This window comes from Pseudomonas sp. 2995-3, from assembly GCF_002742565.1.
GTDB lineage: Bacteria > Pseudomonadota > Gammaproteobacteria > Pseudomonadales > Pseudomonadaceae > Aquipseudomonas > Aquipseudomonas edaphica.
The window spans coordinates 228,401-576,889 of the sequence record NZ_LJSB01000176.1 but is presented as its reverse complement, the minus strand read 5'-3'; the positions used below and the strand labels follow the sequence as shown (position 1 = coordinate 576,889).

Genomic DNA, 348,489 nt, shown 5'->3' with positions numbered 1-348,489 from the left:
TTGGTGGAGCTAAACGGGATCGAACCGTTGACCTCTTGCATGCCATGCAAGCGCTCTCCCAGCTGAGCTATAGCCCCTCATCGGTGAGGACGGGGCGAATCTTAATGGCGGTTTGGAAGTGTGTCAAATTTATTTTCAACAATTTCCAAACTTTTTTGCCGGGATAACAATCACTTACCGGCGAAACCCCGGAAAACCGGGGTTTCGTCGTAACAACAGCCTGCTTAAGCGATAGCGCCCAGCAGCTTTTCCCACTCTTTGTTTTCTTTCTTCGACACACCCCCAAGCAAATCAAGGGCTTGGCGCAGACGGAAACGCGTAAGGTCCGGGCCGAGAATTTCCATCGCATCGAGCACCGACACCGAACTGGCCTGCCCGGTGATCGCGGCAAACATCAGCGGCATGGCATCGCGCAATTTCAATTCCAACGATTCCACCACTGCCTGGATTGTCGCGGTGATCGCCTCTTTCTCCCACTGACGCAGGCTTTCGAGCTTCCACAGGATCAACTGCATCAACTGGCGAACCTGATCACCGGAGAGCTTCTTGGACTCAAACAGCTTGGCGTCCGGGTTCACGCCACCGGCGAAGAAGAAGCTGGCCAGCGGTGCGACCTGACTGAACGTCTCTACCCTGCCCTGCACCAGCGGCGCGATCTTCATCATGTACTCGGGGTTCAGCGCCCACTGCTGCACACGGCTGGCAAACTCTTCCACCGGCAAATCACGCAGCCACTGGCCGTTGAGCCACGACAGCTTCTCGATATCGAAGATCGGCCCGCCGAGGGAAACGCGCGACAGGTCGAAGTGGTCGACCATTTCCTGCAACGAGAACTTCTCGCGCTCATCCGGCATCGACCAGCCCATGCGGCCCAGGTAGTTGAGCATCGCCTCAGGCATAAAGCCCATGCGCTCATAGAACGTGACGGAGGTCGGGTTCTTGCGCTTGGACAACTTGCTCTTGTCCGGGTTACGCAGCAGCGGCATGTAGCACAGCTGCGGTTGCTCCCAACCGAAATACTCGTACAGCAGAATCAGTTTGGGCGCAGACGGCAGCCATTCTTCGCCGCGCAGCACGTGGGTGATGCCCATCAGGTGGTCGTCGACCACGTTGGCCAGGAAGTACGTCGGCAAGCCGTCGGTCTTCATCAGCACTTGCATGTCCATGCGGTCCCACGGGATCTCGACGTCACCGCGCAGCATGTCCGGCACCACGCACACGCCTTCGCTCGGCACTTTCATGCGGATCACGTGCGGCTCGCCGGCGGCCAGGCGCCGGGCCACTTCTTCCTTGGACAGCAGCAACGCGCGGCCGTCGTAACGCGGGGTTTCGCCACGGGCCTGTTGCTCGGCACGCATCTGGTCGAGTTCTTCGGCGGTGCAGAAGCACGGGAAGGCGTGGCCCATGTCGACCAGTTGCTGGGTGTACTGCTTGTAGATGTCGCTGCGCTCGCTCTGACGATACGGGCCGTGCGGGCCGCCGACGTCCGGGCCTTCAGCCCAGGTAATGCCCAACCAGCGCAAGGCATCGAAAATCTGCTGCTCCGACTCACGGGTGGAGCGCAGCTGGTCGGTGTCTTCGATCCGCAGGATGAATTCACCGCCGTGCTGCTTGGCAAAGCAGTAGTTGAACAGGGCGATGTAGGCAGTACCGACGTGGGGATCCCCAGTAGGCGATGGCGCAATGCGCGTGCGGACGGTGGTCATGGCAGGTCTCGAATGGGCGATAAAACTGAAAATTGAAACAAGGGGCGAATGGTAACACCAGCGCGGGGGGTTCTGGCAGACCGAGGTGTCGCTATCGCAGGCAAGCCAGCTCCCACATTTTGACTGTGTTCACACATCAACTGTGGGAGCCGGGCTTGCCCGCGATGAGGCCAGACCGGCCAGCGAAAAATCAAACAGCCAACAGGCGCTCACGCAACTTGCCGATCTCATCCCGTGTCTGCGCCGCCGCCTCAAACTCAAGATCGCGCGCCAACTGGTACATCTTCTCTTCCAACTGCCGAATCCGCTTGGTGATCTCACTCGGCGAGCGCAGTTCGTTCTCGTACTTGGCGCTCTCCTCGGCCGCCTTGGCCATGCCCTTGCGCTTCTTGCTGCGCGAACCCGGCACAGTGGCGCCTTCCATGATGTCGGCGACGTCCTTGAACACCCCTTTGGGGGTGATGCCATGCTCCAGGTTAAACGCAATCTGCTTGTCACGACGGCGCTCGGTCTCGCCAATCGCCCGTTCCATGGAGCCGGTGATGCGGTCGGCATACAGAATCGCCCGGCCATTGAGGTTACGCGCGGCACGGCCAATGGTCTGGATCAACGAGCGCTCGGAACGCAGGAAGCCTTCCTTGTCCGCATCCAGAATCGCCACCAGCGAAACCTCCGGCATGTCCAGGCCTTCGCGCAGCAAGTTGATGCCCACCAGCACATCAAACACACCCAGGCGCAGGTCGCGGATGATCTCTACACGCTCCACGGTGTCGATGTCCGAGTGCAAATAACGCACGCGAACGCCGTGGTCGGCCAGGTAATCGGTCAAGTCTTCGGACATGCGCTTGGTCAGCGTGGTGACCAGCACGCGCTCTTCCAGGGCCACGCGCTTGGTGATTTCCGAGAGCAAATCATCGACCTGGGTCAGCGCCGGGCGGATTTCAATCTGCGGGTCCACCAGCCCGGTCGGCCGCACCAACTGCTCAATCACACGGCCGGCATGTTCGGCTTCATAGTTGCCTGGGGTTGCAGACACGAAGATGGTCTGCGGGCTGATGGCCTCCCACTCGTCAAAACGCATCGGCCGGTTATCCAGTGCCGATGGCAGACGGAAGCCGTATTCCACCAACGTCTCTTTACGCGAACGGTCGCCCTTATACATGGCGCCGACCTGCGGCACGCTGACGTGGGATTCGTCGATCACCAGCAGCGCGTCGTCGGGCAAATAATCATAGAGCGTCGGCGGCGCGGCGCCGGCTTCGCGCCCCGACAGGTAGCGCGAGTAGTTTTCGATGCCGTTGCAGTAGCCCAGCTCCAGGATCATCTCCAAATCGAAGCGGGTGCGCTGCTCCAGGCGCTGGGCTTCCACCAGCTTGTTGTTGGCGCGCAGGTATTCCAGACGCTCTACCAGTTCGGCCTTGATGCCTTCGATCGCCCCCATCAGGGTTTCACGCGGCGTCACGTAGTGGCTTTTCGGATAGAAGGTGAAGCGCGGCAGTTTGCGGATCACCTCGCCGGTCAACGGGTCGAAGGCCGACAGGCTCTCGACTTCATCGTCGAACAGCTCAATGCGGATCGCTTCCAGGTCGGATTCGGCCGGGTAAATGTCGATCACATCGCCACGCACACGGAAGGTGGCACGGGCAAAATCCATGTCGTTGCGGGTGTACTGAAGGCTTGTCAGGCGGCGCAGCAGTTCGCGCTGGTCGAGTTTGTCGCCGCGATCGACGTGCAGCACCATTTTCAAATAGGTTTCCGGGCTGCCCAGGCCGTAGATGCACGACACCGTGGTGACGATGATTGCGTCCTTGCGCTCCAGCAACGCCTTGGTCGCCGACAACCGCATCTGCTCGATATGGTCGTTGATCGACGCATCCTTCTCGATAAAGGTGTCGGACGACGGCACATAGGCTTCGGGCTGGTAGTAGTCGTAGTAGGAGACGAAGTACTCCACCGCGTTGTTCGGAAAGAACGCCTTGAACTCACCGTACAACTGCGCGGCCAGGGTTTTGTTCGGCGCCAGCACCAGAGTCGGGCGGTTGATCTGCGCGATCACGTTGGCGATGCTGAAGGTCTTGCCTGAACCGGTCACCCCGAGCAGCGTCTGGTGCGCAAGGCCGGCTTCGATGCCTTCGACCATCTGGCGAATGGCTTCGGGCTGGTCGCCGGCGGGTTCAAAACGGGTGACGAGCTGGAAATCCGACATAACGTACCTCGTGAAGTCACCCCAGACTCGAAACCGCCAGGGACGAAATAGCTCAGCAACCCGCGAATAGTCTTCGCAGGTTGCAGGAAAAAACCATGATAGCTGTAGAAGTGGTGGCGAATGTGACGGGTTTCAAGGCAATCGTCCTACCTGCCGTCGCTGATCAATATTGCAATAAGACTAACGGTGGGCAAATAAACCGAAAAACTTGGCTTAAAAGCCGTTTCGGTTGTCGCCCTGAGCCTGGATGGCCTCTATACTAGCTCCCCGTTTGTGCACCGCTCTAGTGCATTCGGCTGGAGCGCGACACGTCCCTCCATTCCCCCATAGAGCTGCCGCAAAAATGAGCCTGTTCTCCGCTGTCGAAATGGCACCACGCGATCCAATCCTGGGCCTCAACGAAGCATTTAACGCCGATACACGAACCACCAAGGTCAACCTTGGCGTGGGCGTTTACTGCAACGAGGAGGGGAAGATTCCACTCTTGCGTGCCGTTGCCGAAGCGGAAGCCATTCGCGTGGCGCAACACGCCGCCCGTGGCTACCTGCCGATCGACGGTATCGTGGCGTACGACCAGGCTGTGCAAAAGCTGCTGTTCGGCGCTGAGTCGCCACTGCTGAGCGCCGGCCGCGTGATCACCGCCCAAGCGGTCGGCGGCACCGGCGCGCTTAAAATCGGCGCGGACTTCCTCAAGCAACTGCTGCCCAACGCCGTCGTCGCTATCAGCGACCCGAGCTGGGAAAACCACCAGGCACTGTTCGAAAAAGCCGGCTTCCCGGTGCAGACCTACCGCTACTACGACGCCGCCACCCACGACGTCAACCGTGCCGGCCTGCTCGAAGACCTCAACGCCCTGCCGCCACAGTCCATCGTGGTGCTGCACGCCTGCTGCCACAACCCGACCGGCGTTGACCTGAGCCCGGCCGACTGGCAAAACGTGCTGGACGTGATCAAGGCCAAGAACCTGGTGCCGTTCCTCGACATGGCCTACCAGGGCTTTGGCGATGGCATCCACGAAGACGCCGCTGCTGTGCGCCTGTTTGCTGAATCGGGCCTGACCTTCTTTGTCTCCAGCTCGTTCTCCAAGTCGTTCTCGCTGTACGGCGAACGCGTGGGCGCGCTGTCGATCGTCAGCGAATCCAAGGAAGAAAGCGCGCGCATCCTGTCCCAGGTCAAACGCGTTATCCGCACCAACTACTCCAACCCGCCGACCCACGGCGCGGCGATCGTGGCGGCCGTGCTGAACAACCCTGAGCTGCGCGCCCAATGGGAAGCGGAACTGGCCGAGATGCGCCTGCGCATCCGCGGCATGCGCGAGCAGATGGTCGCCGAACTGGCCAAGGCTGCACCGGGCCACGACTTCAGCTTCGTCGGCCGCCAGCGTGGGATGTTCTCCTACTCCGGCCTGACCGTTGAGCAAGTCACCCGCCTGCGCACCGAGTTTGGTATCTACGCGCTCGACACCGGCCGCATCTGCGTGGCCGCGCTGAACCAGTCGAACATTGGTGCGGTCACTAAAGCGATTGTTCAGGTTCTATAAACCTGCCAGCGTCATACGAAGGGGGAAGCCAATGGCTTCCCCCTTTTTATTGGCCAAGCCACTAGACTGAAGACCGACTGCCCCTTAGCTGTGAGAGCCTTATGAGAAACGACGACCTGGACCTGCGCGCCGACCGCGACGAACTGCACGACTACACACCCCGTGCCCCACAAGCCAAGCGCCAGAAAAGTCTGGTGCTGCAAGTGGCGCTGGGTGTGTTTCTGGGTGGGTTGGCCTTGTGGCTGGTGCAGTTGGGCGCCACGGCACTGATGGCCAAGCTGGCCATGGGCACCCTGCAATTTGGCGGTTAAAAACACGATCACAATGTGGGAGCTGGCTTGCCTGCTCCCACACTGGTTCTACTTCGCCTGCAGACCGCGTTCCTCCAGCAACTTCACAAAGCTGTTCAAACTCTGCGACACCGTACCCCGGCGCCAGATCAGCCAGGTATTGAGGAGGCGGAACGCGTCGGTCAACGGCCACACACTCACCGCCGTAAACCCCGGCATGCTCTCCAGCATGCTGCGCGGCATCAGCGCCAGGCCGGCACCGGCACTGACGCAGGCGAGCATGCCGTGGTACGACTCCATTTCGAAAATCTTGCCCGGCACCGCGCCATCCTGTGAAAACCAGCGTTCGAAGTGATGGCGATAGGAACAATTGGAGCGAAAGGTGTAGATGTTCCCCCCCGCCACATCCTGGCCCCGCGTGATCGGCGCATGGTGCAGCGGCGCAATCACCACCATCTCCTCTTCAAACACCGCCACGCCTTCCAGCGTGGCATGCAGCACCGGCCCATCGACAAACGCCGCCGCCAGGCGCCCCGACAGCACGCCCTCGATCATCGTGCCCGACGGCCCGGTGCTCAGGTCCAGCTCAACCTTGGTGTGTTTCTGGTTATACGCCGCCAATAGCGCCGGAATGCGTACAGCCGCCGTACTCTCCAGCGAGCCAAGCGCAAACGCGCCCTGAGGCTCCTCCCCGGCCACGGTTGCGCGGGCCTCCTGCACCAAATCAAGAATGCGCCGCGCATAACCGAGGAAATTCCAGCCGGCTGGTGACAGGCGCAGGCGGCTTTTCTCACGGATAAACAACTCCACGCCCAAATCCTGCTCCAGTTGCTTGATGCGTGTGGTCAGGTTCGACGGCACGCGATGAATCAAGTGCGCGGCGGCGCTGATGCTGCCTTGCTCGGCAACGGCCTTGAAGATTTCCAGCTGCACCAGATCCAAGTCATTCTCCAATCGTGAACGTATGTGATCGTTCCCACGCTCTGCGCGGGAATGCCGCCAAGGACGCTCCGCGTCCAAAATCCAACATCCATTCTCAATTCGAGAACGTATCACTTAATATTATTCAGTTTCCAGAAAACATGCATCCCCGTAGGCTGACCCCATTCCACTCATTCAGCCGGACGGTGCCATGAACGCTATTACTCACCAGACCCACGCCTTGTCGATCAACCCCGCCAATGGCGAAACGGTCGCCAGCTACCCCTACGAAACCGCGGCGCAACTGGACGCCGCCCTAGACCGCGCCACTGACGCTTTCCGCAGCTGGCGCCGCCAGCCGGTGAGCCAACGCGCTGAACTGCTGCTGGCCCTGGCCGGTGCATTGCGCGAGCAAGCCGAAGACATGGCCCAGATGATCACCCTGGAAATGGGCAAACCCATCGCCCAGGCCCGCGCCGAAATCGAAAAATGTGCACAGCTCAGCGAGTGGTACGCCGCCCAAGGCCCAGCCATGCTCGTACCGGAACCGACCCTGGTGGACAACGGCAGCGCGCAGATCGAATATCGTCCGCTGGGCCTGATCTTCGCCGTCATGCCGTGGAACTTCCCGGTGTGGCAAGTACTGCGCGGCGCCGTGCCGACCTTGCTGGCCGGTAACACCTACGTGCTCAAACACGCGCCAAATGTGATGGGCAGCGCCTACCTGATCCAGCAAGCGTTCCAGAAAGCCGGTTTCGCCCAAGGCATTTTTGAAGTGGTCAACGTCACCAACGAGGGCGTATCCAAGGCCATCGCCGACCCACGCATCGCCGCCGTCACCCTCACTGGCAGCGTGCGCGCCGGTATCGCCATCGGCTCCCAGGCCGGTGCAGCGCTGAAAAAATGCGTGCTGGAATTGGGCGGCTCCGACCCGTTTATCGTGCTTAACGACGCCGACCTTGATGCCGCCGTGCAGGCCGCCGTGATCGGGCGCTTCCAGAACAGCGGCCAGGTCTGCGCCGCCGCCAAGCGCCTGATCATCGAAGCAGGTGTGGTGGAAGCTTTCACAGCCAAATTCCTTGAGGCCAGCCGCGCGCTGGTAATGGGCGACCCGACCTCGACCCACACTTACGTCGGCCCGATGGCCCGTTTCGACCTGCGCGACGAGCTGCATGGCCAAGTCCAAGCCACCCTGGAAGAAGGCGCGACCCTGCTGCTGGGCGGCAATAAAGTGCCCGGCGCCGGCAACTACTATGAGCCGACCGTACTGGCCAACGTCACCGACCAGATGACCTCGTTCAAACAGGAACTGTTCGGCCCCGTGGCCTCGATCATCACAGCCCGCGATGCTGACCACGCCGTGGCCCTGGCCAACGACAGCGAGTTCGGCTTGACCGCCAGTGTCTTCACCACCGACTCGGCGAAGGCACGGGATATCACCAACCAACTGGAAACCGGCGCAGTATTCGTCAACTCGTTCAGCGTGTCAGACCCACGCGTGGCGTTTGGCGGCGTGAAAAAGAGTGGGTTCGGGCGGGAATTGTCTCACTTTGGTGTGCGTGAATTCTGCAACGCACAGACCGTGTGGCTGGATCGCAAATAAAACCGGCAACACCCTTCAACTGTGGGAGCTGGCTTGCCTGCGATAGCCATAGGTATCTACACAACCGGTTAGTGGCCAGTGGGCTGTTGTGGCGAGCAGGCTTGTCCTGCGTTGGGCCGCGAAGCGGCCCCAAACCCAGACACCACAGGAGAAATAGGCTGCTTTAAAAAGTTGTGTAGATACCTATGCTGCGATAGCGGTGCATCAGTGACAACTCCTTGGCTGACCCACTGCCATCGCAGGCAAGCCAGCTCCCACCTTTGATCTGCGGTGCTTATCGATTAGTCGACCGTCACGTTGCCCACTGCTTTTGCAGCTTGCCTTTACTCGCTTCCAGCACTTGCTCGCGCGTTACTCGGTTGGTAGGCATGGTCACCTTCTCCAGGCCTTCAAAAGCGCAGGCGTCCCCAACTGAACCGGCGAGCAGTAGGCAGGCCCAAGGCATAGCTCTTATTCTTCGCAGGAATGGCGCCAATTCCCCCCGCACCCCGCAATCGACTACCATACTGCGCCGGTTCCCAAACGGGACTAATAGGGAATTCGAAGCGCGGCCCATCGCGCCAATCGAAACTGCCCCCGCAACTGTAGGTGCCGAGCCTGCTCCCCATTGCCACTGGACCACGTCCGGGAAGGCCGGAGCGAGGCGACGACGCATCAGTCAGGAGACCTGCCGGCCCAGCGTTATCACTCACCGGCGGGGTGTCCGGGAAGGACATCCGCGCCCTGCAAACCTGCAGCGTTCAAAGGTGTGTTTCCGAGCCGTACCTGCCCTGTTTCCCGTACGGTTCACTCGGAGATTGCCCCATGCTGCTACGCGTTTGCGCCCTGATCACCGGCCTGGGCTTTTGTGCCCTGGCCCACGCCACGCCGACTCACTACCCGCTCACGGTGGAAAACTGCGGCAGCAGCGTCACCTTCCAACAAGCCCCGGCACGCAGCGTGACCATCGGCCAGGCCGCCACCGAGATGCTTTACGCTCTGGGCGTAGCGGACAAAGTGGTCGGCACTTCGCTGTGGTTCAACAGCGTATTACCGCAGTTCAAAGCGCAAAACGACAAGATCGAGCGCCTGGCCGACAACGAGCCGAGCTTCGAAGCTGTGATCGCCAAACGCCCACAACTGGTGGCCGCCGAGCTGGAATGGGTGGTCGGCCCGCAAGGCGTGGTCGGTACCCGCGAGCAATTCCACGAACTGAAGATTCCCACCTACGTGCTGCCCTCCGACTGCGAAAGCAAGGACAACCTGGTGGGCGCCGATGGCACGCGGCTGGAGCCGTTTCGCATCGACACGATTTATAAAAGCATCAGCCAGTTGGCTGAGATTTTCGACGTGCAAGCGCGCGGCCAACAGTTGAATGACGAACTCAAGGCCCGCCTGGCCAAGTCGGTCGCCACCGCCCAAGGTAAGGGCCTCAAGCACGCCAGCGCACTGGTGTGGTTTTCCAGCAGCGAAATGGCCGCCGACCCGTATGTGGCCGGCCACAAGGGCATTCCCGAATTGATGCTGCAAACCCTCGGCCTGCACAACGTGGTGCAGTCCGACGAAGAATGGCCCGCCGTCGGTTGGGAGACCATCGCCAAGGCCAACCCGACCTTCCTGGTGATCGCGCGCATGGACCGCCGTCGCTACCCGGCCGACGACCATGAAAAGAAACTCGCCTTCCTGCGCAGCGACCCGGTGACCCGCAACATGGACGCGGTGAAAAACAACCGCATCCTCATTATTGATGCCCTGGCGTTGCAGGCCAGCCTGCGCATGTTCGATGGCCTGGAACAACTGGCCGGTGCCATCGACGGCTACGACCTGTCGAAATGATGCGAACCCTACTCGCCCTCGCCGTGTTGCTGATGGCCGTGCTCGCCGGCACCGCCATCGGCGAAACCGCCATCGAACCGCAAGTGGTCTTGCAGGTGCTGGCCAACAAACTCTGGGCGGCCGGTTACGTGCTCGACCCGATCGATGAAGGCGTGGTGTGGAACTACCGCCTGACACGGGCGCTGGTTGCCGCCGCGTGTGGCGCCGGGCTGGCCACCTGCGGGGTGATCCTGCAGTCGCTGCTGCGCAACCCATTGGCCGATCCGTACCTGCTGGGCATCAGCGCGGGCGCCTCGACCGGTGCAGTGTTGGTGGCATTGATGGGCGTGGGCGGCGGGCTGATTTCGCTGTCGGCGGGCGCGTTTGTCGGCGCGATGGCGGCGTTTGCGTTGGTGATTCTATTGGCACGGGCCAGCGGCTCAACCAGCGGCACCGGCCAGATCATCCTCGCCGGCATCGCCGGTTCGCAGCTGTTCAATGCCCTCACCGCGTTCCTGATCACCAAGTCCGCCAGTTCCGAACAGGCGCGCGGCATCATGTTCTGGCTGCTGGGCAACCTCAGCGGCGTGCGCTGGCCGTCGGTGTGGCTGGCGGTGCCGGTGGCGGTCGCAGGCCTGGCGGTGTGCTTGTGGCATCGGCGTGCGCTGGATGCGTTTACCTTTGGCACCGACTCGGCGGCTTCGTTGGGTATTCCAGTGCGCCGTGTGCAATTTGTGCTTGTCGGTTGCGCGGCGCTGGTGACGGCGGTGATGGTGTCGATTGTCGGCTCCATCGGTTTTGTCGGGCTGGTGATTCCCCACGCCGTGCGCCTGCTGCTAGGCACCGGGCATTCGCGGTTGCTGCCCGCCAGTGCGCTGGGTGGCGCGTTGTTTCTGATCGCTGCTGATGTGCTGTCGCGCACCTTGATCAAAGGCCAGGTGATTCCCGTCGGTGTGGTCACTGCCTTGGTCGGCGCGCCAGTCTTTGCATTGATCCTGATTGGCCGGAGGAATGCGCGATGACGGTACTCAGTTGCACCGGCCTGGGCTTCAAGGTGCGTGAAGCGCATTTGCTGCGCGACATTGATCTTGAAGTTCAGCCAGGTGAAACCTTGGGCATTGTCGGGCCGAACGGCTCGGGCAAATCCACCCTGCTTAAATTGCTCGCCGGTTTGCGTGTGCCTGCGTCCGGCGAGGTGTCACTGGGCGGCCAGCGCCTGACCAAACTGCCCCGCCGCCTTGTTGCGCAACACCTGGCGGTGGTGGAGCAGCAGGCTGATACCGACGATGCCATCCGCGTGTTCGATGCCGTGGCGCTGGGCCGCACGCCCTGGCTGTCGGCGCTGAGCCCGTGGTCTGCCGAAGACGATGCCATCGTGCGCCAGGCGCTGCACGACGTCGATGCCACCCACCTGAGCCAACGCGCCTGGCGCAGCCTCTCTGGCGGCGAACGCCAACGCGTGCACATCGCCCGCGCATTGGCGCAACGACCGCAGATCTTGTTGCTGGATGAGCCGACCAATCACCTGGATATCCAACATCAACTGGCGATTTTGAAAGGTGTGCAGGCGCTGCCGGTGACCACGCTGATTGCGCTGCATGACCTGAACCAGGCGCTGACCTGTGATCGTTTGGCGATACTGGATCGCGGCTGCCTGGTGGCATTGGGCAAACCGCTGGAGGTGCTGACGCCGCAGCGGCTACAGGAAACATTCGGGGTGCAGGCGCATTACCTCACGGACCCGTTCGACGGCGCGCAAATCCTGCGGTTACGCCCCATTTAATGGACTGCACACCGCGCAAAGGTGGGAGCTGGCTTGCCTGCGATGGCGGCGGATCAGTGCCATAGCTGGGGCTGACACACCGCTATCGCAGCATAGGTATCTACACAACTTTTAGAGGCATCCCATTTCTCCTGTGGCGAGCAGGCTTGTCCTGCGTTGGGCTGCGAAGCAGCCCCAGTAAAGGCACTGCAATTTTCCTGAAAGTACTCAGCGTCTGGGTTTGGGGCCGCTTCGCAGCCCAACGCAGGGCAAGCCTGCTCGCCACAACAGTCCACTTGCGACAGACTTCTAACCGTTCTATGGCTATCGCAGGCAAGCCAGCTCCCACCTTGATCTATAAATACCGCTGCATATGCGTGGTCTGCCACACCGGGTCGGCTTCGACGTCGATCACCTCAAACCCCTGCCGCCGCCAAAAATCAATCGCACCCGGCAAAAACGGATGGGTGTGCAGGTAAACCACCTCTACCCCATCCGCCTGTGCCTTAGCCTCCAATGCGCGATACAACTCCCCTGCCAGACCAAAACGGCGAAACGCCGGCAGCACGAACAGGCGCACCACTTCGACGACCTTGCGGCACTGGTAACTCAACTGCGGGAAGCGCCCGTCATACGGCAGATAGCCGACGGCAGCCACGATTTGATCTTCAACACAGGCCAGCAAAAACAGGCCGTCCCCCCTAAGGTAAACGGCCTCAAATCGCGCCAAGTCATCCGGCAGGCCCGTGGCGCTGAGCTTGGGGAAAAGCTCGGCACGGGCCTGCAGAACAAAGGCCAGCACTTGCGGGAGGTCGGCGGCAGTGACCGTCCGAATGGTCAGGCGTTGTGCCATACAATCTCGATCGCTCCGTGTCACTTGGTATGCACGTAGCACAAAGCAGAGCCCTTCACGCCCGACACATGGACGCTGACATGGCGCGTGGAAAAGCCTGGCTTCTCGACGAACTGCTTCTCTTGCCAACTCGCGTAGATGCCGTACTGATAACCGATGGCGCCATTGGCATACCACGACACGGCCATCTTATACACGCCCTTCTCATCCGGGGCCTCCCACAGCGTCTTGTCGAGGACCGGCTTCGCCTGGTTGAACGTGCGCAGGTGGAACGTGCGCGGCCCGCCGTTGGGCTCGGTCGAACTGGACAGAAACAGCGTGTCGTCTTCGGCATCGTCTTCGGCAGCCGCCAGAATCACTGCCGGCACCCACTTCTCGCCCCGGTACTCTTTTTCGATGAACACCGTGCAGCTCAACGTGCCGTCACCTGGGGTCTTCATTTTGAATTGCCGCTCGTACTGCCCGTAGGGCACATCAAACGAGAAGTTGTATTCGGCGGCTTGAACACCTGCCACCAGCAAAAATGCCGATAGCCCTACAACTGCATGGGAAATGGTCACGTGTGCGTCCTTGCGGGAATCTGGAAACCAGGGTGTCAGAGGTTACGCGGGGTGCAGGTGAATGGCTAACCACTACAAGCGAGTACCGACTGGATTCTCGCCGATATCCACCGCCGACTGTAAGCAAGAACGTCATCCGCCATCGCCACCGGAAAATGAATAAACCCATGGGCAGATTCCGGTAACAGATGGGCTTGTACCTCTGCCGCTATGCCCCAGCGCTCGGCAATCAGCAGGGTGTCGTCTTTGAGCGGGTCCAGCTCCCCAACAAACATCAACGCAGGTGGCAGCCCTGTAAAGTCGCCAAACAACGGTGACAACGGCGGCTGCCGACGTTGCTCATCACTCAAGCCCGGCGTGAGCATGCGCAGCGCTTCGACCATGCCCGGTCCGTCCAACAACAACGTCTCGGGCCCCGCCGTGCGCACGCTCGGTGTGCCGGTCAAGTCGTATACGCCGTAGTACAGCACCGCGCCGTTTACGCGTTTGAGCAGGTCCGGCCATTGCTTAAGCGCCAGCAAGGTTGCCGCCGCCAAATGCCCACCGGCAGACTCACCCACGACGAACACCGGCAAGTCGGCAAACTCATCACTGCTGAGCAACCAGCGCGCGGCATTCAGGCAGTCCTCCATCAACCCCTCAACCGGCGTGTCCACCGCCAGCCGATAATCCACCGACACCACTGCCACGCCGCACGCCTGCACCATGCCCAGGTTGAGGTCGTCATCCATCTGTGCATTGCCGGTCACCCAGCCGCCGCCGTGGATATCCAGCACCACGCCGTTGGTTTTCCCCTCGGGCCGCAGGATACGCACGGGCACACCGGCCACTCGGCGGGTTTCAGCCGCAGGCGCTTTCTTGACCTTTTGACTGACTCGCAGCAACGCCTGGATCAAACGCGGCGTGACGCGATTGCGGATTTTAAAACGCGGCAGCCAGGCCAGCTTTTTATTGAACTGGCGCATCTGGACTAATTCAGCCTCGCTCGCGGGCCAGCGTTTATGAGCCATCAGCGGTTATTACGCAAAATCGAGAAATTCAACGCCGCCGCTACGCTCAGCCACGCCAGGTACGGGAACAGGATCAAGCCGGTGATCAAATCCAACCGCAACGCCATCACCACCAACGCCGCCACCACCAGCCACAACAGCACAATCACCACCATCCCGGCCACGATGTTATGCGCGCCGAAAAACACCGGCGTCCACAGCGTGTTTAGCGCAATCTGCGCCGCCCACAGGCCCAGGGCCAATTGGCTGCCAGGAATCATCGTCAGGCGATAGCCCGCCCAGGCGAGCAGCAGGTAGATGACCGTCCAGGCCACCGGAAACAGCCAATTGGGTGGAGTGAAGCCGGGCTTGACCAGGGTTTCGTACCACTGGCCGGGCTTGAAAATGATGCCGGTACTGGCGGCGGCGCCGCAGGCGATGAGGAAAATAAGGAAGATCATGGGCTGTCCTGGGCTGAAATCAGCGGTGATGGGTGGGAGGCCTTGTTCCCTGCCATTTCAATGACTCAAACACACGGGCATAAATTCCATCCAGCGCGGCAATTTGCACAAACCAGCGCCTCTTCTTCGCGTCATCAAAATCGACTAGGGTGCCTCTACGCCTTAATCCGTTTGCCGTCATTGGGATGCTGCGCCTTGAACCTCTCCACTGTTGACCACCGCGCCAGCCCCTGGTCGGTATTCCTGATTTTCCTGCGCCTTGGGCTCACGTCATTCGGTGGTCCGGTGGCGCATCTGGGTTACTTTCGCGACGAGTTCGTCACCCGGCGGCGCTGGCTGAGTGAGCGCACTTATGCGGACCTTGTAGCACTGTGCCAATTCCTCCCCGGCCCGGCCAGCAGCCAGGTGGGCATTGCGCTGGGTCTGTCACGGGCGGGCTACGGCGGCGCGCTGGCGGCGTGGCTGGGGTTTACCCTGCCGTCGGCCGTGGTGCTGATCCTGTTTGCAATGGGTATTGCCCAACACAGCGCGGCCATCCCGTCCGGCGTGCTGCACGGCCTTAAAGTCGTGGCGGTCGCCGTCGTCGCGCAAGCCGTGTGGGGCATGGCGCGCAACCTGTGCACCGACGCAACGCGCATCACTGTGATGCTGATCGCCGCCTGCATAGCCCTGCTGCAAACCTCGGCCTGGGGCCAGGTGGGTGTTATAGCCGCAGCGGCACTGGCCGGCCTGCTCTGGCTCAATACCCCGCCGCCGACCACCCACGACGCGCTGCCCATCACCCTCAGCCGTCGAACCGGGGCAATGTGGCTGGCGTTGTTCCTGATATTACTGGCGGGCCTGCCGCTGCTGGCGCAGTTCACAACCCGCCAAGACGTGGCCATGATCGACGCGTTCTACCGCACCGGTGCACTCGTGTTCGGTGGCGGCCACGTGGTACTGCCGCTATTGCAAGCGGAGGTCGTGCCGACACTCTGGGTGAGCAACGACGTATTCCTGGCCGGCTACGGGGCGGCGCAAGCCATGCCCGGTCCCCTGTTCACCTTCGCCGCATTCCTTGGCGCGTCGATGCAACAGCCCCCCACCGGTTGGCCTGGGGGTTTGCTCTGCTTGCTGGCGATCTTTGCGCCCTCGTTTTTGCTGGTGATGGGCGCAATGCCCTTCTGGGAACGCCTGCGCCGCAGCCCGCGCACCCAAGCGGCCCTCGCGGGCGTGAATGCTGCAGTGGTTGGCCTGTTGCTGGCAGCGCTGTACCAACCGGTGTGGACCAGCGCCATCTTCAGCGCCCGGGACTTCGGTCTGGCCCTGATTGCCCTGGTGGCGTTGATGGTGTGGAAATTACCCCCGTGGCTGGTGGTGCTGGGCAGCGCCGGGGTCGGATGGCTGCTCAGCCTCGGCCCGGCATAACCTCAGGCGCCACGATCGTGAGCCAAGGCCAGCGCGCCTGATAACTGCGGGCCTTGGCGGCGAACAACTCAGGCTCGCGGTGCAGCGGGTTAATCCGCAACACGCCCTGCTCCACATCCGCTAACCCATAGGGCGCATACACCTCGCCCGTGTCGATCTCCAGCCCGATGCACGTGCCGGCCACCAGGTAACGGTCCACGCCCTGTTTAGCCGAGTGCAGCTGTGGATAAGGCCGACCAAAGCGCTCGCTGTACCAAAGGTGCACCCGAGCCTGGTTCTTGACCTCGACGTTAACGCCCAAATCCTCAAACAACCGCGCGGCGGCGCGGATCACTTTGTCCTCCGCTTCGTAGGACAAGTCCGTGTCGAAGTAAAAGACGTCGTAGTCCTTTACGCCCTGAGCCGCAGGCAAGTTTGACTGATGGTTCCAGACGGCCTGGAACAGGCAGCCCGCCGTGAGCATGCACTGCTCCACACCGAGGTCGGGCAGGCGTGCGGTGATTTCGGCGTTGATGGGGTTGGCCATGGCCAGCTCGAGCAGGGTGTTGACGGTCAATGTCATGTTTAATCCTTGTGTGTTCAGGGTGGCTCAAGTCACCGAACCTACACGACGGCGGGGAGGGGTTCGTGACAGCAATGTTTCTATACACTTTGCCCGCCCGCCACCAATCGTCAAGGATAAAACGATGCGAATCAGAGAAATGGCCCTCATCACCGCCAGCGCCCTGCTGCTCACCGCCTGCAGCGACAGCCCGTCGGACACCGACATTCAAGCCGCGCTGCAACCCCGGCTGGAAGGCGCGTCCTGCGTGAAGGCGGCGATGTTCAACCGCTTCCCGGTGACCTTGGGTGAGGGCGTCATGAGCGGCACCTCCAGCGCCAACCAGCCGGCCTTCGACGCCCTGACCGACGCCGGCCTGCTGGCCAAAAGCGCCAACACCTACAGCCTCACCGACAACGGCCGCGCCGCCTATGTGCAGCAAGAGTCCGGGTTCTGCTACGCCCAGGGCTATGAAATCGCCAAGATCCAGAACATCGCCGCCAACCCCAACCCGATGGGCGCTGCCGTGGATAAATCCTGGGTGGTGACCGTGGACATTCGCCAGAAAACCATCGCCGACTGGGCCAACACCCCGGCGATTGAAAAACTGGCCCGCAACCCGGAAAACCTCTCCGAAGTGCCCAAGACCTACACCGTGGTGGTGGGCCGCTTGAAGGGTGAGCAAACGCTGAAGCTGATCGACCCACGGTTTTCGATCATGCGTGGGGTTGGGGTGAACCAGGCGTTCTAAGTGGTGAGCAGTACTGTTGTGGAAAGCGGGTTCGTTGTGGCGAGCAGGCTTGCCCTGCGCTGGAGTGCGCAGCGCTCCCAACCCAGCCACCGCGGTCCAAAAGAGAAACCCGTTCGCCGCTTTTGGGGCCGCTTCGCAGCCCAACGCAGGGCAAGCCTGCTCGCCACAAGGGAGTTTCCTAACCACAGGGAATGGTGAACAAGCCCGCACCACCTTGCTCCATTGCCTACGCGTGCGTCAGAATCCGCCGGCTTGTGTGCTGAGGTGGCCGTCTCTAAGGTGGCTCGGTCGCTGAATGTTCAGTGATCGGGTTTAGTAGCCTGAGTTGGGTATTGAAAAGTGCATGAGCTTCATCAATCAGACATTGCGTCTGTGCTTGATGGTGGCTGTGCGTAGGGCGTCCTCGGGCGCGCCGGCTTTGATATCCACCGGTCTACTAACCTGCGCACAGCTGCCACCTTTTCGTTTAGTAGCGAAAAGATGGCGGCCAAAACCAGGATATCGTTATGACTCAAGCAAAAACTGACTCAACCACCCTCTTCACCGTCGTCCCCGACGCCAACACCGAAACCCTCATCACCAACAGCTACGAAACCTTCACCAGCGTCAGCACACTACTGCTCGACCTGTCCGAAGACCTGTGCGGCAAACACCGCGACGTCGCCCTGGCCATCCACCAACTGAGCGAACTGGGCGTGCTGCTCACGGCCAAATTGCTCGACCGTGAAGCACCTTGCCCTGGCTGATAAACAGCCCAAGGCAGCGCCGCTGATGGCGCTGCCTTCAATTAACCCCAGGGAACGAATCAACGTACTGAATAGTGAAGTCTGGAAAGGAGTCAACAATCTGGATCTTGTAGTCGGGGAAGCTCTCGACTGTTTTCCACTTGCCGGCCGAGTCGGGAAAACTGCTCACCTGTTTTACCTTAAGGTCAGGGAAACTGTTTACCACCTTGACCTTATAGTCCGGGAAGCTACTGACGAACTTGATGTTGCCGTAAATCTTCGACACATCAACAGTCGTATCAGCTTGAGCGCCGAAGGCACACGCCAGCAGCAGTGACGCGAGAGCAACCTTGAACATGACAGCCTCATCCTGAGCAATAAAAGGCGCCCAGTCTAACTCCCTGCGCGCGCAGCGTCCTGCATTGCCGGGTGCTTAACCCTTCAACTCACCCGCACGGTTGCTCGCCGCATCGTCGTAAGCCACATACAAGGATTCGGCGATCTGGCTTTTGATGGCTTTGGTGGATTCCAGGCCCAACACAAATCCTTCGGCCTTGCCGCCAGCGCGGTTGAGTTCTTCGTGGGTGGAAGCGCCGGTGATGGCGTCAAGGAGCTTGATAGCGTGAGGACCTACGCCTTTTGGGAGGGAGATTTGGTCGATGGACATGGCGATACCTTGAGAAAAAATGATCGGGAGCGCATGGACCACTGCCGGGGGGGCCATGGTAGACCGGTTGGCGTGGAAAGGGGGGCTTTCGGCCAGAAGCAGTCATTCGGTCTCTGAGAAACTAGGAGCGATTTAAAGTGGTGGCCGGGAAAAGCGATTCCACTACATGATCCATGTGTAGTTCTATTAAAAATTATGTAGTTACAGATTATATGGCTATGCATTTTACCGCCCTGTTTTTCCCAGACTGCCGCTCTGACGCTTAGTAGGATGGTCAATGTGGCCATTTAATGCTACGTATGCTTCTGCCGGATTCGGACACTCGGCGCCCAGATTGCTCTGGGCGCTTGCACCCAAACGCATGACAGGAGTTGCTAGGCATGAGGGATACCTTTCCAGTAGAACACGGTCTGTCCGCATCTGTGGCCGATGGGTTGGTTTACCGATCCGAGGGGGCGATTTCCCTCACTGATGTTCAGTACCTCGCGTTGGAGTCTGGCGTGGCGCATGGACAAAGCATGCTGGTGGTTTCCCCAACCTCCACGGGAAAGACTCAAATTGGGCTCTGGGCTATTGCTGAAGGACTGCTCGCTGGGAATAAAACAGTTTATCTGGTGACCCATCGCGCACTGGCCAAGCAGAAGTTTGAAGACTTCAAAACGTTGTTGTTGGACAGATATTTGGAGAGCGATGGTGCTTCCATAGTTATTGCCACGGGAGACTACGTCGAAGATGCCACGGGACAGTATTCCGCGGCTCCTCTAAGTGCTCCTCTGGTAATTGCTACATATGAAAAATATTTAGCGTTACTGTCGGCATCTGGGGTGCCGAAAAGCATGCAAAATACGATTGTCGTGTGCGATGAAATTCAGCTGATGGGAGACGAAAACCGCGGGCAAAATGTTGAAGTCCTTTTAACACTTATGCGGAACGCGGGTTGGAAACAGTTTGTAGGATTGTCAGCAGTTTTAAAAGGCAAGGACGCCCAGGACTTAGCGAACTGGCTGCGGGTTCAGCTTATTTTCGAGCAAAAGCGCGAGAAACATTTACGGTATGAATGCTGGATTGGCGATCAGATTTATTCTGTAAGCAGTGCGAAACCTGATGTGATGGAATCGGACAAGCGATTGCCTGCTGGAGTCAAAGCGGAAACGATTTCAGCTTTAACATATCTGCTTAAGCAAGATAATCCCCCGCTTCCAATCATAGTTTTTTGCATGAAAAAGCAAGATACTTATGATCTTGCTGAGGCTTTTGTAGCTTCGTACCACAAGGGTAAGCAAGGACAGATGTCGTTAGAGTTTGATACCTTGCCTGAAACTTCAGCTAACACGATGCTAGCGAAGATACTGGATCTCCGAGTTGCGAGTCATAATGCGGATTTGACTGACGAAGAACGAGGAGTAGTGGAACGTTATTTGTCAGAAAATAAGCTGGATGTTGTATTTGCTACAAGTACTTTAGCAGCAGGTGTGAATTTTCCTCTAGGGGCAGCAGTATTTGCTAATTGGGAACGTTGGGACGGCCAGCAAAGGCAGTATGTCGCAATAGATAGCGCAGAGTTTCACAACATGTCCGGGCGGGTCGGGCGTATGGGGTTTGAACATGCAGAAGGGCGTGTAATATATTTTGGTACCGGGCCGCAACGCGCACTAGCTACAAGTTATCTATCAATAGAGCAGCTTCCTGAAATCAAAGCGCGAATTGTGCCTGGTAGGTTCGGCCAGCTTTCACTGCAACTGATATCTTCAGGGTTGTGCAACAACAGAGACGAGCTTGAAGAGCTTGTTTGCACAACGTTCAGTGCGTTAAGAGAAGAAGATAACAACTTAACTGCATTTAAGACGTGGCCGAGTAAAGTCGGTGTTGCTCTGGCCGGGTTGATTGATGCTGGCTTCGTCGTTGAAACATCTGGTGGGGACTTAAGCCCTACGCCAGTGGGGCGAGCGGTCGGGTTCAGTGGTTTGTTACCTGAAACCGGGGTGTTTTTAATTAACTTTCTGTCTAGTAAATCACTTTATTTGGCAGAGCTCATTGGGCATCTTGAATCGGCGGATCTAAAGTCCAGGCTAGAGATGCTTATCTTTTCCGCATGCTTATCCAGCCCTGAGTTTCGTCCGAGAAATGGAGTTAAACCCACTCGGTTCCTGCCTTATCAGTTGAAAGATCCTATTTATGATGCGCAGCACCTCGCAGATGACCTAATGGAATCAATTTGGCAAGTTGATCCAGTACCTACTAATGCGGCATGGTTGTGCCAGAAATGGACTAGCGGCGTTGAAATTAGGGCAATTGAGCGCGAAGTTAAATCACTGAGTGCTGGCGCTGTCAAAGAAATGAACAGAAACCTATCCTGGGTCCTGCAGGGCTTAGCTGGGATAGCTATGTCCGCCGCCGATAAGCGCGTACCGCCAGTTCTTCGTCCGCCACAATTAAGAGTGGATGATACTTTGCTGCGCGCTATATCTAAGCTGACGCGCTACATTCGAAGATTAGCATACAGAGTCCAAGAGGGATTGCCGGACGATATTCTCTGGATGACAGGGGTATCTGCGGCGGGTAGTGCTTTAAAGCTTTATAGGCATGAAATGTTGCTCTTGAAACACCATGGAGTTACATCGCCGCAATTGCTTATGCTTGGCAGTCCTGAGGCGAATTCAGCAAGAGTTCTAGCTTTTCTAAAATCTAAGCCTAATGCGCAAGCTAAAGCAAATTGGGTAAGAGACGCTTGTCGAGATTGGAAAGTTGACCAGAGGAAGCGAATGTCTGTTCGGCATCTAAAACGAGCTAGCAGATGCGACAGCAAGGTTCTAATTGAGAACTACTATGAGGCAAAAGGTGATGCGTTTGAGGTGGCGTTCGAACAGGTGCTTGTTCGGCTAGGTGTAGCATTTGAGAAATTAGATGACAAGACGAAAACTGGCGCGCCCGACTATCTAGTCAAATTCTTCGATTCGCCTTCGGTTGTAGTCGAGCTAAAATCAAAAGAGGGAGATAAGCTTGTCGATTACAATAAAGCGGTAGAGATTTTAGCGGCCTCCGAAATTCATAGCTTTAGAGATTGTTTTTGCGTGACTCTTTGCCATCCCGGAGTAGATCCGAGTGTGCCACAACAAATTGCATCCTGTGGCCGGTTAAGCGTAGTTGAAAGCGGAGATTTGGGTGAGGCTCTATTGCGATTGTGCGAGGGAAGCCTAACACAACAACAAGTGTGGCAGTGGCTCTGCACACCTGGTCAAGCCGTCGCTGAAGACCTACCATTTCGTTTGTACAATTGATTAGTTTCTAGGAGAAATTTGTGAGACCTATAGCCCTGCTATTTCAAGTAGGGCTGAAGGCGTTATCTTTAGTGCTGGCCGATCTTGATGACGTTCAAAGTTGTGATGAGTTGCCCATGGTTTTGTGGGCATTTCCGACTGACTGCTTAGGGCCGATTGCAGCCACATGTTAAGTAGAGACGGATGCTACTGAAGTAGTAGATTTTTTATTTTAAATTATATAGTTAAGGAATCCAAATAATGCGCGAATTTCGAGGTCAACATGCTAAAAAATGATGAGTTAATGGATGAGCGATTTGTTGCATTTATCGATATTCTCGGTTTCAAGGAAATAATCAGAGGCATAGAAGAGCGCAACTCAAAAGATGACCTGATATTTAGAAAGATAAGGTCAGTTTTAAACTTCATGGATGAAGAGACTTATGAGCCAAACTATGCGACAGATCTTCCGGTATACGAAGAAACGGAAGACGGACTGATAGAAAGAGAACTTGGAGATCCAAGGCTAACATACATTTCCGACTGCATAATAATATCAGCCCAGCCAACCATGGATGGTTTCAAAGGGTTATCAAGAAAAATTCATAAGATAACCGCCGACTTAGCTTCCGATGGCATATTTTGCAGGGGGGCTATTACTAAAGGCAAGTTATTTCATAAGGAGCGGGTGATTTTTGGTAGCTCATATGTTCGAGCGTTCACGCTTGAGGAGAAGTTTGCAGTTTTCCCGAGGGTAATCATAGATCCTGAAATTATTAATTTCTTTTCCCTAAAAGAAGGGCAAATGCCTTTAGCTCCTGCTTTTTATGGGCTTGATATAGACGGCTTTTATTATCAGCGCTATTGGACATGGTTTTTATATCCGCCGCATGCTGGTGCGTATGATTCATATTTATACAGAGTGCGTGGACACATTGACGAAAATCTTGAAAAGTTCAAAGATTCGCCTCGCGTATTAGAAAAGTATGAATGGCTTGATCGAGAGTTCAATAGCCTCATTTCTTGGTGGCAGGAGCTTGGACTTATGGAGTTAACGGAACATGATAAAGTACTAATGCGAGAATGAGTCGCATCTCAGATTTGTTATGAACCTACGCTGGTCCTAACGATACATCTATCGTATGTAGGCTATGGGTAGTTCGCGGTCATTCGCGAGCGGCAGCTTCCGACTCATGCTGTCCTTCGTGAAGGGCTGTTAGCGACTGTGGAGTCAAACAGTAGACGCAAAGATGGCGATTTGATATCTTGCATTCTGCCTTCATTTAAAATTTTTTACTTCCTCTACAGCCGTAGAATCTATGGCATAGTATTTCTAGCACTGAATACGCTATTGATAAATAGCTATAAATTAGACATGGATGGAATGCTAACGTGCGCTACAACAAAGACAAATGGATTCAACGAAGCGCCTCAAGGAGTGATATCACTGGCCAGGTAACTCATCTAACAAAAAGAACGAAAGATGCTCGTGCGGTTGAAATACTGATAAAAATCCTGCGAGCAAGAGTTCTAATGGGCAGCACAACCACATCAGGTTTCATTGTTGGTGATACTCCGGCAGTTTGCTTTCAAGAGGCACCTCTATATTCAATTTGCCAAAACTATCAATACGAAGCAATGGACGCAAAAGAAAACGATAGGGCAGCTAGGTATTCTGCCTATGGCTTGATGTTTCAGAAAGATTATGTTTACAACAAGGGAGGGCGTCCCGTTTTATATGAAAACACCAAGTTGGCAAAGGAAATCTTACCTAGAGATCAATGGTGGCGAATTGTGAGATTTGATCTATCCAATTCAGATAGTATTATTGATTGGACACATGAGCGAGAGTGGCGCACCCCCAATAACTTTGAGTTTGATATAAGTAATGCAACCATTATCGTGCCAAACCCTGAAGCGTATAGAGATTTTTACGAACTATCAAAGGTTGGTGGTGAGGACGTCGCAATCAAAGTTCGTACGGTTCTATCAGCTGGAGCGGTATTCCTTTAGCTCATTATAAGTGGTGAGTTTAGCTCGGTCGGATATTACGGCATGTCATCCGGGCCGGCGCATCAATGCTCACCATCACAAACTTGAATAGGTTCTTCAGGAGCAGCAGTCAGTTGATCTTTTAAGACAGAGAGAACGAATGTATTTACCTGTCACAGGCCGCTATGGGGCGAAAACGGTTGCCTATGAACAACTGCTCTTGGCCGATCGGTGCCATTCGTGGAGGGCACCGATCGGCCATAAGAGGAGGTTCAGAAGCAACCGCTACCGGCCGGCTATTCCGTTCTGCTTCAGACTCTCGGCTCAGGCTGGGCACGCATAATCTCATGGTGACTTTCTTCGTTATCCCTACTCATATCTACTCCACGACAGACCCGCTTCCTGATTCAGCCCCCCACCCACACTGACTCCAGTGCCAATCCAATGCCTCTGCACTCACTCGATCAGAATCCTGTTTTGGCAGACGAACCAAAGAGCCGTCCAGCGTCGCGTAATCGGTATCGATCAACTCTGGTGAAACCCGTATCACCATCTTCTCCGACTCGATGGCGATCAGCCGCAAATCGAACAGGGTATGAATGTCCGCCCTTAACAGAATTCCATTCGATACAACGTTGGTATGAACTCCCTTATAGGGGTAAATGTGAGCAGCCTCGAGCACGGCAGGCAGGTTGCATCCTGTGATGGCACAGGCGCTGTCATAAGCTCCCATCAGCGCTTTGCGGAATGCGGGTTGCCCGCGGCGACGGACAATGTCGGCGGTTACGCGCTTTCTGGCATCGACGATGTCCTCAGGATCAAAAGTGACTCCTTGCTCAGCAACCTCCTCAGCGTCTGCCAGTGCTTGCTCGACCGGATTCGAAACTCGCCGAACAGAAACACCAAATCGGCTACCCGAAGATGCATCGGGGTAGATTTCCCAAATGCCGTGCTGGACCGGGTCGTAAACCTCAAAGGCCCCCTTACCGACCTTGAACAGCCTGTCGTAACGATTGCCCTGATCAGTCCTACGCGGCTTTTCATTTTGTGTGTAGCCAGTCCGGGCAGGTGAGTTGACGGACAACATGTAGAGGTCTGCCAGGTTGTTGGTGTTGTACCCCGGATCCCTGGTGAGGATCCAGTCTTCAACATCTTTCCGACTGGCTTTGCCCCCAAGCTCAACGACAGCCCCTAGGGCTTTTTCCCAAGAGCGAAGGTCTTCAAATTTGGCCAAACGTCATTTCCCCTTGAATGCTATGCCTGCGCTTAAGCGAATTGCTGATGAGCGCGTTGCAACAGATCGTGCATGTCATCGATCAGGCTGACAGCAATTAACTCCCTCGTCTGCGGATCCCGGAGGAGAACCAAATCTTCATTGGTGGGCGTATGCAAGTTCACATTGATCTTGGGGAATTTCCAGAACAGGGTGCCTGAACTGCGAGTATTGGGCGCGATCAATCGACCCAGCGCCATGAGGCGCTCCCGATCCTCCGGGAACTGCTCACCGTCGCAGTAGTAGCCGCTGTAGAGACGATGATTGAGTTCGATGTACACGCCCCCCTTCATAAACGTGAAAGGGAAAGTGAGGCCGATGTACTTGCTGTTTTTGGCCTTTTTGTAATAAGCGTAAACCGCCTCTTTCGTGGCCGAAATTTCAGGTTTGCCGAGTTGAGGATATTGGCGAGCTTGATACGCTGTCATGCGCTCCCAGATGTCGATCTGTAGATCGGCCAATACGGCGTTGAATGCATGGTTGATATCGGCGATCACGAAAAGGTTCTCGCCTAGCAGGATCTGTTCTTTCAGCTTGTTCATGTAGATCTCGCTCTGGTCACTGGATGTCAGCTTCTGGAGTAGTTCGATGTACTGGAAAACGCTTTCTCGCACGCCGGGCTCGCGCGCAACCAGCGAGACACAGTCCTTGAGCCAAGACACAATCTCAGCTTCATAGCTGAGGAGGATGACGGGCAGGGACTTGCGACTCCGCTCAGTGGGCTCGGAACCCTCCAGGGTGAGATAGGTGGTCCAGATTTCGGCGTAACCTTCTGCGTGCATTCGCTGGTGATAGCGCCAGAGCTGCTCATCCTGATCGCCGGCGTAGATCTTGTTTTCGATGATCAGTGCTTGCCCGGATAGGTTGCGGACCAGGATGTCGATGTTCTGGTACTCGACCTCGACAGTCACACTCTCTGAGTCGAAGTTCTCGATGCCCAGTCGCTTCAACAGGAGATTCAGGAGGGTTGTTCCCTGATGGTGGGTAGCCTTGGGATCAAGCAGGAACGCAAGGAAGCGCGAATGAAGCCGAACCTCGTCACTTGAGCTACGTAATACGGAGAAGAGATTGAAAGCTGGCGGGCGCTGATATCTCGCTCGCAGAAGCGCCACGGTTTGCAGAAAATCGTCCATGAGAGAGGGATCCTGATTAAGGCGGAGTGAGTGCGCGTAGTATCAGGGAAATCGCACACAATGGTAATGGCGATTTGATGCTGCTTATATCACGCAAGCATCAAGCCCTCTGCCCCAACACAGTCTCCAACTCCCCAGTCCGCGCCTGCAAACGCTCTCGCTCCACAGAATAAAGGGAAGAAGAAACATCTTTACTTACGCTCAGAACGTATTTCAACGTCCGCATTGGGTCGACTTCGGCCTGTTACGAGAGACAGCTATTGGCCGTAAGCTGACCTTCTCAACAACCATCTACCGAACAAACCTAGACACATACATCATCCCCCAACCCGCCCCACCAACACCCCAAACAACTCCCCCCGAGGCATCTCACTCAGCGCAATCCCCGCATTCTCAAACCACTCCTTCCCCGCCTCCGGATGCGGCCCGCTCAGCACCACCACGCCCTTCTCATACCGATACCGCGCCGCCGCCACATCGCCATTGCGATAAGTCGCGATCACCGTATACGGCGCGTGCCCCTTAACCTTGGGAAAGTACGGCCCATCCTGATAGAACACACTGTCCGGCTTGCCATCCCACACCACTCGCACCGCCGCGTCTTCAATCCCGCGCACTTCAAACCCCGGTCGCCCGGCTTCGGAGTCGAGGTCCTGGGGTATCAACCCGAAGTTGCTGTTATCGGCAAGATAAGCGCCCATGCACAACCCCAGGTAGCGCCCGCCCTTGGCCACGTAGTCTCGAATGGCGTCCACGCGTGCATCACCGAAGCTGTCGAGCGCAGCCGGAATATCCTGCCCGCCGCCCGGCTGAACATAGAGGTCATAGCGTGCAAGGTTTTGCGGGGTGATGTCGATGGCTTCATCCGCGCCTACAAAGTCGATCTGATAGTTGGGGCTGAGCCGCAGCAAGGCGTTTTTGACGTTCTCGGAACAGTCATCACAGCCCGCCGGGCCCCGGTAGATGGCGACGTGGGTGATGGGCGTTGCGGCCTGTGCCCAGGGTGATTGCAGGGTGGCGAGTACAAAAAATGCGGCAGCGATGGCGGGCAGTTTCATGGTTGTGGGCTCAGTGAACAGGGGGTTAGGACTGTTCGAAGCCTATATCGAACGCGACTTTCAATTCGTTAACAGTTGTAAATCGGCTACTGTCGCCTTAATCCACACCCGCCAAGAGGGCCTGTAATGGAGCTGAAGTTCAGCCACGTCGACGTACTGGTCGAGAACCTTGAAGAAACCTGCGCTTATTACGCCAAGATCCTCAAGGCCAAAATCTCCAACACCCAGGTGTGGGAACGCGGCGGGCTGCATGTGCGGTATGCGGTGGCGTTGATGGGCCTGGAGCGTTTTATGCTGGTGCAGCCGGTGGCGGGCAACTTGCGCGAGCTGTTGGACGCGCACGGTGAGGGCATGATTTATCGGCATTGCTACACCACGCCGGATATCGAGGTGGCCTATGCCGAGTTGATGGCCGAGGGTGTGCAGCCGCAGGATGAAAACGGCCGGCCCTTGAGCCTGGCGGATCTACAGTCGCCGTCCGGCACACGGATCATTTGGTTGCCTAAGCGCTTCGGGCATTTCTCTATCGAGATTCTGGAGGAGAAAGGCTTGGAGGCGTTTATGGTCGCCGCGTTTGCTTGATCGGCGTTGCATTGGCTGCCTACATGAGGATTACTGTAGGCCGCGCCCATCTGCGAGATAACCCGCCATGTTTGAATTCACTGCCCTCGTCACCTACATCGCCGTGGTGCTCGGCCTTTTCCTGATCCCCGGCCCTTCCGTGCTGCTGGTGCTCACCCGCACAATTCAAGGCGGGCGCAAGGTCGGTGTTACGACCGGGCTGGGTGTGGCGTGCGGCGATTTGATTCACACCCTGTGCGCGGCGTTGGGGCTGTCGGCGATTTTGATGACTTCGGCGGCGGCGTTTAACGCGGTGAAGTGGGCTGGCGCGGCGTATCTGATCTACCTGGGCGTGCGCGCGTTCATGGCCAAAACCGGCACGCATGCGCGATTGGAGCTACCGGCGGTGACGCCGCGCCAGGCGTTTTTCCAGGCGATTGGGGCTGAGGTGTTGAACCCGAAAACGGCGATCTTCTTCCTGGCGTTCCTGCCGCAATTTGTACACCCGGAATCGGGTTCGTCGTTGGTGCAGTTTGCCGTGCTGGGCTTGATTTTTTCGGGGCTCAGCGCGGTTTATACGAGTTTGCTGGCACTCTCGATTCGCCCGTTAAGTCGCGGGCTCAAGGGGCTATCCAAGCTGCGTCGGTGGGAAGGCAAGATCATCGGCACGCTGTTTATGGGGCTGGGGCTGAAAGTAGCGTTTCAGCAGCGATAGGCAGGCGCGATGAAATTCCATGGTTTTGCACTCGGGCATATAGAGGTTGAGGTCGAAGGACGCGCCTGTGACCTGCACAATTTCTATGTCGCCAGCGACATCCATTACGCGCTGTCTGAGCGCACGCTGTCGCTCAGGTTTACACGGCGGACCGGGGACTGGGTGCCGCCCGAAGAGCCTCGGGAGATCACCGTCACGTTCCATGGCGTGAGTTTTTTTTCGGCCGAAGGGCGCCATGACAGCCCGATTGAAGACGACACGGTGCTTCACGCCATCGGCATTGTGGCGGCCGATGCCGAGACAGAAACGTTCTACCTCTGCGATACCTTCCCCGCCGACCATCACGTGGTGGTGTGCTTCGCATCGGGTCTGACCTTGCGGCTGCACGCTGTTGAGGCGCGGTGTTACATTCAGGTCTAAGGAGTTTCAGTTCAGCATGGAAATAAAAGACATCCGGCAACGCTTGGCCAGACCTGCGCTCAAACTGACTGCCGGTGGTTTTCGCCCCGCCGGCACGGATGAGGAAAGCTGGCTTGGAAATGTGTTTCTGTTTAAACCCGATGAAGTCGTTCCGACCAACGACGCCGGGGTACAGTTACTCCCGTACGCGCAGTTTTACTTGCCCAACCTGCCCTTCTATTGCCCAGTGCTTGAAGGGATTCGCGTACTGACAGTGTTTGTCTCAGCGCCTTTTCCCGAACACTTCGAACCGATGGGGAACAACTGGCTGATTCGTGAATATGGGCCGGAAGACCTCTTGGTTCGCAAGCAGCTCTCGGTAGATGGCGCTTTCCTCAAACCCTTCCCATTGAGTGCGGAGGTTGTGCCTGAAGACTTCCCTTTGTGGGATGGCGGCGGCGTGCCTTCCGACCTTGAGGATGAAATACTCAAGCTGGAGCGAACAGGTGCAATTCAAAGCTATTACGACCTGGTGACGCACACCTACGAGCACAAGATCGGTGGTTACCCATCTTTTTGCCAGTCCGGTGTTGATCCGGGTGAGGGCTTTGAGTTTGTGTTCCAGATATCCTCGGACGCGAAAATAAACCTGAACGTCGTAGACAGTGGAAGCCTGATGTTCTGGAAGCACGCCGTCACGGGCGAATGGGCGCTCTACTATGACTTTTATTAAATCTCAGGACCTTTGATGCCCCCAACCAAACGCGACACCGCCCGCCTCGAACGCCGCCTGGTCGCCACGTTGACCGACGCCTGCGAAACCGCCAAGGCTGAAATCCCAGGCTTCGAGTGGCTGACTCACACGGTTGATTACGCTGCGTTCCCGCAGAGCCTGCGGGTGATTTGGGTGTTCGATACGCGGGCCAATAAGGAGCTGGCCCTGGCAAGCGGCGCGGACCAACGTATGCGCGAACTGACGGCTGTTGCGCTGCACGACGCCGAGGTGGCCCCCGTGAAAATCGAGCGCTGCGTGCGCTTTGATTGCGAAGAAGCCTGCAACCTCCAGCATGGCGGCGATTGGCGGGCACGACTGGCCTGACGCGGCGCTAATGTGGGAGCTGGCTTGCCTACGATAGCTATGGATATCTACACAACGTTTGAAGGCAGCCAATTTCTCCTGTGGCGAGCAGGCTTGTCCTGCGTTGGGCTGCGAAGCGGCCCCAAATCCAGACGCTGAGTTCTTTCAGGAAAATTGCAGTGCCTTTACTGGGGCTGCTTCGCAGCCCAACGCAGGACAAGCCTGCTCGCCACAACAGCCCACCTGCCACAGACTTCGTGTTAACCGGCTATCGCAGTTCAAGCCAGCTCCCACAGGGGATTGCGGGGCGACGAAGATCAACTGTGGGTTTCCTGAACGGGGTACAGGCTACCGCCTTATCCCCCATTGTTTTTTCCCACGCCTTAGCCTCAACTACGCCCTCACCTCACACACGAGTACCAACCTTGGAACGCTATGAATCGCTGGTCATCGGCCTGGGCGCCATGGGTGCCGCCACGGTGTATCAACTGGCAAAAGCCGGTGTGAAAGTCGCCGGCATCGACCGCCACCACCCGCCCCACAGTTTTGGCTCCAGCCATGGCGATACGCGTATTACGCGGCTGTCGGTGGGCGAAGGCGCGCAGTACGTGCCCATTGTGCGGCGTTCGCACGCTATCTGGCGCGAGCTTGAGGCGTTGTCGGGGCAGGCGCTGTTTGAGCAGTCGGGGTTGCTGGTGCTCACCTCTCGTGATGACTTTGACCCCAGCGATGCAACCGACTTCACCCTGCGCACCATTGGCCTGGCGCAAACCTACGGCATTGAACATGAGCGGCTGGACGCTGCGCAGATTCGCCAGCGTTTCCCGCAATTTGCCCAGGTGGCGGACAGCGCCATCGGCTACTACGAGCCTGGCGGCGGCTTTGTGCGCCCTGAGCGCTGCATTGATGTGCAACTCACCTTGGCCGAGCAACACGGCGCCACGCTGTACAAGGGCGAGACGGTGACCCACATCAGTTCGGATGTTCATGGCGTGACGGTGACCACCGACCAGCGCACGCTACAGGCCGATAAGCTGGTGGTGAGTGCGGGCAACTGGGCCGGCGAATTACTCGGCGCGCCGTTTGACCGGTTGCTGAGTGTTTATCGGCAACAGCTGTTCTGGTTCGCGCTGGAGCCTGGGGCCGACCTGGTGGGCAAATCCCCCACCTATATCCTCACGCACGAACAAGGTCAGACCCACTATGGGTTCCCGGCGTTGCCCGGCGAAGGCAGCATGAAGCTGGCTACGGCGCAGTACCACACCACGGCCACGCCTGAAACGCTGGACCGCACGGTCTCGGCGGCGCAAGCCCAGGAGATGTACGAACAGCAGGTAAAGGGCCGAATAACCGGCGTGTCGGCCAAAGTGCTCAAGGCGGCGGTGTGTGCCTACACCGTGACGCCGGACCACGATTTCATCATCGACGAACACCCCACGTTGCAGCACACCCTGGTGGTGTCGCCGTGCTCGGGGCATGGCTTCAAGCATTCGGCGGCGCTGGGTGAGGCATTTGCGCAGTGGTGCATGCGTGGGTCGAGTGACCTGGACCTGTCGGCGTTTTCGTTAAAGCGTTTCGAGGGCAATAGCGTTTAAGAATGGGGGACACAGACCCGTGGCGAGCGGGCTGGCCCCCTCGCCACAAGGGGCAATTGTGCCTTCTGGCCTGACCTATTTGGCGAACGCGTATTCCCCGCCCTGCTCCACCGCCTTGCGGTACGCAGGTCGCGCCTGGAAGCGTTGCACCCAGGCCGCCAGGTTTGGATAGGCCTGCAACTTGCCCTGGGCCTTGGCGATTTCACCGATAAAGCTCATCTGAATGTCCGCGCCGCTCAGTTCGTCACCGACCAGATACGGCGTATCCGCCAGCACGTCATTCAGATAGCCCAGGTAGTTGGCCACTTCCGACTCGATACGCGGGTGCAACGGCGCACCGGCTTCACCCAGACGACCGACGTAGAGGTTGAGCATCAGCGGCAGCATGGCCGAGCCTTCGGCAAAATGCAGCCATTGCACATATTTGTCGTAGGTCGCAGAGGCAGGATCAGGTTGCAGGCGGCCTTGACCATGGCGGCGGATCAGGTAGTCGATGATGGCGGCGGATTCGATCAACACCAGGCTGCCATCTTCGATAACCGGGGATTTCCCCAGTGGGTTGATGGCCTTGAGCTCCGGGGGCGCCAGGTTGGTTTTCGGGTCGCGCTGGTAGCGCTTGATCTCGTAAGGCAGGCCGAGCTCCTCAAGTAGCCAGAGGATGCGCTGTGAGCGCGAGTTGTTGAGGTGGTGGACGATGATCATGGGAAGCTCCGCAGGATAAGCGTGGGTGTCTGGCCATGAGACTACGCCAGCCCAGTGGAGTGCCCACGATTTATTGTGGCAGCCCCTTCACGAGAGGCTGCCCCTCAAGCGCCCGTGATCAGGCGACGGCAGTCAAAAGCACGTCTTTCTTGAGCGCATCCACCAAGCCCTCCATCGTTGCATACCGCTTGCCTTGCAACTGCGGCCAGCGTTCGATAAACAACTGCCCCACCTCGTCACTTTTTATCGGGGTGGTAATAATCTCTCCAGTCCTGGAACGGTGAAGCAGACTGGCTTGGGTGGATGAAGCGTACTCGATCAGGAAGTCACCGATGTTTTTCAGGCGCACGCTCGGCAGGGTCGAAGCGGAAACGGCCCTCAACTGCACATCCGTCTTGAGTGCATGAATCAAAAAATCCAAACTTGGGTAACGCTTTGCTTGCAACTGTGGCCACCGCTCAATAAAGAACTGCCCCTTATCGTCAATTTGAACAGGCGTGGAAATGATATCTCCAGCGTTAGAACGATGGAGCACATTGGCTTGGGTCATTGAAGGCCGCTCGATCAGGAAATCGCCGACACTTCTGATCCATGTACGATCCGCTGCAACCATCGGGCGCGGCGCCGGCGTACCGGCCACACCGACATGCACCTTGAAGTCACTGCGCATGGCCGTGCCCGCGGGCGTCTTGACCCCGCGCTCGAGGATTTCCCAGCCTCCACGGTGCAGAGGCAGCGCATGGTCGGGCGCGACATCGCGTACCGTCAAGCTGACCGCATCCTGCAATTGCGCAATGCCTGGCACGCCCTGATAGATGTCGGCGTGGGAGGTGCCCATGAGTGCGACCCACTTATGCGGCCCCAGTGCCGCCTGATCAGCCTTGATCACCTCATTGGCAAAGTAACTGAACACACTCTGGCGGGCGTTCAAGTCGTGCATGCCTTTGACGTGGTAACTGGCGGTGCAGTCGAGAGCCCGGACGCGGATGCCCGCCTTGTTCGCCGCTTTGACGACCTTGGTGTAGGTGTTTTTTCCCGTGTAACCGCTCCCCATATGGCCGAGGTCCTGCGCCCTCAGATAGCGCTTGAGATTTTCCGGCATTTTCAGCGTGTTATAAAAAACGTCCAGTTCAAGCTGGTGCAGATCGGTAAGCAGGTGTTCCAGATACAAGGTTTTTACACCCTGCTCTTTCAATAGCTTCATGTATTTAATCAGGAACTGTTTACTCGCCTTATCCGCATGCGCTTCAGCAACAATCAGTCCGCGCTTGAGTTTGTACAGTAGCTTGACGAACGCCTCTTCGCTGGCCACCGTACCCAGTTCGACGAAGGTGGACCGTGCCGGGGGCGTGTAAGTGGCAAAGGCGGCTTTGGCGGCCTTCTCCAAACGATTACGGGTGTTCTTGAACCCCTTGAACGCCGCCTCATACAGGTGCCCAATCCCAAAGCCGTAGCGAGTATCCAAGTCACGATGCGAGTGCACCATTTCATCCAGGTGCGCTTTAAACGACGCGGGCAGATCGAACTCACTGTAATGGGACGGTGCAGCGGGCGCCGGCACCGCCCTTGAAGGACCCGCCGTCGGCAGCGCTTGTGATGCCGGCGCCATGGTCATCCGGTAATCACCCCGGGACAACGCGGCGGAGGCAGTATCAGGCGAGATGCCCACCGCCTGGCCCGGGGTAACATCCTCCACACGCAGGGCGATGACATTCTGCAAATCGGCCAGCCCCGGCACTTCGTCCGTGCTCCCTATGCGGGTGTGATCAACCAGGGCGATCCAACCATCATCGGGGTCGTTTTGTGAAAGGGCTTTGTGGGAATAGAAGTTCCTGAGTTTGCTGTTGCGAGGGATAAACCGCTCTTGCTCAGACAGCGCCAGCACATGCTCCATATGATAAGAACTCGAGGCGTCCACGCCGTCGATCGCGACCTTGTGCTTGTGGGCTTCAAGCATCAGTTTACGGTAGGTAAAAGGCGCGTCCGCGTCCCAGCCCAAGCCTGAGTCTACCCGCGCCAGATGGTCCTCGACCTGTTTCAAGGCATACGCCACGTCACCCTGGGTTTCGCCGTTGATAATTTTGAGTTTGGTCCGGAAAACATCGGCCGGCAGGTTTTCAACGTACACGCGCTTGAGCCCTTGCGCTTTCAAGGCTTGCAGGTTTTCGATGAGTAATTGCTTACTGGCAACGCTGGTATTGGATGCGCCAATGATCAGCCGCTTCTTGAGTGGAAACAGGGTGGCAAGCGCAGTAGATGGGCTGGAATCCGGTGCCAGCACCGGCAAGCCGCTACGGTCCGGGCGCGCTGGAGGCGAGGCATAAAACGCGTCCGCGTCTTGAGTCAGGTGTTTCATCTGATCGAGATAGCTGTCGCGTAGAGGCTTCAACTGAAGATAGGCCCCGTCACTTATGCCCTGTGCAATGGCGTCGTCCGGAGGGCTGGTAACGATGCGCACATATTCAAGGTCGAGCGCGCGCCTGAAGTACTTCCCTTGCTCGGGTGCAATCTCGTAGGGCACCAGTAACTCGTCGACCTCTTCGCGCAGTAGCGTATGGCGCCCGCCTCCCGGAGTCGTGAAGCGCACCCAATGGCCATCGCTGTTCTGGTTGACCACACGTGTGGTTGACTGCATTTGCCCGGTGACTGGGTCACGGCGAAACAGCAGATGCCGCCCCAGGGAGTCCGGTGTGTTTTTGATCCAGAACTGCTCGGAATTGAACATCACAGGTTTCATTCCGGCAGCAATGCCTGGGTCTATATCGTTGATCAGCGTGGCCTGCTTCAGCGCCTTGGTCACCGGCCGCACGCGCAGTGCTTTAAGGGCCGGGCGAAAGTCAAACAGCACAGCGCCGCCCACATTGGCCAGGTAGCCAATGTAGTGTTTCAAGGCTTCGCCCGTGTCACCCTGTTGGTAGGCACTGATAGCGAGCATCGCGTCCTTGAACGCCAGCAAACCACCCAGGCCCAGGCTCAATACGGGAAAAGGGATAGTGGCGATGGCAGTGACCAATTCGACGCACGTCCACAGAATCCCCGTGATCATCTCCGTGCGATTGACCGTGGAGGCAACTACATCGTCTATTTTGCGCTGCAACACCATGTTGTAAAAATCATTGCGCGGGTCGCTCACGGTGGTGTCCGGGGTTATCCGGTCATAGCGCGCCGGGCTTGGGGTCGTACGGTCAATCGTTTCGGGCAAGCCATTGCGGGCAGTCTTCAGAAACGCTCCGATCCGTACCTGAGATTGGACCGGCACCCGACCCTGCAGGTAGTCCGACACACCGTCGACCTTTTTCAGCCAGTAGTTGAATAGCTTCGCTTCACGAAAACCGATGCCATCGGGTGCGTTGGGGGTGTAGAGCAAAACCGGGTTGCTTGCATGGCTGAACAGGTAGCTGCCTATCACCCAATCGCCGTCAATGCTCAGGCGATGTACCTGATAAGTCGAGCGGGTCGCCGCCGCTGTGTCGCCAAGGCTGTCGATCGCACGCTCCAACCAGGTCAAGTCGACTCGGGCGATATGACCGCGCAGGCAGCCATCGAGTGCGGCGTACTTCATCTGCAGTTGTGTGATCGTCAAGGTGGCGTCGCGCCGTTTGGCGTAACCGGGACTGCTCGCGCTTTGCAAGTTGGCGCGCACTTCGTCGGTGTAGCGTTGCCCGATCCATACACCCGTCACCGCCCTTGATACGTTCTGCGGGGTCAAACGGCTCAGGTCCACGCCCACCGGCCCGCTGAACGTGGCCGAAGTGGAGAATTTCGGGTCGATGAACCCGACGTTATCCGTGTAACCGTCCCTGTACAGCCGGGTATAGGAAATGGGCTTCGGCGCACCGCCCAGCAACGGCCAGGGCGCCGACACAAACACGCTATCCGGGTCGATATCATTCTGACGGCGACCAAGCAGCGTGTTCAGGCTGAGTTTGGCTTTATCGTGCAGATAGGCATTGAAGCTAATGAAGTTCGCTTCTGAATCGGGCATGGCGTTATAGACGCGCAAGGCACCTGCGGCATCTTCGGCAAGGCTGGTCAACCGGGTTCGGTCCGCCGCCTGGGCTGAGCGATACCACAGCGGGGTGCTGTATTCGTAGTCGTCCTGCGCTGCGCTTTGCCCATGCATGACCATGGCGTCCAGGCATACCGTGTGGGAGCACACAGGGCCAAATGTCACCTCCTCATGTTCCTTTGCGCCGGGCCTGAAGCCCAAGCCTTTGAGGAACGTGCGCATCTTCGGCCGAAAACGCAGCGGGCATTGCTCCAACAGGTAGTCGCTCATGGTGCGACCCTTTAACCGGGTGTTGTCATCGGCCCAACCGATGATATGCGCCTGGCATTCGAGCTCGGTGGTGAACGCCAGGAACTGTCGCTCACGTGGCGAATCGGGGGTGCACAACAGCAAGCGTCGGATTTGGCCGTTGGCATCTTCCTCGCGCAATAACCACAGGTCTTTGAGTTGCGCGCCATGCAACAGCACGGTGCGTGCGCACAGGAGCGGGTTCGTACCGGCCCGCAACGTTTCGAACAACCTGTGGTCTGCCGGGCTCAGGTCGCCTCGCAACCGGGCGACAAAGGCAAGCAACACCAGGCGATGATCAAACAGGTCGCGAGTGGCCTGCTTGTAGCCAGTTTCGGCCTGCATTTTTTTTTGCAGCGCGGCATAGTCCAGGCGCGGTTGCAGGCCAGGTTCGCGGAGGATGTGGAGCAGGCTTTGCGCACTCAGAACGGCATGGTCACCTTGCAGTGGCGCGTCGGCATAGGTCAGGGCGGTCGTGGTCAAAAAATCAGAGCCGGGCAACTCGTCGTCGGTATGCAGCCCGTCATAGCTTAATTGCACCAGATTGCGGGTCTGCTCATAGGTGCCGACATTGGCGACGTTGCGTCGGGTGGTGATGTTCAGGTGACGCGGGTCCAGGTCGTAGATTTCCAGCGCTTCGTCCAGATACTCGGTCAACTGGAAACTTGCCAGGGCTTGAGGCGACGCAACAGGCCCCAGCAGCTCGATATAGGTAGCCCGGGCCTGATTGTAATCCTGCATGCAACGACTCAGGGTTTGCTGGTCCGTCACAGCCGCGTTGCGATACCAATCCGGCAGGCTGTTATAGACGCCGCGCTCGAGTAGCTGTTGGCGCCTGAACGCCAAGCGTGACGACAAGTCTGGCAGCGCTGCTGTCACCGCGTTGTCCAATGCTGACTTGAGCTGCGTTGCCTCGTGCAATGGGTTGTCTACCAGGCTCAATGCCAGTTCGATGTCCTGGCTGCGCTTGTCGATAATCGCGTTGTAGGTGTGTTCGAACAGTGGCTCGCCGTCAATGGGCAGCAATTGCAAGGGCCAGATATCGACGACATCCAGCGTTTGATAACGTACAGGCAAGTGTCGGCAGAACTCCGCTCGCCCCGCCGGTAGCGCCAAAGTCGCCTTGAGGCTCTGGTCGAGCTGCACCAGAGAGTCGAAGGCCTCCAGCCCCCTGTTTGGCGTGAACAACAAGACCTGGCCGAGGTTTTCTACCGACGTCAGGTTGTCCACGACTGGGCTGGACTTTCTCGTAAGAACGAAGGCCCCGGCAAATTCCACGGTTTTGTCCTGGTAGCTGAAATTAAGCGAGTACATGCCAGGACGAAAGATCGGGCCTCGGGAGCAGTCTTCAACCATGCGCTGTTCGGCAGGGCTTAGCAGGTAATCACGCACATCCAGCTTGGCTTGCTGCTCCAACGCGCCAAGACCAGCCGCCTGGGTGAGGTAGCTCTTGCGGCCTTGAATGCCCACCGTGCTGACTTCGTCAAGGCCTAGCAGGTGCTTGTCCAAGTCGGTTTTGAGTTGAGCAAGCAACGTCTTGCCGGCCGCTTGGCTGAGATCTGCCTCCGTCAATGCCTCGAACAAGCTGCGTGACCTCGCCAACAGGACGTTGTTGGCGCTGATCAGGGTGGTGTTCAGTTGTTCCAGCGCATGCAGTTCGGCAGGTAATACGACAGGCTCCCGGGTTTGCGTGCGCAGGCTCGGGTCGATCTCAAGCAGGTGTGTACGAATTTCCTGAAACGTCGGTGACGCGGATGTAGGGCTCGGCGTGCTCATGGGCACGGTCCTCATACTGATGGAATGAACCCTCAGCATGAGACGCAGCCCGAGCGTATCTGCGGTAAATATTGTTGACCTGCCCGCGCCTCAGCCCAATCGAAAGCGCGCCGTGTTATCACTCAGCGCCCGGCTGCCCTTGCGCAAGGTATCCGCCGCCTGATTCACCGCCCGTGCGCCGTCCAGCAAGCGCCCTGCCGCCTGGTCGACCTGCTGGATATTGCCGCTGACCTCATCCGCCGTTGCAGCCTGTTCTTCCACCGCTGCCGCGATCTGCGCCAGGGTGTCGGTGACGTGTTGCACCGCACCGGCAATTTCGCCCAGGCGGGTGCCCAGGCCGGTGACGGATTCGGCGTCGGTCAATGCCTGGTCGCACGCCGCGCCCATCAGGCTGACCGCCTGGCTGACAGTCGCGCGCAAACTGTCCACGGTGCCGGCGATCTGTGCGGTGGACGCCTGGGTGCGTTGCGACAGGCTGCGCACTTCATCGGCCACCACGGCAAACCCACGGCCCTGCTCGCCCGCACGCGCAGCCTCGATGGCCGCGTTGAGCGCCAGCAAGTTGGTCTGTTCGGCGATACCGCGAATGGTGTCGACCACCGATTGAATCTGCTGGCCCTGCTGGCTGACCTGTTCCAGGGCGTTGGCGGTGTCGGTCAGGCGCTGGTTGAGCTGTTGGATGCTTGCCGTGGTGCGCAGGCTGTCGCGGCTGCTGTCTTCGGCGATGCGCCTTGTGTGCTGCGCGCTCCCCGAGGCCTGTTCGCAACTCTTGGCCACGCCCATGGAGGTGGCGGCCAATTGGGTCGCGGCGGCCGCAATCTGGCTGATTTGGTGTTGCTGGTCTTCCACCTCGGTGAGGGTGCTGCCTGACTGCGCGTTGAGTGTGAGTACGGCAGAACCGAGTTGCTGGGTTTCGTGATTGACGCCCAGCAGGCTGGTGCGCAATTGCACCACGGCAACGTTGAGCGCCCGGCTGATCGCCGCCAATTCATCACGCCCTTCTACCGCCACTTCGACGCACAGGTTACCGTCGCGCAACGACTCGGCCAGCGTGGTGATGCCACTGGCACTGCGGCGGATCGAGGCTTGCAGACAGGTAAACAAGTACAACGCGGCCAGGGCCAGCAGGCTGAACGTCGCCGCCACCGGAATAAAGTGCTGGAGCGAGCGCTCGCGGTAGTCACTCAGGCGCGCATCCAGTGAGTTAAGCGACTGGCTGCGCAACGCCCCCAACGCGCCCAACATGCTGTCGACGCTGCGGTCGAAGGCGGCGGTGTCCAATTTGATGGTGCCGCCAAACACGCCTTCATCCAAGGTTTTTAGTTCGTTATCCAGAAGCAGCAGGCTGCTGTCATATTGCGCCGTCCACGGCTCGATCCCAGGATATTGCTTGGCTTTGAGCGAAGCGGCGGCCTTGGCCAATTGGTCACGTGCATCGCCAATACGGCCGCGCAGGTCGCGCATCTGCAAGCGGCTTTGCAAGGTGAACTGCCCCGAAGCGATGGACGACTGGCCGACGCTGGCCGTGCGACCGATGCGCTCGATCAGGTCCGGGGTTTGCTGGGTGGAGATCTGCATCAGCAGGTAGGTTTCCAGCCACGGATCGAGGATCAGGCCAGTATCCAGAGTGATTTGCTCGCGCAAGGTTTGCAGCGCCGTCAACGCAGCAGTGAAACGGTCGTAGCCGTCCGGCCACCAGCCCACGGTGCGCAGGGACTGGGTGTCCATGCCCTTGACCGCCGCCTGCAATGCCTCGAACCGCGCAAGCGTGTCGGCGCTGGCGTTGCGGGCTTTGAGTGCTTCACCCAAGCCTTGCAGGCTTTGCATAATCATCGGGTTGCCTGCATCCACTTTATCCATTGCTGCCTGGGCGGCAGGGGTTGGGGTGTGGAGGATATCCAATGCTTTCCAGCGCGCGGCCAGGTTGCGTTGCGCAGTCAATTGGCCATCGAGCGTGTCCAGGGCCAGCAGTTGGTGCACGCCGGACTGCTCGCTGGTAATCACGTTCAATTTGCCGCGATAGTCCGAGCCAATCATCCAGAGGCTCCCGGCCAGGGGCAGCATGAACAGGAAAAACAGCACCTGGAATTTGCGCGCAAAACCGAAACGGCCGAGCAAATGGATACCGGGTGATAAAAGAGTGTGCATGGCCGACCGCTCCCAAAAACAAGCTGGAAATGACTAGAAGCAAAATGCCATGTCATTGATTAGCTTGGTTCTAGCAAGATACGGGCCGTTGCAGGAGGGGCCGGAGATAGGCGGTGCGGCAATCAAAAAGTGCGCGGGCGTGCGCAAAAATGGGGCAAAAACACTCAATGACGAGAGTGAAACGGTAACTGTGGGCTGCCAAGCACACAGCCCCTCCCCCACCACCCTCTTAATCCGCCACTTTCACCCGCATGTACTGACTGAAATTATTGATGTGATCATCCAGGTTATCCTCAAGCATCATCCTGTACTGATCACAGAAATACTTCAGCATCGCCTCACGGGCCTCGGCCATCTCGGCGCCGGACTTGAAGTTGCGGGCGCTGGCCCAGGCATTGAAGCGCGTGGTGCCGAACATCATCGAGGCGCTGACCTCACCGAGGTTTTCACAGGTCTTGAGCTGCTCGTTCGACAGTTCGATATGCGCATCTGCGCGGTCGTAGAAGGCTTGGTCGGTGGTCTCGGCCATGGCAGGGTTCCTGGGGTCAGCAAAAGAAGGCGGCTATTGGAGCATATTCGAGGCCAGCAAAGCAGGCGCCTCCCACTGGGAGACGCCTGGTGCTTCACGCCAACGCCAGCACCAACCGCTCAAGCCCGATACCGAAGCCCGCGCCTTCACGGTAAGCCCCGCCGCCCACGACTTGCTGTTGCGCACCCAATGTCGGGCAGCGCACCTCAAAGCCGTTGCCCTCCAGGTAGTAACTCAGCCCACGTTTCACGGCCAGGTTCAGCGCATAGTCGAGCCCCAGCGTGTCCAGAAACCCAGTACACAGGGCCTGGCTGCGCTGCAACGCCAACCCAGGGTCAGGGCTTAGAATCTCCAGCCCCAGTTGAGTGAACTCACGATAACGGCCGGCTTGCGGCCGCTCATAGCGATAACACCGCGCCACGTAAAAAAACATCGCCGCCGCGCGCCCCTCGAGCAAGTCGGCGTTGCGCTCCTGGAACAGCGCAGTGGCTTCCGGGATCAGGCAGCACTTGCGGCCCGCCTTGTCATCGAAGGCCCACATCTGCCCGATGATTTCACTGCCGCCGGTTTTTTCGATAAACGTGTCCTGGCCCCAAAGAGCCGGCACGATGACTTCTTCAGCGCCCGCTTCGATGAAGATAGCTCCGGAAACGGCCCTCTACTTCACGCATCGTTGCGGCTTCTTTGCCGGTGACCATTCGGGTTCCACGTAGCATTGTCATGGGTTGAATCTCCAGTGTTTGCAGGCAATAAAAAAGGCGCCATAGGCGCCTTGGGTGGGGTTCATTGAGTGATCAGTGGGTCTGGTCAATCAGTGAGCGCAAGCAACCACGGCACCTGAAGGAAGGTCCGTGGGGATGATGGCGGTTGCTTTGCGAAAATTGAGTCATGGGCAGATCCTTGCACATGCGTAGGAAAAGTTACAAGTCACTTCACGCCAGCAGCTCGGTAATCCACCGCGCCTGCCGGGCAATTTCTTGCAGTTTTTGCTCCGGCACCGCCTGGCGTGCCTGCTCAAAACTGGCCAGGGTCTTGTGCTTCTGGCGCAGCATCCGCTGCCACTTGGCCAGGAACTCCGGGCTGCGGGCTTGCATTTGCAACGGGCCAAAGTACAGCTGCTGATCGGTATAGGTCACGGCGCCTGTGCGCTCGGCCACGATGATCTCGTAGTAAAAGCGGTTTTCCCGCAGCAACTCTTCGCTGAGGATGCGATAGCCGTTGTCCATCAGCCATTGGCGCAAGGGTTGCTCGCCACCATTGGGTTGCAGGACCAGGCGTTCCTGGCCGCTGAGGTGCACCTTGCCGTTGTCGAGGATGTCGCGGATCGTCTCGCCGCCCATGCCACAGACGCTGATCGCGGTGATCCCATCGCCCGGTTCAATCGCTGCCAAGCCATCGGCCAGGCGCACGCTGATGTGTTGCTCCAGGCCATTGTCGCGCACGGTGCGTTGGGCTGCGTAAAAGGGTGTGGTCGCCACTTCCCCCGCCACCGCTGCCGTGATCACGCCACGGCGCATCAAGGCCACCGGCAGGTAGCCGTGGTCCGAGCCGATGTCGGCCAGGCGCGCGCCAGCGGGCACGTTGGCGGCCACGCGCTCCAGGCGCATGGACAATGTGTGTTCGTTCAACGGTGGTTCCTTGTCATTCCCCGGAAAACCGGTCCCGGCTGTTGGTCAGGTGCAGCACCATGGCGGCCCGCGCCGCGTCCGGGTCCTGGCGCTTGATGGCATTGAAGATCGCCTCATGCTCAAGGTTCGCCAACTGCCCCAGCTTGGCGAAGTCGGCCCCGCCGCGTTCGACGCCCTTGACCTGGGTGCGCGGGATCATCGCACTGCCCAGGTGCAGCATGATTTCGGTAAAAAAGGTATTGCCGGTGGCCTCGGCGATCAGTTGATGAAAGCGCTTGTCCTCTTCCACACAGCTGTCGTTGCTGGCCAGCGAGGCCTGGTAATCGTCCAGCGCCTGGCGCATGTGTGCGAGCTGTTCGTCGCTCCTGCGCAGCGCGGCCAAAGCCACGGCTTGCACCTCCAGGCCCAAGCGCAGCTCGAGCATGTTACGCACGCTGGCGACCGTGTCCACATGCAAACGCAAACCTTGCTGGGCGTGCTGCACCAACACAAAGGTGCCGATGCCGTGACGCGTCTCCACCAGCCCCGACGCCTGCAGCTTGGAGATCGCCTCGCGCACCACTGTGCGGCTCACGCCATGCTCCAGCACGATGCTGGACTCGGACGGCAATTTTTCACCGGGTTTGAGCTGGCCCAGCAGGATGCGCTGGGTCAGCGCCTCGACCACACCTTGGGCGAGGTTATTGGAACGTTTACGCACAGGGTTTGCGCTTTCAATGGGCATCACTATGGGTCCACGGGGTTGGCTGAGGGGAGCTTAACACCCTGCCCCGAGTAGGCGCTGGCTTGATTCATAAAGCTACCAACTTGTATGACAACTAATCTGAATGGCGCTTGAATCGCCAGCCTTCGCGAGCCGTACGTCGAGGTGGAATATACGTTAACCCCATCGACGAACGATCAAAACACCCAATAAACGCGAGTCAAATAACCAAAATACATACCCAATCAGCCGCCTTATAAGAACAAAAACAGTTACCGCCACATTGCGAACTCAAGAAAACCACTTGTATGATGTCTGGCAACAAAACACGCAAACCCGCATAAAAATAAATCAGGGGGAGTTTTTCAATTGTGAGCAATTCAAACCACGCATCTGCCGCTCCAGAAAGTGATTCGGTCCTCACGCGCGCCGTGAGCAAAGTGAAGGGCCACGTGCTCCCACTGTTCGTGATCATGTTTATTCTCAACTACATCGACCGGGTCAATATCGGCTTCGTGCGCACGCACATGGAGCATGACCTGGGTATCGGCGCGGCCGCCTACGGCTTGGGCGCCGGGTTGTTTTTCATCGGCTACGCGCTCTTTGAAGTGCCCTCCAACATGCTGCTGCAAAAGGTCGGTGCGCGCATCTGGCTGACCCGCATCATGTTCACCTGGGGCATCGTCGCCACGCTGATGGCGTTCATCCAGAACGAAACCCAGTTCTACGTCCTGCGCTTTCTGCTGGGCGTGGCCGAGGCGGGGTTTTTCCCTGGGGTGATTTACTACTTCACGCGCTGGCTGCCCGGCGTGGAGCGCGGTAAAGCCATCGCCATCTTCCTCAGTGGCTCGGCGGTTGCGTCGCTGATCTCCGGCCCGCTGTCGGGGGCACTTCTGCAGATAGAAGGGTTCGGGTTTCACGGCTGGCAATGGATGTTTGCCATCGAAGGCCTGGCTTCTGTGGCGCTGGGCTTTTTTGTGTGGTTCTGGCTCGACTCCAAACCCCACGACGCCCAATGGCTGACCCGCGAAGAACAGGACGCGTTAGTTGGCGCCATCGACCAGGAACAGCGCGAGCGTGAGGCGCTGACCACCATCAAACCGACCATTGCCAAGCTGCTCAAGGACCGCCAGATCCTGCTGTTCTGCGCCTTGTACTTCTGCATCCAGCTGACGATCTACGCCGCGACCTTCTGGCTGCCGAGCATCATCAAGAAGATGGGCGATCTGAGCGACGTGCAGGTCGGCTTCTTTAACTCGATCCCGTGGCTGATCTCGATCATCGCCATGTACGCCTTCGCCGCGCTGTCGGGCAAGTTCAAGTTCCAGCAAGCCTGGGTCGCCGCCGCGCTGTTGATTGCCGCCGCCGGCATGTTCATGTCCACCACCGGCGGGCCGATCTTCGCCTTTGTCGCGATCTGCTTTGCGGCCATCGGGTTCAAGTCCGCGTCCTCGCTGTTCTGGCCAATCCCACAGGGTTACCTGGATGTGCGCATCGCCGCTGCCGTGATCGCGCTGATCAACTCCATCGGCAACCTGGGCGGCTTCGTGGCGCCTACGACCTTCGGCTTTCTGGAGCAGACCACCGGCTCGATCCAGGGCGGCCTGTATGGCCTGGCCGGCACCTCGGTGCTGGCGGCCATCCTGGTGTTTTTTGCCAAGACTTCGCCTTCTGCCGTGCTGGCGCCGCCGAGCGTTGCAGCAACAGGCACCGCTATCAGCAAACCTCTTTAAGCTTATTAGGATCCTGCCATGACCACGCCCGTCGTCACCCATTTCCAAGTCGTTCCCGTCGCCGGCCACGACAGCATGCTGCTGAACCTGAGCGGCGCCCATGGGCCATTTTTTACCCGCAATATCGTGATCCTCAAGGACAGTTCGGGCAACACCGGTGTCGGTGAAGTGCCCGGTGGCGAGCGCATCCGCGAAACCCTGGAGGACGCCCGCAGCCTGGTGATCGGCCAACCCATCGGCCAGTACCAGCGCATCCTCAACCAGATGCGCACCACCTTTGCCTCAAGGGACGCCGCCGGCCGTGGCCTGCAAACCTTCGACCTGCGCATCACCATCCACGCCGTCACCGCCATGGAGGCCGCCCTGCTCGACCTGCTCGGTCAATTCCTCGAAGTGCCCATCGCCGCCCTGCTGGGCGAAGGCCAACAGCGTGACGCAGTAAAAATGCTCGGCTACCTGTTCTACGTCGGTGATCGCACGGCCACCGACCTGGCCTACCGCAACGAGGCGGACACCGATGACGAATGGTTCCGCCTGCGCCATGAAAAAGCCCTGACCAGCGAGGCCGTGGTGCGCCTGGCCGAAGCCGCCAAAGCCAAATACGGCTTCAACGACTTCAAGCTCAAAGGCGGCGTATTGAGTGGCGATGAAGAAATCGAAGCGGTGACGGCCTTGGCCGAGCGCTTCCCGGACGCACGCATCACCCTCGACCCGAACGGCGCATGGTCACTGAAAGAAGCGATCCGCCTATGCCGCGATCAACACCACGTGCTGGCCTACGCCGAAGACCCCTGTGGCGCAGAAAACGGCTACTCGGGCCGCGAAGTCATGGCCGAATTCCGCCGTGCCACCGGGCTTAAAACCGCGACCAACATGATCGCCACCGACTGGCGTGAAATGGGCCACGCGATCCAGCTGCAGTCGGTGGATATTCCCCTGGCCGACCCGCACTTCTGGACGATGCAAGGCTCGGTGCGCGTGGCGCAGATGTGCAATGAGTGGGGCCTGACCTGGGGCTCGCACTCCAACAACCACTTTGATATTTCCCTGGCGATGTTCACCCAGGTGGCCGCCGCCGCGCCGGGCGACATCACTGCGATCGACACCCACTGGATCTGGCAGGACGGCCAACGCCTGACCCGGGAACCGCTGAAAATCGAGGGCGGCTACGTCAAGGTGCCGAGCAAACCGGGCCTGGGCGTGGAGATCGATATGGACGCCGTGGCCAAGGCCCACGAACTGTACAAAGGCATGGGCCTTGGGGCGCGGGACGACAGCGTGGCGATGCAGTTTTTGATACCGGGCTGGGCCTTCAACAACAAACGGCCTTGCCTCGTACGCTGAGGTCTTCGCGTGCGGCAGCCAGGGCCAGCTTCACCAGCTCCTTGCGCTGCATCGCACGCCCAAGCACGGCCTGTGTACCTTGCCAATCGAGCGACAGCAGCAGGCTCAGCTTCTGCTGGCTGAGAGAAGGCTCGGCCAACCAATAGCTCTTGCGCTCGCGGATGCTGATAGCGTTCAACAGCCAGTCCTCACCTTGCGCCGCCAGCCATTGTTCAATGGCTGCGTGATGCCGCTGGAGCAACCCCTGCGCATCCCACACCGTCATTTGCGCAATGAGCTGCGGCAGGTTGCGCGTGGCCGTCATGTGTTTCATATCAGCCGCCAGGGCGACCTCAAGGTCGGCTTCGATCGCAGCCTGGCATTCGCTGAAATAACGCTGCGGCCAATCCGCCGTCAGCCCCGCCCGCCGCGCCAGCACCTCGTAGGCCCAGATATCCAGGGATGCGGTCATTTTTCCGGTGAAGTTCAGGGTATTGTCCAGAATCGCCGTGGCCAATAACGCAGCGCTGTGCCGGCTGATCTGCGGCAGCAGGCCGGACCTTTCCCAACGCTGGAAAACCAGCGTTGCCGCGGCACCGATTGGCCGGATATCAGCATCCGCACCCAGCTTCTGCGCCCAGTGGATTTCAAAGCCTGGATGATGGTCAATCACTTCGCACACCTGATCGAGTACCACGACCGGGTCAAAATGATGGTAGTCGGAGACATCCACCAACACGAACTCATCGTCGGCGCCGGGTTGGTAATCGTCCAGCGAGGCCTTCCAACCGAGCACACTGGCGCAAACGCTGAAATTGAGTGGCGCACTGCTGACCGCACGCGCTTGAACACCTTGGTGATTCAGCAGTTCAGCGTAGGCTATGCAACAAGCGTAAGCGTCTATATCCAGATAAGCAGAGCCTGAGGTCACGACCCTCATGATTAAATCTCCTTGAAGTACAACTCAGGCGCGGTCCGGTGCCTTGTGTTTTTTGGCTAGGGAACGTTCGCATCAGCGTGTGACAAGACCATGACTTCAAGGAGAAAGATACTGTGAAAACTGACAGTTGCTGATTATTGTCCGTTGTGCCGCGGCATTTTTTTGCTCGCGCCAGCTGCAACGGGCTGCACAGTCAGCTCAACGCCTAACGCCAGCATCAGCTTCTTGATCGTTTCAAAACGTGTTTTAGAGCCGCCCTTCAGGGTTTTATACAGACTCTCGCGATTGACCCCCGCCGCCTCGGCCACCTTGTTCACACCCTGGGCCTTGGCGACTTCAGCCAGCGCCTTCATGAGGATCTGCGGGTCCTGGGACTTCATGCTTTGTGCCAGATAAGCACTGATGATTTCCGGGCTGTCGAGGAAGCGCGAAGCTTCGTAGACGCTGGTGCCGGATGTATCAAGATCGAGGATCGGCATGTCCTCGGGTTTGAATGTCGCGTTGCTCATTTCATTTACCTCTCAGGGCAACAAGAATCTCTTTTGCCCGCTGTATGCCTCTTTTTTGGTCGGTTTTATCACTGCCCCACAGCATCAGGTAGGCCGTGATGCCTGTGCGTACAAAATAAATCCTGTAGCCAGGCCCGACGAATACACGCATTTCACTCAGGCCGTCACCGGCCGGCTCGCAATCGCCAAAATTGTTTTCTTCGGCGCGGTCCAGGCGAGTCAGCACCGCCGTTTTGCCCCATAGATCCTTCATACCGTCGAGCCATGTATCAAACTCCGGCGTCCTGCCGATCGAATTGGTCAAAGTCTCACCTGTAGCCTACTGGCTACTCCATACTGATGCTAGTGAATTTTTTGTTCCGGCGCCAACCGGAACCAAAAACCCTAGCTCAGCCCCCGTATCAACAGGCGCCCGAGACTATTAGCGCGTGTTTCGTCCGCGTTTAAAGGGCCTGATCAAACAAGGGCGTCACGTCATAAGGCTGTTTGAGCATCTGCGCATCGACCAGGAAATCCGCCGTGGCCTGGGCTTCGCCGACAATGGTCGGGGAGATCGGCAGCACCTTGATCGCATCACGCTTGAACCACACCTTGGCAATCTCCGGTGCAGATTGGTTGGCCTTCGACCACGCCTGGGCATACTCATCAACGTGGCTGCTGCTCCACACCCGCGCACGGGTGAGACGCGCCACAAAATCTTTGATAATCGCGCGTTTCTGCGCCAGCGCCGGCTCATACGCAACGATGTAGGTCGGCGCGCTCATCAGGCCCTTGGCATTGCGGATCAGGGTGCTGCCCTCTTTCTCCTGCAACGACACGTAGGGTTCCCAGGTGCCGAAGGCATCGATGTCGCCCTGGCTCAGCGCCAGGCTGGCTTCGGCCGGCAGCAGGTATTTGAAGGTCACGCTGCTGCGCGGCACACCGGCCTCATCCAGGGCCTTGTAGGCCAGTTGCTGGCTCCATGAACCGTTCCAGATCGCCACCGTTTTGCCTTTGAGCTCGGCCACCGAATGAATGCCTTTGCGCGCCACAATGCCCACGCCGTCAAGGCTGGTCTGGGTGCTGGCAACCACTTTGACCGGCGCGCCATTGGCGGCGAGGCTGATCACCGGCGTGTCGCCGACAATGCCCACGTCCAGTGCGCCACTGGCGACCGCAGAGGCTACCGGGGAGCCGGTGTTGAAGCGCTTGAAGTCGATTTTATACGGCAAGTCTTTCAGCTCGCCCGACAACTCCAGGACGATGCGATTGGAGAAGAACTGGTCGCCTACCGTGAGGGTCTGCGGCTCTGCCGCCCCCACCGATGAGCCATGCAGTGTCAGCGAGGCCAGGCCCAGCACGGCAAGCAGGTTACGACGATTGATCATAAGAGGGATCCACACAGTTAATGGCTGACTCAACCATCTGTGGGCGTGCAGTCTGGCAATGAGAGAAGGGTTTTGGCAGTCGCCGAGCGTGGCGCCCGTAGAAGCTAACGCAATAAAAGCGCCGGGTTTAATACTGTTGTGCACTATCGATAGAACCGCCGAACAGTGGGTTAGCTATTTTTCGTATTAAAAGTTTGCTGCCCACTGAGTTAGGGTGACGCCACCAGACCACTGGACCCCGCGCCTGAAACCCTTTCTGCAAGGTCCATTGCATGTCGACTCCCGTATTGAATATCTGGGGCACTGCGCCCTCCGCCCGTTACGAACAACTGGCCGCTCCGTTTCGCCCGCTGTTTGCGCAGATCCTGGCACACGCTGCCGAGGCGGATCAGACACGCACCAGCCTGTCGACAGTGATCCAACAGCTCAACGCTCTGGGTTTGCCACGCTGGCGATTGCCAGTCAGTTACGGCGGGCAAGGCGCGACCTTCGCTGAACTGCTTGCGCTGCTGACAGAGCTTTCCGCCGCCGACTCCAACATCACCCAGGCACTGCGTGGGCATTTTGGCTTTTGCGAAGACGTGCTATGCGCCAAAGACCGCGACTGGCGCGCCCAATGGCTCGACCGCCTCGGCCAAGGCGCCCTGCTTTCCCCAGGCAGCACCGAAGTCGGCAACCAGGCCCGTGGCGATTTCGGCACCCGCCTGCACCGCCACACCGATGGCACACTGCGCATCAGCGGCAAAAAGTTCTACACCACCGGCGCGCTCTACAGTGACCTGATCAACACCGTGGCCACCGGCGAAGACGGTGTGGTGTACAGCCTGGTGGTCGACCTCAAGGCGCCCGGTGTGCAGATCATCGACGACTGGAATGGCTTCGGCCAACGCCTCACCGCCAGCGGCACCTGCCTCTTCGACAACGCACCGGTGGTGGATGACGATGTGCGCCCCACCACCCAACGCTTCGCCTATGGCCAGTCGTTCTACCAGATCTACCACCTTGCCACCCTGGCCGGCATCGCCCGCCGCGCCGCACTCAGCGGCGCCGCCGAACTCAGCCAGCGCGCCCGCACCTTCACCACCGGCAACGCCGACACCGCCGCCCAGGATGTGCAGTTGCTGCAAGTGATTGGCGAAGTCGCCAGCCAAGCCTACGCCGCACAAGCCATCACCCAGCACGCGGCGCAGCGCCTGGATCAGACGGCGCAGTATGTGATTGCGCAGGACCAGCCCCTTAATGACGACGACCCACAGGTTGCCCTGGCGGAGCTGGAGGTGTGCCTGGCAGTCAATCCCGTGGTGGATGCGACGTTGGCGGCGACCACCGGATTGTTCGATGCATTGGGCGCCAGCGCCACGGCCAGCAACAAGGCTCTGGACCGGCTGTGGCGCAATGCACGCACGTTGGCGAACCATAACCCGCGGGTGTACAAGTCGCGGATCGTCGGTAATTACCTGGTGAATGGCTTGCTGCCGCCGGCGCAGTGGCGGGTAGGTGTGGCCAAAGCCTGATCAACCCACCAATCCACCAACCAACACAGAACCCTGTGGGAGCGGGCTTGCTCGCGAAAGCGGAGTGTCAGTCACTGAATGTGTTGGCTGATACACCGCTTTCGCGAGCAAGCCCGCTCCCACATTTAGGTCAGTGTAGGGCTCATGTCCTACAACGAAGCGGGAAACAGCAAAGTCCGAAGCCACAGCGCCTTGCTCCATTGCCTACGCTTGCGTCAGAATCCGCCGGCTTGTGCGCTGTGGTGGGCGTCTCTAAGGTTGCTCGGTCGCTGACAACTCAGTGATCGGGTTTAGTAGCCCGAGTGACAACATAAAGTGCATGAGCCTCATCTCTCAGATGTTTTTGTCTGTGCTTGATGGTGGCTGTGCGCAGGGCGTCCTCGGGCGCGCCGGCTTTGTGTGTTTCCCCGGTCTACTAACCTGTGCACAGCTGCCACCCTTTCGTTTAGTAGCGAAAAGGTGTCGGCCCTAATCAGGTACAACACACATGTTTAAAATAACGCCGAACCCTCCCAGCGAACCGGACCTGAAACTCAATCAGGCCGCGCATCGCGCAATTGATCACTACCTCAATCCAAAAGCCGACCCGGCTATGCCACCACCTTCGCTGTTCAACGTCGCGGCCGATGCCAGCAACGAAACCCTGATCACCAACAGCTACGAAACCTTTTCCTCGGTCACTGCCTTGTTGCTCGACCTGTCAGAAGATTTGACGGGAAAACAGCGCGACGTGGCGCTGGCGATTCACCAGTTGAGTGAGTTGGGGGTGTTGCTGATGGACAGGCTGCTGGAGCGCGAGGCCGCCGGCTAACGATCAAACACAAAACCCTGTGGGAGCGGGCTTGCCCGCGATGGCGGAGGATCAGTTAACTAATTTATTGACTGACACACTGTAATCGCAGGCAAGCCAGCTCCCACATTTTGCAACGATCATCTCGGCGGCCCTCAAGCCCGCTTCGGCAGCTTCCAGTTCGGCCGAATAAAGTGGCAGGTGTACCCATTCGGTATCCGCTCCAGATAATCCTGGTGCTCAGGCTCCGCCTCCCAGAACGGCCCTGCCGGCTCAATCTCGGTGACCACTCGACCAGGCCACAGCTTCGACGCATCCACGTCGGCCGCCGTATCTTCGGCAATGTCGCGCTGCTGCTCACTCAAATAGTAAATCGCCGACCGATAGCTTGGCCCCGTGTCATTGCCCTGGCGGTTAGGCGTGCTCGGGTCATGGATCTGGAAAAAAAACTCCAGTATCTGCCGATAACTGATCACCGCCGGGTCAAACACAATCTCGATGGCTTCGGCATGGTTGCCGTGGTTGCGATACGTGGCATTCGGCACATCGCCGCCGGTGTAGCCGACACGCGTGCTGAGTACACCAGGATAGCGCCGCAACAGGTCTTGCATGCCCCAGAAGCAGCCGCCGGCAAGGATGGCGGTTTCGGTTGGGTTGGTCATGGTCTGCGCCCTCAGTGGATACGAGGGTAGTTATGGGGCTGGGTTGGCCAATACCAAGGTGGCACAGGCGATTAATCTCAAACACTGACAGACGAACGGGCTAGCGAAACGATCCCCAACGGGGCGGGTATTAACTGCAAACAGGGGATGTGCAGACCACAGGGTTTCAGGTGATGATTCGCTACCTAAATCAAGGACGATAACAACAATGAAAACCGCTCTACGCGCGCTGTTCCTGCTCTGCCTGGCCGCCCCCGCTTTCTCCGACGAAAGCTCGGTCGGTTTCAAAACCACCACCCTGCCCGATACGCACAACAACCGCCCACTGGAGTTGGTGGTGTGGTACCCCGCTACCACCACGGCCAAACCCACGCTGATCGCCGACAACGCGGTCTTCATCGGCGCCCTCGCCGTGCCCGACGCGCCGCCGGCTGCGGGCGAGCATCCGCTGGTGGTGCTGTCCCACGGTCACGGCGGCAACTGGGGCAATCAGGTGTGGCTGGCCAGTGCATTGGCGCACAAAGGTTACATCGTCGCGGCGGTCAACCACCCCGGCACCACCACCAAGGACCGCAACCCGCAAGCCGCCGCACAGCTATGGCAACGCCCGGCCGACCTGAGCCGCGCTATCGACGCCGTGCTGGCTCAACCGCAACAGTTTGGCGCGGTGGCGAACCAACACATTACTGCTGTCGGCCATTCCCTCGGCGGCTGGACCGTACTGGAAATCGCCGGCGCGCGCTTCGATCCTGACCTGTTCAGCCGCGACTGCGCCGCCCACCCGAAGCTGGGCGGTTGCATCGGCTACCATGAGATGAACCCCGCCGCGACACCCGACGGCAAAGCGCGTCTGGCTGCGGACTTGAGCGACAAGCGCGTCACCGCCATCGTGTCTCTGGACCTGGGCCTGTCACGCGGCATGACCGACGCCAGCCTGGCGGCATTCAAGGTGCCTGCGTTGGTTATCGCAGGTGGCGTGCCAACCGAGGATATGGACCCCAACCTGGAATCCGCCAACCTGGTCAAGCGCCTGCCAAAAGCCACGACGCAGTACGTGGAAATCAGCGACGCCACGCACTTCAGCTTTATGTCGATCTGCAAACCGGGCGCGATCGCGTTGATTGAGGAAAGCTCGCCGGGCGATGGCATGATTTGCCGTGATGGCGAGGGTGGGCGGCCACGGGCGGTGATTCAGCAACAGGTGGTGGGGTTGATTACGGGGTTTCTGGGCAGGCTGAGTACGCAGGATCAGAAAACCACCGACCGCTGACATATCGACATTGCCACGATCTTCCCGCGCTTGAGCACCCTCAACCGCGCGGGCAGATCAAGAATCACATCCATCAGCGGCTGTGCGTCGTCGATGCGTACATGACGAAAGATCAAATCCATAACTGCGACCCTCAATATCGCTGCCGTGGCCCGAGCGCCTTGCAGCGCCGGGCCGTTACTCAGCTGATCAGAACGGTTTGGTCGGCAGGTACTTGCCATCCAGGGTGATCACGGCGCGGGAGCCACCGTCCGGGTCTTCAACCTTTTTGACGTCCAGCTTGAAGTTGATCGCGCTGATGATGCCGTCGCCAAACTTCTCGTGGACCAGCGCCTTGAGCGTGGTGCCATAGACCTGGATCATTTCGTAGAAGCGGTAGATGGTCGGGTCGGTCGGGATGCCGTTGCCGATGCTGCCGCGCACCGGGATGGTTTGCAGCAGGAGCACGGCATCCGCATCCAGGCCCAGGGTGTCGGCAACGGCTTGAGCGGCACTGGCCGGCAGTGGGTGCTGGCCGAGCAAGGCGGCGGTAACAAAGGCTTCGTGCAGGCCGGTGCCTGCGGCGATCTGCGCGAACGACAGGTCTTTGCGGGCTTTAGCCAAGAGGATGACGTCGGTCAGGGCAAGGCGAGCGGTCTGGCTGATTTGCGACTGGATCATGGGGTTATCTCCGTGGGTAAAAAGGAAGGTGTTAGTAGGAAACGGCACGCGCAGTCGGGTTGTCGGCAAGGGCGACGAACTGGCCGGTGCGGCCATCGAAGGCCTGAATGCACCCACTTTCGATGTCGTAGACCCAGCCGTGCAGCGTCACGCGTTTTTCTTCGAGGGCCAGGCGCACTGAAGGGTGCGTCTGGATATTGGCCAATTGCGCGATGACGTTTTCGCGCACCATGGAGGCGACTTTGGCGTGCTGGTCGACATGCTGGCGGGCCTCGTTGACCACCCGGCCGGAGTCGGCGTAACGCAACCAGCCGGCCACGGCGGGCATGTGGTCCAGGCATTTGCAGGTGGCGATGGCGGTCATGGCGCCGCAATCGGAATGGCCGCAAATCACGATGTCGCTGACTTGCAAGGCGGCGACGGCGTACTCCACCGAGGCCGACACACCGCCCGGCTCGGGGCCGTAGGACGGCACGATATTGCCGGCATTGCGGATCACGAACAGGTCGCCCGGCTCGCGCTGCGTGACCAACTCTGGCACCAGGCGGCTGTCGGAGCAGGAGATGAACAGCGCCCGCGGGCTCTGCTGGTTGGCCAGGTCTTTGAACAGGCCGGCACGCTCGGGGAAGGCGTTACGTTGAAACTTCAGGAAACCGTCGATGATGTCTTGCATGGGTGACTCCTTTGGTTCGCGATGCGATGAAGCAAAGGTTACGCAGCCACTTAAATAAGGTAAAAGTCTCATATATGATCAGGATCATCAGATAATCTTATGAGTACAAGCATGCTGGCGCGCCATATCCATTACTTCCTTGCTGTCGCCGAGCATCAGGGCTTTACCAAGGCAGCGACGGCCCTGCATGTCTCGCAGCCGGCGCTGTCGCAGCAAGTGCGGCAGTTGGAGGAGAGCCTCGGCGCGCAGTTGTTTGATCGCTCAGGGCGCAAGACGCGTCTGACCGACGCGGGTGAGGTTTACCTGCGCTATGCGTTACGGGCGGCGCAGGAACTGCAGGAAGGCCAGCGTGCGATCCATGACGTTGGCGATTTGAGCCGTGGGACGCTGAGGTTTGCTGTTACGCCCACTTTCACCACCTACCTGGTGGGGCCGCTGGTGGAAGCCTTCCACCGCCGCTACCCAAACATCACCTTGAACGTGCGCGAAGTCGCCCAGGAGCAGATGGAAAACCAGCTGCTGGCCGACGAGCTGGATGTGGGCATCGCCTTTGATCAAGTGCACGCGCCCGACATCGACAGCTATCCCCTGCTGGTGGAAACCCTGGCGTTGGTGGTCGGCAACCAACACCCGCTGGCAGGCGAGGCAGCCATCGGGTTGCAGGCGCTGAACGGCGAATCGCTGATCTTGCTCAGCAAGGCGTTCGCCACCCGCGAGCAGATCGACCACTACTGCAACCAGCATGGCATCCGCCCGCGCGTGGTGATGGAGGCCAATGTGATCGGCGCACTGATCGAGGTGGTGCGCCGGACCACGCTGTCGACGCTATTGCCGGCCGCGATTGCACGGGCGCATCCCGAGTTGGTCGCGATTGAACTGGGGCCGCAGCGGCTGCAGCGCACAGCGGTGTTGATGCAGCGCAAAGGGGTGTACCAGAGTGCGGCGGCGCGGGCGTTTATCGAGGTGGCCAAGGAGGTGGCGGTCGCACTGGGAGAAGGGAGCTGACGTGCCGAATCGTCGCACCGCTGCGATGCTACAGGCTGAACGGGCTGTTGTGGCGAGCGGGCTTGCCCCGCGTTGGGCTGCGCAGCGGCCCCAGTAATGCCACCGCGCTCTTTCTGAAAAAAAGCAGCGCCTGATTTCAGGGCTGCTTCGCAGCCCAACGCGGGGCAAGCCCGCTCGCCACAGGGGAATGTGGATACCTTCAATAGCTGTGTTGACACCGATGGCTATCGCAGGCAAGCCAGCTCCCACATTTAATCGGTGGCGCGTTCAGTGAATCCGATAAGCACACCGCCGCGCGCCCAACTGAATATGCTCCACGCGCTCGACCTTGGCACGCAACACCTGCTCGAACACCTGCAATTCTGCGCGGCAAAACCCTTGGCATGCGGTCGCCGCTGCGCAAATCGGGCAGTGGTTCTCTACCAGGATCAGGGCACCGTCCGGCTGCTCGCTGCACTGGGCCATATAACCTTCACGCGTGCGCAGTGCCGCAAGCTTTTCGACCCGCGCTTTAAGGCCGCTGACGCCCTGCATCTCACGTTCATACAACGCCAGGGTCTGGCGCTCGCGCACGTCAATCAAACGCTCAATAGCCTCTTCACCAAAGGTCTCGCGTACGGTCTGCAACAGTTGCACGGTGAGTTCGGAATGGGTATCCGGAAAGCGCGCGTGCCCCGTCGCCGTGAGCTGCCAAACCTGGGTCGGGCGCCCTACCCCGCGTACCTCGGAGCGCGCCTCGACCAACCCACTGGCCGCCAGCTTCACCAACTGCTGGCGTGCCGCTTCACCGGTGGTGCCGAGGAACTCGCCAGCATCACTGGCCAATTGTGGCCCACGGGTCTTGAGCAGGTGCAGCAAACGCTCCGCCGGCGACACCGGCGAATATTCCAAGTCGTTTCTTGACAAAATAAACAGCCTCGTCGCAATATTCAAAGCAATTACTTGGCAAATTAACCCAAGCCTGCCAGCGGCACAAGGAATCGTCGATGCACACCCAAGACAGCAGCTGGAGCGAGTTGCTCCGGGGCAAGAATGCCACCCGTTCCATCGCCCTTTCCGGCGGCATCGCGCTGTATGCCACCAACACTTATATCGCCACGACCATTCTGCCGTCGGTGGTCGCCGAAATCGGCGGGCTGGCGCTGTATGCGTGGAGCACCACGCTGTATGTGGTGGCTTCGATCCTCGGCTCCGCCCTCACTTCCAAGCTGCTGCAACGCACCGGGCCGCGGCTGGCGTATACCGTCGCCACGTTGATCTTTATGGTCGGTGTGCTGATCTGCGCCTTGGCGCCAAACATGCCGGTGATGCTGGTCGGGCGCTTGATACAGGGGTTGGGCGGCGGCATGTTGCTGGCCTTGTGTTACTCGATGATCCAACTGGTGTTTGAGGAGCGCCTGTGGCCGCGAGCAATGGCGCTGGTGTCAGGCATGTGGGGCGTGGCTACCTTGGTCGGCCCGGCGGTCGGTGGCGTGTTCGCCGAGATGGATGCCTGGCGTTTCGCCTTCGGCGCCATGGTGCCGATAAGCCTTGCCTATATGGTCCTCACCCACCGCGCGCTACCGCCACGCGACGCCACGGCGAGCACGCCGACCCGCTTGCCGGTGCCACAACTGGTGCTGTTGGCTGCCGCCGTGCTGGCCGTGTGCGCAGGCAGCGTGTCGGCGCTGCCGAGTTGGAACCTGCTGGGCATCGCGGTGTGCGCCGTGTTGGTAGGTGTGCTGATCCGCCACGAGTCCAACGCGACCATACGCCTGCTGCCCAAGGACGCGCTGAAGTTCAACACCCCACTGTGCGCGCTGTATGCAACCACTTGCCTGCTGGTGATCGGCATGAGCAGCGAGATTTTCATGCCGTATTTCCTGCAACACCTGCATGGTCAATCACCGCTGGTTGCCGGGTACATGGCGGCGCTGATGGCGGCCGGCTGGACCGTGTCGGAAATCCTCAGTTCCAGCTGGAGCGGCCGCAGCGCACAGCGCGCCATCCTCGCGGGGCCGCTGTTTATCGTGGCCGGGCTGGTGCTGCTAGCCATCACCACGCCAGTGGAAAGCCTGGGTGAATGGGCGCGGTTGGCGCCGATCTGCCTCGGGCTGTTCCTGGTCGGTTTCGGCATCGGCCTGGGCTGGCCGCACCTGCTGACGCGCATCCTGCAAGTGGCGTCGGAGCAGGACAAGGACACGGCCGCCGCGTCGATCACCACCTTGCAGCTGTTCGCCATGGCCCTGGGCGCGGCATTGGCGGGAGTGATTTCCAACGTGGCGGGTATCAACGACGCCACCGGCAATGCCGGCATCGCCAACGCGGCACAGTGGTTGTTTGCCCTGTTTACCCTGGCGCCGGTGCTGGCCTGGGTAATGGCGCGGCGGGCGACGCGGGTGAAGGTTGCGGCGGCGCAACTGACCCCGTCCTGACCACCGCCTACGCGCTACGCTTGGCGATCCAGCGGCGATACTGCCGCGTGCGCAAAGCGTTGCCCAGTTGCTGCTCGATCAATGCGCGTAACGGTGATACGCCGGGATCAGGCTGCTTGCGCTGGCTGAGTTTGCGCAGCTGGAACTTGACCAGCGCCATATTGGCCAAGGAGGCGAAGGCTTTGTTTTTCCAAGTGATCGGCGGCAGTTCGGGCGCTGTGTCTTTGCCTTCAAGCCACGCACGCGGCAGTTGCGGATCAATCGCCAACGCGGTGCCGATGCCCACCATGTCCACGCCGCTGTACACCACGCTTTCAGCCACCGGACGTCGACGGATCCCGCCGGTGACCATCACCGGCATCTTGGCGACCGTCTGGATGTCGTGGGCAAACTCAACAAAATAAGCCTCACGCGCCAGGGTGCGGCCGTCACGCGCGTCCCCCTGCATGGCGGGCGCTTCGTAACTGCCACCGGACAATTCCACCAGGTCCACACCCAGGTCGTTGAGCCACTCAACCACCTGCTTGGCGTCATCGGCGGTGAACCCGCCGCGCTGGAAATCGGCGGAATTGAGTTTGACCGCCACCGCGAATTCCCTGCTAACCACCGCCCGTACCGCCTTGACGATATCGAGCAACAGCCGCGCGCGGTTTTCCAGGGAGCCGCCCCACGCGTCTGTGCGTTGATTGCTCAACGGCGAGAGGAACTGACTCAACAAATAACCATGCGCCGCATGGATTTCCACACCGGTAAAACCGGCTTGTTCGCCCAGGCGTGCGGTGCGCGCAAAACGCTGGATAACCTCGGCAATCATCTCGGCGGTCATCGCCTGGGGCCGGCTGAAGTGTTTGGATAACGTGCCCAGGTCCATGGCGACCGCAGACGGTGCCCAGGTCTGTTGCCCCAGGTTGGCCTGCATCTGGCGGCCGGGATGGTTGATCTGCAACCAGAATTGCGCGCCACCTGCGCGCCCCACTTGCGCCCAGCGCTTGAACTTGGCCAGTTGCTGTTCATCCTGCAACACCACGCCGCCGGGGCCGGTCATGGCGCGGCCGTCGACCATCACGTTACCGGTGATGATCAGGCCGGCACCGCCATCGGCCCAGGCCTGGTAGAGACGCAGCAAATCGGCGGAAGGCGCCTGGTCGGCGTCTGCCATATTCTCTTCCATGGCGGCTTTGGCGATGCGGTTATTGATGGTCGAACCGTTGGGTAATATCAGGGGATCGAACAGATTCATGGAGCAGTCCTCAGTTGACATGGGACCACCATAAGATTAAAGCCAACTTTAAGGTCAATGGCTTTTTTCAGGTCAGTGCACGGCTTTCTCGCGCTCATCCTGCAGGCGGTTGAGCAACAACTGCGCATTGTCCGCACACGCCACGCCCTCAGGCTTGCCTTCGATGCCGTCAATCACCCGCAGCAACTGGGCCTTATTCTGCGCCAGGCGTTGCTGCAACACCTCGATTTCCTCGACCTTGCGCTTGAGCCCTCCGAGCAACGCCTCATGCTGCCAGCCGCCAGCGTTCATCGGCAGCAATTGGCGGATTTCTTCCAGGGAAAACCCTGCCGCCTGTGCGCCCGTGATCAGTTGCAACATCCCCGCTGCCTCCGGCGCATAGTCCCGATAACCGTTGGCCTTGCGCGTGACCGACTTGATCAGGCCGCTCGCTTCGTAGAAACGGATGCGCGATGGCGCCAACCCGCTGAGTTTCGCCAGTTCGCCTATTCTCATGTTCCACTCCGCGCGCACATTGACCTTGAGGCGGACTGTAAACCTCAAGTGATCAGGCAGCCAAGCGTGGCCGCCCATCGGTTGAGCCGCACTTTGTTCAACCGGTCACGATCAACACGTTGCTGTTGATGGCCGATCAATCACTTTGGAGAGATGAACATGGGGTATGTCACTACGCAGGACGGCGTTGAGATCTTTTACAAAGACTGGGGCCCACGCGATGCCCCGGTGGTCTTCTTCCACCACGGCTGGCCACTGAGCGCCGATGACTGGGATGCGCAGATGCTGTTCTTCCTGGCTAACGGTTACCGCGTCGTCGCCCACGACCGCCGCGGCCATGGCCGCTCCAGCCAGGTCTGGGACGGCCACGACATGGACCACTACGCCGACGACGTCGCCGCCGTGGTCAACCACCTTGGTGTACAGGGCGCCGCCCATGTGGGCCACTCCACCGGCGGTGGCGAAGTCATTCACTACATTGCCCGCCACGGCGAAGACCGCGTATCCAAAGCCGCCATCATCAGCGCCGTGCCACCGTTGATGCTGCAAACACCGAGCAATCCAGGCGGCTTGCCCAAGTCGGTGTTCGACGACATGCAGGCGCAGCTCAAAGCCAACCGTGCGCAGTTCTATCGCGACGTACCATCGGGGCCTTTTTATGGCTACAACCGGCCGGGTGCCAAACCGTCGGAAGGCGTGATCCAGAACTGGTGGCGACAAGGCATGATGGGTTGCGCAATCGCCCACTACGACGGGATTGTGGCGTTTTCGCAAACGGACTTTACTGAGGCTTTGCGGCGCATCACGATCCCCGTGCTGGTGATGCACGGCGATGATGACCAGATTGTGCCGTATGAAGATTCCGGGCCGTTGTCGGCAAAACTGTTGAAGAATGGCACGTTGAAGACCTATGCAGGGTTTCCCCATGGGATGCCGACGACGAATGCGGATGTCATCAACGCGGATTTGCTTGAGTTTTTACGAAGCTAAGTCACTCGTTGCTGCGGCGCCGCACAGAGAAGTAGTGGGCGTCGTCGCGCCCGGTTAGATGGTATTTTGCTTGAGTGGATTGATCGGTTGAACACACCGGTGTTCACTCAACGCTACCCAGCCGACCAACGAACCGAGCAAAAAAAACAATGAAACACCCCTCACTCGGGAGACAATTCAAAAGAATAGCGGCGTTGATATTAGTGCTTCTCGTCCTTGGGGCATGGATGTTTTACATGGGCTGGGCCTCTCGGGTTGCCAGGCAAACCATCTTGATGGCATGGATTCCTGAATGGACGACCTATGTGGTATTCGGCGTTGTGACAGGCCTCTATTGTGCGTTCAGGCCCGAACGCAATCGCCCGCCCAACAGCACTAATATGTCTTCGACTAACAAGTTTTTAGGGGGCTTCAGCCTTGGATTCGTTTTCCTCCTGAATAGTTATGCCGTGTGCGTCTACCTGCTGCCTGGCGAAGTAATCCACTATAAATCCGTCTATGAAATCAGGTTTCCGGGACCGGCTTATGGGAAATATAGTCGTTGCGAGGCGGGCTTATGGATCAAGGATCTACACACTGAGCGCGATATCGAACTGTGCACAACCCGATCAGAACTTGACGATCAAATAAAACGCGGTATGACCGTTGCCTGGGTGACAGCGCGTACGAACACGCTAGGCACTTACATTATTAACCACACCTTTACCTACCCGTGAACCACGCCCTGTGCGGCGATGTTGCAATACTGCCCCTTGAAATACAGCAAGGGCTTCGCCGCAGCCGCTGCTCGCAGACTTAACGCCTTTACTTCACCAATCACGATCAGGTGGTCACCGGCGGCGTGTTCGGCGTGAATTTCGCAATCCAGCCAGTGCAGGCTGCCGGCAATGATCGGATTACCCAAAGGCGAGTGCTGCCATTGCACGCCGTGCCATTTGTCTGTGCCGCGGCGGGCGAATTGGTTGGAAATCCCGGCCTGCTCACCCGACAGGATATTGACCACGAATCGACCGGCCTGGCGAATCTTGGGGTAGCTGGCCGAATTGGACATTACGCTGAATGACACCAGCGGTGGGCTCATCGACACGCTGTAGAACGACTGACACGTGAAGCCGACCGGCTCGTCATCCAGGTGCGAGGTAATCACCGTAATACCGGACGCGTAGTGCCCGAGCGCTTCGCGAAAGCTCAGTGGCTCGACCGTCGTAGTGGGAAATGACATGGTAAATCCTGAACAGGGAGTGCAACTTGGTACACCCCTTCCAATGGTGGCTCAACGCGCGTTATTGAGCTCTCTTCGAACGATCTCTGCGCCAGCACTCAACGCATTCAACTTGCCCCTTGCCACGCGGCGAGGCAAGGGCGCCATGCCACAGTTGGTGCACGGATAAAGCTTGTCGGCATCGACAAACTGAAGGGCTTTGCGCAGGGTATTGGCCACTTCTTCGGGCGTTTCAATGGTGTGGTTTGCCACATCAATGGCCCCAACCATGACTTTTTTGCCACGAATGAGCTCAATCAGGTCCATGGGGACATGGGAGTTGTGACATTCCAGCGAAATGATATCGATGCTGGATTTCTGTAGCTTGGGGAAGGCTTCTTCATATTGCCGCCACTCCGACCCCAGGGTCTTTTTCCAATCGGTGTTGGCCTTGATGCCATAGCCATAACAGATATGCACCGCCGTTTCGCATTTAAGGCCTTCAATGGCCCGTTCCAGGGTGGCGACGCCCCAGTCATTCACCTCGTCAAAGAACACGTTAAAGGCCGGTTCATCAAACTGAATAATGTCGACGCCCGCCGCTTCCAGTTCCCGGGCTTCTTCGTTGAGGATCTTGGCGAATTCCCACGCGAGTTTTTCGCGGCTTTTATAGTGGTTGTCATACAGCGTATCGATCATGGTCATGGGGCCTGGCAGCGCCCATTTGATCGGCTGGTTGGTTTGCTGGCGCAAGAACCTGGCGTCTTCGACAAACACCGGCTTTGGGCGCGCAACGGCGCCTACAACCGTCGGCACGCTCGCGTCATAGCGATCACGAATCCTGACGGTTTCACGCTTCTCGAAATCAACACCGCTCAGGTGTTCGATAAACGTGGTGACAAAGTGTTGGCGGGTTTGCTCGCCATCACTGACGATATCAATCCCGGCGTCTTGCTGCTCTTGCAATGCCAAGCGCAAGGCATCTTGCTTGCCTTCAATTAATTCGTCACCTTGCAACTTCCAGGGTGACCACAGCGTCTCGGGCTCAGCAAGCCAGGCCGGTTTTGGCAAGCTGCCAGCTGTAGAAGTGGGTAATAACTTTTTCATGACAGGCACAACCTTGTAAGTTTGATGAGTCAAGCGGCGTATTGCGCGGACCACTGTTCAAGCACAGCGTGATAGGGCTTGATGAAATTTTCCTCAACAAACCGGCCCTGCTCAATCGCCAGCCGACCACGCTCTTCTCGATCATAAACAATGCGTGTTAATGAATAATCCTGATGCTTCAAACTGGGTTGGTAGCGTTTTCCGGCGACAGAATTGGCATTGTAAATTTCAGGCCGGTAAATCTTTTGAAAAGTGTCCATCGTGCTAATGGTGCTGATAAGTTCAAGCGTCGTGTAATCACTCAGCACGTCACCGAAAAAATAAAATGCCAAGGGTGCAACACTGTTGGGTGGCATAAAATAGCGCACCTTCAAGCCCATCTTCTTGAAGTACTCATCGGTCAGCGAATACTCATCCTGCTGATACTCAACGCCCAATACCGGGTGCTGGTTTTCAGTTCGCTGATAGGTCTTGGTATTCGAAACGCTCAAGCAGATGACAGGCAACTTCTTAAAGTGCTGCCTGTACGCCGCTGAATTCACAAAGCACTTGAACAGCTTGCCATGCAAGTCGCCAAAATTATCGGGCGTGCTGAATTCAGACTGGCCTCTGTTGTGGCCCAACAACACCACGCTAAAGTCATAGTCGCGTACATACGAAGAAAAATTATTGCCGACGATGCCCTCAAGGCGCTCATTGGTTTTACGGTCCACAATCGTGGTTTTCAACACTTCAATCAGCGGAATGGCCTGCCCATTGCCTTCAACACCGATCTGCATTTGAGCCGAAACAATCTCGAGTTCGAGCGCATACCGATCACCGCCAGCGTTATCCCAATGCGCCAAGGCATTGAAGCGGTTATTAATCATCGTCAAGGTATTGCGCAGGTTTTCCTGACGACGCTCGCCCCTGGCCAAATTAGCAAAGTTAGTGGTGGTGCGCGTGTTTTCGGAGGGGCGATAGTGCTCGTCAAAACAAACACTCTTAATCGTAAATTCAAACGCGTTATCCATGACCACCTGACACCTTAAAAGTTGAGACAGACTTGAGTTCACTGCTTGTCTTTTAGCAACACGCCGACGTTTGACCCAAGTCTTTACAGTTTCAATAATTAAGGTGGAGTGTAGGCTGGCTATAGAGCAAGAGATAATGAAACGATTTCACTAAACCTTTAGCCCTGTTCATGATGGGTTGCCTCAAACCCAATGGGCCGAGCCGTGGGCTGTTCAGCCCGAGACGCGCGCAAATAAGATCGCCTTGAGTGATACTGCCAGGCTCTCTTCCCACTCTGTTTTGCGCAGCTCAAAGGACCATGGATAAACCCAAAGACGCCGGCTTTGCCTATCAGACGGTCTACCGTTACCTCGTCGAGTTGATCGACGCCAGCCCGTCGTCAGGCGAACGCAAACTGCCGTCCCTGCGCCAATTGGCCGAGCGCCTTGGCGTATCGGTGTCGACCACCAAGTACGCCTACGCCTTGCTTGAGGATGAAGGGCGGATCTACGCGCGGCCCAAACAGGGTTATTTCACGAGGGCCATGGCTGCACGGGTAACAACTGAAACCAACCTGCTCGACCAAGTGTTCGCCAATGCCCGCCAGCCGGGAATGCTTGCCTTGAGCAGCGATGCACCGGCCATGCTGTTGTCGCTGGAAAACCCGCTGCTGATGCTTGAGCGTGAACTGACCCGCCAGCACCCACGCTCGCTGGCGCCGCTTTACTTACCCTTCGGTGAGCCCGAGTTGCGCACCGCATTGGCCGAGCGCTACACCCAATCCGCCGACCGCTACTGGCAGGCCGACCAGGTGTATATCGGCGCGGACTTGCACAGCGTGCTGGATGCGGCACTTAATGCCCTGGACCTGTGCGGCACCGTGGCGCTGGTGGAGTCACCGTGTTCGTGGGCGATTTTGCGCCAGTTGCAAGCGGCGAAGATTCGCGTGATCGAAATGCCGCTCGACGCCCACGGGCGTTTCGACCTGGCGGCGCTGGAAGGCGTGCTGATGCGTGAGCCGATTCGCCTGGCGGTGCTGTCGTCGACGGTGAATATCCCCCAGGGCGGCGTGATGCCGGCACAGGACAAGCAGCAGATCTGCCGCTGGCTGGCGGCGCGGGATATCTGGCTGTTCGAAAACGACACTTACGGCGAGTTGTATTTCGAAGCGCCGCCGCCGCGTTATCGCGACTTCGCCGACCTGCAGAAGCTGCTGGTGTTTTCGACCTTCGATAAAGTCATCGGCTCGGAAGCGCCGTATGGCTATGCGGTGTGCCACGGGCACGCGCCGCAATTGCAGCGGGTGTTTCTGGAGCGTGGGTTTCGCCTGTCACCGATCCGGCAAAAGGCGATCGCCAAGCTGCTCACCTCCAAGCGTATCGACGCGCATTTAAAAGCGCTGCGGGCGCTGCTGCTGGAGCGCATGACCGGCATGAAAGCCTTGCTGGAGGAACATTGGCAGGTGATCGCGCCCCAAGGCGGCGCCAGCTTCTGGCTGCAAGCACCGCATGCGGTGGATATGCGTCAGGTATTTGAGCGCCTGCTGGCCCAACGCATCGTCATCGCCCCTGGCGAGCTGTTCAGCCAGCATGGCGCCTGGCCGCAACACCTGCGCCTAAGCTACACCCTCAACTGGAGCAAGGATATCGCCCAGGCCGTGAAGCGATTGGCCGAGGCGATCGATCAAAGCCCGTAGCAATGCCGCGCTTCAGGGAAACGGCCATGGCGCACATCGTCGGCAAACCGCTCGCAGGCATCGCGAATCACCGCGCCTACATCTGCGTACTGTTTGACGAAGCGCGGCAGGTGTTCGCCGCCCAGGCCCAACAGGTCTTCGGTCACCAACACTTGGCCATCGCAGGCCGGTGAAGCGCCAATGCCGATGGTGGGCATCTTTGAATCCAGGGTGATCTGCCGCGCGACGCCTTCGGCCACACCTTCGAGCAGCAGGCCGAAGGCGCCCGCCTCCAGGTTGGCACGGGCATCTGCGGCAATCACTGCAGCAGTTTCGGCGGTAAGCCCTTGGGCCTTGAAGCCGCCCATCACGTTGACGAACTGCGGCATCAGCCCCACATGGGCCATCACCGGAATGCCGCGCGCCACCAGAAACTCGACGGTGCCCGCCAACGCCACGTTGGCCTCCAGCTTCAGCGCATCGCAACCAGTGCGCGCCAGCACTTGGGCGCAGTTGCGAAACGCTTGCTCGTTGGATTCCTGATAACTGCCAAAGGGCATGTCGGCAATCACGCAGGCCAGGCGCGTGCTGTCGACCACGGCGCGGGTGTGGCCGATGATTTCTTCCAGCTGCATGCTCAAGGTCGAGGCCCGGCCGTAGCCGACCATCGCCGTGGAATCACCCACCAGAATGAAGTCGACCAGCGGGTCGATCAGCTTGGCGATGGCGCTGGAGTACGCGGTGAGGGAGACGATTTTCTGCTGGCCCTTCATGGCGACCAGTTGCGGGACGGTGAGGCGTTTGGTGCGGGTGTGGAGGCTCATCGGTGTTTTCCGTTTGTGCTGAATTCACGGCCCGATTATTGGTAAAACCCCAGGGTGTTCAATGCACAGATTGACGCTAAAAAGCGACCCAGGTTTTTAACCTGATATCATCCGGGCCTTCACCCATCAGGCACCGACACATGAACCGCCAGAAAAAACTCAAGCAGCTCTTCAAGGCTAAAGCCAAGAAGGCCAGCGCCAAACTGGCGCCGAAAAGCAAAGACAAGTACATCAGCAAGGCAGACCGCGCCAAACTTGAAGCCGAGGCCGATCAAGCCTCAACCAGCGGCGCCGACACGCCCGCCTGAAGGCGTCCCCACCTCATATTTGCTCCAGATACGCCGCAGGTGCCGGGCTGACCCAAAGCCTGCGCGCTCGGCGACGGTTTCCATGTCCAGGCTCGACGCCATGAGCAGTTCACGGGCCACGGTGATACGCAGCGTGTGCAGGTAATCCAGCGGGCTGATGCCAACGTGTTCGTGGAACAGCCGCGCCAGGTGTCGGCTGCTGGTGCACGCCAGTTCGGCCATGCGTGTGACGGTCCAGGCTTCACAGGGCGCCGCGGTGATGGCGTCCTGCACTCGGTGCACGGCCGGGTGCAGGTGGTTGCGACCGGTGATCCAGGCTGAGAGCTGCGGGTCGGCGCCGCTGCGGCGCATGTACACCACCATGTCGCGCGCCACGCTGCAGGCCAGGCGTGGCCCGGCCAGCTCGGCGAGCAGGTGCAGCATCAGGTCGATGCCCGCCGTGACACCGGCGCTGCAACTGACCGGGCCGTCCGTCACATACAGCCGGTTTTCCAACACGCGGGCCTTGGGCGCCAGGGCCTGCAATGCCTCGCACAGCGCGTGGTGGGTGGTGCACTGGCGGCCATCGAGCAACCCCGCGCGGGCGGCACTTAATGCGCCGGCGCACACGCAAACCAGCCGCTGGCCCGACGCTGCAAACACGCTTTGCAGCCATTGGGTCAAAGTGTCGCTGGCCGACTCGAACGCCTGCTGCTGCGCCTTGCTCACCTTTGACGTGGAGCCGACCAACACCACCAGCGTGCCGGGCGCCAGGCTTGGCGGCAGGGGCGCCAAGCCGGCCAGCGGCAAGCCAATCGAGGTTTGCAGGGACGGCACCGGGCTGACGTACTGCAAGTCGAAGTCGAGAGCCGCAGGGTCCTCGCTCTGCGCGGCCAGGCGCAGCACCTCGGCGGGGCCGGCCAAGTCCAGCATCAGCACATTGGGCAACAGCACGAACAGCACCGGCACGCTCACGGGTTCAACGCTCCAGCGCCTGGGCGACGGTGACGATGCGCGCAAAGCGCTCTTCCAGCACCAGTTCGGTACGCTCACGAATCTCGGCGGCGCTGTATTCGCGGCCACTGCGTGCGTGGGCCATCGGGAAGGTCAGGGTCGCCTCGCTGACAAAATCCACCGCAAAACCGCTGTCCGACGCCTGCCGGGTGGTGGTTTCGCAGCACTGTTCGGTGCGGATGCCACTGATGATCAGCGCGCTCACGCCCATCTCCGTAAGCCGTGCAGCCAACGGCGTGCCGGCGAAGGCGCTGTGAAAGCGCTTGTGGATGATCAGGTCGGGGTTGATCGACAACTCGCTCAAGGTTTTGACATTGCCCGATGCCATCGAAAAGTGCCCTTGGTCTTCAACATGGAAGACTTGTATCACCGGGATGCCCTGTTGAACACACCCATCGATCAGCGCTTGCTGTTTTTCCAGGAACAACGGCAGGTCATTTTCGGACCAGTAAGCAGAATGACGGAACGAATGCTGCACATCGATAACGATAAGGGCTTTGCGGCTCATGACGGGGCCTTGTGGCTTGCATCACAGTGGTTGATGCAGCCATGGTAAGCACCCGCGCCGATGAGCGACAGGCAGGTGCCGGACCACTTCAGGACCGATTCAGACATACCGGCTCAGCGGCGCAAATCACCCTGGGACGTTTGCGCACGGTGAGCAATTACTTGGCGAACAGCTGGCCCATGTCCTTGAACGCCTTGAACTCCAGGGCGTTGCCGCACGGGTCGAACAGGAACATGGTGGCCTGCTCGCCCACCTCACCCTTGAAGCGGATGTAGGGTTCGATCACAAACTCGGTCTCCCGCGCGCGCAGCCGATCGGCCAAGGCTTCCCACTGGTCCCATTGCAGGATGACGCCGAAATGCGGCACCGGCACAGCGTGGCCGTCCACGGGGTTGGAGTGCACCGATTCCTGGGATTGCGTCTTGGGGTGCTCGTGAATCACCAGTTGGTGGCCGTAGAAATCGAAGTCGACCCATTGCGCACTGGAGCGACCTTCCGAAAGGCCAAACACATCGCCGTAGAAGTGACGCGCGGCGGCCAGGTCGTAGACGAGAATCGCTAGGTGAAAGGGAGAAAGGCTCACGGTGGCTACCTGCAGGTTCTGTTTGGTTAGAACCCGATTCTTCACCAGAAAGCCCCACGGATAAAGCGGATATCCTTCGCCCTGAGCCTCAATAATTTCGGTGCTCGCGCCCTACTTCGGCGCATCCAGCACTTCGATGACGCACGCCCTGAATAATTCGAAGAGCGGCAATTGGCGCTGGGTGTACTTGGTCAGCAGCACGATTTCACGGTAGAACGTGAGCTTGTCCAATCGCAAAACCCGCACGTCACTGCCGTGTTCCAGCCACAGGCCGGCCAGGGGCACCAGCGACACGCCGAGGCCGCTGCGTACCATCTTGACGATGGCGTCCAGCTCGTCGAGTTCCAGCGCCTGCCGGGTCTGGATCTTGTGTTCCTTGAGAAACTGCGTGACCTGGCGCCCGCCGAACGAGCCACGGTCATACCGCACGAAGGGTTGCTCGCGCAGGATCTGCAGCGGGTCGTCGCCCTGCACGTCCTTGGCGGTAATCAGCACAAAGGGTTCGCGGGCGATCACTTCGATATTCAGGTCCTTGGGCAGGTTGAACGGCGGATGGATCATGATCGCCAGGTCCAGCTCACCGGCATCCACCTGGCTGAGCAGGTTGAGCGAAACGCCGGGCACCAGGCTGACCTCGATAAACGGCGCACGCCGTTTAAGCGCGACCAGCGCCTGGGGCAGGAGGCCGGTTTGCACACTGCCGATGGCGCCGATGCGCAGCGAACCCTGAAAGTTGTTGGCGCTGTCGGGCGTGCCCATGCGCGAGAAAATATCGAGGATCTCCTCCGCCAGCGGCACCGCGCGCTGCCCGGCCGCATTGAGCGTGGCGGAGCGACCGGTGCGGTCGAACAGCTTGACGCCCAGGGCGTCCTCGAGGTGTTTGATCTGCGCACTCACCGCCGATTGCGTCAGCCCCACCTGCTGCCCGGCGGCGGCGAAAGTGCCACGGCGGGCGGCGCTTACGAAGGTTCTCAGTTCTCTGATCATGGGCCTGCCTTATAGGTCGTTGGGGTTCAGCAACCGCTCAAGGCCACCTGCGGTCGCTCGCCTGCGAAGAAGAACGGCCGCAGGCGCACACCGACGCTGTTACCGATAAACGCTGCCACCAACCACACCCAGCCATGCAGGCTGCCGGACGCGATGCCGCTGAAGTACGCGCCGATGTTGCAGCCGTAAGCCAGGCGCGAGCCATAGCCCAGCAGCAAACCACCGATCACTGCGGCCACCAGCGAGCGTGCCGGGATTTTCAGGCTTGGGGCAAAACGCCCGGCCAGGCCCGCGGCCAACAGCGCGCCGAGGACGATGCCGATGTCCATCACGCTGGTGATGTCTTCCCACACGGGCGCTGCCAGGGCTTTGGCATTGCCCGGCATTTGCCAGAACGCCCAACTGGCCACGTCCACACCCAAGCCGCTGGCCACTTTGGCGCCCCACAGCGCGAACGCCGAGGTAATGCCCCATGGCCGCCCGGCCAGCGCCAGCGTCGCATAGTTAAGCAGCGCCAAACCGATTGCCCCCCACACCAATGGCCAAGGCCCGCGCAGGAAGCGGCGCAGGCCGATGTGCTCGCTGCTCACGCCGGGTTCAAGCTGGCCGTGACGGCCCTTCTCCAAACGCACGGTGACCAGCGCGATGACCGCGAACACGGCAAGGCTCAGAATCATGGCCGGCAACACGCCGAAGCTCTTGACGATGGACACCGCCGGGAACGCCGGCAACGCGAACCACCAATCCACATGGTGCGTGGCAATCAGCGAACCGCAGATAAAAAACAGCAGCGTCACCAGCATGCGCGCATTGCCGCCGCCGACGGTGAACAGCGTGCCGGACGCACAACCGCCGCCCAACTGCATGCCGATACCAAAGATAAACGCCCCGAACACCACCGATACGCCAGCCGGTGCTACCAGCCCGACCACCGGCTGCCCGAACAACGTGCCCGCGCCCAATGCCGGGAAGAACAGCAACACCGCCACCGCCAGCATGACCATCTGTGCGCGCAAACCGGCGCCGCGTCGATCATTGATAAATACGCGCCAGGCCGACGTGAATCCGAAAGCGGCGTGGTACAGGGTCAAGCCCAATGCGGCGCCGACCACCAGCAACAGCACCTGGCGCGAGCCGACGCTGTTTTGCAGGAATACAGCACCCGCCACCAGGATGATAAAAGCCGCCAACGGCGCGATAGGCTTGCGCGCGGGGGTCAGGGAAAGGGAGGTGCTCATGGGCTTTCTCGGATTTGATCGGGGGGGAAGTTTGGCGGTGAGTATAAACCCTGACAGGGTCGGCCTTTGCAGGAATTCAGACGGCCAGGCAACGCCTGCGAAGGTGGCAACGTTTAGTTTCGCCGGGTGTATTGCTTGAACAAAAAACCTACAGTAACCTCCGCCAAGGCAGCCACCAATGGGTGGCAGGAATGGATTCTGGCCCGCTGTCCGGTGGGCTCTGACAAGGAAGTTAAAGCATGCACACGGCTATCAGTCCGACCATCTATACGCTCGGCCCCGAGGGTACCAATTGCGCCACCGCCGCGCAGTGGTGGCTTGATTCTCGTGAAGCGCGCAATGGCACGCAGCGAATTGTTCTGCATGAGACGCTTGAGCAAGCCTTTGATGAGTTGTCCGGAAAACAGGACGGCTATCTTTTAAGCTGCGCCGCGTACCCCGATTTGCATACGCTGATTTTTACCCGCCTGGGCGATATGGAGCTGTGCGACAGCTTCATCATGCCGACCCACTCCATGGTGCTTGCGAGCCGTACCAGCGCCGACCAGATAAAGAGTGTGGCAACCCATCCCGCGCCCCAATCCCTGGTGGCAAGCCACTACCGCAAAGTGTTCGCCAACAGCAATGCCGATGCCGCCGTGCTGTGCAGCACTGGCCAGGCAGATGCGTGCGTGACCACCGTGGTCGCGGCAGACCTGCATGAGCTGAACATCATTGAGGATTTCGGCCAGGTGCCGATGGCCTTTCTGGTCCATTCGCTGAAGCGAGCCGACCATGCAAAAGCCTGATCCGCTGTCGACCCTGGTCAATATCGTCGATGAAGTGCGTGCCCGCCAGGAACTGGATGGCAGCATCAAGGCGCCGAACGTAGCCGACCATGCCCTCATCAACCGCTTGATCACCGAGCTCGACCGGCACGCCGCAATCATCGACGGGCTATCTGCGCCGCTGTTGACGGCGACCCTGGAAGACCTGGGCAACTGGCTGAAGAATGGCCTGGATCAACGGCCTCTATTCGATAAAACTCTCGCCAGTTTCAACACCCCTGCACCCGGCGACGCCTTGTTTCTACTGGCCCCCATGCGCGCGACCAACGGCCCTGACCCCGAAGGCTTTCGGCTGGAGCTGGTCACCGGCTACCGCAGTGAAACCCCTTACCTGGCAAAGGCCGCGCAGTACACCGAGCAGTACGTGGCACCGTTTCAATGCATCAAGCTTGGAGCGGCCTCGAAGGGGTTCCTGCAAGGCAATTGCATAGTGCTGTTTCCAGAGTCCGTGGCGACGGCAGCCAAGGTCGATAAACAAACCTTCGCGCTGTTCTTCTTCAGCAAGTTTCTGCGTATCTACAACGAACAGACACTCGTCGAGGCAGACCGTCTGTTCGGGCGCCAAAGCCCGTTTCTGTTCGGCCAATTGAGCAGCCGCCAGATGTCTGAGCCAGACATGTACGACGCGCGTTGCCTGTGGGGTTATTACCATGACTATGCGCACCACACCGGGCCACGCCCGTTGGACAAAAACCTGTACATAAAGCTGAACTGGTTTACCGGCCTGCTGGAAGAAACCAAGTGTGACCTGATTACGGTGCGCCTGGTGCTGGAACACCGTCCGGACTTTTGGCGTGAAATCGCCGAGTTCATTCTGCTCGAGCGCATGTTCCGCTACCCCAAGGGCTCGGACCAGCACATGACGTTCGATGCTGGCACCGGGATTTTGCTCTTTGAGATGCTGATCAATGCCAAGGCATTGGTCGAAACCGAGCACGGCCACCTCAGCTTTGACAGCGAGCGTCTTGACCAAAAGCTTGTGTCGATGATTGCCGATATCGAGGCCCTCGAAGCACTCGACGACGAGACCTACCTGGCGGGTGCCAAAGCCTATGTGCAGCAGCATCTGGGCACACCGCAAACCCCACTGGCACGTTTCAATTTCCCGGCCACGCACTACGCACGCCGCGTGCTGGCCGAGTGCCCCCAATGAATGCATTGAAGGTCCGTCTGCTGCTGTTCACCCTGGCCATTCTCGCGTTGTTCTCGATCAGTTGGCTGCTGTCGAAAAACCTGCTCGGTAGCATTTCGGTGATGCATGCCGTTGGGCTCAGGCTGTGGGCCACAACCGCCGCCTTATGGTTGATCGTGGCGTTCGGCACGCGACCGCCGCTGGCATCCAAGCCGCTGCTCGCCAGGATGCCGGGGTTTTTCATCCTGTCGATCCTGGGGTTCTCGCTCTATTTTGTCTGCAGCTTCGGCGCCTTGAAAACGCTGAAAGCCAGCGACCTGACCATGGTCCTGGCGACGATTCCGGGCATTACCTACCTGCTGGGCCTGCTGACACGCAGCCTGGGGTTTTCCTGGCTCAAACTGGCGGGTGTGGTGATCGTCAGTGTCGCGGCGCTGGCGTTCAACACCCACACCGGCGACGTTGGCGCAGTCAGCCCGTCAGGCATTGCGCTGGCCCTGGTCGCGGCGCTTTCCTACGCCGTTTATGGCCTGCTGTCCAAGCGCTACCTCAAGGATTTACCACTGATCAACTCGCTGGCCTGGGTCACACTGATCGCCGCGGCGTGCTTTGTGCCGCTGTTCATTCTCGACCCCGCGCCCTTGTTGCGCCTGAACCTTGAGGATGCGCTCAAAGTGCTGATCCTGGGGGCTGCCTGCTCGGCGCCGGTGTATGTGTTGTACCAGAAGGTTTTGGCCGAGGGCGGCGTGCTGTATGCCAATGCGATTGGCTTGCTGGCACCGTTCGCCGTGGTCACCGGTGAGTGGTTGATCGGCTCCGGCACGACCTTGGGTGCAGTAAAAATCGTCGCGATGATTGCGGTCATGGTGGGGATCACCCTGTTATTCATGGATGCATCAGGCGCCTCGGGCTGGACGTTCAAGCGTCGTGCCCCAAACCAACCGGTTAGTGAGGAAATACAATGAAAAAGCTGGCGTTGGTTTGCCACCGCAGTGCCAAGTTGTCCTTTGTATTTGAGGCCGCAGAAGCGGCAGGTATTGAACTGGTACTGATTTACGACACGACCGAAAGCGCCCCCGCGCACTTGCCGGCAGTCACGTCGACCTGGCAGCTGCCGGTTTTCGACGAGCCGCAGGTGGCGTTGGAAGTGTTCGGGGCCGGCGTGCAAGAGAGAGGGATTGGCGGGGTGATGACGGTTCGCGAAGAAGCGATCATCTGGACGGCACTGGCGGCGCAAAAAATTGGTACACCTGGCATCGATCCCCATGTGGCGGCGCTGGCCCGCAACAAGTACCTGATGCGCCAAGCCTTTGCCGAGGCAGGCTTGAGGTCGCCGGGCTTTTGCTACATCGATAACCCGCACGACCTGTCGCAAACCCGCGCCCTGGGGTTGCCACTGGTGATCAAGCCGCTCTCCGGCTGGTCGAGCACCGGTGTGATGCTGGCCAAAACGGCCGAAGAGCTTCCCGCCCTCGTCAACGCGGTCTGGGAGGTCCAGAGCAAGGACCTGGCTCGTTTCTATGACCAGGACAAAGCCGCAGGCCTGGTTGTTGAACAGTATTTGCCGGGTAAAGAATTCGTTGTGGAGTGCTTTGTCGATATCGAAGGGGTGCATGTCCTGGCAGTGGGCGACAAGGGCCAACCCGAAGGGCCCTGGTTTGAAGAAACGATCTACCGCCAGCGTCGAGATATCGACGACCCCTTGATCATGGCCCTGTGTGAGACCGCGCGCGCCGGGGTCAAGGCACTGGGCATTACCATGGGCGCCGCCCATGTGGAGCTGCGCCTGGATGCCAACCAGCAAGCGTATGTGATTGAAATCGGCGCACGCATAGGGGGCTCGGGGGTCTCGCACTTTGTGGTGGAACAGAGCACCGGCGTGTCGTTCGCCGCACTGTGCATGAAGGCCGCCCTGGGTTTGCCCACCCCGGCACTGCCCGATGTGCTGCCGGCCGCCAAAGTGGCAGCAAACTACATCATTCCTCTGCGCGGCGATGGCCGTTTCAACGGTTTCAGCGGGCTGGAAAAGGTCGCGGAGCACCCTGAAACCGCCCGGATCGTGACTTTTTTCGAGGCAGGGCATCTTTCACCACCCCCTCCCGCGTTTGGCGGCTACCCAGGCTTCATCTTCTCGGTACATGCCTCGGATGAGGCGGCGAGCGCTTACCACCAATGGCTTGATGCTTCCTTGAGCATCAACTGGAACCAATAAATACCACCCGTAGCCGGGTTCGGGAGTCGTGATATGGAACATCCGCAACTGGATTGGAATAACCTGGGTTTCAGCTACAGGAAAACCGACCTTCGTTACATCGCACATTGGCGTGACGGTCAGTGGCAGGAAGGTGCACTGACCGAAGATAACCAGCTGCATATCAGCGAAGGCTCAACCGCGTTGCATTATGGCCAGCAGTGTTTTGAGGGGATGAAGGCCTACCGTTGCAAGGATGGTTCGATCAACCTGTTTCGCCCCGATCAGAATGCTGCCCGTATGCAGCGCAGTTGCTCACGGCTGCTGATGCCGCCCGTCTCGACCGCGCAATTCATTGATGCCTGCAAGCAGGTGATCAAGGCCAACGAACGCTTCCTGCCGCCCTACGGAACAGGCAGCTCGCTGTATCTACGACCTTTCGTCATCGGTGTGGGCGATAACATCGGTGTGCGTACCGCGCCGGAGTTTATCTTCTGCGTGTTTTGCATCCCGGTCGGCGCGTTGTTCAAAGGCGTGTTGCAACCGAGCAACTTCATCATTTCGGACTACGACCGCGCCGCCCCCAATGGCACCGGCGCCGCCAAGGTCGGCGGAAACTACGCGGCCAGCCTGCTACCCGGTACCGAGGCACGGCAGGCGGGTTTTGCCGACTGCATTTACCTCGACCCGCTGACCCATAAAAAAATCGAAGAAGTCGGCTCGGCGAATTTCTTTGCCATCACCCATGACAACACCTTTGTGACCCCGCGTTCGCCTTCAGTATTGCCTGGCATCACCCGCGCCTCGTTGATCGAGCTTGCGCAAAGCCGTCTGGGGCTCAAGGCGGTGGAAGAGGATGTGTATATCGACAACCTGGCGGCGTACAAGGAAGCCGGCGCGTGCGGCACCGCGGCGGTTATCACACCGATTGGCGGTATCCGCTACAACGATCACCTGCATGTATTCCACAGTGAACATGAAGCCGGCCCGATGACCCAACGTTTGTTCAATGAGTTGACGGGCATCCAGAACGGCGACGTTGAAGCGCCGGCAGGCTGGATCGAAAAAGTCTAAAGCCCTGAGGCGCTCGCTGTGCCGACACCCCGTGGGTGTCAGTACAACGGGCCGATCAAGCGTCAGACAGACCGGCCGAAAGGGCTCATGTCCGCCCCACCGAACCGGTAACCGGCAAGTTGCCGAGCAACTTGAGCCCGGTGCTTTTCACAAAGGTGTCGTAGTCCATCGGCTTCTGGATACGGGTTTCGGCGTTGGGCAGCACATAGGCCCAGGCACGTTTGGACGAAGCGTCGTACACCAGCTTGAACAGGCGTGTCGGCACCCACACCTTGTTGTCGCCGATGGTGCTGTAGCCGGCATCAAACAACGGGCCGGTGAACACAAACACATTACCGCCTGCACGTACCGCGAACTTGCGCACGTCGGCCTCGACCTTGCTCCAGATCTTGCGGTTATTGGTGGGGTCTTGCGGCACCATGTTCGACAAGGCGAAGGACTGCGCCATGGCATTTGCACTTGGCGCATCGGCGGCTGGGGACTGGTGGCCGCGGTCCACCGCCGGGTGCTGGCTGCGGTAGTCGCTCAGCTCGGCGCGGGCACCTTTGGGAATGCGCGGGTCGGGATAAAACTGGTTGGTGCGCTCTTCACCCTTGGCGTCTTTCAACTGTGCGGCGTTCAAACGCTCGACCACCACCAAAGGCGTCTTGCTGGTTTGCGAGTAGAGCACCGCAAAGTGATCCGAACACAGCGCCATGGGTTTCATCGAGGCGGGTACGGTGGCCGTGTTGATCGGCGTGGCGCCAGGAAACAGGTCCGCGCAGCCGTCGAAGGAGAGCTGTTTTTCTTGACGGGAATAGAGACCAAGGGCCGCGCTTTGGCTGATGGAGCTTGAGCGCGAAGTGTGTTCATGGGCCGGTGGTTTGATCAGGTCCAGCAGGCTGCGGGCCTGCGCGCCGGGCGAGAGCAGAACACACGCCGACAGGCCGACTGCAATAATGCGTAAGTGCATGTTTTATATCTTAAAGTGAGGAGCCTAATGGACCCTCACTTTAACCTTTAGTGCGACGCCTGACGGATCGAATTCCAGGCCGCCTGAGCCAGGCTCCCCACCTCGTTAAAGCACGCCAGCGCTTCACGCAGGATGCTGCGCCTGCCGGGGAAGCAACTTGCCGAACTGGCAGGCGGCACCATGACCGTGAAGCTCGCTTAGCACCTAGTGCCCTGCCACCGCAGGCCCATCGGCTGACCGCCGTCCCGGTTTGAAGCCATGGGCATGCGCCGTGCAGGCAATCACCAACGCTACCAGCAGCAACAGCGTCATTGCCCATGGAAATGAGGCGGCGCCCCACGTTTCCAGCAACACGCCACCGACCACGCCGCTGGCCGCAATGGCGCTGTTCCACGCCACCACGTTCAGCGACAGCGCCACGTCCGCGCCCTCTCCAGCGGCATCGGCCAACGCGGTTTGCAGCAGTGTCGCGGCCCCCCCAAAGCTCAGGCCCCACACGGCCACGCCAAGGTAGATCACCTGCGGCACGCTGCCCAAAAAGCCGAACACCAGGGTTACTGCCGCAAACGTCACCAGGCTTACCAGCACCGTCTTACGCAACAACGGCTCGACCAGCTTGGCCGTCAACCAGATCCCCACCAACGCGGCAATGCCGAACACCAGCAAGACTAAATCCACACGTTCAGCCAAGCCTGCACGCGCCACAAACGGGGCAATGTAGGTGTACAAAATGTTGTGCGCCAGCATCCAACTGATCACCACCGCCAGCACCGGCCGCACGCCGGGCGTGGTCAGCACTTGGCCCAGGGACAGACGCTGGTGCGCAGGCTGCGGCGGATAGTCCGGGACTTTCACCAGCACCCACACGATCAGCAGCAGCGTCAGCGCCGACATCAGGCCGAACGTCGTACGCCAGCCCACCAGGCCGCCCAGCCAAGTGCCCAGCGGCACACCCAGCGACAGCGCAATCGGCGTACCCACCATGGCCAGTGCCAGCGCCCGACCCTGTTGATGCGGCGCAACCATGCGCCGGGCATAACCGGCCAGCAGGCTCCAGGCCAGCCCCGCCGCCACGCCGGCAAAGAACCGCGCCACCAGGGTTACGCCGTACTGGGACGACAGCGCGGTGATGGAGTTAAACAGCAGAAAGCCGACGATAGTCAGCAGCAACACGTTGCGCCGCCGCCAGCCTCGGGTGGCAATGGTCATGGGAATCACCGCCAGCACCGACCCCAGCGCGTAGGCCGTGACCATCTGCCCGGCCATCGACGGCGAAATCGCCAGGCCGTCGCTGATCAACGGCAACAGCCCGGCGGGCAGGGTTTCGGTGACGATGCAGATAAAGCCGGTCATGGCCAGGGCGAGCAAGGCGCCAATGGGCAGCCGGTCGGAAGCCGCGGATAAGCTGAGTGAGGGTGTCACGGGAGACTCCTTGAGATGACTTAGATACTGATCGATATAAATGTTGCGTGCACACACAGCTCGTTGTCAACGACTTATGTATCGACTAGTATTTATCTCGCTTACCCAGAGGATTCCCGACATGGCACAAATGGGCCGCCCGCGTAATTTCGACCGAGACCAGGCCGTGGAACAGGCCATGCACCTGTTTTGGCAGCACGGTTACGACGCCACCTCCCTCGCCCAGCTCAAGGCCGGGTTGGGTGGCGGTATCTCCGCGCCGAGTTTTTACGCCGCATTCGGCTCCAAAGAAGCGCTGTTCGATGAATGCGTGCAGCGTTATCTGGCCACCTACGCCCAGGTCACCGAATGCCTGTGGGATGAGGCTTTGCCCCCGCGTAAGGCCATCGAAACCGCGCTGCGCCAGTCAGCACGCATGCAGTGTGAAGACGGGCACCCCAAAGGCTGCATGGTGGCGCTGGGCGTGATGAGCGCACCCAGCCCGGAGAACGCGCGGGTCGCGGACGCGCTGACGCAATCGCGCGTGCGCACCCGGGCCGGGATTGTGGCCTGCATTGAGCGCGGGATACGTCTTGGGCAATTGCCGGGCACCACGCAGGCAGCGTCGATGGCGACGGTATTTGACAGTTTCTTGCAGGGCGTTTCGATTCTGGCGCGCGATAACGTGCCGCATGTGGCTATCGACGCGGCGATCACTCAACTCCTGCTGACATGGGATGTTGCAGCCTCAACCGTCGCACCGCGCACCCACTTCAATCACGCCTGAACCGGCCCGTTATCGGCCCAGCCGATGCACACCCGCGAATTATCGATTTGAGCCTTTGTTGAAGCGCCCCGACTATGGGGCCACTTCCAACAACAAAAACAAAGGACTCGCCATGACTGCCCGATTTCACAACCCAGTAGACACGCGTTTCGGCTGCGGCAGCCTGCTCGAGCTTGCCGACATCACCCAGGGCCAGACCGTGGCGCTGGTGACCTTTCCCGAAGCGCGTGGGCTGGGCCTGGTGGAACGCATCCAGGACCTGCTCGGCGACCGCCTGGTGTACCTCATCGAAGACGTGCAGCCCAACCCCGACGTGGCGCAACTGCGCGATACCTATGAACGTTTCTGGCAGGTAGCCGGCGACTGTGATGCGGTGATTGCCGTGGGCGGCGGCAGCGCCATCGACACGGCCAAAGCGCTGATTGTGGGCACCGAGTCCGGCCGTTTCGATGAGTTGCTGGCGTTGCTGGCCACGGGCAAACCCTTTGTGCCTGCGCGCAGCAAAATCCTGATTGCCGCGCCCACCACGGCGGGAACCGGCAGTGAAGTCACGCCTTGGGCCACCATTTGGGACTCGGCGAGCCTGAAAAAGTACTCGCTGCACCTGGCGTGTACCTGGCCGAAGGTGGCGATCATCGACCCACAATTGATGCTCACCGTGCCCGCCGGCGTCACCGTCTCCACCGGGCTGGACGCCTTGTCCCATGCGTTGGAAGCGGTATGGAACATCAATGCCAACCCCATCTCGGATACGTTCGCCATTTCGGCCATCGAAGACATCCTCGAATGCCTGCCGTTGCTGCGGCGTGACCTGGCCAATCAGGAACTGCGCTCGCGCATGGCGTTGGCGGCCCTTAAAGCCGGGTTGGCGTTCTCCAACACCAAGACCGCCCTCGCCCATTCCATCTCCTACGAAATGACCCTGCACCACGGCCTGCCGCATGGCATTGCCTGCTCGTTCACGCTGCCGCTGGTGCTGGGCCTGGCCTGGGGTCGCAACGCAGCGCGTGACCGAACCCTTCAGCGGATTTTCGGCAGCGACTTGCAGCACGCCCAACACAGGCTGCGCGACTTTCTGCACAGCCTTGAGGTGAAGACGGAGTTTGCCGACTACGGTGTAACAGCCTCCCAGGCCGAAGCCATGATCAACTTCGCCCTGCAGGGCGCACGCGGCAAAAACTTCATCGGTGCCCACGCCGCCTGAAGCCAGCCGTTTACCCCTGTAGCGACGATTTCCTGCCGCACCCTCGCAAGAGTGCGCCCACCGACACCACTCGGTGGGAACCAACAATAAAAAGGAAAAGATCATGAACCGTGCCCAAGCCTTGCCTGGCCTTACCGTGAAAACCGCCTCGTTTCGAGTCGCCCAATGGCGAATGCTGCTGGCAGCGATGTTCTGCTACCTGTTTTTCTACACTGGCCGGCAAACCTTCGGTTTTGCCATCCCCGGCATCCAGGCCGAGTTCGGCTTGACCAAGGAAACCCTCGGCTGGGCCTCTGCGGCCATGCTGTGGGCCTACGCTATCGGCCAGGCCATCAACGGCAACCTTGCCGATAAGTTTGGCGGGCGGCGCATCATGACCCTCGGCGCGGTGCTGTCGTGCGCCGCCAACTGGGTGACCAGCTTTGCCGGCGGTTTTGCCAGCCTGATCCTGCCCTGGGGCCTCAATGGCTATTTTCAGGCCCTGGGCTGGGCGCCCGGCAGCCGGCTGATCTCCAACTGGTGGAGCGCGGGCGAGCGCGGCAAGGTCTACGGCTTTTATGTCTTCGCCGCCGGTTGCGCCTCGATCCTGTCCTACGTCACATCGATTATCGTGCTTGAAGTGCTGCAACTGGAATGGCGCTGGATCTTCCGCTTGCCGGTGCTGCTGATGCTCGCCGGCGGCATCATCTTTTACCTGGTGGCCCGCGAACGCCCACAGGACATGGGTTTCGAAGCCCTTGCCGATACCGGCGTGGCCAATGCCGAAGACAAGAACCATGAGGTGGCGCACGGCGCCGTCGAAAGCTCGTTACAGCGCTACAAGGCGGTGCTGAAAAATGCCCGCCTGATCATCGCAGCCGTGTCCCTGGGGTTTCAGAACGCTGCGCGCTACGGCTTGATCGTGTGGGTGCCGGTGCACTTCCTGGGCGCCAACTGGAAAAGCGGCGACAGCCTGGTCGACCCCAAGTGGATCACCGTTGCCTTGCCCGTTGGCATGGCCATCGGCGCCTTGAGCAATGGCTGGGTGTCGGACAAGCTGTTCGGATCAAAACGCTACCTGGCGATCATGCTGTACATGGTCCTCGGTGCCGCCACCAGCCTGTGGATGTGGAGCCTGCCGCCGCATAGCGCCATCGGCCTGGTCGCGTTGTTTCTGTGTGGCTTTTTCGTCTATGGCCCGGCGTCGAGTTTCTGGGCTCTGTGCCCGGACCTGGTCGGCGCCAAGCGCGCCGGGACCGCGACCGGTGTGATGAATTTCTCGTCCTACCTGTTTGCCGGGCTGGCGGAACCGCTGATCGGCAGTATGCTCGACAGTACCGGCAATACGTCGCTGATCTTTCTGGTGGTGACGACTGCCTGCCTGAGCAGCGCGGTGGTCGCACTGTTCATCAGACGCTGAGCCAGCCACAGGACCTTTGCATGTACCAGTACCACAAGTGGCTGCGCTCCTTTCATGCGGTGGCGAAGACCGGCAGTTTCACCCTTGCCGCCGAGTTCCTGAGTGTTGGGCAGCCGACCGTCAGCGAACAGGTGAATGCCCTGGAAAGGAAGTTCTCCGTTGAGTTGTTCCACCGGCGCGGGCGTTTTGTCGAAATGAGCGCCGCGGGCCACCAGCTGTATGCGATCACCCAGGGCCTGTTCGGGCAAGAGGATGAAGCCGTGCAATTGCTGCAGAGTTTCAAGCAACGCAAGCTCGGCATGTTACGCCTGGGGGCGGTGTCGCCGCCGATTGCGATGAACCTGACGTACGAGCTGATGCAACGTCACCCGGATATCGAGCTGGAAACCTCCTTCTCACCCGAAAAGGAAACCCTGGACCGGCTGTTCAATTTTGATATCGATGTGGCGATCCTGGCGCTGTCCGAATTCGACCAGCGCTTCGACACGCAGCTTTACCACCGTTACCCGATCATTGCCGTGGTGCGCAACGACCATCCTTGGGCCAGCCAGAAGGAGGTGCATGTGGAGCAGATCAGTCAGGAGAAATGGGTGATGCGTGAAAAAAGCTCGCGCACCCGCCAACTGGTGGAGGAAAGCTGCACACGCCTGGGTGTCTCGCTTAATTGTGTGATGCAACTCAACAGCCGCGAAGCCATCGTGCATGCGATCGCCAAGGGTATCGGTATCGGTTTTGTATCGGCGGTCGAATACGCCGAAACGCCCGGTACGACCCCGATTACCTTTGTAAATCACCCGTTTTCCATCGACTACCACCTGTGTTGCCTGGGCATCCGACGCAATCGACCCATGATCGCCGAACTGTTCGACTCAAGCCCCACACCGACCACCTGAATACCCCACACGCTTGACCCTTGAACTGGCCGCCTACCTCTCGCACGCGAAAGGGACGGCCTCCCTGTACCCGCAACTGGAGATTGACCATGCATTACCAACAATCCAAGCAACTGCAAGCTGTCGTCCTCGACTGGGCAGGCACCGTGGTGGATTTCGGCTCGTTTGCCCCCACCCAGATTTTCGTCGAAGCCTTTGCCGAGTTTGGCGTGGCGGTGTCACTGGAGGAGGCGCGCGGCCCCATGGGCATGGGCAAGTGGGACCACATCCGTACGCTGTGCAACCAGCCGCAAATTGCCGAACGCTACCGCGCCGTGTTTGATCGCCTGCCGACCGATGAGGACGTCACCGCGCTGTATGAACGCTTCATGCCCCTGCAAATCGAAAAGATTGCACTGCATTCGGCGGTGATCCCCGGCGCCCTGGAAGCCATTGCAGCCCTGCGCAGCAAAGGCCTCAAAATCGGCTCGTGCTCGGGCTACCCGGCAGTGGTCATGGCCAAAGTCGTGGAGCTGGCCCGCCAGAACGGCTACGTCGCCGACCACGTGGTGGCCACCGATGAAGTGCCCAACGGCCGCCCGTACCCGGCGCAGGCGTTGGCCAATGTGATCGCGCTGGGCATCAGCGACGTCGCGGCGTGCGTCAAGGTCGATGACACCTGGCCGGGTATTCTCGAAGGGCGCAGCGCCGGCATGTGGACGGTGGCACTCACATGCTCCGGCAATGCCCTGGGCCTGACCTACGAGCAGTTCAAGGCGCTGCCGGCGCAGAAACTTGCCGAAGAACGTACACGCATCGGCCAGCTGTTCGAAGGCGCCCGCCCGCATTACCTGATCGACACCATCGTCGATCTGGCGGCGGTGGTTGAAGACATCAACGCCCGCCTGGCACGCGGGGAAACACCCCAAGGCGTCTGACCGGTTCGGGGCACGCCTGCTGTTAAAGCGTGCCCCATTCGTCCCGACATGCCAGCAAAAAATCCACAAACGCCCGCACCCGATGCGGCACATAGCGCCCATGGGGATACAGCAAGGTGAAGGGCCGTGAACGCCCGCCAAACGGCTTCAGCACTTCAACCAGGCTGCCGTCGGCCAATTCACGCTCAACGATAAACTTGTAGGTCTGAAACAACCCCGCGCCGTGTTTGGCCAGGGTTACGCCGCCCAGCACATCATGGGCAATGCTGTAACCGGCCTCTCCGGCAAACTCCTGCTCCTGGCCTTGCAGCTGGAACAGCCAGGGGATGCGCCGGCCATTGCTGGGCAGTTCAAACTGAATGCACTCATGCAATGGCAGATCGTCCAGCGTCTGCGGTGTGCCGACGCGCTGCAAGTACGCAGGCGCAGCGATAACCACCAACTCAGCATCTTCCAGCAGCCGCGCGATCAGCGACGAATCCGGCTGGGCGCGCACGCGAATGGCTAGGTCATAACCTTCGGCAACGAAGTCGATATTGCGGTTGCTGATGTGGATATCCACAGTGACTTGCGGGTACTGCGCACGGAACCTGGGCAGCAGCGGCAGCAAGCGGTGATGCGCGTAAGTGGTCGGCACACTGATGCGCAAGCGCCCGGACGGCACCGCCTGCGCGCCCATCACCTGTTGCTGGGCCTCCACCAGTTGCGTCAGCGCCTGGCGGCACTGCTCGTAAAATGTGCGACCGCTGTCGGTGAGGCGAATGCTACGGGTGGTGCGCACAAACAAGCGCGAGCCCAGGCGTTCTTCCAGGCGCGAAATACTGCGGCTGACGGCGGCCGGGGTAACGCCCGCAGCCTGCGCAGCAGCGGTAAAACTGCCGGCCTCGACAGCGAGGCAGAACAGTTCGATGCTGCCCAGCTGTAAATCTTCGAAATGGCGTTTCATGATTGATTACATCGGCTCACTATCCGACGTCATTCTTACCAGCCTCTTGGCCTTTAATACAGCGCGCCGGACGAGAATGAGTTATCGGCCTTCTTTGTGCCCGGCAGGTTAACGCACGATGGCGGCGGCACTGAATGCGTGGATCTTGTCGACGATCTGGCGTGATGCCGTCCGGATTGCCGTGGTGGTATTGCCGGCAATGTGCGGCGTCAATTGCGCATTGGCAATAGCGGTCAATGGCGAGTCGAAGCGGTCTTTCTCCAGGGCAAAGGTATCGATGGCCACCGCTTTGATATGCCTGGGAAACTCGCCCATGAAAGCGGCCAACTGGTGTTCGTCGACGATCCCGCCGCGCGCGGTATTGATGAGGATTGAGCCCTGGCGCATCTGCCGGAACTCGGCAGTGCCGAACAAGCCTCGGGTCTGCGGGGTGAGCGGTACGTGGATCGAGACGATGTCCGCCTCGGCCAGTAACGGTTCAAGACCGGCCCGTCGTTCAAGCCCAAGGCTGCGCGCCACCGCTTCGGTAAAGCGTTCGGACCCGGTGGCGATCACCTTGATGCCCAGCGCCGCAGCCTTGCGCGCCACCTGCCGGGCAATGCTGCCGGTGCCCACCAGCCCAAGCGTCAGTTCGGCGTATTCGCAGGCAGGTGCCAAGGTGCCTTTTGCCCAATGGCCGTTGTGCGTTTCGGCGTTGTAGTCATCCAGGTCGCGCGACAGATACAGCGCCTGGGCCACGACGTATTCGGCAACAGCGGCCGCGTTTGAGCCCGGCGTGTTAAGGATCGCCACGCCACACTGCTCGCACGCCAGCTGATCAATATGATTGACCCCTGTGCCAGCCTGGGCAACGGCGCGCAGTGGCGTGGCCAACGCCGTCGAGGTGGCAGCGCGGATCAGGCCGGCGCCCAAGGGGATGTTCAGGCGCGTCTTGAACACGCTGTAGCCGCCGGCCTGACTCACGGCGGCAATAAAGCCAGGCTCGTCATGGCAGTTGATCTCGGCATAGTGAATGCGCGCGCCGTAGTGCTGCCGAATGCGCTCTTTGTCCGCGAAATAATACAGGTTGAGGGTGACACCCAGACCCAGCTCAAGAAAGCGATCGACTTCCTCAAACAGTAACGGCGGCCCGGGGGCATCCAGTATCAGGGTGGTAAATGCCATACAGTTGATTCTCCTGGAGGGTAGCGCCTGCCGATACCCAGGTTGCCCTGGGGATAGGGGTTAATTGATCGTTCCCACGCTCCGCGTGGGAATGCCGCCCCGGACGCTCTGCGTCCAGCGCTTGAAGGCGTGACGCGGAGCGTCACCGGACGCATTCCCACGCAGAGCGTGGGAACGATCACTGTGAAAAAAGCCAACACGGTGCTGATCACGCGCCACTATACCTTCACCAAGCCGGATGCCCTGTGCTCCCCGCAAGAGTTCGCGGCGATGAAGCCGGCGATTGAAGGCATGGTCAATGATTTGAAAAGCCAGATCATTGTGCAGGCGATGTAACCTCCTAAGAGCTAGGAACGGGCGCTGCCTGCCAGTGGGCGAGCGTGAACGACGAACACCGTCACTTGTGGCGAGCAGGCTTGCCCTGCGTTGGGCTGCGCAGCGGCCCTGGCCCCTTCCAGCTGACTCGCCGCGTCACCCGAATTGGGGCGGCTTCGCCACCCAACGCAGGGCAAGCCTGCTCGCCACGGTGAAGGTGTCCAGCCTTAACCGATGGGCGTTGCCTGGCCCCTAGAACTTCGCCTGCACGCCCACCCGGAATGTACGCCCTGGCGCCGGCATGAAGCTTTGCGCCAGCGGGTCCAGGTAGTAGCGATCGGTGACGTTCTGCAGCGATACATTCAGGCTCGCGTCCTCCTGCAACTTGTAGTTGAGGAACAGATCCACCAGTGCCACTTCGCGGTAGTTCAGTTGCGGCGTGGTGGCGCCGGTCTGCCAGGGTTTGTCGGCGGTGACGGTGGGGCCGCTGGTGTAGGTAATACGTGTGCCGAGCGTAAGGCTTTGGTCAAAGAAGCGCAGGCCAGTGGTCAGGTTGCCAGCAAGCCGGGGTGGGTTCTGGGTGTTGGTGTAGGAACCCATGAAGCTGCCCGGCGTGCAGTTCGGGGTGTCGGCGGTTTTCTGGTAGCTGTTGCTGGTAGCACGCAGTGTGGCGGCGAAGGCCGCGTCGCAGGTTTCGGTTTTCAAGTAGTAGGTGGACGACAGGTCGGCGAACACGCGCCCGGCATCGTAGCGGGCTTGCAGTTCCAGCCCGCTGGTCTTGTAGCTGTCGGTGTTGCTGAAACGCATCTGGCCCCAGGTGCCTGGGCTTGGGTCGTAGTAGCGGGTGATGTAGTTCTTGATGGTGTTGTTGAAGTAAGCGAGCTTGATCGCCGCCGCGTCATCCTCGACCAACAGCCCTTTGCGCAACGTGCTGGCGCCGACCTCCCAGTTGCTTGAGCGCTCGGGTTTCAAGCCCTTGCCGGGCAGGGTTTGCAGCACGCCCTGGCTGGTTTCAAACAACGAGGGCATGCGAAACCCCTGGGTGTAGGAGGCATACACAAAGGTGTCCGGCAGCACTTCGATATTGATGCCCAGCGCCGGCGAAAATGCCCCGCCGCTGTTGCTGGCCTTGCCGGAATAGTCATAGCCGCTCACCACGTCACCGACCTGGGACGGGTAAACCGTCGAATCGATCACGCCAAAGTCGTTGTAGCGCACGCCTTCGAAGGGGAAGTTGGTGTTCTGGAACACGATGCCGTTGTTCAGGCGCGGATCAGTGGCGTTGGTGTACTCGCCGTTCTGGTCCGGGAACCACATCATGTTGCCGGAATTGTTGCCGTTGTAGACGCGCAGGTAGCGCAGGTCACGCTCCTCCCGTCGCGCGGTGGCATTGGCAATATGGTCTTTGCTGCGGTAGTGGGTATAACGGCCGCCACCCCATAAGGTCAGGCGGTCCACCGGCTTGTATTCGAGTTTGCCATTGAAGCTGTATTCCTGCCGCGAGCCTTCGCGCAGCATGCGGTTGGCGTTGATATCGTGCTGGGTGGTGGCGACGCCTTTTTGCGGGCGCAGTTCTTCGAGCTGGAACGAGCTGCCGAGGTCGAGCTTCAGATCGCCGTAGTCGGTCGCCCAGCGTGAGGTGTTGGCCAGCCCGCCGCCGATGCGCTGGTTTGCCTGGCGGCTCCAGGCGCGGTCGGAGCGATAAGCCTGGGACGCAGGTGCGGCCACCGAGGTGAGCTGGCTGGTTTGGGCGTCGGTCATCCAAAGGTCGGCGGTCAGGTCCACCAGCGGGTTGCCCGAGGGTAGGTAGTTGTAGCGAGCGGTGTAGGTGTCGATCCTGGTATGGCCCAGCGGGTACTGATAGATGCCGCCGGTGCCGAAACGGAAGATATCCGACGGCATGATCTCGCCAATGCGCCCGTCATAACGACGATAGCCCAGGTCGAAGGTATGGCCGTCCGCCGGGCGCAGGGTGGTCTTGAGCAGGAACGATTCGGTCTTCGCCGAGGAGTTGAGCACTTCTTCGCCGGCGTTGTAGGTAGTGGCGACGCTGGTGTCTTCATCGCCCCAACGGTTGTAGGTGCGGTAGCGGTCCTGGCCTTTTTTACCGGCAAAATAATTGCCCTGATTGCGCTTGGCGTAGGCCGCCACCACGTCGAAAAACTCATGGGTGTAGGCAAACGCGGCGCTGCCGGCTTCGGCCTGCGAGCCGAACAGCCCGCCGCGGCTCTGGTGCGGCTCAGCATACAGGTCCTGGGTTTTGGAGTGCGGGTCGCGGGAAGCCGGGGCGACGCCGTTGTTCCAAACATCGCCCTTGAGGCGCAGGCCGATGTTCTGGCCGTCCTTGAGGATGTCGCCAACGCCCAGCGTGCGCATTTTTACCGTGCCGCCAATGGCGCTGGAGGTCAGGCTGGGGCCTTTGTCGATGGTGATGTCGCTGATCAAGTCCGGGTCGATATAACTGCGCTGCTGAGTACCGGCATAGCCGCGATACACATCCAGCGCCTGCTGCGAGCCGTCCACCGTGACCGCCACGCGGCTCTGGCCCTGGATGCCACGAATGTTCACATCCAGCCCGCCGCCATTGCGGCTGTCGCCCACCTGCACACCGGGCTGGCCCTTGAGCACATCACCCACCGACACCGCGCCGAAACGTTGCATGTCTTCGCCGGAGATATACACCGACGAATGCGGCGCGCGGTAGACCTCCTCTTCGTCAAGATTTTCGCCCGTCACTTTTTGCGTCGGCAGCTGCACGGCCTCCTGGCGCAGGCGCAACACATAGCCGCCATCGGCCTGGCGCTGATAGTCCAGGCCGGTGCCCGAGAGCACCTGGGCCAAGCCGTTCTCAGTGTTGAATTCGCCCTGCAGCCCCTGGCTTTTCCTACCCGCCGTGAGCAGCGAACTGCCCGCCATGCTGATCCCGGCTTCGGCACCAAAGCGCGACAGCACCTGGTCCAGCGGCCCGGCGCTGATGCTGTACGGGCGTTCACCGGCGGCCAACACCAGCTCACCGCACAACGGTTGCAGGCCGAGAAACAACAAGCTGAACGTATGACGACGCAAGACACTAACGGGGGAAATCATGCAAGGCTCCTAGGGATCGAAACCCACCTGTGCCGGTGGGTAATACCTAAAGGCCAAGCCAGATCGAAAAAACTATCGCGTCGGCGAAAAAAAACTTTACGCGGGCACCACCGTCACCCAATAACGGCTTCTTCGCTCGATGCGCACCGGCAAGGTTTTGGCCACCAGGGCCAGCGCGGCATCGGTGTCGTCCAACTGGAAACTGCCGGTGATGCGCAGCGCCGCCACCGCTTCACTGCAACGCAGCAAGCCTGGGCGATAGCGCGAGAGTTCGGCGATCAATTGATCCAGGCGCATGCGTTCGGCAGGCAGGATGCCGTGCATCCAGGCCTGGGCCAGCAACAAGTCAACCGGGCTTGGGCGCCCGATTGCGTAGTCGTCAACGTTTATCTGCCAGCCAGCCTGCAACGGCACGGGCGTCGGCTGATGCCGCGCACTCACTTGCACCCGCCCGCGCAAAACAGTCACCTGCGTGCTCTGATGATCATGGCGCACCAACAGGTTGGCACCCTGGCTATAAAGCAGCGCGTTCGGGGTTTGCAGTTGTAACGAGGCAGACCCCGCTGGCGTATCGAGTGCCAGCTCGCCCTCGACCAACTGCACACTGCGTTGGCCTGCGCTCACGTCCAGGTTGACCGCACTGGCGGTGTTCAGCCACAGCGAACTGCCGTCCGCCAGGGTCCAGTGTCGGCGCTCGCCGGTGCGGGTGCGATAACTTGCCAGCGCTGCGCGTACCCGCGTGGAGTCCGCACCTTGCCAGGCAACGCCGCCGAGCAGCCCCAGCGCCAACAGGCACTTGAGCACCTGACGACGGCGATGAGGATCGGTCCCGGCTGCCTGCAATGCCCGGCGTGCGGTGGCGTCGGCCAACACATTGGCGCCTGGTTGCAACAACAGCGGCAAGCTGCTGACCCGCTGCCAGGCGTACTCATGCGCAGGGTTGGCCTGACGCCATTGCTGCAAAGCCTGATGGTCGGCGGCATTCATCAAGCCGGACTGCAGACGCACCAGCCACTCGATGGCACTGTCGCGCACTTGCGGGTCAACCGCCACACTGCTCATTCAAACCGGCTCGCATAGCAGACACTGAAGGCCTTACCCATGGCGCGCTGCACCTGGGCCACCGTCAGGCTTAATTGTTTGGCGATCTGCGGATAGGTCAGGCCATCGAGCTGCGACAAGAAGAAAATCTGCCGCACCCGCCCCGACAAACCGACCAGCAGCGAATCCAGCTGCAACAGCGTTTCGATCATCAGATGCCGCTCTTCCGGCGAAGGCTCCTCGGCCACCGACCGCGCCGCCAGCGCTTCCAGATAAGCCCGCTCGATGGCTTGGCGACGCCAACGGTTGATCAGCAAGCCGTTGGCGATGGTGGCCAGAAATGCCATGGGCTGGCGTAATTCACGCACGTCCTCTTGGGAGCGCAGCACGCGGATAAAGGTGTCATGTGCGAGGTCTTCGGCATCGGCCGTGTGCCCCAGCCGCCGATGCAACCAGCCTCGGAGCCAGCTGTGGTGATTGGCGTACAGCTGGGCGACGGGCGAGGGGGTGCTGTCGTGCTGCATTTCAGATCCGCACTAATGATAATGCTTCTCATCTTAGGGGTGAGGGGATGGCTTGTATAGAGGGATAAGTTGCGACGATCAGCCAAATTTCAGACAAAAAAAAACCTGCATCTCTGCAGGCTTTTCTCTATCTGGTTCCACGACCTGGGCTCGAACCAGGGAACCTCGGCTTGGCTTGTTTTGGATTTACTTACCATGCGGCATGACGATTCGACGGTGTCGACCTTCCGGAACGCCTCATCTTTTCAACTGTCGCTTTGGACGCTGCGTACTTATCAGCATATTTTTCCGGAGTGCGGCTGTGAAGCTCAGCCAAAATCGACACCAGACTTTCATGACTCGCCAAGTCTGCAGGTTCTATTTCAATAGCATCTTCATAGCACTGCAAGACGCCTTCAAGATCCCCCACCTTCACCAACATTGCACCGAGCTCAAGATACGTATCGACAAATGACGGTTCAGCTTCAATGGCGGCCTGATAATACTTAAATGCGTCGACATAATTAGACGCCCGCTCATTGGATACACCCGCCAGGAAAAGATAGCGCGCGATGACCTGGCCGGGGGCCAATTGGGTAGCCACTTCATAATGTTTTATGGCTTGGGCGAAGTCACGCTGATAGAAACAAATATCGCCCAAACACTCAGCGAATGTTGACTCCGACAGTGAGTGCGAACACTCCTTGAAATAGTCAACAGCCTTTTCGTCAAGTCCGCTTGAAAGGTATCGAATCAGCTGTCTCTTTATATTTCTAAAATCAGATTCGCTCACACCTACTCTCCAACCACTTCTGCGGGCCGTCTTGTTATCCAAGCCGTGCTCACAGGCACGCCTGACTAGCGCCTAAAGATGATTGATTTTGCGAAGTCTGCATACTTATAAAACCAACTCAACGCAAACAAAATCGAAAATGGCATTCCCAACCATACAAATACCACATCAAATTCCACCTCAAACCCTGCGGAAATAAACAGGACTGGCAACAATGCCAGCAGGCAGCCTATGGAAAGCATTACGACTAAAATACCCGCCGCCATTATCGCCGAAGACATCAACTTACTTACCGTCACCCTTAGCCTCCTCGTAAAAGCCGTAGCCCTTATAACCCACTCCGCCGACATACACACCCAGCGCAGTACCAAATGGCGTTTTCGTACCTAACAGCGGAATGATAAAATTATTATCCATCTTCGGAACCAAAACCCCGAAGATCGAACCCTTCCTCAACCCATCCGAAGCCCCCATCACGAGAGGGACTTTCCCAAAGCCAGCACCGGCGGAAAGTAACGTATCCGCCCCTTGGTAGACCAATGGACCATAGCCACCTGGAATCAAGTCAAACGCCGACTTAACAGGGTTGTAGCTCTTAGGCTCATCCCCCCAGAAATGGTTGTACATCCCCGTGGTTCCTTCCAAGACATTACCTGCTCCAAACGCACTCATGGGAGCGCCCACGAAGCAGCCCGCAGCAGTGGCGCATAGCGTAACGCCTGCACTCACGGTCATGCCACCCAACCCCGCTGTGACTGCACTTTTTCCGACTGGGATTACATCGGACGTTGTTCCGTCAGCCAGACGATCAAAAAAACTATAGTTAAACAGCCCTTTTTCTTGCTGCACTTGCGCCCACGTAAGTTCATTACTGAGTCCAGCCATATCTGACTCCGTAAGGTATTTATTACGGTACTCTTCGCCGCCTCGTTCAAACTCCGCCCAGCATTTCGTCAGAAAACAGGTCGCTTTTTCGAGATTTTCTTTTTTGAAATCTCCTTTTTCAGTCTCTTGCTGTATAGCGTCAATTTCATCTTTATGTGCAGAACGATTGTAGAGGGTAGCATTTTTCGCAATCCATCCACCTTTCTCGATGGACTTCGCATCAGCATCTTTTTGCGAAGCTGCCGCCAGAACACCGACTATTTGAGAACTCATAGCTAGCAGATTCTTATCACCGCTAACCAACGAATCCAAGTGAACTACAGCCGCTTCGTTAATACCCGCCGCCAGCGCGCCGGTCTTGAAGTCTCCACCGGTGGCCTGGGCAAGTAACCCACCGACCATCGCATGCACCAATATCTTCGGCGGGTAGCCATCAGTCAGTTTGCCCTTGGTGTAATCCCCCACAGCATTGAAGCTTGCCGCTGCCAACGTGTTGAACAAAGCGCCTTTGAGTGCATCACCAAAGTCACCACCTTGCCCGAGCGCTTTGCTCAGCAGCGTCGACGTGCCGTTCTGCAAGGCTTGGTTCGCCGCAAACTGCCCAACGCCGGTCCAGGTGTTGAGGGCTGGCGAAGTGATAACAGCTCCCGTGCCTGGATTGGTCTGCGTGCCTGTCCAACCATCAAAAAGCCCCGCCGTCAGGCCTGCCGTTACACCCGATATCACGTAGCCCTTCATTGCATCCGACGAGGTGACGTCCTTGAACACCGCCCCAAGATTGCCCCGGTTATTGATAACGCTGACGCTTGCATTAGTCGCTGCACTTGAAGCAACCGCACCCACCGCCGCTCCCGTAGCACCACCACCCGCCGCAGCCGCAGCCATCGGCCCTACGACCGCAGCCATCACGATCGCGATAATGATCTGCGACGCAGGACCAAGCCCGGAATTGCTGTATTTGAAGCTGTCGTGGATCTCCTTGACTTGATGCCAATCTACATCGCCACGCTTTTCCGCTTCCTTTATCCATGCCAATTGCGGGTCAGCTTTGACCATTGCATCAATGGACTGACTAACGGTTTGCTGATTGACCTGCGTCACATCAATTTTCAAACCATCCACCGCTTTGATCGCAATAGCGCCTGCAGCGGCCATTTGCGTTTGACGCACGGTTTCGTCGGTATTGCCTTTGCCTTTGGATGACACCCAAAAAGCGTTGTTATTGGACTTCTCGTGGCTTTCCTGATGAAGGTCCTTCACACCTTCGAACGTCACACTACCGCCACTGGCAATGGTCAGATCATTGCCACTTTCCAACTTCGCCGCCTGGTACTTCTGGTCACCCTGGCTTTGAATCGTAAGGTCGCCACCGGTTTTTATTTCACTGCCGATGTTGGTGACTTTAGTCACTTCGTCACGCTGGGTTTTCTTAGAGCCCCAACTCCCCTTCTTCTTCATGTCATACAGCGAATAATCGCTGTCTTCAGCCGACAGCAAGCCCAGGTTGCCGCCCGCGACCAGATAAGCCTCATCCCCCGCACTAATGCGGCTGGCGGTCATTAGCAGGTCCTTACCCGCACCAAGCGTTACATCCCCACCCGCATTCAGCGTGGTCGACACCTGGCTCACATGATCTTCCTGACGCTTCTCCTTTTTGCTCTTTCTAGAGGAATGTTCCTCATCCGCCGCCGAAGCCAGAATCAAATCAGCGCCTGCACTCATGCTGATATCGCGTTTCGCATCGATTTGGCTGGCAATCGCCGTGATATCCCGGCCCGCCTTCACGTTGATATCGCGCCCCGCCTCAACGCTTGAGCCATGTTGCGTGGCGCTGCTCGTTTGCAGACGCTTGCCCATGTCCATCGCGTTTTGCTCTTCGGCGGACACGAAGCTCACATCGCGCCCGGCGACGATCGTCATGTCACGACCGCTTTGCAAACCACTGCCTGCGCTGGTTACGTTTTGCCCCGCCTTGATACTCAGATCATTCGCCGCCTCAACCCGCGCAGCGCTATCCACATAATCGCGATGCTGCGAGTACCCTGCCCCTTTGTCATCCCAACCGGTCACGCTGCGTTCGTTGATCACATCGCCATTAATGGCGGTCAACGTCACATCACGCCCTTTGATGATGCCTCCGGCTTTGTTGACGATATTGTTGCCCGCCAGCAGGTCCAGGCGGTTGCCTGCTTCGATCAGCCCGCTGTTGGTCATGTCGTTGGCGGCCTTGGCCGACAGGTTGTTGGTGGCCCGCAGGGTGCCGGCGTTAACCAGGTTTTCGCCGGCAATCAGGTTCAGGTCGTTACCCGCGATCAAGGCTCCGGTGGGTGCAAGACGGTTGTTGGCCTGGGCCAGATACAGCACCGGCACCAGGACTTTTTCACCGTTCACTTCGTGCTCTTCCAGCCACACGATGTCATGCGTCAACGCCGCGACCTGTTGCGAGGTGAGGCTGACGCCCATCGACAGGTTCAGTTGCTGCTTGCTGCTGATGGCGTTGTCCATCAGGTACTTGAACAGTTTTTCGTCGGTGGTCTGGCCGTCGATAAAGCGTTGGCCGGTGCGTGCTTGCACGGCCTGCTGAATCAAGCGCTGTTCGTAGAGGCCATCGCCCAGGCGCTTCCAGCTTTCGTCCGGGTTGTAGCCCACGCCTTGCAGCAGGTAGTCCGAGCTCATGAATTGCTTGAGGTCGGTGAGTACCGGGTTGGTTTCGATCAGGTATTTGTGCGGTTGCGATACGGCACGACTTTCCGGCAGCCCCTGGACGCGGCTGATGGTTTGGCTGGCCAATGCCGTGGGTTGGCTGACCTGCGGTGGCTGTACGTTACCGACAACGGGTACGTCGTGGGCCGCCGGGGTAAGGCCCGGCAGTTGGGTATCCGGCGGTGCGATCGCAGCAACGTCTGCACTGCGCGCAACGGTCGACAAGCCCGGCACACGCAGATCAGGGAGAGCCCCGTCAGATGACGTATGCACAACCCTATCGCCTGGCGTTACGGCAGGCAGGTCGATGCCCGGCCGCGAACCATCGACCGCAGGCTGGGGGACACCCGTAGGATTGCGGGCGTCAATGCCATCGACGCGGGTGATGTCTATGCCACTGGTGCGACCCGGTGGCAGGGGCTGCACATCGGCGCTGCCCACGGCGCCGGTATCAATGGCACTGGCAACCGCGTTGACGACACCGGCTTCACGAGCGGCCACGGCAACTTGGCGCGTGTTGGTGGTCACTTGCGCCGCGCCACCCACCTGAATCACACGTTCGTGGGCGCCAGGCAGGGCTTGTTGGCGTTGGCTTGGGTCCAGGCTGGCGCTGCCCAGCGTCCAATCCTGATTACCAGCACCTGCCTGCCCCGTAGTGCCACTTTGGCCACTTAAACGAAACAATCCGTTCTGCCCGCTGGGCAAACCGAAGCCCGGCAGGGTCAAGGGGTTGACCTGCTGTTGGGCAAGGTCGGGCGGCAATTGTGCATTGAGCACTACCACCCGGGTTTTGTTGGCGCCTACGCCGGTGTCCAGCGAACGGCCATCAACCGCCAGCGCGGTCTTGATCACGTTGATGTTGTTGATGCTTTTACTGGCGGTGAGCGCAGCGTTGCCACCGGCCTGAATAATCGCCGGGGCCACCACCTGGGTGCCGCCTTGTACCGCGATGGGCTGGTTGATGCCGGGAAACAGCGACGGGCTGAACCGCGTCATCAAGGCCGCAAACGCCGCCTCATCCACCGGCGAACCCTGCGGGTGCGCACGGTTATAGGCCTGCACCGCGGCGACCATCTGGTTGTATTGGCCTTTGGAGATTTTGGTAATGCCGCCGTACTCCTGGCTCTGGGAGCCGGAACCACCGGTGGCCGCCAGGTTCAGAATGTTCTCGCCGCTGATCGACAGATCGTTAGCAGCCGACACCACGCTATAGCGGTTGGTGAAGTTCTGACCGGTAATCACCATGTTGCGCCCCGAACTGATCGTGGCGGAAGGCGAGTTCGCTTCGATCACACTCTCAACCGTGCGGCTCAGGGACACCGCCGGGCGCCGGTCGCTCCAACCGCCGCTGCAATGCTGGGTACAACGGATGCTCACGCCCACCGAGGTCAACTGCTGGTTGAGGGTGAATTTCTCGCGCTCGTTGACCACGTCATTGGCCGACAGTCTGAGGTCGCCCACACTCTCGATGCTGGCAGAAACGTTACGCACACTCTGCGCCAGAGTGCCAGCGGCTACACCGGCCACCGTAAGGTTGCCCAGGCTGTAGATATCCGAATAGTTGTTGGTCAGGCTGCCGAGGTTGAAGGTCGAATCCTGGCCACTGAACAGGAAACCACGTGCGCCGATGCCGCTGGCGGCGTGGTCGTTGAGCAGGCTTTGTGCCGTCAGCACCAGGTTCTGTGAAGCCCCCAACGTGCCGGTGTTAACGATGCTGCCGGCGTTGATGCGCAGGTCGCTGCTGGAGGTCAAACGCCCCCGGTTGAGCAGTTGGCCCCCGGTGGTCAGTTGGGAAGCGCCGCCGCCTGCCACACTGGCGGCTTCATTCACGGTTATCTGCGCGGCACTCAAGCCCAGGTTGCCCAGGCTGCTGTAGCGCCCATTGCCGCCATAACTGCCGGCCAGGGTCAGATTGGCCGTGCCGTCGCTGGCGATCAGGCCATCGTTATTCCAGTTGCCGCCGTTGCCCGTCAGGCTGTCGGAGGCGAGTAACTGGCCACTGGCGGTCTGGTTCAAGGTATTGACGTTGACCGTCAGGCGCCCGGCCTGGATCACGCTGCTGTTGGTCCAGCTGTCTGCGGCCAGGGTCAGGCCACCACGGGTCACCAGATTGCCGCCGGCATTGATCAGGTTGGCGGTGGCGATATCAAAAGTGCCGGTGCCGCCGTGCAGCAGACTGCCGCCCTGGTTCAGGAAGCTGCCGGCATTCAGGGTCAGGTCAGCGTTGGAGGTTTCCAGTCGTCCATTGCGGTTATCGAACGCACCGCCGAGCTGGAAATTGGTTTTGCCGCTACGGCCCAGCGCGCGCAGTTGCCCGCCTTGGTTGTCGACACTGGCGCCTGTCACGCTCAGGGAGCTATCGCTTTCAATCACACCGCTGCGGTTGATCAACGCGCCACCAGCGCTCAGCTCAACCGCGCGACCTGCAATTTGCCCGGCGCTGTTGTCCAGCTGTGCACCACTGACTCGCATCAAGCCGGTGGCATACCCCCCGCCGTTGGCATTGGCGAAGTAGTTGGCATTGACCACTGCATCGCCGGTCTGCGCAGCGATGAAGCCGTTCTGGTTGTCGAGGCGGTTGGCAGTCAGGTTCAGGCTATGGGCCTGGAGTGTGCCACCCTGGTTATTGAGGTCACCGCTGACACCCAGGCTCAGGCCGGTCTGGCCCTGCACCTTGCCCTTGGCGTTATTCAATCCCACTGCGTTCAATTGCACGTCGGCGTCCTGGCTATAGATCAGGCCGTCGTTAGTGTTTTGCACGATGCCGGTGCTGGTGATCGCCACACGATCCTTACTGGCAAGGGTGCCGCCGCCACTGTTGTTCAGGCTACCGGCGAACAGCGTCAGCAGGCTTTGGCTGATGATTCTGCCCTTGGCGTCGTTGTTGACCTGCATCGCCCGCTGCAGCAGCAGTGGGCCGGAACTGGCAATGCTGCCGCCGCTGTTGTTGAGGGTGCCGAGCAGGTTGAGGGTCAGGCGACCGTTGGTGGCCAACGTGCCGCTGTTGTTGTTCAGGTCGGTGCCGGTGACGGTCATCGCTTGTTGGGCGTTGATCGTGCTTTGGTTGGTCAGTGTTACCGCTTGCAGATCCAGCGTGGTGCCGCTTTCGATCAAACCGCCATCGGCGTTGGTCAGCGCACCGGTCACGATAAGCGTTTGCCCATCGCCACTGGAAAGTACGCCTTTGCCACTGTTATCCAGGCTGGCGGCACTGACGCCCAAGCGGCCCTGGCTAACCAGCGCGCCTTCGTTGTTGTTTTGCAACGCGCCGCTCAGGCGCACATCGATTGCACCGCTGCGGCTGGAGAGCGTGCCGTTGTTACGGTTGTCGAGGTTGCCACCACTGACGTTCAGGCCTTGCCAGCCGGACAGCAGGCCTCTTGCGGTGTTGTTCATGGTGTCCGCGTTGACAGTCAGCACTTGGCTGCTGATCAGCTTGCCGGCGCGGTTGTCCAGGTTGCGCGCCGTCAAAGCGAAGCTTTGCAGGCTGGAGATTTCACCGCCCTGGTTATTAAGGTCGCCCAGGTTTTTCAGGGTCAGCGGGCCGTTAGTCAGCAGCAGACCGTTGCGGTTGTCCAAATCACTGTTGTTGAGGTCCAGGGTCATTCCCTGCTCACCCACAACGCGACCGCCCGCCAGGGCCAGAGCGTTGAGGTTCGCGGTCAACACACCTTTGGCCGAGACCTCACCGCCGTTGCCGGTGTCGAGGCCGGCGGCGTTGAGATTCAGGGTTTGCTTGGCACTGATCAAGCCTTGGTCCTGGTTGTTCAGCAGGCCATCACTGGTCAGTTGCAAGTCGCTGCGGCTATTCAAAGTGCCGCCTCGGTTGTCGACGGAGCCTGCGTGAGCGTCGAGGCTGGCGGCGCCGATCAGGCCTTTGAGGTTGGCCAGGGCTTGATTGACGCGCAGGGTCAGGCCCTGATTACTCAGCAGCTTGCCGTTGCTGTTATCCAGACTTTGCGCGGCCAAGGTAAAGGCTTGGGCGCTGGAGATTTCACCGTTCTGATTATTGATGCTGTTGAGGTTGTTAAGCGTCAGCGGGCCAATAGCGTTGATCAATCCGCCTTGGTTCTTCAGTTGGCCGTTGTTCAGGTCGAGACTCAAGCCAGCGTTGCTGAACAGCTTACCGCCCTGCTGATCCAGCCCGGTGACGCTGGCGGTCAGCGTCTTGGCGCTGCCGATGCTGCCGCCGTTGGTCAACTGTGCGGTGGTCAGGGCCAGGGTGTCGCCGCTGTTGAGGCGGCCGGTTTGGTTGTTCAGCTCGCCTGTGCTGACCGTGACCGGGCCTTTGCCGCTGATGATGCCTTGCTGGTTGCCAAGATTGGCGCTTTGCAGTGTCAGGCCGCCGTCGGTGACCAGTTTGCCTTCGCTGTTGTTGAGGCTGTCGGTGACGGCGACGCTCAAACCATTGGCGCTGGACAGGCTGCCTTTGCTGTTATTCAGGCTGCGGGCTTTGACGGCCAATGCGTCTTCGCTGCTAAGCACACCCTGGCTGTTATCGAAATCACCGGCGAGATCCAGCTTCAGCGATTGCTGGCTGAGCAGCTTGCCGCCGTTGTTGTCCAGCATGGAGCCGGTCAGCGTCAGGCGCTCGCCGTTGAGTTCGCCGAGGGTGCGGTTGATGACCTGATCGACTGCAAGGCTTAACGTACCGCCTGCGAACACCACACCTTTGTCGCTGTTGTTGAGCTGCTGACCGGTGACGCTGACGTCGGCGTTGCCGGTCAATTCGCCGGTGCGGTTGTCGAGCGTCTGCACGTCAAGTTTCAGCGCTTTTGTGGCGCCTACCAGACCGTTGCGGTTATCAAGGTTTGCGCCGCGCAGGTTGAGCTCGTCGGTGCTGATCAGTTTGCCGTTTTGGTTATCGAGGTTGCTGGCGCTGATCGTCGCAAGCGCCTTGCCCGCGATCTCGCCATTGCGGTTGTCCAGCGTTGCGCTGGTCAGCAACAAGGCACCGTCGGCGATCACGCTGCCGCGTTGGTTATCGAACAATTGGCTGGCGCTGAGGGTGACATCGCCACGCCCGCTGAGCACGCCTTCGGTATTGTCCAGGCGAGTGCTGCGCACATCCAGGCTGGCGGCGTTGAGATGGCCTTTGAGGTTGGCCAGCAGTTGGTCGACACGCAGGGTCAGTGCCTGGTTGCTGATCAGTTTACCGTTGCTGTTATCCAGGTTTTTTGCGACCAAGGTAAAAGCGTTCTGGCTGGAGATTTCGCCGTCGCGGTTGTTGATATTGGCGAGGTTGTTCAGTGTCAGCAGCGGTGCGTTGATCACACCCGCGTTGACCAGTGCGCCGTGGTGCAGGTCAAGGTTGAGTTGTGTGGTGCTGACCAGTTCGGCGCCGTCCAATTGCGTCAGGCCGGTGACGCTGGCATTCATTGCGCCGACGCTGGCGATATGCCCGCTGTTGGTGAGCTGGGTGGCGCTGAGGTCGAGCTTGTCGGCGCTGATCACACGGCCGTCGATGCCGTTGGTGAACTGTCCGGTGTTAACGGTTGCCAGGCCTTGGCTTTTGAGCAGGCCGTTGGTGTTATCCAGGCTGGCACTGGTCAGTGTGAGGTTTTGGGCGCTTTCGACGGTGCCGCCTTGGTTGATTAGCGCCGCTGCACTCACAAGGGTCAACGGTCCTGCGCTGGAAATTTTGCCGCTGGTGTTGTCAATACGCTGGCCTGCCAGCGCCATCGAGCCTTCGCTGGTGAGCTTGCCGCCTGTGTTGTCCAGGCCTGCCTTCAGTTGAAGCGCCAAAGCACGCTGAGCGCCAACAGTGCCATCGGTGTTATCTACTGCAGTGCCGGTAAGCCGAGCGTCCTGGGCAAAGATCAAACCTTTGGCCTGATTGATCACCTCGGCCATCGCCAATTCAAGCGCAGTGCCGGCCAACAACTTGCCTGCACTGTTATCCAGGCGTTGTCCGCTGAAATCGACACTCTGCTGGCTGGAGATTTCCCCGCTGCGATTGTCGGTGCTGCCTGCCTTGAGTTTCAGCACTTTTGTCGCGGCGAGCAAACCGCCGTTCTGGTTATCCACGGTGGCAGCGTTGAGACTCAGATTACCCTTCGCGACCAACTGACCGCCCTGCTGATTCAGCACGCCAATCGTGGCGTCCAGATCATCCTGGCTGGCGATGCGCCCTTTGGCGTTTTCAACGGTATCGAGGGCCAGGCGTACCGGGCCAATCGCGCTGGTCAGGCCGTTCTGGTTGTTCAAGGACTGGCCGTCGAGTGCCAGCGCCTGCTTGCTGTTAAGCACACCTTCACGGTTGTCGAGCTGGCCGACGTGCAGGTTCAGCCCCTGATTGGCGCGCACCGCGCCGCCACGGTTATCCAGGCTATTGCTGCGCAGGGTCAGCAGGTTCTGTCCGGACAGGCGACCGGTGCGGTTGTCCACACTCCCAGCCTGGATGTCCATCACGCCTTTGGCGAGCACGGCACCTTTGGCTTGGTTATCGAGCAGGCCGTCGACTTTCACCGTCAGGCTGCCATCGGTCGCCAGACTGCCGGACTGGCTGTTATCCAGGCTGGCCGCGGTCACGTTCAAACGCTGGCCGGCGCCCAAGGTGCCGGCCTGGTTGAACAGTGCACCGCGGGCGGTCAAGTCAAGGCTGATGTCGCCCATCACATGACCGTCGTTGCGGTTATTCAGGGTCATCGCGTTGACCACTGTGGCGCCGCCGCTGGAGACTTCGCCGTCGTCGTTATGCAGGTCAGCCGCCAACGTTAACGCGAGGTCTTTGGAACTGCTGAATACGCCGTGGGTGTTATCCAGTCGCCCAGCTTGAGCAGCCAGGCCAGCCGCAGAAATGACGCCCTTGAGGTTGATCAGCGCTTGGTCGACTTTGAGGGTCAGCGCCTGATCACTGAGCACATGGCCGTTGCTGTTATCCAGACTTTGTGCGGCCAGGGTGAAGGCACGCTCGCTGGAAATTTCGCCGTACTGGTTGGCGACCGTGGAGAGGTTTTTCAACAGCAACTGACCCGGCGCATGGATCAAGCCACCGGTGTTATCAAGAGCGCCGTGATTCATGTCCAGGCTCACGTCGCTGGTGCTGTAGAGCTGCCCACCGTTGCGTTGGTCCAGGCCCGCGAGGCTGGCGGTAAGTGCCTTGTTACTGGCGATATGGCCGTCAAAACGGTTGTCCACGTTCCCTGCCGTCAGCGCCAGGCGATCAGCACTGGTCAGGCGCCCGCCACTCTGGTTATTCAACGCGCCGGTCGTGATGCGCACAGCGCCGTCACCGATCATTTTGCCGCCGCGGTTGTCGATGCTGGCGCTGCTCACGGTCAACGCCATCGCGCTGAGCAGCTCGCCGCTGCGGTTGGTCAGTACGCCGCTGGCGGTCAGATCCAAAGCCGCACCGCTGCTGAGGCGGCCGCTGTCGTTGTTCAGTGTGGCGGTTTGCAGGGTCAGGCTCTTGTCACTGCGTACGGTGCCTTGCTGATTGTTCAGTTGGTCCAGTTTCAGGCTCAGTGCGCCGTTCGCTAAAAGTCGACCTTTGTTGCTGTTGTCGAACTGCCTGCCGTTGAACGACAGGTCGGTGAGGCTGGAGACTTCGCCGCCCTGGTTATTCAGGCTATCAACTTTCACCACCAGCGACTGGCGAGCGTTGAGCAAGCCACCCTCGCGGTTATCCAGTTGCGTGGCGCTTACCTGCATCGGCCCGGCTGCCGTTACGCTACCGCCACGGTTATCGAATTGCTCAATCGCCAAGGCCGCCTGCTGACCGCTGACAAACCGACCGCCACGGTTGATCGCGATGCCGCGGGTAGTGACGTTAAGCAAGCGGTCACCCTGCAACAGTCCCTGGCTGTTATCCAGGCTCATGCTGCTCAAGGTGGTGGTAGCACCGATGACTTCACCGTGGTGATTGTCCAGGGCAGTGTCGACGGACAGTGCCAGATCATCGCGGACGTTCAGCTTGCCTTCGGCGTTAACCAGGCTGTTTGCGTGCAGGTCCAACCCCGTGGCAGCGACCAAGCCTTGGGTGTTGTCCAGCGCACCGGCAACACGCACCACAAGGCCTTGCTCGCTGAGCAATTTGCCGCCCCGGTTATCGAGGCTGCCTGCGGTAAACGCCAGGGCCTGGGCGCTGGAAATTTCCCCGGCCTGGTTATCGACACTGCTTAAGTTGCTCAGTAGCAGCGTGCCCGGCGCGTGAATCAAGCCGCCTTGGTTATTCAGGTGGCCGTGGTTCAGGTCAAGGTTTGCACCCGCTTGGCTGTGGATATTGCCTTTGGCACTATTGTCCAGGCTTGCCGCACTCACCAGCAACGGGCCGGTTGCGCTGAACAGCCCGGCCTGGTTCAGCAGGTGCGCGCTGATCAACGCGCCAAGGCGACCGTCGCTGGTCAGCTTACCGCCACTGTTGTCCAAGCGCGTAGCGGTGATGTCCAGCGCCTGCCCGGCGAACAGCGTGCCCTGGCGATTGTCGATCAAGCCTGAGCTGTTGAGCGAGAGCATCGCGTCGCCTTGCAGCAGGCCCTCGCGGTTATCCAGCGACGCACTGTTGACCGACGCCGTGCGCGCCAATAGCTTGCCACTGCGGTTATCCAATGCTCCGTCGATCTGTGCGATCAGGCCATCACCCGCGCTGAGCGTGCCGCCTTGGTTAGTCAGGCTGGCGGCGCGTACATCCAGCGTTTTAGCCGAGATCAAGCCTTGCGTGTTATCCAGTGCGTGGGCGATACGCAGGGCCAAACCCTGCTCGCTGAGGAGCTTGGCGTGCTGGTTATTCAGGGTATCGGCGGCCAGGGTAAACGCCTGGGCGCTGGAAATTTCGCCGCCTTGGTTATCGACGCTGGCGAGGTTGCTCAGCAGTAATTGGCCAGGGGCGTTGATCGTGCCGCCCTGGTTATTCAAATGCCCATTATTGAGGTTGAGGCTTACGTCACCCTGGCCGAAGAATCGACCATCGTTGTGCTGATCAAGACCACTGATACCAGCATTCAGCATTTGGCCCGCGCTGATGCGGCCGCCCTCACTGTTATCCACTTGGCCGGCGTTCAAATTAAATGCGACGTCACCGCGCAAGGTGCCACGCTGGTTGTTCAGCGGGCCGCTTGATTGCACGGTGAGGTTACGGGCGACGAGACTGCCCTGTTGGTTATCAAGGCTACCCAGGCTGAGGCGTACATCACCTTTGGCGGCAAACAGACCGGTCTGGTTGAGCAATTGCCCGGCAATCACCGCGACCAACACGCCGTCGCTGGTGAGCGTGCCTGCGCTGTTGTCCAGGCGGGATGCATTGAGGGTAAACGTTGCACCTGCCGCCAATGTACCGCGCTGATTGGACACCACGCCGCTGCTGAGCACCAGGGAGCGATCACCTTGCAGGCGGCCACTGTTGTTGTTTAATTCACCCGTGGTGGACGCCAGGTCGGTGGCCAGCAACTCGCCGCCGCGGTTGTCCAGCAGGCCTGCGGTGTTCGCCGTCAGTTGATTAAATGCGCGGAGCTTGCCGCCCTGGTTGTTCAGGCTGGCGGCGTTGACGTCGAGGTTCGACGCCGAAACCAGGCCCAACGCATTGTTCATTGCACCGGCGATACGCAGGGTCAGGTCTTGGTCACTGAGCACTTTACCGGCGCCGCTGTCGAGGCTGTTGGCGGCCAGGAGGAATGACTGCGCGCTGGAGATTTCCCCTTGGCGGTTATCGACCGTGTTGAGGTTGTTAAGGGTCAATTGACCGCCGGCGTTGATCAGGCCGTTGCGGTTATCCCAGTGACCTTGGTTGAGGCTCAACGTCAGTGAGCCTTGGCTGGTGAGCGAGCCCTTTTGGCTGTTGTCGAGGGCGCCAGTATTAACCTGTGCCGTCTGACGCGATGCAATTCGCCCGCCCTGGTTATTGATCAGCCCCGTCGCATTCAGGCTCAGCGATTGGCCGGCCGAGACCAGGCCGGCGACGTTATCCAGTTCATTCAGTTGCAGCGTGACCTGCGCCTGGCTCGACAGCTCGCCGTTGCGGTTGATCAGTTGCCCGATACCCGCCGTGAGGTTGCCGGTGCTGGTGACCAAACCACCTTGGCTGTTGAGCAGTTGCCCGGCGGTGATCCCAAGACTGCCTGCGCTGAGGAGGCGGCCCTGGTTCTGGTTGTCGATCTGCGTGGCCGTCAACTGTGCGTCGCGCCGGGCGCTCAAGGTGCCGCCCTGGTTGGCCAGTTCGCCGCTATTGACGCTGAGGTCGCGGCTGGCGATCACGGTTTTGCCGGTGTTGTCGATGGCCTGCGCGGTCAAGCGTACATCGCCCTGGGCATTGCGGCTGTTATCGGCGTTGACGCCTGCTTCGATGATCCCGTTGTTGGTCAAGCGGCCGCCGGCGTCCAGCGCGATGCTGTCCTTGGCGGCCAGGGTTTGTTGCGTGGTGAGCGCACCTTGGGTGTTTACCGACAGATCAGTACCGGCGTAGACCGCCGCCTTGGCTTGCAAGCTGGCCGCTTTGACGGCGACAGAGGTGCCTGCCGTGGTTGTGCCCATGACCACATTGCCCGCAGCATCAATCTGGATATCACCGCCGGCGACCATATCGCCCGACAGCTTCACGCCCACACCGGCCTCGGTGCCGATCAGCTTGACCGCGCCCACATACATGCCGCCCAACGCCGACGAGTCAATCGCCAGGTCTGGCGCCTGGCTGCCATCTGCCGCCCGTGCGGTGGCATTTAAGGTGCGTGCGTCCACATCGTTGCGCCCGGCGACGATGGTGAGTTTTTTCGCCTGGATCTGCGCATTGATGGTGGTAGCGCGGGTGATGATTTCGAACTGGTCGACATTGGTCGCGTTGAGGCCCGCGCCTTCGATGGCGACGTTGCCTTGATCGACTTGATAGCGGCTGATCTGGCCGTTTTCGATCACCGCTTTACCGGTGGTCAGCGTGACTTGCGGCGTGTTGATAAAGCCGCAACCGTTGCAACTGATGCCATACGGGTTGGCGACAATCACATGGGCCGACTCCCCCGCCACTTCGGTGTAGCCGCGCAGTTGGCTGGGGCTCCCGCCGTTGACTTCGTTGAGGATGATATTGGCAGCGGTGCCGCGCAGGTTCGGGTTGCCGACGATGATGCCACCCAGTTGTGTGGCCTGGGTGCGGTCGGTGGCGTTGTTGAGGATGACGCCGTTGGCACCGACGTTATAGTCATGAAATTGGTTGTGCGAGAGGCCATTGGTATTCGGTGCGGCGATATTGACGATGGGCACGCCATTGCCCGCCTGCGCGAGGCCTGTGCCCGGTGCACTGACCACAATGCCGTCGGCCTGGGCCAGCAACGGGTGCCAGAACATCGCGTTGGCCAGGATTAACGCCAACCCGCGTTTAGGCAGCCCCAAAAAGTGGGAACGGCTTTTTACGGCAGCAGAAGGCTGGCGCACGAGGAAGGCGAACTGGCGAACGTCCATGTTGTGTCTCGATACCCGAAGGCGGTAAAAAAATTAAAGGAAAAAATCCATACGGAAATAGATCGGCGCTTCACGCTCTGTGATAGCGGCCGGTCGTTCCAAAGAGTGGGCAAAGGTCACGCTGGCGGCGACGTTTTTGCCACGGGCAAACAGCTCCACCGAGTTGCTGCTCATGCGCCCATGCTGCTCGGCGTTGTAACGGTCGCGGCTGATCACGCCCTGGTCATAACCGAGGCTGGTGCCGTATTCGCTGAGCACCGGTTGCAGCCAGGCCCAGGTCACCGGGCGGCTCCAGCGCAGGTCGTTGCGCCAGTAGCCGCCGCTGTCGCCGGACAGCATCTGGTCCTTGTAGCCACGGATCGACGACTGCCCACCCAGGCTCATGCGCTGCGGGCTGAACAGCACATCTTCGCTGTGCTGGCCGGTCATCAAACTGCTGAAGCTCAAGGACTCGCCCCACAGCTTGAACGGGTACAGGTAGCTGACGGTGGCCGTGTATTTGCGGTAGCGCGCATCGGCCTGGCCGTGGCGCGGGTTGTGATTGGCCTGGGCGTCAAAGGCACCGATGCCGTCTTGCATGCCGAGGTCGATGTTGAGAAATGCACTGCCAATACGGCGGCCGTGGTTGATGCCGAACTGGGCTTCGCTGAGGCGGTTGCTGCTCAGCGCCAGCTTGCTGTCTTCAATGAAGTTGTTGGTGCGCAGGTAGGCGACGCCGGTGCTCAGGGAGGTTTTGCTCAAGGCGTCGCGGTGAACGACACGCTCCAGGCGCAACTGGTGGCTCTGGCTGTCGCCGGTCTGCTTGAACTTGAAGTTGTTGGCCTCGGCCCGAGAGCGGTATTCGCTTTCGGTGTAGCTGTAGGTGAGGTTCCACCAGCCGAAGGGCAAGCTGTAGTTGAGCATCGAATTGCGCGAGGTTTTCTGGTGATCGCTAACCGCATCGTGGCCGCCACGCAACGAAAGTTGGTCGGCCAGGCCCAGCGGGTTGTCCCAGTCGAGGCTGGCGCCCCACTGTTGTTCGCCGGTGCTGCGCTGGCCGCCGTTGTGCCGCGAAAGGCCGACACGCCAGGGCTTTTGCGGGGTGTTTTTGACCAGTACATCACTGCCGCCCACGGCCTTGCCCGGCGCCAGTTCCATCTGCGCCTGGTTCGAGGGCAAACGGTTTAGCTGATCGACCATCTGCTCGATTTCACGCAGGTTGAGCAACTCGCCTTGTTTGCCGGGAAAGCTCATCGCCAGTTGGCGGTCGGTGATGCCGCTGCTTTCGGCGCCTTTCAGGCTTTCGAGCTTGCCCTCGACTACCTGGATTTTGAGGTTGCCGCTGGAAAGGTCTTGCTGTGGCAGATAAGCGCGGCTAGTGACCAGGCCCTTGGCCAGGTAGCGGTCGGTGATGACCTTGAGCACTTCGTTGAGCTGCGGCACGCCGAGGCATTGGCCGATGTAAGGCTTGATCAGCGCGCTGCGCTCGTCTACGGACAGGGCGTCGGCGCCTGCGAGCTCGATGGTTTTGATCGGGAAGCAACGGGTGTCGGCAGGCGTCGCCGGAGCTGCAGGGGCGGCGGATTTACCGGGCAGATCCTTGAGTTCTTCGAGGCGCCGCTGCTGCTCTTCGAGCAGGCGGTCCTGACGGTCGCGGATCAGGTCGGTGATGCCGGGGGTGTTCTGCGGGGCGGCGGCGTGCGCTAATCCGGCGGTGCCCAGGCAGAAAAAAACGGACAGCAGGCAAAACCTGGTCCGGCGTTCCAAACGCCACATGTCTAGATCCCTCTACATAGCGTTGTGCTATCAATGGGCGGCGATTCTAGGATGGCACTTTGATGGCGTCAATAAAATGTACAAATTTGTTTCAAAAGTGAAACAAATCAGGCTCAGCTTGAAAATTATGTTTTTTTAAAATCATGCACTTAACAAAAATTTCAAAAAATCCAAGGCAAAAAAAAGCCTGCATCTCTGCAGGCTTTTCTCTATCTGGCTCCACGACCTGGACTCGAACCAGGGACCCAATGATTAACAGTCATTTGCTCTACCAACTGAGCTATCGCGGAATGCGCCGTATGTTACTGATTAAAAAGAAGAAGTCAAGCATTGAGGAGCATTTTGACGAATTCCTGCAAATTCCGCTTGCAGCCCGCTACACCGGGCTGGCCATTTCCTTGGCCAGATCCAGCCACGCACGCGCCGCCGGTGGCAGGTGTGCGCTGGCCCGCCAGGCCAGGGCGATATGCCAGTCGGTGTGTGGTTCGTCCAACGCAATCAAGGCGATACCCGCGTGTTGATGTTTTAGCGCGAGCATTCGCGGCAGAAACGCAACGCCCAGCCCGGCTGAGACCAGGTCAACGATAAAGTCGATTTGCCCGCTGCGCGCGGTCACTCGGGGCGTGACGCCTTTGCGCTCACACGCGGCGAGGATCTTGGCGTTCAGGGCGAAGCCGGCTTCGAACAAGATGAACGGTGAATCGGCCAGGTCGGTGAAGTCGATGTGTTTGCGCTGGGCCAGTGGGTGGCTGATGGGCAATACCGCCATCAGCGGTTCATTGCGCACTGGCTGGTAGTCGAAGGCTTCGTCCACCGGCAACAGCAGTGCGGCAAGGTCGACCTCCCCGGCTTCCAGACATTCGCGCAGTTTTTTGCTGCCGTATTCGGTGAGTTCGATCTCGATCTCCGGGTAGCGGCTGCGGTATGCCGCGAACATAGCGGCAAACAGCACGCCGCAGCCCACTGGCGGCAGGCCGATGCGCAGCACGCCGCGCTTGAGGCCGCGCAGGTCGTTGATCTCGGCCACCAGGTCGTTGTGCTCGGCGAGGAGTACCAGGGCGCGGCGGTAGGCAATTTCGCCGGCGGCCGTCAGCTCGTTACGGTGGCCCAGGCGATTGAGCAGCGGCGTGCCGAGCTCGTCTTCGAGGGTCTTGACCGCCTTGCTCACGGTGGATTGAGTCAGGGCCACCACCTCCGCTGCCTGGGAGAAACCGCCCTGGCGCACCACTTCGACAAAGGCCCGCACGGTTCTCAGGTTCATCGGTATTCCTATAGCGACTGGGTATTAGTAATAAAAGTTGTTTTTATCATGCCAGCTTTTTGCTTATGGTGGTGCGACCCAGCTCTGTGGAGAACCCGTTCATGATCATCTCGTCCGCCGCCGACTACCGTGCAGCCGCCAAACGCAAGCTGCCGCGCTTTCTGTTCGATTACATCGACGGCGGCGCCTACGCCGAGCACACCCTGCGCGCCAACAGTTCGGACCTGGCCGAGATCAGCCTGCGCCAGCGCATCCTGCGCAATGTCGACAACCTGAGCCTCAAGACCACGCTGTTCGGCCAGGAGCTGGCCATGCCAGTGATTCTCAGCCCCGTGGGCCTGACCGGCATGTACGCGCGACGTGGTGAGGTGCAGGCGGCCAAGGCGGCGGCCAACAAGGGCATCCCGTTCTGCCTGTCGACGGTGTCGGTGTGCCCGATTGAAGAGGTGGCGTCGCAAAGCCCGCAGTCGATCTGGTTCCAGCTCTATGTGCTCAAGGACCGCGGCTTTATGCGCAATGCGCTGGAGCGCGCCCAGGCCGCAGGGGTGACCACGCTGGTGTTTACCGTCGATATGCCCACACCCGGCGCGCGTTACCGTGATGCGCATTCGGGCATGTCCGGGCCGTATGCGGCGCAGCGCCGGATGCTGCAGGCGGTGTGCAAGCCGCAATGGGCCTTCGATGTGGGCCTGATGGGCCGCCCTCATGATCTGGGCAATATCTCCAAATACCTCGGCAAGCCCACCCACCTGGAAGACTACATCGGCTGGCTGGCGAATAATTTCGACCCATCGATCAGTTGGAAAGACCTGGAGTGGATCCGTGAGTTCTGGAAAGGCCCGATGATCATCAAGGGCATCCTTGACCCCCAGGATGCCAAGGACGCGGTGAGTTTCGGTGCCGACGGCATCGTGGTCTCCAACCACGGCGGGCGCCAACTGGATGGCGTGTTGTCGACCGCCAAAGCCTTGCCGCCGATTGCCGAGGCCGTGGGCGATGATCTCACGGTGCTGGTGGACTCCGGCATTCGCTCCGGACTCGACGTAGTACGCATGCTCGCCCTGGGCGCCAAGGGTTGCCTGCTGGGACGTTCGACCGTGTATGCGCTGGCCGCCGCCGGCCAGTCCGGGGTGGAAAACCTGCTGGATATCTTCGCCAAGGAGATGCGCGTGGCCATGACCTTGACCGGCGTCACCTCGATTGACCAGATTGACCACTCCACCTTGGTTCAAACAGCCAAATAACTGACGTCACTGCACAACGACTGTGTTGAGTTTTTTAAAACAGTCGTTGATTTATAAGGTGTTTTTGTAAGTTAAACAAAGTGGCATGAATCTCGCTCTAACCCCTTTCAAGCAGGTTAAGCGATGACAAGACGTGTGGCAGGGCCCAGGGGTTATAACCCATGGCAAAGCGGTTTAAACTGTTTCCAATGTTTTACGGAACTGAAGGAACAGTAAGACGCTTGGCATTTGCCGCTCTCGTGCAGCCTGTAAGACAGTTAAGTGCTTAGAGGCCGTCAGCTTATGAAATCACCGACCCAGACCAACGCAATTGACTTCGACAGTGCCAAATTGCAACGCCTGGGGTTTGGTCAGCCGTCCCTGCTTCCACGTCGCCCCACCACACTTGCGCAACTTCGTCAGCAACTGAACCAGCAGTTGCAAACCAGCCTTGAGCCGGAGCGCATTCTGGCGCTGTTCTTTCGCGAAGTTCAGCGGCTGGTGCCGTTGGACGCGCTGCAATATCGCCATGAGGCCAGCGACTTGCGCCTGGAGTTTGGCCATCGCGGGCATCACTCGGTGAGCTACACCTTGAGCCATGAAGGCGAGCATCTGGGCGAGTTGATATTCCGGCGCAACCAGCGTTTGCTGGACGACGAGTTGGCGCAACTTGAGTCACTGCTGTCGACGTTGCTGTACCCGATGCGTAACGCCCTGCTCTACCGCGCCGCCACCCGCAGCGCCCTGCGTGACCCGCTGACCGAAACCGGCAACCGCATTGCGATGGACCAGACGCTGCAACGGGAAATCGACATGGCCCGGCGGCACCTGAGCCCGCTGTCTTTGTTGATGCTGGACATTGACCACTTCAAGAAAATCAACGACACCCACGGCCATGCAGCGGGCGACATCGTATTGCGCGCTGTCGCCGACTCGATCAAAAGCCAGTTGCGCAATGTGGACATGGTGTTTCGCTTTGGCGGGGAAGAGTTTCTGATCCTGCTGTCAAACACCGGCCGGGACGCGGCAGGTATGGTCGGCGAACGCCTGCGTCGGGCGGCAGAGGCTCAGGACTATTGGGCCGATGGCAAGCGAATTGAACTGACGGTGAGCCTGGGTTGCTCGACCCTGTTGGCCGCCGAGTCGGCAGAAAGCCTGTTGCGGCGGGCCGATAACGCCCTGTACGTGGCCAAGCGCGAAGGCCGCAACCGCTTGGCAATGGCGGGGTAAAACCCCGCCATTACGCTTACATCACGCCTCGCTGGCGGCGCGAACCTGACGTTCACGAACAACTGCTGGGGCCTTTGCTTTTTCGTTCTCCAACCGCATGCAACTTTCCAAAAACAGGTACATGTAGTCGTAGCTCTTGCACACCGCCTGACGCAGTTCTACCTGCAAGGCTTTGCTCGGGTTCATCCCGGCCAGGGTGCAGATGATTTCCAAGGCTTCCCAAGGATGGGCATCGTCGTATTGCGCGTGCATCTTCAACCACTTCATGGCGCGTTTACGGTCTTCTTCAGGGAAGGCGGCCGCATACACGCCGGTCGAACACACCACGGCAGACCACTCCCCAGTCGCCCCCTCAATCGCGTAGTTGGTCGCGGCAATCGCCACGATCAACGAATCGGCCGAGCTGGTGTGCCAGCACCAGTGACTCAGTGCGTGCAACTCCGGTGGTACGTTCTGCGCTTGCAACTCTTCCAGGCTTACACCGTGGGCGCGCGCCCAGTGCACCCAATAGTCGGCGTGGTTGAGTTCCACGCGAATATTGCGCATCAGCCACCGGCGCGCCATATCCTCCCCAGGATGACGGGCAAACTTGGTCTTGGTGAGGTTCTGTGCCATGTACAAGGCAAACTGTTCAACCACTGGCCAGCCACCGATCAGGTAGTGGCGCATGGTCTTGGCGCTGAGCGTGTTATCACGCATGCGCTGGTACAGTTCGTGTTCGACAACCCGGCGCTTGCTCTCGCTACAGTCCTGGATCAGTTGTTGCGCCCAGGCTGGGTAACTCGAGGCTTCCATAAGCGGGCCGGTTCGGTTGAAGGTGTCGATCACTGTAGGGCTCCTTTTCTAGTGTGATTGTACAGACCGTCGAATGCTTCAGCGGAATGTGCCGGGCGCCTTTAGCAACAGTGGCTGCGGCCGCACGGGTCGGCACTGCAGACTATCAAAGGTAAACAATTGCGGACGTTCGATCAGGTAGCCCTGAGCATAATCCACACCGATCTCAAGTAAAGCTTGCTCGATCAGCGGTGTTTCAACAAATTCGGCAATTGTGCGCTTACCCATGACGTGGCCGATGTGGTTGATCACTTCGACCATGGCACGGTTAATCGGGTCGTCCAGCATATCCTTTACGAAACTCCCGTCGATCTTCAGGAAGTCTACAGGTAAATGTTTAAGATAAGCGAACGAGGACATTCCGGCACAAAAGTCATCAAGTGAAAAATGGCAACCTAAGGCCTTGAGTTCATTAATAAAGCGGATTGCACTGCCCAAATTGGCAATAGCGCTGGTCTCTGTTATTTCAAAACAAATCATTTCCGGCGGAATGCTGTAAGCCTCGAATTTCTCACGTAAAAACCCGAGAAAATCATCATCGCCAATAGTTATGCCTGACAGATTAATCGCACACATAGCCATAGGACGGCCTGCACGCTCTTGCATACAACGGGCGATAATCTTAAAGACGTTTTCCACGACCCAACGATCCAGCGAAGTCATCAAACCGTAACGTTCGGCCGCAGGAATAAAACTGTCCGGCAAGATGATCCGACCCGCCTCGTCGTGCAGGCGCAGGAGGATCTCAATATGACCATTACCACCATCGGTATGGCCCAACGGCGAGATTTCCTGGGCGTAGAGGCAAAAACGATCTTCCTCCAGGGCCATGTGCAGGCGTTGTACCCAGGCCATTTCGCCAAAACGCATGGACAATTCCGAATCATCGGCATGGTAGACCTGCACCCTGTTACGGCCCTTTTCCTTGGCCATATAACAGGCCATATCAGCGGCGCGCAGCGAAGTTTCCAGGGTGGTCGGCGATTGCGAGATATGCACCAGACCAATGCTCACGGTGGTCATGAACGGCCGGCCCTTCCACACAAAATGCAGGCTTTGCACGGTATGGCGCAGGCTTTCAGCGATCTTTTCCGCCACCGCTGCCGGGCAGTTCTCCAACAGGATGCCGAATTCGTCGCCGCCCAGGCGCGCCAGGGTGTCGCCTTCGCGCAGGTCCGATTGCAGCAACGCACAGATATGCCGCAGCAGCTCATCGCCCGCCGCATGCCCGCAGGTGTCGTTGACCAGCTTGAACTGGTCGAGGTCGAGGAACATCAAGGCATGCCGCCCGCTCTGCTGGCGCGCTACCTGTTGCAGCACCTGCTCCAGCCGGAACTCGAATTCGCGGCGGTTGGCCAGGCCAGTCAAGGCATCGTGGGTCGCCTGCCACGACAGGTTGGCGATGTACTGGCGCTCCTGGGTCATGTCGTGCAACACCAGCACCGCGCCGCTGACCTTGCCGGCGTTGCGGATCGGGGCACCTACCAGGGTGACTGACACCGTGCTGCCGTCCACGCGCTGGATCAGCTTGGAATGCTCGCTGCCACCGCTGAGTTCACCCTTGATAATGTGTTCAATCAGGGCGAAGCCATCGGGCTCGGCGTTCTCATCAAGCAGGTTGAACAACGCCGCCAGCGGCAACCCTTGGGCCTGCGCGTTCTTCCAATGGGTCAGCGCCTCGGCCGCCGGGTTCATGTAGGCAATGGCGCCGTCGACATCCGTGGTGATCACGCCGTCGCCAATCGACTCCAGGGTGATCTGCGCCCGCTCCTTCTCGGCTTGCAACGCGGTGGCGAAGGCGTGGCGCTGGGTCAGCAGTTTGTGGGTACGCAGCAGTGCCAGCACGATCAACCCCAGGGCGGTGGCCAGGTTGGTGATCAGCAACAGGCGCAGGATCATCCGCGAACCTTCGCCCAAGGCATCGCTGAAGGCCTTGGCGGCTGGCGTCACGCCGTCGTTGATGGCGATGATGCGCGTCTTCCAGCCAGCAATGTCGCCAGGGCTGACCTGATCACTGCGGATCGCCCGGTGCATCGCCTGGGCCAGGTCATCCAGTTGCACCAGGTAACCATCGCCCACGGTCCACAGCTCGATGGCTTTTTCCAGGTAGCTGAAATGGCGAAAATTGAGGTACAGCCAGATTAGATTGGACACGTCATCGGGGTGGTTGCCGCCCTTGAGGATGCCCAGGCGCGCGGCCGCAAGGTCGGGCGTGGGACGGTCCAGCGCGACGCGCAGCTCATGGCCGCCCTGGGGCACCGCGATGGCTTGCCGGTATTTGAGGAACGTCGCTTCGTCGCGGTTATCGGCGTAAAGGCTCAGGTAGTAGATGGCGTCTTTCTGGCCCTTGGACCACAAGCTCTCGCCTGCTACATAGCCGCGCACCGCTGACAGCATGTAGAGGCTGACGCAGCCCAGCAATGCCTGGAACAGCACGACGGCGATAAAGGGCCAGACAATGCCCAGCAACCGAGGCTTGCTTAACGTCGCTGCGAGAGTACGCTTTTGCTTCATGAGATCCCTTGCACATGCACTGCTTGATACGCACGCGAGAATCCGCTCTCGATAGCTCAGCCAAATCAACGCACTTGTTGCAGATGCCCGTAGAGCTTGGCGTATAACCCTCCATCGGCAATCAACTGCTGATGGTCGCCATCTTCGGCGATATGCCCGCCATCAAACACCAGTACCCGGTCGGCCTGTTTCACCGCAGAAAGCCTGTGGGCGATGATCAGTGTAGTACGCCCACTGAGAAACCGCGCCAGCGCCTGGTGCAGGTTGTACTCGGTGGCTGCGTCCAGGGCCGAGGTGGCCTCGTCCAGTATTACCACTTTGGGCTCGGCCAGCACCATGCGTGCAATCGCCAGGCGTTGGCGTTGCCCACCGGAAAAGCGCACCCCCGAGCGCCCCACCACACTGTCCAGGCCCAAGGGCAGTGCCTTGACGGTAGCATCCAACTGGGCGATTTCCAGTGCCTGCCAACAGGCTTGGTCACTGCGGGCGCGGCCCATGGTCAAGTTGGCGCGCACGGTGTCGTTGAACAGCGCCGGGTGTTGCAGCACCACTGCGACGTTTTCGCGGATGGTCGCCAGGCCGATTTCCTGTTGGGTAGCACCGCCGAAACGGATACTGCCCGCTTGTGGGGTATAGAGCCCCAACAGCAGTTGCACCAGGGTACTTTTGCCGCCGCCGCTGGCGCCGACAATCGCGACCTTCTCGCCGGGTGCGATAGCCAGGTTCAACTGGTTGAGTACCAACTCTTCGCCATAGCCGAAGTTGAGGCCGCGCACCTCGATGCCGACGGTCTCACGCCCGGTGAACGGGTCTTCGCCGCCGGCATATTGCGGCTCGTCGGCCCGCGCCAGCAGCTCGTTGATCCGCGTCAGCGCACCACCCGCCGCGTAGTAGGCATATTGCAGGTTCAGCAGCTGCTCCACCGGGCCGATCATGAACCACAGGTAGCTGAACACAGCGAGCATCTGGCCGATGGACAGGTCGGAAAACAACACCGTGAGCATCGCCGCCGCGCGGAAGATGTCGATGCCGAACTGGAACAACAAGCCACTGGCGCGGCTGGAGGCATCGGTTTTCCATTGCGAATGGATCGCGTAGTCGCGCACTTCCTTGGCGCGCTGGCCCAGGCGCCCGAGGAAAAAGCCTTGGCGATTGCCGGCGCGCACTTCCTGGATGGCGTCGAGGGTTTCGGTCAGCGCCTGGGTGAAGCGCGAAGTGCTGTCGTTCTCGAGCTTCTTCAGGTGTTTGACGCGTTTGCCCAACTGCACCGTAGCGTAGATCACCAAGGGGTTGAACAGCAGGATCAACAGTGCCAGTTGCCAATGCATCCACACCAGAATCGCCGAGGTACCGACCAGCGTGAGCATGGCCACCAGGAAGCGGCTGAGAGTCTCGCCGACAAACTTGTCCAGGGTGTCCAGGTCGGTGACCAGATGCGTGGTCACCGTGCCACTGCCCAGGCTTTCGTATTCGCCCAGGGAAATCCGCTTGAGCCGTTCGATCAGGCGCACGCGGATGCGGTACACAATGTCCTTGGCCAGCCGCGCAAACAGCCGCGCCTGCACCACGTTAAACACCAGCGCACCGCAGCGCAGGCATAAGGTCACCAACAGCATCAGGCCGATATAACCGGCTGCCTTCTGCCAACCCAGTGGCAACGCGTGGTTCATCACCTTGAGCGCAGCATCGCCGTGACCCAGCAGCACTTCGTCCACCAGCAACGGCAACAGCAAAGGGATGGGCACGCTGCACAGGGTCGCCAGCACGGCAACGCCATTGGCGATCCACAGGGATTTCTTGTGACGCAGGGCCAGGCGGCGAACTTCCGCCCAAGTCAGTCGGTCGGTGCGTTTGGGCTCATCCTGCACAGGTGGCACGCTCCAGCCATCGGGCCAGCAAGGGCGACAGCTCGGATAACGGCTGATAACCGTTGGTCAGCAACGCCAGCTGGCCATTACGCTCGGCCAGCAGCGTCGGGAAACCGGCGATGCCCAAGTCCTGCACCCAGGTAAAGTCAGCCGCCGTCGCCGCATGTTGCTCGGCGCGGTCGAAGGCGCCGGCAAACTCGATGCGCGGAATGCCCGCCTGCTCGGCCAGCTCCACCAGCACGCTGGCGAGGGTCACATCGCGGCCCTCGACATAAAACGCACGCTGGATCAGCCCCAGCAGTGTCCAGGCGCAATCGGGCGCCAGGCTGCGCGCGGTGACGATGGCGCGGCACGCAGGCTCGGTGTCATAGACAAACCCGTCGGGCAACGCGCCTTCGCGCTTGAACGGCTGGCCGGTGGCGTCGGTAACGGCCTGCCAGTGCTCAAGGATATAGCGCCGCGTAGTCGGCTCGAGTGCCGCGCCGCTGCCGGTGCGCAAACCGCCCACCACCAGGTGCACATCCACGCCGGCCACCTGGGCCTGCTCAACCAGCGCCTGCGCCACCGGGGCAAAGCCCCAGCACCAGGAACACATCGGGTCCATCACATAGAGCAGGCGCGCGGGCATGGGTCAGGCCTCGGAAGGGGTTTGCTTGTAGTTGAAGCCAATCGGGTGCGGCATGTTGCGGGCCTTGGCCAGTTCGATCTGCTTTTGCCGGTCGATGGCGCTGCGACGGGTCTTCTCCGGCAGCTTATCCCAGCAATGCGGGCAACTGATGCCAGCCACATAATGCTCGGACGCGCGGTCTTCTACGCTGACCGGTGTGCGACAGGCATGACATTGATCGTAGTCGCCTTCGCTCAGGTCGTGACGCACGGTCACGCGATTGTCGAACACAAAGCAGTCGCCCTGCCATTTGGTTTCTGCCTGCGGCACCTCTTCGAGGTACTTCAGAATCCCGCCTTTAAGGTGGTAAACCTCGTCGAAACCTTCGCTGAGCATGTAGCTGGAAGCCTTCTCGCAACGAATGCCGCCGGTGCAGAACATCGCGACTTTCTTGTGCTTGGCCGGGTCGAAGTTGGCTTTGATATAGTCAGGAAATTCGCGAAAACTGGTGGTTTTCGGGTCGATTGCGCCTTCAAAGGTGCCGATCGACACTTCGTAGTCGTTGCGCGTGTCGATCAACAGCACTTCAGGGTCGCTGATCAACGCGTTCCAGTCCTGCGGGTCGACGTAGGTGCCGACCTTTTTGTTCGGGTCAACGCCTTCGACGCCCAGGGTCACGATCTCTTTTTTGAGCTTGACCTTGGTGCGGTAGAACGGCTGATCGTCGCAGTACGACTCTTTGTGGTCGATGTCGTCCATGCGTGGGTCGTTCTTGAGCCAGGCCATAAGACCATCAATGCCTTCACGGCTGCCGGAAACGGTGCCGTTGATGCCTTCTTCGGCGATCAGCAAGGTGCCTTTGATGCCGTTATCGACCATTGCCTGCAACAGTGGCTCGCGCAGGGCGACGTAATCTTCGAGGGTGACGAACTTATACAGTGCCGCCACGACAATCGGTTGAGTCATGGGTGTTCTCTCCAGGTGGCTACCCTCGTAAGGGGTGAACCGGATGCAAAAAAAAACGCGCCGGCTAAGCGGCGCGTTGCGGATTCTAACAAAATTGGCGACGTTTATGGGCCGCCTCTTTACTGTGGCGAGGGAGCTTGCTCCCGCTGGGCTGCGAAGCGGCCCCGATAAGGCAATTGTGACCTTTCACAAAGATCGCAGTGATGGGCATCAGGGCTGCTGCGCAGCCCAACGGGAGCAAGCTCCCTCGCCACATAACGCCCATGCGCCACAGTGTCAGTGCCCGCCGGCGCAGGTCGGCGAGGCCGGGGCTGCGTCGATTTTCGCCCATTCGTCAGGCGTGTAGGTATGCAGCGCCAACGCATGGAATTCGCTCATCAGGTCAGCCAGGGTGGCATAGACCTTCTGATGGCGCTTGACGCGGTTGAGCCCCTCGAACTGCTGGCTGACCAGCACGGCCTTGAAGTGGGTCTGCAACCCACGGCTGTGCATATGGCTTTCATCCAGCACGCTCAAGTACTCCGGGCTCAGGGCGACGAGTGCCGATTCGATACGCTGTTGCATGGTCATTCCTGTTTACTTCTTCTTGGCCGGGGCTGGGGCTTTTGGCGTCAGCTCGTTGGTCATGTCTTCGAGCAGCTTGTTCACCACAGGTACCGCGCTTTCCAGCTTGGCCTGGGTCATCTGGGCCGATTGCTGGGTCAGTTGCGGCATTTTTTCCAGGACTTTCTTGCCCAGCGGCGACTGGTAGAAGGCTACCAGGTCCTTGAGCTCGGATTCGCTGAAGTTGGTGGTGTAGAGCTTGACCATGTCCGGCTTCAGCTTCGGCCAGCCGATGGCCTGGTCCAGCGCAGCATTGGCCTTGGCCTGGTAGCTGTCGAGTACGGACTGCTTGGCGGCAGGTGCCTTGGTCTGGGCGAAACGCTGGGCAAACATTTGCTGCACTTGCATGTACACCGGGGTACCCAGCTTGTCAGCGTGGGCCAGGGTCAGGAAGGCTTCGGCACTGGCGTTATGGCTGGCGGTATCGGCAAAAACCTGGCCGCTGGCGCAAACCAGAGCAACCGCGGTACAGATGGCACGAAGACGAGTCATCGAGTTTCCTTTCTAGCAGGCGAGGTAAGACCCCAAGGGCGACCATTCTGCGCCTAAAAAACCTTGCGGCTCAACCCCAGGCCTTGTTCAGCCTGGTTTTGCGGGGGCACGGGGCTGGGATCTGCCTTTCTATGCGAGCCGGCTTGTCGAATCGTCGCACCGCTGCGATGCAAGCACCGCGGTTTATCAGTGACAACCCGTTGACGCCATCACAGGCGGCCTGAACCGCATGGGAATACCCTCGATGAAAAGTCTTTTATGGAACCCCACCAACGGATCACAGCCTAAACTGCGCAAACGAACCTGAAGGAGTGTGCCCGATGAGCCGTATCGAAACCGACAGCCTGGGAGACGTCCAAGTCCCGGATGACGCTTACTGGGGCGCCCAGACCCAACGCTCGCTGGTGAACTTCGCCATCGGCGAGCAACGCATGCCGCTGGCGGTGTTGCACGCGCTGGCCCTGATCAAGAAAGCCGCAGCACGGGTCAACGACCGCAACGGCGACTTGCCCGCCGACATCGCCCGCCTGATCGAACAGGCCGCCGATGAAGTGCTCGATGGCCAGCACGACGACCAGTTCCCGCTGGTGGTATGGCAGACCGGCAGCGGCACCCAAAGCAATATGAACGCCAATGAAGTGATCGCCGGCCGCGCCAACGAGCTGTCGGGCAAGGCCCGTGGCGGCAAAAGCCCGGTGCATCCCAATGACCATGTGAACCGCTCGCAAAGCTCCAACGACTGCTTTCCCACGGCCATGAGCATTGCGGCGGTGCAGGCGGTTCATCAACGCCTGTTCCCGGCGATCGCCACGCTTTCTGGCGGTTTGGCCGAGCTGGCTGCACGCCATATGAAACTGGTGAAAACCGGCCGCACCCATATGATGGATGCCACGCCGATCACCTTCGGCCAGGAAGTCTCGGCCTTTATCGCCCAACTCGACTACGCCGAGCGCGCCATCCGTAGCGCCCTGCCCGCTGTGTGCGAGCTGGCCCAGGGCGGCACCGCCGTGGGCACCGGGCTCAATTCGCCGCATGGCTTTGGTGAGGCGATCGCCTCCGAGCTGGCGGCCTTGTCCGGCTTGCCGTTCGTTACCGCCCCCAACAAGTTCGCCGCCCTCTCCGGCCATGAACCGCTGGTCACCCTGCACGGCGCACTGAAGACCCTGGCGGTGGCGCTGATGAAGCTCGCCAACGACCTGCGCCTGCTGGGTTCCGGCCCACGCGCAGGCCTGGCTGAGGTCAAGCTGCCGGCCAATGAGCCGGGCAGCTCGATCATGCCCGGCAAGGTCAACCCCACCCAGTGCGAAGCGCTGTCGATGCTGGCCTGCCAGGTGCTGGGCAATGACGTGACCATCGGCATCGCCGCCAGTCAAGGGCACTTGCAGCTGAACGTGTACAAGCCGGTGATCATCCACAACCTGCTCGAATCGATCCGCCTGCTGGCCGACGGCTGCAACAACTTCCAGGAGCACTGCATCGCAGGCCTTGAGCCGGATGCCGAGCAAATGGCCGAGCACCTGGAGCGCGGCTTGATGCTGGTAACGGCGCTCAACCCGCATATCGGCTACGACAAGTCGGCGCAGATTGCCAAGAAGGCGTACGCCGAAGGCTTGACGCTACGCCAGGCGGCGCTGGACCTGGGTTATCTGACTGATGAAGAGTTCGATCAGTGGGTGCGCCCGGAGAACATGCTGGAAGCCGGCCACTGAGAGAACTGGCGACTCGGTGAGTCAGTTAAAGCTGGCTGGGGCTGCTGTGCAGCCCAACGCAGGGCAAGCCTGCTCGCCACAGTGAGAGTGTTCGTCCTTAATAAGGTATTAAGACGCCATACGCACCCGCCGGGCCTTGAGCCCGGCGAGCAGCGACGGCGCCAGTGCTACCGTCGCTGAACCCAGCATCACTACCAATGCCCCTATATAGCCCACGGCATTGATCTCTTCGGCCTGCACATAGTCCGGCCACAGCCACGCCGCCACCGCCACCGCCACAAAGGTCACCAACGGCGTAAGCGCCAGGGTCGCACTGACGCGCGAGGCCTCCCAATGCGCCAGTGCTTCGGCAAACGCACCATAGGCCACCAGTGTGTTCATGCAGCACGCAAGCAGCAACCAGCCTTGCAGCGGACTCAATTGCAACGCCTCCAGCGGATGTGCCCATGGCGTGAGCAACAGGGCGCACGACAAGTAGATCACCATCATCACCTGCAGCGAATTCCACACCGTCAGCAATTGCTTCTGGCCCAGGGCGTAGAACACCCAGATGGTGGTAGCCAGCAGGATCGTCAACACGCCCGCCGTGTAGGTGCCCATGGAGGTCAGCAGCTCAGCCAGGCGCTGGTTGAAGAACAGACCAAAGCCCAGGATCAGCACCGCCAGCCCCATGCCCTGCCCCAGGCTGAAACGCTCCTTGAACACGAACACACTGGCGATCATCAAAAAAATCGGCCCCATCTGCACCACCAATTGCGCGGTGCCGGGGCTGAGCATTTTCAGGCCCACCAGGTACAACACGTAGTTGCCCACCAAACCACATACGGCCATCGCCACCAGCCAGCCGCCCCTGGGACCAAGCACCTTGCGACTGGGCAAGCGTTTGCTCAGCGCCAGGTAGATAAACAGGCAACTGCCGGCCACCACCAGGCGAAACCAGGTGACGGTGATCGGGTCCACCACCTGCAATACTTGCTTGAGTTTGATCGGCAGAATGCCCCAGAGAAACGCAGTCAGCAGGGTCAGGCCAAAACCATAGACCCAGCGACCGGAAGAGATGTGCATGAGCGCCCCAAAATGCCAGAGGTGGAGGAGCTGGCATTCTAGGGCGAGGCGTTGTGCTTTGGGTATCGATCATTTGGGGGTCAGGGCACCCCCATCACCAACACACCACTGCCGCTGATGGCGCCAGGCGTCGGCAGTGAACCATTGCGCCGCACCAGCGAAAACGTCACATCATCGCCGCCCACACTGTTGGTGATGCGGGTGAGGAATGAGCCGTTGACAGACACTGCAGCACCGCCGCGCAACAACGCCGTGCCCACATCGGGATTGCTCATGATCAGCAGGCGCGGGTCGAACGCGGAACGGGTGCCTTTGTAGGTAATGGTGATCGGTGTGTTGATCCCACCGTCGGGGCACGAGTAGGTCAGCCTGCGGTTACTGACGACGGAGGATGTCAACGGGTCGGAACCTATGGCGCGTTGGTGGACGTCGCCGAAGTTGATCTCGATCGGGTTGTTATTGTTGATGGTGCAGGTGGAGGGCGAGACGGTGAAGTTGTTGGCCGCCGTGTAGGTTACCGTGAGCTGTGGCCGGGTGCCGTCGTAATTGTTCGAGCTGGTCAGGCGCAACAGGCCGAGGTTGTCACCGATACGAACATCGAACGGGTTGGACGGATAATTACGCAGCAAAATGTAGGGGGTGACATTGATCGGGTAAAACACTCCGTTGTTGGGGATGTTCGCAATCCCTATGCCGGACGGCACCGGCGTGTTTCGAAAAGCGCCGTTGATGCGTAAACCGGTGCCTTCGCCGGCAAATTTTGGTCCGGGAGTCCAGGCCGTACCTGCGGCGCTTCCACTGACCCAAAAGTCCGTATGCCAAGCGGGGCCTCCGCTATAGGTAAACCGACACTCCAGCCTTGCACCTTCGAGCATGAGCCTCGTGCGATCTGCAGCCAGGGTGACCGTCACCGGCACCTGCAGGTTGGGGTTGCCATTCTGCCAAGCCCCGCCGTTAACACGGCAATCGACGGCGTGCGCGGTTGTGGTAAAACCCGCCAGGGCGAGAAGCGCCAGCGCGCCATAAAGTGATTTCATTTTGACTTCTCGTGATTTTTCTACCCAGGCGCCGTCCGAGGAATATTCAGCCCCCTGTTCGCGCCGCCCGTTAGAGTGTTGGGGTTAGTAGGGTTGGCTGCCGGCGAGCTTGGGCCTTATGGCACACCCATTACGAGCACACCACTGCCGCTTATGGCGCCTGCGGTCGGCAAGGAGCCATTGCGCCGCACCAGCGAAAAGGTCACATCGTCTGCGCCCACACTGTTGGTGATACGGGTCAGGAACGAGCCGTTCACCGGCACCGCAGTACCGGCATGCACCATGGCCGTGCCCACGTCCGGGTTACTCATCATCAACAGCCGTGCATCGAAGGCCGAGCGGGTGCCTTTGTAGGTGATGGTGATGGGCGTGGTAATGCCGCCGTCCGGGCATGAGTAAGTGAGCCTGCGGTTGCTGACGACGGAAGATGTCAACGGGTCGGTGCCGATTGCCCGCTGATGGACGGTACCGAAGTTGATCTCGATCGGATTGTTATTGTTGATGGTGCAGGTGGATGGGGAGATGGAGAAGTTGTTGGCGGCCGTGTACGTGAGCGCGAGCGTTGAGCTGCCGGAGTTATAGTTATTTGTCTGGTCCAGGTTTAACCTTCCGAGGACGTCTCCTAATCGAACGTCGATAGGATTGGTCGGATTGTTACGCACCAAAATATAAGGTGTAACATCGACCAGCACGCCGATGCCGTTGTTAGGCATGGTCGTCATTCGGATACCATTCGGGACCGGGGTATTTTGATAGCTGCCGTTGATGCGTAAGCCGGTGCCTTGGCTGGTGAACTTCGGGCCTGGCACCCAGGCCGGCCCCACTCTTGCGGACGTAGCCCAGTAGTCCGTATACCAAGGCTGGCTACCGCCAAAACCCGAGAACCGGCACTCTAACCTTGCCCCTTCGAGCATGATACGAGTTCTGTCTGCGCTCAGTTGAACTGTGACGGGAACTTGCAGGTTTAAAGTCCCACCCGCACCTACAAATATCCAAGCCCCGCCGTTCACACGACAATCAGTTGCACTCGCAGCCGTAGTCATTCCCATCAGTACAAGAAGCACAATGGCTCCATAGCGCTGTTTCATTTTTTAATCTCTCGCGGCTTTTATCTACCCGAATGTCGCCCGCCGGGCACTCGGCTCACGTCGTGAAGAGGACGTAGCCGCTACGGATAGTCCAACGTAAAAGTAGAGGTCACCGTGTACGCACCGTGCCCAATGGTTTGATCTCTTATCGCCGTCGGCTCGCCCTGCACATAGGCCTTGAGTTCGATCACATTGTTACCATCGCTCAGCACCTGCTCATCGCTGACGGCATTCAAGGGCAACGGCTTGTCGCTCAGCGTCTCAATACCAACGCCAATCCCCGAGGCACCACTGCCACCGTCCAGCGCGAGCAAGCCTGGAAGTTCGCCATTTTCGGCACCGCCGAAGGTGATGGTCACGGTGTTGCCAATGGTGGTGTCACACTCTTCCAAGTGCAGTTGGAACCGCTTGCCCACGGTTCGCGTGTTGATATAAAGGTGCTTGCTGGTGACGTCCCAGAGCTCCAGCGTGATGGCCTCATCGCCAGGGCGGATGGTGCAGGCCTCTTCCACCAGGTTGCCCTTGAACATCAGGTTGTCCGCGCCGTGCCCCAGGGGGATCAGGCCGACGGTGAGCAATAACGCCAACCCGCCTTTTTGCACAATTTGGTCTCGCATCGACTCAACTCCTACTGGTATTCGGCCAACAACGTGGCCACCGCCGTAAACCGCGCGGGCGTCAAAATGGTGCCTGGCTGCTGCACGGGCACCACCTCCAATGTCGGCGGTGACGACAGGGTGATGTCCAGTGGCGTATTAAGTGGAAGTGGCAGGTTATTCTGGAAAATCCGAATGCCCAGTGCCGGCACACTGGTCTGTACCGCTGCACCGTCAAATGAGGTGGCTGTGCCGTTGACGCTCAATTTGAGCTCCCACGGCAGCGTGTCGGTGCCACAGTTGATGGCATAACCGACGCCCCGGCGGTATTTCACACCATCGACGCGTTTTACCCCCACATCGCCAAAATCCACCTCAATGGTGTTGCCGCCGTCAATGGTGCAGGGCGGCGGTTCATTCAGCGTGCCGCTGAACGTCAGGTTGGCCGACGCACCACTGCAAAGGCCGATGGAACACAAGGTAAGCAACACGCGTTGCTGCCAAAATGTCATTGAGCATTCCTCGTCATTGGTAATCGACCACCAGGGTTGCCACAGCATCAAATGCCCCGCCGCTCAGCGTGCTGCCCACGCGTTTGACGGGCACCGCCTGTACCGCCGGGAAGTTGGGATAGGTAAAATTCACGGCCGTATTCAACGGCCAGTCAGCGCCATTCACGAACAGCTTGACCCCAAGGTCGGCCTTGCGGGTCGACAGCACGCGGCTGTCAAACCCGGCGCCGGTGCCTTTGAGTTCCAGGGTCAGGGCGTTGCTGAACGGCGAATTACAGGTGACGGTATAGGGCACGTCACGACGGTAATTAACCCCGTCTACCCGTGACGTCTGCAGGTCATTGCCGAACGGCACATCCAGGGTTGCGCCACTGTTAATCACGCAAGGCGGCGGCGCGATGATGACCGCGCGGATGGTCAGGCTGGTGTCGGCCTGCACGCATTGGCTGACAGGCCACAGTAAACCGCCACCGATAAGAATGGCCCACGGGCCGATTGAGTTAGCCATCGCTCTGCCCTTACTCATAGTTGAGCCTGAATTCCACCACGGCCCTGAAAGCCCCACTGCTCAACGGCGCCGAGGTGCGCGTAGGCCGAACATTCCAGGTCTGGGTATTGCGGCCCACGGGCAGAATCAACGGTTCGCCCTTTGAGCCCAGCTGTACATCCCGGCCAAGGGGATCGGTCAATTGCAGGCCCATCCCGGTGATGCCCTGGACTTTGACCAACCGTGGATCATCGGCGTCGGCCGGCGCGACAAACGCCACCGACAACACAGGTTGGTAAGCACTCCATGTCAGGTTGCCCGTGCGTTCGTTGCGCACGCGACCGGCGGTGCGCATACAGTCGGTAAAACGCAGTTGAAAAGCCTTGGCGGGCGCCTGATCACCAGGCCGTTGCAAATGGCTGGTCGACACCGCGTCCAGGTCCACCGTCTGGTGCAATGAGGTCATATCCAGACTGCAAGGCGACTCATTCATGGCCCCGAGGACATTCAACATTCCGCTCATCCCTTCGATATCTTCGTCATCGTCGGCGGCGTGCGCGCCCATCGCCAAGACCCATAACAGGCAGCCCAAGACCTTCACACTTTGCGACTTCATGATGTTCTCCAGCAGCATTACTCATTTCGGCGCTGAGGCCTGCGCGTTGACCTGGCACGTATTGCCATTGCAGGTGAACGCCAGGAGTGGACGGCCGCCGTAATCATTCACATAGGCCAGATAAGGTGACGTACCCAGTGCCTTGGCACTGGGGCCCAGGGTCAGCGCGTCCTTGGGGGGAACCATCACCGGTGCAAAGCCCGGCACGGTTTTACCGTCTTTGCTGGCACGTGCATCCACCAGGGTCACGTAGTACGGCGTCGGGTTATGGACCCGGTAGTGGTCGCCTTCGCGGGTCAGGGTCAGTTTCTGCTGCCAGGGGTTGGACAGGTCTTGCTGGCTCGGCGCAATCGCATCCGGGCGGTAGAACAACTTGATGCGGGTTTGCAGGGCAATTTGCAGGGTGTTGGATTTATCACTGCGCGGCGGGATTTCTCGCAAGTTGAAGTAATAGACCGTCTCGCGGTCCTGCGGCAATGACTTGGCGGCCGGCAGCGCCTGGACTTTCACCTGGCTTTGTTTGCCGGGTTCCAGGCGCTGGACCGGCGGCAGCACGATCAAGGGTGAGTTGATTTTTTTACCGGTTTCATCCTCGATCCAACCCTGGGCCAGGTACGGCAGCTGAGTATTGTTGTTGGTGATGTTCACGCTGGTGGCATCTTTGCCGCCATCGAAAATCACCCGGGTACGATCCAGGCCAACCGCGGCGCTGGCGCCCTGGCTCAAGCCTAGGGCCAGCAGCGCGAACGCTGGGAAGGTGAGGCGCATATCAAGCTTCATGAGGCTGTGTTCTCCGTGTCGGTAAGCTCCCCGGTCAGCGTGGCTGGCTCGGGCAGGGATGGGGCAGCGGCAACTCTCTGGCAGCGCAGCTGCAGGGCGTGCGTCAAGCCATCGACGGGCAGAACGGTGGGGAGCGTGAGGATGCATTGCTCGTTGCCGCCCCAACTGACGACCATCTGCTCGCCGGCCTGCAGGCCGCTGAGGTAGACATTGCCGCCGTCATTCACGATGCCGGTGTCCTGTTGCTTGAGGTTCTTCACCGTGGCGCCAAAGGGCGGCGAACTGCCATCCGGCAGGCGCAGAATCGCCATGGCTTTTTCACCGGCAATCACGCTCAGCGAGCGATAACCAATCGCCCCTTCGGTGAGCGTCAACTGCGTGACCGATTGAGTGGCTTCGACCGTGCTCGGCAAGCGCTCCAGGTCCACGCTGGCTGCCGTACGCTGATAGCTGCTGATATCGGAAATCACCGCTTTGCCGAAGGCATTGCTGCGGGTCGGCGAGCCGTAACCGCGCACCGGCACGTCGGGTACACCGCCGGTGTCGAGCATCAGGCGCGTGCCGCCGGTACTGGTGGTACGGTGCAAGGCCGCGCCATATTGGGTGACCGTGCCACCGCCACGCGCCGACACACCCAGGCTGCTGTAGCCGCCCTCTTGCGTGCTGGCGATGACGTCGATATCGGCCTGGTCGCCCATATGGCTCAAGTAACCACTGCCGGACGAATCGCTGGCACTGAGCTGATAGCTGTTGCGCTCATCGAGACGATCGCTGTAGCGCGTCGTAAAGTTGTTCTTGCCGGCGGCCCGGTTGGCGTCCATCGACAGTGTGCCGGTGCGCCCCAGCGGCAGGCTGACCGTGACGGCCATGCCGTTGTCTTTGTAGTTGTATTCCTGGGTGCGGTACATGTTCAGGGACAGGCTCATGTTCTTGACCGTGCCCACGTTGAAGTAGCGCGACAGCGACAGGTTCCAGCGCTGGGTGTCGGGCCTATCCCAGTAGGTTTGCTTGTTGTAGCTGGCGTAGACGGTGGCGCCCAGGTCACGAAACTGCTTGTTGACCGTGACCGTATACAGCGCCTTGCTGCCACCAATCGGCTTCCAGCCCTCACTCGGGTCACGGTAATCACCACGCCCGCCGAGTTCACCGTTCAGCCCGTAATACCGGGCATCCAGGTATTCACTCATGCTCAAGAAGTTTTTCTCGGAGAACCGGTAACCGGCGAAGGTCACCTGGCTGTCGTACTGCTCAAAGTTCTTGGAGTATTGAAGGCGGTAGGATTTACCCGAGAGCGTCTCGTTCCACACCTCGGCGTGAGACTGCGTCACATCCAGCGAGACCGCGCCGAACGCCAGCAAGTCGCGCCCCGCCCCCACGGACAATGCCCGATAGTTGTTATCGGTCATGCCGCCGCCAAATAACGACCAGCCATTGCTGATGCCCCAGGAAAACTCCCCGGTGCCGAAAAAGTCGCCGTCACCGCCATGCTGAAGGTTGGACGGGCGCCCGGATGCCAGCTTGTAACGCACTTGCCCCGGGCGGGTAAGGTAAGGAACCCCGGCTGTATCCATCTGGAAGCTGTGGACCGAGCCGTCCTGTTCTTCCACCCGCACATCGAGCTTGCCCGTCACTGCATCCTGCAAGTCTTGAATGCGAAAGGGCCCCGCCGCTACCAGGGTTTCGTAAAGCACGCGGCCCTGTTGGCTGATGATGACTTTGGCATTGGTCTTGGCCACCCCGACCACTTCCGGCGCATACCCACGCAGGTTGGGCGGTAACTGGCTTTCATCCGAGTTGAGCGCGGCACCGGTAAAGCGGAAACTGTCGAACAGGTCCGAATACAGGTAGTTCTCGCCCACCACCAAACGTGCCTTCAGCGCAGGAATGGCGCGGTACGCGTAGTAGCGACTCCACTCCAGCTTTTGCGGCCCGGCCGCTTCCTGCCGGCCACGCTCGACGCGCCCCTGCCAATCGGCCCGCAACCGCCAGGCGCCGGCATTGGCGCCAACAGTGCCGTTGCCACTGAGGTTATTGCGGTTACCATCGCCGCGCTGGTAGTTGGACTGCGCCGTCAGACTGTAGTCAACCAACAACCCCGGCACCCCTTCGTCCCACCGCGAGGGCGGGTCCCAGTTGATGGCACTGTATTCGAGGTAGGCCTGGGGCAGATTGATGCTCAGCGTGGACGTGGCCAGGTCGCCACTGACCTCGGTGCCTGGCAAGCTTTGAACATCAAGGCATTCGCCGCCCTTCCACCAGGCAAGTTTGTCGGCATCCGCCGCTTTTAGCCCCAACTGCTCCACCAGGCTGCGAGATAAACACGCCTGACTGCCTTTGGGATCATTATCGGGGTGATAGAACGCCACCGATTGTTCGGCAATTGGCTGGCCGTTGATGTGCACGACCATCGAGTACGTGCCGGGCAAAATAAACCCGCTGCGCGCAAATTGAGACAAGTCAATGTTGGTGCGATCAATCAAGTCAAGAACGTCGGTATTAAACTCGATATCCCCGGCACCCAATGCAGTTCCCGCCAGAGACATCAGCCCGCCAAACAGACTCGGGCGCAGCGTGTTTTTGATCTTCGCTGTATTCAACATGAAAGCCTGTCCATCAATGTTCAAAAGTATTCCAACTTGAACCGCACTGCGGCACTGTGGGCGCCCACTACCAGTGGCAGTCCATTGCCAACCAGATAAAACCTGTAGTTAAGTGTCATATCGCCCTCCGACAGTGGCGTAGGCGACATTCGCTGCCCGGGAATACTCTCTTCGCCGGCCGCGTCCACAATGTGCAGGGCAACCCCCTGGGAGCCACCGAACACAGCGAAGGAAAGCCCAGCCCGGTCGGTCGGCCCATCAAACGTCACCCGCATGTGCTCCCAGTCAGGCAGGGTTGCCCCTGGGCGCGACGGGTCCGGACGTGTCAGTGAGCAGTTGACCAGACGCAACTGAAACGGGTGATCTTCTCCCCGCGTGTTGCGCAACAGCCGGCCAACTGGCTCCGACGGCATTTCGATGGTTTGATCGATACTGCTCAGCTCCAGCCCGCAGGCTGAGTCCACGACTTCTCCGCCCAACAGGACGACGCCTTCACCCTGCGAAGCGTCCTGGGCCAGAGCGTAAGGGCAGATCAACGTCGTCAATGAAGAGGCGATAGCCAAACGTAGGAATGTTTTCACCTGGATCTCCCGTCAGCGTCCCCCCGCCACACGTGGTGGCGGGGGGAAAAACTTACTGATAAGCCAAGGTAAAGTTGGTTACTGCGCTGAAATCGCCAGGAATGATCGGGTCCGTGGCGGCACCTTGCACATAAGCGCCGAACTCCAGGGTGTTGTTGCCGGTGGAGATGACTTGCGGGGTGGTAGGAACACCCAGCTCAACAGGTGCGCCACCGTGGGTCATCATGATGCCCACGCCGCCAGCGCCGCCGACCGTACCGATCGCACCTGGAACCACGCTCGACGGTGCGCCGGTGAAGGTCGTGGTCACGGTGTTATCGGTCAGGCCGGACAGGTCGCAGCCTTCCAGTTCAATCAGCACGCGGCGCGCTTCAGACTTGCCGCCCGATTCCAGTTGGTGTTTGGCAATCGCCCCCAGGCGAACGGTCTGATCCACAGAGTCAGGCTTGATGGAGCAAGCACCCGAATGCACCGACCCCAGAAACGTGACGGTCCCATCCGCTGCCTGCGCAACAGAGATCGAGCCGGCCAACAGACCGATAGACAACAGCGCAGCTTTCATTTTGGTATTCATCTACAGATTCCCACTTATTAACAAGTGTCATTAAAGAAGCCCGGCCACAGGTCGGTGCAGGGCTGATTAAACGAGCGGTTATAACCCGTGCTGTTAAGCCGATGATTCCTGAGTTTTTCCAACTTGTTGTATTGCAATCCAGGAATCAGCTCAACGCCGGGCAATTCTCCACTTCACACTTGAGCAAGTAAGCCGTCTGTTTCCGCAAACCAAGTAGCCGCAGTACGCCAAAGCGCGCAGGAAAAACATGGCTATTTGCCAAAACTTTAAAACTGGCTGAAGGAAAAGGACTACATGCAGATTAATGAGAACAATTCAAATCAGACCGTCTCTGTAAGATGGGGATTACGCGCATTAAAAAATAACCGTGTTTACGGACTTTGAGCAACTAATCAAACAAGCAGAGAAGTACCTGATTATTACCAAACAGCGAATGCGCAAAGGGGGAGCACGCTCCCCCTTTTGTATGGATAGGTGTGAGCTGTCGATTGACTAACGCACCGCCTCAAACAATCCGGTAGCGCCCATGCCACCGCCCACGCACATGGTGACGATGCCGTAGCGCAGGTTACGTCGCTGCAACTCACGCACCAGGTGCCCGACCTGCCGCGACCCGGTCATGCCGAACGGGTGGCCAATGGAGATCGAGCCGCCATTGACGTTGTATTTGCCATTGTCGATTTCCAGGCGATTGCGGGCATAGAGGCACTGCGAGGCAAACGCTTCGTTAAGCTCCCACAGGTCGATATCCGCCACCTGCAAACCCTTGGCCTTGAGCAATTTGGGTACCGAGAACACCGGTCCGATGCCCATCTCGTCCGGCTCGCAACCGGCCACGGTAAAGCCACGGAAAAACGCCTTGGGTTTGAGTCCCAATTGCAGGGCTTTTTCCAGGCTCATCACCAAGGTCATCGAAGCGCCATCGGACAACTGCGAAGAGTTGCCCGCCGTCACCGAACCGTCTTCGGCAAACACCGGCTTGAGGCCATTGAGGCTGGCCAGTGTGGTGTCCGGGCGGTTGCAGTCGTCACGGTCGACCACGCCATCGAGCACCTGCACCTCGCCGGTGTTTTTGTCTTCGACCCTGTACTTGACGGCCATCGGCACGATTTCATCGTTGAACAAGCCGTCGGCCTGGGCCTGGGCGGTACGTTGCTGGCTTTGCAGGGCGTACAGGTCCTGTTCTTCGCGGCTGACGTTATAGCGGCGCGCGACGATCTCGGCAGTCTGGCCCATGGGGAAGTAGATGCCCGGCACCTGCTCTTTGAGCAGCGGGTTGATCAGGTTATCGGTGTTGACACTTTTCATGGTCAGGCTGATGGACTCGACGCCACCGGCAACGATGATATCGCTGCAACCCGAGGCAATCTGGTTGGCCGCAATCGCAATCGCCTGCAAGCCCGAGGAACAGAACCGGTTGAGGGTCATGCCCGCCGTCCCGGTGCCCAGTTGCGAGAGCACCGCCACGTTGCGCCCGATGTTGTAGCCCTGGGCACCTTCGTTGGAGCCGGCGCCGACGATGCAATCCTCGACCGTCGCCGGGTCGACGCCATTACGCGCCAGCAGCGCGTTGACGCAATGGGCCGCCATGTCATCCGGGCGCGTCTGGTTGAACTTGCCACGAAAGGACTTGGCCAGGCCGGTTCGCACGCTGTCGACGATCACTACTTCACGCATGGGCTACCTCGATCTTGTGGTTGGGAGATGGACCGAGCATAGAGGCCGGCCTGCCCAACCGCGACGATCATTCACCTGGCATATACAAAAGCATGACCGCCTGAACGAGGCTTCTGTGGCGAGCAGGCTTGCCCTGCGCTGGGCTGCGAAGCGGCCCCAAAACCTGCCAATGAGGTCTACCAGAAAGAACGCGCTGCCTGGGTCGGGGGCTGCTGCGCAGCCCAACGCAGGGCAAGCCTGCTCGCCACAGAAGCGTCGCTCACCACGGGAGCCTCACCACAGGAGGTGCCGCCAGCTTTATTTCTTTTTCTTCTTATCGTGCTTGTCGGTCTTGTCGAACGCTTCTTCCAGCGCGCGGTTGATGGTGCGCAGCACCTTGACCCGCGCCCAGCGTTTGTCGTTGGCTTCCACCAGGGTCCAGGGCGACACTTCGGTGCTGGTGCGGTCGACCATGTCACCCACCGCCGCCCGGTAGTCATCCCACTTGTCGCGGTTGCGCCAGTCGTCTTCGGTGATTTTGAAGCGTTTGAAGGGAATTTCCTCACGGGCCTGGAAGCGCTCCAACTGTGTATCTTTGTCGATCGCCAGCCAGAACTTGACCACGATCACGCCCGCATCGCGCAGTTGCTCCTCGAAGTCATTGATCTCGCCATAGGCACGCATCCAGTCCGTCGGGGTGCAGAAGCCTTCGATGCGTTCCACCAATACGCGGCCGTACCACGAGCGGTCGAACACGGTGAACATGCCGCGAGCCGGAATCTTCTGCCAAAAGCGCCATAGATACGGCTGGGCGCGCTCGTCTTCACTCGGCGCGGCAATCGGCACGATATGGTACTGGCGCGGGTCCAGCGCTGCCGCCACGCGGCGGATCGCGCCGCCCTTGCCCGCCGCATCGTTGCCTTCAAACACGGTGATCAATGCGTGCTTGCGCATACGCTTGTCGCGCATCAAGCCAGAGAAGCGCGCCTGCTCGGTAATCAGTTGCTCTTCGTAATCATCTTTTTCCAGGCGCTGGGTCAAATCGAGGCTGTCGAGCAGGCCCTTCTTGTCCACGGAGGCAATCAAAGGCGCCGGGTTCATGCCGCTGGCCTTGCCCTTGGGCAGCTTCAAGGCGTTTTGCAGGCTTTCGAGCAGGATCTTGCCCACCGTGAGGCTGCGGTAATTCGCATCCACGCCTTCGATCACATGCCACGGCGCGTAGTCACGGCTGGTGCGGCGCAGGATGCGCTCGCCGAAATGCACAAACTTGTCGTAGGTTTTGGACTGCTGCCAGTCCAGCGGGCTGATGCGCCAGCTGTGCAGCGGGTCGTCGGCCAGCGCCTTGAGGCGTGCCTTCATCTGTTTCTTGGACAGGTGGAACCAGAACTTGAAGATCAGCGCGCCTTCATCACAGAGCATCTTTTCCAGGCGCTCGGCACCGGCGATGGCCTGGTCCAGGCGCGCGTCCTTGATCTGGCCATGCACGCGGCTTTGCAGCATCTGGCTGTACCAGTTGCCGAAAAAGATGCCCATGCGCCCCTTGGCCGGCAGCTGACGCCAATAGCGCCACGCCGGTGGGCGCGCCAGTTCTTCGTCAGTCTGCTGGTCAAAGGTGCGCACTTCGATCAGCCGTGGGTCCATCCATTCATTGAGCAGCTTGACGGTTTCGCCCTTGCCCGCGCCCTCGATGCCATTGATCAGGATGATCACCGGGAAGCGCTTCTGCTGTTGCAGTTCGTACTGTACTTCCAGCAAGGCTTCACGCAGGGCCGGCACTTCGGCGTCGTACGTGTCTTTATCGATGGCGTGACCGATTTCGGCGGATTCGAACATGGGCAGCTCCATTTCAAGATGGCTCAAGACTAGCGGATTGGGCACCACGCCACTCAAAGAATTCCAAAACAGTTGCCATGGATCAATCGCCGTCCCCTATGGCTAGTTCCCTGGCAGATGGCAAATGCCAAGGTCATGCTGCCTCAACATCTGCTGTGTGAGCCGCTCTACCACTTCGGTAATGGCCTGCCGGCGAGGTGAACGCAGGGCCTCCATTTGCTCAAGGTACTGCGCGTCGGTGAGATTCTGGCTGTTCTCAAAAAGTGCTTGCTGCTGCGTATCAAAGGGCTCTGTCGCCGACTCGAACGCACCGGAAAATTGCTGCTTGAGGTGGGTTTTCCAGAACGCCAGCTGTGAAATAAAACGCAAGAACGTGGGGGACAGCTCTGCCGTGCGCACTTGGGAGTGCGCCACCTCCAGACTGTCGCTGGTCACATTGGCAAATTCTCCATATTGAATGTGCTTGGGCTGCCCCGGTAGCTGCAGGGTTTTGGCCAACCCTACCCGGAATGCCAGGCTGACTTCCAGCGGGTCCACGGACGCGTTTTCGACAGCGTAGGTGGCCGCAATTTTCTCCAGCTCGCTGAGGCGAAACAACCCTCGGCCCAAGTTCAACAGCGCCCCGGAATTGCCTTTTACACGACCGGCCTGCTGCGTTGCCTTCTCGACCTCCTTGAGCACCTCCATCTGACTGAAAATCTGCGCGGCGTCGTCTGCGCAGTTCGCCGGATGAGCCGCCAGTTGAAAGACCTGCTCGCGCAGATCGGTACTGTCGTGGGTCGACTGCAACACGTCCCAGACCCGCCGGGTCAAGTCCTCGTGCACATGACGATTGTCGGCAGTACCGGACAGCTCAGCCAGCAAGTGGAACAACGGCGTCGAGTCCGGGTCATCCCGCAGGTTGGCCCACACGGTAGATTTGTGGGCCTCTCGGGCGGCCACCTCGTCCGGCAACCACAATGCCCTGGCCTTCAGTTCGGTCATGCGTGGCTGATCGTCCTCTACAAACCCCATGCCAATTCCCACTTCGTCACGGTAACGCGTAAGCGCGGTTATCGTGGTACTGGAGAGCGGGTTGCCGCCCAGGTCAATCGACTGGCTGAAACTGCGTGACACCGTAAACAACCACTCAGGCAACACGGTGATCACGTTATCGCGCAGGTCCACTTGCTCCAGTTGAGCCAGGCGCCCAAGCCCTGCGGGTAAGTCGACGATTTTGGTGTCCTGCAACAACAGGGTGTGCAGGTCACGCATCCGGCTGACATCCACCAACTTGTCCAGCGGGTTGTGGCTCAGATCCAACAGGCGCAACGTATTCAGGTCTGCCAGTTTCAGTCGGGTGTATTCGGTGAGCACAAGACGGTTGCGGGGCATCGACAAACTTTCCAGGTCGAGCATTCGCGAGAATACCTCCGGCAAGCGGGTCAGGCGGTTACGCCCCAGTTTCAAATGCTGCACGCCTTTAAAGCACTTCAGGAAATAGGCGACGTCATCGCCCAGTCGCATGTTCCTGAGTGACAACTGCCGAACATGGTCGAAACGTATGTCGGCTGGCAGCGTCGGCAGTGAGCCAACGCGCATCCCATCCAGGTTCAAACTGGCAACGGACGTCTGATGCTCATCCAGAGCAAAGCTTTGACGCCGCCAACACGCTTCAATGCGCTCAGCCACCTGCTGGCGGCTAGTACGAACGTCACTCAGGCCCGGCTGTGTCTCCATGCCCTGGATATCGGTTTTCCAATGCTTGAGCAGCGCGCGCAAATGGCCGAGTTCTGCCTTCAAACGTTTGACCGCCTTGGCCCGAGCCAGATGGTCAGCGCCCAACGTCATCAATAGCGAAGACACTTGAGCCTCACTGAACAATGGGTACAAACGCTTTACCTTACGCACCAGTGCGGCTGGATGAACCAACGGCCCCGTCGGCAAATCGGCCATTTCACAACTCACCCCCTGCGACGCCGGTTCGCTGACCTGGCTGGAAAAAGCCTCGGCAGCCAGTTCCCGATCGCCTTTCGCTTGCGAGGCACTCATGTATCGCAAACGCCAAATGTTACTGGCGTCCTTCAGCGGCAATCCCAATGCCACTCGCTGGCCATCCATCAGCGTTGCATCGATCGCCTCGAACAGGCCGTCCGGCCCGGCATTAGGTCCGCCGAGACTGCGGCCGTTGTCGTTGAACGCTTCAAACCCTGCGTTCGACCTGACTACTACTCGCCGCACACCAGCGTCTTTGAACGCGCCCAAGGCCAACAAGTCGCCTTGAGGCGAGTCCTGGCGCAACTCAAGCCGCAGCTCTGCCCCCCACCCCGCCAAGCGCGGCATTGTCCGAACGGCGATGAGGGCAGTATCCAGGCTGGCCAACTCTGGCTGCTCAAACCCCATCAAGGCGCGGTCCAGGCGTTGTGCCTCAAGAGCACGTTGCACTGACTCGGCCAACGCCATGGGAACCCGTTGATTATCGCGCAGAGACTCACGCTGCACGGTGGTCGTTTCGGCCATCAATTCGCGCATCAGCGTGCAGGGCAATTGCGGGTAGGTGCGCCTGAGCAACGCCCATTCCGGCGGTACGGGCCCATCATAGGTCTGATACAACTGCTCAAACAGCGGCTTGCGATCAGCCTTCAGATGCGCGAGCAACTGACGCGCCAACACGGTGTGCGCCTGATCGGCGTCTACGCCCTCTCCCAACAAGCCGGTCTTTTGTGCGTCATCCAGCCCGGACAACAGCACTTCAAACACTTTCCCCTCACTGAGCATCGGCTCGGTGATCGTCAAACGCAGGCCTGCATCGTAAGGTTCGCTGGCAGGGTAACGCGCCTTGACACTGCGCTTTGCATCCAGCACCTCAAAATAGCGCCCCGCGGGCCACCCCGGTAACAGGGGCAAGGCATGCATCTGCAAGGTCGAGTTTTCAATGTTGGGGGAAGCACCGCTTTCCAACTGCCAGTTCAAATCGCGAATTGACTGATCGAGCCTGAAACGTTCGTACAGATCGCGAAAGCGTGCGGGAAACGGCAGACACTCCTGGGCCTGATAGACGCCCCAATCATCGGGCAAATCCATAATGGCCTTGATCTGTAGAAGTTTGCGAGGAGGGAGCGAAGAGCCGGGACCTGTCGGTTTCAACCGCGAAAAAAGATACTCCGGGTTCTCCCACTCGTCGGGCTTCTCGAACGCAAAACGCCAGCTACCTTCACCGTTATGCAGCAATTTCGGGCGATAAGCCGTCTGCCGCACCGGGTGGCTGGCCCGCCATTGATCCAGTTTCGCGTCGAACGCGATCCGGTGGATACAGTCATTGACCTTGACGTACGAATGCCCCTCCACCTTGTAGATTCCCGACGCGTCGGCAACCTGCTCGTCGCCGAGGCGCTGATCATGGACGTATTGCGTGGTATCCGGACGCCACAGCCGCTGGTTGCCCACAGCGGGGTTTATCACCTCGAATTTACGGAAAAAACCATTCAGATTAAGGCCGGTACGCTGCATGGCCGAACCGACAACCTTGCTCCCTGCCGCGAACAACACCATCGACGTGATGTTTTGCGCGATCACTGCCAACTGCTGGAACGCCTCATTCTTATCACCACGGCGCCAGTCTTCAATGCCCTCATAGAGTTCGCCGAGCATCTGGCCTACCGCCACGGCTGTCATCAATAACCCCAGCTCCGGGACGACAAACCCTGCGAGGTTGAGCACCGTCAAACCGGCGTCCAGATACGTCTGCAAGCGCTGCTCACGGACGTCCTCATCGACCTCGGCCACCGGCACCGCCAGGGCCCGTGCATCGGCTTGCAGCTTTGCGGCGTAAGTGTCGAAAAAGTGCCGCGCCAGGCTGGCCGTAATGGGGTTGGCGTCCAGCGCCCCCAGGCTCTGGGCTTGATCGAAACGGGTGAAGAACCCAACCCGGTCCCCCTGGCTCAGGTAACGCGTAAAGAAGGCACGGTACGCGGCCAGTGCAAGCTTGCGCTTGAGGTAGACCTGAAAGTCGTCAAGCGAGGCATACTCAAAGAATGGCCGTTCCGGTTCATTGGGCATGTACACCACGCAAGGCGCTTGCGGGTATTGCGCAATCGAGCGAGCGGAAAATACCAGAATGCTCCACAGGCATCCGCCCTGGGTATTGAGCCCTTGCCAAATGACCGGGCGCCCGTCGTACAGCACCCCTTCGGCCTGGGCCTGGGACGGCGTCAATTGGCGGTCCAGCAATGTGCACAACATCGCGTAGGTGCCTTGGGTAATGTCCCCTCGCATCAAGGCAATATGGGCGTCGACTTTTACGTCCAGGATTTTCATCCGGCCGATATCGGTCGCTACATTATTGAGGTAAGGCTTATCACCTGCCGGGTCGCTGTCAAGTTCAAGCACGTCACTGATGTGCTGCTGATACAAGCGGCCAAGATCCAGGGCGCGACACCCCTGCGCAAACTCGAGGGGTGTAATGCCAATGACTTCACGATCAGCAGACCCCGACTGCAACAGCGACCCGACGGGAAAGTGCTGCGCCCGGGCTTCATCCTCTGAGAAATTCTGCATCGCCACATGCAGCAGGCTGTCCTGCACCAACCTCACCGTCTTCACATACTTCAACGGCAAGACCTCTTTCTCGTATTCGTTTACCGCACGAATAAATAGATCTTTTTTGGGGTCCACAACCCGTTGCCATCGCGTAGAGCAGTATTGCTTGAGCCGCTCACTGCAAAACTCATCCAGCGCCTGCAATGGCTTCAATCGCTCGGCGACGGCTGCCTGGGCATCTGCAACCTGCAGGGCATCTTTAGTCAATGCATCCAGCACGCCGGGCGGCGCGTTGACCATCCAGCCAGGCAGTTGCTTTTGCAGCACCTGAGCTTTGTCCAGATCGCCCGTCATTTCCAGCAAGGCCGCTTGCAGCTGGCTCTGGGTCAATTGGCTCAGTTTATTGTTCAAATCATCCTGGGTGCGCATCAGCAATATCCTTTATTGCCTATCAATCAAGGAATGACGATACCGCAGCAATCTGCCCAGGATTAGCGCTGATTGTTGATGGCTTGGAGGCTGCGCACAGCAGTTTTTTCCATGCAAAATCTATTGGGTTACCACCCGCAATCAGCCCTCTGCCCCGTGATCGGCTAGAATGGCCGCCTTGCCTTTGTCTGCTTTTTTTATGAGTCGCCCATGAACCCCATCACCCACGCCCAGCTCGATTGGGATGACCAAGGTCGACCGCACTCGCGGGTCTTCGATGATGTGTACTTCTCCGACAAGTCGGGCCTTGAAGAAACCCGCTATGTGTTCCTTGAACAGAACCGCCTGCAGGCGCGCTTTGCGGCCCTGCCGGTGGGTGGGCGACTGGTCATTGGCGAGACCGGCTTCGGCACGGGTTTGAATTTTCTCTGCGCATGGCAACTGTTTGAACAGCACGCCGTGGCCGGTGCGCGACTGCACTTCGTCAGTGTGGAAAAGTACCCTCTGAGCCACACCGACCTGCAACGCGCCCTGGCCCTCTGGCCGGAACTCAGTGCCTTCGCCGAGCAACTGTTGGCTCAGTACATTGCGATCCATCAAGGCTTCCAGCGCCTGGTGCTGGATAACGGCCGGGTGACCCTGACGCTGTTGATCGGCGACGCCCTGGAGCAATTGCCGCAACTGGACGCGCAAATCGACGCGTGGTTTCTCGACGGTTTTGCCCCGGCCAAGAACCCCGACATGTGGACCGCTGAGTTGTTCGCCGAACTGGCGCGCCTGGCGGCACCGGGTTCGACCATCAGCACCTTCACCAGCACCGGCTGGGTACGCCGGTTGATCAATGCCGCCGGGTTCAAGATGAAACGCACACCGGGCATCGGCCATAAATGGGAAATACTGCGCGGTGAGTTCCTCGGCTGGCCCGAAGATACGCCACCGCCGGCCACACCCAAACCCTGGTTTGCGCGCCCGGCAGGCATCGAAGGCGAACGCCACGCCATGGTCATCGGCGGCGGCCTGGCCGGTTGCGCCACCGCCGCCAGCCTGGCCGCTCGCGGTTGGCGCGTGAGCTTGCTGGAACGTCACGCCGCCCTGGCCCAGGAAGCATCGGGCAACCCGCAGGGCGTGCTGTACCTCAAGCTGTCGGCCCATGGCACAGCATTGTCGCAGCTGATACTCAGCGGTTTCGGCCACACCCGGCGCCTGCTGGAGCACTTGCAGCGCGGCGTTGACTGGGACGGTTGCGGTGTCCTGCAACTGGCGTTTGACGCCAAGGAAGCCCAACGCCAGGCGCAACTGGCCGAGGCCTTCGCACCGGATCTGTTGCACCTGCTCGGCCGCGATCAGGCTCAACAACAGGCCGGCATACAATTGGCCCAGGGCGGGCTGTTTTTCCCCGAAGGTGGCTGGGTGCATCCACCGGCGCTGTGCCAATGGCAAGCCACGCATCCGCTTATCAAGGTGCTTACCCATCACGAGGCGCTGGAGCTGCACCGCGTCGACGAGCAGTGGCAAGCCCGTGACGGCGATGACGTACTGGCAAGCGCCAACGTGGTAGTGCTGGCCGGTGCAGCCGAAATCAAGCGATTCCCGCATAGTGCGGGCTTGCCGCTCAAGCGCATTCGCGGGCAGATCACACGTTTGGCGCAAACTCCCGCGAGTGCGGCATTGGCCACCGTGGTGTGCGCCGAAGGTTATGTGGCACCGGCGCGCCTTGGCGAACACACATTGGGCGCCAGTTTTGATTTCAACAATGAAGACCTCACCCCCACCCTCGCCGAGCACACGGGCAACCTTGCGATGCTGCGGGAGATTTCCGAAGACCTGCTGCTGCGTCTTGGCGCTGACTCACTAAACGCCGAACACTTGCAAGGCCGCGCCGCCTTTCGTTGCACCAGCCCTGACTACCTGCCAATCGTCGGCCCCTTGGCCGAAAGCGCTGCGTTCCAACAGGCTTATGCCGTACTGGGCAAAGACGCCCGGCAAGTCCCGGATACGCCCTGCCCGTGGTTGCCGGGCCTGTATATCAACAGCGGCCACGGCTCACGCGGGCTGATCACCGCGCCCCTGTGCGGCGAACTGCTGGCCGCCTGGTTGAGCGACGAACCGCTGCCGGTGCCGGCCAGCGTGGCCGAAGCCTGCCACCCGAACCGGTTTGCCTTGCGCGCGCTGGTTCGAGGAAAACCGGCGACACGCTGATCGCCGTGAGGGAAGAAACGACGCCGTCGCGAGCATCGCGGCTATTTGCCTTATAACTTATCGGTCTAAAACTCCACGCATAGCACTGGGTCAGTTTCTGGGTACGCGCCCTGTCGGGCGTATCGAGTATTGCCCTCCCCAACGGAAAAACCGGTAAGGAATTTATGTGTGGACTAGCTGGCGAGTTACGCTTTGATCATCAACCTGCCGACCTGGCAGCCGTAGAGAGAATCACCCATCACCTTGCCCCGCGAGGCCCGGACGCCTGGGGCTTCCATGCCCAAGGGCCGATTGCCCTGGGCCACCGCCGCCTGAAGATCATGGACCTGTCGGACGGCTCCGCCCAACCGATGGTCGACGCCCAGCTGGGGCTGTCCCTGGCGTTCAATGGTGCAATCTATAATTTCCCGGAATTGCGTGAAGAGCTGGAAGCCCTGGGCTACGCCTTCTATTCCGGCGGTGACACCGAAGTGCTGCTCAAGGGCTATCACGCCTGGGGCGAAGCCTTGCTGCCCAAGCTCAATGGCATGTTTGCCTTTGCCATCTGGGAGCGTGACGCGCAGCGCCTGTTTATCGCCCGTGACCGTCTGGGTGTGAAGCCGTTGTACCTGTCGCGCACCGGCCAGCGCCTGCGTTTTGCCTCAGCGCTGCCGGCCCTGCTCAAGGGCGGCGATATCAACCCGATCCTGGATCCGGTCGCACTCAACCACTACCTCAATTTCCACGCTGTGGTGCCTGCACCGCGCACCTTGCTGGCAGGCATCGAAAAGCTGCCGCCGGCAAGCTGGATGCGCATCGACGCCAACGGCAACACCGAGCAGAAAACCTGGTGGACTCTGCCCTACGGCCCGCACGAGGATGAAAAAAACCTCAGCCTCGAAGACTGGACCGACCGCGTGCTCGACAGCACCCGCGAAGCCGTGGCGATCCGCCAACGTGCGGCCGTGGATGTCGGCGTGCTGCTCTCGGGCGGTGTCGATTCGAGCATGCTGGTGGGCCTGCTGCGGGAAGTCGGCGTGCAGGATTTGTCGACCTTCTCCATCGGTTTTGAAGACGCCGGTGGCGAACGTGGCGACGAGTTCCAGTATTCGGATTTGATCGCTAAACACTACGGCACCCGTCACCACCAGTTACGCATCGCCGAAAGCGAAATCATCGAGCAACTGCCGGCAGCGTTCCGTGCCATGAGCGAGCCGATGGTCAGCCATGACTGCATCGCCTTCTACCTGTTGTCGCGGGAAGTGGCCAAACATTGCAAAGTGGTGCAAAGCGGCCAGGGCGCGGATGAACTGTTCGCCGGTTACCACTGGTACCCGCAGGTGGACGGCGCCAGCGACCCGTATACCGCCTACCGAGACGCATTTTTCGACCGCAGCTACGACGACTACGCCGCCACCGTCGCGCCAAAATGGCTGACCGCCAACGACGCCGCCGGTGACTTCGTGCGCGAACATTTCGCCATGCCCGGCGCGGACGCCGCCGTGGACAAGGCCTTGCGTCTGGACAGCACGGTGATGCTGGTGGACGACCCGGTCAAACGCGTCGACAACATGACCATGGCCTGGGGCCTGGAGGCGCGCACGCCGTTCCTGGACTACCGCCTGGTAGAACTGTCAGCCCGCGTGCCGGGCAAATTCAAATTGCCCGATGGCGGCAAGCAGGTGCTCAAAGAAGCCGCGCGCCGAGTCATCCCCAGCGAAGTCATCGACCGCAAGAAAGGCTACTTCCCGGTGCCGGGCCTCAAGCATTTGCAGGGCGATACCTTGAACTGGGTGCGCGATCTGCTGATGGACCCAAGCCAGGATCGCGGCCTGTTCAACCCGGCCATGCTTGACCGCCTGCTGACCGACCCGCAAGGCCAACTGACGCCGCTGCGCGGCTCCAAACTATGGCAGCTGGCGGCGCTGAACCTGTGGCTCAGCGAACAAGGAATCTGATCGATGAAACCTCTTGCAGCGGCTTACAGCCAACGCTTGCTCAAGGGCCAGGCGCCGACCTACGAGCGCCTGCAGGCGCGCCTGGCTGAAGACGGCAGCCCACTGGGCGCCGAGCCGATTGCCGTGCATTGCGGCTGGGGCCGGTTATTGATCGGGCATACCTTTCCGGACCCGGCCAGCCTGGCCCAGGAACTGCTCAATGAACAGGCGGGCGAGCGCGACATCGCGCTGTACGTGGCGGCGCCCCAGCAAATCCTCGGGATTGACCCGCAGCAGTTGTTCCTCGACCCCTCCGACACCTTGCGCCTGTGGTTCAGCGATTACCGCCCCGCTACGCGGGTATTTCGCGGCTTTCGCATTCGCCGCGTGCAAACCGATGCCGATTGGCAGGCGGTCAACCAACTCTACCAAGGCCGCGGCATGTTGCCCGTCGACGCCAAGCGCCTGACACCACGCCATCAAGGCGGCCCGGTGTATTGGCTGGCCGAGGACGAAGACAGCGGCGCGGTGATCGGCAGCGTGATGGGCCTGAACCATCAAAAAGCCTTCCACGACCCGGAAAACGGTTGCAGCCTGTGGTGCCTGGCGGTCGACCCGCAATGCACGCGCCCCGGTGTGGGCGAGGTGCTGGTGCGCCACTTGGTGGAGCATTTTATGAGCCGTGGCCTGAGCTATCTCGACCTGTCGGTGCTGCACGATAACCGTCAGGCCAAAAGCCTCTACGCCAAGCTCGGTTTTCGCGCGCTGACCACCTTTGCGATCAAGCGCAAGAACGGCATCAACCAGCCGCTGTTTCTCGGCCCCGGCCCGCAGGCAGGCTTTAACCCGTATGCGCGCATCATTGTCGAAGAAGCCCATCGACGTGGCATTGATGTGCAAGTGGATGACGCCGACGCCGGCCTGTTCACCCTCAGCCACGGCGGGCGCCGTGTGCGTTGCCGCGAATCGTTGAGCGACCTGACCAGCGCCATCAGCATGACCCTGTGCCAGGACAAGAGCCTGACCCACAAGACGCTCAGCGCAGCGGGGTTGAAACTGCCGTCGCAACAATTGGCCGGCAGTGCCGACGACAACCTGGAGTTTCTCGACGAGCATCAGCGCATCGTGGTCAAGCCGCTCGATGGCGAACAAGGCCAAGGCGTGGCAGTGGATCTGCAGACCATCGAGGAGGTGCAAAAAGCCATCGAGACGGCGCGTCAATTCGACAGCCGTGTGCTGCTCGAAAGTTTCCACGAAGGCCTCGACCTGCGCATCCTGGTGATCGGCTTTGAGGTAGTTGCCGCTGCAATTCGGCGCCCGGCCGAGGTTACCGGTGATGGTCAGCACTCTATCGGTGCTTTGATCGAAGCCCAGAGCCGTCGCCGCCAGGCGGCCACCGATGGTGAGAGCAAAATCCCGCTGGACGCCGAAACCCAACGCACGTTGCACGCCGCCGGTTACGACTACAGCAGCATCTTGCCCCGTGGCCAAACCCTGGCTGTGCGCCGTACCGCCAACCTGCATACCGGCGGTTGCCTGGAAGACGTCACCGCGATCCTGCACCCGACATTGGTAGACGCCGCCGTGCGCGCCGCCCGTGCATTGGACATTCCCATGGTCGGCCTGGACCTGATGGTGCCCGCCGCCGACCAGCCCGAGTATGTGTTTATCGAAGCCAACGAACGCGCCGGGCTGGCTAATCACGAACCGCAACCGACAGCGGAGAAGTTTGTTGATTTGTTGTTTCCGCACAGTCAGCCGACCGCCTGACCACTGATCGTTCCCACGCTCTGCGTGGGAATGCCTCAAGGGACGCTCTGCGTCCGCTCTTGTGACGCGGAGCGTCACCGGCTGCATTCCCACGCGGAGCGTGGGAACGATCGCCCTCAACTCATCAGGAGTTTCCATGACCCGAACCATCCCCGAACCGGATCTCAACTACCTGCAGAAAGTGCTGCTGGAAATGCTTGCCATCCCCAGCCCCACGGGGTTCACCGACACCATCGTGCGCTACGTCGCCGAGCGCCTGGAAGAGCTGGGCATTCCCTTTGAAATGACCCGGCGCGGCACCATCCGCGCCACGCTAAAGGGCCAGAAAAACAGCCCCGACCGCGCTGTTTCCGCGCACTTGGACACCATCGGCGCCGCCGTGCGTGCGATCAAAGACAACGGCCGCTTGACGCTCGCACCGGTGGGCTGCTGGTCCAGCCGTTTTGCCGAAGGCAGCCGTGTCAGCCTGTTTACCGACAACGGCGTGATCCGTGGCAGCGTGCTGCCGTTGATGGCCTCCGGGCACGCGTTCAACACCGCCGTAGATGAAATGCCGGTGAGCTGGGACCACGTGGAACTGCGCCTGGACGCCTACTGCGCCACGCGCGCCGATTGCGACTCGTTAGGCATCAGCATCGGTGACTACGTGGCGTTCGACCCACTGCCGGAATTCACCGAGAGCGGGCATATCAGCGCCCGCCACCTGGACGATAAAGCCGGTGTGGCCGCCCTGCTTGCCGCACTCAAGGCGATTGTCGACAGCGGCGAACCATTGCTGATCGACTGCCACCCGCTGTTCACCATCACCGAAGAAACCGGCAGTGGCGCCGCCGCCGCCCTGCCCTGGGACGTCAGTGAATTTGTCGGTATCGACATCGCCCCGGTTGCGCCCGGCCAGCACTCCAGCGAACACGCGGTGAGTGTGGCCATGCAGGACTCCGGTGGGCCGTATGACTATCATCTGTCCCGTCACTTGCTGCGCCTGGCATCCGAAAATGAATTGCCGGTGCGCCGTGATCTGTTTCGCTATTACTTCAGTGACGCCCACTCGGCAGTCACCGCCGGCCACGATATTCGCACCGCGCTGCTGGCGTTTGGCTGCGATGCGACCCATGGCTATGAGCGCACACACATTGACAGCCTGGCCGCACTCAGCCGCCTGTTGGGCGCTTATATCCTCAGCCCGCCGGTGTTCGCCAGCGACGCGCAACCGGCCCAGGGTTCGCTGGACAGGTTCAGTCATCAGATCGAGCACGAAACGCAAATGGAGAGCGACACCCGCGTGCCGTCGGTGGACAGCCTGGTCGGACAGAAGTCCTGACACTGGCAACTACTGGTAACTGATGGTAACTGCTGGTAACAAGGGCCCCCGGCGCAGTAGCATCGCCGGGTTCCTACCTCCGAGGCTTGTATGCTGATTCCCTACGACGCGCTTGAAGTCGACACCCTGACCCGCCTCATCGAAGACTTCGTCACCCGCGACGGCACCGACAATGGCGACGACACGCCCCTGGAAACCCGCGTACTGCGCGTGCGCCAAGCGCTGACCAAGGGCCAGGCCCTGATCGTGTTCGACCCCGAGAGCGAGCAATGCCAGTTGATGCTCAAGCACGACGTGCCCAAGCATCTGTTTGACTGAGCAGGGTTCAGCGGTTGGGTTCGGCGTGGGTTTCTGTGGCCTGGCGTTCGAGGATCTTGCGATACACCTCGGCCCGATGGACATTCACACCCACCGGGGCGTCGATGCCGAATTTCACTTGGGTACCGTTGAGTTCGAGGATGTGCAGGGCGATGTCATCGCCGATGGAGATGACTTCGCCCACAGCGCGGCTTAAGACCAGCATGGCGGTTGTCCTTTTGGAGTGACAGGACCTTGACCATGCGCGATTGGATTTGGCGCAGCAATGGCTTGCAGTAAAATCAGGAAAGGCCTACGTAGCCCGGTAATTTTTCTGACAGACAAGCCCCGGTTTCTGATCGTTCCCACGCTCCGCGTGGTAACGCATCCGGTGACGCTCCGCGTCACGCCTTCAAAAGCGGGACGCGGAGCGTCCGGGGCGGCATTCCCACGCGGAGCGTGGGAACGATCATCATCAGCCCTTGGTTGCCTGGGCCTTGGCGCGCATCTTGTCGGCCATCAGCGTCATCTCGTCATACAGCAACTGCGGGTTCTTTTGCTTCAACGCCCACGCCATGCGCCCCTGCTCGTGGGGCAAAATCATGAACGCCCCTTCTGCCACCCGCTGATAAATGTAATCGGCAATATCCGCCGCCGAAATCGGTGAACTCTCCAGCAACTTGCCGACCTGCGCCTTCATCGCAGGCGTCGGCCCACGGAATGAATCCAGCAGGTTGGTCTGGAAAAACGACGGGCATACCACATGCACACCGACTTCCTGCTGCTTGAGTTCCACCAGCAAACTCTCCGACAACGCCACCACACCGGCCTTGGCCACGTTGTAATTGCTCATCGCCGGCCCCTGCATCAGCGCAGCCATGGACGCGATGTTGATAATCCGCCCTTTGCTCTTTTCCAGCAGCGGCAGGAACGCCTTGCAGCCCTTGACCACGCCCATCAAGTTGATCGCAATCTGCCAGTCCCAATCTTCCAGGGACAATTCGGCAAAAAAACCACCCGAGGCCACGCCAGCGTTATTGACGATCACATCAATGCCGCCCAGCTTCACTTCGCAAGCCTGGGCAAAGGCGGTGAGCTGGCTGTAGTCACGCACGTCGCAGCGCTGGATAAAGCCATCGCCACCGGCCTCGCGCACCAGCTTCAGGGTTTCCTGCAAGCCTGGCTCGCTGACGTCCGACAAGGCCAACTGCCAACCCTCGCGTGCCCAGCGCAGCGCGATTTCGCGACCCAGGCCGGATCCGGCGCCAGTGATCATCATGCGATTTTGCATAGGTAAGTAGCCTTGTAGTTCACGGAAGAAGTGATCGGCAGTGTAGCGAAGGTTTTTCCTGCACCCACGCACCATCCAATTGATGAATGCCTCAGGCAAACCGCCAGCCAGGTAGCAGCCCGGCTTATAGCGTAAGTTCAATCTTTTTCAACTAAGTGCCCATTATTGCGAACGCATTAAAAGAAATAAGCCAGTGTGCGAAATGCTTTAAGAAACTATGGAATTTTCTCCACAACGGCACAGTCGGAGTTGTTAAGGCGTCCGTAAATAAACCCACGGGCCTGTCGTTAAACAACCGGTCTTTTCAGAAGGCCTACAAGGAAAAAAACATGAGCCTGATTCTGATCATAATTCTGATCCTGCTGCTGGTCGGCGGCCTGCCGGTGTTCCCGCACTCTCGTAACTGGGGCTATGGGCCGTCGGGTATTCTGGGTGTGGTACTGGTGGTACTGTTGGTGCTGTTGCTACTCGGCCGGATATAAAATCCGGACAAAAAAAAGAGGCCTTCTAGAAGGCCTCTTTTTTTATGCCCGGATTATTAGTCCGGCTTGCCGTCGATCACACCGGCGGTGTTATCCAACAGGCTCTTGGTGGCCGTCTGCAGGAACGACTCAAGTTTCTGTTTCAGCGCGGCTTCGTCCGGCGATTCAGGAATCACCTTACCGGTCGGGTTAGCGCCCAGTTCGTATTCCCACAGTTTCGGTGGCATCTCTTTAGGCAGTACCAGGATGCGGTCAGCAGTGACCAGGGCGACGGTCTGGTCGCTGCCCGACGGTTTGATCACGCCAAAGCCCTTGTCGCCTTCCGGCAGGTTCAACAAGTCGCGGCCCCAGCACTGGTGCAAGGTGTCGCCACCCAGGCGGCCCATGATGGTCGGCACGATGTCGATCTGGGTACCCACGGTGTGGTCACGCTCGCCGAACTTCTCCTGCATGCCCGGTGCAATCATCAGCATCGGTACGTTGAAGCGGCCCAGGTCCATCTCGGTGATCTGCTGTTCATTACCAAAACCGTGGTCCCCCACGATCACGAACAGGGTTTCCTTGAAGTACGGCTCTTTACGCGCCTTTTCAAAGAACTGGCCCAAGGCCCAGTCGGAGTAACGCATGGCCGTCAAATGCTCGTTGAGGCTGCCACGGTCGGTGACTTTCTCGACCGGCAAGGGCGTCGGCAACGCATACGGCGTGTGGTTGGACAGGGTTTGCAGCAGGGCGTAGAACGGCTTGCCGCCTTCGCGGGCCTTCAATTCTTCCAGGCCACGGTTGAACATGTCCTGGTCGGACACGCCCCACGTCGGGTCGGAGAACACCGGGTTAACGAAGTCGTTGCGCCCGATGAAGTTGGTCATGCCCTGGTTGCTGAAGAAGCCCGACTGGTTGTCCCAGGCGAAATCGCCGTTGTAGACATACACGTCGTCAAACTTGCGCGCGCTGAGCAACTGCGGCAGGCCCGACAGCTTGTGGCTGCCTTCCGGGGTCTGCATCAGGTATTCGAAACCCGGCAGGTTCGGGAAGCACGCCATGGTGGCGAACATACCCTGATGGGTGTGGGTGCCGTTGGAGAAGAAACGGTCGAACAACAGGCCTTCCTTGGACAGTTTGTCGAAGTACGGCGTGATGTTGCCTGGGCGGCCCAGTGCGCCGACCGAGTGACCGGCGAAGCTTTCCATCAGGATCACCACGACGTTCTTGATCGGCAGGGTTTTCTCGGCCGGTGGCGTGTAGTCACGGCGCACGGCGGCGGTGTCGGTATCCACCAGTTTCTCTTGCGGCAACACCAGCATGTCACGCACGGTCTGGGTAGCCTGCGGCTGGTCCAGCGTGGCTTTCCAGATATTCGAGCGCTCTTCGGAGAAGCGCGACTTGGCTGCGGCGATCAACGACAGGGTGCCGTTCAAGCCCAACTGGTTGGCGAAGTTCGAGTCGGTGGTGTAGACATCACCCCAGCGCAGCGGCGGGCCTTGGCGCAGGGTGCCACGAATGGCGACCACGGCGATCAGCAGGCACACCACGAACACCGCAATGCGGCTGTACCACGGAGCAACCTGGCGAGTGCCGACGGTGCCGCCGCTGAACGGACCACGTGGGCGTGTCGCACGGTCGGCGCCCTTGAAGGCGATGCTCAGGATCAGCGTGCCTACGGCCCAGGCCAGCAGGTAGCGCACCACCGGGAAACCGTACCAGAGCATGCTCATCACGGTTTTCGGGTCTTCCTTCACGTATTGGAAGACCAGCCCGTTGAGGCGCTGGTGAAACTCGCGGTAGAAGTCCATCTCCATCAAGCCCAGGAACAGGGCAATGCTGGACGCGATGGTCAGCCAAAAACGGAAGAACCCGCGTGCCGCCATGGCCCGTACGCTGAACAAGGCCAGCAGCAGCGGAACCAGTGCATACATCACAAAGCGGATGTCGAAGCGCGTGCCGTTGACGAAGGCTTCGAGGAAGGTCGAGGCCGGCGTGTCGAGGATCATCTCGCGGTTGTAGACCAGCAGCGCCAGGCGCAGCAGGGAGAACATCACCATCATGACCAGCGCGCAAAGCAGCGTGTATGCCAGATGGGATTTGACGGTCGGTTGCAGCAAGCGATTAGAAGCTCGCTGCTGACTCAGGGCGTCCGGGTTTGCCATGTCGTTCTAGGACCCATTGGAAGTTTAAGTTTCGAAATTATGCAGTGGCGTCCGTCCCTCGCCCAGGCTGGCTGGGGTAGGCGGTTAACGCGGTGGCGCAAATGGTGCCCGATCAATGGCATCAACGCTATTAATTACTGAACGTGCGCCGTGGCCCGGCCTTTAATGGCACTTGAGTTAGAGCCTTGGGAGAGCCGTAAAACCGCCGAATTGTCTTGGAAAAGATGTGAAAATTGTGTGCAGCGAATAGTTTCGACACACAAAATCCTGAGTACGCTGGAAACCACTGTGGGAGCGGGTTTGCCCGCGATTGCAGTGCGTCAGTCAAAACATCTGATACTGATACACCGCTATCGCGGGCAAGCCCGCTCCCACAGGGATGGTGCTCACTTCAAATTAAGTGAACGATCAGATCCGCACGTTACCGCGCGGCCCGGCAATGGCCCAGATAATCAGACCCAGTACCGGCAGCAACAGGATCAGCAGGATCCACAGCACTTTGGCGCCGGTGCTGGCGCCACTTTTGAACACGTTGATGATCGCCCAGATATCCAGCGCCAGGATGATCAGGCCGATAAGACCGTTGAAAGTGGAACCCATGGTGTCGCTCCTAAGTGAGGGCATGCACTTGTAGGATAGTCAGCGTTTGCCTGGGTTCCGTTTTATTTCAGACGTGCACAGCGACTTTCAAGGCTTCCAGTGACGGCTCGGCCTTGATCCCCACTTCGGCGCACAGTTGCAACACGCGCGGCAGGTCATTGCCGTACACCAGCACCGCCTGGATCTCGTCATCGAGCAATTGGCTGAAGTTAAGCAACACATAGCCGCCATCTTCGGGGCTCAACGCGCTCATCTGGATCTGGATGCGGTTCAGCGCGGTGAGGTCTTCGGTCTTGGCCAACTGCTTGGGCTTGAGGTTGAACGCCACGCCCGGGCCGAACGAGGCGACGATCTGCGCGAACAGATCGCCATAGGTGTCGGCCTGGAACAGCACCGTGTCCGGCAGGCTGCCAACCACTACCCACTCACCCAGAGGGATAGGGAACGTGTCGTCGTAGTTGATATCCGGGTTCGCCGCCAGAAACGCCACCGGGTCCGCGTAGGCTTGGGCGGCTTCTGTGGCGATGCGCGCCACCTCGTCCTCGCCCATGACGCCGGCGCTGATTTTGCTGATAAGTTCGACGAGGGCGGTTTGCATGGGAAGGTCCTGTGGCGGGCTGGTTTTTGAGGGCGCGTAGCCTACACCAGTTTCTGCAACCGTGCCGCCGTATCCGCCGCGCCCATGGTTTGCGCGGCAGCCAGCGCGGTCGCGCCCTGGGCATCGACGGCCTTGGGGTTGGCGCCCTGGCCGAGCAGGTAGTCGACCATTTCAACGCGGTTGAACATAGCGGCCAGCATCAGCGCTGTGCGCCCGTCCGGGGAGGTTGCATCCACCGGCGCGCCGCCGTCGATCAACGCCTTCACCACCGGCAGGTTGCCTTTGAACGCTGCACCGGCGATCGGCAGCTGATTTTTGTCGTTGGCAATCAGTGGGTCGGCTTTGAACTCGAGCAACACTTTTACCGCTTCGACATGGCCGTGGTAGGCAGCGAGCATCAATAAGGTGTCGCCGTTGTGATTACGAAAATTGGCCGGCAAGCCTTTGGCCAGCAGCGCAGCCAGCATCGCTGCATCGCCTTTGCGGGCCACATCAAAAACCTGCTCGGCGAATTCGGCGGCTTCATCGTCGGTCATTTGTTTGGGCTGGTCTGACATGCGGGGGCTCCTTGTCTGCGAATGTGTATAAGGCGCTCAGTGTCGCGAGGGAGTTCCCCGCTGTCATGGCTTTTTTGTCAAAAGCATTCATAGCCAGAATCAATAACGGAACTGCCCGCCCTGGATCTGCGCCAGTAATAGCCCGGTGACCGGTACATAACTGTCGGAGCCGGGCAGCCACGCGTACACCGGGTCGTTACCGGCCTTGTCCGGGTCGAAGGCTTCCTCCTTGAGCTTGACCTTCTGGTATTTGAAGGTGCCAGTGGTTTCCATCTTGACCTTGATGCGCAAAAACAACGGCACCGCATAGTGCGGCAACTGGCCGTGGGCAAACTGCAACAGCTCACGCATGTCCAGGGCCGCCAAGGACTCGCTTGGCGTGATGGCGACCATGCCTGCGCGGCCATTGGTGTTCTCGATCTCGACGCCATAGGCCACCACCTCGGCGATCTGCGGGTGCTGCAGCAACACGTTTTCCACTTCGGTGGTGGAGACGTTTTCGCCCTTCCAACGGTACGTATCGCCCAGTCGGTCGACAAATTGCGCATGGCCAAAGCCAATACTGCGTAGCAAGTCGCCAGTATTGAAGTAGCGGTCACCCTTCTCGAACACGTCCGTGAGCACCACCTTGCGGTTCTTTTCCGGGTCGGTGTAGCCGTCGAACGGCGACTTTTCATCGATCCTGGCCAGCAGCAAGCCCTGCCCGCCAGTTTGCACCTTACGCAGGAAACCATCGCTGCCACGCAGCGGCTCACCGGTTTCGTGGGAGTACTCCACCAGCGCCCAATGCTGCAGGCAAAAGCCGATGGTGTTATCGAAATTCAGCACATTGGTAAAACCGATGTTGCCGTCGCTGGCGGCATACAGCTCGCAGATGTGCTCGACGCCATAACGCTGCTTGAACTGCGCCCAGACACCGGGACGCAAGCCATTGCCGACCATCTTGGTGACTTTATTGTCGCGATCCTGCGCACTGGGCGGTTGGTCCAGCAGGTAGCGGCACAGTTCACCGACATACCCCAGGGTGGTTGCGTTGAATTTGCGCGCATCGTCCCAGAACTGGCTGGCGCTGAATTTACGCCGGATGGCGAAACCCGATGCGCCGATAATCGCCGAACCCCAGCACACGCACAGGCCCGTGGCGTGGTACAGCGGCAAAGTGCAATACAGAACGTCGTGCGGCCCCATGTCGAGGGCGATGCTGCCGAAACTCACCGCCGTCTTGGTCCAGCGCCCGTGCTTCATGATGCCGGCCTTGGGCAAACCGGTAGTGCCGGAGGTGTAGATATAGAAGCACGGGTCGTTGAAGAAAATTTGTCCGCTGCTGGCCGGGTTGTCCACCGGGCTGTCAGCGCTGGCGGCCATCAGGTCGGTGTAGCCCTGCGGCACCGCGTTTGAGGACTGATCCGCCACAAACCAGCTGCGTTCGGCCGCAATCGACACTTGCTCGCGCACCGCCGCATAGGCGTCTACCAATTCTGCACCTGCCACGATCGCCGCCGGGTTCACCAGGTTCAGGCTGTGCACCAGCGCCGCCTGGGTTTGCGCGGTGTTGAGCATGGCGCAGATACCGCCCAGCTTGGCCACGGCCAGTACGCTGAGGAGCAGTTCCGGGCGATTTTCAATAAACAGCGCGACCACATCACCCTTGCCGATGCCCTGCGCTTGAAGGTAATGAGCCATGCGATTGGCGCGCTGGTTGGCTTCGCGGTAGCTGAGCACGCTGTCGCCGTACAACAACGCCGCGCCGTCGGGGTTGCGCAACGCAGCCTGTTCAAAGTGCCAACCGAGGCCGCAAGGCTGCGCGGGGTCGGTGACATTCGCGGCGCGCATGCCACGCACTACGCGTGGCAAAGCTCGAACAATCGCAGGCACCTTACGTAAGAGCTTGCCCCACGTGATCATGTCGTCTTGCTGATGGCTCATGGCGGAACGTCCTTTTTCTTATTCTTCGTATGATCCAGACATAGCGGCAGCCCTGTAGGCAGATGCCGAATGCCATGCGGGAAAATACGCCTGCCATTCTTTGACTGTACATGCGGGATTTGAAAAGTTTTGTATCCCGAGTCGGCTTCCACCGAAAAGGAATTTTGCCCAACCGAGGCGGTCTTTATCTTCGAGGCTGACCTGAAACAGCTGGCGCGAATAACGCAAAATGCAGGATGCACGATGGCCATTCATGCAAATTGCACGAAACCGAAAATCTGTAAAATTTTTAACTAATTGATTTATAACGACTTTTTCAGATATCCAATACTGGCACAATCACTGCACCTATCTCTCCATGCTTGCCAACTTGAGCCAACGGAGCTGATAGACATGAGCCTGATCCAAGATAAATTCGCTTCTGTATTCTCCCAATACGACGTCACCACTCAGCCACGTCCAGACGGCGGTATCCTGCTGACCCTGCGCAACAGCGAAGGCAAACAGGTCAAGCGTTCGATCTCGTATCAACAGCTGCACACCGCTGACCAACTGACCTGGGTGATCAGCGCGATCCGCCGCGACCTGGCCGAACAAGCCAGTGAGCTGCCACAGATTTCGATGCTGCAAAGCCAGAACCGCTTTGCCCTGCCGACCTACCACTCGGCATAAACCACCGATAACCAAAAAGGGCCGCGACGCTTACAGGCGTCGCGGCCCTTTTTTGTGTGGCTTCAGCACAAGCCTTGTCGGCTGGCCTCATTCATCGCCTGTACGCGGTTGGTGACTTCCAGCTTGCCGTAGATATTGCGCAGATGGAATTTCACCGTGGCTTCAGAGGTTGCCCGGATCTGACTGATTTCCCAGACGGTCTTGCCTTCCGAGGCCCAGCGCAAAATTTCCAGCTCTGTCGGGGTGAGGGGCTTGCCGCCCAGGCTCAGACGTCTTCTAACGGTCATCGGCGCGTCCACCGGCGTGCGACACGACTGTTCTGGGCCACTCATTGTGCTCTCTCCTTATGTAGTGGATGCCCTATCACCTTTCGGATTCCTGCTATTGACAGGTGATATAAACATCGAGTCTGCAGAGAGTTACATAACGAATGGATTGAAAGCACAGGGCGCAGCAGAAACAGCTACGCCTTACAGATAATCAGGCTTATTCCCACAACAACTTCCAACTTGCCTGGGTTGAACATTTAAATATCTGTGCTTAGTCGTCCAAGCCCGGGAAGCCATCGGCAATAGCATCGCCGGTGAGTTGAGGCTCACAGCCTTTAGCTGTGTTGAACAAACGCAAGGTGACAAAGTGCGGGTTCTCGCCCATGTCGAACCAATGCGGCACGCCGGCCGGAATCACCAGCAGGTCATTTTTCTCACAACGTACGGCATACACATAGTCGCCCACGTGCACGTTGAACAGACCCTGGCCTGCGACGAAGAAACGCACTTCGTCTTCGCTGTAGCGGCGTTCACTGAGGAATTGCGCACGCAGTTCAATGTTCTGTGCCAGATCGCCCGCCGCCCTAAGCACCTGCACGGCGGCGTAGCCAAGGGCGTCGATCTGCGGCTGGTACGCGGCGATCATGTCTGCGTCGCTGGCGCCCTTCTCAATCGGCGCCGGCTGCCAGCGCGCAAAACGCACACCGTGGTCGGCCAGCGTCGAGACGATATCGTCGAAATGGGTCAGGACCTTGTTCGGGGTATCCGGTGTGGTGGCAGCGTAAACAGCGACATAACTCATTGCTCGGTTCCTGTAGTCGGTTCTTGCAATCGAAGGCCAATGATAATGGCGGCGGCCAGGGCGGCGACGCTGGCGATGCTGAAGGTCAGGGTCGGGCCCAACAGGTTCCAGCTGTAGCCGGCGTAGAGGGCGCCCAACGCGCCCCCGGTGCCGGCCAGCGCGGCATACAGCGCCTGGCCCTGGCCTTGTTGTCTGGCGCCGAAACTGCGTTGTACAAAGGCGATGGCGGCCGCATGAAAGCTGGCGAACGTGGCGGCGTGCAGCACTTGCGCCAGCAGCAATACCCAGAAGATTTCAGCGAATGACCCCAGCAGCAACCAGCGGATAGCCGCCAACACGAAACTGGCCAACAGCACCCGCCGCACCGAAAAACGCGTCAGGATCCGGCTCATGGCCAGGAACATCAGCACCTCCGCGACCACACCCAGCGCCCACAGCATGCCGATCACGCCACGGCTATAACCCAAATGTTCAAGGTGCAGGGTCAGGAAGGTGTAATACGGGCCATGGCTCATTTGCATCAAGGCCACGCAGGCATAAAACGCCAGTACGCCGGGGCTGCGCAATTGCTTGAGGAAACCGTCACCGGCCAGGCGATTGCCCTGGACGGCGGGCTGCGCGTTCGGCACCCACAGGCTGGCGCCAATAATGCCGGCCATGATCACCACGACCACCACCGGGTAAATGTCCAGGCTCAGCCCGTCGAACAGGCGGCCCATGATCACCACGGTGAGGATAAAACCGATGGAGCCCCACAGGCGGATCTGGCTGTAGCGCGCGGTTTGCTTTTGCAGGTGCGCAAGCGTGATCACTTCAAACTGCGGCAACACCGCGTGCCAGAAGAACGCATGCAGTGCCATCACCAGGGCCAGCCAGGCGTAGGTTTTGCTGAAGAAGATCAGCGAGAAACTCGCCAGGGTACACACCGCGCCAAAACGCACGATGGCCAGGCGCCGGCCGGTGTAGTCGCCGAGCCAGCCCCACAGGTTGGGCGCCACGCAGCGCATCAGCATGGGGATGGCCACCAGCTCGCCGATACGCGCGCTGGAGAACCCCAAGTGGTCGAAGTACAGCGCCAGGAACGGCGCCGTCGCCCCGAGCAGGGCGAAGTAGAAGAGGTAGAAGCTGGAGAGGCGCCAGTATGGGAGGCTTTGCGTCATATTGTGGGGGGCTGCTGCGCAGCCCTGCGGGAGCAAGCTCCCTCGCCACAGCAAGCTCCCTCGCCACACGCCGTCACAGCTGGCCCAACACCGGCGTACTCACCTGCACATCGGCGTTTTGCCCACGGTTGCGCAGCAGGTGGTCCATCAACACGATGGCCATCATCGCCTCGGCAATCGGCGTGGCGCGGATGCCCACGCACGGGTCGTGGCGGCCCTTGGTGATCACGTCCACCGGGTTGCCGTGCACATCGATCGAACGGCCCGGCGTGGTGATGCTCGACGTGGCCTTGAGCGCCAGGTGCGCAACAATCGGCTGGCCGGAGGAAATACCGCCGAGGATGCCGCCCGCGTTATTGCTGAGGAAACCTTGCGGCGTCATTTCATCGCGATGCTCGGTGCCGCGCTGGGCGACACAGGCAAAACCGGCGCCGATCTCCACGCCCTTGACCGCATTGATGCTCATCAGCGCGTGGGCCAGCTCGGCGTCGAGGCGGTCGAAGATCGGCTCGCCCAGGCCCGGTTTGACGCCTTCGGCGACCACGGTAATCCTGGCACCCACCGAATCCTGATCGCGGCGCAACTGGTCCATATAGGCTTCCAGTTCCGGCACCTTGTCCGGGTCGGGGCTGAAGAAGGCGTTGTCGTCGACGCTGTCCCAGGTCTTGAACGGGATCTCAATCGGGCCCAATTGGCTCATGTAGCCACGGATCACGATGCCCTGGGTGGCCAGGTATTTCTTGGCGATGGCACCGGCGGCCACGCGCATGGCGGTTTCACGCGCCGAGCTGCGGCCACCACCACGGTAGTCGCGCTCACCGTATTTGTGGTGGTAGGTGTAGTCGGCGTGGGCCGGGCGGAACAGGTCCTTGATCGCCGAGTAGTCCTTGGACTTCTGGTCGGTGTTGCGGATCAACAGGCCAATGGCGCAGCCGGTGGTGCGACCTTCGAACACGCCGGAAAGAATCTCGACTTCGTCGGGCTCCTGGCGCTGGGTAGTATGGCGGCTGGTGCCGGGCTTGCGGCGGTCGAGGTCACGCTGCAGGTCTTCCAGAGACAACTCGAGGCCTGGCGGGCAGCCGTCGACAATGGCGACCAACGCCGGGCCATGGCTTTCGCCCGCGGTGGTGACAGTGAACAGCTTGCCGAAGGTATTGCCGGACATGCAGGGCGCTCCGTGAAATCAGTTGAATCAACTCAACCGTAATAACTTAAGGCAGCCAGTATACGCAGGCTAACCGAGTAGTTCATCCTCGAAACCTTACCGGTAGACGTTGGTCCAACCGGCACCTTCCTGATGATGGCGTGATGATGCTGCGAGTTTTGCTTTTGACCCTTACCCTGTTTTCCAGCCTTGGCTTCGCCGCCTCCCCCGTCGTGCTGCAACGGCCGATCAGCCTGGACACCGGCAGCGGCGAGCTGTTTGGTTCGCTGCTGCTGCCAAAATCCGACAAGCCGGTGCCCGTGGTGCTGATCATCGCCGGCTCCGGCCCCACCGACCGCAACGGCAACAGCGCCGATGGTGCGCGCAACGACAGCCTCAAGCGCCTGGCCTGGGTGCTGGCGCGCAATAACATCGCCAGCGTGCGCTACGACAAACGCGGCGTGGCCGCGAGCCTGGCCGCCACCCCCGACGAACGCAACCTCACCCTGGACGCCTATGTGGCCGATGCGGTGGCCTGGGGCAAGCTGCTCAAGGCCGACAGCCGCATGGGCCAGTTGATCGTGCTGGGCCATAGCGAAGGTGCGCTGGTCGCCACCCTCGCCGCGCCGCAACTCGACCCGGCCGGGGTTATTTCGCTGTCCGGCAGCGCCCGGCCGGTGGACCAGGTGATCCGCCAGCAACTGGCCGATCATCTGCCCCCTGCCCTGTTGCTGCGCAGCAATGAAATTCTCGACCACCTTAAGGCCGGCCAAGTGGATGCCGATGTACCGCGCCCGCTGGAAGGCATTTTCCGCCCCAGTGTGCAGCCGTACCTGATCAGCCTGTTTCGTGCCGACCCGTCGGCCGCCTTCGCCAAACTGAACATGCCGGCTCTGATCATCCAGGGCACCAACGATATCCAGGTCGGCGTGGCGGATGCCCAGCAGTTGCAAGCGGCCAAGCCCGACGCGCAACTGAGCGTGATTCAAGGCATGAACCACGTGATGCGCATCGTGCCCAAGGATGTAAAGGAACAGCTTGAGTCGTACAACGACCCCAAACTGCCCCTCGCCGCCGAGCTGGGCCAACGCATCGTGCGCTTTATCGACGGACTTCAACCCCGTTAAGCGATTATTTGCCTCCAGTCCTGAATAAAACGGCCGATAAGCCCAGAGTCGACAGTAAAAAGACTGTCGGCTCGCCGGGCTTGGACAGGATCGCGCCGCATGACTACCACCGAAGCAACACCCGAATCTACCGCCGACACCCCGGCCGAAAAACCCGAGGCTGTCGAGGCCGCGGCCCTGCCGTGGGCGGACGTTCAGGCCGAACACTTCAAGATGCTGCGCCTGGCGCCCCTGGCCACTGATCGTGCCACCGGCGCACGGCCGCTGCGGTTCGTACAGTTTGGCTATACCGAACGCCATGACAAGAAACACAGCCTGTTACGCATGGTGATCCAGTTGCCCGGCCAACGTGTGCGCCGCGAGCAGAACCACCTGGATATCTGGGTCGATCACGAGACGCACCGTGTGCACTTCGGCCCGGGTAACAGCCTGGAAATTGAACCGGCCAACCGTGGCCTGGGACGCTTTCTGGTGGCACAGGCCGCCGCGTGGGCGAAAAAGAAGTGGTCACATTACCGCGTAGACGGCGTGGACCTCGCCAACAAGGATGCACTCAACGAAGCCACGCGCCTGCGTCGCGATCATTTCCTGCGCATCCAGGGTTTTGATGTGGCCTACGCCGATGTGCAGCACCTCAAAGGAACCGTGCAACCCGGCAAAGTCAGCGAAGTGCTGGACAGCTGGAACACCGAGAAGGTGCAGTACGTGGAGATCCTCGAAGCTGCGCAAATGCTGCAGCAGGCCGAGCAGAACCTGGCCGAGCATGAAGTGAAGCTGCGCAAGGAAGAAGAAAAGGTCACCAAGTTCAAGCGCGAGGACAGTGGGCTGCGCTTTACCATTACGTGCCTGGTGGCGTTTACGGTGTTTCAGGCGGGGCTGTTGATCTGGATTGCCACACACCGCTGAAAGGTTGGAATGCATTCCAAATGTGGGAGCTGGCTTGTCGGCTCCCACACTGATCGCGTTCCTATTGCGGAATGAAGTTAAACCCGCGCCGCAAACACCGCCTGATGCGCCCGGCACTGCTCAGCCGTCAGCATGAACACACCGTGCCCGCCGCGCTGGAAGTCCAGCCAGGCAAAGTCGACTTCCGGGTACAGCGCTTCGACGTGCACTTGGCTGTTGCCGACTTCAACAATCAGCAAGCCCTTCTCGGTCAGGTGGTCGGCGGCCTCGGCCAGCATGCGTCGCACCAGGTTCAGACCATCGTCGCCGCAGGCCAGGCCCAGTTCCGGCTCGTGCTGGTACTCATCCGGCATGTCGGCGAAGTCTTCGGCATCCACGTACGGCGGGTTGGACACGATCAAGTCAAAACGCTGGCCCGGCAGGCCATCGAAGCCGTCGCCCTGCACGGTGTAGACGCGTTCATCGACACCATGACGCTCAATGTTCTGGTTAGCCACTTCCAAGGCTTCGAAGGACAAGTCGCCCAGCACCACTTCGGCGTCCTGGAACTCGTAGGCACAGGCGATGCCGATGCAACCGGAGCCGGTGCACAGGTCGAGGATGCGCGCCGGCGGCTGGGCCAGCCATGGCTCAAAGCGGTTTTCGATCAACTCGCCAATCGGTGAACGCGGGATCAACACGCGCTCATCGACAATAAACGACATGCCGCAGAACCAGGCTTCCTTCAACAGGTAGGCGGTAGGGACACGCTCGTGGATACGCTTGTGCAGCAAGCGCTGCACATGGGCGACTTCCTCTTCTTCGAGGTTGCAGTCCAGGTAGCTGTCGGCAATTTCCCAAGGCAGGTGCAAGGCGCCGAGCACCAATTGCCGGGCTTCGTCCCAGGCATTGTCGGTGCCATGCCCGAAAAACAGGTCTTCCCCATGGAAACGGCTGACAGCCCAACGGATGTGGTCGCGCAACGTGCGCAGGCGGGAGGTAATCACGGGGGCAAGCTCCTGGAAAAAACGACTGGCGATTCTAACAGCCTTCGCCTGTACCGACGATGTACGAAAACCCTTCACCATCTGTCGGAAATCATTCAAATTGCCATCATTGCGCTGATCAAGCCCACCTCTTGACATGGCTGCACGTCAACAACGGCGTACCTTACGATGGTAGCGATTCACAGAACCGCTCAGCCAGTGGACAATGTGACAAAAGCCCCCCTCACAGGAGCCCCAGAATGTCCGTTCCAAAGACGATGTTTCAACTCAGCGGTCGCGGTTACGCAGCAGCCAACCTGAACCATGCGACCCTCGTGATCATCGATGCCCAGAAGGAATACCTCAGCGGCCCACTCGCCCTGTCCGGCATGGACGCGGCGGTCGACAACATCAAGCAGCTTGTGACAGCCGCGCGTAATGCCGGGCGCCCGATCGTGCATGTACGTCACCTTGGCACCGTCGGTGGCCTGTTCGACCCGCAGGGCGAGCGCGGCGAGTTCATTCCTGGCCTGGAACCCCAAGGCGATGAAACCATCATCGGCAAACTGCTGCCCAGCGCGTTCCATGGCACCGGCCTGGAGAAACACCTGCAAGACCTCGGCTCCCTGGACTTGATCGTCTGCGGTTTCATGAGCCACTCCAGTGTCAGCACCAGCGTGCGCGCCGCCAAGAACCTGGGCTTTCGCTGCACCCTGGTGGAAGACGCCTGCGCCACCCGTGACCTGCCTTACAAAGGTGGCATCCTGAGCGCCGAGCACGTACAGCAAACTGAAATGGCCATCATGGCCGACAACTTCGCCACCCTCGCGTTGACCAAAGATCTGATCTGATCGCCCTTGAGATGAGCGGCGTATTTATTGCCCCGCTCATCCGCAAAGCCCTCTCATTTGGCGCATTTACCGCTGCTGTCGGAACAACCTGTGTATCTTCCGGTCGAAGGGCCGATACCCTGGAGGAAAGGTCGGAATGAAGATATCCGATGGTTTTGACGCTCGTCGCTTGCGCCCCAAAGGCCCGAGCAATTGGCGTCTGCGCCTGGTAGCCGGCTTTGCCGCGTTGCTGGCCATTGTAGGTTTGCTGTTGGCCGGCGCTGGTGGCGCCGGCCTGTTTGGTCATTCGCCGGCCCTTGGCGAGTTGAATGCCAGCCCCGGCGGTTCGGCTATCCTGTTGGTAATCGGACTGCTGGTGCTGTGGTTGGGTGTGTGGTTATGGCGTCGTAGCCGTCGGAAAATGCGTCAGCCGCTGTCACTGAACATCGCTTCGCACTTGATGAAAAAGCACGACTGATGGCGCTTGGATAGCGTTTCCTGCGCCCTGGCCGCCGCGATTTAGGTAAACTGCCCGCCCTTCGCGGAGGCTGACATGCAAGACGACGATTTTTCCCTGTTCAAAAACGAGCTGCGCGGCGTCAAGCCGATCAAGCATGATCGTGCCGACACCGGTAAACCCAAGGCCGACCGGGCACAGATCGCCAAGTTGCGCCAGGCCGCGACCGTGCGCACCGACGCCACCACGGTGGATGGCCTGTCGGACCAGTTCGTGATCGATGTAGGCCCCGAAGACGAGCTGATGTGGGCTCGCGACGGCGTGCAGGAAAGCCAGATGCGCAAGCTCAAGATCGGCCAGATCCCGTTCGAAGGCAGCCTCGACCTGCACGGCATGAACGTGGAAAAAGCCCGCGAAACCCTTTGGGCCTTCCTGGCCGAAGCGACCAAATTCGAAATCCGCTGCGTGCGCGTCACCCACGGCAAGGCCGTGCGCCTGGACGGCAAGCGTCCCATGATCAAGAGCCACGTCAATACCTGGCTGCGCCAGCATGCCCAGGTACTCGGTTTTACCTCCTGCCAGGCCCGCCACGGCGGCGCCGGTGCGGTGTATGTGATGCTCAAGCGCACCATGATGGAAGGGCGCGACGAGTAACAAGTGCCATCGTCAGGCTTGCAGCGATGTGCCCGCCACCGTAACCTTGCGCTTTGCGAAAATCCCACAGGTAGTTTCATGTCCCTGGAACAGAATTACACCGCGATCCTCGGCCAGCTCGGCGAGGACGTTTCCCGCGAGGGCCTGCTCGACACGCCAAAGCGTGCCGCCAAGGCGATGCAGTACCTTTGCCGCGGCTATGAACAGACGCTGGAAGAAGTCACCAACGGTGCCTTGTTCAGCTCCGACAACAGCGAAATGGTGCTGGTCAAGGACATCGAGTTGTACTCGCTGTGCGAACACCACCTGCTGCCGTTTATCGGCAAGGCGCATGTGGCGTATATCCCGAGCGGCAAAGTGCTGGGCCTGTCGAAGGTTGCGCGGATTGTCGACATGTATGCGCGCCGCCTGCAGATCCAGGAAAACCTCAGCCGCCAGATCGCCGATGCCGTGATGCAAGTGACTGGCGCCCTGGGCGTGGCGGTGGTGATCGAAGCCAAGCACATGTGCATGATGATGCGCGGTGTGGAGAAACAGAATTCGTCGATGATCACTTCGGTGATGCTGGGTGAGTTCCGCGAAAACGCGGCCACCCGCAGCGAATTCCTCAGCCTGATCAAGTAACAGGCTGCGTAAGGAAAAGCCGGCGTTCATCGCCGGTTTTTTTTCGCCCGCGAAATTCAGGTAAGCTGCGGCCCCTTCTTCATGGGCAAGAGGTTTTCAGCCATGTTCGTCAAAGCACTTCGAGTGGGTCTCGGCCAAATCATCATCGCGGGCGACTTCCTGACCCGCCCGCGCAAAAAGCAGCGTTCTGCCGAGCAGCAGGCTCAGGTGAATGCGGCGGCCAAGGAACTGACGCTGTATCAGTTTCACGCCTGCCCGTTTTGCGTGAAGACTCGCCGCACCCTGCACCGCCTGAATGTGCCGGTGGCGCTCAAGGACGCGAAAAACAACGAACAGGACCGCCAGACCCTGCTGGAGCAAGGCGGCAAGATCAAAGTGCCGTGCCTGCGTATCGAAGAGAATGGCCAGACCACCTGGATGTATGATTCCAAGGTAATCATTGATTACCTCGACAAGCGGTTTGCCGCGGTCTGACAGCCGCTGAAGAACCCAAGTGGGAGCTGGCTTGTGTGGGAGCTGGCTTGCCTGCGATACAGGCACCTCGGTGATTCAGGTAGACTGAGTTGATGCTATCGCAGGCAAGCCAGCTCCCACATTTGTTTGGCTGTGTAATTAAGTCAGTATTACCAGATCCAATAAGGCCGAGCCCAGGCACTTGCCATGGGCGTCCAGCGCCAGCGAGCGGGTCACGCCGCCGCGCAGGATCCCCGGCAGCACGAAGTTCAGCGCCTGCACGTTGGGCAATTCATAACGCCGCACCGGCGCTGCGCCCGGCTCACGCAAGCCGGCAAAAAACGTGGCGACGCGCTCGGGCGTGAGCTGTTCGCACAGCAACGGATAATCCTCGGCGCGGTAGGCGATGATCGAGATGTTCGAAGTGTCGCCCTTATCGCCGGTACGGGAATGGGCCAGTGTGTGCAGTTTCATGCTTCGATCCTCGGGTTGACCACGCTGCGGGGCAGCAATAACGACGCTACTGCCACCACCTGGCGCACACTTTTACTCGCGCCGCCGCCGCCCGACGGACCATTGGTGTAGAGGGTCTCCACTTCATTGCCAACCCGCACCGCTTCGCTGCGATTTTCACAACGGGCGGCCACGCGCAGACGCACTTCCCAGGGCTCGACGCTGCTGCGTGGGCCGTGCAATGAATCCATGCCAATCAGCTCGGCGCGTAGCTCTTGCATCTTTACGCCCATCAGTTCCAGGCGCTTGAGTACGATATCCCGCGCCAACTCAGCCCGTGCGACCGCGCCTGGGCCGCCGTAGGACATCTGCCCTTCACCGATCCATCCGTCCAGGTAACCCACGCTGACCTTTAACTGTTCAGGCCGAGCGCGACCACTGGCGTTTTGGACACGGACGCGATCCACGCCCTCCTCCACAAAGCTCACTTGAGAAAAGTCTGCCGTCACGTCCGGCGTGAGATAAGCCGCCGGGTCGTGTACTTCGTAGATCATCTGCTCGGTGCACGTCGCACGGCTGACCTGCCCGCCTGAGCCCGCCACCTTGGTGATCACAGCCTCGCCATCGGCATCGATTTCAGCCAACGGGAAACCCAGGCGTGCCAGCTCATCCACATCCTTGAAACCGGGATCGGCAAAATAACCGCCGCTGACCTGGCCCGCGCATTCCAGCAAATGCCCGACCAACGTGCCGCGCCCCAGCCGCTGCCAGTCGTCCGCAGCCCAGCCGAACTCAAACATCTGCGGTGCCAAAAACAGCGACGGGTCGGCCACGCGCCCGGTGATCACCACATCGGCATCGGCGCGCAAGGCTTCAAGGATGCCGTCGACGCCCAGGTAGGCGTTAGCGGATATCAGCCGCTCGCCCAAAGAGCCAACGGTCCGGCCGTTATCCAGCCAAAAACCGGGCTGTAAAACCTCCAACACGTCATCGCCCACCACCGCCACGACCTTGAGGTTCAGGCCCAGTTCGTTGGCAACCCGCCGCACTTCAACGGCCGCCGCCACGGGGTTGGCCGCGCCCATATTGGTAATTACCCGCAGGCGACGGCGGCCCTTCAAGCCAACAAATGGCAACACCCGGCGCATACGCTCGCTCAGCAGTGGGTCGTAACCGCCCTGCGGGTCGCTGATACGCGCCTGTTGCGCCAGGGCAATGGTGCGTTCGGCCAGGCATTCGAACACCAGGTAATCCAGGTCGCCCTGTTCGGCCAGTTCCACGGCAGGCTCGATACGGTCGCCGGAGTAGCCGGCGCCGGAACCGATGCGCAAGGTTTTCATCTCAAATCACTCCCAGGAGCAATGCGGTCAGGGTCATCAACACCGACGCAGCAAACAGAAACGGAATAGTGAAGCGCTGGTGATCGGCCAGTTCGATCTTGCACAGGCCCACCAGCAGGAAGGTCGCAGGCGTCAGCGGGCTGACCGGGAAACCGGTGGTGTGTACGCCCAGCAACGAGGCCTGGGCCACTTGCAGCGGGTCGACGCCCAGGGCTTTGCCGACCTCGGCGATCACCGGCATCACGCCGAAATAGTAGGAATCGGGGTCAAACAACATGCTCAACGGCATGGAAATAAAGCCCACCACCGCCGGGATCAACTTGCCGTGGCCGGCGGGAATCTGTGCGACCGCCACCTCGGCAATCGCCTTGAGCATGCCAGTGCCTTGCATGATGCCGGTGAACACGCCAGCGGCGAGCAGGATACTGGCCATGGTCAGGGCGGTTTTCGCATGGGCATCGATGCGCGCCCGTTGGGCATCCACATTCGGGTAGTTGATGCACAGCGCCACCACGGTGCCGAGCATAAACATCACCACCGGGTCGACCCAGCCGGCAATCATCACCACCATTACCAGCACGGTCAGCAACAGGTTGACCCAGAACAGCCGTGGGCGCCGCAGCTTGATGTCCTCGTCGCTGAGCACCCGTTGCGGTACCGCCTCCACCGAGGAACCGGCGCCCAGGCCCAGGCGTTTTTCTTCACGACGGCCCAGCCACCAGGCGCAGGCAAACACGAAGACCAGGCCGACAATCTGCACCGGGATCAGCGGCTGGAACAGGTCGGCCACCGGCACATGCAAGGCCGCCGACGAGCGCAGCACCGGGCCGGTCCACGGCAGGAAATTGACCCCGGCGGCCATGGCGCAGACACACGCGAGGATACGTTTGTCGATGCCCAACCGCGTATACAGCGGCAGCATCGCCGGCACCGTCACCAGGAACGTCACCGCCCCGGAGCCGTCCAGGTGCACCAGCAGCGCGAGGGTCGCGGTGCCGACCACAATCCGTGTAGGACGCGTGCCGACCGTGCGCAGGATGCGATCAATGATCGGGTCGAGCATACCGGCGTCGGTCATGATCCCGAAAAACAGAATCGCGAACACAAACATGCCCACCACTGGGGCGACGTTCTTGATTCCGGTAATGATAAAGGCGCTGGTTTGCAGGCCGAAACCGCCGAGCAGTGCGGCGATGATCGGCAAGGCGATCAGCGCCACCAGTGGCGACAGGCGTTTGCTCATGACGGCAGCGAGCAGGCACAGGATGGTGATGACACCCAGGGTTGCGAGCATGGGTTACTCCAGAGCGGCCTTGGTGGCCGGTTATTGTTTTCCCTGGAGTATTGGAAGCAGGTTAGTCTTTGTAAATTGGAATATTCGGCCTGGCACGTTCGGAAAAACAAAATGAAGAACAGCATCCAACATATACAAGCCTTTCTCGCCGTAGCCCGCACCGGCAGTTTCACCAAGGCCGCCAATGAGTTGCACTTGTCGCCCTCAGCCCTGACGGTACAGGTGCAACAACTCGAAGACTGGCTCGGCGTCGCGCTGCTCGATCGCAGCCCGCGCCACGTAAGCATCACCGCCGCAGGCGAAGACGCGCGCGGCCCCATGGAAAAACTGTTGCTGGACCTGGACAACATCGTCACTGGCTCGCGCGACCTCGCCGCCCTGCGCCGCGGCGTGGTCACCATCGCCGCACTGCCCTCGGTATGCGCCGGCGCCCTGCCGCCGGCCTTGCGCCTGTTTCGCGAACGCTTTGCCGGCATCGAAGTACGTTTGCATGACCTGGTCGCCCATCGCATTCATGCACAGGTGCGCGAAGGCGTGGTGGACTTTGGCATCGGCGTGCGTGCCCGGCTGAGCCACGGCCTGGAATTTTTGCCGGTGCTCAATGATCGGTTGTGTGCGTTTGTGCCACTGGGCCATCCCCTCGCCCACCATCGCCAACTGACCTTGGAGCAATTGGCGGACCAGCCGATCATCCTCACCGGGCGCGACAGCAGTGTGCGTGAGCAGGTGGACGCGTTGTTTGATCAGACACGGCTGACAATGAATGCCGGCATGGAAGCCAACTACATGTCGACGGTACTGGCGTTGGTGCGCCAGGGGCTGGGCATCAGCGTGTTGCCGGAGTCGGCGGCGGACAGCCTGGAGGGGTTGAAGCGCATCAATATTGACCATCCCGGCGTGAACCGCGAGATCGGGTTGATCAGTCGCAGCGGGATGGGCCTCAGCCCGGCGGCGCAGCGTTGCTTTGAGCTGCTGAGTGATGAGCTGTCTGGCACAACATCGAACTGAAACTGGACACTATCAATGTGGGAGCTCCCACACAAGCCAGCTCCCACATTTTTGACCGCGTGAACTCAATCAAGCATCGCTACATGTTTTGGATGGCTCGCCACCCGCGCCAGCCACGCCTGCACACCCGGATAAGCGTCCAGCTCAAACCCACCCTCCTCGGCCACATGGGTATAGGCATACAACGCCACATCGGCGATGGAGAATTGATCGCCCACCAGATACGGGGTCAGTTGCAGTTGGCGCTCCATGACCTTGAGGGCCTTGTAGCCACCTTTGTGCAGCTTCTTGTATTCCTCAAGACGGTCTGCGGGCAAGCCCAGGTAAAACTGGATAAACCGCGCCACCGCAATATACGGTTCATGGCTGTACTGCTCGAAAAACTGCCACTGCAACACTTGCGTGCGCAGGCGTGGCTCGGACGGCAAAAATTCGCTGCCATCGGCCAGGAAGTTGAGAATCGCGTTGGACTCCCACAGGCAAGTGCCGTCTTCAAGTTCCAGCACCGGGATCTTGCCATTGGGGTTCTTGGCCAGGAACTCAGCCGTCTGGGTGTCGCCCTTGAGGATGTCGACATCGATCCATTGGTACGGGATGCCCAGCAGGTTGAGCATCAATTTGACCTTGTAGCAGTTGCCCGACTTGTAATCGCCATAAACCTTGTACATGGGGCTCCCCTTATGCCGCTTGCGCGTGCTGTGCTTGACGGACCACCGCGGCCAGGCGCTTGAGACCTTCGTCCAGACGGGCCGGGTCGATATGGCTGAAATTGAGGCGCAACGAACCCAAGTGTTGATCGGGCTCGGAAAAGAACGGTTCACCGGGCATGAACGCCACGTCCTGATCCAATGCTTGCGCCAACAAGGTGCGGGTGTCGAGGGGTTGTTTCAAGGTCAGCCAGAAGAATAATCCACCTTGAGGCACTTGCCAGTCGGCCAGGTCGCCAAAGTGGCGCTCCAGAGCCGACTGAAAGGCATCTCGACGTTCGCGGTAAAAGTCGCGTAACTGCGCCAGGTGTTGCTGGTACTTTTGCGTGCCGATCCACTGCATCGCTTGCCACTGGCCGATGCGGTTGGTGTGCAGGTCGGCCGATTGCTTGAGCTTGAGCAGGTGCGGGAACAAATCCTCGCTGGCGATCAGGTAACCGACGCGCAACCCCGGCAACAGGGTCTTGGAGACGGTGCCGGTGTAGATCCAGCTGGCTTTTTTCAACCGCCCGGCGATGGGCTGCGCACTGGCGCCGTCGAATGTCAGCTCGCGGTAGGGCTCGTCTTCGATCAGGGTTACGCCGAATTCATCGAGCAAGGCGGCCACGGCTGCGCGCTTGGCCTCGCTGTAGCGCACGGCCGAGGGGTTCTGGAAGGTCGGGATGAGGTAGATGAACGCCGGGTGATGGCGTTCGAGGCTGGCGCGCAGGGCAGCCAGGTTCGGGCCGTCGGCCTCCAGTTGCACGGTGAGGCAATCGGCGCCGAACAATTGGAAAATTTGCAGTGCAGCCAGGTAGGTCGGGCCTTCCAGCAAGACTTCAGTGCCCTTGTCGATGTACAGCTTGGCTGCCAGGTCGAGGGTTTGCTGGGAACCGCTGACCACCAGCACCTGACTGGCCTGGCACGGTAAGCCCAAGGCGCGGGCCTCGGCGGCGAGCAGTTCACGCAATTGCGGCTCGCCTTCGCTCATACCGTATTGGCCGATGTTCAGTGGCAGTTCATCCCAATTCAGTACCGGCAACATGGCTTCGGCGGGCAGGCCACCGGCGAACGACATCACTTGCGGGCGCTGGGCCGCCGCAAGAATTTCACGGATCAAGGAGCTTTTGAGGCGCGTAACACGTTCAGAGAAGGCCATAGGGTCACCGGTAGCGAAGTCGGGGGCAAATACGTCAAACTGGTTGACCGAAATTACGACGACTCGCGTGGATACGTCAATATGCTTGACCTTAAAAACCAGGGCAGCCAACAACAAGCCATGGAAGCCTTTTTCTTCGGCTACCAGGCTTTTACCGCCAAGGCCGACGAAATGCTCGAGCGCCGTGGCCTGAGCCGCGTGCATCAGCGCATCGTATTTTTTATCGCGCGTTACCCCGCCTTGAGCGTGAAGCAGCTGCTGGAGTTGCTTGGGGTGAGCAAGCAGGCGCTGAACATGCCATTGCGCCAATTGCAGGAAATGCACCTGGTCGACAGCGTTGCCTCCGAGGCCGACAAGCGCAAACGCCTGTTGGAACTGACTGAAGAAGGCCAACGTTTTGAGCAGTCACTGCGCCGCGAGCAAGTGAAGCTGTTGCAGCGTGCGTTCAGTGAAGCCGGTGAAGACGCCGTGGCTGGATGGTTGGCGGTGAATCAGGCCCTCGCCGGCCAGCCTTAACCCTATGCCACAACAAGCCGAAGAAACGCCGGCGCATCCGCCTTTCATCCCCTTTCGCAGACAAAATAGAAAACATTATTTGCTTTATTTGTATACAAAAGCATAATTCGCTTCGTGCGAGTTCCTGACCTATTGGTCAACAAAACCCGCCAGTACCTCAAAGCGCTGCTGCCCACCTCTGTGACCGGCGTTGGAAATAACAATAAAACTCTTGAGGAGTACTTGCTGTGGATAGCCAAAAAACCGAAGCCCCTACGCTGGACCTCGCCCCACCGCAAGGCGGCTGGCTGGAACGCCTGTTCAAACTGCGCTTGCATGGCACCACAGTGAGGACCGAGTTGATTGCCGGCCTCACCACCTTCATCACCATGGCCTATATCATCTTCGTCAACCCCAACATCATGGCCGACGCCGGTATCGATCACGGTGCGGCGTTCGTCGCCACCTGCATCGCCGCCGCGCTGGGCTGCCTGCTGATGGGGCTGTACGCCAACTGGCCGGTAGGTTTGGCACCGGGTATGGGCCTGAATGCGTTTTTCACCTACACCGTGGTCGGCACCATGGGCTACCACTGGGAAACCGCGCTGGGCGCAGTGTTTATTTCCGGCGTGCTGTTCATGGGCCTGACACTGTCGCGCGTGCGTGAATGGCTGCTCAACAGCATCCCTGTGAGCTTGCGTCATGCCATGGGCGCAGGCGTCGGTTTGTTCCTTGGGGTGATCGGCCTGAAGACCGCCGGCATTATCGTCGACAGCCCGGCCACCTTGATCAAGCTCGGTTCGCTGCACGAGCCTGCGCCATTGCTGGCGGCCGTGTGCTTCCTGTTGATTGCGATCCTCAGCTATCACCGGGTATTCGGCGCGATCCTGATCAGCATCATCGCCGTGACCCTCGCCGGTTGGGGCCTGGGCCTGGTGCACTACAACGGCATTCTCTCAACCCCACCGAGCCTGGCGCCGACATGGATGGCCATGGACATAAAAGGTGTATTCAATGTAAGCATGATAAGCGTGGTATTTGCTTTTCTTTTTGTACACATGTTCGACACCGCGGGTACACTGATGGGCGTCGCGCAACGGGCCGGACTGGTCAACGCCGATGGCAAGATCGATAACCTGTCCCGCGCGCTGAAGGCCGATAGTGCCTCCAGCGTGTTTGGCGCCATGGTCGGTGTGCCGCCGGTGACCAGCTATGTGGAAAGCGCGGCGGGTGTGGCCGCAGGTGGTCGCACCGGGCTGACCGCCGTGACCGTGGGCATCCTGTTCGTGGCCGCGATGTTTTTTGCGCCACTGGCGGGAATGATTCCGGCGTATGCCACCGCCGGCGCGCTGATTTACGTGGCGATGCTGATGATGGCGAGCATGGCCCATATCAACTGGGATGAGGCCACCGACAGCATTCCGGCGATTGTCACCGCGATCATGATGCCGTTGACCTTCTCGGTCGCCGACGGGATTGCCTTGGGCTTTATCACTTACGTGGCGCTCAAGGCAGGCACCGGCAAGTACCGTGAGATTTCTGTCAGCCTGTGGGTGCTGTGCGCGATCTTTATCGCCAAGTTCATCTTCCTGTAGTTCGGGAACGGCTGAAAAACCGCCTCACCTTCGGGTGGGGCTTTTGCATAGAGGGAGAAATGTAGATGAACCTGGATACCTGGCTGTTGTTCAGTGGTGCGGCACTGGTGGTGATCCTGATCCCCGGGCCGTTGTCGCTGTTGATGATCAGTAATAGCCTCAACTACGGCCTGCGCCGTTCGTACCCGGCGTTCCTGGGCGGGGTGTTTGCCTCGATCTGCCTGTTGAGCGCCTCGGCTCTGGGCCTGGGCGCATTGTTGCTGGCCTCCGAGCAGTTGTTCAGCGCCTTGAAAATCATCGGCGCGCTGTACCTGTTCTATCTGGCCTGGCAGAGCTGGCAGCAATCTCGCCTGCCAACCCATGGCGCCGAGGTACCGCAGGCGCCGGCGGTGCCGCGTTTTCGCGCACTGTTCGGCCGGGCCTTTGTGCTCGGCGCCAGCAACCCCAAGGATATCCTGTTCTTCGCCGCCTTCCTGCCGCAGTTCCTCAGTAGCCAGCAGCCGTTTCTGCCGCAACTGCTGATCATGATCGCGACCTGGACCGTACTCGACTTGCTCTGCAAGCTGGCTTACGGCCTCGGCGCCCACGGTGCCGCGCGTTACCTGCGCAGCGGCGCGGGCCAGAGCTGGTTCAATCGCGTCAGTGCCACGCTATTTGGCGGGGCGGCAACCGCAGCGCTGCTCAAGGGTTAAACGGCGCGACTTTGGCAAAATACACACTGGCGGGCTCTCCATAACGAACTTGCCACTGAATGCCTGCAACGATCCGAACCAGACGGTTTTGTGTCATGGCTTGATCAATGGCGGCAAACTCCGCCGAGAATGGCGACTGCGAACCGATACGCTCGCGAAACCAAGCCTCGGAGAGCTGCGGGGCCACCCTGGAACGCAGGCTGACGTTGCGATTATCGACCCAATTATTCAGCACAAAGTAAACCGAACTCGAATGCGGATGGGTGCAGTAAAAGTCCCTCGTACTGGCCCCGCCATGCCGCCTTGGAATGCTCCTGACGGTGAATCCATATCTTTCGAGTATCTGCCTGACAGCTGTGTGAACAGCTCGCGAACGAAGTACGCCGTTGCCGCGGCTGCGCCTGAGCAACGAGGGATCAAGGTGTAAGGGCGGCGTGAAATCCAGCCGCGTGCCTCCCGGCGCTACCCCATCGATCCCTATGTTAATGGTGAGGGCACCCGGCTCGCCCGCAGGCCGTAGCATTCTCAGCAGATCGGGCAGGCGGTCCGGGTTTCCCGGGGCCGTCCAACGGTCGAGTGTCGCCCTGATATTGAGTAAGTGCGTGGCCGTCACCCTGGGGCCGGTGTCCGCCAACTCAGTGAGACGGTCGGCGACAAACCGCCTGCTGCCCGGGGTCATAGCAGGAAAAGCCCGCCCCACCGTGACGTCCAGGCGTTCATTAAACAGCACTTGATGGGGCGTCCACAGCCCATTGGCACCCAGGCTCGCCGGTATCGGCTGCTCAGCAGCAGCCACGCCCAGCCAGCGCTCTATATCCACGGATGCCCTGAACGAAACATCCTGGTTTCTCATTATAAAGACGATGCTCGAAGACGACGCGTTTGTACCCTGGGGCAACAACCGATAGTAATCAGGCCCTAGTCGCAAGAGATCAAAGGCCGCCGCACCCGGCGTTGCAGCCACCCGGTATATATTTCGGCCCAGGGGCGGTACTTCGATCAGTGAGTCACTGCGCCGAAACCCCCACGCCTGCCAGGAACTGGTGGGCACAGGCAACGCGCGCAAATTCGCTTCCAGGCCCGTACGCGAAGGCGGTGACCAATCCGCTGCGCTTCTGGTGGGTGCCCAAGGTTGCCATACGCCTGAACTCGGCCCGGGCACCGGTGCATCGGCCCCTAACTGCCACTCGTGGGGCTGCTCGATGTGTAAAATCAGTTCATCTTGCCCTTCTCCCTGGCTCTTTTTCAGTCGCAGTCCCCATTCGTTCTCACGCTGATATACCGGGTAAATATCTTTACCCTCACGAATAAACTGCCGGCCATCTTTCGCGTACCGCCCTTTAGCGCCCGGCCCCGCCAATTCAATGGCCCCATCCAGTCCATCAGGGGACTGGAAGTGCTCCAGCAGGTGACGTGGCTTGATCGGTGACGGTTTCAGGCCTGCGCGGGTACCGAGCGTGACCCCTTGATGGCGATGCAAGCGGCCTAAAGCGACACGCGACACGCGCGCGCCTTTCGCGGAAGGACCAAAGGATGTCAGCACGTCGAAGAACGCAAGCATCGTCAAGAACGCCACATCCACAGCATCATGGGCAGACCCGCTGTAATGATAGCGCCGCGCTGCAAGCAGCATTTCATACAGGCTGATGCCAACACCCAGTACCGGGACAAAGCCCAGCAGCCCGCGAATCGTCGCGTCGTGCTGCTCCCCCAAACGCTGCTCGCGGTATTGCTCCAGCGCCTGGGAAGACTGGGATTGGGCTTGGGTACGCCGTTGCAGATCGAACACCTTAGCGTGGGCCAACAACGCCATGGCATTGCCACAGGTGGTGGGCGCAGCCGCTAACCAATGTTCAGGCTGCGACTCGATTTGCTCCTTGATCAATGCCTCGATGCTTTCATTGTCCACCGCCGGTTTTTTGTGCGGGGCCAAAAAAAACTCCACAAGCATGGCAACAAAACGATATAGACCGGGTTGACCCGGCTCAAGCGAGTGAGGCCGGCGGGGTTGCACCCCTGGGTCTTTATCGGGGTAGCCGGCCAGCGCCTGCGCCTCCCAACCTGGCGCCACCTGGCGCGCCAACGCCTTCTGGTTTTCGGGGAGTGCGCCGATAAGATTCAACGCCTTTTCTGCTTCGTCCAGACTGGCATACGCAACAATCACCCGGCTTGCCGCAGCCATGGGCCAATACACCACACAGAGCTTTGATAACCTGTCATGAATGAACAATAAGCCAGCAATGTGCCGATCATGTTCTGGGGTTGCGTCCATCAGGCGCAGAACCGCCAACTCTACGTCGAACCCATCTTTTTTCAGGTCACTTGCCGACCCAGCGGCCATCGCCAGGGTAAACAGACGCTGCGCTTTATCACTCAAACCTTGCTGGACCGCAGAGTACAGCTGCATCTGAGCGCGTTGTCGCAAAGCCCTATAGACCAAAGCCTGTGAGAGCCCAGGAGACGTGGCCGGAGTAGACGTCGGCGGATAAAATGCCTTGAGGATCCGCTTGTCGTACTCGCCCCCAAGATCGAGCGATGACAGGGTGTTGATCAGGTAACGCACGCTCAAGCGCTCTTTCCAGGCGGGGTCCAACCAGCGTGCGCGATTTAATCGCCAGCGGGTCCAGGGTGCCTTGGGGTCAAGGTTATGCAACGCTAATTGCAGCAGGCTGAAAGTGGTGCGCTGCGAGCTGACGACCTTTTTTGTATCGCGATCGCCCACTGCGCACTGACTCGACCAGCCACACAATTGGGAGCTGACATCATCGGGCAAATCTATCAGGGGTTTGTCGATATCCAGTCGCGGGTAAAACCCGTCCCGAGTCAATCGCGCAATCAAGCCATTACGGGCGAATGACTCCAAGTCCGGTAAATCCCGCCACAGTTTGTTCTCCACCGCAAAGGCATTCATCAGGTAACGGCGTAACAATCGTTTGTAGTGTCTTCGACTACCGGTTGAGGCAATGCCCAACCACGAGGGGAGTTTTTTCGCCTGAGTGGCTGCCATCTGCAACAGGTTGATATTGGCCAAGGCCAGTGTGCGAGCATCATTGGCGGGTACTTGCAGGCACTCGAACAACTCCTGGGCCAGTAACATTCGGCTCAACTGCGGATCGCTCACCTCACTGAACAACCGAACACCCCTGCCCACACGTTTGTTCAACGCCGCGTAACGTTGCATTAGCTTAATGAACAAGTCTTTGAGCATCGTGCGCTTGATGGCCTCATAACTCACTACCAATGGCGCATCCTTGGGCAACGCCTGGATCCAGCCCCGCGCAGCCACACGATGATCACGCTCGATGCAGCGCCACAACACGGAGCCATCGCGGCTTTTCAGGCTGGCTTGAAGCCCCTTGGCGAACGCGTTCACGTTGTCAAAGGGCACAAGCCCGCCATACAGACCCGTCACGTATAACAATACTGGGTGTGGGCCACTCGGGTGAGCCAGGGCCTGGTGGGTGGTCACGAGCAGAGCCCCCAGCAGCGGGTACAACTGGCCGGACTCACTGCCGACCGTTACTTGCAATACACAGGTATCAGCAGCACTGTCGCCAGGCACCCAAGACTCACTCAATACCGTATTCAATCGCTCCAGATGCACGGAAGGCATCAGGTTCAACTGTTGCTGCATCTGGGCTTCCAGAAGCAAAGCCCGGCGCAGGGCAGTCCCCACCAATGAGCCGCGATTAGACGTGCCCAAAGGCTGTTCAAGCCAGAACGCCTTTTCAAACATGCGCTCGTGCGGGGCACGGGCCAATTGACTCACGGTGCTCACTTGTTCCTGCCATCGCTGATCGAGGTTCAAAAAGTCTTGATAGGGTGCAGTGCTTTTGCCCACATCCGTCGGATCCAGCAGGGCCATCAAGCCTTTTTCGTAACGTTTGAGTTGCGCTTCACGGGTCTTGAGGGCGAGGTCCGGCGTCAAACTTGCACACACAATCTCACCGCTGCGGCGCTGATGATCCCACTCCGGCAAGGCGTCCAGGCTGTTTCCCAGCAGGAGGCTGCATGCCAGCCGGCGACGGCCTTTTTCGATGAATTTGAGGAAGCGTTTCACCTCAGGAGCGTTGAATTGCCCCACACCTTGAACGCCCACAGCCGCAGGGTTGATTGACAAGGCACAGGCCACCTCGTTATCCCACTGCGCCTCCAGCAGCTCGGTCGCACTGGCAAGCAACACGTCTTCCTGGTGTACACCAATAAGCTGAAGGGTAAACGCCTGAGGCGTAACACTGGGTGTGTTACACAGCTCATGCCAACGGCGCAGTGGCAAACACTGCCATAGCACCTGGCTCAAAGGGCCGTTGACCAGCGCAGGCAGATCACATTGCATTCGATACCAGGAACTGAACTCGTAAAACTCCCGAATCAGACCCGGCAGATAAATCACATGGGGCGTGTCCCCCGCGATGCCTTCACGATAAATATGCAAAGCGCCCGGCACAGGAACCAGTGCCCGATTTGTGCCAGGCCACGCCACCCTGCTCACTTGAATATTCGCCCACTCACCTGCGGCGCGACGGCGCGCATCGGCGCCGGGGATCTCCATGACTTTACGGACCATGGCATAGCCGCGGTCCGAGAGCTGGTAAACGCGATGGGCCAGCAGTGCATGCTCGGCGAACAAGGATTTTCGTAACTGGACCCAACGCTGCTTGCGCGTCAGCCAGGAGCCATAGGCCAGTTGCTGCCAATAGTCTCGTTCAGCCTTCTCAACCTGACCGAGCAGCGCCAACCCCTTCACACGTACCAACGCATCCCAAGCGGTAAACGGCAACGTCCGTGCCGGTTCGTCCTTGATACGCAATGTAGTGAACTGGTTAATGTCCAGCGGCACATCCGGATCAATGAGAAGTGCCAAGCCTTTTTCGGTCAGGCTGTAGACCTTCTGGGGCAAAGGCGGCGGCCGGAACTCGGTGAACAACAGCGTATCGGGGTCCAGCGCAAAGGCATTGCGTAATGCGCCCCGGATAATGCCCAAGACTCTCGGCGCACGCCCAATCAAGTCTTTTAAGAGTTTTACCGCCTCTCTGGCCCTGGCTTGGGCTTCGTACAGGCGATTGATTTCAAGGCTGGGCTGCGTGACCGCGTTTAGCCGTCGGGTCAGGAGTGTGCGAATCGCCGCATCACGCTGCGCGTCCGAGGTTTGCGGGTCATCAAAATTAAGCGCTTGCGCCGCAGCAGCCTCAGCGGCCAACCAGGCGGTGGTGTCGGTACTCATGGCGGACTGTTCCATACAGAAAAGCCGAGCCTAGGTACCTCGACCGCCCCAGGTGCGTTACATACTTGGGCGGCCCGTGAGCCATTCAGAATAAAAAAAGCCCGCAGTGTGGGCGGGCAAAAAACCAACGAAGAGCTTTGGGGGTGTGAAGCGAGGTGACGACTCAGCTACCGCGATAGGTGGAGTAGCTGTAAGGCGAAATCAGTAAAGGCACATGGTAGTGATCCTGTTCGGCGCTGATGCCAAAACGCAGCACGACGACGTCGAGAAACGCCGGTTCCGGCAATTGCACACCACGGGCGCGGTAGTAGTCGCCGGCGCTGAATTGCAGTTGGTAAACACCACTGCGGTAGTCGTCACCTTGCAGCAGCGGCGCATCGCAACGGCCGTCGCTGTTGGTGGTGGCAGTGGCAACCCGTTCCAGCTGCGCGCCGTCGACGCGGTACAGCTCGACCTTGATATTGCTACCGGGGCAGCCGTGTGCGGCGTCCAAAACGTGTGTGGTCAAACGTCCCATGGCGTCTTCGCGCCTCCTGAAGTCAGTAAAAGAGAAACCTGCACTTTTTCAGGGCATCGAAAAAGCCGGCGATGGCTGATTAAGACACTTTTTAAAAAAATTGTACACAATAAAAATCACAAAGCTTTGGATCTTCCCGTCGGTGTTGCTCGATGAGTCAATTCGTGAGTAAACCTTGCTTTTAAACGACCTTTTGTCCATTAACTGACCAGTCAGGCAAGTTTCTTGCTACAGCATCTGAACCCGGCGATACAGAAAAAATGCAGAAATGTAGGCTTACAAAGTGACAGATAAGTTGTATACAATCACTCATCGCTGTGACGCCACCCAGTCTTTTCACTGCCCGGCCGCCACACACACTTGCTATCACGAACAAGAAGGAAGACTGCAGTGAGCGCTGACTACCCACGCGACCTGATCGGTTACGGCAGTAACCCTCCTCACCCCCACTGGCCGGGCAAGGCACGCATTGCGCTGTCGTTCGTACTCAACTACGAAGAAGGCGGTGAGCGCAACATTTTGCACGGTGATAAAGAGTCCGAAGCCTTCCTCTCGGAAATGGTCTCGGCCCAGCCGCTGCAAGGCGCCCGCAACATGAGCATGGAGTCGCTGTACGAGTACGGCAGCCGTGCGGGTGTGTGGCGCATCCTCAAGCTGTTTAAAGAATTCGATATCCCGCTGACCATCTTCGCCGTCGCCATGGCCGCCCAGCGCCACCCGGATGTGATCCGCGCAATGGTCGACGCCGGCCACGAGATCTGCAGCCACGGCTACCGCTGGATCGACTACCAGTACATGGACGAGGCCCAGGAGCGCGAGCACATGCTCGAAGCCATCCGCATCCTCACCGAACTCACCGGCGAGCGCCCACTGGGCTGGTACACCGGCCGCACTGGCCCCAATACTCGCCGGCTGGTGATGGAGGAAGGCGGTTTCCTGTACGACTGCGACACCTATGACGACGACCTGCCCTACTGGGAGCCGAACAACCCGACCGGCAAGCCGCATTTGGTGATCCCTTATACCCTGGACACCAACGACATGCGCTTCACCCAGGTGCAGGGTTTCAACAAGGGCGATGACTTTTTCGAGTACCTCAAGGACGCGTTCGACGTGTTGTATGCCGAAGGGGCCGAGGCGCCGAAGATGCTTTCCATCGGCCTGCACTGCCGCCTGATCGGCCGCCCTGCACGCCTGGCTTCGTTGAAACGGTTTATCGAATACGCCAAAGGCCATGAACAGGTGTGGTTCACCCGTCGCGTTGACATCGCCCGTCACTGGCACGAAACCCACCCGCACACGGGAGCGGCGAAATGACTGCGTTCCAGACCCTGAAGCCATCGACCCTGAGCCGCGATGAATTTGTCGCCGCTTTCGCCGATATCTACGAACACTCGCCATGGGTGGCCGAAAAGGCCTTCGACCTGGGCCAGGACAGCTCGGTCGACCAGATCGAAACCCTGCACCAGCGCATGAGCGATATCCTGTTAAGCGCCGATCATGCCAGCCAGCTGGCGCTGATCAACGCTCACCCGGACCTGGCCGGCAAAGCTGCCGTCCAGGGCCAACTGACCCAAGCCAGCACCGATGAGCAAGCTGGCGCGGGGATTCACCAATGCACGGCCGAAGAGTTCTCGCGCTTCACCGAGCTGAACGATGCCTACAAGGCCAAGTTCAAGTTTCCCTTCATCATGGCGGTAAAAGGCAGCAACCGGCATCAGATCCTCGCTGCGTTCGAAACGCGCATTCACAATTCGGCAGACGCCGAGTTCAAATGCGCGCTGGCCGAGATCAACAAGATCGCGTTGTTCCGTTTACTGACCCTCTAACAGACCATCCCCAGCCACTCTATCTAAGGCAGACAAGAAGAATGAAAGCTTACGCCGTACCTTTCGAAAAGTTCGTCAACCTGGCCGATGCCCGCCTGGGCACCAAGATCATCTCGGTGACCGATGACTGGTTCGCTGACGCCAACCGCCTGTTCCAGCCGACCCCGGCCGTGTGGAAGGAGGGCGTTTTCGATGACAACGGCAAGTGGATGGACGGCTGGGAGTCACGCCGCAAGCGCTTCGAAGGCTACGACAGCGCGGTGATCCGCCTCGGCGTACCCGGCTCGATCAAGGGCGTGGACATCGACACTTCATTCTTCACCGGCAACTTCCCGCCATCGGCCTCCCTGGAAGCCTGCTTCCTGGCCTCGGGCGAGCCGGACGCCAACACCCAGTGGGTGGAAGTGCTGTCGGCCGTGGAGCTGCAAGGCAACAGCCACCACTACCACGAGATCAACAACGACCAGGCGTTCAGCCACCTGCGTTTCAACATCTACCCGGACGGCGGTGTGGCCCGTCTGCGTGTGTACGGCGTGCCGTTCCGCGACTGGTCCTCGGTGGGCGACAACGAACAGGTCGACCTGGCAGCGGCCCTCAACGGCGGTCGCGCCCTGGCGTGCTCCGACGAACACTTCGGCCGCATGAGCAACATCCTCAACCCGGGCCGTGGCATCAACATGGGCGACGGCTGGGAAACCGCCCGTCGTCGTACGCCAGGCAATGACTGGGTGATCGTCGCCCTGGGCCACCCCGGCGAGATCGAGAAAATCGTGGTCGACACCCTGCACTTCAAAGGCAACTACCCGGACACCTGCTCGATCCAGGGCGCGTTCGTGAAGGGCGGCACCGACAGCCAGATCGAAACCCAATCGCTGTTCTGGCGCGAGCTGCTGCCGGCGCAGAAACTGGAAATGCACGCTGAACACACGTTTGCCGAGCAGATCAAGGCACTGGGGCCGATTACCCACATCCGCCTGAACGTGTTCCCGGATGGTGGTGTGAGCCGCCTGCGGGTCCTCGGTAAAGTCGCTAAATAAGCGGTGAGCCCATCGCAGGCAAGCCAGCTCCCACATTTGAATGTATTCACAGATCAAAATGTGGGAGCCGGGCTTGCCCGCGATAGCAATAGAACAAACAACACAGAATCCGGATAAGAAGACAGCCATGCGCACACTAGTGATCGAACCCCTGACCAAAGAAGCCTTCGCCCCTTTCGGAGACGTTATCGAAACCGATGGCAGCGATCACTTCATGATCAATAACGGGTCGACCATGCGCTTTCACAAGCTGGCCACGGTAGAAACCGCCCAGCCTGAAGACAACGCAATCATCAGCATCTTCCGCGCCGATGCGCAGGACATGCCGCTGACCGTGTGTATGCTGGAAAGACACCCGCTGGGCAGCCAGGCCTTCATCCCGCTGCTCGGCAACCCCTTTCTGATCGTGGTCGCGCCACTTGGCGATGAACCTGTATCGGGCTTGGTCCGCGCCTTCGTCACCAACGGCAGGCAGGGCATTAATTACCATCGCGGCGTCTGGCACCACCCGGTGCTGACGATCGAAAAGCGGGATGACTTCCTGGTGGTTGATCGCAGTGGCACAGGCAATAACTGCGATGAGCATTTTTTCAAAGAGGATGAGCGGTTGATCCTCGCCCCCCACCAATAAGAGAAGGTCTGATCACCCGACAACAAGGGTGACAGGCGAGAGGTAAAGACTGTGGAAGCACATTTGATGGAATGGCTGAACCTTAGCGTGCGCTGGGTTCACATGATCACTGGCGTCGCGTGGATCGGCGCTTCCTTCTATTTTGTCTGGCTGGAAAACAACCTTAATCGCGTCAATCCCAAAGACGGCCTGGCCGGTGACTTATGGGCGATTCACGGTGGCGGTATCTACCACCTGGAAAAATACAAACTGGCCCCGCCGACCATGCCGGACAACCTGCATTGGTTCAAATGGGAAGCCTATTTCACCTGGATGTCGGGCATCGCGCTGCTGTGCGTAGTGTTCTACGCCAACCCGACCTTGTACCTGCTGGCCCCGGGCAGCAGCCTCAGTGGCCCCGAAGGCGTACTGCTGGGCATTGGCTCACTGTTCGTCGGCTGGTTCATCTATTCCTTTCTGTGCGATTCGGCGCTGGGCAAACGCCCTGCCCTGCTCGGCTTTATCCTGTTTGTACTGTTGATTGCGGCCGCTTACGGCTTCAGCAAGGTCTTCAGCGGTCGCGGTGCTTACCTGCACGTAGGTGCGGTGATCGGCACCATCATGGTCGGTAACGTATTCCGCATCATCATGCCCGCCCAGCGCGCGCTGGTAGCGGCCATCGCCGAGAACCGCACACCTGACCCGGCGCTGCCGGCCAAGGGTCTGCTGCGTTCGCGTCACAACAACTACTTCACCTTGCCGGTGCTGTTCATCATGATCAGCAACCACTTCCCGAGCACCTACGGCAGCCAATACAACTGGCTGATCCTGGCGGGTATCGCGGTGGCAGCGGTGTTGGTGCGTCACTACTTCAACACACGGCATAACAGCCAGAAGTATGCGTGGACGTTGCCGGTGGGCGCATTGGCGATGATTTGCCTGGCGTATGTGACCGGTCCTAAACCTGTTTCGACTGCGCCTGACGTGGCCAAGGCACCCGCGGCCATCGAGTACCAGCCATTGCCGGAAACCGCATTGGGCGGTGGCTTGAAACCTGCTGCGCCAGCCGCACCCGCTGCAGAACCTGCTGCGGCACCGGCCCAGGCGACGATTGATTTCGACAAGGTGCATGGCGTGATCCAGGAACGCTGCGCCGTGTGCCATTCGGCCAAGCCCACCAGCCCGCTGTTCAGCACCGCACCGGCAGGCGTGATGTTCGATACCCCGGCGCAGATTCAGCAGCAGGCGGCGCGTATTCAAGCGCAGGCCGTGGCCAGCCAGATCATGCCGCTGGGCAACATCACCCAGATGACCCAGCAGGAACGGGATTTGATTGGCACCTGGATCAACCAGGGGGCGCGCACTAACTGACAGCCTGAGTAACACAAATCCAAAATGTGGGAGCTGGCTTGCCTGCGATAGCGGTGCATCAGCCACCAGATGAGTTGCTGAGCCAGCGCCATCGCAGGCAAGCCAGCTCCCACAGGGATTTGTGGTGATTTACAGAGTGCGTTCCAAACAACACAACAATAAAAAAGATCCGAGGTGTTGCATGACCGAGTTAGTCGAACCGCAGATTCCCGCCGCACCCGCCATGGTGCGGCTGCCCCTCTTGCAACTGATTCTGGTAGGCCTGCAACACGTCTTGCTGATGTACGGCGGCGCCGTCGCCGTACCCCTGATCATTGGCCAGGCCGCAGGCTTGAGCCGTGAAGAAATCGCCTTTCTGATCAACGCCGATCTGCTCGTGGCGGGCATTGCCACCATGGTGCAGTCATTCGGCATCGGCCCGGTGGGCATTCGCATGCCGGTGATGATGGGCGCCAGTTTCGCCGCCGTCGGCAGCATGGTGGCCATGGCCGGCATGCCTGGCATCGGCCTGCAGGGCATCTTCGGCGCGACCATCGCTGCCGGTTTTTTCGGCATGCTGATCGCGCCGTTCATGTCCAAGGTCGTGCGGTTTTTCCCGCCCTTGGTGACCGGCACCGTGATCACTGCCATCGGCCTGTCGCTGTTCCCCGTGGCCGTGAACTGGGCCGGTGGCGGCAGTGCCGCCGCCACCTTCGGCTCGCCGGTTTACCTGGCGATTGCCGCGCTGGTACTGGCCACCATCTTACTGATCAACCGTTTCATGCGCGGCTTCTGGGTAAATATCTCGGTGCTGATCGGCATGGCGCTCGGCTATGGCTTGTGCGGCCTGCTCGGCATGGTCGACCTCGGCGGCCTGTCCCAGGCACCGTGGGTGCAAGTGGTGACGCCACTGCATTTCGGCATGCCCAAGTTCGAGTTGGCACCGATCCTGTCGATGTGCCTGGTGGTGGTGATCATCTTCGTCGAGTCCACCGGGATGTTTCTTGCGCTGGGCAAAATCACCGGCCAGGAGGTCACGCCAAGGATGCTGCGCCGTGGCCTGTTGTGTGACGCTGGCGCCTCATTTTTCGCCGGTTTCTTCAATACGTTTACTCACTCCTCATTCGCCCAGAATATCGGCCTGGTGCAGATGACCGGCGTGCGTTGCCGCTCGGTGACGATCATGGCCGGGGCGTTCCTGATTGTGCTGAGCCTGCTGCCCAAAGCCGCCTTTTTGGTGGCATCGATTCCACCGGCAGTATTGGGCGGCGCCGCCATTGCCATGTTCGGCATGGTCGCGGCGACGGGCATCAAGATCCTGCAGGAGGCCGACATTGCCGACCGCCGCAACCAGTTGCTGGTGGCAGTCAGCATCGGCATGGGCCTGATCCCGGTGGTGCGCCCGGAATTCTTCGCGCAATTGCCCCTGTGGATGAGTCCGATTACCCACAGTGGAATCGCCATGGCCACCCTCAGCGCCTTGTCGCTGAACATCCTGTTCAACATCCTCGGCGGTTCGGAACGCCCCGCGGTCGCCCACACGCATTGATTTGGCCTGTTAGCAAACAACAACAAAAATAATAACCAACAGGAAATACCCACATGCACCCTATTCACCTGGGGCCGGCCACAAGCCGCGCCCCATTCTCGCCCCCTGCGCTCTCTAACAGCGCACTTGAGCCAAGGCCTGGGAGCCAGTATTCTCCGCGCCCGCTCGAATCGACTCAAAAAAAAACAGCGAATGTAAAAGCTGACTGCAGGGCCAACTTATCCTGGCCCAATGTCTGCGGCCAACGTGCAGAAAAAAACCTCCGGATTCGACTGCATCAAGTGCAGCCGAAGGCCTTTTATTGGCTTTTTAAACACCTTGGCGCAGCTCTTGCTAAAAGCATTAAAGCTGACCAAACAGACGATTTTTGCAGCGAACCAAAAGGCGCCACACCAGAGCGCCTGCGTAGAAAAACAACCATAAAACTTTGACTCGGGAGCAACCGAATGAAACCTATGTTCAAAGGCCTGATGCTGGCAGGATCCCTGCTGGCCGGCGGCCAAGCCGTGGCAGGCGATTTGTTGCAGTGGCAGAACAACAGCCTGACGTACCTGTGGGGCAAGAACTTCACCGTTAACCCGCAGATCCAGCAAACCGTCACCTTCGAGCACGCCGATGCGTGGAAGTACGGCGACAACTTCCTGTTCGTCGACCGCATCTTTTACAACGGCAAGGAAGACGGCAACGTCGGCCCAAGCACCTACTACGGCGAGTTCAGCCCACGGTTGTCGTTCGGCAAGATCTTCGACAAAGACCTCTCGTTCGGCCCGATCAAAGATGTGCTGCTGGCCTTCACTTACGAGTTCGGCGAAGGCGATAACGAGTCGTACCTGCTGGGCCCGGGCTTTGACCTGAACATCCCTGGCTTCGACTACTTCCAGTTGAACTTCTACCAGCGCCAGACCGAAGGCAACCGCCCGGGCGATGGCGTGTGGCAGATCACGCCGGTGTGGTCGTACACCATTCCCGTGGGCAACTCCAACGTGCTGATCGACGGCTTCATGGACTGGGTGGTGGACAACGACAGGAACGCCCGTGGCACTTACCACGCCAACCTGCACTTCAACCCACAGGTCAAGTACGACTTGGGCAAGGCGCTGCATTGGGGCGAGAAGCAGCTGTATGTCGGCTTCGAATATGACTACTGGAAGAACAAGTACGGGATCGAAGATTCCGGCGCGTTCAAGACTAACCAGGACACGGCGAGCTTCCTGGTCAAGTATCACTTCTGATTGAGCAACACCAATCCCCTGTGGGAGCTGGCTTGCCTGCGATAGCGATCTGTCAGCCAACATAGTTGGTACAGGAATACCGCTATCGCAGGCAAGCCAGCTCCCACATTTAGTTCACTGTCAGCCCAAGGAATTTGGACAATTCCTCGCGCTTGGCAAGTGCGTCCTTGCGCCCCAGCTCAATCAACTCGCTGCAATACCCCGCCTCGAACAACAAGTAACTCAACACCCCCGCCCCACTGGTCTTGGTCGCCCCCGGACCGCGCAAGAACAGACGCAACGCCGCCGGCAATTCCTGCCGATGCCGCGCCGCGATTTGATCGATCGGCTGGCTGGGCGCAATCACCAGCACCTCTACCGGCGCCAGCCCCGGCGCAACATGGCTGAATTGGTTCAGACGCTCCAACAGCTCAATATCGCTTTCCAGGCTGTCAATAAACGTGCTGTTAAGCATATGCCCACCAATCTGCGCCAAGGTCGGCTCCTGGCCAGTGTAAGTACGTTGCACCGAAGGTTCATTGCCACGCGGGTTGCCGCTCACGCCCACCACCAGCACCCGGCTGGCACCCAGGTGCAAGGCCGGGCTGATGGGCGCGGATTGGCGCACGGCACCGTCACCAAAATATTCCTGGTCGAGTTTGACCGGCGCAAACAGCAAGGGGATCGCGGAGCTGGCCAGCAAGTGCTCAACCGTCAGTTGGGTCGGCACACCGATGCGCCGATGGCGCAGCCAGGCATCGATCTTACCGCCGCCCTGATAGAAGGTCACCGCTTGCCCGGACTCATAACCAAAGGCCGTGACCGCGACTGCATGCAGATGCTTGTTGCGGATCGCCTCATCAATGCCGTGCAGGTGCAGTTTGTCGTTGAGCAAGTCGCGCAACGGCGCACTGTTGAGCAACGCCACCGGCACCTGGGCACCCAGGCCCAACAGGCTATGGATAAAGAAACGGCTGGCCTGGTGCACCACGCCCGGCCAATCGCTGCGCAGCACCAGATGGCTGCGAAAGCCCTGCCAGAAGGCGGTAAGGCGTTGGATGGCCGCAGTGAAATCCGTGGCGCCACTGGCCAGGCTCACCGCATTGATCGCGCCGGCGGAGGTGCCGACAATCACCGGAAAAGGATTCGGCGCCCCCGGCGGCAGCAACTCGGCAATCGCCGCCAGTACGCCCACCTGATACGCCGCTCGCGCCCCGCCACCGGAAAGAATCAAGCCTGTGACCGGTTCAGCTGGGCGCATTGCGTCACTCCCTGGAAGAAAAGTAGCGGTTACCGGCGGCGCGGTTCGTACAGCTTAGCCTCGCCGGGCGGGCGGCTCTTGAAGCGCCGGTGCGTCCACAGGTACTGCTCGGGGCATTCGCGCACCGAGGCTTCGACCCACTGGTTGATGCGCAGGCAGTCAACCTCGTCGCTCTCACCGGGGAAGTCGGTCAGCGGCGGGTGGATCACCAGGCGATAACCGCTGCCATCGGCCAGGCGCTCCTGGGTGAAGGGCATCACCAGCGCCTTGCCCAGCCGCGCAAACTTGCTGGTGGCGGTCACGGTAGCGGCCTGGATGCCGAACAGCGGAACAAAAATGCTTTGCTTGGCGCCGTAGTCTTGATCCGGCGCATACCAGATGGCGCGGCCCGAACGCAGCAGCTTGAGCATGCCGCGCACGTCGTCGCGCTCTACCGCCAGGGAATCGAGGTTGTGCCGCTCACGGCCACGGCGCTGAATGAAGTCGAACAGCGGGTTGCCGTGCTCGCGGTACATGCCATCAATGGTGTGCTTCTGCCCGAGTAGGGCCGCGCCAATTTCCAGGGTGGTGAAGTGCAACGCCATCAGGATCACACCCTTGCCATCCAGATGCGCCTGCTTCAAATGCTCAAGCCCTTCGACATGGGCCAGGCGTGCCAGGCGCGATTTGGGCCACCACCAGCTCATGGCCATCTCGAAGAAAGCGATGCCGGTGGACGCGAAGTTTTCCTTGAGCAGCCGTTTACGTTCCTTGGCGGATTTTTCCGGGAAGCACAGCTCGAGGTTGCGCGCGGCGATGCGGCGGCGATCAGCAGCCACACGGTACATGCCGGCACCAAGTAATCGACCAATGGTCAGCAATGCACGGTAGGGCAACTGGGTAATCAGCCACAGCAGGCCGAGTCCCAGCCATAACAGCCAAAAGCGCGGGTGAAAAAATACAGCTCGAAAACGCGGGCGATCCATTACAGATTCCGGTAAAGACAAGGGCCGCGCATTCTACAACGTTCGACTCGGCTTGCGGCCCGTGGTTGTTATCGTTATAAGTCTCGACACTTTTCGTGACAAGCCGCTTTTGCCGACCATGAGCCAAACCGAACCGCTAGACCAAGATCCCGTGTTCCAGCTGAAAGGCAGCATGCTCGCCATCACCGTGCTGGAACTGGCCCGCAACGACCTCGACGCCCTGGACCGCCAGCTCGCCGCCAAGGTCGCCCTGGCGCCGAACTTCTTCAACAATGCCCCGCTGGTACTGGCCCTGGACAAACTCCCGGCCGGCCAAGGCGCGATTGATTTGCCCGGCTTGATGCGCGTCTGCCGCTCCCACGGCTTGCGCACCCTGGCCATACGCGCCAGCCGTATCGAAGACATTGCCGCGGCCATCGCAATTGAACTGCCCGTATTGCCACCCTCCGGTGCCCGCGAGCGCCCGCTCGAACCGCTGGAAGGTGAAGTGAAGAAAAAACCGGAAAAACCGCCGGAACCTGCGGTCAAGCCTACAAAGATCATCACCTCCCCCGTACGCGGCGGGCAGCAGATTTACGCCCAGGGTGGCGATCTGGTGGTGATCTCCTCGGTTAGCCCCGGGGCGGAACTTCTGGCCGATGGCAACATCCATGTATACGGCCCCATGCGCGGACGTGCCCTCGCCGGCATCAAGGGCGATACCAAGGCGCGGATTTTTTGCCAGCAGTTGAGCGCTGAGCTAGTGTCCATCGCAGGCCAGTACAAGGTTTCAGAAGATTTGCGCCGTGATCCGCTGTGGGGGGCCGGGGTGCAGGTCAGCCTGTCGGGCGATGTGTTGAACATCATCCGTCTTTAACGGATACTGCCGCATTTTCCAAGCATCTCTAGACTCTGATAGCAAAGCGAAACCGGCAAGACTTGTGTAGGAATAATTGGAAGTTGGCGTTTCCCTGCGGAAACCACATCTTTTTCCTACAAAGGCTGTCCGCCTGCAGCGAGTTCCAAGAGATGTTTTTCAGGGGCTGAAAAGTCCTTTTTCCTTAGGGGTGAAACACCTTGGCCAAGATTCTCGTGGTTACATCCGGCAAGGGTGGTGTGGGTAAGACCACCACCAGCGCCGCTATCGGTACCGGCCTCGCTCTGCGCGGCCACAAAACAGTCATCGTCGACTTCGACGTCGGTTTGCGTAACCTCGACCTGATCATGGGCTGCGAACGCCGCGTGGTGTACGACTTCGTCAACGTGGTGAACGGCGAAGCCAACCTGCAACAGGCCCTGATCAAGGACAAGCGCCTTGAGAACCTGTACGTACTGGCTGCCAGCCAGACCCGCGACAAAGACGCGCTGACCAAAGAAGGCGTAGGCAAAGTCCTCGCCGAACTGAAAGAAACCTTCGAATACGTGGTGTGCGACTCCCCGGCCGGTATCGAAACCGGTGCTCACCTGGCGATGTACTTCGCCGATGAAGCCATCGTCGTCACCAACCCGGAAGTCTCCTCGGTACGTGACTCGGACCGCATGCTCGGCCTGCTGGCCAGCAAGTCCCAGCGCGCCGAGAAAGGTGAAGACCCGATCAAGGAGCACTTGCTGCTCACCCGTTACAACCCTGAGCGCGTCAGCAACGGCGAAATGCTCGGCGTTGAAGACGTGAAGGAAATCCTCGCAGTGACCCTGCTGGGCGTGATCCCCGAATCCCAGGCGGTCCTCAAGGCTTCCAACCAAGGTGTTCCGGTGATTCTTGATGACCAGAGCGACGCCGGCCAGGCGTACAGCGATGCAGTTGATCGCTTGCTGGGCAAGACCGTGGAACATCGCTTCCTCGATGTTAAGAAGAAGGGATTCTTCGAGCGTATCTTTGGAGGCAACTAAATAATGAAATTTCTCGACTTCTTTCGCGCCAACAAAAAGCCAAGTACCGCGTCGGTAGCGAAAGAGCGTCTACAGATCATCGTGGCGCACGAACGCGGCCAACGCAGTACCCCGGACTACCTGCCAGCCTTGCAGAAGGAACTGGTCGAGGTGATCCGCAAGTACGTCAATATCGGCAACGATGACGTGCATGTCGCCCTGGAAAACGACGGCAGCTGCTCGATTCTGGAACTCAATATCACCCTGCCTGATCGTTAATCGAAAAGGCGGCCGCCACGGCGGCTCGATCACCTTGATCCCGTTTGGGAACCGGGTGGCCGAGCCGCCGTTGGCGTTTGTTACGAGGCTGTTTAATGCCGCTGTCCACTATTCATATCCTGCATCAGGACGCCGCCGTCCTGGTGGTGAACAAGCCGACCCTGTTGCTCTCGGTGCCTGGCCGCGCCGATGACAACAAAGACTGCCTGATCACCCGCCTGCAGGAAAACGGCTACCCCGAAGCCCGCATCGTGCATCGCCTGGACTGGGAAACCTCGGGGATCATCCTGCTCGCGCGGGACGCCGACAGTCACCGCGAACTGTCGCGGCAGTTTCATGACCGCGAAACCGAAAAAGCCTACACCGCCTTGGCCTGGGGCCAGCCGGAGCTGGACAGCGGCAGCATTGACCTGCCTTTGCGCTACGACCCGCCGACCAAGCCGCGCCACGTAGTCGACTATGAGTTTGGCAAAAACGCACTGACCTTCTGGAAAGTGCTGGAGCGTTGTGGCGATTGGTGCCGCGTGGAACTCACGCCGATCACCGGGCGTTCGCACCAGTTGCGGGTGCATATGCTGTCGATCGGCCATCCGCTGCTCGGTGATGGCTTGTACGCCCATGAACAAGCCCTGGCCGCCTGGCCACGCCTGTGCCTGCATGCGAGCATGTTGAGCTTTACGCACCCGCAAAGCGGCGAGCGGCTGCGCTTTGAGTGCCCTGCACCTTTTTAAGCTGAAAATACAGTCAAATGTGGGAGCTGGCTTGCCTGCGATAGCGATCTGTCTGTGCCAAATATATTGGCTTACACACCGCTATCGCAGGCAAGCCAGCTCCCACATTGGCCTTGCAGGGTTTTCAAGCGAGTAGCTTCACTTCAAATGTGGAGCCAATACGGTAAACTCCGCGCATTGCTGTCTGGAGCTATTTATGCGCGAAGCGTTGAATCAAGGCCTGATCGACTTCCTCAAGGCCTCCCCTACTCCTTTTCATGCCACTGCCGCCCTCGCCCAGCGCCTGGAAGCGGCCGGTTACCAGCGTCTCGACGAGCGTGAAACCTGGGCCACCGAGGCCAACGGGCGCTATTACGTCACCCGTAACGATTCCTCGATCATCGCCTTCAAGCTCGGTAAGCATTCGCCGCTGCAAGACGGTATCCGCATGGTCGGCGCCCACACCGACAGCCCGTGCCTGCGGGTCAAACCCCAGCCGGAGCTGCAACGCCAGGGCTTCTGGCAGTTGGGCGTGGAAGTCTACGGCGGCGCGCTGCTGGCGCCGTGGTTCGACCGCGACCTGTCGCTGGCCGGCCGCGTGACCTTCCGCCGCGACGGCAAGGTCGAGAGCCAACTGATCGACTTCAAGTTGCCGATTGCCATCATCCCCAACCTGGCTATTCACCTGAACCGTGAAGCCAACCAGGGCTGGGCGATCAATGCACAGACCGAGCTGCCGCCGATCCTTGCGCAGTTTGCCGGTGACGAGCGGGTGGACTTCCGCGCCGTGCTCACTGAGCAACTCGCCCGCGAACACGGCCTCAACGCCGATGTGGTGCTCGACTACGAGCTGAGTTTCTACGACACGCAAAGCGCTGCGGTGATCGGCCTCAATGGCGATTTCATCGCCGGTGCGCGCCTGGACAACCTGCTGTCGTGCTACGCCGGCCTGCAAGCCTTGCTCACCAGCGAAAACGACGAAACCTGCGTGCTGGTGTGCAACGACCACGAAGAAGTCGGCTCCTGTTCGGCCTGCGGCGCGGATGGCCCGATGCTGGAACAGACCCTGCGCCGTCTTCTACCGGAAGGTGAGGAATTCGTACGCACCATTCAGAAATCACTGTTGGTCTCGGCAGACAATGCCCACGGCGTGCACCCTAACTACGCCGAGAAACACGACGCCAACCACGGCCCCAAACTCAACGCCGGCCCGGTGATCAAGGTCAACAGCAACCAGCGCTACGCCACCAACAGCGAAACCGCCGGGTTCTTCCGCCACCTGTGCATGGCCCAGGAAGTGCCGGTGCAGAGCTTTGTAGTGCGCAGCGACATGGGCTGCGGCTCGACCATCGGCCCGATCACCGCCAGCCACCTGGGCGTGCGCACCGTGGATATCGGCTTGCCGACGTTTGCCATGCACTCGATTCGTGAGCTGTGTGGCAGCCATGATCTGGCGCACCTGGTGAAGGTGTTGGGCGCGTTTTATGCGAGCCGCGATTTGCCCTGACCTCAGGGGCTGAATGCGGTCAAAACTGTGGGAGCGGGCTTGCTCGCGAAAGCGGAGTGTCAGTCAATTCATCTGTAACTGGCACACCGCATTCGCGAGCAAGCCCGCTCCCACAGTTGGTTTTGCATAAACCTGACCCATATCACTCCAACTTCCCACAATCCGGCCTAGACTTGTCAGTATTCCCACTCCGACAAGGCCGTCGCCCCATGATCTCCATGTCTTCGTTCCACGCCATGCTCATTCCCATCATCATCGGCATGATCCTGCTCGCGACCGGCTTCAACTTTCGCGACAAGCCGGTGGGTGTGTTTGGTATGTGGGTCGGTATGCTGTTGATCCTCGGCACTGTGGTTTACAAGATCCTTGCCAAACTGGCGGAATAACAAATGCACTCGCATTGGGCATAGCGGCCTCGTACACTCGGTCAATTCGTCGTTTTCAAGGTTGACCGCCTCGTGCTTTCCCGTCTCTTTGCCCTGCCCTGCTATTTTCTGATCGCCCTGCTCACGCTGCTGCCCCTTGCGCCAGCGCAAGCCGTGAGCCTGCCCGGCCTGCTGGGCAGCACCAACAAGACCCAGCCTCAGGCCGATGTGCCGCTGGGCCAGTCGCTGGACGAGGTGATCAAGACCCTGGAAAACGACCAGCAGCGCACCCAACTGCTGAGCGACCTGAAGAAGCTGCGCGAAGCCACGCAAAAAGCCCAGCCCGCTGCCGAACAAGGCGTGCTCGGCTTGATCGGTAGCACCCTGGCCGAGCTTGAAGCCCAGTTTTCCGGGGCCGACAGCCCGTTGGGGCGCTGGTCCAACGAGATCGACCTGGCCCAGGAAGAACTCACGGCACTGATGCTGCCGGCCACAGAATGGCTGCCGATCATTTTCGGTTTTGCCGTGATCCTGGCAGTGTGGAGCCTGCTGGCCGCCGCGCTGATCTGGCTCAGCCACCGTGTGCGAGAACGTTTCGGCCTGCCCGAAGAACTGCCGCAACACCCGCGTACCTGGGACATGGTGCGCTTCGCCCTGCGTAAACTGGGGCCGTGGCTGATTGCGTTGATCATCACGGTTTACCTCAGCTATGCACTGCCTTCGTCCCTGGGCAAATCCCTGGCGATGGTGCTGGCCTATGCGCTGGTGATCGGCACCTGTTTCTCGGCAATCTGCGTGATTGCCTTCTCGGTTCTCGACGGCCCACACCGTCACCGGGCCTTGTATATCCTGCGCCACCAGGCCTTCCGTCCGCTGTGGTGGATCGGCAGTTTTGCCGCCTTCGGTGAAGCCTTGAGCGACCCAAGGCTGGTTGCGGCGCTTGGCCAGCATCTGGCCCACACCGCCGCGACCGTCGCCAATGTGATGGCCGCGCTGTCCACCGGCGTGTTTATCCTGCGCTTCCGCCGCCCGATCGCGCACCTGATCCGCAACCAACCGCTGTCGCGCCGCCTTACACGCCGTGCCCTCACCGACACGCTCTCGATCATCGGCTCCTTCTGGTACATCCCGGCGTTGTTGCTGGTGGGCATCTCGCTGTTCGCCACCTTCCTGTCGGCCGGCGACACCAGCACCGCGCTGCGCCAGTCGCTGCTGTGCACGGTATTGCTGGTGTTGTGCATGGTGATCAACGGGTTGGTGCGCCGCCATGCGCTCAAGCCGCAACGTGGGCACAAGCGCCACGCGCTGTACTCCGAGCGCCTGAAAAGCTTCGTCTACACCCTGGCCCATCTGGTGGTGTGGCTGGTATTCATCGAGCTGGGCCTGCGCGTGTGGGGCTTGTCGATGATTCGCTTCACCGAAGGTGACGGCCATGAAGTCAGCGTCAAGCTGTTCGGCCTGGGCGGCACGCTGCTGTTTGCCTGGCTGATCTGGATCCTCAGCGACACCGCGATCCACCATGCCCTCACCCGCTCGCGCAAAGGCCTGGCCAATGCGCGTGCGCAGACCATGATGCCGCTGATCCGCAACGTGCTGTTCGTGACCATTTTTATCATCGCCGCCATCGTCGCCCTGGCGAACATGGGCATGAACGTCACGCCGCTGCTGGCCGGTGCCGGTGTGATCGGTATCGCCATCGGTTTTGGCGCACAGTCGCTGGTCGCGGACTTGATCACCGGCCTGTTCATCATCATCGAAGACTCCCTGGCGATTGATGACTACGTGGATGTCGGCGGCCACCTCGGCACTGTCGAAGGCCTGACCATCCGCACCGTGCGCCTGCGCGACATCGACGGCATTGTGCACACCATCCCGTTCAGTGAAATCAAGAGCATCAAGAACTACTCGCGGGAGTTCGGCTACGCGATCTTCCGGGTGGCGATCCCCTTCAACATGGAGATCGACGACGCCATCAAGCTGATGCGTGATGTCGGCCAGAAAATGCGCAACGACCCGCTGCAACGCCGCAACATCTGGTCGCCGCTGGAGATTCAAGGTGTGGAAAGCTTTGAGTCCGGCAGCGCGATCCTGCGGGCGCGCTTCAAGACCGCGCCGATCAAGCAGTGGGAAGTGTCGCGGGCGTTCAACCTGTCACTCAAGCGTCATCTGGATGAAGCCGGGCTGGACCTGGCAACACCGCGCTTGAGCGTGCAGGTGGTGACCGCCGGTACGGTGCAGGAGAAAGATCAACAACAATAAACAAGGAGAGGTCTGTATGCGTTTAAACGGTCTGACACACCAATGGGTTTTCGGCATGCTGTGCGGGCTCGCCAGCAGCGCGGTGATTGCCGCCAGCAGTGGCCAGGGCAATGACCTGGAGAGTGCCCGGGAAGAAATCGCCGCCCAGGCCAAAATCCTCGAACCGGCGTTGCTGGAAACCCGCCGCGATATTCACGCCCACCCCGAGTTGGGCAATACCGAAACCCGCACCGCCGAACTGGTCGCCAAACAACTGCGCGACCTGGGCCTTGACGTCAAAACCGGCGTGGCCCGCACCGGCGTGGTCGCCATCTTGAAAGGCGCGCTGCCCGGCCCGACCGTGGCCCTGCGTGCCGACATGGATGCGCTGCCGGTCAAGGAAGTCGCCGACTTGCCCTTTGCCTCCAAAGCCAAAGGCACCTACCTGGGCAAGGAAGTCGACGTGATGCACGCCTGCGGCCACGATGCTCACACGGCAATCCTACTGAGCACCGCGAAAATCCTCAGCGGCATGCGTGAGCGCCTGCCCGGCACCGTGGTGTTTTATTTCCAGCCGGCCGAAGAAGGCCCGAGCGACTTTATCCCCGACGGCAAAAACACCTGGGGCGCGAAAATGATGGTGCAGGAAGGTGTGATGAAAGCGCCCAAGCCGGACGCGGTGTTCGGCCTGCATGTCTGGGCCGGTGTGCCTGCCGGGCAGATCGCCTATCGGCCTGGCCCGACCCTGGCCAGCTCCGATGACCTGCGCATCAAGATCCTCGGCAAACAGACCCACGCCGGCCGCCCGTGGGACGGCATCGACCCGATCACCGTCGGCGCGCAGACCATTGTCGGTTTGCAGACCGTGGTGAGTCGGCGCACCGACATCTCGTCGTTTCCGTCGGTGGTGAGCATCGGCACCATCAACGGCGGCACCCGCTACAACATCATCCCCGAGTCGGTGGACATGAGCGGCACCATCCGTTCCTACGACTACGGTATTCGCCAGAAACTGCACGCGGACGTGCGCCAGACGGTGGAGAAAATCGCCGAAAGCGGTGGCGCCAAGGCCGAAGTCACGATCATCGAAAAATACGACCCGACCATCAACAACCCGGCACTCACCGAAAAAATGCTGCCAAGCCTGCGTTGGGCGGCCAAGGATGATGTGGTGCAAGGCCCACTGGTGGGCGGCGCCGAGGACTTCTCGTTTTACGCCAAGGAAGCGCCGGGGTTGTTTGTGTTTCTGGGGGTGACGCCGAGGGATCAGGACATGAGCAAAGCGGCGCCGAACCATAATCCGGGGTTCTTTGTGGATGAGTCGGCGTTGGTGGTGGGGGTGCGGACGCTGGCGTCGTTGGCGACGGATTATCTGTATACCAACACAAAGCAGTAGCGAAGCGCTTACTGTGGCGAGCGAGCTTGCTCCCTCGCCACAGAAAGCCCGCTCACAGTGCTCCGACGCATCAGTTGGCCAGCGCAGCGCCATCCATCTTCTGGCGCAGGCTCAACGGGCGCATGTCAGTCCAGACTTCCTCAATGTAAGCCAGGCATTCTTTCTTCAGGCCGCTCTTGCCCACGGTGCGCCAGCCTTCGGGCACCACTTTGTAGTCGGGCCAGATGGAATACTGTTCTTCGTGGTTGACCACTACCTGAAACAGGATGTCGTCGCGGTCAAATACTGAGGTCATTGCTGTTCTCCATCGCTAAAAAACTGGCTGCGCACCACGCGCAGCACTGATATCTGTAGAAACGTACCAGGCCCGCTAAAAATTAGAGGCTGGCGACGGCTGCCACCAGCGCACGCCCGAAGATCTCGGCCACGCGGTCGACTTCGGCGGCGGTGATCACCAGCGGCGGCAGGAAGCGCACCACGCTGCCGTGCCGGCCGCCCAGCTCCAGGATCAGGCCACGCTTGAGGCATTCGCGCTGCACCAGCGGTGCCAGTTGGCGATGCACCGGCGGGTGGCCCTGGATATCGGGCGTGCCGTTGGGGTCGACCAGCTCAACGCCCAGCATCAGCCCACGCCCACGAATATCGCCCAGGTGCGGGAAGTCGCGCTGCAGGATGCGCAGGTGCTCAGCCAGGCGCTCGCCCATGGCCGCCGCATGGCCGGCCAGGTCGTGTTCCTTGAGGTAGCGCATCACCGCCGAGCCCGCCGCCATCGCCATTTGATTACCCCGGAACGTTCCGGCATGCGCGCCCGGCAACCAGGTGTCGAGCCAGTCGCGATACACCACCACCGCCAGCGGCAAGCTGCCGCCAATGGCCTTGGACATCACCACAACATCCGGGATGATGCCGGCGTGTTCAAAGGCAAACATCTTGCCGGTACGACCGAAACCGCTCTGGATTTCATCCACGATCAAGGCCACACCGGCCTGCTCGGTGATGCGGCGCAGACCGCGCAACCAGTCGAGATCGGCCGGGATCACACCGCCCTCGCCCTGCACCACCTCGACAATCACCGCCGCCGGCAACAGCACGCCGGCTTCCGGGTCGTTGAGCAGGTTTTCCAGGTAATGCAGGTTGACCCGCACGCCTTCTGCGCCGCCCAGCCCGAATGGGCAGCGGTAGTCATAGGGGTACGGCAAGAATTGCACGCCATTGCCCAGCAGAGCGCCCAAGGGTTTTTTCGGCCCCAGGCTGCCCATCAGGCTCAGCGCGCCCTGGCTCATGCCGTGGTAACCGCCCTGGAACGACAGCACCGTGCTGCGACCGGTGGCCGTGCGCACCAGCTTCAACGCGGCTTCCACTGCGTCGGTGCCGGTGGGGCCGCAAAACTGGATTTTCGCTTCCTGCGCAAGCGTTGCCGGCAACAGCCCGAACAGGTCCTGGACGAACTGGTCCTTGACCGGCGTGGTCAGGTCGAGCGTGTGCAGTGGCAGCTCGTCGCTCAGCACCTGCCGGATGGCTGCGATCACCACCGGGTGGTTGTGGCCCAATGCCAAGGTGCCAGCACCGGCTAGGCAGTCGATAAAGCTACGGCCTTCGACGTCTTCCACATAGATGCCCTTGGCCCGCTTGAGCGCCAGCGGGATACGCCGAGGGTAGCTGCGGGCGTTGGACTCTTGCTGACGCTGGCGGGCCAGCAGCGGGGTTTCTTCGAAGTGGTAGAGCGTTTCCACCGGTGCTGCGCCTGCATGCACCGGTGCGTCTTCGATACGGCTGGTAGCGACTGACATCTCTCGATCCCTCAATACGCGGGTAGGGGTGACCAAACGGGCGATCCGCGTATGTGCGGATTTCATGTTCTGGAAACGCACCAGCGCTGGGGGGATTTAGGCTTGTTGTGGTTTTTGATCGAAAGCGGGACGCGGAGCGTCCGGGGCGGCATTCCCACGCAGAGCGGAGGAACGCTCAACAGATCCCTCTATACCGCTCATTCAACGCATACAAAATCGCACACGTCTCCCCATCCAGCACCCCGCAATAATCGCGCGGCCGAAAGTGCATCTGGAACGCCCGCGTCCTCCATTCAAACGCCTGCCGGTTCCAGGCCGGTTTATACCCGCACCGCTGAAATGCCCGCTCCACCTCTACTTCCGGCGGCAACCCAAGACAAAACCGTCGCTGGTACATCCTGCGCGTAGTCTCATCAAACCAGGCGCCGATCCCGGCCTCGAACAAGTACCGCCAAGGCAACCGAGGCCCCGGATCACTCTTGCGCCAATACGCCACATCCGAATGCCCGAGCACATCCAGAGGCCCCACCTGCGGATAACGCCCAAGCATGTCGCGAACCAACGCGATCAACGTATCAACCTGCTCCCGGCCATATTCGGGGAAGGTAAAGACCCCGGCATCATCGCGCGCCAAATTGACGATCTCGATGCCGATCGCACGGCTGTTGAGGTTATCCAGCCCGCCCCAATGGCTAACCCCGGCATGCCAGGCCCGTTTGTCCTCGTCCACCAGGCGAAACACCCGCAGTTCGTCATAACCGGCAGCGCCATAGCTGGGCTCATCAGGGTCAGGAAGCAAATAGTGAGCGCTGACGCCACCTTGTGTCAGGGTACGCAAAGACGACGCAAAGGGCGCCGCGGTGTAATGCAGGATCACCTGCCGCACAGCCTCGCCATTGCGTTGATTAAAATCTTTAGCGGGGAAACTGCTGTCGATCACCAACATAAGAACCGTCCTTTTCAATACAGGCTGAGTCATTCAGCCCGTTCAAACGCAAAAAAATTACCGCCATCCTGAAGGGATCAATTTCAGGCTGGCGGTAATTATTCAGTGCTTGAAGAAAAGTCCTCAGCGTCGCAACGGCATCCCCAGATCGACCCGCAGGCCATCCGGTTGGCTGTCGAATTTCAGCGAGCAGGAGCAGCGCTGCACGATGGCCTGCACGATCGCCAGGCCCAAGCCACAACCCTCGCTGCTGCCATTGCGCCAGAAACGTTGGGTCAGGTATTGCAAGTCTTCGGCAGAAATCTGCTTGCCATGGTCGCGCACGCGAAATACCACGGTGTCGGCGCTGGTGAACACGCTCAGCTCAACGCGAGTGTCACCCGGCGTATGGCGCAGCGCGTTATCCAACAGGTTACGCAAGGCCGCTACCGCCAGGGCCACCGGCATTTCCACCGGCGCTTGCGTGAGGTTGTCCGCCAGGATCAGGTCGATGCGGCGGTTATCGCCGGCATTGGCATCCTGAATCGCCAGCCGCGCCACTTGTTCGGCACTTGATTGCAAGCCATCGTCAAACGACAAGCTGCCCTCGACCCGCGCCAGCAGCAGCAATTGCTCCAGGGTGCGATGCAAGCGGTCGGCGCCCTCTTCGGCGTGGGCCAGGGACTGGTCGCGGGCGGCGCCGTCGGTCATGCGGGCCACTTGCAGGTGGGTTTTGATCGCCGTCAGCGGGCTGCGCAGTTCGTGGGCAGCATCGCCGGTGAGGCGGCGCTCGCGCTCGATGGTCTTGGCAATGCGCTGCAACAGTTGGTTCTGGGTGTCGAGCAGCGGCTTCAACTCGCTGGGCAGTGGGTGAATCTGCAGCGGTTCGAGGGAGTCGGCACTGCGGCGCATCAGGGCATCGCGCATGCGGTTAAGTGGCAACAGGCTTTGGCCGATGCCCAGCCACAACAGGCACAGGCAGCCCAGCAGGGCTACGCCCACCGGCACCGAGGCCGCCAGCAGGATCGACAGGTTCAGCGCCTCACGCTCCACCTGGCGGTCGGCGGTGGTGATCAGCAGGTCGCCACGGGACAACGTGAAGCTGCGCCAGCCCACACCGTCGATAATCTGGTCGCGAAAGCCACTTTTGCGCGACTCCAGGCCTTCATCCGGGGTCATGTGGCTGCGCGCCAGGATTTCCCCGCGCAGGGAGCTGACCTGGCAGGCCATGCCGCCTGGCACGTTCAGTTGTTCAGTGCGCAAATGCGTAGGCGCGCCGCTCACACTGGCCAGGCCCGGCATCTGCTCGGTCAGCCCGGCCACCATGCGCGCCGATGCCACCAGACGCTGGTCGAGGGAAAACATCATCTGGTTGCGCAGATCGTTGAGCATCCAGGCGGCTGCCAGAATCCAGATCAGCACAAAAGCGGCGCCCAACTTGAACGTCAGGCGCAGGCGCAAACTCATCACGACGCGTCCTCTCCCCCATCCGCCGTGCCCAGGCGATAACCCAGGCCGCGCACGGTTTCGACGATGCCGTTACCCAATTTGCGCCGCAGGTGGTGGATGTGCACGTTGAGGGCGTTGCTTTCCAGTTCGTCGTTGAAGCCGTAGACGCTGTCTTTAAGCTGTTCGCTGGACAGCACACGGCCCTTGTTATGCAACAGGGCTTGCAACAAGGCTTGCTCGCGGCGGGACAGGTCGACCGGCTGGCCGGCCAGGAAGGTCTCGCGGCTGCTGGGGTCGTAGGCCAGTTGGCCATGTTCGATCAGGTTGACCCGGCGCCCCGCCACGCGGCGCAACAGGGTTTGCAGGCGTGCGGCAAGTTCACGCAGGTCGAAGGGTTTGAGCAGGTAGTCGTCGGCACCGGCTTGCAGGCCGTCGACACGGTTGGTGACTGAATCGCGCGCGGTAAGGATCAGCACCGGGATTTCCAGGCCCTGGCTGCGCTGTTGTTGCAACAATTTGAGGCCGTCTTCATCGGGCAGGCCGAGGTCGAGCACCATGATGTCGAACGTGGCGGCCTTGAGCATCGCGCGTGCAGCGGCGGCCGAGGCCACGCGCTCGACGGTAAAGCCCTGGGCGCCAAGCCCGGCCACGATGCCGCTGGCGATCAGTTCGTCGTCTTCACAGACCAGTACGTGCATGGTTAACCCTTCATGAAAGATGGGGGAATTAAAGGTTGGGCGGATTAAGCGCCGATTATGCCGTGAAAACCGGCAGGCTCAGTTTAGAATAGCGCCCGGTTAATCATCGGTTAATCAACGCCACACATTGTGTGCCTAACTTGCATCAAACTAAGGCTTGACCATGCGGTATCTGTTTACCTTTCTGCTGGTGTTATTCGCAGGGCTCGCCCAGGCCGCGCCGGGCAATCCATTCGAGAGCAAACCCGACTTCCTGCCGGTGGGCAAAGCGTTCACCTTTACCTCCGAGCGTCTTGATAGCGGCGAAACCCAGCTGTTTTGGCAGATTGCCGATGGTTATTACCTTTATCAGCAACGCATGAAGTTCGACGGGCTGGCGGAAAAACCCGTGCTGCCGCAAGGCGAAGCCCACAGCGATGAATTCTTCGGCGAACAGCAAGTGTACCGCCAGGGCCTGGAAGTGAAGGTCCCGGCGGGCGCCACCGGCCAGCTCAAGCTCGGCTGGCAGGGCTGCGCCGATGCCGGCCTGTGCTACCCGCCGCAGTCGATCACTGTAGACCTGGGCGGCAACCCGGCCGTAGCGGCCACCGCACAAGCCCAGGACCAAAGCCTGGCCAGCGGCCTGCAACAGCGCAGCCTGGGTTGGAGCCTGCTGGTGTTCTTCGGCCTGGGCCTGCTGCTGGCATTTGCCCCGTGCTCGCTGCCGATGCTGCCGATCCTCGCGGGTTTGGTGGTCGGCAGCGGCGCCACCCCCCGCCGTGGCTTTGCCCTGGCCAGCAGCTATGTGGTGTGCATGGCGCTGGTGTATGCGGCGCTCGGCGTACTGGCCGCGCTGCTGGGCGGCAACCTTGCCGCCCTCCTGCAAACGCCGTGGATCCTTGGCAGCTTCGCCGCGCTGTTTGTGATCCTGGCCCTGCCGATGTTCGGCTTCTTTGAACTGCAACTGCCGACCTTCCTGCGTGATCGCCTGGACAACGTCAGCCGCCAGCAAAGCGGTGGCAGCCTGGTCGGCGCCGGTATTCTCGGTGCGCTGTCCGGCCTGTTGGTCGGCCCGTGCATGACCGCGCCACTGGCGGGTGCCCTGCTGTATATCGCCCAGAGCGGCAACGCGCTGCACGGCGGCCTGATCCTGTTCGCCATGGGCATCGGCATCGGTATTCCGCTGTTGCTGCTGGTGACCGTAGGCAACCGTTTCCTGCCCAAGCCGGGCACCTGGATGAACGTGCTCAAGGGCATCTTCGGCTTCCTGTTCCTCGGCACTGCCGTGCTGATGATCCGCCCGGTGGTCGGCGAAAGCCTGTGGCTCGGCCTGTGGGGCGCCTTGGCGCTGGTGATGGCCTACTGCGGCTGGACACTTGCCCGCGAATACGGGCTGGCGGCCAAGGTATTCGGCGCCGGCTCGCTGGTGCTGGGCCTGTGGGGTGCGCTGCTGGTAGTGGGCGCGGCCGGTGGCAGTGACGACCTGTGGCAACCGTTGAAGGTTTACAGCGGCTCCAAGGTTGGCGCTGCACCCAGCGCCCACGATGCGTTCATGACCATCAACGACCCAGCCGTGCTGCAAAGCCAGCTCGACAGCGCCAAGGCCCAGGGCCAGTGGGTGCTGGTGGACTACTACGCCGACTGGTGCGTGTCATGCAAGATCATGGAAAAACAAGTTTTCGGCCAACCCCAGGTGATGGACGCGCTTAAAGACGTGCGCCTGTTGCGCCTGGACGTCACCGCCGACAACGCCGCCAGCCGCGAGCTGCTCGGGCGCTACAAGGTGCCGGGGCCACCGAGCTTCGTGTGGATCGGCCCGGACGGTGAAGAACGTCGCGCCCAACGCATCACCGGCGAAGTGGATGCCGCCGCCTTCCTGCAACGCTGGACGCAAACCCGAGACGCGCGCTGATGCTGACCCTGACCATCGGTACGTTCGCCATCGCCCTGAATCACATCCTGCTGATCAGCGCGCTGATTCTAGCCACGCTGGTGGGTTGGCGCGTGGCCAAGCGTGGCGGTGAAAACCCCGAATCGGTGCTGTTCAGCCTGTTTTTGCTGGGCATGCTGGTGGCACGCTTAAGCTTTGTACTGATGTACTGGAGCGACTACAGCCACAACCCATTGCAGATAGTCGACCTGCGCGACGGCGGCTTCCTGCCCTGGCCCGGCGTGATTGCACTGGTGCTGGGCGCCGTGTTCTACGGCTGGCGCCGTCCGGCCATGCGCACACCTCTGAGTGCCGGGGTAGTCACGGGCCTGGTGTTCTGGGGCCTGACCAGTGTGTCCCTGAGCCTCTACGACAAGGGCGCACAATTGCCGGACATTACCTTGCGCAACGCCAATGGCGACGTGGTGCAACTGGCCGACTACAAAGGCGGGCCGCTGGTGATCAACCTCTGGGCCACCTGGTGCCCGCCGTGCCGCCGTGAAATGCCGGTGCTGGAGCGTGCGCAACACCAACGCCCGGACGTGACCTTCCTGTTCGTCAACCAGGCCGAAAGCATGCAAAGCGTCAGCACCTTTCTCGCCACCCAGGGCCTGACCCTCGACAACGTGCTGTTTGATGCGAGTGGCCGCCTTGGCCAGGCCGTGGGTTCGATGGCCTTGCCGACAACCCTGTTCTACCAAGCCGATGGGCGCCTGATCAATAGCCACCTGGGCGAGTTGTCCCAGGCCAGCCTGGCCCGAGCCATGGAACCCTTCGACACTGCCCCTGCTGCCACAAGGAAACCGACATGCCAAGACTCCGCCACCTGCTGACCCTGCTGCCGCTGACGCTTGCGGCCACACTGGCCCAGGCCGAAGACTGGCCGGCGCCGATCAAACAGATCGAAGCCAAGGGTGCCAAGATCCTCGGCAAGTTCGACGCGCCCAGCGGCCTCACCGGCTACGCCGCGCAATACCAGAACCGTGGCATGGCCCTGTACCTGACCGCCGACGGCAAAAGTGTGCTGGCCGGCAACCTGTACGACGCCCAGGGCAATGACCTGAGCAACGCGCCACTGGAGAAACTGGTGTACGCGCCGATGGCCAAGGAAGTCTGGGCCAAGATGGAACACAGCAACTGGATCCAGGACGGCGACAAAAACGCGCCGCGCACCGTCTACCTGTTCAGTGACCCCAACTGCCCGTACTGCAACATGTTCTGGGAACAGGCACGCCCGTGGGTCAAGGCCGGCAAGGTGCAATTGCGCCACATCATGGTCGGCATCATTCGCGAAGACAGCCCAGGCAAATCCGCCGCGCTGCTGGCCGCCAAAGACCCGCAAAAAGCCCTGGAAGAACACGAAGCCGCCGGCAAGGGCAGCAAATTGCAGGCATTGGACAAGATTCCGGCGGATATCGAAGCCAAGCTCGATGCCAACATGAAGTTGATGGAAGAGCTGGAACTGTCGGCAACGCCAGCGATTTTCTATCTGGATGACAAGGGTGGCTTGCAGCAACAGCAAGGCGCGCCGTCGCCGGACAAGCTGGTGAAGATTCTCGGCCCTAAATAGCCCATCAGATCGCTCCCTACGCTCTGCGTGGGAATGCCTCATGTGACGCTCTGCGTCACGCTTTGGGACGCAGAGCGTCGTGGGCTGCATTCCCACGCAGAGCGTGGGAACGATCAGTGAAGCTCTGTCGGCAACGCCAGCGATTTTCTATCTGGATGACAAGGGTGGCTTGCAGCAACAGCAAGGCGCGCCGTCGCCGGACAAGCTGGTGAAGATTCTCGGCCCTAAATAGCCCATCAGATCGTTCCCTACGCTCTGCGTGGGAATGCCTCAGGTGACGCTCTGCGTCACGCTTTGGGACGCAGAGCGTCCTGGGCTGCATTCACACGCAGAGCGTGGGAACGATCAGTTACAAACCCTCCAGCTCCGCCATCAGATCACTCAACCGATCGACCTTCTCTGCACTGATCTCATTGGCCGCCAGGCCGTCGATATACTCGGCCAACTCCGCCACCGTGCTGCATTCGAACATCGCCCGCAGCGGCACATCCCGTTGCAGGGTTTTCTGCACCCGCGAAGCAATCTGCGTGGCCAGCAATGAATGCCCCCCCAGCTCGAAGAAGTTGTCCTGCACGCCGACCCTTTCGACCTTCAACACCTCAGCCCAAATCGCTGCCAGGGTAGCTTCCAGTTCGTTGCGTGGCGCCAGGTAATCCTGGCTGTGCAACTGGCCAATCTCCAGGGCCGGCAGAGCGTTGCGGTCCAGCTTGCCATTGGCGTTCAGCGGCAGGCGGTCAAGCCATAACCAGTGCAGCGGCACCATGTATTCCGGCAGCTCCGCGCGCAGGCGTTGCTTGATGCGGTCCAGGCGCTCACCCGGATTCAGCGCTGCATCCGTCGCCACCAGGTAACCCACCAAATGCTTGCCGTTGACGCCTTCCTGCACACCCACCGCCGCATCCCGCACATCCGGCTGTTCATGCAGGCGCGCTTCGATTTCACCCAGTTCGATGCGATAACCGCGAATCTTCACCTGATGGTCGATACGCCCGACATATTCCAGCACACCATCACTGCGCCGACGCGCCAGGTCGCCGGTGCGGTATAGCCGCTCGCCCGGCGCGCCGAACGGGTTCGGCACAAACACCTGGGCGGTGCGCAATGGGTCGCTGACATAACCACGCCCTACGCCCGTGCCTGCCACACACAACTCGCCCACCGCACCTTGCGGCACCAGCGCCAGCGCACCATCAAGCAGGTACAAGCGGTTGTTGTCGGTTGGCGTGCCAATCGGCAGGTACGTGCCACGGGTCGACGCCAGGTCAACGCGGAAGAACGCCACATCATCCGAGCACTCCGCCGGGCCATAAGCGTTGACCAAGCCGATCTCGGGGTAACGCAGCAACCACTGGTGCGCCAGCTCCGGCGGCATGGCTTCACCCGTCGGCAGCATCCAGCGCAAGTCGTCCAGGCTCATGCGTTCTTGAGCGAGCATGCCCTGGATCAGCGACGGCACGCTCTCCAGCACGGTAATACCTTGGGCCTGCACGTGCGCCAACAAACCCTGCGGGTCATGGGCGATGGTGTTCGGCACAATATCCACCCGCGCGCCAAACAGCGGCGCGGTGAGGAACTGCCACACAGAAATATCGAAACTCTGCGAAGCGGTCTGCGCGATCACATCTGTCTCGCTCAGTTGCAGATACGGCACCTTGCTCAACTGGTTATTGAGCATGCCGCGCTGTTCCACCATCACACCTTTGGGCAACCCCGTGGAGCCGGAGGTGTAGATCACATAGGCGAGGTTATCCGGCGTGCTGTAGATGCCGGGGTTTTCGCCACGGCCGGGCACTTCTTCCCATACCAGCAACTGGCAGTCAGTGCCGTCCAGCAATTCAATCGCCTGCTCGCGGCACGCCTCGGTGCACACCAGCAACGGTGTGCGGCTCAGGTCGATGATGCGGTTCAGCCGCTGGCTTGGCAGGTCTGGGTCCAGCGGCAGGTAACCGGCACCGGCCTTGAAGCTGCCGATGATCATGCCGAGCAAATCCAGGTTACGCTCGGCCAGCAGCGCCACCGGCTGATCCAGCCCGACACCGGCCTCGATCAGCGCGTAGCCCAGGCCGTTGCTGCGGCGGTTCAATTCATCGTAGGTCCATTGCTGGTCGAGGCAACTGGCGGCGATGCGCTGCGGATGTTGCGCCACCTGCACTTCGAACAACTCGACATAGCTGCGTTCCAGCGGGTAGTCATGCTCACTCTGGTTACAGCCGTCGACCAGAAACGCCCGCTCCTGCTCGCCGATCAGCGGCAAGTCCGCCATGTCGCCATGGAAGCCCTGCACCAACGCCAGCAGCAGGCGCTTGAACTCGCCCAGCATGCCTTGCACGGTGGTTTCATCGAAATAGCGCTGGTCGTAGGACAGGTGCAAGCCGAGGTCATCGCCCGGATAACACACGGCCGTCAGCGGGAAGTTGGTGTGGGTGCGGCCGGAGTCCGAGGTGGCATTCAGGCTTTGCGCACGGTCCAGCACCGAGACTTCCACCGGTGCGTTTTCAAACACGAACAGGCTGTCGAACAGCGGCTGGCCTTTAGGCAATTCGCTGTGTTCCTGGATAGTCACCAGCGGCAGGTATTCGTATTCGCGCAGTTGCATATTGCTGTCGAGCAAGCCGCTCAGCCACTGACGCACACTGCAAGTCTGGTCGTCTTCCGGCAGTTTCACCCGCAGCGCGATGCTGTTGATGAACAGGCCGACAGTGCGTTGCATCTCGGGCATCTCCACCGGCCGCCCGGCGACGGTGACGCCAAACAGCACATCACGATCACCGCTCAAACGCCGCAGCACCAAGGCCCACGCCGCTTGAGCGAAGGTGTTGACGGTGAGTTGATGGGCCTGGGCCAATTCGCGCAATTGCGCACCGTCGCGGGCATCCAGGCGGGTGTAGCAATCGCCTACCACCATGCCGCCGCTGTGGCCTGCGTGTTCACGCAGGAATGGCCGGTCGCTCGGGATCGGCGTGGTGCGCTCGAACCCTTGCAGGTTCTGTTGCCACCACTGGCGCGCTTCATTGAGGTTCTGGCGTTGCAGCCAGGCGATGTAATCGCGGTAGCGCGGCGGCGTGGCCAATTGTGTATCGCGGCCCTCGCCCAAGGCCATGTAGATGTCGAAGAAATCATTCATCAGCAACGAGCGGCACCAGGCATCGATCAGGATGTGGTGGTTGCTCATCATGAACCAGTAGCGCGCCTCGCCCACGCGGATCAGCCGCAGGTGGAACGGCGCCTGGTTGAGCAGATCAAAACCGGCCTCGCGCTCGGCCTTGAGCAAGGCTTGCAGGCGCGGCTCCTGCTCGGATTCGGGGTCATGGCTCCAATCCAGATACTCAATCGGCGTGCTGCCCGGCTTGTGGATCACCTGCAGCATGTCCTCGCCGACGTTCCAGCAGAACGACGCACGCAAGGCTTCATGCCGGGCGATCACCGCCTGCCAGGCCTGGGCGAAACGCTCGGGGTCGAGGGCGCTGTTGATGCGGTAGCGGTCCTGCATGTAGTAGAGGCCGGTGCCCGGCTCCAGCAAGGTGTGCAGCAGCAGGCCTTCCTGCATTGGCGTCAGCGGGTAGACGTCTTCGATGACGTTGGCCGGCACCGGCAGGCTGTCGAGCTGCGATTGAGTCAGGTGCGCCAACGGGAAGTCGGACGGCGTAAGGCCACCCGCCTCGTCGTTGAGGCAATGCGCGATCAGGCTTTGCAGCTCGCTCAAGTACCCATCCGCCAGTTCACGGATGGTCTGTGGGTCATGGCGCTCACGGCTGAAGGTCCAGCGCAGCAGCAACTCACCGCCGTACACCTGGCTGTCGACACTCAGCTCGTTGGGCAGCGGCGCATCCGGGTCGTGGGCCAGGCCCGCCGATTCATCCAGCGGGTGGAACAGTGCATCGGCGCCGAAGCTCTGGTCGAACTGGCCGAGGTAGTTGAAGGTGATCTGCGCCGTTGGCAATGCAGCCATGGTCTGTTTGCACTGATCGTCCGCCAGGTAACGCAGCACGCCATAACCCAGGCCTTTGTGCGGCACGCCGCGCAGTTGTTCCTTGATGGCCTTGATCGAGTCGCCCTGCCCGGCTTGCGGTGTCAGGCGCAACGGGTAAGCACTGGTGAACCAGCCGACGCTGCGGGTCAGGTCGATTTCATCGAACAGGGTTTCACGGCCATGGCCTTCCAGTTGGATCAAGGTCGAGGCGTGCCCCGTCCAGCGGCACAGCACGCGGGCCAAGGCGGTCAGCAGGAGGTCGTTGACTTGGGTGCGATACGCGCTCGGCGCCTGTTGCAGCAACTGTCGGGTATGGTCGGCACCCAGGCGCACGCTGACGGTCTCAGCCTCGCCATTGCGCAGTGAACCCTGTGGACGCGCCACTGGCAATTCCACCGCAGGACCGGCCAGTTGGTCTTGCCACAGGCTCAACTCTTCGCGCAGGGATTCGCTGCCGGCATAAGCGCGCAGACGCGCGGCCCAATCGCGCAATGCGCTGGTCTTGGCGGGCAGGCTGACGGACTGGCCGTCGCTCAACTGGCGGTAAACCGTTTGCAGGTCCTCCAGCAGTACGCGCCACGACACGCCGTCTACCACCAGGTGATGAATCACAATCAGCAGGCGTTGCTGGCCTTGCGGGCCGTCCACCAGCAAGGCGCGCAACAGCGGGCCATGCTCAAGGTCGAGGCTGCGTTGGGTGTCAGTGAACAGCTCAGTGCAGGCCTGCATATCGCGCACTTGCGCCTGCATCAGCACACCGCCTTGGGGCACGGCCAGGTGCTCGGCATGCCAGTGTGCGTCGCGCGTGGAGAAGCTCAGGCGCAAGGCGTCGTGATGCTCCAGCACCGCCAGCAGTGCTTGCTCCAGGCGATGGGGCTCCAGCAATTGCAGCGGCTTGAGCAGCAATGCCTGGTTCCAGTGCTGACGGTTGGGGATCTCGGTATCAAAGAACCAATGCTGGATCGGCGTCAGGCCCGAGCTGCCGGTGAGCAGCCCCTGCTCGGCTGTCACTTGCTCGGAGCGCGTAGCCACGGCGGCCAGGGTTTGCACGGTCTGGTGCTGGAACAAATCCCGTGGGCTGAAATGAATCCCGGCCTGCCGCGCACGGCTGACCACCTGGATCGACAGGATCGAGTCACCGCCCAGCTCAAAGAAGTTATCGTCCAGGCCGACTTGCTGCACGTTCAATACCGCGCACCAAATGGCCGCCAGGCTTTGCTCCAACTCATTGCGTGGCGCCACGTAGGTTTGGCGATTGGCCGTAGGATCCGGCTGCGGCAAGGCGCGTCGGTCGAGCTTGCCGTTGGCGGTCAGCGGCATGCTGTCGAGCACGATCAGGTGCGCGGGCACCATGTAGTCCGGCAGTTGCGCCTTGAGGTGCGCCTTGAGTGCATCACGCAAGGCGGCAGGGTCGGCGTCGCTGACCAGATACGCCGCCAGCTGTTTACCACTGGGTGAATCCAGCGCCAGCACCACTGCTTCGCGCACGGCTGCGTGCTCCAGCAGGCGCGTTTCGATTTCACCCAGCTCGATGCGGAAACCGCGAATCTTCACTTGATGGTCGATACGGCCCAGGTACTCCACCAACCCATCGGCGCGTTGGCGCACCAGGTCGCCGGTGCGGTACAAACGGCCGCCATCGGCAGCAAACGGATCGGCGACAAACCGCTCGGCCGTCATGCCCGCACGTTCGTGATAACCCTGGGCCAGACCGGCGCCGCCCACATACAACTCACCGGTCGCGCCTTGTGGCACCAGCGCCAGGTCGGCATCGAGGATATAGGCCACGCGAGCGCCGATGATGCTGCCGATCGGCACGCTGGCGGCGCCTTCTTCCAACACGTGCGGCGCCAGGCTGGCCAGCGGCATCACCACGGTTTCGGTCGGGCCATAGGCGTTGAAAAATAGCTCGGGCTGGAACGCCGCACGAATCCGCTGCAAGTGCTCGCCGGTCAGCGCCTCGCCGCCGGTGATGCACATGCGCACCGGTAAAGTCTGTTGCCGGGTCGCCAGCCATTGCGCCAATTGGCTGCCGTAGCTTGGCGTGAAGCCGAGGATATTGATGCCATGGGCACGGATCAGTGCGCAGATTTCTTCGGCATCCCATTGGCCTTGGGCGCGCAACACCACCTGCGCACCGCTGAGCAGCGGCACCAGTAGACGCTCGGTGGCGGCGTCGAAGTTGATGGAGTAGAAGTGCAGCTCGCAATCATCCGCGCGCATGCCAAAGCGCTCGATCACCGCCTGGCAATGCATGGCGATTTCACCGTGGGACACCACCACGCCCTTCGGCTTGCCCGTGGAGCCGGAGGTGTAGATCAGGTACGCCTGATGTTGCGGCAGGCTGATAAAGGGCGGCTCGGCGGCAGGGTAATTGGCCAACACCGGCAAGTCATCTTCCAGGCACCAGCACGCGACCGTCGCCGGCAATTCGCCAAGGGCTTCGAACATCGCCGCATCACTGAGCAGCAGGCCGATGCCACTGTCTTCAATCATGTAGTGCAGGCGGTCGAGCGGGTATTCCGGGTCCAGCGGCACATAAGCGCCGCCGGCCTTGAGGATCGCCAGCAGGCCGATGACCATTTCCAGCGAGCGCGGCAGCGCCAGGCCGACCCGCACCTGCGGGCCAACGCCGCGCTCGCGCAGCATCCAGGCCAGGCGGTTGGCGCGTTCATCCAGTTCGCGATAGCTGAGCGTCACCCCGGCAAAGGTCAACGCCGCTGCATCGGGGCGGGCCAATGCTTGTTGGCTGAACAGCGGGTGAATGCACTGATCCAGGCGGTGTTCACCCGCCTCGATACCCAGGCTGCTCTGCAAGGCGCGCTGCTCAGTGGCCGTCAGCAAGGGCAACTCGCTCAGACGCTGTTGCGGGTTGGCGATCAACGCTTCCAACAGGTTTTGCCAATGTGCGGCCATCCGCGCAATACGCGGCTCGTCGAACAGATCGGTGCTGTAGGTCAGGCAGCAACCCAGCCGATGGTCGAGGTCGGTGACTTCCAGGTTGAGATCGAACTTGGTCGCCCGCGCATCGTTGACCAGGTATTCGACGGTCATGCCCGCCAGTTGGCGGCTCTGCTGGAATTCCCAGCGCTGCACGTTGCACATCACCTGGAACAGCGGGTTATATGCCGCGCTGCGCGATGGTTGCAGGGCTTCCACCAGATGATCGAATGGCAAGTCCTGGTGAGACTGGCCTTCGATCACGGTATGGCGCACCTGCTCGAACAACTCGGCCACATTCATCTGCCCATTGAGCTGGCAACGCAGCACCTGGGTGTTGAGGAATGCGCCGATCAGCCCTTCGCTTTCCGGGCGAATGCGGTTGGCCACCGGCGCGCCGATGCGCAGGTCGGTCTGGCCGCTGTAGCGGTAGAGCAGCACCGCCAGGGTGGCGGTCATGGTCATGAACAACGTCAGGCCACGTTCGGCGTTAAAGGCGCGCACGCGAGCGGCCAAGTCATCGCTCAGATCAAAACGGTACAACTCGCCCTGATGGCTTTGCACCGGCGGCCGTGGGCGGTCGGCGGGCAGTTCGAGCAAAGGATGCTCATGGCCCAGTTGAGCAGTCCAGTAGTCCAGTTGGCGTTGGCGCTCGCCAGCCTCCAGCCACTGGCGCTGCCACACGCTGTAGTCGAGGTATTGCACCGCCAGCGGCGCCAGCGGCGAGTCGCGTTCGTCGATAAACGCCTCGTACAGCGCGCCGAGCTCACGGGCGAAGATGTCCATGGCCCAGCCTTCGGTGACGATATGGTGCAGGGTCAGCACGAAGTAGTGCTCCTGCTCGCCGGCCTTGACCACGCAGGCCCGCAACAGCGGCCCGGTTTCCAGGTTGAACGGCGTGTGAGCTTCCTGATCGGCGAAATCTTGCAGGCGCTGCTGACGCTCGGTTTCATTGAGCGCGGAGAAATCCTGCCAGCCCATGCGCATGCCGGTTTGCGGCGAAACCTTTTGGTACGCCACGCCATCGACGCTCGGGAAGGTGGTGCGCAGGGTTTCGTGACGCATGATCAAGGCTTGCAACGCCGCCTCAAAACGCCCCACATCCAGCACGCCGCGCAGACGCGCCATGCCGCCGACGTTGTAGGCCGGGCTGTTGGGTTCCATCTGCCAGAGGAACCACATGCGCTGCTGGGAATAGGACAGCGGCACCGGCGCGCTGCGGTCGACCCGGGCGATAGCGGTTTGCTGATTGCGTTGGCCCGAAGCCTGGATCGCGCCCACTTGCTCGGCAAACGCACCCAGCTCGCTGGCTTCGAACAAGCTGCGCAACGGCAACTCGACGTCGCAGGCCTGGCGGGTGCGGGAGATGATTTGCGTGGCCAGCAACGAGTGGCCGCCGAGGGCAAAAAAGTCGTCGCGCAGGCCGATACGTGGCAAGCCCAGCACTTCGCGCCAGATCGCGGCAATCTGCTGCTGCAACGGCGTTGCAGGCTCGATGTGCTCGCGGGTTTGCCACACAGGCTCTGGTAATGCGCGGCGGTCGAGTTTGCCGCTGGGGCTCAGGGGCATGGCGTCCAGACGCATCAGCAAGGTGGGCACCATGTACTCCGGCAGCTCGGCGGCCAGGGCGGTTTTTACCTCCTGCTCGGTAAGCTTCGCAGGCGCGGTGTAGTAACCGATCAACTGCGCATCACGCACCAGCACCACGGCTTGGGCGATGCCGTCCAGCGCCAGCATCCGTGCTTCGATTTCTTCAGGCTCCACACGGAACCCACGCAGCTTGACCTGCTGATCAAGGCGGCCCAGGTATTCGAGCACGCCATCTGCGCTCCAACGCACACGGTCACCGGTGCGGTACAGGCGTGTGCCGGGTGCGCCCAACGGGTCAGCCACAAAACGCTCGGCGGTCAGCCCGGCGCGGCCAAGATAGCCGCGCGCCAGGCCGATGCCGCCGATGCACAGTTCGCCCGGCACACCGGCCGGTAATGGGTTGAGTTGCTCATCCAGCACGCGGCAGATCACATTGCCCAGCGGCCGGCCGATGGGCGAGCGTTCGCCATCCGCAACCTGGCAATGCCAGTGGGTCACGTTGATCGCGGTTTCAGTCGGGCCGTACCGGTTGTGCAGTTGCACCGCCGGCAGCTGCGCCAATACGCGGTTACGCAGCTCGGCAGGCAAGGCTTCACCGCCGGAGAACAGACGCCGCAGGCTGGTGCACTCAGTCACCAACGGCTCATCGATAAACAGCTGCAGCAGCGGCGGCACAAAGTGCAGCGTGGTCACGCCGTGTTCCTGTACCAGTTGCGCAATGCGGTGCGGGTCACGATGTTCGCCAGGGCCGGCCAGCACCAGGCGGCAGCCGCTGATCAGTGGCCAGAAGCACTCCCACACCGACACGTCAAAGCTGATCGGCGCCTTTTGCATCAGCACATCGGTGTCGTTGAGTTGATAGGTGGCCTGCATCCACTGCAAGCGCTCGGCCAGGGCCGCATGGGTATTGCCCACACCTTTGGGCTGGCCGGTGGAGCCGGAGGTGTAGATGACGTAGGCGAGGTTGTCGCCATTCAAGTGCAGGCCCGGCGCCTGGGTCGGCCAGCTGTCCAGGTGCATGCTGTCCATGGCGATCACACACACGCCTTCGGTGGCCGGCAGCAGTTCAAGCACTGCGGTTTGGCTCAGCAACAGGTGTACGCCGCTGTCCTTGAGCATGTAGGCCAGGCGGTCGGCGGGGTAATCCGGATCGAGCGGCACATAGGCGCCACCGGCCTTGATGATTGCCAGCAGACCGATCAGCAGCTGCGGCGAACGCTCGGCGGCGATGGCCACGCACACATCCGGGCCGACGCCCTTGTCACGCAGGTAGTGGGCCAGGCGGTTGGCCTGGGTGTGCAGTTGGGCGAAGGTCAGGCTGCCGCCTTGCCAGACCAGTGCGGTGTTGTCAGAGATCTGTTGGCTGAGCAGCTCGGGCAGCCACTGCCGGGCCGGGGCACACGGGGCTTCGCTCCATGGCTGCTGCTCGTCTGTGTGCATCAGCTTGAGGTCGCCGATGGCGTGCTCCGGCTGCTCGCACACCGCGTGCAGCAGGTTGATGAAGTGCTCGGCGAGGCGCTGGATGGTCGCGCTGTCGAACAGCTCATCGGCGTAGTCGAACGCCAGGCTCAAACGCCCGTTGCGGTCTTCTTCAGTGTGCAGTTGCAGGTCGAACTTGGCTTCGCGACTGTGCCATGGCAGCTCATCGGCAAGCATGCCCGGCAAGCGGCGCAAGGCGCTCAAGTCGCGCTGCTGGTGGTTGAACATAACCTGGAACAGGCCTTGTTCGCGGGCCTGGGGGAAGGCTTCCAGCAATTGTTCGAAGGGCAGGTCCTGGTGAGCCTGGGCGCCCAGCGCAGCCTGGCGCGTGGCAGCCAACAGCTGATTGAATGGCAGGCGCCCGTCCAGCTCAACGCGCAGCACCAAGGTATTGATGAAGAAGCCAATCAAGCCTTGGGTTTCCTGGCGCGGACGGTTGGCATTGGGCACGCCGATACGGATATCGCGCTGGCCGCTGTAGCGGTAGAGCAGGCTCTGGAACGCCGCCAGCAACAGCATGAACGGTGTGGACTCATGGGCTTGAGCGGCCTGGCGAATGGCTTCGCTGAGCGCTGCGTTCAAGCGCACGCTATGGCGCGAGGCACTGTGGGTGTGCTGCGCAGCGCGTGGATGGTCGGTGGCCAGGCTCAGGGCCGGGTGCTCATCACCCAATTGCGCCTGCCAATAGGCCAATTGCCGCTGGCCTTCGCCTTCGGCCAGCCATTGACGCTGCCAACTGCCGTAGTCGGCGTATTGCAGGGCCAGTGGCGGCAGTTCCAGGGTTTGGCCTTGGGTTGCGGCGGCATACAGACGCGAGAATTCGTCGATCAGAATGTTCAGCGACCAACCGTCGGCGATGATGTGATGCAAGGTCACCAGCAGTTGGTGATCTTCATCGTCCAGGCGCACCAGCGTCACCCACAGCAACGGGCCTTTTTCCAGGTCGAACTGGGTGCGCGCTTCGTCTTCACGGATCTGCTGCGCGCGGGCTTCGCGTTCGGCGCTTGGCAGGTCGCTGAGGTCGATCACTTGCAGCTCGAAACCGGTGTTTGCCTCGACGCGCTGGAAGGCTTGGCCATCGCGTTCATAGAAGCGCGTGCGCAGGGCTTCGTGGCGCAGGATCAACTGCTGGAAGCTCGTGCGCACCGCATCTTCGTCCAGCTCGCCGCGCAACCGCAGGGCGCCGGGGATGGTGTAGGCGCTGCTGTGCGGGTCCAGTTGCCAGGTGATCCACAGGCGGTTCTGTGCCAGGGATTGCGGCAAGTCTGCCTGGCGTGACAAGGCCTGGATCGCGCCTTGGGCAATGCCGCCGTCTTGCTGCAATTGCGCCACATTGGCGGCGAACGCCGAAAGCGTCGGCGCCTCGAACAGCAGGCGCAGGTTCAGCTCCAGGCCCAGGCTTTCACGCAGGCGCGCGACCACCTGGGTGGCGGTGATGGAGTTGCCGCCGAGCAGGAAGAAGTGGTCATCGGCCGCCACGGTTGCGACCTGCAACTGCTCGCACCAGATCGCTGCAATCTGTTTTTGCAGCTCGGATTCAAGCAGCGCATCACTGGCCTGGGCTTGCAGACTCGGGAACTGCGCATAGCTGTCGAGGCTGCCATCGGCATGACGAAGCGCGCACGCCGAACGCTGCACCTTGCCGCTGGAGGTCTTGGGCAAGCCACCGGGGTTGAGCAACACCACCACGCTCGGGGCTTCTTGATAGGCCTCGGCCACCGCCTGGCGAATCGCCTTGATCAAGGCCTCCGGCGGCAGGATTTTCTGCACGCTGCGGCTGATTTCTGCGGCGATGCCGATGCCTTCCAGGCCTTGGTGATTCACGGCAAACGCCGCTACCCGACCCTTGCGCACCACTTCGACTTCGCGCTCGACGGTCTGCTCGATGTCCTGCGGATACAGGTTGTGGCCGCGCACGATCAGCAGGTCTTTGAGGCGACCGGTGATGTACACCTCGCCGTCGCGGATAAAGCCCAGGTCGCCGGTGCGCAGCCAGGTGCGCCCCGCGTGTTGTACAAAGGTTTTGGCGCTGGCCTCGGGGTTGCGCCAGTAGCCGTGGGCGATGCTGGGGCCGGCGGCCCAGAGTTCGCCGACACGGTTGTCGGGCAATTCGGTGAGGGTGTGCGGATCGGCGATCAGCACCGCGTGTTCCGGCTGGCTCGTGCCGCAACTCATGATCGCGCTGCCCTGCCCCGGTTCAGCGCGGTTGGCGGCCAGCGCCTGTTCATCCACACGCAACGCGGGGATGCCTTGACCACGGGTGCCACCGGCGACAAACAACGTCGCCTCGGCCAGCCCGTAGGAGGCGAAGAAATTATTCGAGGTGAAACCACAAACGGCAAACTTCTCGGCGAAACGTTCCAGGGTGTCGAGGCGGATCGGCTCGGAGCCCGAATACGCCACGCGCCACTTGCTCAAGTCCAGGCGTTCCAGCGCGGTTTCACTGACCCGCTCGCTGCACAGGCGATAGGCGAAATCCGGCCCGCCGCTGATGGTGCCACCGTATTCGCTGATCGCTTCCAGCCAGCGCAATGGGCGGCCGAGGAAGTACGCCGGCGACATCAACACACAGGGCACGCCACTGAAGATCGGTTGCAGCAAGCCGCCGATCAGGCCCATGTCGTGGTACAGCGGCAGCCAGCTGACGATTACATCATCCGGGTGCAGATCAATGCCGAAGCCGCGACGGATCAGCACTTCGTTGGCCACCAGGTTGCCGTGGCTGACTTGCACGCCCTTGGGTAGCGCGGTGGAGCCGGAGGTGTATTGCAGGAAGGCGATGTCGTCCGCTTGCAGCGCGGGCTCGACCCAATTGCCAGCGCTCTGCAGGGTATCGACGCTCAATACCGGCGGCGCGTTCTCGATCTGCGCCAGGCCGTCGGCGAGGCAGGCGATGGTCAGCAGCAGGCGCGGCTCGGCATCGCTGATGATCGACAGCAGCCGCTCCTGATGATGGCGCTTGGTCGACTCCGGCGGATAGGCCGGCACCGCGATGACCCCAGCGTACAGGCAACCAAAGAACGCCGCGACGTAATCCGGGCCGCTGGGGAACAACAGCACCGCACGGTCGCCCAATGCCGCATTGGCCTGCAAGGCGGCGGCGATGGTGCGGGCGCGCTGGTCTAGGTCGCGGTAACTGAGCACAACGCTGTCGGCGGCGGATTCGGCAAGGAAGCGCAGGGCCACCTGGTCCGGGGTCTGCGCGGCGCGGTGTTGAAGGGACTGGACCAGGGTGCGGGGAAGTTCGAAGGCGTCCATCATGGGGTTCCTGCCTGAAATCGGCTTACGGGAAAATCGGGAATTAGGGCCGTGCTAAACGGCAGCCAGTTGGCGCGCCGCATCATTGCGCCAGCGGGCCAGGTGCTCGTCGGCATAGCGACGCAGGCAGCGCAGCACCGCGCTTTCGTGCTGCACGAGGAAGAAGTGGTGGCCGTCGAACATATCCAGGGAGAAGCCGCTGGCGGCATCCAGTTGCCAGTCGAGCAACTGGTCGGCGCGCACACTGTCCTGCTTGCCGCCAAACACATGGATCGGCATGCCCAGTGGCGCGCGCTCGCCATAGATGAAGCTGCCGCACAACAGGAAGTCGGCGCGCAGAATCGGCAGCATCAACTGCATCAATTCCGGGTTGGCCAGCGCCTCTTCGGCGGTGCCCTGCAGTTCGCGCAGGCGGGCGATCAGTTGTTCATCGGTCTTTTCGATGGCGTATTCGCTCACATCGCGGCGCGCCGGGCCGGCGGTACCGGAAGCAAATAACGCCAGCGGCGCAGGCAGATTGCGTGCCTTCAGTGCATGCGCCATTTCAAATGCCAGCAGGCCGCCCAGGCTGTGGCCGAACAAGGCATAGGGGCTGCCCAGGTCACGACCGATCTCGTCGGCAAGCTGCGCGGCCAAGGTTTTGATATCGCGCTGCAACGGCTCATCCATGCGCATGCCGCGGCCCGGCAATTCCAGCGGGCACACCTGCAACCAGTCAGGCAGAGCCCGGCGCCAGCGTGCATAGACCATCGCGCTGGCCCCCGAATAGGGCAGGCAGAACAGGCGCAATCGCGTGGAAACGCTCATTGATCGCGGTCTCCAAACTGAAAAACGCTGCCTGCACGATAAAAACCCATTTCGCCCTCCTGCGGGTGCTGATCCTTGGCCGTTGGCTAACGGGCCTGTCACCCAGAAGAACGGACGGCCCGGGCAAATAATTAGTCGCCGGGAGCGAGGGAGGCGTAGTTCACAGCGAACAAGAAAGCATAAGATTAGTTCGTCTTCTCATTTGACAATCATTATCATTAAGCATAATTTGTTGCCCGATGTGTAGGAGGCCTCAGCAAGGACGCCCTCCCCTAACTCTTTCGCGACAAGGTGATTTCCATGACGGAACAAGTATCCACAGGCAGGTGCGACTCACCCCTTTTGCAGGCATTCGTCGACAATCGACTTATTTTGGTGAAGATCGCCGCCCGGATTACCGGTTGCCGCTCGCGCGCCGAAGACGTCGTGCAGGACGCCTACTTTCGGCTGCAATCAGCGCCGACCATCACCTCGTCGTTCAAGGCTCAATTGAGTTATCTGTTCCAGATCGTGCGCAACCTGGCGATCGACCACTACCGCAAGCAGGCCCTGGAGCTCAAATATTCGGGGACGGAAGAGGAAGGCTTGAATGTGGTCATTCACGGCGCTTCACCGGAAACTTCGCATATCAACTTCAACACCCTGGAAAACATCGCTGACGCCCTGACGGAGTTGCCCCAGCGCACCCGCTATGCGTTCGAGATGTACCGTCTGCACGGCGTGCCGCAAAAGGACATCGCCAAGGAGTTGGGCGTATCGCCAACCCTGGTGAACTTCATGATTCGTGATGCGCTGGTGCATTGCCGCAAGGTGTCGGGCAGCCATAGCGATACGTTTGCACGCAGGGTGTGAAGCTGTAGAGATATGTGGCGAGCAGGCTTGCCCTGCGTTGGGGCGCGAAGCGGCCCTAAAACCGGACACTCGGTCCTAATTGGAAGAGCGCGGTGGCCTTACTGGGGCCGCTTCGCAGCCCAACGCAGGGCAAGCCTGCTTGCCACAACAAGCCAGGTGGCCACAACAGGCCTGCTCAACGCAGATAATCAGGGCACCGGCCTCACATCAATGCGATACGGCTCGAAGATCTTCAACATCTCCCCGCTCTCACGCAGGTGCTTGAGCAGCTCGGCGAACGCCGCGCCGGTGATCGGCGCTTTGGGCCGTACCAGCGCGTAGTGGTGATACACCTGGTCAATCCGCTCCGAGACCAGGAACTGCCCGGCCATGTCCGCATTACGCACCATGAAGTCGCTCAGGTACGAACGCGTGACCAGCGCAATATCGGCACGCCCGCGCGCCACCATCAGCAGGTTGCTGTCATGGGAGTAGGTCAATGTGGCGTTGAAGTGTTCGGCCATGTTCTTGGGGTCGGGGTTGAAACCGGCAAAGGCGTAGTGATAACCGCTGAACACTGCAAGGCGCTTACCGGCGAGGTCGGTGAAATAGCTTTGGTCGCGGCCGGGCTTACGTTGGGCGACGAAGATTTCTGCATCTTCCAACCCCATGTCGACACTGGTGTGGGAAATATCCTGCCAACCCCAGTCGGGGTTTTCGAAGATGGCCATGTCGACCCGACCTTGCTCGAAATCACGAAAGCGCCGTGGAATCGACGTCGGCACCAACACAAACTGGTAGTCGGTTTGCGCAGCGTTCAGGGCTTCGACCAGTTGCGGCAACAAACCGGTATCGGCGCCCTGCTCGGGCCGAACGGTGTAGGGCGGGAAGTGCGCGGCGCCGATCCTGACCAATTGCGCGGCCGACGCCGGCAGCCACCACGCGGTGCCCAGTGCCCATATAGTCAGTCCTGCAGCCAGCCGCCATGGCGAAAACATTGAGGCACACACCGTTTAACACTCTGATGGCAATAAGCTAGGCGTTTTTGTCAGGGGAGACAACTTTCCGTCGGCAAATTAATAGCTTGCGCCTCAATCAGCTTTAAGCACCATCAACAGCGCCTCCTCGGCCAACTGCTCGAGGGTCAGGCTGCCTTCGGCGCGAAACCAGGTGGTGGTCCAGGACAAGGCGCCGGTCAGGAAGCGTCGAGTGATAAACACATCTCCCCTGATGTAACCCGCCGTCTTGGCCTCGCCCAGCACCTGCAGCCAGATGTCCTCATACACATCGCGCAGCGCCAGCACCTGAGCCTGGCCTTCAGCCGACAGCGAACGCCATTCATAGACCAGCACTGCCATCGCCTCGCCACTGCCACCCATGATCGACTGCAACTCGCAGCGGATCAGCGCCAGCACGCGCTCACGCACGTTGCTGGCCTCTTCAAGTGATGCGCGCATCATCGCGGTGTTGTAGTGGATGGTTTCCTCCATCACGGCACGCAGGATCTCGTCCTTGCTCTTGAAGTGATGAAAGATACTGCCGGACTGAATGCCCACGGCACTGGCCAAATCACGCACGGTCGTGCGCTCGAAACCCTTGTTGCGAAACAGGTGAGCCGCGGTTTGCAGCAACTTGCCCCGGGCACTGTCGGGGTCGGTCAACTGGCCGCCGTCGACCATGGTGCGCATCACCCGCAGGGCTTTTTGCTCATCCATGCTGCTCTCCTTCATCTCTACTGACGTCTTGGGCGGCAATTTAGGCCGTGGCCGCCAGCCAAGCAAGCGCTTGGGCAAAACTTATCTCAACCGTTTACAAACCAAGCGCTTGCTTGGTAGTCTCGACACCAGCCATCAGAGGAAGGATTTCTCATGAGCAAGACGGTTCGTATCGGCTGCGCCAGCGCCTTCTGGGGCGACACCTGCACGGCTGCCGCCCAATTGGTGCACGGCGGCGCCCTGGATTACCTGGTGTTCGACTACCTGGCGGAAGTCACCATGTCGATCCTTGCCGGTGCGCGGATGAAAGATCCCCAGGCCGGTTACGCCACGGATTTTGTCGAGGTGCTCACGCCGTTGCTGGGGGAGATCCAGCGCCAGGGCATCCGTGTGATCAGCAACGCCGGCGGCATCCACCCGCACGCCTGCGCCGCCGCCCTGCAAGCGGCCTGCGACAAGGCCAGTGTGCCGCTGAAAATCGCCGTACTGCTGGGCGACGACCTGCAACCTCAACTCAAGCAATTGCACAACATTACCGATATGTTCAACGGCGCGCCCCTGCCGCCGATGTGCGTTTCGGCCAACGCCTACCTCGGTGCACCCGGCATTGCTCAGGCACTGGCGCTGGGCGCCGATATTGTGATTACCGGGCGCGTGGTCGACAGCGCCGTGGTCAGCGCCGCCTTGGTGCATGAATTCAACTGGTCGTGGCAGGACTACGACCGCCTCGCTCAAGCTGCGCTCGCCGGGCATATCATCGAATGCGGCGCGCAGTGCAGCGGCGGTAACTTCACTGATTGGCGTGATGTACCGGACTACGAGCACATCGGCTTTCCCATCGTCGAAGTCAGCGCCGACGGCCAATTCAGCGTGAATAAAGTCGCCGGCACCGGTGGGCTGATCAGCGAACTCAGCGTGGCCGAACAGTTGCTGTATGAAATCGGCAACCCGCGCGCGTATTTACTGCCCGATGTGATCTGCGATTTCAGCCAGGTCAACCTGCAGCAGCAAGGCCAAAACTGCGTGCGCCTGCACGGCGCCAAGGGTTTACCGCCCACCGACCAGTACAAGGTCAGCGCCACTTACCCCGACGGTTTCCGTTGCACCGCCAGTTGCCTGATTGCCGGGATCGACGCGGTGGCCAAGGCCGAGCGAGTCAGCCAGGCGATCATCAACAAGACCTCGGAACTGTTCAGCCAACGCGGCTGGGCGCCTTACACCGAGGTAAACATTGAACTGCTCGGCAGCGAAGCCACCTACGGTGCCCACGCCCAGCGCCAGGATTGCCGCGAGGTGGTGGTGAAATTGGCGGTACGCCACCCCAGCAAACAGGCCTTGGTGCTATTCGCCCGCGAGATCGCCCAGGCGGCGACCGGCATGGCACCCGGCTTGACCGGCATTGTCGGCGGGCGACCGACGGTGTACCCGCTGATTCGGCTGTTTTCATTCCTGGTCGACAAATCATCCTGCGCACCGCAGGTCGACTTCCAAGGCGCGCGTCACGCCGTTGCATTGCCTTCATCAGCGCCGATGCGCACACCCGCCGCGCCGATTGATCCACCCAAACCCGAAGGCCGCGCGGACGCCAGTGTGCCCCTGGTGAAACTGGCCGTGGCGCGCTCCGGCGACAAGGGCAACCACAGCAATATCGGCGTAATCGCCCGCCACCCCAACTACCTGCCTTGGATCGCCGAAGCGCTGACCCCGGAGGTGATCGTCGACTGGATGAGCCACGTGCTCGACCCACTTCACGGCCGTGTCGAGCGCTGGTACTTGCCCGGCAGCCACAGCTTGAATTTCCTGCTGGAAAACGCCCTGGGCGGCGGCGGCATCGCCAGCCTGCGCATCGACCCGCAAGGCAAGGCCTTCGCCCAGCAGTTGCTGGAAATCCCCATCGCCGTGCCGCAACACATAGCCGATCAACTCTCCTAAAGGACCGTCGCCGTGGCCTTCGACTCGATCTTCAAAGCCGACCTGTTCCAGGGGCAAACCGTGATAGTCACCGGCGGCGGCAGTGGCATTGGCCGCTGCACCGCCCATGAACTGGCGGCCCTTGGTGCCAGTGTGATACTGGTGGGGCGCAAGCCGCAAAAGCTGCAACAGGTGGCCGCCGAAATCGCCGAAGACGGCGGCACCGCGCATTGGCAGGCCTGTGATATTCGCGATGAAGAAGCAGTGACAGCGCTGGTCACGCAGATCATCCGCGAGCATGGGCCGATCCATGGGTTGGTGAACAACGCCGGCGGCCAATACCCGTCGCCAGTGGCTTCGATCAATCAAAAAGGCTTTGAAACCGTACTGCGCACCAACCTGGTGGGCGGTTTCCTGATGGCCCGTGAAGTGTTCAACCAGTCGATGAACAAGCACGGCGGCGCCATCGTCAACATGCTCGCCGACATGTGGGGCGGCATGCCCGGCATGGGCCACTCGGGTGCTGCACGCGCAGGCATGGACAACTTTACCAAGACCGCCGCCTTCGAATGGGGTTACGCCGGTGTACGCGTCAACGCCGTGGCGCCGGGCTGGATTGCGTCCAGCGGCATGGACACCTACGAAGGCGCGTTCAAGGCAGTGATCCCCACCCTGCGTGAGCACGTGCCGCTCAAGCGCATCGGCACCGAATCGGAAGTCAGCGCGGCCATCGTGTTTTTGCTCAGCCCCGCCGCCGCGTTTATCAGCGGTAGTACCTTGCGCATCGACGGCGCTGCCAGCCTGGGCAGCCGCGCCTGGCCGCTGCACAAGGCGCAGCCGCCGAGCGAGCCGTTCAACGGTTTCCACCGCGCGTATTTGCCCGATGTGCTGAAGACGGAGCACTGAACCATGCCGGTGATTGAAAGCCTGATCGACGCCCACAGCCCACAGTTCGCGCACAACCGTGAAGCCATGCTGGCAAGCATCCAACAGTTGCGCCAACTGGAGCACAACCTGCTCGCCAAAGCACAGGAAGCCAAACCCAAGTTCGACAAACGCGGCCAGTTGTTGCCCCGCGAGCGCCTCAACCTGCTGCTGGACCCCGGCGCGCCGTTTCTGGAATTGGCCAGCCTGGCCGGCTACAAACTCCACGATGACAAAGACGGCAGCGCGGCCGGAGGCGGCTTGATCGCCGGTATCGGCTACGTCAGCGGCGTACGCATGCTGGTTGTGGCCAACAACAGCGCGATCAAGGGCGGCACCATTTCGCCGTCCGGCCTGAAAAAATCCCTGCGTCTGCAACAGATCGCCATGGAAAACAAACTGCCGGTGGTGACCCTGGCGGAAAGCGGCGGTGCCAACCTCAATTACGCCGCCGAGATTTTCGTCGAAGGCGCACGCAGCTTCGCCAACCAGGCGCGCATGTCGGCCATGGGCTTGCCGCAGATCACCGTGGTACACGGCTCGGCCACGGCGGGCGGCGCGTATCAACCGGGGCTGTCGGATTACGTGGTGGTGGTGCGCGGCAAGGCCAAGCTGTTTTTGGCCGGGCCGCCGCTGCTCAAGGCCGCCACCGGCGAAGTGGCTACCGATGAGGAATTGGGCGGCGCCGAGATGCACGCGCAAACCGCCGGCACGGCCGAGTACCTGGCGGAAAACGATGCCGATGGCGTGCGCATCGTGCGCGAAATCGTCAGCCTGCTGCCGTGGGATGATCGCCTGCCACCCGCTCCACAACGGGCTTACAAGGAGCCGCTGTATCCTATCGACGAGTTGCTGGGGTTGATCCCCGATGACCCGAAAAAGCCCTACGACGTGCGCGAAATCCTCGCACGCCTGGCCGACGGCTCGCACTTTCTGGAGTTCAAAGGCGAGTTCGACGCCCACACCGTCTGCGGCCACTTGCATATCCAGGGCCGCGCCGTCGGTGTGATCGGCAACAACGGCCCTATCACCCCCAAGGGTGCGAGCAAGGCGGCGCAATTTATCCAACTGTGCGACCAGAGCCGCACGCCGCTGCTGTTCCTGCACAACACCACCGGCTTTATGGTCGGCACCGAGTCGGAGCAACAAGGCGTGATCAAGCACGGCGCAAAGATGATTCAGGCGGTGGCCAATGCGCGGGTGCCTAAACTCACGGTGGTGGTCGGCGGCTCTTATGGCGCGGGCAACTATGCAATGTGCGGCCGTGGCCTGGACCCGCGTTTTATCTTTGCCTGGCCCAACAGCCGCACGGCGGTAATGGGCGGCGCGCAGGCGGGCAAGGTGCTGCGCATCGTGACTGAGGCCAAGCAATTGAAGGACGGTCTGGTGCCCGACCCCAAGGTGCTGGACATGCTCGAACAGGTCACCGCGCAGAAACTCGACAGCCAGTCCACCGCCCTCTATGGCAGCGCCAACCTGTGGGACGACGGGCTGATAGATCCACGCGATACCCGCACGCTATTGGGGTTCTTGCTGGATATCTGCCACGAGGCCGAGGTGCGCCAACTGCAGCCCAACAGCTTTGGTGTAGCGCGCTGATCGTTCCCACGCTCCGCGTGGTAACGCAGCCAAGGACGCTCCGCGTCCCAACAAGGAGAACAACAACAATGATCTTCACCCAGGAACACCAGGAACTGCGCCGCACCGTGCGTGCCTTCGTCGACCGCGAGATCAACCCGCACGTGGACGAGTGGGAAAAAGCCGGGCGCTTCCCCATTCACGAAATTTTCCGCAAGGCCGGCGACCTCGGCCTGCTGGGCATTTCCAAGCCGGAACAATTCGGCGGCATGGGCCTGGACTACAGCTACTCCATTGTCGCCGCTGAAGAATTCGGCACCATCCGCTGCGGCGGCATCCCCATGTCCATCGGCGTGCAAACCGACATGTGCACGCCCGCCCTCGCCCGCTTCGGCTCCGATGAACTGCGCGACGAATTCCTGCGCCCGGCCATCAGCGGCGAGCAAGTGGGTTGCATCGGCGTCTCGGAAACCGGCGCTGGCTCCGACGTGGCGGGGCTTAAAACCCACGCGCGCAAGGACGGCGGCGACTACGTGATCAACGGCAGCAAAATGTGGATCACCAACTCGCCCAGCGCCGACTTTATCTGCCTGCTGGCCAACACCTCCGACGACAAGCCGCATATCAACAAATCACTGATCATGGTGCCAATGACCACCCCTGGCATCAGCGTCAGCCCGCCGCTGGAAAAGCTCGGCATGCACAGCTCCGAGACCGCCCAAGTATTTTTCGACGGTGTGCGCGTGCCGCAACGCAACCGCATCGGCCACGAAGGCGCAGGGTTCATGATGCAAATGCTGCAGTTCCAGGAAGAACGCCTGTTCGGCGCGGCCAATATGATCAAGGGCCTGGAGCACTGTATCGACAGCACCATCGAATACTGCAAAGAGCGCCAGACCTTCGGCAAGGCGCTGATCGACAACCAGGTCATCCACTTTCGCCTGGCCGAGCTGTCCACCGAAATCGAATGCCTGCGCGCGCTGGTCTACCAGGCCACCGAGCAATACATCAAAGGCCAGGATGTGACGCGACTGGCCTCCATGGCCAAACTCAAGGCCGGGCGCCTGGGCCGTGAGGTCAGCGACAGCTGCCTGCAATACTGGGGCGGCATGGGCTTTATGTGGGACAACCCGGTGGCCCGCGCCTACCGTGATGTGCGGCTGGTGTCGATTGGCGGCGGCGCCGACGAAATCATGCTGGGCATCATCTGCAAATTGATGGGCACCCTGCCCGGGAAAAAATCATGAACACCCTGCTGCTCGAGCCGCACAACGGCGTGCTGCACATCACCCTTAACCGCCCCGCCAGCCGCAATGCGATGAGCCTGGAGATGGTCAACGAACTGCGGTCGGTATTGGCACAATTGGACAGCCAGGTGCGCGCCGTGGTGATCAGCGGCGCCGGTGGGCACTTCTGTGCCGGGGCGGATGTGAAAGACATGGTCATGGCGGGCGGGCAGTTGCCGGCGCTGAACCGCGCCTTCGGCACCCTGCTGCAAGCCGTCGAAGCCGTGCCGCAAGTGGTGATCGTGGTGCTGCAAGGCGCGGTGCTGGGCGGCGGCTTTGGGCTGGCGTGCGTGAGTGATATCGCGATTGCCGACCACCAGGCGCAGTTCGGGCTACCTGAGACCAGCCTGGGCTTGTTGCCGGCGCAGATTGCGCCGTTTGTGGTCAAGCGCATTGGCTTGACCCAGGCACGCCGACTGGCGCTGACGGCGGCGCGCTTTGATGGGGTTGAGGCTGAGCGGTTGGGCGTGGTGCATTACGTCGAGCGCGATGCACAAGCATTGGCGGAACGATTGGATGAGGTGCTGGGGCAGGTGTTGCGCTGTGCGCCGGGGGCGAATGCGCGGACTAAAGCGCTGTTGCTCGCCAGTGTGGAACAACCGGTGGGCCCGCTGTTGGATCAGGCCGCGCAGTGGTTTGCCGAGGCGGTGACGAGTGAGGAAGGGATTGAGGGGACGCAGGCGTTTGTACAGAAGCGTAAGCCTGGGTGGTCTCGATGACGCCATCGCAGGCAAGCCAGCTCCCACAAGGGGAATGCATTTCAAACTGTGGGAGCTGGCTTGTCGGGTCGCCGCATCGCTGCGATAGGGGCCGAACATTCACCCAATGTGCCAAGGGATAAACCCATGCCTGCATTCACCAAAATCCTGATCGCCAACCGCGGCGAAATCGCCTGCCGCATACAGCGCACCGCCCAAGCCCTGGGCTATCGCACCGTCGCCGTCTTCAGCGACGCCGACGCCCAGGCCCTGCACGTGCAAATGGCCGACGAAGCCGTCCACATCGGCCCCGCGCCGGTTAACCAGTCGTACCTCAACATCCCGGCCATCCTCGACGCCGCCAGACGCACAGGCGCCGACGCCATCCACCCCGGCTACGGCTTCCTCTCCGAAAACGCCGCCTTCGCCCAAGCCTGCCTGGACGCCGGCCTCACCTTCATCGGCCCCAGCGTTGCCGCCATCGAGCTGATGGGCAGCAAACGCCAGTCCAAACTCGCCATGCTCGACGCGGGTGTGCCGTGCATCGCCGGTTACCAAGGCAATGCCCAGGATGACGCGACCTTGCAGCAAGAAGCCAACCGTATCGGCTACCCGCTGATGATCAAAGCCAGTGCCGGCGGTGGCGGGCGTGGCATGCGCCTGGTCCACGACGGCAGCCAACTGCTCGATCAACTGCGCACCGCACGCTCCGAAGCCCTCAACGCGTTTGGCAGCGACGAACTGATCCTCGAACAAGCTTTGATCGACCCGCGCCACGTTGAAATCCAACTGTTCGGCGACAACCACAACAACCTCATTTACCTGGGCGAACGCGACTGCTCGATCCAGCGCCGCCACCAGAAAGTCATCGAAGAAGCGCCCTGCCCGGTGATGACACCTGCGCTGCGCCAGGCCATGGGCGAAGCTGCGCTGAAGGCTGGGCGTGCGGTCAATTACGTCGGCGCCGGCACCGTCGAATTTTTGCTCGACCGCAACGGCCACTTCTACTTCCTGGAGATGAACACCCGCCTGCAAGTGGAGCACCCGGTCACCGAACTGATCACGGGGTTGGACTTGGTTGAGTTGCAACTGAACATCGCCGCTGGCGAACCGCTGCCCTTGCAACAGGCCGACGTGACCCTGACCGGCCACGCCATGGAAGTGCGCCTGTACGCCGAAGACCCGGCCCAGGGCTTTTTGCCGCAAACCGGCGATGTGCTGCGCTGGGAGCCGGCTGCCCAGGTACGCATCGACCACGGCGTGCTCGAGGGCCAGCGCATCAGCCCGTTCTATGACGCCATGCTGGGCAAAATCATCGCCCACGGCGCCACCCGCGAAGAGGCCCGGCGCAAATTGCTGCGCGCAGTGCAAGACACCGTGTTACTGGGCGTCACCACCAACCAGGGTTTGCTGGTGGACCTGCTCGGGCAAGCGGACTTTATCGCAGGCGAGTTCAGTACCGGGTTTATCGCCAAACACTTCAATGACATCCCACGTCACGCCGCGACAAAGGAGCAGGTCGCGCTGGCCGCCGCACTGTTTTACCAACACAGCGCCAACACCCACCGCCAAGGCTTGTCGGGATGGCGCAACAAGGCCGCCTGGCGCTATCGCCTGGCGGTGAACGACGAGGTGCAGGACCTCGACGTCAACGTATTGGACGGCAACCATCTGCAAGCCAACGGCATCGAGATCCATGACCTGACCACCGACGGCCGCTGGGCCACACTGGTGATCGACGGCATTCGCCGTCGCCTGCCCTACCATCTGGACGACACTCAGCTCTGGCTGCCGGGCGTGAAGATCATCAACCGCACCCAACACGTCGCCAGCCGCCAGGCCGACGCCAGCACCGGCATCGTCAAGGCACCGATGGACGGCGCGATTGTCGATATCCGCGTGAGCACCGGTGAAAGCGTCAGCAAAGGCCAACTGCTGCTGGTGCTCGAAGCCATGAAAATGGAACATCCGCTGACGGCCGGCATCGACGGTGTGATCAAGGGTGTGCAGGTCGTCGCAGGTGATCAAGTGCGCAATCGCCAGGTTTTGCTGGAGATCGAATAACACCCTAGGCGGAACTACACGGCCCAGCTACGCTCTATCCCCATCAGGAAAGGACGAGTACGGGAACCTGCACGATGCCCCATTGGCTGATTATTGACCTTGAAGCCACAACGGATGAAGGCGGCTGGCCCGTGACGGAGATGGAAGTCATCGAGATCGGCGCCAGCCTCGTGAACCGCCAGGGCCGCGAACTGGATCACTTCCAGCGCTTTGTGCGGCCGCTGCGTCGCCCCTTGCTGACGCCGTTCTGTCGCCAACTCACGCATATCACCCAGGCCAACATCGACGCGGCGGCGCCGATCACCGAGGTGTGGCCCTTGTTTGAGCGTTGGCTGGGCCAACATCAAGCGCGCCTGGAAGGCTGGGCCAGTTGGGGCGACTACGACCGCGCGCAGCTTGAACTTGAATGGCAACGCCATGGCCTGACCAGCGCGCTCGCCCAGACCGCGCATGTGAACCTCAAGCAGCGTTTCGCCAAGGCCCGGCGGCTGGACAAGCCCTTGGGGCTCAACGGTGCGCTGCAATTGGCGGGGATGCAGTTCCATGGCCAGCAACATCGGGCACTCGAAGACGCGCGCAACACCGCACGCCTGCTGCCGTTGATTTTGCCGGTCTAGGCAGCACCCCCGGCCTTGGGCATACTGGCCGACCTTTCCAGACCCTTTTCCGAGGATTCACCCATGTTCAAAGTCAACGAGTACTTCGACGGCACCGTCAAGTCGATCGCTTTCGGCACCGCAGAGGGCCCTGCGACCATCGGCGTGATGGCACCGGGTGAATACGAATTCGGCACCGCCCAGCGTGAAATCATGCACGTGGTGTCCGGCGCCCTGTCCGTCAAGCTGCCAGACGCCAACGCCTGGGAAACCTTCGCGGCCGGCAGCCAGTTCAACGTGCCGGCCAACAGCAAGTTCCAACTGAAGGTTGCCGTAGACACCGCTTACCTGTGCGAATACCGCGGCTAAGGGTTACAGCGCAAAAAAATGCCCGTCTCGCAGGAGACGGGCATTTTTTATTCCAGGATCGTCACGGGCATTCCGACGGCTAATTCACCGCTGCCATCGTTGACCAGGTTCTGGCCGAACATCACGTCACCGCCCTGCTCACGGTAGGTCTTGAGTGTCGCCAGCGGCTCACGGTCGGCGCTGCGCTCGCCGCTGGCCGGGTCGATGGTGGTGAGGATGCAGCGCGAGCACGACTTGACCACGCGAAACTCCACGTCGCCGATACGCACGCGTTTCCAACCGTCTTCGGCGAAGGCCTCGCTGCCTTCAATCACTAGATTGGGACGGAAACGCAGCATTTCCATCGGCCGGCCGATGCGCTGGGACAAGTCGTCCAACGAGGCCTGGCCGATCAGCAGCAAGGGGAAACCATCGGCAAAACCGACCTGATCGTCGTCCTTGCCATAACCGGCCTCGGTAGTACGTGCACGTGCCAGCGGCACCTGCACCAGCCGCGTGGGCTTGCCGATAAATTCGCTGACCCAGGCTGCCGCCGCATCGCCGGCATCCGGCACACGCAAGGTGTCGCGCCAAATAGTTACACCGCGCAACTCGGCATCGCTGCCCGGCAGCGCCACGTCCAGCGTGGCAAAGCCAGGCGAATTCAGGGTCAGGCCACCGGCGCTGTTCCACAACGCCGACAACTGGCTCATCTTCGCCACCGCCCGCTGGGTCAGGAATCGGCCACTGGCTTCGTCCACCAGCATCCAGCGTCGATCCCCATCCAGCCCGAGTTTATCCAGGCCGATGTGCTGCAAGGCTTCGGCCTTGCCAGACTTCAAGGGGTAACGGTACAGCGCGCTGAGACGAAGCATGGGCCTGCATTCCTGAGGGGGACAAAGCGCCACCCTATAGGACGGGACTTCCAGAATCAAAGGTCGCTGGAGCTCTTGTGACCGGTAAGCTTACTGTGGCGAGCCTGCTCGCCACAACAAGCCTGCCTGCCATCACAAGACTGCCTGCCACAATAGGCCGCCTGCTCAGGCGGGCACTTCGTCCAACATCAAGCGTTGGCGCACCACATCCACCAGCTTGTCGGGCTGGAATTTGGACAGGAAGTTGTCGCAACCGACCTTCTTGACCATTGAGTCGTTGAAGCTGCCCGACAGCGAGGTGTGCAGCACCACATAAAGGCCACGCAGGCGCGGGTCGTTGCGGATTTCGGTGGTCAGGCGGTAGCCGTCCATCTCGGGCATTTCGGCGTCGGTGAAGATCATCAGCAATTTGTCGGTCATGACCTGGCCGCTGTCGGCCCAGGCCTTGAGCATGTTCAGCGCCTTGAGGCCGTCGCTGGCAATGTGCATCTTCACGCCGAGTTGCCCCAGGGTGTCGCGCAGTTGCGAGAGGGCCACGTTGGAATCGTCCACCAGCAGCACTTCGCGGCCACGGGCACGTTCCAGCACCGGGTCTTCAAGTTTTTCCCGCGAGACTTTGGCGTTGTACGGCACGATTTCGGCGAGGACTTTTTCCACGTCGATGATTTCCACCAACTGGTCATCGACCTTGCTGATGGCCGTGAGGTAATGCTGGCGCCCGGCGCTGGCCGGTGGCGGCAGGATGGCTTCCCAGTTCATGTTGACGATACGGTCCACACCGCCCACCAGGAAGGCCTGCACCGAACGGTTGTACTCGGTGACGATAATCGTGCTGTTCGGCCCCGGCACCAGCGGGCGCATGCCGATGGCCTGTGACAGGTCGATGACCGGCAGGGTCTGGCCACGCAGGTTGACCACGCCGCATACAAACGGGTGACGCTGGGGCATCAGGGTCAACTTGGGCAGTTGCAGGACTTCCTGAACCTTGAACACGTTGATCGCAAACAATTGCCGCCCGGCCAGGCGAAACATGAGGATCTCCAGGCGATTCTCACCCACCAGTTGCGTGCGTTGATCTACCGTGTCGAGAATGCCGGCCATTAAAAGCTCCTGATGTGGGATTGTGCAGCTCACTTAAGGGTGGTTATCGGCGGCAAGCGCCAGACCTTGACCCCGGTAAAATGCCATGTAAATACATTGATGTCACACTGACATCATGGTTTACTGCAATCCGCTCTCCAGACGGCAGTACAGCGACCTTGCGCGACATTCAAATCGACGTAGGGTTCCGCTGTGTAAGGGATTCCCCTATGCACAATCAGGCCCGACCTGATATTCGCGATATCTAATAGCCATTAATGTGACGCCATTCTCATTGCATGAATGGAGTCAGGCTTTTGTTTGCCATCCCAAGCCCTCGGCCCACGGGTCTTCCAGACTTATACGTGGCGGCAACCAAAGTTGTGCAAATGACCCGAATGACCAGGGCCTTCCACGGCTACTCTGATCATTCAAGTAACGGTCCTACTGAAATTTCAGAAGCAGGCTACAGATCTCAGTCATATTTCAGCGGTAGTTTTACGCCATTCACCCGGTGCGACATCTCATCACCCGACCTTATGTTGCGGAGACTTGCATGATGAATAGCGCAAACGAATGGCAGACTGCACTTCCCGAGTTTCTGCTGGAAGCCGAAAAGCTTTTGGCCAAGTCAGAAGAGTGCCTGCACCATTTACATCTGATTCGCAACGACAGCGATGCCATCGACTGCATGAAAACCAGCCTGGCCAAGCTGGCGGAAAAAGCCGAAGGCCTGGCCCTGCAGGCGATCAGCGAGTTTTCCCGACATATCCAATACCTGATCGCCAACGCCGCAAGCCCCATGGAGCTGCACGACCAGGCGCTGAGTGCCCTGCATGACTGCCTGACGCTGCTGGCCTGGCAACTGGAGCTGATCGACATCCGCACCGGCGAACTGACGCTGGACGACAGCGAACAAACCACACTGATCGCGACCGTCACTTTGCAGATCCCGCAGAAAGACTTCACGCATAAACCACAACAGCGCGTACATCACGCGTCCTGAGTACTGACAGGTCGTATTTGATCGTCGAGTTATCTAAAAACGACCGTACATTAAACGGTCGACAATGATGCGTGGGCGATATATATCAATTAGCCATCAACGCAATATCGATACAAACAAACCAAATTAATATAACTATGCTGAGTAAACCGCTGGCTCTTTGAACTACGGAGTCAGGTTCCTCGGCGTTTGGCGCAGATTAGGCGGCACCGGGTAAGGCGCCAGGCGACCGACGGTAATAGTGGTGGTACTATGCCCCGTTCGAAGTGACTCAACTTCATCATGTATAAAAAAACGTTCCAGCACCGTATTCCACACAGAGCCCTGTCAGCCGCAGTGACCGGTCTTCCCGCAGCGAACCTTCATTGGCTCCATCCGCTATGTACGCCAGCCTAAAGTCACTCATCGCAAGGTCCGTGTCCCGCAGCAATGCTCGCCGCCTGGCCCTCGCCCTGTGCCTTTGCTCGCTGTTGGTCAGTCTGTGGGCCTACACACGCTCAGCTCCCCTGCCTTTGTTGATAGTGCTGCTCAACCTGGCCACCCTGGTGGTGGTGGGGCTGCAGCAGTGGCGCTCGCGCAAGTCGATAAAATTCCAGCCGCAGGAACTGGCCGACCGCCTGCTACAGGTCCAGGAAAACGAACGCCACCGCCTCAGCCGCGAACTGCATGACGATATCGGCCAACTGCTGACCGCCGCCAAACTGCAAAGCGAATGGCTCAAGCGTCGCCTGCCCGACGACCTGCAAAGCCAATGCACGGTGTTATGCAATACCTTGAACGAAACCCTGGCCAAAGTGCGCGACGTGTCCGCCATCCTCAACCCCCGCCAGCTGGCCAGCCTGGGCCTTGAGGCGAGCCTGCGCGCGCACTTGCTCAAGACCCTGGAAAACACCTCGGTGCACTGGAGCCTGGAATGCCAGCAGCGCCTGACCGGCATCCCGGAAGAAATGGCCGTGGCCGCCTTTCGCATCACCCAGGAAGCGGTGACCAATATGTTGCGCCATGCCCAGGCGCAGAATTTGCTGGTGCGCCTGCAACGCCTGCCCGAAGGCCTGTCGCTGATGATCTGCGATGACGGCCTGGGCTTTTCACCGGCGACCAACCCAGGCCTTGAAGGCCAACGAGGCATGGCCGGCATGACCGAGCGCATCGACCAACTGGGCGGTGCATTGTCTGTCAGCAGCCAGCCAGGCAAAGGCACACGCATCGACGCGCTTTTTCCCTGGGCGCCCCGCGCCCTCGAACGGGCCAATTCCCCTAAGGTTCTCGAGTGACTTGCAACTTACTCCTGGTGGATGACCACGCACTGATCCGGGCCGGCGTACGCGCGCTGATCCAGGATATCCAAGGCTACAGCGTGATCGGCGAGGCCAGCGATGGCGCGCAATTGCTGGAGACATTCAGCGCGCTGCAGCCAGATATCGTGCTGCTCGACCTGTCGATGAAATACACCGGCGGCCTCGACGCCCTTCAGCAACTCAAGGCGGCCTACCCCAAAAGCAAGGTGCTGATCCTGTCGATGCACACCGACCCGGAGCTGATCATGCGCGCGCTGGAGTCCGGCGCCCATGGCTACCTGCTCAAGGACACCACCGCCAGCGAGCTGGAACATGCCCTGCTGGCCTTGCGTAACAACGAGCGCTACCTGAGCCCTGCGATTGCCCACACGGTGATCAACCAGGCGCTGATCCGCAGCCAGGGGCCTGTCTCCTCCGCCGCCGACAACCATAACCTTACGGCGCGCCAGCTGGAGATCCTGCGTTTGATCGTGCGCGGCAAGTCCACCCGGGAAATCGCCCATGGCCTGGGCTTGAGTATCAAGACAGTGGAAGCGCATCGCTCGCAGATCATGAAACGCCTGCAGATCTTCGACGTGGCGGGCCTGGTGTTATTCGCCGTTCGCGAGCAGATCATCAGCCTGGACGACTAACGGCGAGCCCAGCGGCAAGTGCACGCGCAGGGCCTTGGGCAGCGCGGAAAAACGCAGGTCATCGCCTTTCAATGGCTCGCCATCAAGGTTGATATACAGCCCTTCGGCCACTTTGATCTCGACCCATGGCAGGCGCGCGCGGACAAACATATTGTCCAGGCCCCAGCCGTCACTCATCAGGGTCATCAGCGTGCCGACCACTTCCTGGGGCGCCGGCAAAATACTGATATCAAGCAAGCCATCATCGGCCAGCGCGCCAGGGCACAGCACATGCCCACCGCCCGCCTGGCGGCCGTTGCCGATGCCCAGTGCAAGCAAATCGCCCTTCCAGTGAAAGCCCGGCCCTTCCAGCTCGCCATACGCCGCCTTCAACTCGCTGAAACGCGACAGCCCGGTGAACAGATACGCCGCGCCGCCCAGCACTTTTTTCAGGTCTTCAGAGGTATTGGCGGTGACCTGGCTGCCAAAGCCGCCGGTGGCCATATTGAGGAACATCTGCCCACCGGCCTGACCGAGGTCGATGGCCCTGGGCGGCACATCCAGCAGCGCCAGCGCGCGTTCAGGCTCCAGCGGCACACCGGCGGCGCGGGCAAAGTCGTTGGCGGTGCCCAGCGGCATCAACACCAGGCTGGCGTCGGTCTTGGCCAAGGCCATGGCCTCGGCTACATCACGCAACGTGCCGTCGCCACCACCGGCGATCAAGTGGGTATAACCGTCGGCCAAGGCTTCATTGACCAGGCGCTGGGCATCGCCGCCCTCCCACGTCACCCGTACCGCCAGCTCCCAACCCTGCTCGCGCCGGGCCTGCACGGCAGCGCGCACGTCCTCATTGAGGGCTTGCTTGCCGTGCAGGATCAACAGTGCTTTGGGGGTGGTCATGGGGGCATTCTCCTGGGTTCAAGGGTTCCTGAAGGATGTGGACCTTTGAGGAGAAGAAAAAAGCCATCCGCTTGAAAATTAATTCGTCGCCGGGTTACATCAATTTCAAAGCCTGCGATTAAAAACCGACTACATTAAAACCAATGGTGCAGCGTTAACCGCTGGCGAGTCGCCAAAATTTTTGCTCAGGAGAGCCAGAATGAAAGACGACTCAACAGACGATAAACCCGCAATCGCCGCGCCCCTGGCTCGCCGGGACTTCCTCGGCAAAACCAGCCTGCTGGTTGGCAGCGCCGCGCTCGGGGTTGCTTTTGGCCCGTTGGCGCGCGCGGCACAATCTCCCGGATCAGCCGATGAACAACTGGAAGTGCCGGCCTGGACAAAAACCTTGGGCGGTCCCACCGGTGTGCCCTACGGTAAACCGTCCAGCTTTGAGACGGATGCGGTGCGCAATCTCTACCCCGGGCTTACCGAGCGCATGTCGGCTTACAGTACTTCGCCCCTGCAGGAACTGGACGGCATCATTACGCCCAACGGGCTGTTTTTTGAACGCCATCACGCCGGCGTGCCAGCGATTGATCCGGCCAGGCACTTCCTGGTGATTCATGGGCTGACCGACACAGCCTTGCTGTTCACCCTCGATGAGCTACGCCAGTTTCCCGCCGTCTCGCGCATCCACTTCATCGAATGCTCGGGCAACCCTTCATTCCTGCCGCCCTGGGGCAAAACCGCCGCTGAAGTCGCGGGCCTGGTCAGCTGTGCCGAGTGGATCGGCGTGCCGCTGAAAACCTTGCTGCACGCGGCTGGCCTTAAGCCAGGGGCGAAATGGGTTGTGGCTGAAGGCGCCGATGGCGCCGCCATGACCCGCAGCCTGCCGCTCGAAAAATGCCTGGATGACGTGTTGGTCGCCTACAGCCAAAACGGCGAAAGGCTGCGCCCCGAGCAAGGTTACCCCCTGCGTCTTATCGTTCCGGGTTATGAAGGCAATACCCACATCAAGTGGCTGCGCCGCCTGCATGTCACCGATGCCCCGGCGTACAGCCGTGAAGAAACGGCCAAATACACCGACTTGATGCCAGATGGGCGAGCCAGGAAGTTCTCCTTCGTGATGGAGTGCAAGTCACTCATCACGGCCCCGTCCGGCACCCAGATACTCACCCGCAAAGGCCCGCATGAAATACGCGGGATCGCCTGGAGCGGCAACGGCAAAATCACCCGCGTGGACGTGTCCGTCGACGGCGGGAACAACTGGTATGCGGCCACGCTGCAGGAGCCGGTGCTGAACAAATGCCTGACGGTGTTTCGCGCGCCCTTCCAATGGCTGGGCAAAGAAATGCTCATCATGAGCCGCGCCATCGACGAGACCGGCTACGTGCAACCCAGCCTGGAACAACTGAAAGCCGTGCGCGGGGACTTCTCGTTCTACCACAACAATGCAATCCAGCCCTGGCGCATCAACGCCAATGGGGAGGTGAGCAATGGCCGTGCATAACCTTACCGCCATGGCATTGGGGCTACTGAGCATGGGCGTGGTTGCGTGCGCATCGACGGCTGCGCAATCCGGCTTGGGGCAGCCGGTGACAGAGCACTACATCGCCCGCTGGAACATCGACGTCGCTCCCGATGGCAAGAGCCTGCCCGCCGGACAAGGCACGGTCATGGAAGGCGAAAAGGTCTATCAAACCAGCTGCCTTGGCTGCCACGGCGCGCACCTCGAAGGCGGCACAGGCCCGGCCTTGGTCGGCGGTGCCGGCTCGCTGCCCACGCCCAAACCGGTAAAAACCGTCGGCAGTTATTGGCCCTACGCAACTACCCTGTTCGACTATGTCAGGCGCACCATGCCCTTTCAGCAACCACAGTCATTGAGCAATGATCAGGTGTACGCAGTGGTGGGTTATATCCTGAACAAAAACGAGATAGTGGAAGCGAACGCCACGGTGGATGCTGCCACCCTCACTCATCTGAAAATGCCCAATCGCGACGGCTTCTACGTCGACGACAGGCCGGATGTGCGTGTGGAGCCTTGCTATAAGGAATGTATCGGCAGCCCGAAAGCACATTGATGCGCTTTTGATCCAACCACTCCGGTCGGCTTTCGATCTCAAGCGCAGATCAAAAGACCGCTGATTTTGCCAGCGAAAAGGATGTAATGGCCAGAGCAACAGAACAATACTCGGTCAACTGTGGGAGCTGGCTTGCCTGCGATGCAGGCACTTGGGTACATCAGGTACACCGAGTTGATGCCATCGCAGGCAAGCCAGCTCCCACATTTCGACCGCGGTGTCTCAGAGGATCGCCGCAATCAGCTCTTGTGCAACTTGCTCATCAACTGCGCCTCAGCCTGGGTCAACCCACACGACTGCGTCAGCTCATCCACCGTCGCCCCCATGCCGACCAATTTGGCCGCCTGGGCAAACGACAGGCTTGAAGGATCACGCTGCTCAATCTGCGCCAACTTATCCGGCAACGGCCCAAGAATCGCGCGCAGTTCATGCACTTCATCCCCGACCTTCACCGCACTCTGCTGGAAGTGATCCACACGCTTGACCAAATCCAGAATCCGTCGGTCACGCACAGCATCGCGCTCGGCCTGCTGCACGGCCAGTTCCCGTTGCTGGCGCATATAGCGCAGCAGGAATGCCAACGTCCCGGCCCACAACAGGGCCAGGACAATCACCGCCGCATCAAGGAACAATCAGATGCTCTCCAGTTCCGACCATTCTTCTTCGCTCATCATCTTGTCCAACTCAACCAGAATCAACAGCTCGTTGTTCTTGTTGCACACGCCCTGGATGAACTTGGCCGACTCTTCGTTACCGACGTTCGGCGCGGTTTCCACTTCCGATTGGCGCAGGTAAACCACTTCAGCCACGCTGTCGACCATGATACCGACCACTTGCTTGTCGGCTTCGATGATCACGATACGCGTGTTGTCGTTGACTTCAGTAGGCATCAGGCCAAAACGCTGGCGGGTGTCGATCACCGTCACCACGTTGCCACGCAGGTTGATGATGCCCAACACGTAGCTCGGCGCGCCTGGAACCGGGGCGATTTCGGTGTAGCGCAGCACTTCCTGCACGCGCATCACGTTAATGCCGTAGGTTTCATTGTCCAGTTTGAAGGTAACCCATTGCAGGATCGGATCATCCAAACCTTGTGCGGATGCTGACTTGTTCATACCCCTGACCCCTTCAGTGTGTGCTTCTTCGACCGCGCAACCGCACGGCCCTTATTGTTCAATCAACTGCGTTTGTTCTGTGGCATCGTCTTGACCGCCCCACTGGCGATCAACTCGGCCAGTTCGGCGACGTCGAGCAACGCGCACATATGTTCAATCACGGTGCCCGCCAGCCAAGGCCGCTGGCCCCGGTGGCTGCGCCACTTGATTTCATTCGGGTCCAGGCGCAACGAGCGGCTGACTTGATGCACCGCCAGCCCCCACTCGTAGCCCTGCACCGAGATCACGTATTGCAAGCCCTGGCGAAAATCATCGCGGTAGCGGTCGGGCATCACCCAGCGCGCCGTATCCAGCACCTTGAGGTTGCCGGCCTGGCTGGGTAGGATGCCGAGGAACCACTCCGGTTGCCCGAACAGCGGCGTCAGCTCCTGGCCTTCCAGCGAGTAGATCGACCCCAGGCACACCAGCGGCACCGCCAGGGTCAACCCGGCGACGTCGAACAGCAGGCACTCGAACGGCTCGGCCGCCCACGATGGGCGACCGTCACCCGTGACCGGCGGCGGCGTGATGCTCGGCGGCAGGTGCACATCGACCACCGGTTCAACCACCACGGGCGTGACCACCACGGGCGCAGGCACAATCGGCACCACCACGTGGGCATCACGAGCCTGTTCTTCCAGCACCGCTAACTGAAATTCATCCAGGGTGCTTTCGGGTTCGACTACGGCCGGTTCAAGGACCAGAATCGGCTCGGGCAATTCTTCTGCCGTCGCATCCTGCAACAAGGCATCCAGGTAGGATTCCAGTGCCAGTTGCGGCCGGGTCTTAAGCTCAACGGGACGGTTCATCACGCCACCTGCGCCACAAGTTGCTGGGACAGCAGATGTTTAAGCAACGCACGGTAAGCCAGTACGCCACGGCTCTTGCCGTCGAACTGCGACGGCGTGAGCCCGGCGCGGCTGGCGTCACGCAAGCGCGTGTCCACCGGAATGTAGCCGTTCCAGATCGTTTCCGGGTAAGCATCGCGCAACACCCGCAAGGTGCCCAGCGACGCTTGGGTACGACGGTCGAACAGTGTAGGCACGATGCTGAACGGCAGCGCCTGTTTGCGCGAACGGTTGATCATCGCCAAGGTGCTGACCATACGCTCCAGGCCTTTGACCGCCAGGTGTTCGGTCTGTACCGGGATCACCAACTGCTGGCTGGCCGCCAAGGCATTGACCATCAGCACGCCCAGCAACGGTGGGCTGTCGATGATCGCGTAGTCGAAGTCCTGCCACAGTTGCGCCAGGGTCTTGGCGATCACCAGGCCCAGGCCGCTCTGCCCCGGCGACTGGCGCTCAAGGGTCGCCAGCGCGGTACTCGACGGCAACAGCGAAATGCTCTCGTTGCTGGTGGGCAGCAGCAATTGCCCGGGCAAATCTGCCGGTACGCTGCCCTTGTGCAGGAACAGGTCGTAACAGCTGTGCTCCAGCGCATCCGGGTCATAGCCGAAATAACTGGTCATCGAGCCGTGCGGGTCCAGGTCGACCACGACCACACGCTTGCCCGCCTCGGCCAGCAAGCCGGCCAAGGCGATGGACGTGGTGGTCTTGCCGACTCCACCCTTTTGATTGGCAACTGCCCAGACTCTCATTCAGTTGGTTCCTCCCGGTAGGCTAAGGCGCGACCGAGACATTACATAACATTATTGAGCCGGTGACGGAGAATTGACGGCGCTCTGACGAACCGGCGGCTTAACGGTTGGCGGTGCAGTTTGTGTGCCAGCCCGCTTCAAGGCTGCATCCGGTGTTGCGTTGGCAGTACCGGTGCCGGTCAGGCTGCGGCGCACATCCAGGTTACGTGACACCACCAGCACCACACGGCGGTTGCGCGCGCGGCCTTCGGCAGTGGCGTTATTGGCCACCGGTTGGAACTCACCGTAACCCACCGACGCCAGGCGCCCAGGGTTCACGCCCTGCATCGCGAGCATGCGCACGATGCTTGAGGCCCGTGCCGATGACAGCTCCCAATTGGTCGGGTATTGCGCGGTGCTGATCGGGAAATTATCGGTAAAGCCTTCGACGTGGATCGGGTTCTCAAACGGTTTGAGAATCGCCGCCACCTTGTCGATGATGGTAAACGCCTGATCGCTCGGCAACGCATCGGCGCTGGCGAACAGCAGGCTCGAATTAAGCTCGATCTCCACCCACAACTCATTACCGCGCACGGTCATCTGGTTGGATTTGATCAAGTCGCCAAACGCGGCACTGATGTCATCGGCGATGCTTTTGAGCGGGTCGCTGGTGCCACCGATGCCGGCGGCGGTTTCGTCACTGTCATTGACCAGCGGCTTGGCCGGCGTCACGGTCTTGGGCCGCTCCTCGCCAATCGGGATCGGCTTGAGCGAGCGGTCGGTGTCGTTGAATACGCCCACCAGCGCCTGGGAAATAATCTTGTACTTGCCCTCGTTGATCGACGAGATGGAGTACATCACCACAAAAAACGCGAACAGCAAGGTGATGAAGTCGGCGTAGGACACCAGCCAGCGTTCATGGTTGACGTGCTCTTCAGGCTCGCGGCGACGACGGCTCACAGGCAGATACCTCCCTGACCCCTATTGAGCGCTTCACTGGTGCCCGCTTCATTGTGGCGAGCGAGCTTGCTCGCGCTGGGGCGCGAAGCGGACCCACTCCAGGCAATGCGTTTGTTCAGGCAGGTTGCGGTGTATGGTTTTGGGGCTGCTTCGCAGCCCAGCGTGAGCAAGCTCACTCGCCACAACAAGCTCGCTCGCCACATAACGCTCACTGGCCACAGGTCGATGTGCATGGGCATTAATCCATGAAGCCCTGGAGCTTCAATTCGATGGAGCGCGGGTTCTCGCCCTCGGCAATCGACAAGATGCCTTCCAGCAGCATTTCGCGGTAACGCGATTGACGCATGGCGATCGACTTGAGTTTGCTGGCCACCGGCAACAACACCAGGTTGGCACTCGCCACGCCGTAAATGGTGGCGACAAACGCCACGGCAATGCCGCTACCCAGCTGCGACGGGTCGGCCAGGTTGCCCATCACGTGGATCAGGCCCATCACGGCACCGATGATGCCGATGGTCGGCGCGTAGCCGCCCATGCTTTCAAAGACTTTGGCGGCGTTGATGTCGCGGCTTTCCTGGGTGTAGAAATCCACCTCAAGGATGCTGCGAATCGCCTCGGGTTCGGCGCCATCGACCAGCAGTTGCAGGCCTTTGCGCGCATAGCTGTCGGGCTCGGCATCGGCCACGCCTTCCAGGCCCAGCAGGCCTTCCTTGCGCGCGGTGAGGCTCCAGTTGACCACACGGTCGATGCCGCCGGGCAGGTCCACGCGCGGCGGGAAGATAATCCACACCAGAATCTGCATGGCGCGCTTGAACGAACTCAGCGGCGACTGCAACAGCGCCGCGCCCACAGTACCGCCAATCACGATCAGCGCCGCCGGGCCATTGGCCAAGGCGCCGAGGTGGCCGCCTTCCAGGTAGTTGCCGCCGATAATCGCGACAAACGCCATGGTGATGCCAATCAGGCTCAAGACATCCATCAGAGGCAGGCCTCCACCAGATGTTTGCCTATGTCGTCCAGGCTATAAACCGCGTCAGCCAGGTCCGCCTTGACGATGGCCATGGGCATGCCATAAATCACGCAGCTGGCTTCGTCCTGCGCCCAGATCGCGCTGCCACCCTGCTTGAGCAGGCGTGCGCCTTCACGGCCGTCGGCGCCCATGCCGGTGAGTACCACCGCCAGAACTTTGTCGCCGTAGGACTTGGCCGCCGAGCCGAAGGTGATATCCACGCACGGCTTGTAGTTCAAGCGCTCGTCGCCCGGCAGGATTTTGATCGCGCCACGGCCGTCGACCATCATCTGCTTGCCGCCCGGTGCCAGCAGTGCCAGGCCAGGACGCAGGATGTCACCATCCTCGGCCTCCTTGACGCTGATGCGGCACAGCTTGTCCAGGCGCTCGGCAAAGGCCTTGGTGAAGGCGGCGGGCATGTGCTGGATCAACACGATCGGCGCCGGGAAGTTGGCCGGCAGTTGAGTCAACACGCGTTGCAAGGCCACCGGGCCGCCAGTGGATGTACCAATGGCGACCAGCTTGTAGGCTTTGCGCTTGGGCGCAGGCGAATGCGCGCTCGGTGCCGGGGCCCGCGCCGGCGCCACTGCGGGCCGGGCTATCGGTGCCGGGGCCGGGCGAGCAAACGTCGAGGTGCTCGGCGTCGGCGCGGCAACTGGCGCGGGCGCAGGCGCAGGCGCACTGAACAGGCTGCGACGATTACTGCGCGAAATGCTGTGCACCTTCTCGCACAGCATCTGCTTGACCTTGTCGGGGTTGCGCGAGATGTCTTCGAAATTCTTCGGCAGGAAGTCCACCGCACCCGCGTCCAACGCATCCAGGGTCACCCGGGCGCCTTCGTGGGTCAGCGAGGAGAACATCAACACCGGGGTCGGGCAGCGCTGCATGATGTGCCGGACTGCGGTGATGCCATCCATCATCGGCATCTCGTAGTCCATGGTGATCACGTCCGGTTTCAACGCAATGGCTTGATCAATCGCCTCTTTGCCGTTGGTGGCCGTGCCGACCACCTGGATGGTTGGATCGGCGGAAAGAATTTCCGAGACGCGGCGGCGGAAGAAACCCGAATCGTCCACCACCAGGACCTTGACTGCCATAAACACTCCGTTAGGCGGGGCGGGCAAACCGCCCTGCCCCGCCAGAATCAAATACGCCGTGCGGCGTAACGCTTGAGCATGCTCGGAACATCGAGAATCAGCGCGATCCGACCGTCACCGGTGATGGTCGCACCCGACATGCCCGGGGTTCCCTGCAGCATTTTGCCCAAAGGCTTGATGACCACTTCTTCCTGGCCCACCAGTTGATCGACCACAAAGCCGATGCGCTGGGTGCCCACGGACAGAATCACCACATGGCCCTCGCGCTGCTCTTCATGCTTGGCCGAAGCCACCAGCCAGCGCTTGAGGTAGAACAGTGGCAACGCCTTGTCGCGCACGATCACCACTTCCTGGCCGTCCACCACGTTGGTGCGTGACAGGTCGAGGTGGAAGATCTCGTTGACGTTGACCAGCGGGAAGGCGAACGCCTGGTTGCCCAGCATCACCATCAGGGTCGGCATGATCGCCAAGGTCAACGGCACCTTGATCACGATCTTGGAGCCCTGGCCCTTGGTCGAGTAGATGTTGATCGAGCCGTTGAGCTGGCTGATCTTGGTCTTCACCACGTCCATGCCCACGCCACGGCCGGACACATCGGAAATCTCGGTCTTGGTCGAGAAGCCCGGCGCGAAGATCAGGTTGTAGCATTCGGTGTCGGTCAGGCGGTCGGCGGCGTCCTTGTCCATCACGCCGCGCTTGACCGCGATATTACGCAGAATCGCCGGGTCCATGCCTTTGCCGTCATCGGTGATCGACAGCAGGATATGGTCGCCTTCCTGCTCGGCCGCCAGAATCACCTTGCCGTTACGCGACTTGCCCGAGGCTTCGCGTTCTTCCGGGGTTTCGACGCCATGGTCGACGGCGTTGCGCACCAAGTGGACCAGCGGGTCGGCCAGGGCCTCGACAAGGTTTTTGTCGAGGTCGGTTTCTTCACCCACCAGTTCCAGGTTGATTTCTTTCTTGAGCTGGCGCGCGAGGTCGCGAACCAGGCGCGGGAAACGGCCGAAGACTTTCTTGATCGGCTGCATGCGCGTTTTCATTACGGCGGTCTGCAAGTCTGCGGTGACTACGTCGAGGTTCGACACGGCCTTTTGCATGGCTTCGTCGCCGCTGTTCAGGCCCAGGCGCACCAGGCGGTTACGCACCAGCACCAGTTCGCCGACCATGTTCATGATGTCGTCCAGGCGCGCGGTATCAACCCGCACGGTGGTTTCGGCTTCACTGGCAGGCTTTTCGGCTACCGGCGCCGCTGCGGCACGCGCAGGTGCGGCAGCCGGTGCCGGTGCGGGCTTGGCAGCCACAGGCGCGGCGGCTTTGGCAGGCGCAGGTTTGGCAGCCACAGGCGTTGCAGTCGCTGCTGCGGCCGGGGCCACTTCAGAGAACTTGCCTTTGCCATGCAACTCGTCGAGCAGCGCTTCGAATTCGTGATCGGAGATCAGGCCGTCAGCGCCAGGCTCAACGCTGGCAGGCGCGGCGCTGGCGGCAGGTGCGGCCGCGATGGCGGCGACTTCCGGCAAGGCTTCGGCGGCAAACGTGCCCTTGCCATGCAGTTGGTCGAGCAGTGCTTCGAATTCGTCGTCGGTAATGTCAGTGGCGCTTGTAGATGTGGCAGACGCGGCAGGCGCTGCCGACTCAGCAGCAGGTGCCACGGCGTCCGGCGCAAACTGGCCTTTACCGTGCAACTGGTCGAGCAGGGATTCGAATTCTGCGTCGGTAATGTCTTCGCTGGTCGGCACGGCAGGCGTAGCCACCGCTTGCGGTGCTTCAGCTTCGGCTTTCACCGCGCTCAGGGAGTTGAGCAGCTGTTCGAACTCGCTGTCGGTCACATCCGGCTCGGCTTCAACCTCAGGCTCAGGCGCGGCGACCGGCGCAACCGAGGTATCGGCAGGTTCGGCCAGACGTGCCAGCGCAGCCAGCAGCTCCGGCGTGGCAGCCGTGATCGGCGCACGCTCGCGCACCTCGCTGAACATGCCGTTGACCGCATCCAATGCTTCGAGAATCACGTCCATCAGTTCCGAGTCGACGTGACGCTCACCCTTGCGCAGGATGTCGAACACGTTCTCGGCGATGTGACAGCACTCCACCAGCTCATGGAGCTGGAGGAAGCCGGCGCCCCCTTTTACAGTGTGAAAACCGCGAAAAATTGCATTGAGCAGGTTCGCATCATCCGGTCGGCTTTCCAGCTCGACCAGTTGTTCGGACAGTTGCTCTAAAATTTCGCCGGCCTCTACAAGGAAATCCTGAAGGATTTCTTCATCGGCGCCGAAGCTCATGTGGGTGCTCCTTAGAAGCCTAAACTGGATAACAGGTCATCTACGTCATCCTGACCTGACACAACGTCTTCACGTTTATCGGCATGAATCTGCGGACCTTCACCCTTGGCGAGATGTTTTTGTGGATCTTTTTCCGAGAGGATCGCTGCGCGGTCATGTTCGATGCCGGCAAAACGGTCGACCTGGCCGGCCATCAGTACCAATTTGAGCAAGTTGCTTTCCACTTCGGTGACCAGTTGGGTCACGCGCTTGATCACTTGACCGGTGAGGTCCTGGTAATCCTGGGCCAGCAGAATGTCATTGAGGTTGCTGGCCACCGTGCGGTTTTCCTGTTCGGTGCGCGACAGAAAGCCCTCGACCCGACGCGCCAACTCACGAAACTCCTCAGCCCCCACTTCCCGGCGCATGAAGCGGCCCCAGTCAACGCTGAGCGCCTGAGCTTCGGTGGCCATGCCATTGACCAAGGGCGTGGCGTTTTCCACCAGGTCCATGGTGCGGTTGGCCGCCGCCTCAGTCAGCCGGACCACATAGGACAGGCGTTCGGTGGCATCGGTGATCTGCGAGATTTCTTCGGCCTGGGGCATGTGCGGGTCAATCTGAAAATTGACGATTGCACTGTGCAGCTCGCGTGTGAGCTTGCCCACTTCCTGATACAGGCCGCGGTCACGGGTCTGGTTAAGCTCATGGATCAACTGCACCGCGTCGCCGAACTGGCCTTTTTCAAGGCTGTCGACCAACTGGTGAGCATGCTTTTTCAGGGTCGATTCAAAATCGCCCTGTGACGTTTCTTTATGCTCCATAGCTCCCCCGTGGTGACATCAGCCGTGGATGCGTTCGAAGATTTTTTCGATCTTCTCTTTCAAGGCCAATGCAGTGAATGGCTTGACCACGTAACCGTTAACCCCGGCTTGGGCGGCTTCGATGATCTGTTCACGCTTGGCTTCGGCGGTCACCATCAACACAGGCAAGCTGCGCAGTTTTTCATCGGCGCGCACGTGACGCAGCAAGTCGATACCGGTCATGCCCGGCATGTTCCAGTCGGTTACCAGAAAGTCGATGCTCCCGCTGTTGAGGATCGGAATCGCCGTCAGGCCGTCATCCGCCTCGACCGTGTTGGTGAACCCAAGGTCACGCAACAGGTTTTTTATGATCCGCCGCATCGTTGAGAAGTCATCAACGATGAGGATTTTCATGTTCTTGTCCAATTCGACCTCCAAGCAGTCTTAAACGCGCCCAGCACCTGGACGCGCCATTTCAATCAACAGGCGTTACACAAAAAGGACTGCCCAGGGCACCACGGCACGAACCCGCAAAAGCGTAGAGCCTTTGCGGTAGCGTCTGCAGTGTCCCCACACTGCCTGTCAGCGCGCGCGCCACTCTCCCAATCGCCCCCGCAAGCGGGCGGCGCACTGGCTATGCAGCTGGCTGACACGCGATTCGCTGACCCCCAGGACCTCACCGATTTCCTTGAGGTTCAGCTCTTCGTCGTAGTACAGCGCCAACACCAGTCGCTCACGCTCCGGCAAATTGGCAATCGCCTCCGCCAACGCGCTCTGGAAACGTTCGTCTTCCAGGTCGCGCGACGGTTCCAGATGTGCACTCGCGCCGTCCTCGTGCAGCCCTTCGTGTTCGCCGTCCTGCAAAAGGTCGTCGAAACTGAACAGGCGGCTGCCCAAGGTATCGTTCAAAATCCCGTAGTAATCGTCGAGACTCAATTGGAGTTCGGCCGCAACTTCATGATCTTTAGCGTCACGACCGGTTTTTGCTTCAATTGCACGAATTGCGTCACTGACCATACGCGTATTGCGGTGTACCGAACGCGGCGCCCAATCCCCTTTACGCACTTCATCGAGCATCGCACCGCGTATGCGAATACCCGCATACGTCTCGAAACTCGCGCCCTTGCTCGCGTCGTATTTGGTCGACACTTCGAGCAGGCCGATCATGCCGGCCTGGATCAAGTCCTCAACCTGCACACTGGCAGGCAGGCGTGCCAGCAAGTGATAGGCAATGCGCTTGACCAAGGGCGCATAGCGCTCGATCAGTTCGCCCTGACTGTCACGTGCCGACTTTTTGTACAGGTTGTAGCCGCTGGATGTCATAGCACAGGTCCCGCGCTCGTCTGATGCACCAATCGCTCGACGAAAAACTCCAGATGCCCCCGAGGGTTGGCAGGCAACGGCCAAGTATCGACCTTCTGAGCAATAGCCTTGAACGCCAATGCGCACTTCGAACGAGGGAACGCTTCATAGACTGCACGCTGCTTTTGCACAGCCTTGCGCACACACTCGTCATAAGGAACTGCGCCCACGTATTGTAAGGCGACATCGAGGAAGCGATCCGTGACCTTGGTCAACTTGGCAAACAGATTTCGCCCTTCCTGCGGGCTTTGGGCCATGTTGGCCAGCACGCGGAAGCGGTTCATGCCGTAGTCACGGTTAAGCAGTTTGATCAGGGCATAGGCGTCGGTGATCGACGTGGGTTCGTCGCACACCACCAGCAGCACTTCTTGCGCGGCGCGCACGAAGCTGACCACGGACTCGCCGATCCCGGCGGCGGTGTCGATCACCAGCACATCGAGGTTGTCGCCGATGTCGCTGAACGCCTGAATCAGGCCGGCATGCTGCGCCGGGCTCAGGTGCACCATGCTCTGGGTGCCTGAGGCAGCCGGCACGATGCGAATGCCACCGGGGCCTTGCAGCAGCACATCGCGCAGCTCACAACGGCCTTCGATCACATCGGCAAGAGTGTGTTTGGGTGTCAGCCCCAGCAGAACGTCCACGTTCGCCAGGCCCAGGTCAGCATCCAGCAGCATGACGCGACGGCCAAGCTCTGCCAGGGCCAGGGACAAATTCACTGACACGTTAGTTTTCCCGACGCCACCTTTGCCGCCGGTCACCGCGATCACCTGTACGGGATGCATGCTGCCCATTTTATTTCTTTACCTTGTCTTGCTTAGACGCAGGCTACATGGCTTGGCCGCGTGAATCGCTTGCAGACCATCGATGTAGATACATTTCACGGTGTTCATCCTGCCTCACCCCACCCGCTTAGCCGGGTTGTGGTAAAGGTCGGCGAACATATCGGCCATCGCTTCCTCGCTAGGCTCTTCTTGCATTTGCACGCTGACAGCACGGCTGACCAACTGATGACGGCGCGGCAGATGCAAATCATCCGGGATCCGCGGCCCGTCGGTCAGGTAGGCAACCGGTAACTCATGACTGATAGCCAGGCTCAACACCTCGCCCAGGCTCGCAGTTTCGTCGAGCTTGGTGAGAATGCAACCGGCCAGGCCACAGCGTTTGTAGCTGTGGTAGGCAGCGGTAAGAACCTGTTTCTGGCTGGTGGTTGCAAGCACCAGGTAATTTTTCGACTTGATGCCACGCCCGGCCAGGCTTTCAAGCTGCATGCGTAGTGCCGGGTCGCTGGCTTGCAGGCCGGCCGTGTCGATCAACACCACGCGCTTGCGCAGCAGTGGGTCGAGCGCATTAGCCAGCGACTGGCCAGGGTCGACGTGGGTCACCGTCACATTGAGGATGCGGCCCAGGGTCTTGAGCTGCTCCTGGGCGCCGATGCGATAGCTGTCCATGCTCACCAGCGCGATGTTCTGCGCGCCGTACTTGAGCACATAACGCGCGGCCAGCTTGGCCAGGGTGGTGGTCTTGCCCATGCCGGCGGGGCCGACCATGGCAATCACACCGCCCTCTTCCAGCGGTTCGATTTCCGGCGTGGCGATCATGCGCGCCAGGTGCGCCAGCAACATGCGCCAGGCTTGGCGCGGCTCTTCGACTTCAGCCGTCAGTGCAAGCAAATCGCGCGACAACGGGCCGGACAGGCCGATGCGTTGCAGGCGACGCCACAGGTTGGCCTGGTGCGGTTTACTGCCTTGCAGCTGCGTCCACGCCAACGAGCCCAACTGCACTTCGAGCAACTCACGCAGGCCATTGAGTTCAAAACGCATCGAGTCGAGCGCGCGCTGGTCGACAGCGGCGGCCGGGGCTGGCGCTGCAGGGCGTGGCGGTTCTTTGAAGGTCGGTTCTACCAACGGCTCGGCGGCGGTCAGCGGCAAGCCGGCGAACAATTGGCGATTGGTGCTGGCATCGCTGTCGCCACGCATGCTCAATTCAGCCTGGGCCGAGACAATGCGCGAGGCGGTCTTGCGCAGTTCGTCTTCGAGTTCCATGTTCGGCACGCGCGGCGCCAGCGCCGACGGGGTGTAATCCAGGGCAGCCGTCAGCTCGACACCGCCGGCAATGCGACGGTTTCCAATAATCGCGGCATCGGCGCCCAGCTCATCACGTACCAGTTTCATGGCCTGACGCATATCGGCGGCGAAAAAACGCTTAACTTGCATAACCCACTACCTCAGCCGTTGGGCCCTACTGTCGCGACGATAGTCACTTGCTTATTGTCAGGAATTTCCTGATAAGCCAAAACGTGCAAATTCGGAACTGCCAGGCGACCAAACCGCGACAACATCGCTCGAACCGGGCCTGCCACCAGCAGAATCACCGGGTGGCCCGCCATTTCCTGACGCTGGGCGGCTTCGATCAACGAACGCTGCAGTTTCTCAGCCATGCTTGGCTCCAGCAGAACGCCCTCTTCCTGGCCAAGTCCGGCCTTCTGAATACTATTGAGCAATATTTGTTCCAACCTTGGTTCCAAGGTGATCACAGGCAGCTCAGACTCAATGCCTACAATGCTTTGCACGATGGCGCGGGACAACCCGACACGCACCGCGGCCACCAAAGCGGCAGTATCTTGACTCTTGGCGGCATTGTTGGCGATGGCCTCGGCAATGCTGCGAATGTCGCGCACCGGCACCTGTTCGGCGAGCAAGGCTTGCAGCACCTTGAGCAACTGCGACAGCGACAGCACGCCGGGTACCAGTTCTTCGGCCAGTTTCGGCGAGGCTTTGGCCAGCAAACCCATCAATTGCTGGACTTCCTCGTGGCCGATCAGCTCATGGGAGTGCTTGTAGAGGATCTGGTTGAGGTGGGTAGCGACCACGGTGCTGGCGTCGACCACGGTGTAACCGAGCGATTGTGCCTGGCTGCGCTGGCTGACTTCGATCCATACCGCTTCCAGGCCAAAAGCCGGATCTTTGGCGGTAATGCCATTAAGCGTGCCGAACACCTGGCCAGGGTTGATCGCCAACTCACGATCCGGGTAGATCTCGGCTTCGGCCAGGATCACGCCCATCAGGGTCAGGCGGTAGGCGCTGGGGGCCAAATCAAGGTTGTCGCGGATGTGCACGGTGGGCATCAAGAAGCCCAGGTCCTGGGACAGCTTCTTGCGCACACCCTTGATCCGCGCGAGCAGTTGGCCACCCTGGTTACGGTCCACCAGCGGAATCAGGCGGTAGCCGACTTCCAGGCCGATCATGTCGATCGGGGTCACGTCATCCCAGCCCAGCTCCTTGGTTTCCTGGGCGCGGGCCGGGGATGGCAGCAAGTCTTGCTGGCGGGCGATTTCCTGCTGGGCCTGGACCTTGACGGCATTTTGCTTGCGCCAGAACAGGTAGGCACCACCGGCGGCCATGGCCGCCATGCTCAGGAACGACACGTGCGGCATGCCCGGCACGATGCCCATGATCGCCATGATGCCGGCGGCTACGGCCAGCGCCTTGGGCGAGGCGAACATCTGGCGGCTGATCTGCTTGCCCATGTCTTCGGAGCCCGAAGCACGGGTGACCATGATGGCTGCAGCTGTGGATAACAACAGTGATGGCAATTGCGCCACTAAACCGTCACCAATGGTCAGCAAGGCGTAGACCTTGCCCGCATCGCCGAAGGTCATGCCGTGCTGGAAGATCCCGACCGCCATGCCGCCAATCAGGTTGATAAACAGGATCAACAGGCCAGCGATGGCGTCGCCGCGCACGAATTTACTCGCGCCGTCCATGGAGCCATAGAATTCGGCTTCCTGGGCGACTTCCAGGCGGCGGGATTTAGCTTGGTTCTGGTCGATCAGGCCGGCGTTGAGGTCAGCGTCGATCGCCATTTGCTTGCCGGGCATGGCGTCGAGGGTAAAACGCGCGCTCACCTCGGAAATCCGCCCGGCGCCCTTGGTCACCACCACGAAGTTGATGATCATCAAAATCGCGAACACCACGATACCAACCACATAGTTACCGCCGATCACCACCTCACCAAAGGCCTGGATCACCTTACCGGCGGCGGCGTGGCCGTCCTGGCCGTGGAGCATCACCACCCGCGTGGATGCCACGTTCAGCGCCAGGCGCAGCAGGGTCGCGATCAGCAAAATGGTCGGGAATACGGCGAAATCCAGCGGCCGCAGGGCATACACGCAGACCAGCAGCACCACCACCGACAGCGCAATGTTGAAGGTGAAAAACACGTCGAGCAGGAACGGCGGCATTGGCAACATCATCATTGCCAGCATCACCAGCAACAACAACGGCACACCCAGGTTGCCCCGCGACAAATCAGTCAGGGTGCCACGGGCCGTGTTGAGCATTTGAGAGCGATCTACCACCGGTATTCCTCGTGTTCCTTGAAGCAAAGTTTTGACGCGGGAGAGCGTCCTGGAGGCGGTATTGCAAGAAGCCTTCCAACTTTGGTTTCAGGGCGACGATCGTCGAGCGGTCACCGGTTCAACTGTGGGAGCTGGATGGGGGGGTGATGATCGTTCCCACGCGCAGCAAAGGAATGCAGCCAGGGACGCTCCGCGTCCCGACTTGAGCCCGGCGCAACGGTGACGCAGAGCGTCACGGGAGGCATTCCCACGCGGGAGCGTGGGAACGATCTTCAGCGGGCTTGCTCGCGAAGGCGGTGGTTCAGTTAGAACAGTTTTGGCTGACACACCGCTTTCGCGAGCAAGCCCGCTCCCACAGCTGGATGGGGGTGTACCTGTTGTAAAGATCGTTCCCACGCTCTGCGTGGGAATGCAGCCAGGGACGCTCCGCGTCCCGACTTGAGCCTTGCGCAACGGTGACGCAGAGCGTCACAGGAGGCATTCCCACGCGGGAGCGTGGGAACGATCTTCATAAGGGTTGGATGTTGGACGCTTGCTTGCCTTTGGGCCCTGTCGTTACGTCATAGCTGACTTTTTGGTTCTCTTGCAGAGATTTGAACCCAGCACTCTGAATCGCTGAAAAATGCGCAAAAAGATCCTCGCTACCATCATCTGGAGTAATAAAACCGAACCCTTTTGTTTCGTTAAACCACTTCACAGTACCCGTCGCCATAACCCTTCTCCTGACATTGCGCGCAAAAAATCCCGCTAGATAAGCCTGATACAAAACGCAAACACACCCTTTGGCCGGTGAATCCTGGCGAACTGTACCCGCTGGCCTTCTCTCCACCGGGTACACGCTGAACTCAAGCGGTCCAAACACACCGGTTCATCATCGCCATCCAACGCAATCAGCCCTTCACCGGTCTTGCGGTTATAAACCTTGATCGTCCCCGTCACCGCTTCCATCACCCTTCCCCTGCATCTCGTTACTACTTGCGTACAGTGCCTGGCACCATCAAACCGCGAGAACGCAGAGCTGACTACTGTCAGAGTTGACAGGTAGACGGGGATTAACGACCAGTGGTAGTGATTGTTTGCTGAGCAGGCGGGGGGGTATTTTTTTCGTTTGCGGGATTTGCGCGCCTTGGGCGGCGCATCGATTTCGCTGCAGGGATTGCCCGTTGCCTGAACGGGTACTGCATTGCCTTCGCGGTCGCGGGCGACAAAACCAATGCCCTTGACGGCGTCAAACCACCTGACCGTAGCCCTGTCCATGACCGCTCTCCCGAGCCGCGCATGACGGCGCACCTCGCCGCTCTATGTAACAGTGAAGGCGGTGCAATGGATACTGTCAAAGTTGACAGGTAACGCTGAACTTTAGACAGATGGCAGCGCTGGTTGTTATGCCGCCAAGGGCTCCGCCCGCCGTGCCTGCACCGCAGCCAGTCCGGCAAGTTCGGACAAGGGAGCAACCGAAGGGGTTGCCCAAGCAGGGTGCGGAGCTTCAAGGCTGGTGTTCAAACGTTCCGATTCTCATCTACGAGGTGTCAGCGCTTGGTAGGTCGTATCAGTTTGAAGTAGTCATGGTCTTGTTCCAGAACAGCTTTGTAACCGGCGCCTGCTTTGAGGGGAATCCTTACACTTTTGAAAATGTCATCCCATTGGGCAAATGCGGCTAGCGTTTGCTCAATGTAGTCGTTCGGCTTGAGGTACTTGTAGTCTGCGCACAGCTCCTGAATCAGCCTCCGGATTGCCTTCCCTCGACCGTTATATGCCGTTGTGTGTTCACCCCGAGCCTCCGAGAAAGTCAGGTCGTATGCCGGCGCGAGCGTCCACCTTGCTTCGTCGCCAGGCTTCTCTGGCTCACGCCCGATGAACGCGAAGTTCTTGGTGTGATCGTCGTAGTTGTGAAACAGTGCATTGAAAACCATCACCCTGGCCATTTTTTCGACCTCTGCGGCACTACGCGTCAGCATGTTTGTGAGCTTCAGTAGCCCGCTGTAGTCCATGGATGGCAGTTTGTACGTAGCGTACATAAGCGCAGAAACCGTGATCATGTGAAGCTTTTTATCGCGCTGCCGGTCAAAGCGCTTTGTTGCGAAGAAGCCCTCGCGACTACCGTCATGCATGGTCATGTTCAGGACAGTCGACTCAGCCATTTCGACACCTGCGTCCCTGGCCATCAGGTAGTAAGCATACTCAATTGCGCCGGTTTCAACCGGCTCATCTGGTGCCCTGAATTTGACTATCCAGTGATCATAGCCCGGCAGAATTGGCCCAAAAGCGGACGTTGCATGCTGCCCATCAGGAGACATTGCGACAATCGCTTTAGGGCGGGCACCACCAGGCGATCCCCCTGCAAGCCTGAGCTTGGTAAGCACTGCCGAAGTGTCTCCTGACAGGACTTCCACGGAATTCTCGAAGAGCTCTGCAAGGTTAATTGTCCCCCTCAGCTCTCCTCTTTCCGCTTTTGGATGGTACTCAAACGCTCCCATGGCTCTGTCGCCCATGTAAGCGAGCCGATCCAGGGCAGTAACTGTGTAAGCAGTTCCCTCACCGAATGTGGCATTAAGGAATCTGTCCATCAGCAGCATGCCCCAGCCGTCTGGAAGAGAGTCCGCAAAGGGGCCGTGCAATCCTTCGAACAGTTCAGGAGCACGAGCAAGCTGGGGTTTGTCGTCAAACTTCATCGTGAACGGCGACAGGTTGAAGCCTGTAGCGAGCCATACCGGGTCGTAAGTGAAAAAAATCCCAACCCCCTCCTCCCTGTACAGATCACCGACTTTCACACCGCTTTTGGTGACCTCAAGGGATTCGAAACGCTTCAGCTTCGGATAATCCTGGCGCGGTTTCATTTAGAACCCCGTTTGCGCTTTGAGTTTTTCAGCTCTGTGAGGGAGTTCGGCTGCGAAGGTTTAAACAGAGTCGTTAGCGGAGTCAGCTCATCGAGCGCGGTGGCGAGCAGAATCATCGATTCGAGAGTAATAGAACCTGCAGTCTCGAACCGCTGGATCGACGACTCCGATACCCCTGAAAGCTCTGCCAAGGTCTTCCTCGTGAGGTTTTTCGATAGCCGTAGCTTTTTTGCATTTTTCCCCACATCGCGAGCGATCTCTGCGGGGGAGCTGAGCAAATGCATGAAGGACATGGCAGGCCTCGTTTAATTTTTACTAATGGCTAAATCTGACTTATTAAGGGCATGAAATCAGCATTATTAGTCAGTTTTGACCATTATAGTGCTATTGGCGTGCGCGAGGAAAAATCATATACCTTGCTAACAGTCAGATATGACTATTTATATGGAAAAATTCGCTTTAATAGGTCAGTTATGACTAATTATATTTTCCCTGCGCACAACTCAAACTTTGGTTGTCCGTGAGGCTCCCTATCCATTGGGGTTTAGATCATGCGCCGAACGGCGCGCTGCAAGCTCGGCGCACGGGCAGGAAAAAACGCGAGGTCGGAGCCGGGCTTGCCTGCGATGGCGTCGGTGCAGGACGACTCAGGAATCGCGGCGCAGCTCCGGCGGAATCGGCAGGTCCTTGAGCGGGTCTGGCCGCTTGCCCTTGCCCGCGCGGTATTGGCGGATCTGGTACACGTAGGCCAACACCTGCGCCACGGCCAGGTACAGGCCAGCGGGGATCTCCTGGTCGAGGTCGGTGGAGTAGAAGATCGACCGCGCCAGCTCCGGCGATTCCAGCAGCAGAATGTCGTTGGCCACGGCGATTTCGCGAATCTTCAGCGCGGTAAAGTCGCTGCCCTTGGCCAGCAACATCGGCGCGCCGCCCTTCTCCGGGTCGTACTTGAGCGCCACGGCGTAGTGGGTCGGGTTGGTGATGACCACGTCGGCATCCGGCACCGCCGCCATCATCTTGCGCTGGGACATTTCGCGTTGCAGTTGGCGAATCCGCTGTTTGACCTCGGGGCGACCTTCCTGGTCCTTGTGCTCGTCGCGCACTTCCTGCTTGGTCATCAGCAGTTTCTTGTGGCTTTCCCACAGCTGAATCGGCGCGTCCACGGCGGCGATGATGATCAGCCCGCAGGCCATCCACAGCGCACTCCAGCCCACCACCTGCACGCTGTGAATAATCGCGGATTCCAGCGGTTCATGGGCGATGCGCAGCAAATCGTCGATGTCGGAGGACAACACCGTCAACGCCACAAACAGGATCAGGATAAATTTCGCCAGCGCCTTGAGCAGTTCCACCAGCGCCTTGGTGGAAAACATACGCTTAAGCCCAGGCCCAGGGTTCATGCGGCTGAACTTGGGCGCCATGCTGCCGGCGGCAAACAGCCAGCCGCCGAGGGACACCGGCCCGATCAGCGCCGCCAGCAACAGGGTGATAAGCACCGGCTGCACCGCCAGAATCGCGATCTTGCCCGAGTGCAACAGGTACTGGCCCATGGCGCCGGGGCTCAGCAGCACTTCGCGCGGCAGCGAAAAGTTGAGCTTCATCAGCTCCATCAGGTCCAGCGCCAGGCCACCGCCGTAGATCAGCAGCCCCCCGGCACCGGCGAGCATCACCGCCAGGGTATTGAGTTCTTTGGAGCGGGCAATCTCGCCCTTTTCCCTGGAGTCCTTTTTACGTTTCTCCGTGGGGTCTTCTGTTTTGTCCTGGCCACTCTCGCTCTCGGCCATGTCTCAACGCGCCCGTGCCAGATCACGTAAAAACTGCAAGGCGTCGGTGGCCAGCGGTTGATACTGATTGAGAATGTCGGCCATGCCGATCCAGAAAATCCCCATGCCCAACACCAGGGTCAGCGGGAAACCAATCGAGAAAATGTTCAGCTGCGGCGCCGCGCGAGTCATCACGCCAAACGCGATGTTGACCACCAGCAGCGCAGTAATCGCCGGCAACACCAGCAACAACGAGGCGCCCAATACCCAACTCATGCGGCCGACCAATTCCCAGAAGTGATTGACCACCAGCCCCGAGCCCACCGGCAAGGTGGTGAAGCTTTCGGTCATGACCTCGAACACCACCAGATGGCCGTTCATCGCCAGGAAAATCAAGGTCACCAGCATGGTCAGGAACTGCCCGATCACTGCCACCGACACGCCGTTGGTAGGGTCGACCATGGACGCGAAGCCCATGCCCATCTGGATCGAGATGATTTGCCCGGCGATTACAAAGGCCTGGAAGAACAACGTCAGCGAGAAGCCCATCAGCGCGCCGATCAATATCTGCTCGGCAATCAGCAACAACGCACTGAGGTCCAGGGCATTCACCGGCGGCATCGGCGGCAAGCCGGGCACGATGACGATGGTAATGGCGAAGGCAAAATACAGGCGGATGCGCCTCGGCACCAAGGTAGTCCCGAACACCGGCATGGTCATCAGCACTGCCGTGACGCGAAACATCGGCAAAATGAAAGACGCCACCCAGGTGCTGATCTGGGTGTCGGTCAAGGCCAGCACAGATTGCATCGGTCAGCCGATCAACTGCGGAATACTGCCGTACAGCTGCAGGATGTATTCCATAAAGGTTTGCACCAGCCACGGGCCGGCGACGATCAGGGTGATCAGCATCACCAGCAAACGCGGGAGGAAGCTCAAGGTTTGTTCGTTGATCTGGGTCGCGGCCTGGAACATCGCCACCAGCAGGCCCACCAACAGGCTCGGCACCACCAGCACGGCGACCATCATGGTGGTCAGCCACAGCGCTTCACGGAACAGGTCGACCGCTACTTCTGGCGTCATGTCACTACACCCCGCCGAAACTGCTGGCCAGGGTGCCGATAATCAGCGCCCAGCCGTCCACCAGCACAAACAGCATGATCTTGAACGGCAACGAAATAATCAGCGGCGACAGCATCATCATCCCCATGGCCATCAGCACGCTCGCCACCACCAGGTCGATGATCAGGAACGGGATAAAGATCATGAAGCCGATCTGGAACGCGGTTTTCAATTCGGACGTGACGAAGGCCGGCACCAGAATGGTCAGCGGCGCCTGATCCGGCGTGGCAATGTCGGTGCGCTTGGACAGGCGCATAAACAGCTCAAGGTCACTGGAACGGGTTTGCGACAGCATGAAGTCCTTGATCGGACCCTGGGCCTTGTCGATCGCGTCCTGAGCCGAGAGTTTCTCGGCCAGGTAGGGTTGCAAGGCTTGCTGGTTCACCTTGTCGAACACCGGCGCCATGATGAACAAGGTCAAGAACAGCGCCATGCCGGTGAGGATCTGGTTCGACGGTGTCTGCTGCAGGCCCAGGGCCTGACGCAAAATCGAGAACACGATGATGATCCGCGTAAAGCTGGTCATCAGCATGACAAACGCCGGGATAAAACTCAGCGCAGTCATGATCAGCAAAATCTGCAGGCTGACCGAGTATTCCTGGGCGCCGGCCGCGTTGGTGCCCAGGGTGATCGCCGGGATCGACAACGGGTCGGCTGCCAACGCCAGCGGCGCGGCCAGCAACAGCATGAGCGTCAATAAAACGCGCATTACTTCTTATCCTTCTGATCCTTGCCCAGCAACTCCATCAGGCGCTGGGCGAATTCCGGCGTGGCGGTCTCGGTCCTGGTTGCTTCCACCGGCGTCTTGAGTACGTGCAACGGGGTGATGCGGCCGGGCGTGATACCCAGCAGGATTTGCTCTTCGCCCACCTGCACCAGCACCAGCCGATCACGCGGGCCGAGGGCGCGCGAGCCGATCATCTCGATCACCTGGGCATTGCCCGGCCCGATGCGCTGCACGCGGCGCATCAGCCAGGCGAGCACGAAGATCAGACCGACTACCAGCAACAATCCAAGCACCAGCTGGGTCAACTGGCCGCCGATGCCACTGCTGACCACAGGTGCCGTAGCCGCCGCTTGGGCGACCGGCTCAGCCGCCAGGGCGCTCAATGGCAGCGCCAGAAACAGTCCCGCCATCGAATACTTCATCTCAGCGCAACTTCTTGATGCGTTCGCTTGGGCTGATCACGTCCGTCAGGCGGATGCCGAACTTCTCGTTGACCACCACCACCTCGCCATGGGCGATCAGGGTGCCGTTGACCAGCACGTCCAGCGGCTCACCGGCCAGGCGGTCGAGCTCGATCACCGAACCCTGGTTGAGTTGCAGCAGGTTGCGGATGTTGATTTCGGTGCTGCCGACTTCCATGGAGATCGACACCGGAATGTCGAGAATCACATCCAGGTTCGGGCCGTCGAGGGTCACCGGGTCGTTGTTTTTCGGCACGCTGCCGAATTCTTCCATCGGCAGGCGTTTGCCGGCCGGCGCCATGGCGGCGTCGGCGGCCAGCAGCGCGTCGATGTCGTCCTGGCCGACATCGCCGGTTTCTTCCAGGGCCGCAGCCCATTCGTCAGCCAGGGCCTGGTCTTCGGCGGAAGTGTTTTCGTGTTCGGTAGCCATTACATGTCCTCGGCGCAGCAAAAATTCATCGATAGAAGGGGCAGATCAGCGACGGTTGATCGGTTCGATCACTTGCAACGCCAGGTTGCCCTTGTGGGAACCGAGCTTGACCTTGAACGACGGCACGCCATTGGCGCGCATGATCAGCTCTTCCGGCAACTCCACGGGGATCACGTCCCCCGGTTGCATGTGCAAAATATCGCGCAAACGCAGCTGGCGACGGGCCACAGTGGCGCTCAAAGGCACGTCGACGTCCAGCAGGTCTTCGCGCAGGGCCTTGACCCAGCGTTCGTCCTGGTCGTCGAGGTCGGACTGGAAACCGGCGTCGAGCATTTCGCGCACCGGCTCGATCATCGAGTACGGCATGGTCACGTGCAGGTCGCCGCCACCGCCATCAAGCTCGATGTGGAAGGTGGAGACCACAATGGCTTCGCTGGGGCCGACGATGTTGGCCATGGCCGGGTTCACTTCCGAGTTGATGTACTCGAAATTGACTTCCATGATCGCCTGCCAGGCTTCCTTCAAGTCGATGAAGGCTTGCTCCAGCACCATGCGCACCACACGCAATTCGGTAGGGGTGAATTCACGCCCTTCGATCTTGGCGTGGCGGCCGTCGCCGCCGAAGAAGTTGTCCACCAGCTTGAACACCAGCTTGGCGTCGAGGATGAACAGCGCGGTACCGCGCAACGGTTTGATCTTGACCAGGTTGAGGCTGGTGGGCACATACAGCGAATGCACGTACTCGCCGAACTTCATCACCTGCACGCCGCCTACCGCTACGTCTGCCGAGCGGCGCAGCATGTTGAACATGCTGATACGGGTGTAACGGGCGAAACGCTCATTGATCATCTCCAGGGTCGGCATGCGCCCACGGACGATGCGATCCTGGCTGGTGAGGTCATAACTTTTGACGCTGCCGGGTTCGGCAGCCATTTCGGTCTGTACCAGACCATCGTCGACGCCATGCAACAGCGCGTCGATTTCATCCTGGGACAGCAGGTCTTGCACGGCCATGTCGTGATCCTACTGCAATACGAAGTTAGTGAAGAGCGCCTGCTCGACCACGACTTTGCCGAGCTCTTTCTGGGCCACTTCCTGCACGCTGGCAGTGACCTTCTGGCGCAGCATTTCCTGGCCGACCGGGGTGGCCAGGCTGTCGAAGCTCTGCCCGGAGAACAGCATCACCAGGTTGTTGCGGATCACCGGCATATGCACTTTAAGCGCATCCAGGTCCGCCTGGTTACGCGCCAGCAAGGTGATGCTCACCTGCAGGTAGCGTTGGCGACCGTTCTGATTGTAGTTGGCGACAAAGGCCGGCAGCATCGGCTCGAAGATTGCCGGTTGCTTGACGTTAGTGGCGGTTTCGGCGGCGGGAGCCGGTTTGCTCGCGCTGCTGTGCATGATGTACCACGTGCCGCCAATCGAGGCGCCAATGGCCAGGAGCAGGCCCAGCACAATCAGCAGGATCAGCTTGAGCTTGCCTTTGCCTGCGGGTGGGGTTGCTGCTGCGTCGTCACTCTTCGCCATGCCAATAATCCGTCACTATTCGGGGATTCATAGATCTACGGGAAGGCAAGAGCAAGTGTTATGCCAGAGTTGTCTGGCAGTTGGGGAGAGAACTAACACCACAAACCAAATGTGGGAGCTGGCTTGCCTGCGATAGCGGTGGGTCAGTTAATACTTCTGTAACTGATGCACCGCCATCGCAGGCAAGCCAGCTCCCACATTGACCGCGTTTTTTGGCTCAAGTCAGGCGTAGTAATCGACGGCGCTGGAGCCGATCACGGTCTGGCTCACCGGCGCGACCGCCGCCGCCACTTCAGCAGCGTCACCCGCATCGCCGCCATCACCACGCCCACCACTGCCGCTTATGCCGCGGGCCTGATTCTGCTGCTGTTGCTCCTGGCCCTGACCCTGCCAGCCACGCGACTGGTCGGAGACGTTGACGTCGACCTGCCCCATGCCTTGCTGGGCAAACATCTCGCGCAAACGGCCGGACTGGCTTTCCAGCGCTTCACGTACCACGGCGTGGCCGCTCATGAAGTTGACCTGGGCTTGCTGGTCGGCGGTCAAATTGACCTTGATATCCAGGCGCCCCAGTTCAGCCGGCTGCAACTGAATCTCCGCCGACTTGAGGTTGGCGCTGGACAGGTACATCACGCGGTTGACCACCTCTTCGGTCCAGCCGCTCTGGTGCATGGCCAATGGCGCATTGGCCACGGGCGGCAAGGCGTTCGCGGTTTTCGGCGTGGCAGCCTGGGTCAGCGCGGCCAGGCGGTTGGCGAAATCATCCACCCGCGTGTCGCTGCCGGCGTCTTTCAAATCCTTGAGGCCACCTTCGATCAGCCCACTGAAGGCCTTGTCGCCGCCCTGGTCAGTGCTGTCTTTGGTGGCTTGCTGGTCGACCATGTTGGCAAGACCTGCGGCAAAGTTCTGCGCGGCGGTTGGCTGGTCCTGAGCGGTGGTCGGCGCGGCTTTCTGTGGCGTCTGGCTGCTGGCCGACACATGGCCGCCCTGCTCCATGGCCAAGCGCACGGCCGGCATCGAATCCAGCGGATCGGCTTCGGGGTCGAAGGCCGGTTGCTTGGCGTCATCGGTGGCTGCAAGCGGCGCCGCGACCACCGGCTGGGCCGTGTCGTCATGGGTGGCTACCGGCGCGGGCGCTGGCACCGGAACAGGCACCGGCGTAACAACGGCGACCAATGCCGGGTCGACCACCGGATCAGCCGGGGGCTGCTGCGCCACGGCCGGGTCGGCGGGCTTGTCGTCATCACTGCTGGCGCTGTCGTCAGCCTTGGCCGGCTTGGCAGGCAAGGGATTGCCGCTATCGGCAACCGCTGGCGTGCTGGCGGCAGGCTTGTCGTTGTTGGCGACCGGCTTGGTGTTGGTATCCGAAGGCTTGTCACGCGAGATTTTGACCGGAGTGTCATCGGTCTTCAGCGTGGGCTTGGGGCTTTGGTTGGCAAACACTTGAGCGAAACCAGGGCCCTTGTCCCGTGGGTCCGCGGCCGCTACAGGCGGTGTGGCGGCCGGCGCTTGAGGCTTGGGCGCAGCGGCAGCCTGAAGGAGCGAATTGGGGGCGACTGGCATAGTTAAAGGTCTCCACTGCATTGGGGGTCGGGGATGCAGTATCGGGAGATAGAGCAAGAGTCGGGCCAGGTTTGGTTTTTTGACGGTAGATCCATTGTGCTCTGTGGGAGCTGGCTTGCCTGCGATGCAGACACCTCGGTGTATCAGGCAAAACCAGTCGATGCCATCGCAGGCAAGCCAGCTCCCACATTTGGCCGAGACCGGCTTGGCGACTCAATTCAAAGCTGAAAGCGCTGCCTTTCCGACTCATACAGCGGACGCACCAACGCAAACTCATGATCAATCTGATCAACCAGCGCACCCAAGTCCGCCGACAACTCGACGGACTCCACCTCCAGCCGCTGACACAACTGCGCCAACCGCACCGCCCCAAGGTTGCCACTGCTGCCCTTGAAGCTATGGGCAATCCGGCCCAACGCCTTGGCGTCACCACGCGACTTGCGCAACGCATCGATACGCTTTTGCGAATCGTCCAGAAAGGTATCCAGCAATTTCGGATATTCGCTTTCCATCACTTCCTGCAGGCCCGTCAGCACATCAGGGTCCAGATGAATCTCAAGCACTTGTTCGCTCCTTGATCAAGAATCGGCGGATTATGCCAGAGCCCCCCAGCAAAACTCCACGCACACACTGCGCCCGCCATCGGTCCAGCGTACATCGCTGCTCAGTTGCCGTACCAGGCTCAGCCCCCGGCCAGACAAACGGTCGATATCCAGCGGCCGCGCCAGCACCTGTTCCACGTCAAACCCTGGGCCACTGTCTTCGATGCGCAGCGTCATTTTGCCGCCCGTGGCAGTCGGCGCCACCTGCACATGTACCCGCACATAACCGCTGTTCAACTGCGACAGGCGCTCGTTGCGCTGGCGGTAATACTCGGAAAATCCTTGGGCATCGCGCTTGAGTCGCGAATCCAGGCCCAGCACGCCATGCTCCAGCGCATTGGAATACAACTCGGCCATCACGCTGTACAGCGCGCCGCTTTGCCCACGCAGGCCATGAATCTCCAGCAGCAATTGCAACAGGTACGGCAACGGGTTGTAGCTTTTGAGCGTTCGCGCACGAAACTCGAAGCTCACCGACCAATCCAACGGGCACGACTGGCCACTGTCGGCATACAGCGGCTCAGCCGCCCGCGACGGCTGGCCAGGCTGCAAGGTAATCTCCACCATGCTGACATCATCGCGCGCCTCACCCCGGAACGCCGCCAGGGCCTGCTCAATCTCCTCAAACAAGCGGTCGGGCTTGCGATTGCTGGCAAATACCTGCTGCAAACGCGCCGCGCCAAATAACTGTTCACTGGCGTTGGCGGTATCCAGCACCCCATCGGACAACAAGAACACCCGGTCGCCCAAGGCCATGGGCCAGACTTCGGTACTGTCATCAAACGCCTGTGCCGAAAGCACACCCAGCGGCAGGTGCCGGGATAACAAAGGCGTACGCTTGCCGGTGGCGATCTCATGCACATAGCCGTCGGGCATGCCGCCGTTCCATACCTCCACCACGCGCCGCTGGGTACTCAGGCACACCAGCGTGGCGCAGCAGAACATGTCCACCGGCAAGATGCGCTTGAGCTTGGCATTCATCTCGCGCAGGGTCTGCGCCAGGCCGTAACCCTTGGCGGTCATGCCGTAGAAGACTTCCGCCAGCGGCATGGCGCCCACTGCGGCCGGCAGGCCATGGCCGGTGAAGTCACCGAGCAGCACATGCATGTCGCCGGACGGCGTATACGCCGCCAGCAACAGGTCGCCGTTGAACAGCGCATAGGGCGATTGCAGGTAGCGAATGTTCGGCGCCGCATTGATGCAACCCGAATGCGCCACTTTGTCGAACACCGCCTTGGCCGCGCGTTGCTCATGCAACAGGTAATCGTGGTGCCGGGCGATCTGGTCGCGCTGGCGCAGCACCGTGGCCTGCAGGCGCCGCAGACGGTCCATGGCATTGATCTTGGCAGCCAGGATCAGCGGGTTGTAGGGTTTGGGCAGGAAATCATCGCCACCGGCATCCAGGCATTGGGCCAGGGCTTCGCTTTCGCGCAGCGAGGTGAGGAAGATGATCGGCACCAGCGCCTCACCCGCCAACTGTTTGATCCGCCGCGCCGCTTCAAAACCGTCCATCACCGGCATAAGGGCGTCCATCAACACCAGTTGCGGGCGCTCGCGGGTAAACACCTCGACGGCTTGCGCGCCATTGGTGGCGGTGAGCACCTGGTGGCCCTGACGCCGAATGATGGTCGACAGCAACAGCAAATCAGCGGCGCTGTCTTCGGCGATCAGGATCGTCAGTGGTTCAAGGACCGGGGCCAAGGTGCTCAACTGATGTCGAACAGTTTGTCGAAGTTGGAGATGCCGAGGATCTTGCGCACATCGGAGTTGCTGTTGATGACCTGCACTTCAGCGTCATCGCCACCGGCATGGTCGCGCAATAGCAGGAGCATGCCCAGGGCCGAGCTGTCCAGATAGGTGGCTTCTTTCAGATCTACCACGTAGATGTCGGGCACTTTGTAGAACCGCTCGTAGGCATCGCGAAAGGTCTGGTGGCTTCCGAAATCGAATCGGCCTCTTACTTTAATCGTCAACTTCGTCCCATCCAGGGATACTTCTGACTCGACTGACATACGACTGCTTCCTTGTCATTGCAATGTGCAACAAGGTTTAGCAGCTGAACCGGATCTGGGCAACACCGAGCACTCAATGTGGGAGCTGGCTTGTGTGGGAGCTGGCTTGCCTGCGATAGCATCACCGCTGTATCACTGATACACCTCGTCGCCTGCATCGCAGGCAAGCCAGCTCCCACCTAAGCCAGCACCCACACAGCCCAGCTCCCACAGTAGGCAAGTGGAAACTGTTAGTACTGTGACTGCCGTGGAAGTCGCTGTGACAGCTCATCGAGCAGCTTCTGCTCACGCTTGTCCTCAATCGCCCGCGCTTCGTCGATATAACGCTGCACCAGCTTGCGCAAGCCTTCAACGCGGGCAAACGCCGCCTGCCAACTTTCACGGGCTTTATCAAGATTGTTCTGGTGCCAGGCCAGGCTCTGGCGCTGCTGGCCCACAGCGGTTTCCAACTGGTTGAGAAAGCCCTGGTAGCCCATCAACCACTGGCCGGAGACGCCCTTGCTGCCACGCTCGATCCACTGCTGCTGATATTCGCCGCGAAAGCGCTCCAGGTCGCCCAGCTTGCTTTCCGCCAGGCGCACCTGACCCTGGAAGTAACCCAGGCGTTGCACGGCGGTTTTTTCGGCCTTTTCGGCCATGTCCACCACTGGGGCCAGGCGTGAAGAACGGGTGCTGGCCATGGCTTAACCGCCCGGCGCCGGAGCGAAGATCGAGCCCAGGTGAGCTTCGCTTTCTCCCATGCTGATCTTGTCGTTGAGCCCCTGGCGCAGGTAGCTCACCAGTTGCGGTTGCAGCGCGATGGCCAGGTCGGTTTCGCGATCACCACCGGCCACGTAGGCGCCGACGCTGATCAGGTCGCGGCTCTGCTGGTAGCGCGACCACAGTTGTTTGAAGTGCTGCGCACGGGCCATGTGCTCCGCGGTGACCACCGCCGGCATCACCCGGCTGATCGAGGCTTCGATGTCGATGGCCGGGTAGTGCCCTTCCTCGGCCAGGCGCCGCGACAGCACGATGTGGCCATCGAGCACGCCCCGCGCCGAGTCGGCAATCGGGTCTTGCTGGTCATCGCCTTCGGACAACACCGTATAGAACGCGGTGATCGAACCACCACCGGCCTCGGCATTACCGGCGCGCTCCACCAGCTTGGGCAGCTTGGCGAACACTGAAGGCGGGTAGCCTTTGGTGGCGGGCGGTTCGCCGATGGCCAAGGCGATTTCCCGCTGGGCCTGGGCGAAACGTGTGAGCGAGTCCATCAGCAACAGGACGTTCTTGCCCTTGTCGCGAAAATATTCGGCGATACGCGTGCAGTACATGGCGGCGCGCAGGCGCATCAGCGGCGCATCATCCGCAGGCGACGCGACTACCACCGAGCGTTTGAGGCCTTCTTCACCGAGGCTGTGCTCGATGAACTCTTTCACTTCACGGCCGCGCTCGCCGATCAGCCCGACCACAATAATGTCGGCCTCGGTAAAACGCGTCATCATGCCCAGCAACACCGACTTACCCACGCCCGTACCGGCAAACAGGCCCAGACGCTGGCCGCGACCGACCGTCAATAAACCGTTGATGCTGCGAATGCCCACGTCCAGCGGCACACTAATGGGGTTGCGGTTGAGCGGGTTGATGGTCGGGCCGTCCATCGGCACCCAGTCTTCGGCCTTCATGCCGCCCTTGCCGTCGAGTGCGCGGCCGGCGCCATCGAGCACGCGGCCGAGCATGCTCATGCCCATCGGCAGGCGGCCGGTGTCGGCCAACGGCACCACGCGGGCGCCAGGGGCGATGCCCGCCAGGCTGCCGACCGGCATGAGGAAAATCTTGCTGCCGGAAAAGCCCATCACCTCGGCTTCGACCTGCACCGGGTGGTAGCTGTCGTCGTTGATCACCAGGCAGCGGCTGCCCATGGCGGCGCGCAGGCCTTCGGCTTCGAGGGTCAGGCCGACCATGCGCAGCAGGCGCCCTTCGAGGATCGGCTGGCCGGGCAACTCCGTGGCCTCGGCGTAGCCACTCAGGCGCTTGGCGAAGCTGGTGCGATCAAGGCGCATCGGTGGCGTCCAGGTCCACACTCAGGTCAGGCTCGGCCGGGTGCAGGGCTTGTTCATGCAGTTGATCAAACAGCTTGGCCATGATCTGGCTGATGCGGGTTTCCACCGTGGCATCGATGCGGCTGTGTTCGGTTTCGACGCGGCAGCCACCGGGTTGCAGGTTGGCGTCTTCGACGATGCGCCAGGTTTCTTCATGGCGCTCGCGCAGGGCTTTGACCTGTTCGAAATCCTGCGGGTTGATGTACAGGCGCACATTGCCCACGCCCAACGGCAGCAGCTTGAGGGCTTCGCGCATGACGCTTTCGATATGGCTGGAATCGAGCACCAGCTCGCGCTGGATGACCTGCCGGGCAATGTGCTCGACCAGGCCGACCATGGCTTTTTCGATCTGCGAGTCCTGCTCGGCAATCGGGTCGAACAGCGTACCCATCAGCCGCTCAAGGCTGGCGAGTTTGACGCCGAGCGCCTCTTCGGCTTCCTGGCGTACTTTGAGGGTAGTGCTGCGAAAGCCGTCTTTTTCGCCGGCCGCAAAGCCTTCGTTGTAGGCTTCCTGGCGGATGGCTTCCAACTCTTCAAGGGTCAGTGGCTGGACTTCATCCAGTGGCACTTCTTCCATCTCTACCGGCGTTTCAACCAACGGCTCGGGCTCAGGTTCCGGCACATGTGGATCGAAGCTGGGCAGCGACCAGATGTCGAACCCGCCGACATCCCGCGCGCGAATCAGATCGCTGGGCGTCTCATCTTTGTTCGACATGGGACGCGCCTTAGATCATTTCTTCGCCGCCCTTCCCACCGAGAACGATTTCTCCGGCTTCGGCCATACGGCGGGCAATGGTGAGGATTTCTTTCTGCGCGGTTTCGACGTCGCTGACGCGCACCGGGCCTTTGGCTTCGAGGTCGTCGCGCAACAGCTCGGACGCACGCTTGGACATGTTCTTGAAAATCTTCTCTTTGACGTTTTCGTCCGAGCCTTTGAGGGCCAGCACCAGCACGTCGGAGGAGACTTCGCGCAGCAACGCCTGGATGCCACGGTCATCGACATCGGAGAGGTTGTTGAACACGAACATGAGGTCTTCGATCTGGCCGGACAGGGTGTCGTCGATCTCGCGGATCGAGTCCATCAACTGGCCTTCGACCGAGCTGTCGAGGAAGTTCATGATGTCGGCCGCACGCTTGATGCCGCCCAAGGTGGTGCGCGAAGCGTTCGAGTTGCCAGAGAACTGCTTCTCCAGAATCGTGTTGAGTTCTTTCAGGGCCGCCGGCTGCACGGTGTTCAGCGACGACACGCGCAGGATGATATCCAGGCGTACTTTATGGTCGAAGTGGCCGAGCACTTCACCGGCCTGGTCCGGGTCGAGGTAAGCGACGACGATGGCCTGGATCTGCGGGTGCTCGTAGCGGATCACGTCGGCCACCGCGCGCGGCTCCATCCACTTGAGGCTGTCCAGGCCACTGGTGTTGCCACCCAGCAGGATGCGGTCGATCAGGCCGTTGGCCTTGTCTTCGCCAAGTGCCGAGGTGAGCATCTTGCGGATATAGCTGTCGGAGCCGACGCCCAGGCTGGTCTGGTCGCCGACGATCTCGACGAACTCACTCATCACCTGCTCGACTTGCTCGCGGTGCACATTGCGCATCTGCGCCATGGCCACGCCCACGCGCTGGACCTCTTTAGGCCCCATGTGGCGCAGCACTTGGGCAGCGTCGGTTTCACCCAGGGACAGCAACAGGACTGCGGCTTTGTCGACCTTGGTGAGCTTGGCAACAGCGGCTCGATTATCACTCATCTGCGTTGATCCACTCTTTCACGACCTGGGCCACACGGCCCGGGTCTTCTGCTACCAGACTCTTGATTGCGTTCAGCTGAGCGTCATAGCCTTCGCTCGGGCTTGGCAACAGGATGCTTTGCGGGCCGCCGAGGCTGACGCGGTCGTTGGCCAGTTCGCCGTCCAGGCCGCCCATGCCACCCAACTCGACGTCGCCACCGGCCAAGGCCAGCTGTTTCTTGCCGTTGCCGGTGATGTTGTTGAGCACCGGACGCAGCACGCCGAACACCAGCACCAGAATGAACAACACACCCAGCACTTGTTTAACGATGTCCCAGAACCACGGCTGCGTGTAGAACGCAGGGTCGGCGATCACTTCGGCGCGCTCGGCGGAGAACGGCATGTTGATCACGCTGACGCTGTCACCCCGGCTGGCGTCGAAGCCGACGGCGTCCTGCACCAGGCGCGTGAAACGGGCCAATTCATCAGTGCTCCACGGCGCACGGGTGACGGCGCCGTCAGCCGGGTTGACCTTGACCTGATCATCGACCACCACCGACACCGACAGGCGATTGATCTTGCCCTGCTGCTGCTTGGTGTGGCTGATGGAACGGTCGAGTTCGAAGTTCTTGGTCGACTGGTTACGCTTGTCCGCCGGGTACGGCGCGAGCATCGGCTGGCCGGTGGCCGGGTCCATGATCTGCTGGCCGTTGGCGTCCAACAATGGCTGCCCAGGCTGGATCGCGCCAGCCGTAGCGGCCGCGCCACCGGTGGTTTGTGGTGCAGTCGCCGGAGCCGGTGGCTGGTTGCTCAGGGCACCCGGCACACCTTGCGGGCCATTGCTGGCGGTGCGTTGTTCGCTGGTGGACTGCTCGCTGCGCAGCGCCGGCTGGTCGGGGTTAAATTGTTCGGACGTCGACTCGACCGCGCTGAAATCCACGTCGGCGGACACTTCAGCCTTGTAGCGATCGTTGCCCAACACCGGTTGCAGGATGTTGTGCACGCGCTGGGTCAGCATGCTTTCCATGCGACGGCTGTAGTCGAACTGCTTGCCAGCCTGGGTCAGCGCGGAGTTCTCGGCCTGGTCGGACAGCAGGTTGCCCTTCTGGTCGACCACGGTGATTTGCGACTTGCTCAATTCGGGAACGCTGGTGGCCACCAGGTTGATGATCGCCAGTACCTGGCCAGGCTCCAGGGAGCGGCCGGAAAACAGTTCAACCAACACCGAGGCACTGGGCTTGCGTTCGTCACGCACGAACACCGAGCTTTTCGGGATCGCCAGGTGCACGCGGGCGCCCTTGACGTTGTTCAGGCTGCTGATGGTGCGCGCCAGTTCGCCTTCCAGGCCACGCCGATAACGGGTGGCTTCCATGAACTGGCTGGTGCCCAGGCCCTGGTCCTTGTCGAGGATTTCAAAACCGATATTGCTGTCAGACGGCGTTACGCCGGCTGCAGCCAGCTTCATGCGCGCACGGGCCACGTCATCAGCCTTGACCAGCAAGGCGCCGGAGTTGGGCTCCACGGTGTAGGCGATGTCGGCGGCGGCCAGGGTTTCCATGATCTGCTTGGAATCCATGCCGGCCAGGCTGCCGTACAGCGGGCGGTAATCAGGTTGTTGCGACCACAACACCACGGCAAAACCAATCGCCACACTGGCGGCCAGGCCGACCATCAGGCCCACCTGACGCAGCATGGTCATTTCCGAGAGGTTTTCCAGGAACGACAGGCCAAACAGCGGCGGCTTGCCGTCTGCCTTGGCGGGTACGTTGTCGGAGACTGCTTCTGCCATGACTTAAATCTCGTCCTTAAACCGGCATCTGCATGATGTCTTGATAAGCCTGAACCAGCTTGTTACGCACTTGGGTCAAGGCTTGAAAGGAAACGCTGGCCTTTTGCGAGGCGACCATCACATCGGTGAGGTCCACGCCGCTCTTGCCGATCTCGAAGGCGGTGGCCAACTGACTGGAGGCTTGCTGGGTGTCGCTGACTTTGTTGATTGCCTGACCGAGCATGTCGGCAAAACTGCTTTGGCCCAATTCCGGCGCTGGCGCGACGGATTTCGGTTGAGCCATGGCATCCATTTGCATGGAGCGCATATCCAACATCAACCGATTGAACTCAATACCCTGGCTCATGACCTTCTCTCTCCGACGACCCGCAATTTTTTGACACTACGCAGCGGTTACTACGGGTGGTAGCAACAAGGGTGCCAGCTCCGTGGCAATTCGTAAGAAAAGGCGACAAAACCTGTCAGCCCAAGAATTTTTCACGTGGCGAAAAGGTAGGCTTCCACGTCCATCCCGGCGTCGCGCATCTGTGCCAGCTTGTAGCGCAGGGTGCGCGGGCTGATGCCCAGGCGTTCAGCGGCCTCTTTGCGACGGCCGCGCTCGGCACGCAAGGTGTCGATGATCATCTGGAATTCGCGGCGGCGCAGGTCGTCGCCCAGGGCACCGCCGGACTCGGTTTCGGCAGCCGCCACCGGTGCGGGCGCCAGGCTCGGCAACGGCGCGCTGCCATTGCCCATGGCCAGGCAGAAGTCTTGCGGCTGGATCAAGCCGCCCTGCTGCAAAATCAGCGCGCGCTGGATGGCGTTGTCCAATTCGCGCACGTTGCCGGGCCATGGGTAGCTGATCAGGCAAGCCTGGGCCTCAGCCGACAACCGCGCCTGGGCGTGCTTCATTTTTTTGACGTGGTTGTTCAGCAGGCGCTCGGCCAGCGGGATGATATCCGCCGGGCGCTCGCGCAACGGGCGCCAGGCCAGCGGGAATACGGATAGCCGGTAGAACAGGTCTTCACGAAAGCGCCCCGCCGCCACTTCGCCCGCGAGGTCGCGGTTGGTGGTGGCAACCACGCGGATATCCAGCTGGATCGGCTTGCGTGCGCCCACGCGCTCAACCTCACGCTCCTGCAACACCCGCAGCAGCTTGGCTTGCAGGCCAAGGGGCATTTCCGAGATTTCGTCAAGCAGGATGGTGCCGCCGTCGGCCTGTTCGAACTTGCCGGCCTGGGCCGCGATGGCGCCGGTGAACGAGCCTTTTTCATGGCCGAACAAGGTGGCCTCAAGCATGTTGTCGGGGATGGCCGCGCAGTTGATCGCGATAAAGGGTTGTTTGGCGCGGCTCGATTGCTGGTGGATATACCGCGCCAGCACTTCTTTACCGGTGCCGGACTCGCCGGAGATCAGCACGGTGGAATCGCTACGCGCCACACGCGCTGCCAGTTCCAGCAACTGTGCGCTGGCCGGCTCAAAGGCAATCGGGCCTTCGCCTTCGGCATTCGAAACAACGCCGAGTGCATGCCGGGCAACCAGTTCGATCAGGGCTTTGGGCTCAAAGGGTTTGACCAGGTAGTCCGCCGCGCCCTGGCGCATGGCGTCCACCGCCCGCTCCACGGCGCCATGGGCGGTCATCAGCAGCACCGGCAACTGCGGCTGGCGCGCGCGCAGCAGGCCGAGCAACTGGTGGCCGTCCATGCCGGGCATGTTGACGTCACTGACCACCAGGCTGAAAGATTCCTGCTCGACCGCCTCCAAGGCTTCCTCGGCAGAACCGACCGCCCGGTAGTCATGGCCCGCCAACAGCAGCGTGTCAGCCAATGCTTCACGCAGGGCGCGATCGTCTTCGACCAATAAAACCTTGATAGCCATAGTCCTTTTACTCCGCGCTTGCCGTGCTGGAAAACAGCGGCAAGGTCATCAATGCACAGGTGCCACGCCCCAACCGGGAGTGCAGCTGCAATTCTCCCTGATGCGCGCGTGCCACGGCCTTGACCACGGTCAGGCCGAGGCCGGTGCCGTTGGTCTTGGTGGTAAAAAACGGTTCGCCCAGGCGTTGCAGCACACACGGCTCAATGCCGCTGCCGCTGTCGCTGATACACAGGCGCAGGGTTTGCTCGCGGGTGTACAGGTGCACCTTGAGCCGCGCCCCGGGCAGGCTTGCCTGGGTGGCGTTTTCGATCAGGTTGAGCAAAGCGCCGACCAGGGTGTCGCGGTTGCACAGCAACTCGCCCTGGTGGCTGTCGCACTGCCAGCGCACCTGGGCGTCCTGGATATGGGTGGCCGCCGCCGCTTGCAGCGACTGCATCAACATAGCCGGCGTAACGCGGTCGGTCAGCGGCAATTCACCGCGGGCAAACACCAGCATGTCGCGCACCTGGTGCTCCAACTCGTGCAGACGCTCTTTGAGGCGGCCAGCAAAACGTTGGTGGGTGGCGGCCGGCAATTGCTCATCAGTCAAATGACTGGCGTAGATCAGCGCCGCCGACAACGGCGTGCGGATCTGATGCGCCAAAGAAGCAACCATCCGCCCCAACGACGACAAGCGTTCATGGCGCGCCAGCTGGTCTTGCAGGTGGCGGGTTTCCGTCAGGTCGTTGAGCAGCACCAGTTGGCCAGGCTCGGCGTCCAGGGAACGGGTGGCGATGGACAGACGCCGGCCGTCCTTGAGGGAGATTTCGTGGCCGTCGTCTTCACGGGGGGCGAAGCAGCGGGCGATGACTTCCCGCCACAACTCGCCTTCCAGCGGCAGGCCGAGCATGTCGACGGCAGCCGGGTTGGCTTCACGCACGCGGCCCTGATCATCAATGACGATCACGCCACCGGGCAGCAGCGACAGCAGGTTTTGCAGACGGTTGGCCAGGCGCTCTTTCTCGGCCAACTCTTGCATGCGCTGGGCACTGACCACCGCCAGCTCGCCTTTAAGCTCGGAAACCCGCGCCTCCAGCAAGCTGTAAGAGTCAGTCAGTTGGCTCGACATCTGGCTGAACTGCGAGAACGCCTGCTCAAGACCCTGCCGGGTAAGCGGCTCTGCAGACGGAACGAGCCCCGGGATAGCAGGGGCTGTAGAAAGTTGGGCGGCGTGGGGCATCATGCTCTCTCGCTTGGCTGACCGTCAGTTAAACGGAACGTTGCGAGGGCTATAGCAATACCCGTGCCGAAAAAAAACTACTGATATTTCAGTAGCTTAAAAAACAGGCGTCAATCATCCGCCTGTTCATCCCCTTCCCGGCGGCTCATACCGTACTTGCGCATCTTCTCAACCAAGGTGGTTCGACGGATACGCAAGCGCTCGGCGGCACGGGCGACAATGCCGTTGGCATCGTCCAGCGCCTGCTGGATCAGGCCTTGTTCGAGGCTACCGAGGTAGTCCTTCAAGTCCAGGCCTTCGGGCGGCAGCATGGCGGTGGAGCCGAAGTCCGGCGTGTGGCCGTTGATGGCTACGCGTTCTTCCAGGTCGGTGCGCAGGCTGTCGACCAGTTGTTCGTCTTCGTCGTCGACGTAGCGAAATTTCTTCGGCAACTCGACCACGCCGATCACACCGTAGGGGTGCATGATCGCCATGCGCTCCACCAGGTTGGCCAACTCACGCACGTTGCCCGGCCAGCCGTGGCGGCACAGGGACATGATCGCCGCGGAGTTGAAGCGAATCGAACCGCGCTTTTCGTGCTCCATGCGCGAGATCAACTCGTTCATCAGCAACGGGATGTCTTCCACGCGTTCGCGCAGCGGGGCCATCTCGATGGGGAATACGTTGAGGCGGTAGTACAGGTCTTCGCGGAAGCTGCCGACCTCGATCATGCTTTCGAGGTTCTTGTGGGTGGCCGCGATGATGCGCACGTCGACGCTTTGGGTCTTGTTGCTACCCACGCGCTCGAAGGTGCGCTCCTGCAACACGCGCAACAGCTTGACCTGCATCGGCAGCGGCATGTCGCCGATTTCGTCGAGGAACAAGGTGCCGCCGTTGGCTAGCTCAAAACGCCCGGCACGGCTGGTGATCGCCCCGGTAAAGGCGCCCTTCTCGTGGCCGAACAGTTCGCTTTCGAGCAGCTCTGCCGGGATCGCCCCGCAGTTGACCGGCACGAAAGGCCCGTCGCGGCGCTTGGAGTGGTAGTGCAGGTTGCGGGCGACCACTTCCTTGCCGGTGCCGGATTCGCCAAGGATCAGCACGCTGGCGTCGGTGTCGGCGACTTGCTGCATCATCTGGCGCACGTGCTGGATCGCACGGCTGGTGCCGACGAGGCTGCGGAACAGGTTGGGTTCACGGTGACGGCCGCGCTCGCGGGCCTGGTCGTACATCTCGCGATAGACCTGGGCACGGTGCAGCGAATCGAGCAATTTGCTGTAGCTGGGCGGCATTTCCAGGGTTGAAAGCACGCGGCGGCGCTGGTCTTCCGGCAGGTCCACGGAAGAAATATCGCCCATCAGCAACACCGGAAGGAACTCATCCCAGGTCGACAGTGTCTTTAACAGGCCCAAAATGGCGCCAGGAGCATTTACCGTCCCGATCAGCACACAGATAACTTCACGGCTCGACGACAAAGAGCTGACCGCCTGCTGCCAGTCATGGCTGCCGCAGGGTAAATTTTCTTCACCGAGAAAATTTAAAATCACCGCTAAATCGCGGCGGCGGACGCTATCGTCATCAATCAGCAGAATTTTGGTTTCACGCCACATGCAATAGCAACTTCCCTAGTAAAACTTCCTGCCCCAGAGTGAGGGCAATCGAGACGCCTGTAGGACTTCATACCTTACTGACGCCTGAAATCTGAAAACAGCACTAGTTAAGTCAAAAATACGAGCACAGTCAAATATATGACGCGCTGTTCGGATTAACTGAGCCAGTTCAGCCGAACAGATGGTAAACCTTTGACGCACTTTGCGCGCGGTTGATCTGCGACATCTCTTCGAAAATCGCCTGGCGCTCGCCGGTCGTCACCTCCAGCAACTGCTGATACACCGCCAGCAAACTCTCCAGCTTCTCCCGCAGCGCATCCTCGTCCACCGGCGCGTTATTGAGCGCCTCGTCGATGACCGCGCGGCACCCCATGTCCAGTTCGCCGATGGCGTCCCAGTTACGTTGCGCCAATGCGTCGACCAAGGCTTCGCGGGTCTCGTCAATCCGTTGCAGGGCGTGGCTCATGACATCATCCTCAGGCCAAAGGCCTACAGTGTTGCAATACCGTCCCAGCCTTCCTTGAGCGTAATCATCAGGCCGGCTACTTCATCGATCATGCTGACATCGCTCTTGCTGTTGGCTTCAAGCAAACGCGTGGTCATGTAGGCATACAGGTTATCGAGTTGCTGCAACGCGGCCGGATCATCGGTTTTTTCCGGGTTCAGGCCATCACGCAGGCCGATCAGGATGTCGATCGCCTTGCCCAGCAGCAAACCCTTCTGCGCGATATCACCACGAGCCATGGCGCCCTTGGCCTGAGCCATGCGGTCCAGCGCGCCTTCCATCAGCATCTGCACCAGACGGTGTGGGCTGGCTTCGGAGACCTGGGCATGGGAATTGACCTTCTGGTATTGGCGAAGGGCTCTCATGGGATTCATGTTTCTACCTCGTGACAGGCAACAGCTAAATTAGGATGGGCTCTGACTAATATGTCGACGGGATGACAAAAAACTTTAATCCGGCGATCTGCTCAAGGCCGTGCCCGGTGCAGGAGCACCGGGCGGCGCCAGCCGGAATCAACTGTCCGAATTCGACTTGTTCAGCGCGTTGAGCGTGGTCATGACACTGGAGCGCTGGCTGGTGAGCTGGGCGACCAGGTTGTTCATGGTGGTGTACTTGGCGGTCAGGCTGGTCTTGAGGGCAGCCATACGCGCGGTCAGGGTGTCCTGCTGGTTTTGCAGGTCCTTGAGGTTGTTCGACAGCGTGGTCGAACGGGTAGCCAGTACACCGGTGTTGCTCAGGGCAAAGCTGTCGGTCGCGGTTTTCATGCGGGCGAGCAGGCCTTTGTCGCCGTTGAAGATACCGCCGATGTCGGTGGGGTTAGTGGCGATGGCAGCGCTGAAGATTTTATCGTCAATGCTCAGCTTGCCGGTGGTCTGATCGGTGTTCACACCAAATTGAGCCAGGGACTTCAACGTGCCCGAGCCACCCAACGCGTTCAGCTCGCTACGCAGCGCCTGCTGCAGGGAGCGCATGGTGGCATCGCCAGTCAGCGCAGAAGGCGTGGTCGAGCCATCGGCATTGGTGGTGACTTTGGTTTCGGTGCCGATCGCGGTCATCAAGGCGTTATAAGTGTCGACGAAGCCTTTAACCGAACTTTTGAGGGTGTCGTTGCTGCGGGTGACCGTGATGGTCGAGGCGATACGCTTGGACGGGTCGGTGACACCAGTTGGCAACGGCGACACAGCCGTCAGCTTGATGCTCACACCACTGATTGCTTCAGTCAGGGTATTGCTCTTGGACTCTTGTGAAGTACCGTCAATGGTGTACTTCGCGTTTTGCGGTGGGTCACCCACAACCGCGGCCCCAGCTTGCAGGCCAGAGTTACCGCCCAAGGTAATGTCGGTACCAGCGCCGGTATTGGTCGAGGTCACGACCAGACGTGAACCGGTGGAGTCAGTCAGGATGTTGGCACTCAGACCCGCGCTGCTGTACTGCGCGTTGATCGAGTCACGCACCTGCTGCAAGGTTGCGCCCGGTGGAACACTCACCCCGTAACTCTGACCAGACTGGGAAATTTCCAGGGTCGTAGCGGCAGTGCCGGCATTGACGACAGTCTTGGCCCCACCTGGGTAATTTTGGGTAGCGATCTTCGAGGCAGTCGCCAACTGGTTGACCACCAGCTGATAACTGCCGGCCGAAGCACCAGCGCCCAAAGTGACCGTGGACACGTTGGCATCCGAGGTGGTCGCCGTCAGGCCACCAATACTGGCGTCCTTGGCCATGTTGTCCATGGCGCCACGAAACGCATCCAATGCCGCTTGAATCTTGCCGATCGAGGACAGTTGGGCGGTCTGCGTCTGCGTCTGTTTGTTGATCTGCGACTGCTTGGGCGCTTGTTCAGCGTTCACCAAGGCCGTAACGATCGACTCGGTATTAATCCCCGTAACCGGGCCGCTTACCGTGATATCACCCATGACACTTCTCCTGATCGGGGCTGGCGCTTTATTGACGGACGACGCCTCAAGCAGCTACAGCAACAAAATTCATGCCAGCTCAGACTTTCGCGTCAAACAACACGTTGCTGGCGTCGTGAAGGCTTTGTGCGAGTTTCAATGCAGTTTCCGACGGGATCTGACGAATGACTTCGCCACTGTCGGTTGCAATCACCTTGACCACCACCTGATGGGTGGAGTCATCGATGGAAAATTCCAGGTTGCGCTGGGCAGCCTGAACGAAGTTGCGAATATCCGTAACGGCCTGTTCGAGGTCGGACGGTTTCGAGTCTTGCTGGGGTTGAACCGTGGCCAGCGCGGGGTCTACCTTGGTTTTCTGCAGGCCGTTGTTCACGGGGGCAGGCGCGCTCTGCGGCGCCACTGCCGGATAAGACAGGTTCAGCTTCACACTCATGTCCATGTCCAATCTCCTCATCACGCAAAAGACGAAAGGGCACGTAAACGCGCCCTTCCGTCATTCATCTGCCGATGGCTATTACTGAAGCAGCTTCAGTACAGCGGATGGCAGTTGGTTGGCCTGGGACAGGATCGCAGTGGAAGCCTGTTGCAGGGTTTGTTGCTTGGTCAGCTGAGCAGTTTCAGCAGCGTAGTCAACGTCCTGGATCTGACCGCGAGCGGCGCTGGAGTTGTCGGCAATGCTCTGCAGGTTGGCAACGGTGTTGTCGAAACGGTTCTGAACAGCACCCAGGCCGGCACGCTGGGAGTCGATGTCGGAGATCGCTTGAGTGATCACGTCGATCGAGTTCTGTGCGTTGGCAGCAGTGGTGATGTCAGTGTTGTTAACGGTGGTTTTGGTGGAGTTGGCAGCAGTACCAGCGGCTGCGAACAGACCGGTCACACCTGCACCGCTCAGCGAGTAGCTGCTGGAGGAGTTCAGGGAAACAGCACCAGTAGCGATGATCGCGGTGTTAGCCAGAGCAACGGCAGTACCGGCGGTACCAGTACCGTCCAGGGTAGCAACCTTGACACCTGCGATAGCACCGGCGTCACCAGCGTTGAAGGTCAGGTTCTCACCGGTGTCGGACTTGACCGACAAGGCTTGGGTGGTCGAATCGTAGTTGACGCTGATGCCCAGCTTGGCAGCGTTGGACTTCAGTTGGTCAGCCAGGTCGGAAGTGCTGGTCACACCAGTGAACTGCACTGCAGTACCGCTGCCCACTTGCAGGGTGAAGTTGGCGCTGGCCGGAGTAGCAGCAGCAATGGCAGTGGCGTCAACGGTGAACTGTGCAGTGGTGCTGGCAGTAGCAGCCAGGCCGCCTACAGCGCCGTTCATCTGAGCAGCGATCTGCTTGGCGGAAGCGCCGGCAGCGATGGTCAGGGCCTTGGACTGGCCACCACCGGTAACGGTGATTGCGCCGCCGGCAACGCCTGTTGCACTTGGAGCAACGCCTTGGCTTTTCAGCTGCTGCGAACCAATGTTGTTGGCTGCAACGTTACCGATGCTCATGTCGATGGTCTGGTTGGCGTTGGCGCCGACCTGGAACGACGTAGTACCGAAAGAACCGTCCAGCAGGTTCTTGCCACCGAAGGTGGTGGTGGTAGCGATACGGGTCAATTCAGCAGTCAGGGCTGCGTATTGAGCCTGGTTCGACTTACGGTCTTCAGCGCTTGGCGAGCCGTTAGCGGATTGCAGTGCCAGGGTACGCATGCTTTGCAGGATGTTGGTGGACTGCTGCATTGCGCCTTCAGCGGTCTGAGCAATCGAGCTGCCGTCGTTGGCGTTTTTGATTGCAACGCCCAGGCCGTTGATCTGGCTGGTCAGACGGTTGGAGATTTGCAGGCCGGCCGCATCGTCTTTGGCGCTGTTGATACGCAGGCCGGAGGACAGACGCTGCATGGAGGTTTGCAGGGCGCCGGAAGCCTTGTTCAGGTTGTTCTGAACGGTCAACGAAGCAAGGTTGGTGTTTACTGTTAAAGCCATGACGAAATCCTCGTGGGTGGTGTACTGCGGCTTCCGGCCCTGGCAACCGCCGGGTGTGGCCTAGAGAACCTTCGTAATAGTTATCGTCGTGAAAGCAGGTTGCTTGAGGACTTTTTTGATTTTTTTTACTAGCACGGGGCCACCCTTTGTAATTCAAGGGCTTAAAGCGGCTGAAAAGTCCTGAATTCATGGGCCGCTGACATCTTGGGGCTGCTGCGCAGCCCAACGCGGGGCAAGCCCGCTCGCCACAATAAAAAACGCCCAGGCTTTTTGAGCCTGGGCGTTTTTGTGCGCAGCCTATTAGAGCGTTACGGGCGATAGAGAATCGCCGAGCCCCACGACAGGCCCACGCCGAAACCGCTGATGGCAACGCGCTTCCAGTCGGCGTCCATCATGTGCTTTTCCAGCAGCAACGGAATGCTCGACGACACGGTGTTGCCGGTCTCGACCATGTCCTTGATGAACTTCTCTACCGGCGCCTCTTCGAAACGCCGGGCAACCGCGTCGACAATCGCCGCACTGCCCTGGTGGATGCAGAATGCGTCGATTTCGTCAGCTTTGAGGTCCGACTCATTGAGCAGCTCGTGCAAATGTGCCGGCACCTTGAGCAAGGCAAAGTTGAACACCTGGCGGCCGTTCATGAAAAACACGCCATCACTTACCTTCAAATGCGGCGCGCCGGAACCGTCGGTGCCGAACTTGGACTTGCCCAGCAACCACGGCGCGTCTTCACCCATCCAGGTGGCGGTGGCGGCATCGCCGAACAGCATGGTGGTGTTGCGATCTTCCGGGTCGACGATCTTCGAATACGGGTCGGCGGTGATCAACAGGCCATTTTTCAGGCCGGTGGCTTCCATGAAGCCCTTCATCGCATAGATGCCGTAGACGTAGCCCGAGCAGCCCAGGGAAATATCAAACGCAGCCACGTGGGTGTGCAGGCCCAGCTTGTCCTGGACGATGGCGGCGGTGTGGGGCAAACCCTCTTCGTCGCCGTTTTGCGTCACAACGATTAGCGCGTCGATGGATTCGCGCTTCAAATCCGGGTTGGCCGCAAACAAGGCGTTGACTGCCTCGACACACAGATCAGAGGTTTCCTGCGCAGCATCCTTGCGCGGCAGGAACGCCGAACCGATCTTGCCGATGATGAAATCTTCATCCTTGGCGAATTTGGCGCCCTGGGCGTAGTTATCAACCCCGTCTGCCGGCACGTAACTGGCGATGCTTTTTATGCCAATCATTGTGGCTTCCCAATACTAAATAGCTGGATAACACCCCTCGGGCTTGGCCGGGAGCGCTGACAATAAAGGGGATAACCCCATGAAAATATCGCTGAAAGCCGCCGCGTAAAGACTCGCAAGCGACTTATCCTTTTCACACGATACAGTGAAGATGCCCTTTATGACTCACAGGTCACTCAATTTTGTGCGCTTTATGCAAAACCCGGCAACATTCACGGCACCAGAAACGACAACGGCCCACCCTGTTGCCAGGGTGGGCCGTGTGTAGGACTGCCGATTACATGCGGCTGAACAGGCTCAACTGGGAGATTTTCACAAAGGCCAGTTGCGAGGCTTGCAGCATGGTTTGCTGCAAGGTCAGGTCAATGGCGGCCTGCCCCATATCGACGTTGGCCAATGAGGACATGGTCGATGTGTTGGCCAGGCCCAGGCTGGTGTTTTCCTGGCCTTGGATATCCAGGGCATTCTGGCGCGCACCGATGGAGCCGCGCACCTGGTTGATCTGTGCGTCGGCATTCGACAGGTTGCCGATGGTGGTGTTAAGCACATCCTTGAGCTTGTTCATAGCCACCGGGTCGCCATCGGCCGGGGTCTCCAGCGCCTTGCGCAGCTGGCCCAAGGTATCCAGGGCGTTCATGTTCTTGTTGCTGGTGGCACTGAGCGAAAACTGATCACCGGCCCCCGGCGTACCGCTTACATCGAAAGTTACCCCGGCGGCGGTGATCGATGTCGCGCCGGTGGCCATGGTACCTGTGGCAATCGATTTGCTGTCGGCCGTATAGGGCTGGGCATAAACCTCGTAGGCATTGCCGCTGGTGAACTTGATCACCGCCCCCGAGTTGGGAAAGGTACTGGCGTAGGCCGCCTGATCCGTGACGCGGCCACCGGTCAGCTGCGCCGTGGACGGATTGCTCGCCGTACGCGAACTGCTGAAGGTGTCCGGCTTGCTTTCCAGCGTAAACGCCTTGCCCGCCACCAACGCATCAGACGGCGCACCCGTGGCAACATCCGGCCCCAGGTTCAGGCTGATATCGAACTTCACGCCGCGCAGGTTAACGCTGGAAGCGCCTTCCTTGGTGGCATCAAAGGTGCCGTTACCGGTGATCTCCGAGGTAACGTCATTGCCGTCCTTGTCGGTCACGCTGTACTGGGTGCTGCTGGCGAAGGTCAGCTTATACGGCTGGCCGTCGGCAAAACTCTTGGTGTACGCGGTGCCGGACGTGACCAGGCCTGCCGAGATCGCGACTTTGCCGTCATTCACAGCCGGTGGCAAAATCGAGGTCTGCGTGCGACCGGTATTGGAGGAGCTCTCCAGCAGGGTCTTGCCGGTATCACCCATGGCGACCGTCAGGTTGCTCGAGACCTGCAGGCTCAGCGGTGTTTCGTCGCCCTGATAAGTGTAGGTACCATCGTTATTGCGACTGTAGGGCGGCGTATCGGTCTTGGCCCCAGAGAACATGTAGTTGCCACTGGAATCCTTGGAGTTGAGCAGGCCCAACACATGGTCCTCAAGCGCACCGACCTGGGCGGCAATCGCCTTGCGATCATCATTGCTGAGCTTAAGGTTACCGGCCTGCAACGCCAGACCGCTGGCGGTTTGCATAGCCAGGCTGATGCTGGCAAGCACGCTTTCTTCATTATTCAGCGAGTTCTGCAAAGTCGTAATGTTGCCGTTGTACTGCCCCAGCATGTCTTTCTGCTGCTGCAACATCAGCAATTGGGCGGCAGCCACCGGGTCATCGGACGCGGTTTGCACACGCACGCCGGAACTCGCCTGGTCCTGGGCCTTCACCACACCCGAATAGTTGTCCTGATACTTGCTGGAGCTGGTGTCGAAATACTGCTGTGTAGAGATACGCATCGTTCCAGACTCCTTTAAAGGGCGTTGATCAGTGTGCTGAAGGTTTCCTGCGCGGCCTTGATGATCTGCGACGACGCGGTGTAGTACTGCTGGAACTTGATCATGTCGCCCGCTTCCTCATCCAGGTTGACCTGGGACACCGAGTTGCTGGCCGCCTTGTTCGCCGCCAGCAAGGCGCCGGTGGCGGTGCTGTCGGTGTTGGCCTGGGCGGCCTTGGAGCCAACCTGGGACACCAGCCGGCTGTTGGCACTGACCAGGCTGACACCCGCATTCCCGTCCACCGCACCCACCGTGGCCTTGGTCTGCAACCCCAGCAGTTCCTGGGCGTTACGGCCATCGGAGGTGGCGCCGCTGTTGAACGAAAAGGTGGTGCTGTCGCCGTTGGCCGGCGAACCGGACACAGTGGTGTCAAAACTGAAGCTTTTGCCGGGGATCAACGCACCGCCGGCATCACGCATCGGCACGTTCACACTGATCTTGTTGCCCTGGCCCGGAATGATGGTGCCGGTGCCGATCGGGTTGCCCTGGGCATCACTGATCGCATAGGACTGGGTGCCGTCCGCCGCCGGCTTGCCGAACACCATTTTCACCGGCATCGAGTTTTCGATCCCGGTGCGCAATTGCGCAGTCGCGGCGCCGCCGTCGATATCGATCGGCACGGTCAAGGTCGGCTGGGTGAACGTACCGGTGCCGGTATTGGTCTTGCTGGCATTGCCGGCCAAGGGCGCGGCGAAGGCGAGTTTGTTCGGGTCTTTGAGGTCGACACTGATGCCGCTGGCGCCATTGGCCGTCGGGCTGACCTTGAAGCTGTCGCCGGCCGCCACCGGTCCCTTGCCGTTCAAGGCCAGGGTGAAGCCGTCAATCACCGGCGGTGGCGTGGTGGTGGTGTCGAACGAGCCCATGGCTTTGCCGTCGGAGCGCACCACGTTGTATTGATTGCCGCTGGTGAAGGTCACCTTGTAGTCGAAGGTCGACAGCTTGCTGCTGTCGGCAATCGTCACGTTCAGGTTGCCCGAGCCTGCACTGTTACCGGCGGCCGCCTGGCTGCGCTGGGAAATCGCCGCAGCGCTGTTGATGTCGCCAAACAGCGAGGAGCCGAAATCGCTGTTCAGGTCCAGGCCCTGGCCCAACTGGCTGTTAACGCTGTCGGCCGTGGCAATGGCGATGCGCCCCAGGTCGTTGATGGCCGGCATCAGCGCATCGCTGCGATAACGCAACAGGCCGCCAATGCTGCCGCCACTGACCACATTGCCGATGTCCATCGGCGTGTCGCCCATGTTCAGCTGGATGGTGTACTGGCTATTGTCGTTCTTGCTCGGCACTGCCGAAATGGTATTGGCAACGCTGCCTTCTACCAGCGATTGGCCGGTGCCGGTGGTGATGCTGAACTGGCCGTTCTTTTCGGTGGCCGTCACGCCGATCAGCTCATTGAGCGAACGCACCGCCTCATTGCGCGCATCCAGCAGGTTGGCCGGCGCACTGGTCGAAGAACCCTGGGCCGTGGCAATTTGGCTGTTGAGCGAGGCAATCGACGAAGTCAGTTTGTTGACCTGGTCACTCATGGTCTGCAACTGACCGTTGATGCTTTCTTTCTGCTGGGTCAACTGCGTGGAAATCGCATTAAAGCGGTTGCTCAAGGTCTGGGCGTTGGTGATCAGCAACTGCCGCGCAGACACGTCGCTGGGCGTTGCCGCGGCGTTCTGCAGAGAGGCAAAAAACGCGCTGAGCACGGCCGACATACCCGTGGACTTGTCCGACAGGGTCTTGTCGATGGCGGCGGCCTGGCCCGCGTAGGCGTTGGCATCGCTGTTAAGAGCGGTGCTGCTCTGGTAGGCAGCGCCCAAGAAGTCGTTATAAATGCGGCGCACATCCGCAAGCGTTGTACCACTGCCGATAAACACGCCGCCATACTGGTTGCTGGCGTTGGCGTTCTGGGTGGTCTGCTGGCGCGAGTATCCCGGGGTATTGACGTTGGCAATGTTGTTACTCAAGACCGACAACGAGCCTTGAGCGGCATTGAGTCCTGACATCCCGATACTGAGCAAACTCATGATTCAGACCTTATAAATGTGTGGTTGCGCCAGCGGCAGCGAAATTCTGGTAACTGTTCATCGTTTTGGCGATCTGCGAAATCTTGCTGGCGTAGTCCGGGTCGGTTGCATATCCGGCTTTTTGCAACTCGCGTACAAACTGTTCCGGGTTGTCGGCTGATTTCACAACTTCTTTATAGCGATCATTGCTTTGCAGCAATGTCACGAGGTCGTGGAAGCTGTCCTGGTAGGAGTTGTAGGAGCGAAATTGCGCCGTTTCCTTGACCATCGACCCATCACGAAACTCGCTGGTGATTGCACGCGCCTGGCCGCCCTGCCAGCTCTGCCCGGCCTTGATGCCGAACAGGTTGTGGCTGCTGCTGCCGTCCTCGGCGCGCATCACCGATTTACCCCAGCCGGTTTCCAGCGCGGCCTGGGCCACCAGGTACTTGGGATCCACGCCGATGCGCGCGGCGGCCGCCTTGGCCATCGGCAGCATGGTGGCGACAAATTCATCCTGCGAGCTGAAGGCTTTTTTCGCCGGCGCCAGCGGTGGCTGGGCAATCGCTCGGCCATAAACCTGCATGCGCCCGCTCGGCACGGCAAAGTTGCGCGCGGTGCTGTTGACCACGTTATCGGTGGCGGCGCTGTTACGCAGTGGCGCACTCGCGGCCTGCGTGGCGGGCTGAGTGCTCGGCACGATGCCGGCCAGCAGGCGGTCGGTCAGCTTGCTCGGCAACGCCATGCGGCGCTGGTTCATCAGTTCCATGTCGTTGGTGTGCGCACTGGCGCCTTGCGGCTCTGCAACGCGGTAAGCCCACAACGGCCGCTGGCCATTGGAGCGCCCCAACGGGCCATTAGCCAGGGTGCCGGCGCCGATTTCAGTCGGCACATCAACCTTCTTGGCCTTGACCGGCTCGGCCGCCGCCGGGCCTTGCAAGGTCGAGGACTGCGCCTCGACCGGCTTGTTCTTCTGCATCTGGCGCATCAGCACGTCAGCCAAACCGATACCACCGCCTTCGCGGGACATCGAGACCGCCAACTGCTGGTCGTACATTTCCTGGTACTGCTTGGCAGCCGGGGTGTTCAGCGGGTTGTCCTTGCCCAGCGCCTCGGTGGCCGAACGCATGGACTTGAGCATCTCGCTCAGGAACAGCGACTCGAACTCCTGCGCCACTTTGCGCATGTTGCCTTCGCTGTTCTTGTCGGCGCCGACCTTGAGCTGGTTCAGCCGGTTGAGGTCGGAGTAAGACCCCGAATCCGCCGTGCTGGTGAACCCGCTTTTGTGCATATCCATGGCCATGGCCTTAGATCACGATCAGGTCGGCTTGCAAGGCGCCGGCCTGTTTCAAAGCTTCGAGAATCGCCATCAAGTCGCCGGGCGCTGCGCCCACCTGGTTCACCGCGCGGACAATCTCATCCAGGGTAGTTCCGGGGCCGAACTTGAACATCGGCTTGGCTTCTTGCTGGGCATTGACCCGCGAGCGCGGTACCACTGCCGTCTGGCCATTGGACAGCGGCCCGGGCTGGCTGACGATCGGGTCTTCGGTGATGGTCACGGTCAGGCTGCCGTGGGTGACCGCCGCCGGCGAGACCTTGACGTTCTGGCCGATCACGATGGTGCCGGTGCGCGAGTTGATGATGACTTTGGCCACTGCCTGGCCCGGGTCGACTTCAAGGTTTTCCAGGATCGACAGGTAGTCGACACGCTGGCTTGGGTCGAGCGGCGCCGTCACACGGATCGAGCCGCCGTCGATGGCTTGTGCTACGCCAGGGCCGAGCATGTCGTTGATCTTGTCGACCACACGCTTGGCGGTGGTGAAGTCCGAACGGTTGAGGTTCAGGGTCAGGCTGTTGCCCTGGTTGAAACCGCTGGGCACGGTGCGTTCAACCGTGGCGCCGCCAGGAATGCGGCCGGCGGATGGCACGTTCACAGTGATTTTCGAGCCGTCACGGCCCTCGGCGTCAAAACCGCCGACCACCAGGTTGCCCTGGGCAATGGCGTAGACGTTGCCGTCGATACCTTTGAGCGGCGTCATCAGCAAGGTGCCGCCGCGCAGGCTTTTCGAGTTACCGATGGAGGACACGGTGATATCCACCACCTGGCCCGGCTTGGAGAACGCCGGCAAGTCGGCACTGATCGACACGGCCGCGACGTTCTTGAGCTGCACGTTGCCCGACCCAGGCGGCACCTTGATGCCGAACTGCGAGAGCATGTTGTTGAAGGTCTGCAGGGTGAACGGCGTCTGGGTGGTCTGGTCACCCGTACCGTTAAGCCCCACCACCAGCCCGTAGCCGATCAATTGGTTGGAGCGCACGCCGGAAATACTGGCGATGTCTTTCAACCGCTCGGCGTGTGCTCCTGCGCTCAAGGCCAGCAATAACGCGGCAGCCATCAGCTGTTTGAGGTTCAAAATGGCCACCTAGAAAGGGAACAGCGGGCTAAGGAAGAAACGGTCGAACCAGCCCGGCTGACTCGCATCAGCAAACGAACCCGTACCCGAGTAGGTAATGCGTGCATCGGCAATGCGCGTGGACGGCACGGTGTTGTCGGTGGAAATATCATCGGCACGCACCATGCCCGCGATACGCACCAGCTCGTCGCCGGTGTTGAGGGTCATCCACTTTTCACCGCGTACGGCGATGATGCCGTTGGGCAATACATCCGCCACCGTTACGGTGATCGAACCGGTCAGGCTGTTGCCCTGCCCCGCCGCGCTCTTGCCATTAGTGGCACGGTCGCCGCTGTAACCGGCGTTGAGGCTCAGGTCGCCATCGCCCAAAGGGTTATTGGTGGTCAGGCCGCCACCAAACAGCGAGGTCAGGCCGATGCCGGTCTTGCTGGTCTTGCCGATCTGCGAGTTGGCATTCTTGCTGGCCTGGGTCTTCTCGTTCAACGTGATAGTGATGATGTCACCCACACGGAAGGCCTTGCGGTCGCTGTACAGGTTCTGTTCGAAACCGGCCTGGTAAATCGAGCCATTGTTGGCCGCCGCCGGCAACGGCGTGCGCGGCAACACCGGCGCGTAGTACGGGTCATTGGGTTTTGGCGTCGGGGCGACACAGCCCGCGAGCACGGCGATCCCACTCAATGCCAGAACAGAAACATAGCGATTCATGACCCTTACCTCACGGTGTTGCAGGCGCCGCAAAAGGCGCCCCATAGACTTGATTACAGATTCTGCGTTACGAACGAAAGCATCTGGTCGGCGGTGGAAATCACCTTGGAGTTCATCTCGTAGGCGCGTTGGGTGGTGATCATGTTGACCATCTCCTCAACCGTGCTGACGTTGGAGGTTTCCAGGGTTTGCTGCAGGGTGGTACCGAAGCCGTTGAGACCTGGGGTGCCGATTTGCGGCGCGCCGCTGGAGGCTGTTTCCAGGAACAGGTTGTTACCCATGGCCTGCAGGCCGGCCGGGTTGATGAAGTCGGCGGTTTGCAGGTTGCCGATCACTTGCGACGCCGGGTTGCCGGCCACGGTGATGGACACGGTGCCGTCGGTGCCGACGGTAAAGGTCTTGGCATCGGCTGGAACCACCACAGCCGGCTCCAGCGCGAAGCCGTTGGCGGTGACGATCTGGCCATTGGAGTCGAGGTGAAAAGTACCGTCACGGGTGTAGGAAGTAGTGCCATCCGGCTGCAGGATCTGGAAGAAACCCCGGCCGTTGATGGCCATGTCCAGCGGCTGGTTGGTTTGCTGCAGGTTACCGGCGCTGAAGTTCTTCTGGGTGCCGACGATCTGCACACCGGTACCCAGTTGCAGGCCCGACGGCAGTTCGCTGTCCTGGGTCGACTGGGCGCCTGGCTGGCGCTTGATCTGATAAAGCAAGTCCTGGAACTCGGCGCGATCACGTTTGAAACCCGTGGTCGACACGTTCGCCAAGTTGTTGGAGATGGTGGTCAGGTTGGTGTCCTGCGCGGCCAAACCTGTTTTGGCAACCCATAGAGCCGGAAGCATAGTGTTCTCCTTCGTGCGCCTGTTTGTTGGCGCTGTGCTGCAAAATTAGTCTTCAGTAAACCGGCAATCAGCTCATCGACAGAACGCGGGTCATGGCCTGGTCGTCTTCTTTAGCGCTGTTCATCATCTTGATGTGCAGTTCGAACTGCTTGGAGAGCGACAGCACGGCGGTCATTTCTTCCACCGCATTGACGTTGCTCGCCTGCAGGAAACCCGAGGTCAGCCGCACGTTCGCGTCGGCCTGGGCCGGTTTGCCATCCTTGGTATGGATGGCGCCATCCAGGCCCTTGGTCATGTTCTTGAGGTCGGGCTGGACCAGCTTGATGCGGTCCACTTCAGCCATCACACGCGGGCCTTCGCCCATGGCGCGGATGCTGATGGTGCCGTCGGCGCCCACTTCGATTTTCTGCTCGGGCGGCACGGCAATCGGGCCACCGTTGCCCATCACCGGCATGCCGTTGCCGGCACGCAACACGCCCAACGCATCCACATTCATGCTGGCGCTGCGCACGTAGGCTTCGCCGCCATCCGGGGTTTGCACGGCCATCCAGCCGTCACCGCTGACCGCCACATCGAGGTCGCGACCAGTTTCAATCATGGCGCCCTGGGAGAAGTCGGTGCCCGGCCGTTCGGTCATGGCAAATGCCCGCGCCGGAAAGCTGTCACCGAACACCGGCATCGAGCGCGCCTGCTCCAGGTCCCGTTGAAAACCGTTGGTGGAAATGTTCGCCAGATTGTTGGCATGGGCCTTTTGCGCCAGTGCATTCTGGCTGGCGCCGGTCATTGCCACATAAAGGTACTTGTCCACGCTCTATCCTCTTTCTGACGGACGCTTGCCGCCCACCGTTGCTCTGATGAGGCTTAAGCAATTTGCGAACCAACTTTTGAAAATAGATTGAAGTCCATGTACGGCGGGGGTTTGCGGGCAGGCTTAGAGATTAGGTGGCAGGGATAGAGTCGAAAAAACGGCGGACTACTGCCGCCTGCGGCAAGCACCGGTCTTAAGGACGACAAAGATCAACTGTGGGAGCTGGCTTGCCTGCGATAGCGGTGTATCAGCGACACATGAGCCAACTGACCCACCGTCATCGCAGGCAAGCCAGCTCCCACAGGTTTAACCGCGTTCATTCTTCAGAATTTCGTAATCACGCAACTTATTCGCGATCGTGGTGTGCGACACGCCTAGGCGCTTACCCAACTGCCGACTGCTCGGGTGCTCGGCGTACAAAGCCTCCAGCACCGCCTTTTCAAACCGCCCAACGATATTCTCCAACCCGCCTTCCAGGGAAAAATCCCCAAGGGGCTGGCGCACCCCATAATCCGGCAGGCGAATATGCTCAGCCTTGACCATGCCGCCGTCGCACAACGACACCGCCTGAAACAACACGTTTTCCAACTGCCGCACATTGCCCGGCCAATGGTAGTGACTGAGCCGGTCCATCGCCGCCGGCGCCAGCTTGGGCAGCGGGCAACCAATCTGTCGGCTGGCCTGGTCAAGAAAGTGCTCAACCAGCGGCGCCAGGCCATCCAGGCATTCACGCAGCGGCGGGATATGCAGCGACAGCACGTTGAGCCGGTGATACAGGTCCTGACGGAATTCGCCACGGGCGCAGAGTTCCGACAGGTCCACCTGGGTGGCACAGATCACCCGCACATCGAGGTACACCTCTTCATCACTGCCCACCCGGCGAAAGCAGCCGTCCTGCAAAAAGCGCAGCAATTTCACCTGCAAGCGTGCGCTCATTTCCCCCACGCCATCGAGAAACAACGTACCGCCCGCCGTCAGCTCCAGCAGGCCCAACTTGCCCTCGGCCCGCGCCCCTTCAAATGCGCCGGGGCCGTAGCCGAACAGCTCGGTCTCGGCCATCGACTCCGGCAGGCCCGCGCAATTGAGCGCCATCAAGGGCGATTGCCCGCGCGGACTGGCCAAGTGGCAAGCGCGTGCCAGCAACTCTTTGCCGGTGCCGGTTTCGCCTTCTATTAATAGCGGCGCATCCAGCGGCGCCATGCGCCGGGCTTCGCGCACCACCGCGGCCATGACCCTGGAGCTTTGGAAAATACTGTCGAAGCCGCGCAGCTCTTGCTTGCGCACATTGTAGATACGCTCGCCCACACGGTCGGCACGGTGCAGGGTCAGCACGGCACCGGCCATGGCCTCGCTGTCGTCGTGTTCGGAAGACTGCAGCGGCGCGATGTCCGCCAAAAACACGTCACCCTTGACCTTGACCCGCAAGCCGTTGATGCGCGATTTGCTCGCACGCACCAACTCCGGCAGGTCGAAATCCTCGGCATAACGCGACAGCGGAATGCCCGGCACCTCGTCCACCCGCACCCCGAGCAACTGCGCCGCCGCGCGGTTGGCGGCGACGATGGAGCCGCCCATATCAATCGACAACACCGGAAACTCCAGGGCGCCGAGCAGCGCATTGAGCTCCATATGCCGACGTTCGCTGGGCATCAGCCCTACCCTTTTAACGCCAAATACCCCGGCAATTGCTTCGAATTGCGGGCGCAGCGCCTGGAACTGCATGTTCACAAGGTTTGGGCAAAACAGGTAAATGGCGTTGCCATGTTCACCGCCCACCTCGCCTTTGGCGACGTTGACGCCGTATTCCACCAGCAGGTTGAGAATGTCCCGCAGGATGCCGATACGGTTCTGGCAGTGCACTTTAATACGCATGAAAAAGCCCAAATGGTGGGAAAGCGCCGGGTCTTTTTGCCGCTGGGCGCAGATAGTCGTCAAGATTATGTGACAGCTTGTGACCTTTTCCCAGCCCAAGACAACGAGAGGCCGGCATACCGTAACGAAAACTTTACGAATAACGGTAACTTTTCCTACGCGCAAGCACCGGAGCCCGATGGAATCCGTCGCCTTCCGCGTTATCAATAGGCTCATCGCAGGACATAACAAGAACGAATGCCTAGCAGGAGAGCCGTATGAAGCAGACGCACTACGTGGCCCGCGAGCCCGATGCGCAAGGTTTTATCCACTACCCGCCGGAAGAACACGCGGTGTGGAACACCCTGATCACGCGCCAATTGAAAGTGATCGAGGGGCGCGCCTGCCAGGAATACCTGGACGGCATCGACAAGCTCGGCCTGCCCCTGGACCGCATCCCGCAACTGGGTGAGATCAACAAGGTGTTGGCCGAAACCACCGGCTGGCAAGTTGCCCGCGTCCCCGCACTGATCCCCTTCCAGACCTTCTTTGAATTGCTCGCCAGCAAGCAATTTCCGGTGGCGACCTTTATTCGCACCCGCGAAGAACTGGACTACCTGCAAGAGCCGGATATTTTCCACGAGATCTTTGGCCACTGCCCGCTGCTGACCAACCCATGGTTTGCCGAGTTCACCCACACTTACGGCAAGCTCGGCCTCGCGGCCACCAAAGAGCAACGCGTGTACCTGGCGCGCCTGTACTGGATGACCATCGAATTCGGTTTGGTGGACACGCCGCAAGGTCGACGCATCTACGGTGGCGGCATCTTGTCGTCGCCTAAAGAAAGCGTGTATTGCCTGTCGGATGAACCCGAACACCAGGCCTTCGACCCGCTGGAAGCAATGCGTACGCCGTATCGCATCGACATCCTGCAACCGCTGTACTTCGTACTGCCCGAGCTTAAGCGCCTGTTTGAAGTGGCGCAGGAAGACATCATGGGCATGGTCGAGCGCGGTATGCAGTTGGGTCTGCATGCGCCGCTCTTCACCCCAAAGGCAGTGCCGCCCAAACCCGAAGCTGCTTGAACCTTACATTTTGAGGCCAGGTGAATCTGTTCCCTGGCCGCGCGTTGCTTTAGGGTAACGCCCACTGATCTCAATCTTTCGAATTCAGGACACCCCCATGACCACCTTGAACCAAGCCCACTGCGAAGCCTGCCGCGCCGATGCCCCACAAGTCAGCGACGAAGAGCTGCCGGTACTGATCAAGCAGATTCCCGACTGGAACATCGAAGTACGCGACGGCGTGATGCAGCTGGAAAAGGTTTTCCTGTTCAAGAACTTCAAGTTCGCCCTGGCCTTTACCAACGCCATGGGTGAAATCTCCGAAGCCGAAGGCCATCACCCGGGCCTGCTCACCGAGTGGGGCAAAGTCACCGTGACCTGGTGGAGCCACTCGATCAAAGGCCTGCACCGCAACGACTTCATCATGGCCGCGCGCACCGACGAAGTGGCCAAGGACGCCGAGGGCCGCAAGTAATGCATTTTGATGCCATTGGCCGCGTACCCGGGGACCCGATCCTCGGGCTGATGGACCTGTATGCTCAGGACGCCAACCCGAACAAGTTCGACCTGGGCGTGGGTGTGTATAAGGACGACCAGGGCCTGACGCCGATTCCGCACTCGGTAAAACTGGCCGAACAGCGCCTGGTGGACACGCAAACCACCAAGACCTATATCGGCGGCCATGGCAATGCGGCCTTCGGTTCGCTGATCAGTGAGCTGGTGCTGGGCGCCGATTCAGCGCTGATTCGCGAGCGTCGCGCCGGTGCTACACAAACCCCTGGCGGCACCGGCGCGCTACGCCTGAGTGCCGACTTTATCGCGCAAAACCTGCCCGGCCGCGGCGTGTGGCTGAGCAACCCGACCTGGCCGATCCACGAAACCATCTTCGCCAAGGCCGGGCTCAAGGTCAGCCATTACCCGTATGTGGGCGCGGATAACCGCCTGGACGTGGCCGCGATGCTCGCAACGCTGGCCACCGTGCCCACAGGCGACGTGGTGTTGTTGCATGCCTGCTGTCATAACCCGACCGGTTTTGACTTGTCCCAGGACGACTGGCGCCAGGTGTTGCACATCGTGCGCGAACGGCAATTGCTGCCATTGATCGACTTCGCCTACCAGGGCTTTGGCGACGGCCTGGAGCAGGACGCCTGGGCGGTACGGTTGTTTGCCGCCGAGCTGCCGGAAGTGCTGGTCACCAGTTCCTGCTCGAAGAACTTCGGCCTGTACAGCGACCGTGTCGGCGCGCTGATCGTGTGCGCGGCAGACGCCGAGAAGCTCACGGACGTGCGCAGCCAACTGGCGAATATCGCGCGCAACCTGTGGTCGACGCCGCCGGATCATGGCGCCGCAGTGGTAGCGACCATCCTGGGCGACGCCGAGCTGAAAAAGCGCTGGAGCGATGAAGTCGAGGCCATGCGTTCACGCATTGCCCAACTGCGCTCCGGGCTGGTGGAGGCGCTGGCGCCCCACGGGCTGGCCGAGAAGTATGCGCATATTGGTGCGCAGCGCGGGATGTTTTCCTATACCGGCTTGAGTGCTGAGCAGGTCAAGCAACTGCGCGAGAAGCACAGCGTGTATATGGTCAGTTCGGGGCGGGCGAATGTGGCGGGTATTGACGCGACACGCCTTGCATTACTGGCCGAGGCCATCGCCGACGTCTCGAAATAACTGAAGAAATCCAATCAAATTGTGGGAGCTGGCTTGCCTGCGATTACGGTGTGTCAGTCACTGAATAAGTTGACTGAACAACCGCCATCGCAGGCAAGCCAGCTCCCACATTTTTGACCGTGCGAACCTTCTAGCCCGCAACCATCTCAGCTTTGAGCAGCGCCTCTTTGGCCTGCGCATCCGCCAAGCGATACAGCTCGATACTGCCATCCCAGTGCTCGATCAACGCGGTGCACGACTCCACCCAATCCCCGCAATTAAGGTAGTCCACCTCGCCCACCTTGCGAATCTCGGCATGGTGAATATGCCCGCACACCACACCATGCAACTCGCGCTTGGTCACTTCGTGGGCGATCGCCTCTTCGAAATCACTGATAAAACTCACCGCCGTCTTGACCTTGTGTTTCAGGTACGCCGACAGCGACCAGTAGCCATAGCCATACCGCGCACGCCAGTGATTGAGCCAGCGGTTGAGCGTGAGGGTGAACTCATAGGCCGAATCGCCCAGGAAAGCCAGCCAACGGTGGTATCGGGTGATCACATCAAATTGATCACCATGAATCACCAGGAGATGGCGGCCATCGGCGGTAACGTGTACGGCCTCATCCACCAGCTGGATATTGCCCAGGATCAGCTTGGAGTAGCGACGCAGGAATTCGTCGTGGTTGCCGGTGACGTAGATCACCTCGGTGCCGCGCTTGGCCATGGTCAGCAGGCGGCGGATCACATTAGTATGAGCCTGAGGCCAGTACATGCCGCCGCGCATTTTCCAGCCGTCGATGATATCGCCGACCAGGTAGACCTTGTCGGCGTGGTAGCCCTTGAGGAACTGTGACAGGTGCTCGGCCTGGCAATCCCGGGTGCCCAAGTGCACGTCGGAGATCCACAGGGTACGAACCCGTTGTTTGCGGCTGGGTTTGGCGAACTCGGCACTGGTCATGGGCATCCCTCGACGGTGTTTTCGCGAGCTTGCGCCCAGGCGGTTAATAGCCCATGACAACTGCGCGTCATTCTGATGACAGCGATCAAAGCCCTTGAAGCGTTGTAGACTGCGGGCCTGCTGCCCAGGAGACCGCGATGAGACCGACCCTCACGCTGCGCCACTACATTGAAGAGCCGCTCGCCCACAGCCATGACCACGCCCAACTGGTGTTCGGGTTGTCGGGGCACCTGGACCTGGAAGTCGATGGCCTTGGCAGCCAGGTGCACGCCAGCAGCGTGATGGTGCTGCCCTTCTCGGCCCACCATGCCTGCGGCAGTCGCGACGGCAGCCGCTGCCTGGTGCTGGATGTGCCCGACGAACACTGGGTGGCGCAGTCCTTGGGCGAGCACGCCGACACCAGTCGCCGCCTGCTCGATCAACCGGCGCGACTGACACTGGACGCCCGGCAAAGCCAGTTGGTGCAATGGCTGGCACACAGCCCGGTGGATGACCCGCTGATCGCCCAGCAAGGCGCGGTGTTGCTGCTGGCCAGTCTCAATCATCCGCTGGCCCAACCGATACCGGGCAAGCGTTTGCCGTATGCCGCGTTCAATGCGCATATCGAACGCCACGCTGCGCGCCCGTTGCAGGTGGCCGATCTGGCGCGTATTGCCGACCTCTCGGTGGCGCGCTTGCATGCACGTTTTATGGCCGAGTGCGGGCAAACACCGATGGACTACCTGCGTAGCCGTCGCCTGCACATGGCGTTGAAACTTTTGCGCGAGACGCCGCTGCCTGTTGGCGAAGTTGCCGAACGCGTCGGTTACGCCTCGCAAAGTGCCTTCTCTGCCGCCATGCTGCGTGAGTTTGGCGCCTCACCGGGCACGCTGCGTCGCTCATCGTAAGCATAAACTCTGACCGCCCAGGCGGCTGATCCCAACCGCGAACACCGTCACTGTGGCGAGCGGGCTTGCCCCGCGTTGGACTGCGCAGCAGTCCCATTTTTGGGGTCGCTTCGCAACCCAACGCAGGGCAAGCCTGCTCGCCACAGGTTATTCGTTGCCTAATGGGATGATTGTGATGAGAGGCTGGCGCTAAGATTCGCGAGGTCCGCGACAGACACCGGCGCCCTCGAACCTCTAGACTGCGATTCTGTCACCCCCGTTGTTTCAAGGATCGCAATGACTCCCCGCTCAGCCCTTGGCGCCCTGCATATCGGCGCACTGATGTTTGGCCTCACTGGTGTTTTCGGCAAGCTGGCAGCCGCCTCGCCGGCCATCATTGTGTTTGGCCGCGCCGCCTTTGCCGTAATCGCCCTGGCGATCTTTGCGCGATTTGCCAGCAACACCACCTGGAAAACCCTGGAGATGCGCGACTGGCGTCGCCTCGTGGTCAGTGGCGTGCTGCTGGCGGCGCATTGGGTGACCTTCTTCATTGCCGTCAAAGTCGCCGGGGTGGCCGTCGCCACCCTTGGCTTCACCGCGTTCCCGGCCTTTACCGTGATGCTTGAAGGGCTGATCTTCCGTGAGCGCATTCGCGCCAACGAAGTGTTGCTGGTGGCGCTGGTCACGGTGGGCCTGGTGTTGGTCACGCCAGACTTCGACCTCGCCAGCCAGGCCACGGGCGGCCTGCTGTGGGGGATTCTCTCGGGCCTGTTGTTCTCGCTGCTGTCGCTGAACAACCGCGCCAGCTCCGGGCGCATTCCGGCGGTGCAGGCTGCGCTGTGCCAGAACGTGGTGGTCGCGGCGTGCCTGCTGCCAGTCGCAGCACCGGGCCTGGCGGATGTACGTGCGATTGACTGGCTGTGGATCGGTCTGCTCGGGGTGTTCTGCACCGGCCTGGCCCATAGCTTGTTTGTCGCCAGCCTCGCGGTGATCAAGGCGCGCACCGCCTCGGTGGTGTTCGCCATGGAGCCGGTCTACGGCATCACCGTGGCCTGGCTGCTGTTTGCCGAAACCCCGACCTTGCGCATGCTGCTGGGCGGCGCGCTGATCATTGTCGCCATCGTGCTCTCAGGCTTGATGGGCAGTGCCAGCCAGGCCAAACAGCCGGCAGCCACCGCGTAGCCTTCAGGCTTGGCGGTCGTTGTGCCCCAGGTCGCGCTGCGGGTCGATCTGGTCGCGCACGCGCTGCTTGAGTACCTTGGCCTCTGGAAAGCCGCCGTCGGCCTTGCGCTCCCAAATCTGCACACCGTCGCAGGTGATGCGAAACGCCCCGCCGGTGGCTGGCTCAAGCGCCACACGGCCCAAGTCATCGGCAAATGTACTCAACAATTCCTGGGCCAGCCACGCCGCGCGCAACAGCCATTGGCATTGGGTGCAATAGGTGATGACGATCTCGGGTTTGCTGGCAGACATAATTAGAGAAGTTCCTGACATATCGGGCACGGACGATCGAGTGACTATAATACCGGCCTTTATCGCCCAGCCTCGAGATTCATGATGCGCCGCCTGTTGTCCTGCCTGTTTCTGTGCCTGCTTCCCCTGATCGCCGATGCCGTCGAAAGCCCACGCCCCAAAATCGGCCTGGTGCTGTCCGGCGGTGCCGCCCGTGGCCTTGCGCATATTGGCGTGCTCAAGGCCCTGGAGGAGCAAGGTATCCATATCGATGCTATCGCCGGCACCAGCATGGGCGCGGTGATTGGCGGCCTGTACGCCTCGGGCTACAAGATCGATGAACTGGAAAAGCTCGCGCTCAATATCGACTGGCAGCAGGCATTGTCCGACGCCCCGCCGCGCGAAGATGTGCCGTTTCGGCGCAAACAGGATGACCGCGATTTCCTCGTCAAACAAAAACTCAGCTTTCGCGATGACGGCAGCCTTGGCCTGCCGCTCGGCGTGATCCAGGGCCAGAACCTGGCGCTGCTGCTGGAAAGCATGTTCGCCCACTCCAGCAATACGCGTAACTTCGACAAGCTGCCAATCCCGTTCCGCGCTGTGGCCACCGACATCACCACCGGCGAAAAAGTGGTGTTCAGCAAGGGCCACTTGCCCCAGGTGATCCGTGCGAGCATGTCGATCCCGGCAGTGTTCGCTCCGGTGGAACTGGACGGACGGCTGTTGGTGGACGGCGGCATGACCGACAACATCCCACTGGATGTGGCGCGCGAAATGGGCGTCGACATCGCTATCGTCGTGGACATCGGCACGCCGCTGCGTTCACGCAAGCAACTGGCGACGGTCGTGGACGTGCTCAACCAGTCCATCACCCTGATGACCCGGCGCAACTCAGAAGAACAACTCAAGGCCCTGCATCCCAAGGATGTGCTGATCCAGCCGCCGCTGGCCGCCTACGGCGTGACGGACTTCGGCCGCGCCAAGGACATGATCGACGCCGGCTACCGCGCCACCCGCGCCCTCGACGTGCGCCTGGCGCATTTGCGCCCCGCCGAACCGATCGACCCACAATTGGTTGAGGCCCGCACCCCGGGCGAACGCACGCCGGTGATCACCGCCATCAAGGTGGAGAACGACTCGAAAGTCAGTGACGACGTAATTCGCTACTACATTCGCCAAACCCTGGGCGAGCCGCTGAACCTGGGCCGCCTGCAAACCGACATGGGCACGTTGTACGGCCTGGATTACTTCGAGCAGGTGCAATACCGCGTGGTGAAAAAGGGCCAGGACAATACCCTGGTCATCAGCGCGCGCGGCAAACGCAGCGGCACCGACTATTTGCGCCTGGGCCTGAACCTGTCGGATGACATGCGCGGCGCCAGCGCTTACAACCTCGGCGCCAGTTACCGCATGAACGGCATCAACCGCCTTGGCGCCGAATGGCTGACGCGCGTGCAGATTGGTGATCGCCAAGAGCTGTACAGCGAGTTCTACCAGCCACTGGATGTGGGCTCGCGCTATTTCGTCGCGCCTTATATCAGTGCCCAGGCGCAGAACGTCGACCTGGTGCTGGACAGCGACCCTATCGCCGAATATCGCCTGGAGCGCTACGGTTTTGGTTTGAACGTGGGGCGCCAGATTGGCAATAGCGGCGAGATCCGCTTCGGCGTCGGTGAAGCCTGGGGCAAGGCAGATGTGCGTGTTGGCGAGCGCGACTTGCCGAGTGTGAGCTTCAATGAGGGTTTCTATGAGCTCAAGTACTCGTTCGATTCGCTGGATAACGTGTACTTCCCCCATACCGGCGAAGACATCGGCCTGGCCTTCCGAGAGTTCGAGCCCGGCCTGGGTTCAGACCAGCGCTACCGACAGTGGGAGTTCAAGCTGGACAAGGCCATGAGCCACGGCCCGGACACCTTGATACTCGGCGGTCGTTATGGGCGCACGCTGGATAAATCCGACGTGGTGGTTTCCAGCTTTCTGCTCGGCGGTGCGCGGCAATTATCAGGCTTTCGCGAAGACTCAATCTCGGGGCAGAACATCGCCCTGATGCGTGCTGTGTACTACCGCCGCCTGACGCCGCGCTCATACCTGCCGCTGGATTTCCCGCTGTACCTCGGCGCCTCGGTGGAACGCGGCCGGGCGTGGAACAACGATAACCAGTTCGACAGCGGGTACATCAATGCCGCGAGTATTTTCCTCGGTTTTGATACGCCGTTAGGGCCGCTGAATTTCAGCTATGGGTTCAATGATGACAAGCAGCAGGCGGTGTACCTGAACCTGGGGCAGACGTTCTAGCTGGATGCCAGGCTACTGTGGCGAGGGAGCTTGCTCCCGCTGGGGTGCGAAGCGCCCCCAATGCGGTGAATGCGATCATTCAGGTGCAACGAGGTTGATGGCTTTGGGGCTGCTACGCAGCCCAGCGGGAGCAAGCTCCCTCGCCACACCTCAGGACTTTTCCAGGTTCGCCAGAATGTGCCCATGCACGCGCATGCACACGCGCAAATCTTCTTCATCCACGCCCACGAACAACTCATGGCGCAAGGCCGTGGCGATGGTTTCGATCTGATCAATCAACGGACGGGCGGTGTCGCACAACAGAATGCGTTTGGCGCGACGATCCTCCAGCACCGCCTGGCGCTGCACCAGGCCCTGGCCTTCAAGGCTGTCGAGCAGGCGCGCCAGGGTCGGACCTTCTACGCCGACGCTTTGCGCCAGTTCACGCTGGGTGGGCGCATCTACAAAACGGGCCAGGTGCAACAGCACCAGCCAACGCGCCTGGGACAAGCCCAGCCCCGCCAAACGGCGGTCGAGTTCGGCGCGCCAGCCTCGGGACATTTGCGCCAACTGCATGCCAAAGCGGTGTTGTTCGGTTAACGGCATAAAAAACTCATGATTTAGACTGAAAATAGAATGTGGCTAATTATTAGTCAGCTAAGCATGAGCCATGCCAGGAGGCAAGTGGTGCTATGTACTGATTCGTTACATTGTCGTAATTGGCACATTAAATTTCGAATTCAGACTGCAAAGCGGCACGTACGCAATACAAAACCCCCTCAGGAACACGCCCGGTAAACAGCGGTGCGATCTCCGTGACAGGTGGCAATTCGCCTTCTCCGTCGAGGAAGGCATCCTGGATTTCACCGAGCAAATCTTCCGGTAAATCAAGGGCCTGCTCCAACGACAACTGTTGCTTGCCGATGGATTCAGCCAGCAAGGTGTAGACGTTTTTTTCCGAGCATTGCAGCTGGCCGGCGATCTGGATCGGGGTCATGCCGGCACGTGCCAGGCTGATCAGTTCATGGCGGATGTCGGCGACTTCCTTGGGCGCCTCGGCCTGGCCGCCGAGCACCTCGAGGAAGGCCTGGCCGTAGCGTTCCAGCTTGCGCGCACCCACGCCGCTGACCTTGGCCATCTCGGCCATGCTGGTCGGTTGCTCGCGCAACATCTCCAGCAACGTGGAGTCGGGAAAGATGACGTAAGGCGGCACGCTGTGTTCCTGCGCCAGTTTGCGCCGCAGGGTGCGCAAGGCTTCCCACTGTTCGCGTTCTTCGCCACGCACCAATTGGCTGGCCGGGCTGGTGCTGCTGCTTTTTGCGGTGGTTTGCGGCTTAAGGTCGCGGCGCAGCTCCAGGCTCACCTCGCCCTTGAGCAATGGCCGGCAACTGTCGTTCAGGCGCAAGCCGCCGTAGCCTTCGATGTCGATGTCCACCAGGTTGCGCGCGACCATCTGCCGGAACAACGAACGCCATTCGCCTTCGGCGCGCGCCTTGCCGACGCCGTACACCGAGAGTTTTTCGTGGCCGAAGCTGCGCACTTTCTCGTTGTCCTTGCCCAGCAATACGTCCACCAGATGCCCCACGCCGTAGCGCTGGCCGGTACGGTAGATGGCCGACAACGCCTGGCGCGCCGGCTCGGTAGCGTCCCAGGTCTGTACGCCATCGGTGCAATTGTCACAGTGCCCGCATGGCTCGGGCATGTCCTCGTCGAAATACGCCAGCAGCGTCTGTCGGCGGCAGCGGGTCTCTTCGCACAGCGAGAGCATGGCATCGAGCTTGTGTTGTTCCAGGCGTTTGTGGCGCTCGTCGCCTTCGGAGTTCTGCAACATCTGCTTGAGCATCACCACGTCTTGCAGGCCGTAGACCATCCAGGCATCCGCCGGCAGGCCATCACGGCCGGCGCGACCGGTTTCCTGGTAGTAGGCCTCAAGGGACTTTGGCAGGTCCATGTGTGCAACAAAACGCACGTTGGATTTGTCGATGCCCATGCCGAACGCGATGGTGGCCACCATGATCAGGCCTTCCTCGTTGAGGAAGCGCTTCTGATGGGCAGAGCGCGTGTCATTGGGCAGCCCCGCGTGATACGGCAGCGCCGGGTAGCCTTGCTCGCAGAGAAACGCGGCCACTTCATCGACCTTCTTGCGCGACAGGCAATACACGATGCCTGCGTCGCTGCGCCGCTCGGACAGGAACGCCAGCAACTGCTTGCGCGGTTGTTCCTTGGGCACGATGCGGTAAAAAATATTCGGCCGGTCGAAGCTCGACAGAAAGCGCTCGGCGTTCTGCAGATGCAGGCGCTCGACGATTTCTTCGCGGGTGCGTTTGTCGGCGGTAGCAGTCAGGGCGATGCGCGGCACGTCGGGGAACAATTCCGCCAGTTGGCCCAGTTGCAGGTATTCGCGACGGAAATCGTGGCCCCATTGCGACACGCAGTGGGCTTCGTCGATGGCGAACAGCGCAATTTCCAGACTTTGCAGGAAGGCCAGCATGCGTGGCTGCACCAGCCGTTCTGGCGCCAGGTAGAGCATCTTCACTTCACCGCGCTTGATGCGCGCAGCCAGCTCGCGCTGCTGTTCGGCACTCAAGGTGGAGTTCAAGGCGGCGGCGGCGACACCGAGTTCTTCTAGGGTGGCGACCTGATCGTCCATCAACGCGATCAGCGGCGACACCACCACGGCCAAGCCATTGCGCAACAGCGCCGGCACCTGGAAGCACAGCGACTTGCCGCCGCCGGTAGGCATCAGGACCAGGGCATCACCGCCACTGGCCACGCGCTCAATGATCGCACCCTGGCGGCCACGAAAACTGTCGTAGCCGAAGATGTCCTTGAGGACGCGTTGAGCCTGTTCGAGCATGTAAAACTCCAAAATGGTGCCGAAATCCCTCTGTACAGGCTGGCCGAAAAAACACCGCTTCACGGGAAATAATCCGTAAGCGAAGTTTTCGCGGATTGGCGCTTGGCCTGCAGGGGCATCACAAAACGCGGCAGTATACCCGAGCGTTACCTGGCAAAGGGCGCCACTGACGAATAGTCACCCCGCTCCAGAACCCGGCAAATATGCCTTGCAGCTGGCCTGGACGCTCAAGAAAGCCTAGAATTGCGCATCGTTTATTCCCAAGGTAGCCCTTCAATGTCCTTCGCTGAGCAACTAACCCGCCTGCAAGCCTTCCTCGACGCCGATGAGCTGCATGACGAGGCGCTGGACTACGTGGCCGCTCACGGCTACCTGACCGCCCTGTCGATCTGCGCCGACGTCGTGCCCGACCGTGAATGGATCGACGCGCTGTTCGCCGAAGAACCGCACTACGCCGACGCCGCCCAACGCGAAGAAATCGAATCCACCCTGCTGGCCCTCAAGGCCCACATTGGTCGCCAGCTGGCTTCCGATGAGGAATTCGAGCTGCCGTGCGAGCTGGACCTGGGCGAGGAGCCGGATGACTCCGACCTGCGCGGTTGGTGCATCGGCTTCATGGAAGGTGTGTTCCTGCGCGAAGCCGCCTGGTTCGAAACTGCCGAGGAAGAAGTCAGCGAAATGCTGCTGCCGATCATGGTCGGTTCGGGCCTGTTCGACGACCAGCCGGAATTCTCCGACATCGCCGCCGATGCCAACCTGATGGACGACATGATCGTACAGATCCCGGAAGCCCTCACCGCCTTGTACCTGCTGTGCAATGCGCCTGACGAAAAACCGGCGATCCTCAAGCCACGTCACCACTGAGTCGGTTGCCCATGACGCCCATGGGCAAGCGCTCACTGCTCCTGCGCTACGTGCTGCTGGCCATCGGCTGGCTGAGCGTAGCGCTGGGAGTGATCGGTATCTTCCTGCCGGTATTGCCGACCACGCCCTTCCTGCTGCTCGCAGCCGCCTGCTTCGCTCGAAGCTCCCCGCGCTTCTACCAATGGCTGGTGGAACACCCGCGCCTGGGGCCGTGGATCAAAGACTATCTGGACGGCAATGGCATTCCGCTCAAGGGCAAGGTCTACGCCATCGGCCTGATGTGGCTGAGCATTGGTTTTTCCTGCTACCTGGTGCCGCTGCCTTGGGCACGTGGGTTTATGCTGACCAGTGCAGTGCTGGTGAGCATTTACATCTTGCGTCAGAAAACCCTGCCACCGCGTTGAACACGCGCTGCGACATTCGATCCCACACGACCTTGGTCGACACTGACTAACCCCCAGCATCATGCGAGACTGTCCCACCGGGCTCGGAATGCCCGGGTGTTCTTATGCTCGGAGTTACCATGACGCTGTCCAGCGGGCTGATCGCCGCCGTTGCCCTGGCCTATATGGCCATTATGTTTGCCATCGCCTTTTACGGTGATCGCCGCCACGCGCCGCTACCGCCACGAATACGTGCCTGGGTATACAGCCTGTCGCTGGCCGTTTACTGCACCAGTTGGACCTTCTTCGGCGCCGTAGGCCAGGCCGCCGAGCAGCTGTGGGCGTTTTTACCGATCTACCTGGGACCTGTCCTGCTGCTGGTGCTGGCACCTTGGGTGTTGCAGAAGATGATTCTGATCAGCAAACAGGAAAACATCACCTCCATTGCCGACTTTATCGCCGCACGCTACGGCAAATCCCAATCGTTGGCGGTGGTGGTGGCGCTGATCTGCCTGGTCGGCGTGCTGCCCTATATCGCTCTGCAACTCAAAGGCATCGTGCTGGGCGTGAACCTGTTGATCGGTTCCGGCCCCGACACCACCGGCACCCGCGCCCAGGACACCGCGTTGATCGTGTCGCTGGTATTGGCGCTGTTCACCATTGTGTTCGGTACCCGCAACCTCGATGCCACCGAACACCACCGTGGCATGGTGCTGGCGATCGCGTTTGAATCCCTGGTCAAGCTGTTCGCCTTTCTGGCGGTAGGCGCATTCGTGACCTTCGGCCTATACGATGGTTTTGGCGATCTGTTCAGCCAGGCCATGCTCGCCCCGCGCCTTGAGGAATACTGGACAGAAACCATTAACTGGCCATCGATGGTGGTGCAGACCGGCGTAGCGATGATGGCGATTATCTGCCTGCCCCGGCAGTTTCACGTCACCGTGGTAGAGAACATCGACCCGCAGGATTTACGCCTGGCCAAGTGGGTGTTCCCGGCGTACCTGATCCTCGCCGCGCTGTTCGTCATCCCTATCGCCCTCGGCGGCAAAATGCTCTTGCCCGCCTCGGTATTGCCGGACTCCTACGTGATCAGCCTGCCCATGGCCGAAGCGCACCCGGCCCTTGCCGTGCTGGCGTTTATCGGCGGCGCCTCGGCGGCCACCGGCATGGTGATTGTGGCGAGCATTGCCTTGTCGACCATGGTCTCCAACGACATGTTGCTGCCGTGGCTGTTGCGCCGCTCCAGCGCAGAGCGGCCGTTCGAAGTGTTCCGCCACTGGATGCTGTCGGTGCGCCGCGTCAGCATTGTGATCATCCTGTTGCTGGCCTACGTGAGTTACCGCCTGCTCGGCTCCAGCGCGAGCCTGGCAACCATCGGCCAGATCGCGTTCGCCGCCGTTACCCAACTGGCGCCAGCGATGCTTGGCGCGTTGTATTGGAAGCAGGCCAACCGACGAGGCGTATTTGCCGGCTTGGCGGCTGGCACTTTCTTGTGGTTCTACACCTTGGTCCTGCCGGTGACGGCGAAAAGCCTGGGGTGGTCGTTGAGCCTTTTCCCCGGCCTGACGTGGATGCATTCGCACCCCTTTGGTTTCACCGTCACCTCGTTGACCCTGGGTACTGTGTTTTCTCTTGCGGGCAATTTCACGCTGTTTGTGTGGGTCTCGATGCTGTCGCGCACACGGGTATCCGAGCATTGGCAGGCCGGGCGCTTTATCGGCCAGGAAATCAGCCAGCGCGCCAATGCGCGCTCGATGCTGTCGGTGCAAATCAGCGACCTGCTCAGCCTCGCGGCACGTTTTGTCGGCAAGGAACGCGCCGAGCAGAGCTTTATCCGATTTGCCTATCGCCAAGGCAAAGGTTTCAACCCCAACCAGAATGCCGATAACGACTGGATCGCCCACACCGAACGCCTGCTGGCCGGCGTGCTCGGCGCCTCTTCGACACGCGCAGTGGTAAAAGCCGCGATTGAAGGCCGGGAGATGCAGCTGGAGGACGTAGTACGCATCGCCGACGAAGCCTCCGAGGTGTTGCAATTCAACCGCGCATTACTGCAAGGCGCGATCGAAAACATCACCCAAGGCATCAGTGTGGTCGACCAGTCCCTCAAGCTGGTGGCCTGGAACCGCCGCTACCTGGAGCTGTTCAACTACCCTGAAGGCCTGATCAGCGTGGGCCGGCCGATTGCCGACATTATTCGCTACAACGCCGAGCGCGGCCTGTGTGGGCCGGGTGAGGCCCAGGTGCACGTAGCGCGCCGCCTGCATTGGATGCGCCAAGGCCGCGCGCACACCTCCGAACGTTTATTCCCGAATGGCCGCGTGATTGAGCTGATCGGCAACCCGATGCCCGGCGGTGGGTTTGTCATGAGTTTTACCGACATCACTGCGTTCCGGGAGGCCGAGCAGGCGCTGACCGAGGCCAACGAAGGCCTTGAGCAACGGGTGACCGAGCGTACCCATGAGCTTTCCCAGCTCAATGTCGCTTTGACCGACGCCAAGGGCGTGGCCGAATCCGCCAGCCAGTCGAAGACCCGCTTCCTTGCGGCTGTCAGCCACGACCTGATGCAACCCTTGAACGCTGCACGCCTGTTCTCCGCAGCCCTTTCCCACCAGCACGACGGCCTGTCTGCCGACGCGCGGCAATTGGTGCAACATTTGGACAGCTCGCTGCGCTCGGCCGAAGACTTGATCAGCGACTTGTTGGATATTTCACGCCTGGAAAACGGCAAGATCAACCCGCAGCGGCAGCCCTTTGTGCTCAACGAGCTGTTCGACACCCTCGGCGCCGAATTCAAGGCGCTGGCTCAGGAGCAGAACCTGCGCTTCCGCCTGCGCGGCAGCCGGTTGCGGATAGACAGTGACATCAAGTTGCTCAGGCGGATTCTGCAGAATTTTCTCACCAACGCGTTCCGCTATGCCGACGGCCCCGTGCTTTTGGGCGTGCGCAGGCGCAAGGACGAATTGTGCCTGGAAGTGTGGGACCGTGGCCCTGGCATCCCGCTGGATAAACAGAAGGTCATCTTTGAAGAGTTCAAGCGCCTGGACAGCCACCAGACCCGCGCCGAGAAGGGTCTGGGCCTGGGTTTGGCAATCGCTGACGGCCTGTGCCGCGTGCTCGGGCATACGTTGAGCGTGCGCTCGTGGCCGGGCAAAGGCAGCGTGTTCAGCGTGCGCGTGCCGCTGGCGCGTAACCAGGCCAGCCCGCAGGCCAAGATCGCGCCAGACAATGGACTGCCATTAAGCGGCGCGCAGGTGCTGTGTGTGGATAACGAGGAAAGCATCCTGATCGGCATGCGCAGCCTGCTGACGCGCTGGGGCTGCGAAGTGTGGACGGCCACCGACCAGGCGCAGTGCGCGGCACTGCTGGCCGAGGGCGTGCGCCCGCAACTGGCGTTGGTGGATTACCACCTGGACCACGGCGAGACGGGCACGGAGCTGATGGGCTGGCTGCGGGCGCAGTTGGCAGAACCGATTCCCGGGGTGGTGATCAGTGCCGATGGGCGACCGGAGATGGTGGCCGAGGTGCATGCGGCAGGGTTGGATTACTTGGCCAAGCCGGTGAAGCCGGCGGCGTTGCGGGCGCTGTTGAGTCGGCATTTGCCGCTTTAAACAGAGTGTACTCGGCCCCACATTATGGATTGCATTTACTCAGGCAGATGCGCCACACCGTCTGAATCGGTCATCGCCCGTTCAAGCAAATCCGCTGGCAGACTTTTACTCGCACGCGCACCCAGCAACCGCAATTGCTCGGTACGGCTGACCAGATTCCCACGCCCATCTGTCAGCTTGTTACGCGCCGCGCTGTAAGCCTTATCCAACTGTTGTAGACGGTTGCCCACTTCATCCAGGTCCTGGATGAACAGCACGAATTTGTCGTACAGCCAGCCGGCCCGTTCGGCAATTTCCCGCGCATTCTGGCTTTGGCGCTCCTGCTTCCACAGGCTGTCGATCACTCGCAGGGTAGCCAGCAAGGTCGTGGGGCTGACAATCACGATATGGCGGTCAAACGCCTCCTGAAACAGGTTCGGCTCGGCCTGCAGGGCGGCGGAAAATGCGGCCTCGATGGGCACGAACAGCAACACGAAATCCAGGCTGTGCAGCCCTTCCAGACGCTTGTAATCCTTGCCGGCCAAGCCTTTAACGTGGTTACGCAGGGACAGCACATGCTGCTTGAGGGCCGCCTGGCCAATCACCTCATCATCTGCCGCGACGTATTGCTGATAGGCCGTGAGGCTGACCTTGGAGTCGACCACCACCTGCTTGTCGCCCGGCAACATGATCAGCACGTCCGGCTGGAAGCGCTCGCCGTCCGGCCCTTTGAGGCTCACCTGGGTCTGGTACTCGCGGCCCTTCTCCAGCCCGGCATGTTCCAGTACCCGTTCAAGAATCAGCTCGCCCCAGTTGCCCTGAGTCTTCTGGCCCTTGAGGGCACGGGTCAGGTTGGTGGCTTCGTCTGACAGGCGCAGGTTCAATTGCTGCAGACGCTCAAGCTCTTTAGCCAGGGAAAAACGCTCGCGGGCTTCGTTCTGATAGCTTTCTTCCACACGCTTTTCGAAGGACTGGATGCGTTCCTTCAGTGGGTCAAGCAACTGGCCCAGGCGTTCCTGGCTGGTTTCGGCGAAACGCTGCTCACGCTCATCGAAGATCTTCCCGGCCAGCTCGGCAAACTGCGCGCGCAACTCATCGCGCGAGCCTTGCAGGTCGGCGAGGCGTTGTTGATGACTGTCCTGTTGTTCACGCAATTCGGCGCGCAAGGCAGCTGACAGCGCATCGAGGCGGCGCAGCTCGGTTTCCTTGGCGCTGCGGTCGAGGTTCCAGGCATGGGCGGCATCGCGGGCGTTATCGCGGTCGATTTGCAGCAGTTCGACTTCGCGGCGCATGGCGGCCAGGTCGGCCTGTTTCGCGGCATTGGCTTGGCTGAGGTCGCTGATTTCATCGCGGCTGGCGTCCAGTTGCGCGGCCAGCCCTTCCTGGGCCAGTTGCGCGGTTGCCAGGCGCTCTTCGAGCAGCTCCCAACCGGTCATGCGCGCGGTCAGTCGACGTTGAATCTGCCAGCACAGGGCCAATAAAGGCACTGCTGCACCCGCCAGACCCAAGGCAATACTGGTCCAGTCAAAAACCATAGCCATTTCTGCCATCACCGAAAAGGAGCAAGGTTAACCAAGCATGGGGCTTGAGGACAGCTCAGTCTTCGACCTGCCCCAACTCGCGCAGGGCGCGGCGGTCGCCAGCGCGAGCCGCCAGGCGCAGCAGGTCGTGGCCAATGCGGCGGTCGCGGGCGTTGCCGCACTCGCGGCACATCAACTGGCCCAGCCGACTTTGAGCGGCGACCACGCCATCGCGGGCCGGCTGCTTGAGCAAGCGCCCGGCGAAGTGCTTGATGTTGGCGTTATGCCCCAGCCGCGGGCTGTCGAGCAGCCACAAGGCAACCTTCAACGAAAATCGCTTGGGTGTGGTAACAGTTTGAGGGGTATCGGTAACAGAGGGTGATACTGAGCGAAACTTCATAAAGCACTGTGGGACAGATTGGAAGGCGCGCCACTCTACTCTTTTTTTCGCGCAGGTAAAGCTGGATAAATCCTACACGCCCGTTCTAGAGCAAGCGCTCGGGACAATCCACAGAAGCTGTGGATAACTCAGTGGACAACCCACCTTTAACCCGCTCAAAGCCCCATGAAACGGGGGCCGCAGTCAAACTGACGATTTTTTCACCAATAAAAAAAAGCGATGTTTTTCATTGACTTAAATTTTCGTTGCAGGCAAACGACGGCACTTGCGGGCAGTTGACAGAGTGGTTACACACCGCGCAACGAATGTGCACAAGTACCCATCCACTGGTTATATCGCCGACACTTTTTGCTTCAATCTGTCCGAAAATGTTACCGCCACAGAGCAACCAGCCTGCAAAACAGAGCACTTTTCAAAACCGCCCGCGCTCGCCACACTGCTGCACCAACGATGTCACTCTCCTGTAGGCGCAGATGAAAGGAATCCTGTTGTTCGCCGTGTTGCTGCTCGCCATCTGCGCGACATCATTGGGAATCAATGCAGCTTTGCCCTCGCCTGACGGGGCGTTGTTTGCCATCGCCATCCTGTTATCAGCGGCCTTTACTGCGGTAAGCCTGTGCATCGAGCTGGGTGAAGGCCGGATCAATGACATGCGCGACGTGATGAAGGTGATCGAAACCGGCCGCTCCTGGCGCCTGACCCTCGCGGCCTACGTGCTGGGCTGCTCGCTGGCGGCCGCCGTAACAGTGCTGGTCTATCGTGGTTTTCTAGGCAGCTGATAAAAGTTTTTTGCTCAGCCGCTTCCCTTCCCGGTTTCGATCCGTTACTATCCGCGGCGTTAGTACCAAGCTGAAAGTCAATTCTGGTCGAACAACTCCCCTGAACAACACGGGACCGACCACCTCGATGGTTTCCAGGTATCACTTGCGACGACACTGCCTTTGAACATGCAAAGGGTGCCGCGAAGTCTCAATACTCTGACCGAACCAACCTGCAAATTGATCAGGATCTTCACCCCGGGCCCAGAACCTTTGCCCCTGTTGTGCTGCCTGCCCTCCTAAGTACCTACCTGCCAGCCCAAGCGCGCCAACTTAATAGCGCTTCAAACTGGCTGCTTTGTTCCAGTCGGTTCTTCGTTTGATCAATGGTGATCAACGTTACTGGAACGTTTTAACGCTGCACGGTTCTTATCCGTGTCATTTGTAGGAACACCAATAATATGAACGCTCAAATCCACACTCAGGATGCCATTCGCACCCTCACCAACGCTTTTGCACCAATGAACTGCCTGATCATGGCCGCTCGCAAAGGCTGCTTCAGCTTCACCCTGGTCAACGAACACGGCATCGCTCGTCACAGCGAACGCCTGTACCCCGATCAATACTCCAGCGCAGAGCCGCTGCAGGCCGTGATCGAGCGTACCCGTCAGGCACTGACTGCCTGATCGACCCGAGTCGCTGAAACACAAAAACCCTGTTTAAAAAGCAGGGTTTTTTATTGCCTGAAATTCGGCATTGAAACATTTTCGCTAAGTTCAAATAGATATAAACGTTATAACTAAATGAAGAAGATGTTTTAAAAACAGTCCTTTACATCGTAAATATGACACTACACTTCAACTCAAGCGGCTTGATCCGCTTGCGACGGGCCTGAGATCCGATTCACAGCTGCCAAGCCCCCTCTCAGGCACCGTCGACCACTTTCATGGACCGAGGCTTGTATGGGTATCGCCGCCAGCGAATTGTGTCGTTATGTGATCCGGCCGACGTTGATTTACCTCGGCCGCCATAATGCGACAGCCGAAGCCCTGCTGCTGGGCATTGCTGCCAGCCAGTCGGAACTCGGCTCGGCCCTGCACGACCGTCGTGGCCACGGCCTGTACAGCATCACCGAACCGCGCCACCGCGCCCTTTGGGACCATTACCTGGCGCGCGACCCCGAGCGCGCCAGCCTGGTACGCGGCCTGGCCAGTCAGCACGCATTCCTCAGTGCGCCCCAGCTTGAGTTAACCGTCAATCTGCGTTACGCCACCGCCATCGCCTGGCTGCTGGTGGAGCAGCACAGCCCTGCCCTGCCGCAGCCGGGCGATGTACTGGCAATGGCACGTATCTGGAAAGAAATTTTTCACCCACAAGGTCGGCTGCGGGACTTCACCCAAGCCTGGCAGACCTGTGTTTCACCCATGAATCAGGTCACTTGTTGACCAGGCGTTTTGCAAGATTCGGCTAAAAACCCCGATTTTGGTCGGATTGTCCTACAAAACCGCTCTATCTCCTGCATTACAGCCTATAGCGCTAACCTAAATTTATTGTTACTTTCCGCAGCGGTGATCACCACGGAGTTCTAATAATGAAAAAAGTAATGCTCAAGACCACACTTAGCCTCGCCGTTGCCATGGCCTCCACCCAACTGTTCGCGAGCGGCTTTGCCCTCAACGAGCAAAGCATCAGTGGGATGGGTACAGGTTTCGCCGGGCGCTCTTCATCTGCCGATGATGCAAGCACTGTCGCTGGCAACCCTGCCGGCATGTCACGCCTCAAGCGCGATCAAATCACTGCCGGTGTCGCAGCTATCGACGCCAAGACCGATATCAAAAACACCAGCGGTGGCCCACCCGGCAGCAGCAACGACGGTGACATGGTTCCTTTTACCAAAGTCCCGATGTTGTTTGCCGTGAAAAAAGCGACCGATGACCTGGCGTTCGGCCTGGGCGTGTATGCGCCGTTCGGCCTGATCACCAACTACGAAGACAGCTTCGGCGGCCGTTACTACGGCAAGAAGAGTGACGTTAAAGTCGTCACCCTCCAGCCGACTGTCAGCTACGCCTTCAACGAATACGTGTCCGTGGGTATCGGCCCGACGTTCAACAAGATCAGCGGTAACCTGACCTCGTCGACGCCGCTGGCGCAAACCTTCGGCCGCAATGATGGCCTGGTGGACATCAAGGGCGATGACACCGCATGGGGCTACAAAGTCGGTATCCTGGTGACGCCATGGGCGAGCACCAACATCGGCCTGACGTACACCTCCAAGGTTTCCTACAACCTGTCGGGTCACACCGATATTTCCGGCCGTGGTTTTGGTCCGTTCAACGGCGGGCGTTTTGACGCCAAGTTGAACATCACCACCCCAGAATCCTACGACATGTCCATCACCCACAAGCTGGATGACCAATGGACGTTGTATGCGGGTACCACATGGACCCGTTGGAGCCGCCTGAAAGAAATCACCGTCAACAACTCGGGCGTTTCGCCTGCACTGGGTGGCGCGGCTGGCCCGATCGGTCGCATCAACGAGCCACAGAACTGGCATGACACCTGGGCCTCGGCCATCGGTGCTTCGTTCCAGGTCAACAAACAGTGGGTACTGCGCACCGGTTTCTCGGTTGACCAATCGCCTACCAACAACACCGACCGTTCGGTGCGTATCCCGACTGGCGACCGTAAGGCTGTCAGCTTTGGTGCCGGCTTCAGCCCTACTGAAGACTGGACGATCGACGCTGCCGTCTCCTACCTGTGGGAAGAAGAAGTCAACGTCAACCGTACCGGCAAGGGCAACGCCTACAACGCCGAGTACAAAAACAGCGCTTGGGGTTACGGCCTGGGTGCGACTTACAAGTTCTGATTCACTGCGAGCCTGACCGGCTCGCCAGCTGAATCTAAAAAAGCCCCGCTCTCCTGCACAGGAGGCGGGGCTTTTTAATCGCCGACGATCAGGGTTTGGAAGCCAAGGCTTCTTCCACTGCCTTGATCAAGTCCGGGCTGTCCGGCTTGGTCAAACTGGAGAAGTTGGCAATTACCTTGCCTTGGCGGTCGACCACGTACTTGTAGAAATTCCATTTCGGCGCGCTGGTCTGCTGCGCCAGCACCTTGAACAGGTGTACCGCATCCGGTCCTTTGACTTTTTGCGGTTCGGTCATGGTGAAGGTCACGCCGTAATTCACGTAACAGACCTTGGCGGTCTCTTCACCGGTCTTGGCTTCCTGCTTGAAGTCATCGGACGGCACGCCAATCACTTCCAGCCCCTGGCCCTTGTAGCGCTGGTACAAGGCTTCGAGGCCTTTGAACTGTGGCGCGAACCCGCAGAAGCTGGCGGTGTTGACGATAACCAGGGGTTTGCCGGCAAAGCGCTGGCACAAATCGATGGATTCCTTGGCGCGCAGCTTGGGCAATTGGCCCTCAAGCAACGGTGGGCAATCAGCGGCCATGGCAACACTGCCAATGGCCATCAGGACGGGTACTGCAAGCCAGCGCATCTGCATGTCGTGAGTCCTTAACATTTCCAGACCACGAACTTAACAGATCGACATACCCAGTTGCATCAATGCCAGCCCACCACGCTGCCAGCCCCACCAGGCCAGCAGCATCAGCACGACCAGCGCCGCTACTGTCAAACACCGTGCCGTCACACTCATGCCGCCTCCATCTGCGCCTGCAAGCGCGCCACCGGCCGCTCGCGCACCGGCCAGTTCAGCGCGGCGGCGAGCACGCTCAGCAGAATCGCCACCTGCCAGATCAAATCGTAGTTGCCGGTTCGATCATAGACCACCCCGCCCAACCAGCCGCCGAGGAACGACCCGATTTGGTGGAACAGGAACACGATCCCACCGAGCATCGAGAGGTTTCGCACACCAAACAAGGTTGCGACGGTGCCATTAGTCAGCGGCACCGTAGACAGCCACAAAAAGCCCATGGCCATGCCAAACAGGTAGGCCGTGATTTCGGTGACCGGCGCCCACAGGAACAACACAATGACGACCGCACGCAGCAGGTACAGGCCGGTAAGCAAGCGCGGCTTGGACATGCGCCCGCCGAGCCAGCCGGCGGTGTAGGTGCCGAATACATTAAACAGACCGATCAAGGCCAGCACCGTGGTGCCCACCGTGGCCGGCAAATGCTGGTCGACCAGATACGCCGGCAGGTGCACGCCGATAAACACCACCTGGAAACCGCACACAAAAAAGCCGAATGCCAGCAACCAGAAGCCGGAATGGGAACAGGCTTCCTTCAAGGCTTCACGCAAGGTTTGCTGGCCAGTCACCACCGGCAGCGGCTTGTCCTTGAGCATCGCCACCAGCGGCAGAATCAGCGCCACCATCAGCCCCAGCGCCAACAAGGCGGCCGACCAGCCCAGCCAGCCGATCAAGCCCAATGTGCCGGGCACCATGGCGAACTGACCAAAAGAGCCTGCGGCGCTGGCGATGCCCATGGCCATGCTGCGTTTTTCCGGCGGTACGGCGCGGCCCACCACGCCGAGAATCACCGAAAACGAGGTGCCCGACAGGCCGATACCAATCAGCAAGCCGGCACTTAGTGACAATGACCACGCCGAATCGGACATGCCCATCAACACCAGGCCCACGGCGTACAGTACGCCGCCGACGAACACCGTTTTGGTCGCGCCGAAACGGTCGGCCAGGGCGCCGGTAAACGGCTGCGCCAAGCCCCAGATCAGGTTCTGCAGGGCAATCGCGAAGGCAAACGTCTCACGCCCCCAGCCAAATTCGTTGCTCATCGGCGCCAGGAACAGGCCGAAACCGTGCCGCACGCCCAAGGACAACGCCAGGATCAGCGCACTCCCCACAAGGATCCAACCACTGGTGCGCCACATCGAGGTCATGTTCTTATTCTCCGCTCGCGGGTATATACCCGCTTGTAATCGAACAAACCCGCGCTCAGGCGAGTTCATCCAGCAAGGCCAGCAAGGTTTCGCGCTTTTCGGCGCCTAACTGATCAATCAATTTTTGCTGCGCCGCTTCCCACGCCGGCAACGCCGCAGCCAGCCGTTCTTCGCCGGCTTGCGTCAACAGCACCAGGCGGTTGCGCAAGTCATCACCCTCGACCAACTGCACCAGGCCTTCGCCTTCCAGCACCCGCAAGTTGCGCCCCAAGGTGCTGCGATCCAGGCCCATGGCGTCGGCCAGGCTGGAAATGCTCGGTTGGTCGAGACGCTGCAAGTTGCACAGCAAAGAATACTGGGCGACGTTGATCCCGAAGCCGTCGAGAGCGCCGTCGTAATGCCTGCTGACGCCACGGGCGGCACGTCGCAGGTTGGTGCATAAACATTGGGAGGCAAGCATGGAACGTGTATATACCCGCGATTAAGGAAATGCAAGAAAGTGTTACAGAGCCAAACCGATCAACACCGCGACTTCCAGCAACTCCAGGAGTGCGCCAGCTGTGTCGCCGGTGGTGCCACCCAGCCGGTTGACCATCAATTGGCGCAGGCCGATAAAACACAGCGCCGCCAGCAGAACAGCCATGCCGCCGCTGAAACCGCCGATCAGAATGCAGGCCAGGCCACTGAGGATCAGCACCTGTTGGCCGACAACCCGCGGTAAATGGTCCGACAGCGCCTGACCCAAACCGCCTGCACGCACATAGCGCGTGGTAAGGAACAGCGCCAGCATCGACGCCCGCCCGATCAACGGCGCCAGGATCAATGCCGCGTCATTACGTTGCTCGATCAACGCCACCAGCGCGGTGAACTTGAGCAACAGCACCAAGCCCAGGGTAACCACCGCAATCGGCCCGCTGCGTGGGTCTTTCATGATGGTCAGGGTGCGCTCGCGGTCGCCGAAACCACCGAGCCAGGCATCGGCGCTGTCCGCCAGGCCGTCCAGGTGCAAACCACCGCTAAGCAACACCCACGCGGTCAGCAATAAGGCGGCATGCAGCAACAACGGCGCGCCCGCCAATACGCTGTTCAGCGCCCATAACAGCACGCCGAACAACAGCCCGACCACGGGATAAAACAGCAGCGAACGCCCCAGCTCTTGAGGCTGCGGCATGCCCGGCAAACGAATCGGCAGGCTGCTGAGAAATTGCAGGGCAATCCAGAACGGCAGCATCGTCAGGTTCCTTCTTTCAACACACCATCGGCAGCCACGTGCAGGCTGAACAGCCCACCATGGCCGACCTCGACATTCAACAACTGCTCGCGCGGCAAACCTCGCGCTCGCGCCAATAGCAGACGCATCACGCCACCGTGGCTGATCAGCAACACGCGCTCACCAGCATAAGCCTGGTGCAAGCGCGAGACGGCGCTGAGGACACGGTGTGAAAAGTCGCTGACCGGCTCACCCTCAGGGGGGGTGAAGCTGTAGGGATCGGCCCAGAACAGCCCCAACCCTTCAGCGTCGGTTTCCATCAGCGCCGCTGCGCTATGCCCTTCCCACGCGCCGAAGTGCAGCTCCTGCAGGTCTTTTTCCAGATTCACCGGCACACTCAGGCGTGCGCCCAACTCTTGGGCGAATAGCGCGCAACGCTGCAACGGCGAACTGATCACGCGATTCCACGGCCCCTGCTCCGCTACGGCGGCGCGCATCTGCGCCCAGCCCTTGTCGGTGAGCGCGTCGTCGAGGCTGCCGCGCAGGCCGCCGCCCAGCTCGGTTTCGCCGTGGCGCAACAGGTCCAGGTGCAAGGTCATGCCGGGCGGTCTGCCACGGCCGCTTCGGCGAATGTCGCCATTTGCCCGTGGAGCGCACACGCAAGGCGCAGCAACGGCACCGCCAGCGCCGCACCACTGCCCTCGCCCAGGCGCAGGCCGAGCTGCAGCAAGGGTTCGGCGTTGAGGCTTTGCAGTACGTGACGATGGCCCGGCTCGGCGCCACCATGGCCGAATACCAGCCATTCTCGACACGCCGGGTTCAGGCGCGTGGCGACCAGTGCGGCGACGGTGCAGATAAACCCGTCCACCAGCACGACGATGCCTTCTTGTGCGCAGGCCAGATAGGCACCGACCAGCGCGGCGATTTCAAACCCGCCGAGGTTGAACAGGGTGTGCAATGCGTCATCGCGCTGTCCGGCATGCAGCGCCAGTGCGCGCTCGATAACTGCCACTTTGTGGCTGACGCCCTGGGCGTTCAAACCGGTGCCCGGGCCTGTGAGGTCGCTGACCTTGCAATCGAGCAGCGCACAGGCCAAGGCGCTGGCGGCGGTGGTATTACCGATGCCCATTTCACCGCCGATAAACAGCTGGGCGCCACCGGCCAAAGCGCGCCGAGCGCTATCGCGACCGGCTTGTAGCGCCAGGCAGCCCTGAGCTTCAGTCATGGCCGGGCCGTTGACGAAATTCGCCGTGCCCGCGCCGATGTTCAGGTGACGCACTCCGGGCAGGTTCAGCGAGGGCGTCACCGTACCGAGGTCGACCACTTCCAGCTGCGCATCCAGCTGACGTGCCAACACACTGATGGCTGCGCCGCCAGTGACGAAGTTGTGCAACATTTGCCCGGTCACTTCCTGGGGAAACGCCGACACGCCTTCTGCGACGACGCCATGGTCACCGGCAAAAATGGCGATCCACACCTGGTCCACCAACGGTTTGACCTGGCCTTGCAGGCCGGCCAGTTGCACCGCTACAGCTTCGAGCTGGCCGAGCGAACCGGCCGGTTTAGTCAGCTGTTGTTGGCGCGCCAGCGCTTGTTCGTACGCTGAGGCGTCGACAGCCTTACAAGGGTTGAGCCACCAGGTGTCAGTCATAACGCAGTACCTTTCAAAGTCAGGGGCAGGCCGGCAACCGTCAGGACAACACGCTGACACCGCTCGGCCAAGGCTTGATGCAGCCAACCGGCTTCATCCACATAGCGGCGAGTCAATTCGCCCAGCGGCACGACACCCATTCCGGTCTCGTTGCTGACAAAAATGATTTCACCCGGCAGTGCAGCCAGGGTTTGCAGCAATTGATCGCGCTCCAGCGCCAGGCGCGCCGGGTCTTCGAGCATCAGCAGGTTGGTGAGCCACAGGGTCAGGCAGTCCACCAGCAGGCAGCGATCGGCAGCGGCGTTTTCGCGCAGTACGCGGGCCAGCTCGATGGGTTCTTCAATCAGGCCCCAATGATCGGGACGCCGCGCACGGTGATGCGCGACGCGCGCGCTCATCTCGCCATCCAACGGCTGGCTGGTGGCGATGTAGATGACGGGCAAGGTGCTGTCGCTGGCAAGTTTTTCGGCCAGGCGGCTTTTGCCGGAGCGGGCACCGCCGAGGATTAATTGATGCATGGGGTGGCACCTTGTTCGGCGGGTGGAGAGGTTGAGGTGTGCCGCGGCAAGTGGGGTGAGTCAGGTAGGCATGCAGTGGCTGAGCCATGGCCATCGCAGGCAAGCCAGCTCCCACATTTGGACTGGGTGTACACCGTCAGAGCCCGCATAGCTTGCGCAACAACGCGGTATCCAGATGATTTTCCACCAGGTCCGCCAAACGCTCGATATCGCGCTCGCGCAAGGCGTGGTAATCCACCTCCTGCACATCCTGCAACCCAGCCCAGCGCAACAAGGCGCTGCACGCCGCGGGGCTTTCGAACAGGCCATGCAGGTAGGTGCCGAGAATCTGCCCGTCGGCACTCTGGGCGCCGTCACTGCGGCCGTCATCCAACCGCACGGCGGCGTTCGCCAGCGCTTCACCGCAAGTCACGCCGGCGTGGATCTCATAACCACTGACCTCGGCATCTTCCAGCAACAAGCGCCCACGCACATTGCGCAGCTGCTTCTCTTCCTCCAGCGTCGTACTGAACGCCAACAGCCCCAAGCCTTCACTGGAGCCAGCCGGCCCTTCCAGCCCGAGCGTGTCATGCAGCTGCTCGCCGAGCATCTGCAAGCCGCCGCAAATCCCCAGCACCTTGCCGCCATAACGCAAGTGCCGCACCACGGCAGTGTCCCAGCCGTTGGCGCGCAAATAGGCCAAGTCACTGCGCACGCTTTTGGAGCCCGGCAGGATAATCAGGTCGGCAGGCGGAATCGGCTGGCCCGGCCCGACAAACTGCAAATCCACCTGCGGGTGCAGGCGCAGCGGGTCGAAATCGGTGTGGTTGCTGATGCGCGGCAATACCGGCACCACCACCTTGAGCACTTGGGCGGCCTTGTCGATCTGGCGCTGGTCGATGCCGTCTTCGGCTTCCAGGTGCAGGTCCATCACGTAGGGCAGTACGCCCACCACTGGCTTGCCGGTGCGCGCTTCCAACCAGTCGAGGCCAGGCTGCAGCAAGGCGATATCGCCGCGAAAACGGTTGATAATGAAGCCCTTGACCCGCGCCTGTTCGGTTGGCGAAAGCAATTCCAGAGTGCCGACCAGGTGGGCGAACACGCCGCCGCGATTGATGTCGGCAATCAGTAGCACCGGGCAATCCACAGCCTCGGCAAAACCCATATTGGCAATGTCATTGGCGCGCAGATTGATCTCGGCGGGCGACCCCGCGCCTTCCACCATCACCACCGGGTAAGCCGCGCTCAGGCGTGTGTGAGAGGCCAGCACCGCCTGCATCGCGATGGCTTTATAGTCGTGATAGGCCACGGCGTTCATGCTGGTCACGGCGCGGCCATGGATGATGACTTGGGAGCCGGTGTCGCTGTTGGGTTTGAGCAGCACCGGGTTCATGTCAGTGTGTGGCGCCAGGTTGGCGGCCTGGGCTTGCACCGCCTGGGCGCGGCCGATCTCGCCACCTTCAGCGGTCACGGCACTGTTGAGCGCCATGTTCTGCGGCTTGAACGGCGCCACCGCGATGCCTTGGCGCACCAGCCAGCGACACAGCGCGGTCACCAGGGTACTTTTGCCCGCGTCGGAGGTGGTGCCTTGCACCATCAGCGTACTCATGGTGCTTCCTTGTAGACAGCCAGGGCTTCGTCGAGTCGCAGCCAATCTGCCTCGGTATCGGGCAAGCCAAAGCGCAGGCTGCTGTCGTGGACAAACAGGCGCAGCAGAATGCCGCGCTGGGCCATGAATTCATGCATGCGTTCGGCGTGCGGGGTGATCAGCCACTGGAACAGGGCGCAGCCACCGTGGGGTTGAAAGCCGTGGCGTTCGAGCAGGTCAAACAAGCGCCGGCCCGCTTCGACACAGCGCTCACGCTGACGAACCTGCCCGGCGGTATCACGCAGGCACACTTGCCCGAGCACGCGGGTCGGCCCGCTGACGGCCCACGGCCCAACCTGCTCGGCCAACAGCCGCAGCAACCGGCGCTCAGCCAGCACGAAGCCCAGGCGCACACCGGCCAGGCCGAAAAATTTGCCGAACGAGCGCAATACAATCAGGCCGACATGATGGGTGTGGCTGGCCAGGCTGAGCTCTGGTGTGACGTCCATGAATGCCTCGTCCACCACCAGCCAACCGCCGCGTTGGGCCAGCCGCGCGTGCCAGTCCAGCAGGCGTTGCGGGCTCAGGCTAAGGCCGGTGGGGTTGTTGGGGTTAACCACCACCAGCACGTCAAGGCTGTCGAGAAAGAAGTCGACTTCCTGCTCCTGCACTTCGCGCACCACATACCCGGCGCGGCGCCAGGCTTCGGCGTGCTCGGCGTAACAGGGCGACAACACGCCAACCTTGCCGGAGCGGCGCAGACGCGGCAGCAGCTGGATCGCGGCCTGGGAGCCCGGCACCGGCAGCAGGTGGGCGGCACCGTAATAGTCGCAGGCGGCCTTTTCCAGGCCGTCGTCGGCTTCCGGCAAACGCGCCCAGGCGCGCAGCGGGATGTCCGGGATCGACCAGGGCCAGGGCGCGAGGCCGCTGGACAGGTCAAGCCAATCGGCCTCGGCAATCCCGTATTCAATCACCGCCTTACGCAGGCGCCCACCGTGCTCAAGCATACAATTGCGCCCCCGCGCAGAGGATCAACAGCCATAACCAAACGCCACGCTGCACCAGTTGCCAGCCACGGTCGATGGCGTCGGCATCGGCGGCCGGGCCTTCGCCCAACTGCGGACGCTGATGCAGCTCGCCGTGATAGATCGCCGCGCCACCCAGCTCGACGCCCAGGGCGCCCGCCCCGGCCGCCATCACCGGACCCGCGTTGGGACTGTCCCAGGTGGGGCCTTGGGTGCGCCAGCATCTGAGCGCCAAGCGAGTTTTGCCTAAAACGGCGTAGGTCAGCGCCACCAGCCGTGCAGGAATATAGTTGAGCACATCGTCGATCTTGGCCGCTGCCCAGCCGAAGCGCTCGAAGCGTTCGTTGCGATAGCCCCACATGGCGTCGAGAGTGTTGCTCAGGCGGTACAGCACCACGCCCGGCACACCGGCGACCACAAACCAGAACAACGCGGCAAATACTGCGTCGCTGCCGTTCTCCAGCACTGACTCGGTGGCGGCGCGGGCGACTTCGGTGCTGTCCAGCTCGCTGGTCTGGCGGCTGACCAGATAACTCACACGTTTGCGCGCTTCATCCAGGTCACCGCTGCGCAACGCCTGCGCAACCGGGATCACATGTTCACCCAGGCTGCGCATGCCGAGCGCCAGGTACAGCGCCAGGATTTCCAGGACCCAGCCGATATAGGGCGCCCACGATAACGCGGTCGCCAGCAGTGTCAGCGGCACCACGGCGATAAACCATGCGGTCACGCCGTGGCTGCGCCAGCCACGGCCACCGGTGTTGAAACGTTGCTCGATGCGCCCGGCGAAATTGCCGAACGCCACCAGCGGATGCCAGCGCCTGGGTTCACCCAGTAGCGCATCCAGCGCCACCGCAGCGACACACAGCAAGGCCACACTCATTGACTCACTCCCCACACATTCTCATACAACATGTCACTCAGCGGCCGTGGTTCGGTCCAGCCTTCGAGTTGCAACATCGGTGCCGGGTAGAACTCGGCCACCGGGCCCAGGCACAACACGGCCAGGGGTTTGGCGCCGGGCGGCAGGCCCAGCAGGTCGGCCAGGGCTTGTGGCTCGAACAGCGAGACCCAGCCCATACCAATGCCCTCGACACGGGCGGCCAGCCAGAGATTCTGGATCGCGCAGGACAGCGACGCCATGTCCATCTCCGGCAAGGTGCGCCGGCCAAAAATATGGCGCTCGCGGTCGTCCATCAACGCGGCCACCAATACTTCGGCGCAGTCGTGGATGCCTTCGACCTTGAGCTTCATGAATTCGTCGGAGCGCTCGCCCAGGGCTTCGGCGGTGCGCACGCGTTCTTCCTCCACCAATTGCTGAATATTCCCACGCAGTTGACGGTCGCTGATGCGGATAAACCGCCAGGGTTGCATCAAGCCCACGCTGGGCGCCTGGTGTGCGGCCTGGAGCAGGCGGTGCAGCAATTCGGGCGCGACCGTGCCGCCGGTGAAGTGGCGCATGTCGCGGCGTTCGGCGATGGCGCGGTAGACGGCTTGGCGGTCGGCTTGGGGATAGGCGTTGTTGGTCATGGCCCTATCGCGGGCAAGCCCGCTCCCACATTTGCAATGCATTCCCCTGTGGGAGCTGGCTTGTCGGGTCGCCGCATCGCTGCGATAGCGGTCTCAATGCTCGGCGCGAAGAGTGCGGCCACCGCCGTTGGATTCGACGGAAAATAAAAGTGCACATATGAAGCCGTCATCCGCCCCTGCCGATACACCGCCTCCGCCCCGCGCCCGCCATTGGGGCTCAGGCCGCGGGCAATCGGCTGCCATTCGGTGCTGGTCAGGGAATGGTGATAGGTATGGCCGCGCAGCACGCCTTCGGGCAACTCGACACTTTGCAGGGCCAGGGCGGCAAGTTTCTTTTGCATCACCGCATCGCCTTGCAGCAGGCCGACCAGTTCGGCACGGGCGCCGTCCACATCGGTGAGCGAATCCAGCAGGTAGAGCATGCCGCCACATTCAGCCAACAGTGGTTTGCCAGCCGCATGATGGGTGCGAATAGCCGCAAGCATCCGGGTGTTTTCAGACAGTGCCTGGTGATGCAATTCGGGATAGCCGCCGGGCAAGTACAGGCTGTCGGCGTCGGGCAATTGGTGATCATGGATCGGCGAGAAAAACTTCAACTCAGCGCCCATTGCCCGCAACAGATCCAGGCTGGCGCCGTAGGTAAAAGCGAAGGCTTCATCACGGGCTACGGCAATACGCACACCGGCCAACAGCGGCTCAGCCTCAATCAGTTGCGGCGCGGCGAACGTCACCGGCGGCGGCAACGCCACTTCGCAGCTGCTGCCCAGCGCCTGGGCTGCGGCGTCCAGGCGCGCATCGAGGTCATTGAGTTCACTGGCTTGCACCAGGCCCAGGTGACGGCTCGGTAATTCAATCCCCGTTTCACGGGACAGCGCGCCATACCAGCGCAGGCCTTCGGTGAGGCTGCCCTCGAGCAGCTGCGCATGACGCAGGGTGCCAACGCGATTGGCCAGCACACCGGCGAATGGCAAGTCCGGCTGGTAGCGCGCCAGGCCCAAGGCCAAGGCACCAAAGGTCTGGGCCATGGCGGTGCCATCAATGACCCCGAGCACCGGCACACCAAAGTGCCGCGCCAGGTCGGCGCTCGACGGTGTGCCGTCAAACAGCCCCATTACGCCTTCGATGAGAATAAGGTCAGCCTCGCCGGCTGCTTCCCACAGCAAGCGGCGACTTTCTTGCTCGCCCACCATCCACATGTCCAACTGATACACCGGCGCACCGCTGGCGCGCTCGTGGATCATCGGGTCGAGAAAATCCGGCCCGCATTTGAACACGCGCACCTTGCGCCCCAGGTTGCGGTGCAAGCGGGCGAGCGCGGCGGTGACGGTGGTTTTGCCCTGGCCGGACGCCGGTGCGGCGATCAATACGGCTGGGCAATGACGGGGCTGATTCAAAGTTCGACGCCCTTCTGTGCCTTGATACCGGCTTGGAACGCGTGCTTGAGCATGCCCATTTCGGTGACGGTGTCGCCCATTTCGATCAGTTCAGGCTTGGCGCCACGGCCAGTCACCACAACGTGCTGCATGGGTGGGCGGGCCTGCAGGTCGCTGAGCACCTGGTCCAGATCGAGGTAGCCGTGCTTGAGGGCGATGTTCAACTCGTCCAGCACCACCAGGCCGATGGACGGGTCTTGCAGCAATTCGCGGGAAACTGCCCAGGCGGCTTCGGCGGCGGCGATGTCGCGCTGGCGGTCCTGGGTTTCCCAGGTGAAGCCTTCGCCCATTACATGGAAACGCACTTGCTCGGGGAAACGCCGGAAGAACAACTCTTCGCCGGTGCTGTTACGCCCCTTGATGAACTGCACCACGCCGCACTGCATGCCGTGGCCCATGGCGCGGGCGAGCATGCCGAATGCCGAGCTGCTTTTGCCTTTGCCGTTACCGGTCAGCACCAGCAGCAAGCCGCATTCGTTTGGGGAATTGGCGATACGCTCGTCGATCACGGCTTTTTTGCGCAGCATGCGCGCCAGGTGGCGTTCGTCGCGGTCGGGGGAATCAGTCATGGCAGCTCTCCGTTGGGGCTGGACAAAAACGGCGGGCAGGAAAAAGAAAAACAGACAGCCAAGCATCGCCCACCGTGATGCTGTTGGATGATCCAGGCCGGTCTCCGGGCTCATGAGTGGCGCTCTGCTGATAGCGCGAGCAGGCCAACGGCGCGCCTTCCCATATCACGCGGATACAGTGGCAAAAGGCACCGTTTTGACTCATTTACCGTTGCGGGGGCAGCGCCGGAATTGTGGCTGCGCTGTGTACAAACGCGCTCACTCACCGGCTTCCCTGTTTCACTCTGTCGGCACATGGGCCACAGAGCACCTGGAACAAGCCGCGAAGGTTAGTGGGTTGGGGGTGGAGCGTCAATTAAAGCTGGCCTTGCACTTGAACCATCCGACTGCCGCGCTTCTCTACCTTTACAGGTATTAAGGAGAAAACCATGCACAAAACCAGACTCGCCTTACTGATCATGCTGGCAGGCACCCTCGCCGCCTGCGGTGAAAGCTCTACCCTGCAGGTCTCGGACGGCACCGGGCCATCGCCCAAGCTGCCGGAGCCGAACAAAACCCTGATCCCCACCGTAAACATCGCCCCGGCGATCGGCTGGCCGGAGGGTGCCAAGCCGACAGCCGCTGCCGGGACTCAAGTAGCGGCATTTGCCGAAGGCCTGGATCACCCGCGCTGGCTCTACGTTTTGCCTAACGGGGATGTGCTGGTAGCCGAAACCAATTCGCCACCCAAACCAGAAGACGCCACGGGCATTCGTGGCTGGGTGATGGAGAAGGTCATGGGCCGCGCGGGCGCGGGCGTGCCGAGCCCGAACCGCATCACACTGCTGCGCGATGCCGACCATGATGGCGTGGCCGAGACGCGCACGGTGTTTCTGGAGAACCTCAATTCACCGTTTGGCATGACCCTGGTGGGTAACGACCTGTACGTCGCCGATTCGGACAAGCTGCTGCGCTTCCCTTACCAGCCGGGTGAAACCGCGATCAAGGAGGCCGGCACCAAGGTGATCGACCTGCCGGGCGGCAGTATCAACCACCACTGGACCAAAAATGTGGTGGCCAGCAAGGACGGCAGCAGGTTGTATGTGAGTGTCGGCTCCAACAGCAATGTCGGTGAGAATGGCCTGGCGGCGGAGGAAGGCCGAGCGGCGATCTGGGAGGTCGACCGCGCCACGGGCCAGCACCGTATCTTTGCCTCCGGTTTGCGCAACCCCAATGGCATGGCCTGGGAACCGCAGAGCGGCAAGCTGTGGACGGCGGTCAACGAGCGCGACGAAATCGGCAGCGACCTGGTGCCGGACTACATCACCTCGGTCAAGGATGGCGCGTTTTATGGCTGGCCCTTCAGTTACTACGGCCAACATGTGGACGTGCGGGTCTCACCGCAAAACCCCGACCTGGTCGCCAAGGCCATCGCCCCGGACTATGCCGTGGGGCCGCATACCGCGTCCCTTGGGTTGACGTTTGCCGAGGGCAGTAAACTCCCGGCACAGTTCAGCAACGGCGCTTTTATTGGCCAGCATGGTTCGTGGAACCGCAAACCGCACAGTGGCTACAAGGTGATCTTCGTGCCGTTCGAGGGTGGGCAACCCAAGGGGCAGCCGGTGGACGTGCTGACCGGGTTTCTCAATAAAGACGAAAAAGCCATGGGCCGGCCGGTGGGCGTGGTGATTGATCAGCAAGGGGATTTGCTGGTGGCCGATGATGTGGGGAATAAGGTGTGGCGGGTGTCGGCGGTTAAGTAACTGCCTTGTATGGGGCCCATGTGGGAGCTGGCTTGCCTGCGATGGAATCGCCTCGGTTTAACTGACAGACCGAGCCGCCTGAATCGCAGGCAAGCCAGCTCCCACACAAGCCGGCTCAGACACTTGGGCCCGAGTGGCTTAAGGATTACGCGCCAGGCTTGCCGGCAACACGCGCTTGGCGCTCAGGTAGGCATTCTGCCAATAGGCCTTGGACAAGGTGTCCAGCTTCACCGTACCGCCCGTTTGCGGGGCGTGTACGAATCGCCCTTCACCCACGTAGATACCTGCGTGGCTTACTCGCGAGCCGCCGCCGGTGGCGAAGAAGATCAGGTCGCCGGTTTGCAGGTTGTTTTCGCTCACATCCTGAGCGCGCATCACGATCAGTTCGCGGGTGGTGCGCGGCAGGCTGATGCCGGCGGCGTCACGGTACACAAAGCCGATCAGGCCGCTGCAATCGAACCCGGAGTCCGGGGTGTTGCCGCCCCAACGGTAAGGCGTGCCGACCAGGCCCAGCGCACGGAAGAGCACGTCTTCGGCAGCTGGCGAGAAATTTTGGGTCGAATAGTTGAACACCGGCCTGGGCTTGACCGCGACAGGCGCAGGCGGCGGTGGACGGCTTGCGCAGGCGCTGAGGAGCGCGGCGCAAACAAGAAGAATGAGGCGGGCTGAGGTCGACATGGGCAGAACAATCCTGATCTGGATGCGGCTTTCGCTGCCGAACGCTGAAAACCAGAACGCGCAAGCAAAGCTCGCGCGAACGGATTACAACAATGTCCAGGGATTCTAGCGCTTACGCGTCAAACTTCAAGTATCACTTTAACTTTACTTACTAGCGGTAACCGTAGTCGGGGCCATGGCGAGGGCGCGCTTGGCTTCGATGAAGGTTTTGCTCCAGTAGCTGTCACCCAGGTTGTCGACTCGAACACCGCCACTGCGACGGCTGCTGGAGTGGATAAACTGGTTATCGCCCAAGTAGATACCGGCGTGGCTTACACGACCACGGCCTGCCGTACTAAAGAAAAGCAGATCACCGGGCTTGAGGTTGTTGCGTTCGACCAACGGTGCATCCACGTTGATCATTTCGCGTGTCGAGCGTGGCAAATTCATGCCGGCTTCTTCACGGAACAGGTAGCCGATAAAGCCGCTGCAGTCGAAACCGGCTTCAGAGGTACCGCCGAAACGGTAACGGGTACCGATCAGGGACATGCCGCGTTCGAGGATGCTGTCGGCCAGAACGGGAAGCTGGTAAGGCTTGTTGCCGGCGAAGGCAGCCAGTTCTTTCTCAGTAGCCTGCTCTTCTTTATAAAGAGCTTCTTCATAGACAGTAGAAGACTGCGCTGCAACGAACTTTGCCTGATTTTGAACCTGTGGTTTTTGCTGCTCAGCCACGTTTTGAGTGTGGGTGGCGCAACCAAACAACAGGGTAACGAGTGCGAGAGGCACGAGGGGTGCGAAGCGATTTAGCATGGGCACGACCGTGGCTGATGTGTAAAGAAGTCGAGACTATGCCCTCTATCACATCGATTTGCAAATTCAATCGTGATCTATGTGACTTCTGGTTTGGACTATGACATCTAAGCCCTTAACACCCTATTCATGCCTGTTGCGTGGCCAAACCGGCCCAAACGCAGGTTTTCTGGCGCCTGGAAGTTGCCGAAAACCCCACTGGACAAGGGCTGGCTACCAGCCGAGGGTTTCCTTGAGAAACGGAATGGTCAGCTTGCGCTGGGCCTGCAAGGAGGCTTGATCGAGCTGTTCGAGCAAATCGAACAACGCGCTCATACTGCGGGTGCCACGGGTGAGAATAAAGTGCCCGACTTCGTCGGTCAGGTGCAGGCCACGGCGCGATGCGCGCAATTGCAGGGCACGCAGCTTGTCTTCGTCGGAGAGTGGGCGCATTTGAAAGATGAGCGCCAGGGTCAGGCGTGATTTGAGGTCAGCCAGTTTCACCGGCAGCTCACGCGGCGAGGTGGACGCAGCAATCAACAAGCGCCGGCCGCTGTCACGCAAGCGGTTGAACAGGTGAAACAGCGCCTCTTCCCAATCTGCCTTGCCGGCGATGGCCTGCAGGTCATCCAGACACACCAGTTCGTATTGCTCAAGGTGGTCGAAGATGCCAATGCCACGGTCCATCAACTCAGCCAGCGGCAAGTAAACCGCCGGCTCGCCCATCTGCTCGAAGCGCAGGCACGCGGCCTGCAACAGGTGGGTACGCCCCACGCCGTGCTTGCCCCACAGATAGATCAGGCTTTCAGTCCACCCGGCGTCGGCTTCGCAGAGTCGCTCGACATAGCCGAGTGCAGCGGCATTGGCGCCTGGGTAGTAATTGATAAAGGTGGCGTCGTCACGCAGACGCACACCCAAGGGCAGCTGAATCGGTTTCATGCTGACTGAACGGCTCCAAACGAACCGTTAGTGGCCTCTGTGTAAAGTTTGCAAAGTTTATACCCGTGAAGCCGGGCGCACAATGCAGCAGACCACAAGCAAAATCAAAGGTTTGCGTTAACTTGGGGCGATTTGCGCAAATTGTTTGACACCCCGCCCCAGAAACAACAAACCCGGCTTAGGCCGGGTTTGTTGCGAAACGGTTACAGGTCCGGGTCTTCAACCCCGGTATACGCATCCGAATCCTTATATAGATCATGGACGTGGCGCACCAACACCATGATCACCGCCGCCACCGGCAGCGCCAGCAAGATGCCAGTAAAACCAAACAGCTCACCACCCGCCAGGATCGCAAAGATCACCGCTACCGGGTGCAAGCCAATGCGGTCACCCACCAGCAGTGGCGTCAGCACCATGCCTTCCAGAGCCTGGCCGACCATGAACACCGCGACGATCCCAAGCATCGGGTACAGGTCGCCGCCAAACTGGAACAACCCGGCCACCAGCGCGGCGCCGATGCCAATCACAAAGCCCATGTACGGCACGATGGCGGCCAAGCCGGCGATCAAGCCGATCAACAGTCCCAGCTCCAAACCAATCGCCATCAAGCCGGCGGCATAGATGATCCCCAGCGCCAGCATTACCAGCAACTGACCGCGTACAAACGCGCCGAGCACCTCATGGCACTCTTGTGCCAGGGAAACGATGCGCTCTTCGTTATTGCGTGGCAGCAGGCTGCGGATCTTGGCCATCATGATGTCCCAGTCACGCAGCAGGTAGAACGCCACCACCGGGATCAGCACCAGGTTGGTCAGCCAGCCGATCAATGCAAGGCTGGAGGCCGTGGCCTGGCTGAGCACCACACCGACAATGTCGGTGGTCTGGCCCATATGCTCACTGATCGCGGCCTTGACCTTGTCGAACTTCCAGAAGCCATCCGCCAGCCCCAGCTTGGCCTGAGCCCACGGCATCGCCGTGTGCTGCAACCAGTCGAGCATTTGCGGCGCCAGCTCATAGAGACGGAACAGCTGCTTGGCCAGCATCGGCACCAACACCAACACCAGCACCGTGATAATCAATGTGAACAGCGCAAACACCGTCACCACACCCCAGGTGCGCGACATGCCGATTTTCTCCAGTCGATCCACCACGGGATCGAACAGGTAGGCGAGCAGCAACGCCACCAGGAACGGCGTCAGGATCGAATGCAGCAAGAACACAAAAACGCACAGCAGGACAACCCCACCAAGCCACACCCAACGACGCGTATCCGCCATAAACCACTCCATCTATCATTTGTTTCCTTCTATCTATATAGAAGGAAGATCACCTACCAACGAAAACGTAACTGCGCCTGGGGCTCCGGGGCAGCCGGCGGCTGCGTACCATCGGCCACCGGCGGTTGAACCGGCGCTTCGCCCGCAGGCACTTCCTGCAACTTGGCCAGGCTCAACTGAGTGCGCAACTGATCGGCACTGCCGTTGACCCGATACACAATGCGATTGCCATCCACCCGCTGTGGCTGAGCGCCAAAGGGTTCAAGCAGATGGCCCAAGGCGGCATAGCGCTCCAGATTCATGCCCTGCACTTCGAGCAGCTGTTCGGTGCTCACACCTGGTTTGACGGCAAAACGCGGTGCCAGTTTTTGACTGACCGCCAACATCACGGCATCGGCCACCGCGCCAGTGTCAGCGCCCTGGGCGGTGCCCTGCTCGCTTTTGTCGCCCAGCCACAGGCGCCATTTGGCCTGCCACTGGCTGCCTTCCTGGCGCGCGTGCACGGCCAGCAACGCGTCGGCGCCGTAGCGTTCGGAGGCGGCGCGCAAGGGCGTGGCATCGGCACTTTCCAGATTCGGTGCAGTGGCGACGACCTGCTCATCCAGGTCACCCAAGGGCAAACGCAACGGCAAGCCGCGGTGTTGTGCGGCACGGCGCAGTGCACCGGCTATCGCCTGGCCATCACCGACCAGGCTGCTGCCGTCAGTGGAATCGTTGAGCCACCAGCCGAGGATCGACGGCCGATTGCTGCCCCAGATCGACAAGCCGGCCTCACGCAATGCGCGATCAGTGCTCACAGGGTCGAAGTCTACTTGCAGGCTTTCCGGCGGGCCGGCGTCGTAGCCGTATTGGCTGATGATTTGCTGCGGGTCTTTGCGAATCGCCGCCAGGCCTGGGCCGTCGGCAGCCTTGGCATCGCCGGTCAGGCGGATCACCAGGGTTTGCACCGCGCGCTGGGTGGCCTGGTCACGCTCTTGGGGCGACTGGCTGGCAACCGGTTCAAGTACTTGATAAAGGCCATTGAGGGTTTCGGCATGACTCGCCAGGCTGACCAACGACAAGCAGCCTACAAAGAAGAAATTACACAGACGCATGGAAGATTCCCGAACGACAAATTTAGCGGCTGGAACAGACCGCGTGAACTCGGCTTGGCAAGGCTGTGACCACAGCAGCCGGTAAAACATTCACAGGGTCATGGCAGTTTTTGTACTGTCATAACGATAGCGGGTTAAAGGCTATACCTTAATACACGCCATTACCGGCACGTTTAGCATTTTTTTAACCGGCTTTTTTAACCTATATGGCCCTGCCCGTCGGCCCGAGGATGGCCGCTGCCCCTCAAGCCTGATAAAATCGCGCGCCTTCGCAGACCGTCAGCGGCTGGGCCTTTTACCAAAAGCGCCTGCCGGCTCGGTCGTTACCCAGAAATCCCCCCTAAAGGCCTGGATCATGAGCAAGCAACCCTCCCTGAGCTACAAGGACGCCGGTGTAGACATCGACGCCGGTGAAGCATTGGTCGAACGCATCAAGAGCGTCGCCAAGCGCACTGCGCGCCCCGAAGTCATGGGCGGCCTGGGCGGTTTTGGCGCCCTCTGCGAAATCCCGGCCGGCTACAAGCAGCCTGTGCTGGTGTCCGGCACCGACGGCGTGGGCACCAAGCTGCGCCTGGCGCTGAACCTGAACAAGCACGACACCATCGGCATTGACCTGGTTGCCATGTGCGTCAACGACCTGGTGGTGTGTGGCGCAGAGCCGCTGTTCTTCCTCGACTACTACGCCACCGGCAAGCTGAACGTGGACACCGCTGCTCAAGTGGTCACCGGCATCGGCGCCGGCTGCGAGCTGTCGGGTTGCTCTCTGGTCGGCGGCGAAACCGCTGAAATGCCAGGCATGTACGAAGGTGAAGACTACGACCTGGCCGGTTTCTGCGTCGGTGTTGTCGAAAAAGCTGAAATCATCGACGGTTCCAAAGTCGCAGCCGGTGACGCCCTGCTCGCCCTGCCATCGTCCGGCCCGCACTCCAACGGCTACTCGCTGATCCGCAAGATCATCGAAGTGTCCGGCGCCGACATCGAGAATACCCAGCTCGACGGCCAGCCGCTGACCGACCTGCTGATGGCCCCGACCCGCATCTACGTGAAGCCTTTGCTCAAGCTGATCAAGGACACCGGCGCCGTCAAAGCCATGGCCCACATCACCGGTGGTGGCCTGCTGGACAACATCCCGCGCGTGCTGCCTAAAGGCGCACAGGCGATTGTCGACGTGGCAAGCTGGACGCGTCCTGCCGTGTTCGACTGGCTGCAAGCGCAAGGCAATGTCAACGAAACCGAAATGCACCGCGTGCTGAACTGCGGCGTAGGCATGGTTATCTGCGTGGCTCAAGAGCACGTTGAAACCGCGCTGAACGTACTGCGTGAAGCGGGCGAGCAGCCTTGGGTTATCGGCCAGATCGCAACCGCTCCAGAAGGCGCGGCCCAGGTTGAACTGAAGAACCTCAAGGCTCACTGATGCCTGAGACCTGTGATGTCGTGGTGCTGCTCTCCGGCACCGGCAGTAACTTGCAGGCCCTGATCGACAGCACGCGCACCGGCGATAGCCCGGTGCGCATCGCTGCGGTGATCTCCAACCGCAGCGACGCCTACGGCCTGCAACGCGCCAGGGACGCGGGTATCGACACCCGCTCCCTGGATCACAAGGCTTTCGAAGGTCGCGAGGCCTTCGACAGCGCCTTGATCGAACTGATCGACGCCTTCAATCCCAAACTCGTGGTGCTTGCCGGTTTCATGCGCATCCTCAGCGCCGATTTCGTGCGGCACTACCAAGGGCGCCTGCTCAATATTCACCCGTCCCTGCTGCCCAAATACAAAGGGTTACACACACACCAACGCGCCCTTGAGGCCGGCGACACGGAGCATGGCTGCAGCGTGCACTTTGTCACCGAGGAACTCGATGGCGGGCCTCTGGTCGTACAGGCAGTGGTTCCGGTAGAGTCTGCAGATTCGGCGCAGACACTTGCGCAACGGGTTCACACCCAGGAACACAGGATTTACCCGCTGGCTGTTCGCTGGTTTGCCGAGGGACGATTGATTCTCGGCGAACAGGGTGCATTATTGGACGGTCAGTTACTCGCGGCCAGCGGCCACTTGATTCGAACCTAGGAGATTTTATGCGTCGCGCCCTGCTCTTCGCTTTTGCGCTGTTCGCCTTGCCCGCTGTGCAAGCAGCAGACCTTCACCCGTTCTCCGCCAGCTACACCGCCGACTGGAAGCAGTTGCCCATGAGCGGCTCGGCCGAGCGCAGCCTGGTCAAGAATGACAATGGCTCGTGGACCTTGAATTTCAAGGCGTCCATGATGATCGCCAGCCTCACCGAGACCAGTGTTATCCGTCTCGACAAAGATGCCCTGCAGCCCGTGAGCTACAGCTTCGAACGTGGCGGCCTGGGTAAGTCGAAGAAGATCAACCTGGACTTCGACCAGACGGCCAAGAAAGTCACCGGCTTTGAAAACAAAGACCCGGTCAACGTCGCCCTGCAAAGCGGCATGCTCGACAAGTCGACTTACCAGTTGGCACTGCAACGCGATGTGGCGGCCGGCAAGAAGAGCATGAGCTACATCGTCGTTGAAGGCACCGACACCGACACCTACGACTTCCGCGTAATCGGCCCGGAAAAAGTCCAGACCAAGGTCGGCGCCATCGATGCGATCAAGGTTGAACGTGTACGTGACCCGACGCAAAGCAAGCGCATCACCCAGATGTGGTTTGCCAAGGACCTGGGCGGCATTTTGGTAGCCTTGCGCCAGGTGGAAACCGACGGCAAGGAATACAACATCATGCTGCAGGACGGTACCGTTGATGGCCAGGCTATCAAAGGTAGCTGATACCGTGATGTGATTAAAAAGAGCCTCGCTGAATGCGGGGCTTTTTTTCGCCTGGAGGTTTTGTGTTGAAACCACTACCGCTATCGCAGGCAAGCCAGCTCCCACAGGTGAATGCATTTCAAATGTGGGAGCTGGCTTGCCTGCGATAGGGCCAACACGGTCACCACAAGACTTTAAGCCCATCCGAACATGAAACTTTTGTCATAAAACTCAGCACCCTGCGACGCAATGTCGCGATTTGCGTGGCCTGCAGCACTGTTGCATTTCCTGCAATAAATAGTTGCGCGCAAAATCGGTTTACTTAGCAAGCTAACAAAACATATAAAAGAGACCTGCGACGACTTGCCGCAGATCAACCAGAGATTGGAGCAAGCAGATGACTGTAAAAGTAACTGAACGCGACGATGCACACATGTCCCACGAAGCACTGGGCCATGGGATTCACATCTGGGATGTACATCAACAAGACCAACTGGTCGGCATGTTCCACAACGAGAACGAAGCCCACAATTATAAAAACGAGCTCGAATCTCTTGAGATGAAACGCCAGGCTGAAGGCTCCTGAAACTCTGAAATCTGCCAGTCACCCAGCCCCACACAGCAGCTGGTGTGCCTACACACAAAAACCCCGCCTTTGAGCGGGGTTTTTCGTTTCTAACAGCCACCGTTTTCCTGTGTTCTGCCACGACCGCATGAAAGCAGATACACCCTACAGAACCCCAGGCTTCGTACTACAAGTCACCTCAAAGACACTGAACCAGCCTGACTTAGCCCCTTCAACCCTGATTCCAGACCTGCATGGTCGCTCTCTCCGGCTTCGAACCGCCCTCCTTTCGCCCCTGAATAATCGTTTCCGCAAAAAGCGTAACAACAAATAGACATTTGGTAATGATTCTCGATAGTATCCGTTCGCTTTTCACTCAGCCCTACGGATAAGGAGTTCGATTTGATGCACGGACAGGTCGCCACACCGGAAAAACTACTGCTGGAACGCTGGGGTGAAGCACTCTCCACTCGCCAATTCCTGGCTAAGCACGTCACGCTTGATGCCCTGATCGATACCCTCGCACCTGCCGCCGAACGCAGCTTCCAGCGCCTGATCCAAGCCCTGTTCCGTGAAGGCCTGCTCAACCCCACCACACGCACTTATGACGAACACAATCGCTGCTGGCTGGAGCTACCCGACCACACCCGCCTATGTTTTGATCACCTGCGCCCAGGCCGCATGGCCAGCTGGGATTTGCGCGGCACGGTGAGTGTCCTGCGCGCTGGCCAGCCCGAACAGAAAATCCGATTCCCCTCGCAGTTGCTGACATTACTCAACAGCAGCCTCGAATCATCTGCCGCCCCAGACGTCTTGAGCCGCCTCAACCGGGAGATAGACGACAGCTTTATCAACGATACGCTGTGCCTCGCCTTCCACGAGCAGTGGACCCTCGAGCTGCACGCCGCAATGGCCCCCGCGCATCAAAACAATTTGCTCAGCTACCTCAAGAACAACCCAAGCGTTTCCAACCCGACATCAGTACTCGAGCAGTGGGGCACCTTGGGCCATCCATGGCACCCCAACTACAAGACGAAGTTGGGCTTGGGTACAGAGCAGGTGATTGAATTCTCGCCGGAGTTCGAGGCGCGCTTTCCGGTATTACTCTGCGCGCTGCACCGCCAGTTCGCCCATGTCGAAAGCCTGGCCGGTACTGCAGATTACTGGCAGTGGTGGCAAAACCACTTCCCGCAGGCCGCCCGCCAACTGACAGCGCACTTAAGCGCTCAAGGCCTTGAGGCTGGCGACTACCTGCCGATGCCCGCTCACCCTTGGCAAGCTCGCCAAGAGCTGCCGCAACTGTTCGCCAATGAAATCGGTGACAGGCTGCTGGTGCTGACCGACATCGTCGCGTTCACCGCCCACCCCACCATGTCATTCAGGACCGTGTTGCCTGAAGGCCGGTACGACGCGCCAATGGTTAAACTTCCCGTGTCGCTGCGCTTGACCAGTGTGCAGCGCACCGTGTCGCCACGCTCCGCGCGCATGGGGCCACGGATCAGCCATTTACTGCAAACCATCCTGGCACGCGAACCGCAGATTCAACCTATTCTCAGCATCGTGCCCGAACGACTCGGCGTGCATTTCCAACCACAACCTGCCAATGACGAGCACTCCCGGCACCTGGCCGTCCTGTACCGTGACAACCCGCAGAGCCTGCTCGAACCGGGCGAAATGGCCATTCCGGTAGGCAGCCTGTTTGCCATTGATCAGCATGGGCAACCCTTGCTCAAGCAGTGGGTACGCCTGAGCAAAGGCGCTGATGACGCGCAGGCCATGCAGGCGTTTTTTAAAGACTATGCATCGATTGCAGTGCCGGCACTGCTGGGCATGTACTTGCGTTATGGCGTGGCCTTCGAGGCCCATCAGCAGAACTCCTTTATGGTCATGGGCACAAACGGGCAAGCAAACCGCCTGTTGCTGCGTGATTTCGGTGATATCCGCATCGACCGCAAGACCTTGCATGCCCATGGTCTGGACATCGAACTGCACGACCCGAAGATGACCTTGTACGACGATGCCGGCTTCGTGCGCGACAAGTTGCTGCACACCGTGTTCATGTGTCACTTGGGCGAACTAGTATTGCTCAGTGCGCGCCATTTCGATATTCCGGAGGGGCTGCTGTGGGACGAGCTGTCAGCCCAGGTCCGCGAGTGTTTCGATAATTTGCGCAGCCAGGTCGAACCCCAACGTTGGCAGACCGAACGTGCCGCGCTGCTGGAGCAGGACTGGCCAGCCAAGTCGTTTATGCGCATGCGCCTGATGGAAAGCCACGCCGATATCGTCGGACGCCTGCCGAACCCGCTGAGCACTGCCGCCAATGTCGGCTAACAACACTGCATTGCGCCTGTTGGTGGTGATTCAGTTGGTGTCGATGGGCGCCATGGAGATGAGCGGCCCCTTCTGGCCGTTGCAGATCCAGAAACTGCTGGGCGTTGCCAACGCCCAGTACACCGGCCTGCTGTCATCGCTGGTGTATGCCGGGCCGATGATGGCGGCGATGATCCTCACGCCAATGTGGGGGCGCCTGGGTGATCGTACCGGCCACAAGCCGATGATCATTCGCGCGCTGCTGGCCCTGGCGGTATGCCAGGCGCTGGCCGCTGTCACCACCGACCCGTGGCTGCTGGTGGTCATCCGCGTGGCGCAAGGCGCGCTGGCAGGTTTTATTGCAGCGGCCCAAGCCTATGCGCTGGCGTACTGCGCCGAAGGTGGGCGCGGGCACATTCTGGCGCGGCTGCAATCGGCCACCGCCGTGGGCTCGCTGGCCGGGCCGGTGCTGGGTGGCTGGCTGATGGATATTTCCGGTTTCGCGTTGCTGTGCTACAGCGCCACGGCGGTCTGCCTGCTGTGCGCGCTGATCAGCCTGTTTCTACCCAGCGATGCGCCGCGCTCAAGACCGGTACGCGCCTCAACGCCTACGGCACTGCCCAAAGGCTGGCTCGGCGCAATGCTCGCCATCATCGTGCTGATCCAGGCCGCCAAGATGATGCCCCAACCGTTTTATGCCCTGTACGTCGCCGATGTTCTGCACGCCCCTGCCTGGCTGATCGGCGCCAGCTACGCCGCCAGCGCACTGACGCTCGCGCTGTCCGCGCCGCTGTGGGGCCGCCTGTTTGACCGACACCCCGCGGCGCAAACATTACGCATCATCGAATGGGTCACGTGGTTTTGCGCCTTGACGCTGGCCTTCACGGCGATGGCCGGTGAATGGCTGGGGTTCCTCGCCAGCCGGCTTCTGTGGGGCGTGTGGCAAGGCGCGCTGCTGCCGGTCGCCTACACGTTGATCGCCAACACCGTTGCACCCAGCCAGCAGGGGTTTGCCTTGGGCCTGGGCAATAGCGCCGCAAAAGGTGGCGCGTTGTGCGGTGCGCTGTTGGGAGGCGTCGGCATGGCAATGGTGGGCTTGGCGCACAGCTTTTGGCTGGTGGCACTGACCTATGCCTTGGCGGCCCTGGGTATCCGCGCCATCCGTTCGTTCACCCGAACACCTGAGACTACCGATTTTTCTGTCAATACTTCTAATAACTCAAAGGCAAGATCATGAACAAATCACAATGGGCCGTCCTGCTGCCCCTGCTCGGTTCGATAAGCGCGCCTGTCTGGGCCGATCAACCTGAAGACGCGCCAGCGGCGGCTACCAACCTGCAATTGCAGGCGACGGTCGTTTCGGCCACTCGCAGTGAAACCAGCATTGCCGCGATCCCAGGCTCGGTGCAGGTCATCGACGAAGCACAGATCCGCCAGCAGACAGCAGCAGGACGCCGGGTTGCCGATATCCTCGGGCAACTGGTCCCGGGCATAGCACCCTCCAGCGGTGGCATGAGCAACTTCGGCCAAACGCTGCGCGGGCGCAACACGCTGATTCTGATTGATGGCGTGTCCCAGAACGCCACGCGTGACAACTTCCGCCAGCTCAACAGCGTGGCACCGGAAAGCATCGAGCGCATCGAAGTGATATCCGGCGCCAGCAGCGTCTACGGCGCCGGCGCCTCAGGCGGCATCATCAACATCATTACCAAGCGCAACAAAGGCGAAGACCTGGCCTTCAGCAGCAAGATCGGCATGACCGCCGGTAACAATTTCAGCCATAAAGGGTTTTCCTACGAAGCCTTCCAAAGTGCCACCGGCCGCAAGGGCCCGGTGGACTGGTACGTGTCGGGCAATACGGTGCAACGCAACGACCAGTTCGACGGTAACGGCAAACGCATTCCCCAGGACACGTCCCAGGGCAGCAACATGGACACCGACACCTACGACCTGCAAGGTCGCTTCGGCTACGAGCTGGATGACGACAAGAAGATCAGCCTGTCGCTGCAAGACTATAAAGATGAACAGGACACCCGCTACACCAAGAACCCACGCATCACCAGCACTGCCGTCGCGGTAAAAGGCCTGGACCTGGATGACCAACCCTTCACCCACAACCAGGCGGTCAACCTCAATTACGCCGACAAGGACTTCTACGGCCAGGGCTTGCAGGTCGAAAGTTACTGGCGGCGTGCCGATGCACTGTTCTTCCCGGACCTGTCTCGCGGTCGTGCCGGGGTGTCCGACAACAACAGTGTGCAAGACGTCTATGGTGTGCGGGCAGCGATTGATACACAAATGCCGGACATCGGCTCGGCGACCGGTAATCTGGTCTGGGGCGCCGACTATGACCATGAAACCTCGCGCCAACGCGGTGACCAATACCGGGTCAACGGCCTGAGCTATACCAAGACCGGCACCACCTTTGAGATGGGCCCGGACATCGCAACCAGCACCAAAGCCATTTTTGGTCAGCTGTCCTACGATATCGATGACTGGACCTTACGTGGCGGCATCCGTCGTGAGTGGATCGAAAGCGAAGTGTCCGACAGCATTGCCTACGGCGAGATCGTGCAGACCGGCAACCGCGCCACACTGCCGGGCGGCACCCTCAAATACGATGACACGCTCTACAACCTGGGTGCGGTGTACCACCTGAATGAAAACCAGGATGTGTTCGTCAATTTCAGCCAGGGGTTTTCCCTGCCGGATATCCAGCGCTTCCTGCGTGACGTCAACAGCAAGTACGACATCCAGGACCTGAACGCCCAAGCCCTCAAGGTCGACAGTTACGAGCTGGGCTGGCGTGGCAACTGGGACAAGTGGCTGGCCAACGTCACCGCGTATGAGAACACTTCGGACGTCACCCAGTTCTATGATGCCAATGACCGTGTGTTGCGCCTGATCAACCAGAAAGAGCGCGTGCGCGGCATCGAAACCAGCCTGACCTACAACGTCACCGATCAATGGTCGGTAGGCGGCACGTACGCCTACGCCAAAGGCGAGACCCAGCAAAACGGCAAATGGATCGACCTGCCCGCCACGCGTATCTCGCCTGCCAAGACCACCGCCTTTGTCGGTTATGACCGTGGCGACTACAGCCTGCGCCTGCAAGGCATGCAACTGGCCGACTATGACGCCGCGGCCAAAGACAACAACGGCCGCGATATCAAAGGTTATACGCTGGTCGATCTGCTCGGTTCGGTCAGGTTGCCGGTCGGTCGCCTGGAAGGCGCGATCTACAACCTCAGTAATCGCAATTACCAGAACATGTTTGCCCAGGCCAACGCCCGTGCGCCGTACCCGAACGCTGAAGGGCGTACCTTCAGCGTGAGTTATGCAGTGGATTGGTGATCGGCTGAAGCTGCAGGTTAAAAACACAAACCCCGCCTTTTGAGCGGGGTTTGTTGTTTTTAACGCCTTACCACATCAGATCATCCGGGATCTGGTAGGCCGCGTATGGATCGTCCTCATCCGGCACCTGGCTTTCGGTGAGGATATTGAGCTGCACGATACGCTCTGGTGCGCGCTCCTGGATCTTCAGCGCCGCTTCACGCGGGATCACCTCGTAGCCGCCACCGTGGTGCACGATCGCCAGGGAGCCGTTGCTCAGTTTGTTGCGCATCAACGTGTTGACCGACAGGCGCTTGACCTTCTTGTCATCCACGAAGTTGTAGTAGTCCTCGGTAGTCAGCTTGGGCAGGCGCGAGGTTTCGATCAGTTGTTTAACCTGAGCCGTGCGGGCCTTGGCCTCGGCTTTTTCCTGCTGCTGGCGGTTCAGTTCCTGGTCGCGCTTGACCTTTTCGGCATGCGCTTCGGCGGCCAGGCGCGCCTGGGTGTCATCAGCCTCGATCTGGCCTTTGTGGACCAGGCGCTGCTGCTTCTGTTTGTCTTTGCCGACCTGCTTGGCCTGCTTTTGGTTGACCAGACCTGCTTTGAGCAACTGGTCGCGAAGGGAAAGGCTCATGGTGCTTACTCACTTAGGCAACTGCTCAACCGCAGCTGGACACATTCTTTTCCTGGCGTTTGGCTTCGCCCCACAGGGCGTCCAACTCTTCGAGGGTGCAATCTTCTATGGGTTTGTGCGTATCGCGCAATGCCTGTTCGATAAATCGGAAACGTCGTTCGAACTTGGCGTTGGCGCCACGCAGCGCGGTTTCCGGGTCGACCTTGAGGTGACGGGCCAAGTTGACCGCCGCAAACAACAGGTCACCGACCTCATCGGCGATCGCCACCGAATCGTTATCAGCCATGGCTTCGAGCACTTCATCCAGCTCTTCACGCACGTTGTCGACCACCGGCAAGGCAGCCGGCCAGTCGAAACCGACCTGGCTGGCGCGCTTTTGCAATTTGGCGGCGCGGGATAACGCGGGCAAGGCCGCAGGTACGTCATCGAGCAGGGACAATTGCTCGGGTGCGTCGGATTTTTCTGCGCGCTCCTCAGCCTTGATCTGCTCCCAGCGTTCTTTAACCTGTTCTTCGCTTAACTGGGGAATATCCAGCGGCGCGTACAAATCACCCGTCGGGAATACGTGCGGATGGCGACGAACCAGCTTGCGCGTAATGCTGTCGATTACCCCGGCAAACTCAAAGCGCCCTTCTTCCCGCGCCAGCTGGCTGTAATACACCACCTGGAACAACAGGTCGCCCAACTCGCCTTGCAGATGATCAAAGTCGCCGCGCTCGATGGCATCGGCAACCTCGTAGGCTTCTTCAAGGGTGTGCGGCACGATGGTCGCGTAGGTTTGCTTGATGTCCCACGGGCACCCGTATTGCGGGTCGCGCAGGCGATTCATCAGGTGCAGCAGGTCTTCAAGTGAATACATCGGTCAATCTCTGCCCATTGTCTGGAACCGCTGAAGATCTAATGTGGGAGCTGGCTTGCCTGCGATAGCCTCGACTCGGTCTATCAGACAGACCGAGTCGCCTGCATCGCGGGCAAGCCCGGCTCCCACAGAAAGCAGCCCACAGATACTTTCAGACCGCATCAAGGTGTGCGATTACGCCGCGTCTCGATGATGTTCGGCAACTGGGAAATCCGCCCCAGCAACCGCCCCAACGCGTCCAGCCCCGGGATCTCGATGGTCAGGGACATCAACGCAGTGTTGTCCTCTTTGTTCGAGCGGGTGTTGACCGCCAGCACGTTGATGCGCTCGTTGAGCAGCACTTGCGACACGTCACGCAGCAAACCGGAACGGTCGTAGGCACGGATGATGATGTCCACCGGGTAGGTGAGCACCGGCACCGGGCCCCAACTGACCTGGATGATGCGCTCGGGCTCGCGCCCGCCCAGTTGCAGCACCGAGGCGCAATCCTGGCGGTGAATGCTCACGCCACGCCCCTGGGTGATGTAGCCGACGATGGCATCGCCCGGCAATGGCTGGCAGCAGCCGGCCATTTGCGTCATCAGGTTGCCCACGCCCTGGATCTGGATATCACCGCGCTTGCCAGGCTTGTAGCCGGTGGCTTTGCGCGGAATCAGTTCCAACTGCTCGCTGCCGCGCTCCGGCTCGACCAGTTGCTGGGCCAGATTGACCAATTGCGCCAGGCGCAAGTCGCCAGCACCGAGGGCGGCGAACATGTCTTCGGCGATCTTCATGTTGGCTTTTTCGGCCAATTTGTCGAAGTCCACCTGTGGCAGGCCCAGGCGCGCCAATTCGCGTTCAAGCAAGGTCTTGCCGGCCGCGACGTTCTGGTCGCGTGCCTGCAACTTGAACCAGTGAACGATCTTCGCCCGCGCCCGCGACGTGGTGATGTAGCCCAGGTTCGGGTTCAGCCAGTCGCGGCTCGGTGTGCCGTGCTTGCTGGTGATGATCTCGACCTGTTCACCGGTTTGCAGGCTGTAGTTGAGCGGCACGATGCGCCCGTTGATCTTGGCGCCCCGGCAGTTGTGGCCGATTTCGGTGTGTACGCGGTAGGCGAAGTCCAGCGGCGTGGCGCCCTTGGGCAGGTCGATGGCGTGGCCGTCGGGGGTGAAGATATAGACCCGGTCGGGCTCGATATCCACCCGCAGTTGCTCGGCCAGGCCGCCGATATCGCCCAGTTCTTCGTGCCATTCCAGCACTTGGCGCAGCCAGGAGATCTTCTCTTCGTACTGGTTGGACCCGGCCTTGACGTCGGTGCCCTTGTAGCGCCAGTGCGCACAAACTCCAAGCTCGGCCTCTTCGTGCATGGCGTGGGTGCGGATCTGCACTTCCAGCACCTTGCCCTCGGGACCGATCACGGCGGTGTGCAGCGAGCGATAGCCGTTTTCCTTGGGGTTGGCGATGTAGTCGTCGAATTCCTTGGGGATGTGCCGCCACAACGTGTGCACGATGCCCAGCGCGGTGTAGCAGTCGCGCATTTCCGGCACCAGTACGCGCACGGCGCGCACGTCGTAGATCTGGCTGAAGGCCAGGCCCTTGCGCTGCATTTTGCGCCAAATGGAATAGATGTGCTTGGCGCGGCCGCTGATGTCGGCGTCGACGCCGGTGGCTTGCAACTCGGAACGCAGCTGGCCCATCACGTCGGTGATAAAGCGCTCACGGTCGAGCCGCCGCTCGTGCAACAGCGTGGCAATTTGTTTGTATTGGTCGGGTTCGAGGTAGCGGAAGGACAAATCCTCCAGCTCCCACTTGATATGGCCGATGCCCAAGCGGTGCGCCAGCGGCGCGTAGATGTCGAACACCTCGCGGGCCACGCGGTTGCGCTTTTCGTCGTCGGCGGTCTTCACCGCACGGATCGCGCAGGTACGTTCGGCCAGCTTGATCAGCGCGACGCGCACGTCGTCGACCATGGCCACCAGCATTTTGCGCAGGTTTTCGACCTGGCCCTGGGTGCCCAGCACCATGGACTGACGCGGGCTGAGGCTGGCGCTGATGGCGGCCATGCGCAGCACGCCGTCGATCAGCTTGGCCACCACCGCGCCGAAACGCTGGCTGACCGTCGGCAACGGGATATGCCCTTCACGCACGCCACGATAAAGCACGGCGGCGATCAGCGAATCCTGGTCCAGCTTGAGATCGGCGAGGATCTCGGCGATTTCCAACCCGGTGCGAAAGCTTGAAGTGCCTTCGGCCCACAGGTTCTTGGCCGCATTGTCTTGCTGTTCAGACTCACGAGCGAACTCGCAGGCTGCTTTCAAGGCTTCACGGTCCAGTGCCGGGTCGACACTGACGGCATGATCCAGCCATGCCTCGAGATTGATACTGCCGTCGGTGTTGATCGGCTGGTGTGCTCTCACCTGTACCATCTTGCTTACCTTCCCTACGACGCACCTTGGATGCGCCAAAAATCATCGCTGACCTGCTGCGTAACCCTAGCGGTGCAACCATTAGGCTAGGTACCACTCCCTGACAGGTCACGGCCCAGGAGACGACAGGCCAGTCGGATTAAACGGGCATCCTAGCCCGCTTCAAATAACGCCATGGCCTCGACATGCGCTGTTTGCGGAAACATGTCGAGGATCCCGGCACGTTTTAGCCGGTAGCCTTGCTTGACCAACTCAACCGTGTCCCGCGCCAGCGTGGCCGGGTTGCAGGACACATACACCAAGCGCTTGGCCCCCAGGGTGGCGAGCTTGCGCACAACCTCCAGGGCACCGTCACGGGGTGGGTCCAAGAGTACCGCAGAAAAGCCCTGTTTGGCCCACTCCGCGTCGGTCAAAGGCTGGGACAGATCGGCCTGAAAAAACTGCACATTATGCAAATTGTTGCTGACGGCGTTCTGCGCCGCCCGCTCGACCATGGCTTGCACGCCCTCTACCGCCACCACTTCGCGCACCTGTTTGGCCAGTGGCAGGGCAAAGTTGCCCAGCCCGCAAAACAGGTCCAGCACCCGTTCTTCGGCCTTTGGCGCCAACCACTCCAGGGCCTGGGCGACCATCGCATCGTTGACTCCGGCGTTGACCTGGACAAAATCTCCCGGACGGTAAGCCAGTTCCAGATCCCACGCCGCCAGTCTAAAACCAAGCGCCTGACCCGGCTCTACCGGCTCCGGCTGGCCCTCGCCATGCAGCCACAATTGGGCGTCATGGAAGGTGCAAAATTCTTTCAATACCTGCAGGTCCGCTTCGGACAGCGGCGCCATGTGCCGCAGCAACACGGCAATTGACGAACCACTGAACAACTCCACATGCCCCAACGCCTGTGGTTTGCTCAGGCGGCGCAGCATGTTCGGCAAACGCTGCATGATCGGTTGCAAGGCTTGTACCAGCACCGGGCAATCATCGATAGCGACGATATCCTGGCTGGCCACGGCGCGAAAACCCACCTCAAGCTGTTTGGCCTTGGCATCCCAGCGCACCGCCACACGGGCGCGGCGACGGTAGCCGAACTCCGGCCCGCTCAACGGTGCCGCCCACTCTTGCGGTTCGACACCGGCCACACGGGTCAGTTGCTCGGCGAGCATGCGCTGTTTCAGGGCAAGTTGTTCGTCATGGGGCAGGTGCTGCACGCTGCAACCGCCACAGCGGCCGAAGTGCGCGCACGGTGCCGGGCGACGCAGTTCGCTGGCCTTGAACACACGCTCGGTACGCGCCTCGACGATTTTGCCGTGGGCGCCCAACACCCGCGCTTCGACTTCTTCGCCGGCCAGCGCGCCATTGACGAACCAGGTGCGACCTTCAAAGAACACAATGCCGCGGCCATCGTTAGCCAGGCGCTCGATGGTCAGGCGTTGCTTCTTGCCCACCGGAATCTGCGGGGCGCGGCTGCCGCCCGTCGGCTGAAAGCGCAGGCCTCTCTCGTGCTTGGCCATCAGTTGGGTTCGTCGAAG

300 protein-coding genes, 2 tRNA genes, 1 pseudogene and 2 riboswitches (1 of these 305 running past the window's edge) are annotated in these 348,489 nt (G+C 60.3%); of the genes and pseudogenes, 114 read left to right on the top strand and 189 right to left on the bottom strand.

Annotated features, from left to right (window positions below; all coding sequences use genetic code 11):
* Window position 1 precedes the first annotated feature (1 nt).
* The 3 genes from AOA62_RS14605 to uvrB all read right to left on the bottom strand — a co-directional run bounded on the left by AOA62_RS14605 (window position 2) and on the right by uvrB (window position 3,912).
* Window positions 2-77: transfer RNA gene (locus AOA62_RS14605), tRNA-Ala, on the bottom strand.
* A 147-nt stretch (window positions 78-224) separates the two neighbouring features.
* Window positions 225-1,706 carry a glutamate--tRNA ligase gene (gene gltX, locus AOA62_RS14600; protein ID WP_099548996.1) on the bottom strand — a complete coding sequence of 494 codons (1,482 nt, stop codon included), beginning with the start codon at window positions 1,704-1,706 and terminating at the stop codon, window positions 225-227.
* Window positions 1,707-1,896: 190 nt separating this feature from the next.
* Entirely contained in the window at window positions 1,897-3,912 is a 2,016-nt protein-coding gene (gene uvrB / locus AOA62_RS14595; RefSeq protein ID WP_099548995.1) for an excinuclease ABC subunit UvrB, read from the bottom strand.
* Window positions 3,913-4,255: 343 nt separating this feature from the next.
* Between uvrB and AOA62_RS14590 the strand changes: the two genes are divergently transcribed.
* Together AOA62_RS14590 and AOA62_RS14585 are read left to right on the top strand one after the other, a co-directional pair.
* A complete protein-coding gene (locus tag AOA62_RS14590) occupies window positions 4,256-5,452 on the top strand; it encodes an amino acid aminotransferase (protein ID WP_017138725.1) in 1,197 nt (398 codons plus the stop codon).
* 101 nt (window positions 5,453-5,553) lie between these two features.
* Window positions 5,554-5,763, top strand: a complete 210-nt coding sequence (locus AOA62_RS14585; protein ID WP_049712317.1) for a hypothetical protein — start codon at window positions 5,554-5,556, stop codon at window positions 5,761-5,763.
* Window positions 5,764-5,811: 48 nt separating this feature from the next.
* On the opposite strand, the gene AOA62_RS14580 is transcribed toward AOA62_RS14585, so the two are convergent.
* Window positions 5,812-6,684 (bottom strand): LysR family transcriptional regulator, encoded by an 873-nt coding sequence (locus AOA62_RS14580; RefSeq protein WP_099548994.1) that lies wholly within the window; start codon window positions 6,682-6,684, stop codon window positions 5,812-5,814.
* 190 nt (window positions 6,685-6,874) lie between these two features.
* Between AOA62_RS14580 and AOA62_RS14575 the strand changes: the two genes are divergently transcribed.
* The 4 genes from AOA62_RS14575 (at window position 6,875) to AOA62_RS14555 (ending at window position 11,843) form a co-directional block, all read left to right on the top strand.
* The gene (locus AOA62_RS14575) at window positions 6,875-8,266 is read left to right on the top strand and encodes an aldehyde dehydrogenase family protein (RefSeq protein ID WP_099548993.1); all 1,392 of its coding nucleotides are present in this window, start codon (window positions 6,875-6,877) and stop codon (window positions 8,264-8,266) included.
* 495 nt (window positions 8,267-8,761) lie between these two features.
* A riboswitch (cobalamin riboswitch) is annotated at window positions 8,762-8,956 on the top strand.
* A 114-nt stretch (window positions 8,957-9,070) separates the two neighbouring features.
* Complete coding sequence (locus tag AOA62_RS14565) at window positions 9,071-10,081, top strand: ABC transporter substrate-binding protein (RefSeq protein WP_099548991.1); 1,011 nt, start codon at window positions 9,071-9,073, stop codon at window positions 10,079-10,081.
* The gene (locus AOA62_RS14560; protein ID WP_099548990.1) at window positions 10,078-11,082 is read left to right on the top strand and encodes an iron ABC transporter permease; all 1,005 of its coding nucleotides are present in this window, start codon (window positions 10,078-10,080) and stop codon (window positions 11,080-11,082) included. Before AOA62_RS14565 ends, AOA62_RS14560 begins: the two co-directional genes overlap by 4 nt.
* Complete coding sequence (locus tag AOA62_RS14555; RefSeq protein WP_099548989.1) at window positions 11,079-11,843, top strand: ABC transporter ATP-binding protein; 765 nt, start codon at window positions 11,079-11,081, stop codon at window positions 11,841-11,843. The genes AOA62_RS14560 and AOA62_RS14555 overlap by 4 nt, the downstream gene beginning before the upstream one ends.
* 334 nt (window positions 11,844-12,177) lie before the next feature.
* Here AOA62_RS14555 and AOA62_RS14550 read toward each other — a convergent pair whose 3' ends face one another.
* From AOA62_RS14550 to AOA62_RS14535, 4 genes are all read right to left on the bottom strand, one after another.
* The gene (locus tag AOA62_RS14550; RefSeq protein ID WP_099548988.1) at window positions 12,178-12,675 is read right to left on the bottom strand and encodes a GNAT family N-acetyltransferase; all 498 of its coding nucleotides are present in this window, start codon (window positions 12,673-12,675) and stop codon (window positions 12,178-12,180) included.
* A 20-nt stretch (window positions 12,676-12,695) separates the two neighbouring features.
* Window positions 12,696-13,235 (bottom strand): hypothetical protein, encoded by a 540-nt coding sequence (locus AOA62_RS14545; RefSeq protein ID WP_099548987.1) that lies wholly within the window; start codon window positions 13,233-13,235, stop codon window positions 12,696-12,698.
* Window positions 13,236-13,300: 65 nt separating this feature from the next.
* The gene (locus AOA62_RS14540; RefSeq protein WP_099548986.1) at window positions 13,301-14,245 is read right to left on the bottom strand and encodes an alpha/beta hydrolase; all 945 of its coding nucleotides are present in this window, start codon (window positions 14,243-14,245) and stop codon (window positions 13,301-13,303) included.
* Complete coding sequence (locus AOA62_RS14535) at window positions 14,245-14,685, bottom strand: TspO/MBR family protein (RefSeq protein WP_017136899.1); 441 nt, start codon at window positions 14,683-14,685, stop codon at window positions 14,245-14,247. Before AOA62_RS14535 ends, AOA62_RS14540 begins: the two co-directional genes overlap by 1 nt.
* Before the next feature lie 195 nt (window positions 14,686-14,880).
* Between AOA62_RS14535 and chrA the strand changes: the two genes are divergently transcribed.
* Complete coding sequence (gene chrA / locus AOA62_RS14530; protein ID WP_099548985.1) at window positions 14,881-16,092, top strand: chromate efflux transporter; 1,212 nt, start codon at window positions 14,881-14,883, stop codon at window positions 16,090-16,092.
* Here the strand turns inward: chrA and AOA62_RS14525 are convergent.
* Entirely contained in the window at window positions 16,073-16,654 is a 582-nt protein-coding gene (locus tag AOA62_RS14525) for a nucleotidyltransferase family protein (protein ID WP_099548984.1), read from the bottom strand. The genes chrA and AOA62_RS14525 overlap by 20 nt on opposite strands.
* 124 nt (window positions 16,655-16,778) lie before the next feature.
* Between AOA62_RS14525 and AOA62_RS14520 the strand changes: the two genes are divergently transcribed.
* Entirely contained in the window at window positions 16,779-17,384 is a 606-nt protein-coding gene (locus AOA62_RS14520; protein ID WP_178075638.1) for a hypothetical protein, read from the top strand.
* A 506-nt stretch (window positions 17,385-17,890) separates the two neighbouring features.
* Window positions 17,891-18,130 carry a DUF6124 family protein gene (locus AOA62_RS14515; protein WP_017136895.1) on the top strand — a complete coding sequence of 80 codons (240 nt, stop codon included), beginning with the start codon at window positions 17,891-17,893 and terminating at the stop codon, window positions 18,128-18,130.
* 37 nt (window positions 18,131-18,167) lie between these two features.
* Here AOA62_RS14515 and AOA62_RS14510 read toward each other — a convergent pair whose 3' ends face one another.
* Window positions 18,168-18,467 (bottom strand): hypothetical protein, encoded by a 300-nt coding sequence (locus AOA62_RS14510; RefSeq protein WP_017136894.1) that lies wholly within the window; start codon window positions 18,465-18,467, stop codon window positions 18,168-18,170.
* A gap of 75 nt (window positions 18,468-18,542) precedes the next feature.
* Complete coding sequence (locus AOA62_RS14505) at window positions 18,543-18,776, bottom strand: hypothetical protein (protein ID WP_053132588.1); 234 nt, start codon at window positions 18,774-18,776, stop codon at window positions 18,543-18,545.
* A 380-nt stretch (window positions 18,777-19,156) separates the two neighbouring features.
* Here AOA62_RS14505 and AOA62_RS14500 point away from each other — a divergent pair, with 380 nt between their 5' ends.
* The 3 genes from AOA62_RS14500 to AOA62_RS31450 all read left to right on the top strand — a co-directional run bounded on the left by AOA62_RS14500 (window position 19,157) and on the right by AOA62_RS31450 (window position 24,046).
* Window positions 19,157-22,054 carry a DEAD/DEAH box helicase gene (locus AOA62_RS14500; RefSeq protein ID WP_099548982.1) on the top strand — a complete coding sequence of 966 codons (2,898 nt, stop codon included), beginning with the start codon at window positions 19,157-19,159 and terminating at the stop codon, window positions 22,052-22,054.
* Window positions 22,055-22,316: 262 nt separating this feature from the next.
* The gene (locus AOA62_RS14495; RefSeq protein ID WP_099548981.1) at window positions 22,317-23,120 is read left to right on the top strand and encodes a hypothetical protein; all 804 of its coding nucleotides are present in this window, start codon (window positions 22,317-22,319) and stop codon (window positions 23,118-23,120) included.
* Between the two features lie 305 nt (window positions 23,121-23,425).
* Complete coding sequence (locus AOA62_RS31450) at window positions 23,426-24,046, top strand: DUF2971 domain-containing protein (protein ID WP_143521829.1); 621 nt, start codon at window positions 23,426-23,428, stop codon at window positions 24,044-24,046.
* 358 nt (window positions 24,047-24,404) lie between these two features.
* On the opposite strand, the gene AOA62_RS14490 is transcribed toward AOA62_RS31450, so the two are convergent.
* The 3 genes from AOA62_RS14490 to AOA62_RS14480 all read right to left on the bottom strand — a co-directional run bounded on the left by AOA62_RS14490 (window position 24,405) and on the right by AOA62_RS14480 (window position 27,489).
* Window positions 24,405-25,259: an HNH endonuclease gene (locus AOA62_RS14490; protein WP_099548980.1), complete on the bottom strand. Its 855-nt coding sequence runs from the start codon at window positions 25,257-25,259 to the stop codon at window positions 24,405-24,407.
* A gap of 32 nt (window positions 25,260-25,291) precedes the next feature.
* Window positions 25,292-26,431 carry a PD-(D/E)XK nuclease family protein gene (locus AOA62_RS14485; protein ID WP_099548979.1) on the bottom strand — a complete coding sequence of 380 codons (1,140 nt, stop codon included), beginning with the start codon at window positions 26,429-26,431 and terminating at the stop codon, window positions 25,292-25,294.
* A 317-nt stretch (window positions 26,432-26,748) separates the two neighbouring features.
* On the bottom strand, window positions 26,749-27,489 hold the full coding sequence (locus tag AOA62_RS14480; protein ID WP_099548978.1) for a BPL-N domain-containing protein: 741 nt from the start codon (window positions 27,487-27,489) through the stop codon (window positions 26,749-26,751).
* Between the two features lie 126 nt (window positions 27,490-27,615).
* On the opposite strand from AOA62_RS14480, the gene AOA62_RS14475 reads away from it, so the two are divergent.
* The 6 genes from AOA62_RS14475 to solA all read left to right on the top strand — a co-directional run bounded on the left by AOA62_RS14475 (window position 27,616) and on the right by solA (window position 31,837).
* Complete coding sequence (locus AOA62_RS14475) at window positions 27,616-28,071, top strand: VOC family protein (protein WP_099548977.1); 456 nt, start codon at window positions 27,616-27,618, stop codon at window positions 28,069-28,071.
* Between the two features lie 67 nt (window positions 28,072-28,138).
* Window positions 28,139-28,765, top strand: a complete 627-nt coding sequence (locus AOA62_RS14470) for a LysE family translocator (RefSeq protein ID WP_099548976.1) — start codon at window positions 28,139-28,141, stop codon at window positions 28,763-28,765.
* Window positions 28,766-28,774: 9 nt separating this feature from the next.
* Entirely contained in the window at window positions 28,775-29,185 is a 411-nt protein-coding gene (locus AOA62_RS14465) for a hypothetical protein (protein WP_099548975.1), read from the top strand.
* Window positions 29,186-29,201: 16 nt separating this feature from the next.
* Complete coding sequence (locus AOA62_RS14460) at window positions 29,202-29,897, top strand: DUF1963 domain-containing protein (RefSeq protein WP_017136950.1); 696 nt, start codon at window positions 29,202-29,204, stop codon at window positions 29,895-29,897.
* A gap of 15 nt (window positions 29,898-29,912) precedes the next feature.
* Window positions 29,913-30,263: a hypothetical protein gene (locus AOA62_RS14455; RefSeq protein ID WP_099548974.1), complete on the top strand. Its 351-nt coding sequence runs from the start codon at window positions 29,913-29,915 to the stop codon at window positions 30,261-30,263.
* 404 nt (window positions 30,264-30,667) lie between these two features.
* The gene (gene solA / locus AOA62_RS14450; RefSeq protein ID WP_099548973.1) at window positions 30,668-31,837 is read left to right on the top strand and encodes an N-methyl-L-tryptophan oxidase; all 1,170 of its coding nucleotides are present in this window, start codon (window positions 30,668-30,670) and stop codon (window positions 31,835-31,837) included.
* 75 nt (window positions 31,838-31,912) lie between these two features.
* Here the strand turns inward: solA and AOA62_RS14445 are convergent, their stop codons facing one another.
* The 7 genes from AOA62_RS14445 to AOA62_RS14415 all read right to left on the bottom strand — a co-directional run bounded on the left by AOA62_RS14445 (window position 31,913) and on the right by AOA62_RS14415 (window position 43,641).
* Window positions 31,913-32,539, bottom strand: a complete 627-nt coding sequence (locus tag AOA62_RS14445; RefSeq protein ID WP_017136952.1) for a glutathione S-transferase family protein — start codon at window positions 32,537-32,539, stop codon at window positions 31,913-31,915.
* A gap of 118 nt (window positions 32,540-32,657) precedes the next feature.
* Window positions 32,658-38,612 (bottom strand): membrane-targeted effector domain-containing toxin, encoded by a 5,955-nt coding sequence (locus AOA62_RS14440; RefSeq protein WP_099548972.1) that lies wholly within the window; start codon window positions 38,610-38,612, stop codon window positions 32,658-32,660.
* Between the two features lie 90 nt (window positions 38,613-38,702).
* On the bottom strand, window positions 38,703-40,760 hold the full coding sequence (locus AOA62_RS14435; RefSeq protein ID WP_099548971.1) for a methyl-accepting chemotaxis protein: 2,058 nt from the start codon (window positions 40,758-40,760) through the stop codon (window positions 38,703-38,705).
* 229 nt (window positions 40,761-40,989) lie between these two features.
* The gene (locus tag AOA62_RS14430; protein WP_017136956.1) at window positions 40,990-41,289 is read right to left on the bottom strand and encodes a DUF3144 domain-containing protein; all 300 of its coding nucleotides are present in this window, start codon (window positions 41,287-41,289) and stop codon (window positions 40,990-40,992) included.
* A 94-nt stretch (window positions 41,290-41,383) separates the two neighbouring features.
* On the bottom strand, window positions 41,384-41,929 hold the full coding sequence (locus AOA62_RS14425; protein WP_026013702.1) for an ATP phosphoribosyltransferase regulatory subunit: 546 nt from the start codon (window positions 41,927-41,929) through the stop codon (window positions 41,384-41,386).
* 292 nt (window positions 41,930-42,221) lie between these two features.
* Complete coding sequence (locus AOA62_RS14420) at window positions 42,222-42,917, bottom strand: tRNA (adenine(22)-N(1))-methyltransferase TrmK (protein ID WP_017136958.1); 696 nt, start codon at window positions 42,915-42,917, stop codon at window positions 42,222-42,224.
* Window positions 42,918-42,930: 13 nt separating this feature from the next.
* A complete protein-coding gene (locus AOA62_RS14415) occupies window positions 42,931-43,641 on the bottom strand; it encodes a FadR/GntR family transcriptional regulator (protein ID WP_099548970.1) in 711 nt (236 codons plus the stop codon).
* Window positions 43,642-43,991: 350 nt separating this feature from the next.
* On the opposite strand from AOA62_RS14415, the gene AOA62_RS14410 reads away from it, so the two are divergent.
* Together AOA62_RS14410 and gudD are read left to right on the top strand one after the other, a co-directional pair.
* Window positions 43,992-45,353, top strand: coding sequence for an MFS transporter (locus AOA62_RS14410; protein ID WP_099548969.1), 1,362 nt, complete (start codon window positions 43,992-43,994; stop codon window positions 45,351-45,353).
* 18 nt (window positions 45,354-45,371) lie between these two features.
* Window positions 45,372-46,697, top strand: a complete 1,326-nt coding sequence (gene gudD / locus AOA62_RS14405) for a glucarate dehydratase (RefSeq protein ID WP_017136961.1) — start codon at window positions 45,372-45,374, stop codon at window positions 46,695-46,697.
* Here the strand turns inward: gudD and AOA62_RS14400 are convergent.
* The 4 genes from AOA62_RS14400 to AOA62_RS14385 all read right to left on the bottom strand — a co-directional run bounded on the left by AOA62_RS14400 (window position 46,666) and on the right by AOA62_RS14385 (window position 49,492).
* Window positions 46,666-47,616: a DHH family phosphoesterase gene (locus AOA62_RS14400; protein ID WP_017136962.1), complete on the bottom strand. Its 951-nt coding sequence runs from the start codon at window positions 47,614-47,616 to the stop codon at window positions 46,666-46,668. The genes gudD and AOA62_RS14400 overlap by 32 nt on opposite strands.
* Window positions 47,617-47,750: 134 nt before the next feature.
* A complete protein-coding gene (locus AOA62_RS14395) occupies window positions 47,751-48,125 on the bottom strand; it encodes an addiction module antidote protein (RefSeq protein WP_099548968.1) in 375 nt (124 codons plus the stop codon).
* Window position 48,126: 1 nt separating this feature from the next.
* Entirely contained in the window at window positions 48,127-48,429 is a 303-nt protein-coding gene (locus AOA62_RS14390; RefSeq protein ID WP_099548967.1) for a type II toxin-antitoxin system RelE/ParE family toxin, read from the bottom strand.
* A gap of 139 nt (window positions 48,430-48,568) precedes the next feature.
* Entirely contained in the window at window positions 48,569-49,492 is a 924-nt protein-coding gene (locus AOA62_RS14385; protein ID WP_099548966.1) for an ABC transporter substrate-binding protein, read from the bottom strand.
* A 272-nt stretch (window positions 49,493-49,764) separates the two neighbouring features.
* Between AOA62_RS14385 and AOA62_RS14380 the strand changes: the two genes are divergently transcribed.
* A complete protein-coding gene (locus AOA62_RS14380; RefSeq protein ID WP_099548965.1) occupies window positions 49,765-51,006 on the top strand; it encodes an acyl-CoA dehydrogenase family protein in 1,242 nt (413 codons plus the stop codon).
* Window positions 51,007-51,493: 487 nt separating this feature from the next.
* Entirely contained in the window at window positions 51,494-51,817 is a 324-nt protein-coding gene (locus tag AOA62_RS14370) for a DUF6124 family protein (protein ID WP_099548963.1), read from the top strand.
* A gap of 134 nt (window positions 51,818-51,951) precedes the next feature.
* On the opposite strand, the gene msrA is transcribed toward AOA62_RS14370, so the two are convergent.
* Entirely contained in the window at window positions 51,952-52,458 is a 507-nt protein-coding gene (msrA, locus tag AOA62_RS14365) for a peptide-methionine (S)-S-oxide reductase MsrA (RefSeq protein WP_099548962.1), read from the bottom strand.
* 208 nt (window positions 52,459-52,666) lie between these two features.
* On the opposite strand from msrA, the gene AOA62_RS14360 reads away from it, so the two are divergent.
* Window positions 52,667-53,728: an alpha/beta fold hydrolase gene (locus AOA62_RS14360; protein ID WP_099548961.1), complete on the top strand. Its 1,062-nt coding sequence runs from the start codon at window positions 52,667-52,669 to the stop codon at window positions 53,726-53,728.
* Window positions 53,729-53,917: 189 nt separating this feature from the next.
* Here the strand turns inward: AOA62_RS14360 and cynS are convergent, their stop codons facing one another.
* The gene (cynS, locus tag AOA62_RS14355; RefSeq protein WP_099548960.1) at window positions 53,918-54,388 is read right to left on the bottom strand and encodes a cyanase; all 471 of its coding nucleotides are present in this window, start codon (window positions 54,386-54,388) and stop codon (window positions 53,918-53,920) included.
* Window positions 54,389-54,419: 31 nt separating this feature from the next.
* Entirely contained in the window at window positions 54,420-55,061 is a 642-nt protein-coding gene (locus AOA62_RS14350) for a carbonic anhydrase (RefSeq protein WP_017136973.1), read from the bottom strand.
* A 111-nt stretch (window positions 55,062-55,172) separates the two neighbouring features.
* Between AOA62_RS14350 and cynR the strand changes: the two genes are divergently transcribed.
* Window positions 55,173-56,066 carry a transcriptional regulator CynR gene (gene cynR, locus AOA62_RS14345; protein ID WP_099548959.1) on the top strand — a complete coding sequence of 298 codons (894 nt, stop codon included), beginning with the start codon at window positions 55,173-55,175 and terminating at the stop codon, window positions 56,064-56,066.
* Window positions 56,067-56,333: 267 nt separating this feature from the next.
* On the opposite strand, the gene AOA62_RS14340 is transcribed toward cynR, so the two are convergent.
* Window positions 56,334-56,957, bottom strand: a complete 624-nt coding sequence (locus AOA62_RS14340) for a metalloregulator ArsR/SmtB family transcription factor (RefSeq protein WP_218244125.1) — start codon at window positions 56,955-56,957, stop codon at window positions 56,334-56,336.
* Window positions 56,958-57,052: 95 nt separating this feature from the next.
* Between AOA62_RS14340 and AOA62_RS14335 the strand changes: the two genes are divergently transcribed.
* Window positions 57,053-58,480, top strand: a complete 1,428-nt coding sequence (locus AOA62_RS14335; protein ID WP_099548958.1) for an MFS transporter — start codon at window positions 57,053-57,055, stop codon at window positions 58,478-58,480.
* 7 nt (window positions 58,481-58,487) lie between these two features.
* Here the strand turns inward: AOA62_RS14335 and AOA62_RS14330 are convergent, their stop codons facing one another.
* Together AOA62_RS14330 and AOA62_RS14325 are read right to left on the bottom strand one after the other, a co-directional pair.
* Window positions 58,488-59,720 carry an NADH:flavin oxidoreductase/NADH oxidase family protein gene (locus AOA62_RS14330; protein WP_099548957.1) on the bottom strand — a complete coding sequence of 411 codons (1,233 nt, stop codon included), beginning with the start codon at window positions 59,718-59,720 and terminating at the stop codon, window positions 58,488-58,490.
* 72 nt (window positions 59,721-59,792) lie between these two features.
* Window positions 59,793-60,215, bottom strand: coding sequence for a MerR family transcriptional regulator (locus AOA62_RS14325; protein WP_017136978.1), 423 nt, complete (start codon window positions 60,213-60,215; stop codon window positions 59,793-59,795).
* A 159-nt stretch (window positions 60,216-60,374) separates the two neighbouring features.
* Between AOA62_RS14325 and AOA62_RS14320 the strand changes: the two genes are divergently transcribed.
* On the top strand, window positions 60,375-61,205 hold the full coding sequence (locus tag AOA62_RS14320; RefSeq protein WP_017136979.1) for an alpha/beta fold hydrolase: 831 nt from the start codon (window positions 60,375-60,377) through the stop codon (window positions 61,203-61,205).
* Between the two features lie 706 nt (window positions 61,206-61,911).
* On the opposite strand, the gene AOA62_RS14310 is transcribed toward AOA62_RS14320, so the two are convergent.
* The 3 genes from AOA62_RS14310 to AOA62_RS14300 are packed head-to-tail and all read right to left on the bottom strand — an operon-like array spanning window position 61,912 to window position 64,526.
* Window positions 61,912-62,427 (bottom strand): flavin reductase family protein, encoded by a 516-nt coding sequence (locus AOA62_RS14310; protein WP_017136981.1) that lies wholly within the window; start codon window positions 62,425-62,427, stop codon window positions 61,912-61,914.
* Between the two features lie 51 nt (window positions 62,428-62,478).
* Entirely contained in the window at window positions 62,479-63,513 is a 1,035-nt protein-coding gene (locus AOA62_RS14305; RefSeq protein WP_017136982.1) for a methionine synthase, read from the bottom strand.
* A 29-nt stretch (window positions 63,514-63,542) separates the two neighbouring features.
* The gene (locus tag AOA62_RS14300) at window positions 63,543-64,526 is read right to left on the bottom strand and encodes a DUF1852 domain-containing protein (protein WP_099548956.1); all 984 of its coding nucleotides are present in this window, start codon (window positions 64,524-64,526) and stop codon (window positions 63,543-63,545) included.
* Between the two features lie 299 nt (window positions 64,527-64,825).
* Here AOA62_RS14300 and AOA62_RS14295 point away from each other — a divergent pair, with 299 nt between their 5' ends.
* Window positions 64,826-66,202, top strand: coding sequence for a PLP-dependent aminotransferase family protein (locus AOA62_RS14295; RefSeq protein ID WP_099548955.1), 1,377 nt, complete (start codon window positions 64,826-64,828; stop codon window positions 66,200-66,202).
* On the opposite strand, the gene panB is transcribed toward AOA62_RS14295, so the two are convergent.
* Complete coding sequence (gene panB / locus AOA62_RS14290; RefSeq protein ID WP_099548954.1) at window positions 66,190-67,005, bottom strand: 3-methyl-2-oxobutanoate hydroxymethyltransferase; 816 nt, start codon at window positions 67,003-67,005, stop codon at window positions 66,190-66,192. The two genes, AOA62_RS14295 and panB, sit on opposite strands and share 13 nt — an antisense overlap.
* 140 nt (window positions 67,006-67,145) lie before the next feature.
* Between panB and AOA62_RS14285 the strand changes: the two genes are divergently transcribed.
* Window positions 67,146-67,313: a DUF2986 domain-containing protein gene (locus tag AOA62_RS14285; RefSeq protein ID WP_017136986.1), complete on the top strand. Its 168-nt coding sequence runs from the start codon at window positions 67,146-67,148 to the stop codon at window positions 67,311-67,313.
* On the opposite strand, the gene AOA62_RS14280 is transcribed toward AOA62_RS14285, so the two are convergent.
* The 5 genes from AOA62_RS14280 to AOA62_RS14260 form a co-directional block, all read right to left on the bottom strand.
* On the bottom strand, window positions 67,284-68,267 hold the full coding sequence (locus AOA62_RS14280) for a GlxA family transcriptional regulator (RefSeq protein WP_099548953.1): 984 nt from the start codon (window positions 68,265-68,267) through the stop codon (window positions 67,284-67,286). The two genes, AOA62_RS14285 and AOA62_RS14280, sit on opposite strands and share 30 nt — an antisense overlap.
* Window positions 68,268-68,271: 4 nt before the next feature.
* On the bottom strand, window positions 68,272-68,814 hold the full coding sequence (locus AOA62_RS14275; protein WP_099548952.1) for a cysteine hydrolase family protein: 543 nt from the start codon (window positions 68,812-68,814) through the stop codon (window positions 68,272-68,274).
* A gap of 157 nt (window positions 68,815-68,971) precedes the next feature.
* Window positions 68,972-69,397 (bottom strand): VOC family protein, encoded by a 426-nt coding sequence (locus tag AOA62_RS14270; RefSeq protein ID WP_099549006.1) that lies wholly within the window; start codon window positions 69,395-69,397, stop codon window positions 68,972-68,974.
* 111 nt (window positions 69,398-69,508) lie between these two features.
* On the bottom strand, window positions 69,509-70,384 hold the full coding sequence (locus AOA62_RS14265) for a LysR family transcriptional regulator (protein ID WP_099548951.1): 876 nt from the start codon (window positions 70,382-70,384) through the stop codon (window positions 69,509-69,511).
* A gap of 26 nt (window positions 70,385-70,410) precedes the next feature.
* Window positions 70,411-71,622 carry a YeeE/YedE family protein gene (locus AOA62_RS14260; RefSeq protein WP_017136992.1) on the bottom strand — a complete coding sequence of 404 codons (1,212 nt, stop codon included), beginning with the start codon at window positions 71,620-71,622 and terminating at the stop codon, window positions 70,411-70,413.
* A 239-nt stretch (window positions 71,623-71,861) separates the two neighbouring features.
* Here AOA62_RS14260 and AOA62_RS14255 point away from each other — a divergent pair, with 239 nt between their 5' ends.
* From AOA62_RS14255 to AOA62_RS14235, 5 genes are read left to right on the top strand one after another with little or no spacing between them, the layout of a single operon-like run.
* The gene (locus AOA62_RS14255) at window positions 71,862-72,410 is read left to right on the top strand and encodes a hypothetical protein (RefSeq protein ID WP_017136993.1); all 549 of its coding nucleotides are present in this window, start codon (window positions 71,862-71,864) and stop codon (window positions 72,408-72,410) included.
* A complete protein-coding gene (locus AOA62_RS14250) occupies window positions 72,397-73,602 on the top strand; it encodes a DUF6421 family protein (RefSeq protein ID WP_099548950.1) in 1,206 nt (401 codons plus the stop codon). The genes AOA62_RS14255 and AOA62_RS14250 overlap by 14 nt, the downstream gene beginning before the upstream one ends.
* On the top strand, window positions 73,599-74,546 hold the full coding sequence (locus AOA62_RS14245) for a DMT family transporter (protein ID WP_099548949.1): 948 nt from the start codon (window positions 73,599-73,601) through the stop codon (window positions 74,544-74,546). Before AOA62_RS14250 ends, AOA62_RS14245 begins: the two co-directional genes overlap by 4 nt.
* Entirely contained in the window at window positions 74,543-75,793 is a 1,251-nt protein-coding gene (locus tag AOA62_RS14240) for an ATP-grasp domain-containing protein (RefSeq protein ID WP_099548948.1), read from the top strand. The genes AOA62_RS14245 and AOA62_RS14240 overlap by 4 nt, the downstream gene beginning before the upstream one ends.
* 33 nt (window positions 75,794-75,826) lie before the next feature.
* Window positions 75,827-76,846 carry a branched-chain amino acid aminotransferase gene (locus AOA62_RS14235; protein ID WP_017136997.1) on the top strand — a complete coding sequence of 340 codons (1,020 nt, stop codon included), beginning with the start codon at window positions 75,827-75,829 and terminating at the stop codon, window positions 76,844-76,846.
* An 85-nt stretch (window positions 76,847-76,931) separates the two neighbouring features.
* Here AOA62_RS14235 and AOA62_RS14230 read toward each other — a convergent pair whose 3' ends face one another.
* Both AOA62_RS14230 and AOA62_RS14225 read right to left on the bottom strand, forming a co-directional pair.
* Entirely contained in the window at window positions 76,932-77,798 is an 867-nt protein-coding gene (locus AOA62_RS14230; protein ID WP_017136998.1) for a DNA/RNA non-specific endonuclease, read from the bottom strand.
* A gap of 204 nt (window positions 77,799-78,002) precedes the next feature.
* A complete protein-coding gene (locus AOA62_RS14225) occupies window positions 78,003-79,220 on the bottom strand; it encodes an MFS transporter (protein WP_099548947.1) in 1,218 nt (405 codons plus the stop codon).
* Between the two features lie 121 nt (window positions 79,221-79,341).
* Here AOA62_RS14225 and AOA62_RS14220 point away from each other — a divergent pair, with 121 nt between their 5' ends.
* The 5 genes from AOA62_RS14220 (at window position 79,342) to phnX (ending at window position 84,399) form a co-directional block, all read left to right on the top strand.
* Window positions 79,342-79,986: a TetR/AcrR family transcriptional regulator gene (locus AOA62_RS14220; RefSeq protein WP_017137000.1), complete on the top strand. Its 645-nt coding sequence runs from the start codon at window positions 79,342-79,344 to the stop codon at window positions 79,984-79,986.
* Between the two features lie 112 nt (window positions 79,987-80,098).
* The gene (gene psrA, locus AOA62_RS14215) at window positions 80,099-81,190 is read left to right on the top strand and encodes an iron-containing alcohol dehydrogenase PsrA (RefSeq protein ID WP_026013707.1); all 1,092 of its coding nucleotides are present in this window, start codon (window positions 80,099-80,101) and stop codon (window positions 81,188-81,190) included.
* 103 nt (window positions 81,191-81,293) lie between these two features.
* The gene (locus AOA62_RS14210; RefSeq protein WP_017137002.1) at window positions 81,294-82,589 is read left to right on the top strand and encodes an MFS transporter; all 1,296 of its coding nucleotides are present in this window, start codon (window positions 81,294-81,296) and stop codon (window positions 82,587-82,589) included.
* A gap of 20 nt (window positions 82,590-82,609) precedes the next feature.
* Window positions 82,610-83,482: a LysR substrate-binding domain-containing protein gene (locus AOA62_RS14205; RefSeq protein ID WP_017137003.1), complete on the top strand. Its 873-nt coding sequence runs from the start codon at window positions 82,610-82,612 to the stop codon at window positions 83,480-83,482.
* A gap of 89 nt (window positions 83,483-83,571) precedes the next feature.
* Window positions 83,572-84,399, top strand: a complete 828-nt coding sequence (phnX, locus tag AOA62_RS14200; protein ID WP_099548946.1) for a phosphonoacetaldehyde hydrolase — start codon at window positions 83,572-83,574, stop codon at window positions 84,397-84,399.
* A 22-nt stretch (window positions 84,400-84,421) separates the two neighbouring features.
* Here the strand turns inward: phnX and AOA62_RS14195 are convergent, their stop codons facing one another.
* Both AOA62_RS14195 and AOA62_RS14190 read right to left on the bottom strand, forming a co-directional pair.
* Complete coding sequence (locus tag AOA62_RS14195; RefSeq protein WP_099548945.1) at window positions 84,422-85,345, bottom strand: LysR family transcriptional regulator; 924 nt, start codon at window positions 85,343-85,345, stop codon at window positions 84,422-84,424.
* A 108-nt stretch (window positions 85,346-85,453) separates the two neighbouring features.
* On the bottom strand, window positions 85,454-86,509 hold the full coding sequence (locus AOA62_RS14190; RefSeq protein WP_017137006.1) for a D-isomer specific 2-hydroxyacid dehydrogenase family protein: 1,056 nt from the start codon (window positions 86,507-86,509) through the stop codon (window positions 85,454-85,456).
* A gap of 183 nt (window positions 86,510-86,692) precedes the next feature.
* On the opposite strand from AOA62_RS14190, the gene AOA62_RS32035 reads away from it, so the two are divergent.
* On the top strand, window positions 86,693-86,845 hold the full coding sequence (locus tag AOA62_RS32035) for a hypothetical protein (RefSeq protein ID WP_017137007.1): 153 nt from the start codon (window positions 86,693-86,695) through the stop codon (window positions 86,843-86,845).
* A gap of 231 nt (window positions 86,846-87,076) precedes the next feature.
* On the opposite strand, the gene AOA62_RS14185 is transcribed toward AOA62_RS32035, so the two are convergent.
* The 9 genes from AOA62_RS14185 to AOA62_RS14145 form a co-directional block, all read right to left on the bottom strand.
* On the bottom strand, window positions 87,077-89,911 hold the full coding sequence (locus AOA62_RS14185; RefSeq protein ID WP_099548944.1) for a TonB-dependent receptor: 2,835 nt from the start codon (window positions 89,909-89,911) through the stop codon (window positions 87,077-87,079).
* 96 nt (window positions 89,912-90,007) lie between these two features.
* Window positions 90,008-90,973 (bottom strand): FecR domain-containing protein, encoded by a 966-nt coding sequence (locus tag AOA62_RS14180; RefSeq protein WP_099548943.1) that lies wholly within the window; start codon window positions 90,971-90,973, stop codon window positions 90,008-90,010.
* Window positions 90,970-91,476: a sigma-70 family RNA polymerase sigma factor gene (locus AOA62_RS14175; protein WP_017137010.1), complete on the bottom strand. Its 507-nt coding sequence runs from the start codon at window positions 91,474-91,476 to the stop codon at window positions 90,970-90,972. The genes AOA62_RS14180 and AOA62_RS14175 overlap by 4 nt, the downstream gene beginning before the upstream one ends.
* A 190-nt stretch (window positions 91,477-91,666) precedes the next feature.
* Window positions 91,667-92,248, bottom strand: coding sequence for a lipopolysaccharide assembly protein LapB (locus tag AOA62_RS14170; protein WP_099548942.1), 582 nt, complete (start codon window positions 92,246-92,248; stop codon window positions 91,667-91,669).
* Between the two features lie 65 nt (window positions 92,249-92,313).
* Window positions 92,314-92,547 carry a hypothetical protein gene (locus AOA62_RS14165; RefSeq protein ID WP_099548941.1) on the bottom strand — a complete coding sequence of 78 codons (234 nt, stop codon included), beginning with the start codon at window positions 92,545-92,547 and terminating at the stop codon, window positions 92,314-92,316.
* A complete protein-coding gene (locus AOA62_RS14160) occupies window positions 92,534-107,221 on the bottom strand; it encodes a filamentous hemagglutinin N-terminal domain-containing protein (RefSeq protein WP_099548940.1) in 14,688 nt (4,895 codons plus the stop codon). The genes AOA62_RS14165 and AOA62_RS14160 overlap by 14 nt, the downstream gene beginning before the upstream one ends.
* 33 nt (window positions 107,222-107,254) lie before the next feature.
* Entirely contained in the window at window positions 107,255-108,976 is a 1,722-nt protein-coding gene (locus AOA62_RS14155; RefSeq protein WP_099548939.1) for a ShlB/FhaC/HecB family hemolysin secretion/activation protein, read from the bottom strand.
* Between the two features lie 214 nt (window positions 108,977-109,190).
* Window positions 109,191-109,266 (bottom strand) — tRNA-Asn (locus tag AOA62_RS14150).
* 86 nt (window positions 109,267-109,352) lie between these two features.
* Window positions 109,353-110,237 (bottom strand): LysR family transcriptional regulator, encoded by an 885-nt coding sequence (locus AOA62_RS14145; protein ID WP_099548938.1) that lies wholly within the window; start codon window positions 110,235-110,237, stop codon window positions 109,353-109,355.
* 101 nt (window positions 110,238-110,338) lie between these two features.
* Between AOA62_RS14145 and lldD the strand changes: the two genes are divergently transcribed.
* On the top strand, window positions 110,339-111,481 hold the full coding sequence (gene lldD / locus AOA62_RS14140) for an FMN-dependent L-lactate dehydrogenase LldD (RefSeq protein WP_017137790.1): 1,143 nt from the start codon (window positions 110,339-110,341) through the stop codon (window positions 111,479-111,481).
* A 282-nt stretch (window positions 111,482-111,763) separates the two neighbouring features.
* Window positions 111,764-112,690, top strand: coding sequence for a GGDEF domain-containing protein (locus AOA62_RS14135; protein WP_017137791.1), 927 nt, complete (start codon window positions 111,764-111,766; stop codon window positions 112,688-112,690).
* A gap of 21 nt (window positions 112,691-112,711) precedes the next feature.
* Here AOA62_RS14135 and AOA62_RS14130 read toward each other — a convergent pair whose 3' ends face one another.
* From AOA62_RS14130 to AOA62_RS14100, 7 genes are all read right to left on the bottom strand, one after another.
* Complete coding sequence (locus AOA62_RS14130; protein WP_017137792.1) at window positions 112,712-113,518, bottom strand: TenA family transcriptional regulator; 807 nt, start codon at window positions 113,516-113,518, stop codon at window positions 112,712-112,714.
* A 45-nt stretch (window positions 113,519-113,563) separates the two neighbouring features.
* Window positions 113,564-116,038, bottom strand: coding sequence for an EAL domain-containing protein (locus tag AOA62_RS14125; protein WP_099548937.1), 2,475 nt, complete (start codon window positions 116,036-116,038; stop codon window positions 113,564-113,566).
* Between the two features lie 65 nt (window positions 116,039-116,103).
* Window positions 116,104-117,906 (bottom strand): ABC transporter ATP-binding protein, encoded by a 1,803-nt coding sequence (locus AOA62_RS14120; RefSeq protein WP_017137794.1) that lies wholly within the window; start codon window positions 117,904-117,906, stop codon window positions 116,104-116,106.
* A complete protein-coding gene (locus AOA62_RS14115; protein ID WP_017137795.1) occupies window positions 117,896-118,534 on the bottom strand; it encodes a DsbA family protein in 639 nt (212 codons plus the stop codon). Before AOA62_RS14115 ends, AOA62_RS14120 begins: the two co-directional genes overlap by 11 nt.
* Window positions 118,535-118,537: 3 nt before the next feature.
* Window positions 118,538-119,479, bottom strand: coding sequence for a rhodanese-related sulfurtransferase (locus AOA62_RS14110; RefSeq protein ID WP_065931357.1), 942 nt, complete (start codon window positions 119,477-119,479; stop codon window positions 118,538-118,540).
* A 276-nt stretch (window positions 119,480-119,755) separates the two neighbouring features.
* Window positions 119,756-120,049, bottom strand: a complete 294-nt coding sequence (locus tag AOA62_RS14105) for a BolA family transcriptional regulator (RefSeq protein ID WP_099548936.1) — start codon at window positions 120,047-120,049, stop codon at window positions 119,756-119,758.
* Between the two features lie 6 nt (window positions 120,050-120,055).
* Entirely contained in the window at window positions 120,056-120,574 is a 519-nt protein-coding gene (locus AOA62_RS14100; protein WP_017137798.1) for a DUF2059 domain-containing protein, read from the bottom strand.
* Between the two features lie 320 nt (window positions 120,575-120,894).
* On the opposite strand from AOA62_RS14100, the gene AOA62_RS14095 reads away from it, so the two are divergent.
* Window positions 120,895-122,283, top strand: a complete 1,389-nt coding sequence (locus AOA62_RS14095; protein WP_017137799.1) for a class II fumarate hydratase — start codon at window positions 120,895-120,897, stop codon at window positions 122,281-122,283.
* Between the two features lie 108 nt (window positions 122,284-122,391).
* Here AOA62_RS14095 and AOA62_RS14090 read toward each other — a convergent pair whose 3' ends face one another.
* The 14 genes from AOA62_RS14090 to AOA62_RS14025 form a co-directional block, all read right to left on the bottom strand.
* Entirely contained in the window at window positions 122,392-123,348 is a 957-nt protein-coding gene (locus tag AOA62_RS14090; RefSeq protein WP_099548935.1) for a DMT family transporter, read from the bottom strand.
* Window positions 123,349-123,428: 80 nt separating this feature from the next.
* Window positions 123,429-124,385 (bottom strand): fimbrial protein, encoded by a 957-nt coding sequence (locus tag AOA62_RS14085; protein WP_017137801.1) that lies wholly within the window; start codon window positions 124,383-124,385, stop codon window positions 123,429-123,431.
* A 116-nt stretch (window positions 124,386-124,501) separates the two neighbouring features.
* Complete coding sequence (locus AOA62_RS14080) at window positions 124,502-125,473, bottom strand: fimbrial protein (RefSeq protein ID WP_026013762.1); 972 nt, start codon at window positions 125,471-125,473, stop codon at window positions 124,502-124,504.
* A gap of 80 nt (window positions 125,474-125,553) precedes the next feature.
* Window positions 125,554-126,090 (bottom strand): fimbrial protein, encoded by a 537-nt coding sequence (locus tag AOA62_RS14075; protein WP_099548934.1) that lies wholly within the window; start codon window positions 126,088-126,090, stop codon window positions 125,554-125,556.
* 11 nt (window positions 126,091-126,101) lie between these two features.
* Window positions 126,102-126,581: a fimbrial protein gene (locus tag AOA62_RS14070; protein WP_099548933.1), complete on the bottom strand. Its 480-nt coding sequence runs from the start codon at window positions 126,579-126,581 to the stop codon at window positions 126,102-126,104.
* A gap of 13 nt (window positions 126,582-126,594) precedes the next feature.
* Window positions 126,595-127,089, bottom strand: coding sequence for a fimbrial protein (locus tag AOA62_RS14065; protein ID WP_017137805.1), 495 nt, complete (start codon window positions 127,087-127,089; stop codon window positions 126,595-126,597).
* Window positions 127,090-127,099: 10 nt separating this feature from the next.
* Entirely contained in the window at window positions 127,100-127,684 is a 585-nt protein-coding gene (locus AOA62_RS14060; RefSeq protein ID WP_026013763.1) for a fimbrial protein, read from the bottom strand.
* A gap of 21 nt (window positions 127,685-127,705) precedes the next feature.
* Window positions 127,706-128,464, bottom strand: coding sequence for a fimbria/pilus periplasmic chaperone (locus tag AOA62_RS14055; protein ID WP_099548932.1), 759 nt, complete (start codon window positions 128,462-128,464; stop codon window positions 127,706-127,708).
* Window positions 128,461-131,064, bottom strand: coding sequence for an outer membrane usher protein (locus tag AOA62_RS14050; RefSeq protein ID WP_158235125.1), 2,604 nt, complete (start codon window positions 131,062-131,064; stop codon window positions 128,461-128,463). The genes AOA62_RS14055 and AOA62_RS14050 overlap by 4 nt, the downstream gene beginning before the upstream one ends.
* A gap of 20 nt (window positions 131,065-131,084) precedes the next feature.
* On the bottom strand, window positions 131,085-131,645 hold the full coding sequence (locus AOA62_RS14045; RefSeq protein WP_017137809.1) for a fimbrial protein: 561 nt from the start codon (window positions 131,643-131,645) through the stop codon (window positions 131,085-131,087).
* 52 nt (window positions 131,646-131,697) lie between these two features.
* Window positions 131,698-132,219: a fimbrial protein gene (locus tag AOA62_RS14040; RefSeq protein WP_099548931.1), complete on the bottom strand. Its 522-nt coding sequence runs from the start codon at window positions 132,217-132,219 to the stop codon at window positions 131,698-131,700.
* Window positions 132,220-132,711: 492 nt separating this feature from the next.
* Window positions 132,712-133,896 carry a thiolase family protein gene (locus tag AOA62_RS14035; protein WP_099548930.1) on the bottom strand — a complete coding sequence of 395 codons (1,185 nt, stop codon included), beginning with the start codon at window positions 133,894-133,896 and terminating at the stop codon, window positions 132,712-132,714.
* 297 nt (window positions 133,897-134,193) lie between these two features.
* The gene (pap, locus tag AOA62_RS14030) at window positions 134,194-135,708 is read right to left on the bottom strand and encodes a polyphosphate:AMP phosphotransferase (protein WP_099548929.1); all 1,515 of its coding nucleotides are present in this window, start codon (window positions 135,706-135,708) and stop codon (window positions 134,194-134,196) included.
* 102 nt (window positions 135,709-135,810) lie between these two features.
* Window positions 135,811-140,655, bottom strand: a complete 4,845-nt coding sequence (locus tag AOA62_RS14025; RefSeq protein ID WP_099548928.1) for an NEL-type E3 ubiquitin ligase domain-containing protein — start codon at window positions 140,653-140,655, stop codon at window positions 135,811-135,813.
* Between the two features lie 210 nt (window positions 140,656-140,865).
* Between AOA62_RS14025 and mnmC the strand changes: the two genes are divergently transcribed.
* From mnmC to AOA62_RS14000, 5 genes are all read left to right on the top strand, one after another.
* Window positions 140,866-142,854, top strand: a complete 1,989-nt coding sequence (mnmC, locus tag AOA62_RS14020) for a bifunctional tRNA (5-methylaminomethyl-2-thiouridine)(34)-methyltransferase MnmD/FAD-dependent 5-carboxymethylaminomethyl-2-thiouridine(34) oxidoreductase MnmC (RefSeq protein WP_099548927.1) — start codon at window positions 140,866-140,868, stop codon at window positions 142,852-142,854.
* Window positions 142,855-143,018: 164 nt separating this feature from the next.
* The gene (locus tag AOA62_RS14015; protein WP_099548926.1) at window positions 143,019-144,791 is read left to right on the top strand and encodes an N-acetylglutaminylglutamine amidotransferase; all 1,773 of its coding nucleotides are present in this window, start codon (window positions 143,019-143,021) and stop codon (window positions 144,789-144,791) included.
* A 3-nt stretch (window positions 144,792-144,794) separates the two neighbouring features.
* Window positions 144,795-146,540, top strand: a complete 1,746-nt coding sequence (ngg, locus tag AOA62_RS14010) for an N-acetylglutaminylglutamine synthetase (protein WP_017137816.1) — start codon at window positions 144,795-144,797, stop codon at window positions 146,538-146,540.
* A gap of 136 nt (window positions 146,541-146,676) precedes the next feature.
* Window positions 146,677-147,861, top strand: a complete 1,185-nt coding sequence (locus AOA62_RS14005; RefSeq protein WP_017137817.1) for an osmoprotectant NAGGN system M42 family peptidase — start codon at window positions 146,677-146,679, stop codon at window positions 147,859-147,861.
* A 90-nt stretch (window positions 147,862-147,951) separates the two neighbouring features.
* Window positions 147,952-148,179, top strand: coding sequence for a YheU family protein (locus AOA62_RS14000; RefSeq protein WP_003192759.1), 228 nt, complete (start codon window positions 147,952-147,954; stop codon window positions 148,177-148,179).
* Window positions 148,180-148,186: 7 nt separating this feature from the next.
* Here AOA62_RS14000 and csrA read toward each other — a convergent pair whose 3' ends face one another.
* Together csrA and AOA62_RS13990 are read right to left on the bottom strand one after the other, a co-directional pair.
* The gene (csrA, locus tag AOA62_RS13995) at window positions 148,187-148,384 is read right to left on the bottom strand and encodes a carbon storage regulator CsrA (protein ID WP_017137818.1); all 198 of its coding nucleotides are present in this window, start codon (window positions 148,382-148,384) and stop codon (window positions 148,187-148,189) included.
* A gap of 249 nt (window positions 148,385-148,633) precedes the next feature.
* Window positions 148,634-149,449 (bottom strand): SDR family oxidoreductase, encoded by an 816-nt coding sequence (locus AOA62_RS13990; RefSeq protein ID WP_099548925.1) that lies wholly within the window; start codon window positions 149,447-149,449, stop codon window positions 148,634-148,636.
* Window positions 149,450-149,778: 329 nt separating this feature from the next.
* Between AOA62_RS13990 and AOA62_RS13985 the strand changes: the two genes are divergently transcribed.
* On the top strand, window positions 149,779-149,931 hold the full coding sequence (locus AOA62_RS13985; protein WP_015885095.1) for a DUF3309 family protein: 153 nt from the start codon (window positions 149,779-149,781) through the stop codon (window positions 149,929-149,931).
* Window positions 149,932-149,987: 56 nt separating this feature from the next.
* On the opposite strand, the gene AOA62_RS13980 is transcribed toward AOA62_RS13985, so the two are convergent.
* The 5 genes from AOA62_RS13980 to AOA62_RS13960 all read right to left on the bottom strand — a co-directional run bounded on the left by AOA62_RS13980 (window position 149,988) and on the right by AOA62_RS13960 (window position 155,756).
* Entirely contained in the window at window positions 149,988-152,075 is a 2,088-nt protein-coding gene (locus AOA62_RS13980; RefSeq protein ID WP_017137820.1) for an LTA synthase family protein, read from the bottom strand.
* A 408-nt stretch (window positions 152,076-152,483) separates the two neighbouring features.
* Entirely contained in the window at window positions 152,484-152,675 is a 192-nt protein-coding gene (locus AOA62_RS13975) for a PLDc N-terminal domain-containing protein (RefSeq protein ID WP_003172956.1), read from the bottom strand.
* Window positions 152,676-152,742: 67 nt separating this feature from the next.
* A complete protein-coding gene (locus tag AOA62_RS13970) occupies window positions 152,743-153,273 on the bottom strand; it encodes a hypothetical protein (RefSeq protein ID WP_017137821.1) in 531 nt (176 codons plus the stop codon).
* Window positions 153,274-153,314: 41 nt separating this feature from the next.
* Window positions 153,315-153,830: an ankyrin repeat domain-containing protein gene (locus tag AOA62_RS13965; protein ID WP_017137822.1), complete on the bottom strand. Its 516-nt coding sequence runs from the start codon at window positions 153,828-153,830 to the stop codon at window positions 153,315-153,317.
* Between the two features lie 99 nt (window positions 153,831-153,929).
* Window positions 153,930-155,756 carry a long-chain-acyl-CoA synthetase gene (locus AOA62_RS13960; RefSeq protein WP_099548924.1) on the bottom strand — a complete coding sequence of 609 codons (1,827 nt, stop codon included), beginning with the start codon at window positions 155,754-155,756 and terminating at the stop codon, window positions 153,930-153,932.
* A gap of 393 nt (window positions 155,757-156,149) precedes the next feature.
* On the opposite strand from AOA62_RS13960, the gene AOA62_RS13955 reads away from it, so the two are divergent.
* Entirely contained in the window at window positions 156,150-156,428 is a 279-nt protein-coding gene (locus tag AOA62_RS13955; RefSeq protein WP_016970113.1) for a DUF3509 domain-containing protein, read from the top strand.
* A 62-nt stretch (window positions 156,429-156,490) separates the two neighbouring features.
* Here the strand turns inward: AOA62_RS13955 and AOA62_RS13950 are convergent, their stop codons facing one another.
* The 4 genes from AOA62_RS13950 to aroC form a co-directional block, all read right to left on the bottom strand.
* Window positions 156,491-156,760: a response regulator transcription factor gene (locus AOA62_RS13950; protein ID WP_017137824.1), complete on the bottom strand. Its 270-nt coding sequence runs from the start codon at window positions 156,758-156,760 to the stop codon at window positions 156,491-156,493.
* Between the two features lie 208 nt (window positions 156,761-156,968).
* Window positions 156,969-157,499, bottom strand: coding sequence for an acireductone dioxygenase (locus tag AOA62_RS13945; protein ID WP_099548923.1), 531 nt, complete (start codon window positions 157,497-157,499; stop codon window positions 156,969-156,971).
* Entirely contained in the window at window positions 157,496-158,659 is a 1,164-nt protein-coding gene (locus AOA62_RS13940; RefSeq protein ID WP_017137826.1) for an MFS transporter, read from the bottom strand. The genes AOA62_RS13945 and AOA62_RS13940 overlap by 4 nt, the downstream gene beginning before the upstream one ends.
* 73 nt (window positions 158,660-158,732) lie before the next feature.
* A complete protein-coding gene (aroC, locus tag AOA62_RS13935; RefSeq protein ID WP_099548922.1) occupies window positions 158,733-159,824 on the bottom strand; it encodes a chorismate synthase in 1,092 nt (363 codons plus the stop codon).
* A 143-nt stretch (window positions 159,825-159,967) separates the two neighbouring features.
* Here aroC and AOA62_RS13930 point away from each other — a divergent pair, with 143 nt between their 5' ends.
* Entirely contained in the window at window positions 159,968-160,930 is a 963-nt protein-coding gene (locus AOA62_RS13930; protein WP_099548921.1) for an alpha/beta hydrolase, read from the top strand.
* Window positions 160,931-161,029: 99 nt separating this feature from the next.
* Window positions 161,030-161,836: a hypothetical protein gene (locus AOA62_RS13925; RefSeq protein WP_099548920.1), complete on the top strand. Its 807-nt coding sequence runs from the start codon at window positions 161,030-161,032 to the stop codon at window positions 161,834-161,836.
* Window positions 161,837-161,913: 77 nt separating this feature from the next.
* Here the strand turns inward: AOA62_RS13925 and prmB are convergent, their stop codons facing one another.
* Entirely contained in the window at window positions 161,914-162,822 is a 909-nt protein-coding gene (prmB, locus tag AOA62_RS13920) for a 50S ribosomal protein L3 N(5)-glutamine methyltransferase (RefSeq protein WP_058420625.1), read from the bottom strand.
* A 239-nt stretch (window positions 162,823-163,061) separates the two neighbouring features.
* Between prmB and AOA62_RS13915 the strand changes: the two genes are divergently transcribed.
* The 5 genes from AOA62_RS13915 (at window position 163,062) to AOA62_RS13895 (ending at window position 165,840) form a co-directional block, all read left to right on the top strand.
* Window positions 163,062-163,652 (top strand): cysteine hydrolase family protein, encoded by a 591-nt coding sequence (locus tag AOA62_RS13915; protein WP_017137831.1) that lies wholly within the window; start codon window positions 163,062-163,064, stop codon window positions 163,650-163,652.
* 136 nt (window positions 163,653-163,788) lie between these two features.
* The gene (locus AOA62_RS13910; protein ID WP_056861118.1) at window positions 163,789-164,109 is read left to right on the top strand and encodes a hypothetical protein; all 321 of its coding nucleotides are present in this window, start codon (window positions 163,789-163,791) and stop codon (window positions 164,107-164,109) included.
* Between the two features lie 75 nt (window positions 164,110-164,184).
* The gene (locus AOA62_RS13905; protein ID WP_017137833.1) at window positions 164,185-164,742 is read left to right on the top strand and encodes a Smr/MutS family protein; all 558 of its coding nucleotides are present in this window, start codon (window positions 164,185-164,187) and stop codon (window positions 164,740-164,742) included.
* A 78-nt stretch (window positions 164,743-164,820) separates the two neighbouring features.
* Window positions 164,821-165,366: a GTP cyclohydrolase I FolE gene (gene folE, locus AOA62_RS13900; RefSeq protein ID WP_003442011.1), complete on the top strand. Its 546-nt coding sequence runs from the start codon at window positions 164,821-164,823 to the stop codon at window positions 165,364-165,366.
* 102 nt (window positions 165,367-165,468) lie between these two features.
* Window positions 165,469-165,840 carry a glutathione S-transferase N-terminal domain-containing protein gene (locus AOA62_RS13895; RefSeq protein ID WP_017137834.1) on the top strand — a complete coding sequence of 124 codons (372 nt, stop codon included), beginning with the start codon at window positions 165,469-165,471 and terminating at the stop codon, window positions 165,838-165,840.
* Window positions 165,841-165,978: 138 nt separating this feature from the next.
* Here the strand turns inward: AOA62_RS13895 and AOA62_RS13885 are convergent, their stop codons facing one another.
* The 3 genes from AOA62_RS13885 to AOA62_RS13875 are packed head-to-tail and all read right to left on the bottom strand — an operon-like array spanning window position 165,979 to window position 168,906.
* A complete protein-coding gene (locus tag AOA62_RS13885; RefSeq protein WP_017137835.1) occupies window positions 165,979-166,293 on the bottom strand; it encodes a hypothetical protein in 315 nt (104 codons plus the stop codon).
* Window positions 166,290-167,612, bottom strand: a complete 1,323-nt coding sequence (locus tag AOA62_RS13880; RefSeq protein WP_099548918.1) for an acyclic terpene utilization AtuA family protein — start codon at window positions 167,610-167,612, stop codon at window positions 166,290-166,292. Before AOA62_RS13880 ends, AOA62_RS13885 begins: the two co-directional genes overlap by 4 nt.
* 1 nt (window position 167,613) lies before the next feature.
* Window positions 167,614-168,906, bottom strand: coding sequence for a CitMHS family transporter (locus AOA62_RS13875; RefSeq protein WP_099548917.1), 1,293 nt, complete (start codon window positions 168,904-168,906; stop codon window positions 167,614-167,616).
* A 111-nt stretch (window positions 168,907-169,017) separates the two neighbouring features.
* On the opposite strand from AOA62_RS13875, the gene AOA62_RS13870 reads away from it, so the two are divergent.
* The gene (locus AOA62_RS13870; protein WP_099548916.1) at window positions 169,018-169,914 is read left to right on the top strand and encodes a LysR family transcriptional regulator; all 897 of its coding nucleotides are present in this window, start codon (window positions 169,018-169,020) and stop codon (window positions 169,912-169,914) included.
* A 65-nt stretch (window positions 169,915-169,979) separates the two neighbouring features.
* Here the strand turns inward: AOA62_RS13870 and AOA62_RS13865 are convergent, their stop codons facing one another.
* Both AOA62_RS13865 and AOA62_RS13860 read right to left on the bottom strand, forming a co-directional pair.
* Entirely contained in the window at window positions 169,980-170,582 is a 603-nt protein-coding gene (locus AOA62_RS13865) for a glutathione S-transferase family protein (RefSeq protein WP_017137839.1), read from the bottom strand.
* Between the two features lie 10 nt (window positions 170,583-170,592).
* On the bottom strand, window positions 170,593-171,759 hold the full coding sequence (locus tag AOA62_RS13860; RefSeq protein ID WP_099548915.1) for a PLP-dependent aminotransferase family protein: 1,167 nt from the start codon (window positions 171,757-171,759) through the stop codon (window positions 170,593-170,595).
* An 81-nt stretch (window positions 171,760-171,840) separates the two neighbouring features.
* Here AOA62_RS13860 and AOA62_RS13855 point away from each other — a divergent pair, with 81 nt between their 5' ends.
* The 3 genes from AOA62_RS13855 (at window position 171,841) to AOA62_RS13845 (ending at window position 174,541) form a co-directional block, all read left to right on the top strand.
* Window positions 171,841-172,275 carry a MarR family winged helix-turn-helix transcriptional regulator gene (locus tag AOA62_RS13855; protein WP_099548914.1) on the top strand — a complete coding sequence of 145 codons (435 nt, stop codon included), beginning with the start codon at window positions 171,841-171,843 and terminating at the stop codon, window positions 172,273-172,275.
* Window positions 172,276-172,502: 227 nt separating this feature from the next.
* Window positions 172,503-173,849 carry an NCS2 family permease gene (locus AOA62_RS13850; protein ID WP_017137842.1) on the top strand — a complete coding sequence of 449 codons (1,347 nt, stop codon included), beginning with the start codon at window positions 172,503-172,505 and terminating at the stop codon, window positions 173,847-173,849.
* 65 nt (window positions 173,850-173,914) lie between these two features.
* Complete coding sequence (locus AOA62_RS13845) at window positions 173,915-174,541, top strand: LysE family translocator (protein WP_099548913.1); 627 nt, start codon at window positions 173,915-173,917, stop codon at window positions 174,539-174,541.
* Here AOA62_RS13845 and AOA62_RS13840 read toward each other — a convergent pair.
* Together AOA62_RS13840 and uraH are read right to left on the bottom strand one after the other, a co-directional pair.
* Entirely contained in the window at window positions 174,531-179,765 is a 5,235-nt protein-coding gene (locus AOA62_RS13840; RefSeq protein WP_099548912.1) for a DUF6543 domain-containing protein, read from the bottom strand. The two genes, AOA62_RS13845 and AOA62_RS13840, sit on opposite strands and share 11 nt — an antisense overlap.
* Before the next feature lie 163 nt (window positions 179,766-179,928).
* Window positions 179,929-180,282, bottom strand: a complete 354-nt coding sequence (gene uraH, locus AOA62_RS13835; protein WP_017137845.1) for a hydroxyisourate hydrolase — start codon at window positions 180,280-180,282, stop codon at window positions 179,929-179,931.
* Between the two features lie 390 nt (window positions 180,283-180,672).
* Here uraH and puuE point away from each other — a divergent pair, with 390 nt between their 5' ends.
* The 7 genes from puuE (at window position 180,673) to AOA62_RS13800 (ending at window position 187,889) form a co-directional block, all read left to right on the top strand.
* Window positions 180,673-181,599: an allantoinase PuuE gene (gene puuE / locus AOA62_RS13830; protein ID WP_099548911.1), complete on the top strand. Its 927-nt coding sequence runs from the start codon at window positions 180,673-180,675 to the stop codon at window positions 181,597-181,599.
* Entirely contained in the window at window positions 181,596-182,111 is a 516-nt protein-coding gene (gene uraD / locus AOA62_RS13825; protein WP_017137847.1) for a 2-oxo-4-hydroxy-4-carboxy-5-ureidoimidazoline decarboxylase, read from the top strand. Before puuE ends, uraD begins: the two co-directional genes overlap by 4 nt.
* A gap of 41 nt (window positions 182,112-182,152) precedes the next feature.
* Entirely contained in the window at window positions 182,153-183,148 is a 996-nt protein-coding gene (gene alc, locus AOA62_RS13820) for an allantoicase (protein WP_017137848.1), read from the top strand.
* Window positions 183,149-183,275: 127 nt separating this feature from the next.
* Window positions 183,276-183,779 carry an ureidoglycolate lyase gene (locus AOA62_RS13815; protein WP_056861103.1) on the top strand — a complete coding sequence of 168 codons (504 nt, stop codon included), beginning with the start codon at window positions 183,276-183,278 and terminating at the stop codon, window positions 183,777-183,779.
* Window positions 183,780-183,830: 51 nt separating this feature from the next.
* Window positions 183,831-185,129 carry a urate hydroxylase PuuD gene (locus AOA62_RS13810; protein WP_017137850.1) on the top strand — a complete coding sequence of 433 codons (1,299 nt, stop codon included), beginning with the start codon at window positions 183,831-183,833 and terminating at the stop codon, window positions 185,127-185,129.
* Between the two features lie 181 nt (window positions 185,130-185,310).
* Entirely contained in the window at window positions 185,311-186,657 is a 1,347-nt protein-coding gene (locus AOA62_RS13805; protein ID WP_099548910.1) for a nucleobase:cation symporter-2 family protein, read from the top strand.
* 446 nt (window positions 186,658-187,103) lie between these two features.
* A complete protein-coding gene (locus AOA62_RS13800) occupies window positions 187,104-187,889 on the top strand; it encodes an outer membrane protein OmpK (protein WP_017137852.1) in 786 nt (261 codons plus the stop codon).
* Between the two features lie 109 nt (window positions 187,890-187,998).
* Here the strand turns inward: AOA62_RS13800 and AOA62_RS13795 are convergent, their stop codons facing one another.
* Together AOA62_RS13795 and AOA62_RS13790 are read right to left on the bottom strand one after the other, a co-directional pair.
* Entirely contained in the window at window positions 187,999-189,129 is a 1,131-nt protein-coding gene (locus AOA62_RS13795; protein WP_099548909.1) for a patatin-like phospholipase family protein, read from the bottom strand.
* 29 nt (window positions 189,130-189,158) lie between these two features.
* Window positions 189,159-190,094: a lipid A biosynthesis lauroyl acyltransferase gene (locus AOA62_RS13790; RefSeq protein WP_017137854.1), complete on the bottom strand. Its 936-nt coding sequence runs from the start codon at window positions 190,092-190,094 to the stop codon at window positions 189,159-189,161.
* A 118-nt stretch (window positions 190,095-190,212) separates the two neighbouring features.
* On the opposite strand from AOA62_RS13790, the gene minC reads away from it, so the two are divergent.
* From minC to AOA62_RS13750, 8 genes are all read left to right on the top strand, one after another.
* Complete coding sequence (gene minC, locus AOA62_RS13785; RefSeq protein WP_017137855.1) at window positions 190,213-190,950, top strand: septum site-determining protein MinC; 738 nt, start codon at window positions 190,213-190,215, stop codon at window positions 190,948-190,950.
* Window positions 190,951-191,150: 200 nt separating this feature from the next.
* Window positions 191,151-191,963, top strand: coding sequence for a septum site-determining protein MinD (gene minD, locus AOA62_RS13780; protein ID WP_003209098.1), 813 nt, complete (start codon window positions 191,151-191,153; stop codon window positions 191,961-191,963).
* Window positions 191,964-191,966: 3 nt separating this feature from the next.
* Window positions 191,967-192,221, top strand: a complete 255-nt coding sequence (gene minE, locus AOA62_RS13775; RefSeq protein WP_003175252.1) for a cell division topological specificity factor MinE — start codon at window positions 191,967-191,969, stop codon at window positions 192,219-192,221.
* A 95-nt stretch (window positions 192,222-192,316) separates the two neighbouring features.
* Entirely contained in the window at window positions 192,317-192,952 is a 636-nt protein-coding gene (locus AOA62_RS13770) for a pseudouridine synthase (protein WP_099487231.1), read from the top strand.
* A gap of 196 nt (window positions 192,953-193,148) precedes the next feature.
* Window positions 193,149-194,438 carry a M18 family aminopeptidase gene (locus AOA62_RS13765; protein WP_017137857.1) on the top strand — a complete coding sequence of 430 codons (1,290 nt, stop codon included), beginning with the start codon at window positions 193,149-193,151 and terminating at the stop codon, window positions 194,436-194,438.
* Window positions 194,439-194,647: 209 nt separating this feature from the next.
* Window positions 194,648-194,824 carry a hypothetical protein gene (locus AOA62_RS32030; protein ID WP_017137858.1) on the top strand — a complete coding sequence of 59 codons (177 nt, stop codon included), beginning with the start codon at window positions 194,648-194,650 and terminating at the stop codon, window positions 194,822-194,824.
* 72 nt (window positions 194,825-194,896) lie between these two features.
* On the top strand, window positions 194,897-197,062 hold the full coding sequence (locus tag AOA62_RS13755; protein WP_017137859.1) for a mechanosensitive ion channel family protein: 2,166 nt from the start codon (window positions 194,897-194,899) through the stop codon (window positions 197,060-197,062).
* A gap of 16 nt (window positions 197,063-197,078) precedes the next feature.
* Entirely contained in the window at window positions 197,079-198,437 is a 1,359-nt protein-coding gene (locus AOA62_RS13750; protein WP_099548907.1) for an amidohydrolase, read from the top strand.
* Window positions 198,438-198,507: 70 nt separating this feature from the next.
* Here AOA62_RS13750 and AOA62_RS13745 read toward each other — a convergent pair whose 3' ends face one another.
* The 5 genes from AOA62_RS13745 to AOA62_RS13725 all read right to left on the bottom strand — a co-directional run bounded on the left by AOA62_RS13745 (window position 198,508) and on the right by AOA62_RS13725 (window position 203,299).
* Window positions 198,508-198,732 carry an MbtH family protein gene (locus AOA62_RS13745; RefSeq protein WP_099548906.1) on the bottom strand — a complete coding sequence of 75 codons (225 nt, stop codon included), beginning with the start codon at window positions 198,730-198,732 and terminating at the stop codon, window positions 198,508-198,510.
* 82 nt (window positions 198,733-198,814) lie between these two features.
* On the bottom strand, window positions 198,815-200,227 hold the full coding sequence (locus AOA62_RS13740; RefSeq protein ID WP_099548905.1) for an aspartate aminotransferase family protein: 1,413 nt from the start codon (window positions 200,225-200,227) through the stop codon (window positions 198,815-198,817).
* A gap of 175 nt (window positions 200,228-200,402) precedes the next feature.
* Window positions 200,403-201,173, bottom strand: a complete 771-nt coding sequence (locus AOA62_RS13735; protein ID WP_099548904.1) for an N-acetylmuramoyl-L-alanine amidase — start codon at window positions 201,171-201,173, stop codon at window positions 200,403-200,405.
* A gap of 123 nt (window positions 201,174-201,296) precedes the next feature.
* Entirely contained in the window at window positions 201,297-202,619 is a 1,323-nt protein-coding gene (locus tag AOA62_RS13730) for an ATP-binding protein (protein ID WP_017134988.1), read from the bottom strand.
* The gene (locus AOA62_RS13725; RefSeq protein WP_017134987.1) at window positions 202,619-203,299 is read right to left on the bottom strand and encodes a response regulator transcription factor; all 681 of its coding nucleotides are present in this window, start codon (window positions 203,297-203,299) and stop codon (window positions 202,619-202,621) included. Before AOA62_RS13725 ends, AOA62_RS13730 begins: the two co-directional genes overlap by 1 nt.
* A 163-nt stretch (window positions 203,300-203,462) precedes the next feature.
* Between AOA62_RS13725 and dsbD the strand changes: the two genes are divergently transcribed.
* The 4 genes and pseudogenes from dsbD to AOA62_RS13705 all read left to right on the top strand — a co-directional run.
* The gene (gene dsbD / locus AOA62_RS13720; protein WP_099548903.1) at window positions 203,463-205,190 is read left to right on the top strand and encodes a protein-disulfide reductase DsbD; all 1,728 of its coding nucleotides are present in this window, start codon (window positions 203,463-203,465) and stop codon (window positions 205,188-205,190) included.
* Window positions 205,190-206,041, top strand: a complete 852-nt coding sequence (locus AOA62_RS13715) for a TlpA disulfide reductase family protein (RefSeq protein ID WP_099548902.1) — start codon at window positions 205,190-205,192, stop codon at window positions 206,039-206,041. Before dsbD ends, AOA62_RS13715 begins: the two co-directional genes overlap by 1 nt.
* Window positions 206,017-206,778: a thiol:disulfide interchange protein DsbG gene (gene dsbG / locus AOA62_RS13710; protein ID WP_017134984.1), complete on the top strand. Its 762-nt coding sequence runs from the start codon at window positions 206,017-206,019 to the stop codon at window positions 206,776-206,778. The genes AOA62_RS13715 and dsbG overlap by 25 nt, the downstream gene beginning before the upstream one ends.
* Window positions 206,779-206,902: 124 nt before the next feature.
* Window positions 206,903-207,010: pseudogene (locus AOA62_RS13705) on the top strand (thiol:disulfide interchange protein DsbG); the annotation flags it as partial.
* 117 nt (window positions 207,011-207,127) lie between these two features.
* On the opposite strand, the gene AOA62_RS13700 reads toward AOA62_RS13705, so the two are convergent.
* Together AOA62_RS13700 and AOA62_RS13695 are read right to left on the bottom strand one after the other, a co-directional pair.
* Entirely contained in the window at window positions 207,128-220,018 is a 12,891-nt protein-coding gene (locus AOA62_RS13700) for a non-ribosomal peptide synthetase (RefSeq protein ID WP_099548901.1), read from the bottom strand.
* A gap of 51 nt (window positions 220,019-220,069) precedes the next feature.
* Complete coding sequence (locus AOA62_RS13695; protein WP_099548900.1) at window positions 220,070-220,822, bottom strand: thioesterase II family protein; 753 nt, start codon at window positions 220,820-220,822, stop codon at window positions 220,070-220,072.
* 300 nt (window positions 220,823-221,122) lie between these two features.
* Here AOA62_RS13695 and AOA62_RS13690 point away from each other — a divergent pair, with 300 nt between their 5' ends.
* Window positions 221,123-221,674 (top strand): RNA polymerase factor sigma-70, encoded by a 552-nt coding sequence (locus tag AOA62_RS13690; protein WP_005789991.1) that lies wholly within the window; start codon window positions 221,123-221,125, stop codon window positions 221,672-221,674.
* A gap of 188 nt (window positions 221,675-221,862) precedes the next feature.
* Here AOA62_RS13690 and AOA62_RS13685 read toward each other — a convergent pair whose 3' ends face one another.
* Window positions 221,863-222,651: an ABC transporter substrate-binding protein gene (locus AOA62_RS13685; RefSeq protein WP_017134981.1), complete on the bottom strand. Its 789-nt coding sequence runs from the start codon at window positions 222,649-222,651 to the stop codon at window positions 221,863-221,865.
* Window positions 222,652-222,744: 93 nt separating this feature from the next.
* Complete coding sequence (locus tag AOA62_RS13680; RefSeq protein ID WP_099548899.1) at window positions 222,745-223,368, bottom strand: TetR/AcrR family transcriptional regulator; 624 nt, start codon at window positions 223,366-223,368, stop codon at window positions 222,745-222,747.
* Between the two features lie 153 nt (window positions 223,369-223,521).
* Between AOA62_RS13680 and AOA62_RS13675 the strand changes: the two genes are divergently transcribed.
* The 8 genes from AOA62_RS13675 to AOA62_RS13640 all read left to right on the top strand — a co-directional run bounded on the left by AOA62_RS13675 (window position 223,522) and on the right by AOA62_RS13640 (window position 232,794).
* On the top strand, window positions 223,522-225,300 hold the full coding sequence (locus tag AOA62_RS13675; protein WP_099548898.1) for an acyclic terpene utilization AtuA family protein: 1,779 nt from the start codon (window positions 223,522-223,524) through the stop codon (window positions 225,298-225,300).
* Between the two features lie 12 nt (window positions 225,301-225,312).
* On the top strand, window positions 225,313-226,185 hold the full coding sequence (locus tag AOA62_RS13670) for an SDR family oxidoreductase (RefSeq protein WP_099548897.1): 873 nt from the start codon (window positions 225,313-225,315) through the stop codon (window positions 226,183-226,185).
* Between the two features lie 3 nt (window positions 226,186-226,188).
* Window positions 226,189-227,802 carry a geranyl-CoA carboxylase subunit beta gene (gene atuC / locus AOA62_RS13665; protein ID WP_017134977.1) on the top strand — a complete coding sequence of 538 codons (1,614 nt, stop codon included), beginning with the start codon at window positions 226,189-226,191 and terminating at the stop codon, window positions 227,800-227,802.
* 68 nt (window positions 227,803-227,870) lie between these two features.
* Window positions 227,871-229,028: a citronellyl-CoA dehydrogenase gene (gene atuD / locus AOA62_RS13660; protein WP_017134976.1), complete on the top strand. Its 1,158-nt coding sequence runs from the start codon at window positions 227,871-227,873 to the stop codon at window positions 229,026-229,028.
* Entirely contained in the window at window positions 229,025-229,786 is a 762-nt protein-coding gene (locus tag AOA62_RS13655) for an enoyl-CoA hydratase/isomerase family protein (protein WP_099548896.1), read from the top strand. The genes atuD and AOA62_RS13655 overlap by 4 nt, the downstream gene beginning before the upstream one ends.
* 126 nt (window positions 229,787-229,912) lie before the next feature.
* Window positions 229,913-231,829, top strand: a complete 1,917-nt coding sequence (locus tag AOA62_RS13650; RefSeq protein WP_099548895.1) for an acetyl/propionyl/methylcrotonyl-CoA carboxylase subunit alpha — start codon at window positions 229,913-229,915, stop codon at window positions 231,827-231,829.
* Window positions 231,830-231,903: 74 nt separating this feature from the next.
* Window positions 231,904-232,446 (top strand): exonuclease domain-containing protein, encoded by a 543-nt coding sequence (locus AOA62_RS13645; RefSeq protein WP_017134973.1) that lies wholly within the window; start codon window positions 231,904-231,906, stop codon window positions 232,444-232,446.
* A 63-nt stretch (window positions 232,447-232,509) separates the two neighbouring features.
* Complete coding sequence (locus tag AOA62_RS13640; protein WP_010566373.1) at window positions 232,510-232,794, top strand: pyrimidine/purine nucleoside phosphorylase; 285 nt, start codon at window positions 232,510-232,512, stop codon at window positions 232,792-232,794.
* 47 nt (window positions 232,795-232,841) lie between these two features.
* Here the strand turns inward: AOA62_RS13640 and AOA62_RS13635 are convergent, their stop codons facing one another.
* Together AOA62_RS13635 and AOA62_RS13630 are read right to left on the bottom strand one after the other, a co-directional pair.
* Window positions 232,842-233,648: an MOSC domain-containing protein gene (locus tag AOA62_RS13635; RefSeq protein ID WP_099548894.1), complete on the bottom strand. Its 807-nt coding sequence runs from the start codon at window positions 233,646-233,648 to the stop codon at window positions 232,842-232,844.
* 165 nt (window positions 233,649-233,813) lie between these two features.
* Window positions 233,814-234,749, bottom strand: a complete 936-nt coding sequence (locus tag AOA62_RS13630; protein ID WP_017134971.1) for a chemotaxis protein CheV — start codon at window positions 234,747-234,749, stop codon at window positions 233,814-233,816.
* Window positions 234,750-235,284: 535 nt separating this feature from the next.
* On the opposite strand from AOA62_RS13630, the gene AOA62_RS13625 reads away from it, so the two are divergent.
* The 3 genes from AOA62_RS13625 (at window position 235,285) to AOA62_RS13615 (ending at window position 237,664) form a co-directional block, all read left to right on the top strand.
* Window positions 235,285-235,734 carry a hypothetical protein gene (locus AOA62_RS13625; protein ID WP_169984806.1) on the top strand — a complete coding sequence of 150 codons (450 nt, stop codon included), beginning with the start codon at window positions 235,285-235,287 and terminating at the stop codon, window positions 235,732-235,734.
* 380 nt (window positions 235,735-236,114) lie between these two features.
* Complete coding sequence (locus tag AOA62_RS13620; RefSeq protein ID WP_026013517.1) at window positions 236,115-237,008, top strand: sensor histidine kinase; 894 nt, start codon at window positions 236,115-236,117, stop codon at window positions 237,006-237,008.
* Window positions 237,005-237,664 carry a response regulator transcription factor gene (locus AOA62_RS13615; protein WP_099548893.1) on the top strand — a complete coding sequence of 220 codons (660 nt, stop codon included), beginning with the start codon at window positions 237,005-237,007 and terminating at the stop codon, window positions 237,662-237,664. The genes AOA62_RS13620 and AOA62_RS13615 overlap by 4 nt, the downstream gene beginning before the upstream one ends.
* On the opposite strand, the gene yegS is transcribed toward AOA62_RS13615, so the two are convergent.
* Window positions 237,623-238,543, bottom strand: a complete 921-nt coding sequence (gene yegS, locus AOA62_RS13610) for a lipid kinase YegS (RefSeq protein WP_056861072.1) — start codon at window positions 238,541-238,543, stop codon at window positions 237,623-237,625. The genes AOA62_RS13615 and yegS overlap by 42 nt on opposite strands.
* Window positions 238,544-238,742: 199 nt before the next feature.
* Between yegS and soxC the strand changes: the two genes are divergently transcribed.
* The gene (soxC, locus tag AOA62_RS13605; protein ID WP_099548892.1) at window positions 238,743-240,035 is read left to right on the top strand and encodes a sulfite dehydrogenase; all 1,293 of its coding nucleotides are present in this window, start codon (window positions 238,743-238,745) and stop codon (window positions 240,033-240,035) included.
* Window positions 240,022-240,606, top strand: coding sequence for a c-type cytochrome (locus AOA62_RS13600; protein WP_099548891.1), 585 nt, complete (start codon window positions 240,022-240,024; stop codon window positions 240,604-240,606). Before soxC ends, AOA62_RS13600 begins: the two co-directional genes overlap by 14 nt.
* A 239-nt stretch (window positions 240,607-240,845) precedes the next feature.
* On the opposite strand, the gene AOA62_RS13590 is transcribed toward AOA62_RS13600, so the two are convergent.
* The 53 genes from AOA62_RS13590 to AOA62_RS13310 all read right to left on the bottom strand — a co-directional run bounded on the left by AOA62_RS13590 (window position 240,846) and on the right by AOA62_RS13310 (window position 294,618).
* A complete protein-coding gene (locus tag AOA62_RS13590) occupies window positions 240,846-241,238 on the bottom strand; it encodes a DUF2802 domain-containing protein (protein WP_017134964.1) in 393 nt (130 codons plus the stop codon).
* A complete protein-coding gene (locus tag AOA62_RS13585) occupies window positions 241,239-241,721 on the bottom strand; it encodes a chemotaxis protein CheW (protein ID WP_017134963.1) in 483 nt (160 codons plus the stop codon).
* Window positions 241,722-241,783: 62 nt separating this feature from the next.
* Entirely contained in the window at window positions 241,784-242,569 is a 786-nt protein-coding gene (locus tag AOA62_RS13580; protein ID WP_099548890.1) for a CheW domain-containing protein, read from the bottom strand.
* A complete protein-coding gene (locus tag AOA62_RS13575) occupies window positions 242,569-243,357 on the bottom strand; it encodes a ParA family protein (RefSeq protein ID WP_017134961.1) in 789 nt (262 codons plus the stop codon). The genes AOA62_RS13580 and AOA62_RS13575 overlap by 1 nt, the downstream gene beginning before the upstream one ends.
* Before the next feature lie 51 nt (window positions 243,358-243,408).
* The gene (gene motD / locus AOA62_RS13570; protein WP_017134960.1) at window positions 243,409-244,296 is read right to left on the bottom strand and encodes a flagellar motor protein MotD; all 888 of its coding nucleotides are present in this window, start codon (window positions 244,294-244,296) and stop codon (window positions 243,409-243,411) included.
* 238 nt (window positions 244,297-244,534) lie between these two features.
* Window positions 244,535-245,275: a flagellar motor protein gene (locus AOA62_RS13560; RefSeq protein WP_005790033.1), complete on the bottom strand. Its 741-nt coding sequence runs from the start codon at window positions 245,273-245,275 to the stop codon at window positions 244,535-244,537.
* Window positions 245,275-246,402 carry a chemotaxis response regulator protein-glutamate methylesterase gene (locus AOA62_RS13555; protein WP_099548889.1) on the bottom strand — a complete coding sequence of 376 codons (1,128 nt, stop codon included), beginning with the start codon at window positions 246,400-246,402 and terminating at the stop codon, window positions 245,275-245,277. The genes AOA62_RS13560 and AOA62_RS13555 overlap by 1 nt, the downstream gene beginning before the upstream one ends.
* Before the next feature lie 47 nt (window positions 246,403-246,449).
* On the bottom strand, window positions 246,450-248,675 hold the full coding sequence (locus AOA62_RS13550) for a chemotaxis protein CheA (RefSeq protein ID WP_099548888.1): 2,226 nt from the start codon (window positions 248,673-248,675) through the stop codon (window positions 246,450-246,452).
* Window positions 248,676-248,686: 11 nt separating this feature from the next.
* Complete coding sequence (locus AOA62_RS13545; RefSeq protein ID WP_099548887.1) at window positions 248,687-249,475, bottom strand: protein phosphatase CheZ; 789 nt, start codon at window positions 249,473-249,475, stop codon at window positions 248,687-248,689.
* An 18-nt stretch (window positions 249,476-249,493) separates the two neighbouring features.
* Entirely contained in the window at window positions 249,494-249,868 is a 375-nt protein-coding gene (locus AOA62_RS13540) for a chemotaxis response regulator CheY (protein ID WP_003192908.1), read from the bottom strand.
* Between the two features lie 168 nt (window positions 249,869-250,036).
* Window positions 250,037-250,777 (bottom strand): RNA polymerase sigma factor FliA, encoded by a 741-nt coding sequence (fliA, locus tag AOA62_RS13535; RefSeq protein ID WP_017134957.1) that lies wholly within the window; start codon window positions 250,775-250,777, stop codon window positions 250,037-250,039.
* Window positions 250,774-251,607 carry a flagellar synthesis regulator FleN gene (fleN, locus tag AOA62_RS13530; protein WP_003192912.1) on the bottom strand — a complete coding sequence of 278 codons (834 nt, stop codon included), beginning with the start codon at window positions 251,605-251,607 and terminating at the stop codon, window positions 250,774-250,776. The genes fliA and fleN overlap by 4 nt, the downstream gene beginning before the upstream one ends.
* 105 nt (window positions 251,608-251,712) lie before the next feature.
* Window positions 251,713-253,029 carry a flagellar biosynthesis protein FlhF gene (gene flhF, locus AOA62_RS13525; RefSeq protein WP_017134956.1) on the bottom strand — a complete coding sequence of 439 codons (1,317 nt, stop codon included), beginning with the start codon at window positions 253,027-253,029 and terminating at the stop codon, window positions 251,713-251,715.
* 11 nt (window positions 253,030-253,040) lie between these two features.
* A complete protein-coding gene (flhA, locus tag AOA62_RS13520; protein WP_056861060.1) occupies window positions 253,041-255,155 on the bottom strand; it encodes a flagellar biosynthesis protein FlhA in 2,115 nt (704 codons plus the stop codon).
* A gap of 526 nt (window positions 255,156-255,681) precedes the next feature.
* Window positions 255,682-255,885, bottom strand: a complete 204-nt coding sequence (locus AOA62_RS13505) for a cold-shock protein (RefSeq protein ID WP_099548885.1) — start codon at window positions 255,883-255,885, stop codon at window positions 255,682-255,684.
* A gap of 35 nt (window positions 255,886-255,920) precedes the next feature.
* The gene (locus AOA62_RS32475) at window positions 255,921-256,430 is read right to left on the bottom strand and encodes a hypothetical protein (protein ID WP_256592330.1); all 510 of its coding nucleotides are present in this window, start codon (window positions 256,428-256,430) and stop codon (window positions 255,921-255,923) included.
* A gap of 272 nt (window positions 256,431-256,702) precedes the next feature.
* Window positions 256,703-258,010, bottom strand: coding sequence for a type II toxin-antitoxin system HipA family toxin (locus AOA62_RS13495; protein ID WP_099548884.1), 1,308 nt, complete (start codon window positions 258,008-258,010; stop codon window positions 256,703-256,705).
* A complete protein-coding gene (locus AOA62_RS13490; RefSeq protein ID WP_099548883.1) occupies window positions 258,007-258,303 on the bottom strand; it encodes a helix-turn-helix domain-containing protein in 297 nt (98 codons plus the stop codon). Before AOA62_RS13490 ends, AOA62_RS13495 begins: the two co-directional genes overlap by 4 nt.
* Before the next feature lie 354 nt (window positions 258,304-258,657).
* Window positions 258,658-259,794 carry a flagellar biosynthesis protein FlhB gene (gene flhB, locus AOA62_RS13485; RefSeq protein WP_056859763.1) on the bottom strand — a complete coding sequence of 379 codons (1,137 nt, stop codon included), beginning with the start codon at window positions 259,792-259,794 and terminating at the stop codon, window positions 258,658-258,660.
* A 3-nt stretch (window positions 259,795-259,797) separates the two neighbouring features.
* Entirely contained in the window at window positions 259,798-260,583 is a 786-nt protein-coding gene (gene fliR, locus AOA62_RS13480) for a flagellar biosynthetic protein FliR (protein WP_099548882.1), read from the bottom strand.
* A gap of 3 nt (window positions 260,584-260,586) precedes the next feature.
* Window positions 260,587-260,856 (bottom strand): flagellar biosynthesis protein FliQ, encoded by a 270-nt coding sequence (gene fliQ, locus AOA62_RS13475; RefSeq protein ID WP_003214552.1) that lies wholly within the window; start codon window positions 260,854-260,856, stop codon window positions 260,587-260,589.
* 4 nt (window positions 260,857-260,860) lie between these two features.
* Window positions 260,861-261,604 (bottom strand): flagellar type III secretion system pore protein FliP, encoded by a 744-nt coding sequence (gene fliP / locus AOA62_RS13470; RefSeq protein ID WP_056859761.1) that lies wholly within the window; start codon window positions 261,602-261,604, stop codon window positions 260,861-260,863.
* Window positions 261,604-262,044: a flagellar biosynthetic protein FliO gene (gene fliO, locus AOA62_RS13465; protein WP_099548881.1), complete on the bottom strand. Its 441-nt coding sequence runs from the start codon at window positions 262,042-262,044 to the stop codon at window positions 261,604-261,606. Before fliO ends, fliP begins: the two co-directional genes overlap by 1 nt.
* Window position 262,045: 1 nt before the next feature.
* On the bottom strand, window positions 262,046-262,513 hold the full coding sequence (gene fliN / locus AOA62_RS13460; protein ID WP_017134946.1) for a flagellar motor switch protein FliN: 468 nt from the start codon (window positions 262,511-262,513) through the stop codon (window positions 262,046-262,048).
* A gap of 45 nt (window positions 262,514-262,558) precedes the next feature.
* Window positions 262,559-263,527, bottom strand: a complete 969-nt coding sequence (fliM, locus tag AOA62_RS13455; protein WP_010166091.1) for a flagellar motor switch protein FliM — start codon at window positions 263,525-263,527, stop codon at window positions 262,559-262,561.
* Between the two features lie 9 nt (window positions 263,528-263,536).
* Window positions 263,537-264,040 carry a flagellar basal body-associated protein FliL gene (gene fliL, locus AOA62_RS13450; RefSeq protein WP_017134945.1) on the bottom strand — a complete coding sequence of 168 codons (504 nt, stop codon included), beginning with the start codon at window positions 264,038-264,040 and terminating at the stop codon, window positions 263,537-263,539.
* Window positions 264,041-264,262: 222 nt separating this feature from the next.
* Complete coding sequence (locus tag AOA62_RS13445; RefSeq protein WP_099548880.1) at window positions 264,263-265,603, bottom strand: flagellar hook-length control protein FliK; 1,341 nt, start codon at window positions 265,601-265,603, stop codon at window positions 264,263-264,265.
* A gap of 218 nt (window positions 265,604-265,821) precedes the next feature.
* Window positions 265,822-266,166 (bottom strand): Hpt domain-containing protein, encoded by a 345-nt coding sequence (locus AOA62_RS13440; RefSeq protein ID WP_099548879.1) that lies wholly within the window; start codon window positions 266,164-266,166, stop codon window positions 265,822-265,824.
* A gap of 30 nt (window positions 266,167-266,196) precedes the next feature.
* Window positions 266,197-267,915, bottom strand: a complete 1,719-nt coding sequence (locus AOA62_RS13435) for a fused response regulator/phosphatase (protein WP_099548878.1) — start codon at window positions 267,913-267,915, stop codon at window positions 266,197-266,199.
* A complete protein-coding gene (locus tag AOA62_RS13430) occupies window positions 267,912-268,217 on the bottom strand; it encodes an STAS domain-containing protein (protein ID WP_099548877.1) in 306 nt (101 codons plus the stop codon). Before AOA62_RS13430 ends, AOA62_RS13435 begins: the two co-directional genes overlap by 4 nt.
* A 230-nt stretch (window positions 268,218-268,447) precedes the next feature.
* Entirely contained in the window at window positions 268,448-268,897 is a 450-nt protein-coding gene (gene fliJ / locus AOA62_RS13420; RefSeq protein WP_016972024.1) for a flagellar export protein FliJ, read from the bottom strand.
* Window positions 268,898-268,900: 3 nt separating this feature from the next.
* Window positions 268,901-270,259: a flagellar protein export ATPase FliI gene (gene fliI, locus AOA62_RS13415; protein ID WP_099548875.1), complete on the bottom strand. Its 1,359-nt coding sequence runs from the start codon at window positions 270,257-270,259 to the stop codon at window positions 268,901-268,903.
* On the bottom strand, window positions 270,249-271,013 hold the full coding sequence (gene fliH / locus AOA62_RS13410) for a flagellar assembly protein FliH (protein WP_099548874.1): 765 nt from the start codon (window positions 271,011-271,013) through the stop codon (window positions 270,249-270,251). The genes fliI and fliH overlap by 11 nt, the downstream gene beginning before the upstream one ends.
* 10 nt (window positions 271,014-271,023) lie before the next feature.
* Window positions 271,024-272,043 carry a flagellar motor switch protein FliG gene (gene fliG / locus AOA62_RS13405; RefSeq protein WP_010208743.1) on the bottom strand — a complete coding sequence of 340 codons (1,020 nt, stop codon included), beginning with the start codon at window positions 272,041-272,043 and terminating at the stop codon, window positions 271,024-271,026.
* Window positions 272,036-273,811: a flagellar basal-body MS-ring/collar protein FliF gene (gene fliF, locus AOA62_RS13400; protein WP_017134938.1), complete on the bottom strand. Its 1,776-nt coding sequence runs from the start codon at window positions 273,809-273,811 to the stop codon at window positions 272,036-272,038. Before fliF ends, fliG begins: the two co-directional genes overlap by 8 nt.
* Before the next feature lie 16 nt (window positions 273,812-273,827).
* On the bottom strand, window positions 273,828-274,157 hold the full coding sequence (gene fliE / locus AOA62_RS13395) for a flagellar hook-basal body complex protein FliE (protein ID WP_017134937.1): 330 nt from the start codon (window positions 274,155-274,157) through the stop codon (window positions 273,828-273,830).
* Window positions 274,158-274,288: 131 nt separating this feature from the next.
* Window positions 274,289-275,668, bottom strand: coding sequence for a sigma-54 dependent transcriptional regulator (locus tag AOA62_RS13390; protein WP_099548873.1), 1,380 nt, complete (start codon window positions 275,666-275,668; stop codon window positions 274,289-274,291).
* 7 nt (window positions 275,669-275,675) lie between these two features.
* The gene (locus AOA62_RS13385; protein WP_099549001.1) at window positions 275,676-276,887 is read right to left on the bottom strand and encodes a PAS domain-containing sensor histidine kinase; all 1,212 of its coding nucleotides are present in this window, start codon (window positions 276,885-276,887) and stop codon (window positions 275,676-275,678) included.
* Between the two features lie 110 nt (window positions 276,888-276,997).
* The gene (locus AOA62_RS13380; protein WP_017134934.1) at window positions 276,998-278,473 is read right to left on the bottom strand and encodes a sigma-54 dependent transcriptional regulator; all 1,476 of its coding nucleotides are present in this window, start codon (window positions 278,471-278,473) and stop codon (window positions 276,998-277,000) included.
* Between the two features lie 169 nt (window positions 278,474-278,642).
* Window positions 278,643-278,939 (bottom strand): flagellar protein FliT, encoded by a 297-nt coding sequence (gene fliT / locus AOA62_RS13375; RefSeq protein WP_017134933.1) that lies wholly within the window; start codon window positions 278,937-278,939, stop codon window positions 278,643-278,645.
* A 23-nt stretch (window positions 278,940-278,962) separates the two neighbouring features.
* Entirely contained in the window at window positions 278,963-279,352 is a 390-nt protein-coding gene (fliS, locus tag AOA62_RS13370) for a flagellar export chaperone FliS (RefSeq protein ID WP_017134932.1), read from the bottom strand.
* Between the two features lie 138 nt (window positions 279,353-279,490).
* Window positions 279,491-280,891, bottom strand: a complete 1,401-nt coding sequence (fliD, locus tag AOA62_RS13365) for a flagellar filament capping protein FliD (protein ID WP_099548872.1) — start codon at window positions 280,889-280,891, stop codon at window positions 279,491-279,493.
* Between the two features lie 79 nt (window positions 280,892-280,970).
* On the bottom strand, window positions 280,971-281,330 hold the full coding sequence (locus tag AOA62_RS13360; protein ID WP_017134930.1) for a flagellar protein FlaG: 360 nt from the start codon (window positions 281,328-281,330) through the stop codon (window positions 280,971-280,973).
* A 75-nt stretch (window positions 281,331-281,405) separates the two neighbouring features.
* Window positions 281,406-282,851, bottom strand: a complete 1,446-nt coding sequence (locus tag AOA62_RS13355; RefSeq protein ID WP_017134929.1) for a flagellin — start codon at window positions 282,849-282,851, stop codon at window positions 281,406-281,408.
* A gap of 308 nt (window positions 282,852-283,159) precedes the next feature.
* Window positions 283,160-284,089 carry a ketoacyl-ACP synthase III gene (locus AOA62_RS13350; protein ID WP_099548871.1) on the bottom strand — a complete coding sequence of 310 codons (930 nt, stop codon included), beginning with the start codon at window positions 284,087-284,089 and terminating at the stop codon, window positions 283,160-283,162.
* Between the two features lie 277 nt (window positions 284,090-284,366).
* Window positions 284,367-285,950: a flagellar hook-associated protein 3 gene (locus AOA62_RS13345; RefSeq protein WP_017134927.1), complete on the bottom strand. Its 1,584-nt coding sequence runs from the start codon at window positions 285,948-285,950 to the stop codon at window positions 284,367-284,369.
* A 14-nt stretch (window positions 285,951-285,964) separates the two neighbouring features.
* Window positions 285,965-288,001 (bottom strand): flagellar hook-associated protein FlgK, encoded by a 2,037-nt coding sequence (gene flgK / locus AOA62_RS13340; protein WP_099548870.1) that lies wholly within the window; start codon window positions 287,999-288,001, stop codon window positions 285,965-285,967.
* A gap of 10 nt (window positions 288,002-288,011) precedes the next feature.
* Window positions 288,012-289,283: a flagellar assembly peptidoglycan hydrolase FlgJ gene (gene flgJ / locus AOA62_RS13335; RefSeq protein WP_032865398.1), complete on the bottom strand. Its 1,272-nt coding sequence runs from the start codon at window positions 289,281-289,283 to the stop codon at window positions 288,012-288,014.
* 4 nt (window positions 289,284-289,287) lie between these two features.
* On the bottom strand, window positions 289,288-290,376 hold the full coding sequence (locus AOA62_RS13330) for a flagellar basal body P-ring protein FlgI (RefSeq protein WP_225933067.1): 1,089 nt from the start codon (window positions 290,374-290,376) through the stop codon (window positions 289,288-289,290).
* 27 nt (window positions 290,377-290,403) lie between these two features.
* Window positions 290,404-291,099 carry a flagellar basal body L-ring protein FlgH gene (gene flgH, locus AOA62_RS13325; RefSeq protein ID WP_017134923.1) on the bottom strand — a complete coding sequence of 232 codons (696 nt, stop codon included), beginning with the start codon at window positions 291,097-291,099 and terminating at the stop codon, window positions 290,404-290,406.
* 53 nt (window positions 291,100-291,152) lie between these two features.
* On the bottom strand, window positions 291,153-291,938 hold the full coding sequence (gene flgG / locus AOA62_RS13320; protein ID WP_056859743.1) for a flagellar basal-body rod protein FlgG: 786 nt from the start codon (window positions 291,936-291,938) through the stop codon (window positions 291,153-291,155).
* A gap of 67 nt (window positions 291,939-292,005) precedes the next feature.
* Window positions 292,006-292,746, bottom strand: a complete 741-nt coding sequence (locus tag AOA62_RS13315; RefSeq protein WP_017134921.1) for a flagellar basal body rod protein FlgF — start codon at window positions 292,744-292,746, stop codon at window positions 292,006-292,008.
* Window positions 292,747-293,052: 306 nt separating this feature from the next.
* Window positions 293,053-294,618: a sigma-54-dependent phenylalanine hydroxylase transcriptional regulator PhhR gene (locus AOA62_RS13310; protein WP_017134920.1), complete on the bottom strand. Its 1,566-nt coding sequence runs from the start codon at window positions 294,616-294,618 to the stop codon at window positions 293,053-293,055.
* Window positions 294,619-294,875: 257 nt separating this feature from the next.
* Between AOA62_RS13310 and phhA the strand changes: the two genes are divergently transcribed.
* The 3 genes from phhA to AOA62_RS13295 all read left to right on the top strand — a co-directional run bounded on the left by phhA (window position 294,876) and on the right by AOA62_RS13295 (window position 297,329).
* The gene (gene phhA / locus AOA62_RS13305; RefSeq protein ID WP_017134919.1) at window positions 294,876-295,682 is read left to right on the top strand and encodes a phenylalanine 4-monooxygenase; all 807 of its coding nucleotides are present in this window, start codon (window positions 294,876-294,878) and stop codon (window positions 295,680-295,682) included.
* 97 nt (window positions 295,683-295,779) lie between these two features.
* Complete coding sequence (locus AOA62_RS13300) at window positions 295,780-296,136, top strand: 4a-hydroxytetrahydrobiopterin dehydratase (protein WP_017134918.1); 357 nt, start codon at window positions 295,780-295,782, stop codon at window positions 296,134-296,136.
* Entirely contained in the window at window positions 296,136-297,329 is a 1,194-nt protein-coding gene (locus AOA62_RS13295; RefSeq protein ID WP_099548869.1) for an amino acid aminotransferase, read from the top strand. Before AOA62_RS13300 ends, AOA62_RS13295 begins: the two co-directional genes overlap by 1 nt.
* 130 nt (window positions 297,330-297,459) lie before the next feature.
* Here the strand turns inward: AOA62_RS13295 and AOA62_RS13290 are convergent, their stop codons facing one another.
* Entirely contained in the window at window positions 297,460-298,269 is an 810-nt protein-coding gene (locus AOA62_RS13290) for a UDP-2,3-diacylglucosamine diphosphatase (RefSeq protein ID WP_017134916.1), read from the bottom strand.
* A 137-nt stretch (window positions 298,270-298,406) separates the two neighbouring features.
* On the opposite strand from AOA62_RS13290, the gene AOA62_RS13285 reads away from it, so the two are divergent.
* Window positions 298,407-299,156, top strand: a complete 750-nt coding sequence (locus tag AOA62_RS13285; RefSeq protein ID WP_099548868.1) for an AraC family transcriptional regulator — start codon at window positions 298,407-298,409, stop codon at window positions 299,154-299,156.
* Between the two features lie 276 nt (window positions 299,157-299,432).
* A complete protein-coding gene (locus AOA62_RS13280; RefSeq protein ID WP_099548867.1) occupies window positions 299,433-300,317 on the top strand; it encodes a DMT family transporter in 885 nt (294 codons plus the stop codon).
* A gap of 3 nt (window positions 300,318-300,320) precedes the next feature.
* Here the strand turns inward: AOA62_RS13280 and AOA62_RS13275 are convergent, their stop codons facing one another.
* Window positions 300,321-300,608: a SelT/SelW/SelH family protein gene (locus tag AOA62_RS13275; protein ID WP_099548866.1), complete on the bottom strand. Its 288-nt coding sequence runs from the start codon at window positions 300,606-300,608 to the stop codon at window positions 300,321-300,323.
* A gap of 84 nt (window positions 300,609-300,692) precedes the next feature.
* On the opposite strand from AOA62_RS13275, the gene AOA62_RS13270 reads away from it, so the two are divergent.
* Entirely contained in the window at window positions 300,693-302,882 is a 2,190-nt protein-coding gene (locus tag AOA62_RS13270; protein WP_099548865.1) for a patatin-like phospholipase family protein, read from the top strand.
* Window positions 302,883-303,032: 150 nt separating this feature from the next.
* Here AOA62_RS13270 and AOA62_RS13260 read toward each other — a convergent pair whose 3' ends face one another.
* Together AOA62_RS13260 and recQ are read right to left on the bottom strand one after the other, a co-directional pair.
* Window positions 303,033-303,467, bottom strand: a complete 435-nt coding sequence (locus AOA62_RS13260) for a MarR family transcriptional regulator (RefSeq protein WP_017134911.1) — start codon at window positions 303,465-303,467, stop codon at window positions 303,033-303,035.
* A gap of 121 nt (window positions 303,468-303,588) precedes the next feature.
* Complete coding sequence (gene recQ / locus AOA62_RS13255; RefSeq protein ID WP_017134910.1) at window positions 303,589-305,718, bottom strand: DNA helicase RecQ; 2,130 nt, start codon at window positions 305,716-305,718, stop codon at window positions 303,589-303,591.
* A gap of 276 nt (window positions 305,719-305,994) precedes the next feature.
* On the opposite strand from recQ, the gene AOA62_RS13250 reads away from it, so the two are divergent.
* The 3 genes from AOA62_RS13250 (at window position 305,995) to AOA62_RS13240 (ending at window position 310,576) form a co-directional block, all read left to right on the top strand.
* The gene (locus tag AOA62_RS13250; protein WP_017134909.1) at window positions 305,995-306,582 is read left to right on the top strand and encodes a YecA family protein; all 588 of its coding nucleotides are present in this window, start codon (window positions 305,995-305,997) and stop codon (window positions 306,580-306,582) included.
* Between the two features lie 11 nt (window positions 306,583-306,593).
* A complete protein-coding gene (locus tag AOA62_RS13245) occupies window positions 306,594-306,986 on the top strand; it encodes a YbaN family protein (protein WP_169984834.1) in 393 nt (130 codons plus the stop codon).
* A gap of 119 nt (window positions 306,987-307,105) precedes the next feature.
* Window positions 307,106-310,576 carry a PAS domain-containing hybrid sensor histidine kinase/response regulator gene (locus AOA62_RS13240; RefSeq protein WP_017134907.1) on the top strand — a complete coding sequence of 1,157 codons (3,471 nt, stop codon included), beginning with the start codon at window positions 307,106-307,108 and terminating at the stop codon, window positions 310,574-310,576.
* 35 nt (window positions 310,577-310,611) lie between these two features.
* Here the strand turns inward: AOA62_RS13240 and rmuC are convergent, their stop codons facing one another.
* Both rmuC and AOA62_RS13230 read right to left on the bottom strand, forming a co-directional pair.
* A complete protein-coding gene (rmuC, locus tag AOA62_RS13235; protein WP_163005473.1) occupies window positions 310,612-311,976 on the bottom strand; it encodes a DNA recombination protein RmuC in 1,365 nt (454 codons plus the stop codon).
* A gap of 175 nt (window positions 311,977-312,151) precedes the next feature.
* Window positions 312,152-312,475: a hypothetical protein gene (locus tag AOA62_RS13230; protein WP_099548863.1), complete on the bottom strand. Its 324-nt coding sequence runs from the start codon at window positions 312,473-312,475 to the stop codon at window positions 312,152-312,154.
* Between the two features lie 473 nt (window positions 312,476-312,948).
* Here AOA62_RS13230 and AOA62_RS13225 point away from each other — a divergent pair, with 473 nt between their 5' ends.
* The 4 genes from AOA62_RS13225 (at window position 312,949) to AOA62_RS13205 (ending at window position 316,099) form a co-directional block, all read left to right on the top strand.
* Window positions 312,949-313,254 (top strand): hypothetical protein, encoded by a 306-nt coding sequence (locus tag AOA62_RS13225; RefSeq protein WP_099548862.1) that lies wholly within the window; start codon window positions 312,949-312,951, stop codon window positions 313,252-313,254.
* A gap of 440 nt (window positions 313,255-313,694) precedes the next feature.
* Entirely contained in the window at window positions 313,695-313,919 is a 225-nt protein-coding gene (locus AOA62_RS13215) for a hypothetical protein (protein WP_005790139.1), read from the top strand.
* Between the two features lie 276 nt (window positions 313,920-314,195).
* Window positions 314,196-314,678, top strand: coding sequence for a hypothetical protein (locus AOA62_RS13210; RefSeq protein WP_017134903.1), 483 nt, complete (start codon window positions 314,196-314,198; stop codon window positions 314,676-314,678).
* A gap of 146 nt (window positions 314,679-314,824) precedes the next feature.
* Window positions 314,825-316,099 carry an OmpP1/FadL family transporter gene (locus tag AOA62_RS13205; RefSeq protein ID WP_017134902.1) on the top strand — a complete coding sequence of 425 codons (1,275 nt, stop codon included), beginning with the start codon at window positions 314,825-314,827 and terminating at the stop codon, window positions 316,097-316,099.
* A gap of 88 nt (window positions 316,100-316,187) precedes the next feature.
* Here AOA62_RS13205 and AOA62_RS13200 read toward each other — a convergent pair whose 3' ends face one another.
* The 13 genes from AOA62_RS13200 to cobO all read right to left on the bottom strand — a co-directional run bounded on the left by AOA62_RS13200 (window position 316,188) and on the right by cobO (window position 327,597).
* A complete protein-coding gene (locus AOA62_RS13200; RefSeq protein WP_017134901.1) occupies window positions 316,188-316,736 on the bottom strand; it encodes a glutathione peroxidase in 549 nt (182 codons plus the stop codon).
* A 149-nt stretch (window positions 316,737-316,885) separates the two neighbouring features.
* Window positions 316,886-318,085 (bottom strand): MFS transporter, encoded by a 1,200-nt coding sequence (locus tag AOA62_RS13195; RefSeq protein WP_178075639.1) that lies wholly within the window; start codon window positions 318,083-318,085, stop codon window positions 316,886-316,888.
* 64 nt (window positions 318,086-318,149) lie between these two features.
* Entirely contained in the window at window positions 318,150-318,554 is a 405-nt protein-coding gene (locus AOA62_RS13190) for a MarR family winged helix-turn-helix transcriptional regulator (protein ID WP_017134898.1), read from the bottom strand.
* 42 nt (window positions 318,555-318,596) lie between these two features.
* Window positions 318,597-319,325: an adenosylcobinamide-GDP ribazoletransferase gene (locus tag AOA62_RS13185; protein ID WP_017134897.1), complete on the bottom strand. Its 729-nt coding sequence runs from the start codon at window positions 319,323-319,325 to the stop codon at window positions 318,597-318,599.
* A 2-nt stretch (window positions 319,326-319,327) separates the two neighbouring features.
* Window positions 319,328-319,903: an alpha-ribazole phosphatase family protein gene (cobC, locus tag AOA62_RS13180; RefSeq protein WP_017134896.1), complete on the bottom strand. Its 576-nt coding sequence runs from the start codon at window positions 319,901-319,903 to the stop codon at window positions 319,328-319,330.
* Window positions 319,900-320,955 carry a nicotinate-nucleotide--dimethylbenzimidazole phosphoribosyltransferase gene (gene cobT, locus AOA62_RS13175; RefSeq protein ID WP_017134895.1) on the bottom strand — a complete coding sequence of 352 codons (1,056 nt, stop codon included), beginning with the start codon at window positions 320,953-320,955 and terminating at the stop codon, window positions 319,900-319,902. The genes cobC and cobT overlap by 4 nt, the downstream gene beginning before the upstream one ends.
* Window positions 320,952-321,473, bottom strand: a complete 522-nt coding sequence (gene cobU / locus AOA62_RS13170; protein WP_099548861.1) for a bifunctional adenosylcobinamide kinase/adenosylcobinamide-phosphate guanylyltransferase — start codon at window positions 321,471-321,473, stop codon at window positions 320,952-320,954. Before cobU ends, cobT begins: the two co-directional genes overlap by 4 nt.
* Window positions 321,474-321,609: 136 nt before the next feature.
* Entirely contained in the window at window positions 321,610-323,061 is a 1,452-nt protein-coding gene (locus AOA62_RS13165) for a cobyric acid synthase (RefSeq protein WP_099548860.1), read from the bottom strand.
* The gene (cobD, locus tag AOA62_RS13160; protein WP_017134892.1) at window positions 323,058-324,047 is read right to left on the bottom strand and encodes a threonine-phosphate decarboxylase CobD; all 990 of its coding nucleotides are present in this window, start codon (window positions 324,045-324,047) and stop codon (window positions 323,058-323,060) included. Before cobD ends, AOA62_RS13165 begins: the two co-directional genes overlap by 4 nt.
* Window positions 324,040-324,948, bottom strand: coding sequence for an adenosylcobinamide-phosphate synthase CbiB (gene cbiB, locus AOA62_RS13155; RefSeq protein WP_017134891.1), 909 nt, complete (start codon window positions 324,946-324,948; stop codon window positions 324,040-324,042). Before cbiB ends, cobD begins: the two co-directional genes overlap by 8 nt.
* Complete coding sequence (gene bluB / locus AOA62_RS13150; RefSeq protein ID WP_017134890.1) at window positions 324,945-325,595, bottom strand: 5,6-dimethylbenzimidazole synthase; 651 nt, start codon at window positions 325,593-325,595, stop codon at window positions 324,945-324,947. The genes cbiB and bluB overlap by 4 nt, the downstream gene beginning before the upstream one ends.
* Window positions 325,592-326,989: a cobyrinate a,c-diamide synthase gene (locus AOA62_RS13145; RefSeq protein ID WP_099548859.1), complete on the bottom strand. Its 1,398-nt coding sequence runs from the start codon at window positions 326,987-326,989 to the stop codon at window positions 325,592-325,594. The genes bluB and AOA62_RS13145 overlap by 4 nt, the downstream gene beginning before the upstream one ends.
* Window positions 326,986-327,597, bottom strand: a complete 612-nt coding sequence (gene cobO / locus AOA62_RS13140) for a cob(I)yrinic acid a,c-diamide adenosyltransferase (protein WP_010208674.1) — start codon at window positions 327,595-327,597, stop codon at window positions 326,986-326,988. Before cobO ends, AOA62_RS13145 begins: the two co-directional genes overlap by 4 nt.
* A gap of 77 nt (window positions 327,598-327,674) precedes the next feature.
* Window positions 327,675-327,926, bottom strand: a riboswitch (cobalamin riboswitch).
* Window positions 327,927-328,025: 99 nt separating this feature from the next.
* Here cobO and AOA62_RS13135 point away from each other — a divergent pair.
* Window positions 328,026-329,339 (top strand): sorbosone dehydrogenase family protein, encoded by a 1,314-nt coding sequence (locus AOA62_RS13135; protein WP_099548858.1) that lies wholly within the window; start codon window positions 328,026-328,028, stop codon window positions 329,337-329,339.
* Between the two features lie 138 nt (window positions 329,340-329,477).
* On the opposite strand, the gene AOA62_RS13130 is transcribed toward AOA62_RS13135, so the two are convergent.
* The 5 genes from AOA62_RS13130 to AOA62_RS13110 all read right to left on the bottom strand — a co-directional run bounded on the left by AOA62_RS13130 (window position 329,478) and on the right by AOA62_RS13110 (window position 334,095).
* A complete protein-coding gene (locus AOA62_RS13130; RefSeq protein WP_017134887.1) occupies window positions 329,478-330,017 on the bottom strand; it encodes a C40 family peptidase in 540 nt (179 codons plus the stop codon).
* Between the two features lie 144 nt (window positions 330,018-330,161).
* Window positions 330,162-330,806 carry a C40 family peptidase gene (locus tag AOA62_RS13125; RefSeq protein WP_099548857.1) on the bottom strand — a complete coding sequence of 215 codons (645 nt, stop codon included), beginning with the start codon at window positions 330,804-330,806 and terminating at the stop codon, window positions 330,162-330,164.
* Window positions 330,807-331,019: 213 nt separating this feature from the next.
* Window positions 331,020-331,724, bottom strand: coding sequence for a DnaA regulatory inactivator Hda (hda, locus tag AOA62_RS13120; RefSeq protein ID WP_017134884.1), 705 nt, complete (start codon window positions 331,722-331,724; stop codon window positions 331,020-331,022).
* Window positions 331,725-331,927: 203 nt separating this feature from the next.
* Window positions 331,928-333,001 (bottom strand): AI-2E family transporter, encoded by a 1,074-nt coding sequence (locus tag AOA62_RS13115; protein WP_026013513.1) that lies wholly within the window; start codon window positions 332,999-333,001, stop codon window positions 331,928-331,930.
* 53 nt (window positions 333,002-333,054) lie between these two features.
* Entirely contained in the window at window positions 333,055-334,095 is a 1,041-nt protein-coding gene (locus AOA62_RS13110) for a DUF2066 domain-containing protein (protein ID WP_017134882.1), read from the bottom strand.
* A gap of 355 nt (window positions 334,096-334,450) precedes the next feature.
* On the opposite strand from AOA62_RS13110, the gene purM reads away from it, so the two are divergent.
* The 7 genes from purM to AOA62_RS13075 all read left to right on the top strand — a co-directional run bounded on the left by purM (window position 334,451) and on the right by AOA62_RS13075 (window position 343,089).
* The gene (purM, locus tag AOA62_RS13105; RefSeq protein ID WP_017134881.1) at window positions 334,451-335,509 is read left to right on the top strand and encodes a phosphoribosylformylglycinamidine cyclo-ligase; all 1,059 of its coding nucleotides are present in this window, start codon (window positions 334,451-334,453) and stop codon (window positions 335,507-335,509) included.
* Window positions 335,509-336,159, top strand: coding sequence for a phosphoribosylglycinamide formyltransferase (purN, locus tag AOA62_RS13100; RefSeq protein ID WP_017134880.1), 651 nt, complete (start codon window positions 335,509-335,511; stop codon window positions 336,157-336,159). The genes purM and purN overlap by 1 nt, the downstream gene beginning before the upstream one ends.
* An 8-nt stretch (window positions 336,160-336,167) precedes the next feature.
* Window positions 336,168-336,881 (top strand): DUF3108 domain-containing protein, encoded by a 714-nt coding sequence (locus AOA62_RS13095; RefSeq protein ID WP_017134879.1) that lies wholly within the window; start codon window positions 336,168-336,170, stop codon window positions 336,879-336,881.
* Between the two features lie 376 nt (window positions 336,882-337,257).
* Complete coding sequence (locus AOA62_RS13090) at window positions 337,258-337,446, top strand: hypothetical protein (protein WP_017134878.1); 189 nt, start codon at window positions 337,258-337,260, stop codon at window positions 337,444-337,446.
* A gap of 384 nt (window positions 337,447-337,830) precedes the next feature.
* Window positions 337,831-339,756 carry an IucA/IucC family siderophore biosynthesis protein gene (locus AOA62_RS13085; protein ID WP_099548856.1) on the top strand — a complete coding sequence of 642 codons (1,926 nt, stop codon included), beginning with the start codon at window positions 337,831-337,833 and terminating at the stop codon, window positions 339,754-339,756.
* A complete protein-coding gene (locus AOA62_RS13080) occupies window positions 339,746-340,972 on the top strand; it encodes an MFS transporter (protein WP_099548855.1) in 1,227 nt (408 codons plus the stop codon). The genes AOA62_RS13085 and AOA62_RS13080 overlap by 11 nt, the downstream gene beginning before the upstream one ends.
* On the top strand, window positions 340,969-343,089 hold the full coding sequence (locus AOA62_RS13075) for a TonB-dependent receptor (protein WP_099548854.1): 2,121 nt from the start codon (window positions 340,969-340,971) through the stop codon (window positions 343,087-343,089). The genes AOA62_RS13080 and AOA62_RS13075 overlap by 4 nt, the downstream gene beginning before the upstream one ends.
* A 67-nt stretch (window positions 343,090-343,156) precedes the next feature.
* Here the strand turns inward: AOA62_RS13075 and AOA62_RS13070 are convergent, their stop codons facing one another.
* The 5 genes from AOA62_RS13070 to cysM form a co-directional block, all read right to left on the bottom strand.
* Complete coding sequence (locus tag AOA62_RS13070) at window positions 343,157-343,702, bottom strand: DUF2058 domain-containing protein (protein WP_017134874.1); 546 nt, start codon at window positions 343,700-343,702, stop codon at window positions 343,157-343,159.
* Window positions 343,703-343,727: 25 nt separating this feature from the next.
* Window positions 343,728-344,561: a nucleoside triphosphate pyrophosphohydrolase gene (gene mazG / locus AOA62_RS13065; protein ID WP_017134873.1), complete on the bottom strand. Its 834-nt coding sequence runs from the start codon at window positions 344,559-344,561 to the stop codon at window positions 343,728-343,730.
* 161 nt (window positions 344,562-344,722) lie between these two features.
* A complete protein-coding gene (gene relA / locus AOA62_RS13060; protein ID WP_017134872.1) occupies window positions 344,723-346,966 on the bottom strand; it encodes a GTP diphosphokinase in 2,244 nt (747 codons plus the stop codon).
* 152 nt (window positions 346,967-347,118) lie between these two features.
* Window positions 347,119-348,471: a 23S rRNA (uracil(1939)-C(5))-methyltransferase RlmD gene (gene rlmD, locus AOA62_RS13055; protein ID WP_099548853.1), complete on the bottom strand. Its 1,353-nt coding sequence runs from the start codon at window positions 348,469-348,471 to the stop codon at window positions 347,119-347,121.
* Window positions 348,471-348,489: the end of a cysteine synthase CysM gene (gene cysM, locus AOA62_RS13050; RefSeq protein ID WP_017134870.1), read on the bottom strand. It continues 884 nt past the right edge of the window; 19 of the gene's 903 nt are visible here — the last part of the coding sequence; its start codon lies beyond the right edge, outside the window; its stop codon occupies window positions 348,471-348,473. The genes rlmD and cysM overlap by 1 nt, the downstream gene beginning before the upstream one ends.

Excerpts from the sequence above, each read along its gene's own strand:
- AOA62_RS14205 (WP_017137003.1), top strand. The coding sequence starts at position 82,610 with ATGTACCAGTACCACAAGTGGCTGCGCTCCTTTCATGCGGTGGCGAAG.
- AOA62_RS14560 (WP_099548990.1), top strand. The coding sequence starts at position 10,078 with ATGATGCGAACCCTACTCGCCCTCGCCGTGTTGCTGATGGCCGTGCTC.
- AOA62_RS13360 (WP_017134930.1), bottom strand. The coding sequence starts at position 281,330 with ATGGACATGAGTGTGAAGCTGAACCTGTCTTATCCGGCAGTGGCGCCG.
- AOA62_RS13350 (WP_099548871.1), bottom strand. The coding sequence starts at position 284,089 with ATGATTGGCATAAAAAGCATCGCCAGTTACGTGCCGGCAGACGGGGTT.
- dsbG (WP_017134984.1), top strand. The coding sequence starts at position 206,017 with ATGCCAAGACTCCGCCACCTGCTGACCCTGCTGCCGCTGACGCTTGCG.
- AOA62_RS13080 (WP_099548855.1), top strand. The coding sequence starts at position 339,746 with ATGTCGGCTAACAACACTGCATTGCGCCTGTTGGTGGTGATTCAGTTG.
- AOA62_RS13980 (WP_017137820.1), bottom strand. The coding sequence starts at position 152,075 with ATGGCAAACCCGGACGCCCTGAGTCAGCAGCGAGCTTCTAATCGCTTG.
- AOA62_RS14295 (WP_099548955.1), top strand. The coding sequence starts at position 64,826 with ATGGATAAACCCAAAGACGCCGGCTTTGCCTATCAGACGGTCTACCGT.
- AOA62_RS13635 (WP_099548894.1), bottom strand. The coding sequence starts at position 233,648 with ATGCTTCGTCTCAGCGCGCTGTACCGTTACCCCTTGAAGTCTGGCAAG.
- AOA62_RS13310 (WP_017134920.1), bottom strand. The coding sequence starts at position 294,618 with ATGCGTATTAAAGTGCACTGCCAGAACCGTATCGGCATCCTGCGGGAC.
- uraD (WP_017137847.1), top strand. The coding sequence starts at position 181,596 with ATGACTGCGTTCCAGACCCTGAAGCCATCGACCCTGAGCCGCGATGAA.
- atuC (WP_017134977.1), top strand. The coding sequence starts at position 226,189 with ATGCCGGTGATTGAAAGCCTGATCGACGCCCACAGCCCACAGTTCGCG.
- AOA62_RS13095 (WP_017134879.1), top strand. The coding sequence starts at position 336,168 with ATGCGTCGCGCCCTGCTCTTCGCTTTTGCGCTGTTCGCCTTGCCCGCT.
- AOA62_RS14565 (WP_099548991.1), top strand. The coding sequence starts at position 9,071 with ATGCTGCTACGCGTTTGCGCCCTGATCACCGGCCTGGGCTTTTGTGCC.
- fliN (WP_017134946.1), bottom strand. The coding sequence starts at position 262,513 with ATGGCTACCGAACACGAAAACACTTCCGCCGAAGACCAGGCCCTGGCT.
- AOA62_RS13070 (WP_017134874.1), bottom strand. The coding sequence starts at position 343,702 with ATGAGCCTTTCCCTTCGCGACCAGTTGCTCAAAGCAGGTCTGGTCAAC.
- AOA62_RS14245 (WP_099548949.1), top strand. The coding sequence starts at position 73,599 with ATGAATGCATTGAAGGTCCGTCTGCTGCTGTTCACCCTGGCCATTCTC.
- AOA62_RS13210 (WP_017134903.1), top strand. The coding sequence starts at position 314,196 with ATGGGTATCGCCGCCAGCGAATTGTGTCGTTATGTGATCCGGCCGACG.
- AOA62_RS13645 (WP_017134973.1), top strand. The coding sequence starts at position 231,904 with ATGCCCCATTGGCTGATTATTGACCTTGAAGCCACAACGGATGAAGGC.
- AOA62_RS14495 (WP_099548981.1), top strand. The coding sequence starts at position 22,317 with ATGCTAAAAAATGATGAGTTAATGGATGAGCGATTTGTTGCATTTATC.
- cobC (WP_017134896.1), bottom strand. The coding sequence starts at position 319,903 with ATGACCTTGCACCTGGACCTGTTGCGCCACGGCGAAACCGAGCTGGGC.
- fliO (WP_099548881.1), bottom strand. The coding sequence starts at position 262,044 with ATGAAGTATTCGATGGCGGGACTGTTTCTGGCGCTGCCATTGAGCGCC.
- AOA62_RS13555 (WP_099548889.1), bottom strand. The coding sequence starts at position 246,402 with ATGGCAGTCAAGGTCCTGGTGGTGGACGATTCGGGTTTCTTCCGCCGC.
- pap (WP_099548929.1), bottom strand. The coding sequence starts at position 135,708 with ATGTTCGAATCCGCCGAAATCGGTCACGCCATCGATAAAGACACGTAC.
- AOA62_RS13215 (WP_005790139.1), top strand. The coding sequence starts at position 313,695 with ATGAACGCTCAAATCCACACTCAGGATGCCATTCGCACCCTCACCAAC.
- uraH (WP_017137845.1), bottom strand. The coding sequence starts at position 180,282 with ATGGGACGTTTGACCACACACGTTTTGGACGCCGCACACGGCTGCCCC.
- AOA62_RS14455 (WP_099548974.1), top strand. The coding sequence starts at position 29,913 with ATGCCCCCAACCAAACGCGACACCGCCCGCCTCGAACGCCGCCTGGTC.
- AOA62_RS13815 (WP_056861103.1), top strand. The coding sequence starts at position 183,276 with ATGCGCACACTAGTGATCGAACCCCTGACCAAAGAAGCCTTCGCCCCT.
- AOA62_RS14475 (WP_099548977.1), top strand. The coding sequence starts at position 27,616 with ATGGAGCTGAAGTTCAGCCACGTCGACGTACTGGTCGAGAACCTTGAA.
- AOA62_RS14075 (WP_099548934.1), bottom strand. The coding sequence starts at position 126,090 with ATGCGAGACCAAATTGTGCAAAAAGGCGGGTTGGCGTTATTGCTCACC.
- AOA62_RS13925 (WP_099548920.1), top strand. The coding sequence starts at position 161,030 with ATGACTACCACCGAAGCAACACCCGAATCTACCGCCGACACCCCGGCC.
- cobO (WP_010208674.1), bottom strand. The coding sequence starts at position 327,597 with ATGACTGATTCCCCCGACCGCGACGAACGCCACCTGGCGCGCATGCTG.
- bluB (WP_017134890.1), bottom strand. The coding sequence starts at position 325,595 with ATGACCAACAACGCCTATCCCCAAGCCGACCGCCAAGCCGTCTACCGC.
- AOA62_RS13905 (WP_017137833.1), top strand. The coding sequence starts at position 164,185 with ATGCAAGACGACGATTTTTCCCTGTTCAAAAACGAGCTGCGCGGCGTC.
- AOA62_RS13620 (WP_026013517.1), top strand. The coding sequence starts at position 236,115 with ATGTACGCCAGCCTAAAGTCACTCATCGCAAGGTCCGTGTCCCGCAGC.
- AOA62_RS14065 (WP_017137805.1), bottom strand. The coding sequence starts at position 127,089 with ATGGCTAACTCAATCGGCCCGTGGGCCATTCTTATCGGTGGCGGTTTA.
- AOA62_RS14055 (WP_099548932.1), bottom strand. The coding sequence starts at position 128,464 with ATGAAGCTTGATATGCGCCTCACCTTCCCAGCGTTCGCGCTGCTGGCC.
- AOA62_RS13765 (WP_017137857.1), top strand. The coding sequence starts at position 193,149 with ATGCGCGAAGCGTTGAATCAAGGCCTGATCGACTTCCTCAAGGCCTCC.
- csrA (WP_017137818.1), bottom strand. The coding sequence starts at position 148,384 with ATGCTGGTCTTAAGCCGCGCTGTGGGCGAAGTCATCTCCATCGGCGAT.
- AOA62_RS13545 (WP_099548887.1), bottom strand. The coding sequence starts at position 249,475 with ATGGAGCATAAAGAAACGTCACAGGGCGATTTTGAATCGACCCTGAAA.
- AOA62_RS14370 (WP_099548963.1), top strand. The coding sequence starts at position 51,494 with ATGTTTAAAATAACGCCGAACCCTCCCAGCGAACCGGACCTGAAACTC.
- AOA62_RS13630 (WP_017134971.1), bottom strand. The coding sequence starts at position 234,749 with ATGGCCGGCATTCTCGACACGGTAGATCAACGCACGCAACTGGTGGGT.
- fliJ (WP_016972024.1), bottom strand. The coding sequence starts at position 268,897 with ATGGCCAGCACCCGTTCTTCACGCCTGGCCCCAGTGGTGGACATGGCC.
- AOA62_RS13385 (WP_099549001.1), bottom strand. The coding sequence starts at position 276,887 with ATGCCCCACGCCGCCCAACTTTCTACAGCCCCTGCTATCCCGGGGCTC.
- AOA62_RS13195 (WP_178075639.1), bottom strand. The coding sequence starts at position 318,085 with ATGTGGCGCACCAGTGGTTGGATCCTTGTGGGGAGTGCGCTGATCCTG.
- AOA62_RS13225 (WP_099548862.1), top strand. The coding sequence starts at position 312,949 with ATGAAAGGAATCCTGTTGTTCGCCGTGTTGCTGCTCGCCATCTGCGCG.
- cynR (WP_099548959.1), top strand. The coding sequence starts at position 55,173 with ATGCTGGCGCGCCATATCCATTACTTCCTTGCTGTCGCCGAGCATCAG.
- AOA62_RS14500 (WP_099548982.1), top strand. The coding sequence starts at position 19,157 with ATGAGGGATACCTTTCCAGTAGAACACGGTCTGTCCGCATCTGTGGCC.
- AOA62_RS14310 (WP_017136981.1), bottom strand. The coding sequence starts at position 62,427 with ATGTCATTTCCCACTACGACGGTCGAGCCACTGAGCTTTCGCGAAGCG.
- AOA62_RS13125 (WP_099548857.1), bottom strand. The coding sequence starts at position 330,806 with ATGCTAAATCGCTTCGCACCCCTCGTGCCTCTCGCACTCGTTACCCTG.
- AOA62_RS13090 (WP_017134878.1), top strand. The coding sequence starts at position 337,258 with ATGACTGTAAAAGTAACTGAACGCGACGATGCACACATGTCCCACGAA.
- AOA62_RS14100 (WP_017137798.1), bottom strand. The coding sequence starts at position 120,574 with ATGACTCGTCTTCGTGCCATCTGTACCGCGGTTGCTCTGGTTTGCGCC.
- flhA (WP_056861060.1), bottom strand. The coding sequence starts at position 255,155 with ATGCTCAACACGGCCCGTGGCACCCTGACTGATTTGTCGCGGGGCAAC.
- gltX (WP_099548996.1), bottom strand. The coding sequence starts at position 1,706 with ATGACCACCGTCCGCACGCGCATTGCGCCATCGCCTACTGGGGATCCC.
- AOA62_RS13955 (WP_016970113.1), top strand. The coding sequence starts at position 156,150 with ATGAGCCTGATCCAAGATAAATTCGCTTCTGTATTCTCCCAATACGAC.
- AOA62_RS14000 (WP_003192759.1), top strand. The coding sequence starts at position 147,952 with ATGCTGATTCCCTACGACGCGCTTGAAGTCGACACCCTGACCCGCCTC.
- flgJ (WP_032865398.1), bottom strand. The coding sequence starts at position 289,283 with ATGGCCATGGATATGCACAAAAGCGGGTTCACCAGCACGGCGGATTCG.
- AOA62_RS13330 (WP_225933067.1), bottom strand. The coding sequence starts at position 290,376 with ATGGCTGCCGCGTTATTGCTGGCCTTGAGCGCAGGAGCACACGCCGAG.
- AOA62_RS14470 (WP_099548976.1), top strand. The coding sequence starts at position 28,139 with ATGTTTGAATTCACTGCCCTCGTCACCTACATCGCCGTGGTGCTCGGC.
- AOA62_RS14585 (WP_049712317.1), top strand. The coding sequence starts at position 5,554 with ATGAGAAACGACGACCTGGACCTGCGCGCCGACCGCGACGAACTGCAC.
- AOA62_RS14175 (WP_017137010.1), bottom strand. The coding sequence starts at position 91,476 with ATGCAGCACGACAGCACCCCCTCGCCCGTCGCCCAGCTGTACGCCAAT.
- msrA (WP_099548962.1), bottom strand. The coding sequence starts at position 52,458 with ATGACCAACCCAACCGAAACCGCCATCCTTGCCGGCGGCTGCTTCTGG.
- fliQ (WP_003214552.1), bottom strand. The coding sequence starts at position 260,856 with ATGACGCCAGAAGTAGCGGTCGACCTGTTCCGTGAAGCGCTGTGGCTG.
- AOA62_RS13205 (WP_017134902.1), top strand. The coding sequence starts at position 314,825 with ATGAAAAAAGTAATGCTCAAGACCACACTTAGCCTCGCCGTTGCCATG.
- AOA62_RS14350 (WP_017136973.1), bottom strand. The coding sequence starts at position 55,061 with ATGCAAGACATCATCGACGGTTTCCTGAAGTTTCAACGTAACGCCTTC.
- AOA62_RS13165 (WP_099548860.1), bottom strand. The coding sequence starts at position 323,061 with ATGAGTACGCTGATGGTGCAAGGCACCACCTCCGACGCGGGCAAAAGT.
- panB (WP_099548954.1), bottom strand. The coding sequence starts at position 67,005 with ATGAGCCTCCACACCCGCACCAAACGCCTCACCGTCCCGCAACTGGTC.
- AOA62_RS13355 (WP_017134929.1), bottom strand. The coding sequence starts at position 282,851 with ATGGCTTTAACAGTAAACACCAACCTTGCTTCGTTGACCGTTCAGAAC.
- AOA62_RS14005 (WP_017137817.1), top strand. The coding sequence starts at position 146,677 with ATGACCCGAACCATCCCCGAACCGGATCTCAACTACCTGCAGAAAGTG.
- AOA62_RS13295 (WP_099548869.1), top strand. The coding sequence starts at position 296,136 with ATGCATTTTGATGCCATTGGCCGCGTACCCGGGGACCCGATCCTCGGG.
- AOA62_RS14485 (WP_099548979.1), bottom strand. The coding sequence starts at position 26,431 with ATGGACGATTTTCTGCAAACCGTGGCGCTTCTGCGAGCGAGATATCAG.
- AOA62_RS13970 (WP_017137821.1), bottom strand. The coding sequence starts at position 153,273 with ATGCAAACCGCCCTCGTCGAACTTATCAGCAAAATCAGCGCCGGCGTC.
- AOA62_RS14510 (WP_017136894.1), bottom strand. The coding sequence starts at position 18,467 with ATGTTCAAGGTTGCTCTCGCGTCACTGCTGCTGGCGTGTGCCTTCGGC.
- AOA62_RS14240 (WP_099548948.1), top strand. The coding sequence starts at position 74,543 with ATGAAAAAGCTGGCGTTGGTTTGCCACCGCAGTGCCAAGTTGTCCTTT.
- AOA62_RS14190 (WP_017137006.1), bottom strand. The coding sequence starts at position 86,509 with ATGGCATTTACCACCCTGATACTGGATGCCCCCGGGCCGCCGTTACTG.
- AOA62_RS13390 (WP_099548873.1), bottom strand. The coding sequence starts at position 275,668 with ATGGCTATCAAGGTTTTATTGGTCGAAGACGATCGCGCCCTGCGTGAA.
- AOA62_RS14385 (WP_099548966.1), bottom strand. The coding sequence starts at position 49,492 with ATGATCAATCGTCGTAACCTGCTTGCCGTGCTGGGCCTGGCCTCGCTG.
- AOA62_RS13865 (WP_017137839.1), bottom strand. The coding sequence starts at position 170,582 with ATGTACAAGGTTTATGGCGATTACAAGTCGGGCAACTGCTACAAGGTC.
- AOA62_RS14080 (WP_026013762.1), bottom strand. The coding sequence starts at position 125,473 with ATGAAACAGCGCTATGGAGCCATTGTGCTTCTTGTACTGATGGGAATG.
- mazG (WP_017134873.1), bottom strand. The coding sequence starts at position 344,561 with ATGTATTCACTTGAAGACCTGCTGCACCTGATGAATCGCCTGCGCGAC.
- AOA62_RS13915 (WP_017137831.1), top strand. The coding sequence starts at position 163,062 with ATGTCCGTTCCAAAGACGATGTTTCAACTCAGCGGTCGCGGTTACGCA.
- flgK (WP_099548870.1), bottom strand. The coding sequence starts at position 288,001 with ATGAGTTTGCTCAGTATCGGGATGTCAGGACTCAATGCCGCTCAAGGC.
- AOA62_RS14325 (WP_017136978.1), bottom strand. The coding sequence starts at position 60,215 with ATGAGAATAGGCGAACTGGCGAAACTCAGCGGGTTGGCGCCATCGCGC.
- AOA62_RS13735 (WP_099548904.1), bottom strand. The coding sequence starts at position 201,173 with ATGTTGGTGATCGACAGCAGTTTCCCCGCTAAAGATTTTAATCAACGC.
- AOA62_RS14115 (WP_017137795.1), bottom strand. The coding sequence starts at position 118,534 with ATGCCCGCGCGCCTGCTCTATGTGATGGACCCGATGTGTTCCTGGTGC.
- AOA62_RS13695 (WP_099548900.1), bottom strand. The coding sequence starts at position 220,822 with ATGAGCGTTTCCACGCGATTGCGCCTGTTCTGCCTGCCCTATTCGGGG.
- psrA (WP_026013707.1), top strand. The coding sequence starts at position 80,099 with ATGACTGCCCGATTTCACAACCCAGTAGACACGCGTTTCGGCTGCGGC.
- AOA62_RS13445 (WP_099548880.1), bottom strand. The coding sequence starts at position 265,603 with ATGCCAGTCGCCCCCAATTCGCTCCTTCAGGCTGCCGCTGCGCCCAAG.
- flhF (WP_017134956.1), bottom strand. The coding sequence starts at position 253,029 with ATGCAAGTTAAGCGTTTTTTCGCCGCCGATATGCGTCAGGCCATGAAA.
- AOA62_RS13300 (WP_017134918.1), top strand. The coding sequence starts at position 295,780 with ATGACCACCTTGAACCAAGCCCACTGCGAAGCCTGCCGCGCCGATGCC.
- fliP (WP_056859761.1), bottom strand. The coding sequence starts at position 261,604 with ATGCGCGTTTTATTGACGCTCATGCTGTTGCTGGCCGCGCCGCTGGCG.
- AOA62_RS14550 (WP_099548988.1), bottom strand. The coding sequence starts at position 12,675 with ATGGCACAACGCCTGACCATTCGGACGGTCACTGCCGCCGACCTCCCG.
- fleN (WP_003192912.1), bottom strand. The coding sequence starts at position 251,607 with ATGGGCAGCATGCATCCCGTACAGGTGATCGCGGTGACCGGCGGCAAA.
- AOA62_RS14520 (WP_178075638.1), top strand. The coding sequence starts at position 16,779 with ATGCGAATCAGAGAAATGGCCCTCATCACCGCCAGCGCCCTGCTGCTC.
- AOA62_RS13285 (WP_099548868.1), top strand. The coding sequence starts at position 298,407 with ATGAGACCGACCCTCACGCTGCGCCACTACATTGAAGAGCCGCTCGCC.
- cobT (WP_017134895.1), bottom strand. The coding sequence starts at position 320,955 with ATGACTGACACCTGGTGGCTCAACCCTTGTAAGGCTGTCGACGCCTCA.
- atuD (WP_017134976.1), top strand. The coding sequence starts at position 227,871 with ATGATCTTCACCCAGGAACACCAGGAACTGCGCCGCACCGTGCGTGCC.
- flgH (WP_017134923.1), bottom strand. The coding sequence starts at position 291,099 with ATGAATCGCTATGTTTCTGTTCTGGCATTGAGTGGGATCGCCGTGCTC.
- AOA62_RS14380 (WP_099548965.1), top strand. The coding sequence starts at position 49,765 with ATGTCGACTCCCGTATTGAATATCTGGGGCACTGCGCCCTCCGCCCGT.
- AOA62_RS13185 (WP_017134897.1), bottom strand. The coding sequence starts at position 319,325 with ATGCTGCCGTTCTGGATTGCCCTGCAATTTCTCAGCAGCCTGCCGATT.
- AOA62_RS13585 (WP_017134963.1), bottom strand. The coding sequence starts at position 241,721 with ATGAACAAGTCAGCATCCGCACAAGGTTTGGATGATCCGATCCTGCAA.
- AOA62_RS14265 (WP_099548951.1), bottom strand. The coding sequence starts at position 70,384 with ATGATCAGAGAACTGAGAACCTTCGTAAGCGCCGCCCGCCGTGGCACT.
- AOA62_RS13505 (WP_099548885.1), bottom strand. The coding sequence starts at position 255,885 with ATGGCGACGGGTACTGTGAAGTGGTTTAACGAAACAAAAGGGTTCGGT.
- AOA62_RS13740 (WP_099548905.1), bottom strand. The coding sequence starts at position 200,227 with ATGTCAGTCGCTACCAGCCGTATCGAAGACGCACCGGTGCATGCAGGC.
- AOA62_RS13975 (WP_003172956.1), bottom strand. The coding sequence starts at position 152,675 with ATGGGTTCCACTTTCAACGGTCTTATCGGCCTGATCATCCTGGCGCTG.
- AOA62_RS13805 (WP_099548910.1), top strand. The coding sequence starts at position 185,311 with ATGACCGAGTTAGTCGAACCGCAGATTCCCGCCGCACCCGCCATGGTG.
- AOA62_RS14035 (WP_099548930.1), bottom strand. The coding sequence starts at position 133,896 with ATGCGTGAAGTAGTGATCGTCGACAGCGTGCGAACCGGCCTGGCCAAG.
- AOA62_RS13715 (WP_099548902.1), top strand. The coding sequence starts at position 205,190 with ATGCTGACCCTGACCATCGGTACGTTCGCCATCGCCCTGAATCACATC.
- AOA62_RS13135 (WP_099548858.1), top strand. The coding sequence starts at position 328,026 with ATGCACAAAACCAGACTCGCCTTACTGATCATGCTGGCAGGCACCCTC.
- AOA62_RS13725 (WP_017134987.1), bottom strand. The coding sequence starts at position 203,299 with ATGCACGTACTGGTCTGTGAAGACGACGAACTGATCGCCAGCGGCATC.
- AOA62_RS13245 (WP_169984834.1), top strand. The coding sequence starts at position 306,594 with ATGACGCCCATGGGCAAGCGCTCACTGCTCCTGCGCTACGTGCTGCTG.
- yegS (WP_056861072.1), bottom strand. The coding sequence starts at position 238,543 with ATGACCACCCCCAAAGCACTGTTGATCCTGCACGGCAAGCAAGCCCTC.
- AOA62_RS14555 (WP_099548989.1), top strand. The coding sequence starts at position 11,079 with ATGACGGTACTCAGTTGCACCGGCCTGGGCTTCAAGGTGCGTGAAGCG.
- AOA62_RS14180 (WP_099548943.1), bottom strand. The coding sequence starts at position 90,973 with ATGAGCAGTGTGGCGGTTGACCCGCAAGTGCGCGACAGTGCCATCGAG.
- AOA62_RS13870 (WP_099548916.1), top strand. The coding sequence starts at position 169,018 with ATGAAGAACAGCATCCAACATATACAAGCCTTTCTCGCCGTAGCCCGC.
- AOA62_RS14360 (WP_099548961.1), top strand. The coding sequence starts at position 52,667 with ATGAAAACCGCTCTACGCGCGCTGTTCCTGCTCTGCCTGGCCGCCCCC.
- AOA62_RS13795 (WP_099548909.1), bottom strand. The coding sequence starts at position 189,129 with ATGCGCCCAGCTGAACCGGTCACAGGCTTGATTCTTTCCGGTGGCGGG.
- AOA62_RS13190 (WP_017134898.1), bottom strand. The coding sequence starts at position 318,554 with ATGCTTGCCTCCCAATGTTTATGCACCAACCTGCGACGTGCCGCCCGT.
- AOA62_RS13560 (WP_005790033.1), bottom strand. The coding sequence starts at position 245,275 with ATGGATGTCTTGAGCCTGATTGGCATCACCATGGCGTTTGTCGCGATT.
- AOA62_RS13260 (WP_017134911.1), bottom strand. The coding sequence starts at position 303,467 with ATGCCGTTAACCGAACAACACCGCTTTGGCATGCAGTTGGCGCAAATG.
- purM (WP_017134881.1), top strand. The coding sequence starts at position 334,451 with ATGAGCAAGCAACCCTCCCTGAGCTACAAGGACGCCGGTGTAGACATC.
- AOA62_RS14335 (WP_099548958.1), top strand. The coding sequence starts at position 57,053 with ATGCACACCCAAGACAGCAGCTGGAGCGAGTTGCTCCGGGGCAAGAAT.
- AOA62_RS13855 (WP_099548914.1), top strand. The coding sequence starts at position 171,841 with ATGCTTGACCTTAAAAACCAGGGCAGCCAACAACAAGCCATGGAAGCC.
- AOA62_RS13990 (WP_099548925.1), bottom strand. The coding sequence starts at position 149,449 with ATGCAAAATCGCATGATGATCACTGGCGCCGGATCCGGCCTGGGTCGC.
- AOA62_RS13790 (WP_017137854.1), bottom strand. The coding sequence starts at position 190,094 with ATGGATCGCCCGCGTTTTCGAGCTGTATTTTTTCACCCGCGCTTTTGG.
- AOA62_RS13730 (WP_017134988.1), bottom strand. The coding sequence starts at position 202,619 with ATGAGTTTGCGCCTGCGCCTGACGTTCAAGTTGGGCGCCGCTTTTGTG.
- AOA62_RS13580 (WP_099548890.1), bottom strand. The coding sequence starts at position 242,569 with ATGAACCGTCCCGTTGAGCTTAAGACCCGGCCGCAACTGGCACTGGAA.
- fliF (WP_017134938.1), bottom strand. The coding sequence starts at position 273,811 with ATGGCAGAAGCAGTCTCCGACAACGTACCCGCCAAGGCAGACGGCAAG.
- AOA62_RS13675 (WP_099548898.1), top strand. The coding sequence starts at position 223,522 with ATGAGCAAGACGGTTCGTATCGGCTGCGCCAGCGCCTTCTGGGGCGAC.
- AOA62_RS14025 (WP_099548928.1), bottom strand. The coding sequence starts at position 140,655 with ATGCGCACCCAGGATGATTTGAACAATAAACTGAGCCAATTGACCCAG.
- AOA62_RS13380 (WP_017134934.1), bottom strand. The coding sequence starts at position 278,473 with ATGTGGCGTGAAACCAAAATTCTGCTGATTGATGACGATAGCGTCCGC.
- phnX (WP_099548946.1), top strand. The coding sequence starts at position 83,572 with ATGCATTACCAACAATCCAAGCAACTGCAAGCTGTCGTCCTCGACTGG.
- AOA62_RS13940 (WP_017137826.1), bottom strand. The coding sequence starts at position 158,659 with ATGACGCAAAGCCTCCCATACTGGCGCCTCTCCAGCTTCTACCTCTTC.
- AOA62_RS13685 (WP_017134981.1), bottom strand. The coding sequence starts at position 222,651 with ATGTTTTCGCCATGGCGGCTGGCTGCAGGACTGACTATATGGGCACTG.
- rlmD (WP_099548853.1), bottom strand. The coding sequence starts at position 348,471 with ATGGCCAAGCACGAGAGAGGCCTGCGCTTTCAGCCGACGGGCGGCAGC.
- AOA62_RS14275 (WP_099548952.1), bottom strand. The coding sequence starts at position 68,814 with ATGAGCCGCAAAGCCCTTATCGTTATCGATGTGCAGCATTCGTTCCGT.
- AOA62_RS13690 (WP_005789991.1), top strand. The coding sequence starts at position 221,123 with ATGACGGAACAAGTATCCACAGGCAGGTGCGACTCACCCCTTTTGCAG.
- AOA62_RS13745 (WP_099548906.1), bottom strand. The coding sequence starts at position 198,732 with ATGACCTCAGTATTTGACCGCGACGACATCCTGTTTCAGGTAGTGGTC.
- cbiB (WP_017134891.1), bottom strand. The coding sequence starts at position 324,948 with ATGAGTGTGGCCTTGCTGTGTGTCGCTGCGGTGGCGCTGGATGCGCTA.
- AOA62_RS14155 (WP_099548939.1), bottom strand. The coding sequence starts at position 108,976 with ATGTGGCGTTTGGAACGCCGGACCAGGTTTTGCCTGCTGTCCGTTTTT.
- fliI (WP_099548875.1), bottom strand. The coding sequence starts at position 270,259 with ATGCGCCTTGATCGCACCAGCTTCGCCAAGCGCCTGAGTGGCTACGCC.
- flhB (WP_056859763.1), bottom strand. The coding sequence starts at position 259,794 with ATGGCCGAGAGCGAGAGTGGCCAGGACAAAACAGAAGACCCCACGGAG.
- AOA62_RS14095 (WP_017137799.1), top strand. The coding sequence starts at position 120,895 with ATGAGCCGTATCGAAACCGACAGCCTGGGAGACGTCCAAGTCCCGGAT.
- soxC (WP_099548892.1), top strand. The coding sequence starts at position 238,743 with ATGAAAGACGACTCAACAGACGATAAACCCGCAATCGCCGCGCCCCTG.
- dsbD (WP_099548903.1), top strand. The coding sequence starts at position 203,463 with ATGCGGTATCTGTTTACCTTTCTGCTGGTGTTATTCGCAGGGCTCGCC.
- AOA62_RS13965 (WP_017137822.1), bottom strand. The coding sequence starts at position 153,830 with ATGTCAGACCAGCCCAAACAAATGACCGACGATGAAGCCGCCGAATTC.
- AOA62_RS14505 (WP_053132588.1), bottom strand. The coding sequence starts at position 18,776 with ATGTCCATCGACCAAATCTCCCTCCCAAAAGGCGTAGGTCCTCACGCT.
- AOA62_RS14525 (WP_099548984.1), bottom strand. The coding sequence starts at position 16,654 with ATGACATTGACCGTCAACACCCTGCTCGAGCTGGCCATGGCCAACCCC.
- AOA62_RS14185 (WP_099548944.1), bottom strand. The coding sequence starts at position 89,911 with ATGATTTCCCCCGTTAGTGTCTTGCGTCGTCATACGTTCAGCTTGTTG.
- AOA62_RS13115 (WP_026013513.1), bottom strand. The coding sequence starts at position 333,001 with ATGGCGGATACGCGTCGTTGGGTGTGGCTTGGTGGGGTTGTCCTGCTG.
- mnmC (WP_099548927.1), top strand. The coding sequence starts at position 140,866 with ATGAACCCCATCACCCACGCCCAGCTCGATTGGGATGACCAAGGTCGA.
- aroC (WP_099548922.1), bottom strand. The coding sequence starts at position 159,824 with ATGTCCGGCAATACCTTCGGCAAGCTGTTCACTGTCACCACCGCGGGC.
- AOA62_RS13200 (WP_017134901.1), bottom strand. The coding sequence starts at position 316,736 with ATGCAGATGCGCTGGCTTGCAGTACCCGTCCTGATGGCCATTGGCAGT.
- AOA62_RS13950 (WP_017137824.1), bottom strand. The coding sequence starts at position 156,760 with ATGAGTGGCCCAGAACAGTCGTGTCGCACGCCGGTGGACGCGCCGATG.
- AOA62_RS14415 (WP_099548970.1), bottom strand. The coding sequence starts at position 43,641 with ATGCCCATTGAAAGCGCAAACCCTGTGCGTAAACGTTCCAATAACCTC.
- AOA62_RS13800 (WP_017137852.1), top strand. The coding sequence starts at position 187,104 with ATGAAACCTATGTTCAAAGGCCTGATGCTGGCAGGATCCCTGCTGGCC.
- AOA62_RS13075 (WP_099548854.1), top strand. The coding sequence starts at position 340,969 with ATGAACAAATCACAATGGGCCGTCCTGCTGCCCCTGCTCGGTTCGATA.
- AOA62_RS13280 (WP_099548867.1), top strand. The coding sequence starts at position 299,433 with ATGACTCCCCGCTCAGCCCTTGGCGCCCTGCATATCGGCGCACTGATG.
- AOA62_RS14330 (WP_099548957.1), bottom strand. The coding sequence starts at position 59,720 with ATGAATCTGTTCGATCCCCTGATATTACCCAACGGTTCGACCATCAAT.
- purN (WP_017134880.1), top strand. The coding sequence starts at position 335,509 with ATGCCTGAGACCTGTGATGTCGTGGTGCTGCTCTCCGGCACCGGCAGT.
- folE (WP_003442011.1), top strand. The coding sequence starts at position 164,821 with ATGTCCCTGGAACAGAATTACACCGCGATCCTCGGCCAGCTCGGCGAG.
- flgG (WP_056859743.1), bottom strand. The coding sequence starts at position 291,938 with ATGCTTCCGGCTCTATGGGTTGCCAAAACAGGTTTGGCCGCGCAGGAC.
- AOA62_RS13860 (WP_099548915.1), bottom strand. The coding sequence starts at position 171,759 with ATGGCCTTCTCTGAACGTGTTACGCGCCTCAAAAGCTCCTTGATCCGT.
- AOA62_RS14465 (WP_099548975.1), top strand. The coding sequence starts at position 28,775 with ATGAAATTCCATGGTTTTGCACTCGGGCATATAGAGGTTGAGGTCGAA.
- AOA62_RS14160 (WP_099548940.1), bottom strand. The coding sequence starts at position 107,221 with ATGGACGTTCGCCAGTTCGCCTTCCTCGTGCGCCAGCCTTCTGCTGCC.
- AOA62_RS13985 (WP_015885095.1), top strand. The coding sequence starts at position 149,779 with ATGAGCCTGATTCTGATCATAATTCTGATCCTGCTGCTGGTCGGCGGC.
- phhA (WP_017134919.1), top strand. The coding sequence starts at position 294,876 with ATGAAGCAGACGCACTACGTGGCCCGCGAGCCCGATGCGCAAGGTTTT.
- minE (WP_003175252.1), top strand. The coding sequence starts at position 191,967 with ATGAAATTTCTCGACTTCTTTCGCGCCAACAAAAAGCCAAGTACCGCG.
- AOA62_RS13490 (WP_099548883.1), bottom strand. The coding sequence starts at position 258,303 with ATGTCCTTCATGCATTTGCTCAGCTCCCCCGCAGAGATCGCTCGCGAT.
- AOA62_RS14015 (WP_099548926.1), top strand. The coding sequence starts at position 143,019 with ATGTGTGGACTAGCTGGCGAGTTACGCTTTGATCATCAACCTGCCGAC.
- AOA62_RS13655 (WP_099548896.1), top strand. The coding sequence starts at position 229,025 with ATGAACACCCTGCTGCTCGAGCCGCACAACGGCGTGCTGCACATCACC.
- fliL (WP_017134945.1), bottom strand. The coding sequence starts at position 264,040 with ATGGCGAAGAGTGACGACGCAGCAGCAACCCCACCCGCAGGCAAAGGC.
- AOA62_RS13575 (WP_017134961.1), bottom strand. The coding sequence starts at position 243,357 with ATGAGAGTCTGGGCAGTTGCCAATCAAAAGGGTGGAGTCGGCAAGACC.
- AOA62_RS13700 (WP_099548901.1), bottom strand. The coding sequence starts at position 220,018 with ATGATGGACGCCTTCGAACTTCCCCGCACCCTGGTCCAGTCCCTTCAA.
- AOA62_RS13770 (WP_099487231.1), top strand. The coding sequence starts at position 192,317 with ATGCCGCTGTCCACTATTCATATCCTGCATCAGGACGCCGCCGTCCTG.
- AOA62_RS13345 (WP_017134927.1), bottom strand. The coding sequence starts at position 285,950 with ATGCGTATCTCTACACAGCAGTATTTCGACACCAGCTCCAGCAAGTAT.
- AOA62_RS14135 (WP_017137791.1), top strand. The coding sequence starts at position 111,764 with ATGAAATCACCGACCCAGACCAACGCAATTGACTTCGACAGTGCCAAA.
- ngg (WP_017137816.1), top strand. The coding sequence starts at position 144,795 with ATGAAACCTCTTGCAGCGGCTTACAGCCAACGCTTGCTCAAGGGCCAG.
- AOA62_RS13250 (WP_017134909.1), top strand. The coding sequence starts at position 305,995 with ATGTCCTTCGCTGAGCAACTAACCCGCCTGCAAGCCTTCCTCGACGCC.
- AOA62_RS13625 (WP_169984806.1), top strand. The coding sequence starts at position 235,285 with ATGATGAATAGCGCAAACGAATGGCAGACTGCACTTCCCGAGTTTCTG.
- fliM (WP_010166091.1), bottom strand. The coding sequence starts at position 263,527 with ATGGCCGTGCAAGACCTGCTGTCCCAGGATGAAATCGACGCGCTGTTG.
- AOA62_RS14285 (WP_017136986.1), top strand. The coding sequence starts at position 67,146 with ATGAACCGCCAGAAAAAACTCAAGCAGCTCTTCAAGGCTAAAGCCAAG.
- AOA62_RS13240 (WP_017134907.1), top strand. The coding sequence starts at position 307,106 with ATGACGCTGTCCAGCGGGCTGATCGCCGCCGTTGCCCTGGCCTATATG.
- AOA62_RS13945 (WP_099548923.1), bottom strand. The coding sequence starts at position 157,499 with ATGAGTTATGTCGCTGTTTACGCTGCCACCACACCGGATACCCCGAAC.
- AOA62_RS13750 (WP_099548907.1), top strand. The coding sequence starts at position 197,079 with ATGCGTTTAAACGGTCTGACACACCAATGGGTTTTCGGCATGCTGTGC.
- AOA62_RS14575 (WP_099548993.1), top strand. The coding sequence starts at position 6,875 with ATGAACGCTATTACTCACCAGACCCACGCCTTGTCGATCAACCCCGCC.
- gudD (WP_017136961.1), top strand. The coding sequence starts at position 45,372 with ATGACCACGCCCGTCGTCACCCATTTCCAAGTCGTTCCCGTCGCCGGC.
- AOA62_RS13085 (WP_099548856.1), top strand. The coding sequence starts at position 337,831 with ATGCACGGACAGGTCGCCACACCGGAAAAACTACTGCTGGAACGCTGG.
- relA (WP_017134872.1), bottom strand. The coding sequence starts at position 346,966 with ATGGTACAGGTGAGAGCACACCAGCCGATCAACACCGACGGCAGTATC.
- AOA62_RS14235 (WP_017136997.1), top strand. The coding sequence starts at position 75,827 with ATGGAACATCCGCAACTGGATTGGAATAACCTGGGTTTCAGCTACAGG.
- AOA62_RS13430 (WP_099548877.1), bottom strand. The coding sequence starts at position 268,217 with ATGTCAGTCGAGTCAGAAGTATCCCTGGATGGGACGAAGTTGACGATT.
- AOA62_RS13960 (WP_099548924.1), bottom strand. The coding sequence starts at position 155,756 with ATGAGCCATCAGCAAGACGACATGATCACGTGGGGCAAGCTCTTACGT.
- AOA62_RS14305 (WP_017136982.1), bottom strand. The coding sequence starts at position 63,513 with ATGAAAAAGTTATTACCCACTTCTACAGCTGGCAGCTTGCCAAAACCG.
- AOA62_RS14460 (WP_017136950.1), top strand. The coding sequence starts at position 29,202 with ATGGAAATAAAAGACATCCGGCAACGCTTGGCCAGACCTGCGCTCAAA.
- AOA62_RS13930 (WP_099548921.1), top strand. The coding sequence starts at position 159,968 with ATGATGCTGCGAGTTTTGCTTTTGACCCTTACCCTGTTTTCCAGCCTT.
- AOA62_RS32030 (WP_017137858.1), top strand. The coding sequence starts at position 194,648 with ATGATCTCCATGTCTTCGTTCCACGCCATGCTCATTCCCATCATCATC.
- AOA62_RS13845 (WP_099548913.1), top strand. The coding sequence starts at position 173,915 with ATGAACCTGGATACCTGGCTGTTGTTCAGTGGTGCGGCACTGGTGGTG.
- AOA62_RS14040 (WP_099548931.1), bottom strand. The coding sequence starts at position 132,219 with ATGAATACCAAAATGAAAGCTGCGCTGTTGTCTATCGGTCTGTTGGCC.
- recQ (WP_017134910.1), bottom strand. The coding sequence starts at position 305,718 with ATGCTCGAACAGGCTCAACGCGTCCTCAAGGACATCTTCGGCTACGAC.
- AOA62_RS14400 (WP_017136962.1), bottom strand. The coding sequence starts at position 47,616 with ATGAGGGTCGTGACCTCAGGCTCTGCTTATCTGGATATAGACGCTTAC.
- AOA62_RS13640 (WP_010566373.1), top strand. The coding sequence starts at position 232,510 with ATGTTCAAAGTCAACGAGTACTTCGACGGCACCGTCAAGTCGATCGCT.
- AOA62_RS14250 (WP_099548950.1), top strand. The coding sequence starts at position 72,397 with ATGCAAAAGCCTGATCCGCTGTCGACCCTGGTCAATATCGTCGATGAA.
- fliG (WP_010208743.1), bottom strand. The coding sequence starts at position 272,043 with ATGAGTGATAATCGAGCCGCTGTTGCCAAGCTCACCAAGGTCGACAAA.
- AOA62_RS14195 (WP_099548945.1), bottom strand. The coding sequence starts at position 85,345 with ATGAAACGCCATTTCGAAGATTTACAGCTGGGCAGCATCGAACTGTTC.
- AOA62_RS13110 (WP_017134882.1), bottom strand. The coding sequence starts at position 334,095 with ATGCGTCTGTGTAATTTCTTCTTTGTAGGCTGCTTGTCGTTGGTCAGC.
- AOA62_RS13840 (WP_099548912.1), bottom strand. The coding sequence starts at position 179,765 with ATGAGTACCGACACCACCGCCTGGTTGGCCGCTGAGGCTGCTGCGGCG.
- fliD (WP_099548872.1), bottom strand. The coding sequence starts at position 280,891 with ATGGGTGATATCACGGTAAGCGGCCCGGTTACGGGGATTAATACCGAG.
- AOA62_RS13885 (WP_017137835.1), bottom strand. The coding sequence starts at position 166,293 with ATGAAACTGCACACACTGGCCCATTCCCGTACCGGCGATAAGGGCGAC.
- uvrB (WP_099548995.1), bottom strand. The coding sequence starts at position 3,912 with ATGTCGGATTTCCAGCTCGTCACCCGTTTTGAACCCGCCGGCGACCAG.
- AOA62_RS13275 (WP_099548866.1), bottom strand. The coding sequence starts at position 300,608 with ATGTCTGCCAGCAAACCCGAGATCGTCATCACCTATTGCACCCAATGC.
- AOA62_RS13895 (WP_017137834.1), top strand. The coding sequence starts at position 165,469 with ATGTTCGTCAAAGCACTTCGAGTGGGTCTCGGCCAAATCATCATCGCG.
- AOA62_RS14535 (WP_017136899.1), bottom strand. The coding sequence starts at position 14,685 with ATGATCTTCCTTATTTTCCTCATCGCCTGCGGCGCCGCCGCCAGTACC.
- AOA62_RS14060 (WP_026013763.1), bottom strand. The coding sequence starts at position 127,684 with ATGAAGTCGCAAAGTGTGAAGGTCTTGGGCTGCCTGTTATGGGTCTTG.
- AOA62_RS14445 (WP_017136952.1), bottom strand. The coding sequence starts at position 32,539 with ATGATCATCGTCCACCACCTCAACAACTCGCGCTCACAGCGCATCCTC.
- AOA62_RS14320 (WP_017136979.1), top strand. The coding sequence starts at position 60,375 with ATGGGGTATGTCACTACGCAGGACGGCGTTGAGATCTTTTACAAAGAC.
- AOA62_RS14590 (WP_017138725.1), top strand. The coding sequence starts at position 4,256 with ATGAGCCTGTTCTCCGCTGTCGAAATGGCACCACGCGATCCAATCCTG.
- AOA62_RS13270 (WP_099548865.1), top strand. The coding sequence starts at position 300,693 with ATGCGCCGCCTGTTGTCCTGCCTGTTTCTGTGCCTGCTTCCCCTGATC.
- AOA62_RS14440 (WP_099548972.1), bottom strand. The coding sequence starts at position 38,612 with ATGAGCACGCCGAGCCCTACATCCGCGTCACCGACGTTTCAGGAAATT.
- AOA62_RS14110 (WP_065931357.1), bottom strand. The coding sequence starts at position 119,479 with ATGACTCAACCGATTGTCGTGGCGGCACTGTATAAGTTCGTCACCCTC.
- AOA62_RS13600 (WP_099548891.1), top strand. The coding sequence starts at position 240,022 with ATGGCCGTGCATAACCTTACCGCCATGGCATTGGGGCTACTGAGCATG.
- AOA62_RS14255 (WP_017136993.1), top strand. The coding sequence starts at position 71,862 with ATGCACACGGCTATCAGTCCGACCATCTATACGCTCGGCCCCGAGGGT.
- AOA62_RS14085 (WP_017137801.1), bottom strand. The coding sequence starts at position 124,385 with ATGAAATCACTTTATGGCGCGCTGGCGCTTCTCGCCCTGGCGGGTTTT.
- cobU (WP_099548861.1), bottom strand. The coding sequence starts at position 321,473 with ATGCATCAATTAATCCTCGGCGGTGCCCGCTCCGGCAAAAGCCGCCTG.
- AOA62_RS14220 (WP_017137000.1), top strand. The coding sequence starts at position 79,342 with ATGGCACAAATGGGCCGCCCGCGTAATTTCGACCGAGACCAGGCCGTG.
- cobD (WP_017134892.1), bottom strand. The coding sequence starts at position 324,047 with ATGCTTGAGCACGGTGGGCGCCTGCGTAAGGCGGTGATTGAATACGGG.
- AOA62_RS14070 (WP_099548933.1), bottom strand. The coding sequence starts at position 126,581 with ATGACATTTTGGCAGCAACGCGTGTTGCTTACCTTGTGTTCCATCGGC.
- AOA62_RS13290 (WP_017134916.1), bottom strand. The coding sequence starts at position 298,269 with ATGACCAGTGCCGAGTTCGCCAAACCCAGCCGCAAACAACGGGTTCGT.
- AOA62_RS32475 (WP_256592330.1), bottom strand. The coding sequence starts at position 256,430 with ATGGACAGGGCTACGGTCAGGTGGTTTGACGCCGTCAAGGGCATTGGT.
- AOA62_RS14090 (WP_099548935.1), bottom strand. The coding sequence starts at position 123,348 with ATGCACATCTCTTCCGGTCGCTGGGTCTATGGTTTTGGCCTGACCCTG.
- fliA (WP_017134957.1), bottom strand. The coding sequence starts at position 250,777 with ATGACATCCAGCGGCTACAACCTGTACAAAAAGTCGGCACGTGACAGT.
- fliR (WP_099548882.1), bottom strand. The coding sequence starts at position 260,583 with ATGCAATCTGTGCTGGCCTTGACCGACACCCAGATCAGCACCTGGGTG.
- cynS (WP_099548960.1), bottom strand. The coding sequence starts at position 54,388 with ATGATCCAGTCGCAAATCAGCCAGACCGCTCGCCTTGCCCTGACCGAC.
- fliS (WP_017134932.1), bottom strand. The coding sequence starts at position 279,352 with ATGAATCCCATGAGAGCCCTTCGCCAATACCAGAAGGTCAATTCCCAT.
- AOA62_RS14105 (WP_099548936.1), bottom strand. The coding sequence starts at position 120,049 with ATGACCATGCAACAGCGTATCGAATCGGCACTCGTCGCCCTGAGCCCG.
- hda (WP_017134884.1), bottom strand. The coding sequence starts at position 331,724 with ATGAAACCGATTCAGCTGCCCTTGGGTGTGCGTCTGCGTGACGACGCC.
- AOA62_RS13540 (WP_003192908.1), bottom strand. The coding sequence starts at position 249,868 with ATGAAAATCCTCATCGTTGATGACTTCTCAACGATGCGGCGGATCATA.
- AOA62_RS14210 (WP_017137002.1), top strand. The coding sequence starts at position 81,294 with ATGAACCGTGCCCAAGCCTTGCCTGGCCTTACCGTGAAAACCGCCTCG.
- AOA62_RS14230 (WP_017136998.1), bottom strand. The coding sequence starts at position 77,798 with ATGCACTTACGCATTATTGCAGTCGGCCTGTCGGCGTGTGTTCTGCTC.
- AOA62_RS14540 (WP_099548986.1), bottom strand. The coding sequence starts at position 14,245 with ATGGCTCATAAACGCTGGCCCGCGAGCGAGGCTGAATTAGTCCAGATG.
- AOA62_RS14395 (WP_099548968.1), bottom strand. The coding sequence starts at position 48,125 with ATGAGCAACGCGACATTCAAACCCGAGGACATGCCGATCCTCGATCTT.
- AOA62_RS13230 (WP_099548863.1), bottom strand. The coding sequence starts at position 312,475 with ATGAAGTTTCGCTCAGTATCACCCTCTGTTACCGATACCCCTCAAACT.
- AOA62_RS13875 (WP_099548917.1), bottom strand. The coding sequence starts at position 168,906 with ATGCTCGCAACCCTGGGTGTCATCACCATCCTGTGCCTGCTCGCTGCC.
- AOA62_RS14050 (WP_158235125.1), bottom strand. The coding sequence starts at position 131,064 with ATGTTGAATACAGCGAAGATCAAAAACACGCTGCGCCCGAGTCTGTTT.
- AOA62_RS14260 (WP_017136992.1), bottom strand. The coding sequence starts at position 71,622 with ATGAGCACCTCCCTTTCCCTGACCCCCGCGCGCAAGCCTATCGCGCCG.
- AOA62_RS13680 (WP_099548899.1), bottom strand. The coding sequence starts at position 223,368 with ATGGATGAGCAAAAAGCCCTGCGGGTGATGCGCACCATGGTCGACGGC.
- AOA62_RS13910 (WP_056861118.1), top strand. The coding sequence starts at position 163,789 with ATGAAGATATCCGATGGTTTTGACGCTCGTCGCTTGCGCCCCAAAGGC.
- alc (WP_017137848.1), top strand. The coding sequence starts at position 182,153 with ATGAAAGCTTACGCCGTACCTTTCGAAAAGTTCGTCAACCTGGCCGAT.
- AOA62_RS13550 (WP_099548888.1), bottom strand. The coding sequence starts at position 248,675 with ATGAGCTTCGGCGCCGATGAAGAAATCCTTCAGGATTTCCTTGTAGAG.
- minC (WP_017137855.1), top strand. The coding sequence starts at position 190,213 with ATGAGCCAAACCGAACCGCTAGACCAAGATCCCGTGTTCCAGCTGAAA.
- AOA62_RS14515 (WP_017136895.1), top strand. The coding sequence starts at position 17,891 with ATGACTCAAGCAAAAACTGACTCAACCACCCTCTTCACCGTCGTCCCC.
- AOA62_RS14145 (WP_099548938.1), bottom strand. The coding sequence starts at position 110,237 with ATGAACCTGAGAACCGTGCGGGCCTTTGTCGAAGTGGTGCGCCAGGGC.
- fliE (WP_017134937.1), bottom strand. The coding sequence starts at position 274,157 with ATGAGCCAGGGTATTGAGTTCAATCGGTTGATGTTGGATATGCGCTCC.
- AOA62_RS14435 (WP_099548971.1), bottom strand. The coding sequence starts at position 40,760 with ATGCACACTCTTTTATCACCCGGTATCCATTTGCTCGGCCGTTTCGGT.
- fliH (WP_099548874.1), bottom strand. The coding sequence starts at position 271,013 with ATGTCGAACAAAGATGAGACGCCCAGCGATCTGATTCGCGCGCGGGAT.
- AOA62_RS14300 (WP_099548956.1), bottom strand. The coding sequence starts at position 64,526 with ATGGATAACGCGTTTGAATTTACGATTAAGAGTGTTTGTTTTGACGAG.
- AOA62_RS14480 (WP_099548978.1), bottom strand. The coding sequence starts at position 27,489 with ATGAAACTGCCCGCCATCGCTGCCGCATTTTTTGTACTCGCCACCCTG.
- AOA62_RS14125 (WP_099548937.1), bottom strand. The coding sequence starts at position 116,038 with ATGAAGCAAAAGCGTACTCTCGCAGCGACGTTAAGCAAGCCTCGGTTG.
- AOA62_RS13130 (WP_017134887.1), bottom strand. The coding sequence starts at position 330,017 with ATGTCGACCTCAGCCCGCCTCATTCTTCTTGTTTGCGCCGCGCTCCTC.
- AOA62_RS13495 (WP_099548884.1), bottom strand. The coding sequence starts at position 258,010 with ATGAAACCGCGCCAGGATTATCCGAAGCTGAAGCGTTTCGAATCCCTT.
- AOA62_RS13880 (WP_099548918.1), bottom strand. The coding sequence starts at position 167,612 with ATGAAAACCTTGCGCATCGGTTCCGGCGCCGGCTACTCCGGCGACCGT.
- AOA62_RS13650 (WP_099548895.1), top strand. The coding sequence starts at position 229,913 with ATGCCTGCATTCACCAAAATCCTGATCGCCAACCGCGGCGAAATCGCC.
- AOA62_RS14430 (WP_017136956.1), bottom strand. The coding sequence starts at position 41,289 with ATGGCCGAGACCACCGACCAAGCCTTCTACGACCGCGCAGATGCGCAT.
- fliT (WP_017134933.1), bottom strand. The coding sequence starts at position 278,939 with ATGAGCCACGCCCTGCAACGGATTGACGAGACCCGCGAAGCCTTGGTC.
- lldD (WP_017137790.1), top strand. The coding sequence starts at position 110,339 with ATGATCATCTCGTCCGCCGCCGACTACCGTGCAGCCGCCAAACGCAAG.